This is a genomic window from Shewanella decolorationis S12, from assembly GCF_000485795.1.
Lineage (GTDB): Bacteria > Pseudomonadota > Gammaproteobacteria > Enterobacterales > Shewanellaceae > Shewanella > Shewanella decolorationis.
Window position 1 is genome coordinate 57672 of sequence record NZ_AXZL01000076.1, and the last position, 461373, is coordinate 519044.

388 protein-coding genes, 2 tRNA genes, 1 other RNA gene, 1 pseudogene and 2 riboswitches (2 of these 394 running past the window's edge) are annotated in these 461373 nt (G+C 47.2%); of the genes and pseudogenes, 173 read left to right on the plus strand and 219 right to left on the minus strand.

The window, feature by feature from the left end; genetic code table 11:
• The 6 genes from SHD_RS17320 to SHD_RS17345 all read right to left on the minus strand — a co-directional run.
• Positions 1-931, minus strand: the 5' portion of a protein-coding gene (locus SHD_RS17320) for a TonB-dependent siderophore receptor (RefSeq protein ID WP_023268315.1). Its footprint begins 1217 nt before the window's first position; only the first 931 of its 2148 coding nucleotides appear in the window; it begins with the start codon at positions 929-931; its stop codon lies beyond the left edge, outside the window.
• Between the two features lie 85 nt (positions 932-1016).
• Entirely contained in the window at positions 1017-1307 is a 291-nt protein-coding gene (locus SHD_RS17325) for a hypothetical protein (protein ID WP_039978919.1), read from the minus strand.
• 159 nt (positions 1308-1466) lie between these two features.
• Positions 1467-1543: transfer RNA gene (locus tag SHD_RS17330), tRNA-Trp, on the minus strand.
• 307 nt (positions 1544-1850) lie between these two features.
• Positions 1851-2819 carry a hypothetical protein gene (locus tag SHD_RS17335; protein WP_023268317.1) on the minus strand — a complete coding sequence of 323 codons (969 nt, stop codon included), beginning with the start codon at positions 2817-2819 and terminating at the stop codon, positions 1851-1853.
• A 44-nt stretch (positions 2820-2863) separates the two neighbouring features.
• Complete coding sequence (locus SHD_RS17340) at positions 2864-3787, minus strand: 3'-5' exonuclease (protein ID WP_023268318.1); 924 nt, start codon at positions 3785-3787, stop codon at positions 2864-2866.
• Between the two features lie 93 nt (positions 3788-3880).
• Positions 3881-4807 (minus strand): DUF808 domain-containing protein, encoded by a 927-nt coding sequence (locus SHD_RS17345; RefSeq protein WP_023268319.1) that lies wholly within the window; start codon positions 4805-4807, stop codon positions 3881-3883.
• 273 nt (positions 4808-5080) lie between these two features.
• On the opposite strand from SHD_RS17345, the gene rpiA reads away from it, so the two are divergent.
• The gene (gene rpiA / locus SHD_RS17350; protein ID WP_039978629.1) at positions 5081-5740 is read left to right on the plus strand and encodes a ribose-5-phosphate isomerase RpiA; all 660 of its coding nucleotides are present in this window, start codon (positions 5081-5083) and stop codon (positions 5738-5740) included.
• 107 nt (positions 5741-5847) lie between these two features.
• Here the strand turns inward: rpiA and SHD_RS17355 are convergent, their stop codons facing one another.
• Positions 5848-7038 carry a class I SAM-dependent rRNA methyltransferase gene (locus SHD_RS17355; protein WP_023268321.1) on the minus strand — a complete coding sequence of 397 codons (1191 nt, stop codon included), beginning with the start codon at positions 7036-7038 and terminating at the stop codon, positions 5848-5850.
• A 457-nt stretch (positions 7039-7495) separates the two neighbouring features.
• Between SHD_RS17355 and bufA2 the strand changes: the two genes are divergently transcribed.
• The 3 genes from bufA2 to SHD_RS17375 all read left to right on the plus strand — a co-directional run bounded on the left by bufA2 (position 7496) and on the right by SHD_RS17375 (position 9720).
• Positions 7496-7948 carry a BufA2 family periplasmic bufferin-type metallophore gene (gene bufA2, locus SHD_RS17365; protein ID WP_023268323.1) on the plus strand — a complete coding sequence of 151 codons (453 nt, stop codon included), beginning with the start codon at positions 7496-7498 and terminating at the stop codon, positions 7946-7948.
• Between the two features lie 78 nt (positions 7949-8026).
• Positions 8027-8908 (plus strand): MNIO family bufferin maturase, encoded by an 882-nt coding sequence (gene bufB, locus SHD_RS17370; RefSeq protein ID WP_023268324.1) that lies wholly within the window; start codon positions 8027-8029, stop codon positions 8906-8908.
• Positions 8905-9720 (plus strand): HvfC/BufC N-terminal domain-containing protein, encoded by an 816-nt coding sequence (locus SHD_RS17375; protein WP_023268325.1) that lies wholly within the window; start codon positions 8905-8907, stop codon positions 9718-9720. The genes bufB and SHD_RS17375 overlap by 4 nt, the downstream gene beginning before the upstream one ends.
• 39 nt (positions 9721-9759) lie before the next feature.
• Here the strand turns inward: SHD_RS17375 and SHD_RS17380 are convergent, their stop codons facing one another.
• Complete coding sequence (locus tag SHD_RS17380; protein ID WP_039978630.1) at positions 9760-10893, minus strand: endonuclease/exonuclease/phosphatase family protein; 1134 nt, start codon at positions 10891-10893, stop codon at positions 9760-9762.
• A 679-nt stretch (positions 10894-11572) separates the two neighbouring features.
• Here SHD_RS17380 and SHD_RS17385 point away from each other — a divergent pair.
• From SHD_RS17385 to SHD_RS17400, 4 genes are all read left to right on the plus strand, one after another.
• Entirely contained in the window at positions 11573-12292 is a 720-nt protein-coding gene (locus tag SHD_RS17385; RefSeq protein ID WP_023268327.1) for a hypothetical protein, read from the plus strand.
• A 22-nt stretch (positions 12293-12314) separates the two neighbouring features.
• Entirely contained in the window at positions 12315-13688 is a 1374-nt protein-coding gene (gene mgtE, locus SHD_RS17390; protein WP_023268328.1) for a magnesium transporter, read from the plus strand.
• 508 nt (positions 13689-14196) lie between these two features.
• The gene (locus SHD_RS22395; RefSeq protein WP_023268329.1) at positions 14197-15285 is read left to right on the plus strand and encodes a methyl-accepting chemotaxis protein; all 1089 of its coding nucleotides are present in this window, start codon (positions 14197-14199) and stop codon (positions 15283-15285) included.
• A gap of 286 nt (positions 15286-15571) precedes the next feature.
• Positions 15572-16339, plus strand: a complete 768-nt coding sequence (locus SHD_RS17400) for a substrate-binding periplasmic protein (protein WP_023268330.1) — start codon at positions 15572-15574, stop codon at positions 16337-16339.
• Positions 16340-16411: 72 nt separating this feature from the next.
• Here SHD_RS17400 and carB read toward each other — a convergent pair whose 3' ends face one another.
• From carB to dnaK, 10 genes are all read right to left on the minus strand, one after another.
• A complete protein-coding gene (carB, locus tag SHD_RS17405; RefSeq protein ID WP_011716094.1) occupies positions 16412-19636 on the minus strand; it encodes a carbamoyl-phosphate synthase large subunit in 3225 nt (1074 codons plus the stop codon).
• A 27-nt stretch (positions 19637-19663) separates the two neighbouring features.
• The gene (carA, locus tag SHD_RS17410) at positions 19664-20839 is read right to left on the minus strand and encodes a glutamine-hydrolyzing carbamoyl-phosphate synthase small subunit (protein ID WP_023268331.1); all 1176 of its coding nucleotides are present in this window, start codon (positions 20837-20839) and stop codon (positions 19664-19666) included.
• Positions 20840-21007: 168 nt separating this feature from the next.
• Positions 21008-21820 carry a 4-hydroxy-tetrahydrodipicolinate reductase gene (dapB, locus tag SHD_RS17415; protein WP_011716092.1) on the minus strand — a complete coding sequence of 271 codons (813 nt, stop codon included), beginning with the start codon at positions 21818-21820 and terminating at the stop codon, positions 21008-21010.
• A 72-nt stretch (positions 21821-21892) separates the two neighbouring features.
• Positions 21893-22510: an FKBP-type peptidyl-prolyl cis-trans isomerase gene (locus SHD_RS17420; protein ID WP_011716091.1), complete on the minus strand. Its 618-nt coding sequence runs from the start codon at positions 22508-22510 to the stop codon at positions 21893-21895.
• Positions 22511-22980: 470 nt separating this feature from the next.
• Positions 22981-23790, minus strand: a complete 810-nt coding sequence (locus tag SHD_RS17425; RefSeq protein WP_023268333.1) for a M48 family metallopeptidase — start codon at positions 23788-23790, stop codon at positions 22981-22983.
• A 125-nt stretch (positions 23791-23915) separates the two neighbouring features.
• Positions 23916-24509, minus strand: a complete 594-nt coding sequence (locus tag SHD_RS17430; RefSeq protein WP_039978631.1) for a GNAT family N-acetyltransferase — start codon at positions 24507-24509, stop codon at positions 23916-23918.
• 135 nt (positions 24510-24644) lie between these two features.
• Positions 24645-26000 carry a DEAD/DEAH box helicase gene (locus SHD_RS17435; RefSeq protein ID WP_023268335.1) on the minus strand — a complete coding sequence of 452 codons (1356 nt, stop codon included), beginning with the start codon at positions 25998-26000 and terminating at the stop codon, positions 24645-24647.
• A 522-nt stretch (positions 26001-26522) separates the two neighbouring features.
• The gene (locus SHD_RS17440) at positions 26523-27221 is read right to left on the minus strand and encodes a DNA-methyltransferase (protein WP_023268336.1); all 699 of its coding nucleotides are present in this window, start codon (positions 27219-27221) and stop codon (positions 26523-26525) included.
• A gap of 1064 nt (positions 27222-28285) precedes the next feature.
• The gene (gene dnaJ / locus SHD_RS17450) at positions 28286-29419 is read right to left on the minus strand and encodes a molecular chaperone DnaJ (RefSeq protein ID WP_023268337.1); all 1134 of its coding nucleotides are present in this window, start codon (positions 29417-29419) and stop codon (positions 28286-28288) included.
• A gap of 109 nt (positions 29420-29528) precedes the next feature.
• The gene (dnaK, locus tag SHD_RS17455; RefSeq protein ID WP_023268338.1) at positions 29529-31448 is read right to left on the minus strand and encodes a molecular chaperone DnaK; all 1920 of its coding nucleotides are present in this window, start codon (positions 31446-31448) and stop codon (positions 29529-29531) included.
• Positions 31449-31733: 285 nt separating this feature from the next.
• On the opposite strand from dnaK, the gene SHD_RS17460 reads away from it, so the two are divergent.
• From SHD_RS17460 to SHD_RS17470, 3 genes are all read left to right on the plus strand, one after another.
• Positions 31734-32654, plus strand: coding sequence for a DMT family transporter (locus SHD_RS17460; RefSeq protein ID WP_039978633.1), 921 nt, complete (start codon positions 31734-31736; stop codon positions 32652-32654).
• Between the two features lie 135 nt (positions 32655-32789).
• Complete coding sequence (gene ybaK, locus SHD_RS17465; protein WP_023268340.1) at positions 32790-33266, plus strand: Cys-tRNA(Pro) deacylase; 477 nt, start codon at positions 32790-32792, stop codon at positions 33264-33266.
• 110 nt (positions 33267-33376) lie between these two features.
• Positions 33377-33679, plus strand: coding sequence for a hypothetical protein (locus tag SHD_RS17470; protein WP_023268341.1), 303 nt, complete (start codon positions 33377-33379; stop codon positions 33677-33679).
• 90 nt (positions 33680-33769) lie between these two features.
• Here SHD_RS17470 and SHD_RS17475 read toward each other — a convergent pair whose 3' ends face one another.
• The 5 genes from SHD_RS17475 to SHD_RS17500 all read right to left on the minus strand — a co-directional run bounded on the left by SHD_RS17475 (position 33770) and on the right by SHD_RS17500 (position 42673).
• Positions 33770-35047, minus strand: a complete 1278-nt coding sequence (locus tag SHD_RS17475; RefSeq protein WP_023268342.1) for a glutamate-5-semialdehyde dehydrogenase — start codon at positions 35045-35047, stop codon at positions 33770-33772.
• Positions 35048-35059: 12 nt separating this feature from the next.
• Positions 35060-36178, minus strand: a complete 1119-nt coding sequence (gene proB, locus SHD_RS17480; protein ID WP_023268343.1) for a glutamate 5-kinase — start codon at positions 36176-36178, stop codon at positions 35060-35062.
• Between the two features lie 174 nt (positions 36179-36352).
• Entirely contained in the window at positions 36353-37642 is a 1290-nt protein-coding gene (locus tag SHD_RS17485) for an NCS2 family permease (RefSeq protein WP_023268344.1), read from the minus strand.
• A gap of 410 nt (positions 37643-38052) precedes the next feature.
• On the minus strand, positions 38053-40218 hold the full coding sequence (locus tag SHD_RS17490) for a TonB-dependent siderophore receptor (RefSeq protein ID WP_023268345.1): 2166 nt from the start codon (positions 40216-40218) through the stop codon (positions 38053-38055).
• A gap of 916 nt (positions 40219-41134) precedes the next feature.
• Entirely contained in the window at positions 41135-42673 is a 1539-nt protein-coding gene (locus tag SHD_RS17500) for a M17 family metallopeptidase (RefSeq protein ID WP_023268346.1), read from the minus strand.
• 218 nt (positions 42674-42891) lie between these two features.
• Between SHD_RS17500 and SHD_RS17505 the strand changes: the two genes are divergently transcribed.
• The 3 genes from SHD_RS17505 (at position 42892) to SHD_RS17515 (ending at position 46800) form a co-directional block, all read left to right on the plus strand.
• Positions 42892-44352: an aminoacyl-histidine dipeptidase gene (locus SHD_RS17505; RefSeq protein WP_023268347.1), complete on the plus strand. Its 1461-nt coding sequence runs from the start codon at positions 42892-42894 to the stop codon at positions 44350-44352.
• 183 nt (positions 44353-44535) lie between these two features.
• Positions 44536-45090, plus strand: coding sequence for a PDC sensor domain-containing protein (locus tag SHD_RS17510; RefSeq protein WP_023268348.1), 555 nt, complete (start codon positions 44536-44538; stop codon positions 45088-45090).
• Between the two features lie 63 nt (positions 45091-45153).
• A complete protein-coding gene (locus SHD_RS17515) occupies positions 45154-46800 on the plus strand; it encodes a methyl-accepting chemotaxis protein (protein WP_023268349.1) in 1647 nt (548 codons plus the stop codon).
• Positions 46801-47044: 244 nt separating this feature from the next.
• Here SHD_RS17515 and dinB read toward each other — a convergent pair whose 3' ends face one another.
• The 17 genes from dinB to SHD_RS17600 form a co-directional block, all read right to left on the minus strand.
• The gene (gene dinB / locus SHD_RS17520; protein WP_023268350.1) at positions 47045-48118 is read right to left on the minus strand and encodes a DNA polymerase IV; all 1074 of its coding nucleotides are present in this window, start codon (positions 48116-48118) and stop codon (positions 47045-47047) included.
• A gap of 151 nt (positions 48119-48269) precedes the next feature.
• Positions 48270-50273, minus strand: coding sequence for a methyl-accepting chemotaxis protein (locus SHD_RS17525; protein WP_023268351.1), 2004 nt, complete (start codon positions 50271-50273; stop codon positions 48270-48272).
• A 297-nt stretch (positions 50274-50570) separates the two neighbouring features.
• The gene (bfr, locus tag SHD_RS17530) at positions 50571-51038 is read right to left on the minus strand and encodes a bacterioferritin (protein ID WP_011621737.1); all 468 of its coding nucleotides are present in this window, start codon (positions 51036-51038) and stop codon (positions 50571-50573) included.
• Positions 51039-51047: 9 nt separating this feature from the next.
• Complete coding sequence (gene bfr, locus SHD_RS17535; protein WP_023268352.1) at positions 51048-51521, minus strand: bacterioferritin; 474 nt, start codon at positions 51519-51521, stop codon at positions 51048-51050.
• Between the two features lie 238 nt (positions 51522-51759).
• Entirely contained in the window at positions 51760-51984 is a 225-nt protein-coding gene (gene nqrM / locus SHD_RS17540) for a (Na+)-NQR maturation NqrM (protein ID WP_011071354.1), read from the minus strand.
• 11 nt (positions 51985-51995) lie between these two features.
• Positions 51996-53054, minus strand: a complete 1059-nt coding sequence (locus tag SHD_RS17545) for an FAD:protein FMN transferase (protein ID WP_039978924.1) — start codon at positions 53052-53054, stop codon at positions 51996-51998.
• Positions 53055-53152: 98 nt separating this feature from the next.
• On the minus strand, positions 53153-54409 hold the full coding sequence (gene nqrF / locus SHD_RS17550; protein ID WP_023268354.1) for an NADH:ubiquinone reductase (Na(+)-transporting) subunit F: 1257 nt from the start codon (positions 54407-54409) through the stop codon (positions 53153-53155).
• 46 nt (positions 54410-54455) lie between these two features.
• Positions 54456-55064 (minus strand): NADH:ubiquinone reductase (Na(+)-transporting) subunit E, encoded by a 609-nt coding sequence (gene nqrE, locus SHD_RS17555; RefSeq protein WP_006080469.1) that lies wholly within the window; start codon positions 55062-55064, stop codon positions 54456-54458.
• 6 nt (positions 55065-55070) lie between these two features.
• Positions 55071-55703 (minus strand): NADH:ubiquinone reductase (Na(+)-transporting) subunit D, encoded by a 633-nt coding sequence (locus SHD_RS17560; RefSeq protein WP_023268355.1) that lies wholly within the window; start codon positions 55701-55703, stop codon positions 55071-55073.
• Entirely contained in the window at positions 55703-56491 is a 789-nt protein-coding gene (locus SHD_RS17565) for a Na(+)-translocating NADH-quinone reductase subunit C (RefSeq protein ID WP_011621732.1), read from the minus strand. The genes SHD_RS17560 and SHD_RS17565 overlap by 1 nt, the downstream gene beginning before the upstream one ends.
• A complete protein-coding gene (locus tag SHD_RS17570; RefSeq protein WP_023268357.1) occupies positions 56484-57683 on the minus strand; it encodes an NADH:ubiquinone reductase (Na(+)-transporting) subunit B in 1200 nt (399 codons plus the stop codon). Before SHD_RS17570 ends, SHD_RS17565 begins: the two co-directional genes overlap by 8 nt.
• On the minus strand, positions 57683-59017 hold the full coding sequence (locus tag SHD_RS17575; RefSeq protein ID WP_023268358.1) for a Na(+)-translocating NADH-quinone reductase subunit A: 1335 nt from the start codon (positions 59015-59017) through the stop codon (positions 57683-57685). Before SHD_RS17575 ends, SHD_RS17570 begins: the two co-directional genes overlap by 1 nt.
• Positions 59018-59420: 403 nt before the next feature.
• Positions 59421-61472: a TonB-dependent receptor domain-containing protein gene (locus SHD_RS17580; RefSeq protein ID WP_039978635.1), complete on the minus strand. Its 2052-nt coding sequence runs from the start codon at positions 61470-61472 to the stop codon at positions 59421-59423.
• A 148-nt stretch (positions 61473-61620) separates the two neighbouring features.
• Positions 61621-62130, minus strand: a complete 510-nt coding sequence (gene luxS / locus SHD_RS17585) for an S-ribosylhomocysteine lyase (RefSeq protein ID WP_023268360.1) — start codon at positions 62128-62130, stop codon at positions 61621-61623.
• Between the two features lie 155 nt (positions 62131-62285).
• Positions 62286-63401: a TRAP transporter substrate-binding protein gene (locus SHD_RS17590; RefSeq protein WP_023268361.1), complete on the minus strand. Its 1116-nt coding sequence runs from the start codon at positions 63399-63401 to the stop codon at positions 62286-62288.
• 200 nt (positions 63402-63601) lie between these two features.
• On the minus strand, positions 63602-63922 hold the full coding sequence (locus SHD_RS17595; RefSeq protein WP_023268362.1) for a BolA family protein: 321 nt from the start codon (positions 63920-63922) through the stop codon (positions 63602-63604).
• A 133-nt stretch (positions 63923-64055) separates the two neighbouring features.
• A complete protein-coding gene (locus SHD_RS17600; RefSeq protein WP_023268363.1) occupies positions 64056-64715 on the minus strand; it encodes an alpha-ketoglutarate-dependent dioxygenase AlkB family protein in 660 nt (219 codons plus the stop codon).
• Between the two features lie 189 nt (positions 64716-64904).
• On the opposite strand from SHD_RS17600, the gene SHD_RS17605 reads away from it, so the two are divergent.
• Positions 64905-66038 (plus strand): methyltransferase, encoded by a 1134-nt coding sequence (locus SHD_RS17605; RefSeq protein WP_023268364.1) that lies wholly within the window; start codon positions 64905-64907, stop codon positions 66036-66038.
• Between the two features lie 207 nt (positions 66039-66245).
• Positions 66246-69392 (plus strand): DUF2339 domain-containing protein, encoded by a 3147-nt coding sequence (locus tag SHD_RS17610; RefSeq protein WP_023268365.1) that lies wholly within the window; start codon positions 66246-66248, stop codon positions 69390-69392.
• A gap of 352 nt (positions 69393-69744) precedes the next feature.
• Here the strand turns inward: SHD_RS17610 and SHD_RS17615 are convergent, their stop codons facing one another.
• On the minus strand, positions 69745-71037 hold the full coding sequence (locus SHD_RS17615; protein WP_023268366.1) for an O-acetylhomoserine aminocarboxypropyltransferase/cysteine synthase family protein: 1293 nt from the start codon (positions 71035-71037) through the stop codon (positions 69745-69747).
• 217 nt (positions 71038-71254) lie between these two features.
• Complete coding sequence (locus SHD_RS17620; RefSeq protein WP_023268367.1) at positions 71255-72667, minus strand: aminotransferase-like domain-containing protein; 1413 nt, start codon at positions 72665-72667, stop codon at positions 71255-71257.
• Between the two features lie 145 nt (positions 72668-72812).
• On the opposite strand from SHD_RS17620, the gene SHD_RS17625 reads away from it, so the two are divergent.
• The 4 genes from SHD_RS17625 (at position 72813) to SHD_RS17635 (ending at position 76260) form a co-directional block, all read left to right on the plus strand.
• A complete protein-coding gene (locus SHD_RS17625) occupies positions 72813-74153 on the plus strand; it encodes a cytochrome ubiquinol oxidase subunit I (RefSeq protein WP_023268368.1) in 1341 nt (446 codons plus the stop codon).
• Positions 74154-74208: 55 nt separating this feature from the next.
• The gene (gene cydB, locus SHD_RS17630; protein ID WP_023268369.1) at positions 74209-75216 is read left to right on the plus strand and encodes a cytochrome d ubiquinol oxidase subunit II; all 1008 of its coding nucleotides are present in this window, start codon (positions 74209-74211) and stop codon (positions 75214-75216) included.
• Between the two features lie 61 nt (positions 75217-75277).
• Complete coding sequence (locus SHD_RS21690) at positions 75278-75412, plus strand: DUF2474 family protein (protein ID WP_084294915.1); 135 nt, start codon at positions 75278-75280, stop codon at positions 75410-75412.
• 461 nt (positions 75413-75873) lie between these two features.
• A complete protein-coding gene (locus SHD_RS17635) occupies positions 75874-76260 on the plus strand; it encodes a GreA/GreB family elongation factor (protein WP_023268370.1) in 387 nt (128 codons plus the stop codon).
• A gap of 565 nt (positions 76261-76825) precedes the next feature.
• On the opposite strand, the gene SHD_RS17640 is transcribed toward SHD_RS17635, so the two are convergent.
• Positions 76826-77605, minus strand: coding sequence for an AraC family transcriptional regulator (locus SHD_RS17640; protein WP_023268372.1), 780 nt, complete (start codon positions 77603-77605; stop codon positions 76826-76828).
• A 191-nt stretch (positions 77606-77796) separates the two neighbouring features.
• On the opposite strand from SHD_RS17640, the gene SHD_RS17645 reads away from it, so the two are divergent.
• Positions 77797-78687, plus strand: a complete 891-nt coding sequence (locus SHD_RS17645; RefSeq protein WP_023268373.1) for a DMT family transporter — start codon at positions 77797-77799, stop codon at positions 78685-78687.
• 137 nt (positions 78688-78824) lie between these two features.
• Positions 78825-80456, plus strand: a complete 1632-nt coding sequence (locus SHD_RS17650) for a methyl-accepting chemotaxis protein (protein ID WP_023268374.1) — start codon at positions 78825-78827, stop codon at positions 80454-80456.
• 171 nt (positions 80457-80627) lie between these two features.
• Here SHD_RS17650 and SHD_RS17655 read toward each other — a convergent pair whose 3' ends face one another.
• A complete protein-coding gene (locus SHD_RS17655) occupies positions 80628-81467 on the minus strand; it encodes an FAD:protein FMN transferase (RefSeq protein WP_039978926.1) in 840 nt (279 codons plus the stop codon).
• 622 nt (positions 81468-82089) lie between these two features.
• On the opposite strand from SHD_RS17655, the gene SHD_RS17660 reads away from it, so the two are divergent.
• The 3 genes from SHD_RS17660 (at position 82090) to SHD_RS17670 (ending at position 85005) form a co-directional block, all read left to right on the plus strand.
• Positions 82090-83427, plus strand: coding sequence for a Na+/H+ antiporter NhaC family protein (locus SHD_RS17660; RefSeq protein WP_011716049.1), 1338 nt, complete (start codon positions 82090-82092; stop codon positions 83425-83427).
• 163 nt (positions 83428-83590) lie between these two features.
• Positions 83591-84283, plus strand: a complete 693-nt coding sequence (locus SHD_RS17665; RefSeq protein ID WP_023268376.1) for a hypothetical protein — start codon at positions 83591-83593, stop codon at positions 84281-84283.
• Positions 84284-84294: 11 nt separating this feature from the next.
• On the plus strand, positions 84295-85005 hold the full coding sequence (locus SHD_RS17670) for a 23S rRNA pseudouridine(2604) synthase RluF (protein WP_023268377.1): 711 nt from the start codon (positions 84295-84297) through the stop codon (positions 85003-85005).
• 122 nt (positions 85006-85127) lie between these two features.
• Here the strand turns inward: SHD_RS17670 and SHD_RS17675 are convergent, their stop codons facing one another.
• On the minus strand, positions 85128-86585 hold the full coding sequence (locus SHD_RS17675; protein ID WP_023268378.1) for an OmpA family protein: 1458 nt from the start codon (positions 86583-86585) through the stop codon (positions 85128-85130).
• A 456-nt stretch (positions 86586-87041) separates the two neighbouring features.
• Between SHD_RS17675 and SHD_RS17680 the strand changes: the two genes are divergently transcribed.
• Together SHD_RS17680 and SHD_RS22075 are read left to right on the plus strand one after the other, a co-directional pair.
• Positions 87042-87986 (plus strand): DUF2971 domain-containing protein, encoded by a 945-nt coding sequence (locus SHD_RS17680; protein ID WP_023268379.1) that lies wholly within the window; start codon positions 87042-87044, stop codon positions 87984-87986.
• 186 nt (positions 87987-88172) lie between these two features.
• Positions 88173-88325, plus strand: coding sequence for a hypothetical protein (locus tag SHD_RS22075; protein ID WP_023268380.1), 153 nt, complete (start codon positions 88173-88175; stop codon positions 88323-88325).
• A gap of 145 nt (positions 88326-88470) precedes the next feature.
• Here the strand turns inward: SHD_RS22075 and SHD_RS17685 are convergent, their stop codons facing one another.
• From SHD_RS17685 to gbpA, 3 genes are all read right to left on the minus strand, one after another.
• Entirely contained in the window at positions 88471-90627 is a 2157-nt protein-coding gene (locus SHD_RS17685) for a S46 family peptidase (RefSeq protein WP_023268381.1), read from the minus strand.
• Between the two features lie 226 nt (positions 90628-90853).
• Positions 90854-92029 carry an aromatic amino acid transport family protein gene (locus SHD_RS17690; RefSeq protein ID WP_023268382.1) on the minus strand — a complete coding sequence of 392 codons (1176 nt, stop codon included), beginning with the start codon at positions 92027-92029 and terminating at the stop codon, positions 90854-90856.
• 561 nt (positions 92030-92590) lie between these two features.
• Positions 92591-94021: an N-acetylglucosamine-binding protein GbpA gene (gbpA, locus tag SHD_RS17695; protein WP_412085516.1), complete on the minus strand. Its 1431-nt coding sequence runs from the start codon at positions 94019-94021 to the stop codon at positions 92591-92593.
• A 152-nt stretch (positions 94022-94173) separates the two neighbouring features.
• Positions 94174-94269, minus strand: a riboswitch (cyclic di-GMP riboswitch).
• A gap of 401 nt (positions 94270-94670) precedes the next feature.
• Between gbpA and SHD_RS17700 the strand changes: the two genes are divergently transcribed.
• A complete protein-coding gene (locus SHD_RS17700; RefSeq protein WP_023268384.1) occupies positions 94671-95228 on the plus strand; it encodes a TMEM165/GDT1 family protein in 558 nt (185 codons plus the stop codon).
• A gap of 65 nt (positions 95229-95293) precedes the next feature.
• Here SHD_RS17700 and katB read toward each other — a convergent pair whose 3' ends face one another.
• From katB to fkpA, 6 genes are all read right to left on the minus strand, one after another.
• The gene (katB, locus tag SHD_RS17705; RefSeq protein WP_023268385.1) at positions 95294-96754 is read right to left on the minus strand and encodes a catalase KatB; all 1461 of its coding nucleotides are present in this window, start codon (positions 96752-96754) and stop codon (positions 95294-95296) included.
• A gap of 344 nt (positions 96755-97098) precedes the next feature.
• Positions 97099-97344 (minus strand): YgjV family protein, encoded by a 246-nt coding sequence (locus SHD_RS17710; protein WP_023268386.1) that lies wholly within the window; start codon positions 97342-97344, stop codon positions 97099-97101.
• A gap of 52 nt (positions 97345-97396) precedes the next feature.
• Positions 97397-97834: a PaaI family thioesterase gene (locus SHD_RS17715; protein ID WP_011623775.1), complete on the minus strand. Its 438-nt coding sequence runs from the start codon at positions 97832-97834 to the stop codon at positions 97397-97399.
• Positions 97835-97942: 108 nt separating this feature from the next.
• Positions 97943-98395: a hypothetical protein gene (locus tag SHD_RS17720; protein WP_039978636.1), complete on the minus strand. Its 453-nt coding sequence runs from the start codon at positions 98393-98395 to the stop codon at positions 97943-97945.
• Between the two features lie 118 nt (positions 98396-98513).
• Positions 98514-101126 carry an extracellular exonuclease ExeM gene (gene exeM, locus SHD_RS17725; RefSeq protein WP_023268388.1) on the minus strand — a complete coding sequence of 871 codons (2613 nt, stop codon included), beginning with the start codon at positions 101124-101126 and terminating at the stop codon, positions 98514-98516.
• A 636-nt stretch (positions 101127-101762) separates the two neighbouring features.
• Positions 101763-102533 (minus strand): FKBP-type peptidyl-prolyl cis-trans isomerase, encoded by a 771-nt coding sequence (gene fkpA, locus SHD_RS17730; protein ID WP_023268389.1) that lies wholly within the window; start codon positions 102531-102533, stop codon positions 101763-101765.
• Positions 102534-102686: 153 nt separating this feature from the next.
• On the opposite strand from fkpA, the gene SHD_RS17735 reads away from it, so the two are divergent.
• The 6 genes from SHD_RS17735 (at position 102687) to pepN (ending at position 109385) form a co-directional block, all read left to right on the plus strand.
• Positions 102687-103637: a WD40 repeat domain-containing protein gene (locus SHD_RS17735; RefSeq protein ID WP_023268390.1), complete on the plus strand. Its 951-nt coding sequence runs from the start codon at positions 102687-102689 to the stop codon at positions 103635-103637.
• A gap of 9 nt (positions 103638-103646) precedes the next feature.
• Positions 103647-103859 carry a SlyX family protein gene (locus SHD_RS17740; RefSeq protein ID WP_011716034.1) on the plus strand — a complete coding sequence of 71 codons (213 nt, stop codon included), beginning with the start codon at positions 103647-103649 and terminating at the stop codon, positions 103857-103859.
• Between the two features lie 62 nt (positions 103860-103921).
• Positions 103922-104452 (plus strand): peptide deformylase, encoded by a 531-nt coding sequence (def, locus tag SHD_RS17745; RefSeq protein ID WP_039978637.1) that lies wholly within the window; start codon positions 103922-103924, stop codon positions 104450-104452.
• A 9-nt stretch (positions 104453-104461) separates the two neighbouring features.
• Positions 104462-105862: a COG3014 family protein gene (locus SHD_RS17750; protein ID WP_039978638.1), complete on the plus strand. Its 1401-nt coding sequence runs from the start codon at positions 104462-104464 to the stop codon at positions 105860-105862.
• Positions 105863-105929: 67 nt separating this feature from the next.
• The gene (gene lpoB / locus SHD_RS17755; protein ID WP_200862652.1) at positions 105930-106523 is read left to right on the plus strand and encodes a penicillin-binding protein activator LpoB; all 594 of its coding nucleotides are present in this window, start codon (positions 105930-105932) and stop codon (positions 106521-106523) included.
• Between the two features lie 228 nt (positions 106524-106751).
• On the plus strand, positions 106752-109385 hold the full coding sequence (pepN, locus tag SHD_RS17760) for an aminopeptidase N (RefSeq protein WP_023268394.1): 2634 nt from the start codon (positions 106752-106754) through the stop codon (positions 109383-109385).
• A gap of 52 nt (positions 109386-109437) precedes the next feature.
• Here the strand turns inward: pepN and SHD_RS17765 are convergent, their stop codons facing one another.
• Positions 109438-110964, minus strand: a complete 1527-nt coding sequence (locus SHD_RS17765) for an EAL domain-containing protein (protein ID WP_039978639.1) — start codon at positions 110962-110964, stop codon at positions 109438-109440.
• A gap of 533 nt (positions 110965-111497) precedes the next feature.
• Between SHD_RS17765 and SHD_RS17770 the strand changes: the two genes are divergently transcribed.
• Positions 111498-113390, plus strand: coding sequence for a methyl-accepting chemotaxis protein (locus tag SHD_RS17770; RefSeq protein ID WP_023268396.1), 1893 nt, complete (start codon positions 111498-111500; stop codon positions 113388-113390).
• A gap of 50 nt (positions 113391-113440) precedes the next feature.
• Here the strand turns inward: SHD_RS17770 and SHD_RS17775 are convergent, their stop codons facing one another.
• Positions 113441-114829 carry a sensor domain-containing protein gene (locus SHD_RS17775; protein ID WP_039978928.1) on the minus strand — a complete coding sequence of 463 codons (1389 nt, stop codon included), beginning with the start codon at positions 114827-114829 and terminating at the stop codon, positions 113441-113443.
• 372 nt (positions 114830-115201) lie between these two features.
• Between SHD_RS17775 and SHD_RS17780 the strand changes: the two genes are divergently transcribed.
• Entirely contained in the window at positions 115202-116095 is an 894-nt protein-coding gene (locus SHD_RS17780; protein WP_023268398.1) for a DUF72 domain-containing protein, read from the plus strand.
• A 12-nt stretch (positions 116096-116107) separates the two neighbouring features.
• On the opposite strand, the gene SHD_RS17785 is transcribed toward SHD_RS17780, so the two are convergent.
• The 5 genes from SHD_RS17785 to SHD_RS17805 all read right to left on the minus strand — a co-directional run bounded on the left by SHD_RS17785 (position 116108) and on the right by SHD_RS17805 (position 121638).
• Positions 116108-117577 (minus strand): inorganic phosphate transporter, encoded by a 1470-nt coding sequence (locus SHD_RS17785; RefSeq protein ID WP_023268399.1) that lies wholly within the window; start codon positions 117575-117577, stop codon positions 116108-116110.
• Between the two features lie 194 nt (positions 117578-117771).
• Positions 117772-119448, minus strand: coding sequence for an OpgD/OpgG family glucan biosynthesis protein (locus tag SHD_RS17790; protein ID WP_039978641.1), 1677 nt, complete (start codon positions 119446-119448; stop codon positions 117772-117774).
• Positions 119449-119808: 360 nt separating this feature from the next.
• On the minus strand, positions 119809-120285 hold the full coding sequence (locus tag SHD_RS17795; protein WP_023268401.1) for a GNAT family N-acetyltransferase: 477 nt from the start codon (positions 120283-120285) through the stop codon (positions 119809-119811).
• A gap of 184 nt (positions 120286-120469) precedes the next feature.
• Positions 120470-121204: an LrgB family protein gene (locus tag SHD_RS17800; RefSeq protein ID WP_023268402.1), complete on the minus strand. Its 735-nt coding sequence runs from the start codon at positions 121202-121204 to the stop codon at positions 120470-120472.
• On the minus strand, positions 121204-121638 hold the full coding sequence (locus SHD_RS17805; protein ID WP_023268403.1) for a CidA/LrgA family protein: 435 nt from the start codon (positions 121636-121638) through the stop codon (positions 121204-121206). The genes SHD_RS17800 and SHD_RS17805 overlap by 1 nt, the downstream gene beginning before the upstream one ends.
• A 121-nt stretch (positions 121639-121759) precedes the next feature.
• On the opposite strand from SHD_RS17805, the gene SHD_RS17810 reads away from it, so the two are divergent.
• Complete coding sequence (locus SHD_RS17810; protein WP_023268404.1) at positions 121760-122650, plus strand: LysR family transcriptional regulator; 891 nt, start codon at positions 121760-121762, stop codon at positions 122648-122650.
• 2 nt (positions 122651-122652) lie between these two features.
• Here SHD_RS17810 and SHD_RS17815 read toward each other — a convergent pair whose 3' ends face one another.
• Positions 122653-123477 (minus strand): hypothetical protein, encoded by an 825-nt coding sequence (locus SHD_RS17815; RefSeq protein ID WP_039978642.1) that lies wholly within the window; start codon positions 123475-123477, stop codon positions 122653-122655.
• Positions 123478-123848: 371 nt separating this feature from the next.
• Between SHD_RS17815 and SHD_RS17820 the strand changes: the two genes are divergently transcribed.
• The 3 genes from SHD_RS17820 to SHD_RS17830 are packed head-to-tail and all read left to right on the plus strand — an operon-like array spanning position 123849 to position 125987.
• Entirely contained in the window at positions 123849-124583 is a 735-nt protein-coding gene (locus tag SHD_RS17820) for a basic amino acid ABC transporter substrate-binding protein (RefSeq protein WP_023268406.1), read from the plus strand.
• A 5-nt stretch (positions 124584-124588) separates the two neighbouring features.
• Positions 124589-125269 carry an amino acid ABC transporter permease gene (locus SHD_RS17825; RefSeq protein ID WP_011625362.1) on the plus strand — a complete coding sequence of 227 codons (681 nt, stop codon included), beginning with the start codon at positions 124589-124591 and terminating at the stop codon, positions 125267-125269.
• Positions 125262-125987 (plus strand): amino acid ABC transporter ATP-binding protein, encoded by a 726-nt coding sequence (locus SHD_RS17830; protein WP_023268407.1) that lies wholly within the window; start codon positions 125262-125264, stop codon positions 125985-125987. Before SHD_RS17825 ends, SHD_RS17830 begins: the two co-directional genes overlap by 8 nt.
• Before the next feature lie 477 nt (positions 125988-126464).
• Here the strand turns inward: SHD_RS17830 and SHD_RS17835 are convergent, their stop codons facing one another.
• Both SHD_RS17835 and SHD_RS17840 read right to left on the minus strand, forming a co-directional pair.
• Entirely contained in the window at positions 126465-126977 is a 513-nt protein-coding gene (locus SHD_RS17835; RefSeq protein ID WP_039978643.1) for a HEPN domain-containing protein, read from the minus strand.
• 658 nt (positions 126978-127635) lie between these two features.
• The gene (locus tag SHD_RS17840; RefSeq protein WP_023268410.1) at positions 127636-128646 is read right to left on the minus strand and encodes a sugar-binding protein; all 1011 of its coding nucleotides are present in this window, start codon (positions 128644-128646) and stop codon (positions 127636-127638) included.
• Positions 128647-129014: 368 nt separating this feature from the next.
• Here SHD_RS17840 and nfsB point away from each other — a divergent pair, with 368 nt between their 5' ends.
• The 3 genes from nfsB to SHD_RS17855 all read left to right on the plus strand — a co-directional run bounded on the left by nfsB (position 129015) and on the right by SHD_RS17855 (position 131640).
• Complete coding sequence (gene nfsB, locus SHD_RS17845) at positions 129015-129668, plus strand: oxygen-insensitive NAD(P)H nitroreductase (RefSeq protein WP_039978644.1); 654 nt, start codon at positions 129015-129017, stop codon at positions 129666-129668.
• Positions 129669-129989: 321 nt separating this feature from the next.
• Positions 129990-130634 (plus strand): DNA-J related domain-containing protein, encoded by a 645-nt coding sequence (locus tag SHD_RS17850; protein WP_023268412.1) that lies wholly within the window; start codon positions 129990-129992, stop codon positions 130632-130634.
• A gap of 253 nt (positions 130635-130887) precedes the next feature.
• Complete coding sequence (locus SHD_RS17855; protein WP_023268413.1) at positions 130888-131640, plus strand: thiol:disulfide interchange protein DsbA/DsbL; 753 nt, start codon at positions 130888-130890, stop codon at positions 131638-131640.
• Between the two features lie 128 nt (positions 131641-131768).
• Here SHD_RS17855 and SHD_RS17860 read toward each other — a convergent pair whose 3' ends face one another.
• Both SHD_RS17860 and hemG read right to left on the minus strand, forming a co-directional pair.
• On the minus strand, positions 131769-132296 hold the full coding sequence (locus SHD_RS17860; protein ID WP_023268414.1) for a cytochrome b/b6 domain-containing protein: 528 nt from the start codon (positions 132294-132296) through the stop codon (positions 131769-131771).
• A 40-nt stretch (positions 132297-132336) separates the two neighbouring features.
• On the minus strand, positions 132337-132858 hold the full coding sequence (gene hemG, locus SHD_RS17865) for a menaquinone-dependent protoporphyrinogen IX dehydrogenase (protein ID WP_023268415.1): 522 nt from the start codon (positions 132856-132858) through the stop codon (positions 132337-132339).
• A 440-nt stretch (positions 132859-133298) separates the two neighbouring features.
• On the opposite strand from hemG, the gene SHD_RS17870 reads away from it, so the two are divergent.
• Complete coding sequence (locus tag SHD_RS17870; RefSeq protein ID WP_023268416.1) at positions 133299-134504, plus strand: MFS transporter; 1206 nt, start codon at positions 133299-133301, stop codon at positions 134502-134504.
• Positions 134505-134642: 138 nt separating this feature from the next.
• On the plus strand, positions 134643-135485 hold the full coding sequence (locus SHD_RS17875) for a TIGR03899 family protein (RefSeq protein WP_023268417.1): 843 nt from the start codon (positions 134643-134645) through the stop codon (positions 135483-135485).
• A gap of 18 nt (positions 135486-135503) precedes the next feature.
• On the opposite strand, the gene cysC is transcribed toward SHD_RS17875, so the two are convergent.
• The 5 genes from cysC to cobA form a co-directional block, all read right to left on the minus strand.
• Entirely contained in the window at positions 135504-136121 is a 618-nt protein-coding gene (gene cysC, locus SHD_RS17880) for an adenylyl-sulfate kinase (protein WP_023268418.1), read from the minus strand.
• Positions 136122-136169: 48 nt separating this feature from the next.
• Positions 136170-137894 carry an SLC13 family permease gene (locus SHD_RS17885; RefSeq protein WP_039978645.1) on the minus strand — a complete coding sequence of 575 codons (1725 nt, stop codon included), beginning with the start codon at positions 137892-137894 and terminating at the stop codon, positions 136170-136172.
• 3 nt (positions 137895-137897) lie between these two features.
• Complete coding sequence (gene cysN, locus SHD_RS17890) at positions 137898-139340, minus strand: sulfate adenylyltransferase subunit CysN (protein WP_023268420.1); 1443 nt, start codon at positions 139338-139340, stop codon at positions 137898-137900.
• 129 nt (positions 139341-139469) lie between these two features.
• Positions 139470-140378, minus strand: coding sequence for a sulfate adenylyltransferase subunit CysD (gene cysD, locus SHD_RS17895; protein WP_011623816.1), 909 nt, complete (start codon positions 140376-140378; stop codon positions 139470-139472).
• 78 nt (positions 140379-140456) lie between these two features.
• The gene (gene cobA, locus SHD_RS17900) at positions 140457-141281 is read right to left on the minus strand and encodes a uroporphyrinogen-III C-methyltransferase (protein WP_023268421.1); all 825 of its coding nucleotides are present in this window, start codon (positions 141279-141281) and stop codon (positions 140457-140459) included.
• A gap of 430 nt (positions 141282-141711) precedes the next feature.
• Here cobA and SHD_RS17905 point away from each other — a divergent pair, with 430 nt between their 5' ends.
• A complete protein-coding gene (locus SHD_RS17905; protein WP_023268422.1) occupies positions 141712-142596 on the plus strand; it encodes a phospholipase A in 885 nt (294 codons plus the stop codon).
• A gap of 186 nt (positions 142597-142782) precedes the next feature.
• Positions 142783-144330: a S41 family peptidase gene (locus SHD_RS17910; RefSeq protein WP_023268423.1), complete on the plus strand. Its 1548-nt coding sequence runs from the start codon at positions 142783-142785 to the stop codon at positions 144328-144330.
• 53 nt (positions 144331-144383) lie between these two features.
• On the opposite strand, the gene SHD_RS17915 is transcribed toward SHD_RS17910, so the two are convergent.
• The 5 genes from SHD_RS17915 to SHD_RS17935 form a co-directional block, all read right to left on the minus strand.
• Entirely contained in the window at positions 144384-146120 is a 1737-nt protein-coding gene (locus tag SHD_RS17915; protein ID WP_023268424.1) for a hypothetical protein, read from the minus strand.
• Positions 146121-146487: 367 nt separating this feature from the next.
• Positions 146488-147273 (minus strand): monofunctional biosynthetic peptidoglycan transglycosylase, encoded by a 786-nt coding sequence (gene mtgA / locus SHD_RS17920; RefSeq protein ID WP_039978646.1) that lies wholly within the window; start codon positions 147271-147273, stop codon positions 146488-146490.
• 676 nt (positions 147274-147949) lie between these two features.
• Positions 147950-148747, minus strand: coding sequence for a phosphoadenylyl-sulfate reductase (locus tag SHD_RS17925; RefSeq protein ID WP_023268426.1), 798 nt, complete (start codon positions 148745-148747; stop codon positions 147950-147952).
• The gene (gene cysI / locus SHD_RS17930) at positions 148740-150437 is read right to left on the minus strand and encodes an assimilatory sulfite reductase (NADPH) hemoprotein subunit (RefSeq protein WP_011625339.1); all 1698 of its coding nucleotides are present in this window, start codon (positions 150435-150437) and stop codon (positions 148740-148742) included. The genes SHD_RS17925 and cysI overlap by 8 nt, the downstream gene beginning before the upstream one ends.
• 74 nt (positions 150438-150511) lie before the next feature.
• Positions 150512-152323 (minus strand): assimilatory sulfite reductase (NADPH) flavoprotein subunit, encoded by a 1812-nt coding sequence (locus tag SHD_RS17935; protein ID WP_023268427.1) that lies wholly within the window; start codon positions 152321-152323, stop codon positions 150512-150514.
• 417 nt (positions 152324-152740) lie between these two features.
• On the opposite strand from SHD_RS17935, the gene SHD_RS17940 reads away from it, so the two are divergent.
• The 3 genes from SHD_RS17940 to SHD_RS17950 all read left to right on the plus strand — a co-directional run bounded on the left by SHD_RS17940 (position 152741) and on the right by SHD_RS17950 (position 156294).
• A complete protein-coding gene (locus tag SHD_RS17940) occupies positions 152741-154267 on the plus strand; it encodes a Re/Si-specific NAD(P)(+) transhydrogenase subunit alpha (RefSeq protein WP_023268428.1) in 1527 nt (508 codons plus the stop codon).
• Positions 154268-154278: 11 nt separating this feature from the next.
• Complete coding sequence (pntB, locus tag SHD_RS17945; protein ID WP_023268429.1) at positions 154279-155763, plus strand: Re/Si-specific NAD(P)(+) transhydrogenase subunit beta; 1485 nt, start codon at positions 154279-154281, stop codon at positions 155761-155763.
• Between the two features lie 144 nt (positions 155764-155907).
• Complete coding sequence (locus SHD_RS17950; RefSeq protein ID WP_023268430.1) at positions 155908-156294, plus strand: hypothetical protein; 387 nt, start codon at positions 155908-155910, stop codon at positions 156292-156294.
• A gap of 60 nt (positions 156295-156354) precedes the next feature.
• Here SHD_RS17950 and SHD_RS17955 read toward each other — a convergent pair whose 3' ends face one another.
• The 3 genes from SHD_RS17955 to hldE all read right to left on the minus strand — a co-directional run bounded on the left by SHD_RS17955 (position 156355) and on the right by hldE (position 159242).
• Positions 156355-156834 carry a TetR family transcriptional regulator gene (locus SHD_RS17955; RefSeq protein ID WP_023268431.1) on the minus strand — a complete coding sequence of 160 codons (480 nt, stop codon included), beginning with the start codon at positions 156832-156834 and terminating at the stop codon, positions 156355-156357.
• 153 nt (positions 156835-156987) lie between these two features.
• Positions 156988-157815 (minus strand): hypothetical protein, encoded by an 828-nt coding sequence (locus tag SHD_RS17960; RefSeq protein ID WP_023268432.1) that lies wholly within the window; start codon positions 157813-157815, stop codon positions 156988-156990.
• Complete coding sequence (hldE, locus tag SHD_RS17965) at positions 157812-159242, minus strand: bifunctional D-glycero-beta-D-manno-heptose-7-phosphate kinase/D-glycero-beta-D-manno-heptose 1-phosphate adenylyltransferase HldE (RefSeq protein WP_023268433.1); 1431 nt, start codon at positions 159240-159242, stop codon at positions 157812-157814. The genes SHD_RS17960 and hldE overlap by 4 nt, the downstream gene beginning before the upstream one ends.
• Before the next feature lie 102 nt (positions 159243-159344).
• Between hldE and SHD_RS17970 the strand changes: the two genes are divergently transcribed.
• Entirely contained in the window at positions 159345-160271 is a 927-nt protein-coding gene (locus SHD_RS17970; protein ID WP_039978931.1) for an LpxL/LpxP family Kdo(2)-lipid IV(A) lauroyl/palmitoleoyl acyltransferase, read from the plus strand.
• Between the two features lie 153 nt (positions 160272-160424).
• Here SHD_RS17970 and SHD_RS17975 read toward each other — a convergent pair whose 3' ends face one another.
• On the minus strand, positions 160425-162149 hold the full coding sequence (locus tag SHD_RS17975; RefSeq protein ID WP_023268435.1) for a potassium/proton antiporter: 1725 nt from the start codon (positions 162147-162149) through the stop codon (positions 160425-160427).
• A gap of 1110 nt (positions 162150-163259) precedes the next feature.
• On the opposite strand from SHD_RS17975, the gene SHD_RS17980 reads away from it, so the two are divergent.
• Positions 163260-164174 (plus strand): L,D-transpeptidase family protein, encoded by a 915-nt coding sequence (locus tag SHD_RS17980; protein ID WP_039978647.1) that lies wholly within the window; start codon positions 163260-163262, stop codon positions 164172-164174.
• 101 nt (positions 164175-164275) lie between these two features.
• On the opposite strand, the gene SHD_RS17985 is transcribed toward SHD_RS17980, so the two are convergent.
• Complete coding sequence (locus tag SHD_RS17985; protein WP_023268437.1) at positions 164276-165103, minus strand: N-acetyl-ornithine deacetylase; 828 nt, start codon at positions 165101-165103, stop codon at positions 164276-164278.
• A gap of 162 nt (positions 165104-165265) precedes the next feature.
• Between SHD_RS17985 and SHD_RS17990 the strand changes: the two genes are divergently transcribed.
• Together SHD_RS17990 and SHD_RS17995 are read left to right on the plus strand one after the other, a co-directional pair.
• Complete coding sequence (locus SHD_RS17990; protein WP_023268438.1) at positions 165266-166681, plus strand: M16 family metallopeptidase; 1416 nt, start codon at positions 165266-165268, stop codon at positions 166679-166681.
• Positions 166678-168216 (plus strand): M16 family metallopeptidase, encoded by a 1539-nt coding sequence (locus SHD_RS17995; protein ID WP_023268439.1) that lies wholly within the window; start codon positions 166678-166680, stop codon positions 168214-168216. Before SHD_RS17990 ends, SHD_RS17995 begins: the two co-directional genes overlap by 4 nt.
• 3 nt (positions 168217-168219) lie before the next feature.
• Here the strand turns inward: SHD_RS17995 and SHD_RS18000 are convergent, their stop codons facing one another.
• Complete coding sequence (locus SHD_RS18000; RefSeq protein ID WP_023268440.1) at positions 168220-169062, minus strand: bactofilin family protein; 843 nt, start codon at positions 169060-169062, stop codon at positions 168220-168222.
• A 217-nt stretch (positions 169063-169279) separates the two neighbouring features.
• Between SHD_RS18000 and zapE (SHD_RS18005) the strand changes: the two genes are divergently transcribed.
• The 3 genes from zapE (SHD_RS18005) to SHD_RS18015 all read left to right on the plus strand — a co-directional run bounded on the left by zapE (SHD_RS18005) (position 169280) and on the right by SHD_RS18015 (position 172145).
• On the plus strand, positions 169280-170482 hold the full coding sequence (zapE, locus tag SHD_RS18005) for a cell division protein ZapE (protein ID WP_039978648.1): 1203 nt from the start codon (positions 169280-169282) through the stop codon (positions 170480-170482).
• Positions 170483-170533: 51 nt separating this feature from the next.
• Entirely contained in the window at positions 170534-170971 is a 438-nt protein-coding gene (locus tag SHD_RS18010; RefSeq protein ID WP_023268442.1) for a MerR family transcriptional regulator, read from the plus strand.
• Positions 170972-171209: 238 nt separating this feature from the next.
• Positions 171210-172145: an NAD-dependent epimerase/dehydratase family protein gene (locus tag SHD_RS18015; protein ID WP_023268443.1), complete on the plus strand. Its 936-nt coding sequence runs from the start codon at positions 171210-171212 to the stop codon at positions 172143-172145.
• A gap of 87 nt (positions 172146-172232) precedes the next feature.
• Here the strand turns inward: SHD_RS18015 and SHD_RS18020 are convergent, their stop codons facing one another.
• Both SHD_RS18020 and SHD_RS18025 read right to left on the minus strand, forming a co-directional pair.
• On the minus strand, positions 172233-172856 hold the full coding sequence (locus tag SHD_RS18020; RefSeq protein ID WP_023268444.1) for a LysE family translocator: 624 nt from the start codon (positions 172854-172856) through the stop codon (positions 172233-172235).
• Positions 172857-172931: 75 nt separating this feature from the next.
• Positions 172932-173909 carry a LysR family transcriptional regulator gene (locus SHD_RS18025; RefSeq protein ID WP_023268445.1) on the minus strand — a complete coding sequence of 326 codons (978 nt, stop codon included), beginning with the start codon at positions 173907-173909 and terminating at the stop codon, positions 172932-172934.
• A 136-nt stretch (positions 173910-174045) separates the two neighbouring features.
• Between SHD_RS18025 and SHD_RS18030 the strand changes: the two genes are divergently transcribed.
• Positions 174046-175005: a sodium-dependent bicarbonate transport family permease gene (locus SHD_RS18030; protein ID WP_039978649.1), complete on the plus strand. Its 960-nt coding sequence runs from the start codon at positions 174046-174048 to the stop codon at positions 175003-175005.
• A 44-nt stretch (positions 175006-175049) separates the two neighbouring features.
• On the opposite strand, the gene SHD_RS18035 is transcribed toward SHD_RS18030, so the two are convergent.
• Complete coding sequence (locus SHD_RS18035; RefSeq protein ID WP_023268447.1) at positions 175050-176024, minus strand: GGDEF domain-containing protein; 975 nt, start codon at positions 176022-176024, stop codon at positions 175050-175052.
• A 59-nt stretch (positions 176025-176083) separates the two neighbouring features.
• On the minus strand, positions 176084-178948 hold the full coding sequence (gene glnE, locus SHD_RS18040; protein WP_039978650.1) for a bifunctional [glutamate--ammonia ligase]-adenylyl-L-tyrosine phosphorylase/[glutamate--ammonia-ligase] adenylyltransferase: 2865 nt from the start codon (positions 178946-178948) through the stop codon (positions 176084-176086).
• Positions 178949-179213: 265 nt separating this feature from the next.
• On the opposite strand from glnE, the gene SHD_RS18045 reads away from it, so the two are divergent.
• From SHD_RS18045 to SHD_RS18080, 8 genes are all read left to right on the plus strand, one after another.
• Positions 179214-180197 (plus strand): hypothetical protein, encoded by a 984-nt coding sequence (locus tag SHD_RS18045; protein ID WP_023268449.1) that lies wholly within the window; start codon positions 179214-179216, stop codon positions 180195-180197.
• 15 nt (positions 180198-180212) lie between these two features.
• Positions 180213-181112, plus strand: a complete 900-nt coding sequence (locus SHD_RS18050; RefSeq protein ID WP_023268450.1) for a DUF350 domain-containing protein — start codon at positions 180213-180215, stop codon at positions 181110-181112.
• 4 nt (positions 181113-181116) lie between these two features.
• On the plus strand, positions 181117-182850 hold the full coding sequence (locus SHD_RS18055) for a polyamine aminopropyltransferase (protein WP_039978651.1): 1734 nt from the start codon (positions 181117-181119) through the stop codon (positions 182848-182850).
• 78 nt (positions 182851-182928) lie between these two features.
• Complete coding sequence (locus SHD_RS18060) at positions 182929-183342, plus strand: YjfI family protein (RefSeq protein WP_007645549.1); 414 nt, start codon at positions 182929-182931, stop codon at positions 183340-183342.
• Between the two features lie 12 nt (positions 183343-183354).
• Positions 183355-184044, plus strand: coding sequence for a PspA/IM30 family protein (locus SHD_RS18065; RefSeq protein WP_011715973.1), 690 nt, complete (start codon positions 183355-183357; stop codon positions 184042-184044).
• A gap of 142 nt (positions 184045-184186) precedes the next feature.
• Entirely contained in the window at positions 184187-184840 is a 654-nt protein-coding gene (locus SHD_RS18070; RefSeq protein ID WP_023268452.1) for a hypothetical protein, read from the plus strand.
• A 107-nt stretch (positions 184841-184947) separates the two neighbouring features.
• The gene (locus SHD_RS18075) at positions 184948-185277 is read left to right on the plus strand and encodes a hypothetical protein (RefSeq protein WP_023268453.1); all 330 of its coding nucleotides are present in this window, start codon (positions 184948-184950) and stop codon (positions 185275-185277) included.
• Between the two features lie 126 nt (positions 185278-185403).
• Positions 185404-186228, plus strand: coding sequence for an ion transporter (locus tag SHD_RS18080; RefSeq protein WP_039978933.1), 825 nt, complete (start codon positions 185404-185406; stop codon positions 186226-186228).
• Positions 186229-186280: 52 nt separating this feature from the next.
• Here the strand turns inward: SHD_RS18080 and SHD_RS18085 are convergent, their stop codons facing one another.
• Positions 186281-187792, minus strand: a complete 1512-nt coding sequence (locus SHD_RS18085; RefSeq protein WP_039978935.1) for a CYTH domain-containing protein — start codon at positions 187790-187792, stop codon at positions 186281-186283.
• 231 nt (positions 187793-188023) lie between these two features.
• On the opposite strand from SHD_RS18085, the gene SHD_RS18090 reads away from it, so the two are divergent.
• From SHD_RS18090 to SHD_RS18120, 7 genes are all read left to right on the plus strand, one after another.
• Entirely contained in the window at positions 188024-188704 is a 681-nt protein-coding gene (locus SHD_RS18090) for a TIGR00153 family protein (protein ID WP_011623862.1), read from the plus strand.
• A gap of 25 nt (positions 188705-188729) precedes the next feature.
• Complete coding sequence (locus SHD_RS18095) at positions 188730-190019, plus strand: inorganic phosphate transporter (RefSeq protein ID WP_023268456.1); 1290 nt, start codon at positions 188730-188732, stop codon at positions 190017-190019.
• A 194-nt stretch (positions 190020-190213) separates the two neighbouring features.
• Complete coding sequence (locus SHD_RS18100) at positions 190214-190762, plus strand: TIGR04211 family SH3 domain-containing protein (protein WP_039978939.1); 549 nt, start codon at positions 190214-190216, stop codon at positions 190760-190762.
• Between the two features lie 258 nt (positions 190763-191020).
• Positions 191021-194215, plus strand: a complete 3195-nt coding sequence (putA, locus tag SHD_RS18105) for a bifunctional proline dehydrogenase/L-glutamate gamma-semialdehyde dehydrogenase PutA (RefSeq protein ID WP_023268458.1) — start codon at positions 191021-191023, stop codon at positions 194213-194215.
• Positions 194216-194949: 734 nt separating this feature from the next.
• Entirely contained in the window at positions 194950-195762 is an 813-nt protein-coding gene (locus SHD_RS18110; protein ID WP_023268459.1) for a hypothetical protein, read from the plus strand.
• Between the two features lie 1118 nt (positions 195763-196880).
• Positions 196881-197615, plus strand: a complete 735-nt coding sequence (locus tag SHD_RS18115; protein WP_039978653.1) for a DUF599 domain-containing protein — start codon at positions 196881-196883, stop codon at positions 197613-197615.
• 94 nt (positions 197616-197709) lie between these two features.
• The gene (locus SHD_RS18120; RefSeq protein ID WP_023268461.1) at positions 197710-197889 is read left to right on the plus strand and encodes a helix-turn-helix domain-containing protein; all 180 of its coding nucleotides are present in this window, start codon (positions 197710-197712) and stop codon (positions 197887-197889) included.
• A 65-nt stretch (positions 197890-197954) separates the two neighbouring features.
• Here the strand turns inward: SHD_RS18120 and cyaB are convergent, their stop codons facing one another.
• The 3 genes from cyaB to cydD all read right to left on the minus strand — a co-directional run bounded on the left by cyaB (position 197955) and on the right by cydD (position 202345).
• The gene (gene cyaB / locus SHD_RS18125) at positions 197955-198584 is read right to left on the minus strand and encodes a class IV adenylate cyclase (protein ID WP_023268462.1); all 630 of its coding nucleotides are present in this window, start codon (positions 198582-198584) and stop codon (positions 197955-197957) included.
• A 69-nt stretch (positions 198585-198653) separates the two neighbouring features.
• Positions 198654-200405: a heme ABC transporter ATP-binding protein/permease CydC gene (gene cydC, locus SHD_RS18130; protein WP_023268463.1), complete on the minus strand. Its 1752-nt coding sequence runs from the start codon at positions 200403-200405 to the stop codon at positions 198654-198656.
• On the minus strand, positions 200402-202345 hold the full coding sequence (cydD, locus tag SHD_RS18135; protein WP_023268464.1) for a heme ABC transporter permease/ATP-binding protein CydD: 1944 nt from the start codon (positions 202343-202345) through the stop codon (positions 200402-200404). Before cydD ends, cydC begins: the two co-directional genes overlap by 4 nt.
• Positions 202346-202731: 386 nt before the next feature.
• Between cydD and SHD_RS18140 the strand changes: the two genes are divergently transcribed.
• Positions 202732-203250, plus strand: coding sequence for a type II secretion system protein (locus tag SHD_RS18140; protein ID WP_023268465.1), 519 nt, complete (start codon positions 202732-202734; stop codon positions 203248-203250).
• Positions 203251-203333: 83 nt separating this feature from the next.
• Here SHD_RS18140 and SHD_RS18145 read toward each other — a convergent pair whose 3' ends face one another.
• Positions 203334-204383 (minus strand): DUF3626 domain-containing protein, encoded by a 1050-nt coding sequence (locus tag SHD_RS18145; protein ID WP_023268466.1) that lies wholly within the window; start codon positions 204381-204383, stop codon positions 203334-203336.
• A 405-nt stretch (positions 204384-204788) separates the two neighbouring features.
• On the opposite strand from SHD_RS18145, the gene SHD_RS18150 reads away from it, so the two are divergent.
• Positions 204789-206450: a DEAD/DEAH box helicase gene (locus SHD_RS18150; RefSeq protein ID WP_023268467.1), complete on the plus strand. Its 1662-nt coding sequence runs from the start codon at positions 204789-204791 to the stop codon at positions 206448-206450.
• Positions 206451-206580: 130 nt separating this feature from the next.
• On the opposite strand, the gene SHD_RS18155 is transcribed toward SHD_RS18150, so the two are convergent.
• The gene (locus SHD_RS18155; RefSeq protein WP_023268468.1) at positions 206581-208281 is read right to left on the minus strand and encodes a methyl-accepting chemotaxis protein; all 1701 of its coding nucleotides are present in this window, start codon (positions 208279-208281) and stop codon (positions 206581-206583) included.
• Positions 208282-208581: 300 nt separating this feature from the next.
• Between SHD_RS18155 and SHD_RS18160 the strand changes: the two genes are divergently transcribed.
• The 4 genes from SHD_RS18160 (at position 208582) to SHD_RS18175 (ending at position 212845) form a co-directional block, all read left to right on the plus strand.
• Complete coding sequence (locus tag SHD_RS18160; RefSeq protein WP_052031082.1) at positions 208582-209829, plus strand: aminotransferase class V-fold PLP-dependent enzyme; 1248 nt, start codon at positions 208582-208584, stop codon at positions 209827-209829.
• Between the two features lie 68 nt (positions 209830-209897).
• A complete protein-coding gene (locus SHD_RS18165; RefSeq protein WP_039978654.1) occupies positions 209898-210341 on the plus strand; it encodes a SufE family protein in 444 nt (147 codons plus the stop codon).
• Positions 210342-210451: 110 nt separating this feature from the next.
• Positions 210452-211615: a membrane dipeptidase gene (locus tag SHD_RS18170; RefSeq protein WP_023268471.1), complete on the plus strand. Its 1164-nt coding sequence runs from the start codon at positions 210452-210454 to the stop codon at positions 211613-211615.
• A gap of 57 nt (positions 211616-211672) precedes the next feature.
• Positions 211673-212845, plus strand: a complete 1173-nt coding sequence (locus SHD_RS18175) for an AAA family ATPase (protein WP_023268472.1) — start codon at positions 211673-211675, stop codon at positions 212843-212845.
• Positions 212846-212869: 24 nt separating this feature from the next.
• Here SHD_RS18175 and SHD_RS18180 read toward each other — a convergent pair whose 3' ends face one another.
• Positions 212870-213193 (minus strand): cupin domain-containing protein, encoded by a 324-nt coding sequence (locus SHD_RS18180; RefSeq protein ID WP_023268473.1) that lies wholly within the window; start codon positions 213191-213193, stop codon positions 212870-212872.
• Positions 213194-213338: 145 nt separating this feature from the next.
• On the opposite strand from SHD_RS18180, the gene SHD_RS18185 reads away from it, so the two are divergent.
• Positions 213339-215609 carry a toxin-antitoxin system YwqK family antitoxin gene (locus SHD_RS18185; RefSeq protein ID WP_023268474.1) on the plus strand — a complete coding sequence of 757 codons (2271 nt, stop codon included), beginning with the start codon at positions 213339-213341 and terminating at the stop codon, positions 215607-215609.
• A gap of 62 nt (positions 215610-215671) precedes the next feature.
• Here SHD_RS18185 and SHD_RS18190 read toward each other — a convergent pair whose 3' ends face one another.
• Complete coding sequence (locus tag SHD_RS18190) at positions 215672-216046, minus strand: PH domain-containing protein (protein WP_011623880.1); 375 nt, start codon at positions 216044-216046, stop codon at positions 215672-215674.
• Positions 216047-216188: 142 nt separating this feature from the next.
• A complete protein-coding gene (locus SHD_RS18195) occupies positions 216189-218105 on the minus strand; it encodes a peptidase U32 family protein (protein ID WP_023268475.1) in 1917 nt (638 codons plus the stop codon).
• A gap of 187 nt (positions 218106-218292) precedes the next feature.
• Between SHD_RS18195 and rluA the strand changes: the two genes are divergently transcribed.
• The 3 genes from rluA to SHD_RS18210 all read left to right on the plus strand — a co-directional run bounded on the left by rluA (position 218293) and on the right by SHD_RS18210 (position 223363).
• Positions 218293-218970 (plus strand): bifunctional tRNA pseudouridine(32) synthase/23S rRNA pseudouridine(746) synthase RluA, encoded by a 678-nt coding sequence (rluA, locus tag SHD_RS18200; RefSeq protein WP_023268476.1) that lies wholly within the window; start codon positions 218293-218295, stop codon positions 218968-218970.
• 95 nt (positions 218971-219065) lie between these two features.
• Complete coding sequence (gene asnC, locus SHD_RS18205; RefSeq protein WP_011073571.1) at positions 219066-219527, plus strand: transcriptional regulator AsnC; 462 nt, start codon at positions 219066-219068, stop codon at positions 219525-219527.
• Positions 219528-219733: 206 nt separating this feature from the next.
• Positions 219734-223363 carry a S8 family serine peptidase gene (locus SHD_RS18210; protein WP_023268477.1) on the plus strand — a complete coding sequence of 1210 codons (3630 nt, stop codon included), beginning with the start codon at positions 219734-219736 and terminating at the stop codon, positions 223361-223363.
• A gap of 91 nt (positions 223364-223454) precedes the next feature.
• Here the strand turns inward: SHD_RS18210 and SHD_RS18215 are convergent, their stop codons facing one another.
• From SHD_RS18215 to SHD_RS18255, 9 genes are all read right to left on the minus strand, one after another.
• Positions 223455-224225, minus strand: a complete 771-nt coding sequence (locus SHD_RS18215; protein ID WP_023268478.1) for an ABC transporter permease — start codon at positions 224223-224225, stop codon at positions 223455-223457.
• The gene (locus SHD_RS18220; protein WP_023268479.1) at positions 224222-225160 is read right to left on the minus strand and encodes an ABC transporter ATP-binding protein; all 939 of its coding nucleotides are present in this window, start codon (positions 225158-225160) and stop codon (positions 224222-224224) included. The genes SHD_RS18215 and SHD_RS18220 overlap by 4 nt, the downstream gene beginning before the upstream one ends.
• A gap of 250 nt (positions 225161-225410) precedes the next feature.
• The gene (gene hpt / locus SHD_RS18225) at positions 225411-225941 is read right to left on the minus strand and encodes a hypoxanthine phosphoribosyltransferase (RefSeq protein WP_011623888.1); all 531 of its coding nucleotides are present in this window, start codon (positions 225939-225941) and stop codon (positions 225411-225413) included.
• Positions 225942-225948: 7 nt separating this feature from the next.
• On the minus strand, positions 225949-226608 hold the full coding sequence (locus SHD_RS18230) for a flavin prenyltransferase UbiX (RefSeq protein ID WP_023268481.1): 660 nt from the start codon (positions 226606-226608) through the stop codon (positions 225949-225951).
• Between the two features lies 1 nt (position 226609).
• Positions 226610-228007, minus strand: coding sequence for a UDP-N-acetylmuramate:L-alanyl-gamma-D-glutamyl-meso-diaminopimelate ligase (gene mpl / locus SHD_RS18235; protein ID WP_023268482.1), 1398 nt, complete (start codon positions 228005-228007; stop codon positions 226610-226612).
• A gap of 168 nt (positions 228008-228175) precedes the next feature.
• Positions 228176-228811 (minus strand): hypothetical protein, encoded by a 636-nt coding sequence (locus SHD_RS18240; RefSeq protein ID WP_023268483.1) that lies wholly within the window; start codon positions 228809-228811, stop codon positions 228176-228178.
• A gap of 198 nt (positions 228812-229009) precedes the next feature.
• Positions 229010-229873 carry a sterol desaturase family protein gene (locus tag SHD_RS18245; protein ID WP_023268484.1) on the minus strand — a complete coding sequence of 288 codons (864 nt, stop codon included), beginning with the start codon at positions 229871-229873 and terminating at the stop codon, positions 229010-229012.
• Between the two features lie 52 nt (positions 229874-229925).
• Entirely contained in the window at positions 229926-230957 is a 1032-nt protein-coding gene (locus tag SHD_RS18250; RefSeq protein ID WP_023268485.1) for a DUF2804 domain-containing protein, read from the minus strand.
• A gap of 268 nt (positions 230958-231225) precedes the next feature.
• Positions 231226-231789, minus strand: a complete 564-nt coding sequence (locus tag SHD_RS18255) for a porin family protein (protein ID WP_023268486.1) — start codon at positions 231787-231789, stop codon at positions 231226-231228.
• A 136-nt stretch (positions 231790-231925) separates the two neighbouring features.
• Between SHD_RS18255 and SHD_RS18260 the strand changes: the two genes are divergently transcribed.
• The 4 genes from SHD_RS18260 to SHD_RS18275 all read left to right on the plus strand — a co-directional run bounded on the left by SHD_RS18260 (position 231926) and on the right by SHD_RS18275 (position 235051).
• Positions 231926-232492, plus strand: a complete 567-nt coding sequence (locus SHD_RS18260) for a YajG family lipoprotein (protein ID WP_023268487.1) — start codon at positions 231926-231928, stop codon at positions 232490-232492.
• A 33-nt stretch (positions 232493-232525) separates the two neighbouring features.
• A complete protein-coding gene (locus tag SHD_RS18265) occupies positions 232526-233113 on the plus strand; it encodes a peptidylprolyl isomerase (RefSeq protein ID WP_023268488.1) in 588 nt (195 codons plus the stop codon).
• Between the two features lie 69 nt (positions 233114-233182).
• Positions 233183-233503, plus strand: a complete 321-nt coding sequence (locus tag SHD_RS18270) for a hypothetical protein (RefSeq protein WP_023268489.1) — start codon at positions 233183-233185, stop codon at positions 233501-233503.
• Positions 233504-233653: 150 nt separating this feature from the next.
• Positions 233654-235051, plus strand: coding sequence for an AmpG family muropeptide MFS transporter (locus SHD_RS18275; RefSeq protein ID WP_200862653.1), 1398 nt, complete (start codon positions 233654-233656; stop codon positions 235049-235051).
• Between the two features lie 90 nt (positions 235052-235141).
• On the opposite strand, the gene SHD_RS18280 is transcribed toward SHD_RS18275, so the two are convergent.
• Positions 235142-235627 (minus strand): YajQ family cyclic di-GMP-binding protein, encoded by a 486-nt coding sequence (locus tag SHD_RS18280; RefSeq protein WP_011715934.1) that lies wholly within the window; start codon positions 235625-235627, stop codon positions 235142-235144.
• A 162-nt stretch (positions 235628-235789) separates the two neighbouring features.
• Here SHD_RS18280 and SHD_RS18285 point away from each other — a divergent pair, with 162 nt between their 5' ends.
• The 4 genes from SHD_RS18285 to SHD_RS18300 all read left to right on the plus strand — a co-directional run bounded on the left by SHD_RS18285 (position 235790) and on the right by SHD_RS18300 (position 239166).
• Entirely contained in the window at positions 235790-236152 is a 363-nt protein-coding gene (locus SHD_RS18285; RefSeq protein ID WP_011623900.1) for a VanZ family protein, read from the plus strand.
• Complete coding sequence (locus SHD_RS18290) at positions 236152-237135, plus strand: ketopantoate reductase family protein (protein ID WP_023268491.1); 984 nt, start codon at positions 236152-236154, stop codon at positions 237133-237135. Before SHD_RS18285 ends, SHD_RS18290 begins: the two co-directional genes overlap by 1 nt.
• 295 nt (positions 237136-237430) lie before the next feature.
• A complete protein-coding gene (locus tag SHD_RS18295; RefSeq protein WP_023268492.1) occupies positions 237431-237769 on the plus strand; it encodes a P-II family nitrogen regulator in 339 nt (112 codons plus the stop codon).
• Positions 237766-239166: an ammonium transporter gene (locus SHD_RS18300; protein WP_023268493.1), complete on the plus strand. Its 1401-nt coding sequence runs from the start codon at positions 237766-237768 to the stop codon at positions 239164-239166. The genes SHD_RS18295 and SHD_RS18300 overlap by 4 nt, the downstream gene beginning before the upstream one ends.
• A 54-nt stretch (positions 239167-239220) precedes the next feature.
• Here SHD_RS18300 and SHD_RS18305 read toward each other — a convergent pair whose 3' ends face one another.
• The 5 genes from SHD_RS18305 to SHD_RS18325 all read right to left on the minus strand — a co-directional run bounded on the left by SHD_RS18305 (position 239221) and on the right by SHD_RS18325 (position 245458).
• Positions 239221-240765 carry an EAL domain-containing protein gene (locus SHD_RS18305; protein ID WP_023268494.1) on the minus strand — a complete coding sequence of 515 codons (1545 nt, stop codon included), beginning with the start codon at positions 240763-240765 and terminating at the stop codon, positions 239221-239223.
• A gap of 356 nt (positions 240766-241121) precedes the next feature.
• A complete protein-coding gene (locus SHD_RS18310; protein ID WP_023268495.1) occupies positions 241122-241994 on the minus strand; it encodes a DMT family transporter in 873 nt (290 codons plus the stop codon).
• Positions 241995-242189: 195 nt separating this feature from the next.
• The gene (locus SHD_RS18315) at positions 242190-243413 is read right to left on the minus strand and encodes a DUF819 family protein (RefSeq protein ID WP_039978655.1); all 1224 of its coding nucleotides are present in this window, start codon (positions 243411-243413) and stop codon (positions 242190-242192) included.
• Between the two features lie 21 nt (positions 243414-243434).
• Positions 243435-244316 (minus strand): LysR family transcriptional regulator, encoded by an 882-nt coding sequence (locus SHD_RS18320; protein WP_039978656.1) that lies wholly within the window; start codon positions 244314-244316, stop codon positions 243435-243437.
• Positions 244317-244429: 113 nt separating this feature from the next.
• The gene (locus tag SHD_RS18325; protein ID WP_023268498.1) at positions 244430-245458 is read right to left on the minus strand and encodes a porin; all 1029 of its coding nucleotides are present in this window, start codon (positions 245456-245458) and stop codon (positions 244430-244432) included.
• A gap of 229 nt (positions 245459-245687) precedes the next feature.
• Between SHD_RS18325 and SHD_RS18330 the strand changes: the two genes are divergently transcribed.
• On the plus strand, positions 245688-247457 hold the full coding sequence (locus tag SHD_RS18330) for a flavocytochrome c (protein ID WP_023268499.1): 1770 nt from the start codon (positions 245688-245690) through the stop codon (positions 247455-247457).
• A gap of 143 nt (positions 247458-247600) precedes the next feature.
• On the opposite strand, the gene kdsA is transcribed toward SHD_RS18330, so the two are convergent.
• The 4 genes from kdsA to SHD_RS18350 all read right to left on the minus strand — a co-directional run bounded on the left by kdsA (position 247601) and on the right by SHD_RS18350 (position 251080).
• On the minus strand, positions 247601-248449 hold the full coding sequence (gene kdsA, locus SHD_RS18335) for a 3-deoxy-8-phosphooctulonate synthase (protein WP_011623905.1): 849 nt from the start codon (positions 248447-248449) through the stop codon (positions 247601-247603).
• Between the two features lie 57 nt (positions 248450-248506).
• Positions 248507-249754: a DUF819 family protein gene (locus SHD_RS18340; RefSeq protein WP_023268500.1), complete on the minus strand. Its 1248-nt coding sequence runs from the start codon at positions 249752-249754 to the stop codon at positions 248507-248509.
• A 142-nt stretch (positions 249755-249896) separates the two neighbouring features.
• On the minus strand, positions 249897-250685 hold the full coding sequence (locus tag SHD_RS18345; protein WP_023268501.1) for a transglutaminase family protein: 789 nt from the start codon (positions 250683-250685) through the stop codon (positions 249897-249899).
• Positions 250685-251080 (minus strand): SirB2 family protein, encoded by a 396-nt coding sequence (locus tag SHD_RS18350; protein ID WP_011623908.1) that lies wholly within the window; start codon positions 251078-251080, stop codon positions 250685-250687. Before SHD_RS18350 ends, SHD_RS18345 begins: the two co-directional genes overlap by 1 nt.
• 118 nt (positions 251081-251198) lie before the next feature.
• Between SHD_RS18350 and SHD_RS18355 the strand changes: the two genes are divergently transcribed.
• Both SHD_RS18355 and SHD_RS18360 read left to right on the plus strand, forming a co-directional pair.
• Positions 251199-251612 (plus strand): GNAT family N-acetyltransferase, encoded by a 414-nt coding sequence (locus SHD_RS18355; RefSeq protein ID WP_023268502.1) that lies wholly within the window; start codon positions 251199-251201, stop codon positions 251610-251612.
• A gap of 399 nt (positions 251613-252011) precedes the next feature.
• Complete coding sequence (locus SHD_RS18360) at positions 252012-253961, plus strand: GGDEF domain-containing protein (protein ID WP_039978657.1); 1950 nt, start codon at positions 252012-252014, stop codon at positions 253959-253961.
• 58 nt (positions 253962-254019) lie between these two features.
• Here SHD_RS18360 and prmC read toward each other — a convergent pair whose 3' ends face one another.
• Genes prmC through hemA form a run of 3 tightly spaced genes read right to left on the minus strand, consistent with a single transcriptional unit; the run spans position 254020 to position 257239 of the window.
• Positions 254020-254880, minus strand: a complete 861-nt coding sequence (prmC, locus tag SHD_RS18365) for a peptide chain release factor N(5)-glutamine methyltransferase (protein WP_023268504.1) — start codon at positions 254878-254880, stop codon at positions 254020-254022.
• 2 nt (positions 254881-254882) lie between these two features.
• Positions 254883-255974 carry a peptide chain release factor 1 gene (gene prfA, locus SHD_RS18370; protein ID WP_023268505.1) on the minus strand — a complete coding sequence of 364 codons (1092 nt, stop codon included), beginning with the start codon at positions 255972-255974 and terminating at the stop codon, positions 254883-254885.
• A 14-nt stretch (positions 255975-255988) separates the two neighbouring features.
• Positions 255989-257239: a glutamyl-tRNA reductase gene (gene hemA / locus SHD_RS18375; RefSeq protein WP_011715924.1), complete on the minus strand. Its 1251-nt coding sequence runs from the start codon at positions 257237-257239 to the stop codon at positions 255989-255991.
• 254 nt (positions 257240-257493) lie between these two features.
• On the opposite strand from hemA, the gene lolB reads away from it, so the two are divergent.
• The 3 genes from lolB (at position 257494) to SHD_RS18390 (ending at position 260054) form a co-directional block, all read left to right on the plus strand.
• Positions 257494-258138 (plus strand): lipoprotein insertase outer membrane protein LolB, encoded by a 645-nt coding sequence (gene lolB, locus SHD_RS18380; RefSeq protein WP_023268506.1) that lies wholly within the window; start codon positions 257494-257496, stop codon positions 258136-258138.
• Position 258139: 1 nt separating this feature from the next.
• Positions 258140-258994 (plus strand): 4-(cytidine 5'-diphospho)-2-C-methyl-D-erythritol kinase, encoded by an 855-nt coding sequence (gene ispE / locus SHD_RS18385; RefSeq protein WP_023268507.1) that lies wholly within the window; start codon positions 258140-258142, stop codon positions 258992-258994.
• A 112-nt stretch (positions 258995-259106) separates the two neighbouring features.
• On the plus strand, positions 259107-260054 hold the full coding sequence (locus SHD_RS18390; RefSeq protein WP_023268508.1) for a ribose-phosphate pyrophosphokinase: 948 nt from the start codon (positions 259107-259109) through the stop codon (positions 260052-260054).
• Between the two features lie 174 nt (positions 260055-260228).
• Here the strand turns inward: SHD_RS18390 and SHD_RS18395 are convergent, their stop codons facing one another.
• A complete protein-coding gene (locus SHD_RS18395; RefSeq protein WP_023268509.1) occupies positions 260229-262091 on the minus strand; it encodes a methyl-accepting chemotaxis protein in 1863 nt (620 codons plus the stop codon).
• 402 nt (positions 262092-262493) lie between these two features.
• On the opposite strand from SHD_RS18395, the gene SHD_RS18400 reads away from it, so the two are divergent.
• Genes SHD_RS18400 through SHD_RS18410 form a run of 3 tightly spaced genes read left to right on the plus strand, consistent with a single transcriptional unit; the run spans position 262494 to position 264558 of the window.
• Positions 262494-263027: an RNA polymerase sigma factor gene (locus SHD_RS18400; protein WP_039978658.1), complete on the plus strand. Its 534-nt coding sequence runs from the start codon at positions 262494-262496 to the stop codon at positions 263025-263027.
• Positions 263027-263605: a hypothetical protein gene (locus SHD_RS18405; RefSeq protein ID WP_023268511.1), complete on the plus strand. Its 579-nt coding sequence runs from the start codon at positions 263027-263029 to the stop codon at positions 263603-263605. Before SHD_RS18400 ends, SHD_RS18405 begins: the two co-directional genes overlap by 1 nt.
• Positions 263602-264558 (plus strand): DUF4097 family beta strand repeat-containing protein, encoded by a 957-nt coding sequence (locus SHD_RS18410; RefSeq protein ID WP_023268512.1) that lies wholly within the window; start codon positions 263602-263604, stop codon positions 264556-264558. Before SHD_RS18405 ends, SHD_RS18410 begins: the two co-directional genes overlap by 4 nt.
• A gap of 84 nt (positions 264559-264642) precedes the next feature.
• Here the strand turns inward: SHD_RS18410 and rsuA are convergent, their stop codons facing one another.
• Positions 264643-265350, minus strand: a complete 708-nt coding sequence (rsuA, locus tag SHD_RS18415) for a 16S rRNA pseudouridine(516) synthase RsuA (protein ID WP_052031085.1) — start codon at positions 265348-265350, stop codon at positions 264643-264645.
• A 337-nt stretch (positions 265351-265687) separates the two neighbouring features.
• On the opposite strand from rsuA, the gene SHD_RS18420 reads away from it, so the two are divergent.
• The 4 genes from SHD_RS18420 (at position 265688) to SHD_RS18435 (ending at position 269947) form a co-directional block, all read left to right on the plus strand.
• Entirely contained in the window at positions 265688-267772 is a 2085-nt protein-coding gene (locus SHD_RS18420) for a M13 family metallopeptidase (RefSeq protein ID WP_039978659.1), read from the plus strand.
• A 197-nt stretch (positions 267773-267969) separates the two neighbouring features.
• Positions 267970-268755: a RelA/SpoT domain-containing protein gene (locus tag SHD_RS18425; protein ID WP_023268515.1), complete on the plus strand. Its 786-nt coding sequence runs from the start codon at positions 267970-267972 to the stop codon at positions 268753-268755.
• Positions 268756-268997: 242 nt separating this feature from the next.
• A complete protein-coding gene (locus tag SHD_RS18430; protein WP_011623923.1) occupies positions 268998-269405 on the plus strand; it encodes an SMI1/KNR4 family protein in 408 nt (135 codons plus the stop codon).
• Positions 269406-269446: 41 nt separating this feature from the next.
• Complete coding sequence (locus SHD_RS18435; protein WP_011623924.1) at positions 269447-269947, plus strand: DUF4447 family protein; 501 nt, start codon at positions 269447-269449, stop codon at positions 269945-269947.
• 71 nt (positions 269948-270018) lie between these two features.
• On the opposite strand, the gene SHD_RS18440 is transcribed toward SHD_RS18435, so the two are convergent.
• Positions 270019-270648 (minus strand): glutathione S-transferase family protein, encoded by a 630-nt coding sequence (locus SHD_RS18440; protein WP_023268516.1) that lies wholly within the window; start codon positions 270646-270648, stop codon positions 270019-270021.
• A 117-nt stretch (positions 270649-270765) separates the two neighbouring features.
• On the minus strand, positions 270766-273351 hold the full coding sequence (locus tag SHD_RS18445) for a TonB-dependent receptor plug domain-containing protein (RefSeq protein ID WP_023268517.1): 2586 nt from the start codon (positions 273349-273351) through the stop codon (positions 270766-270768).
• Between the two features lie 201 nt (positions 273352-273552).
• Between SHD_RS18445 and SHD_RS18450 the strand changes: the two genes are divergently transcribed.
• The 3 genes from SHD_RS18450 to SHD_RS18460 all read left to right on the plus strand — a co-directional run bounded on the left by SHD_RS18450 (position 273553) and on the right by SHD_RS18460 (position 276080).
• Positions 273553-274095, plus strand: coding sequence for a PH domain-containing protein (locus tag SHD_RS18450; protein WP_039978663.1), 543 nt, complete (start codon positions 273553-273555; stop codon positions 274093-274095).
• A gap of 83 nt (positions 274096-274178) precedes the next feature.
• A complete protein-coding gene (locus SHD_RS18455) occupies positions 274179-275465 on the plus strand; it encodes an Nramp family divalent metal transporter (protein WP_023268519.1) in 1287 nt (428 codons plus the stop codon).
• A gap of 150 nt (positions 275466-275615) precedes the next feature.
• Positions 275616-276080, plus strand: coding sequence for a YehS family protein (locus tag SHD_RS18460; protein WP_039978665.1), 465 nt, complete (start codon positions 275616-275618; stop codon positions 276078-276080).
• A gap of 126 nt (positions 276081-276206) precedes the next feature.
• On the opposite strand, the gene iadA is transcribed toward SHD_RS18460, so the two are convergent.
• The 3 genes from iadA to SHD_RS18475 all read right to left on the minus strand — a co-directional run bounded on the left by iadA (position 276207) and on the right by SHD_RS18475 (position 281498).
• Complete coding sequence (gene iadA, locus SHD_RS18465; protein ID WP_023268521.1) at positions 276207-277376, minus strand: beta-aspartyl-peptidase; 1170 nt, start codon at positions 277374-277376, stop codon at positions 276207-276209.
• Positions 277376-278821, minus strand: coding sequence for a putative basic amino acid antiporter YfcC (yfcC, locus tag SHD_RS18470; protein WP_039978668.1), 1446 nt, complete (start codon positions 278819-278821; stop codon positions 277376-277378). Before yfcC ends, iadA begins: the two co-directional genes overlap by 1 nt.
• Positions 278822-278891: 70 nt before the next feature.
• Positions 278892-281498, minus strand: a complete 2607-nt coding sequence (locus tag SHD_RS18475; protein WP_023268523.1) for a TonB-dependent receptor — start codon at positions 281496-281498, stop codon at positions 278892-278894.
• Between the two features lie 538 nt (positions 281499-282036).
• On the opposite strand from SHD_RS18475, the gene SHD_RS18480 reads away from it, so the two are divergent.
• Both SHD_RS18480 and SHD_RS18485 read left to right on the plus strand, forming a co-directional pair.
• Positions 282037-283593: a cyanophycinase gene (locus SHD_RS18480; RefSeq protein ID WP_161629220.1), complete on the plus strand. Its 1557-nt coding sequence runs from the start codon at positions 282037-282039 to the stop codon at positions 283591-283593.
• Between the two features lie 250 nt (positions 283594-283843).
• On the plus strand, positions 283844-285532 hold the full coding sequence (locus SHD_RS18485) for an NAD-dependent malic enzyme (RefSeq protein WP_023268525.1): 1689 nt from the start codon (positions 283844-283846) through the stop codon (positions 285530-285532).
• A 66-nt stretch (positions 285533-285598) separates the two neighbouring features.
• Here the strand turns inward: SHD_RS18485 and SHD_RS18490 are convergent, their stop codons facing one another.
• Positions 285599-286033, minus strand: a complete 435-nt coding sequence (locus SHD_RS18490) for a DUF3069 domain-containing protein (RefSeq protein ID WP_023268526.1) — start codon at positions 286031-286033, stop codon at positions 285599-285601.
• A 24-nt stretch (positions 286034-286057) separates the two neighbouring features.
• On the minus strand, positions 286058-286585 hold the full coding sequence (locus SHD_RS18495; protein WP_023268527.1) for a phosphatase PAP2 family protein: 528 nt from the start codon (positions 286583-286585) through the stop codon (positions 286058-286060).
• A 114-nt stretch (positions 286586-286699) separates the two neighbouring features.
• Between SHD_RS18495 and SHD_RS18500 the strand changes: the two genes are divergently transcribed.
• Entirely contained in the window at positions 286700-288637 is a 1938-nt protein-coding gene (locus SHD_RS18500) for a GGDEF domain-containing protein (protein ID WP_023268528.1), read from the plus strand.
• Here SHD_RS18500 and SHD_RS18505 read toward each other — a convergent pair.
• Positions 288634-289434 carry a substrate-binding periplasmic protein gene (locus tag SHD_RS18505; RefSeq protein ID WP_039978670.1) on the minus strand — a complete coding sequence of 267 codons (801 nt, stop codon included), beginning with the start codon at positions 289432-289434 and terminating at the stop codon, positions 288634-288636. The genes SHD_RS18500 and SHD_RS18505 overlap by 4 nt on opposite strands.
• A gap of 163 nt (positions 289435-289597) precedes the next feature.
• Here SHD_RS18505 and queG point away from each other — a divergent pair, with 163 nt between their 5' ends.
• A complete protein-coding gene (gene queG / locus SHD_RS18510) occupies positions 289598-290779 on the plus strand; it encodes a tRNA epoxyqueuosine(34) reductase QueG (protein WP_023268530.1) in 1182 nt (393 codons plus the stop codon).
• A 17-nt stretch (positions 290780-290796) separates the two neighbouring features.
• On the opposite strand, the gene SHD_RS18515 is transcribed toward queG, so the two are convergent.
• Positions 290797-291576, minus strand: a complete 780-nt coding sequence (locus SHD_RS18515; protein WP_023268531.1) for a TOBE domain-containing protein — start codon at positions 291574-291576, stop codon at positions 290797-290799.
• Between the two features lie 202 nt (positions 291577-291778).
• On the opposite strand from SHD_RS18515, the gene modA reads away from it, so the two are divergent.
• Genes modA through modC form a run of 3 tightly spaced genes read left to right on the plus strand, consistent with a single transcriptional unit; the run spans position 291779 to position 294380 of the window.
• Positions 291779-292564, plus strand: coding sequence for a molybdate ABC transporter substrate-binding protein (modA, locus tag SHD_RS18520; RefSeq protein WP_023268532.1), 786 nt, complete (start codon positions 291779-291781; stop codon positions 292562-292564).
• On the plus strand, positions 292564-293301 hold the full coding sequence (gene modB / locus SHD_RS18525; protein WP_023268533.1) for a molybdate ABC transporter permease subunit: 738 nt from the start codon (positions 292564-292566) through the stop codon (positions 293299-293301). The genes modA and modB overlap by 1 nt, the downstream gene beginning before the upstream one ends.
• Positions 293295-294380, plus strand: coding sequence for a molybdenum ABC transporter ATP-binding protein ModC (gene modC, locus SHD_RS18530; RefSeq protein WP_023268534.1), 1086 nt, complete (start codon positions 293295-293297; stop codon positions 294378-294380). Before modB ends, modC begins: the two co-directional genes overlap by 7 nt.
• 76 nt (positions 294381-294456) lie before the next feature.
• Here modC and SHD_RS18535 read toward each other — a convergent pair whose 3' ends face one another.
• The 5 genes and pseudogenes from SHD_RS18535 to SHD_RS18555 form a co-directional block, all read right to left on the minus strand.
• Entirely contained in the window at positions 294457-295023 is a 567-nt protein-coding gene (locus SHD_RS18535) for a hypothetical protein (protein WP_023268535.1), read from the minus strand.
• Between the two features lie 499 nt (positions 295024-295522).
• The gene (locus SHD_RS18540; protein ID WP_039978673.1) at positions 295523-295936 is read right to left on the minus strand and encodes a GFA family protein; all 414 of its coding nucleotides are present in this window, start codon (positions 295934-295936) and stop codon (positions 295523-295525) included.
• Between the two features lie 300 nt (positions 295937-296236).
• Positions 296237-296542: pseudogene (locus SHD_RS21710) on the minus strand (transposase); the annotation flags it as partial.
• Between the two features lie 63 nt (positions 296543-296605).
• Positions 296606-296692: transfer RNA gene (locus SHD_RS18550), tRNA-Leu, on the minus strand.
• Between the two features lie 188 nt (positions 296693-296880).
• On the minus strand, positions 296881-298470 hold the full coding sequence (locus tag SHD_RS18555) for a bacteriohemerythrin (RefSeq protein WP_039978676.1): 1590 nt from the start codon (positions 298468-298470) through the stop codon (positions 296881-296883).
• Between the two features lie 316 nt (positions 298471-298786).
• Between SHD_RS18555 and SHD_RS18560 the strand changes: the two genes are divergently transcribed.
• On the plus strand, positions 298787-298915 hold the full coding sequence (locus SHD_RS18560) for a DUF3149 domain-containing protein (protein WP_039978678.1): 129 nt from the start codon (positions 298787-298789) through the stop codon (positions 298913-298915).
• 116 nt (positions 298916-299031) lie between these two features.
• Here the strand turns inward: SHD_RS18560 and SHD_RS18565 are convergent, their stop codons facing one another.
• Positions 299032-299643: a superinfection exclusion B family protein gene (locus tag SHD_RS18565; protein ID WP_023268539.1), complete on the minus strand. Its 612-nt coding sequence runs from the start codon at positions 299641-299643 to the stop codon at positions 299032-299034.
• A gap of 171 nt (positions 299644-299814) precedes the next feature.
• Here SHD_RS18565 and SHD_RS18570 point away from each other — a divergent pair, with 171 nt between their 5' ends.
• Positions 299815-301446 carry an ATP-binding protein gene (locus SHD_RS18570; RefSeq protein ID WP_039978679.1) on the plus strand — a complete coding sequence of 544 codons (1632 nt, stop codon included), beginning with the start codon at positions 299815-299817 and terminating at the stop codon, positions 301444-301446.
• 54 nt (positions 301447-301500) lie between these two features.
• Here the strand turns inward: SHD_RS18570 and tcdA are convergent, their stop codons facing one another.
• Positions 301501-302304 (minus strand): tRNA cyclic N6-threonylcarbamoyladenosine(37) synthase TcdA, encoded by an 804-nt coding sequence (gene tcdA / locus SHD_RS18575; RefSeq protein ID WP_023268541.1) that lies wholly within the window; start codon positions 302302-302304, stop codon positions 301501-301503.
• A gap of 1595 nt (positions 302305-303899) precedes the next feature.
• On the opposite strand from tcdA, the gene SHD_RS18580 reads away from it, so the two are divergent.
• On the plus strand, positions 303900-304964 hold the full coding sequence (locus SHD_RS18580; RefSeq protein ID WP_023268542.1) for a porin: 1065 nt from the start codon (positions 303900-303902) through the stop codon (positions 304962-304964).
• 180 nt (positions 304965-305144) lie between these two features.
• On the opposite strand, the gene parC is transcribed toward SHD_RS18580, so the two are convergent.
• The 7 genes from parC to nudF are packed head-to-tail and all read right to left on the minus strand — an operon-like array spanning position 305145 to position 313096.
• A complete protein-coding gene (gene parC / locus SHD_RS18585) occupies positions 305145-307421 on the minus strand; it encodes a DNA topoisomerase IV subunit A (protein ID WP_023268543.1) in 2277 nt (758 codons plus the stop codon).
• A complete protein-coding gene (locus SHD_RS18590) occupies positions 307414-308589 on the minus strand; it encodes a PQQ-dependent sugar dehydrogenase (protein ID WP_023268544.1) in 1176 nt (391 codons plus the stop codon). The genes parC and SHD_RS18590 overlap by 8 nt, the downstream gene beginning before the upstream one ends.
• 52 nt (positions 308590-308641) lie before the next feature.
• Positions 308642-310528, minus strand: coding sequence for a DNA topoisomerase IV subunit B (parE, locus tag SHD_RS18595; protein ID WP_023268545.1), 1887 nt, complete (start codon positions 310526-310528; stop codon positions 308642-308644).
• 56 nt (positions 310529-310584) lie between these two features.
• On the minus strand, positions 310585-311160 hold the full coding sequence (locus SHD_RS18600; RefSeq protein WP_023268546.1) for a YqiA/YcfP family alpha/beta fold hydrolase: 576 nt from the start codon (positions 311158-311160) through the stop codon (positions 310585-310587).
• 26 nt (positions 311161-311186) lie between these two features.
• Positions 311187-312023, minus strand: coding sequence for a 3',5'-cyclic-AMP phosphodiesterase (gene cpdA, locus SHD_RS18605; protein WP_039978956.1), 837 nt, complete (start codon positions 312021-312023; stop codon positions 311187-311189).
• A 16-nt stretch (positions 312024-312039) separates the two neighbouring features.
• On the minus strand, positions 312040-312480 hold the full coding sequence (locus SHD_RS18610; RefSeq protein ID WP_039978681.1) for a DUF1249 domain-containing protein: 441 nt from the start codon (positions 312478-312480) through the stop codon (positions 312040-312042).
• A gap of 4 nt (positions 312481-312484) precedes the next feature.
• Positions 312485-313096, minus strand: coding sequence for an ADP-ribose diphosphatase (nudF, locus tag SHD_RS18615; RefSeq protein WP_023268549.1), 612 nt, complete (start codon positions 313094-313096; stop codon positions 312485-312487).
• Between the two features lie 242 nt (positions 313097-313338).
• Between nudF and tolC the strand changes: the two genes are divergently transcribed.
• A complete protein-coding gene (gene tolC / locus SHD_RS18620) occupies positions 313339-314646 on the plus strand; it encodes an outer membrane channel protein TolC (RefSeq protein WP_023268550.1) in 1308 nt (435 codons plus the stop codon).
• Between the two features lie 63 nt (positions 314647-314709).
• Here tolC and SHD_RS18625 read toward each other — a convergent pair whose 3' ends face one another.
• From SHD_RS18625 to SHD_RS18635, 3 genes are read right to left on the minus strand one after another with little or no spacing between them, the layout of a single operon-like run.
• On the minus strand, positions 314710-315447 hold the full coding sequence (locus tag SHD_RS18625; RefSeq protein WP_023268551.1) for a TIGR04219 family outer membrane beta-barrel protein: 738 nt from the start codon (positions 315445-315447) through the stop codon (positions 314710-314712).
• Between the two features lie 2 nt (positions 315448-315449).
• Positions 315450-316418 carry a DUF2333 family protein gene (locus tag SHD_RS18630; RefSeq protein WP_023268552.1) on the minus strand — a complete coding sequence of 323 codons (969 nt, stop codon included), beginning with the start codon at positions 316416-316418 and terminating at the stop codon, positions 315450-315452.
• A gap of 11 nt (positions 316419-316429) precedes the next feature.
• On the minus strand, positions 316430-316912 hold the full coding sequence (locus SHD_RS18635) for a copper chaperone PCu(A)C (RefSeq protein WP_023268553.1): 483 nt from the start codon (positions 316910-316912) through the stop codon (positions 316430-316432).
• A gap of 34 nt (positions 316913-316946) precedes the next feature.
• Between SHD_RS18635 and SHD_RS18640 the strand changes: the two genes are divergently transcribed.
• Positions 316947-317684, plus strand: coding sequence for an enoyl-CoA hydratase-related protein (locus tag SHD_RS18640; RefSeq protein ID WP_039978683.1), 738 nt, complete (start codon positions 316947-316949; stop codon positions 317682-317684).
• A gap of 139 nt (positions 317685-317823) precedes the next feature.
• Here SHD_RS18640 and SHD_RS18645 read toward each other — a convergent pair whose 3' ends face one another.
• The 5 genes from SHD_RS18645 to SHD_RS18670 form a co-directional block, all read right to left on the minus strand.
• On the minus strand, positions 317824-318024 hold the full coding sequence (locus SHD_RS18645; RefSeq protein ID WP_011623980.1) for a PspC domain-containing protein: 201 nt from the start codon (positions 318022-318024) through the stop codon (positions 317824-317826).
• A 146-nt stretch (positions 318025-318170) separates the two neighbouring features.
• Complete coding sequence (locus SHD_RS18655; protein WP_023268555.1) at positions 318171-318464, minus strand: hypothetical protein; 294 nt, start codon at positions 318462-318464, stop codon at positions 318171-318173.
• Positions 318465-318673: 209 nt separating this feature from the next.
• Positions 318674-319681, minus strand: a complete 1008-nt coding sequence (dusA, locus tag SHD_RS18660) for a tRNA dihydrouridine(20/20a) synthase DusA (RefSeq protein ID WP_023268556.1) — start codon at positions 319679-319681, stop codon at positions 318674-318676.
• Between the two features lie 227 nt (positions 319682-319908).
• A complete protein-coding gene (locus SHD_RS18665) occupies positions 319909-320583 on the minus strand; it encodes a Fe2+-dependent dioxygenase (RefSeq protein WP_023268557.1) in 675 nt (224 codons plus the stop codon).
• A gap of 75 nt (positions 320584-320658) precedes the next feature.
• A complete protein-coding gene (locus SHD_RS18670) occupies positions 320659-322854 on the minus strand; it encodes a TonB-dependent receptor (RefSeq protein ID WP_039978686.1) in 2196 nt (731 codons plus the stop codon).
• Positions 322855-323415: 561 nt separating this feature from the next.
• On the opposite strand from SHD_RS18670, the gene SHD_RS18675 reads away from it, so the two are divergent.
• Positions 323416-323880 carry a chemotaxis protein CheX gene (locus tag SHD_RS18675; RefSeq protein ID WP_023268559.1) on the plus strand — a complete coding sequence of 155 codons (465 nt, stop codon included), beginning with the start codon at positions 323416-323418 and terminating at the stop codon, positions 323878-323880.
• Between the two features lie 165 nt (positions 323881-324045).
• Here SHD_RS18675 and alr read toward each other — a convergent pair whose 3' ends face one another.
• Together alr and dnaB are read right to left on the minus strand one after the other, a co-directional pair.
• The gene (gene alr, locus SHD_RS18680) at positions 324046-325122 is read right to left on the minus strand and encodes an alanine racemase (RefSeq protein WP_023268560.1); all 1077 of its coding nucleotides are present in this window, start codon (positions 325120-325122) and stop codon (positions 324046-324048) included.
• Positions 325123-325197: 75 nt separating this feature from the next.
• Positions 325198-326604 carry a replicative DNA helicase gene (dnaB, locus tag SHD_RS18685; protein WP_023268561.1) on the minus strand — a complete coding sequence of 469 codons (1407 nt, stop codon included), beginning with the start codon at positions 326602-326604 and terminating at the stop codon, positions 325198-325200.
• A 125-nt stretch (positions 326605-326729) separates the two neighbouring features.
• Here dnaB and SHD_RS18690 point away from each other — a divergent pair, with 125 nt between their 5' ends.
• The 8 genes from SHD_RS18690 (at position 326730) to hydF (ending at position 336282) form a co-directional block, all read left to right on the plus strand.
• Positions 326730-328928, plus strand: a complete 2199-nt coding sequence (locus SHD_RS18690; protein WP_023268562.1) for a S46 family peptidase — start codon at positions 326730-326732, stop codon at positions 328926-328928.
• A gap of 638 nt (positions 328929-329566) precedes the next feature.
• Positions 329567-330799, plus strand: a complete 1233-nt coding sequence (gene hydA / locus SHD_RS18695; protein ID WP_023268563.1) for an iron hydrogenase large subunit HydA — start codon at positions 329567-329569, stop codon at positions 330797-330799.
• A 12-nt stretch (positions 330800-330811) separates the two neighbouring features.
• Complete coding sequence (hydB, locus tag SHD_RS18700) at positions 330812-331132, plus strand: iron hydrogenase small subunit HydB (protein ID WP_023268564.1); 321 nt, start codon at positions 330812-330814, stop codon at positions 331130-331132.
• A 13-nt stretch (positions 331133-331145) separates the two neighbouring features.
• Positions 331146-331829: a cytochrome b/b6 domain-containing protein gene (locus SHD_RS18705; protein ID WP_023268565.1), complete on the plus strand. Its 684-nt coding sequence runs from the start codon at positions 331146-331148 to the stop codon at positions 331827-331829.
• A 70-nt stretch (positions 331830-331899) separates the two neighbouring features.
• Complete coding sequence (gene hydG / locus SHD_RS18710) at positions 331900-333339, plus strand: [FeFe] hydrogenase H-cluster radical SAM maturase HydG (RefSeq protein ID WP_023268566.1); 1440 nt, start codon at positions 331900-331902, stop codon at positions 333337-333339.
• Positions 333340-333978, plus strand: coding sequence for a hypothetical protein (locus tag SHD_RS18715; RefSeq protein WP_023268567.1), 639 nt, complete (start codon positions 333340-333342; stop codon positions 333976-333978).
• Positions 333978-335057 (plus strand): [FeFe] hydrogenase H-cluster radical SAM maturase HydE, encoded by a 1080-nt coding sequence (hydE, locus tag SHD_RS18720; protein WP_023268568.1) that lies wholly within the window; start codon positions 333978-333980, stop codon positions 335055-335057. Before SHD_RS18715 ends, hydE begins: the two co-directional genes overlap by 1 nt.
• The gene (hydF, locus tag SHD_RS18725; RefSeq protein WP_023268569.1) at positions 335041-336282 is read left to right on the plus strand and encodes a [FeFe] hydrogenase H-cluster maturation GTPase HydF; all 1242 of its coding nucleotides are present in this window, start codon (positions 335041-335043) and stop codon (positions 336280-336282) included. Before hydE ends, hydF begins: the two co-directional genes overlap by 17 nt.
• Before the next feature lie 157 nt (positions 336283-336439).
• Here the strand turns inward: hydF and rplI are convergent, their stop codons facing one another.
• The 4 genes from rplI to rpsF are packed head-to-tail and all read right to left on the minus strand — an operon-like array spanning position 336440 to position 337877.
• On the minus strand, positions 336440-336892 hold the full coding sequence (gene rplI, locus SHD_RS18730) for a 50S ribosomal protein L9 (RefSeq protein WP_023268570.1): 453 nt from the start codon (positions 336890-336892) through the stop codon (positions 336440-336442).
• 36 nt (positions 336893-336928) lie between these two features.
• Positions 336929-337156 (minus strand): 30S ribosomal protein S18, encoded by a 228-nt coding sequence (rpsR, locus tag SHD_RS18735; protein WP_006083042.1) that lies wholly within the window; start codon positions 337154-337156, stop codon positions 336929-336931.
• Positions 337157-337167: 11 nt separating this feature from the next.
• Positions 337168-337473 (minus strand): primosomal replication protein N, encoded by a 306-nt coding sequence (gene priB / locus SHD_RS18740; protein ID WP_011073673.1) that lies wholly within the window; start codon positions 337471-337473, stop codon positions 337168-337170.
• An 8-nt stretch (positions 337474-337481) separates the two neighbouring features.
• Positions 337482-337877, minus strand: coding sequence for a 30S ribosomal protein S6 (rpsF, locus tag SHD_RS18745; protein WP_011073674.1), 396 nt, complete (start codon positions 337875-337877; stop codon positions 337482-337484).
• A 224-nt stretch (positions 337878-338101) separates the two neighbouring features.
• Between rpsF and SHD_RS18750 the strand changes: the two genes are divergently transcribed.
• On the plus strand, positions 338102-338845 hold the full coding sequence (locus SHD_RS18750; protein ID WP_039978701.1) for a DUF481 domain-containing protein: 744 nt from the start codon (positions 338102-338104) through the stop codon (positions 338843-338845).
• A 180-nt stretch (positions 338846-339025) separates the two neighbouring features.
• A complete protein-coding gene (locus SHD_RS18755) occupies positions 339026-340450 on the plus strand; it encodes an MFS transporter (protein ID WP_023268572.1) in 1425 nt (474 codons plus the stop codon).
• A gap of 59 nt (positions 340451-340509) precedes the next feature.
• Here the strand turns inward: SHD_RS18755 and rlmB are convergent, their stop codons facing one another.
• The 8 genes from rlmB to zapE (SHD_RS18795) all read right to left on the minus strand — a co-directional run bounded on the left by rlmB (position 340510) and on the right by zapE (SHD_RS18795) (position 348393).
• The gene (gene rlmB / locus SHD_RS18760) at positions 340510-341250 is read right to left on the minus strand and encodes a 23S rRNA (guanosine(2251)-2'-O)-methyltransferase RlmB (protein WP_023268573.1); all 741 of its coding nucleotides are present in this window, start codon (positions 341248-341250) and stop codon (positions 340510-340512) included.
• Positions 341251-343680 (minus strand): ribonuclease R, encoded by a 2430-nt coding sequence (rnr, locus tag SHD_RS18765; RefSeq protein ID WP_023268574.1) that lies wholly within the window; start codon positions 343678-343680, stop codon positions 341251-341253.
• Positions 343681-343719: 39 nt separating this feature from the next.
• Positions 343720-344376 (minus strand): flagellar protein MotX, encoded by a 657-nt coding sequence (gene motX, locus SHD_RS18770; RefSeq protein WP_011715863.1) that lies wholly within the window; start codon positions 344374-344376, stop codon positions 343720-343722.
• 108 nt (positions 344377-344484) lie between these two features.
• Positions 344485-345780, minus strand: a complete 1296-nt coding sequence (locus SHD_RS18775; protein WP_023268576.1) for an adenylosuccinate synthase — start codon at positions 345778-345780, stop codon at positions 344485-344487.
• Positions 345781-345846: 66 nt separating this feature from the next.
• Positions 345847-346035 carry a DUF2065 domain-containing protein gene (locus SHD_RS18780; RefSeq protein ID WP_011715861.1) on the minus strand — a complete coding sequence of 63 codons (189 nt, stop codon included), beginning with the start codon at positions 346033-346035 and terminating at the stop codon, positions 345847-345849.
• A gap of 113 nt (positions 346036-346148) precedes the next feature.
• Positions 346149-346541 (minus strand): 30S ribosomal protein S9, encoded by a 393-nt coding sequence (gene rpsI, locus SHD_RS18785; RefSeq protein WP_006083052.1) that lies wholly within the window; start codon positions 346539-346541, stop codon positions 346149-346151.
• Between the two features lie 14 nt (positions 346542-346555).
• Positions 346556-346984 carry a 50S ribosomal protein L13 gene (rplM, locus tag SHD_RS18790; protein WP_011073682.1) on the minus strand — a complete coding sequence of 143 codons (429 nt, stop codon included), beginning with the start codon at positions 346982-346984 and terminating at the stop codon, positions 346556-346558.
• Positions 346985-347280: 296 nt separating this feature from the next.
• Positions 347281-348393 (minus strand): cell division protein ZapE, encoded by a 1113-nt coding sequence (gene zapE / locus SHD_RS18795; protein ID WP_039978706.1) that lies wholly within the window; start codon positions 348391-348393, stop codon positions 347281-347283.
• Positions 348394-348849: 456 nt separating this feature from the next.
• On the opposite strand from zapE (SHD_RS18795), the gene degQ reads away from it, so the two are divergent.
• The 7 genes from degQ (at position 348850) to SHD_RS18830 (ending at position 357003) form a co-directional block, all read left to right on the plus strand.
• Positions 348850-350202 (plus strand): Do family serine endopeptidase DegQ, encoded by a 1353-nt coding sequence (gene degQ / locus SHD_RS18800; protein WP_023268578.1) that lies wholly within the window; start codon positions 348850-348852, stop codon positions 350200-350202.
• 125 nt (positions 350203-350327) lie between these two features.
• The gene (gene degS / locus SHD_RS18805; RefSeq protein ID WP_023268579.1) at positions 350328-351410 is read left to right on the plus strand and encodes an outer membrane-stress sensor serine endopeptidase DegS; all 1083 of its coding nucleotides are present in this window, start codon (positions 350328-350330) and stop codon (positions 351408-351410) included.
• A 515-nt stretch (positions 351411-351925) separates the two neighbouring features.
• A complete protein-coding gene (locus SHD_RS18810; protein ID WP_023268580.1) occupies positions 351926-352333 on the plus strand; it encodes a hypothetical protein in 408 nt (135 codons plus the stop codon).
• A gap of 81 nt (positions 352334-352414) precedes the next feature.
• Positions 352415-352813, plus strand: a complete 399-nt coding sequence (locus tag SHD_RS18815; protein ID WP_023268581.1) for a hypothetical protein — start codon at positions 352415-352417, stop codon at positions 352811-352813.
• 579 nt (positions 352814-353392) lie between these two features.
• Positions 353393-355084 carry a DUF342 domain-containing protein gene (locus SHD_RS18820; protein ID WP_039978710.1) on the plus strand — a complete coding sequence of 564 codons (1692 nt, stop codon included), beginning with the start codon at positions 353393-353395 and terminating at the stop codon, positions 355082-355084.
• Positions 355085-355300: 216 nt separating this feature from the next.
• Entirely contained in the window at positions 355301-355678 is a 378-nt protein-coding gene (locus tag SHD_RS18825; protein ID WP_039978712.1) for a DUF4144 domain-containing protein, read from the plus strand.
• Positions 355679-355878: 200 nt separating this feature from the next.
• Entirely contained in the window at positions 355879-357003 is a 1125-nt protein-coding gene (locus tag SHD_RS18830) for a site-2 protease family protein (RefSeq protein WP_023268584.1), read from the plus strand.
• An 84-nt stretch (positions 357004-357087) separates the two neighbouring features.
• Here SHD_RS18830 and SHD_RS18835 read toward each other — a convergent pair whose 3' ends face one another.
• Genes SHD_RS18835 through SHD_RS18845 form a run of 3 tightly spaced genes read right to left on the minus strand, consistent with a single transcriptional unit; the run spans position 357088 to position 361716 of the window.
• Positions 357088-358521 (minus strand): efflux transporter outer membrane subunit, encoded by a 1434-nt coding sequence (locus SHD_RS18835; RefSeq protein WP_023268585.1) that lies wholly within the window; start codon positions 358519-358521, stop codon positions 357088-357090.
• A 4-nt stretch (positions 358522-358525) separates the two neighbouring features.
• Positions 358526-360496 (minus strand): MacB family efflux pump subunit, encoded by a 1971-nt coding sequence (locus SHD_RS18840; RefSeq protein WP_023268586.1) that lies wholly within the window; start codon positions 360494-360496, stop codon positions 358526-358528.
• A 2-nt stretch (positions 360497-360498) separates the two neighbouring features.
• Positions 360499-361716, minus strand: coding sequence for an efflux RND transporter periplasmic adaptor subunit (locus SHD_RS18845; protein ID WP_023268587.1), 1218 nt, complete (start codon positions 361714-361716; stop codon positions 360499-360501).
• A gap of 351 nt (positions 361717-362067) precedes the next feature.
• Between SHD_RS18845 and SHD_RS18850 the strand changes: the two genes are divergently transcribed.
• From SHD_RS18850 to SHD_RS18860, 3 genes are all read left to right on the plus strand, one after another.
• Entirely contained in the window at positions 362068-362994 is a 927-nt protein-coding gene (locus SHD_RS18850; RefSeq protein ID WP_023268588.1) for an extracellular catalytic domain type 1 short-chain-length polyhydroxyalkanoate depolymerase, read from the plus strand.
• A gap of 192 nt (positions 362995-363186) precedes the next feature.
• On the plus strand, positions 363187-365463 hold the full coding sequence (locus tag SHD_RS18855; RefSeq protein ID WP_023268589.1) for a TonB-dependent receptor: 2277 nt from the start codon (positions 363187-363189) through the stop codon (positions 365461-365463).
• A gap of 130 nt (positions 365464-365593) precedes the next feature.
• Entirely contained in the window at positions 365594-366265 is a 672-nt protein-coding gene (locus tag SHD_RS18860; protein ID WP_011718251.1) for a response regulator transcription factor, read from the plus strand.
• A 123-nt stretch (positions 366266-366388) separates the two neighbouring features.
• Here the strand turns inward: SHD_RS18860 and SHD_RS18865 are convergent, their stop codons facing one another.
• A complete protein-coding gene (locus SHD_RS18865) occupies positions 366389-369916 on the minus strand; it encodes a PAS domain-containing hybrid sensor histidine kinase/response regulator (RefSeq protein ID WP_023268590.1) in 3528 nt (1175 codons plus the stop codon).
• A gap of 145 nt (positions 369917-370061) precedes the next feature.
• Here SHD_RS18865 and SHD_RS18870 point away from each other — a divergent pair, with 145 nt between their 5' ends.
• Positions 370062-371237 (plus strand): MFS transporter, encoded by a 1176-nt coding sequence (locus SHD_RS18870; RefSeq protein WP_023268591.1) that lies wholly within the window; start codon positions 370062-370064, stop codon positions 371235-371237.
• A 2-nt stretch (positions 371238-371239) separates the two neighbouring features.
• On the plus strand, positions 371240-372229 hold the full coding sequence (locus tag SHD_RS18875) for an alpha/beta hydrolase (RefSeq protein WP_023268592.1): 990 nt from the start codon (positions 371240-371242) through the stop codon (positions 372227-372229).
• Between the two features lie 118 nt (positions 372230-372347).
• Here SHD_RS18875 and SHD_RS18880 read toward each other — a convergent pair whose 3' ends face one another.
• The 4 genes from SHD_RS18880 to SHD_RS18895 form a co-directional block, all read right to left on the minus strand.
• The gene (locus tag SHD_RS18880; RefSeq protein WP_023268593.1) at positions 372348-372803 is read right to left on the minus strand and encodes a hypothetical protein; all 456 of its coding nucleotides are present in this window, start codon (positions 372801-372803) and stop codon (positions 372348-372350) included.
• 126 nt (positions 372804-372929) lie between these two features.
• Positions 372930-374636, minus strand: a complete 1707-nt coding sequence (locus SHD_RS18885) for an amidase (RefSeq protein ID WP_023268594.1) — start codon at positions 374634-374636, stop codon at positions 372930-372932.
• 77 nt (positions 374637-374713) lie between these two features.
• Positions 374714-375826: an agmatine deiminase gene (gene aguA, locus SHD_RS18890; RefSeq protein WP_023268595.1), complete on the minus strand. Its 1113-nt coding sequence runs from the start codon at positions 375824-375826 to the stop codon at positions 374714-374716.
• A gap of 395 nt (positions 375827-376221) precedes the next feature.
• Entirely contained in the window at positions 376222-377100 is an 879-nt protein-coding gene (locus tag SHD_RS18895) for a 3-hydroxybutyrate dehydrogenase (protein WP_039978715.1), read from the minus strand.
• 140 nt (positions 377101-377240) lie between these two features.
• Between SHD_RS18895 and SHD_RS18900 the strand changes: the two genes are divergently transcribed.
• Together SHD_RS18900 and SHD_RS18905 are read left to right on the plus strand one after the other, a co-directional pair.
• Positions 377241-377948 (plus strand): CoA transferase subunit A, encoded by a 708-nt coding sequence (locus SHD_RS18900; protein ID WP_023268597.1) that lies wholly within the window; start codon positions 377241-377243, stop codon positions 377946-377948.
• 9 nt (positions 377949-377957) lie between these two features.
• On the plus strand, positions 377958-378620 hold the full coding sequence (locus tag SHD_RS18905; protein WP_023268598.1) for a 3-oxoacid CoA-transferase subunit B: 663 nt from the start codon (positions 377958-377960) through the stop codon (positions 378618-378620).
• 172 nt (positions 378621-378792) lie between these two features.
• Here the strand turns inward: SHD_RS18905 and metE are convergent, their stop codons facing one another.
• A complete protein-coding gene (gene metE, locus SHD_RS18910; protein ID WP_023268599.1) occupies positions 378793-381063 on the minus strand; it encodes a 5-methyltetrahydropteroyltriglutamate--homocysteine S-methyltransferase in 2271 nt (756 codons plus the stop codon).
• A gap of 200 nt (positions 381064-381263) precedes the next feature.
• Here metE and SHD_RS18915 point away from each other — a divergent pair, with 200 nt between their 5' ends.
• Positions 381264-382169, plus strand: coding sequence for a LysR family transcriptional regulator (locus tag SHD_RS18915; protein ID WP_011624035.1), 906 nt, complete (start codon positions 381264-381266; stop codon positions 382167-382169).
• A 57-nt stretch (positions 382170-382226) separates the two neighbouring features.
• Here the strand turns inward: SHD_RS18915 and SHD_RS18920 are convergent, their stop codons facing one another.
• The 5 genes from SHD_RS18920 to SHD_RS18940 all read right to left on the minus strand — a co-directional run bounded on the left by SHD_RS18920 (position 382227) and on the right by SHD_RS18940 (position 389302).
• Positions 382227-382955: an HDOD domain-containing protein gene (locus tag SHD_RS18920; protein ID WP_023268601.1), complete on the minus strand. Its 729-nt coding sequence runs from the start codon at positions 382953-382955 to the stop codon at positions 382227-382229.
• 291 nt (positions 382956-383246) lie between these two features.
• Positions 383247-385205 carry a TonB-dependent receptor gene (locus tag SHD_RS18925; protein WP_023268602.1) on the minus strand — a complete coding sequence of 653 codons (1959 nt, stop codon included), beginning with the start codon at positions 385203-385205 and terminating at the stop codon, positions 383247-383249.
• A gap of 109 nt (positions 385206-385314) precedes the next feature.
• Positions 385315-385544: riboswitch (cobalamin riboswitch) on the minus strand.
• Positions 385545-385670: 126 nt separating this feature from the next.
• Positions 385671-386339 (minus strand): hypothetical protein, encoded by a 669-nt coding sequence (locus tag SHD_RS18930; protein WP_039978718.1) that lies wholly within the window; start codon positions 386337-386339, stop codon positions 385671-385673.
• 293 nt (positions 386340-386632) lie between these two features.
• Complete coding sequence (locus SHD_RS18935) at positions 386633-388069, minus strand: RCC1 domain-containing protein (RefSeq protein WP_023268604.1); 1437 nt, start codon at positions 388067-388069, stop codon at positions 386633-386635.
• A gap of 3 nt (positions 388070-388072) precedes the next feature.
• Complete coding sequence (locus tag SHD_RS18940) at positions 388073-389302, minus strand: hypothetical protein (RefSeq protein ID WP_235056985.1); 1230 nt, start codon at positions 389300-389302, stop codon at positions 388073-388075.
• A 339-nt stretch (positions 389303-389641) separates the two neighbouring features.
• Here SHD_RS18940 and rihA point away from each other — a divergent pair, with 339 nt between their 5' ends.
• From rihA to azu, 3 genes are all read left to right on the plus strand, one after another.
• Positions 389642-390598, plus strand: a complete 957-nt coding sequence (rihA, locus tag SHD_RS18945; RefSeq protein WP_023268606.1) for a pyrimidine-specific ribonucleoside hydrolase RihA — start codon at positions 389642-389644, stop codon at positions 390596-390598.
• A 19-nt stretch (positions 390599-390617) separates the two neighbouring features.
• Positions 390618-391529, plus strand: coding sequence for a ribokinase (rbsK, locus tag SHD_RS18950; RefSeq protein WP_023268607.1), 912 nt, complete (start codon positions 390618-390620; stop codon positions 391527-391529).
• Positions 391530-391697: 168 nt separating this feature from the next.
• Positions 391698-392174, plus strand: a complete 477-nt coding sequence (gene azu / locus SHD_RS18955) for an azurin (protein ID WP_023268608.1) — start codon at positions 391698-391700, stop codon at positions 392172-392174.
• A gap of 157 nt (positions 392175-392331) precedes the next feature.
• On the opposite strand, the gene SHD_RS18960 is transcribed toward azu, so the two are convergent.
• Complete coding sequence (locus SHD_RS18960) at positions 392332-392637, minus strand: DUF3622 domain-containing protein (RefSeq protein ID WP_011625141.1); 306 nt, start codon at positions 392635-392637, stop codon at positions 392332-392334.
• 352 nt (positions 392638-392989) lie between these two features.
• Between SHD_RS18960 and SHD_RS18965 the strand changes: the two genes are divergently transcribed.
• Positions 392990-394258, plus strand: coding sequence for a glycerophosphodiester phosphodiesterase family protein (locus tag SHD_RS18965; RefSeq protein ID WP_039978721.1), 1269 nt, complete (start codon positions 392990-392992; stop codon positions 394256-394258).
• A gap of 83 nt (positions 394259-394341) precedes the next feature.
• Here SHD_RS18965 and SHD_RS18970 read toward each other — a convergent pair whose 3' ends face one another.
• Together SHD_RS18970 and SHD_RS18975 are read right to left on the minus strand one after the other, a co-directional pair.
• Positions 394342-394908: a phosphoribosyltransferase gene (locus tag SHD_RS18970; protein WP_011624046.1), complete on the minus strand. Its 567-nt coding sequence runs from the start codon at positions 394906-394908 to the stop codon at positions 394342-394344.
• A 312-nt stretch (positions 394909-395220) separates the two neighbouring features.
• Positions 395221-396987, minus strand: coding sequence for an alkaline phosphatase D family protein (locus SHD_RS18975; protein ID WP_023268611.1), 1767 nt, complete (start codon positions 396985-396987; stop codon positions 395221-395223).
• A 270-nt stretch (positions 396988-397257) separates the two neighbouring features.
• Between SHD_RS18975 and SHD_RS18980 the strand changes: the two genes are divergently transcribed.
• Positions 397258-397683, plus strand: coding sequence for a CBS domain-containing protein (locus tag SHD_RS18980; RefSeq protein WP_037414382.1), 426 nt, complete (start codon positions 397258-397260; stop codon positions 397681-397683).
• A gap of 79 nt (positions 397684-397762) precedes the next feature.
• The gene (locus SHD_RS18985) at positions 397763-398368 is read left to right on the plus strand and encodes a DUF4274 domain-containing protein (RefSeq protein ID WP_023268613.1); all 606 of its coding nucleotides are present in this window, start codon (positions 397763-397765) and stop codon (positions 398366-398368) included.
• Positions 398369-398399: 31 nt separating this feature from the next.
• On the opposite strand, the gene SHD_RS18990 is transcribed toward SHD_RS18985, so the two are convergent.
• A complete protein-coding gene (locus tag SHD_RS18990) occupies positions 398400-399761 on the minus strand; it encodes an MATE family efflux transporter (protein WP_023268614.1) in 1362 nt (453 codons plus the stop codon).
• Between the two features lie 327 nt (positions 399762-400088).
• On the opposite strand from SHD_RS18990, the gene SHD_RS18995 reads away from it, so the two are divergent.
• Positions 400089-401003, plus strand: coding sequence for an alpha/beta hydrolase (locus SHD_RS18995; RefSeq protein WP_023268615.1), 915 nt, complete (start codon positions 400089-400091; stop codon positions 401001-401003).
• 93 nt (positions 401004-401096) lie between these two features.
• Here SHD_RS18995 and SHD_RS19000 read toward each other — a convergent pair whose 3' ends face one another.
• A complete protein-coding gene (locus tag SHD_RS19000) occupies positions 401097-401579 on the minus strand; it encodes a cupin domain-containing protein (protein ID WP_023268616.1) in 483 nt (160 codons plus the stop codon).
• Between the two features lie 142 nt (positions 401580-401721).
• On the opposite strand from SHD_RS19000, the gene SHD_RS19005 reads away from it, so the two are divergent.
• The 3 genes from SHD_RS19005 (at position 401722) to SHD_RS19015 (ending at position 405636) form a co-directional block, all read left to right on the plus strand.
• On the plus strand, positions 401722-403890 hold the full coding sequence (locus SHD_RS19005) for a TonB-dependent receptor plug domain-containing protein (protein WP_023268617.1): 2169 nt from the start codon (positions 401722-401724) through the stop codon (positions 403888-403890).
• Entirely contained in the window at positions 403890-404351 is a 462-nt protein-coding gene (locus tag SHD_RS19010; protein WP_023268618.1) for a TlpA family protein disulfide reductase, read from the plus strand. Before SHD_RS19005 ends, SHD_RS19010 begins: the two co-directional genes overlap by 1 nt.
• A 376-nt stretch (positions 404352-404727) precedes the next feature.
• A complete protein-coding gene (locus SHD_RS19015) occupies positions 404728-405636 on the plus strand; it encodes a GGDEF domain-containing protein (RefSeq protein WP_023268619.1) in 909 nt (302 codons plus the stop codon).
• A gap of 84 nt (positions 405637-405720) precedes the next feature.
• On the opposite strand, the gene SHD_RS19020 is transcribed toward SHD_RS19015, so the two are convergent.
• The 4 genes from SHD_RS19020 to SHD_RS19035 all read right to left on the minus strand — a co-directional run bounded on the left by SHD_RS19020 (position 405721) and on the right by SHD_RS19035 (position 409951).
• Complete coding sequence (locus SHD_RS19020; RefSeq protein WP_023268620.1) at positions 405721-407907, minus strand: OsmC domain/YcaO domain-containing protein; 2187 nt, start codon at positions 407905-407907, stop codon at positions 405721-405723.
• Positions 407908-408120: 213 nt separating this feature from the next.
• Positions 408121-408360 carry a hypothetical protein gene (locus tag SHD_RS19025; RefSeq protein WP_023268621.1) on the minus strand — a complete coding sequence of 80 codons (240 nt, stop codon included), beginning with the start codon at positions 408358-408360 and terminating at the stop codon, positions 408121-408123.
• A 102-nt stretch (positions 408361-408462) separates the two neighbouring features.
• Positions 408463-408852, minus strand: coding sequence for a ribosome recycling factor family protein (locus SHD_RS19030; RefSeq protein WP_023268622.1), 390 nt, complete (start codon positions 408850-408852; stop codon positions 408463-408465).
• A 205-nt stretch (positions 408853-409057) separates the two neighbouring features.
• Entirely contained in the window at positions 409058-409951 is an 894-nt protein-coding gene (locus tag SHD_RS19035) for a LysR family transcriptional regulator (RefSeq protein ID WP_023268623.1), read from the minus strand.
• A gap of 99 nt (positions 409952-410050) precedes the next feature.
• On the opposite strand from SHD_RS19035, the gene SHD_RS19040 reads away from it, so the two are divergent.
• From SHD_RS19040 to SHD_RS19065, 6 genes are all read left to right on the plus strand, one after another.
• A complete protein-coding gene (locus SHD_RS19040) occupies positions 410051-410671 on the plus strand; it encodes a short chain dehydrogenase (RefSeq protein ID WP_039978724.1) in 621 nt (206 codons plus the stop codon).
• Between the two features lie 84 nt (positions 410672-410755).
• Positions 410756-411001 carry a DUF3297 family protein gene (locus SHD_RS19045; RefSeq protein ID WP_023268625.1) on the plus strand — a complete coding sequence of 82 codons (246 nt, stop codon included), beginning with the start codon at positions 410756-410758 and terminating at the stop codon, positions 410999-411001.
• A gap of 361 nt (positions 411002-411362) precedes the next feature.
• Positions 411363-412283, plus strand: coding sequence for a nuclease-related domain-containing protein (locus SHD_RS22135; protein WP_023268626.1), 921 nt, complete (start codon positions 411363-411365; stop codon positions 412281-412283).
• A gap of 43 nt (positions 412284-412326) precedes the next feature.
• Entirely contained in the window at positions 412327-413454 is a 1128-nt protein-coding gene (locus SHD_RS19055; RefSeq protein ID WP_023268627.1) for a hypothetical protein, read from the plus strand.
• The gene (locus tag SHD_RS19060; protein WP_023268628.1) at positions 413451-413915 is read left to right on the plus strand and encodes a three component ABC system middle component; all 465 of its coding nucleotides are present in this window, start codon (positions 413451-413453) and stop codon (positions 413913-413915) included. Before SHD_RS19055 ends, SHD_RS19060 begins: the two co-directional genes overlap by 4 nt.
• Positions 413912-415918, plus strand: a complete 2007-nt coding sequence (locus SHD_RS19065) for a DUF3732 domain-containing protein (protein ID WP_023268629.1) — start codon at positions 413912-413914, stop codon at positions 415916-415918. Before SHD_RS19060 ends, SHD_RS19065 begins: the two co-directional genes overlap by 4 nt.
• A 446-nt stretch (positions 415919-416364) precedes the next feature.
• Here the strand turns inward: SHD_RS19065 and gcvP are convergent, their stop codons facing one another.
• The 6 genes from gcvP to SHD_RS19095 form a co-directional block, all read right to left on the minus strand.
• Positions 416365-419253, minus strand: coding sequence for an aminomethyl-transferring glycine dehydrogenase (gene gcvP / locus SHD_RS19070; protein WP_023268630.1), 2889 nt, complete (start codon positions 419251-419253; stop codon positions 416365-416367).
• A 122-nt stretch (positions 419254-419375) separates the two neighbouring features.
• On the minus strand, positions 419376-419765 hold the full coding sequence (gene gcvH, locus SHD_RS19075; protein WP_011071083.1) for a glycine cleavage system protein GcvH: 390 nt from the start codon (positions 419763-419765) through the stop codon (positions 419376-419378).
• A 25-nt stretch (positions 419766-419790) separates the two neighbouring features.
• Positions 419791-420885: a glycine cleavage system aminomethyltransferase GcvT gene (gcvT, locus tag SHD_RS19080; RefSeq protein WP_023268631.1), complete on the minus strand. Its 1095-nt coding sequence runs from the start codon at positions 420883-420885 to the stop codon at positions 419791-419793.
• Positions 420886-421283: 398 nt separating this feature from the next.
• Entirely contained in the window at positions 421284-422507 is a 1224-nt protein-coding gene (locus SHD_RS19085) for an FAD-dependent monooxygenase (RefSeq protein ID WP_023268632.1), read from the minus strand.
• A gap of 36 nt (positions 422508-422543) precedes the next feature.
• A complete protein-coding gene (ubiH, locus tag SHD_RS19090; protein ID WP_023268633.1) occupies positions 422544-423767 on the minus strand; it encodes a 2-octaprenyl-6-methoxyphenyl hydroxylase in 1224 nt (407 codons plus the stop codon).
• A 105-nt stretch (positions 423768-423872) separates the two neighbouring features.
• Positions 423873-424448 carry a UPF0149 family protein gene (locus tag SHD_RS19095; RefSeq protein WP_023268634.1) on the minus strand — a complete coding sequence of 192 codons (576 nt, stop codon included), beginning with the start codon at positions 424446-424448 and terminating at the stop codon, positions 423873-423875.
• 225 nt (positions 424449-424673) lie between these two features.
• Here SHD_RS19095 and SHD_RS19100 point away from each other — a divergent pair, with 225 nt between their 5' ends.
• From SHD_RS19100 to SHD_RS19105, 3 genes are all read left to right on the plus strand, one after another.
• Positions 424674-424976, plus strand: a complete 303-nt coding sequence (locus SHD_RS19100; protein ID WP_011718292.1) for a cell division protein ZapA — start codon at positions 424674-424676, stop codon at positions 424974-424976.
• 115 nt (positions 424977-425091) lie between these two features.
• Positions 425092-425272: non-coding RNA, 6S RNA (gene ssrS, locus SHD_RS21725), on the plus strand.
• Between the two features lie 7 nt (positions 425273-425279).
• A complete protein-coding gene (locus SHD_RS19105; RefSeq protein ID WP_084294920.1) occupies positions 425280-425990 on the plus strand; it encodes a 5-formyltetrahydrofolate cyclo-ligase in 711 nt (236 codons plus the stop codon).
• A gap of 136 nt (positions 425991-426126) precedes the next feature.
• On the opposite strand, the gene folM is transcribed toward SHD_RS19105, so the two are convergent.
• Positions 426127-426846, minus strand: a complete 720-nt coding sequence (gene folM, locus SHD_RS19110; RefSeq protein ID WP_039978968.1) for a dihydromonapterin reductase — start codon at positions 426844-426846, stop codon at positions 426127-426129.
• 210 nt (positions 426847-427056) lie between these two features.
• Here folM and SHD_RS19115 point away from each other — a divergent pair, with 210 nt between their 5' ends.
• Positions 427057-427446: a thiol-disulfide oxidoreductase DCC family protein gene (locus SHD_RS19115; RefSeq protein WP_023268637.1), complete on the plus strand. Its 390-nt coding sequence runs from the start codon at positions 427057-427059 to the stop codon at positions 427444-427446.
• Positions 427447-427805: 359 nt separating this feature from the next.
• Here the strand turns inward: SHD_RS19115 and mdh are convergent, their stop codons facing one another.
• A complete protein-coding gene (mdh, locus tag SHD_RS19120; RefSeq protein ID WP_023268638.1) occupies positions 427806-428741 on the minus strand; it encodes a malate dehydrogenase in 936 nt (311 codons plus the stop codon).
• Between the two features lie 290 nt (positions 428742-429031).
• Between mdh and argR the strand changes: the two genes are divergently transcribed.
• Complete coding sequence (argR, locus tag SHD_RS19125; RefSeq protein ID WP_011624073.1) at positions 429032-429502, plus strand: transcriptional regulator ArgR; 471 nt, start codon at positions 429032-429034, stop codon at positions 429500-429502.
• Between the two features lie 183 nt (positions 429503-429685).
• Here the strand turns inward: argR and SHD_RS19130 are convergent, their stop codons facing one another.
• Positions 429686-430318 (minus strand): NAD(P)-dependent oxidoreductase, encoded by a 633-nt coding sequence (locus tag SHD_RS19130; protein WP_023268639.1) that lies wholly within the window; start codon positions 430316-430318, stop codon positions 429686-429688.
• 103 nt (positions 430319-430421) lie between these two features.
• On the opposite strand from SHD_RS19130, the gene SHD_RS19135 reads away from it, so the two are divergent.
• On the plus strand, positions 430422-431324 hold the full coding sequence (locus tag SHD_RS19135) for a LysR family transcriptional regulator (protein WP_023268640.1): 903 nt from the start codon (positions 430422-430424) through the stop codon (positions 431322-431324).
• 64 nt (positions 431325-431388) lie between these two features.
• On the opposite strand, the gene SHD_RS19140 is transcribed toward SHD_RS19135, so the two are convergent.
• From SHD_RS19140 to SHD_RS19160, 5 genes are all read right to left on the minus strand, one after another.
• Positions 431389-432330, minus strand: a complete 942-nt coding sequence (locus SHD_RS19140) for a Dyp-type peroxidase (RefSeq protein ID WP_039978727.1) — start codon at positions 432328-432330, stop codon at positions 431389-431391.
• 206 nt (positions 432331-432536) lie between these two features.
• Positions 432537-434249 carry a gamma-glutamyltransferase gene (gene ggt, locus SHD_RS19145; protein WP_039978729.1) on the minus strand — a complete coding sequence of 571 codons (1713 nt, stop codon included), beginning with the start codon at positions 434247-434249 and terminating at the stop codon, positions 432537-432539.
• A gap of 139 nt (positions 434250-434388) precedes the next feature.
• Positions 434389-435438 carry an ABC transporter ATP-binding protein gene (locus tag SHD_RS19150; RefSeq protein WP_023268643.1) on the minus strand — a complete coding sequence of 350 codons (1050 nt, stop codon included), beginning with the start codon at positions 435436-435438 and terminating at the stop codon, positions 434389-434391.
• Complete coding sequence (locus SHD_RS19155) at positions 435435-437069, minus strand: ABC transporter permease (RefSeq protein ID WP_023268644.1); 1635 nt, start codon at positions 437067-437069, stop codon at positions 435435-435437. Before SHD_RS19155 ends, SHD_RS19150 begins: the two co-directional genes overlap by 4 nt.
• A 58-nt stretch (positions 437070-437127) precedes the next feature.
• A complete protein-coding gene (locus tag SHD_RS19160; RefSeq protein ID WP_023268645.1) occupies positions 437128-438135 on the minus strand; it encodes a Fe(3+) ABC transporter substrate-binding protein in 1008 nt (335 codons plus the stop codon).
• Between the two features lie 217 nt (positions 438136-438352).
• Between SHD_RS19160 and SHD_RS19165 the strand changes: the two genes are divergently transcribed.
• Positions 438353-438772, plus strand: coding sequence for a hypothetical protein (locus SHD_RS19165; RefSeq protein WP_039978732.1), 420 nt, complete (start codon positions 438353-438355; stop codon positions 438770-438772).
• Between the two features lie 10 nt (positions 438773-438782).
• Here the strand turns inward: SHD_RS19165 and SHD_RS19170 are convergent, their stop codons facing one another.
• The 3 genes from SHD_RS19170 to SHD_RS19180 form a co-directional block, all read right to left on the minus strand.
• The gene (locus tag SHD_RS19170; RefSeq protein WP_023268647.1) at positions 438783-439379 is read right to left on the minus strand and encodes a glutathione S-transferase; all 597 of its coding nucleotides are present in this window, start codon (positions 439377-439379) and stop codon (positions 438783-438785) included.
• A gap of 64 nt (positions 439380-439443) precedes the next feature.
• Positions 439444-440193 carry a ferredoxin--NADP reductase gene (locus tag SHD_RS19175; RefSeq protein ID WP_023268648.1) on the minus strand — a complete coding sequence of 250 codons (750 nt, stop codon included), beginning with the start codon at positions 440191-440193 and terminating at the stop codon, positions 439444-439446.
• 107 nt (positions 440194-440300) lie between these two features.
• Positions 440301-440906, minus strand: coding sequence for a DUF5610 domain-containing protein (locus tag SHD_RS19180; protein ID WP_023268649.1), 606 nt, complete (start codon positions 440904-440906; stop codon positions 440301-440303).
• Positions 440907-441094: 188 nt separating this feature from the next.
• Here SHD_RS19180 and SHD_RS19185 point away from each other — a divergent pair, with 188 nt between their 5' ends.
• The 3 genes from SHD_RS19185 (at position 441095) to SHD_RS22340 (ending at position 443544) form a co-directional block, all read left to right on the plus strand.
• Positions 441095-441688, plus strand: a complete 594-nt coding sequence (locus tag SHD_RS19185) for a histidine phosphatase family protein (protein ID WP_023268650.1) — start codon at positions 441095-441097, stop codon at positions 441686-441688.
• 11 nt (positions 441689-441699) lie between these two features.
• Positions 441700-443190, plus strand: a complete 1491-nt coding sequence (locus tag SHD_RS19190) for an FMN-binding glutamate synthase family protein (RefSeq protein ID WP_023268651.1) — start codon at positions 441700-441702, stop codon at positions 443188-443190.
• A 147-nt stretch (positions 443191-443337) separates the two neighbouring features.
• The gene (locus SHD_RS22340) at positions 443338-443544 is read left to right on the plus strand and encodes a hypothetical protein (protein WP_039978734.1); all 207 of its coding nucleotides are present in this window, start codon (positions 443338-443340) and stop codon (positions 443542-443544) included.
• A gap of 33 nt (positions 443545-443577) precedes the next feature.
• Here SHD_RS22340 and SHD_RS19200 read toward each other — a convergent pair whose 3' ends face one another.
• Positions 443578-443835, minus strand: a complete 258-nt coding sequence (locus SHD_RS19200) for a hypothetical protein (RefSeq protein WP_023268652.1) — start codon at positions 443833-443835, stop codon at positions 443578-443580.
• 82 nt (positions 443836-443917) lie between these two features.
• A complete protein-coding gene (locus SHD_RS19205; protein WP_023268653.1) occupies positions 443918-445714 on the minus strand; it encodes an ABCB family ABC transporter ATP-binding protein/permease in 1797 nt (598 codons plus the stop codon).
• A 447-nt stretch (positions 445715-446161) separates the two neighbouring features.
• Between SHD_RS19205 and SHD_RS22080 the strand changes: the two genes are divergently transcribed.
• Entirely contained in the window at positions 446162-446338 is a 177-nt protein-coding gene (locus tag SHD_RS22080; RefSeq protein ID WP_023268654.1) for a hypothetical protein, read from the plus strand.
• 50 nt (positions 446339-446388) lie between these two features.
• On the opposite strand, the gene aroG is transcribed toward SHD_RS22080, so the two are convergent.
• The 5 genes from aroG to SHD_RS19235 form a co-directional block, all read right to left on the minus strand.
• Positions 446389-447447 (minus strand): 3-deoxy-7-phosphoheptulonate synthase AroG, encoded by a 1059-nt coding sequence (gene aroG, locus SHD_RS19215; RefSeq protein ID WP_023268655.1) that lies wholly within the window; start codon positions 447445-447447, stop codon positions 446389-446391.
• A 309-nt stretch (positions 447448-447756) separates the two neighbouring features.
• Positions 447757-448941, minus strand: coding sequence for a tetratricopeptide repeat protein (locus tag SHD_RS19220; protein ID WP_023268656.1), 1185 nt, complete (start codon positions 448939-448941; stop codon positions 447757-447759).
• Positions 448942-449059: 118 nt separating this feature from the next.
• On the minus strand, positions 449060-449407 hold the full coding sequence (locus SHD_RS19225) for a hypothetical protein (RefSeq protein WP_039978736.1): 348 nt from the start codon (positions 449405-449407) through the stop codon (positions 449060-449062).
• A gap of 116 nt (positions 449408-449523) precedes the next feature.
• Positions 449524-450774 (minus strand): ammonium transporter, encoded by a 1251-nt coding sequence (locus SHD_RS19230; protein ID WP_023268658.1) that lies wholly within the window; start codon positions 450772-450774, stop codon positions 449524-449526.
• A gap of 10 nt (positions 450775-450784) precedes the next feature.
• Complete coding sequence (locus SHD_RS19235) at positions 450785-451123, minus strand: P-II family nitrogen regulator (protein WP_011071066.1); 339 nt, start codon at positions 451121-451123, stop codon at positions 450785-450787.
• A 324-nt stretch (positions 451124-451447) separates the two neighbouring features.
• Here SHD_RS19235 and SHD_RS19240 point away from each other — a divergent pair, with 324 nt between their 5' ends.
• On the plus strand, positions 451448-451990 hold the full coding sequence (locus SHD_RS19240; RefSeq protein WP_023268659.1) for a hydrolase: 543 nt from the start codon (positions 451448-451450) through the stop codon (positions 451988-451990).
• A 51-nt stretch (positions 451991-452041) separates the two neighbouring features.
• On the opposite strand, the gene SHD_RS19245 is transcribed toward SHD_RS19240, so the two are convergent.
• The 8 genes from SHD_RS19245 to SHD_RS19280 all read right to left on the minus strand — a co-directional run.
• The gene (locus tag SHD_RS19245) at positions 452042-452776 is read right to left on the minus strand and encodes an Lcl domain-containing protein (protein WP_023268660.1); all 735 of its coding nucleotides are present in this window, start codon (positions 452774-452776) and stop codon (positions 452042-452044) included.
• Between the two features lie 99 nt (positions 452777-452875).
• Positions 452876-453685 (minus strand): hypothetical protein, encoded by an 810-nt coding sequence (locus tag SHD_RS19250; protein WP_023268661.1) that lies wholly within the window; start codon positions 453683-453685, stop codon positions 452876-452878.
• A 134-nt stretch (positions 453686-453819) separates the two neighbouring features.
• Positions 453820-454524: a LysE family translocator gene (locus SHD_RS19255; protein WP_023268662.1), complete on the minus strand. Its 705-nt coding sequence runs from the start codon at positions 454522-454524 to the stop codon at positions 453820-453822.
• Between the two features lie 98 nt (positions 454525-454622).
• The gene (locus SHD_RS19260) at positions 454623-455453 is read right to left on the minus strand and encodes an AraC family transcriptional regulator (protein WP_023268663.1); all 831 of its coding nucleotides are present in this window, start codon (positions 455451-455453) and stop codon (positions 454623-454625) included.
• 153 nt (positions 455454-455606) lie between these two features.
• The gene (locus SHD_RS19265) at positions 455607-456353 is read right to left on the minus strand and encodes a hypothetical protein (RefSeq protein ID WP_039978739.1); all 747 of its coding nucleotides are present in this window, start codon (positions 456351-456353) and stop codon (positions 455607-455609) included.
• Positions 456354-456461: 108 nt separating this feature from the next.
• The gene (locus SHD_RS19270; protein WP_023268665.1) at positions 456462-458102 is read right to left on the minus strand and encodes an alkaline phosphatase; all 1641 of its coding nucleotides are present in this window, start codon (positions 458100-458102) and stop codon (positions 456462-456464) included.
• A 42-nt stretch (positions 458103-458144) separates the two neighbouring features.
• Positions 458145-459641, minus strand: a complete 1497-nt coding sequence (locus SHD_RS19275; protein ID WP_039978969.1) for an alkaline phosphatase — start codon at positions 459639-459641, stop codon at positions 458145-458147.
• Positions 459642-459876: 235 nt separating this feature from the next.
• Positions 459877-461373, minus strand: the 3' portion of a protein-coding gene (locus SHD_RS19280; protein WP_023268667.1) for a TonB-dependent receptor. Its footprint extends 585 nt past the window's final position; 1497 of the gene's 2082 nt are visible here — the last part of the coding sequence; its start codon lies off the right edge, out of view; the stop codon is at positions 459877-459879.

The following is a 461373-nucleotide window of genomic DNA, read 5'->3' on the forward strand; positions in this document are numbered from 1 at the left end:
AGTTATAACCCGCAGTAAGCGACCAATCATCGCTCAACTCATACTCATAGGTAAGCTGATGTCCAGTCGCATCCACCTTAGTTGGCCCATCGTTGGGCTCGCCCAAGTAACGCGAACGGGGCACGGTATTAAAGTCGTTATTGAGCACTACTACGCCACGGTCAAATAGCTGTTCTTGCTTAAGATATTCAACTTCATACAGGAGCGATGACTTATCCGACAGTTGCCAGCGCAGCGATGGCGTGACGATCTTTTTATCGCTAAACACATAATCGCGAAAACTGTCATGCTCCTGCCAAGCGCCATTGATCCGAAAGGCCAAGGTATCGGTCAGCCCCGAAGTAAAATCCCCTTCTAACCGATATTGCTCAAAACTCCCCGCGGAGGCTTTTAAATAGCCCTGCGCCTCGTACTGCGGTTTTTTAGTCACAATATTCACAGTACCGCCGGGCTCCGAGCGTCCATAAAGCGCCGAGCCCGGGCCTTTAAGGATTTCCACATAGGCTACGTTCGATAGATCTCGGTGACCACTAAAACCTCGGCCACCATTAAAACCATTAATTAAATAACCCGATGGCATGTTTTCATTCCCAGGAAAGCCCCGTAACGAAAAACTATCCCATAGCCCACCACCGTTGTTTTGCCGCGCGACACTGGCAGAATAATCCAATAAGTCTTGAAAACGCGTCAGCCCAGTATCTTTAATCAGTTGCTCATCCAGCACTGTGATGGCCTGAGGTAACTCAGTCGCAGGCACATTGCCGCGGTAGGCCTGTCGATAATGAATGCTTAAACGCTCGATATCATTATTAAGTCCAGTGTTATCAGTTTGCAGCGCCTCGGCGGCCAATAGGGGAAGACTTGTATCCAACGCCAATAACGCCACGCCCAGCAGTAATACCGAGCGCTTTTGAATGACATAAGTAGCCATTTTTTACTCCAAAAATAAACAGCATCGGGCACCTTGGTTAAGCCAAGGCGCTCGAAAAATAAGAGAAATAGATAAAAAGCAGGAGTTAGGCTGTTAGCGGCGGCGCGCGGCTATGGAAGTTGCGCCTAAATGGCGTCTTAAAGGAAATAACATCAAACTCAACCGAGATAACACCCTGTTGAGCAACTTGAAAATCTAACGGAGAGTATGAGAGGGCATGCTGCAATTGGTGCTGATGCAAACACAGCGCACAGTGGGCCTTGGTATCATCATTGAGGTGGGAAACACTGTGCACCGCAAACGCAACAGACAGCAACACTAAGATGGCGGCAAGCCATAGTGCTAATCTGCGCCTTGTTTGTATCACAGAGCTCAAACCATACATCCTCAAACCAAAGGGATTGCGATTGTATGTTAGACACAACGAAAGTTGCAAATACCTTTACTTAACAAATGTAAGCAAATGCGCAGGGAAAATTTTATCGCGCGCAAAATAAAACGGCTCGCATATTTCTATGCAAGCCGTTGTTTTATTTGGCAGGGGTGGCAGGACTCGAACCCGCAACCATCGGTTTTGGAGACCGCTGTTCTACCAATTGGAACTACACCCCTGTTGACGTGGGGCATTATGCTAAAAGCACTCTCAAAGGTAAAGGACTTTTTATTACAAACTTAATTAACTGAGGAATTTTCAAACAAGTTTGCCATCTACTGTTGATTTAATTGGCATAAAGCTGAAAAAGTCGGCATGTAAGCTCATTGCAGAATGTTCAAAACCCGTTGGCGACGTCGTAAACAGTGAAACCTGATGCACTGTCTATGGCCCAAAAACTCACAAAAGAGTCGTGAAAACGCTTTAAAAGATGAATTTAAGCACAGTGCGTACCACGCACTCACTGGCAAATCCCACAGCTAATGGTTAATCATCAAGGGTTGAGATAAAAATCCGCCGCAAATCATTATCCCAAAGCTGGATAATTTTGCGGGTCTTATCCTTACTCCAAAAACACTTACCAAACAGGATAAGCCCTGCGCCCTCTAAATCCCGTTTATCTTCGATATTAAAGCGCTTAAACAGTTTGGTTTTGACTGCCTCAATAGGAATACCTATGTCTTTACTGTCGGCAGGATTGAGCCAAGATAAGGTCGGATCGCTATGGGAGATAGTACCCCAGTACATATGGGGTTTGTTATCCGTCGGATCCGCATCGGCGAAATTTACAAACAGATTCTTCGCCCGCCAGCGGTACTTACGCTCATCATCGGTGTAAACCCAAAGATCCGAAGTCGCCAGTTCGGAGCCGCGCAGCAGGCTATGGAGTAACTTTTCTAGCCCTTGGCTCGGAGTTCGCTTTGCCGTGATGGCTATCTCGGGCTTATCGACCGTCACCTGATAGCCAGCTTTGGGCTCCTGCACTGACTCTAATGGCTCGGTATCATTTGCCGTTTTACTTTTGGCTCCAACCTCTTGCTCTTGGGGAGCGTTGACGTTGAGCGCTGAGTTAGAGGGTCTCTTATTACTGGGATTGAGCGAAAAATCGATAACCAAGGCATCGGCGTCGAGCAGTTGTTGCTGCACTTCGAGGGCATCTTGTTCTTCACGGGACTTTTGCGCCGACGGATTAAATTCGATGCAATCGAGCTTATGGTAACGGGAGCCAAAACAGGCAGCCTTACCATCCTTAGATGCTTTACGAAAATAGGCTTTGCCGTAGCAGGCGGGGCAATATAAATGCTGGCGCAAACGCTCAATCTCAGCCTCGGGTAACTGCTGAAACTTGAACACACTGTAGGTGACACTGGTCTGCGCATTAGGGTTGAGTCGTAGTGGCGACGAAGCGTGCTCTGCCGCAGCCTCGGTTGTGAGTACACAAATCGCATCCAACATCTCTTGCTCCCCTAATCCTTATCTTTACGACCTTATCTCAAGTCTTAAGCTGGATGAAAATAGCTTGCTAGTCGCGCGGCTAAACTCGGCGGCAATATGGGTTTACTACCGACAGTCTCTTTGCCATAAAAACCTTGCAGCTTGTCGATTAACTGCCAAAAACACAGGTTCGCCGCCAATGCATCGAGGGCGGCGTACTGAACTTGCGCTTGGGATAAAGGCACCTGTTGCCAATTCGAGAGGGTAATTTTTTTAGGCTTATCGATGCGCTTTTGCAGTAATGCCGCCACCAATTGCCGCGTGCCCATTTCCTTCCCTGCTCCAAGCTGCGCCATCGCCCAATTCAAATCGAGTCGTGGGGATACCTGAATATCCCAATCCCGTTTAAGTGCTTGACCATCGCCCCTTAATCCAATCCCCACTTTGAGGATCTGCTCATTTTCCAGCAAAGGTTTAAGCTCGGCGAGCCTCTCGCCTAATACCGTCTGTTGAAATAAATAGCAGGTATCGGAGGTCGCCAATTGCACTAAACTCAAGGGATGTTGAACGCCCGGCTCAAAGCTTGCCCGTGTTTCGGTATCAAACCCCAACACGGATTCACTACTAAGTTGTTGTAATGCGGTGGCAAGCGTATCGGGCGTGACTAACTTAACATGCATTTCAACCCGCATTTCCTCCCGCATCTCCTCCCGTATTTCGCCCCTTATATCCACCAGCGACAGTGGCGTAAGGTTTGCCAGCTCGGCATCAGTTAGGCGCGTGGTTAAGGCGAGCTTTTGCTGAAACCATTGGAACTTAAGTTGCGAATCGGCTGCCGATAAGTCCCCCGCTTGGGACTCGGCTAACCCAGCTAGATAGTGACTCCCAGCTTTATCCATCGCCGCGATAAGCTCATCGGCATGTTCGCCTAATTCCTGACGCAGCCAAGCCAACTTATTGGGAGAAAGGCAATAACGCATTAATTTCATACTTCGTCCTTAAGCGCTGAAATAATCGCCGCGAGCACCTTCGCACTCGCACAACTCGGGTGAGCTGATCAGCAATAAAGGATCAAAAACGGATCAGCTACGCAGCTTTTGGAATCCCGTAATCAGCAGTACCGCCACCGCGCCCGCTATAATACCAAAGAGCGCGTTAAGTATGCTCGGCGTCAGTAACCCAAGTACAGGGCCGACTAGGGCAATGGTTTCCACAAATTGCTCAGCATGGTGAATTTGCTCGCCGACCCAATGTAATCCATGGGTCAGAATGCCACCGCCCACCATAAACATGGCGGCAGTACCAATAATGGTTAAACTCTTCATCAACACTGGGGCCGCGCTGAGCAAGCCAAAACCCAACTTACGATTAAAGCGAGTAAAGCTCGATTCGCCCTGACGCTGACTCAGATACAGACCCGCATCGTCCATTTTGACAATCGCCGCCACCAGACCATAAACACCTATAGTCATCACAATACCGATAATCGCGAGAGTAAAAAATTGCGTCGTCAGTGACTTATCCGCGACTATGCCTAAGGTGATGGCGATAATTTCTGCCGACAACACAAAGTCGGTGCGGATCGCGCCCTTCACCTTTTCCTTCTCATAGGCCGCCAGATCGCTTATCTCGGGTAAGTCAGATTCGGCCTGCTCCGCGTGTTTATCTTTGCGATGACTATAGCTGTGGTGTAATTTCTCAAAGCCTTCAAAACATAAAAACAAGCCGCCGAACATCAATAAGGGGGTTACTGCCCAAGGAATAAAGGCGCTGATCAACATGGCTGCGGGCACTAAAATCAATTTATTACGAAACGAGCCTAGGGCGACCGCCCAGACCACGGGTAATTCGCGGTCGGCACTCACACCAGTGACTTGCTGGGCGTTTAAAGCCAAATCGTCCCCTAACACCCCTGCGGTTTTCTTGGCCGCGACCTTACTCATCACCGCCACATCATCCAAAATGGATGCAATATCGTCGAGTAAGGTTAATAAACTCGCCCCTGCCATACATTCTCCCTTAAACAAATAATGCTGTTTTTATCAATTCTGCTTTCGCCAATTCTGCTTTCGCCATAGTAACTTAGTTAGATTAAGCCCGCATAGAGCATTGTCGTAATCCTAATGAACTTTATCTTAAAGCATTGCCCTTTATACACGGATTAAATCAGTGCGGGCTGCAAGCAAGATCACAGCTACAGTGCAATAGCACCACACACTTTGATGGAAAAGAGTATACTAAGCTCAGAATTTTTTACTCATTTGCCATTACAGGATGTCAACATGACTCAAGATGAAATGAAAAAAGCCGCAGGCTGGGCTGCACTCAAATACGTTGAGAAGGACAGCATTGTAGGTGTGGGCACAGGCTCAACCGTTAACCACTTTATCGATGCTTTGGCGACCATGAAGGCTGATATTGAAGGCGCAGTATCAAGCTCTGAAGCTTCAACTCAGAAGATGAAGGCCCTTGGCATCCCGGTTTATGACTTAAACAGCGTCGATAAATTATCCGTGTATGTCGATGGAGCCGATGAAATCAACGGCCATATGGACATGATCAAAGGCGGTGGCGCGGCATTAACCCGCGAAAAAATCGTTGCAGCTGTGGCTGAAAAATTTGTCTGTATCGTGGATAACACTAAACAAGTGGATATTTTAGGTGAATTCCCACTGCCTGTTGAAGTGATCCCAATGGCGCGCTCTTACGTGGCCCGTGAACTGGTCAAACTCGGCGGAGACCCAGTGTACCGTGAAGGCGTTGTGACTGATAACGGCAACGTAATCCTCGACGTTTACAACCTTAAGATCATCAATCCTAAGGAATTAGAAGATAAGATCAACGCCATCGTCGGCGTAGTGACAAACGGCCTGTTCGCAAAACGCGGCGCCGATGTGTTACTGGTTGGCACCCCTGAAGGCGTGAAAACCTTTACCGCTTAAGGCAAGGTGAGTCAAAAGACTCCCATGCAAGAAACAAAAATGCCGGTGCAGTTGCACCGGCATTTTTTATGACCCTCATTTTTTATGACCCTAGGGCTATTAAGCGATTACCATACTCGAGCCACTAAGCCCTTGAGGTAAAAACCTTCTGGGAAGGCGCTACCAATCGGGTGATCGCTCGCTTGGCTTAAACGCTCGATAAATTGGATCTCACGTTTGGCATCCAAAGCCGCATCGGCAACGATTTTTTGGAACAGATCCGCAGGCATTAATCCCGAGCAAGAGAAGGTCAACAGCACCCCGCCCGGATTTAATAATTGCAGCGCAATCATGTTGATATCTTTATAGCCGCGGCAGGCGCCATTGAGCTGCGACTTATTGTCGGCAAACTTTGGCGGGTCGAGTACGATCACATCGAAGGTTTTACCCTCATCACGGTACTGGCGTAACAGCTTAAACACATCGGCTTCGTTGTAATGCACATTGTCATCATTTAAGCCATTGACTCGCATGTTCAAACGCGCAGTATCGAGGGCAAGCGCCGACACATCGACGTTTTCAATGCTGGCCGCGCCCGCCTTAGCGGCGTACAGACCAAAGGTGCCCGTGTAGCAAAAACAGTTCAGAACCGATTTGCCCTTCACAAACCGCGCCGCCATAGCACGGTTATCGCGTTGGTCGAGGTAGAAACCAGTCTTATGACCCTTAGTCACATCGACGGCAATCTTGATACCGTTTTCTTCAATAATGACAGGCATCTCAGGCAGTGTGCCATGGAGCAATCCCATAGTAGCAGATAAGCCTTCCTTTTTACGGGAATCAACATCCGAGCGCTCGTAAATCGCGCAATCGGGATACAGCTCGGCGAGCACATCGACAATAGTGTCACGCCATACATCGGCGCCCATGCTCAGCAATTGGCAGACTAACACATTGGCGTATTTATCAATGGTGATACCAGGCAAGCCATCGGACTCGGCGGCAATTAAGCGGTAGCCAGTTAAGCCTTGCTCACGAATAAGATCGTCGCGTCCCGCTTGGGCGCGCAGAATACGCCGCTTAAAAAACTCACGGTCAATTTCTTCTTCGCGATCAAAAGTCCAAATACGCACTTGGATTTGAGACTCAGGAGACCAAGCACCACGGCCTAACCAATGGCCATCATGGGCAACCACATCGACGGTCTCGCCCGCTTCGGGTTTACCTTTAACGTTGTGGATCCCGTTGGAAAAGACCCAAGGATGACGACGCTCAAGGGACTTTTCGCGACCGGGTTTAAGTTTGATTCTGACTGCCATAGTACCGCCTTAAAAAAGTACCGCCTTGCTAAATTGAACCGCCACAACAAACTGCGTTAAGTTCGTCAGGCGCCGTCTTCAAAAAAATGGAAGCGGATAATATACCTAATATCGTTTGAGCGCGAGCCATCCACCGCAAACTACGCGCGTCCACCGTCAACAACGCGTAATTGTGCCGCGCTAAGTGATGGCGATCATAGCTTAGTTTTCGCTGCAAAACCCAGTTGTCACAGCCGATTTTTGGCAAATCATCGGGCTGTTTGATGGCAGAAATACCCATTCGCTGAAAGATATTCTCGCCCATTAAGGTCTTTTGCGAGTAACAGGAGTTAACTCAAAGCGGCAAAAGCTCCTGTGTTTACTCATTCGCTTTTTATGCTGCCTATTGGTGCTGTCGTTATAAAAGCAAGCTAATCAACAAGATGACTCATTTAGTCAAAATGCAAAGGAAGATACCATGAATAAGAAAGCCCAAACCGCACTTTCAGGTGCAGCACTTGCTATGGCCATGGCTGGTATGGCAAGCCAAGTCAATGCGGCAGAACCCATGACCAGCGCCGACAGTAGCGATCTCGTCCACTGTTATGGCATGAATACCTGTAAAGGCCATAACGATTGTAAAACTGCCGATAACGCTTGCGCCGGCCACGCCAGCTGTAAAGGCAGTGGATTTGTGGCTATGCCATCCAAGAGTTGTGGCGATGTCGGCGGCAAAGTGGCCGATGATTGGGTGGGCAAAATCGCTAATACCGAGCTAGTACACTGCTATGGCATCAATACCTGCAAAGGCCACAACGACTGCAAGACCGCAGACAATGCCTGCGCCGGACACGCCAGCTGTAAAGGCAGTGGTTTTGTAGCCACCCCAGCCAAAGCCTGTGGTGACTTGGGCGGTAAAGTCGGCGCCTAAGACAAATAGGTGTTTATCGATAAAGAAGCGGTCGGAATATTGATCGCTTCAGCCACTCAGTCAGCATAAGGTTTATACATGGATAAGCAGAGTCTCACTCACCCCACTCTAGGTTTTGGTTTAGGACTGCGAACTCAACACTTCGAGCATGTGCTTAGGCATCAGCCCGAGGTCGACTGGTTCGAGATACTCTCGGAAAACTTTATGGTCGCGGGCGGAAAACCCCGCTATTACCTGAGTGAGATTGCCGAGCGTTATCCGCTGGTGATGCACGGCGTATCTTTATCCATCGGCAGCACAGATCCGCTGAATATGGATTATCTCAAGGCACTCAAACAACTTGCCAATGAAGTGCAGCCCCAATGGATTTCCGATCATATTTGCTGGACCTCTATTCACGGCATCAATAGCCATGACTTATTACCCCTGCCCTACACCGAAGAAACCGTCAAACACGTGGCCGAGCGCATTGGCATAGTGCAGGACTTTTTAGGCCGCCGCATTCTGATGGAGAACGTTTCCAGCTATTTGTCCTACCAAGATTCGACCATGAATGAGTGGCAATTTGTGAACGCAGTAGCCGAGGAGGCCGATTGCCTATTGTTGTTAGACATCAACAACATCTATGTCAGCGCCCGTAACCATCAGTTTCCCCCTGAGGATTATCTGCTGCAAGTCGCGCCTAATCGGGTGCAACAATTTCACTTAGCGGGCCACTCGGATTACGGAGACTATGTTATCGACACCCATGACCACGACGTTTGCCCCAGTGTGTGGGAGCTGTATCGGCGGGCATTAACCCGCTTTGGCGGTGTGAGCACTATGATCGAGCGCGATGCCAATATCCCCGAATTTGATGCATTGGAAGCCGAGTTGGCGATTGCCCGCAATATCGCCCGCACTACGTTAGGCGAATCACATCCTCTGGTTTACAGGCCGCGGCAGGAGACGGTGGTATGAGTCAACTTCGCGAGATCCAACAGCAGTTTATGGATTATCTACTGGCAAGTGCCGCCCAAACGCCGGTAGCAGAAACTATAGAGAAATCCTTTAGCGACAAGGTTGCCGAGCAAGGCGGCGTTGGCCGTGATATCCGCATGCAGATTTACGCCAATGCCTATCGCATTCGCTTAACCGAAGTCCTCGATACCGACCATGAAATACTCGGTCTGTATTTAGGCGATGACTTATTCGCGCGCATGGCCAATGGCTATATCGCCCACCAGCCCTCACGTTTTACTTCGCTACGCCAATTTGCCGATGCCCTACCTGACTATTTAGCCAGCGACGCTTTTTTTAGTCAGTATCCGATTATCAGTGATATCGCCAGATTCGAGCGTAGACTACTCAACTCCTTCGATGCCAAGGATGAACGGAGGGCAAGCTTTGCGGCGCTGCAATCCTTACCCGCAGACGCTTGGCCCTATCGCCAACTGCGTTTTCACCCTAGCGTGCAGCTATTTGAGTGTGCCAGCAATGCGGTCGAAACCTGGCAAGCCTTAAAGCATCAACAAGTCCCGCCCGCGCCCGATTATCAAGGTAAACGCGCTTGGCTACTTTGGCGCGGCGAGAGTCGTTTAACGGAGTTTATCTCCCTTGCAGAATACCAATTAACCTTAATTCAAGGATTTATTCACGGGGCCAATATTGCCGAGCAATGCGAATTGATGCTGAACTTTTTTGCGCCAGAAGAGGCCATGCAGCAGCTGTTACAAGCACTGCAAGCTTGGTTTCAATTAGGCTTGATATTGAGTGTTCAGCCGAACGATTAAAGTTTGAGCCGCTCTATACATTCGCAGCGGCTCGAACCGCTAGCGCCGCAGTGCCAACTCCACCATCACGGGCGCATGGTCGGTACTATAGGCATCACGCTCATATTCCGGCCTGACTAAGTGTCTATCACAGGTTTGATAATCCACCACCTGCGCCAAACTGCGGCTATCGCTGGCATCAAACTCATTGGAAAGCAACACATAATCCAGCACAGAACCTTTAGGGCCATAGTAATGGGTGGGCGCCCTATGCTCACGGTAATGGATAGCGTTATCGGCTACATTGGCTTCGATAAATAGCTCATAGGCATCTTGTAATCGATAGTGGCCAAACACTTGCGCTAACGCCGCGTCGGATAAATGCCCAAGCCCTGCGGCTTTAATATCGTTACTGTGCAGCGTTTCGCCTTGGAGCGTTAACGCATCCAGCGCGCCTAAGGACAAACTATCGTTAAAATCCCCCATCAGGATCACTGGATATTTGGCACTCTGTCTTCTGGCGAGTATGGCATGGAACAGCAATGCAGCCTCGGCGCCCCGCTGCATGGTCGAGGCCCAACGCCCGAGGGCTTGTTCGGTTAATAGCTTAGTCTCGGCGTGTAACTTAAGATCCGATGGCGCATTTAACGACAAGCCCAAAGGATGAGGCTCTAGGGCTAATCCCGGCCGCTTAGATTTAAAATGCACCACATAGCAATCACAGGGGCCAATCTGCGGCACCGCCACCGTCGCCCGTAACACTTTACGGCTAAAGGCAAATTCGCTCGACAGGCCCATCGCCGCCACTAAGTGCGCCTCTGGTTCGATAGCGTGTACCTCAAGGATAGGGAAGCGAGAAGCCAAAGCCACCACAGGGCTTTGGTAGATATAGTCACTGACCAAGGTCGCACTATCGACCACAGCAAAGTGGGTGAGTCCCTGCTGCAACGCAAGCTGGCGTAACGGTTCGGGGCTAAACACCTCCTGAAATCCGACAATATCCGGATGATGTTGCTCTAGAAACTCGCTAAACCAGTAGCACTTTTTCTGCCATTGGCCGTGGCTATAGATATTCTCAAAGTCGTAAAAGGCTGAGGGCGGCTCAATAAAGTTAAATAGATTCACGGTCGCAATTTTAATATTCGATTGCGTTGCCTCGGTCGAACTCGACAATTCTGGGGAATCCTGCGCCACGGTATTATTCCTCTTTAGCCAAATCATGCACTCAACAGCGCCGTTAACGGATTTTCGCGTCAAAATATCTTTTTACCCAATTACTTAGGCAAGGATGTGACTCATAAAGACTGATACCTAAGGTTATACCTAAATCGATTTAATCATCAATCACAGTGTGTATTGCCACCAACGACCTAGGCCCCAAAAAAACACAAAACCAACAACCGAAACACCAGCCGATAACACTTAGCCACCATGATGCAGCAAGATTAAAACCAACCAACTCAATTCATCCAAAAATAAAAACCATATTCAAACATAAACATAGCTAATTAGTGTTCAGGTTTGACTTTTAGCTTTAGCGGTTTAGAATCTAGCCACTTTTATCATTGCGGAGACCCACTGTGGGCACACACATAAGTGACAGTAGATGCCCTGTCCAAGTGACAGGATTAAACACCTAGCACTAGCCCGCAATGTTGTTGCTGCTACCTGCTAGGCAGGGTAGTAGCGTGACGCTTCCTCACTCCACTCCCATATATTCAATTTAAGCCTTTACCCATTGCCAATCATGCCCGTGCATACGCTCGGCTATTGGTTTTATCCGGCCTTGCGCTGGAGCTAAAGTGCTGGCCATTGAATACATCTTCACACATGTTTTGCCCCAGTAGGCTTCCCTTAATTTGGGAGTTTACCTATGGCTTATATCAAGCATACATCCACTTTAGCCCGGCAACCTTTAGCCCTATTTGGGCTATGCCTTAGTGTCACGGCGAACGCTTCATTGCTGGACCTTGATGATCCCGGCATCGCTGAACGTTGCGAGCTTCAGCTCGGCTGGCAACAACCTAGATCGGATCACTCTGCAACAACACTCAAAACGGCGGCAACCTGCAACCAAGGACAATGGGAATGGCACTTAGGTTTTGAACATCAACACCTAGGCGTTGAAAATCAACTCTTAGCTTTTGAAAGTCAAACAAACAGCAGCAATAACGAACAGCAAACCGAGCTGGGCATTAAGTTGCCCTTACATGCCGACACAGGCCCTTGGCAGAGCGCGCTGGCCATTAATCTGCAACACCATCATCAAGACAATCACCCCATTGCCGCAGAAGTGCTCGGTATTATGGGATATCAGATGGCGCGGGATTTACGCCTCTATAGCAATTTGGGCTTTTATCAACATGCGGCTCAGTCGCCGCAACTGATCGCGGGCGTCGCCATTGCCTTAGCGCCGAGTGAAGATCAGCAATGGTTCGGCGAAATTTATCGCAAGGCATCCGAAGCACACGCCTACCGGCTTGCCTATCAATGGTTACTTAAAAGACGGTTCCAACTCGAATTCAGTCTAGGCAACGACCTTATGGGAAGCGCCCAGCAATTCGGTGCAGATATCACTTTTTTCTTTAAATAATAGCTCGTTGGGAGAATGACCTATGAACATGAACAACAACCAAAAAAACACTAAGCAAATTATCTTAGCCCTGCAAATCATCCTAGAGCAGCGCGACAGCGCTGGCATGGTCGCCTTGGCCAAAGAGCGCCATCCCGCGGATATCGCCGCCGCGCTCAGCACCTTTAGTCAGTCACAGCAATTAGTATTTTTGCAACTGGCACCGGCAAAAGTTGCCGCCGATTTACTGCGCTATTTAAGCGATGATCAGCAAGCGGCATTAGTGCAACAGCTTGATAAAGCAACACTATCGTCGCTCTTACTAACGATGGCGGCGGACGAACGCGCCGATCTCTACAATCTGCTTGAACCCGAGCAGCAACAACTCTTCTTGCCCGTGTTAGCGCAGGCTAAACGGGAAGAGCTGCGCACCTTAGCCGCCTACGATAAAACTAAGGTCGGTGCGGCGATGACATCGGATTATACCTTGCTCAATAGTCGACATACCGCCGCACAAGCGATTGATATGCTCCGCACGGAAACCGCCGACAAAGAAACCATATATCAAGCCTATGTGGTTGATATGTTGGGGCGCTTAATAGGTACAGTCTCGCTACGGCAATTACTGCTTGCTCAGCCGGAAGAACGGGTGGTCGATTTTATGAAGCCCAACCCCATTGCCTTAGATGCTAACGCCCAATGCCAAGAAGCAGTGCAGATGATCGCCCATTACGATCTGCTAGCTTTGCCCATTATCAATGGCAAAGGGCAATTGGTGGGGATTGTGACCTATGACGATGCGATGGACATTGCCAGCTCGCAGGCCGATCTCGAGTTCACCAAAACCGCGGCCATAGGCAATATCGAGCACAATTTAAAGACCGCAAGCATAGGACTACTCTACCGTAAGCGTGTGGTGTGGTTGGTGATTTTGGTCTTTGGCAATATCTTCTCGGGGGCGGGCATCGCCTTTTTCGAAGATACGATTTCGAGCTATGTGTCTTTAGTGTTCTTTCTGCCTTTACTTATCGACAGCGGCGGTAATGCTGGCTCACAATCCGCTACCTTAATGGTGCGAGGATTAGCTACAGGTGAAGTGATACTCAAGGATTGGCTATCACTGCTGGGGCGCGAGTTAGGGGTTGCGGGCTTACTCGGTGCCAGCATGGCACTGGCGGTATCCTTGCTCGGTTTCTGGCGCGGCGGCCCTGAAATCGCCCTCGTCGTCGCACTGACCATGCAAATAGTGGTGATTATTGGCAGCCTGATTGGCATGTCACTGCCCTTTTTACTCAGCAAGTTAAAAATGGATCCCGCTTCAGCCAGCGCGCCACTTATCACCTCAATAGCCGATATCATTGGTGTGCTGGTTTATTTTAGTATTGCAACCATGATTTTAGATTTACCGGCGGCATAGATAGAGGAGTATGGAATTCATACACGCTGTGACGTTTAGGGTGCTGACACTTCACGACTAACGTTTGTCGATATGGCAAACTTAGCCTCAGTAAATAAGACCTGATATCAATGTGGCTCTATGGGGTAAATGATGCCCCCAGAGAGCCACATTCAGCTGGCTGATTATGCCATCGATAAGCGCCAAGCTAATTAGAAATATCCATGGTTATGAAGCGTCAGCCCCCTAGACGGCTGAGTCTTTCTCTAAAATAAACCGCATCTTAGCCGATGATAATATTATGAAAATCGACCTTATCATCTTGTATTTCGGGAATATATTGGGCAATTTATTTGATCAACTTCATAAATCCACTGTTAATTAATAAAAAGATAAGAATAAAGAGTTGAGATAAGTTAATATTTCACCATCAGAAAAATTTTACCTAATCTTAACATTGACAGGGATTGCACCATAGACGTTAAAAAGCAGTAGCCATAACAATAGTAATAACGGTTTAGAGGTTTTTATGTGGTTTAATTCCAGACTCAAAGCAGAAAACGAAGCTCTAAAAAAACAGTTAATTGATCAACAGCATAGATATGAATCAGAACTTGAAGAGCTGAAGAATATGGCCCGCGAAAACGAGGCTATGCAGCAACAATCCCGTCAAAATACTGATTTATACAGCGAAGTCATCGCCTGCCAAAACCAAGGTGGCGAGATGTTAAATGCAGTGAGAGAAGGACTTGCAAGCAGTGCCGAATTACTCACTGAAGAAAAAGAATCATTATCTGAATTAGATAAAATTTTTGATCAAACACGAGTAGCCATAGGGAATTTAGGCAACCGAGCCAGCTATATCAATGAACAAGCCACAAATAGTATGAAGGCGGTGACTGAGCTTAACAGCACTACCTCATCTATTAACCAATTTGTTGCAGCTATCCAAGGGATCTCAGAGCAAACCAACCTACTCGCCCTTAACGCAGCAATTGAAGCCGCTCGGGCGGGTGAAGCAGGTCGTGGCTTTGCCGTTGTTGCCGATGAAGTCAGGCAATTAGCCAGTAAAGCACATGAGGCCAGTAGCCAAATCGAGAAGCTGGTTAAACAGATTGTGACGCAAGCTTCAAATATCAAAGAGATTGTTCATAACAATCAAAACAGCGCTCTCGATGTTGCCTCTTCTTCCACTCAAATAGGCCAAGTGGTTGAAGATGTGTTGCAACGCTCTAACAAAATGCAGCATGTGATTCATAATGCTGCGACGGCATCCTTTTTAAATACGACAAAACTAGACCACGCCGTTTGGAAAAGTAATGTATATCAACTGATTGAAAAAAATCATCACTCCCATGATGTAAACAGCCATACGGAATGCCGTTTAGGCCAATGGTATTTTAAAGGCTTTGGCGCAGAGAATTATCAGCATTTAAGCAACTTCAAAGCGCTGGACGCTCCCCATAAAGCGGTGCACGATGCGGGTAAAGCGGCACTTGCAGCTAGACAAAAAGGCAATTTACCCGAAATGGTCAGACAATTACGTTTAATGGAAGACTCAAGTATGCGAGTCGTTAATTGTCTCGATAATCTACTACGTGATGTTTACCGCCAGTAAAAACAACATCAAGCAATAGAGCGCCTTTGGCGCTTTATTGCTTGTAATGTACTCACAATCTCACTCGTCTCCTCCTAACAAGATCAATTGACGTTGTTTTTGCAAAAAGTATTTATTTTTATCTGCCTCAAATCATCGATATTGTTCAATCGTCAATTTCATCTACCAGCCTACAGATAACAAAATAACCCAAAAGTCGCTTGCTAGCTTAAGACTTGTCATCTTTAATTCATTGAGAGCATGCCGTGAGACTCGCATATAACATTCTAATTTTTTAGGGTTATTAATGAAATCTGTCATTCGCTTAGTGCTCATTATTTTTCTGTGCAGTATTCCACGATTCGCACTAGCCACTCTCAATATTTATACGGAAGAATGGGCTCCCATTAGCTTTTCCGTTGACGGAAAACCCGACGGCTTAGCGGTACAAGTCGTACAAGAAATCCAAAAACGACTTAATAACCATGAGCCAATAAGGGTTGTGCCTTGGGCTCGCGGTTGGAAGATTATGACGGAGCAACCTAATACAGTGCTGTTTACTATGACTCGTACACCCGAGCGAGAGCGCATGTTTAGTATGATAGGCCCCGTTGCAGTCGGTACAACAAACTTCTACGCCCTGAAAAACAGTCAATTAAACATAAACTCAATTGAAGATGCTAAGCAGGCAAAAGCAATTGGCGTATATCGTTCTTCAGTCGAAGAGCAATTATTACTCGAGCGTGGTTTTTCCAATATCGCGCCCTCTTCAACCCCGCTACTGAGCGCTAAGCAGTTAATGAAGCAACGCATTGATTTATGGTGTAATGCTAATCTCACAGCGCCAAGCATTTTGGCCGAAGCGGGGGCGAGCATTGATGATGTCAAATCCCTCTACACTATCAGTGCGAATCATCTGTACATTGCCTTTTCGAAGGGAACGCCAAGTGAAGAAATCGATAAATGGAAAGAAGCACTTATCAGTATTAAGGCCGATGGCACCTTTGCACAAATCTATCATCGCTGGCTGCCCAATGATGCGCCGCCAATGGAAACCGAGCGTATTGGTTTATAAACCTTTTACCCCTTAAAAACAAAGGCCGGATAACTTAAGTTACCCGGCCTTTTGATTACAGAAGCTTATGGCTTATTTAGCCAAGACGCGCTGATGCAGCTCTTGCACTGAGGTCACGTTAGTGCGGTCGTCCGCAGCGTGTGCCATACAAGTGGCGAATGCAGCGTTCATGGTCGTGGTGTAGTTCACTTTGTAACGCAGTGCACCGCGACGTAATTGACGAGAGTCTTCAATCGCTTGACGGCCTTCGGTGGTGTTCACTATGTAGGTGTACTCACCATTCTTGATACGGTCAAGAATGTGTGGACGGCCTTCGTGTACCTTGTTCACTAAGCGTGGGTTGATACCCGCTTCGCCTAGGATAACCGCAGTACCGTGGGTGGCATCGATTTGATAACCCAGCTCAATCAACTTAGCAGCTAAGTCGGCAACACGTTTCTTGTCGCTGTTACGCACAGACAACAGAGCACGACCAGACTTAGGCACTTCAGAAGTCGCACCTAACTGCGCCTTAGCATAGGCTTCGGCGAAGGTATCGCCCACGCCCATCACCTCACCCGTTGAGCGCATTTCTGGGCCTAACAGTGGGTCAACGCCAGGGAACTTGTTAAATGGCAGTACCACTTCTTTCACTGAGTAGAAAGGTGGGATCACTTCTTGAGTGAAGTTTTGTGCCTTCAAGCTTTGACCCGCCATCACACGGGCGGCAATCTTAGCTAACGGCACACCTGTGGCTTTCGATACGAATGGCACGGTACGTGCTGCACGTGGGTTAACTTCAATCATGTAGATTTCGTTATTCTTCACGGCAAACTGTACGTTCATCAGACCGACAACACCCAGCTCCATCGCAAGCTTACGCACTTGTACGCGCATTTCGTCTTGGATAGCTTGGCTTAAGGTGTAAGGCGGCAGTGAACAACCAGAGTCACCTGAGTGAACCCCGGCCTGCTCGATATGCTCCATAATCGCGCCGATAACCACGGTTTCACCGTCACATACTGCGTCGATATCCACTTCGATAGCATCGTCTAGGAAGTGGTCTAACAGTACTGGCGAAGCGTTAGATACGCTGACCGCTTCGTTGAAGTAGCGCAGTAAATCTTGTTGGTCGTAAACGATTTCCATCGCGCGGCCGCCCAGTACGTAGGATGGACGAACAACTAATGGATAACCGATACGCTCAGCGGCAATCACGGCACCTTCAACGGTGGTGACTGTATCGTTTTCAGGTTGCTTCATTTCCAGGCGTTGAATCGCTTGCTGGAAACGCTCACGGTCTTCTGCGCGGTCAATCGCATCTGGGCTAGTACCAATAATGGGCACACCAGCCGCCTCAAGGGCGCGAGCCAGTTTCAGCGGCGTTTGACCACCGTACTGTACGATAACGCCCTTTGGCTTCTCGATACGGACGATTTCTAACACGTCTTCTAAAGTAACAGGCTCGAAGTACAGACGATCTGAGGTGTCGTAGTCGGTAGAAACGGTTTCAGGGTTACAGTTCACCATGATGGTTTCATAACCGTCTTCACGCAGGGCTAATGCCGCGTGCACACAGCAGTAGTCGAATTCGATACCTTGACCGATACGGTTTGGACCGCCACCTAACACCATGATTTTTTCACGGTCAGATGGGTTCGCTTCACACTCTTCCTCATAGGTTGAGTACATGTAAGCGGTGTCGGTGGCAAATTCAGCCGCGCAGGTATCTACGCGCTTGTAAACTGGGTGGATGTCGAAACGGTCACGCAGTTTACGGACTTCAGTCTCGTTTACGCCAAGGACCGCCGCCAGACGCGCATCGGCAAAACCTTTACGCTTAAGCTTACGCAGCAGTTCTTCGTTAAGACCGGCTAAACCGCCTTCGGCCACTTGGCCTTCCAGCTTAATCAGCTCTTCAATCTGGACTAAGAACCATGGATCGATGTTGGTTAAACGGAAGATTTCATCCAGAGTTAAACCCGCACGCATAGCGTCAGCGATGTACCAAATACGGTCACAGCCTGGCTCTTTCAGCTCGAGGCGAATACGCGCTAAGGCATCGGCTTTGGTTAAGTCAGTGATTGGGTCAAAGCCGTGACGGCTGACTTCTAAACCGCGCAGGGCTTTTTGCAGTGACTCTTGGAAAGTACGGCCAATCGCCATCACTTCGCCCACTGACTTCATCTGAGTGGTTAAGCGATCGTTTGAACCAGCAAACTTTTCAAAGTTAAAGCGAGGTACTTTAGTCACGACGTAGTCGATGGCTGGCTCGAATGACGCTGGCGTACGGCCGCCAGTGATGTCGTTCATCAGCTCATCGAGGGTGAAACCGACCGCTAACTTGGCGGCGATTTTCGCAATCGGGAAGCCTGTCGCTTTAGATGCCAGTGCCGATGAACGTGATACGCGCGGGTTCATCTCGATGATCACCATACGGCCATCTTTCGGGTTGATACCAAACTGTACGTTCGAACCACCGGTTTCAACACCAATCTCACGCAGTACCGCCATAGAGGCGTTACGCATCAGCTGGTATTCTTTGTCAGTCAGAGTTTGTGCTGGGGCAACGGTAATAGAGTCACCGGTGTGCACGCCCATTGGGTCGAAGTTTTCGATAGAACAGACGATGATACAGTTGTCGTTACGGTCACGAACCACTTCCATCTCGTATTCTTTCCAACCGATTAAGCTCTCATCGATGAGTAGCTCTTTAGTTGGCGATAAATCTAAACCTTGAGAACAGATTTCTTCGAACTCTTCCTTGTTGTAGGCGATACCACCACCCGAGCCACCCATAGTGAATGATGGACGGATAATACAAGGGAAACCAACGAGGTCTAGTACACCATAGGCCTCTTCCATGCTGTGGGCGATGCCCGCACGTGGACACTCTAAGCCAATGCTCTTCATGGCTTTGTCGAAGCGGCTACGGTCTTCTGCTTTATCAATCGCATCGGCGGTTGCACCGATCATTTCAACGTTGAATTCAGCCAGTACGCCTTTAGCTTCAAGCTCAAGGGCGCAGTTCAGCGCGGTTTGACCGCCCATGGTTGGCAGAATCGCATCAGGACGTTCTTTGGCGATAATGTTACGCACCACTTCCCATTGGATTGGCTCGATGTAAGTAGCATCGGCCATTTCAGGGTCGGTCATAATGGTGGCAGGGTTAGAGTTCACCAGAATGACGCGGTAACCTTCTTCACGCAGGGCTTTACAGGCTTGAGCGCCTGAATAGTCGAATTCACACGCCTGACCAATAACAATTGGGCCTGCACCTAGGATAAGAATACTTTTTATATCTGTACGTTTTGGCATTGCTTCTCTCTTCTCCTAGCTTGCGTATTACTTAGCGTTCTGACTTTTCGTTACAAGACGATAGTGTTCAATAAGCTCGATAAAGTGATCGAACAGTGGGGCCGCATCGTTCGGACCTGGACTCGCTTCAGGGTGACCTTGGAAGCTAAACGCAGGCTTGTCCGTTAGATGGATACCTTGCAGTGAACCATCGAACAGTGACTTGTGAGTCACTTTGATATTGGCAGGTAATGTGGCTTCATCGGCAGCAAAACCGTGGTTTTGGCTGGTGATCATCACGTTACCTTTTTCGATATTGCTCACTGGGTGGTTAGCACCATGGTGACCAAACTTCATCTTTAAGGTTTTTGCGCCTGATGCCAATGCCAGTAACTGGTGGCCTAAACAGATACCGAAAATTGGCGTATCGGTTTTCAGGATTTGTTGAATCGCTTCAATTGCGTAGTCGCATGGCTCTGGGTCACCAGGGCCGTTGGAGAGGAACACACCGTCAGGGTTCATCGCTAACACTTCAGCAGCCGATGTTTTTGCCGGAACAACGGTCACGTCACAGCCACGGTCAACCAACATACGCAGGATGTTTTGCTTAACGCCGTAGTCGTAGGCAACGACTTTGTACTTCAACGCTTCGGCTGGTGTATCTTCAGGTAAGCCGCCCACTAAACGCCAGCTACCCTTGCGCCATGGGTAGGCTTTGTCTGTAGTCACTTCTTTTGCTAAATCCATGCCCTTTAAACCTGGGAAGGCTTTAGCCGCAGCCAGTGCTTTCGCTTCATCTAAGTCAGCACCCGCCATGATGCAACCCGCTTGGGCACCTTTTTCACGGAGGATTCGAGTTAATTTACGAGTATCGATATCTGCGATGCCAACAACATTGTTTGCTTTGAGATAATCACTGAGGGTTTGCTGATTGCGGAAACTACTTGCTACGAGTGGAAGATCGCGAATGATTAAACCACAAGCATGAACCCCATTGGATTCGACGTCTTCATTATTGGTACCAGTGTTACCAATGTGGGGGTAGGTTAAAGTTACTATTTGGCGTGAATAAGAGGGATCAGTTAAAATTTCTTGGTATCCTGTCATGGAAGTGTTAAAAACAACTTCACCAACAGAGAGACCATCGGCACCTATCGCTGTGCCAGTGAATACGGTTCCATCTTCGAGTACGAGTAAGGCAGACTTTGTCAACGCGACCTCCATAAAGAGCCAAGCCACTGAAATATAATGTTTTTATGTTGTGTTAAGATACCAATTTCCGCTGATTTACGAAATTTTGACAAATTCCAGCGAGTTTACAGGATAAACCCAAGCTCGTCTACACCTTGGTATCTGAGTGCAAAAAAAAACGCCAATATGGCGTTTTTTCTGTTAATTCAAACCTAATACCTGCTGCATGTCATACAGACCCGGTTTTTGCTCCACTAACCAATGGGCGGCACGCATAGCGCCATTAGCAAAGGTCATACGACTAGAGGCTTTATGGGTGATCTCTAAACGCTCACCGATATCAGCAAACATGGCGGTATGCTCACCCACTAAGTCGCCCGCGCGCACAGTCGCAAAACCGATAGTTTCACGGTCGCGCTCGCCAGTGATCCCTTCGCGGCCATAGACGGCGCATTTTTCGAGATCACGCCCTAAGGTCTTGGCTATCACTTCACCCATTTTTAGTGCCGTGCCAGATGGTGCGTCTTTCTTATATCTGTGGTGACCTTCGATAATTTCGATATCGGTGTAATCGCCCATGACCTCAGCGGCCAACTCAAGCAATTTCCACATCAGATTGACACCCACAGACATATTCGGCGCCATCACTACCGGCGTTTGCTCGGCAAAGGCATTGATCTGTTCTTTTTGAGCATGATTGAAACCCGTTGTGCCGATCACCATGGCTTTCTTATGGCGTACACACCAGTCTAAATGGACAATACTGGCCTCTGGCGCAGTAAAATCAATCAGCACATCAAAGTCATCGGTCGCATAGTCGAGCGAATCCATGATAATGACATTTAACTTACCCACACCGACAAGCTCGCCTGCATCAACGCCGACTAAACTTGAACCCGGACGCTCAATAGCCGCGCCTAAGCGAATGTGCTCTTGATGATAAGCCGATTCAATAAGAGTCCGTCCCATGCGTCCACCCGCACCGACAATTGCAACTCTCACTTGTCCACCCATTTCAATCTCCTCAAACCTGTTCATCACTTCCATACAAAAACGCCTAAGACTGGCTTAGGCGTTTCAATCACATTAGACGATGTCTAATAACTCGACTTCAAACACTAAGGTTGAGTATGGAGGAATAGAAGCACCCGCACCACGCTCACCGTATGCTAAGTGATGTGGGACGAATAACTTTAACTTGGTACCAACTGGCATCAGTTGTAGGGCTTCAGTCCAGCCAGCGATAACGCCAGATACTGGGAATTCAGCTGGTTGGCCACGAACAACAGAGCTGTCGAACACGTCACCATTGATGAAAGAACCGTGGTAGTGAGTGCGAACAGTGTCTTCGTAGGTTGGTTTTGCACCGCTACCTTGAACTAATACTTCGTATTGCAGACCAGAGTCAGTCACGATCACGCCTGCACGCTTAGCGTTTTCTGCCAAAAACGCTTCGCCTTCGGCAGAAGCTTCGGCAGCAGCTTGCTCTTGAGCCGCTTGAATGCGACGGCTGATCTCAGTGAATGCAACTTGCATATCTTGCATAGAAACCGCGCTTTCAACGCCAGCAAATGCATCGGCTAAACCAGCTTGAACGGCAGCAATATCCACACCTTCAAAAGAATTGGCAGCCAGTTGCTCGCCCATTTGACGACCGACACCATAGCTTGCTTGCTGTTCAACAGTACTGAATTTATCAGACATAATTAACGACTCTCAATGTTCAATGGAATTTTGCGCGCCAGTTTAGCATAGTTCCACGCCCTATGCTGATAAACTGACTGCTTATTTAACCTTGGCGGCGATTTTACGTAACCGATGCTTATTTATCTAGGGCGTGTTGACGTTTCAGGGTTATTTTTGCAGCAATTTGGCTCACCGTTTATGCAAGGCAAAGTCTGTGCGGTGTAGTTATTCTACATAAACGGACGATAACGCAGCAGAAACGTCAGCCAAATGCTGCCCGAAGGGTTCGTCTGGCAAGCACTTGCTCTTACTTTCTGTCATAAGAGCCGCTCGTCATTTGAGTAGAATACACATCATTCCTCGTTTCGCGAGCACTTGCTTGCCAGAACGAACAAAATCTAATCTAGAAACGTCAACACGCCCTGGTAATAGCGCCTAATTGCGGCAAGATAAGGCCTGCATCTAAACGAGCGCCATGCGCTAAATCGCTATTTAGGCAACACGCATTGGTTTTTAATATTCGCCTTTGCGCTTTGATACAAAGGCTGCATTTGCCCCTGTAATTGCTCGAGTTGGGCGATGCGATTACTGTTGGATGGATGCGTTGATAACAGCTCTGGCCCTTGGCTACCGCCCGCTTTCGACATATTGTGCCAGAGCACCACGCTCTGCGCTGGGTCGAACCCTGCCCGCGCCATCAGCTCCAGTCCCATCACATCTGCCTCACTCTCTTGAGCGCGGCCAAAGGGTAAAATCACCCCGACCTGCGCACCCAGTCCTAAAGCCGACATATATAAGTCACGATTTGAGACGCCACTCGCGCCAAGGGCGGCATCGGCGATTTGCATCCCCATGCCCGTCATCTGCGCCCGTGAGACCTGTTCATTACCATGCTGGGCTAATACGTGGGCCACTTCATGGCCTAATACGGTTGCCAGTTGGTCCGGGGTACTCGCGACGTTAAGTAACCCGGTATACACGCCAATGTGTCCGCCAGGCAATGCAAAGGCGTTAACTTGCTCGGAGTTGAACAAGACGACATCCCACTTCTGGCTTTGGTCGGGCAGCACCGCGGTGACGCGATTCGCCACGCAATTTACGTACTGTGTCAGCTTTTTATCGCTACTGATCTTTTGCTGCTTTTTCATTTCTTCAAAAGAAGCATCCCCCATTTGCTGCATTTGCGAGGATGAATAAAGCAAGGTTTGGCTACGTCCCGTGGGCGATTTAGTGGTCGCGCAGCCCGATAATCCTAACGTGAGTCCAACCGCCACTAAGGCGAGTGTTGTTGCTTTCATAGGGAACTCCTTAATCCGAACGAGGCCGAACCTAGCTAATCATGATTAAGATTTTACTGAGATAGCAAGCAGAAGCCAAACGACATTCAGAACTTGCTTTACAGCACGAGGAAGCTTCGAGCCAGTTAAGGTGCAATATAGTCTTCCCTTAACATGGCATAGAGGTATTCATCGCCCCATGCGCCCTTAAAGAAGATATTTTTCACATAATGGGCTTCGCGCCGAAAACCGAGTTTTTCGAGTAATCGACAGCTGGCAAGATTTTGAGTATCGGTTATCGCAATAACACGATGCTTATCTAATGCCACAAAGAGGAAATCCAGTAATGCGCTGACGGCCTCAAACGCAACCTGCTGGCCTTGATACTCAGGCGCAATCGTAAAGCCGATTTCCATTTGCTGCTCATCAATAAAATGCAGCGCCAAATCGCCCACTAAGGTGGCAGGCGTCTCTGCTGATGCAGTACTGACAATAGCCAATTGAAACCAAGTTTCCGCCGCGCCAAATTGTGCGTAATCAATGTTCTCAAATAACGCGACAGCATCGCTATAAGAGTAATCCGTCCAGCTTTGATATTTGGCGACCTTAGGCTCGGCTCGATAGGCGGTAAAAGCCTCGAGATCCGCTCGCTGAAATGGCCGAAGCGTAAAACGTTGGGTAGTTAAACCGTGAGTTACCATGTGGTGAAGTGCGTTACCTATAGTCAATTTCGACGCCATGCCGGATCCTTTAATCAGAGTAAGCCTCTAATGTAAGTAAGCCTCTAATGTGAGTAAACTTCTAATATTAATAAGCACACAGGTAAACAGCAGCCAATAAGTGCTAGCCATTTATGGATAGAAGCGCAGGCTCTCTCAACGTTTACCTTTAAAGGCTTTGATGCTGTGCTTATTAAGACTGCGACGATTTGCCTGTTTATCCCGAGGTGGGCGCTTAGGTGCCACTTTATTATCAGTACCGTCCTCTCTGACTCTTTCGCTCGGCTTATCGGTCACAGGAAAGTCCGCCAATGATGCTAACGGTAACTCACGCGCCGTCAAGTTTCGGATCGCGGTTAAGCTTAGCATTTCACCATGGCACACCAAAGAGATGGCGAGCCCATTAGCGCCCGTCCTTGCGGTGCGGCCAATGCGGTGCACATACACAGGCGCACTGGAGGGTAAATCTAAGTTGATCACCACAGGCAAGGCATCGACATGAATACCACGGGCCATCAAATCTGTTGCCACCACCACTTGAATGCGATGGGCTTTAAAGTCGGCCAAGGTTTGACTGCGCACGGTTTGATCTTTTTCGCCGTGCAGCGCAGCAGCATTTATCCCCGCCTTAAGTAGTCGTTTCGCTATCGCATCGGCATCGTCGCGGGCACTGATAAACACCAGCACTTGCGGCCATCGATACTGTTTGAGTAACGCAATCAATGCCTGCGCCTTACTGCCCTTATTGACTAAATACAGTCGCTCTTCGATTTCGGCGACGACAGCATTGCGTGTACTGGCCTCAACCCGAAGGGGATTATTGCTCAGCAATTTACCCGCCAAGGCATCCAACGCCTCGGGCAAGGTGGCAGAAAACAGTAAGATTTGCTTACACTTAGGCATCATTGCCATTAGCTTTTGCACATCGGGCCAAAATCCCATTTCCAGTAAGCGGTCGGCTTCGTCTAGCACTAGGTATTTAATCGAGTCGAGACTGAGATGGGACTGTGTGCATAAATCCAATAAGCGCCCTGGGGTTGCCACGATAAGCTGCGGTTTAGCAGCAAGTTCGGCTAATTGTTCTTCCTGTGCTATGCCGCCACAGAGGAGCTGCATCTTCAAAGAAGACGATAACTTACTCGCCAGCGCTTGCAGCGCCTCACTCACCTGCTGCGCTAACTCCCGTGTCGGCACGAGCACTAAGGCCTGCGTATTGCTGGCCGAGGATGACACAGACTCAGCCCCCGCTAATACGACTTGCTGCTGAAGTTGTTGATAGACTGCTTGCAGTAAGGGCAAACCAAAAGCCAAGGTCTTACCGCTACCGGTTTGCGATAGCGCTAACACATCTCGCCCAGCCAGAATCGCCGGAATCGCTAATTGCTGCACCCGTGTCGGCTGTTTGAGTGCGGCAGGCAATACCGAACATAACGTCGAATTGATGCCAAGCTCGGCAAAGGTTAACGACTCAGGAGAAGGCTCAGGGGAAGTAGAAGGCTTAGGAATGGTCATCACAACACCGATAAAAACATGGGAGCGAAAGTTTACGCAGAGTTGGCTGTTAATACCAATCTTGTTCGGCTTGGACTAAAGCCTTGGGATAGTTGTTTCGTCATATCCAGTGACGTATCGGATTACCAACTATCGACAAGCAATCATTGAGTTAAAGGTTTTTAAATCAAAGTCGTGGGTCTTCAACCCACACCCGACCAAGAGGGGATCAACAGCAATCCCCTCTTGGATCTCCCTTGCCACCCTAACGAAGTTACATGCATTGGTTAGTGGCCTTGGTCTTATGGATAAATTGCTATCGCTTCCGAAGGCAACGTCCCTGTACCTGCGAAAGCTAGCCGGTCATCCATGACCGGACTCACGCAATTTATTCCAACGACCCGCGGCAACTTCGCAGGGGAAGGTTAACTCCTGAATTTACAGTGTTAGTAATTCATCTCGAAAGATGAGCTGTCTGTCTTAACTTTTTTGAGTTCAAATCATTTTGAATGATAATTAAGAAAATCATATCAGTAAGTGAAATTAGCCTAGAACAGAATTATGGACAGTGTCTTTCTCACTGCTTGCTTTTAGTCTGATATTTAAATAATCGTGAGCAGAATCGGATATATCACAACCTAAATATAATCTCGACAAATTATTTGCCGCAACAAGAGTTGACCCAGAACCGAAAAAAGAGTCAGCTACAACATCATTTTCAGAAGAACTTTGCCTAACAAGAACTTCAATTAAATCAACAGGTTTCTCTGTGGGATAACCCTTCCAGACTCTCTTATATTGAAGTACATCCGGAACACTTAAATCGCTTAGTTTTCTTTTTCCTTTCTCAAAAAACAAAATAAACTCATATCGTGCACGATAATGATAGCCCATTCCTATCGCACATTTATCCCAGACAATAGGTTTCCAGAATTTAAAACCAACCTTCTCAGCAATAGGCTTTGCTACAAACATTGTTTCCTGATCACAGAATAGATAAAAGTGAGAACCTTTTTTTAGCACTCTATAAATCTCACTAAACAACTCTTCAAACCTAGCATTAGGAAAAACAGCAAACCATTGATTACTAGATGATTTACTATCTTTAAGGCGCGTTGTAGTACCTATTTTTCGGTGCTTTTCTAATGACTCATATGGAGGGTCTGTGATGAATAAGTCAACACTAGAGTCCTCTAGTGTTTTAAGCCAAGCAACTGCATCCATCTTATAAGTTTGTGACATCAAGTATCCCGAGTACACCAAAAGGCGAATAACTTAACACAATAAGGCAGATACAACATCATATCTGCCTATAGTCATCAGCTACATTTAGGATTACTAGCTTCACATTGCAAACTTCTACAATCACGACAATATGACTGCACTCGAATAGTTCCATCCCCCATATTTCTGAGACCGAACAACTTTTCTACTTCTTCAGCGTTATTGGCAACTTTATTGCATCCTCGACAAGGACAACTTGCTTTTGTTAAATCAGGCATACGCCCCCCTATATTGGTTACATGTTCTTAGCTAACTTATGGTGGAATAATAGAATTTCAATGAACAACAATTAAATTAGTCAAAAATCAGTACAAAGCATTACTACATAAATCTTACTTATCAAAGAAAAGAAGGGACTTACGTAAATCTTCATAACGAGAAACTGAACAAGTATGACTTTAATGCCTAAGCAATTTACTCATCACATCATAATCTTAGGAATACACCATCCCCTCTGAGTTGCCGTTGTGTTCGTTGTGTGAGCGAGGCATGGATGCCGAGATAGCGTCAAGACGGGAGATGGGACAGGTATAACTCTTTCGGGATTAACAGCTAACGTCGAAGTCACATAAGTTCCCCCCCCCTCGGAGTTGCCGCAGGGCGAATAGGCAAATTGCGTGAGTCTCGCCATGGATGGCGAGCTAGCTTTCGCAGGTGCAGGGACGTATCCTTCGGAAGCGATAGCAAATTTGGCTATGAGCACAAGGGGCTTTCAACTCCGTTGGGGCGTCTTGGAGCATCCAAGGAGGATAGGACGAGCAGTCCTCCTTGGTCGGGTGTGGGGTGAAGCCCCACGACTTGGATTTTTCTTTAAAAAAGAGAAGCCTAACGCTAGGTTTAAGTCACGTACAATCTCGGCTATAAAGACAACTAGCAAAGCAGAACAATCAAACTAACATCAAACCTTTTAAGTGGTTTTGCATAAAACAACTATAAAAAAGCCCCGCTAGTGTTAAACACTGCGGGGCTTTATTTATCTAGTGCGCTGCTAACTAACATAACAGCGGCGCCAGCAAACCTAATTAGCTATTTAGGTCTTGGAAAAACTTCTTTACGCCATCGAAAAAGCCTTCAGCCTTTGGGCTGTGCTTCTTTGATTCGCCGGTTAGGGTCGCCTCAAACTCACGCAGTAATTCTTTCTGACGCTCGTTTAGGTTGACTGGCGTTTCCATCACGACTTTGCAGAGCAAGTCGCCCACCGCATGGCTGCGAACCGATTTAACCCCTTTACCACGCAGACGGAACATACGACCCGTTTGCGTTTCGGCAGGGATCTTCAGGCTGACTTTGCCGTCCAGTGTTGGCACTTCAATCTCGCCGCCGAGCGCCGCTTTGCTGAATGAAATTGGCACTTCGCAGTAGAGGTTGTTGCCATCACGCACGAAAATAGCATGTTCACGTACAGTGACCTGAACGTATAAATCCCCCGGTGGCGCACCAAACTCGCCTGCTTCACCTTCACCCGCTAAGCGGATACGGTCGCCAGTGTCGACACCCGCAGGGATCTTAACTGACAGGGTTTTAGTCTTCTCGACACGGCCATCGCCATGACACTTAGAGCAAGGATCTTTAATGATCTTGCCGCGTCCATGACAGGTTGGACAAGGCTGTTGCACGGTAAAGAAACCCTGACGCATTTGCACTTGGCCTTGACCATGACAGGTTGTACAGGTGGTAGCCGACGTGCCTTTTTTTGCACCGCTGCCGTCACACACATCACAGCTGGCTAAGGTTGGAATACGCAGTTCTTTGGTGAGGCCTTTTACAGCTTCTTCCAGTGATAACTCTAGGTTGTAACGTAAATCTGAGCCGCGGGCCGCTTGGCGTTGACCGCCACGGCGTCCACCGCCGAAAATATCGCCAAAGACATCACCGAAAATATCGCCGAAATCTCCCGCGCCGCCGTAGCCACCACCGCCGCCGCGATTCGGATCCACACCCGCATGACCAAATTGGTCATAGGCCGCTTTTTTGTTGGCATCGGTAAGGATTTCGTAGGCTTCTTTAACTTCTTTAAAGCTCGCCTCGGCAGCTTTGTCGCCAGGGTTGCGATCGGGGTGAAACTTCATCGCCAAACGCTTGTAGGCTTTTTTAATTTCACGCTCGCTGGCGTCACGACCAACGCCTAATACTTCGTAATAATCTCGCTTTGACATAATCTCATGCTTCTCAGCTTAAGTTGAACGAACGGGCGTTAGGGTTTCCCCGTAACGCCCGCCTAGAAATTAACTATTTGAAATCAATCAATTTGATTGAGAGCAAATGTTATTTCTTGTCGTCTTTCACTTCTTCAAATTCAGCATCGACAACGTCATCGGCAGTCGCGTTAGACTGTTTAGCAGCACCTTCTTGTGCGCCGCCTTGAGTTTGAGCTTTAGCCTGAGCAATTTCCATCAGCTTAGCAGACGCTTCAATCAGCTCTTGAGTCGCTTTTTCAATGGCTTCTTTGTCGTTGCCTTTTGCTGCAACTTCAACTGCGCTCATTGCCGCTTCAATCTTAGCTTTATCGTCTGCTGGCAGTGCATCGCCCGCTTCTTCAACTTGTTTCTTAGTTGCGTGAACTAAGCCGTCAGCTTGGTTGCGAGATTGCACTAACTCTTCAAACTTCTTGTCTTCTTCAGCGTGTGCTTCAGCGTCACGTACCATTTGCGCCACTTCTTCTTCGCTTAAGCCTGAAGAAGCTTTGATAGTGATGTTTTGTTTCTTACCGGTTTTCTTGTCGGTCGCAGAAACATGCAGAATACCGTCAGCGTCGATATCGAACATCACTTCGATTTGTGGCATTCCACGTGGTGCTGGCTCAATACCGTCAAGGTTGAACTGACCTAATGACTTGTTCGCGCTCGCTTGCTTACGCTCACCTTGCAGTACGTGAATGGTTACTGCGCTTTGGTTGTCATCGGCTGTTGAGAACACTTGCTGTGCCTTAGTCGGAATAGTGGTGTTTTTCTCAATCAGCTTGGTCATTACGCTGCCCATGGTTTCGATACCCAGAGACAGTGGTGTTACGTCTAACAGCAGAACGTCTTTCACGTCGCCTGACAGTACGCCCGCTTGAATCGCAGCACCTACGGCTACGGCTTCGTCTGGGTTAACGTCTTTACGAGGTTCTTTACCGAAGAAGTTAGAAACCGCTTCTTGAACCTTAGGCATACGGGTTTGACCGCCCACTAAAATCACTTCGTTAATGTCTGATACTGATAAGTCAGCGTCAGCCAGTGCCACTTTTAATGGCTCTAAGGTACGAATGATTAAGTCTTCAACCAGTGACTCTAACTTAGCACGGGTGATTTTCACCACTAAGTGCTTAGGACCTGTTGCATCGGCAGTGATGTATGGCAGGTTCACTTCAGTTTGGTTGGTGCTTGAAAGCTCAATCTTCGCCTTTTCGGCCGCTTCTTTCAGACGTTGCATTGCTAATGGATCTTTACGCAGATCTAAGCCTTGCTCTTTCTTGAATTCATCAGCTAAGTAGTTGATTAAACGGTTGTCAAAGTCTTCACCACCTAAGTGAGTGTCACCGTTAGTCGCCAATACTTCGAAGGTTTGGTCGCCGTCGTTGCTGTCGATTTCGATGATAGAGATATCGAATGTACCACCACCTAAGTCGTACACTGCAACGATGTTGTCGCCTTGCTTCTTGTCGATACCGTAGGCCAGTGCTGCAGCCGTTGGTTCGTTGATAATACGTTTAACTTCAAGACCAGCGATGCGGCCCGCATCTTTAGTGGCTTGACGTTGTGAATCGTTAAAGTATGCAGGAACGGTAATTACCGCTTCTGTCACTTCTTCACCTAAGAAGTCTTCTGCTGTTTTCTTCATCTTTTTCAAGATTTCAGCAGAAACTTGTGGTGGAGCCATTTTGTTGCCACGTGATTCAACCCAAGCATCACCGTTGTCGGCTTGGATAATTTTGAATGGCATGATGTTCACGTCACGTTGAACTTCGTCATCTTTGAAGCGACGACCGATCAAACGCTTGATCGCAAAGAATGTGTTATTTGGGTTAGTAACAGCTTGGCGTTTTGCTGGCTGACCCACGATGGTCTCATCATCGGTGTAAGCGATGATAGACGGGGTTGTGCGATCGCCTTCAGCATTCTCTAATACGCGTGCTTTGCCACCATCGAGGACAGCTACACAAGAGTTTGTTGTGCCTAAGTCGATACCAATAATTTTACCCATGAGGTCCTCCGAAAAATTTCTGTCAAACTAAATTTATAAGTTGGTTTTGATATGGGGCCGGACGCATTTTTTTCAAGTCCACTGTTGGCCACCTTCTCTGCCTTAACACCTATATTGGGACAGGGAATTTAATTACAAGGGCCATACAAAAAATTTTCTGATTTATCTTTTTAAAGGGCTCGAATGTATAAAATATTCAAAACCGTAAAATCCGCTTGCTTATCAGCAATAGCTGTTATTCAATCTGCGCACATTGAGTGATGTATAAGCGCATAGGGTAATAGTGTGAAATCTTCAAATTTGGCGTATGTGTACGGCATGGCCGCGGTATTCCTCTGGTCGACGGTGGCAACCGCCTTTAAGATTGCCCTCGGATTTTATAGCCCATTGCAGCTGGTGTTTGTGGCAGTACTCACTTCAATCATCGCCCTAGGTGCCATTCTCGCTTGGCAGAAAAAACTGCCACTCCTTAAAGCGCAGCTCCTACGCCGCCCTGCGTTTTATCTGATTACCGGGCTGATTAATCCCTTTCTGTATTATGTAGTGCTGTTTAAAGCCTATTCACTATTACCCGCCCAGCAGGCACTCTCACTCAACTACACTTGGGCGGTATTGCTGCCGCTGTTAGCCGCGCCGCTGTTAAAACAACATTTGCGTAAGAGCGATATGATTGCGGCACTGATTGCCTACTCAGGGGTATTTATTATCGCCACCGGCGGTGATGTCAGCGGTTTTCGCTTCGACAGTCCGCTCGGGATTGGTCTTGCATTAACCAGCACTTTGCTCTGGTGCCTATATTGGATTGTGAACACTAAAGATCAAGGTGACCCCGTCGTCAGCCTGCTATTAAGCTTTTTGATTGGTTTACCCTTTATTACCATCACGCTGTTACTAACCGATGCGCTCCCTAGTTTTAGCATTAAAGCCGTGATGGCGGGGATGTATGTCGGCTTATTTGAGATGGGCATTACCTTTGTGCTCTGGTTAATGGCGCTTAAAACTGCGACTCGCACCGCCAATATCAGTACCTTAGTATTTTTATCGCCAGTGATGTCGATTGGCTTTATTGCTTGGATTTTGCAAGAGACTATCGCCACCGCAACTTATATCGGATTAGGTTTTATTTTAAGTGGCATGATGTTGCAGCAGTTATTCCCACGCTATCTGGAGCGCAAAACCAAGCTCAATGCCAAGCTTGCAGACTGAATAAGGCATATCACTCGGGCATAGGCAATTTATGCCCGAGCTAACATTTTAACGCCGCAGAAAGGGCTACTATGGCGGACTTTTATTGCCCCTAGACTTTTATTGCACCTAATTTTGGGGCGCGAGGACGAGAGCATGACACCAGCCGTACAAATGGCAAAGAAAGCCAAAATTCCCTTTGAAATCTTAGAATACAGTCACGACCCACACTGCGCCGCTTACGGTGAAGAAGCCGCCAATGTGTTAGGGCTCGCCCCCGCGCAAGTGTTTAAAACCTTACTGGTTGCGACCGATAAAGCCCATCCGCCGCTTGCTGTTGCGCTCGTTCCGGTTGATCATCAACTCAATTTAAAAGCCGTCGCTAAATGTTTAGGCCAGAAAAAACTGCAAATGGCCGATGCGGATTTAGCACAAAAATCATCAGGCTACCTCGTTGGCGGAATAAGCCCCCTAGCCCAGAAAAAACAGCTGCCAACGATCATTGATGAAAGTGCAAAGCAATACGACAAAATCTATGTCAGCGCTGGTCGCCGCGGCCTTGAAATCTGTCTTGCGGCGAATGACTTAGCGAAATTATGCCGTGGGTCTTTTGCAGATATTAAAACGCTTTAGCCTACAAACGTCAGTCAAATTCTTTTAGACACTCCCCATAAAAGTCATTGAAAAGCATGTCTTAACCGTCTATAAATTAAACTATCGATTGAGTGGCTAAGGATAGTCATATGCAAAAATCAACTCAATGGGATCAAGAAGATGGCATAAGCCCTATCGGTTGGGTCGCCATGCTCATTTGTATTGCCCTTTTTATCTATGAGCATTTTTTCGGAAATGGTTTTACCACTATGGTGGTCATGCTTTATTGCACTTTTTTACTCCCCTCAGTACTTATCACCCGCAGAGTACAAGAAAAGTATTTTTTGTATACTTTGAATTACATTAGAGCCTTTCGCACATTCACCACAGTGATGTCTATCGCTTTTGTATGTTTGTGGGTGATAGCGACTTACACTCCACTCATCCATTAATCGATATATTTGCCAACAAAAAAGCCGCTATTGCGGCTTTTCTGATCGGTGATTTTGCAGATCACAACAGCTTACTCCTTGTTAGGAGAACTAAGCGCGGCAGGTGTAATCACCCCATGCTAACCACTTATAGGTGGTCAGCGCCTCAAGCCCCATAGGACCACGGGCATGGAGTTTTTGTGTGCTCACTGCCACCTCCGCACCCAAGCCAAATTGGCCGCCATCGGTAAAACGGGTACTGGCATTTACATACACAGCAGCCGAATTTACTTCGTTCATAAAATGCGTTGCCGCATGGATATCATCGGTGATAATCGCCTCAGAGTGCCCACTGGAATAGGTACGGATATGGGCAATGGCTGTATCTATATCGCTCACAACTTTAATGCCTAAGGTCAAAGACAACCACTCTGTCGCAAAGCTTTGCTCAGTTGCCGGAGAAATATCAAACCCCAGCCCATCAAGGAGTGCATAGCTTTGTTCGCACACCGAAAAACGCACACCTAAACGATGTAAGTATTCGGCAATTTGCGGCACAAAACGCTCGGCAACTGCGTTATCCACCAGCAAGGTATCCAGCGCGTTGCATACCGTCGGGCGCTGCACTTTTGCGTTGGCAATCACCTCGAGAGCCCGCTCAAGATCGGCATGTTTATCAACATACAGATGACAAATCCCAATGCCACCTAAAATCACCGGAATCGTCGCTTGCTCGGCGCATAGGCGCTGCAGTGCTTGTCCGCCACGGGGAACTATCATATCGACATATTGGTCGAGCTTAAGTAACCCTGTGACTAAAGCTCTATCGGGAGAATCAATCAGCTGCACCGCATCGACTGGCAGACCTTGGCTCGCAATCGCGCCACGGATCACTTCACTAATCAGTTTATTGGATTCGAGCGTCTCTTTTCCGCCGCGCAGAATCACTGCGTTACCGGTTTTCAGTGCCAATACCGCAATATCGACCGTCACATTCGGCCGCGCCTCATAGATAACCCCAATCACGCCCAGCGGTACGCGGCGGCGCGTGAGCCTTAACCCATTGTCCAACACTCGACTGCCAAACTCTTCGCCAACGGGATCGGCAAGACGCACCACATCACCAATATCACCGATAATCCCCGCCAGACGCGACTCGTTAAGCAACAATCTATCGATCATCGCATCATTCAAGCCTTCAGCCTTAGCAGCTGCAACATCTTTGGCGTTAGCCGCAAGAATCGCCTGAGTGTTCTGCGTCAGGGCCTCAGCTATCGCCTCAAGTAAATCCGCCTTTTGGCTCGCTGTTAGGTTGGCTAAGGCATAACTCGCCTGTTTGGCATTATGACCAAGTTGTTGTAAATATTGCGCTTGATTAATTTGACTCAAAACAGACCTCGCTTATAAGACGACCATGTCGTTGCGGTGCACTATTGCGTCACCATAATCGTAACCGAGCACAGACTCGATTTCGTCGGAATGTTTACCCGCAATTAACCCTAAGGCCTCACCACAGTAGCGGGTGATGCCTCTGGCAATGATTTTGCCTTTTTGATCAACCAATTGCAGGGTTGCACCACGTTCAAATTCCCCTTTAACGCCAATAATCCCCTTAGAGAGCAGACTGCGACCTTTTTCGGTCACGGCTTTCACCGCGCCCGCATCGAGCACCAGAGAACCTTGGGCCGCAGGCCCCGCTAAAATCCACTGTTTGCGACTCTCTAATGGATTTTCGATAGCACTAAAATGGGTGCCAATCGATTCTTTAGCGACCACCTTTTTAATCACATCGGGGTGATGACCCGAGGCAATCACCACTTCAATGCCCGCGCGGCGAGCAATATCCGCAGCTTCTAGCTTAGTCGACATTCCGCCCGTACCTAAACCCGACACCGAACCACCCGCCAACAAACGCAGACTGTCGTCAATTTTCTCGACCTGAGAAATCAGCTTAGCATTAGGGTTAGTGCGCGGATCGGCGTCGAATAAGCCCTTTTGATCCGTCAACAAAATCAACAGGTCGGCATCACACAACAGTGCCGCACGCGCCGACAAGTTGTCGTTGTCGCCCACTTTGATTTCATTAGTAGCAACCGCGTCGTTTTCGTTGATGATGGGGATAATATTGTTTGCCAGCAAAGCATTAAGGGTATCGCGGGCATTCAAATAGCGCTCTCTATCGTGTAAATCAGCACGGGTCAGCAGCAATTGCCCCACATGCAAACCGTAGATACTAAAGAGTTGTGCCCAAGCGAGAATAAGCTGACTCTGCCCGACAGCAGCTAATAACTGTTTATTGGCCATAGTGTCGGGCAATACCGGGTATTGGAGATGTTCGCGTCCGGCGGCAATTGCGCCAGAAGTGCATAATACGACTTCGACCCCTGATCTCATCAGTGCGGCCATTTGACGAGCAAGCTCAACCATATGGGCTTTATCCAGCTGTTTACTGCCAGACGTCAGCACACTCGTCCCTAACTTCACTACCACGCGGCGATACGCAATCTCACTTAAATTCATTATTCATATGTAGAAAATAACCGGATAATCCTTATACCTAATCCGCAGAGCAATTGGTAGTTAGTGGGCAGCATGTGGGTAGAAATTTTCAATTCTGCTTGGGATCGCGCATAAAAAAGGGCCATCGATTAGATGACCCTCAAAAAAACCGCCTAATTGGCGACTGGCGAAGTATCAGCCGTAAATAAATTTCGCAATAAACATCGCCGCGAGCACAATCACCCCGATATTTAAATCGCTAAAACGGCCCGTTAACAGTTTGATTGCGGCATAGGAAATAATCCCCAGTGCAATCCCTGTGGCGATAGAGAAAGTTAACGGCATCAGGATACAGACCACAACCACAGGCGCTGCTTCTGTTAAATCTTCCCATTCGACGTGAACCAGCCCAGACATCATCAGAATCGCCACATAGAACAGCGTACCAGCCGTGGCATAGGTGGGGATCATCCCTGCCAATGGTGATAAGAATAAGGCCAAGATGAACAGTAAGCCGACCACGACAGCGGTTAAGCCAGTACGGCCGCCTGCACTCACCCCAGCGGTACTTTCGATATAACTGGTGGTGGTTGACGTACCGAATGCAGCGCCCGCAATCGTCGCTAAACTGTCCGCAGTTAAAGCACGGTTTAGGCGAGGTAAACGGCCCTTTTCATCGAGGAAACCACCACGTTGCGCCACCGCAACTAAAGTGCCAGAGGTATCAAAGAGATCCACAAATAAGAAGGCAAATACCACAGACAGCATTGTCACTTCAAATACTTGAGACAAATCCATCGCCATAAAGGTCGGTGCGACTGAAGGCGGCATAGAGACGATACCCTTGTACTGCACATCACCGAAGATTAATCCCAGTCCTGTGATGATAAGGATGCTTAAAATCACCGCCGATTTCATGCCACGTTGCACCATGGCGATGATCAGGAAGAAACCTAACACGGCCATCACCGCAGGGAAGGCGGTAATATCACCCATAGTCACTAAGGTTGCAGAGCTTGCTACCACAATGCCAGCGCTCTTAAGACCAATCAGTGCGAGGAATAAACCAATACCCGCAGCAATACCAATACGCAGTGACATAGGAATGCTGTTAACAATCCACTCGCGAATACGCACTAAGGATAAGATTAAAAAGCAAATTCCCGATAAGAAAACCGCACCAAGCGCCGTTTCCCAGCTGTAACCCATTTCACCCACAACTGTGTAGGTAAAAAAGGCATTGAGTCCCATACCTGGGGCCAGTGCAATGGGATAGTTCGCCATGATACCCATCACAATACAGCCCACCGCCGCCGCTAAACAGGTGGCCACAAACACAGCGCCATGATCCATACCCGCATCGGCTAACATCATTGGATTCACAAAAATGATGTAGGCCATAGTCATAAATGTTGTCAAACCTGCTATCGCTTCCTGCTTGAGGCTCGTTTGATTTTGTTTCAGTTTGAACAGCTTTTCTAACATGGAACTGGGTTCCTTTTATTTTTAAGTAGGTAGGGTCTAAAAATGTAAACACTATGTAGCAGTGTTTTTCGCAGGGGGATTATAGGGAGTTTATGCTGGTCAGGCCAGAAAATTGATGGAGATTTTCTTGATAGAAATCGCTAAACAGAACAAAAAACCAGCGCACTTAATTTACATTAAAGCTCACTATAAATAGGGGTTAGCAAGCCAATCTTAATACCGGGAAAGTTCTAATGCCGTTCAGGATGAACAGCACATTGTTTTTAAAGCGAAATAATTACAAAACAGCACAATGCTTATCCCATGCAGGCATATTCGGTCGCCTCTGCGCAGCAAATGGGAGTGAAGTCGATAGCAAAAAGCCGGTACCCTTAAGGGCGCCGGCTTTTTGAGTTCAACGGGGAAACAGCTTAAAAACGATAGTTAAAGCTGACGGTAAAGTTACGTGGCGCGCCGTAGTGATACGCACTGTAAGCTAGGCCAGACGCTGTCATATAGGCATAGTATTTCTCATCCAACAGATTCTCTACGTTAACCTGCAGATCCATATTCTCAGCCAGATCGTAGCGCGCCATCAGATTCACTAAGGAATAGTCATCCTGTTTGATTGTCGCACCGCCACCTTCTGAGTAACTGTCACTTTGCCAATTCACCCCACCACCTATGGTTAACTCGGGCAATAAATCCACAAATTGGTAGGTAGTAAAGAGTTTAAATTGCTTCTGTGGGCTGGTAGTTGCGACTCGCTTACCCTCTGCATCTTCGGCATTAAATTGCGAATAACCCGCAGAGATATTCCAGCCATCGGCAGGCTCACCTACGACTTCGAGCTCAAACCCCTTACTCTTAGTGCCTTGTGCGGCTTCATAGTAATTCACGGGTTGGCCACCGATAACAATCGTTCCAGCTAAGGTTGCCAAGTTATCTTGGTCAATTTGGAACACGGCCACTGTGGTATGTAGGCGATCGTCAAGATAGGAACTCTTCAAACCTAATTCGTAGGCTTTGCCCTCTAATGGATCTAAATATTCTTGATTGGCATCGAAATAATTTTGCGGATTAAAAATCCCGGTATAGCTGGCGTAAATACGGTGCTCTTCATTGATATCGTATAAAGCACCAACATAGGGCACAAACACACCATCATCGCCAAAGTTAGTATCGGTACCATAGCTCACGCCTTCACGGTTCCAGCTTGAGATACGTCCACCGGCAATCAGTTTAAAATCATCGGTGATGGTCAGGCGAGTCGCCGCATAAAAGCCTTTTTGCTCGGTATCCATATTGAGCTGACGGTTCGCATTGGTCGACCATTCAGGCTCTGCAAACTGATTTTGTTGCCATTCGTAGAAGTTATCGACCACCTGTGAGTCCCATCCCGCCATATTGTCACGGATAGGCTCATAGGTATCGGCGTAGGACTTTTGCTTACTATATAAGGCGCCGGTCACAAACTCATGGGTTTGACCAAAGAGGTCATAGTCGCCCTTAAGCTGCACATCAAAGTTATTTGAGTTACTTTCACCATGGCTGTGATAACGCTGACCACTGAGTCCTGCACCCGTGTCTTTATCGAGTAAACCCGACATGTAGATCATCTTAGTGGTGGTTTCATATTCCATGCGGTTGTAGTTAGCCACTAATTGCCAACCATTGCTGAAGTAATGATTTAGGTTAGCAAAATAGTTGATATTCTTGGTTTCCCAGCGGCTCCAATCGGCGGCTGTGGTGGCGGAAGTATCCCAATCTGTGGCAGAGCCATCGCTAAAGACGGCGGGCAACGCGCCCCACATCGCACCTTTTGGATCGTTGTGGTTATAGCTAGCACCGACACGCAGTAAAGTGTTGGCGGTGATATCGCTATCGACAACACCATAGAGAATGGTTTTACGATCTTGATACAGATTTTGGTAGGAATCGTTATTTACATACTTAGCGACTAAACGGCCACGGACACTGCCGTCTTCATTCAGACCATTGGACACATCCGCAGTGACTTGTTTTTTATCCCAACTTCCCGTTGCGACATCCACATAACCTTTAAGATCTGCGCTGTCGGCATGCTTACGCACTAAGTTAATCGAGGCAGAAGGATCGCCTGCGCCCGTTAATAAACCCGTAGCACCACGCACAACTTCAACACGCTCATAGATAGACACATCCGATACCGTTTCACCAGCATCGCCGCCTAAACTCCAAGATAAAGGCACGCCATCAATTTGATAGTTTTGCACGGTAAAACCGCGGGCCGAAAAACCGTTACGCACGTTATCGGTTTTTGAAGAAGACAGGCCCACAGTGTTATTCACCACGTCGACCACAGTATTTAACGCCTGATCTTCAATCCGCTCCGCAGTCATGATGCTGACCGACTGTGGCGTTTCCCGCAGCGTGAGCCCGAGACCTGTCGCTGTATCAATATTTCGACTCACAGTGTATTTACCCATCACTGTGATTTTCTCGATATTTTGATCTTGTGTCTCTGTTTTAGAAGAGGTTTGTTCTTCAGCCATCAACGCCAAAGGATTCAATGCTAGTGTTACCGCAGCCGCAAGAGGAAGTAGATTAAAACGCATAGTCGTTCAGCAAGTTTTGTTAAGGTGTGCATACGGTAACACCATTGAGAACGATTTGCATTTGTATTTTATGTGATAAATATAACAAAACTGTCATTCTTAAGTATTACAAAACAAATGCCACGCTCATAAAAAAGTTTTACGCTTTAAAAACAAATAATTAAAGAGTGTCATCAACACAGGGCATTTTTGCCATTAGGCAAAAATTTTTTGACGAGATTCTAGGATATGAGCGAAATCAGTTATCTAAGCTGAAAAACAGGTAAAAAAAAGCCTGCTCAATGAGCAGGCAAGACATATTTCAAGCGTCCCTTTCGGGGAAGTACATAACCGCGCTAGCGGAAAACCTGGCATACCCATGCAAAAACACCGATATGCTACTTGAGTCTAAACACGCCAAATAGGCGATACAAAGGTTGATGGATGATGGAAACTAGGTTTAAAGGGATAGTTAGCCCTTAAAGCTCATAGCGAATAAACCGCCACGCAAAACATCTGAATTTAACCAAGTGTTTTGCCAATAAAAATGGTTGTTGCCTGTATAAGACATAGTCAATTACTCCTAAGTAAAGTTGAGATTAAGTACTCTAGTGAAGCTTGGCTCGGTTCCTTGGAACTAGAGATTCTCAAATCCGTTGAGACGACTTGTCACTCGGGTCCTTGGAGAAAGGTATCCATCCTGGATAGACTAGAGGGGAAAGGCCAATTGCCCTGTCCACGAAAGCTATTATAGCTTTATGTAGTTTTATTACAATCTTTTTTTATATTTTTTTTGATTAAGGCTTTTTAATGTAATTTAATTACGTAAAATCATCAGAAATCTTGGCGACCTGCGTCACATAAAAACAGAAATAACCCTGTAACCATCTAATAAGTAAGATATTACAGAATTATTTCTATTTATTACGTAAAGTTGTTAACGATTGATCAGATATTGATACAGACCGACTAAGGGACTCGCTGTGGGTTTACCATAGAGCGGATCGCCCTCTGTGGCACTGCCAGCGATATCTAAGTGTGTGTAAGCTAAAGGAATTGCAGCGTTAACACCGTGTTCAAACAATCCCGAAGCCTTGAGCAGAAAGGCCGCAGGATATTGATGCCCACGGGCCGTCACCGAAGATGGTGCATTGTTAGAAGATAAAATATCGGCCGCCCCCGACACTTCGCGGATCTTGGCAAAGTCCTCGCGACGTAATGTAGAAACCTCAAAGGGTTCGCCCCATTGGCTTGCCTGTAGCGCGAGAGTCTGCGCACACTTGGCGCCACTTGCGACCGCATTTTCAACCGCAGCAGGATACGACCCGTAACAACGCACCACATGGCCTGTAAGAGTCGCGACCGAGAATAGCTCAGGTTGCACCGCCGAAACAGCTTTAATACGCAGATGACTTAACAGGTCTGCCAATACTAAGCGCCCTTCCGCATCCGTATTACCAATGCGTACCCGCACGCCCGCATGACTGGTGATAATTTCATCGGTGACAAAGGCTTCGCTACCAATGCTATTACGCACTAAGCCTAGTTCGGCGATCACTCGGATCCCTTTAGGCTTGAGCATAGACAAGGTTTTAAATAACCCCGCCACGGCAGAGGCGCCGCCTTTATCACGGCTCATGCCCGCCATTGCGCCGCCGACTTTCAGATCGGCACCGCCCGTATCGTAGACCACACCTTTACCAGCAAATAAGAAGGTACGAGTAATCTCACCCTCGGGCAGATATTCGAGTTTCACCACCCGCGGTTGATGCCGCCCAACGGCAAAGGAAGAACGCGCCACCGCGCTTAACAGCGGATAATCCCGCTCGAGAATATCCCTATCTTCCACCACTGCGGTTTTAATCACGCTGCCTTTAAAGGCTTGCAAACAGTATTCGGCAAAGGCTTTTGCCGACATACGCTCAGGTTCAGTGCCACATAAATCCCGAGCCAACACACGACCAGCTTCTAATGCGTTGAGCAATTGACTCTTTTTAGATGTTAAAGACAGCAACCCTATGGCTTCAAAGGCTGGCGTTAAGCCCGTTGCCTCGCGCAATTCTAAGGTTTGCCATAATTCTTGACCGCAGGCGAGCGCCGCAACTTCACTCGCAAAACCAAACTTAGGCGTGGCAGAAGGCACCACATACAGTAGAGGACGCTTAGCGCCCGCGTCCTTAGCAATAGCAATCGCGGCTCTTGCCGCATCGCCATAAATACGTACATCGGCATAATCATCAGCCACTTGAGTGACCGGCGCTATGATTAAACGGCCACCGGCTAAACCGGGGGCAAACAGTAACGTCGGGCTCTTACCGACACGCTTATCGACCTTAGCGCCATGCTCGGCCAATAAACTGATCTCATCAATTCCGATAGAAACGAGATCCGGAGTGACCACCACAACCGCATCCCAACCTTCGCCATCAAAAATGGCATTTTCTGCTTGTACATCAACAAAGTTAACTTGAAACATGACCCATCCTTTTTCATTATTGTGCCTGCATTATTCCCGCTATAACGCTTAATTACCAATCAAAAAATCCCTTTGTCCCCATCGAAAAGACTGAGGGTGGCAACTTTCGCTGCCACAAGCACACGCAAGCTTATCGAGAAGATTAATCGGCCGAGCAGAATGTGGTAGGATCAAGCCAAATTTGCCCTATACCCACAAGACCTGATGAGGGACCTCCTGTGACAGCGTTAAGTCAGTTATACCCACAGCCTTTATGGCAATGGTTCGAACAAATCTGTGCAATTCCCCACCCTTCCAAACATGAACAAGCACTCAGCCAACACATCCAAGCCTGGGCTAAGAGTAAACAGCTCGATGTCGTGGAAGATGCGGTCGGCAATTTAATCATTCGCAAACCCGCAACGGCCGGAATGGAAGATCGCAAAATCGTCGTGATCCAAGCCCATATCGATATGGTGCCGCAAAAGAATGCCGACAAAGTGCATGACTTTACCAAAGATCCTATCGAAGCCTATGTTGATGGAGACTGGGTTAAGGCCAAAGGCACAACCTTAGGCGCCGACAATGGCATTGGCATGGCATCCGCCTTAGCGATTTTAGGTAGCGACGACATCAAACACGGCCCGCTGGAAGTGCTGCTCACGATTGATGAAGAAGCGGGCATGACAGGCGCCTTCGGCCTGCAAGCGGGTATGCTCGATGCTGAAATCCTGATCAATACAGACTCAGAGCAAGAAGGTGAAATCTACATGGGTTGTGCTGGCGGCGTCGATGCCCAGATCACTCTGCCTATGGTATGGCAAGCCTCGGAGCAAAGTTACGCATCATTTAGCCTGCATTTATCGGGCTTAAAAGGCGGTCACTCCGGGGTTAACATTCATTTAGGTCGCGGTAACGCCAATAAGCTTCTGGCACGCTTCCTGTTTGAAAATGCCGATGAATTAGCGCTGGAATTAACCCAATTTACCGGTGGTTCACTGCGTAATGCTATCCCCCGTGAAGCCAATATCAGCTTTATGTTACCCGCTGAAAATGTCGATGCACTGAATGAAAAAGTACGTGCTTTTGAAGCCTTAGTCCGCGCCGAGCTGGCCATTGCCGATCCAGACATGCGTTTAGTGTTGAGCGAAATCCCAACACCAAAACGTGTGATGAGTGAAAACAGCCAAAACACCCTGATCGACCTGCTGCATGTATGCCCTAATGGCGTGATGCGTATGAGCGATGAAGTCCCGGGCGTGACCGAAACCTCACTCAACGTTGGCGTGATTAGCACTAACGATGAAGAAGTCAGCATTCTGTGCTTAATTCGCTCGCTCATCGATTCGGGCCGCACTCAGGTTGAAGGCATGCTCAACGCACTGACCAACCTCGCTGGCGCCGAAATTGAATTCAGTGGCGCTTACCCAGGTTGGAAGCCAGATAACAGCTCACCCGTAATGGCGATTGTGCGTGAGACCTACGAGTCTATCTACCATAAAGAACCGGTTATCATGGTGATCCACGCGGGTCTTGAATGCGGTCTGTTCAAGAAGCCTTATCCAGAAATGGACATGGTGTCGATTGGCCCTACCATCCGCTATCCACATGGACCAGATGAAATGGTCAATATCACCACAGTTGGTCAATACTGGGATCTGCTCCTTGCCGTGCTAGAACGCATTCCCGCTAAGGCCTAAGTAAGCTCTCTTCAGACTCAACCGCGCATAGAATGCGCGGTTTTTTTATTTCTTTTCCGTTAGAAATAAAGTGTTAATTCCCATCAACAATTTCGATTCTCTACTATAGTTGTTTAGCAACTCCATAAAACTAGTAGCATTTAGCTACACCGTTATAAACTTGCTCGCTTAAGGAAAGAGATCATGAAACTAGGAAAAATTGTTTCTGCAGCCCTATTGGTTTTAATCAGTCACATCAGTTTTGCCGAAGAAGTGCCGCAAGCAGTCATAGAGTTAGCAGACACCCTAATGCCATTAGGAAAGGAACCCGTACTTGTTTCAGCAGTGAAAGCACAAAATGCTCAGGGAAAAAGTTTAGATTCCATCAAAGAACTCGACCAAAAGTGGATCGCCACTGAAGGTATCGATCCCTTCATGTCATCATTGATGAGCAATGATGCAGCCAAATTCTTAACAACCTTTGAAGCAAGCAAACCTTATTACCAAGAAATATTCCTCATGGATAATCAAGGGGCTAACGTCGCAATGACAGCTAAAACCTCTGACTATTGGCAGGGCGATGAAGATAAGTGGCAGAAATCCTTCGCAAATGGAAAAGGGGACAAACATATTGGCCCCGTTAAATTTGATACCAGCTCACAAGCCTATTTAGTGCAAATATCTATCCCTGTTATGGATGGCGACACTGCCATTGGCGCAATAACGATAGGGATCAACCTTGATGAATTTGGCAAGTAAGTACTAACGGCAACATTGATTTTAATACGCTACTCATCCTAGCTGATCTCAAGGAAGTCATTTATGCGTTGGTATAAGGATCTATCTATAAACCAAAAACTTATCTACCCGAGTCTGCTACTTGCTGGGGTCGTTATTTTTGCATCTTTCACAGGGATTGTGGGCCTAAAGGCACTAAAACAAAGTGCAGATAAACTGGCATTAGAATATTTACCTAGCCAATCCCTGCTGCTAAAAGCGGATAAAGAGTTATACCAAGCGCAAGTGGCTGAAAGGAGTCTGATGTTTGTTAATGTTGGAACAGACTCCTACAACCAACTTTTGAAGCAACACAGTCAGAGTATTGAGCTAGTCAACCAACACTTAACTCATTTTGCCAAGGTAACAACAAGTCAGCTGGCTCTAAATCAACTCACAGAGTTGACCCAGACTTTTAATGAATGGCAAAAAATAACCAATGAAATTAGTAATCAACGTACTAACAATGGCCGAAATGGTCGTACCACAGCAATAGATTTAAGCTTTGGTCAAGGTGCAAACCTCTTTGACAAACTCCATATACAAATCAGTCACCTGACCAATGAGCTAAATAGCCATACAGAGGGTGCTGTAGAACAAGTCGAAGCAGATGCCCTAGAAGGACAAAAACTACAACTTGTCGCCCTTGCAATCAGCATTATTATTTGCGCGATCTATGTCATAGCGTTACCGAAATTAATAAGTCGGCCACTCGCTGTTTTATTAGCGAAAATTCATGACATTACCGATGGTGATGGCGATTTAAGAGCAAGGATTAACTTAACCTCCAAGGATGAGCTTGGAGACTTAGCCCGCGCCTTTAATCATTTCCTGGACAATCTGCATAGTATTATTTCGCAGTTTAAAGACTCGACCGCCAGGCTTACGCTATCAGCACAAGGGCTTGCCCACGCCAGCGAAATGGCCAAGCAAACCTTAAGGACGCAGGAGGAAACGACTCGAAAAGTGGCAGATGCAAGCGACCATATCGCAGCCTCTGTGCAAGAGGTTTCAAGCAGCGCTAACCATGCAGCAGAGGCGGCTAAACAGGCTGACAACTATACCGCCACAGGCCAAGAAAAAGTACAAAACACTATAGCTGTTATCCGACAACTCGCCCAAGATGTTAGCCAAGCAGAAAACCAAATTAACAAGCTAGAGCTCGAAGGGCAGCACATAGGCAAAGTACTGGAAGTGATTCAAGCTATCGCCGAACAAACCAATTTACTTGCCCTAAATGCTGCCATTGAAGCCGCTCGCGCAGGAGAACAAGGTCGAGGCTTTGCCGTGGTGGCAGATGAAGTGCGCTCTCTCGCCTCCAAAACCCATCAATCAACGGAGGAAATAAAACTGATGATAGCGAATGTCCAAAATGGCACTCAAAGTGCTGTGGCAGCTATCAATATCGGTAATCAAAAAGCGATTGCTAGTGTGGAAGCCGCTAGCAATGCTGGAGAAGCTTTGGCTCATATTGCGGAAATGGTGAGTGAAATCAGCGAAATGAATAATCAAATCGCGCTTGCCGCAAAAGCACAGTCAACAATGGAAAACGAAAGCCATCAAAATATTCAACATATTGCCGAGCAATCAGAAGAGAGTCGACATACAACAGACGAAATCCATGCTGCAAGCATCCAACTTTCAACCATGGCCAATGAACTAACAGCCTTAGTCAGTCGCTTTAAGCTGTAACCATAAAAAGCGCTAAGCAAGAAATTGATTAACTCGGGTAACGAGTGTCGAAAATTAATTTAATAAATCAATGCGATAAATGATTATTTGGTTAACAAGAATCTTTTTTGACTGAATGCGCAGATTTTCCGTATATCAAGGCGCTCTGTCGGACGCCATAGCCGGCTATGGTGAGACAGAGCAACGTAGAGAGGCCCGAAAAGATGCCTATTCATCAGCTCGACTTACCCCTGGCACAGGTTGATTACATTGAGAACGCGAGCTGGGTTTGCAACGATTCAACCTCAACAATAGGTGACTTGTCGGCAAGCCCAACTGCCACCCCCAAAAGTCGAATACCTCTTCCCTCTTGTCTTCCTATTGCCTGCGCTAATAATTCATAAAACAACATGACCGAAATATCATGACTACGGTGCTCAATGGTCGTTTGTTTAAAATCACTGAACTTAAGCTTTACAACCTGTTTGTGAATTTGCCTATCCTTTGCACTGCGGCTTAAGCGAACCGATAACTCTTGAATTAATCCCGGCATCACCTGCTGGCATTGCTCCAGCGTATAAATATCCTGAGCCAGAGTGGTCTCAACCCCCACAGATTTGCGCTCGCGGCTTACCGAAATCCCACGATCATCGATGCCATGGGCCCGCTCGACTAACACTGTGCCAAACTTACCAAAACGGGCAATCAGCTCTTGCTTTGGATAAGCCTGCACATCGGCGCAGGTATTTAAGCCTAGCGAAGATAGTTTCTCAGCGGTCACTTTACCCACACCTGGGATTTTCCGCAGGGATAAGCTTTTAACGAACTCGGCGACCTCATCGGGTGGAATAACACATTGTCCATTGGGTTTATTTAAATCAGAGGCAACCTTGGCAAGAAATTTAATCGGTGCCACGCCCGCCGATGCCGTCAGTCCAGTTTCGGTAAAAATATCCCGACGTATCGCCTCGGCGATTAAAGTGGCAGAGCCCTTAAACAGCTTACAATCGCTGACATCTAAATAGGCTTCATCGAGGGAAAGCGGTTCGATTAACTCTGTGTATCGGCAGAAAATGGCGCGAATTTGCTGTGAGACCTCTTTATAGACCTGCATACGACCGGGAACGAGGATAAGATCGGGACACAATTTCAATGCGTAGCCCGTCGCCATAGCAGAACGCACACCAAATTTACGCGCCTCATAATTACAGGTGCTGATGACGCCACGCTGCACCCGGCTGCCGCCGACGGCCAAAGGCTTACCGCGGTATTCGGGAAAATCCCGCATTTCCACCGCAGCAAAATAGCAATCCATATCGATATGAATGATTTTTCGCACCTTGCATTCCTCCGACACTCAAAATACTGTATATAAAAACAGTAATCAAGTATCACTTATCAATTTGCAACGGTGCTGTTTGCGCTTGGATTGTTAGCGCCCAAAAAACAAAGGGAGCCCCTAAGGCTCCCTTGATTTACAACTATTTGAATTAAATCTTAAATTGCCCAATGTTGCGGGTCAGTTCATGAGTCGCTTGCTCAAACCCCTGCAAACTTTGGGATAAATCTTGGCTTGAGAGCAAAGACTGATCGGACAAACCGCGCACGCTAACAACGTTTTGTGCCACCTCTTCAGCCACAACGGCCTGCTGGCCAATCGCCACGGTAATTTCCACCGTTTGCTGCTGAATCGACACAATCGCACTGGCGATATCACTTAAGGCTTGCTCCACTTGCGTGGTCAGGTCTTGCCCGACTCTTGCCTGTTCAACCCCAGACTCCATCACCTGCTCGGCTTGTAGCGCGCTCTGCTGCAGGGTTTGGATAATCCCTTGAATGTTGGCGGTAGAATCTTGGGTACGGGATGCGAGAGTTCGCACTTCATCGGCCACCACGGCAAAGCCTCGACCTTGCTCACCCGCCCGCGCCGCCTCGATGGCCGCATTAAGCGCCAGCAAGTTGGTTTGGTCGGCAATGTTGCGGATTACGCTTAACACTTCGCCAATTTGCTCTGAGCTGCTACGTAACTCCTTGATGACTTTAGCCGCCTCAATCACTTGAACCGATAATGCCTTCATGCCTTCGGTCGCGCGGGACACAATTTGAGTACCGTCATGGGCCTGAGTCTGTGCCTTTTCGGCAAAATCATTCGCCCGTTGAGCGCTTATCGCCATTTCTTGGCTAGTCTGCGCCATTTGGGTGGCAGCCGTGGCCACTGAATCGATTTGTTGTTTCTGCGATGACACAGAAGAGACCGCTAAATCACATACTTGGCGAGCATCCATCACCCCAGTGCCAACCTCTTGGGTAAGATGTCGGGTATGCAGCAGCATCTGCTGCACCTTTTCAGCAAAGCGGTTGAAGGCATCACCCAGCTTGCCTAACTCATCTTCGCGCTCCATTAAAATGCGTTGGGATAAATCACTATCACCCTCAGCAATGTCTTCCATAGCATCCAGCAATTTGCCAAGCTGGCGTCTAAAGGGCAACAACATCAACCATACTGTGATGCCAACCAAGAGCATAATCCCTAAGGCAACAAAACAGGCATTCCAAAAGGCTTCAGTCACAGGCGCTTCAATCACCTCATGGGGCAACATAAAGGCTAAGTGCCATTTCTGCTTAGGATAATCACCGCCCACGGACACAAAGGTTACCCGCTGCGGCACTCCGTTAAAGGTGACTTCGGCAAAGCCCTTCGCTTCGCGCTGCATTTGCTGCCTTAAGGCGGTAAAGCCTGAGGTGTCCTTAAACTGGCTATCAATTTGATTCGCAAGTGAGCCCGGCGGGAATTTATCCGAGAATCCAGGGAAATAAACCAGCTTACCTTCGTCCGTCATCAGGAAGGCTTGGCCGTAATTGCGGTATTTGATTGGCGCTAACAGGGTTTTGCCAATGGTATCGATTAGAATATCCATACCACCAATCCCAATCAGCTCACCATTGGCGCCATAGACTGGGGTTTTAACTGTGGCCGAAATCGAGCCATCGTTGGCATCGACCGCAGGATCGCCCACAAATAGGCCGCGCTGATCGATAGCCTCCTGCCACCAAGGACGTTTATTGGTGTAATAGTTTGGATCGCCATCGAAACGGCCATTGAGGTCGAAATATTCAAAGGTATTTGCCGAGCCGAAGAACACTGACTTCACATCGCTATCACGGTCGGAAAACGAGCGGAAATAACGAATAATATCTTGATACTGCTGATCATTGGCTAAGTTACTGCCACGGGCATGGTATTGGCTAAACCAGTTGATAAGCCCTGGCTCGGCAAATACTGAGTGGATCACTTGCCCCTTAGCCACAAAATAACCACCAATCTCATTGGCCTTTAAGGCTACGAGCGCCGAAATGTCCGCATCCACTTGCTTACGTGTGTTATTACTTTCTTTATTCACGAGCAAAGCAGCAACTAAAGTAAGAAGTACAGCAAGGGCACCGACGATAGTGACCACTAACTGCAAACTTAGAGAACGTTTTATATATCTCATTCATCTTCCCGTCTGGCTGATCAACCACTTAACAAAAAATCATGCAAAAACAGTTTCACACGGTAACAATTTTTACCCGCCAACAACAGCCGAAATGATGAGAAAAAACGTAAACAAGTATTTGTAAAGAAAAGACATTAGCAAATAATAGGAATCACTAAACAAAGGACTTCCATCAGAAGATCCCATCACTACCACTAACTTTTACAGAATGTTAGACCAAATACTCAAAATCCCAATAAAAAAGCCAGTCACGGAATGACTGGCCTGAGTGTTTGAGCCGCGCTACTGGCGCTATTACATCTTAGTTTGCAGGTAATTCGCTAAACCAATACGGTCAATCAAACCGAGTTGTTTTTCTAACCAATACATATGGTCGGATTCGGTATCGTCGAGTAAGACTTCTAAGATCTCACGGGTTTGGTAATCTTTCTTCGACTCACACAGGGCAATCACCTTACGTAAATCATCGGCCACCTTGTATTCATAGGCCAAATCGTTACGCAGCATCTCTTCGACGTTTGAACCAATGTTAAGCGCTTCCCGCGCGGCCACATTCGGCACGCCTTCGAGAAATAAAATACGCTGTACCAGTTTGGCCGCATGACCTTTTTCATCATCCGACTCGTGGGCAATACGCTCATAGAGTTCGTTCAGCCCCCAGTCTTCGTACATATGAGCATGCACAAAATACTGATCCATCGCCGATAACTCTCCCGTTAGGAGTCGATTCAACGCGTCGATGACTTCTTTATCACCTTTCATATTCAGCTCCTATGACTCACTAATTTGCGATTGAAGATAGTTTTGAATGCCGGTTAAGCTAATCAGCTCCTGCTGCGATTCGAGCCAATCTAAATGCTCTTCTTCATCTTCAAGGATATCTTCCAGCAGATCACGACTGACATAATCCTGCTCGGCTTCGCAGAGGCTAATGGCATCCCGCAACAGTGTGAGTTGTTCCTGCACCATGGCTAAATCGCAATCGAGCATCTCTTGAGTGTGCTCGCCAATACGCAGTTTTTCGAGCTGTTGCAGATTCGGTAATCCCTCTAAAAATAATACCCGCTCGATAAGCTTATCGGCGTGTTTCATATCTTGGATGGATTTTTTGTATTCGACGTGGTTTAGCTTCTCCAGCCCCCAATGCTTGAACATTCTGGCGTGGAGAAAATATTGATTAATGGCCGTTAACTCACAGGTAAGCACCCGATTGAGTTGTCCCACTACTTTAGGATGACCTTTCATAAGTAACTATCCTTGATATGAGTGAAAGATTGATCTAAATCAAGCTTCTAGCCTAGTACAGTTTTCAACCCAACTCAAATTTTCTTTATTTTTCACAAACTTAAAGATAAAAAGCATTCTCATTATCGCTTAGATTAGCCCGCTATCCTCCTCATATATCAAGGATTAATTTTGCCAGTGTTAAAATCGAGGCAAAAAAATAGCCTCCAGTGGAGGCTATTTCAGTTGAAGCGGATAATCAAATGATCCTGTCTTTGGTTAACTTCGCTCGGCGCGCTTCTTCTGCGGCCATACGACGCTTACGCTTGTCGCAGGGATCATCACAATCGCAGGCTTTTTCAATCCCTAATACACCTAAACCGCCACAGCTTCCTTCCACGGCTTTGCGCTTGATGAGATAACCTATCGACATAAGCAAAAAGAACAGTAATAAAATCACAAATGCCGCGATAAAAGTGCTCATGTTAACTCCAACTACTTAAGGAAAGGCTTGAAGGCGTCACTGTAGTAGACTTTAAATCCTTCGCCTTGCTTTTCTATTAGCATTATCGCCAAGTGTTCTTTCTTGGCAAGCTCCAATGACGCTTCTGTGCCCAAAACCATCATCGCCGTCGCAAAACCATCGGCCGTCATACATTCTTTATGCAAAACGGTCACAGATGCTAGCTTATGATTAATAGGTAAACCGGTACGTGGATCAATTATATGAGTAAATCGCTGACCTTCTTCCTCATAATAATTGCGATAATCCCCCGACGTTGCCATCGCCATAGTGCCAGGCTCAATCACCTGTTGCACTGCCATGCCCTCATCGGTCGGTTTCTCTATCGCGACGCGCCAAGAACTGCCATCGCCTTTGGTGCCCTTAATGCTCAGCTCGCCACCAATTTCGACTAAGTAACCAGTTGCATGGTACTTATCTAAAATAGAGGCCACTTTGTCCACACCAAAACCTTTAGCGATTGAAGACAGATCCACATATAAATGCGCATTGTGTTTGCTTAAGCGATTGCCTTCGATAGAAAGCTCACTGATACCCGTTTTGGCTTTAGCCGCATCGATATCCGCTTGAGTCGGCACTTTGGTTGGGCGCTTATCGGGGCCAAATCCCCATAGGTTCACCAGCGGCCCTAAGGTAATGTCTAAGGCTTTGTCTGTCACGTTATACAAACGCATACCTTCTTTAACCACTTTGATGGTATCAGGAGAGACTTCGACGCTTTGCTCAAGCGGTAACTGGTTGAAACGTGATAATTCTGAATTGGGTCGATAGGTCGACATCTGGTTATTGACCAGCTCTAAGGCTAAGTCAATCTCGGCCTGCAGTAATTGGGCCGTCGGCATTTGCTCATTGGGAACCACTTTAATGTGGTAGGTCGTGCCCATTGTGCTACCCGCGAGGGAGATAACCTCATCCTGTTTGCTACAGGCTGAAATAAAAAAGGCCAGACCTACAAGGACCAGCCAGCTCACTGAATGCTTTAACACTGAGGTTTTTAACACGGGGGTTTTTAACGCTAGGGTTTTAAACATAGTGACTAACAACTCTTTTGGATGCCCTTTAATGCAAAAGTTGCAGATGAGAGCTTTACTCCACATCTGCAACTCTTCTCACCTTGGGCTAATTCACATTAGCCGCCGAAGTCATCCAACAGGATGTTTTCGTCTTCGACACCAAGATTTTTCAACATACCGATCACGGCAGCGTTCATCATTGGAGGTCCACACATGTAGAACTCACAATCTTCTGGCGCTTCATGGTCTTTCAGGTAGTTTTCATACAGTACGTTATGGATGAAACCTGTGTAACCATCCCAGTTGTCCTCTGGTTGAGGATCAGACAGGGCCACATGCCATACGAAGTTGTCGTTTTCAGCCGCTAAGCCGTCAAAGTCTTCCACGTAGAACATTTCACGCTTAGAACGTGCACCGTACCAGAAGCTCATCTTACGCTTAGACTTCAGACGCTTCAGTTGGTCGAAAATGTGTGAGCGCATTGGGGCCATACCCGCACCACCACCGATAAACACCATTTCTGCATCGGTATCTTTCGCGAAGAATTCACCGAATGGACCAGAAATCGTGACTTTATCGCCAGCCTTTAGGCTCCAAATGTAAGATGACATCTTACCGCATGGTAAGCTCAAGTTACGTGGAGGTGGCGTTGCGATACGCACGTTCAACATGATTATGCCAAACTCTTCTGGATAGTTAGCCATTGAGTAAGCACGGATCGTTTCTTCGTCAACTTTAGATTCTAACTTGAAGAAGCCAAAGTGTTCCCAGTCACCACGGTACTTTTCAGGTACGTCGAAATCAGCATATTTAACATGGTGCGCAGGCGCTTCGATCTGGATGTAACCACCCGCACGGAACGGAACAGATTCACCATCAGGAATTTGCAGCTTCAGTTCTTTAATGAAGGTCGCCTTGTTATCGTTAGAAATAACAGTACATTCCCACTTCTTAATACCGAAAATTTCTTCGTCAAGCTCGATTTCCATGTCGTTCTTAACGTTCACCTGGCAAGACAGACGGCAACCTTTGCGGGCGTCCCCCTTGCTAATATGATCTAATTCTGTTGGCAGAATATCACCGCCGCCAGACTTAACCACTACGCGACATTGGCCACAAGAACCACCGCCACCACAGGCACTTGATACGAAAATACCGTTGTTTGCTAGCACGCCTAATAGCTTGCCACCTGCACCGGTTGTAATCGCTTTTTCAGGATCGTCGTTGATGCCGATCGTGATGTCACCGCTAGACACTAGCTTAGATTTAGCGAATAAAATCACTAACACTAAGACTAGGACGATAGCAGTAAACATACTCACACCGAGGTAAACCTCAAGCGGAGTAGATTTAAAAATACCAAGAATATCCATTAACTTATCCTTAGAAGGTCCAATTCAAGAAGCCGTTTGGTGTCTCTTACAGAGACACACCAGAAAACGACATGAAACCTAAGGCCATTAAACCAGCAGTGATAAAGGTAATACCTAAACCACGCAGGCCATTCGGCACATCGGCGTACTTCAGCTTCTCACGGATACCGGCCATCAATACGATAGCTAATGCCCAACCTACTCCAGAGCCGAAACCAAACACCACACTTTCGCCCAGCTTGTAGTCACGCTCAACCATGAATGATACCGCACCGAAAATCGCACAGTTCACAGTGATCAGAGGTAAGAAGATACCTAACGCGTTGTACAAAGGAGGAAAGTACTTATCCAGTGCCATTTCCAGAATTTGAACTAAAGCCGCAATCACACCGATAAAGGTAATGAATTTCAAGAAGCTTAGGTCAGCTTCAGGTGCACCAGCCCAAGCCAGTGCGCCAGGTGCTAACAGCCCTTGGTAAATAACTTGGTTAGCAGGAACAGAGATAGTTAACACTACAACTACCGCAATCCCTAGGCCCATCGCGGTAGTCACTTTCTTCGATACCGCTAAGAAAGTACACATACCTAAGAAGAAGGCCAGTGCCATGTTTTCAATGAAAACAGAGCGAATTAACAGGCTAATATAATGTTCCATCTCAAATTACCCTTTTGCTTCAACTTGCTCTGGCTTATAGGTACGAATAATCCAAATCAGCATACCGATCAGGAAGAACGCACTCGGCGGCAGTAATAACAGACCGTTTGGTTGATACCAGCCACCTTCAGAGATCTTGTGCAGGATTTGAACACCGAACAGAGAACCGTTACCAAACAGTTCACGCACGAAGCCAACGGCTAACAGAATCGCACCGTAACCTAAACCGTTACCGATACCATCCATAAAGCTCATCATTGGCGGTGTTTTCATCGCATAGGCTTCAGCGCGACCCATTACGATACAGTTCGTAATGATAAGGCCCACGAATACCGATAACTGCTTAGAAATCTGATAAGCATAAGCCTGCAGCAATTGGTCAACCACAATTACCAGAGAGGCAATAATGGTCATCTGTACGATAATACGTACGCTGCTAGGAATATGGTTACGGATCATTGAGATAAACAGGTTAGAAAACGCTGTTACCGCAGTTAATGCCAACGCCATTACCAGTGCAGTTTCGAGTTTGCTCGTTACCGCTAACGCACTACATACACCAAGGACTTGTAATGCAATCGGGTTGTTGTTGACGATAGGTCCAGTCAGAACCTGTTTCAGTTCTTTAGCGTCAGACATTAGCTGAGACCTCCATTGCGTGCTTTTTCAATGAAACTCGCAAAACCTTCTTTACCTAACCAGAATGTCAGAGAGTGTTGAACACCGTTACTGGTCAGAGTCGCGCCGGATAATGCATCCACACCGTATTCAGTGCTAGCAACAGCTGGATTTTTAGTTACGCTGATAGCAATATTACCTTGCTCATCAAATAACTTTTTACCGTGCCATTTCGCTTTCCACTGAGCGTTTTGAACTTCACCACCAAGACCAGGGGTTTCGCCTTGCTCGTAGTACACTAAGCTTTGAATCGTGTTCAGATCAGCATCTAACGCGAGGAAAGCATACATAGTTGACCACAGGCCATAACCATGAACTGGCAGGATCACGCTGGTTAACTTACCTTGTTCGTCACGCACTAAATAAACCACTGCATCTTCAGCAACACGCTTAACCGAAGCGATGTCGTTTTCAGGTACAAATGAGGTCTTTACATCACGAGACGCTTTACGTTGATCGAATGTATTGGCATCAACACCTTCAACCCAATCACCGGTTTTTAAGTTAACTAATTTAGCTTCGATGTGCTTGCTGTAAGTATCCAAAATCTGAGCTTTGGTCACTTTACCCGCTTTAGTGTCAATCAGACCCGCAGCTTCGAGGATGTACTTTTGCTTATCAAGCAGCTTGTTTTCTGCTTGAGTTGGGCGCAGTAATACTGCCGCAGTCGACACGAATATCGCACAAATTAGACATAAGCCAACGACGATAAATAACGTTCTGCCGAACGAATCTTTATTACTAGCCACGAGCAATCCTCCGCTTGATATTTGCCTGAACCACGAAGTGGTCGAACAATGGCGCGAACAAGTTAGCAAACAGAATCGCTAACATCATGCCTTCTGGGAATGCAGGGTTAATCACGCGGATAAACACAGCCATTGCACCAATCAAGATACCGTATGCCCATTTGGCTTGGTTAGTGAATGACGCGGACACTGGGTCAGTCGCCATAAACATCATGCCAAATGCAAAACCACCTAACACTAAGTGCCAGTACCAAGGCATTGCAAACATTGGGTTAGTGTCGCTACCAATCACATTTAACAGTGTAGAGATAGCAATCATACCGACCATCACACCACCAACGATGCGCCATGAAGCGATGCGGGTATAAATGATAACCAGACCACCTAACAGAATCGCCAGAGTCGATACTTCACCCACAGAGCCAGGGATGAAACCGAAGAACGCATCCCACCAGTTTTGGTTGAAGGCATAATCTAAGGTACCCGCTGCCGCTTGGCTCAGCGCCGTTGCACCAGAGTAACCGTCAGCCACCACCCAAGTAGTGTCACCAGACATGTTCAGTGGGTAAGCAAAGAACAGGAAGGCACGACCAGCTAGGGCTGGGTTTAAGAAGTTACGACCCGTACCACCGAACACTTCTTTAGCCACAACCACACCGAAGGTGATACCTAAGGCCACCATCCACAATGGGATAGTTGCAGGCAGGGTTAACGCGAACAGGATAGAGGTAACGAAGAAACCTTCGTTAACTTCGTGGCCACGGATAGCAGCAAACAGCACTTCCCAAATACCACCGACGGCGAAAGTCACCGCGTAGATAGGTAGGAAGAAACAGGCGCCGTACCACATCAGTGCAGGCCAGCCAGAGTTGGCGGTCAGTTCGGTACCGAACATGCCAAATAGGCTCACTTGCCATACGTCAGGCGTTGCAAAACCCGCGATTAACGCAAGTTGAGCTTGCAGACCGACGTTGTACATACCGACGAACATCGCTGGGAAGGCACAGGCCCAAACCGTGATCATCATACGTTTCAGGTCGATATTGTCGCGAACGTGGGTTTTGCCCTTGTTCACTTTACCTGGCGTATAAAAAATGGTGTATGCCGCTTCGAAGAGGGCATAAAACTTTTCGTATTTACCGCCTTTTTCAAAGTCGGGTTCAATACGTTCGAAAAAATCTTTCAAGCTCATTAGCCTTCCCTCTCGATCGTATCTAAACAGTCACGCAGATATGAACCGTAGTCATATTTGCCTGGACATACGAACGTACACAGTGCGAGATCTTCTTCATCCAACTCTAACGCGCCCAATGCGGCAGCACCATCAAAGTCACCTGAGATCAGGTCACGCAGCAACATAGTAGGAAGAATATCCAATGGCATTACACGCTCGTAGTTGCCAATTGGCACCATAGCGCGGTCTGAACCACCTGTACTCGTTGTCATATTGAACAGACGAGAAGCGCTTAAGTGGCCTAGGAATGCACGGGTAATAGAGTATTTGTTTGAGCCTGGTAACACCCAACCAAAGAATTCTTTTTCAGTGCCTTCTTCTAACAGACTGACCTGGGCGTGGTAACGACCTAAATATCCTTGAGGACCTACCGCAGTACGGCCATTGAGCACAGAACCTGAAACAACACGTACGTTACCGTCTAAGGTTTCGCCCGCGGTCAGTTCAGTCATGCTTGCACCTAAAACAGTGCGAACCAAACGTGGCTTAGCCGCTTTAGGACCGGCAATCGCAACCACACGTTCGGTATTTAGTTGACCAGTAGTAAATAGCTGACCAATGGCTATTACATCTTGGTAACCGACATGCCAAACAGTACGTTTTGCAGAAGCTGGAAGTAGGAAATGGATATGAGTACCAACTAGACCCGCTGGGTGAACACCGGCAAATTCTTCAACTTGGGCATTAGCGGCAGGAATATCGGCACCAGGCGCTTTACAAAGGTAAACTTTACCTTCAGTAAGTCTTGCTAAGACCTTAAGACCATTAGCAAAATCTTCTTTATGCTCGCGGATCACTACAACAGGATCGGCAGCATGGGGTTGTGTATCAATCGCGGTTACAAAAATACCAGCGGCAGAAGAGTCTACGGCAGGCACTTTGCTGAAAGGACGTGTACGCAATGCAGTCCATAAGCCTGACTCAATCAGGTTGTCACGGACCAGTTGCGAGTCAAGCGTATCGAGAGCAGTGGCGTCATACTTAGCAAAGGCAACGCTTTCGTTCCCTTCTACTTGAATAACAACAGACTGCAGCACACGCTGGGCGCCCCGGTTAATGTCTAATATAGTACCACTGGCTAAAGCCGTATATTTTACGCCAGGATTTTTCTTATCTTCGAAAATCACCTGACCTTTTTGTACTTTATCGCCCACTTTGATCTTCATCGTTGGACGTAAGCCAATATACTCTTCACCCAAAGTAGCTACATGTTTAATGGCTGGGCCATTATGGATAACTTGCTCTGGTCCGCCTGCTATAGGCAGTTCCAATCCTTTCTTAATTGTAATCATATCCACAAGCACTACGTTTTGAAGGAAAGACAATGCGCCGCGTTCCTGCTAAATACTGAGGTTTTAAACAAAACCTACTGCATTGAGCTAGCGCAGATTTATCACAGAAATGCGATCGCAATCACGCTGGTCGCGCGCATTTTACCCCAATTACCGAGGCATCGCCACGAAAATTATAGGTGATTTCAAACCTCAAATGAGGATTTAAAAGAATGATGCACTACAGCGTTCACCTTCCGACCGAGTGAGGGCTCAGAAAGAGAAAATATTACGGTCGTCAAGTACTATAACATTAATTTTTAAAGAATTAATTTAGCGAAAGGTCGATACCTCTTTGTACAGACGAGCATATCAATCCTTTCGCTTTCTTCTTGAATAATCTTTAAACAAGATTTAATTCAGTTTAGAAACGCCATTGATAGCCTAAATAGCTGATCCGTCCATTTTCAGTCCGAATTCCGCTATTAGATGCTGTGGTAACTAAAGACTCATCGAGTAGGTTTTCGACGCGAATATACAACCTATGGTGTTTATCAAAATCATAGTTTGCCGCTAAATCGACCCGCCATTGACCTGAGACTCGATGCAGCTCGCTACCAAACTGACTGAAATCGCGCTCAGATTGATAGTTAGCCTCTAGATTTAGTTGATATTCGCCATAGTCAATCCCCGCACTCAATTGCAATTGATGTTCGGGTAACCAAGCTAATCTATCTCCTTCTAGGACGCAGCCTTGAATATCGGTACAAGTGTTGCTTTGATACTCGGCGCTAAGATATTGATAATTTAGCCCTAAGGGTAATTCAAATTCCCCCAAACGCCAGCGATAGCCAAGGCCCAGTTCTACGCCATAGCTAAGCACATCGGGAATATTCTCTTGAGTAAACAAACGTGCATCGGCGCACATCGAGTAGCTATCACAATCCACATGCATGTTATCAAACTCTTGCACATACGCCCGTAAATCGGCTTTTATCCCCTCACGCGCATATTGGGCGTTCACTTGATAGTGGAGCGACACCTGAGCCTCTTGGGTAGAATTTCCCGCACTCGCCGCAGTCCAAGCTCGACGGATATCAGTACTAAAACGCCAATCGCCCGCATCATAGAGCACGCCAAATTGCGGCATCCAATCACTATCAGAAAAATCGGCTTCATTTAGCCCAGCAACGGATTGAGTGACTTCACGATTGACACTGACATGCTCGTAAGTGAGCCCTAACTTGATTTGCATTCCCAGCAAGCGCCATAAAGAGTCGATTGCTGACGTCAATGCCGTGGCATCATCTGTATAAGCTAATACGGCACTTGATTCATCTGAGACAATACTTCTATCTGCTTGCCATAACGCCGTTTGCTCACCAAAGCGCATTTCGGCTTTATCTGTATGATAACGAGCGCTATAGTTAATTTGATGTTCGCCGTATTGGTTTATAGCTTGGGTCTGGGCACCAAAAGCGCTGTAATCGTTATTTTGGACGAGTAGATTTAAATCGGCGCCATTTGCACTGGGATTTCGATCAAAAGCCGAGATGCTTGAAAGCGTTGCTGCGTCAATCTCTTGCCCATTAAACAAGCCAAGCTGATTCAGCTGTTGTGAATAGGACTGATAGTAAAAGTCGCTGAACACTTTACTGCCACTTAAATCTACTTGGTGTGACAACTGATACTTGTGCTGCCGCCCTTTATGCTTATCCTTCGCCGTTGCGGAGTATAAGAGTAAGGGATCCTTCTGCAAGTCCGCCGCGGTGACGCCAAGCTGCGAGCGATAGCTATCGTCATCGATAAATTGGTAGGTAAATTCCGTCTGCTGAGGACTGCGGGCCCCGAGTAAACTGGCGGCGTTGACCTTAAACAGCAGATCAGTTTTTTTTCTATCGGCATCACTGCCATTTAAAAAATTCGCATCACCTTGTTCTTTTGCATAATTTGCGGCTAGTAAGACACCATATTCTTTCTGTTTAAGTCCCCAATTCATACCTGCATTGACATCAGACTCCGTCGAACCTTCAACCGTAAAACGGCCTGATTGAGGTCGGTCTTCGATATCAAGGCTTTGATAACTCACCACACCGAAAGCGCCCTGACCGCCCACCGACATATTTGCTAATGGTGTGCTAGTGACATTCTGCTGTAGTAAAAGGTTGGGTAGTAACTGTAACTGCGGCGCCGAATAAGGTGCGGGTGAGAAATACACCCGATCTTGCATCACTGCCACACCTTGGCTGGCGGAACGCATACTGATATTCGCGGTATTGCCACTGTGATCACCCCGCTGCAAGGTTAAGCTATTTAAGTAGCTTAACTGCATCCCATCATCACTGGAGTGATACTGGTTATTGAGCTCAATAAGATCCAGCGTCTGAGAATAAAGAGGATTTGCATTGAGTGGATTGGTGTAAACACAGGAAACCGCAAGCGCGGTCATCGATATCACAAAATAGCGACTGGACATACCAAGCTCCCAAAAGTGTTTGTTAGCGTACGGCGTTTTTGTTGTTATTTTGTAAAATAGCTGAATTTATTTGAAAAAAAAAGCGACAAATGTCGCTTTCTTGACGCTAAAGCCTCGAATCAAGACATCGCATGTTGCGGTGCCCCCATCAAAGTTTACCTAAGATCTCATCGCTGAGTTTTAAATCATCGTTGCGGTTAACACTCACACCTGCGGCGATAATGTTACGGGCGATATCCTGTGCTTGCTCTAAAGAGTGCATCTGATACGTGCCACATTGATACTCATTAAGCTCAGGAATTTCAGATTGCTCAACCACTTTGAGCACATCTTCCATCGATGCAAGCCATGCATCGGCCACTTGGCGCTCAGTTGGTTCACCAATTAGGCTCATATAGAAACCAGTGCGGCATCCCATTGGCGAAATATCAATAATTTCAACATCGCTGCCGTTTAGATGATCACGCATAAAGCCTGCAAACAAATGCTCTAATGTGTGAATGCCACGCTCGCTGAGAATATCTTTATTTGGAGTACAGAAACGCAGATCGAATACGGTAATCGCATCGCCTTTTGGGGTACTCATATGTTTGGCAACACGAACAGCAGGCGCATTCATCCGTGTGTGGTCAACGGTAAAACTATCTAGTAGTGGCATAGGGATCTCCAAATTCTTAGGGCGATACAACCGCTATCGGTTCATGGCCGAAAGCATAACATCAAATGGATTAGGTCGATAACAAGTTAATGTAAGATGAAATCATCTCATATCAATCAGACGCTAATATGAACATTCTGTTCAAATAAGCCGCATTAATGTTGCCTCTGTTGACTGTAGGCATCTTCAGAAATTTTATGATATTCGCGAACACCCTGCTCATAGGCATGGTAAGCACGATACACTTTACGCATCATAGGATCCTGCTCTGCCTGCTCTTCTATCACTTGTAGCGAGATACGTTCAAGTTCAGTGAGCACTTCGGGCGGAAAAGCTTTAAGTTCAACCCCCTCATCCTTAACTAAGGTTTCAAGGGCTGAAACATTACGTGTAGTATATTCATCCAACATATCTTGATTGATGGCGCGAGCAGCCGTTTTGACTATGGCTTGCAAGTCTTCAGGTAGACTCTCAAAAGCCGCTTTGTTGATCAAAAACTCCATATTGGAGCCTGGCTCATGCCAACCGGGATAATAGTAATATTTAGCGACTTTATGTAAACCAAAGGCGAGATCGTTCACTGGCCCGACCCACTCAGCGGCATCAATCGAACCTGTTTGCAAGGCGCCATAAAGCTCCCTTCCCGCCATATTAACGGGGACGGCACCGACACGCTTGAGCACTTCACCACCTAAACCTGGCATACGGATCTTTAAGCCTTTAAAGTCGGCAATGGTGTTGATGGGTTTATTAAACCAGCCACCCATTTGCATTCCCGTATTGCCACCCGCTAATGGGATAATGCCAAAGGGACGATAGACTTCTTCCCACAGCGCCATGCCGCCACCATAATGGAGCCAACCATTCATCTCTTGGGCAGTCATTCCAAAGGGAATCGAAGAAAAAAACTGTGACGCGGGTGCTTTCCCCTTCCAATAATAGGAGGCGGCGTGGGCCATTTGAATTTTACCTTGGCTAACACCGTCAAATACGGCAAAAGCAGGCATTAGTTCACCCGCACCATAAACTTTAATTTGCAAACGGCCGTGGGACATCTCGTTCACCAGCTTCGCAAAGCGCTCTGGTGCCATGCCTAAACCGGGAAAGTTCTTCGGCCATGAAGTGGCCAATCGCCATTCAATCACCTCTTGGACTGGCATTGCGTTATAGTCGGGGGCAGCAGAAGTTGGCTCAACGTTCTTGGATGAAGGATTGCATCCGCTAAGCCCCAAAAACACTACCGCAGCAAATAGCCCCAAAAAATAACGCATTACGCACTCCCCACATGCAAAAAACAATTAACACTCTGATAAATAGCACTCTTTTTTATTGAACGATGAGCGCTTAACTCTTTATGAAAACATATTGTTAACACAGAATTTTCAGCAGGGAAACCGTAGAATGTCTTCAAATTGACATAAAACAAAAAGCCACTTCTGGAAGTGGCTTTTAAATAAAGGCTTAATTTGGGCTAACCTCGGCAATTAGGGGTTTTAGGCACTTCAACATCTGCGGCCCATTCACTTTGAGTGAAAGTATGAATAGACAGCGCATGCACACCATTAGCTAATTCATCGGCTAAACAGTTGTTTACTAAACGATGGCGGGCAAGCAAACGAAGCCCATCAAACTCATCACTGACAACAACCACTTTAAAGTGAGTCTCTGAATTTGGCGGAACATGGTGACGATGGCTTTCATTAAGGACTTCTAAATGAGTTGGCGAGAAGCTCGCAGTCAGCTTCTGATCAATGGTCTGTGCCACAGTGCCCTGCGCATGGTTATTGGACATATTCAAATCTCAACATGGGAAAATCCAGTGGCGGCAGAGTACTGCTTCAAGTACAAAAGATCAAATCTCAGCACCGGCTTTGTGGCGTAAAACTCTGCAAATTTAGTAACAGTATGAAATAATTTAGCTTTAATCAGCCATGATAATTAACAATCAATTGCCTAAAGGTGTAGTTCCAGCGGGGTTCCTTAACCTTTAAGCGCTTAGGCACGCTGTGTAACCAATCTTGCTGCATTGGCCAGTGCATAATCAGTAAGTCACCACTGTGTAAGCTAATCGTGTATTTCACCTTGCTGTGTTTATGTTTAATCACAAAATCCCGCGAGGCGCCAAGGCTGATAGAGGCAATATCACTGCCGCTCGCAATCTCGGGCTCATCATCGCTGTGGGCGCCCATGCAATCTTGACCATCGGCATAACGATTCACTAACACGCCATTGCTACCTAGCGCAAAATCCCGCTGCAACTTGTCACGCAACTTTAGCAAATACTTAGGCCAAGGCAGAGCACGAATAAATAGCCCTGAATATAAATAGTCACACCCCACATCGCCATACCAAACCTGTTGCCTTGGAATGGCATGATATTCGCCAAACACTTGAATTTGTGGTCGGCTCAGAGGATAAGATTCGGCCTCCTTAAGTAGGGCATTCTGCTGCGCCACATTCAAATAATCCCTAATTAAAGTGACAGGCGGCTCGACTTGTGCCTCACCTTGATGATAGGCGCAAGAGATGCCGCTATCAGCTTCAAGATTGACCTCTGTTTCGAGTCCTAAATCGACTTGTTTCATACAGCACCTTATACCACTGACGACTGTGATTGCCCCATCCAATCCCCCATAAATGCATGAGCGGATACACAACCTCAGGCAAGCATCGCACGATAAGGGGAAATCTGCGATAATCTGCGCCTTATTTAATTGGCGCTGTTTTAATGGCAGTGTTTTTATTCGCACCGTTTTTATTGGCTTAGCACAAAGATGACGACACAATTTTCAGTGGCAGGGATTGAGCTTGAACTCTTTCGCTACCCCGCTTCGCAGGAATCCAATCTCCAAGCTTGGGATGCGGCAGACGAGCATTTGATTAACACCCTAGTCGAGGGCGGACAGACCGCGGTGCCAACGGCCATTATCAACGACAGCTTTGGCGCCTTAAGTTGCGCCCTATCGCGGCTCAACTCCGATTGGCCACTGAATGTCGAAACCGATGCCAGAACCAGTTTTTTAGGTGCAGAGCAAAATCATCATCGCAATCAGTTACCTATGGATAACCTAACCTGGTTTACCAGTCGCGATACCTTGCCAGGCGATATCGCCCTCGTATTGATGAAGCTGCCCAAAAACCTCACTTACTTTGCCCACCAGCTGATGCGCTTGTCCCAAGTGTTGCCCGCTGGCTGCAAAGTGTTGGTTGGCGCAAAAGCCAAGTCTATCAACGCCAGCTTATTGGAAGTATTCGCCAAACACTTAGGGCCAGCGAGCGCCAGCCTCGCGTGGAAGAAAACCCGCGTCATCACCTGTATTAGCGACGGCAAGCCACGCGCCTTACCGAAGGAAGTCACCTGGGATATTCCTGAATTTAACCTCCACATCAGTAATTTAAGCAATGTGTTTGCCGCCAATAAACTCGATATCGGCGCGCGCATTATGTTGGATAATCTCCCTCAGGGCGATTTTAAAACGGTTGTCGACCTAGGTTGTGGAAATGGCGTGCTCGGTCTGCGTGCGGCCCAGTTATACCCTAATGCCGATATCCATTTTATTGATGATTCCGAAATGGCGGTGGCCTCAGCCAAAGCCAATTGGGCCAGTAATCAACTCCCCGCAGATAAAGGCCATTTCCATTGGGATGATTGCATGACCCATTTGCCCGATGGAGTCGAACCCGATTTAGTGCTCTGCAATCCGCCCTTCCATCAGGGCGAGGCGATAACCGATCACATTGCTTGGCAGATGTTTTTAGATGCGCGACGCCGACTCAAAAATGGTGGCATTTTACATATAGTGGGGAATCGCCACTTGGCTTACCACGTGAAATTGCAGCGCTTATTTAAAAACTGCACCACAGTTGCCTCCAACGGCAAATTTGTCATCCTGCAGTCGCAAAAATAACCACTTTTATACGGCAAAGATAGGGCGAAATCATTGTGCTATCTTTGCCTCATCTACTCCACTTTCGCATGCGCACATACTGAGTAACGGCTTTTTACTAGCCGTTATGCCTAGTTGTCAGTACAATCTTTCACAGTAAAAGCATAAAAGTGAGTCACTTAGACTTTTATGCCCCATGGATATGGAAAGCATATTTAGGATATTGAGATGCCGTTAAAGGACGACGTTGACCAACTCAAGGCAGAATTGGCGCAGTTAAAACTGCAGCACCTGTCGCAGCAATCTTCACTCAGCCGCCAACTGGCAGAATTTTCAGCCAAGCTCGATAGCATCAGTCTTCAGCTTGAGCAGCAAGGCAATGGCCCTCTCACCACCGCATCCACCAGCACGAACGATATCATAGCGCCATACGGCACGACGATTGATCCAAGGGATGAGATCGCCCCGCTGCAATCTGAAGAAATGGCTCCCCATATCCAACCACAAGCGCCCGTGGCAAATCCTTGGCAAGACGATCCTTGGCAGCGCCATGCGAAATCCCCCTCAACAGCCGTAGATTCACCGGTGTATTCGCAGCAGGATGATTTGCAGCAAGATAAGGCCTTTTCTCAGCAAGCCGGACTTGAAGTGGGTGTGCAGGCCGCAAGCCAATTAGAGACCTTATTATCCCAAGGCCTTGCCGCCATCATGGCGCCATTTGCGGCCATCACAGAACAGGTCAAAGGTTTCTATCAACATTATCAAGCCAAGGGCTTAGGCCCAGTGTTTTTAATGACGGTCGCGGGCATCATCACCCTGACCCTAGGTTTTGGCTACCTACTACAATATTCCATCAACCATTGGTTTTCCGAACTCGGCAAAGCCCTGCTGGGTTTTGGCTGCGCCAATGCGATTATTGCGGGCGGGATTTTTATCCGCCAAAAAAGGGCGGGCATGGCCGACTTTGGCTCTGGGATTGTCGGATTAGGCCTTATCCTAAACTATCTCTGCGCCTATTTTATTGGCCCCTACTTTGAGATTATCCCCAATAGTGCCAGCTTTATCCTGCTGCTATTGATTACCTTAGCGGGCTATGGCCTCTCGATGCGACTCGATGCCAAGGTCATTGCCGTGATTGCTTTAGTCGGCGGCTCGATGGCACCTATGATGCTGTTATCCCAAAGCTATGCGCCACTTCTGTATATTCCCTATCTGCTACTGATAGGTGCGGGCGCCCTCGCCCAAAGCCGTAAATTACACTGGCCATTACTGCTGGAAATCACCGCCTTCCTGCATATCGCCTGCATCGAAGCCTTCAGTTATTTTGTCGATTTACCGCTCACTCAATGGGGCGGCGCAGCGGTGCTAGCCCTAGTGAGCATTAACGCACTGTTTTATCTCTATGGCCTATTTGGGTTTATCGTTAATTCCTCCACGACTTCACTCAGCCACAGAGCCTTGGTTCTGCCGATTGCTCTGCTGGCCTTTGCTCTCTTCGAAATCACCCAATTTACACCATTCGCTGGGGAGATTTTTATCGCCAACGCACTCATCTGTGCGGGCTTATACGTTAAGCTCAAGTCTCGACTCGAGCCGTCCCAGAGCAGTCTCTTATTAGTTTTTGGCGGTAGTTTTGCCGCCTTTGCCGCCCTTTATCTATTAAGCCATGATTTTCTCGGATTAGTGCTTATCCTCGAAGCATTGCTCCTGCTGTGGATTGGCCTTAAGGAGAAACTGATTTCGGTACGTGCCGAAGCCTACGTGTTATTGCTGACAGGACTGGCTCTCAATTTATATGCGGTGCTGACAGGTTTTTCCTTACTCGGACTTGGCGAGCAAACGCCAGTGGCGGCGCTTGGATTTCCGCTGCTCGCGTTAGCCTTAAGCGCGGCGGCCCTGTTATTTGTTATCCGCCAAATTGGCAATGATGAGTTGCCACTGTCGCGGCTTGAGCGGCAATTGAGTTATTTATTCAAAGAGTTACTCAGCGGCTTTTATGTGGCGACCCTTTTGCTGGCGGCTTACCTTGTCAGCAGCGATTATTACCTCGCCATCATCCCGCTCGTGAGTCTGTTGCTGTTGTATTTCAGTGGTAAAGACAAGTTGATGGTCAGCGAGTTTGCCGCTTGGCTCTTGCTGCTGCCACTCCTATTTACCGTGGTCGAAGGCGTGACCCTCACTGGCAGCCTGAGTTTTAGTGCGCAGCCACTGATGGCAAAGCTAGCACGCATTGAATTGTTCGCCGCCCTGCTGCTGGCCCACTATTGGTATCGTAAGCATTACCCTAGCTCGCTGTTCGCCCAAGCCGCCAAGCAGATACAACTCGGCTGTTATCTGCTGCTACCACTAATCTTACTGCCTAAGGTGATGCGCAGTTATTGGGAGTTTACCGCGGTTGCACTCTGGCTTAGCAGTTTGTTCAGCCTCGCCCTTGCCTATGTTATCAAGCATAAAGCCCTTGAGATTGAAGCCAAGATTTTGACTTGGCTGGCAATACTCACCACCGCCAGCTTGTGCATATTTGAAGTTTGGCAAGGGCTTATCGCGCTGCTGATAGGTGCTCTAGTCATGGGCTTTGTACTGCTGCGTTATCGCAAGCTTGCCAAGCCTTGGGTATCACTGCTAACCCTGCAATGGCAACTTAGCCCTTATTATTTCGCGCTGGTACTGGCCGTATTGGTCTATGGATTTAACCGCGTCGATGTAGTGGCATGGTCGATGACAGCATTAGCATTGAGCGGCTACTTTGCCCTATTGCTCCAAAGACGCATCAAACATGGCTCAGTGCAAACGGGATTAATGGCGCACTTAGCCATCGAAATCCAAGCCGCGGTGCGCTCAAGCTACAGTTTGGCCTACGGGCTTTGTCTGGGGCTAGCGCTGCTGCCGATAATGCTGCACTTTGAGATATCGTTAAGATTGGACTTGAACAACGCCTTACTATTCCTTTGTGAATTGATGGCATTAGCACTGCTCGCACTACTTATCTTACGCCGCGGCGTCGCTATTCGTTTGCATCAGCGTTTCTTACCGCTGCAGTGGCTCAAATGGGGCTGGCACGGGTTGCTCGTGCTGAGTTATCTCACCTGGAGTTATGCGTTCGATAATATGATTGCTGCACCGCTCAGTGCCATTTTGCTCGTTGTCCATGGCAGCGTGTTGATGTTTATCAGCCTAAAACCCCAGCATGGGGATATGATCCGCCTCGCGGCTGTACTCTTTACCTTAGCCACTCTCAAAGTATTATTGCTGGATATGGCATCCTTCGAGCTAGTGCAGAAGGTTATCGCCTTTATGTTGATTGGGGTGATCTTACTGACCGTCTCTTACTTCTATCAAAAGGCGCGCAATCGCTTACCAGAAGCAAACCAATAAGTCGTCAGTTATGCAAAGTAAAAGGCCGCTAACATTAGCGGCCTTTTCATTCTAATAATCAAGCTACTAGGGCGTGTTGACGTTTCAGGGTTATTTTTGCAGCAATTTGGCTGGCTTTTATGCAAGGCAACGTCCGTGCAGTGTAGTTATTCTACATAAACGGACGATAACGCAGCAGAAACGCCAGCCAAATGCTGCCCGAAGGGTTCGTCTGGCAAGCCCTTGCTCTGACTTTCTGTCATAAGAACCGCTCGTGATTTGAGTAGAATAAGGACAAATCATTCCTCGTTTCACGAGCGCGTGCTTGCCAGAACGAACAAAATCTAATCTCGAAACGTCAACACGCCCTAATTTAAGCCAGGGCTTTTTCCAGCGCCTGCGCCACATCGGCAATAATATCGTCGATATGCTCAATGCCGACGGAGATTCGAATTAAGTCCTCAGACACCCCGGCCCTAGCAAGTTCGTTCGCATCCAACTGTCTGTGAGTGGTGCTGGCGGGATGGCAGGCAAGCGATTTGGCATCACCAATGTTCACTAAACGTAAAATCATCTGCAGCGCGTCGATAAACTTGCCGCCGGCGATTTTGCCCTCCTCGGGAGTGGCCGCCTTAATCCCAAAGCTGATAATCCCAGAGGCTTTACCACCAGTGATTTTTTGGCAATTCTCACGGTAAGGACTACTCGGTAAAGCACCGTAATTCACCCAACTGACTGAAGGGTGCAGTATCAAATATTCGGCCAAGGCCAAGGCATTCGAACAGTGGCGTTCCATACGGAGACTCAAGGTTTCCAACCCTTGCAGCAGCAAAAATGCACTGTGGGGTGAGAGAGCTGCCCCAGTATTACGCAGTGGCACCACGCGGCAACGTCCAATAAAGGCCGCGGCACCAAAGGCTTCGGTATACACCACACCATGGTAGGAAGGATCGGCTTGATTCAGCAAGGCAAAGCGTTCTTTGTTCGCCACCCAATCGAACTTGCCCGAGTCAATAATCACACCGCCAATCGTCGTTCCATGCCCGCCAATATACTTGGTCAACGAATGGATAACGATATCGGCGCCATGCTCAAACGGACGACATAAAACAGGGGTAGCGACAGTGTTATCGACAATTAAAGGCACGCCGTGTTTATGGGCTATTTCGGCTAAACGCTTAAGATCGACAATATTGCCTGCGGGGTTACCGATGGACTCACAGAATAGCGCCTTGGTCTTGGCATCGATTAAGGCATCGAGCTCTTCAAAGTCATCGAAGGCAGCCATCCGCACTTCGACTCCTTGGCGCGGCAGCGTATGGGCAAATAAATTATAAGTGCCGCCATAGAGCTGACTGGTACTGACAATATTGTCCCCCACTTGGGTAAGGGCTTGAATCGCATAGGTAATGGCCGCCATTCCCGAGGCGACTGCGAGTGCGCCTATGCCACCTTCAATGGCTGCAAGTCGCTGCTCGAGTACGCTGGTCGTCGGGTTCATAATCCGCGTATAGATATTGCCTGCGACTTTTAAGTCAAATAAATCAGCACCATGCTGGGTATCATCGAAGGTGTAGGAAGTGGTTTGATAAATAGGTACCGCAGCGGCTTTCGTGGTCGCTTCTGATTCATATCCGTGGTGTAACGCCAGTGATTCAAGTTTCATCTTTGTGTCCTTCCCCAATAAATTCCCCAAACAGTTCCCTAAACTGTTCTCAAAACATAGCCACTCCCCAAGGCTAATTGAGGGGAGCGTTATGCAAATCGATGCTCTAATCGCACAAGATTTGTGCACTGCATCCAAGCTAGCAGATGGACATCTAGAAGTCTAAAGATTTTTGAATTGCTATCGAATTTACCACAACAGCCCACACTTTGATGTCTCAATTAGGGTGGTGATAAAGGAGCTGCGCGAGCGCTTTTACCGCACGCACTATCTCGGGTGAACAATCATAGGAGGCATTAATGCGCATAAAATGGCGAAACTCTGCTTGATTACTAAAGAGATTCCCCGGCGCGATACTGATCCCTCGCTCAAGTGCACTATGGTATATCTGCGTCGCATCCATATGAGCAGGCAACGCCAACCAGAGGAAATAACCGCCCGGTTCAAAGTTCACACTTACAGACTCCGGCAAGTGAGCCCGCAGCAACTGATACATGGCAAATTTGCGCTCCGCTAAGGTGTGACGTAAGCGCTTTAAATGACGCTCATATTGGGGCGACTGAATAAAATCAGCGATGGCCAGTTGCATAGGCGCACTGGTTGAGAGGGTCGACATTAATTGCAAGCGTTGCAATTGCGGGGCATGGCGCCCCGCAGCGACCCAACCGACTCGATATCCCGCAATCAAAGATTTCGAAAAGGAACCACAATGCAGTACGCAGCCTTGAGTGTCTAAGGCTTTAATCGGCCTAGGCGCACTCGACCCGACATAAAGCTCTTGATATACATCATCTTCAATCAGACTGACGTTATGCTCACAAAGCAGTTGATAAATAGCCTGTTTTTTCTGTTCCGATAAACTACAGCCTAAGGGGTTTTGATGTAGACTCATCAACCAACAAGCTTTGACGGGATAGGTCTTCAGCACTTCAGCTAAAGCCTTAAGATCAATCCCTTCGCGGGGATCCGTCGCGACCGCAATTGCCCTCAGTTTGAGGCGCTCAATGGCTTGCATCGCGCCATAAAAAGTTGGCGATTCAATCACGACCCAATCCCCCGCCTGAGCCAAGGCCGCTAAGCTCAAGTTCAGCGCCTCCATCGCCCCCGAGGTAATTAAAATTTCATCGGGCGCCACACTCATACCTAACTTGGCATAACGTTGGGAAATCGCCTTGCGTAACCCAGTATTACCGGGGGGAAGATTATCGGCCGCAAACGACGGTGACATCTGCCGTGTGACCTTGACTAACGAGCGCGCCAAGGCTTGCTGTGGAAATAAACTGGGATCGGGAAATGCCGAGCCAAAGGGCACAATCCCCGCCTGTTTCGATGCCTGCAATACGTTAAACACAAACTCGTTAATATCGACCTTATCGGAGAAATAGATCTGCCGTTGAGTCTCTGGGTAACGAAAGGCTTCGGGCTGAGGCGCCACTATGTAGCCGGATTTTGCCTGCGCCAATATCACGCCTTGGCTTTCGAGCAACTGATAGGCGTTCAACACTGTCATTAAACTCAGCCCCGAATCCGCCACAGTTTGCCGCAATGAGGGCAATTTATCCCCCGCCTGCCAGACACCTTGAGTAATTCGGTTTTTGAGATCTTGCGCTAACTGTTGGTACTTAGACATCTGTTATAGATAACTCAGTCAATTCTGTATCTGTTATAGCCAGATTACCCCATGGTCTAATAGTACACAAGCCATCAGCGGCGCGAATCCGAGGCGCTGAGCGACTTGCATTTACACATCCCTTTGCTGCACTCCTGAGGACACTATGTTTGATTTTGATGCCACCGTACTCGCGAGGATCCAATTCGCTTTTACCGTTTCTTTTCACATTATCTTTCCCGCAATCACTATTGGGTTAGCCACCTATTTAGCGGTGTTAGAAGGACTCTGGTTGAAGACAAACAATCAGATTTATCAGCAGCTTTATCAATTCTGGGTCAAAATTTTTGCCATTAACTTCGGCATGGGCGTAGTCTCAGGCATAGTGATGGCTTACCAATTTGGCACCCACTGGAGTGGTTTTTCGGCCTTTGCGGGCAGCGTAACCGGCCCTCTCCTCACCTATGAAGTGCTGACAGCATTTTTCCTCGAGGCGGGATTTCTTGGGGTGATGCTTTTTGGGCAAAATAAGGTTGGCAAAAAGCTGCACTTTTTTGCCACTTGTATGGTGGCCACGGGCACTGTGATTTCAACCTTTTGGATCCTCGCCTCCAATAGCTGGATGCACACACCTCAGGGTTTTGAAATCATTGATAACCGAGTCGTCCCCATCGACTGGTGGCAAATCGTGTTTAATCCTTCATTTCCCTACCGTTTAACCCATATGACGGTTGCCGCCTTTCTCTCCTCGGCCTTCTTTGTTGGCGCCTCCGCCGCATGGCAATTACTGAAAGGAAACGATACTCCCGCGATTCGTAAAATGCTTTCCATGGCCATGTGGATGGCATTGATTGTTGCACCGCTGCAAGCAGTGATTGGTGACTTTCACGGGCTAAATACCCTTGAGTATCAACCGGTAAAAATCGCGGCGATGGAAGGTCATTGGCGTAATGAAGGGAATGAGCCCACGCCGCTCATCCTATTCGCCATGCCCGATATGGATAAGCAAACCAATCATTTCAGTTTGGAAATTCCGGGATTAGCCAGTCTGATTTTAAAACACGATATAACCAAGCAAGTGCCAGCACTCACTGAGTTTCCTGCCGAGGATTGGCCCAATGTGCCCTTAGTGTTTTGGAGTTTTAGGGTGATGGTGGGCTTAGGCGTGCTGATGATTTTGGCGGGCGTCTGGAGCCTCTACCTTAGACGCAAGCAGACGCTATACAGCAATCGCCTGTTCCTGCGCTTGGTACTACTGTTAGGTCCCGCGGGATTAATCGCAACCCTCGCGGGCTGGTTTACCACTGAACTTGGCCGCCAACCTTGGGTTATCCAAGGGTTAATGCGCACTCAAGATGCAGTTTCGTCCCACAGTGTGACCCATTTAAGCCTCAGCCTGATGATGTTTGTTATCTGTTACTTCGGCATTTTTGGCGTGGGTTATCGCTATATGATGCGGCTCATCAGTAAAGGGCCTGTATCACAAGGGATTGAGCACCATGGATAACAAATCCAGTTTTTTAGCATATCAATCAATTAATCAACCCATTTAAAGGCACAACATGGAATTCGACTTACCCCTGATTTGGTTTGGGATCATCATCTTTGCCACACTCATGTACATAGTGATGGATGGCTTCGATCTGGGCATCGGCATCTTATTTCCCTTCATCCACGATGAAGACGATAGGGATGTGATGGTTAACACCGTCGCGCCAGTATGGGATGGTAACGAGACTTGGCTGGTACTCGGTGGTGCGAGCCTTCTCGGCGCCTTTCCCCTCGCCTACGCCATAGTGCTCGAAGCCCTAACCATTCCCTTACTAATTATGCTGCTCGCGTTGATTTTCCGCGGCGTTGCCTTTGAATTTAGGTTTAAATCCAGCGCAGAGACCAAACCCTTTTGGGATAAAGCCTTTATGTTCGGCTCGATTATTGCCACCTTTGCCCAAGGCGTGGTGCTCGGCGCATTTATCTCGGGCGTTTCGGTAGATGGACAAAGGTTCAGCGGTAGCAGCTTCGATTGGTTATCGCCCTTCTCACTCTTCTGTGGTTTTGGGCTGATGCTGGCCTACGCGCTGCTTGGTGCAACTTGGTTAGTAAAGAAATGCACAGGCACACTCAAGACGACCATGCAGCAGCTTGCTAAAGTCCTCGCGATTTGCCTGTTGATGACCATAGGAATCGTCAGTTTATGGACGCCCTTCGTACAACCCAATATTGCCCTGCGCTGGTTTAGTCTGCCGAATTTATTCTATTTTGCGCCTGTACCTCTGCTGGTATTGCTCTGCACTAAGGCACTTATCCGCGCCTTAAATACTGAGGATGACTACCGCCCCTTCTTGCTGACGCTCGCGTTAATCTTCTTAGGCTTTAGTGGCTTGGGCATCAGCATCTGGCCACATATTATTCCGCCAACGATCAGCCTATGGCAGGCGGCCGCACCTGAGAGCAGCTTAGGTTTTATGCTTATCGGCGCACTGATGATTATCCCCTTGATCTTGGCCTACACCTTTTGGAGCTATTACGTGTTTCGCGGCAAAGTCACCAAGGATGCGGGTTATCACTAAAAACGGCTTCATGCAGCCGATATCGACTCGGCTGCCAGCAACACACTCTTAGGAGATTGCTATGACGACTCAAACTTCATCGCTCCCCAAACGACTCGGCTGGTTACTGCTGATTTGGTGTACCAGTGTCAGTTGCTTACTGCTGGTTTCCCTGTGCCTTAAAATCATCCTGCAAGGTGCAGGGCTAACAACTTAACGGTTTAACATTCAGCCAAGTAAATCAATTTATGCGCTCATAATTGTCTAAAAATATCGTCTATTATTAAGAGAATATTTTTATTTAATAGGAAAACGTCATTCCTGAAATAAAGGGCCTAGCGTCAAAACATGGCTTGCTTTATTTTTTCAGTTAGCCTATGGTATGGACAGTTTATTAGTCATTAATCATCAAACCCATTAGATGATTAATTTATCCTTAATTTGATATGGAGATGTAGCAATATGTTAAACAACGCATTTTCATCTATCACATTTGAGTCATCGCCTTTTACGCTAAATAAGCCTCATTATTTAGCCAACTTTGTACGCCTTTCACTTAAATTTCCAGTGTAAGCCGAGTGCCACTCGCACTCGGCATCTAGTTCCTATATTTAATTTTATCGCTTCCATTTTTATTTTGGAGCATAGCCGTTATCTAGCTCATATTTTGGGGTAGTTATGTTTTATTCTTTTTTTAGCAATCTATTTCAGTCTTTTATGTTGAAAACTGAGACCTATTATCTGCAAAACAGTTTTAATGCCTCATTGCGTCCGACTTCATTAGCTGCGGTGATTGCAAAACTGGATCAACTTAAGAGTGAAGAAACCCAAGATAAAGTGACGGTTGGGCGAGAAATTTTGCTGGTTAATCAACAGGACCAGCAGGAGTATCGTATCGAGCTGGTGTATCCGCCAAGGCACAAACCCAGAGCGGGCCGTTATTCGGTGATCTCCGATCTCGGTGTAAGCCTCCTCGGGCGCACTAAGGGCGAATATGCCGAAGTCAATATTCTAGGTAAACCCGTATTATTTATGGTGAAAGATATCGCCCTAAGCAAAAAATAAATTAACGTTAAAAAATTTTATCAGCATAAAGCATGTTCAAATTTCAGTGGCAGCATGCTTTTAGGTCGCTATTTGCGGCGGCATCTAGCATAGGCATAAAGAAAATAGGGAGAGCATTATTTTGAAGCTATTAACTGGCCGCGAAACAAATTAAAGCCGATGAGCCAAAACTTAGACCTCTTGCATATTTACCGAGTATGGCAGCGCTTATGTAAAAACCATCAAGAAGTATAAGTTTATTTATCTGGCTCATACGGCTTTTTCATGAGTTAATTTTGCCGACGGGTAATGTTAACGACACTATCGGTAAGAATGCGGCGCTACACTCGATAGTCTCATTTTATGAAGTTTCACTTTACTGAGTATCACTTTGCTGAGTTTAAGTTCAGTTAGGAGTATTTATCATGAGTAAAGAAAAAGCGAAAAAACCGCCGATGAAAACCTTAAAAGAGAAACGTCAGGATAAACGGAATCGACAGAAAAACTCCGATTAATCCCTGTGTAAAAATCCCTTAAATCCTCTCTTTATTAGCAAGAGGGCGTGGTGACTATCTCGCCCTCTTTTTTACCCCAATTGACGACGATATTGCTCAGGCGAATATTGGGCATATTTTTTAAACATCACAATATAGGGTGAGGTTTGGTTATAGCCTAAGGTCAGTGCCACCTCTTTGATTGCCAATCCCTCACGCAAGAGCTGTAACGAATAAATAAACTTATGCCGCTGCCGCAGCTCGGTAAAACTCATCCCAAGACTGTCTTGGCAACGCCGAGCCAGTGTGCGCTCAGTGGTATGCAGCTCACTCGCCCAAGCCTTAAGGCTCTTTTGGCTGGCGGGATCGAGTTCGAGTTGCTGCAAAATGGGCTGCAATAATTTATCGCCACTTGAGGGTAAAAATTGCGGCTGTGCCTGACCTAAAATCAACTGGTCGATTAGCACCTCAAGCAGACGTTTATCTGCGTCGCTTTCAGCTACTCGGATTTGCCGCTCTCTTAGGTCGTTCACTATCGCCTGTGCGATGGGCGTAACTGCCAGCAGGCAGGTCTCATCCGGAAAAGCCCCCGCTCGACTAGCCACGATATTCATCGAGCAATAATGGATACTGCGGCGAGTAAAGCTCTCATGTTCAATCCCAGCAGGTACCCAAATCGCATATTGGGATGGCGATAAAAATCGCTGCCCTGCGGCATGCAGTTCCATAATACCGCCGCTGATCAGCTGCAATTGCCCCCAAGCATGACTGTGTTTTGGGGTGATGGTATTGGGAAGAAAAGCTTCATAGTTAAAGAAAATATCGGCAACAGGCGCTTGCTCTGCCTTAAGCGGATGATAAACAGGACGCATCAGAACTCCAAAAATAGACTAGCAAATTCGAGGCGAATACTGAGACTTAAAAAAGATTGTCCGCCGACGAACTGACATTGTCTTTTAAGCGATATTTATATCATAAAAGACCCGCGATAATAGCAGCAACCTAAAACATCGGGTTTATGCCCTTTCGCCTAACCCGCCTTCACGCCAATTAAGACTGACCTATGCTGTATTTATTTCCCCTTCTCGCCGTTGTGATTTGGGCAGGTAACGCCATTGTTAACAAACTCTCCTTTGGGATTATCGCCCCCGAAGCGATTGCCTTTTATCGCTGGTTTTTTGCCATGCTAGTATTAACGCCTTTTATGCTAAAACCAGTCTGGCGCAAGCGTAAAACGATCGCACCATTACTGCCTAAACTCGCCACCTTAGCCGCCTTAGGCATGGTATTAAACCAAAGCCTGGCTTATTTTGCGGCGGCAACCACAACCGCGACCAATATGGCCCTAATCAACTCGCTGGTGCCTATGGTGAGCTTGTTTTTAGCCGTGCCAATACTCAAACAAAAGCTGACGCCCTTGGTCTTTGGTGGCACTGTGATTTCGCTCTTGGGTTTAGTGTTTATGTTAAGCCACGGGGATATGGCCAATCTTGCCATCGGCGTGACCCAAGGGGATTTACTGTTACTCATCAGCGCCTTTGTGTACGCCCTTTATGGGGTATTGCTTAAACGCTGGCAATTGCCGATATCGACGTGGGAGTCAGTGTATATTCAAGGGATTATCGCGGTATTGATGTTAACTCCGCTGCTGTTTAGCGCGCCAAGTACAGCCATTAGCAGCCAAGCCGCACCGTTAATTATGTATGCCGCTTTAGGCGCTTCACTCATCGCACCTTGGGCCTGGATTAATGGCATCAGCAAGTTAGGGGCCGAGCGCACCAGCATTTTCTTCAATTTGATGCCGATCCTCGCAGCAATCTTAGCGGCGATTATTTTGAATGAAACCTTAGCCATTTATCACTATATAGGTGGCGCTATGGTCATCTTTGGGGTGATGTTAGTGCAGGTAAAACCTAAACCTAAGACCTCGATTGCAATCGCCTGCACCGAATAAATCGCTTATCACAACGCCCCAAAAACTTGGGGCGTTTTCTATCATCGCGCTTTGACTTTTCACTGACTGCTGCAAACAACCAAATAGCGACTATGCTATTTAATAAGTTGTTTTGTCAGAGAGTTATGGAGAGTCCCATGTTTAATAGCATTAGAGTTAAGTTTTCGCTGATGTTTGCCATTATGGCGACAGCCTTGATCGTTATGGCCATCACAGATGCCATGCAGAGCCGCTCAACTCTCAAGCAAATGCAGGAGTTTAGCCAATTATTTAATCCAGCGATTTCGGCCATTCTCAACGCTGATCGGGATCTCTACCAAGCCCAATTGAGTGAAGAAGTGCTACTTCGCCCTGATCTGAGCAGTGAGAACCGAAAGAATGAAATAGACAACTGGCAAGAGAACGTCGACCAAGCGCGCGATCGTATGGGGGAGTTTAAAAATCATCTGCAAGATCATTTAGAAGTAATCAAATCCACTAGCGGTTTCGATGCACAATTTTCACTTTGGCATCAAGCGTCATCGGAAGTGATTAACGCAGTCAAAAGCAATAACTTCGAACTGGCGAGACAACTACACGAAGGTAAATCCAAAAAAGAATTTAAAGCCTTGAGGAGTATCTACAATGCCGCCGGCGAAGCCGCCGATAACCGCGTTAAAGAATTGGATTTACAGGCATCGGAACAGGCCACCACTCAAACTCAAATTTCCATCACCATTGCCACCCTAGTGGCTATCGTCGCCCTAGTGATTGCTTATTTCGGGCCCAAAATTATTGTTAATGCGATTCAAGATATCACCAATCGGATCAACGATATTGTCGATGGCGATGGCAATTTAACCCAACGTATCCCCATCACCCGTCAAGATGAAATCGGTGAACTAGCCAATGCCTTTAATTTATTCGTTGCCCAACTGCAGCAAATGGTCATTGCAATTATCAGCCAAACAAAAGATGTCAGCCAAACCGTTGAACATCTTGCAAGCAAGTCAACGACAACAATGGGGATTAGCCACGAGCAAGAACAATTTGTCGATACTATAGTCACAGCGGTGAATGAAATGAGTGCAGCGGTGCGGGAGGTAGCCAGTAACGCCCTGCATACCGCCACCGAAATCACTAAGGTCAACGACCAAACCATTGAGGGTAAAAATATCCTCTCGCAATCGGTAAACCATATTCAGCAACTGTCTGAATCAGTCAAACATGCAGTAGCGGTTATTGAAAAACTCTCTGTCAACTCAGCTAATATTGCCTCAGTGCTAGATGTGATCCGTGCAATTGCAGAGCAAACCAATCTCCTCGCCCTCAATGCTGCCATTGAAGCGGCCCGCGCGGGTGAGCAAGGACGAGGCTTTGCCGTGGTTGCCGATGAAGTGCGGACACTGGCGAGCCGCACCGAAACCTCGACCCAAGATATTCAGCGCATGATTGAAGAGTTACAACGGGGCGTAAATGATGCGGTGAAGAGCATTGAATCGGGCGCCAGCCTCACAAACTCAACCGTGACCTTCGCCAGTCAGACACAGGATGCCCTAGATGAGATCCTTAACTCCACCTCTAAGGTCAGCGAGATGTCGACGCAAACTGCCACAGCCACCGAAGAGCAAACCCATGTGACCGAAGAAATTAATCGTAACTTGACTGAGTTGTCTGACAAAACAAGGTATTGCAATACGGTGATCCAAGAAACCCAGCAGATAGTCGTCAACACTCAAGCCATTTGCAGCAATCTACAAAAAGAAGTCTCGCGTTTTAAAGTCGCATAATAGTACACGCTAGCCTGTTGACGTTTCGAGATTAAACAATCATGAAACGTCAACACGCCTTATTAAGCTAAAGGGGTGTTTAAAAATCACCTTTAAAACAATATGTTAAAATATCAAGGCATGATGTGATAACACGGAGCATCATTAGATATTTGCCCCTTGGTCATGACGTTAACAGACCAATTGCCCGCCAAGTAACTGGATTTTTTCCTTTGCAACATCAGCAGAAAGGTAACCCGCAACTTTGGTCAGCGCATCGGCTCGCCACGCGAATGGAGCTTGCACACTCACAACCCGTTCACTTGTCGCATCAAAACTCATCATATCGACATTGCCAGTCGGTAGCAGCAATGCGGGGCAACCTAAACTCAATTGTTGTGAAACCTGTGAGCTAGCCAGTGCCATATTTCTTACCGTGACCTTTTGGCTTAATCCATTAGAACCTCGGCAAAGTACATCTAAGGAGGCAGAACCAAACACCTTTAGATCACCACCCGCGTTAACCCAACCGCCCGATACACCGGCCCGGCGCAATTCACTGACGGCCATATCAACGGCGTATCCCTTGGCAATCCCATCCAAGGTGACGATTAATGGCCGGGCTAAACGTGCTTGATTTGCCCTGATCTCAATATCCTGCCAATCGCCCTGCAAAAGTAATGGCATGCCAAGGTAACAAGGTAAAGCGCCGCGTGACATCATTTCGCCGCCAATAGTGCAGTTAAATAAGTTATCGCTGGCTTTACCAAACCATTTAGCTAATTTAAATACGCGTAAACTATCTTGGCTTAGGAGAACCCAATTTCCAGGCTGTCGGTTTAAAAGATTTAATTCACTATCTTGCTGATGGAAACTTAATAACCGCCCGATTTGAGCAATGCGAGAAAAAGCTGCCGTAATTGCAGCTTGCATGGCTTGTTCATCGAGTGTTGGCAAAGAGGGATCTTCAACAACGGATTCGACCGCAATTTCAACTAAAGTGCCTAATAAAGGCTTAGCTCTACGTATCACTATGCTGTTAGCTGCAATAAATGGATGTGGATGAAAGATCACCGTTTTACCCCATCTGGCCCACAACAGCAATAGTCAATTGAACAACTGCTGAGCTAATCGAAAAAAGAAATAGCAGAATAACTTTGTGAGCGGCCATCTCGGGACAAAACAGAGTTATCCATCATGGGGAACATAGGCAGCAGGATGAAATAGCAAAAAGTAAGAGAAATTTATTAGGGCGTGTTCAGGTTTCAGTGTTTGACGCCATATTGGCTAATATTTATGCAAGACAATCTTCGTGCTATGTAGTTGTGCGGCATAAAAGGACGATAATACAGCAGAAACTTCAGCTCATCGATAACACCAGCCCAAACAAGCAGAATTTGCCTCATTAATAAACTCGTATAATACAATGTTTAATAAAGTAAAAATTGTTGAGCAATCAGGATTTAAACCTCTTTTTAACGAACAGATTACAATGGAAGTAAAAACATCTAGACGTCTAGATTGACAGTAAATTGGCAATCCAATATGCTTGGCACCAAGTTGCTAGGATATGATGCCAAAGCGGCATAGATTTTAAGCGAGTTCGACTGCCAAGGATCACGCGGACAACCCGCCGAGTAAAAGAGACATTACATTGAGTCAATCAGCCCAAACCACTGCACCAAGTAGCCCGGCATCCTTTATTGCCCTGTTACCCTTATTTGTTTTTTTAAGTCTGTTTATTGGCGCAGGCGTCTATTTCCAAAGCCAAGGTGTGGACTTTGCCTTCTATCAATTACCGAGTGTGATTGCCATTCTGCCAGCCATTATTCTGGCCTTGGTATTATCAAAACAAAAACTCAATCAAGCGATTGATACCTTTATCGGCGGCATTGGCCACAGCAATATTATTGCTATGTGTTTGATTTACTTGCTGGCTGGCGGTTTTGCTGCGGTCGCGAAAGCCACCGGTGGTGTCGATGCGACCGTTGCCTTAGGTTTATCCCTTATTCCTTCAAACCTATTACTGCCCGGCTTTTTTGTGATTGCCGCCTTTATTGCCACCGCAATGGGCACCTCAATGGGCACAATTGCCGCCGTGGCACCTATCGCCTTAGGCGTTGCCGATCAGGCACAAATTGATTATGCCCTGATGGCGGGCGCCGTGATGTCTGGCGCACTGTTTGGCGATAACCTCTCGATTATTTCGGATACCACTATTGCAGCCACTCGTACTCAAGGCTGTGATATGAAAGATAAATTCCGCGAGAACCTGATTTTTGCAATCCCGGCTTCACTGCTCACCTTTGTCGCCTTTGTGATTGCAGGCCAAGGCCAAGCCGATCTAGCCGCTCAGGATATCGACTTTATCAAGGTGATTCCTTACTTGACGATTCTAGTATTAGCGGTCGCAGGGTTAAACGTGTTCGTCGTCTTGACCTTAGGCATTCTGCTGGCGGGCGCTGCGGGATTCCTGACCATGGACTATGGCGTTATCCAATTTGGTAAGGATATCTACGCGGGCTTTAGCAATATGCAGGAAATCTTCATCCTGTCGATGTTAGTCGGTGGTTTAGCCGCGCTGATGCAGCAACAAGGGGGTTTAGCCTTTGTAAGCAAACAGATTGAAAAGCTCATCACCCGTTTCTCAAAAGCTCAAGGTGAAGCCTCATGCCGCGCGGCTGAATTAGGCATGGCAGGGATTGTAGCCGTCACCAACAGCTGTGTTGCCAATAACACAGTGTCTATCGTTGTGACGGGTGATATTGCTAAAGATCTGGCAGAAAAACATGGTGTTAGCCCTAAGCGTGCAGCCAGTGTACTCGATATCTTTGCCTGTATTATCCAAGGGTTAATCCCCTATGGCGCCCAAGCACTGCTGATCGCTTCAACCTTTAGCATCACACCGCTGGCGGCCGTATCCCACGCTTGGTACTGCATGATCCTAGCGGCTGTCGCCATTGCAATTGTGATTTTCCGCAAGCGCCACTAACCTAATTCGATTATCGATAACACCAAGGGAGCCATTCGCTCCCTTTGTTTTTATCTGGGTAATCATATGAATCTCGCCTAGACTTGCCTTCATTCGAGGATTCAGGCAAGTTACACGCGATTGTTCGCCATATTTCGCCCTATACATTGAACTCAAAATCACAATGAATCTGCAGCATGAGCCCAGTTTTTACGACTTACATCGCCTAATCACTTGGTTGATTGTGGGCGCTGCGCTGCTGAGTGCCACCGGGGTTATCATAGCGCTTTACGCCGAATATCAAGTTGTATGCACTCCCGCCCTGTTTATGCGTGCCGATTTTCTCGGTGACTATATCAACTCGCCCCTCGCGTATGTGTTTAACCTCGGCTTACTCGCCGCGGGGATTTGTATGTTGGTCTCTATGGCTGGGCTCTACTTACTTAAACTCGACACCTTTAGCCAATATATTACGCTCACTGGCGCCTGGGTTGGCACCTCGGTGATTTTGATGGGGATTTTCCCGATTAACTTTTTGACCATGCACAGGCTGGTTTCGACGAGTTATCTGTTAAGTACGCTAACCCTGCATGCCTTGGTGATTATCGCAGGAATCGTGCCTAAACTTATCTGTCCAAGACCTTTGTTTTACTTGAGCTTATTAAGCTTTATCAGTGCCATTAGCCTGAGCTTACAACTGGATTGGAGCCAACTGGACTTCCCGCCCTGCGATACGGGCAATCACTTCTGTTTTGTTGCCGCCAATATGTGGCTGCAAACAAACCTTAATATTATTTGGTGCTTAAGCCTCGCATTTGCCATGCGTCGTTTATCCAAAATCCTGTATCATCGCGCCCAAGTCCATCACCCGTTTTAGCTTAGTCATTTATGCGTCTTGCCAAATACCTTGCCCAATGCGGCATTAGTTCACGCCGTGAGGCCTGCCGCTTGATTGAGGCCGGACGCATCAGCCTCAATGGCAAGATAGCCAAGCATACCGATGCCGTGCATTTCGATGCTGACGGTCACTGTCTTGATAGCCTCTGCTTAGATGAAAAGCCTATATCGGGCACCGAAGCGCTTACTTATTGGATCTTCAATAAAGCTGTAGGCACAGATTGCCGTTTGTTAGACGCCGATAAATCCAGTTTGCTGCATTTACTACCAACCACACCAAGACTCTACCCTGTGGGCAGATTAGACAAGGATTCCCGCGGTTTATTACTGCTGACTAACGATGGCGAACTCACCCATAAACTGATGCACCCCAGTTTTGCCCACAGTAAAACCTATCACGTACAACTCGATAAGCCCTTCAACGATGCCTTTATCGAGCAAATGGCCAGCGGCGTGCAATACAAAGAAGTACGCACACTCCCCTGCCAAATCACACGGTTAAGTGCAGACCGTTTTGAAATTGTGCTGACCCAAGGGTTGAATCGCCAAATTCGGCGCATGTCCAACGCCTTAGGCTATAAGGTGATTGACTTGCAACGCGTCGCGTTAATGACATTAACCCTAGGATCCTTAGCCGAAGGCGAAATGCGACCACTCAGCCCAGAGGAAATTACAGCGCTTAAAGCCGCTGTGACGATTTAGTGGAAGACAAATGCCTGCGCGAACAATATCTGCCAATGAACGCCAATGCCAGTAAAAACGCCTGAGATGGCTCAGGCGTTGTTGATGAAGCTAAAGTAGCCTTTCAAGCTGATGACCTTGAGCTACTTTTTATCGGAACGAAGCACTAACTCCACTCTGCGATTCAATTTTTGTCCTGCATCATTTGTGTTGCTGGCCACAGGGCTGTATTCCCCGTTACCGTGGGCAGTTAATTGGGCCGACGGAATTTTAAACCCGTCACTCAACTGCTTAATCACAGCTGCGGCGCGGCGCTCCGACAAGCTTTGATTGTAACTCCGCTCGCCCTTGTCATCAGTATGTCCGACCACATAGAAACTCAGCGTGGGGTTCTGCTTAAGATAGCTCGCGAGGACCTCGAGTACTGGCTTAGACTCAGGTAACATACGCTCACTGTCATAATCAAACAACAATCCTTCTAACGTCGCCTTACCTGTTTGGCTAATCGCATCGGTCAAGGCATCGAGGTCGATCGCCACACGATCATCCTTCAGAGTAGAGAGTTCCATTACCCTAAGCGTAGTATCGGCAGGTGTGCCATCGAAATATCCTTGGGAATAGATATCGAAGTAAACATCGCCCTTGGCGTGACTCAGCTTAAACAGCTGATACTCCTGCCATTCGTCTTCTTTATCATCCTTGATTAATTTGATGGCATTGATCAGGCTATCATCCTCGCCGCAGGCCGTACCTTTACAGTGGAATACCCGTTCAGCCTGCAGCTTTTGTGCTGCTGCGGCATAATTGCTGTTGATTTCAAACAACGAGTAGCTTTCAGGCATCTGATAAGTTATTTGGGTAAGCTTGGCGTCCAGCGGTTTGGTTTGATAATCTGCGCCTGAGATCCCCACCAATACAGGCACTTGAGTAAAGTTAGTTTGTTTGTAACTGGTAATATAACTGCCGGGCATGCGCCCCAATAAAGGATGGTCGGTCGCGCCTTGAGCATCATCACTGCGCCTATCTTTAATCTCAACGTCCTTCGGCGCCTGCTGTAAGAAGTCACCATTCGCTTGGATCAAATCCAGCGGCTCAGGGATAGCGTCGAGGATATCGACCTGCAGGTAGGTGTATCTATCCTCCCGATTGACGACATAGATACTGGTGTAAACCTCACCGCGAGTACCTTTCAGTTTTGCCGCCACGTAAGCACTGTGATAGTCGGCATTCACACTTTTAAGTGGCTTTAGCTGAGTTTGCATGGTTTGACCATCACCGCAGGTGGCGGCCTGACAGCTAAATAACACTTCAGCATTCAGTTTTTTAAGCTGTGCCAAATAGTTATTGATCACATGCTCGGGACTATACCCCTCTGGTAACTCAACGCTTTGTCGAGTCAATTTCCCTGATACAGGCAACAGAGTGAACTTGTCACCATTCACTGCGGTGATAAGCTCAAAGGGTGTATAGTGGATGCGCTTTTCTTCAAGCGATTTGGCGTCAGGGAAGGGAGTAAACAGCGATTCAGCATTCACCGAAAAAGTAGCGACACCGCAGGTCGCAGTCAAAAATACAGCACTCAGTAACGTCTTATGTCCCATAAAAAATCCTTTTCTGTAGGGAAAGTTAGCCCTCGCAAACCAACTAACTAGATAAAAAATAGTGACGGGATAATACGATAAAATTTTTTACCTAGGTATTAAACGACATAAAAGTAATACTTTTTATTGAAAAGGAAATACGAAAATACTGAGATACCCAGCTTTTAATAGCGTGGTAATAACCTCAATCTATACTTGATTCAACATTGCACAAGGATGTTTATATGCCACATCCTTACGGTACTCAGATAAGATTTGAACGATCCTTTTAAATCAGTCACTCATGCCATTGTTGGTTCTGATGTCGTAATCCTACTTTTGACGCCTCATATTCAAATCATTTTACCCAGACCGTATTGTGGGCAAATCGAAAGTGCATTATGTTGTTGATTTATAATGGGTGGCTTGATTTACCTTCGTATGTGTCGAATTTTTAAATCATGATTAGAGCAGAAAATGTTAGATAAAATATATAAATACATGCCTTTACGAAAAGAGTTTTTTGTTAACTTTCTGATTCGTGGTAGTCAAAAATATGCACTAAACGACCCATTTGAATTACGTCCAAGTAGCGGTAATGCACAAAAAATACTTGCAGAGAACTCATACTTTGACTTCGCAGTTGTTTCATTATCTGAAACCAACAACAATCTTCTGATGTGGTCACATTACGCAGATCAACACAGAGGTATCGTTATTGAGTTTGATACAAGTCATGAGCTTTTCGAAAGTTATACTCCATTTCCTGTTACAACGTTTGATCCTAATTTAGATGCTGATGTGCTTGATCATGAAGAGACCAATAAAAGGTTAGCGATAAAAGCAGGTAAGTTACAGCGGGTGCGTTACAACTCACATAGACCGAGTTTGACTAATTTTGAAAACATTCTGGAGCACTTTCTCGTCAAAAGTGACGAATGGATATATGAAAAGGAGCATAGAATAATTTTGCCGTTGGTTACTGCTGACAGAATAATTGTTCATGAAACTCATTTACCTGATATTGAGTTTTACGTAGAGTCACCAGAAGTTCTTGAGCAAGAATTTATTGGTAATGGTATGTATATGATTAATCTAAAAGAGCCTTTACTCCAAGAGGCATACAGATTGATCCTCTACGACGATGAACATATTGACAGAGAAGATTTAGTTCTCGCATTTGTGGACAACGTGATTAACGAATACCTTCGAAGAATATCGGAAGATCCACGAACTATTTTTCTCTACCGTCTAGAGCCTAAAGCTATAAAGTCAGTGTATTTTGGTTGCAAAGTTGATCAGGTAGAAAAAAAGTATATTGTTGAGCGTATTAGTAAAAACAAAGAGCTCTGTCATATTAAAGTGTTTCAAGCTGAAGTTAGTGATAAGCGTTTTGAATTAAACTTCAAAACTAACAAATAAGGATAGGCGGAGCGTAGCTGCGACCTTAACCCAAATGTTGATCAAGCCCGGTGCTGATTGTTGACACTTTATTATGCAAATAGCGATTGAGAATTTGTTCTGGCGAATAATAAATCGAGCCATCCATTGTTAAATACTTAGTGAGCTTTAACTCAACAGTCAACACTAATGCTCACAAGGTGAGCCATGGTAATTAGCGAGACGACCGTCCGCCTCAAGGACGAGGCGGTAGAGCATCCACGGATGGACTTGCTGCGTGTCGACGAGTCAATGCCATGGCGTACCGATCAATACAGCTATCTCAACAGCCAATACAGCTATCTCAACAGCTATCAGTAGTCATTGCACAAAAAATAGCGATAAACTCACTGAGTTTATCGCTATTTTGATGTGTTGCTATTGCAGTCTTTTTAAACGCTACATCACACTTAAATGCTGATAATCCAGCCATTATAGGCCGCACCATTGCTGATGCGGCGGTGGCTTACTTAACGATTTCCATCTCGGCTAACAGGTTGTCGGCATTATCTAAATACTTCATCACCCACAGCATATAACGGCTATCGACTTGGATTGAGCGGTTGATATTGTCGTCGTACGCCCAGTCACCGATGATGCTTTCATACACGCCATCGAACAGTAAACCCACTAATTCGGCGCGGCCATTTAGGGTTGGAGAGCCTGAGTTACCTCCAGTTGTGTCTAAGGTCGACAGGAAGTTTACCGGCACAGAATCGATGGCTTTCACATAGAAATCACCGTATTGCTTCTGCTTGATAAGCTCTAACTGCTTTTTCGGCGCATCGAATGGGTCAACGCCAGTGTCTTTTTCCACTATGCCTTCGAGGCGAGTAAAGGGCTTAGCCACTAAACCATCTTTAGGTTCATAACCTTTAACATGGCCAACGGTCACGCGCAGGCTAGAGTTCGCATCTGCGTACACTGGCTTACCTTGTTCACGGTTATAGGCGATGATGGCATCCATATACTGCGGACGCACTTTCATCAACTCGCCATCTAACTCTTTCTCTTTCTTCTCTTCGCTCATGTTGGTGTCATACATGGCCACGGCGAATTGAATAAAAGGATCCTTAGAGGCTTTGAAATCATCAACGGATTTTTCCATCCAAGCTAAACGCACATCTTTGTTGCCCAGCTCGGTTTTGGCGTACATTTTGTCTAAGGTTTTCGCAAGTTTAGCTTCGTTAACCTTTTTATCGATACCAAAGGCTTTATCCATTGCAGGTAAGCGCTGTGCCTCAGGTAACGCGGCATAACGTTTAAGCATATCCAAGAGAACAGCCTTATCGACACTTGGCGCATAACGGCGGTCGATACGTTCCATGCTTGCCTTGAAACGTGTCATATCGCGGTCTTGGAAGCCGGGTTCACGTTGCATATCAGGCAATTGCTTCTCATGGGCTAAACGGTACAGATTGGTCGCCGTTGGCACCATAGTAGTGTTGCCAATGTAGCTTAAAATCATATCCCGTTCTTGATGGGCTTTGCTCTTGGCGATCAGCGCGTCTAATTCACTTAAGGTTTTACCGTATTTGGCTTCGCGGCTGCTGTCTTTAGCAATCCATGCGGCGAGCTCGGCTTCACGGGCCTTGCGGTCGGCTAACATGGTGGATTTGCCATAAAACTCAATCATCGAGGTGAAGTTTTTAGCGTAGTTCGCTAAGCCTGCGATTTGGCTCTCGTACTTAATGCGCTCGTCGCTGCCTTCTGGCGCCGTTTCTTTGATGATTTCAATAAAACGTTCGCGAAGCATCTTGCCTTCTGGGTAAGCCCATTCGAACTGATTTTGCACTTCGTTCGCGGTGCGGTATCTGTTGGTACGGCCGGGGTAACCCGCTACCATCACAAAATCCCCTTCGCTCACGCCTTTGGCCGAGACTTTTAAGAAGCTCTTAGGCTCGTACGGCACGTTGTCGGCGCTAAATTCGGCTGGTTTACCGGTTTTAGACACATAGGCGCGGTAGAAGGAAAAGTCGCCCGTGTGGCGCGGCCACATCCAGTTATCCACATCGCCGCCGTATTTACCGACGCTGCCCGCAGGGTTATAGACCAAACGTACGTCGCGGATTTCTAACTGTTTTACCAGATAGTATTCTAAGCCACCGTGGAAACTATACACTTGGCAGCGGTAGCCTTCGTCCTTTTCACACTCGGCAACGAGTGCTTTTTCTTGATTCTCAACACCTTGATAAAACTCACGGCCCGTTTTGTTTTCAAGCCCAGCGTTAACGCGCTCAGTCACATTAGTCACCTCTTCGGTGACATAAACGCGAGAACCAGGCGCCGCAGGTAATTCATCGGCAAAGGTCTTAGCTAAGAAACCGTCCTGTAACAGGTTTTTCTCTGCAGTCGAGTTATATTGAATCGAACCATAGGCACAGTGATGGTTTGTCACAACTAAGCCTTTTGGCGATACAAAGGATGCCGTACAGCCACCTAGGCTGATCACAGCATTCATGGGGAATTCGGTCAGTTTGGAAATCGATTTCGCATCAATCTCTAAGCCTTTCGCTTTGAGTTCGTCGGCCATTGCGGGCAATTGGTGTGGCTGCCACATGCCTTCATCGGCATGGGAGGCAAAACTCGCCGCCACGGCAACTGAGAGTAACCATTTTTTCATTATCTTAAGTCCGTTTTAGGTGAAGAAAGCCGAGCACTTGCGAGGCCATTTCTTATATTTATTGGGATAACATGCCGCTTTGATTAATGCTAAAAAGCAAAAAGTCAGGCACAGGGCCTGACTTTAGCATATCGCACGCACTCAATAACAGAGTTTGAAAAACTCGCTTACAAAGCAAATACATTCATCATTACTTACCTACTTAAGTACGCTAAATGACCTTAGCTTACAGCGCGACAAATAACTGAGCGCCGATAATCACCGCGCCTAGCAGACCCGCAAGACCGAGAGCAAATGCCCCACCAGACACTTGGTATCCCTGCGGCGCGGCTTGGCGTTGACGCAATGCCATCACAATCGGCAGGAAAATAATCATCACCACCAGCGGCACAGCGGCAAAACCTAATACGGCAACAAAACCTTCGGGGACATAGAGCGCGCATAACAGCGGTGGCACAAAGGTTAACAGCCAGGTTTGGGCGCGGCCGAGGAAGGTCTTCTTCGCGCGGGTCAGTTCGGCCACAAAATCATACAGGCTTAAAGTAACCCCAAGAAAAGAGGTGATTAAGGCTAAATCCGCAAACAGCGAAATACATTTGCTGATCCAAGGCGTGTGGGCAATCTCTTGTAATGCACTGATAAGCGCAGGTAAAGAGCCATCAAAGCTACTGATTTCGGTGCCACCGACTGTACCTAAGGTCACCACTAACCAGAAGATATAACAAGCGAGTGGAATGGTTGAACCGATTAATAATACCTTACGCAGTGAAACGGCATCGCCATCTAAATAACGCACTAAGGTCGCGATACACACGTGGAAGCCAAAAGAAGTAAACACCACAGGAATCGCCGCCATCCAACTGCTGGTCATGGATTCGGCCACCGCACTGGTTGCCATACTCGAGATACTGACTTCGGGCAATAAAAACAGCACGACCACAATCAGTAATAAAATCATCAGCGAAAACAAGAAGCGCGATGCTTTATCGACCCAAGCCACACCTAAGGCAGCAAATCCCCCCAGCACTAAGGTAAACAGCACCACCGCCAGTTGGTTGTCTAATACGAGGTCGAACATATTTTTGGCTTTAAGTACTAACAGCGATGAGCCGCCCGTCAAATACGCCGCCGTTAAGGCAAAGAGTAAGCTGAGAAAGGAGGCGCCTTGCACCATTTGGCCTTTCTTACCGAGGAGTTTGCCCGTGATGGCATGGACGTTATCACCGACGCCGGATCGCAGGTTAATCTCAAGCATTAACAATGAGGTATAGGCTGACAAGCCCCAAATCACCACCATTAACAAAATGGCTGGCACCATGCCTAAAGCGGCCGTGGCTAAGGGTAAGGCTAACATTCCCGCGCCAATGGCGGTCCCCGCGACAATGGCTATCGAGCCTAACATTTTTGAATTCACACAATTATCCTGTTCAAGTATTAATTATTATTTTTTAAGGTTTTTTGAGTAGATTTGAAGGATAAAGCCTTGCGCACTCTGTGATTAAGCCAACAGCAATCTCAAACGAAAGCGTCACTAAACTTAAAGCATCCAATCCGATCTCAAAGAGCAGATCAATTGGCCCCAATAGCTTTTGAATATTTCAACCCAGTCGCCATTGAGGCTAACTAAATCGTTTGCAGAAAAGTGACATTAATTTCAACCGTGATTGCCTTAGCAAAGCAGCGACATCGCGCGTAATAGAAGATAGCTAGGGACATTAACAGAGCCTATCCCAGCGGGCAAGCCAGTTATAGACAAAGATGACGCTGCTTTGGCTATCCGAAGGGGAAATGTGAGTAAAAGATAAAAAATCGAGGCGGATCTGTTATCAAAACAATAAACCCTGCAACACCTGTGGCATTGCAGGACTCATCTTTTGGCTTTGCGATTCGCTCACGGGGATGATGGGATTGCGCAATGTCGCGGAGTAACACGACTCACAATCCCTTATTCCCTGTTAACAGGTTACAGCTCAGTCCAGGCCATAGCCCAAGAGTCGCCGACACCCGGTTCGAATCCGGTTGCCGTTGGCGACCATTGCACGCAATAACCGCTATAGGGCCAAGGTTTACATTGGTAGACTTTGCCGGTTTTAGGTTGCAGTACTTTGGTACCCGCGACATAGTTTTTAATGCCCTCGGGGAAGACAAAGTCGGCATCGGGAGCAGTGGCTTGATCTTTTAAGAACAGATCGAAGTTTTGCTGGATAACCTCACCTTGCTTAGGCTCGCCCTTCACCTGTAAGTGATAATGCCCCGCCTTTGGTGCAACAACATCAATCACTAGACTCGCGCTCGTATTATTGACCGCTTGCGTGACATACCCTGCTGCCGTGCCATCGTGGCTAAACAGGTAAGCCGAGACCTGCATATCGGTATTAGTGTTAACATCGAAACTGACCTTTGCGGCACCATCGACAATAGTGTAGTCATCGGCCAGTGACGTGACATTGAGCTGATTGCCCGGCGCAGGCGCAATATCAAAGCTCACTTCCACTCGCTCTAGACCCGAATTTGGCGCGGCATAAATTTCATTTTTACCGTAAACGGGCGAGATCACGCCAGAGGCATTCTTCTGACCAGCCTTAAGTTGTGGCTGCTGGGCGTTAATAGCGCTGGCTAACAGGAAAGGCCAATTTTGCTTGGCGCCTTGGGTGGCATCGGCAATGGTTATCTTAGTTTGCTTGGCAGTTTGCTCACCGTTGGCGTCAAACACCCGCGTCATCACCTTATCACCCGCCTTAAGATCGAGTGACGGATTGATATCACCAATATCGGCCCATTCACCGGGTACAACAGGACCTGAACTAAAATTCACATCAATGGCATTGTAGAAGCTGTTAGTGGTGTCACCCACTTCCCACACGGCCAAAATCACGTGATAACCGCTTCTGTCTTCAGGCACATAACAGTTATGTGTCACTAACTTAGGCGGCTGCACCATGCCACCGTCGACCACACAGAAGGGGGCTAAGTCAAAGCTTGCTCGACTCAACGCTTGGTTTTGATCCCACCCTTGGCGAGTTAAATAGTAACGCCAATTGCGGGTCACATGGTTAGCGGTAAACTGCCAAGAAAAGTCATTCCAACCCGCTTTGATATCGCGCTTAGACCAACGAGTTGGGCTCTGTTCATCCAAGGGAGAAAACGCCCCGTTGGCTGCGCTGGCAATTTTACCGTCTGCCGGGCCTGATTCAGGAAAACCTGATGGACCTTCAACACTTTGCGGCTCCCATTGAATGGCGCCACAGTTTAAATTGCTGCCAGTTTTACAGGCGTACGAGCGTGACTCTGGTGATACTACATAACCGTGGGCCGACGCCGTTTGGCTGACGAGCGCACTCGTGGCGCTTAAAGCTAAGGCAATAAGACTTAATTTGAGTTTAGCGTTTGTCATTGGTGAAAAAGCAGTTTGATGTTCCACTTTAATGTACTCCGTAGGTTGCCTTTCTCGACGAGATTGGCATAGGTATAAAAGTGGTATTTGGGCAAAACAGCATTAAGCAAAGCCGTTTATTTTTCAAAGAATTGAAAGCATCGGCTCAATTCTGAGGCAACCCCGCTATCTTAGTTACAACATCCCTTTACAACCTTAGACCGGAGGCTTTGCGTCCTAATTTTTCAATTAGTTTGCCAAATACGGTGGATCTTAATTCAAGTTAACAATATGTAACTTAAAATTAAGACAGGGTTAACCTAACAATAAAAGACAACGTTGTCAAAAATTAAAACGTTTAAATTCAATTAATTACAGAATGTTTAGCGGTAATTTTTTGGCACCTGTCAGATTTTATGCTATTCATCTTGACGAGTTTAACCTTGAAACAGACTCTTACTTGGGTATAATGCCCTCCTCGCTTCGGGGGAGTAGCTAACTGGATTTCGAACCATCGATATTCAGGGTGAACATCAACATACTTGGCCGCATGCCATGGTGTTCACAGCAAATCATCGATTTGTCCTGCAAGACCTGAGCACAGTAACCGCACCTAGGGGTGGACGGTCTATTGTGCTTATGTCAAAAACCACCCCTAAAAGGATCACACTTGGAAGCGTTACTCGCCTCAACCTTTACGGTTGCCATCGCCGAGATTGGCGATAAAACTCAACTGCTTGCCCTATTGCTCGCTGCAAGATTTAAAAATAAAACCGCGATTATCTTGGGAATTTTACTCTCGACTCTGTTTAACCATTTTGCCGCCGCTTGGCTTGGCCAATGGGCGATTAACTGGGTAAGCCCAGATGTAGCACGCTACTTGGTTGCCGCTTCCTTCTTTGCGATTGCGCTATGGGTGTTAATCCCCGATAAAGTGGACGCCGAAGAAAGCCGCTTCTATAAGATGGGGCCCTTTATCGCGACCTTTATTCTGTTCTTTATTGCCGAAATGGGCGACAAGACTCAGATCGCGACTGTCGTGTTAGCCGCTAAATACGATGCCTTAGCCATGGTGGTTGCAGGTACCACTTTAGGTATGTTGCTAGCGAATGTCCCAGTGGTTATTGCAGGGCATTTTAGTGCCGAAAAACTACCAATGAAGTGGATCCACCGGGGCTGCGCGATTTTATTCGCCCTGCTCGGCGTTGCAACCTTAATGGTTAACTAGTTGATAAAATGAAGATAAACCAAAAGGCCAGTGATAACACTGGCCTTTTTATCGGTTAATTAAGCTTATAACCCGAGTGCAGTTTGGATCCGTTGACCGTAATCCGCATCGGCCTTATGGAAATGCGCCAGCATACGTTGCTGCACATCCAAACTCGCTTGACGCAGTGAGCCTGAAATCGTTTCCACTAAGCGCGCTTTCTCAGCTTCGCTGAAGATGCGATACAGGTTACCCGCTTGCGTGTAATCATCCTGATTGTAACGGCTGTAACGTGCTGCTTCGCCATCTAAACGCAGTGGTGGCTCGGCAAAGTTAGCCGGTTCAACTAAAGCTCCAGCTGTGCTGTTTGGACCATAGTTAGCCGCGGCATCGCCACCGGTTTGGCTACCGTGGTAAGGGCATTGCGTTCCCGCCATAGCGCCAGCACGTTGGTGGTGATTGGCTTTAGTCGCATGTGGGCAGTTTACTGGTAACTGGTTGTAGTTCGCCCCAATACGATAACGCTGCGCATCGGCATAGGCGAATAAACGTGCCTGTAACATCTTATCTGGCGATGCGCCTACACCTGGTACTAAGTTGCTCGGTGCTAATGCCACTTGCTCGACTTCGGCAAAGTAGTTTTGCGGTAAACGATTTAGCTCTAACACACCAATTTCAATTAACGGGTAATCGCCATGTGGCCACACCTTAGTTAAATCGAATGGGTTGATATGGTAAGTATTAGCATCGGCCTCAGGCATGATCTGCACATTCACCGTCCAACGAGGGAAATTGCCATCGGTGATCGCCACTACCATATCGCGCTGGGATGAGTCAGGGTCGATACCCTTTAACTTATCCGCTTGCTCGTTGGTTAAGTTCACCACGCCTTGCTGCGATTTGAAGTGGAACTTCACCCAGAAACGCTCACCTTTAGCATTCCAAAACGAGAAAGTATGCGAACCATAACCATGCATTTGGCGGTAGTTTGCCGGAATACCACGGTCAGACATCAGAATCGTCACTTGGTGCATGGCTTCAGGGTTTAATGACCAGAAGTCCCACATAGCTTGTGGATCTTTAAGGTTCGTCAATGGGTTACGCTTTTGGGTATGGATAAAGTCTGGAAACTTAATCCCGTCTCGCAGGAAGAAAGTCGGCGTGTTGTTACCCACGATATCGTGATTACCACTGGCGGTATAGAAGCGCAGACCAAAACCACGGGGATCACGCTCGGCATCGGCAGAGCCCATTTCACCGCCTACGGTAGAGAATCGCACGAAGGTTTCAGTTTGCTTACCAACACCGTTAAAATGGTCAGCAATGGTGTATTCGCTTAAGTCTTTGGTCAGGGTGAAAGTACCGTATACACCTGTGCCTTTGGCATGCACAACACGCTCAGGGATACGCTCACGGTTAAAATGTGCAAGCTTTTCAATTAAATGCCAATCTTGCAGTAGTAAAGGACCACGCTCACCCGCTGATAACGAGTTTTGATCGTCAGCAATCGGGGAACCGCTTTGGCTAGTTAAATACTGTTGACTCATATCTTGCTCCTTAGTCTTTTCTGGTATTAATCCAAGATTCAATTAAATCGAAAATAGTAGCCATGGCTTATCTCCTTGGCGGACGACGTTTTGTCGATGGGATTAGAATAGAGAAAAATTAAAATTGAATAAAACGATTAATACAGATTCAAATAATCTGAATTTTAGATTAATAGAGAGTATTTAGAGCATTCGGGGGAGTAACGATCACTCCCCGAATGTGATGAAAGAGCCTGCAACAGAATAAAGATTATGCCCGATGTTAAACGAATCAACTTGGCAAAAATGAAAACTCGAACTTAAAACAAGCTAAGAATACTTACATTGATTCAAAGACATAAATATTAATCGCTGGCAGAAGCCGCCTGCTCACGATAGATGACGACTAAATAATAGATATCGATTAACACAATAAAAAAGTTAACAGCCGCCACCGGGTAAGCTTGTATCGCTATCCCATAGGCAACAAAAAGCATCGCACCAAACAAATTCAACCAACGTAATTTTTTGATGTCAGACATCATCAAAGAGATGGCTACCACCACAGACGCTAAATAACCAACCCATTCCCACATCATTGCACTATCCATATCACATCCTTTTTATCGATTGATACAACAGAAACAGGTTGGTTGAGCCAGATTAGCGTTTAACGACTGCCGCCGTCATCCGTGAAATACAGGTCAACTCCCCTGCACTATTATGGATTAAGATTTCCCACACCGAACTGCGTTTCCCTAGGTGAATAGGTTTTGCCGTTGCGGTTAGCACACCATTACGCGAAGCGCGTAAATGGTTGGCGTTAATCTCTTGTCCAACACAATAATATTGCTCGAAATCCACCGCAAAGTTTGCCGCATAACTGGCAACCGTTTCGGCTAATGCTACGTTCGCGCCGCCATGAACAATGCCTAAGGGATTATGTACGGCGGGCGTGGCTGGCATAGTCGCCTTCATATAGTCATCGCCAATCTCGCTGATCTCAATCCCTAGGGTCTGCATCAAGGTGCCTTTGCCCCCCATACCAGCATCTAAACGGGCACAATCCTCTAAGGTTACTGGTCTAAACCAAATACTCATTTCAACATCCTAGTAAAGAAAACCAGCTAGCAGTTTACTAAGAAGTGACTGAAGTTCAACACAAACGCATTGGCTTAATCAGTATGAGACGGCAAGGAGACGCTACGCCTAAGTTAACCAATGCTTTGTGACAGCCAAACGACTAAACCAGACTAAAAAAAGCCCCCATAGGATTACTACGCTCGGCATCACAAGAGCATCGCTGCCTAATACCGCTGCCGCCTGCTGGATCCCAAAGACATAGCCCATCTGCACCAATACGGCGACGAGAGACGCGAGCAACACTTTATAAGAGAAGGCCTTTTTAATGAGTAACAACAGACAACCGATAACGCCAGAAACCACCGCAAAACCAAACACAAAGTTGAGCCAAGCGGGTGTCGATTCATAGAGCTTTATTTGGTCAGGGCTCATCTGCGCCATGGCTTCGGGGGTGATGGTCATTTGAATAACAAACGCCAATAAGCCCATGATGTTCCATAACAAACTGATTAGTGCGACAAAATAGAACCACAGAGGTGCCTTTACTACACCAATAGAAGGGTTGGAGCCAGTCGCCATCTTCTCTTCTCCAATTGACGAATTAAACCCGATTCGAGCCATAAAAAAGGGATGGTAAAACCATCCCTTAGCTCTGAGTTTAGCTCACAAACTTAACCTTGAGCGTGCAAACTCTCGATTAACGGCGACGGCGTTGCAGGCCGAATAGCGATAGCAAGGCTAAGCCTAAGTATCCTAATGCACCACCATCATCCTTGGGTTTTGGCTCAGGTTTTGGTGGCTCAACAGGCGCAGGGTAGCTTAATGCCACAATCACTGGGTCATGGTCAGAGGCTGAGAAAGCATTCTCAGATTTGGCCAGTGCGCCAGAGAATTTTTTGCCGTATTCGAACAGGTTAGATTCAACCGAGTTGATATGCCAATCTTCGATATCCACTAAACGCTTAGCAAGACTAGTATTTGCTAAGGCATGGTCGAGGTTACCTAACTCACCGTTGTAGCTGTATGAGTAAGTACCAGCGCCATGGGCCTTAGTATTGAGGTTAACTAGGCCATAGCCCTTCTCAATCTTGCTACCTTGGCGCTCAAACACTTTGCCATTTAAGGTGGTCCAAGAGGCGGTCATAATATCTCTGTCAGACTTGCTCGCATCGTAGTCGGTCAATACGCGGATAGGATCTTCCATGCCGTAGGCATTCATATCGCCAATCACCAGCAGATCGCCTTTAACATCTTTCAAAGCTTCGCCAAGCACTTTAGCCGCTGACACGCGGAAGGCGTTACACTTGCCCTGTTGATCAGCAGGATCGACTGACTCTTCGAAGTTGACCCAATCTTCTAGACAGCCTGAACCTTTAGATTTTAGATGGTTAACCACAACGGTTAAGTTTTCATCATGGATCTTAAAGGTTTGCGCTAAGCTGTGACGTTGATAAGCATCGTTACCTGGGTTGGTCTCTGTTTTACCGTCTTTAGTGCGAGTCACACTGCCAGCGCTAGCGTGTTGTTCTGGCGTATCAATAGTACGAGCCGCACCCGCTAAGCTCACTTTGCCTGCGCGGTAGAGCATACCCACAGTAATGGCATCGCTACCGAAGTACTTACCGTCGTATTTATCTTCATCGGTGATTTCAACGAAACTATAAGCGTTTTCAGCAGTTTGCTTCTCGTTTAAGGCATCAACTAAGTTCTTAATCGCGCTCTTTTCACCAAAGCCGTTGTTAGCGATTTCCATTAAACCTACGATATCGGCGTTCATGGCGGTGATAGCGCTAACGATTTTCGCACGTTGCAGTAACATTTCCTCTTCGGTCAAAGCGCCGCGGTTACTGCCCGATGGATTAGTGTCACCACCGACAACATCGTTGAAGAAGTTCAGTACGTTAAAGCTAGCAACACGGATATCGCCCTTAGTTGCAACCGAAGGTGCGTCGGTTCTGTCATCACCACGGATAAAGTCACCAGCGGTAATGGTGTTAGTTGCCACTAAACGGTAAGCACCGTAGCTATAACCAATCACCCCTTCAAGGTTAGTCAGTTGGTCACCCACACGGATATAACCGGTTTCGACGTTAAAATCAGGGAAGTAAGGGATAACACCATCGGCTGGCTTGTAGTCAGACTCGATAAACAACTGATTTTCAAGGTTAGATTTAACTAAAGCAGTCGCTTCTGGAGATAATGCAGGATAAAGCTGAGTTGGCTTCATCAACGGCGCTTTGTAAGACACCAGCATATTATTACGACGGCCAGCATAATCGTAGCTGAAGGTACGACTGATCTTCAGATCGCTACCCGCATCCAGTTTCACGTTCATGCCTTCGTAGCGCTCTAATGCCTGCGCTAAGGTTTCGCCATCAGCAACATAGAATGGCGCAGCAGCAGGGACTTCGCCCTTGGTACCGACTTCGAATTTCTTGTCGGTTTTGATATCGATTTGGGTTAAGCCGAAGTATTCCTTCACCTTACCCTGAACGCAGACCTCAACCCCAGGTTGAATCGCTTCTGGTGGATTCTCACCTAAAAACACGAACACACCGTCTGAGGTGTATGGCGAGTTATCGCCCTTCACTTCTTGAAGGTAGAAACCTTTGAATAAGCTCTCGCCACGGGCAGTCACTACACCGCGAACAGTCACTTCAGTTTCAGACTCGAATGCGCCAGCTGGAACATAAGGGCTAGACTCACCCGCGCCTTGGACTTGATAAATAGGGACGATTTTCGCGCCGCTGCAGCTAAAGACTGGTGTTTCTGGCTCTGCTGCACCTTCTAGCGAACCTAAACCAGTGAAGGTGTCCTTAGGTAATTGTTCCCATTGGGCAGGATTAAAGACAGTGTTAGCGACTAATGAATCGAGTTTACGCTGCAGAGTGACATCGAGGCCCCAACCAGTCGGCGTTGGCACATCACCAATAATATCAACTACCGCACCATCTTTAACTAAGGCAACCGCATCACCACCGTTAAAACTTAAAGCGCCCGAAAAACTATCGACACCTTGAGGGAGAGTAATGGCACCACTTGAGTTAAGAATAACTTTAGTCGCTTTAGGCGCGATGCTTTGTCCATCTAATACTTGCATATCCAGCGCATCGGTTGCGCCGTCTTTATAGCGAACGAGTTTATAACCAGTGAGATCAATTGCGGTATCACCGCTGTTGTACAATTCGATAGCCTTGTTGTTTGAGCTACCTTCTACGTATTCAGTGATCATCACATCAGCACTTGCCATCATAGGCAAAGCAGCCGCAACAGCTAAAGAAATAGCCGTTAATTTATTAACATTATCCATATCAACAACCCCATTATTATAATATTGCCGCTAATTTTTATTAACGTGCGGGCGGATTATTCCAGAGTTGTAGGGCTAAAAAAAGGGGGCAAGATCTCACTATCCACGGATAACATATTGATGGAAATGTAATTTTACAGCCACAACTGTCTCATATAGAGAACAGTCAGATAAAACAAAAGTATTAAACAACAATAAAACAATAAGTAAGAAAGAGACAGCAACTTAGTCAAACCAAACAACCTGCACAAATAACAAACAAAAAATTAATATGATATTTTAATGATATTTTTAAGTATGACATACTGAATAAAGCAAGAGCTTTTTATAATTTAAATTATGGCAATTTATTTAAAACTTAATTATTTGATCATTATTTTGAAATATTATTCGTCGCCAAAATAATACCCTTTATCCGTCTTTTAAACACTGGTTCGATTTAAAAAGCCTAGCCGTTGGTCGTTTGCGAGATGATGTAAAACAGTTAAACAAGTCTCCCCATGGTTTTGTTTGTATCGATAACAGCACTCTTCAGGCATCTTTATTGCCATTTTTATTGCAAAAAAATACCGCCCTGAATGGGCGGTATTCTATGAGTGCAAAACTTAAGCAGAGTTAAGTTGTTATCACTGTCAATTACTTTTTAGCAGGCTCAGCCGCAGCTGCTGGCTGTGCTTTCTCAATAGACTTCAGCTCAACTTCAAAAATCAGCGTTGAGTTTGGTGGAATAGTACCGTTATCACGCTCACCGTACGCTAACTCTGAAGGAATAACGAACTTGTACTTAGCGCCAACAGGCATTAACTGTACACCTTCAGTCCAACCAGGAATAACGCGGTTTAATGGGAACTTAGCCGACTGACCACGCTTGTAAGAGCTATCAAACTCAGTGCCATCAAGCAGAGTACCTACATAATCCACTTCTACAGTGTCTTCAGCCGCTGGCTTGTCACCAGAACCAGGAGTTAACACTTCATATTGTAGGCCAGACTCTGTGGTTACTACGCCAGGCTTAGCTTTGTTTTCCTCGAGGAACTTTTTACCATCCTCAAGGTTTTTAGCCGCAATGGCTTTAGCTTGTTCTGTACGCTTGTCGTTTAACTTTTTGTCTAAGCCTTGAAGAATAGTTTGCATTTCTTCTTCGGTTAATTTCAGTTGATCATTCAAACCGTTAGTAAAACCCGTTACGATCAAAGTACGATCAACTGGCAGGCCTAATTCTTCTTGCTCTTTGATATGGCCAGACATATAACGACCGATTGAAGCGCCCACACTGTAGGCTTCTTTTTGTGCTTCAGTCGTTAATTCAACATTTGTGCTTGCATTTGTTGCTTTTTCTTCTTGATTACAAGCAGATAGGCCAATAACAGCCAATGCAACTAACGATAATTTATAAATCGATTTCATTAAAGCTTCCTCAGCATCCTCAAGCGGTTACAATAACCTAAGCGCGACAACTTTATACTAGTTATCTGGGTTATACCAACTAGATTCTTTATGGGTTAACTGTGATTAATTTCACTCTACCGGACTAGAGACACCAACTTTAGGAGCAAGTTCATGAAGAAAACCCTACTGCTGGTAATTTGCACACTTTTTTTAACGGCATGTCAGCCAAAAGCCGATGATATTCGTGTGGTTTCAAAGGAGCCATCATACAGTGCGAGTCTCTCGAGTGATGGCACTGTTGCCATTGTGGCCACCCAAAGCCAGGGAGTCCAATGTTGGGACTTAACCACTCATAGCCTCAAATACCAATGGGTACATGGCGATCTCAACACTGGCGTCACGGCCACCGCGATTTCGCCTAACGGTGAGTTCGCCGCATCGTTAAGCCGGGATTCAGTTGCCCTATGGACAATAGCCGACGGCAAATCCCTTGGATGGTGGTCACTGCCCGCCTCGGGTGAGAGTGTGGCTGTGGCGAATAATGGCGCCTTACTGATTGGCTTAAACGATGGCAGCGTAATGTCACTCAATGCCACTAAGACAGCATTGATTAAATTCTTAGGCCACAAGGAACGAGTGAATACGGTTGCGCTTTCCGCCGATGGCCGTATTGCCCTCTCAGGCTCCAACGACATGCAGGCTATCCTGTGGCAAGCGCAAACCGGCCAGCCTATCCACACTTGGGATATAGGTAGCCGAGTGACTAAAGTGGCTCTCAACGACAGCGGCAGTTTAAGCTTTACCAATGGCAGTACCAACGAGGCCAAAATTTGGGACAACAATAGCGGTAATGTTTTAAATCAATTAGCAATTAACCGTCGCCAAATGACCTTTTCAGCGGTACGCTTTGCCAAGCAAGACACTCAACTGATTACAGGCACGCCCGCGCGTGAAGTCATACTCTGGCAACGTCAAACGGGTAAACCTATTGCTAAGTGGCAAATTGCGCTGACTAAAAACAGCCAAAACCGAGGAGCCGTTGTATACTCTGTGGCAATTCGAGATACCAATAAAGTGGTTAGTATCAGTAGCCAAGGCCTAGTTGAGACTTGGCAGGAGTAGAGGTTAGTCATGCAAGGCGTACAAGAACAGATTGAAGAGCTGCAAATGAAATTGGCTTTTCAAGAGCTCACGGTCGAAGAGTTAAACCAAGAGGTTATTAAGCTGAACCAGCTTATTGCCAATCAGCAACATCAAATTCAGTTATTGATTGGTAAGCTAAAGGCGATGGAGCCCAGTAATATTGCGACCCAAGCAGAAGAAACACCACCGCCACATTACTAATTCAATAACGGATAATCCAATCCATTAACGACACTATGACCACTAAATATCCAGGGAATGCGATGTTTAAAGATGAGATGTTACCAGCCCCCAATCAGCCACTACCAATAGCCTTGGTGGGTGAAGCCATTTTAAAACAGCAGGCGGATGAAGTACGCGACTTTGATGAAAAGCTCAGTCATTTAGCATCGCAAATGGTGGCAAGCATGGTTGAGGCAAAAGGTGTCGGAATTGCCGCTCCTCAAGTCCATAGCCCACTCGCCCTGTTTATTATGGCATCCCGGCCAAACGAGCGTTATCCCGATGCGCCGCTAATGGACCCAGTCGTGGTGGTCAATCCACAGCTCTTGTCTGCCTCTGCGGAATTAGTTAGCGGTGAAGAAGGCTGCTTATCGGTTCCCGGCCAAAGGTTTAGCATTTGGCGCCACCAGACGATTGTAGTGCGCTATCAAGATCTTGCAGGCCAATGGCAACAGACTGAGTTAACAGGTTTTATCGCTCGTATTTTCCAACATGAGTTTGATCATCTACAAGGGATCACTTTGCTTGAACGCTCTCAAATGCCAGAACAAAAACTAATGGCAAGAAGGTAAACCACAGGCATGAAAACCACCTTCATATACTCTTTTATTAAACCCACACTTAGCACGCTAATGCTCGCCGCCATCTTAGGCTCGAGCGGCTGTGCCTATAACAGTATTTTTATTAATTATCCGGCACAAATTGCACCGATAAAACAACAGCTCAATACCGCAACGCCCATGGCGGATATCGACAAACTAGCCAGCAATATCCAAGGTAATGATGGCCTGCTCTACGCCCAAGAAGCGGGACGCGTGGCGCAGGTGGCCGGCGATTTTGCCAACAGCCGTAAGTACTATCAGCAAGCGGTTGAGGCCTATACTGCCTTCGATGACAAAGCCAAGATCAGCGCCAGCGATATAGGTGCAACGGCCACCAGTTTAGTATTAAACGATAATGCCATTCCCTATCGTGGCCCAGGCTACGAGCGCATTATGCTGCACCAATATCAAGCCTTGAATTACCTGTTCAGCGGTGACTATCAAGGCGCATTAGTGGAGGTTCGCCGCAGTAACGAGCTGCAAGGCTCTGAGCAGGAGCGTTATCAAAAGTCACAAAAATCCGTACAGGCGATGGCCAATGGCACCATAGATGCCGAAGTGAATAAGCTAGGCCAAGCCGCTGGCACAGTGACCAGCTCCTTCCTCAATGCCTACAGCTACTACACTACGGGTCTGTTGCATGAAGTATTAGGCGAGCCAAACGATGCCTTTATCGACTACCGTAAAGCGGCGCAAATCACTCCAGATAACACTTATCTGCAACAGGATTTAGTTCGTCTTGCCAAGCAACTCGGCATGCCGCAATACGATGAGTTTAAAAGGCGCTGGGGCGATGCCAAGCTTCCCAAGGCGGGTGAAGGCCAAGTGATTCTCATGGTCGAAAAGGGCTTTGTACCTGAAAAACAAGCGCTCACAGTGCCCTTCACTATCCATGGCAATTGGCAAACCGTCTCTTTGGCAACCTATGGACCGAACAATAGTTTTGTTGCCGAGGCTCAAGTGCAAGGCTTAGGCACAGTGTTGAAAACCGAGCCTATCGCCAATATCGATGCCCTAGCGATTAACGCGCTCAAGGAAGATTTGCCCGGTACTTTGGTTCGCCAAGTCGCGCGGGTGTATGCCAAATCGGAAATGGCCTATCAGGTCGAAAAAAGCGGTAAGCCCGGCAATAATGCTGCCGATATTGGCAGTATCGCGATGCAGATTTTTAACGTGGTCACCGAGCAGGCGGATCGCCGCAGTTGGTTGACCCTGCCGAAACAGGCGCAAATTGGCAGACGTTACCTCAATCCGGGGCAATACACACTGCAATTGGACAAGGCACCACCGGCCAAAATTGACGTTGCCGCAGGCAAGACCACCTTGGTCTGGGCAATTGATACTGGTAATTACACCCGAATTTATTCAATAATCATTTAACCTAGCGGTGAATGTTTGAATAAAACGAGTGTCATTAAGTTTTTACAATCACAAAATGGAACTGACTATGAAACAATTTAAACTGATTTTTGTGCTGGCTGCCGTAATGGGTCTGGCTGCATGTCAATCGAAAGTCGAGTATGGCGATGCCACCGAAGTGGAAACCGTTAACGCAAACTTTGGCTCAACGGATCTGCAAGCCATCGCCGCTAAGATGGTCGATAGCATGATGACTTTCCCGCCTATCGTGGCGATGACAGCGAACAACCGCCCAATTTTGTTTGTCGATAGCATCAAAAACAAAACCTCTGAGCATATCGATACTGAGTCAGTAACCGACTCTATCAGCAACAAGTTACTGCGCTCAGGTAAGTTCCGTTTTATCGATATGACAAAAGTTGATTCAGTTCGTAAGCAACTGGATTACCAAAACAATACTGGTATGGTTGACCCATCAACCGCCATCAAGTTTGGCCGTCAAATCGGTGCCCAGTACATGCTGTATGGCAACCTGTCTAGCATCGTTAAGCAAGATGGCAGCACTAAAGACGTTTACTACAAGATGACTATGCGTCTGATGGATTTAGAGACAGGCCTAATCGAATGGTCAGATGAAAAAGAAATCCGTAAGACAAAGTCTAAGTCTTTCTTAGGTATGTAATCTCGCTCAGCCCCATGGGCTAAACCGAAATACTCAATAAAAGCCAGCAATTTCGCTGGCTTTTTTTACATTTTTAACATTGGTTATCCATGCTAAATAAGGTAGTGTACTCGCCCAAAATACTCAGCAAGGGTGCCGCTTTTGAACCGGATAAGTTTGCCACTTAAACTGGCCCTCCTGCGCCGTATCCAAGCCATAAATAAAGTAAATCGTTGAAGGATTGAAGTCGTGAATTTGTTTAAAGCCAGCCTAGTCGCCCTCACCTGCTCGGCACTGATGTCGTGCGCCGTCCAAAGTCCGTTAAATACGGGTCCTAGGGATGCCAGCCCTTATATCAGCCAATATCAGGCGAGCTTACGTTCACAGGTGATTTCGAATGTGCATTATGAGCTGGATTTTCAACTGACTGGCGACACTGAGTTTAGCGCCACCACTAAGGTCCATTTCAATCTTAGCGAAGTGCCTAAGCAATTGAGCCTCGATTTGAACAAGGCACAAATTAAGCGCTTTTTGATTAATGGCACCGCGGTTTACCCTAATTACAATGGGTCCTACATCAGTTTGAATACCCGTTTACTGTCCTCGGGCGACAACACGGTAGAAGTGCAATTTACTCGCGCCCACAGCACCAATGGTGAAGGTTTACACCGCTTCCAAGACCCCGTCGATGGCAAGGTCTACCTGTACTCGCACTTCGAACCTGCTGCGGCGCAGCAAATGTTTGCGGTGTTCGACCAACCCGATTTAAAAGCCAACTATAAAATCAGCGTGACCGCGCCGAAGGACTGGCAAGTGATCAGCACCATGCGCGAGTCTTCAGTCACACCTGCGGGGGCGATTAATCGTTGGGAGTTTCCTGAAACACCTAAGTTAAGCCCCTATAACTTCTCAATGCACGCAGGGCCATACCATATGTGGCAGGATAACTCTGGCCGCTATCCAATGCGTTTATTTGCACGCCAATCGGTGGCTAACCAAGTCACGCCTGAGGACTGGTTTACATATACTAAACAAGGCTTAAACTTTTTCGATGCCTATTTTGGTATCCCTTACCCCTTTAAAAAGTACGATCAACTCTTAGTACCTGATTTCCTCTATGGTGCGATGGAAAACGCCGGCGCAGTGACCTTTGCCGAAGATCATTTCCTCCACAAAGCGGCAATGACCGCCGAGCAAAAACAAAGCTTAGCTGGCGTTATCATGCATGAGATGGCGCATCAATGGTTTGGCGATCTAGTCACCATGAAATGGTGGAATGGCCTGTGGTTAAACGAGAGTTTTGCTTCTTTTATGGGCACACTCGCCACCCAAGAGGCCACCGAGTTCACCAATGCCTGGCGCAGTTTTTACGCCCAAGGCAAACAACGCGCCTATGAGCAAGACAGCCTAGTGACCACGCATCCTATCGAAGTACCCGTGGCGACCACGCAAAATGCCTTCGATAATATCGATGCAATCACCTATCAAAAAGGCGCCTCGACCCTCAAGCAGTTGCGCCATTTACTCGGCGATCTGGTGTTCCAGCGCGGCGTAAGCAATTACTTAAAGCAATACAGCTATCAAAATGCTGAGCTGGATGACTTTATCAATAGCCTAGCCAAAGCCGCTGGCCGTGACTTAAGCGCCTGGACGAAGGACTGGCTCTACAGTGCGGGAGTCAACACCATCAAGGCCGAATACCGCTGCGACGGCAACCGCATCAGCGAATTTAGCCTGTTGCAGTATCCTGCCAGCAGCGAGTTACCGACACTCAGGGAGCAGAAAGTCCAAATCGCCCTGTTCACTAAGGGACGCTTCGATTTAAGACATGAGACCACAGTACCAGTCACCTACAAGGGCGAACGCACTGAGGTGAAACAATTAGTCGGTGAGCGTTGTCCAGACCTCGTTTACCCCAACTACGATGACTGGGGCTTTGTGAAGGTGCAACTCGATGACAAATCCTTCGACACCGCGAAGCAACAGTTAAGCCGAGTCACAGATCCTCTGCTGCGTTCTATGCTGTGGCAAAGCCTGTGGGACAGTGTGCGTGAGGGTAACCTGAGCCTAGATCAATACTTGAGCACAGTGTTCGTTAACGCCCCTGCGGAGAATGACTACACTGTCGTCGGCCAGATTATTTCGAGCTTGCTACGCAGTAAAGAATACCTCGCGCAAATCGCCCCTATTCAGCAAAACTATGCCGAAAACGCGGTCAAAGGCTTAGCGCAAATGAGCCTTCGTAAGACCATGGAGAGTCGAGGCGACAATGACTTCCAGCGCCGCTGGTTCAATGCCTATATTCAGTTGGCAGGCGATCGCGATAGTCTGCGCCACTTAGCGCAATTGCTGGATGGCAGGACCAAAATCAAGGGCTTAACTTTAGACCAAGATCTGCGCTGGGCCATTATCACTCAGCTGAATCGCTACGACTTCCCGAATGCACAGCAACGTATTACCCAAGAAGCCGCCCGCGATAACTCAGATTCGGGTGAAAAAGCCGCCTTGGCCGCCCAAGTTATCCGCCCAGAAGCGGCTGCAAAACGACGCTGGTTGAGTAAAGTCCACGCCGACGCCCTACCGTTTGCTAAACAGCGCATCATTATGGAAAACCTCTATCCTGCGGAGCAAAAACTCTTAAGCGCAGCCACCGCAGAAGAGCGCCTCGCCAACTTAGGGGATATGGATAAAAAAGGCCCAGTATTTATGCGTAGCTATAGCCGTAACTTGATCCCAACCGACTGTAACTACACCAGTATTGCCGCCTTGGATAAAGTGTTAGATAGCCAAACTGGATTATCGAATCTTGCCCGCCGCACCCTGTTAGAAACTCGCCAAGCCGAGCAGCGCTGCGTGCTGATTAAGAATAAAATGACCCATTGATAAATAGCCCACTAAAAGAGGCTCATCTGAGCCTCTTTTCTATGCCTCGGTCTTATTTCCCGAAGGGTAATTTCTGGTAAAACCGCAGCAAATCCTCAAAGGCCAAAGGCCTTGAGTAAAAATATCCTTGATGTTGATACACACCTTTAGCAGCTAAATAATCCGCCTGCTCCCGCGTTTCGACACCTTCGGCCACCATATCCATCTGCGACTCACGGCCAAAGGCAATAATGGCATCGAGTACCGCGCCCTTTAAGTCCTGCGTGCCTATGGTATCGATAAACATCTTATCGATTTTGATACTGTTAATCCCAAGACGCTGTAAATAGCTAAAACCACCAAAGCCAGTGCCAAAATCATCCAGTTTAAAGTCATGGCATAGGGGAGTGACCGCCTTCATTTCGGCCAAGGCTAACTCGAATTGCGTGATGGGTTTGCGCTCGGTCAACTCGAAGGAAATGCGCTTAGTCCTAGGATCGGGGTGAGACGAAAACCATTGACTGAGTAAACCCGACTCTAAATGCTGGGCGACAATATTAACGCTAACCCAGCCCTTAAGTTGAGGTAAATCCTGATACACCCGCTCCAAAATCAGATCGGTAATAGGCAGAATTAAGCCCGAATCTTCGGCATAGGGAATAAACTGATTCGGCTGAACGAGCACGCCATCGAACCTTCGCCAACGGACTAACATTTCCTGACCGACCACCTCGCCGCTGCGACAATCGATAATTGGTTGGTAGAAGGGAATAAACTCTTTGCGGCTAATGCCCTTTTGGATAAGCATTCCCAGCGACACCCGAGCCGATTGCCAATTCCAATAAAAAATCACCGCTAAAAAGGCCACAATTAAAGCGGCGACGAACAACATAACACCTATACGTGAAAATTCACGCCAATAGAGCACATCTCCAGCTTTTAAGGTTAAAGTGATATCTAATACATTGATATAACGAGAGTCCTCAATAAATGCACTCGATTGTTCTAAAATTTCAGCGCCACGCTGAAGGGGAGATAGTCCTTGATAATAGATGTCTAACTGGTAACAGTCATCGCACAGGTTTGAGAGAATTTCGTTGTAAACAGAGCTATTCGTTAATACGACTAAACGGTGTACACCTAAATGGAAAATATAACCAATACTGCGAGTTCTTTCGTTAGCAGCAACCGTTGTAGCGATATCCACCTGTTGTGAGTCAATCAATAAGCTACGAGTGTGGTCAAATTGATAATTTACCGCGGGTCCGATATTTGAGCATTGAACTCCGTTTGCCAATTCTAACTGTATAAAACGAACGATAGCAGGGCTTAATGAAGGGCTATTCAGTAGGGCAATATCATCGGCATTACAGGTAAAAGATAATTCCGCAAACGCCTGTTCAACATTATTCTGCTCAAAACCATCCAAACCATTTACAAAGGTAAGTGCTATCTCATTGAGATCTCGATTAAACCTCTGTTCAACACTATATGAAGTAATGAGTGGTTGAAGCGCCGCTGCCAATAATATGGGCAATAGAAATATTAGGCAGGTATGTAACCAAGGATTCAGGCACCAACGGGGGAAATTCCATTTCATAACATTCAACTCAATTCCTTAATGAAGAACTCAAAACACGCTCACTTAAAATACATCAACATACTATGCTTTAAGCCAACCGAAAGCTGTGGGATAAATCAAATTCATCATTTTCCTTATGCAGACGCACTCAACCTTTTATACCAATCGTATTAAATATCTGCTCATTCAGCGGGAATTCAACGCGCTTTAGACAAGGCGAAGGCTTGAAGGCATAGTGGTGCTCTGTCGAAAGCCTTAAACGCAGTATAAAGCGCGTTGAAACCCGCCCTTTGGGAGCCACACAGGCATCCCACTCCGGTGTTGCATTGACTTAAAAGGGGATGACCATTTCTGCATCAATGCGCCTTGGATTGAAATGCCTGTGAGGCTCTGAACTGATGAGATATTTAATGTGATTGGTATTAAGCTAAGCTTCGACCGCAACTTAATCAAAGTAATATAGACAAGCTATGTTCCATTAATGCTTTCCCCTTTTCAGCCGCTATACTCTATTAACGTTAGGTTGCTAACGGAATTTAAAGGAATTAAATATGCGATCAACACTTAAAACTCGGCTACTTTTTAGTAGCCTCTTCGCCGTATTCATTACAGTCGCAGTTCTGGTAAGCATTTCAAGCTATTTCATTAGAAATAATGCGTTAGAAAATACGCAGCGCGAAATTGACCAACTGGCTAATACCTTTGCCGAAGGTATTGGCCTGTGGATGCAAGATCGCAAAACAGCCATCACCAGCCTTAAAAAAACCATTGAAGCAGACCCTAGTGTGCAAATAACTCCTTATTTGTTGCAAGCACACAATGCAATGGGTTTTGCACTCACTTATTTTGGTGATGAACAAGGCAACATGTACCGTCAGGATCCGTCGCTTAATACAGCCAACTATGATCCCCGCATTCGTCCTTGGTATATGGATGCCAAAGCCGCAAATGCTATGGTGATGACGGCTCCCTATGTCAGCGCCACTTTGAAGAAACAAGTAGTGACCATTGCTGAACCTGTGATGGTCTCAGGCAGTCTGTTCGGGGTGGCCGCAGCAAACCTCACCATAGATCAACTGACCGATGCCGTGCAACGACTCGAAGTCCCAGGTAAAGGTTATACCCTGATGGTCGACAAAACGGGGCTTATCATTAGCCATCCGAACAACCAGCTCAACAACCAACAACTCAATACAATCGATAAAAATTTTACGCCTAGTTGGTTATCACAACGCGCTAATACCAACACAATGGAAGAACGCGAACTCGATGGCGAAACCCAATTGGTTTATGTTGCTGCTGTTCCATCAACGGATTGGGCATTGATATTCGTGATGAACAAACAGGAAATTATGTCGCAAGCCACGTCACTCGCTTGGTGGATGTCTGCCGTTGGTGCTTGCTTACTGGTGATTTTTGGCTTGGTATTAGTCGCTATCTTTAAAATTCAATTCAAGGACTTAGAACGTGTTGCCTTGGCTCTGAATGATATTGCCGAGGGTGATGGCGATCTAACGGTCAGGATCCATACCGCCAATAGCCACGATGAGATTGGCATCTTGGCCTCTGGCTTTAACCGCTTTGTCGAGCGCCTGCACGGCATGATCTCACGAATGCACAACATCGCAGGCCAGCTTGAATATCAAGCCAAGGGTAGCAGCGCTTCGGCGACGGAAAATAGCCAACGTATCGCAGTGCAACAAGATGAAGTCACTATGGTTGCCACCGCTGTGACTGAAATGGCCAGTGCCACCGAAGAAATTGCCAGCAACGCCGAGCATACGGCACAAACCGCTCAAAACGCCGTTGGACTATCTGACCATGGTCAAAAACAAGTGATGCAGAGTCAGCAATCCATTCGTAACCTAGCGAACGAAGTTGATACAGCTGGCCGTATTATCAGTGAGCTTAATGAACACTCACAAAAGATTAATAGTATTCTGCTCACCATCAGCGGCATTGCAGAGCAAACCAACCTATTGGCCCTAAATGCTGCTATTGAGGCTGCTCGCGCCGGCGAACAAGGTCGGGGTTTTGCCGTCGTGGCTGATGAAGTACGGGTATTGTCGCAGCGCACTCACTCATCGACCCAAGAAATTCAGGCGATGATCGAAACATTGCAGCAAACGGCGGGTAAAGCGGTAAAATCCATGAGTCAAAGCCATGATATGGCTGAAACCAGTGTTGCCGACGCCAACTCAGCTAGTGAGAGCTTGCTACAGATCAGCAAAGCCATTAATGAGATCTCGGACATGGCGAGCCAAATTGCCACGGCAGCGGAGGAGCAAACGTCGGTTACCAGTGAAATTAATCGAAATACTGAGTCTATCCGCGAAGTGTCAGAAAACCTCTCTATCGAAGCCCAAAGTGCAATGGTGCAGTCGCAAGAGCTGGCTCATTTAGCCGCCTCGCTACAACAAGAGGTTTCGCGCTTTAAACTCTAATTCATCCTCTTGAGTGATTCGTCCCCCAATTGCCATTCGCTTTTGGGGGATTAAATCATCAATGCTTCTAAATGCTTCCCTCTCAATCCTGGGTAGCCTAACTCAATGCGATTTCCGCCATTTTTCTTTGCCTTATACATGGCATCATCGGCACAGGACAAAAGTTGCTGCTCATCCCTGCCATGCTCAGGATAAAAAGCAACGCCAATACTTGGGAAAACATGAATTTGATGATCAGCGAGTTCGAATGGCTGGCTTAATGTTTCCAGTATTTTTTGGGCAACCAACAATGTGTTATGGGCAGAATCTACTCGCTCCAGCAGAATTACGAACTCATCACCACCAAAACGAGCAACAGTATCAGAGGCTCTCACACACCCAAGCAGTCGCTGAGCGGTAATTTGCAACAGCATGTCTCCCACGCTATGACCGTAGGAATCATTCACCCATTTAAATTTATCCAAATCTAAATAGAGCAAAGAGAAATAACTCGCCTCCCTATGGGCTCGAGACAAGGCTTTTTGAAATCGATCGTAAAATAGCTCTCTATTTGGTAGATGCGTTAACTGATCGTAAAGAGCAATATGTTCTAAGCGTGCCAACATTTGGCGGCGTTCAATGGCAAAAGCAATTTGGGAAGAGACAAACTCAACTAATTCACAGTCCTGCGCAGTATAAGTCCTAGCACCTGGCGTACTGTGCATGATTAACGCACCAATCACCCCCTTCTGTAATTTTAGTGGCACACCAAGCCAACTAATATGAGGGTTTATCGGGGTTTCGCCCACAGGAAAAGTATAGGTCTCACACACAGGACAAAAAAGTGATGATTCACCCGTTTGAATAATCTGTTCAGCAAAAAGGTTAACACTACCAAAATGAGCGACATTATTTTCAGCCACGGCTATCCGATAGGGGAAATCTAATTGATTAAAATCTTGATCATAAAGCGCTATAGCAAAATTTTCTGCGGGTAAGAGTTTGGCAATAATCTGATGGAGATGACCATAAAGTGAGAGTAAATCCTCTGCCACATGGACAGCTTCAGAAATCTCATATAATGCAGCCTGGCGACGTTCAGCATTTTTATTCTTAGTGATATCTCGAGCGACGGCCACCCGTTGTTGATATTCCTCTGACCAACGAGCAGACCAAAGAATATCCACAATCGCGCCATCCTTGCGTACATAACGATTTTCAAAGTCCACTTTGTATCGACCCGCCATAATTTCCTCTGCGGCGGCAAGTGTGCGTTCACGATCCTCTGGCAGAACTAAATCAAGCATTTTCATGCCAATCATTTCATCAGGGGTATAACCAAAGATGCGTTCAGCTCCGGCACTCACAAATTCAAAGCGCCCCGATTTATCAACGACACAAATGGCATCTAATAACAAATCAATAAAACGACCAAGTGACGTATAACCTTCGTCTTTCACACTCATCTCCCACCATGCCCAAAGCTAAATCGAGAACCGCTAACAGCCTTTTGCTGCTAACATCTTCATCCTTGCTTAACAATCACTTGATACCTACAACTTAGTGCACAGAATAACATACTATTAGAGTAGGTTAATTACCCTAACAGTTCCATGTTCACTTAAACTCGTTAACCGCCAAACGCAGCAGATAAAGTAGTATATTTGACCTAGCAAACTAGATTTAAGCACAATACAGATATAAATCCGCCATGATAAAAGTCACAGCACATCTATCCAATAAATACCCATAATCAGTTTTAACTAGGAGCATTTTTGGCGTCATTCAAATCCCCTTGCCATACTGCACAAAATTTACGTCTAGGACTTGCCATGTGGTCCCATAACCATTGGCAAGAAAGTGTTTATGGTTCAAGTACTAAACAGGCTGACAGACTTGCCCGCTATGCCTGTATCTTCAACACAGTGGAAGGCAACACCAGCTTTTACGCTACGCCAAATGCCCAAACTGTGATGAATTGGCACAGTGCCACTCCAGATGACTTTCGCTTTACCTTTAAACTGCCACAGACCATCACCCATCAAAGACAGTTGCAGAATTGTCAGCAGGAATTATTGGCCTTCTTCCAAGTCATGTCGCCCTTGGTCGAAAAAACCGGTTTGTGGAAAATTCAGCTCCCCGCAGCCTTCGGTCCGGAACAATTGCCCGCATTAGCACGTTTTTTTGATCTGTTACCGCAAGGTTTAACTTATGGCGTAGAAGTTCGCCATTTAGCCTTTTTTGCTAAGGGAGATGCCGAACGGGCGCTAAATCGCCTGCTGATGGACAGGCAAGTTAATCGCATTATTATGGACAGCCGACCGTTATTTGCCCTGCCGCCCGCTAACGAAGCAATTATCGATGCCCATAAGAAAAAGCCACAGGTACCCGTTCATGCTATCGCGACTGCAACTACACCCGTGGTGCGTTTTATTGGCCAAACGGACGGCACGATTGAAGCGTTAGCGGCGAGCAACGATCAGCTGCAAGTCAAGAATAACGATAGCTTTTTTAACAACTGGTTGCGGCAACTCGCGCTGTGGATAAAAGAAGGCCGTGAGCCTTATCTGTTTATCCATACGCCTGATAACCAAACCGCGCCCGAATTAGCGGCGCGCTTATATCAGCAATTGCAGCAACAACTGGCCGATGAGGTCAGCTTGCCGACGATTCAATTGCATAAGGCCTTGGCAGAGTCCGCCGCGCAGATGCAACTGACGTGGTAAAAGAAATTTAGCTTAACCCCAAATAGCGTTAGCGGTAATAAAAACCAAGGCCGATAAGAGCATAGTAATAGGCAGAGTCAGTACCCATGCGAGTAATATCTGTTTAATCGTTTGGCTTTGAAGCCCTGAACGATTGGCCACCATAGTCCCTGCCACCGCCGAAGACAAAATATGCGTAGTCGATACTGGCATGCCCGTCACGCTGGCAATCCCAATCGATGCAGCGGCTGTCACTTGCGCGGCAATCCCTTGGCTGTAGGTCATTCCCGAGGAGCCAATCTTCTCACCAACGGTATAAACAATGCGGCGCCAGCCGACTAAAGTGCCACAGCCCAAGGCAGTGGCAATCGCTACTATCACCCACAAAGGCGCGTATTCGGTCGACTTAGTTAAATCTTTACGCCATTTATTGAGAGAGGTTAACTCCTTGGCAGGTAAGTCTAATTTCGCGACCTTGCGTGCAGTATCATCGATACAGAGCAGCAAGCGTCGCACCTCTCGACGTTCTTCGACGCTCATCTCCTGAAAACTACTGACCTTATCTAAACGGCGATCGAGCAAAGACATGGCTGGTAGCACAGTTTGGGCCGAGCAGTGGCTGAGCAAACTGTCATTGGCACTCACCTGTGCCTGCACATCCACCAGATCGCTAATCTGCGCTTGGTTACGACTGTAGATAGCCATAATGCGGCGGTTAGCATCCTGTGTTCTTTCTAAATCATAGGATTGGCTGCTCATGTCGAGGGCAAAATACGCTGGTGCCATACAAATCAACACCAGCATCACTAGGCCAATGCCCTTCTGACCATCGTTAGAACCGTGGGCGAAGCTCACTCCCATAGCCGACGCTATCAGGCTGACGCGCGCCCAGAACGGCGGATGGCGTTTACCATTAATCTGAAATTGCTCATCTGGGGTGCGGTGGATCTTGTGTTTTTGCCACACGAACTTCATTAGCAACAAAAGTACTCCCGCCAGCACAAAACCGAGCGTGGGCGAGATGATCAGCGACAGCATAATCTGCGTGGCTTTGGTAAGGTTGATACCATGCAGTACAGGTTCATTGTGTATCCAAGCAAATGCGCCACCAACACCCATAATCGAACCAATCAAAGTGTGGGAACTGGAAGCTGGAATACCAAAATACCAAGTACCTAAATTCCAAATAATGGCCGAGAAGAGTAGCGAGAACACCATCAACAGCCCTTGGGTCGAATCCATTCCTAATAATGAATCCACCGGCAGTAAATGCACTATGGCGTAGGCCACGCCAAGCCCACCGAGTAATACACCGGCAAAGTTGAACAGGGCTGAAGAAATCACCGCGAGATTGGCGGGCATCGCCTTGGTGTAGATAACTGTGGCAACAGCGTTGGCGGTATCGTGGAAACCATTGATAAATTCGTAGGCCAGCACAAATAACACTGCTAGCACTAAAGCTACCGACCAACCCAGGCCGATAGAAGTCAATATCTCAAACATGAATCGCTAACCTATAACGAGGACGCCACAGATTACGCCTAAGCTTGGTCTCTTTGACAGTGAAAAATTATTTAGATTGTCAAAAAGTGAATTACTCCTCAATAACCTCGTATCAGGCTTGCAATTAACTAAGGAGTGAGTATAAAAACGCCAGCACTGGGCTGGCGTTTTAAGATTTAAAACTGAGTCACGGCTTACTGCAGATGACCGGCGTTATGTAGCTCACGCTCGTTCATTGGTGGTGGTGTCCACTGGTACATCCAAGTCTCAGTTAACGGCTGACCGTCGACCTCTAAGTAAACTCTGAGGTTAATTGGCTCTACGCTGTCTTCTGGTGGCACTAAGTCAAACATAGCGCGGTAACCGTTAATCGCATGTTGTGGGCGAGCAGATTCAATTTCGACACGACCTTGAGAGGTCGAAATCACCGCCTTCACTTGGGTATCTTTACCCAGCATAGGTAAAGAACCACCAGCAAAATCAATCACAAAGCGCTTGCTATAGTACTTACGCTTTTGACCAACCACACCACCAATACCGGTAAAGGTATCAACTACGCGGGCACGGGGTGACTGCACGGGTGGAATACCGCCCCAGTACATGTTGTAGCTGTAAAGTAGTTCTTGACCCGGTTGAATAGGCTCAGCTGGGTTCCAAAACGCCACGATATTATCGAAGGTTTCATCCAGTGTTGGAATTTCCACTAACTGCACCGAACCTTTACCCCAATTACCCGTTGGCTCAATCCACAGGCTTGGACGCTTCTCGTAGAACACACCATCATCTTGATAATGGTCGAAATTACGGTCGCGCTGCATTAAACCAAAGCCCTTTGGATTCTCATCGCTATAGGCATTGAAACGCAGGTTGCTTGGGTTGCCCAGCGGACGCCAAATCCACTCACCGTTACCCGTGTGCATGGCAAGGCCGTCTGAATCGTGGATCTCTTGGCGCCAGTCGTAACCCGTGCGGCGGTCGTTTTCACCCACCATGTACATACTGGTCAGTGGTGCAACGCCTAAACGTTCGATGGCTTTACGCGGATAAATCGCCGCATCGACCTTCATTTTTAAACGCTCGCCCGGCTCGATATCGAAACGGTAAGCCCCTGTTACACTTGGTGAATCTAACAGAGCGTACACAGTCGCAATATTAGAACCCGGTTGTGGTTTCTCTAACCAGAAACGGGTAAACATAGGGAATTCTTCAGGCTTAGGCAGCGCAGTGTCTACCGCTAGACCACGGGCAGATAGACCATATTGCATTTCTTGGCCTACGGCGCGGAAATAGCTGGCACCTAAGAAGGCGACCACGTCACGCTGCCAGTCGGTATTAAACTGCATTCTAAACCCAGCAAAACCTAGGTCTTTTGGTAGCTGGCTACCCTTTACCTTGGATTTACCGTAATCGAACATGGAAGACGAATATTCGATAAGCTTTGCCTTGCCATTTTCCAATTGGTAAATATGCACAGGCGTATCGAAGTACAGGCCTAAGTGGAATAACTCGGCGCGAAACTCCGAATCATCCTCACGCCACAGGGCGGCTTTTTTCTTGAAATGGAACTGCTGGTAATCATCCCAGCTCATGCCCTGTAAGCTTTTTGGCAACTCGCCCTTATGGCTCACATAGGACTCAGTAGCCAGCGTATGGGCATAGCCTTTCAACCAGGCATAGCTAAACTCTTCTTCCTGCGGTGCACTCGCCTTACCCGCTGCACAAGCAGATAAGCTTAACAACACGCTGCAAGTGAGTAGCACACTGCCCACCATGCGTTGTAAACGGCTACGGGTAGACTGAGCTTCCACCGACGGCATCACCATCGGCTCACGATTTAAATGTCTTTGTTCGGGAAATAAATTGGGTTGCATAAGCAGACTCTGATTTGGTGTAACTTCCTGACACTTCTCTGCAAAAGTAAGCATTATTGCAGTGACTGCCCTGTGGAGAACTGTTGATGACAGTGATAACCATACCTCTATCTCCATCAGTTCGCCAGAATCTAACATAATTTCGTCGCAATGGAATATCTCATAGTGACAATATTCAATACTGGCGCCAGTTTATGAAAATAGTATTAAAATTTTCTAGGCAAAATGGCCGTTCGCAACAGGCGTTTGAATAATTGCTGCAGAGTTGTATGTAGATTGATTATGGTTTGTAGGAAATTGACATAAGGTTTCAAATAGCTTGAAGAGTTAAGCCGTTTTCCTACTCACAACACAGCCGCACTATAACAACTTAAATTCAATCAATGGGGCGACATCCCCTTCTTCTTGGATAGTGTTCCCCGTCTCAATAAACCCATGGCGCAGCAACACCCGCTGGGACGCCACATTATGCTGAGCCACATGGGCAAAGAGCGGCCTTGAGGTCACTAAAGGTAAAAACGCGCTTAAGGTTAGTGTTGCTACCCCACGACCCCAAAATGCACGGTCGATCCAGTAGCCAATCATCGCCTGACCATCCATATGCCAATGGCCGATATTGCCAACGAGCAAGCCATCGACTTCTATCCCCCGTGCCAGCACCGATGCCTGCCCGAGGATATTTTGCTGCCAATGAAGGTAAAACGCCTCGCGATCCCGCGAGGGAAACTGTGCCAATTGGGATGCTATCGGATCCTGCTGATGGGTGAAGAGCAATTCCAGATCGTCTTGTCCTATGGGTCTCAATGTCACATTCGATACCCGTGTTTGCTTATCCATCCTATATCCCTATTCGATTTAATTGAGTGTCACTAGATTTCAACATTCGCCGCCAGCTAAAAAAATGGGCGCATAACCCAAGCAGAGGTTAGCGCCCTAAGAGGCAAAACAACATCATTTAAACAAACAAAATCGCAATAAGGTGGAGAGGATTAACGTAAACTCAGCACATCAATCTCGAACACTAACTGAAAATAACCGCAAATACGGGCGCGCCCAGCACCATGGCAATCCCAATAAAAATCATGGTTAAACTGGCAATAACGCCCTCTTGCTGGCCTAACTCACTGGCTTTTGCAGCGCCCGCACCGTGGGCCGAGGCGCCCAAGGCCACGCCTTTACCTAAAGATGTACGAATGTGCATCAGCTTGAACAGCGGCTCACATACCAACATGCCGATAATACCGGTGATGAGCACCATCATGGCGGTCAGTTCTGGCACTCCGCCAAAGGCACTTGTGGCCTCCATCGCAAAGGGCGTGGATACCGAGCGCACCAATAAACTCTTCGATAACTCGACTGGCAGCGGCACAAATTTCACTAACAGCCAGCTGGAAATCATACCCAGCAACAGTCCCGCTATCACCCCAAGGGCAATGGTCAACGGATATTGGCGAATAAGTTTACGCTCCCGATAAATCGGCAAAGCAAATGCGATTGTCGCAGGTGCCAACATCGCCATTAACCAATGGGTGTATTCAAAATAAGTGGGCAGTGGAATATCGAGGTTAAACACCAAGAGTGTGATCACCACGGGCGCGAGCACAATCGGCGCCAACCACCACACACGGTGGAGCCTGTATAAACGCTTGGCCACAAAGTAACAGAACAGCGTTAATAACAAGCTGATAAGCGCCAATCCCGTCTGCGAAAACAGCAACTCAGAAACAGCCTCAGGGCTTAAGTTAAGGCTCGACATTAGGCGGCCTTAGCATGGCGGCGTGCATGCTTTTTGATATTGAGTTGACGCTCGAAACGAAATACTCGGTCAACCACAAATCCCGTGCCCACCATCACGCACACACTGCCCATCACTAAGGTGAAGAGAATATTCACCCCATATTGTTCAAACAGGCCTTCGTACTTGATCACAGAGATCACTGGCGGAATAAAAAACAGCAGCAACTCGCCAATCAACCAAGCGGCACCAAGCTGCACGGCGTTTTCAGGGATTAACTTAGTCGCAAGTAAAATCAGTAAGATACCTAGACCCAGCACACTACCTGGCACAGGTGAATGTGCCCAAGTCGCAAACCAATGGCAGGCGAAAGACAATAAACAAAAGAGGCCAATTTGAGTTAACAATAAAGCCCCATGACGGCATCGACGTATTGCGGCTTGTAGGAAAGACATGCGGTTTCTCGATTTACACTAAAAGTTGCTATGGGATTATTTTAGGCTTGCCTATTTGATAAAAAAAATGAATATTAAGAATGCAATCCATGAATTTTAAGAATGTATTATAGGAAAGATAATGGATCTTAAAGTGCTGCGTTATTTTATCGAGATCATCGATGCCGGCGGTTTTGGTAAGGCCAGCGAAAAAGTTCACCTCACCCAACCCGCCCTTTCCAAGGCGCTGCGCCAATTAGAGGAAGAACTGGATCTCGTGCTACTCGAGCGCGGCAAACGTGGCACTCAGGTTAAGCTCACCCAAGCGGGAGAAGTGGTCTATCGCCATGGCAAGGAGTTACTCGCCGGGCGACAACGCATGCTGGCCGAACTCAGTGCCCAGCGCAGTTTAACCGCTGGCGAATTAAAACTCGGTCTCGCGCCGCTCGGCAGTGCTGAAATTTTTGCCCCTATTATTGCCAAGTATCGCCAGCAATATCCGCAAATCGATATGCACCTACTGGTGCGCGGCGGCGTGGAGCAAACCTTAGCCATTCAAAAAGGTGAAATCGAACTGGCAACCGGGATTATCAACCTCGACGATGGTTACCACGGCATTCGGGTGTTTAACGATCCCATGGTGGTAGTGCTACCCAAGGAAAATCCCCTCACCTCACGGCCAATACTGTCAATCCACGACTTAGTCGATGAGCCGCAAGTGATGTTTGAGACCGAATATACCTTGTATCAACTGGTGTTAACCGCTTGCCAACACGCAGGATTTACTCCTAAAAACATCACTCGAGTCAGCCAAGCCGACTTTGGTATCGCTCTGGTGGCAGCGGGAACAGGTGTGATGATACTGCCGCGCTCTATTGCGCGGCGTTACAGCGTGTCTGGGGTGGTGAATATTCCATTGGCGAGCGATGAACTGCGCTGGGAGTTATCGCTATTTTGGCGCAAAGAACAGGTATTGTCCTTTGCAGCGCAGGCGATGATTGCGTTAGTGGAGAAACACTTAACCCAAAAGTAATACTACCAAGGCACGACTAAACTAAGTCGCACTAAGGTATCGTTATCCCAAGGCAGGATGGGTAAGTAATTGGGCGAATTTACGCTCACCTTAGCATAGGGGTCCAAGTTATATTCAGTATGTTCAACATACAGTAACCATTGGCTACCCTTTTCCCAATAATCGGTGTCATAACTCAGGGTAAAACGATACTGATTTTCAAGCCATTGGTCGCCATCGTTCCAGGTTTGAGCGGCTAAATTCAGATCAAATTTTGGCGTAAAATCAACGCCAAAACTGCCCATTACAGTGTAAGCAAACTCGCTATTGCCAAAATCGCCTCTATCGTAACCTCGGGTGCGGGGGACGTCATCATCGATTTCTAAATAGTAATAGCCCGCGCCCGCTTTCAGCTGGGCTTGGGTTTGTTTGCCATGATAATTGGCTGTGAGGCCGGGAAAAAACTTCGCCTGCTTCTCCACTGAACTTACGGTGTTACGCTTGCCCTGCAAATCCACTTGCCACCCTAAGGACAACTCGGGAGAAAAACGATAAAGCTCTCCAAGAGCGGCATATTCCGATTTGAACCACATTGGAATATGGTCAGGATCCAGCTTATCCGTATCAATATCGATAAACATATCCAGCACCGCAGACAAATAAATATCCGATGCAGTGGTATGTTCAATCATAATATTGCCGTTGAATCCAAAGGTATGTGAACTCTCCTGCTCCACAATAAAATCATGTATCCCCATGGTGTAATGCCATTGGGTGGATTCTTCTGCACTGACTGAGGTGGTTAAACCGAGAAGGAGTGCCACTGGTGCCAGAGTTAGGTATCTCACATTTCGCTCCATAAAATACTGTTTAATACTGCATTAAGATTAGATGATTTAAGTGTAATTTAATGAAGTTTTTACCATTTGTATCTGAGATAGTTCATAAAAATCCATCCCTTTCGCCAAAGTGAATAAAAAATTGCATATCTCGCGGTTTAAAATCGTGAAATTGCTATTCACGGTCACCCTAAACAATTTGGCAACTTTTTAAAAATCTATTGATATCAAATGACACTATCCTATTAAACATAGAATCCTATCTAAATCACCCACACTCACCAATGAATTTTTAATCATTTTTAAAGCATAATTATTGACACTCATGCTGTATATCCCTATAGTCGCCACATTGCGAGTCATTCAAAAGAGAGTCTTAAATGAAAAAATCCATGTTATTAGGCGGCCTAGCGCTGACTGCCACCTTGTTGTTAGCTGGATGTGGGAAAAGCAACGATGTTTTAGTGGTTGGTACCAATGCGGCCTTCCCGCCCTTTGAATACGTTGGCGGACAAAGTGGCGACGAAATCAAAGGCTTCGACATTGAACTTGCCAAACAAATCGCTAAGGATGCCGGCAAGACGCTTAAAATCGAAAACATGAAATTCGATTCACTGATCGTCGCGCTAAACTCAGGCAAGATTGATTTTATCGCCTCGGGCATGACTATCACCCCCGAGCGGCAGGCAAGTGTTAACTTTTCCGAGCCCTACTACGAGGCGACTCAAGTACTGCTCGTAAATAAAGATAACGACACAATTCATACCCTTGATGACATTAAAGATAAACACTTTGCGGTACAGCTCGGCTCAACCGCCGATATGATGTCTAAAAAGTACACCCAAAATGTCACGGCGTTTAACACAGGTTTTGAAGCCATCATGGAACTGAAAAATGGCAAAGTCGACTTAGTACTATTCGACAGCGAGCCTGCGGCGAACTATCTGGCGAAAAACCCCGATCTCAAACTGATCAAGCTAGATTTCCCCCCTGAGTTTTATGGTTTTGCGGTGTCGAAGCAGCAACCCGAACTCCTCAATAGTATTAATCATACGCTGAAAAACCTGAAAGCAAGCGGCCAATATCAGACGCTCGTTTCAGCCCATATCAAGTGATCCCTATGTTAGAAGCAATCAATACTTCGCTGTTTAGCCCGATTGGCGACGACGGCATGATAGGCATACTGCTGATTTTAAATGGCTTAAAAGTCACCTTGATTGTGACCTTCTTCGCCATGTTATTAGGCGCAGTATTAGGCGTGGGCACCACACTGATGAAGATGTCATCTAAGTGGTATATCCGCTTTCCCGCCGAACTTTATGTTGGCGTTATCCGCGGAACGCCTGTGGTAGTGCAGTTAGTGATCCTTTACTTTATCGTGCTGGCAGCACTCGATGTCGATAAAATTACTGCTGCAATTATCGCCTTTGGTTTAAACAGCGGCGCTTATATCTCTGAGATTATTCGCGCAGGGATCCAAGCCGTCGATAAAGGTCAAACCGAAGCGGCTCGCTCGCTTGGTCTGTCACAAGCGATGACCATGAAGCTGATTATTCTGCCGCAGGCGATTAAGAATATTCTGCCCGCGTTAGGCAATGAGTTTATCGTGCTACTCAAAGAAACCGCCGTAATTGGCTTTATTGGCGGCGTAGATTTGATGCGGGCGGGCGAGATTATCCGTAGCCGCACCTTTGAAGACAGTATCCCACTCTTTACCTGTGCACTGATTTACCTATTCCTGACCTACAGCTTCACATTTATGCTGTCGAAATTCGAAAAGAGGTTGAAGCAAAGTGATTAACATAACCAACCTACATAAAAGTTATGGCGAGAATGCAGTCCTTAAAGGCATTAACGAACATATTCGCCAAGGCGAAGTGGTGAGTGTTATCGGCCCCAGCGGCAGCGGTAAAAGCACCTTTTTACGTTGCATCAACCTGTTAGAAAAACCCACCCAAGGGGATATCGAAATCGAAGGGCAATCCATTACCGCCAAGGATGCCTGTGTCGATAAATTGCGGCAAAAAGTAGGTATGGTGTTTCAAAATTTCAACCTATTCCCCCATAAAACCGTATTGCAAAACATTACCTTAGCGCCAGTGAGCCTAAAGTTAATGACCCAAGCCGAAGCCGATAACAAGGCGCTGGCGCTGCTCACTCAAGTGGGTTTGCAGGATAAAGCTAATGCCTATCCTTCGAGTCTCTCGGGTGGACAAAAACAAAGGGTTGCCATTGCCCGCGCGCTGGCGATGGAGCCAGATCTGATGTTATTCGATGAGCCCACCTCGGCACTCGACCCCGAAATGGTCGGCGATGTATTGGATGTGATGAAGGACTTAGCGCAAAAAGGCATGACCATGGTGATTGTGACCCACGAAATGGGTTTCGCGCGCGATGTTTCCGACAGAGTCATCTTTATGGATGGCGGCTATGTGGTGGAGTCCAATGTCCCCGAGGAATTATTCACCCGCCCCCAAGAAGCCAGAACCCAAAGCTTTTTAAGTAAGGTGCTGAGGTAATAAAGACTTATACAAGATTGCAAGTTGAACAATGGTATTTGCTTGATGAGACTCTGCATGCTTTGAGACAGAAGAGCGTGAAAAATTGAAAGGCTAATATCACTGCTTAGTTATTAAATTCATGCCCATGTTGAAAGGCGAACCATGGTGTTTGCTCGACGACACGCAGCGAGTCCATCCGTGGATGCTCGACCGCCCCGTCCTTGGGGCGGACGGTCGTCTCGCTAATCACCATGGCTCACCTATTTAGCATTGTCGTAGCCTATAAGTCTTAAAGAAATACTCAGCAAGCTTTGGGACATTTTCGAGTTAAAGCCTTAACTCAAACGCGTCTGCTTCAGATAAAAATATCTATGGGTTAACGCCCTGTTAAGGGGTGAGCAACGCAATACCGAGGCCGCCGCAAACCACCTTAATCACCAAAACCAACGCATAGTGAAAATGCCACGCGTTTGCGAATCCCTCTTGAACAGTTTGTTATGCAGATTTTCCACCCAATTCTCGATGGCAAATATCCCAAATGTTGCTGACGTTTTCTAGTGTTGGGAAACGCTTTGGACAAGCTCTAGTAATATTACCATCTCGAATAATATGCTTATTTTGGACTACGTCATGATAGTTGTCCCAATGACCGTCTTTGTTTGGCACAGGGTAACGTCCACTCCATATAATGATTTCCGAAAGCAACTCTAATGTGTCGAGCTGTTCAATTGAAAACGGAAGATCGAGATTACGAGCTAGATCATGCAGCTTGTGAGTTTTAGGGATGCCTTTACCTTTGAGCAAAGCTACGGCTTTTAAAATAAGTTCTAATGAGATCGCAGCATTGTAAAAATATGCATACTGAACTTCTGAAAAATCACTCTGACTAAGAACTGTTGCAGCTACTTTGAATGACTGAGCACGAGTAACCCAACTTTCTATCGACTGCTTCTCGTCTTCAAATGTATAGCCCGTAATTTCGCGAATTTTCTTTCGACTAGAACTCAATGTTACCTCCATCTGCATAACATTTTATTCGTGCGCATGCGCGTTTATCTCGTTGGACCAGTAAAAACGCGCACGGTTAACTATCTGTATGCAAAGAACTTATCAGCTTTCTGCCAAATACACCATCTGGAAAAACACGCATGCGCGTTTTCCAAACCTATTAACTAAAATTCAGTTACTGTATTCACCTGATTTTATAGCGTTTTATTTTTTGCAGATAGAGTTAATTCGCACTGATATTGTCAGAAAATCATACCAAAACACCCAAATTTAAATATGACTGTATATCCATGCATTGTTAGCCGATTTCTTGTAAGACCAAACATAGGCAAATAGATAAGAATATGTATGGCAGCAGGTGTAGGAATTTTCGGTTAAGCTAACGAGCCGAAACACGAAATGGGGCAAAAGCGCGTTCGCCCGAAGCCACCCAAAAATAGTAAGAGTCGCACAACTAGGCTAACCAAGTCTGATCCACTGTCATGTTTGAATATTAATAGGGTAATTCCAAATTAATACAGCAACAGATTACCAATGGTCTTTCATCACCAGCTTATGGATATATAAGATGGATATAAAAGACTGTGCAAACATCTGTTTGTGACTTTTTGGCGTCAGCACTCTCCAAAACGGTCTCTAGAACATAACCTCTATGACATTACATTCCCGTAGGTTTCTCGCAGGTCTCATAGTTCTGTTGAGTACAAAAGGTCACTGGTGTGTAGATAATGTCGTCGTATTTTTGTTTCGTGACAATTTTATAAAGCGTCAAAATTGCCTGCTTTCCCATTTCATAGGGATTTTGACCGACATTGATATGCGCAAGATTATCCTTCAACATCGTTAATTGCTCAGGAGATGTGTCTGTCATAATAATCACAACCTCCTTATCATTAATTTTTCCTTGGAATGGGGCAATCATTTCACGGTAGAGAGCGGCATCATTTTGTGCCCAACCACCAACGGAAACGAAGGAGTCGGCCTTCACTGGCTTACCTTTCATCACGGACTCCATTTGCTTAACCGCTTGACTAAGTTGGTCAAAATTAAACAAAGGCTCCCGCACTTCAGTCCAGCCCTGTTCGTTATTTAGCATTTTCCCGGGAGGAACACTGTATGTATTCCCTGATAATGCGGAGCGAACGCCCATCAGTCTTAAATTCAAATTGGGGGAATCGGGTCTTCCAGATTGTATGATTAACGTCCCTCCATTAGGCCGTAATTTTTTTAATTCCTCCCCTAATGATTTACCCAGTTCAAAATTGTCAGTACCGATATAGGCTAAGCGAAAATTCTTGGGATCTTGGTTAATAGAAGCATCAAAGTCAGAATCATAGGTAACAACGGGTATGCCGGCTTCCTTTGCTCTTTTAAGGCTATTTTCAATTAAATACTTAGATTGGGTAACCGCAACGGCAATACCATCAACACCTTCGTCAATAAGCTGATTTATCACTTGATCTTGCAATCTCACACTACTTAATTCGGGTCCTCGGTAGATACACTCAACCCCTTTTATTTGTGCAGCGGCGTCAACACAACCAGTTTTACTTTGGTCAAAGAAAACACTATAAAATTTGGGAACAACTGCAAATTTAAGCTCTTTCCCATCACTAGAAGACAGTGGTAATAGACTCAACGCAATAAGCAGCATAAACAATCTTGCCATATATTCCCCTAAATAAACCCTAAGCTCGGCTTAATAAAAAATGTAGCAAAGGAATAGATTAAACCACACGAGCGACAACGGTATTATGGAGGATTTTTGATCTAACTCAGCATTTTTGGCATCGTCCATATCCCTGTTATCAACAAAACAGCACTCAAAAATTTGTTTAACCAGCCATAACGCCATTAGATGACTCTTGCTATTCACAGCTATTCAAAAAAATCCCTAATCATTTCATGACGCAAAACGACTATTAATTTCAAAAATATTTTGAAACTGATAGCCGTTTTGATCACATTGTTTTTTGCCCAAACCTGCTTAAAATGCTGAGGTTGAATTTGTATTCCTAGATGATTTGGAGCCGTTACATGAGTGATTTAAGTTTTCTCGCTAAAAAGCGTTACACCACTAAGGCCTTTGATCCAACCAAGACGATTCCTGCCGATAAGATTGACGAAATCAAGACCTTACTGCAGTTCAGCCCATCATCGACCAACTCGCAGCCTTGGCACTTTGTGTTAGCAGGCACGGCGGAAGGCAAAGCTTTGATCGCACAAGCGACCGAAAACTATGCCTTCAATACTCAAAAAATTCTCAATGCTTCCCACGTAGTCGTACTGTGCACCCGTACTCAACTCGATGAAGCCCATTTATTGCAAGTGCTAGAGCAAGAGGCTAAAGATGGCCGTTTTGCCAATGAAGAAGCCAAACAAGGTCAACATAATGGCCGTTCTTTCTTTGCCAATATGCACAAATTTGAATTAAAAGACGTCCAACATTGGATGGAAAAACAAGTGTATTTAGCGCTCGGTACCTTAATGTTAGGCGCAAGTGTACTCGATATTGATGCTTGCCCAATTGAGGGGTTCGATGCCACTAAACTCAATCAAGTCTTAGGCTTACGTGAAAAAGGCCTGTGCGCTTCTGTCGTGGTCGCTCTAGGTTACCGCTCCGAAGAAGATTTTAACGCTAAGTTACCTAAGTCGCGTTTAGCGCAAGAGGTTATCTTTACCGAAATTTAAGTCATTAGCTCTTAGCCAATCTAAGCTAAAGACGATAAATGCCCTTGCTTACATAGATAAGTAAGGGCATTTTTATTGCTTCCACTCCAGACTATCACAATACAATTATCACAGTTAAAACCAACCAAAGTCGGAGTGACCAGAGCCCAAATTGCTCTAAAATCCATCTTTGCCTACACTTTGCACTGTGGCATAGTGTGTACCTAATGCGTAAATTTAATGGCTCAGAATAAGATAAAAACATTAATAATCTTATAGATATAGGGAAACCTTACATTTCGCCACTCTTGCTTGATAACAACTTAGGATGGGACTGTCAGTATGCTACTCGCTAAACCTTCACTCAGTGCAGAAGCTCAATCGGCAAAGGTATCGACTACCAAGGGCGATAACCCATTAATCTGGCCCGTGTTATCCGTATTACAAGCCTCAAACCAAAGTTGGAAAATCCACCATCTTGCGACTGAGTTGCAAAATAGAGGACTCATTCATCAGTTAGATGAAAATCCAGGCAACGACCTCTTTAAACGTAATTTTTTACTGATGAATGCCCTGTTTGAGTTGCAAGGAATTCTGCTGCCTAAGCAGTGGTTGCAAGTCAAAGCCATGGAAATCCAAATTTTCCGCCTAGTCCCTTCTAACGTTAACCTATTGATAATGGAAGATACTTCCCTGCGGGAATACTATCTTGATTGGAATAACTACGACACCAGTGAAAATGTAGTTCGCGAATTATTAGAGGCCTTCTGGAGCAGTTATAAGAGCTATATTGGCTTGAATGTGAATTTGATGCACAAGGGCCATGCCCTGAGAGTATTCGAGTTGGATGAAAGCGCCACACCAAGGGACATCCGCAAACAATGGCGCCGTTTAGCGCTGAAATGGCACCCCGATAGACCCGAGGGTGACGCCGCGCGTTTCCGTGAGGTCTGTGAGGCTTGGCAATCCCTGCGGGATATTGCTTAAGTTTTCCCTTTTATAACTGTGATCCCCTTTGCAGTCCTGCAATTCTTATGGTTAAACTCCCGCGGGATCACAGATTTAGTCCAATATCCGCAGCTGAATTCAGCGATAATTAAGCATCTCAAACTAACCTAAAACCATAATCTCGCGGGTAAAAGCCCAGCGTATTTTTCAGTTTGAAGTCATCTCGCCAATTGAGTTAATTGCGCATCCCAATCGATACGATGAATTCACGCTAACCGACTTTGAGGGTTCTATGATCAAACCAATCGCTTTGGCTGTCGCCTTAATCGTTGCACCATTTAGCACCTTTGCCGCTAATTTTGTTGAAGGTACTCACTACACTCAAATCTCCGACAAAGCCCCGAGTAGTGAGCCAAAACTGACCGAGTTTTTCTCCTTTTATTGCCATAACTGCTTCAATATGGAAACCAACTATCTGCCTGATATCAAAGCGAACCTAAACAAAAGCATCGCATTTGATACTAAGCATGTCGACTTTATGAATAGTGCCTTAGGGACTGAAGTCATGCGCTCGCTGGCTGTAATTCAAGAGTTAGATAATAAAGATGCATTAACCCACGCCATGTTTGCAGCCATTCAAGGGGAAGAAGGCGCTAATGGCCATGACCACAGCGCACCAGGGCACAAGCACGAGTCACAAATCAACAGCCGAGACGACATTAAACAAGTCTTCGCTAAGTTTGGTATCGATGCGGCCAAGTACGACAAACTGGCCGACAGCAAGAGTACAGATGAAAAACTCGCCCTATGGCGTGCCCAGCAGAACCTATTCCGCGTTGAAAGCGTTCCCGCTTTTATCGTAAATGATAAATATGCGGTTAACTTAAGTAGTATCAAAACCTTAGATGAATTAATTGGCCTGATTAACTATCTTGCCGTCGAAAAAGATGCTCAGGCACCTAAGAGTTCTGGCGGTAGCGTAAACTGGTTATTTTTAGCCTTTGCCGCAGCAGTTGCTCTTGGCCGTCAAAAACGCTTGAGCTAATCAACTCAGGTGGTTCGGTGAGGTATCAATTGATACTCGCCGAACCGCTCAATTTATTCGTAAGCCAATGTGTAATATCGGACGGCAACATACAGGTTGATGGGGTAAATGAAATACGGACGAGGGAATTATTGTCTTATAAATTCAATAATATGAGTTGCAGCAAGAATCAGATGGACAACTAAAAAGCCGATAAAGAAATCGGCACAGATTTGATGATATCCACGCCATATCATCGCGAGCGGGGTACCTTGATAAATAAACCATACCACGCCAGTTAATCCTGTAGCCACCAGCAGTAACATGCCCATACCTTCAACCGTACTGAATAAGCCCTTACCGCCCGCGACGGGTAATTTGCCCTTAAACAGCCCTTTAATGTCCTGCGCTAATTGGCCCCAATCTCCCACTAACCAGGCAAAGTACTGGTGCCATTTCCCTTGAAGGGTATTGCGCAGTAAAAATAAAATCCCCAGAGCAGCGCAAATTAATCCAAGGTAAACATGCAGGTAATCCCAAATGCTGGCATTAGCGCGCAGGCTTCTGCCAATAAAAATCCACGGGCTAGTACAGACGAGTAAGGCAGAAGACAGCACAATCCAAACGTGCAAACGTGCCAATAAAAAACCGAGTGCCTGCATTAATTTTTCCGACATAGCTGCTTACCCTTGCGACAGACTTATTCCATTAACCCGTTTAGGCTTGGTGGATCTGAAGGCCAAACTCATTCACTTTTTGCCAATCTGTGTATTCAACATTGGTGACAGGATCCGTAGGCCCCTTAGTTAACCACATGATAAAGCGTATAATATTTCTATCGAAAGCATTATAACCTTGGTAATTGAGATTACCGCCAAACACTTGTAACAGGGTTGGGCGCCAAGTCGTTTTACTTAAAAATGCTTGCATGTACGGGTTGGTTTCTGGGGTGTTTTTCTCGGGTTTACGGGCGACTAAACTGACTGAGAAGAAACCGCTCACCTTTTGCGTGAGGATCTGTTGATGCTTTTGAATAAATTCGTACAAGGTCGGATTATGTTTTCCGTGACGAATACTGGCACCAATAATGATCTTATCGAAGGATTCCATCGCTGGAACAGCCTTAATATCCGCAATCACCACAGAATTTCCCAACTCTTTAAGTTGCTGCGCTAACTGATTGGTGATTTTACGAGTGTGACCATGAACACTGGAAAAGATGATCAGAATTTTTTTCACTTAAGCCTCGATTATCTCAACAAAAACAAGAAAAAGCGGCCAGAAAAAAGACAAGACGGCGGCTTTATGTTGACCTCAACATACCGTTAAAAGTGGGACTAAATCCCTCGTAATACAGAAGGTAACGACGATATACACAATGCGCCTGTATTAGGAACAACTCAGATAACGGCATTTAGGTTTATCACGCAAAAAGCAAACTGCCTATTACGATATTGCATACTAGGTGATTTAGTCATCGATTTACATGAAATAGATCACGGGCTTAGCGCCAAATAAACACTGGATATACGGTAATTCTAGCTTGCTCACAAAAATAAATATCCGCTTCATAGGGATCAAAATGTTACAAAATCAGAAATCTGACTAAGTGCTCACTGGTAGCTAATATGGGGTAAAAGCATTAGCATTTGTTCACTTATCGCCTGAGTTCCCCATTGATGAACACAAATAAAACCTCAAATCCCAAGGCATTACTGCTGTGGATGACCTTTGTTATGTCGCTGGTCTTCGCCGTCTGGCAAGCCCTGCTCAATAACTTCGTGATTGAAAAAGCGCAATTTACTGGTGCCGAAATCGGTATGCTGCAAAGCCTGCGGGAAATCCCCGGCTTCTTGGCCTTTACCGCCATTTTTGTATTGCTGTTAGTGCGCGAACAAGCCTTCGCTCTGCTCTCGTTAGCCCTGCTTTGTATTGGCGTGGCGATTACAGGCTTTTTCCCGCAGGTGTTGGGGTTATATCTGACCACAATTCTGATGTCAGTTGGGTTCCATTATTTTGAAACCATTAACCAATCCCTCACTCTGCAATGGGTCGATAAACAAGACACCGCGGCATTTATGGGTAAAGCTCTCGCATGGCGCTCGGCGGCAGCCTTAGTAGGTTATGGCAGTATTTGGATAGTGATGACTTGGCTAAAGCTAGACTACTGGCATATGTATTTGATTATTGGCGTATTAGGTTTACTGATGGTGATCAGTATGAGCCTGTATTACCCACAGTTTGATACCCATGAAGTGCAACATAAAAAGGTGATCCTGCGTAAACGCTACTGGTTGTATTACTTACTGACCTTCTTCTCCGGCGCACGCCGGCAAATTTTTATGGTGTTTGCAGGCTTTATGATGGTCGAGAAATTCGGCTATAGCGTTAGCGAAATCACCGCCTTATTCCTTATCAACTATGTAGTTAATCTGCTTTTCGCCCCAGCAATTGGCCGCTTTATCGGCCGTATTGGTGAACGTAATGCCCTCACAGTGGAATACATTGGGCTGTTTTTTGTGTTTGTCAGCTATGCCCTTGTCGAACAACCCCATATGGCCGCCGCGCTCTATGTGGTTGACCATTTACTGTTTGCGATGGCGATTGCCATGAAAACCTATTTCCAAAAGATTGCCGACAGCAAAGATATTGCCGCCACTATGTCGGTCAGCTTTACCATTAACCATATCGCCGCGGTCATTATCCCCGTACTCTTAGGCCTGTTGTGGCTAAGCGATCCCGCCCTAGTCTTCTGTATAGGTGCAGGCTTTGCAGTGTGCTCATTAGTATTGGCTCTCAATGTGCCGCGTCATCCATCACTCGGTAATGAAACCTACTGGACATGGCCAACGAAGGCGATAGATAAATTACATCTCGATAGCTAACGCTTTGCATAAAGTTCAATCGTTGAATGCAAAAAAGCAATCTAGAGCAGCGACTTAAGGATTACAATCGACTAAGCTGATGTGCGGAATAAATAAGTATCCCGCATATCAACAGCGAATAGGTCACAGGATTAAGGCATGAAGGATTCAGATATTTTAATGCTTGCGGATGAAGCAGCCCCCGCAGCGGAAGTGTCAGCCCGTAAAAAGGCTCTGCTACTCGGACGCCAACTCGGGCTTGCCAGCGAGCAAGAATATCGTCCCGCCAATGCCTCTATTGCCGAGCGCGCGCAGCATAGGGAGCGTAAACTTGCCAGCCAATACCAGGCCAATGTTGAAACCATTTTCGCCCTCGCCTTGAGCTATACGCCATCGGATGTTACGGGTGTCGATCTCGATCCCGACTGGAGTCATCAATTTTTTCTGATGGCCGAACAAATTCACAATCGAAAGATGCAGGATCTTTGGGCACGCATTCTCTCCAGTGAAATTATCAATCCGGGCAACTTTAGCCTACGCACCTTAGCGCTACTCAAACAACTCACCCACAGAGAAGCACAAATCCTCGAAAAGGCCTTGGGTATGGCGGCCAAAGTCAATAATGAACAACGCTTAAAACTCATTAGCGGCTATCGACTGACTGGCGGACTCGGGCAGTATTTTCGCAAACATACGACCATCACCTTGGGACTATCGCAATTTGGGTTACCCTACTCGAGCATTCTTACCTTGGTCGATGCGGGGATCCTTCACAGCAGTGAGTTCGAAACCGGTTTACTGAATAGCAAAACTCCGATCCAACTCACTATGCCCGGTATCCAAATGAAGCTCACCCCAAAGAGCGGTAACTTGCTGTTTAGCTACTATCGATTAACGCCGATTGGCGATGAGCTGGCACAACTCGTTTTGCCTAAACAGGACCATGAGTACCTCAAAGCACTCCAAGCCCTGTTTGCCAAGGATTTCAAAATTGAGCAATAATCGCGAAGAAGCTAACGACTAAGCCGAAGCGGTTAACCGACTGGAATTAATAACGCCTATCGCCGTTAGATAATCAATCAATGCACTGACTTGGGAAGATAAATCCCCTTTGCTGGTATCAATTGTTAACTCCGCAGAGAGTGGTGCCTCATAGGGTGATGAAATGCCAGTAAAATTGCTGATTTCACCGCGGCGAGCCTTAACATACAAGCCCTTAGGATCGCGCTGCTCACATATGTTAAGCGGCGTCGACACATGCACTTCGATAAATTGACCTTCAGGAAAACGTTCCCGTATGCTATCGCGCTCCTCGCGGGTCGGCGAGATAAAGGCCGATAGTACGACTAAGCCCGCATCCACCATAAGTTTTGCCACTTCGCCGACACGGCGTAAGTTTTCATCCCTATCGGCAACGCTAAAACCCAGATCCTTGCACAAACCATGGCGTACATTGTCGCCATCGAGCAAATAAGTGTGAAAGCCTGCCTCAAACAGTGCGCGCTCAAGCGCCCCTGCTAAAGTCGACTTACCCGCACCAGACAGCCCAGTAAACCAGAGTAACACTGGATTTTGGCCCTTAAGTTTGGCTCTGGCCGCTTGGTCGACACTATGTTGGTGCCACACAATATTGCTCATAAACACTCCTCAAACCTTAGGTTGAGTAACAACCTAAGACAAAAATCATTAAAACGGAAAGATGACTGGCACCATAAAAATCACTATCAGGGAATAAAGCACAGATAGCGGTAGCCCTAAGCGCAAAAAGTCACTGAAACGATAGTTGCCCGCGTTAAACACCATCAAGTTAGTTTGATAGCCGTAGGGCGAAATAAAACTGGCACTGGCACCAAACACCACGGCCATAATAAACGGCCTTGGATCAACGCCATAATTCAGCGCCACCGCATAGGCAATCGGAAAGGCCAAAGCCGCCGCGGCATTATTGGTAACGAGTTCCGTCAGTAATAAGGTGACTAAATAGACCCCCACAAAGGCGCCAAATACCCCATAACCATTGATTGCACCAAGTAAGCCTTGAGCGAGTCCCTCAGCAAGACCTGTGCTCATCATCAGGTTCGCCAGCCCCAAAGCACTGCCGACTATCACCACTAATTCCAGCGGGAAACGACGCTTAAGTTCAGATAAGGTCACGGCGCCAATGGCAAAGTAGCTCAGCAGTAATAACACCAATCCTTTTGCCAAGGGTAAAATCCCCGCCAGACTCAGGCCAATCGTCAGCACAAATCCGGCTAACACGATACGACTACGTTTAGTGTCTAAACGCACATTTAAATCGAGCCCGCTGACGGCGGCAAATTCGGTACTCAGCTTAGCATTGGTGCTAAAACCATCCCCCGGCGTCAGCAGCAACACATCGCCTGGTTGTAAAACAATATCGCCCAAACCACCTTTTAACGGATGATGACCGCGACGAATCGCCATAACCGCCGCATCAAACTGCTCGCGAAAACGAGATTCCTTTAAGCTGCTGCCCACTAGACTCGATGAAGGAGCTAACACGGCTTCGACTAGGTTTTGCCCCTTGGCTTGATGTTTGCCAAACCAATCTAGGCCATCGAATTGATGTAACAGCTCCACCGACTCCACCGCGCCACTGAAACGCAGCACATCGTCCGCCTGTAACACTAACTGTGGCGGAACCGGACAAATACAAATACCGCTGCGCTCTAGCTCGACTAAATAGAGCTTTTTCAGGGCTCTTAATTTGTTATCCACCACGCTACGCCCAACTAAAGGCGAGCCTTTGGCCACGTGGGCTTCCAGCAGATAGGGCAGTGTTTCTTCAGTCGTATCCTCTCGCCTGTCGGGTAAGGTATTGGCCAATACAATCAGCAGCACTATGCCTAACAGCACAATCAGCGTGGCCACAGGGGTGAACTCAAAGAACCCCAGCGCAGGCAAGCCCGCATTCTCGACAAACGAGTTGACGATAAGGTTAGTGGAAGTACCGATTAAGGTCAGCGTACCGCCCAGAATCGCCGCATAGTTAAGTGGTAACAACAACTTAGCCGGAGCGTGGGCCTGATTACGGCGCACCACCCCAATCAAAGATGCAACGACGGCGGTGTTATTGGTAAAAGAGGACAGCAGCGCCGTCGAAAACCCCAATTTTGCCATAGTCACCGCAAGCGAATTATTGCCAATCACTTGGCTTAACTTGCCCAGCAGTGAGGTTTTTTCCAGTGCCGTCGCCGCCAGCACCAATAACACCAGTGTGACTAAACCTGTGTTGGTAAAGCTAGTTAGCGCCGTGTCGAGTGATACCATTCCTAGGAGGTAACAGAGTAAAAAAGCAAATAAAAACAACACAGCGGGATTAATGCGGCCGACGATTAAGCCAGCCACTAATCCAAACAACACTATAGCTAATAGCCACAAGTCACTCACGTATTAGGCTCCAAGCTTTGAAATATCGATCGCTTGCCAATGTGGGAAGTGCTTACGCACCAGCGCATTAAACTCGATTTCAAAGGCGCTAAATTGTGAAGACGCTTGCTTGTTCACATGCTGTCCCGATACCACCATCACAGCCGCAACAGTAGCATTGGATAAACGGTCAATCAGGATCATGCCGCCAGTATCACGTACCAGAGAATAGGCATCGAAAACGATATCTTCGGTCAACTCTAAGGTCACGCGGGCGATGGCATTGAGCCCTAAAGTGTCGGCGTTGCTGCGCGCAAGCGTGTTCACATCAACCACATAGTCGATAGCCGTAACAGAGGCTTGGGTCTTCTTACCCGCAACTTTAATGTCGTATAACTGGCCGAGTTGTAATGGTTTTTCATCCATCCACACTAGGTCAGCCACGATTTGATTGGCAACCTGTGGCGCACTCTCTGGCAGTGCCAGTAAGTCACCGCGGGAAATATCGATTTCATCTTCTAAGGTGATAGTGACGGCTTGCCCTGCAGTCGCTTCGGCGAGATCGCCATCGAAGGTCACAATGCGTTCAACCTTGCTACGCTTACCCGAAGGCAGCGCAACCACCTCGTCACCCACCTTGATGACACCAGAGGCTAAAGTTCCGGCAAAACCACGAAAATCGAGATTTGGACGCGACACATATTGCACTGGGAAGCGTACAGGCAAGGCGCTAAGTTCACGTTGGGTATCAATGGTTTCGAGTAACTCCAGCAGCGTGCCACCCTGATACCAAGGCGTATGTAGACTCGGCTCAACCACGTTATCACCATTGAGGGCCGATAAAGGCACAAAGTGAATATCTAAGTCGCCAAAATATTTTACGAACTCACTGAAATCATTACGGATACGATTGAATACTTGCTCATCGAACCCGAGTAAATCCATCTTATTAACCGCGACCACAAAGTGGCGAATGCCCAGCAAAGAGGCAATAAAGGCATGACGCTTAGTTTGAGTCTGCACGCCGTAACGCGCATCCACTAAGATCACCGCTAGATCACAGGTTGAGGCACCAGTCGCCATATTACGGGTGTACTGCTCATGGCCTGGGGTATCAGCGATAATAAACTTACGCTTATCGCTTGAAAAATAACGATAAGCGACATCGATAGTAATGCCCTGCTCGCGCTCGGCTTGCAGACCATCCACCAGCAAAGCCAAGTCGATGGCTTCGCCCGTTGTGCCCATCTTAGCGCTATCATTTTTTAAGCTGGCGAGTTGGTCTTCGTAAATCTGCGCGCTGTCATGCAGTAAACGGCCAATAAGGGTGCTCTTGCCATCGTCTACGCTGCCGCAGGTTAAAAAGCGCAACAAACCCTTATGTTGTTGCTGGGCTAGATATTCTTTTACCCCGTGCTGACTAATTTCTGCCGCCATACGATTGGTTTTATTGACCGCTTTATCCATCTTTATCTCACTCTTATCTTGCTCAACTGTTCGTGAAATCACTGGTACTTGATTGCTCTAAAAGCCTTCATCGGGACATTCACAAAATCGGTTTAATCTGTCTCTAACCTGCGCTCGAAATGCCTTGGTTTAGAAATAACCTTGGCGTTTCTTCTGCTCCATCGATGCACTCTGATCCGAGTCAATCAATCGCCCTTGGCGTTCGCTCGAGCGAGTTAGCAGCATTTCTTCGATGATTTTTTCGAGATTATCCGCCTGCGAATGCATCGCCGCCGTCAATGGATAACAACCTAAGGTTCTAAAACGCACCACTTCATGCTTGATGGTTTCGCCTTCTTCAAGCTTCATACGCTCATCGTCGGCCATAATCAGCTGACCGCCACGCTCAACCACAGGGCGCTCGGCGGCAAAATACAGTGGCACTAACTCAATGTTTTCTTGATAGATATATTGCCAAATATCGAGTTCAGTCCAGTTAGATAACGGGAAGACACGAATACTTTCGCCCTTATTAACCGCGCCGTTATAGGTGCGCCACAGCTCGGGGCGTTGATTCTTGGGATCCCATCTGTGGTGACGATCGCGGAACGAATACACTCGCTCCTTCGCGCGGGACTTTTCCTCATCGCGTCGCGCACCACCGAATGCGGCATCGAAACCATATTGGTTTAAGGCTTGTTTTAAGCCTTGGGTTTTCATGATGTCAGTGTGCTTGGCACTGCCATGATCGAAGGGATTAATCCCTTGGGCAACGCCTTCGGGGTTGGTGTGGGTTAATAATTCAAAACCAAACTTTTTCGCCTGCGCATCACGAAAGGCGATCATCTCTTTGAATTTCCAGCCCGTATCCACGTGCAGCAAGGGGAATGGGATCTTGCCGGGATAAAAGGCTTTACGCGCAAGGTGTAACATCACCGAAGAATCTTTTCCGATGGAATACAACATTACTGGATTGTCGAATTCGGCAGCGACTTCACGAATGATCTGAATGCTTTCGGCTTCCAGTTGTTGTAAGTGGCTTAATTCACGCCCGGCCATACTCTTCTCCGTTTACCTAAAATGGGCTGCAAAAGGCAGCTGGATTTAACTTAACTATTTCTAAAAAATCTGATTTAACTAAACTTTTGCCACAATCTTGGCGGCATCCGCGGTATCGGGTGCGGACTCGCCCTTAGGTTGGAACCAATTTAAGCTGTCAGCTAACGCAACCACTTCGCCAATAATCATCAGGGCGGGCATTTGCAATTGCGGATTGGCCGCGAGCTGCTCGAGTGAATCTAATTGACCAATAAAACACTGCTGCGACTGAGTGGTCGCCTTAGAGACAATCGCCACTGGGGTTTGTGGGCTACGGCCAGCATCGATTAATCCTTGACGAATAATGCCCGCATTTAAAATTCCCATATACACAACTAAGGTATTGTTTGGATTAGCGTAACCTTGCCAGTCCATCGGACGGCTTTCGAGCTGACAATGACCAGTGATAAAGGTCACCCCTTGGGCATAATCCCTGTGAGTTAATGGAATGCCCGCATAGGCCGAAGTGCCGCTGGCGGCGGTAATACCAGGAACCACTTCAAATTCGACGCCCGCTTCAACTAAGGTTTGTAACTCTTCACCACCGCGGCCAAAAATAAAGGGATCGCCGCCCTTGAGGCGTACCACGTTTTTACGGGTATAAGCTTTCGTCACCAGTAACTGATTAATTTCATCCTGCGCAGCACTATGTTTACCAGCACGTTTGCCAACGGCAATCTTCTCTGCATCTTTGGGGATCAAATCGAGGATATCTTGGCTGACGAGCGCATCGTATAGCACAGCGTCGGCTGACTTGAGAATGCGCCAAGCCTTGAGGGTTAATAGCTCCACGTCTCCGGGGCCCGCGCCAACTAGCCAGACTTTGCCCTTCGCCCCTTGGCCCAGTAAAGATAAAATTTCCATCACATTCCCCGATATGAGATCAATGTGTTGCAATATAGCTCTAGTTATATTCCTTAATAAATATAAAATCATTAATTGTTATATCAAAAAGAAATAAAAACAGGGCTTAGAATCAAGCCAATTCACTATACTTGAGGGCGGCAAAAGCGCTACAGGCCTAAAAATAATTTAAATAGTTGAAATAAAAGGATAAATCAATATTTCAAGGCTGATTTTCCGGCAATCAAAACTTGCATAAAGTCACATAACCGCACTATGTTATTGCTAAAAATTCTACTTAGTTGCTTCTTTAGATCACGAAAATAGGTTCAATATCGCCATAACCAAGTTGGGCAAATGGCAGGGTTTCTCACAATAGATCCACAAACTAATGTTAAGCTGGGCAAACAACGAGAAAGCGTAAGGCAAACAGACACATCAAGGAGGGCCGATGTCCCTATTTTATAAAGGTATCGCATTAATTGGGCTGTTAACTTGTACTGGACTTCAAGCGGAAGAATCCCTTGTTGAAGGAAGAGTACAGGACGAGCTAGCCACCTCAGAACGTCCCTTCGTGATCACGCCGCATAAAGTGAATTACATTTTACCCGCCACCTACAATCCCGATCCCAATATGGCGCCCTTCGCCCAAGATGCGGCCGAAAACGACTATACCCTGGACGAAATGGAAGCTAAGTTCCAGATAAGCTTTAAATTTCCTCTTTGGTATAACGTCTTTGGCGACAATGGCCACCTGTTTTTTGCCTACACAAACCAATCCTATTGGCAGCTGTATAACAAGGATATTTCTTCCCCGTTCCGTGAAACTAACCACGAACCCGAAATCTTTATGCTGTTTAACAATGACTGGAAAATCGGCAGCGTGACCAACTCCTTCTGGGGCTTTGGTGCGGTACATCAATCGAATGGTAGGTCAGGGTTACTATCCCGAAGTTGGAATCGCATCTATGGCACTATGATTTTTGATGCCGGTCCATTGGCCTTTGCCACTAAGGTGTGGTGGCGTATTCCTGAGGATGAAAAAACCGATATCCATCAACCCCGTGGCGACGATAACCCTGACATCGATGAATACATAGGTAAAGCTGAGTTTGTAGGGGTTTATGGCATCGATGACCATAGATTCACCCTCACCCTAAAAACCAACTTTAAAGATATTGACCGAGGCTCGGCAGAATTTACTTGGAGCTACCCGATAATCGGCAATTTACGCCTTTATACTCAATATTTTAACGGATATGGTGAGAGCCTTATCGACTATAACCATCATAATCAACGTATTGGTATTGGCGTTTCCCTAAACGATATTCTCTAGTCTCTTAACCGTGACAAGGCACAAAAAATAGCCATAATTCTATGCTGACTGATGAGAACTGCTGTTAAATTGCTCAAATGGACACGAGCAAAAGGTGCGCTCTGGTGATTTATATTGCCAAAATAGACATTTACATCGATAGTCGCACACCTTTTTAGCAGTAAAAGTAAGTTGTCATGGAGGAATATGAATTTTAGCTATCGCACTGTCGTTAGTTTGCTGGGCGTGATTATTTGCGCGAGCCTTATCAGGCTCGCGTTTTTCGCTATTCCTGAAAAAGCACAACCCACGCTAACGACCAAAGATATTCGCCAAGATCTCTATATTCTGTTTGACCAAATTGAGCAACACTCGGCATTTTACGCACTAGATCCACAGACCAATGAGCAGCAGATCAAACGACTGGCAGGGTTAATCACAGCACAATATCAAGATGTTGTACCTAAAGAGCGCTTCGCCGCCGAACTCACAAAACTACTTAATACCTTAAAAGACCCTGGGACACAGGTTGCGAAAGTCGAAAATAGCAGCGGCGAACTGCCCTTAACACTCAGGCCCGTCAACGAGCAATGGCTCGCCTTGGACAGCCAAAATAATCCCATCAGCGCCGATTTTCCCTTTATTACCCATATCGATGGCATTCCCTTAAGCAAATGGATTTCGGCCAGCCAAGCGTATTTATCTGAGCCTGCAAAAAATAGTCAAGAGATGCAGCTGATTTGGCTCAAGCGACTCAATTTGCTGCGGGAGGACTTAGGCTTAAGCATCAAGCCCCATGTGCTGATAAGCTTAATTAATGATGATTTGCAGACCACGCAAGTGACTATCGCCCTGCCGCAACCATCGAAAACCATAGTTAAACCGATTGAGGATGAGACTGAGCTGAGTTTTGAAAGCCTGATCACTCAACTCGATAATTTGGCCCCGACGGCGCCAATCAGGCCTGATTATTCATTAGAGCAGATTAATCCGACGACAGCACGGCTCAAGATTGATGATCTCTATGCCTTTGAACTCGATAAAAGACAACAAGACGCCCTACGCCAAGGCATGGAGCAACCATTGTTGATTGTCGATTTGAGGCAAGCGAGGGGCTTTAGTCCTAAATTACTGACCATGTTGTCGCGTTATCAAGATATGCAGCCCAATACTAGCCAGTATCACTCGGCGGTTGAACAAATCATGGGATTTGCTCACTACCGCCGCTCGCCAGAACTGAGGAATGATTATTTAAGGCCCCTAAATTTTAGGCCGCTCGAGGCACTGGAACTCAGCTCGCCTCGACTTAAGGTGTTAACGAGGCGTCTGCCAAGCATAGATGAAAACCGATTTAGCCCTTGGTTTGTTCGCACAAAACCCGAAGTTGTAGCCGAAGGCAATAATCGCCTTGCGCTGCTTGTCAGTCCTTTGTGTAAACAGGAATGCGAGTGGATAGCCTACCGCACTAAAGCTTGGTCTAGGGTGAATCTGATTGGCGAAAAAACCTCGGGGGATTTTGCCAGACAATACCAACTCACCTTACCTAACAGTGACTTAGATGTTCGCTTTAGCAGCTCACTTACCTATGACGCCGCAGGCGAACTGCTTTCAGGAAAAGGCACTGAGCCTGATATTTGGCTGCCACAGAACAGCGATATTGAATGGCAAGGGCTGGTCAGTTTAGTGCGCGCTGCGAAACCGAAATCCATAGACACGCCTCTCGGTTCTCAACCTAAGTTAGCGCAAGCCAATTAACAAAAAAGCCAGCAATCTGCTGGCTTTTCGATTAACACTCTAAGGTATCAAGCTTACTTCTTCTCGCTCGCTTTTGAGTTCATCACAGAACCAAACACTATGCCCTGTTTGTTCACATCGAAGCTCATTTGCACGCGCATATTGTAATCTTTCAGCATTTGCAGCTCTTCAGGAATCGGCTCGCCAGTCAGTTCTAACAGGGTCAGCACTGGGGTAAACATCTTACCGTAGTCAGCCGACATGCTGTACAGCCCATTGGCCGATGGCTTTTCGCCTGCCAGTTTATTGGCTAACGCTAAGCCCTTGTCGCCAGAGTAAACCACTAAATGTTGTCCCTTAATCGCCAGCATCGGCTTGATGTTCATCTCAGGCGGCAACATTAACAGTGGTGATAAGTCGGTAGGCTCGCCATTATCCGCAACTTGCAGTTCAGCCAGCATAGGTGCAAAAGGTTTCACCATATTGAACAGCATTGAAGGATTATCAGCCGTTAAGCTCACTAAGGCATCTAAGCTTTCAAGCTTGGGCTCTTGGTCTTGTGTGCTCATCTTATAATCGAGCAATGACAGGCTCAAACCTTTAACGCCGTTAGCCATGCCGGTAAACATACCTAACATCGCAGGGCTCTGTTGGCTTAATTCAGCTTGCAACTCGGCAAGCGGTGCACAGGTTAACTGCGGCTTTTGCAGATCGTCCCAAATCGCCGTCAGTGAAGGCGCAACTTCGTTAACGTCAATCCCCAGCCCCATCGAGAAGATAGTACTGTTAATGTCAGCTAGGTGGGTTGGAATGTAGCCGCGCATTTTTTGCAATGCGGTTAAGATTGCCTGATTTTTGCTTTCAACCACAAAAGAGGCCGCCATATGGCTTTCTTTTTCGGTCGAACTAAATGCGGTTAATCCCGCAACAGTACGAGGCCAGTTAGCAGCAATGGCGGTTAGCTCAGTTTTACATTCAGGAGTACGGATTTCCGCTAACGGATCTTCACCTTGGCTTTCTTCCGCCATGAATTGAGTAAGCTGTTTGCCTAGCATATTGCCATCGGGAGAGGTAATCGCTTTAACAATCTCAACGTGGTTGATAAAGCTGATGCTATCTTCCATAAAACCATGGGTTTTAATGATGTCTTTCAGCATGCCTGAAGCGGCTAAGGATTGAGTCGGTTTCTTTAATCCAAAGGCCATTTCTAAGATTTCTGGCTCAATCGTTGTGCCAGACAAGGTCACAGTTAAGATGCCATCTTTATGGGCAAATAAAAGGTCAACCTTCTCAGTAGAACCTTCTTCAGCGAGTGAATAAGCACGATAATCAACGCCCGCTAGGGTGCGCTTCTCATGGGTGAAACCGCTGTCTTTCTCGGCTTTATCCAAGACTGCCCAAAATGCATCGATTTGATCCACATTGGTTTTAAGTACGGGGATCACGCCCAAGGTATAGAAAAAAGGCTCGACTTCATTTGGTAAACCAAAGGTCTTAAGCAATTGGGTTGGATTTTTTATCCCATCCATATACTGCGTATAGATGCTGACAAAGAACTTGGCCATAGGGCTATCTAATTCGCCTAATTCGGCCAACGAATCCGTAGAGTATTGCTGGTAATTACCAGAAATAGATTGCAGGTAGTTTTTCAGTGGGAAAGGTTTTAACTGACCTGAAAATACTGGGGTGTCGGCAGGGATATAATCAAGCAAAGGATTGGCCGAAGCACTCGAGCTAGTTCCATGCTGAGTATACCAATAAGCACCTGCTCCCGCTGCAATAATTGCCGCAGCAATAACAATCTTCTTCATCTAAAACTCCATTTAATCATCGTCAAAGTGATAAAAATAATACCGAAAGCATTAGCCTCCGGTATTTAAATACTGACCTATTGTCATTCCTTTTTACACGCGTCATGGCAAACCAACATCCGACACAAGCTAAAAATTAGCGAGGGGAATAGCCAAAGGACTGAGTGTATTTGAAGGGGAAATTCGTGCGCTAATTTACCATTAATTAACCTAGGATGCGAATCAAGCTGCACGATTAAGACAAATTCGTTTAGCAAACTAAATGAAATTTACATTCAGAGCCTAATTCATCTTGAGGATAAAGTTCATATTAACGATAAAGCACATGGCATATTAATAAGACAAAAGTTATCGCCTTATTTATTCGTTAATCGGCCTGATGAACACGGTTGAGCGTCACTTCCCCTAACTGGCGCATTTGCTTACGGATCCAAGCGGAGCGCTGCTCAACATAAGGTGAAGGCGGCGAGACTTTATATCGCCAAGGATTAGGCAATACCGCAGCTAATAATGACGCCTCATAACGGGTTAATTTGGCGGCACTCTTACCAAAATAATGTTTCGATGCGGCTTCGGCGCCATATATTCCGGGGCCAAATTCGACGATATTAAGATACACTTCGAGAATGCGCGACTTATCCCAAACCAATTCCATTAACAGGGTAAACCAGGCCTCAATTCCCTTGCGGATAAAACTGCGGCTCGACCACATAAACAGGTTTTTCGCCGCTTGCTGACTTAAGGTACTCGCACCGCGAACCTTGTTGCCCTTTTGGTTGTATTCAATGGCCGAACTTATCGCGGCTAAGTCAAACCCCGTGTGGCTGGCAAACTTTTGATCCTCTGCGGCAATCACGGCTAATTGTAACTCAGGGGAAATTTGCTCGAGTGAGCACCATTGATGCCTAACCTCAGTAATCGGCGCGGGCGGAAATATTGCCCGTTCAATCCGCCAAGTCCACATAGGCGGGTCAATAAAACGCAGTAGCACCACGCTAAAAATGGAGGCGAGTAATAAGCCCAAGATAAGTTTAACGAACCAAGCGACTATTCGCTTAAGGCCACGCGCTTTGGGCTTGGGCGCTGGGCGATTGGATTTGTTCCCTAGAGGACGATTGACATGATCGCGCATGGCATACATAGGGGCGGTCATCCAGTAATCCTCATCAATAATTCCATCAAAGGGGCCGTTTGCGGCAGCATTAGCCACTCAGCATAAAATAGCACAGTGTAAGTTGATGATAATATTGTCATAAACAGCGCCAAAAACCGAGCTGAATTGATGAATTAGCGAAATAAATGATGTTAACTATGTTGGCTCAACCTCGGCAGCTTTGACCACAGCTGACCGAGGTGAAATGGGCTGATTAACTAGGGCTAGCAAGTCAATCAAACTGCTTGATACTCGCGGCGGCGAGCAAGGTCTTTTGGAAGTGCGACTGTTTTCCGTCTCGTTATATCGTTACACAGCAAACTAAGCCCATAAATAACGATATTCAACAACTTAACTTGGCAAAATACCGACTAAGGTATATCTGCGCAGTAAACTCCCTCAAAACCATCTACGGGAACTTTGTAATATAGCTCAGAACATTCTAATGTGCATAACTCTGTGAGTAAAAATGTACAAAAATTTTATTCTCGGTGAAAAAGCCTAATCTAAGTCTATGAAAACAAACTTTATCTGACTTTAATGACGCCAGAATGACACTCAAAACACTTTAACGGCAAAAGCGCTGCAAAATTAAGCAAAACATTCTTTTGGCGGCATAAAATAAAAAATGCCACAGGGAATACTGTGGCATTTTTCTATTTAATCAAATAGATGGTTATATTTCGTAATGCAAACCGCATTCGCGTTTTAAGCCATTAAAGCGGGTTTCTTCTTCAGTCATCCCTAATTCTAAGGGTTTACTCGAATGAGTATCCCCAACAGAAACATAACCTTGATCCCATAGAGGATGGTAAGGCAAGTCAAATTGTGTCAGATACAGGTGCACATCTTTGTTCGACCACTCGATAATCGGCAGCAGCTTAAAGCGAGTTCCGTGGATAGCCAATATCGGTAACTCTTCGCGAGTGCTCGACTGACTGCGGCGCAGTCCCGCAAACCAAGTACCGACTTCAAGTTCCGCCAAGGCACGTTGCATCGGCTCCACTTTATTGAGGCGATTGTAGCGTTCAAGACCCTCTAAGCCCTGCTCCCACAACTTGCCAAAACGCGCTTCCTGCCATGCAGAGGTCATCGGCGCTTGGTAAACCTTAAGGTTTAAGGATAAACGCTCGGTAAGCTGGTCAATAAACTGATATGTTTCAGGAAAGAGGTAGCCAGTATCCGTTAAGATCACCGGAATATCCGATTGCACCTGACTCACCATATGCAGCATCACCGCCGCCTGGATCCCAAAACTGGATGACAGCGCGTGATTACCCGGCAGATAGGCTAAGCCCCAGAGCACTCGCTCTTGAGCCGTCAATCCGGCCAAGAAGCGATTAATGCGCTCCAGTTCCGCTTGCTGCACATCCTTAGGTGCCATTAGCAGCGCTTTAAGTTCGCTGTGACTTACCACGCTCTGCAACGCGTTCGGCAAGCCGGAACCCGTTACCCCAGAATCAAGATCAGCCATGGAAATCCTTAGCGGCATCGATTACCGCCTTCACTACGCCCGTGCGGACGGTGAAGTTACCAAAGGTTTCGCCTGCATTACGCTCAACCGCGTAGCGGGCAAATAATGCATCCAATTCAGCGAGAATTTCAGCCTCTTGGATATTCTCTCTGTACATCTTATTCAGGCGAGTACCTTCGAAGTTGGCCCCGAGATACAGGTTATAGCGACCCGGCGCCTTACCCACTAAGCCGATTTCGGCGGCAAATGGGCGCGCACAACCGTTTGGACAGCCGGTCATACGCACCACTATGGCTTGATCGCTAATACCATTTTTAGCCTGCAGCGCATCGATATGGTCGATAAACTCAGGGAAATAACGCTCTGCTTCCGCCATCGCCAATGGACAGGTTGGCAAGGCCACACAGGCAATCGAATGACCGCGAGTTTGGGTCAGCACTTGGCCGAGTAAACCGTGTTTACGGGCAAGGCCTTCGATGGTTGCTTTATCCTCGGGAGCCACACCAGCAATAATCATATTCTGGTTTGACGTCATGCGGAAATCGCCCTTGTGGATCTTCGCGATTTCACGCATGCCGGTTTGTAAACTCTTACCAGGCACGTCTTTAATACGGCCACTTTCGATAAACAGGGTTAAATGCCACTTACCATCGACACCTTCGACCCAGCCGTAACGATCGCCGCGATCGCCAATCACTACATCACGCTTAGGTTCAAATTTGACGCCAGCTCTTGCTTCCACTTCGGCCTTAAACTTCTCATAGCCATGGTCGACGATGGTGTATTTCAGGCGCGAACGCTTACGGTTGGTACGATTACCCCAATCACGCTGCACTGTCATCACAGCTTCGGCAAACTTCATCACGTCTTCAGTTTTGATAAAGCCAAAGTCATCGGCCAAGCGCGGAAAGGTTTCGACTTCACCGTGGGTCGAGCCCATGCCGCCGCCAGCGGTCAGGTTAAAACCGACTAATTCGCCATTTTCGGCCACAGCAATAAAGCCTAAGTCGTTAGTGTAGACATCAACATCGTTATCCGGCGGTACGGCAACGGCCATCTTAAACTTACGTGGCAAGTAGGTCTTGCCATACACAGGTTCAACGGTTTCGTCTTCTGTGGTCAGCAACTTCTCTTCGTCTAACCAAATCTCGGCGTAGGCACGAGTGTGGGGCAGCAGGTGATCAGACAGCTTTTTCGCGACTTCATAGGCCTGCGCATGCAGTTTAGATTCGACCGGATTCGGGTTACACATCACGTTACGGTTAACGTCACCACAGGCGGCGATAGAATCGAGCGCCTCACGGTCCAAGCCTTGAATAATGGTCTTGAGGTTACGCTTTGGAATACCGTGGTATTGGAATGTCTGACGTGTGGTTAAACGAATGCTGTTAGAGCTGGTGAGCGTCGAGGCAATTTCATCCACACCTAACCATTGCTTAGGTGTACACACACCGCCTGGCACGCGAGCACGTAACATAAAGCTATATAAAGGCTCGAGTTTTTGCTCTTTACGCTCGTTACGTAAATCGCGGTCATCCTGCTGATAGAAGCCGTGGAATTTGATCAATTGCTGATCGCCATCGCTAAAACTGCCCGTTACAGAGGAATCTAATCCCTCTTTAATAGTGCCACGCAGATAATCACTGTCGGTCTTTAGGTATTCGTTTAATGCTAACTTTTGCTCACTCATGGCAACTGCCTCTTAAAATTCGTTCGGTGGCAGTATCTCAGTGGATACTGCTCTCTATCTTTGGGATCGATTAATTAGTACACGTCTTTTTGGTAACGTTTATGACTGCGCAGGGTCTCAAAATATTCTTCCGCCGCCTCGCTCGACAGTCCGCCAAACTCCACCGCAACCTCAAGTAAGGCTTGGTGCACGTCCTTAGCCATTCGCTCCGCATCACCGCAGATATAGAGATGTGCGCCATTTTGCAGCCATTGCCACAGGGCTTGCCCCTGTTCTTTAATACGGTGCTGCACGTAAATCTTATGGGCTTGATCCCGCGAAAATGCTACATCGATACGGGTTAAATCGCCGTTTTTCAGATACTGTTGCCACTCGGTTTGATACAGGAAGTCCTGCTCAAAATGCGGGTTGCCGAAGAATAACCAGCTATCGCCCTCAGCGCCTTGCGCCACGCGCTCCTGCATAAAGGCGCGAAACGGCGCAACCCCTGTGCCAGGACCAATCATGATGACTGGCGTTTGTGGATCTTCAGGTAAACGGAAATGCTTGTTCGGTTCAACATACACTTTTACTTCGGCACCTTCCTGTGCCGAGGCTAAGAAGTGAGAAGCACCGCCAAAACGCGTTTGCCCTTGATGCTCATCCTCCACTAAGGCCACGGTGAGATGCACTTCAGTATCGACCTCACTTTGGCTCGAGGCGATGGAGTAGAGTCTCGGTGTTAATGGGCGTAATAGCTCCACTAACTTGTTTGCATCGAGATTAGCGTCAGGCTTGAGCTTGTAATTAGCCACTAAGTCTGCAAATTGATGATGTAAGATAAACTGGCGAACCTGTTCTTTATCTTCGCTCAGTGCAAGTAGCTCAGGGCTAGCGGACAACTCGGCCCAGGCTTTGACTAAACCAGGATATAACTGTGTCAGCTCTTTCTTCTCGATTAAGGCTTGTTTGAGGCTGATGGATTCATTAGCGACAGTCACCTTGGTATCGGCCGCTAACCCTAAGCCCGCTAAAATTTCATCGACTAAGGTGTCGCTATTGCTAAACCACACCCCAAGGGCATCACCGACTTCGTAACGCAGTCCTGACTCGCCTAAATCGATTTCAACGTGGCGTACGTCTCGGTCTGAACCACGTCCAGTGATCTTCTGGCTCACCAACACTTCTGCACTGTAAGGGTGTTGCTTAGTAAATTCGCTCTCGCTGGCAACTTGTGCCGAGCCGGTATCATTGAGCGCCACCACCTTAGCCGTGGTTTGAATAAGTGGCTTCACCGCAGTAAGCACATCGGCGTGCCACTGTCCGGCCGCAGCCTCATAGTCCACATCACACTCAACCAACGGCAATAAGGCTTTAGCGCCTAACGCCGAAAGCCGCGCATCAAAGTCTTTACCTGTCTGGCAGAAGAACTCATAGCTCGAATCGCCCAGCGCCAACACAGAGTAATGCAGGTTGTTTAATTGAGGTGCACGTTTCGATGCTAAAAATTTATGTAATTCAATCGCATCATCCGGCGCTTCACCTTCACCATGGGTACTGACCACCAGCAATAGCAAGGTTTCTTGCTTGAGTTGGCGCACATTATATTCACCCATAGAGGCTAAATTCACACTATAGCCCTGTGCCTTTGCCTTATCGGCCAAAGCTTTAGCAATACCACGGCCATTGCCAGTTTGACTGCCATAAAGAATGGTCACTGTCTGCGCCGCCTGAGCGTCGGATACGGGCGCGAGCTGAGCCTGATTGCCCGCATTAGCCGTTGCGGCTAAATAACCGCTCACCCAAGCAAGTTGCACCGCGTTTAATTCAGCGGTGAGTTGTTTCAGCTTTTCGACCTGCGGTTGCGACAGGGGTGAAGCCAGTGATGAAAGTTCTTTTAACAACATGAGACGGCCCTATGACAGTGTAATGTCCTGCAGATTAACGTGGTTTTAGAAAAGCAAAAAAGAATAATATTTGATTTTTAATTCCATTTTGGAATATACAAAGCGCAAAATTTAAGCTACAAAAGTGTGCACTGGTTAAAAGTTTTTGATACGACCAGTTCAGAAACGGCCAGCTTGAGCAATATGCGCTTGTGTCAAACCAAAGTATTGCCACAATGGTGACGAGCCTGCTGTACAGTGACCTCTGTTGCTCGCAAAGAAGTTTGTTTTCAAGCACAAATTTCATACCAAGATTGAATGCGCTAACTGTCACAACTGAATAAACGAGTCCATTCTTACCGCGGCCTAGCCCTACCTAGGTTTAGCTCAGGGGAAGCACTCAGGCGGAACGATTATATAAACCACCAGGGAGTAATCATGCAGATTGGAATACCGAGAGAGAGTCTCGCCGGTGAGACTCGGGTCGCCGCGACCCCTGCCACCGTCGAACAACTTAAAAAGCTCGGCTTTGAAGTTGTTGTTGAGGCCAATGCTGGCTTACTGTCTAGCTTTGACGATGCCGCTTTTGAAGCCGCTGGGGCGAAGATCACGGCAGAGGTTTGGCAAGCGGATCTGATTTTTAAAGTCAATGCACCGACCGATGCTGAAATTGCGCAAATTAAAGAAGGCGCGACCTTAATCAGCTTTATCTGGCCCGCTCAAAATCCAGAGTTGGTCGAGAAACTGTCTAAACGCAACATCAATGTGATGGCGATGGACATGGTGCCACGTATTTCCCGTGCCCAATCCCTCGATGCTCTCTCCTCTATGGCCAATATCGGCGGTTATCGCGCCGTTGTTGAAGCCGCGCACCACTTTGGCCGTTTCTTTACCGGACAAATTACCGCCGCGGGTAAGGTTCCTCCAGCAAAAGTGCTGGTGATTGGTGCCGGTGTGGCGGGTCTTGCCGCCATTGGTACCGCAGGTTCGTTAGGCGCCATAGTACGCGCCTTCGACACACGCTTAGAAGTGGCCGAACAAATCGAATCCATGGGTGGCCAGTTCCTTAAACTGGACTTCACCAATGAAGATGGCAGCTCATCGGACGGTTACGCTAAAACCATGTCGGACGAGTTTATCGCCGCCGAAATGGCACTGTTTGCCGAGCAAGCCAAAGAAGTCGATATCATCATTACCACAGCGCTGATCCCAGGCCGCCCAGCACCTAAGCTCATCACCAAGGCTATGGTCGACAGCATGAAGCCCGGCTCTGTGATTGTCGATATGGCCGCACAAGCGGGCGGTAACTGTGAATACACTCAGCCAAGCGAGCTGTTTGTGACCGAGAATGGCGTTAAAGTCATCGGCTTTACCGATCTTCCCGGCCGCCTACCTGCGCAGTCTTCACAGCTTTACGGAACTAACTTAGTCAACCTGATGAAGTTAATGTGTAAAGAGAAAAACGGCGTCGCCAGCATCAACTTCGATGATGTGGTCATGCGCAATATGACAGTGGTCAAAGCTGGCGAAGTGACCTTCCCGCCACCGGCGATTTCGGTGTCGGCCGCGCCCGCCAAACCTGCGGCTAAGGTCGAAGCCAAAGCGGCAGAGGACAAAAAGCCATCCAAACTTAAGTATATTCTCGCCGCCCTTGGGGCTGCGGGTTTTGCCGCGGTTGCCTCGGTTGCTCCGGCCGAGTTCTTATCCCACTTTACGGTTTTTGTCCTGTCCTGCGTGGTGGGCTATTACGTGGTGTGGAACGTATCCCACTCACTACATACGCCTTTAATGTCAGTGACTAACGCGATTTCGGGCATTATCGTGGTCGGCGCCTTGCTGCAAATTGGACAAGGTTCAACCTTGGTCACTGTGCTGGCGTTTATCGCCGTGCTGATCGCCAGTATTAACATCTTCGGCGGCTTTACCGTCACTCAGCGCATGCTGAAGATGTTCCGTAAAGATTAAGGGGGTATAACGTGTCTCAAGGACTGGTAACAGCAGCTTACATTATTGCCGCCGTGCTCTTTATCTTCAGTCTCGCAGGATTGTCGAAGCAAGAAACGGCCAAACACGGCAATTTATTTGGTATCACAGGTATGGCCATTGCCCTACTGGCGACCATTTTTAATCCTGACACCAGCGGTGTCGCCTGGATTATTGTCGCCATGGTGATTGGTGGTGCCATCGGCGTGCGTTTAGCACTTAAAGTCGAAATGACGGAAATGCCCGAACTGGTCGCAGTACTCCACAGCTTTGTGGGTATGGCAGCGGTATTAGTGGGCTTTAACAGCTTTATCGACCTACACCCAGAGCAAGTATCGCAAGTGGTTGTGGCCGTTGGCGGAGATATCAACTCCACCTTAGCGGCGGTGCAGGATGCGCTAAGCGAAGCGGCCAAAGCCGCCGAGAAAGCCCATTTAACTGGCGCTATGCTCAACATTCACTTAGTGGAAGTATTCCTCGGGATCTTTATCGGTGCAGTAACCTTCACGGGTTCTATCGTGGCCTTCGGTAAGTTACGCGGATTAATTTCTTCAAAACCTTTGATGTTGCCACATCGCCATAAACTGAACCTCGCAGCGGTATTGGTATCGCTTGGCCTGTTGGTGTACTTCGTGCAAACCGGTGGCACTATGCCTGCCCTGCTGTTGATGACACTTATCGCCTTCGCCTTTGGCTGGCATTTAGTGGCTTCAATCGGCGGTGCTGACATGCCAGTTGTGGTCTCAATGCTGAACTCCTACTCAGGTTGGGCGGCAGCGGCAGCGGGCTTTATGCTGTCAAACGATCTGCTGATTGTGACAGGTGCGCTCGTGGGCTCATCGGGTGCGATTCTGTCTTACATCATGTGTAAGGCGATGAACCGCTCGTTCATTTCTGTTATCGCAGGTGGATTTGGTACCGATGGTGTGGCCTCATCTGGCGATGAAGAAATGGGAGAATACCGCGAAACCAACGCTGAAGATGTGGCTGACATGCTGAAAAACGCGACTTCTGTCATCATCACCCCAGGCTATGGTATGGCAGTGGCACAGGCGCAATATCCTGTAGCTGAAATCACCCAAAAACTGCGTGATCGCGGCGTGAAGGTGCGCTTTGGTATTCACCCTGTGGCGGGTCGCTTACCTGGCCATATGAACGTGCTCTTGGCTGAAGCCAAAGTGCCCTACGATATCGTGCTCGAAATGGACGAAATCAACGAGGACTTTAGCGATACCGACGTAGTGCTCGTCATTGGTGCCAACGATACGGTGAACCCTGCGGCGATGGAAGATCCGGGCAGCCCAATTGCGGGCATGCCAGTGCTCGAAGTGTGGAAAGCGCAAAACGTGATTGGCTTTAAACGCTCGATGAACACAGGTTATGCGGGTGTACAAAACCCACTGTTCTTTAAAGATAATACTCAAATGCTGTTCGGCGATGCGAAGGCCAGCGTTGAGGCGATTTTAAAAGCGCTGTAATGCTTAAGTTTGCTTGTTAATCATAAAGGGAGCCACTTGGCTCCCTTTATCTTTTCCCCTGTTTAGGGATGTGTTTTCACACGTTTTTAAGCCAGCTCAGCTAGTCTCAGCGCAATTTCTCGCTTCTGATAAACGGAGATCTTCATGCTGCTTGGATTATTTATTCTGTCGGCAATATTAATCAAAACGTCGTTATTAGGACTGGGTTGGATATCAATAGGTATCGGCGTTGGAGGTTATCTTTTTTGCCGTTTTTACCAAATTAATCTTGCAGACCTACTGGTCAAAAAATTTAGACGGCTTTTTATCAGTGGGGCGATATTGCATCTGCTGCTGTATGTCGGCCTTATCGTAAAACTCTTCCTTATCGATAGCCTAGAGGATATTCCGGCCTTTTTAATCAGTCATTTGGTATTCCATCATGCACTCTGCGCAATGATTGCAGCCGCCCTTACTTTTATGGCAATTGGCGTTTACCTTAGCCAACAAAAGCTAAAGCAGGCAAATATCACTCCCCCAATCGCGAGCTAATTTACCCCCTAAAAAGCCAAAAGGAGCCCAAGGCTCCTTTTGATAGCAATTCATTTTTGATTATGCCGCTTTGGCAACATCAAAATTTGACAGCAGCATGACCGCAGTACGGCCTAATAGGTGATTGATGGTGCGATCGCCGACCAATCCTAATTCAGCAATGGCTTGCTGACGTGCTGTGCTGACCGCTCTGAAGAGGGTAATTTCATTATTCGCGCCACCACAGAGGCTGAAGAATAATCTTAACACTGCGCGGTAATGCTCTTCTTGCATCGCTTGCATCCAAGAGGCCTCTAAAGCTTCTTGGCTAGAAAAATCGAGCGCTGCAACAAATAAATTGCCAATACGACTATCTAAACGGATTAAGAAGTCGTTTTTACGCGGAAAGTGATGACTAATACCAGTGCGGCTAATCCCCGTTGCTTCAGATAACGTGGTATAAGACATCGTCTCAAAGCCAATAGTCAAAATTTGTCTTAACGCTTCATCCATAATCTGATTGATGGTTTGCTCTGTCTGTACTCGTGAGCGCTTAGCCATAGTAAAGTCTCCCGTTGTTCTTTTTGTGGGATAGAGCTTACCAAAGCCTTTCAGGGATTACTGCTGTTTGGAAACGCCAAACAAGTGTATTTCGCTTTTGTTCAGCTAGGGTTCAGTTTGAAACAGTGGATTTTACTGATTACATTAACATCTTTATAACATCGAATTTTGTACTAACCAGTCATGTGCCTTTGCCTCTCCCATTAGCACTATCAACGTAGGTGCAAGAAAACGACCCAGCTCAGGCTTACGCCAAGATAGGTATTCTGGTAGGGGTTGCAGCACAGCCTCACCAAAAGTGCGCTGCATTAAACTGGAGTATTCGCGTAAATTCTGCGGTTCGATTTGCGTGATTTGGGAGTAAAAATTGACTACAAAATCACGATATTGGCTGTAACCGGCGATTTGGCTCACTTGATACTTTTTTAACACCTGTATCATCATAGGGCTAGTCCAGTGAGACATATACTGCGGGCTTGTTAACGCCGCAAGATTGCGCCTATGATATTGCTGCCAAGCTAAATCAAGATTACCTTTGGCCTTGGCAATACGCCAAATCAAGTAAATATCCGCTAACCATTCATGCTGATAAGCCGTTAATTCATTTGGTAAAACATCGCCCTGTAACCCAATATTTTCAAGGTGACCTAACTCATGCCACAGGGTTAATTGTGCCTGTTCTTTGAGGTCATATTGATAGGTTGTACCATCGATATTGAGCAGTTGAAAATCTGGTGTTTCTCGCTCATTTACCAGGATTAGACCGGAGAAATGACTATCATCGATGGGTAACACCATTGCACTGCGAAGCCCAAGCTCTGTTTTAAACAGGGCCTCGCTGTAGGGGAGCTGTTTACGAACCTGAGTTGGAAATGTTGCCAGACACTGACTCAATTGCGCTAACGGACAAATTAATGCCTGCTTGTCGCCAATAGGCACCCAAGTCAGGCTTGAAATCAGTGTCAGGGCAATGAGACTCACTGTTTTGCCATGATATTTTGGATAATGGCCGTGGTTGATATCCCGTCTTCAAACCCTAATACTTGGACTTGGCCACCCGCGGCGATCACCTCTGCACCACCAGCAATATCTTCAACCTTATAATCTCCGCCTTTGACGAGGAGATCGGGGAGTAATCTAGCGATAATCCGCTGTGGCGTGTCTTCAGTAAAAGGCACAACCCAATCGACAGCGGCTAATCCCGCTAACACAGCCATACGTCTATCCACTTGATTGACAGGGCGGCCTTCGCCTTTTAAGCGTTTGACCGAGGCGTCATCATTCACGGCCACAATCAATCTATCACCTAAAGCTTTGGCTTGCTTGAGGTAACTGACATGCCCCGCGTGCAGAATATCGAAGCAACCGTTAGTCATCACCACTCGCTCGCCGCGCAATTTGGCTTGCTCTAAGGCATAGGCAAGTTGATCTTCACTCACCACCCCAAAACCCGATTCACCGTGGTGCAGTGCTAAGGCTTCAATCAGCTCGATACGGGATACAGTTGAAGTACCTAATTTACCCACCACAACCCCAGCGGCGGTATTGGCAATAGCGCACGCCTGCGGCAGTTCTGCGCCCGCGGCGAGTGAGGTCGCGAGAGCTGAAATCACAGTATCGCCAGCGCCTGTCACGTCATACACCTCACGGGCCACCGTAGGGATATGTAACTCTGGGGCATTGGCCGTCACTAAGGTCATGCCCTTTTCGGAGCGAGTAACTAAGATAGCGTCGAACTGGTGTTTGTTGAGTAAGCCACGGGCCTTTTCGAGCAGATCCGCCTCAGAGGTTACCGCGCCAACTACGGCTTCAAATTCACTCATATTGGGTGTGATGAGTGAAGCGCCATGGTAACGGCTAAAATCGGAACCCTTTGGATCGACAAGCACTTTCACGCCTTTAGCGCGAGCCAGGGCAATAAAATCCTGCGGCTTATCGATAGCTCCCTTCGCATAATCCGACAGCACCACCACATCGACCGAATCGAGTAAGGCTTCAGACTGTTTAAGCAACCGCGCACTATCCTGCTTATCGAAGGACTCTTCAAAATCGAGGCGAATAAGCTGCTGGTTACGCGACAGTACCCGCAGTTTGGTAATGGTCGGTTTATCGGCAATATTCAACCACTGTGGCTCAACGCCTAAGGCTTGCACGCCAAGAGTTAACGCCTTAGCGGTATCATCTTCGCCGACTAACCCCGCCAATTGCACTTGGCCGCCTAGGGTCGCGATATTTAGCGCCACGTTGGCCGCACCGCCCGGTCTGTCTTCGACTTGGTTAATCTTCACCACGGGCACTGGCGCTTCGGGCGAGATACGACCCGTTGGCCCAACCCAGTAGCGATCTAACATCACATCGCCGACAACTAACACTTTGGCTTTTTCAAATGCTGGCAGAGAAACCTTCATAGCGCTCTTATCTATTGCAGAAATTAAACCGTGATTGTACCTAATTTTCAGCAAAATATGAGTTAGAATAAGCAGTAATTTTCAAAAGTAGTGAGTATTTTTGTGGTCGAGAAAGCTGAGTTTTCATCCTCCTTATATCATCCGAAACACTGGCCCATGTGGTTTGGGGTGTTAGTGATGCGGATTACCCAAGTGTTGCCGCTCTCGTGGCAGATGAAGTTAGGCAAAGGATTAGGCCGATTAGTTAAGACTATTGTAGGCAGTCGTACCCATACCGCGCGCCGCAATTTAACTCTCTGTTTCCCCGATATGCCCGAATCGGAGCGCGAAGCCCTGCTGACCCGTAACTTTGAAGAAACAGGTAAAGCGATTTTCGATACCATCAATGCCTGGTGGTGGTCCGATGAAAAAATCCAACAGCATATGCAGATCACAGGCAAAGAATACGTGCAAGACACCTTGAATGCTGGCCATGGGGTGATTCTGTTTGCCGTGCACTGCTTACCACTAGAAATGGGCGCGCGTATTTTTGGTCAATTTCAACCCGGTGTTGGGGTGTACCGTCCACACAACAATCCGGTGATGGAATACCTACAGGTAAAAGGCCGCTTACGCTCAAACAAAGCCTTAGTGCCAAAACGCGATCTACGCCAGATGGTGCGTTGTTTACGTAATCCCGATGTGATTTGGTATACCGCCGATCAGGATTTTGGGCGTTCAAGTGCAGTGTTTATTCCCTTTTATGCCGTGCCCGATGCCGCGACCATTACCGGTGCCACCACACTGGCAAAACTCGGTAAGGCCAAAGTGCTGCCCTTCTTTGTGGAGCGTACCGAAGGCGATAAGGGTTACCATATTGAGATTATGCCGCCGCTGGATAACTTCCCCGGTGAAGATGAGCTAGCCGATGCCATTCGCGGTAACAAAATTATCGAAGGGATTATCGATAGAAATCGCGCCCAATATATGTGGCTTCACCGCCGCTTTAAGACTCGCCCAGATCCAACGGACAAGTCCTTATATAAGTAAGCTTTCGCTCAGAGTGTTCGAGATAAGTGCTTAAAAGCAGATAAAAAAATGCCAAGCAATCGCTTGGCATTTTGTTTATATCTGTTGTTTTGTTGAGCATCTTTAGATACTTGGGTAAAAGAAGAAAATTAGCTCGTTAAGTCCCAAAACAGGTTATGCTTCTGCGGGTAAGCGAATACCCACATTGGTCACTTTGCCTTCATAGAGCCCTGCAACTACCCAATGCAATGACTGCCACAGGAACTGATCCCCAAGTACCGGATGTGAGCCTAATTCAACCGCCACTAAATCTGCGACCGTCATATCGCCGGTTACTTCGTCTAATTCCAGACCATAAATCGGTGCCAAATCCAGCAGCTTGACCTTGGTATCAATAAAGAAGTCACCAAAGAAACGTGGTACATCTTTAGTTTCAGGCGCCTGACTAAAGAGGTTACTCAAGGCCTCTAGACTCTTCTCTTGCCCAAGCACGCACAAAATATCCCCCGCTTCAAGGCAGGTACTGCCCGATGGGTGCAGCAGTGTATTATGGCGAAATACCGCCGCAATCCGCGTACCATCCGGCATAGAGAGGCGTTTAAGCGGCTCGCCGATGCACCATTTGTTTTCACTCAGATGGTACACAAACACTTCCCACTCGCTGCTCGGGTATATTTCGACCCCTGAACGTGAAATCGGCAACGGCTTAGGCGGTAACTCCACCTTAGCTAAACGTGCCGCCGTGGTGAGTGACGCCCCCTGCACAAGCAGCGACACTAACACCACGAAGAATGCCAAGTTAAAGTACAACTGCGCCCCAGGTAATCCCGCCATCATAGGGAATACCGCTAAAATAATCGGCACGGCGCCACGCAATCCGACCCAAGAAATAAACCAACGGTCACGGCTGCTAAAGCTCTTAAAGGGCAGCAAACTGAGCCATACGGCTAACGGTCTGGCAAACAGGATCATCCCAAAGGCTAACGCTAAGCCCGGTAGCCAAATATCTAATAGATCCGAGGGAGTTAAAAGTAATCCCAAGACGAGGAACATGCCGATTTGACTCACCCAAGTCATGCCATCCAACACGTTTAAGATTGAATGGCGACCACGGGTAGGCTTGTTGCCGAGGAATAGACCGACTAGATAAATCGACAGAATGCCGCTGCCGCCAAGTTTGTTCGACGCGGCATAAATCATCAGGCCGCCACTGAGCACTAAAATCGAATATAGACCTTCAGCGAGTTGACTTAAGTTCACCAATTTCCACAGCAGCCAACCACCACCCAAGCCTAATAAAATCCCCAAACCAAACTGCTTGATAAAGCTAATCAGCATAAAACTTGCGGATAACTCAGCGTCAACATTGCCTAGAATGGCAATTAGAGTTACGGTTAAAAACACCGCCATGGGGTCGTTACTGCCCGATTCGATTTCCAGCGTCGCGCCAACACGCTCGTTAAGACTGCGCCCTTTTAATAGAGAAAATACCGCAGCCGCATCGGTGGAACCGACAATTGCCCCCACCAGCAAGCCTTGTAGCCAGTGTAAGTCAAATAACCATGCGGCCATCACACCTGTGATACTGGTAGTGATAGCCACCCCAAAGGTCGCCAGCGACAATGCCGGCCACAGTGCCACCCTAAAGCTCGCGACACGCGTGCGCATACCGCCATCGAGCAAGATAATGGCTAAGGCTAAGTTACTGACAAGATAAGCGGTTGAGTAGTCGTCAAACAAAATGCCGCCGGGACCATCTTCCCCAGCTAAAATCCCTACTGCGAGGAAAATTAATAAGATAGGGATACCCAAGCGCGAAGACACGGGACTTAACAAAACACTCACAGCGGCAAGCAAGGCACCGATCAGAAAAAAACTATTGATGGAATCTGCATCCACACATGCCTCCTTAAATACAAGAGTGTTTAGTTAAACGATAAAGAAATCACCTAGATTAAAAATGACTCAATTGAAAATTTTGGAGTCTCTATACTAGCATAAAAAATGCAATTTTATGGAGTTTTAAATATTAAATTTCAAACATCTACATTGAAATCATCTCTCCTAGGCCTTTTCAGCTAAATTCAATAGAAAAACCAGTACAACAAAAAAATCATCTCTGGCCCCTATCCAACCCTATAAGTTATAAAAAAAACTTATTTATCAATAAACTTTAAATTATCACTCCATACAAACTGACTATTTAATGCATAAATATTGGAGGTAACCATATAGAAATCTATCTTACCGACAAAAATCCACTCCACTACTACAAAATTCATAATAAATTGAAAGCATAGATAAAATTACCTTTTCCATTGTGTTATCGACATACAAGCCTCTAAAGCTGTCATAAAGACAATCACTGTCATATCAACAATCAATATTCAGTATCAAAAAGACAATCAAGCATAGAGTAAAACTAACATTTCTCTTTATTTTCAAAACAAAAGATTTGGCAAATATTACGCAATAGCAGGTGAAACGTATCAAAGTGACGTTGCATCAAGGAGACTTATGAGAAATACAAATTTGCCGCTATCGCACTGCTAATTGTGCTGATTGCTTCATTTACTGTACAACTGTGCATCGACAGTGAGATTTATCGTTTACGCAAAAGCCTTTTAGGGCAAGCGCATCGACAAGTTTAAGCGTAAACGAAACACAGCTTCGTCCGCCGGGAGGCACCAGTTTAGCTCAAGCAACTGACACCTTTCAGCGTGACTATATCCAGCAAGTGCTCGCAGCGCATCATGGTAATTGGGCCGCTTCGGCCAGACCTTAGAACTCGCCCCAGGTAATCTGCATCGCCTTGCAAAACGCTTAAGGCTAAAATAAGTGATAAATACGCCGTACGGATCATATTTCAGTTGAAATAATGGCCAAAATAAGGAAGGATGCGAGCTTCGCGCGCCAGTGCACTTTGCCCGACAATTTGCCGCCCTGTTTTAGGGAGAAAAAGCCGCGTAAAACAGGTTATTTTATTAACAGGAATCGTAGTATCCGCTTATGAGTATGCTTCGCACCACAGCTTTATTATTGACTCTGGTTTTTCCGAGTCTTTCCGCTTTAGCAACGGAATACCCTTTACCGTCTTCAAAGAGTCGGTTAGTTGGCGAGAACCTGTATTACACAGTGCCAGAGGGTAAACACACCCTCGAAGATATTGCCGCTAAATTCCAACTCGGTCTAAGCAACTTGCTGGAAGCAAACCCTGGCGTGGATCCTTTCCTACCAACACCAGGCAGCAAGCTATTAATTCCTCAACAGCTCATTCTGCCAAATGCGCCGCGTGAAGGCATAGTGATCAACGTTGCTGAAATGCGCCTGTATTACTATCCAAAAGGTAAGAACACCGTTGAAGTGCTGCCCATCGGTATTGGTCAGATTGGTAAAGATACCCCTGAAAACTGGGTCACCAGTGTTCAACGTAAACGCGCTAACCCAACTTGGACACCAACCCCACGTATTCGTAAAGAATATGCGGCAAGGGGCGAAATTCTGCCTGCGGTATGGCCAGCTGGTCCCGATAACCCAATGGGACTGTACGCGCTTTACATTGGTAACTTGTATGCCATCCATGGTACCAACGCCAGCTTCGGTATTGGTTTACGTGTCAGCCAAGGCTGCGTACGTTTACGCCACGATGACATTGAACACTTATTCAAAACGGTTCCAGTGGGTACCCGAGTACAATTTGTGAACCAACCAATTAAAGCGACCGAAGAGCCAGATGGTAAGCGCTACTTAGCCGTACACCAGCCACTGTCACGCACCATTGCAGAGTTTGAATCCAACGAACCTGTTTCTCTGAGTTTACCGAAAGATATCGCCAAGTTTATTGCTAAGGCCGATACCGATTCAGCAGTGATTAAAAAGCTGCTCGATGAGCGTACAGGCGTGCCAACGATTATTAATCAATAATCGGCAACCAGTAATAGATTGCAGCGGTTGATGCCGCTGCGCCCATAAAAATACCCGCCTAGGCGGGTATTTTTGTTTCAATCAAAATAAAACCTATCGGCTCAATCACATAATGGTGCGCAAAGGGCCAAGAAATGGGTCATTGCCGCGCTATTTGCCAAGATGCGTTGGTCGAAGTTTTGCAGTGCAGGGGTTTCGGTACAGGCACCGACACGCGCTCCGCTACGCACTAAACACGCCTCAAATGAGGTATCGAAGTGATTGAAAATCAAGCCATCTTTAACAGGGCAACCATCAATCTCACCATCGGCGGCGATAGGGAAATAGCCCCCTAAGGTATCGCGTAAATCGAGACTAAAACGTCCCGGCACTTGGCTTGGCTCGAAGGAATACACATAAGCCTCGCGGCTCAATACGTCCTCATGGCAGGTTAAAATACCGTCACGGCTCGCCGCGATGAGTAACTGCGCATGATCCAACAGCAGCTTACCTTCCACCGAAGTGCTCTCGTTGGCCTTAGGTTTACCGTTTTCAAACACGAAGCCACGGTTAGGGTTTTCACCAAACTTGTTAAATCTGTGGCCACGCTTAAAGCCGGTTGGGTTCACCAGAGGCAGAATGCTCAAATTCACCCGTTCGAATAAATCGACCGATGCCTCACTTAAAAAGTGCAGTAAGCCCCAAGGACCCGCCGATTCTTCACCGTGAAACCCTGCGCTGATCAATAACGAAGGTAAGCCAGATTTGGCGGCGGGAGATTGATACAGACTGACGCTGTACTTGCCGACTTCACCGAGTTTTTTCTCAACCATCCCCAAACGGGACATTTCCTGCTCAAGCTGTAGATAAAAATTATCGATATCAGTGCTTTCACAGTTAAAAATATCGCTTTTCCACTGAAAGGATTCGAACGGAGATCTGCTTACCATATCTTGTACTTATGCCAGAAAAAGAACTGTGCCATCATAGCAGTTCTTTTCAAAAACTGAATGCTATTCAACTGATTTAGATGAAATCCGACGAGTGGGTTAAGCTGCTCATACAAGCACACAGATGAAAGCCTTCAGAGGGTAATTTAGATAGGATGCTAAATGAGACCATACCTTAGCGGTTATTTCGGCCTAGTTATCGCGTTGCTTAGCCCTTCGCTTAAGGCGCAGTGCCAGATAACGGGCGCCGAGCGCCTGTATCAACTCGAGTCGCAAATTGAGACTTACACTTTAGCCAATGGCCTCACAGTGCACCTCTTGTCGCAAGCGGATAAGCATACCTTGACCATTGCCAGCCAATTTAATGTCGGCGCGCGCAATGAGGCCAAGGGCCAAACTGGCTATGCGCACTTATTCGAGCACATGCTCTTCAAGGGCAGCGAACAAGCGCCTGGTGACAGCTATGCCCAGCAGTTAAGTGCCCTTGGGGCGCGTTTTAACGCCAGCACCCACTTCGATTACACCAATTATTATGTCACTCTACCCAGCCAAGCCCTCGGCTTAGGACTGTTCCTCGAGGCCGATCGTTTTATTCGCCCCGATTTAAACGAGACTACAGTAAAGAATCAGCAGGAAACCGTGCTCCAAGAAATGGCGCAAACCATAGATAACCAGCCCTATGTGCGCAGTGCGATGGAGTTTCTGCTAGACCAGGTGAAGGATACGCCCTACGGCCATGGTATTATTGGCAGCCGTGAGGATATTTCTCAGGCGAGTCCCGAGCGTTTAACCGCTTTTCACCGAGCCCATTATCGTCCCGATGCGATGCAGTTATCCTTAGTCGGCAAGCTTCCCTCCGATGTCAAGTCGCTTATAGCACAACACTTTAAGGCTTGGTCTACACCTAATCAGCCCATAGCCGAATTTGAGGAGCTGAAAATCACGCCTAAACCAGTACATGCGGAGCTTATCGATAAGCGTGGTCCTTGGCCCGGCTTACTGCTCGCCTGGCATACTGTAGGTAAAAATCATCCCGACGCCGCCGCTATTCGCCTGCTCGAAGGCTATTTATTCCAAAATACCCGCAGCGCCATAGCGCAAATCAGCCAGCACGACCCGGCGCAAATGTTGAGTTATTCACTGCCCTTTGAGCTGGAAAATCATGGCATAACCAATCTGGTCTTAGTGCCTAGGGCCAAAACCTCACTCGATGACTTAACGGAAAAGGTTTTAGGCGTGGTTACCAAAGTGCAGCAGACACCATTGAGCGACGCGGAACTGTGCCAACTCAAACAAACGTGGCTGAACAATCAGTTAGCGCAGCTCGATAACACTCAATCAATCGCCACCCTGCTATCCGCCACGGCGAAACAAGACCAAACGCATCCCTTAACGGCCCAATGGCAACGGATTAACTCAGTGACGACAGAAGATCTTCAACGGGTTGCCACGCTCTACTTTACCAACAATATGGTCAGGGTCGACCTCTTGCCGCCTTGGTATATCCGCGTAGGAAAGACATTGCTGGAGTGGCTGCCATCGGGTGTGAGTGATAGCCTGGAGGACGCGGTACTATGATAAAAACAAATCCATTCAGTAGATTGGCGATAGCGCCAAAGCTCCTTAAAGGCCTAAAAGCCATGAGTCTTGGCCTTGTCGGTATCACGCTAATGGCCTGCCAACAGACCCAGCTTAACTTTACCGCCACCCACGCGCCCAATTTGGCAAGCTTCGATACCCCAACTCAGCTACCGGAGGTGGGGCAGATCCACCTACCCACAGAATCGGCTTTTATCGATGTGGTGCCCGATGGCCTAACACTCCCCTATCAGCTCCACAGAGCACACAGCAGCCAAGGGTTGAGTAATAGGGTGAGCCTAGTGGCCATCAGTCCCAGCATGCCCTTCGAAAATCCGGATATTTTACAATTCGCCTTGCAGGAAAAAGCTCGTAGTCTGGCGCTCAACCAACCCGATGCCTGCCTTGAAACCTTCGAGACTCGCGTTACCCTGCACAGTATCAATCTGAGCCTAGCCTGCCCCATGCCAGTTAATCATATCTACCGCCTATTGATACAGTTTTGGCAAGCCGATGCGTTTAGCGAACATGCCGTGGCTGCGGTCGATATCGACAATATCCGCCGCCAATTAAAACTCAATAAGCACTTAAATGCCTTTAGTGGCACTGAAATTGATAAAGTCTGGCGCGATAAACTCCTCGGGGTGGCACATCCCTATAATCAGAGCATCAATAATCAGGCACTGTACGACTCACTCACCTTAAGTGAACTGTCGCAATTGCAGCAGCGCACGTTTGCCCAAGCAAAGTGGCACCTGTTTTTAGAAGGCACAGAGACCGAAGAAGCCGAGTTTGATCTCAAGCAAAGCCTCGCCCTGTGGCCAAGTAACACCGACTTAAGCTTGGCCACGACATCAACTAAACCAAAGCCGCTTAATCGAGCGACTTCGTCGATAAAGCAGTCCCACACTATCTATCTGATTGATGCGCCGGGCAGCGTACAGACTCAGGTACGAATCGGTTATGCCCTCGACGATAAACACTTGTCTGCTCAGGATATACCGCTCGCTTGCCGCAGTTTAGCCGCCATCTTGGGGCGCAGCTTTTCGGGCCGGCTCTATTACGACTTGCGTGAACAGCGCGGCTTAACCTATGGCATTTACGGCCAATGTGCTAATGCGCCGCTCGCCACCAGCATTAAGTTTTATGGCAGTACGGCGATAGAGCACACGGGCGCCTTTGTGGTGGGGATCTTAGATCATCTAAAGCTGCTGGCCTCTTCGCCCGCGAGCGAAGGGGAAATCGCCGCCCTTAAAACCTATCTGATTGGCGAAGCGCTGTTAACCCAAGACAATCCCAGCCAGCGCGAAACTCAGTTTATTCATCAACTCGTGTTGGGATTAGATCCCCAGTCGAATCAAGCGATGAACACTAAGCTGCAGGATCTCACGCCCGCTCAGTTACAGCAATTAACCCAGCAAGCCTTTAGCGGTGAACCTCTGGTGATTTTACGGGGGGATGTCGATAGGATAACGGCCGATCTCACCCACAAGCTGCCGGGCTGGCAGCTAGAGGTGGTCAAAGTAAACGATTAATTTTTAGAGTTTACCGCTAGGAACATCGCTCGCCGTGCCCTGTTGTAACATCTGGGCATGGCCTTGCTCCATTTGCGCTAAGTCTTCCATGGCGGCGCCAGACTCCATATCAGAGTGCGCTTCGCTTGGATGTTCTGGATTGCTGCCATCTTGGCTATCCAATGCCATGGCTGAAGCCGTTTGCGTGTCGTTATCGCTTGCTACAGCGCTATCATTGACGAGCGAGTCATCTTTCACGGGGGATTGCAGCAGAGTTTCACCATTCAAGGCATCGCCCTGCGCAGTATTTGCTGTAATGGCCGCTGGTTGACCAAGGGTGCTTACCCAAGTAGTTAACTTTGCCGGTGTTATGACACTGACCAGCACAATGACGGCGGCGGCCGCTGCGCCATAGGGTAACCATTTGCGCGCACCCGGCTGATTATCCCGAGCATACAAGGCGTTAGTCTGAGCAGTTTTGGTATTTTTGGCTGCGCCCTCTGGCGCTAAGGTTTGTAATAGCTCGGGTAGATGTTCCAGCTCTTGGCCGATAACACGCTGACCGATAAATTGCCCGCCTTCATAAATTTCTAATTGGTGGCTAAGCACTTCGCCCTCGACCGTGCCAGAGCTGACAATCACTAATTTATTGCAACGCACCTTGCCGCGAAAAACGCCGCAGACTTTCAGTTCATTACAGCTGAGCTCACCCGAAACTTCGCCACCAAGCTCGATTTTAATCTGTCCGGCGCAGCGGATATTTCCCGCTAATTTCCCCGCAACTAATGCCGTGCCCGCCAGTTGCATCTCGCCCTCAATGGAGGTTGAGGCACTGATAAAAGTGACACCATTACCTTTGCTACCCATAGGTTTAATTCCATCTCATTATTTTTGTGAAAAAGATGTTAAGTGAAAATACCTGAAGAATAAAGCATTGGATTCCTTTGATATTTGACTTGAGTCGGTTTTAGGTAAGATTTTAGTCCGCTGATTAACTGTGTTAGGCTGGCAAGGTTTTTCAGCATCTTTGGGCCCTACATTAGCACAAGCTTGCTGCCGCAAAGGGATAACACTGACTCAATCGATGATAAACTCCATGGTCTTAAACCCGCTCACAACTGCAACTATTCCCCAATCACCTCTGGCCATTTATCAAGCCAAAATCGGCGCCGAGCTGATTGAAGATCCCGCACAGACACAGGCGGTACTCGCCTTAGATAAGCTGTATCAGCAGATTATTGGTAGAACAGACGCTCAGCCACCCAAGGGCTTGTATCTGTGGGGCGATGTCGGCCGGGGTAAGACCTTTCTTATGGATTTGTTCTTCGATGCCCTGCCACAACAGGGAAAGCTTAGACTGCACTTTCATCGCTTTATGGAGCGGGTGCACCAAGCCTTGAAAGAACATGCAGGGCAGCGCGATCCCCTTAAGTTGATCGCAAAAAATTTAGCGCAGGAGTGCAAGGTACTCTGTTTCGATGAGTTTTTTGTCTCAGACATAGGGGATGCCATGATCCTCGCTGGTTTGTTTGAAACCTTGTTTGCCCAAGGGGTGGTGCTAGTCGCCACATCCAACATTCCCATCGAGCGCTTATATGAAAATGGCCTCGCCAGACACAGATTTTTACCCTGCATTGCCCTGCTCCAGACCCATACCCAAATGCTGCATCTGAATGGCAAGCAAGACCATAGGTTGCACACCTTGAATCACGAGCCGTCGGAAGAGGCCATTGCCGCCACCTCAAAGAATATTGGCCTGACTGGCACACTGGATTTCGAGACCATTTTCACGGCGCTGACGCATGGTGCGCCCGCGTTTGAAACCAGCACGTTGCGCGTCTGTCAGCGGGATATTCCTGTCCTGCGCGCCACTGCTGAAGGCCAGCAGCCTTCGGTCGCCTGGTTTGATTTTCATGCCCTGTGCGATGGCCCGCGCTCGCAACTCGACTATATTGAAATTGCAAGCCGATTTAAGGTGTTAATGCTGAGCAATGTGCCCAGACTCGGGGGCGAAGTAAAAGGTTGGATCCGCGCCCGCGGCACTGAAGATGGCACAGGCGACAACCAAGCGGCCACCACGGGAGAGCGGCAACTGTCCTACGCCGCTAACGACGACCCCGCACGGCGTTTTATCAGCCTTATCGATGAGTTATATGATCAAGGGGTGAGCTTATATTTAAGTTGCGAAGTGCCACTGAGCGAACTCTACCAAGGCGGCGCCCTCAGTTTTGAGTTTCGCCGCACCTATAGTCGGCTCATAGAGATGAGTCAGCAAAGAGTAGAATGAGGCAAAATGCCCCATGGTCACGATTAACATCAGCAAGAAAGTGATATCAAGATGAATATTGGTGAATTATCCCAAAAGACCGGACTTGCGGCGTCGCGGATCCGATTCTACGAACGCATTGGTTTACTCAAAGCGGTGAAACGTAAAGCCAATGGTTACCGCAGTTATCCCCCTGAGGCTGTGATGGCGCTCGAGATGATCACCACGGGGCAACAGGCGGGATTTAGCCTCGACGAACTGCGGTTGCTACTGCCAGCCGATCTGGCCAACTGGGATCATCAACATTTACTCACTACGCTACGACAAAAGGTCAACGACCTCGAAGAAATCGAGCGAAAAATCGCACTCAACAAAGCCAAGTTATTGGAGGTCTTAACCGAAATTGAAGCTAAACCCCAAGATATGGACTGCCAAACCAATGCGCAGCGGGTGATGTCTCAATTCGGTTGGGATATTTTACCCACTCAATCGCAGCCAAAGACCAAATAACCCGATCACAGAAAGGCCTTACATCGAAGACAATAACGGCCCCCTCTTTTTGGCCACCACTTTGCTGGCAGTGGATTTAGCCTAAATGAGTCACCACATCCCAACTAGCTTCTTTATTCTTATGGCATCACTAGGTGCGGTTTAAGTTCAAGCGAATAAATCCCAAGATTGGCTATTGACCTTAAACTTAGCTTTAACCTTAGGATAGCGGCAAACGAGTCATCCCTTTGGAGAAAATATGAGACAAACTATACTCGGAGCCAGTGGCCAAATCGGCAGAGAACTAGCCCTTAGCCTTAACCGCGAGTTTGACTGTGACATTCGCCTTGTTAGCCGTAAACCGCAAAAAGTGAATGCCACGGACGAGTTAAAGAGCGCCAACCTGCTCGACTTAGCACAAACCTTAGCCGCGGTGGAAGGCTCTGACATCGTTTATCTCACGGCGGGACTGCCAATGGATACTCAGCTTTGGGTCGAGCAATGGCCTGTTATCATGGGGAATGTTATCCAGGCCTGTAAGACTCACGGCGCCAAGCTGGTGTATTTCGATAATACCTATATGTATCCGCAAACGGCGGCGCCGCAGCACGAGGATGCAGCATTTGCACCCAATGGTGCCAAAGGCCGCGTGAGGGGCGAAATCACCCAAATGTTACTCGATGAGATGAAGGCCGGGCGACTCGAGGCAATAATCTGCCGCGCGCCAGAATTTTACGGCCCTGGTCAAACCCAGAGCATTACCAACACCACGGTTATCGACAATCTCGCCCAAGGAAAAAAGGCCAAAGTATTTTTACGTGACGATACGAAACGCAGTTTGATTTACACCCCAGATGCTAGCCGCGCCATGGCCTTACTCGGGAATACGCCTGATGCCTATGGACAAACATGGCACTTACCCTGTGATGACAATAGATTGACCTATAAGGAATTTATTACTCTTGCAGCCGACATTTTTAAAGTGTCGGCGCGATATACTGTGATCAAAGAATGGCAACTGTGGCTCGCGGGTAAATTCAACCCCACCATACGTGATGCTAGAGAATTGCTGCCCCGTTATCGCTGCGACAATCTGTTTATTTCCGATAAATTTAAAGCCCGTTTCCCTGATTTTAAGGTCACTCGCTTTGAACAAGGGCTGGCTGAAATCGCCAAGGAACGCAAGTTAATCTAAGCGTATGCTCGATGACATCGTGGATAAGTGTGACGCCATCACATGCATTCACTAACTGGCAGTGAGAAAAGGCAGACGCTTAGGTTATCAGTCGCTAATAGCGACTTTTCCGGCAAGACCGACCAGTAACACGCCGGAAACGCCCTCAAGTCCGCGAGCGTAACGCTGTGAATCGGCTCGATTAAATAGCCAACTGCCACAGGCGGCATATAGCAGGTTAACCAAGGTTGCTAGGCCACTGAAGAGTAAACCTAAGATCAACAGCTGCGTGGCAACCTCGCCCGAGGTGGGGTCGATAAATTGCGGTAAAAATGATAGGAAAAACAGCGCTACCTTAGGATTTAACACACTCACCACCACGCCCTGTAAAAACACATTGGTGTTTGGCGTGACGTTGTCGCCAATCACTATTCTGCTCTGGCCCTGCCAGCAGGATATCAGGGCTTTTACACCTAAATACAATAGGTAAGCCACACCGAGCCATTTAACTATATTAAAGGCCAAGGCCGAACTTAAGATAATGGCGGAGAGCCCTAAGCAAGCGGCCAAGGTATGCACAAAATAACCCGCACCTAATCCTAACGCCGCTTTAAGACCGCTGGCCATCTTCCCCTTCATAGTGTTCGAAACGATGTAGACCACATCGGGCCCAGGGATCAGATTGATTGAGAGGCACGCAATCACAAACATCAGCAACGAATCTAGCTCCATTTATATTCCCCTGATTATCAGCAACGACATATTTTCCTAAACTACCCAATCCCCACTGCCGCGCCAAGATAAGCATCATCCATTAAATCGCTGGCTTAACTGCTGAATATCCGCAGCGACCCACTCAGGTTCAATACAGTCTGCAAGTTGGCTCGCCATAAACGACACCAACTGCATAGCGGCATAGGGTAAGCGCCTGTCCCTGCGCCCCACCAGATACCAATTACTCTCCAGTGGAAATCCATTCACCGACAATATTGCGGGTTTTTCACGTCCTTCTTGCAGGGTATGCGCTGAAATTACCGATAAACCTAAGCCCGACGCCACACTTAAACGAATGGCCTCGTTACTCTCAATTTGCATAGTGTCGCTCAAGGCAATCCCTTGGGCGCTACACCAAGATTCAAACATCAGCCGCGTGGCAGAGCCCGGCTCGCGCATGATAAAGCGCTCTTGTTTCAGCTCATTAAAGCTGATCTGTTGGCGCTCAACCGCCCAATGATCCTTAGGGGCTATGAGTTGCAGCGGATTTTTAATGATCCGCGCCGATAACACATGCTCACCACTCGGGGGATGACTAAAGAGATATAAATCATCTTCTTGACGCTCGAATCGCCCCAAAATATGCGCGCGGTTGCCAATATTCAGAGTGACTTTTACCTGCGGAAATTGGCGATAGAAGGCTCCTAAAATCCGAGGCATCACGTATTTTGCCGTAGTCACTAGACCGATATTGATATGGCCCACACTACCGCCCCTCGCCTGCTGAATAAAGGCATCAAAGTCTTCAAAACGACTCAAGGTATCGCAGGCGACCCGATAGAGTTCTTGCCCGACTAGGGTCGGCTGCATTCGTCCCTCTGCGCTTACCAATAGAGGCTCACCCAAAATATCGACCAACTTTTTAAGCTGAAGAGATACTGTCGGTTGGGTAAGATGCAAAGCTCGCGCGGCGGCCGAGATATTGCCAAGCCTGACCACCTGAACATACACCTCAAGCAGACGAAAACTTAAGTGCCGAAGTTTAAGTTGACCTTGGGAAGAGTTAATCATAGATAATTATCTATACCTAATCTTTAAACAATTTATTTTTCAATATAACGAATTGGGTTCAGAATCTCCAGCCATCGATGTTCCGAGAATCTTCTCTGAGCATATCCCTGTTGATGCCATTATTAATGAGATACTTATGCCAGATATTGTCATTGCGTTTTTCGCTTTAGGTCTGCTAGCAGGTTTAGTTAAATCTGACCTTAAGGTTCCGCCCGCCATTTACGAAACCCTGTCGATATTGTTAATGCTCACCTTAGGATTAAAGGGAGGCATGGCGCTGCATGGTCACACTCAAAACCTAGTGATCACTGAACTCATCGCAGTTATCGCCTTAGGATTACTCATCCCCTTAGTGCTTTACCCTGTGCTGACGCGCTTAGTGCAACTCGGTCGAACAGATGCCATTAGTATCGCCGCCCATTATGGGTCAGTCAGTGCGGGCACCTTTGCCGTGGTGCTCGCCATGGTGGAAAAATCAGGGATGGAATTAAGGCCAGAAACAACCTTATATCTGGTACTGCTCGAACTGCCCGCGATTGTAGTTATGCTCTGGCTGCACAGATACTTAAGTGCTAAATCATCAGGGCAAGATGCCAAGCCGACATCCCACCAGTCGAGTATACTGCACGAAGCCTTAACCAGCCGTGGCGTAGTGCTATTGGTCGGCGGTGTCATTATTGGTTGGCTTTATGGTCCGACTGGACTAGCCCCAATTACGCCAGTCTTGATTGGTGGCTTTAAAACCCTATTAGCCTTGTTTTTACTAGAGATGGGCTTAGTAACAGCAAAAGTTTGCTCTCCTCTACCACTCCAGCAATGGCGTTTACTGGTGTTTGCCGCTGTGACACCTTTTATCTTGGCATGGCTAGGGATTGCTGTGGGTTTATGGTTAGCACTACCAGCAGGAAGTATCTTAGTTCTGGCGGGGTTGAGTGCCAGCGCCTCCTATATTGCTGCACCAGCTGCGATACGCGCCGCGATTCCCGAGGCTAATATCGGGCTTGCTATGCTGGCATCACTAGGTATTACCTTTCCTGTTAACGTCTTGATAGGCTTGCCCTTATACCAACACTGGGTAATGCAAATTACGGGATAATGTTATTGCACGAGGGAGACCGAGGTCTCCCTTTGTATATCTCATCATTCAGGTTTATTTGAGTGATGAACGGCTTTCTCTCGATACATAGCTCGATCAGCCATATCGAGTAAATCATCGAGGTTGATATCAGACTCCGGAGACCAATGGGCAACACCAATACTCGTATCTAGTGGATGCTGCTCAGGATGCTGTTGATTATATTGGGTAAGTAATAGTTTAAAGCGCTCAACCGCAAAATTAACCGTATCGCGATGCACAAAGCTTAACAGCACCACAAACTCATCACCGCCTAGCCGTGCAATAACATCAGACTCCCTAAAGGCTGCCATCAAAATATGGGCAAAATCATAGAGTAATTGGTCGCCCTTGCGGTGGCCAAAACTATCATTAACCTCCTTAAAAAAGTCGAGGTCAAAAAACACTAAGGCCGCCTCAGCATTCGTACGACGGCAACTGGCTAAAGATTGATAAGCAAGTAATTCAAACCCACGGCGATTAGAAATCAGGGTCAATGGATCTAAGGTATTTTGCGCGATTGAAATTAACTCAGCCTCAACCATCTGGCCAAGATCCGTTAAGGTTTCGATATCATCATCGCTAAATTCCCGAGGCTCATTGCCGATTAAGCACAAGATCCCAACCCGATACTCACCATGAATAGTTAAGGGGTAACCAGCATAAAAACGGATATGCGGGGACTCCGTAACTAATGGATTATCTTGGAAACGTGGATCCTTTAATGCATCGTGAACGATAAACACACCATCATGGTTGATAGCATGGGCGCAAAAGGAAATATCCCTTGGAGTTTCAGTCACCTCTAACCCTTGGCGAGACTTAAACCATTGACGATTCGCATCGACTAAGGTCACCACGCAAATCGGCAGGGCAAATATCCGCCGAGTCAGCCGAGTGATCCTATCAAATCTTTCCTCGGCATCGGTATCGAGTATATTCAACGCCCTTAAGGTGGCTAAACGTTGCAGCTCATTCTCAGGAATGGGAGGTAATTGCATAGCTCGCTCCGCTAATGGCACACATTCAAGGATAGACGAACTGTTAGACTCACGCAGTCCTACTCGAGTATGGTCTGGTAGATGACGAGTATCCTTTCTGCGTGCGCAGCCACATTATCATAAGCCAACTTACCGGCTTTTTGTTGCAGGGTAAGACGATGATTTTCATCCCTTAACCAGCAATAACTTTGAGTTAAGTGCTGCGCGCTCATCAGCGGCAAAAGCTCAAGCTCGGCCAGCACCCCAAAAATACGCACGTTATCAGACCAAATCGACAACTCGGGATACTCATGGGCATGAGCAAGCACTAAATATTGGGCGATAAACTCAATATCCGTGATCCCGCCGGGGCTTTGTTTTAAGTCAAACTCGCCTTCACTGACCTTGAGTAGATGGTCGCGCATCTTCTGACGCATCTCACGCACGGCCTTTTTCAGCTCGTCTTTGTCCCTTGGTTGTTCGAGCACGGAGGCGCGGATCTGGCTAAATTTAGCCGCTAAACTATTATCGCCAAACACAAAGCGTGAACGCACTAAGGCTTGATGTTCCCAGGTCCAAGCCTCCTGCGTTTGATACTCGCCAAAGCGAGCAATCTCACTCACCATTAAGCCCGATGAGCCAGACGGACGCAGGCGCATATCCACTTCATATAATTCACCCGAGGTGGTTCGGGTCGAGAATAAGTGCAGAATACGTTGAGCCAGTTTCAAATAAAAATGACCCACTTCTATCGGTCTATCGCCATTGGTGAGGCTATTGGCCATGTTTTCGGGTGCTTCGTAGAGGAAGACTAAATCCAGATCTGAACCATAACCCAGTTCGATACCGCCTAACTTACCATAACCTATGACCGCAAAGCCGGTGTCATTGCCTTCCTCAAGATAACTGGGCACTCCGTGGCGCACCGCCACTTGCTGCCACGCCTGCATAACCACTTGCTCAATAATGGCTTCGGCCAAAAAGGTTAAGTGGTCACTCACCTGCATCACGGGCAAAACGCCGGTGACATCGGCGGCAGCAATTTTCAGCTGTTGCGACAACTTAAACTGGCGCAGCGCCTCCATTTGCTGCTCCATATCATCCTCAGGTACCCGCAGCAGATACTGGCGCAGCTCACTGGGATAATCATCAAGTGAAGTCGTGTCGTACAGATGCGCCGGATCGATAAGCTCATCGAGCAACATAGGGAATTTAGCAAGCTGCGCCGCAATCCAAGGGCTAGCACAGCACAGGCTCACAAGCTGCTGACGGGCGCCGGGATTTTCGCACAGCAACTCAAGATAAGTGGTGCGCGTCAGAATTTGCTCCAGCACCTTTGAGACGGGCTCGAAGGCCGCTGAAGGGCTTGGCTGATTGAGTAACTCGTCGAGCAACCTTGGCATTAATTTATCCAGGGTCTCACGGCCACGGGGGCCAATCGAGCGTTTTGTCACGGTTTCGCGCCAACTGCTGAGTAGCGGCCAGAGTTTATCGTCATCAATCTGCTGCTCGGCGAGGAGGTTGATCGCGTGGTCGTCCTGCTGCACATTCCACAGCTGCGCAGTCCAATGCTCGGCTTTTTCCTCACCTTCTTCACCGCCCACGGTGGCTTTAAAATGGCGATGAATTTTCGCCATCGCCGCCTCGATATGGGTGCGAAGATCGGTTTCGTTGATCATATCCAGCACTGCGCAAAGTCTTGCCCAATCGAGGGGATTATTTGGCAGAGTCTGGGTTTGTTTATCATCAATCGCCTGTAAGAGGTTCTCGACACGGCGCAGTAATAAGTAACTGTGTTTTAGCTCATCGACCGCCAAGTATTCGAATTGCCCTAGGCTGTAAAGGGTATCCATGGCACCAAATAGGCTCTGCTGGCGCAGGGCGGGCTCACGGCCGCCGCGGATCAGCTGAAAGCTTTGCACCACGAACTCCACTTCGCGTATGCCGCCCGCACCGAGTTTAATATTGTCGGTTAACTGACGGCGACGCACTTCTTGGGCAATGAGTTGTTTCATTTTGCGCAGGGATTCAATCGCCGAGAAGTCGATATAACGGCGATAAACAAAGGGGCGCAGCAAGCTGTGTAATTCGTCGGAAAAATGGTTCCACGGCCCTAGAGAACGGGCTTTAACCATGGCATAGCGTTCCCAGTCGCGCCCTTGCTCTTGGTAATAATCCTCAAGACCACTAAAGCTCACCACCAAAGGACCACTCTCGCCGTAGGGACGCAGGCGCATGTCGACGCGGAACACAAACCCATCGACGGTAATTTGGTCGAGTAAATTAACTAGCCGCTGCCCCATACGGATGAAAAACTGTTGGTTATCGAGGCTTCGACGCCCGCCCACGGTTTCGCCATGTTCGGGGAAAGTAAAGATAAGGTCGATATCGGAGGAGAAGTTCAGCTCACGCCCACCGAGCTTGCCCATGCCCAAAATAAGCAAAGGCTGCGGATTGCCCGCCTTATCCATAGGCGTACCATATTGGGCGCACATTTCCTTATAGAGCCAATCCCTTGCCCCGATCACTAATGCTTCGGCAAGTGCTGAGAGGTCTAACAGTGATTCTTCTAAGCTGGCGTAATCTAAAAAATCTCGCCAGGCTAAACGCACCATTTGATAGTTACGGAATCGGCGTAATTGACGTTTTGCGAGGTCTTCTGTCGTCGCACTGCTTAACTGTTCGTGTAGCTGGGCATCAAAGGTTAGCCGCTCCACTTGCTGCAAATCGCCCGCGAATAAAGTGTTAATCCACTCGGGTGACCGAGTTAACTGCGCTGCGATATAATCGCTTAATCCTAAAACGTTTTTCAGTTCCTGCTGCTGCGCAGGTGTTAAATTTGCCAGTCCTTCTGACCATACTTCGGCAAGACGTGCCCAATGACGCTCCGCGGCTTGAGTAATGAGGGGAGACAATGACTTATTACTGTCTTTTTGTACGGCCATAATAATCCCTAACAAATTTAAACGTCGACATATTATGTCATAAATGATATAGAATGAAATCACATCAGGTTTGATGCCATTGTCATGCCTAAAGGCAAATTCTCGCATTATCCCTTCATGGCAGATGCGAACTCAGCCCAAAAGAAAGTAACCCCTCTTTTTTGGCTGTTTAGGGTACTATAACCTGTGAGGCAAACATATTGGGCAAATAGATTATTATTGTCTGCCCATATTTGAGTTTTATTTCAGCACTTTTGGAGAAAACATGGCAGGAATGCTAATGCGGGTTCTCACGTCGATGCTCATTTTGGCTGCGACCTTATCGCTTACAGGTTGTGGCGATGACAGGCCAGAGAAAATTGAGAAGTATCAACAACTCACTGAGCAGCGCCTCTCGACACTCAATACTATGCTTGAGGACGGTCAGGTGCGTAACGCCAATCTGCTCAAGCAATATAGCAGTTTGCTAAAACAGCAAAAGCCTGATTTAGCACCATTAGTGGATGAATTAGCCAAGGATGCAACCGCCGAAGGGCCTATGTACACCTCGCTGAAGCGTCGTTTAGCTGATGCCAAAAATTCGGCCAACTTTACCGATCTCGACCAGCAACTCAACGAGGTTGAGAATCTCTACCAAGCGGCCGATCCTAGTCTATATAACGACATGCTTTCCGATCCGGTGAACGTGATCGCCGATATGTCGGAGGGCAAGCTTGCCCGCGTCAATGCCATCAGCCGTGAGGCGGCGGCCCTTGCCAATAATGCCGAAGATTTTGGCCCTGGTAGTCAATTGGTGGGTAACCCGGCTTACGGCAGTTGGCAGACAGACTCAAGCGGCATGTCCTTCTGGGCTTGGTACGGCATGTATTCGATGTTTTCGAATATTTTTCAACGTCCTATTTACTACGACCGTTGGTCGGGTAATCGTGGCTACAGCTATTACAACGACGTAGGTCGCTATCGCTATACTTCGCCAAAACAAGCACAGGCGCAGGAAAAAACCTTCGAGCAGACCAAAAAACGTTTCGATTCCCAAGGGAAACGCTTCGATAGCCCCTATGCTAAATCGCGTACAGGTGCCACGGCGCTCTCCCGTGAGAGCAGCAGCGCGCCTAAAACCAATACCGCAAGTACCGCGAATAAGTCGGGTGCGCAGTCAGGCAGCAAATTCCGTTCTAATTATTCTAAAGACAGCAGTTTCCGTAATTCCAGCAACCGCACGACCCGCAGTGTGCGCCGAGGCAAGTAACCTAAAGGATCTCTTATGACATTATTTCAGGATTTCGGTATCACACCAGAGCTAGTCACCATACTGGCAATTGACCTCACTATTGCAGTTATCTTATTGACATTAATGCGTTATTTGCAGGGCTGGAGTGTGAGAGTCAACAGCAGTAAAGAGCTGGCTGAACGCGATAACTTTGCCTTTGGGATCAGTACCGCCGGCGCCGTTGCCGCACTCGGCATAGTGTTGACAGGCGCAATTACTGGCGCTGCTGCGCCCTCCTATTTAACCGAAGCCATTGGCATGAGCGCCTACGGGTTATTTGGCTTAGTGCTGATTAAATTCGGACGCTATTTACACGATAAAATCGCACTAAACGAGTTAGATAAGAATCAGCAAATCCTTAAAGGTAACGTATCTGTCGCCATTGTAGATGCCAGCGCCGCCATCGCAACCGCGATCATTATTCGCGCCGTACTGCTATGGGCCGAGGATTTAACACTCGACACCTTTATTGCCATCTTCAGCGCCTTTGCGATTTCGCAGTTGATGCTAGTGCTACTGACCCGCCTACGTGAAAAACGCTTCGCGAGTCGTAATCAAGACTCTTCTATGCAGCTGGCACTCGTCCAAGGCCACACGGCATTAGCCATTCGCCACGCAGGCTTTATGATAGCCATGGCTTTAAGCTTTAATGCCGCGAGTCATTTTATCCTGTTCAACCCAACCGCCTATGTGACTAACATCATCGGTTGGTTAGTGTTCTCCATCATCATGTTGGTGGTACTGACACTGCTGTTGTTTGTGATCAAAAAGCTGGTGCTGGCACGAATCGATTTGGCGGATGAAGTCGAAAGACAGCACAACATTGGTATCGCTGCCGTAGAAATGGCCATCAGTATTGCTATCGCACTTATTCTCACGGCCCTAATGGCGTAATCCAATGCACGAATCCCAAATAACCAGCTCGGCGACTCAAGCGGTAAAAACGAGTCGCCTAAGCTGGTTCGATGATGTCCTACTATTGGGCATTATGGCCGTACTCGCTGGGTGCGGCCTGATCTACGAATACCTGTTGTCCCACTACGCTGGCCGGATCTTAGGCGCGTTAGAAGCCGCCATTTACACCATGATCGGCCTGATGATCGTCTCCATGGGTCTTGGCGCCTTTGCCGCTCGCAGAATTAAAGATGCCTTTACCGGCTTTGCGGTGCTGGAACTCACCGTCGCGCTCTGTGGCTCGCTGGCGATTTTAATTACCGCTGCCGTGATAGGTTTTGGTCAGCAACTGCCGATGCTTATCGCCTCCACCTTAGGTTTACCACCGGATCAACTGCCCGAAGGTGGCATGATTGGCTCGCTGCAAAAGTTGAGCGAACATCTGCCCTATGTCTGGGGCGTTTTGCTCGGCTTGATGATCGGGATGGAAATTCCGCTGATCGCGAGGGTGAGACAATCCTTATCAGATGAACACTTACTGCATAACGCTGGCACCATTTATGGCGCCGACTATATTGGCGCAGGGATTGGCGCGGCCATTTGGGTGGGCTTTATGCTGGCCATCGATATTCAACTCGCCGCCGCGCTGACCGCCAGCTTTAACTTGCTCGCGGGCTTTGTGTTTATCTGGCGTTTTTGGCCCAAGATCCAAAGGGCGAAATTATTGCTCGCGGGGCATTTTGTAGTCACCGGCGTATTATTGCTGCTCGCCATTCAAGGGCCGAGTTGGGAGCAACAGTTCAACAATCTGCTCTATAAAGACAAAGTGGTTTACGCTAAGGCCACGCGCTTTCAACAACTCACCTTTACCGAGCGCTTACGCGGCAATGGCCTCTCCCCCATATACTCTTTGTATATCAATGGCCGATTACAGTTTTCGAGTATCGATGAGCATATCTACCATGCGTTTTTAGTTCACCCAACGCTTGCGGCAAGCGCTCGCCACAACAAGGTATTAATCATTGGTGGTGGTGATGGACTGGGCCTTAAGCAAGTACTGCGCTGGGAACCTGAGCAAGTGACCTTACTCGATCTTGATGCCGCATTGGTGCAACTCTTTAAAACGCCCGATACAAATATGCCTAAGCGTCTAAGCCAAGCCCTGTTGGCCCTCAATGGCAATGCCTTTAACGATCCTCGCGTTAACGTGATCCACGACGACGCCTTTAATGGTGTCGATAAACTGATTGCCGCGGGGGAGAAATACGATGCCATTATTGTAGACCTGCCCGATCCTAGCCATCCCGATCTAAATAAGCTCTATTCGGATTATTTCTATCGCAAGCTCAAGGAACTAATGAGCAGTGATGGTGCTCTGACTGTACAGTCAACCTCGCCCTATCACGCACAAAAGGCCTTTATCTCAGTAGCAAAAACCTTGGCCTTAGCGGGGTTTGATGTAAAACAGTATCACCACAATGTCCCTAGTTTTGGTGAATGGGGTTGGAGTATCGCCACCTTAAATGGCAAAGATGCTCAACATCGTTTGGCACTGCTGACAGAGTTGCCAATTGCAGATGACTGGTTAACCTTAGGTTTAGTTAAAGGCGCCTTTGAATTCCCAGCCAATTTTTATCAGGATGCGACCAATATTAAGCCCAATGAACTGGGGTCATTACAGTTGTACCATTATCATCAACAGGCTTGGTCCGAAACCCAAGGACTGGATCTTTTTTAACGGATAAAGATAGTGCTTGACATATTATGTCTTAGTGCTATCTTTGAACAAAGACATAATATGTCAATAAGGACAAATATGAATATCCATACTCTTGCAAATCACCTCAACAGCCTTGGCAATAACAGCCAAACCGGCTTCCAATTCGATTGCTATCCAATTGATGGTGAAGTCGAAGTGTTGCAAGTGAATGTGGTCGGCCGTGAAGAAATCCCGGTATTCGTATCGGTTACGGACAACCAAATTCTCTGCATCAGCTACCTATGGGGCGAGAACGAAGTAAACCAAGAACGTCGCAGCGAAATGTTTGAAACCATGCTCGAATTAAACATTCCAATGCCATTGTCAGCCTTTGCCAAAATTGATGACAAATACGTGGTTTACGGCGCGCTGTCCCTGCAATCTAGCATGCTCGAAATCGAGCAAGAGTTAGCAGTCTTATCCGATAACTGCTTAGAAGTTATCGATGAAATGGTCGACTATCTGAAATAAGGAGCCACTACTATGGGCATTCTGAATAAAATTTTAACAGCGTTTCGCGGTGGTGCCACCGAAGTAGGCCAAAGCATCGTAGACGCAAACTCGACTCGTATTTTCGAACAGGAAATCCGTGATGCCGAGAAACACTTAACCAACGCTAAGCGCGAACTGACCGATGTGATGGCGAAAGAAATGCAAGCCAGCCGCGAAGTTGACCGCTTAAAGCGTTCAATTGCCGAACACGAAGGCTATGCAACGCAAGCTTTAGATAAAGGCAACGAAGCCTTAGCCATTGAAGTGGCTGAAAAAATTGCTCAATTGGAGCAAGAACTGGCTGAGCAGCAAACTGCTAATGATAGCTTCAGCGCCCATGCAGTACGCCTAAAAGATTTAGTGAAGAAAACTGAGCGTCAACTGTCTGATTATCAACGTCAGTTAAGCATGGTTAAAACCACCGAAAGCGTACAAAAGGCAACAGCGACCATTACCGACTCTTTTGCCTCAAGCAACTCTAAGCTGCTGAATGCTAAAGATTCATTAGAGCGTATCAAGGCGCGTCAACAACAGTTTGACGACAGATTGAAAGCCGCTGAAACCTTAGCCGAAGAAGGCAGCGATAAATCATTGCAAGCCAAATTAGCCGAAGCTGGCATAGGTGAGCAAAAATCGAATGCCAACGCCGTGCTCGAACGTATTAAGGCACGTAAAAGCTAATTCATGATTGACCAAACGCCGAGCACCGATGGGACCATCACCCCCTATTGTGCTCGGCTTTTTTGTTTTAGACACGCGAATATGTCCAATCACCCACTCATAGCGTGAGCTTTGGCATAGTGCGCACTGTTTAGGAGCGAATATGGGATTTTTTAACAGTATTTTTGGTAAAAAGGCGCCGCCAGCGCGTGAACTCAACCATCCCTCTGCGCTCAAGATCGGCGATATGATCTCCATCGACAATAGTTTTGCTCTGCCGCCACAATTGCGCGGTCAGCAACTCAAAGTCGAAGCGGTGAATACCTATGAGTTTGAACGCAATCAGCAAACCGAGTGGGTACTTAAGGGTCATGGTAGCGAAACGCTATTTTTGAGTATTGAAGAGGACGATGAAACTTACCTCGCCTTCTCCCTGAAAATTACCCGCGCCCAGGTGGAACAGTTATTCGATTTAGAGCAATTCAGTACCCTTTTCGATGAACCAGGCCACGCCGAACTCACCACCCAAGAGTTGTCGCCACAGTTAGCCGAGCAGCTCGAACAATGGCTGGGTAAGCAATACCATCAAGTGACCTTTGCGCTGTTTGGCTATTTTCACCGCGAAGACTACCGCGGCCTAAAACCGCCGCAGGATGCCAATGGTGCAACCGGCGAGCCCTTCGAATATTATTTACTGCTCGACGATGACGAAAGCCGCGCGGTAGAGGTAGAAGTGTACGAAGGCGGTGATACGGACGTAGTGCTGACCTTATACCGCCCCTTGTCGGACATTCGCGACTACTGGCCCGGTCAGTAAGCTTTAGCATACGATAAAGTGCGCCACTCGCACTTTATCGCTTAAGCCATTACAATCCCAATTAAATTCGCTCGAAATGTACGGTTGATAACAACAGGTAGCGCCTAATGAGTAAAACGAAACACCCTCTGCCAGAGCAATGGCAGAAAAACCAAGATGCCGCAAAAGCGACGCAAGTGGCCTTCGACCTCGATGAAAAGTTTCAATATTCAATTCGTAAAGCCGCACTCGATGCGGGTGTCAGCCCTTCCGATCAGATCCGTACCATTTTAGGCTTAAGTGTTTCAAAACGTCCGACTCGCCCCCGTCTAACCGTATCCCTTAATGCCGATGACTATGTTCAACTTGCTGAAAAATATGGTCTTAGTGCCGATGCCCAACTTGAAATAAAGCGCCGAGTACTGGAAGATCTCGTCCGTTTTGTCGCTAAGGATTAATTGTTAGCGCGTCTTTTAAAGGCCCGATAATTCTAAGTCGGGCGATTTATCACAAAGTTAATTTACTCGAAGCGTAAACTCTTTTACCTTAGATATTCGCCTTAAAACACAGGGATCATGTTAGGCATGACAGATAAAACCCCTTGGTCGCTCCGCTCTCTGGCTAATCCATCTCCCTTCGAATTCGCTATGATGCTGCTATCGTTATTGTCAGTCATCATAGTGCTGGTAATGACCTTTGGCCGCCTCGATACAGAAACCTACCGGCTACTGTTTTTTATCGATACCACGATTTGCATGATTTTTATGATCAACTTTTTCGTTGGCCTGTTTCGCGCGCGGGATAGACTCTTTTATCTGCGCCATCATTGGATCGACTTCATCGCCAGTATTCCCGCCATCGAGGCACTGCGTATCGCGAGGGTATTCCAAATTCTGCGGGTAATCCGTTTAATCCGCATGAGTCGATCTTTCCTTATACCATTGATAAAGCAGCGTAAACAAGCCACCTTAGCCAGTTTACTGGTCGCTATGGTGACCATTTTAACCTTCGCATCTATCATCATCCTGATAGTCGAAAGCGGTACTGAAGGCGCCAATATCCAAACCGCTGAACAAGCTATTTGGTGGGCTTTAGTGACCATTTCAACCGTGGGTTATGGTGATTTCTACCCTGTCAGCACCGCAGGGCATATTGTTGGCGGCATAGTGATTGTCAGTGGCGTGAGCTTTTTCGGGGTGATTTCGGGTTATATGGCCTCGGTATTTGTCGCCCCCGATGAAAGCGAGCGCCAAGAGCGTCAAGACGCGCATAAGGCAGAGATTAAAAGCGAACTCGAAATGGCCCTTGCTAGAATGGAAGAAAACCAGCGGCAGATGGAGCAGAATCAAGCGCAGATGTTGGCCAAAATTGCTGAGTTAAAACAAGCATTAGAAGCCCAAAAGAATTAGGAAGGCAATGCCTTCCTAAGCTTTATTCAAAGTGATGCCGACCAATCGGCCGTTACCAATAAGTTGTTTGCGTCATCGCGTTTTGTCTCGACGCCTCCATCGCAAAAAGTAAGCTTTGCTGCTTAGCCTCAAGCCAGTCGCTTAAGTCGATGCCAAGGGTTTGCGCCGCCAACGTTAATTGCTGATAACAAGCTAAGGTTCTAATCCCTAACACTAAATCCTGCCAAGGTGCCCTAAAGGCATCGCGGGATTTTGCCTCATACAAAAGCCCATAGGCCTGCCCTACTTGAATACTCTCATCGAGTAACGCTGCACACTGCAGATAATCCTCGGCGGTCATGGTCTTATCGCTTGGCATCGCAGCCAAAACAGCCTGCCATGAAGCTTCCTGCGCATGATCAGCATGCTGGGACAACCCAAGCTCTGCGGGCAGCTCGATGTTACCCGCGCTGAGCGCCAATAGGATCTCGACAATCGCCAACTGCAATTGACCGTATTCAACACTTTGCCAAAGTGAGGTTAACCGCCCCGTGATATCCATGGCTTCAAATTGCAGCTGTAGTTGTTGCATCAAGGCTTGACGGGCGTCGTGCCGAGTTAATAAGCCTTTTTGACTGCCCAGCAAGGCCGCTAGGGCCTGTGCCTCCTCAATGAACACCAGCTGGGATTCAATCAGAGTAAAGTGCTGCATCAAAGTAGCGTTAGCGAGACCAAACTGGCTCAGCGTCATCCGTACTAAACGGATACAGGCGCGCATCCGCCACCATAGGGCAATTACGGCTTCGTTATCTTGTTCTTCGGCAATCATGGCTTCGAGCAACTGCCAACGCTCGAGTGCGGTTTCCAGTAAGACTTGGCAAGTGGCGGTTAAATCCTGTTGATGGGGCTGATGCAGGTTGAGATCTTCAGGCACGGGCAGCGGTAAAAACTCGAGCGCATTTAAGGTTAACGGCTTAGATTGCCCCGCGAGTCGATAACCGCGCTGCGCCTTACTGGCTTTACCTAAACGAACAGGAACGCTATCGGCCACTTGCGTCGCCAAGGTTAATAAGGCATTGGCATCCCCCGACAATAGCTCAAATTCGAGTTCGCAGAGCGCTTCATGCTGACCATTAGCGGTAATATCCCCCGTGTCCAAGGCAACCTCGATAAGGCTCTCTCCTATAGTCACATGCCAGGCGCGGCGATAAAAATCGGTATGAAATACGCAGCCAAGCGCCGCTTGCACTGATGCTAAATCGGCATTGGCGGGCCAGATATTGGCGGGAAAGAGGCTTAAATTTGGGCTGTCGGCTTCAATGGTGACGTTATATTCGGGACGAGAATGGATCCCGCCCACCACTTGCCCCGCCGTCTTAATGGTTTGCTCTTTGTGACCATCAAACCCGCGCACCCTTAACCCCATGTCCCATTGGCGTAATTGTAATCCGGGGGTATCAAAGTAACCGTTGCTTAAGCGACGCTTTCCCTGCGGAGTGGCGTTTGGCAGGCTATCTAACTTATTTATCAAGGATTCTTGAAACTTAGGGAGGAAAAACAGTTTTAATTCTATCTCTGCATTCATTGCGGCACCGCTCATTTTGTCATCAAAGATTCATTGATGCGTCACTTTTAGTTCATAATGTCACAAATGTGTCATAAAAATCCCGTAGGATTTGGTTTTGAAGTTGGTATATAACCCGTTAGAATAATGCTGTGAATTTTTCTAAAAAAACACAGTTTCAATACGCGGACGCATAGGGTAACATGCGCCCGCTTTTTCCAATCATGGAACAATCTAAATAGGTAAACGGCAATGCCAGTAAACTCTATTTTGGGCGTGTTTGCAAAATCGCCAATCAAGCCTCTTCAAGAGCACATGGACAAAGTCTACGATTGCGCATCGTTACTGGTCCCCTTTTTCGAAGCCACCATCACAGGTAACTGGGATGGCGCAGTTCAACTACGCAAGCAAATCAGTTTAGCGGAAAAGCAAGGTGACTCACTCAAGCGTGAAATTCGCCTCACTCTGCCAAGCGGTTTGTTTATGCCAGTTGAGCGTACAGATCTATTGGAACTACTGACTCAACAAGACAAAATCGCTAACAAAGCAAAAGATATCTCTGGTCGTGTTATCGGCCGTCAATTATTAATCCCTCAGGTCATGCAAGTGCCCTTTATTGCGTATCTACAACGTTGTATCGACGCAGTAGGTCTTGCAAAACAAGTCATTAACGAACTCGAAGATTTGCTTGAAGCAGGTTTCCGCGGTCGTGAAGTCGACTTAGTGGCTAAAATGATCAACGAACTCGATATCATCGAAGAAGATACTGACGATCTGCAAATTCAATTACGTCGTCAGCTATTTGCATTGGAATCAGAATTGAATCCTGTCGATGTGATGTTCCTCTATAAAACGATTGAATGGGTCGGCGGTCTTGCAGATCTTGCCGAACGCGTCGGTTCGCGTCTTGAGCTTATGCTGGCTCGCGTTTAATAAATAAGGTTATCAAGGTATCAATATGGTTGATGCAGGTATGGAGGTGGCTAACGTCTTAGCCACTAATGGGCCGTGGCTTATTGCCATTGCGGCCGCGTTTGGTTTTCTAATGGCGTGGGGTATTGGTGCGAACGACGTGGCCAATGCAATGGGAACCTCAGTGGGTTCCAACGCTATTACTATTAAACAAGCGATTATTATCGCAATGATCTTCGAATTTGCGGGTGCTTACTTAGCCGGCGGCGAAGTGACCAGTACGATCCGTAACGGTATTATTGATTCAAGTTACTTTACCCAAACCCCTGAATTGCTGGTATACGGCATGATTGGCTCACTGTTAGCCGCAGGGATTTGGTTAGTTGTCGCATCAGCCTTAGGCTGGCCAGTATCAACCACTCACTCTATCGTAGGTGCAATTATCGGCTTCGCGGCTGTGGGTGTTGGCACTGAGTCTGTCGCCTGGGAAAAAGTAGGTGGTATTGTTGGCTCTTGGGTCATCACCCCTGCAATCTCTGGCTTTATGGCTTTCATTCTGTTCCAAAGCACGCAAAAACTGATTTTCAACACAGATAACCCACTCGCTAACGCGAAACGCTATGTGCCTTTCTACATGGCATTTGCTGGCTTTATCATGTCGTTAGTCACCATCCTTAAGGGTCTATCACACGTTGGTATTCACTTAAAAGGTGCCGAAGCGTATATGCTGGCGGGTGTGATTGCAATTGCCGTTGGTATTATTGGAAAGGTGATCATTTCTCGTTTAAAAATGGATGAGAAAGCCACCCACAAAACCATGTACGCTAACGTTGAAAAAGTGTTTGCGATCCTGATGGTACTCACCGCCTGTTGTATGGCTTTTGCCCACGGTTCAAACGACGTAGCTAACGCGATTGGCCCATTAGCAGCGGTTGTCTCTGTGGTCAACAGTGGCGGTCAAATTGCGTCTAAGTCTCCGTTAGTTTGGTGGATCCTGCCTTTAGGTGCCGTTGGTATCGTGATGGGTCTGGCTATCTTCGGTAAGCGCGTGATGCAAACCATTGGTAAAAACATCACTCACTTAACACCAAGCCGTGGTTTTGCTGCCGAATTAGCTGCTGCCTCGACTGTAGTTATTGCTTCTGGTACTGGTTTACCTATCTCTACCACACAAACCTTAGTGGGTGCGGTACTAGGTGTGGGTATGGCCCGTGGTATTGCGGCAATCAACATTGGTGTCGTGCGTAATATTGTTGTGTCTTGGGTGGTTACTTTACCTGCGGGTGCGGGTCTATCTATCATCTTCTTCTTTATGATTAAAGGTATCTTTAACTAAGAAGCCAAGGTGACTATGGCAAGCTTGCCGTAGAAACGCACAAAACACACAGGAATCGCTAGCATGGATGCGGCAAAGTTGAGGGAAGTCTATGACTTCCCTCTTGCATTGCAGGCCCCAAATCCCTAGCATGTTGTCACTATTTCGTTGATGAGAATACAAAAGTGTTAAGAATGCTGACTCTGGTGGGAATGATGTTACTCTCCCCCAACCTGCTGGCCGAAGGCCAACCCCGCTATATCTCGGACAACGTGTTTCTTTATATTCTCAATGGTCCGAGTACAGACTACCGTATCTTGGGCTCGATTGAAGCGGGACAACCTATTACCTTATTGGGCGAAACCCAAGGCGATTACTCCAAAATTGTCGACCACAAGGGACGCGAAGGTTGGGTACCAACTAACATGATTAGCGCTACCCCAAGTTTTCGCGAGCAAGTATCGTCACTCACCAGTGAACTGGCTCAAGCCAAAGCTAAACTGGACGAAGTGATGAGCTCAACCGATAACCATGCCGATGAAGTGGCCGAGCTTAAAGCCAAGTTGACCGACGCTGAGGCAATGTTGAGCAAAGCTACTCAAGAGCGCGACAGTTTGAAACTGGCCGCGGATAGCAGCGCTCAGGAAGCACAATTTGCCCTTTGGCGTGAAGGTGGTTTGATTGCCGCTGCCGGTTTAGTGGTGGGGGTGATTTTGGTGTATCTACCAAGACCGCAGCGCCGCAATAAAAAGCGTTGGATGTAAATTTTTACGCAAATCCGCTGAAAGTAAAATCAAAAGCCAGTGTTTTCAAACACTGGCTTTTTTGTCAATCGAGCGTTACATCTAGCGCGTAACAAGCTAATCAAACAATCTTCACATTCTTTCACGCTATAGTGTTGTCCGTCACATTTTGGTTGTATAATCTGCGCGCGCAAAGCTTCATATTGTATACAAAATATCAAATGCGTTTCGCGCCCCCCATTTTTGTTTCAACAATAGAGCCGAAAACAACTGGCCAAGATGGAAGCGATTACTATGTTCAAAGCGAGTGAAGTGCTGGCAGGCCGCTACGATTCTGCCAATCTCGACGAACTGTTCAAAGCCGTCACCGACAACTACATTGTCGATGAAGAACAATACTTGTCAGAGCTAATCAAACTAGTGCCCTCCAGTGATGAAGCCATCGAGCGCGTCACTCGTCGTGCCCACGAACTGGTCAACAAAGTTCGTCAATTCGATAAGAAAGGTTTAATGGTTGGCATCGACGCCTTCCTGCAGCAATACAGCTTAGAAACACAGGAAGGGATTATCCTGATGTGTTTAGCCGAAGCCCTGCTGCGTATTCCCGATGCGGCCACCGCCGACGCCTTAATTGAAGACAAACTCTCAGGCGCAAAATGGGATGAACACTTAAGCAAGAGCGATTCGGTGCTGGTTAACGCCTCCACTTGGGGCCTAATGCTCACTGGCAAAATCGTCAAACTCGATAAAAAAATCGATGGTACGCCAAGCAACCTGTTAAGCCGTTTAGTGAATCGTTTAGGTGAGCCTGTGATCCGCCAAGCCATGATGGCGGCGATGAAGATCATGGGTAAGCAGTTCGTTCTCGGCCGCACCATGAAAGAAGCGCTCAAGAACAGCGAAGACAAGCGTAAATTAGGTTACACCCACTCTTACGACATGCTGGGTGAAGCTGCGCTGACGCGTAAAGATGCCGAAAAATACTTTAACGATTATGCCAATGCGATTACTGAGTTAGGCGCGCAAAGCTATAACGAAAACGAATCACCACGCCCAACGATTTCTATCAAGCTGTCAGCACTGCACCCACGTTACGAAGTCGCTAATGAAGACCGTGTGCTGACCGAGCTGTATGACACAGTTATTCGCTTAATTAAGTTAGCCCGTGGCTTAAATATCGGTATTTCTATCGATGCCGAAGAAGTTGACCGCCTCGAACTATCATTAAAACTGTTCCAAAAACTGTTTAATTCTGAAGCCACTAAGGGTTGGGGCTTACTCGGTATCGTAGTGCAAGCTTACTCTAAGCGTGCTCTGCCGGTGCTGGTATGGTTAACCCGTCTAGCGAAAGAGCAAGGCGATGAAATTCCGGTTCGCTTAGTAAAAGGCGCTTACTGGGATAGCGAGCTGAAATGGGCACAACAAGCTGGTGAAGCAGCATACCCACTCTACACCCGCAAAGCTGGTACCGACGTATCATACTTAGCCTGTGCGCGTTATCTGTTATCCGACGCCACCCGCGGCGCGATTTATCCCCAATTTGCCAGCCACAACGCGCAAACCGTTGCGGCAATTTCCGATATGGCGGGCGATCGTAACCACGAATTCCAACGTCTACACGGCATGGGACAAGAGTTGTACGACACCATTCTGTCGGAAGCGGGCGCGAAAGCAGTGCGTATCTACGCTCCAATCGGTGCCCATAAGGATCTGCTGCCCTACTTAGTGCGTCGCCTGCTAGAAAACGGCGCCAACACTTCATTCGTGCACAAACTGGTCGACCCGAAAACGCCTATTGAGTCTTTAGTGGTTCACCCACTGAAAACCCTGACAGGCTACAAAACCCTGGCTAACAACAAAATCGTTTTACCTACCGACATCTTCGGTAGCGATCGCAAAAATTCCAAGGGACTCAATATGAACATCATTTCAGAAGCAGAGCCATTCTTCGCGGCCTTAGACAAATTCAAATCGACGCAGTGGCAAGCGGGCCCTCTGGTTAATGGTCAAACCTTAACTGGCGAACACAAAACCGTGGTGAGCCCATTCGATACCACTCAAACTGTGGGTCAAGTAGCTTTTGCGGACAAAGCTGCTATCGAACAAGCTGTGTCTTCTGCCCATGCAGCTTTCGCCTCTTGGACACGTACGCCTGTTGAAGTGCGCGCCTCGGCACTGCAAAAGCTGGCGGATCTGTTAGAAGAAAACCGCGAAGAACTGATTGCTCTGTGTACCCGTGAAGCGGGCAAGAGCATTCAAGACGGTATCGATGAAGTGCGTGAAGCCGTAGACTTCTGCCGCTACTACGCGGTGCAAGCTAAGAAGCTGATGTCAAAACCTGAACTGCTCCCAGGCCCAACGGGTGAGTTAAACGAACTCTTCCTTCAAGGTCGCGGTGTGTTCGTGTGTATCAGCCCATGGAACTTCCCACTCGCTATCTTCTTAGGCCAAGTATCGGCAGCCCTCGCTGCGGGTAACACTGTCGTTGCTAAACCTGCTGAACAGACTTCAATCATTGGTTACCGCGCAGTGCAGCTTGCACACCAAGCGGGTATTCCAACGGACGTGCTGCAATATCTACCCGGCACAGGTGCTACCGTAGGTAACGCACTGACGGCAGATGAGCGCATCGGCGGCGTATGTTTTACCGGTTCAACTGGCACAGCCAAACTCATCAACCGCACACTGGCCAACCGTGAAGGCGCCATCATTCCGTTAATCGCCGAAACTGGTGGTCAAAACGCTATGGTGGTTGACTCTACTTCTCAGCCAGAACAAGTGGTTAACGATGTAGTGTCTTCATCCTTCACCAGTGCGGGTCAACGCTGCTCGGCACTGCGTGTACTCTTCCTGCAGGAAGATATTGCAGACCGCGTTATCGATGTACTCCAAGGTGCGATGGACGAGTTAGTAATTGGCAACCCAAGTTCAGTGAAAACCGACGTGGGCCCAGTTATTGATGCGACCGCGAAGGCTAACCTTGACGCCCATATCGACCACATCAAGCAAGTCGGTAAGCTGATCAAGCAAATGCCATTGCCTGCTGGTACTGAGAATGGTCACTTTGTGTCACCAACTGCCGTTGAAATCGATTCTATCAAAGTGCTTGAAAAAGAACACTTTGGTCCAATCCTACACGTGATCCGTTACAAGGCATCTGAACTTGCCCATGTGATCGATGAAATCAACAGCACAGGCTTTGGCTTAACCTTAGGTATCCACAGCCGTAACGAAGGTCATGCCCTCGAAGTCGCTGACAAGGTTAACGTAGGTAACGTGTACATCAACCGTAACCAAATCGGCGCGGTCGTTGGCGTACAGCCTTTCGGCGGCCAAGGTCTGTCGGGCACAGGTCCAAAAGCCGGTGGTCCACACTACTTAACTCGCTTCGTGACTGAAAAAACTCGCACTAACAACATCACCGCCATCGGTGGTAATGCGACTCTACTGTCACTGGGTGATAGCGACGCCTGAGTCCTAATGACTTATTGATAAACGAAAGCCAGACTCTGTCTGGCTTTTTTATTTACGTTAATCAAAATCAAAGTCGTGGGGCTTTACCCCACACCCGACCAAAAGGGGAAAAGCGCCTGTTCCCCTTTTGGAAATCCCCCGGCGTCCCTAGCGAAGTGACATGCATTGGTTAGTGGCTTCGTGCTTATTCGAAAATCGCTAACGCTTCCGATGGTACATCCTGTACCCCGAAAGCTAGCAAGGCATCCATGCCTCGCTCACGCGATTTTCTTCAACGCCCTTCAGCAACTTCGCAGGGGAAGGTGAACTTCTGTGGTCAGGGTGTTGGCAGTTAATTCCAAAAGAGTTATGCATTTCCCATATTTATTTGCCAAATTTAACAATGGGTGCCTTAATAAATCAACTCGCTTTTCTGCATGAAAAAAATATTGAAACCCACTGTAATGGGTGCTAAGTTACTGACATATTTTAATTATTAAATCACATTATTCAATTGCTCAGTCTATTACAGCCTATGTTTCATTAGAACACAATTAGCTTTCTTGTATGACTTATCTTAATTTGGGCTTTAAAAATGAAAAAATTATTATTAGATACAGAGTTATCTGTTAGGTATGGTCCTTGCTACGCAATTGATAATTTAATCATAAATAAGGCTTGGCTCTCATACGTCATTTACTTTGACACAATTATTATTCTTATGGCTGAGATGAATAACTTGCCAAAAAAAATTGGTGAAAGTTGAAGAGTACCCAATAAAGGAACTAGCAAACCTCAAGGTTACGGAACTCCCTATAACTGATCCATTAGAAACTAAACTGCGTTCAATACTATTCTGTATCGAAAATGAAATTGTTTTTTGTTCTACAGAAGGTGATAGCCGCTCTGAAAGAGAACGTCTTATCAATGAAGCAGGGAAGAATGTAACTGAATCTATTAACTTCCTAAAAAAATCATTTCTAACTATTGATATAATACAATTTATTATATTTAATCCAATCACTGTAGAAGGAGGATTTTCAGACTCTCTGCTTAAAGTCATTACTGAGTACAAAGAATCAGATCACATGCCAATTTTAAGGGATGGTATTGAGGCGATTGTTAAAAGTAATGAAGGTAATTATTATTTAACTGAAGATATAAAAAGAAATATCCAATCAAATTTGATTATAAATCAATCTAAGATACTTGACTTATTGGACTTTAATAAAATAATGACTTTCGATTTAAAGTCTCTTTTATCTGATGGCATATCTACAGTTGGTGGCCTTTTAACACCTTTCCTTCCCCTAAGTACAATACTAGAAATCTATACTTACATTAAGAATAAAAAAACAATTTCCAACAACCATGAAATTTTATTTACACTGTCTGTAATGTACCTTCAAAAAATTATTACTCAAAATATTGGGCATGAAATTAATAAGCAATGTAACATATGCAAATTAACTTCTATCGAAATTGACAACATTAACGAAAATGAAGTTAATAACTTTATATTTAAATCAACAGAATATTTTTGCCCGACCATCTTCGTTATTATTTAGAAACAAGAAAGTTTCACAAATTAATGGGTAAGCCACTATTAAAACATTTAATATCGTCCAAATAAAAGACAGGACAGGCGCAGATCTTTAGGAATTAATAGTTCGCACTGTTGCGACAGGAGTTCACCTTCCCCTGCGAAGTTGCCGCAGGGCGTTGGAATAAATTGCGTGAGTCCGGTCATGGATGACCGGCTAGCTTTCGTAGGTACAGGGACGTTGCCTTCGGAAGCGATAGCAATTTATCCATAAGACCAAGGCTAGTACCTAATGCATGTAACTTCGCTAGGAGCGTCTTGGAGAATCCAAGGAGGATAGGACGAGCAGTCCTCCTTGGTCGGGTGTGGGGTGAAGCCCCACGACTTTGATTCACCTCGGCCGCAAGGCCGCAATCTAAAGGGAATTTATTGAGACACCCATTGTTAAATTTCTCAAAGTGATGTTAGGTGCAAGTCTGTTTGCTGTGCATGATGAGCAAACAGCGCGAAATCGAGAGGAGTTCATATCTCCTAGGAGTTGCCGCAGGGCATTTTCGTTTGTTACGTAAGCTAGGCATGGTCATTCTCGTGCATCTGACCCATAGGGAAATGTCAGAATGATGTATGGAACATCATTGACCATGCACTTCACGACATTCAAGCATCCTGCCTATCAGATGCCAAGATAGCGTCAGTCGAATCAGACATCAGATGACGCTAATGTTAGATAGGTGAGCCAAGGCGATTTGCGAAGACGACCGTCCGCCCCATGGACGGGGCGGTCGAGCATCCACGGACGGACTCGCTGCGTGTCGGTGAGCGAATGCCGTGGCGAACCACTTTCGGGAGATATTTGTAAACATTAAACACACAACGGCTATAGTTACAAAGTCTTCCTCAATCAGCACTCGGCTACGAGATATACCCAACGCATTTTTCTCACTCACTTACCTCATATAAGTTTCCTCAAAACTGAGTCTCACTAAGCAAGAGGTTTCAAAGCCAATGTGAGCGGCTTCAAATTGTGAATAGGCGAGATTTGAAAGCGATATGGGGGGATTGCGCCTAAGAGATAAAAACCTTCATAATCGCCATTCAATCAATGATTTTTTACTTTCTCAAAGTCACTTTCTCAAGGCAACTATGACATTCTCGCTATTAGATATTTCTGCATTAACGTGGTTTATCGTTTCTTGGGCTGGCTATACCGCTTTTGCCCGACGCAAGGCGAAGGATACCGACTGTATTGCCCGTGGCCTGCATAAGCACAGGATCTACTGGATGCTCGAGCTGATGACTCGAGGTGTGCGCGTCGGCGATGCGGCGTTATTAGCGAACCTTGAGCGTAATATTGCCTTTTTTGCCTCGACTACGCTGTTCGTGCTCGCGGGGGTATTAACCTTATTTGCCCAGGTAGAACGCCTCGAAGCCGTGATCGCGACTATTCCCTATGCCACACCACCGAACCACTCCTTAGTCCAAGTTAAGTTGGCGCTGTTGGTAGTGATCTTCGTGATGGCGTTTTTCCAATTTACTTGGTCGATGCGCCAATACGGCTTTGTAAACGTGATGATTGGCGCTGGCCCCATGGATAGCGAAGGCGCAAACGACAACCTCAAAGCCTACGCGCGGCAAATGGCGACGGTGCAAGACCAAGCCGCCCATTCCTATAACTATGGTTTGCGGGCTTACTACTTTTCGATGGCCGTGCTCTGCTGGTTTGTGCACCCTATCCTATTTATTTTGGCCAGCCTGTTTGTGGTGGTCACCCTCTATCGCCGCGAATTTAAATCCCGCGCCGTGATAGCCATTACCGCCGCCAAGGCACATTTAGGCAGCGAATATCTGGCGCGAGAAACCCAGCGCCAATCTAAGTAGCCCCAGCCAACTTAAGACTGCGCCAGTAAAGCGCAGTTTAATTCTTGTTCTATACTCATTGGGTTAATCACCAATCAATAAGTGGGAGTGAGCCATGAGTGATAATCTGTTAACTGTGGATGAAGTGTGCAAGTTGCTGGATAAGAGCCCGGCAACGATTAAACGCTATGCGCGGGAAAACCTACTCAGCAGCGTGAAAGACGGTGAAGAATTGCGATTCCCCGAAGAAGAGGTTAAACGTTATTTAGCCTTTTCTCAGCGCTTAGGAAAATAAGCCATCATAAACACGTTTTCATGATTCATCCCCAAATGGACTTGGGATGTATCCACGCAAAACGATTATTGTTGTAAAGCCTGCTGTAATTGCTTGTAGGATAAAAACTCCCGCTGCGACTCATTCAGGCCAAGTTCCGCTGCTAAAGCGACGAGCTGTGCCTCATAACTCTGCAGCATAGTTTCATCATCAGTCACAATCGCCAGTTCAGCAAAGTCACCCAATCCTTCAAGCCTGTCTAAAGTTAAGTGAAATTGCCCTAAAAAATACACGCTGCGGCGCTTTTTAATCTCAAGCACACATTGATAACCTAAAGTACGCAGCATACTTTTGGCTTTATTGGCATCCGTGATATTGACCGCTTCACAGCGATCTTTCTCGGGCCCTTTCACAATCCACAGCATGATGCCGGAGGGCTGCATCTCGCGAATACACAGGCTTTTATGCTCAGCCGCTAACGACGCTGAGGGTGAATCAAAATAGCAGTCATGCTCAAGATTATCCTCGAGCATCACCTCCGGTGATTTAGCGCTTAGGCGTGCCCAAAAAGCCTCTCGGTCTGCGAGCCGATACTTAAGCTCCACCTCAAACTTACCATTAAAATGGGCGTTAATTTGCGGGGCTAATTCTTTTGGTACTAATTCTTTTGGTGCCAATTCTTTTAGTGCAAAGTCTGCTGGCATTGGATTATTCATCTAACGGCTTTACTCCTGCTGCATGCTTAACTCTTTATCCGCTCTTGTCTACTCGTGCTTCGATCGGGCTTAAGCTAAACGACGATAAAGCGCCTGATAGGCGGGACAAGTTTGCAGTAACTGCTCATGGTTACCCGATGCCACAATTTGCCCCTCGGCGAGGAGGTGAATTTGGTCCATCTTGGCCATCGCTGTTAATCTGTGGCTGATCATTAGCAAGGTTTTATCCTTAGCAAATTCAAGCAGTAAACTTAAGATTTCCCGCTCGGTACGCTTATCTAAGCCCTCGGTTGGCTCATCTAACAATAATAGCGGCGCATCACGCAGCAATGCCCTTGCTACGCCTATACGGCGCTGCTCGCCGCCCGATAATTGCCGTCCGCCCTCGCCAATCCACATATCTAAAGGTTTATCACCTTTGAGTAATTCGCCTAAACCAACCTGTTGTAAGACTTGGATAAAACGCTCGTCATTGGCAGTACGCTTTTGCTCTGCTGGCACAGGCAAGGCAATGGCGAGGTTCTCCCGCAGCGTGCCCGCGTACAGGTAAATCCGCTGGCTCACGACTGTCATCGCAGCTCTTAAGGCGGCCTCGCTATAGTCCGTCAGCGGCTGACCATCGAGGCAAATTTCGCCACGCTGCGCCTGCCATTCACGGGTGATTAAGGACAATAAACTGGATTTGCCGCAGCCCGTTGCGCCCAATAACGCCACCTTTTGCCCAGGCTCTACCGTTAAGGATAAGCCCTGCAATACACTTTGGTTGTCGTGATAGCCAAAGTGGATATCCGTCATCTGCAGCCCGCCCGATGTCGCCTTGAGCGTTAAATCCTCGCTAAAACGAATATCGCTTTCCTGCTCGGTGATTTCGTGGATTCGTGTCGCCGCCAGCACGCAGCCTGACAAATGTTGGAAAGCACCCGCAATCGGCATCATCATTTCGACACAGGCCATAGTGGCAAACACCATCAAGGCAAACATAGGGCCGGGAGGCACAGCATCGCCCACGCCATTGGCGGCTAAAAATAGCATCATGATGAGTGCCGAGCCCGTCGCGAGGATCAGCATGGCTTGGCTCAAGGCGGTGATATTCGCCATCGCCCCTTGGCTAGCAAATAACGCCTGCTCGGCCTCGTCGAGCTTGTGTCTGTATCTGGCGTTCGCACCAAATAAACTCAGCTCTGCTTGGCCCTGCAACATCTCAAGCAACTGCACCCGATATTGGCGTTTGGTCTCCAACATATTGCGACTTGGCTCGTGCCCAAGCCGATAAAACAGCAGAGGCAGCAGCAACCAAACCACAATCAAAAACAGGCATAAACTTAAGGCCAGCTTGGCATCAAACCATGCGAGGAACAGATATAACAACGCCGTCATCAGCAAGGAAGCCGCCATCGGCGTCAACAACCGTAAATACAGATGGTCGAGTGTATCTATATCCGCCACGAGGCGGTTGAGCATATCCGCGCGGCGCAGCCCCTGCAGATTTTTAGCGCTGAGCGGGAAGAGTTTTCGCCACGCCCACACTCTGAGCTCAGTCAGTAACTTAAAGGTCGCCTCATGGGTTGCTAGGCGCTCACCGTAACGACTGGCCGTTCGCGCGATTGAAAGGAAACGCACGCCACCCGCGGGGGTAAAAAAGTTAAAGGCTTGGGAGCCGATAACCGTTAATCCCGCAACCGCCGTCGCCGATAAAAACCAGCCCGACAGCGACAATAAACCAATCCCCGCCATAAGTGTGGTCAGAGTGAGCACTAGCCCAACGGCCATCATTAACCATTGGTGGGAAAACAAACGAATAAAGGGAAGGAGAATTTTCATTGTGCTGCTCCCTCGGTTGTCCCTAACGCGATATCGCTGTGGGTATCAGGCATTGACGGTTCAAGCCCAATATCGGCTACTGATTCAGTATTTTCATGCAACATGGTTTGGAATAACCCCGCCTCAGTTGACAGCGTCGCAAAATCCCCCCGCTGGACTATCTTGCCTTTATCGAGCACAAGGATGGACGACATATGGTCTAGTTGATCGACCCTGTGGGTCACCATAATGCCCATCTTACCCGCCATCGCCGCTTTTAAGGTGCGGCTGACGAGTTGTTCGCTAACACTGTCTAAACTCGCCGTCGGTTCATCGAGAATAAAGACCTGCGCCGCCTGCCCCAATGCCCGCGCGAGCGCAATACGTTGCGCCTGCCCGACCGATAAGGTCGATGACTGCTCGCCTATCGGCGTGGCTAACCCAAGGGGTTGGCTGCGGACAAACTCATGGATATTGGCCTGCTCCAGCAATTGCCATATCTGATCATCCGTCATTTCGGGATTGGCTAAGGCGACGTTTTCCCGCACTGTGCCATGGAATAACTGCGGTTCTTGCCCAAGCCATGCTAATTGCTGTCGCCAATGGGCAAGGTCGAGGCTTGCGAGCTCAACACCATCGATTAGCAGTTTGCCTTTATAGGGCAAAAATCCTAATAAGGCATTGAGTAAACTGGTTTTACCGGCGCCACTTGGACCAACCAGAGCCAAGTGTTCGCCCTGCTTCAACTCAAAGCTAATAGGGCCGAGCAAACGACTGCCATCGGTACTAAAGACCTCCAAATCTTTTACGCTAAGGTGAGTCAGCTTATCGAGTCGCGTTTGCTGCCCTAGCTTGTCCTGCGAAAAACTCGACTCGGGCTCAGGATGTTCCAGCAGTGTTATCAATGCTTGGGCGGCGCCAATCGCCTGCGCTTTTGCGTGGTAGTGAGTGCCCATATCCCTAAGAGGCTGATAAAACTCCGGCGCTAAAATGAGGATAAACAAACCGACAAACAGGCTAAAAGGTAAGCCTTCATTCGTATTAGGCCCAAGTTGAGCGTGCGTGCCATAGTAGCCAAAATCGAGGTGCCCTAAGTAGCTAAAACCAAAGTAAACCGCTAATACGGCAATTGATACCGCGGCAAAAAACTCTAGCACCGCCGAGCTTAAAAAGGCCATGCGCAACACAGACATAGTACGGCTACGGAACTCCTCCGAGGCTTTTTCAATAACCTTCAGCTCAGCATCGCCTCGATTGAATAGCTTTAAGGTCGCAAGCCCTTTTAATCTATCCATAAAATGGCCGCTTAATCTAGCTAACGCATTGAAGTTTTTACGGTTAGCATCGGCCGCCCCCATACCGACGAGGATCATAAACAGCGGGATAAGTGGTGCAGTTAACAACAAAATCAGCCCCGCCGCCCAGTTGATGGGAAACACAGCGATGAGGATCAATAAGGGGATCACGCCGGCAAGGGTCATTTGCGGTAGATAACGGGCATAAAAATCTTGTAAATCTTCCACTTGCTCTAAGACTATGCTCGCCCAACTGCCTGCGGGTTTACCTTTAATAAACGCGGGACCGAGCCGAGTTAACTTATCCATTACCGCACCGCGGATCTGTTGGCGTAAGCGCTTACCCGCTTCAAAACTGGCGCGCTCGCGGCCATAGGCGAGTAAGGCTCGCAGCAACATTAACCCAATCAAGGCCATAAAATGTGGCAGATAATCGCTCGCACCCACAGCAGACTGGATTGGCGTGTTATTCGCTCCCTCAGTAAAAGCCTGCAAGGCATTGCCAACGATGACGCCATCGAGGAGTGTAGCGATCAGATAGGCCTGTGCAATCAATGCTATAGCACTTAACATTCCACACCATACGGAGAGCTTAACAAACCAGCCACAGGCTTTTTTTTGCGACTTGAGCCAAACGAGAAGGGACTTTTCTAACGACTTATCCATGGTGCTCCAACAAAACCAACACTGCAGTAAATTGTAGAAATCGATCTAACGCTTACCAATCCATGCCAAGAACTTGCAATAAGCGAAAAGGTTCGATAGGGACGCAGTATCGCAGGCATCCCCAACAGATGAAACCTTGGACGTACCTTTTGCCAAAAGATTCATAAAAATGCGATAACGATCAATAAATTCAGATTTAGCTCACACAGATAAACACTGCACGCCTATAAACACGTATTCGCACTCTCACATATCATCAAACTTAACAGTCTTTGTTGATTGCGGATAACCCTATTTAGCAAGGATAAAGACTAAAATCTTAGCTAACTGGTCATTAGCGAAATAGTTAGCTAAGATAGGAATATTTTTCAAGGAGTTAGATAGCAATGACAAACAAGCATTCCGGTTTCACGTTAATAGAACTTGTTGTTGTGATTATTATTTTGGGCATTTTAGCCGTAGTGGCCGTCCCCAAATTTGTGAATTTACAGTCTGATGCGTACAAAAGTCAGTTGTCTGGTGCATTGGCATCAATGAAGTCTGCCGTCACCTTATTCAAGGCAAAATCAGAAATCGCCAACACAGGTACCACTAATCGTGTAGTTTTTGATGGCATTCGGGGTGAGAATTACCAACCTTGGGCCGCAAGTAGCAGTGGCACAGTACCTAGTGCGGGCTACACAACACCACCTGAAATTTTTAATGCAGCAGGCTTAAACGTTAATGATTGGTCCTACCGTATTTATACATCCAACGGCACCTATCAAGTTATAGCAACCCCAAAGCAAAAGTTAAATCTGGCGACCCCGACTCAAGCGGAGGTATCAGCAACTAATTGTTATATAGACTATAAATGGGAGACAACTGGTGTTCCAACTTATACGAAAGTTGACACAGGTTGCTAATCATACAGACGTGTTGACGTTTTGGGCGCTATCAAAACGTCAACAATGCGCAAGTCGCCATATTGAGTGGCCCTATTTCTGCGCTAAGGCTGAGTACCACCATATTTAACTAACACATGCCAGAGTAGCTTGAGTTCGTGTGCCACCTGAGCGCGGTTCCCCCGATCACGCCAATGTTGGGGCGAATGGTATAAATCCCGCGCTGCCACGCCAATCGCATAGGCGTCAACACGTTCATCAATTGCAATACGACTTGCCAAAGATGGCATTGTCGGCCCACGAAAATCACTGGGGATCTGCGCCGTGTGCAAGCTAAATCCGCTATGGTATTGCAGCTCAATATCATAGCGATCACAAAGCTTGCTTAAGGTGCTGCCGATTTCAGTCCCTTTAAAACTTGGATCTGCCACCAGCATGGCAATGTCTTCATCGAGGGATACATCACCGTGGATTTGGGCCTCAATGTAATGATCGAGATTACTCGACATCGGTCGTTCAAACCGTGACAGCATTGAGGCGTTAAGCTGATGCGCCAAATACTGGATCACGTTTAACGGTTTAAAATCCACTTTACCCAAGGCATAGTGGCGCTCAAAACTCTCGGTGAGCAGCGCCGCTAATACATCATCAAAACAGGATAACGTGCCCTTTTCCTTTGGATTACGGTAGGAATCTAAATAAGTGAACGTCGAGCGCGTAAGCAACTGCGAATGGGTCAGCAAATAACAGCTGCCAAAACGTGGGGCAGGACCATCCTGCCACATGCCTAAATCTAAGGCGCCATATTTAGGGCGAGACTTAGTTCCTTTATAGACGTCGCCAAAGAGTTGATTTTCCCAGTGGTCCCTTGGTCCACCTAACTCAGGAGATAACTGCCCATTGGAGATATGGGTTTCGAATTGACTACGGTATTGACCATCACGTAATAACCCCTCGGCCACAGTGAGGCCACGGCTATCGATTCTGTCCGGATGAAAATGCAATGCCACTCGGCCACAGTGCAACAATTGCTTCAGTGCCGCTTGCATCTCCTGCATCGGAATGTTGGACATCTGCTGCACGTTTCGAATAACTGCCACAGCCTGTTCACTTCGACTACGCGCTAGGCGCTCAATATGCTGTATTGCTGTCATAATCCACCTGCCATGGAGCGTGAATATGCCTAAGAGGACACATCCTAAGAATTCAATGGTGCAGAGTTCAAGCTGCAAAGGGAAAATTCCCCGATTACCTTTACCAATCCGATTTACAACAACGCCATACTAATGTCTTTGCAACCTATTGAGGAGGTTTGTTAATTTTACTCCAAGTTAGCTTACTTAGAAGCAATGAAATTAACACAAGCGTGATCTTTCCCTAAATACTGAACAAGATACTGATAGGACGATAAATTAGCCACTCCTGAATAGGCTTTTGCGCCAGATAAACAACAAACGACTTTCAAACATGGCGATCTAGCGCCTGTTCATGTAAGCTGCACGCCCGCCAATTTGGCCATACTACTGCTGCGAACTTTTGCCGCCACAAGAGACCCATTAATGAGTTTTTCCTCCCTAGGTTTATCTGCTCCAATCCAAAAAGCCGTGACTGAACAAGGTTATGACACCCCCTCTCCCATTCAAGCACAGGCGATTCCCGCCGTACTGACGGGTAAAGACGTGATGGCTGCGGCCCAAACGGGGACAGGAAAAACCGCAGGCTTTACCTTGCCGTTACTCGAATTACTCTCTAAAGGCCATAAAGCGAAGGCGGGACAAATCCGCGCCCTAGTGCTAACCCCCACGCGCGAGTTAGCGGCTCAAGTCAGCGAAAGCGTTGAAACCTATGGTAAATATCTTCCATTACGCTCAGCGGTGGTCTTTGGTGGCGTGCCAATTAATCCTCAAATTCAAAAGCTACGCCATGGTGTCGATATACTGGTCGCCACGCCAGGCCGCTTATTAGATCTTGAGCAGCAAAAGGCGGTGAAGTTTAATCAACTCGAAGTCTTAGTGCTGGATGAAGCGGATCGCATGCTTGACATGGGCTTTATCCGCGATATCAAAAAAATCCTCGCCATGTTGCCCACTCAGCGACAAAACCTGATGTTTTCGGCGACCTTCTCCGATGAAATCCGTGAGCTTGCCAAAGGCCTAGTAAATCAACCAGTAGAAATTTCAGTAACGCCACGCAACGCCGCGGCAAACACAGTCAAACAATGGATTTGTCCCGTCGATAAGAATCAAAAATCGGCGCTGCTCATTCAGCTCATCAAGCAGGAAAACTGGCAGCAAGTCTTAGTGTTTTCACGCACTAAACACGGAGCCAACAGACTAGCTAAGAGTCTGATTCAAGCCGAGATCAGTGCCGCCGCTATCCATGGCAACAAGAGCCAAGGCGCACGCACCAAAGCCTTAGCCGACTTTAAGAGTGGTGAAGTACGGGTGCTTGTGGCGACCGACATTGCGGCACGCGGGCTCGATATCGACCAATTGCCACAAGTGGTGAACTTCGATCTGCCCAATGTGCCCGAAGATTACGTGCACCGCATTGGCCGTACAGGGCGCGCGGGCGCCTTAGGCCAAGCCGTTTCCTTAGTCAGTAACGAAGAAACTAAGCTACTCAGGGACATTGAGCGTTTGATCAATCGCGTGCTTGAAAGGCAGGAGGTTGAAGGCTTCAGCCCTGTTCATGCGCTCCCAGAGTCGACCCTAAATGCCCATGGTAAAGAGAACAAAATCAAAGCCGTGGCGAGCCAACGTAAGCATCGCAGCGCAGGTAAACCAACGCCAAGAGCGGGTACGGGCCGCGATGGTCGTAAAACGTCTGAGAATAGTAGCAACCCCGCTACTCAGCAAAAGATCGCAAAAACGCAACCAAACCAAGGGCAGCGCAATACTCAACACCAGCGCACTCAGCCCCCAGAGCAACAAAATCAGCAAGGTGAGCATAAGCGTCCCCAAGCTGCAAAAAACGCTGAGCATAAAAACTCGCACTCAATTACCGAACAAGGCCGCTCACCAAAACCGCAGCATAAACATTCGCAACGCGGTAAAAGCGCAGCTAACTCAACCAACGGCGAACACAAACCCGCTAAATCTCGTCCACAACAGACGGATAATGCTAAAGCTAGGCATCAAGATCGTCGCCAGCCGAGTGCAAAACCCACCCGCAATGCTGCAAAAAACGAATTGTCTTCAGTAAGCAATAAGGTGACGTAATAGAGTGAAAGGATTGAGATATCGCTGCAAACTCCAGTGCTAAACCACATCCGCTCTTGCACTTTGTTCGTATAAAAATGCCCAAACTTTATAGGTTGGGCATTTTTATTATGTGAGTAAAAGCAAAGTGTTAACTTGCTCTAACCTTGAACTGATGCATTGCTTCACGTAACGCATTGGCTTGCTGAGATAGCGATTCACTGGCCTTTGTTGTCTCGAAGGCACTATTGAGAACAGACTCACCTGAATCACGAATGGTATTAATCCGCTCACTAATATCCTCAGCTGTTACTGCTTGTTCCTCACTCGCAGTAGCAACCTGCGTATTTGCCTGAGACAATTGAGTTAAGGCGTCTGATATATCAAATAAATTTTGCTTTATTTGATTAACGAGTAAAGATGACTCATTGATTTGCTGCTCATTTTTACTGAATGAATCGACGGCAGACTTAGCGTCCAGCACTAAGGTTTGGATCAGCTCACTGATTTCCTGTGTGGCGGTTTGGCTTCGAGTCGCTAAGGCTCGCACCTCATCGGCAACCACAGCAAATCCCCTTCCCTGTTCACCAGCCCGCGCCGCTTCAATTGAAGCGTTTAAGGCAAGTAAATTGGTTTGGCCAGCAATAGCATCAACGACTGACACAAAATTTAAAATTTTGCTGGTACTAGATTGTAATTGTTGAATAAGTTGACTCGATTGCTGGGCACTAATCACTAATTGCTGGCTTATTTTCTCGCTGGCCTCCACCACATTACAACTTTGTTTAACGCGGTTTTCCGCTTGCCCAGAGGAATAAGATGTACTTTCAGCACTGCTTGCAACTTCAGTAATCGTCGCTGCCATCTGTGCCATAGAGGCGGCCACTTGGTCTGTATCGTCCTGCTGGCTCATGATGGCTTTTCGATTATTTTCTGCGACCGCATTCAATTCCGTCACCATAGAGGCGATTTCTTCACTGCGGCTGATAACTTGACCAACAGTACGGCTAAGGGTCAACCCCATTTGATTCATACTCACCGTAAGCTCACCAAGCTCATCTTTAGATTCCACTTTGAGCTCTCGGCTAAAGTTTCCAGCCTCCATCATGGCTGCCGCGTTACGTAAACGCATAATCGAACGCACTATATATTGACTAAATGCGATACCAATGACTAAACCAAAAATCAACGCAATGGATGAAAGAATCATTAAGCCGTAAACTGCATGTTGTTCTTCATCCTCGGTAATACTGACTGCGGTTTGAGTCATTTCTTCTAAGCGCTCAGTAAACTGGCTCAACTTTAAATTAAATTGGCTCTGGATACGTTCAAGCTCATCAACTTGCTGCACCAATTCCGTCGGGTTTACATGTTGTTGTATTGCACTGACGACAATAGCAAGCTTTGCATCATAATCGCGGTAAATTTGAATAATATTGGCAACTTCCTGGCTAAGTTGTTGTGTTTTTTCTAGTAATTCAGGAGCTTGCTGAACTGTTAACGCCTCATTGAGTAGAGTTTGGGTTGACGTCAGTTCATTATTGATTCGCTCTTTATGCTGAATCACCTCAGCAATAAAGCCCTCAATTAATTTATCTTGAGCAGATACGGGGATTTCAGAGGCTCTGAAGGCTTTCTCAAGACTAACCGAACTTTCAAGCTGCCAGATAGTGACCTCACTTGATAGCTTCACCAATGGCAAATTCTCAGCAGTAATACCATGAATTTCATCGGCAACCCGCTTCATTTTAAGCAAACTAAATCCGGCTAATAGCAGGATAAGTATCAGCATAATGCCAATAAGGCTGCTCATCTTATATTTGATCTGTAAATCTTTTAAAAAGCCAAGCATGGGGATGTCACTCCGACTGCAAATGTCTTATTTGTCTTTATTTAGCATAGTCGGAGTTTTTGGCTTTGCAGTGACGTGCAAGCATGGCGAAACAAAAATAGTGACAATCTACAAACTTAACGTTTGAGTCTACGACTTAAGCATAAGGAGAAATTTGAGACTGAATCTTAGTTAAGCTAAACCGCCATAATAAGAGAGTGGGGAAATAAACGTTGGGATGCCATAAACGCCCGCAAAAACTTGCATTCGACGGGAAGATATCCGAAGATCCCAACGCCTTTTTATTGCGTAAAGCCCTAGATGACACACTCAACCTCGACCGACACAGCATTGTCCGATAGCCATAGCCAAATCCGCGCGCAATTTCCTACCCTCTCGCAAATGTTGGGCGACTATCCCCTGTGTTATCTCGATACTGCTGCCACCAGCCAAAAGCCGCAATCCGTGTTAGATGCCATGGCGCAGTATTACCTGAACGACAATGCCAATGTGCACCGCGCGGCGCACCAATTGTCGGCGCGCGCGACCTCTAGCTACGAGAAGGTTCGCGATGAGTTACAAGGGTTTATTAATGCTAAACGCCGCGAAGAAATCATCTTCACCCATGGCACTACTGAGTCGATCAATTTAGTTGCCTATGGCTTAACGCCACAGATTGCAGCGGGCGATCTGATTTTGATCGATACCGCCGCCCACCACGCCAACATAGTGCCGTGGCAAGAATTGGCAAAACGCACGGGCGCCATTATTAAACCTATTCCTCTCGATAAGGATTGCAGGCTCGATCGCCATGCCTATCAAGTATTGCTCGCCCTCAAGCCCAAGGTAGTTGCCCTGTGCCATGTGTCGAACGCCTTAGGCACAGTGAATCCAGTTGTCGAGTTAGTGCAGCAAGCCAAGGCGCAGGGGGCCATCACCTTAGTCGATGGGGCGCAGGCGGTTGCACATTTAAGCTTAGATATGGCCGCTATCGATTGTGATTTTTATGTGTTTTCAGGCCATAAGATGTATGGTCCAACCGGCATTGGTGTACTTTATGGCCGCTTCGATAAGTTAGATCTGCTCACGCCACTGTTAACGGGCGGTGAGATGATTAAACGAGTGAGTTTCGATGGCACCGAGTTTGGCAGTTTGCCTAATCGCTTAGAGACAGGCACCCCGCCCATCAGTGAAGTCATCGGCCTAGGCGCCGCTATCCGCTTTTTGCAACAACACTTAACGCCTGACGTTCAGGCCCACGAGGCAGAACTACTGCAGTATTTACAGCAGCAGCTGCGCGCCCTCGGAGATGTGCATCTCTATGCTGCCCATAGTGATAATCTCGGTGCGGTCGCCTTTAATCTGGGCGATGAACACCATCAGGATGTCGGGATTTTATTAGACCAACAAGGCGTTGCCGTGCGCTGCGGCCATCACTGTGCCATGCCCTTGATGCAAAGCCTTAACCTGAAGGGCTGCTGCCGCGCATCGATTGGGATCTACACCAATAAAGCCGATATCGACCGCTTTATTGCCGCCTTAGCCTCAGTCAAAGAGTTGCTGCTCTAATCCGCTTGCTAAGGGTTAATATCATTGCGCCATCAGGCAACACGCTTAAAAAAGAGGACATTTTCCCCATGACATTGCCAATCATGCCCGCTGCCACCGAGTTTGATTACTCCGTTGAGGATTCATCGAGCCTGTTAGCCCGTTTTGAACAAGCACCAAACTGGCAGGAAAGATATCGCCAAATCATGTTATTAGGTAAAACCTTACCGAGTTTAGCGGATGAATTTCGCATTGAGGCCGCCCAAGTCAAAGGCTGCGAGAGTGATGCCTGGCTGTACCATATTGAGCGAGACGCTAAGCATTATTTTCTAGCGGATAGCGATGCGCGCATCGTCAAGGGGTTAATCGGTTTACTGCTGAGTGCCTGTCACGGCAAACAGAGCGACGAGATACTCGCCTTCGACCCTTCCACCTATTTCAAACAATTAGGGCTTGAGGGCCAATTAAGTCCCTCGCGCACCAATGGCTTACATGCCTTAGCCAAGGCAATGATTGATGCGGTAAAACCCTAAATCAATCTGTGGGTTAAATCGGTAAAAGAGGGATTTAATCAAAGACTTCTACGCCTTAACAGGGTATAAAGAAGTAAAAATTAGCTTCATCTGAAGGAGAGCGCACGCCCATGAAGGCTGTCAATCAAGATCGTCGAACGCTGTTAAAAGGGATTGGCGCAGCCACGCTACTTTGCCCCTTTGCCAGTTTCTCCAGCCTTGCTGCACCGCGCTCTCGGCGCTTATATATCGATGGTTTATCCTTTTTGCCCGATGACTTAGCCGATGTTCCTGCATCTGGGCTCGATGCCTTTTTATGTGATATCTCCGCCATCGAAACCATTGAACAAGCCGACGGTACCTTAAACTACAAACGCACCTACAAAGCCTGCATGGAAAGCATCCAGCAAGCCGCGAAACGTGTCAGCGAACACCCTGACATTCTCCTGCAAGGCTTAACCGGACGCGATATCCAATTGGCGAGGGAGAGCAATCGCACTGCGGTTTTCTTCCAAATCCAAGGCGCGGATTGCGTTGAAGAAGACAGCGAGGCCAACCAATGGGCCCGCGTCGATGAGTTTCACCGCCAAGGTCTGCGAGCACTGCAGCTCACCCACCATTACGGCAATACCTTTGCGGGCGGCGCCCTCGATAACGATGCCAATGGCGGACTGAATAAACCTCTTACGGCACATGGCCGTGTACTGATTGAAAAACTCAATCATGCCAATATCTTAGTCGATGTCAGCCACTCAAGTGCCCAAACCGCGTTAGACGTTGCCAAACTCAGCCGCACACCCATAGTCCAAAGTCATGGCGCCGCGCGTGGTATTGTCAAACATGCCCGCTGCAGCCCCGATGAAGTGATCCGCGCCATTGCCGATTCAGGCGGCGTGTTCGGGGTCTTTATGATGAGCTTTTGGCTCACCAACAAAGCCGTCCCGACCGTTGATGACTATATCCGCCAGTTAGAATATGTGGCCCGTGTCGGTGGGGTCGATTGTGTCGCCATCGCCAATGATTATCCGCTCAGAGGCCAAGAAAATCTGTTAGCCCTGAATAACGACAATGCCCAGGGCGTGAAGGAATATCAAGAATGGTGGTACAGCCTAAGGGCTAAAAAAGTGTTAGGGTTTGATGCGGAGCCAAGGCATGTGGTCATTCCCGAGCTAAACCATATCGAGCGTATGAGCCGTATCGACGATGCATTAGCTAAGGCCCGCTTTAAGTCGACCGATCGCGACCGCTTTATGGGCGGTAACTGGCAAAGAGTGCTCAATCAGGTACTCATCTAAGCGCGCTAACAACGTCATGGTTGAATTGCGAATAATCACACGAATAAATGGACCGTCATGCTGACCACCCTAGCCATCTCTAACTATCGCACCTTAAGGGAGATAGTCTTACCCCTTGGACGCCTGAACCTAGTGACTGGCGCTAACGGGAGTGGCAAATCTAATTTATACAAAGCATTACGTCTATTGGCGCAAACGGCGCAGGGTGGCGTAGTCAATGCTTTGGCGCAGGAAGGCGGCTTAGACTCCTGTTTTTGGGCAGGACCAGAAAATCTCACCAAGGGCATGTTAGCGGGCGACACGCCAATTGAAGCGACGGTCAGACAAGCGCCCAAACGCCTAAAACTGGGATTTGCGGGTGAAGATTTTAGTTATCTGATTGAACTTGGCCTCCCCAAACCGGACTCCACCACCCTATTTGGCTTAGATCCGCAAATTAAACGCGAGGCGATTTGGAATGGCCCCAAATATCGCCCCGCCAGCGTGTTAGTGGAGCGCCGCGGCCCTATGGTGAAGAGTCGTAGCCCTGAGGGACAAGGTTGGCTCACCTTGAGCGCCCATCTGCAAAGCGGTGACAGTATTTTTACCGAACTTGCCGATCCTGAGCGTAGCCCTGAAGTGTTAACGCTAAGGGATAGCATTCGCGCTTGGCGCTTTTACGATCATTTTCGAACCGATGCCGAAGCGGCAGCGCGTCGTCCGCAGCTCGGGACAGCCACGCCCGTATTGCACCATGACGGTCGAGATCTCCCCTCTGCCATACAAACCATTTTTGAGATTGGCGATAAAGCGGCATTTGATCATGCGGTGACCGATGCTTTTCCGGGAGCCAAGGTGCGTATCACGCCCCAAGCGGGCGGGATACTCCAACTCGAATTCCACCAGCAGGGCTTGTTAAGGCCACTACATGCCAGTGAACTCTCAGACGGTACCCTGAGGTATTTACTGCTTATCGCCGCATTGCTCACCCCAAGACCACCCGAGCTAATGGTATTAAACGAGCCCGAAACCAGCCTGCACCCCGACTTATTGCCCGCTTTAGCTCGGCTTATCGCTAAGGCTTCCGAGGGTTGTCAGCTTTGGGTCGTGTCCCACGCTAACCGCTTGATTAATGCCTTGAGTCAGTTTGAGCATTGCAATACCTTGGCACTCGATAAAAATCTAGGGCAAACCCAAATTGTGGGGCAGGATTTACTCAATACGCCGAGCTGGCAATGGCAACTCAAATAACCGTAGATATATAGAATCTCTGCATCATTCAGCATCGTAAAACACGGCCAGCCACAGGGTTTCACCCTCTGAACTGGTCGACGCGACTCTGTGCTTTTGATGCGGCGCTAGGGTGAGATAATCCCCTGATTTTAGGGTAACTATCTGAGCATCTTCAAATTCGAGCTGTGCCTCCCCTTTAAGCAACATCACCCATTCATATTGTGTTTGATCGTACCACTCCCCCTCTGGGGTCGAATGACCTTGCGAGATAATCCGCTCGATCTTCACCTTGCCGTTGCCAGCAAGGGTTTCGAATACTTCTTGTGATAAATCATCGGGGAGTGACTGATAAAAATTTTGTAGCATCTTGAATCCTTATCATGACTCGAGGGCAAGATAATCTATTGAGAAACCAAAGTATAAACCGTTATCATAGGCGCTCTTAGGGCTAAGAGCCTTATGAGATGACAAAAAAGATCGTTGGATCATATGGATATGGAGAAGTTAACCTATGTCGTTGTTTCGCGCATTTAAAACTAAGTTATTTAATGCCAAAGAAAATAGCTGCGCCCATCAAGACATACCTCTTCAAACCTCCCCCAATCCCGCTCCATTCCCTTCCAGTACGTTCAAGCCCTATTTTAGTCTTGCCATTCAAGCGACTCCGGCGCAAGCCACTCATTCAGAAACCCATAAAGAGTTTACCCGCCACTACTTCGACAACCCGCAAACGATCGAGCTACTCGGTTGGGAGCGAGAGCATGAATCCTGTACCTTCCACGAGACCCAATTTGACCGCATAGAGATACACGGCCCAGTGCAAGATTTTTATCTCGGTCAGGATAAGATCTGTAGCCTAGAGCCGGATGCTGATGCGGCGGCAACTCAAGCACGATGGAAAGTGGCACTGGTAAACCCGCAAGAATTAGTGATCTGCCGTTTTCATGTCGATGCCGAGCACAGAGTCCAAGGCGATATGCAGGACTTCGGCAGTCTCACGGGCAAACTGCAACGGACATTCCATCAGATTGAGACAGAGCAAGGTCAGAATCTACTCAGAATTGTCACCCAATCCCCCAACCTCACTCAGGCAGTCGATTGTAATTACTTTGGTGAGCGCAACGGCATCACTCGCCAATTCAATGCCTTAGGTGTACTGCAATTTGAGGGTAATTTTATTAATGATCAACAACTTGGCCGCCAAACTTGGTATGACCATGAAGCAAAAATCAACCAAGTCGAGGAGCGCCACTCCGAGGGGATGCTACTAACCCGCTACTATAGTAATGGCCAGATAAGGGAAACTGCAGAAAAGGATAGCGAAGATAATTATATCAACCAGTTAACTCGCTATTATGAATCAGGCGCCCTGTGGCTAATACGCCCCATGCAGGCGGGGAAAATCCATGGCACCGAACATATCTACTATGAAGATGGCACGCTGCAGGCCGAATTAAGCTATGACATGGGAGAGCTGGTTAAAGAGCTTTGGTACCATTCCAACGGTAATCTAAAGCAAGAAGTCCATCTCGATGCAGCGGGAAAATGCCTCGAAACCTATTACGAAGATGGCCAACTCGCCTGGCGGGAACAGCTCAATCCACAGGGGTTAAATTGCGGTCTACGCCAGGAATGGCACCCCAATGGCGTGCTGGCAAATCAACTCAATTTTGTTGATGGGGTTGCCCATGGCAATAGCGAGAAATGGTATCCGAACGGGCAGCTTGAACAATGCATTCCCTTTGAAAATGGCCATGAGCAGGGTCTTGCTACTTGGTACCATGAAAATGGTCAACTCTCCCTTGAAATCTACCTTGAAAAGGGCTTAAGAGAAGGCCTTTTCCGCAGCTATTACGAAAGCGGCGTATTGTCAGCCGAGGGCCAATATCAGCGTAACCTCTCTATAGCGCCCTTTATCGAATACTATGAAAACCAGCAAATTCAAATGTATTTGCCCCACACTCAAGGCAATCGCGATGGCACTGCTCGCTGGTTTTATGAAGACGGTACCATCAAGACGATTGCTGAATATGTTGTCCGTGATGGCCAAGGTTACCTTAAGGAACGCTCCTCCTATAACAAGCAAGGTGTTCTCGAATCTTTTGAGAGCCACTCCAACACCCGTTGCGGCTATCATCTTGAGGATAATCAACGGGAATATTATCAAACGGGTCACCCAGATACTCGCATCGAATACTATGAGGATGGGGCTATCCGTTGGCTGCTCACTCGCCTAGACGAGAACCTATTCAGCTCAAAAGCCTTTTCAAAGCAAGGCGAATTGCTCGAGTCTGGCTTTGTAAAAGTGATAGAAAACGATTATCAGGATGTCGGCCACTGGCAACGTTTTACACCGCAAGGCCAGTTACAACGCGAAGCCTGGCTCAGTGACGATGGCAAGCTCAATGAAACCCGCCACTATTTTGATTTAGCCGAGCAGGAACAGACGATGGCAGCGGAAACCAAGCTCAATGACAATAAGCTTATTGTCGAGGCAACGGCTAGGGCCAATGATACTAAGGAGCCTCAAACGTCGGCGCCAATCCTTAGTTACCATTTAATATTCGACCCAGATAGCCAACTCTATGCCATGAAACGCTATCATCCGAATCGTCAAATCGCCGAAGAAGGCAACTTACTTTTTCAGGGGCAAGAACACTTTTGGGTGGGGATCCACAATAAGTACGATAAACAAGGCCGGCTCGAATTATCCGAAACCTATACTATGAATGGTGAACCGATAGAACAGTCCAACGGTTCAAACCATAGAGTCTTGAATTGATTGAATATCAGCAAGTCAATTCGGCGATGACCTGCTGATAACTCAATCGCAAAAGTGAGTAGTTAGAGCGCGAACGTCGCTATGGTCTTTTGGATCCCAACGACATCGGTGCCTCGTTTGAGCTCTTTGACCAGAGGATCACTTTGGCCAGAGATCCAGATCCTAAGCTCGGCATCCATATCGAAATGGCCTGTGGTTTCCACTTCAAAATGGGTAATGGATTTATAGGGGACTGAATGATAGCTGGTTTTCTTGCCCGTTAGTCCTTGCTTATCGATTAAGATCAAGCGTTTGTTGGTAAATACAAACAGATCGCGGATCACTTTATAGGCCAGTTTTAATTCTTCTTGAATGCCCATAATTGGGCGCAGCTCTTCGGCCAGTTCCTGTAAATCGACCTCTGACGCATTCCCCAGTAACCCATCTAACAATCCCATGCTGACATCCTTTATTATTGAAACTTTTCAATAAAATATCTTGTAGTTAACCAAGTGGCAACAAAGAGAGCTGTGACAGCCTTAAAAACAAAAAGGGAGCATTGAATACTCAACGCTCCCTTGATAACCATTCAAGCCTAAATTAAACGGCTTTTTGACCGCGAACCTGACGATTTTCACCAACGACCATCATCTCGCATTTTGGACAGTCGAACACCAACTTCAATACATCATTACCAATCTCAAGCACCATAGGATCGGCCTTAATGCCCGGCACTTCCTTAGGACAGAGATTGAAGTTAAATCGCAGGCAATGCTTAGTGATCATTAACGGCACATCTTCGGTCACACCGTTTTTCTCGTAGGTGTCCTGAATTTCAATCACGCCATGGCGTTGATAAAACTCTTTGGCCTTTTCGTTTGCCACGTTACCTAAGTAACTTAAGTGCTTGAAGGGATACACGGCATCTTGGTTATATTTCCAAGGTTTTGGCCGCTGGTAGCCTTCCACTCGGGCAAGTTCTAATGCCGCTACCGCATCACGGCGCAGGCCGTTGAGCGTTGATGCTGGCAGGAACCAAGGCTGAGCGGTTTCGATACGAATCTGGCGCGCCGTAAAATCGGTGCTGCCCAGTTTCGACAATTGAGTACGGATAGTCTGCAAGGTTTTTTCAGCGTCGGTGGCGGGCGTCTTTTCGACTTCCAATTCAACTGTTGCACTCAGGCCGTACACATCCGTCATCGTTAACGCCACACCCGTAGCGGTATCAGTTAAACGCATATCGACGCCAATAATACGTTTAGCTGACTCCTTGGAAAGTAAAGTCTCGAAGGCTTGGTTATGGTTACGATACAGCGTCATACCAACACGCAGATCGCGCGGCACCTGCAATACATGCAGCTTATGGCCTTCTGCGCGGTTTACCCGTAAACCTTGCAATTTATCATCGGACTGTTTTGCCATCGCATAGTTAGGCGGGAAATACGCTAAACCATCACCGTTATTAAATTCGTGGGTTGAACTGACTTGAATAAAGTCTTTGCCGATGGCGACCACTTTACCCACATCTTGGCCGATATATTTTGGCGAGCGGAAGTCTTTAATCCCTTGGCTGCGCTCATGGACAAAGTAGTCGGTACTACCACGGTTAAAGGTTTTTTCTGGATCTGGGGTAAAAGTATGCTCAGTACGGCCATGGGATGACGCCACAAATTCAGGGCGGCGCGCCATAATGGCATCGAGCTTTTGGCGATAATGGGCGGTTACGTTTTTAACGTAACTTAAGTCTTTCAAACGTCCCTCAATTTTAAAGGAGCGCACGCCGGCATCAATCAAGGCTTCGAGGTTATCGGTTTGGTTATTGTCTTTTAATGAGAGTAAATGCTCGTTTTGCGCCAACACATCCCCTTGACGGGTCTTAAGATTGCCCGGCAAACGACACATTTGCGAACATTCACCGCGGTTCGCACTGCGGTTACTGAAAGCATGACTTAAGTTACATAATCCACTGTAGGCCACACACAGGGCGCCGTGAATAAAGAACTCAATCTGCATATTGGTATGAGCCGCAACCTCACGGATTTGGCTTAAGCCTAACTCGCGTGCCAATACCACTTGTGAGAATCCCACTTGCTCCAAAAAGGCGACCTTCTCGGGATTACGGTTATCCATTTGGGTGCTGGCGTGCAGCGCAATCGGCGGCAGGTTAAGCTGTAAAACCCCCATGTCCTGCACAATCAGTGCATCGGCGCCAGCGTTATACACATCCCAAATGAGTTTTTCTGCGGTTTCGAGCTCATCATCCATCAAAATGGTATTTAGGGCCACAAACACCTGAGCATGGTACTTATGAGCAAAAGTACACAGGCGCGCGATATCCTCCACACTGTTACCTGCCGTCGCACGCGCCCCAAATGCAGGACCTCCGATATAAACCGCATCGGCACCATGGCGAATGGCTTCAATACCATAATCGGCATTTTTTGCGGGCGCCAATAACTCTAAGCGGTTATTAACGTGAGAAAGTGTCTCAGGTGTGTAAATCTCTGGCTGGCTCATACTTCACAGGCTCAAAATGAACAATAACGAAAAAGGTGACGAGTATAACAAAAACTCAAATCTAGCTCTATCTGCAAATCATTCTTCGCTGGATTAAAGCTGGGCGAGATAAGTAGGAGAGACAACAAACTTGCGCCCCAGAGCCGAGCAGAGTATCTTTGCCGCGCATTGTTTAATAGGCGCGATTATGACTGATTTTATATACCAACCACCGACAACTCCCTGGCTCGATGTGCTTTATCAAGATAAAGACATAATCGTGGTCAACAAGCCTTCGGGATTATTGTCCGTGCCCGGTCGCGATCCCGCCCATTACGACAGTGTGTATGTCCGAGTCAAAGCCGAGCATCCCCATTGCCAAATCGTCCATCGCCTCGATATGGCGACCTCGGGTGTCATGGTGGTTGCGCTCATTCGTAGCGCCGAGCGCGAGCTAAAACGCCAATTTCACGATAGAGAAACCAGCAAAACCTATCTCGCCAGAGTCGCGGGACACGTTAAAAATGCCACGGGTAGCGTGGATTATCCGCTGATCTGTGACTGGCCCAACCGCCCAAAACAGAAGGTTGACCACGACATTGGCAAGCCATCATTGACTCATTTTGAAGTTTTAAGCCGCGCCAAACGCTCGACTCTGGTAAAGCTTAAGCCGATTACAGGGCGCTCACACCAACTCAGGGTACATATGATGGCGCTTGGGCATCCGATCCTCGGCGACGGTTTTTATGCCGATCCTTTAGCAAAATCCCTAGCACCGCGATTATTACTCCACGCCGCAGAGCTCACCATTAAACACCCGTACACAGGTGAGAGCATGACGTTCAGTGCCGATGCTCCCTTTTGTGAGCCAGAAGGTGAGCAATGATCACTAAACACAATAAAAACACCTAAAAGCAGTAGCCATTCACCATAAAAGAACGTAACTTTATGACAATTCATTATGTTATAGAGAGTTTATTTATGGAAACCGCATTTCAGCGCGATCAGCTTGATAACCATATCCTCGAAGCCTTAATGCAAGACGCACGCACCCCCTTTGCCGAGCTTGCCAAACGTTTCGGCGTGAGTGCGGGGACTATCCATGTGCGTGTCGAGAAAATGAAACAAGCGGGGATTATCACCGGTGCCCAAATCACCATCAATCCCAAGGCTCTCGGGTACGATGTCTGCTGTTTTATTGGAATTAATCTCAAAAGTGCCGGCGACTACCCCGCCGCCATCGCCAAGCTAAACGCCCTCGAAGAAGTGGTAGAAGCCTACTACACCACAGGCAACTACAGTATTTTTGTCAAAGTCATGTGCCAATCCATTGATGGCCTGCAACACGTGCTAATTAACCGCATCCAATCCATCGACGAAATTCAATCAACTGAAACCCTAATCAGCCTGCAAAACCCGATTACGCGGGCGGTAAAGCCTTAATTAACTCGAGAAGATAAAGCCCAATAAACAGAACGATATATCGCAAAAATATGACTTAAGTCTTTTTTACTTCAAAAGTGTTAACCGTACGATATTTTTGTGTTACAACTTCATTGCTAGCCACAAAGTGCGCAGCATAACTATAACAATTTAGCTACAAGTGTCTTTTCCCGCACTAAAAGCATTAATTGACAAGGAATGAAGTTGTGAAGACAAAACTATCTATCGCTATCTCCGCGGCACTATTATCAAGTGCAGCAGTCGCAGGCACACCAGCTCAGTACAATACAACCAACCAAACAACTGATAAATATGCAGGTTTAAGCGTTACCAAAAATGATAGCAACGAGCAAAAGCAAGCTGTAGCTTGGATGGTAAAACTAAAGTCACCTTCTCTTGCAGAACAAAGCCAATCAAAGGGATTTAATCGACAGTCGGTCATGAGCCAAATTGAAAGCTCTCAAACCAAAGTCAAAAATGCAATTAACAGCATGGATGCTGATTTAAAAATCGTTGCAACAACATCAAAATTAGTAAACTCGATTGTTGTGGAAGGTAATCATAAGCAAATTGCATCCCTACTTAACAACGCTGAAGTAGCTGCTATTCTGCCAATCTATGACTACAAATTAGATGTTGCCGCAAGCGCTGAATACATCAAAGCCAAAGCAGTGATTGATGCTGGTATCGCCTCAGGTAAAGGTCAACGAGTTGCCATACTCGATACAGGTGTTGACTACACTCACAAAGCACTTGGTGGTTCAGGCCTAGTGGCTGACTATCAAGCTGCAGTTGCTGCCAAAAGTGAAATGCCAAACTGGCCACAAGGCAAAGTGATTGGAGGTTGGGACTTTGTAAATAATGATCCAAACCCAATTGATGTTACAACCAATCATGGTACGCATGTAAGTCATTCAGTTGTTGGAACAGCTCCAGATGTTGAGCTGCTAGTATATTCAGTATGTAACTCTGGCTGTTCTGGTATCGCTCAATTAAACGCGCTTGAAGCCTCTATGGATCCAAACGGTGATGGAGACATCAGCGATCGCGTCGACACTGTTAACATGTCGTTAGGCGGTGATTTTGGTGATGTTGAGGATGGCGCCGTTCAAGCCATGATCAATGAAATGGTCAAACTAGGTGTAAACCTTGTGATCTCAGCTGGTAACGATGGTCCAACACCTTTCGTTGTTGGCGGCCCAAGTACAACAAACAGCGCACTTTCTGTTGGCGCTATGACTCACCCAACAACCAAAGTTGGCAAAGTTGAAGCTTCAATTGCGGGTAATACAGTCACAGCAATTGGCGCCGGATTTAATAAATCTAATGCCTATAGCTTTACAAATACCGTTGCACCAATTGTTTATCCTGCCGCCAATAAAAATGGCTGTGCGGCTTACACTGAAGATTTAACAGGCAAAACAGTGCTAATTGACCGCGGAACCTGTGGATTCGTAGTTAAAGTGCTGAATGCTCAGTTAAAAGGAGCGTCATTTGTTATTGTTGCCAACAACGCAGCCAATGCTGGTGCAATTGTTATGGGCGGAACTGATGACAATATCACCATCCCATCAGTGATGGTTTCTAAAGAGGATGGTGATGCAATTAAAGCTGCACTCGCATCTGGAGATGTTCCATTTAGTATTACATCAACAGAAGTCACTACCGCAGGTGCCATTGCAACCTTTACGTCGAGAGGGCCATCAATCGGCGGAACGTTAAAGCCAGAAATTACCGCACCCGGCACTGATATCCTCACTGCACACCCAGGATTAGGTGAAGGATTAACGCCGATCAGTGGAACATCATTCTCTAGCCCAATTACTGCAGGTGCCGTCAGTATTATTCGTGAAGCATTACCGCATCGCAATGCGTTTGAGGTTAAAGCAACGATAATGAACGCGGCAAACCTTGACGTAACGCTGGAACCTAAAGAAATCAACCCAGATACAGAGCTTGCACCTATCAGCTATATCGGTTCAGGTTTAGTTGACGTAGAAAAAGCCGTTAATCTTCCTGTGGCTGCTTGGAACAAAGATACCAAGCAAGCAGCATTAGCATTTGGTTTATTGGCACTTAACAAAATTACATCAATCACAAAAACCGTTACAGTTAAAAACTTCTCTACGGCTGAAAAAACGTATACGTTAAAAGTCGAACAACGTTTTCAAAACGATATCGACTCTGGTGCCTTAAGCTTTGCGTTACCAGCTAGTATCACAATCCCAGCCGGACAAACCGTTGATTTTGATGTTACTGCGACAATTGATCCGACTAAGTTACCAGAATGGACTCTAACCTCATCATATGAGCTTGACGGAACAGCTGCAGATGCATCAGCAGCCCTGACGCTATCAGAATATGATGGTGCTATTGAGTTCATGGATGGTGAATCAAAAGCACTCCACTTGGTATACCACGTGTTACCTAAAGCAGCGGCGGCAATTTCAGTCGAAACTGAAGTCACTGAAGACGGCTTAGTTCGTACACTAACCAACGTTGGTGCAACCTCAATCACCGATCCATTTACAGCTCCATTGATCGCAACAAGCCCTGTCGACGAATCTAAACGCCATGACTTGTTAAATGCATCAAGTGAACTGTTGCTTAGTAGCTCATGTGATACTGGCATTGCAATCTATAACACCTTACAAATGCGCGATCCTATCGTTCATGCGTTAGTGGCCAGTTATGACGTAGACTATGACCTAAACAATGACGGTGTTTGGGACTATACAGCAGCAACCGCAAACCTAAACTGGTTTAATGATGCCTATCCAAGATCCATCTATGGTTTAGTGGCTAAATACGGCACCTCATCAGGGACTTTAGAACCTGTTTTCCACGTTACAGGTAATGATTTCCTAACCAGCAAAGTGTGTTTTGAAGACATTGGTTTAACTGAAGCAGACTTAGGTAAAACCATTAAAGTTCGCTACCGTGTCGAAGACAGTGATTGGGCTCCGACACCCTCTGGTGATGAAGATAGTGTTGTTGCATCGCTTGTTCTGGATGGATCAGGTACATCGGCAATGCTAGTTGATGCTGATGGCAAAGAAGTCACGGAGCTCAAACCAGGTGAAAGTGCGATTTTAGAAGCGCAAGTTGGTGATAACGCTAAAGGCTTTATGTTCCTGTCGGACTCAGGCTCTATGTCTGTTGTGGCCAATACTACTGATGAAGGCAACTCAGCTCCAAGCGTAGAAAATATTACACTCTCAGTGGATAAAGGGACTGCTGGCGGCACCGTATTAGGAAAAATTGAAGCCACTGATCCTGATATGCTGACCAGTCCATTCTCTGAGTTTGTGACCACTGGCTCGAACAGCAGCATGGTTCTAGTTGCTAAAGATGGAACAGTTCGCTTAAGTGACGATGCAGTGATTAATCAACAAAGTGAAACAATGGAAGTTGAAGTGGTAGCCCTAGATACTATGGGGAATACTTCTGCACCAGCCAAAGTGACAGTGTTGATTAATAACACTAAACCAACTGTTGCACCTACCGGCATGACAAGCACTGAAGGTTTTGTTGTAACAGCAAAAGCTAACGGTAAAGATGCAGATAAAGACACCTTAACCTACAACTGGGTACAAACTGGCGGCACCAAAGTCTCATTTGTAAATGGTGGAGATAAAATTAGTTTTTCTGCTCCGAGTGGCAATAACGTATTAACCTTCTCTGTCACAGCATCTGATGGCAAATTAGAAAGTGATCCAGGAGTCGCAACTATCACAGTTAACGCTAAACCTGAAGAATCTTCAGGTGGCGGTGCGCTGGGTTGGTTAACAGCATTGTTATTACCTCTGGCGGCAATGCGTCGTCGTATGAAGTAAGCAGTTCATCAATAAACAAGAGGGAGTCTATATGACTCCCTTTTTTATTGTGTAGATGCGTGAGAACTCGATGGTATCTACAAGAAGCTGATTACGAGCGCAGCCCTATTCCCCGTGAGATCAAGTAATAAGCAACGCCCCAAAGTACGGCGCAAAAGCCCACCATAATACCAATAGAAAGCGGAATGCTGATATCGGCAAAACCTAAGAAACCGTAACGGAAGACGTTGATCATATAGACCACAGGGTTCAGTGCCGAAACACCTTGCCAAAAGGATGGCAGCAACGACAGTGAATAGAATACTCCACCAAGGTAGGTTAAGGGCGTAAGCACAAACGTCGGGATGATACTGATATCATCGAAACTTTTGGCAAATACCGCGTTAATTAATCCCCCTAAGGAGAACAACACTGAGGTTAAAAATACCGTCATGACCACAAGGCCCGCGTGGTGCAAACTAATATCGACAAAGAACATGGCGACCAATGTCACGATTAACCCAACGCACAAGCCCCGCGCGACACCACCGCCCACATAGCCTGCAATCATCACATAGTGAGGTACGGGCGCGACCATTAACTCCTCGAGATTACGCTGAAATTTGGCGCTATAAAAGGAGCTCGCGACATTCGAATAGGAGTTAGTAATCACCGACATCATGATAAGACCTGGCGCGATAAACTCCATATAGGACACACCGCCCATTTCTCCAATACGACTACCAACCAAGTTACCAAAAATCAGAAAATACAAGGTCATAGTGATTGCAGGCGGCACCAAGGTTTGAACCCAAATCCTCGTAAAGCGATTGATTTCTTTGGTTAATATGCTTTTGAAGGCGATAAAATACAGCTGTTTCATGCCTTAGCTCCTTGGGTTTTCTTTACTAATTCGACGAACAGTTCTTCTAAGCGATTGGATTTATTACGCATCGACAGAACCTCCACCTTAGCGGCGGTTAACTGCGTAAATACATCATTGAGGTTGTGTTCCTTCGCCACATCCACCTCTAAGGTATGCGGATCGGTTAAACGGCACACCATGCCCTCGAGAGTAGGGGCGACATCAATATCGCGTCGCAGGTCAAGGATAAAAGTTTCTAAGTTCAGCTTGCTCAGCAGGGCCTTCATGCTCGTGCACTCCACCAGCACGCCCTTATCGATAATGCCGATATTGCGGCACAGCATTTCAGCTTCTTCAAGGTAGTGGGTGGTTAGAATGATAGTCACGCCCTGCTGGTTGATTTGCTTGAGGAATTCCCACATTGAGCGGCGCAGCTCAATATCGACCCCTGCCGTTGGTTCGTCTAAGATCAATAACTTAGGTTCGTGCATCAGGGCGCGGGCAATCATTAATCGCCGCTTCATTCCCCCTGAGAGTGTGCGAGATTGGCTGTTACGCTTATCCCACAAATCCAGCTGGCTTAAGTATTTTTGGGCTCGCTCAAGAGCCACAGCCTTAGGCACACCATAATAACCTGCCTGATTCACGACGATTTGCAACACCGTTTCAAACTGGTTGAAGTTAAACTCCTGTGGTACTAAACCGATGCACAGCTTGGCTTCCTCGAGCTGCTTATCGATATCAAAATCAAACACCTGCACAGAGCCTGAGGTTTTCTGCACCAAGGAGCTGATAATACCAATGGTAGTCGACTTACCCGCGCCGTTCGGGCCGAGTAGAGCAAAAAAGTCTCCCTGTTCAACGGTAAGGCTAATCCCCTTTACCGCCTCAACACCGCCTTTGTAGGTTTTTTTAAGCCCCTCGATTACGAGAGCATGGGCATGATTGGCCATAGTGCTACCTGATCCTGAAAGAATGAACAAAACAATAAGATGGTGTCGAAAACAGCAAATGCAATACGCCAAGCTGTATAAAAACGAAGTATGACTCTAGTTGATTGAATCGATAAAGATTAATTCATTAAATATAACTAATAGATCACCAAACGCGGTTAAGTGACCCCAAAAACATTTGCGTCGCCAACTTACAGCACAAAAACAAAACTCCCGCCTAGGCGGGAGTTTGAGTCATAACACATCGGGCTTATTCGAGCGGTACCACTTTGGCGATATAAGGCAAATTGCGGTATTGCTCAGCATAATCGATGCCGTAACCCACAATAAACTCGTCTGGAATGGTAAAACCGATAAAGTCGACTTTAACATCTACTTCACGGCGCTCGGGTTTATCCAAAAGAGTGCACAGGGCTAAGCTCTTTGGCTCACGCAATAACAGCATTTCGCGCACTTTGTTTAAGGTGTTACCTGAGTCAATTAAGTCTTCCACAATCAGCACGTCGCGGCCTGCGATATCCGATTGCACATCCTTCAGCACTTTCACATCCCGTGAGCTGGTCATGGCATTGCCATAGCTCGAAACCGACATAAAATCGATTTCAACATGGCCTTTAATACGGCGGCACAGATCAGCCATAAATACGACTGAACCTTTTAACAATCCCACCATCAGCAAACGCTCGCTGTTGGCATAGTGGGCATTGATTTGCTCGGCCATTTGATCCAATTTTTGGCTGATCTCTTCGGCGGAGATCATCACTTCGGTGGTGTGTTTCATATCAGTCTCAATTGTCGATGTCATTGGGGGAGTGTTTGTCATAGCCCCAGCGACTCGTTAATGCATGGTCAACGCCCAAATGATCGAGGATTCGAGCGACCATGAAGTCTACCAGATCTTCTACGGATTTGGGATTATGATAAAAGCCCGGCGCCGCAGGCATAATAGTAACGCCTAAGCGCGATAGGGTTAGCATATGTTCTAAGTGTATGGCATTAAACGGAGTTTCACGCGGAACTAGGATCAGCTGACCGCGCTCTTTTAATACCACGTCCGCCGCCCGTTCGAGCAAATTGTTGCTCATGCCGGTGGCAACAGCCGCCAGTGTCCCCGTCGAGCAAGGGCAAATCACCATTTGTTTAGGGGCTGCACTGCCTGAAGCAGGCGGCGAAAACCACTCATCTTTGCCTAATACCACTAACTCGCCAGATAAGGTTACCTTCTTCTGTGCCAGCATATCGAGCAATTGTGCCTTGGCTTTATCGCTGTTCGCACTGAGCTGCAAGCCATGCTCAGTGGCAAGCACCACACGGGCGGCGCTTGAGATCATTAGAAATACTTGATAGCCCGAGGCCAACAAGCATTCTAACAATTTCAAGCCATAGGGCGCGCCCGAGGCACCGGTCCAGGCTAAGCTAATGGCTTTATCAGATTTGGCATAGGCCATATTAGTCCGCCTGCTGAACAAACTGTGGGCTGACTTCGAGCGCCGCCAACAGTTTCTTATGTAAGCCGCCAAAGCCACCGTTACTCATCACCACGATAGTGTCACCCGCTTTTGCCGAGGCAGAGACTTTAGCCACAACATCATCAATTTGATGCAGAACAGTCACAGGGATCACCGCCGCTTCCATCGCCTCTTTCATATTCCAATCGATAGTATCGGCTTGATATAAAAAGGCTTCGTCCGCTTGCAGCATGGAATGAGCCAGCGTGTCTTTGTGCACCCCACTCTTCATCGTGTTCGAGCGTGGCTCTAATACGATAGTGATTTTGCTTTGACCGACTTTGGCACGCATGCCCTTAATGGTGGTCGCTATCGCCGTTGGATGGTGGGCAAAATCATCGTATACACTCACGCCGTGGACAGTGCCCAACAGCTCCAGACGACGTTTCGGCGGCACAAAGCGAGTTAATGCAGCAATAGCAGCACTCGGTTTAACCCCAACATGGCGTGCGGCCGCGATGGCCATTAGCGCGTTTTCGATATTGTGCTGACCAATCAGCGCCCATTCGAGCACACCTTGGGATTCGCCGTCGAAGAAGACTTCAAACTCGTGGCAATCATCACTTAAAGCCTTAGCATGCCAACCCTTAGTCACCTCAGCGGTGTGGAAGGTCTCTTGCTCGCTCCAGCAGCCCATCTCAATGGTTTGTTTTACCGCGTGGGAATCGGCAGGCCAAATCACTGTGCCTTGCCCTGGCACGGTACGGATCAGATGATGGAATTGTTTTTGGATCGCCGCTAAATCGGCAAAAATATCGGCATGGTCAAATTCGAGGTTATTGATCACCAGCGTACGAGGATGATAATGCACAAATTTAGAACGCTTATCGAAGAAGGCGCTATCGTATTCATCGGCTTCGACCACAAAAAACGCCGATTCCCCTAAACGGGCCGACACGCCAAAGTTTTGTGGCACACCGCCAATCAAGAAACCGGGTTGATAACCACAATCCTCTAAGATCCACGCCAGCATGCTTGAAGTGGAAGTCTTTCCATGGGTACCAGACACGGCTAACACCCAACGCTCAGGCAGAATATGATCGGCTAAAAACTGTGGTCCAGAGGTGTAAGGGATCCCAAGGTTTAATACCGCTTCGACGCAAGGATTGCCTCGGCTCATGGCATTACCAATCACCACAAGATCGGGATAACTACCCGCTTCACCTAACTGACTTGGATCAAAACCTTGAATGAGTTCAATACCTTGCTCTTCAAGCTGCGTACTCATCGGTGGATAGACGTTGGCATCCGAGCCTGTCACTCTGTGCCCTTTTGCCCTAGCCAAGAGTGCTAGGCCACCCATGAAGGTTCCACAAATTCCTAAAATATGTACGTGCATACCGCTCGCTCTGATGTTTTTGAATTCAAGGCTATTCTAATCCATAGCACCGCAGATTGGCAGGTTAGGATCTCGGAAAAGCCACTTGTTTGGCAAAGATCCTAATAGCAAAGAGAATTTTTACAATTGAGTGAAGTTTAGCTAACAGAATTGCGCCACTGAACTCACTTATCCGCGCAAGCTGGCATAGAGCTTTGGATATTGACTGCGATGGCGATTAAAAAGGAATTGACGCAGGGCTTCTCGCTCTTCGGCTTCGGCCTGAAACCTGACAATCGCCAATCCTTCTTCATGGCGGATAGGCTCGATTTTAACCCGCATGGTTTCACCCTCGGGCAACTGTAATTGCAATTCTTGGCTATCGACTAAGCGCTCAAACTGTTGTGGTGATTTAGCCCGGATCGCCATCCCGGAACTCGATAAAGACACCACTGACCATTGCTCGCCTTGATCTTGATCGAAGATCCATACATCTTCAGGCTGAGTCAAACGCCAACTCCGTTCAGCCCCTTTAGCATCTAGCACTTCAGGCACCCCGAGAGTGGGCTGTAATTGACCAAAATCATCAAGGCGCATCTCAAGGGGAAACCAGAGTTTATAAGGGCCGACCTCGGCCAGCAGGGTCAACTTGGCCTTACCCAAAAGCGAGGCTAGCGCCTGTGGCACATCAGTTTTGACCGTTAATACATGGTTAACCAAGGGCTCAGGATGAGCGTCCTCGGCATTATGGGCTATACGATTAGGGGAAAATAGCTCTCTAAAACAAGCTAATTCCTCTATGGTTAAATGCGGCTCATCAACCATGTGCAACCTACTAAGATGAATCTCTTGTACAAAAAATTACCACCAAAGCATGATTCTGTACATTTTTTCATCTATAAATTTGCAAAAAAAAGAAAAGTAGGCTAGCAAGGCTAAGGTCTTACTCCTATTAGCCATTTGCACTATTTAATGAAGAGCGAACCACTCGTTGAGGGCTACAGGCTCGCGTATTGAGCCAAATCATTCATCCTTTTGTTGGCTTGCTGGGGGCGCGAAAAGTATTTTAAATCGCTCCAATAACGTCAGCCCTTGAGCCATCACCTCGCTGAACATATCGTGCCATTCGCTAAAGGTCACTTTGAGTGGATTAAAACTGTTGACGGGTTTAGTGATCCCGTAAATCACTGTTTCCTCTTCGGGTACAAAGGTACCGAAGAGTTTGTCCCAGATAATCAAAATACCGGCATAATTTTTATCAATATATTGTGGATTACGCCCATGGTGCACTCTGTGATGTGATGGCGTATTAAACAGCCATTCTAATGGGCCTAGTTTTTTCACCGCTTGGGTATGCACAAAAAACTGCAATCCCAAGTTCAGCAGCACCACAAAAACCACCCAATTAGGGTCGAAGCCTAATATCACTAACGGCAACCAAAACACCCACATACCAGCAAAGGGATACATCAAACTCTGGCGAAACGCGGTGCTAAAATTCATATTCTCCGAACTATGGTGCACCACATGGGCCGCCCACATCCACCGCACTCTATGACTTGCACGATGGAACCAGTAATAGCAAAAATCTTGGGCAATCATCAGCAACACAAAACTCACTGGCCCCATTTGAATATCGAATAATTTCCAACCAAATACCGCCAGATACAACTTAGCAATCAGCAAACCTGCGAGGATATCCGCGCCTTGATGCATGGCGGCGAGACTAAAATTACACAGCACTTCCTTGGTGTAGTAACGGGCGCTCACTGGCAGTTTTTGTCTTCTGTCGCCGAAATACCATTCCAGCAAAATGCAGACAAAAAACAGTGGAGCAAGTACCAGTAACAGTACTTCGGGATGATTCGTTAACGCAGCGATATCCATATACCTTTATCCTATTGTTATTATTGTATTAAATCGTAAATCTGCCACAAACCTACCAGCGGGCGTAATGATCCTCGGTTAATCCCAATACATTGTTCAGTTGAAATTTACGTCCCTGATTGTCAATGATAAAACCGCTAAAAAGCCCAAGATATTGACGGAAGTTACTCTTCAGCAGGATAAAATTACGTTTCTCGCTGCGGCAATTTCGCGCCGTAAACTCTAAATCGACGCGGCCATCGTGACTGTGAATGCGCCAGAGATCTGTGCCCTGCTGGCCATGGCGGTCAAATTCAAATTGCACAGGTCCGAGTAAATGCCGCTCGCCATTGATCCAAAACACATTCTCATTGGCACCGGTTTCATTAACGCCCGCAGCAAGATTTAATCCGATCACTCCTTCATCTATTTGGGCATTGATGGATGCCCAACGCCAGCTAGTATCGCGGCGCATAAAGCCCGCGGAAAAATCATAGCCTGCGAGGGCAAAATTTAATGGTTGCGGTTCATGGTCGATGGTGAGTTGTCCTTTGACCGATAACCCATTGTGCTTTTGGGTATAGGTCCAGCCGTTGTACCCCGTAGGACTACACATGGCCATAGGTAAACTTAAAGGCAAAGCATCTAAGGTTAAGTCGGCTTGAATGCTTTTAGTATCAATCACTAAATGCCAATTCCCCTCTTGGATTTTAAAGGTTATGCACTTACCTTTGCCGCCAATGGTTGCCGTGCCATTGGCTGGTGAAGGTGTCATCCGGTAGCCAAACCCAAGGGGTTTTAACCAGTCCTGCTGAGTTAACCTGTTGTTTTTAATATCGTATAAATAACAAAATCCACTACCAAGGTAAGCGATATCCGCCAGAGCAATGCCAAGGATATAGCGCGGTGTAATAATGGAAATAAACTGGAACTGCTTATAGTCAAACCGTTTTGCCCAAGCCGATGCGGGCTTATCCATAGTATCGAAATAGGCAAAATCCGCTAAACCTAAGCGACTGACTATACCGTCGAAATGGCCGAAATGTGGCTGACCTTTGGCATTGATTAAACTGTCGGGGGCGATTTGGGTAATAATCCTAGACATAAACTCGCCTTTGCTTTTGCACTTGAGGGAGCATTTATGCTCTCTTATTTAATGTTGAATTTTTACTCTAACCTGTCGCCCATTGCATTAAAAGAGTGCAAGCTCAAATTGTTGTGATTTTGTTGCCGACAGGGATTCAGTTTAATCCCACCAGCGGATCATAAAAAAGCGCCCAAAGGCGCTTAATTGAGACAGACTAACCCGCTAAATGATAGTGAATGACTCAGTAAACCTGATTCCGTAAACCTAATTCCGCAAACCTAAGTCGTTAGAAACGATAACTCATGCCAAAGTTTACCCCTTGTAACTCCAGTTCTTTCATCGGCACATATTGATATTCGAGGTTTAAGCCAAAGCCCGAGCGAAAACGATATTGCCAACCAACAGCGCCATAAAAGCCCACATCGTCCGAATCCATCTCTTGCTTATCCATCTCATAACTCACTTTGGTGTAAGCTGCGCCGAGTTTGGCATACAGACTATTACCGCGTGACAAGGCATACTCACCGTAAACAGTAGTTCTTACGCCTTGGTAACTTAGGTCTTTAATATCACTAATTGCACTCACAAGGGCACTCACTACTCCACCAGACCCCGCTAAATAGCCCGCTTCCAGCCCCCAATGCTCATTGAGCATATAGCGATAATATAAGTCGCTGGTAAAAGTATCACCCGCATCATATTTACCGCTCTTAGTTTCAAACTCTTGAGTACCATAACCTAAGCTACCACCTAACAGATGGGGAGAATCGCCGGCATGCGCCTTGCCGACAACAGACCCCGCCAACAGTGCGAACGACAATAACCAAGTATTAATTGTTAAGTATTTCATATTGTTTAAATTCAGTGTTTAAATGTCTCCACATCATAAGCTTTACACCTGTACAAAAACTGAACCCGAGTACCTTGTGGCAACAAAAGGGATTTCTGGTATGCTGTAGCCACTTTTTACTTGCATGAGATCCCCCATGAAAAAGTTATTATTGACGCTAACTTTCCCCCTGCTCTTCGTGGGCTGCGCGAGCCAAAATCCGACTCATATGGCGTTTAGCCCCCAAGTTCCCGATATTAGCCAACAGACCACCAGACCCGTACAGATCTCATTAGATACCATTGATACCCGCAACGTCGAATACGTGGCGCGCTTTATGGAAGAAGGCACTAAGACTCGCCTCGTCGGCCCAAGTGAGCCACCAAAATTATTACTCGATGAAGTATTCCGTAACGGTTTTACCCAAGCGGGCTACCAGATTGACCCTAGCGCGACCAACTCTGTGCAAGTTCAGTTAGAAGAACTGCAAATGGATGTTACTAAAAAGACCTTCGGTTATGAGGCCAAACACAGCGTGCTGATTGCCGTACAAGCCCGTAATTCCAATCAAGAATTGGTCAAACGCTATAAAGCCAAGGGCACCTTAAAAGGTCCGTTAACGCCAGACTTTGCCACTCTAGAGCTGGATATGAACAAGTTACTCGGCCAACTCACTGGGGAAATTTTGAATGACCCTGAGTTAAACCAGTTCTTACAACAATAATAGTGCTAATCGGTAATTAATAAGGAAATCATAATGTTTCGTTGGATATCTGCACTCTTAGTTCTCTGTGCCAGCTATAGCAGCTGGGCGGCAATCGACATTCAACCCGATACCTTGTATCCCCAAGTCGAGTTTGAAACTAGCTTAGGTAAGATTGTGGTCGAACTCGATAGAACCCGCGCACCGATTACTGTCGATAACTTCCTGACCTATGTGGTCAAAGGCGAATACAACAATACGATTTTCCACCGTGTGATCAGTGACTTTGTCGTTCAAGGCGGCGGGCTAAACCCACAATTAGAAGAGCTTCCAGCGGGCAAGCCTATTGTTAACGAGTCTGGCAACGGCCTATCTAACAGCATGGGCACGATTGCGATGGCGCGCGACAACGATCCCCACTCTGCTACCCGCCAGTTCTATTTCAACGTGGCGGACAATACTAAGCTAGACCCATCAAAACGTCGTTGGGGTTATGCCGTATTTGGTGAAGTGATTGAGGGCAAACAAGTGCTGGAAGCTATGGCCGTAGTCGAAACGACTACCAATGCTAAACTGAATTGGCCCGATGTGCCTGTCACGCCTATCATATTGAAAACAGCTAAATTACTACCCAAAAAATAATTGAAAAAAATTTGAGCAAAAGCCCTAATTCTCCGTCTATACTCCAAAAGCTAGAGAAAGGAGGCTAGGGTGACTATTGCAGAATTTATTGATAACAAAGCTCCCCAACTTGCTATGTATGGCAAAGCATTTTTGAGTGACGAGCTCGATTTCCATGAAGTCCAGCTCTATCTTTGGGACACACTCGAGGAATGGCAATTACTCATTCCAAGTAGTGAAGCGCAAACAGAAACCGAAACCGTGTTTTGGCATTTGCTCCATAGCTTTAACAAGTGGCCAGACTGGATGATCCGCGGCAATCAGTACCTGTGTCAGCAGTTACACGCGTGCTGTGACTTTCTCAGTTTGGGAGGCCAAATGCCCTCGGGGTGCATTGGTATTCGACCTTGAGCAATACGCTCGCTAAAGACTCAGCTTGCTGGGTCTTTTTATTTTCAGCCCTTTCGGACAGAAACCCAGCGAGCATCAAAAGGATACGCATTAATCCTTGAATCCCACCGCATCTTCCCCGTAAGCTAGGCGGATTCGACTCCTCGGCTCATGCTTATGTTCGTAATCGGTTTAAATCGACGCATCTTAGACTTCTTCAGCGTTTACTACCATAAGCGCGTGTTGATTCTGCTGTTACTCGGCTTTTCTGCTGGCCTGCCATTAATGCTGGTCTTTTCAACTTTGTCTTTTTGGCTACGGGAAGCGGGAGTCGACCGCACTTCTATCGGGTATTTCAGTTGGATAGCCTTGGCTTATGCCTTCAAATGGGCTTGGTCACCCTTAGTGGACAGATTATCACTGCCCATACTGACGCGCTTTTTAGGCCGGCGACGCAGTTGGATGCTGTTTGCTCAGCTGTTGTTGGTCGGTGCCATTTTGGGCATGTCCTTTAGCGACCCACTCCAAGATCTCGAGCGCTTGGCCGTATTTGCCCTGATGGTCGCCTTTGCATCTGCCACTCAAGATATTGTGATTGACGCCTTTCGTATCGAATCAGCCCCCGAAAAAATGCAGGCCGCGCTTGCCGCCGCCTATCAGGTGGGCTATCGCAGCGCTATGATTGTGGCGACCGCTGGTGCACTGAGCATCGCCGCTTGGGTGGAGCCCGGCAATACCGAATATAACTTGCTAGCTTGGCAAACTTCCTATTTGGTGATGGCTGGACTGATGTTTGTCGGGGTGTTAACAACGCTTTTTAGCCGCGAGCCACAGGTCGATACTCGCGCCGCCGATGAAACCGAATTAGCGGTAAAACAACGCTTGAGCGAGCGTTACCCCAAGCCGCTTGCGGCGAGCCTCTCATGGATTTATACCGCCAGCATACTGCCCTTTATCGACTTTTTTAAACGCTATGGTCGCAGCGCCATTTTGATTTTATTGCTGATTTCCTGCTATCGCATTTCGGATATTGTGATGGGGATTATGGCCAACGTGTTCTACGTGGACATGGGATTTAGCAAAGAAGAAATTGCTTATCTGAGTAAGATCTACGGTCTTATCATGACCTTAGTTGGCGCAGCCTTCGGCGGTATCCTTTTAGCCCGCTTCGGCACCATGAAGATTTTATTCCTTGGCGCCCTCTTGGTCGCCGTAACCAATCTACTGTTTGCCTGGCAGGCGATGATTGGCTACAACGTCCAATTTTTAACCTTTGCGATCTCGGTCGATAACTTTAGTGCCGGTATTGCCACCGCCGCCTTTATCGCTTATCTCTCAAGCCTCACCAGCAGCGGCTATAGCGCGACTCAATATGCGCTGCTCTCCTCGATTATGCTGCTCTTCCCTAAGTTTATTGCTGGCTTCTCGGGCGCCTACGTTGATGCCTATGGCTATGTGAACTTCTTTGTCGCCGCCAGTGTGATTGGTTTTCCCGTGTTGCTGCTTATTCATTTAGTGAATAAATACGTACCCCACGGCAGCAAGGGCGACGCCGAATCTAAGCAATAAAAAAGCCCTTCGCCTTTGATAGCGAGGGGCTTTTAAGTGTCTTTCAGCACATCGATTCAAGGTGAATCAAATGCCGGATAAGCTTTGCGATTAATCGCGGAAGTTATTGAACTGGAAAGGCTGACCCAGATCCGCTTGACGCACTAACGCCATCACAGCTTGTAAATCATCGCGGGCTTTACCCGTCACACGCACTGTGTCGCCTTGGATCTGAGATTGCACTTTAATCTTGCTGTCCTTGACCATCTTAACGATTTTCTTGGCAATATCCGTCTCGATCCCCTGCTTAAAGCGCACTTTCAGGGAGAAGGTTTTGCCGCTGTGAACCGACTTTTCGTCGACATCCATAGTCGAAGGCTCAACATTACGTTTGCTCAATTGGGTACGCAGAATATCGACCAACTGCTTGCACTGGAAATCATCTTCCGCGGTGAGAGTCACCACATGATCTTTATATTCGATGCTGGCCTCTTTACCACGAAAATCGAATCGGCTGCTGAGTTCACGGCGGGAGTTTTCGACCGCGTTACGTAATTCAACCTCATCCACTTCAGACACAATATCAAATGAAGGCATAGTTGCCGCCCCTTAGGTGATTGTAAATGCCCATAGTTTACCGACTCCCTCCCCCAAGTTGAAGGTTAACTTTACCCAAGCAAGATAAAACTCGGGTTATGGATGACTTTGGCGGCACATTTTCCTATTATGGCGTCACACTAAGATAATCAAATTGTATTTGTGATAACTAAAAACACCCTATTCAAATTGGCTTTAGCCGTAGCCTTTGTCGTGATCAGTTATCTGGTGTTTTCCAGACCAACCTATTCGCAAAGTATCCCCAATATCGATAAGGTAGGCCATCTTGGGAGCTTCTTCTGTCTCTCTTATCTGACCTTTCTCGCCTTTCGCCCCAAGTGGTATTGGCTCTCGCTGGTGCTTGCCGCCTACGCGATTTTGATTGAGCTAGTGCAATCGCGTTTACCCTACCGCAGCGCCTCTGTGGGCGACGTGTTAGCGGACTTTGCCGGTATCGCTTTGTTTTACTTCTGTCTTTGGGCCTATCGAAAATATTTTAGCGCCGCCCAGCTCAAGGAAGAATAATGTTCGGCCAAGGTGCGTCATCTACTGTGGAGTCTCAAGTCACCGATATTGCGATTTTAGGTGCTGGCGCCGTAGGACAATTGATTTGTCATCAACTGCATTCGGCGGGGTTCGCCGTAGGCTTGATAGCGCGTGAGACCTCTGCATCCACCTCTGAGGCGACGGATTGGCAAGACTTAGTGTTTTGCCCTCTGCCATCAACGGATGCTGATACCGACTCTGTGTCATACCGAGTGCCTACATTTAATTTAGACAGCACAAGTTTGCAGCAGATAAGGCTGTTAATTGTGTGCGTCAAAGCTTATCAAGTCATTGGTGCCATTAGCCCTTTACTCGACAAACTCTCGCCCCAGTGTCATATCCTTTTACTGCATAATGGCATGGGTCCGCACTTGGCACTGGCGCCCAAATTACAGGGTCGCGGCTTAAGCCTTGGCACCACCTCCCAAGGCGTGCTGCGCCAGTCCCGCTGGCAAGTCAAACAAACTGGCCAAGGCTTAACCCAGTTTGGCCATTTTACCGGCCCCGCATTATCGCAAGCACTGCGTGATGGACTGCTCAACGCTATCCCCAATAGTGAATGGGTTGAGGCAATTATTCCGAGTCTTTGGCAAAAACTCGCAGTAAACGCTGCAATTAATCCCCTGACCGCCCTGCATCAATGCCCCAATGGCGCATTGGCTCAAGCACAATTTACCCAAACCATCGCCAGTATCTTAGATGAGCTGGTCGAGGTGGCAGCCCACGATGGCATAGCGCTGGATAGACAAATGCTTGAGGAACGTGTGTATCGGGTGATTGAACTCACAGCCGCGAACTTCTCGTCGATGCACCAAGATGTAGCACACCATAGGCCAACTGAGATTGAACAAATTAGTGGTTATATTTGCGACCGCGCCAGTGCGCACGGTTTAAGTGCAGCCACCAATGCCCAAATGTGCCAAGCGATTAAACAGCTGTCGGCGATAACACCACAAACTTAGTCAATATATTCAATTGATTTAAAAAGAATTTAACTCAAACAAGCCGAATTAAATAAAACTCGGTGATATTCCAGCATCGTTAAATGCACTCGAATTGGTATTTTGATGCTAAATGCACCATCTCAGCGCACCAAATCAGGGCGCAATCATCTGTTTTTGCACTCTTTTGCAGCAAAAATGCTGTCTATTTGAGTGCGTCACATTGTTAACATAATGATAATAAAAACATTATTGTTATGGCCTGATTCCTGCTTTGCTCATCCCACTTACGCCTGAAGTTCGTTGGAGAATAAAGTTGAAACTCATCACCGCTATTATTAAACCCTTCAAAATTGATGATGTACGTGAAGCGCTGACGCAACTAGGCATCCACGGTATGACAGTGACCGAAGTGCGCGGCTTTGGTCGCCAGAAGGGACATACAGAGCTGTATCGCGGCGCCGAATATGCGGTCGACTTTCTCCCCAAAATGAAGCTCGAAATCGCCATCCATTCCGAGCAAGAAGATGCGGTCATCGAAGCCATTGTTGCCGCCGCCCACACGGGAAAAGTCGGTGACGGCAAGATATTCGTGACCCCACTGGAGCAAGTGATCCGTGTACGCACCTCGGAAGAAGGGAGTGATGCGATATGAGACTACAGACAGCCGCACTTAACGCTAAGCTCGAGCGCTGCACGAATACGCCAAACGGCCAGCACGCTAAGTTCACTCAGCCAACCGCCCGTTATTCAAAATTGGGTTATCAGGCATTATTGGCTCTGCTCGCCAGCGGCTTTGCGGGCACAGCTTTGGCCGATGAGGCGCAGATCAGCGGCGCCAACACCGCATGGATTTTAAGCTCATCTGCCCTCGTCCTATTAATGACACTCCCAGGATTGGCGCTGTTTTACGGCGGTCTGGTGCGCAGTAAAAACGTGCTATCGATTTTAATGCAGTGTTTTTCTATCGCTGCTATCGCCTCTGTACTGTGGTTTGTGGTGGGTTACTCCATCGCCTTCGATACCGGCAACGGTTTTATCGGTGGGTTGAACAAAGCCTTTTTAGCCAGTATTAGTCGCGACAGTGTCAGCGGGGATATTCCCGAACCTCTGTTTATGCTATTCCAAATGACCTTCGCCATTATCACGCCGGCGCTGATCATCGGTGGCTTTGCCGAGCGGATGAAGTTCTCCGCTGTGCTGATGTTTTCAAGCGCTTGGTTACTGTTAGTCTATGCCCCCATCACCCACTGGGTGTGGGGCGGCGGCTGGTTGGCGGAACTTGGGCTGTATGACTTTGCTGGCGGCACAGTCGTACACATTACCGCTGGGGTGGCGGCACTGGTGGCGGCAAAAGTGTTAGGGCCGCGTAAGGGATTTTTAAACTCGGCCATTATGCCCCATAACTTGACCATGACAGTGACAGGCGCGGGCATGCTGTGGGTGGGCTGGTTTGGCTTTAATGGCGGCAGCGCCTTAGGTGCCAATGGCACTGCAGCCATGGCGATACTCGCGACCCATTTAGCCGCATCGATGGGCGCCATTACTTGGGCGGGTATCGAGTGGTATAAATTCGGTAAGGCCAGTGCACTCGGTATCGTCACTGGCATGGTGGCAGGCCTTGGCACTATCACCCCAGCATCGGGTTATGTCGGCCCTGCTGGCGCGTTAGTGATCGGTTTTCTTGGCGGCGTGGTTTGCTTCTTTTCAACTGTCTACATTAAACAAAAGCTTAAGATTGACGACTCGCTCGATGTGTTCCCAGTGCATGGTGTCGGCGGTATTCTCGGCACGTTACTGGCGGGGGTATTTAGTTCGACTCAGCTTGGGATCTTCAGCGGTTATGGTTTTGCCAGTGTTAACCCCACTATGCTCGACCAACTCGGGGCGCAAGCAATTGGTGTCATCGCTACATTCACCTATACCGCGATTGTAACTTGGTTATTGTTTATCGTTGTTGGCAAAATGCTTGGCGGACTGCGCGTTAACATAGAGCAAGAAGTCAACGGGCTTGACCTGTCTGAACATGAAGAAACAGGCTACAGCCTCTAATACTCGCCTCGTAAAACTGACCGTCAGTGGCATGTCTGCCCTGACGGTTATTAACTAGTTATGCTCCTTAAGCCACAGTTCCAGTTCATTTAATTTCATCGGCTTAGCGTATAAATAGCCCTGCAAAAAATGCACATCACGACTGATTAAATAGTCCGCCTGCTCTTGAGTCTCCACGCCTTCGGCCACGGCCACATAATTCATCTTATGGCAGAGTTCAATGATGGTATCGAGCACATGGGAGGTCACCGCATCTCGGCCTATAGTATCGATAAAGCATTTATCGATTTTAAGGTAATCCAAGGTAAAGGTTTGCAGCAGCGACAAGGTCGTCTGCCCAGTGCCAAAATCATCAATCGCCACGAGAATGCCCAGCTCACGCAGCGCCGTGATTCGCTCACACATATCCGCCGTTAATAGTTGCCGCTCGGTGATTTCGATTAGCGGCTGCACGCCGATTTCGGCAAACGCATCCCTAAGGTAACGAAACTTAGCTTCAATATCACTTTGGATGAAATGTTCCGGCGCCACGTTAAAGCCAATCCTGAACTCTGAGGTTAACTGCAATTGGCGAAAATCAGCCAAGGCGCGCTCAAAAATATAATTGGTCAACGGCACGATTAATTGGCTTTCTTCGGCGATGGGAATAAACAAATCGGGCCGCACTAAACCCATTTGCGGATGCTGCCAGCGCACCAATGCCTCGACGCCTTTGGCCTTACCGTCTTCACTGCTTACAACGGGTTGGTATACCAAGAAAAACTCTTGGTTCTCGATACCACTTTTTATGTCATCAGCCAGTGAAGATCGACCGTTTTTACGCAAAATATGTAAACCAAGCAACCAGGCGAAAATCAATAACACTGGTAATAGCAGGCCAAAGTAGATCCAGAAGAAGTGCCAAAAAAACGCTTGAGAAATTTCAAGCAACATCACCAATTCAGAATTATCCGCGTGGACAGCAACCACCTTGCCATCACTAAAATGTGGAACCGTGGGTAACGTTGCTCCCCCCAATCCCAACACCACATGCCGCACAGGACGAGGGAATACTTCTGGCTGAATAAAACTATCGATTAAATACTGCCCTTCTATCACAACAATCGCACCACCCGCTCCGTGACTGTTATTAAAAATAACAATAATGGCGGGAACGCCTAAACGCGCAGGAGTTTCAGGAACGATATGATAAGCGAAGGTTTTTAAGCTGGGTTCAGGTAAAAGTGAGTTGAGGGGTAAATCGATCACTCCATTGGTGGATGAGCAATAAAATCTTTTATCGTTAAAAAGTAACACTCCCCGATAATAGGGTTTAAACCTCATGTATTCATTAAGATGACCACAATCTCCCTCATTGAGTGTTAAAGCGTATTGACCAATATCCTTTGATTGACTCAATAAACTCTCTAACCGTTCCAGATTAAACTCCCCCACTTCCCGCGCTTTTTTTCCTACTAAGTAACCCGTAATTAGATAACTGGAAGCGATCGCTAAGATAATGGGAAAAAATAGCATAATAAATAAATGCTTACGGGAAAGATCATAGCGGGAAATCAAGAGCCGTAAGAGTGACGAAAGACTGTTAATGCGATTGGGCATCCTAAATCCTTATCTTTAGAACAACATAGTGCTTAGGGCGTGTTGGCGTTTTAAGGTTATTTTGCAGCAATTTGGCTAGTTTTAATGCAAGGCAACGTCCGTGCAGTGTAGTGTTCTACATAAACGGACGATAACGCAGCAGAAACGCCAGCCAAATGCTGCCCGAAGGGGTCGTCTGGCAAGCCCTTGCGCTTACTTTCTGTCAAAAGAGCCGTTCGTCATTTGAGTAGAATAACGACACATCATTCCTCGTTTCGCGAGTTCGTGCTTGCCAGAACGAACAAAATCTAATCTCGAAACGTCAACGCACCCTAGCCAATAGGCTATTAATTATGTGCGATAAACAGCTTAAAGGGTTACTCCCACATGACGAGTATTGCCGCAAGCGCAATCAAGACTAACCCAAGTACTTCTTTGATTTTTACCCCTTCCTTTAACCAAAATACCGAAATCAACATCATAAAGAAGATTTCCACTTGCCCTAAGGTTTTAACATAGGGCACAGCCTGCAAAGACATGGCACTAAACCAACCAATAGAGCCAAAGCAGCTGGCGGTACTCGTTTGTAAGGTTAGCCTAGGTCGTCGCATCAGGGCGATTAAAGTTTCTTTATCTTTCAATACTAAATAACTGACTAGGAGTAAGGTTTGTAGACATATCACCAAAAGTAATACCCATGCGGCGCTATGGGGAAAACCGATATTTAACCTTAGGCTTGCTTCCCTCACCCATAGAGAGGTCAATGCAAAGGCGCTACCGCTAGCAATGCCGAGTAGCACTGTACTTAGGGATAGCTGTCTAAGCCCTTGTTTGGCGCTCAGTAAAAACACAGCTACGCCACCTATAATTACCCCTACCCAACCGAGTAACGATAAATGGGTGCCAAAAAAGAAGGTGCCTAATATTGCGGCAACGATGGCCTCACTCTTGGCCAGCCCGGCACCAATGGCAAAATTTTGTTGTTGAAACAACTTAACCATCAAGCCGGTCGCGAGGATCTGCATCATGGAGGCGCCGACAATAAAGCCGATAAACTCCACCGTAAAATGTGGTAATCCCACATTGTTCCAAAGATATAACAGCCCAAGATACAAGGCCGCAATCGGGCCTGCCCAAATAAACCGCGCTAAGGTGACGCCCGCCACCTTAACCTCTTTACTCAATTGGCTTTGAAAGGCATTGCGCCACGCCTGCATAAACGCGGCTAACAAGGTAAAGAAAATCCACATGAACCTATATCCATCAAAGCAAAATCACTTGCTTCGGCATAAAAGATTAAACAGAGTCATATACTACATGGAAATACTAGATATTGCGCAAATATGATTGAGACATTACAACTAGTAACATTAACCAGAGAGTATCGCTAAAATCGAGTAAACGATATCACAAAAATAAAATTATTCGATTTAATTGAAATATAACTATGGATGTATATATTGCATAAAATGACCAATAATCGAAGCTAAAAAAGATGCCCATGTATAACCTAACACCGCCATTAAAACTGCAACTGATGCAAAATTAGGATTAAAGGCACTTGCTACAACAGGTGCAGAAGCTGCACCACCAATATTACACTGACTAGCGATTGCAAAATAAAATATTGGCAATCTAAAATACAGAGTAAATAAAAAAAGAATAATTATATGAACAAAAAACCAAATCAACCCAACAGTAAAATAATACAAAATAGATTGAAAAGACGTAAATTCAATATTCAACCCAATATTCATAATCATAAAATATAAAAGGAAAAACGAGAGAAATCGCACTTGTTTAACAAATACGTGTCTAGCATAACTCATAGAAAGCAACAAACCTAAAAGTGTCGATATAAACATAGACCAAAAGAAAGTTGAACCGAGATTAAACTGTAACAAAATAGGAAAGTTATCAATTAAAATCATCGATATATATTCAGAGAATGAGTGACAAAATAAAAAGATAAACAATAAAGATAAAATAAGTAGACTTAACCCCAAAAAACGCTTTCTACGATCTAATGATGGTTTAATATCTTCAATAAAAATGGGAGCATTTTTTAGATCTGCATTGATAAACCTATCAATAATAGGCTGATTTTTAGCGATAAACAGTAGTATCGCCATCCAGATACCTGAGAAAATAACATTAATGGTCACCATAACAGCAAACGCCGCATCCCCAACATTATGAATCTCTTTAACAATAAGTTGATTTGCTGTACCACCTAACCAGTTCGCCATTAACGTAGCCATACCGCGCCAAGTTGCATTTCTTCCCTCCCACAAAAGTTGGTCTGGAAATAATATGGAGCCTATCCATAAACTTATCGGACCACCAATACAAACACCTATCGCTCCAATAAAAAACATCAATAAGATTTTCCCTCCGACAGTTCTCAATGTAACGAAGTCTGTGCTCATCACTAACAAAAATAAACTACATGGAATAAAATGCGCCTTAACGTAATCATCAATATTTGATTCACTTGCATCTACAACACCAAAATAACTGAATAAGGCTGGCAGGGTATAACAAACAAACATTACAGGAAATATACTATAGAAACGCTTGATAAATCCAAAGGACAAATGATTCGAATATAAAATAAGTGCAAGAAGCAAGATTAAGAGTGTAACAATGCCAAATTCTGAAGAAATCAATCACATCACCAAAAATTACGATCATTCATTATTTAAAAAATTCATAAAACTGTTCGACTGCAATGAAAGTCCATCAGACTCACGTTGGATTGACCAATAAGTACGCTTATAATCCCACCCTTCCAAATCGATCAAAAATAACTCACCTCGTTCTAATTCCTCTTTAATTGCGATATATGGCAAAACACTCAAACCGATCCCTGTTCCAATAGCCCTTTTAATAGCACCTATAGTAGACATGCAGATGTCATTTCTTACATAAACGTTTAAGCTTTTTAACAATTGAACCGCACGAATATGCGATAGCGAAGATTCGTGGTCAAAAATCCACAATTGTTCACTTAGTAAAGTATTAGAAAATTTTTTATTTGCTAGGGGATGAGAGTGACCACTAACAATACAAAGATTATCTTGCATCCATTGTTCACATAATAGATTCTTGCTCGCTGGTTTAGCATCAATAAAACCTAAATCAATTTCTTTTTCTGATACCATTTTTTCAATAGTCAAGCTATTATCAATAATCAACTTTATTTTTACATCAGGAAATTTATCTTTAAACAAAGGGATTTTTCTAGATAGAACATAATTACCGACAGTTTTGCTACTTCCAATAACTAAACACCCTTTAACACAATCCTCTGAGAAATTAAATAGCTTTTCTAATTCATTTCCTTTACTAAGCATTTCGTTAGCATATGGAAGGATAACCTTCCCATGAGCATTTAACTCCAATCCACCACTCGCCCTCTCAAACAGGCGGCATCCTAACGAACTCTCCAACTCTTTTAGAGCCATACTTACCGCTGGAGTTGACATATGCATCATTTTCGCCGCTTTTGAGATCTGTTTCTCGGAACAGATAGCTTTAAAAATCATTAGCTGTCTTAATGTTATACGCATCAACATCTCCAACTGTTTCAATTGATACAAGATATATGAAAGACATATTTTTAAATATGACTAATCTCTAATTTTAATAAAGCGGCCAACTTGGCCGCTTTCATGACAGTGTCTTAAAAAAGGTATTTTGTTGAAAATGTGATTAATGTATCATTAAAATCCTTTTCGCCTTTTGAGTCCACATACCTTCCGTCAAAGTAGCTAACAGCCGCTCCAAAGGTTAATTTTTTTGCCAAATTATAATCAACACCGATAGAATATTGACTAGCATCACTATCCTCGAGTGTTTTTAGATCTGCACCAGCATTTTTGGTAATTTTGCCTAAACCTGCATCGTCACTTAAGTATTGAAGTTTAAAATCATACTTTTTAAATGGAACGCTCATGCTTAATAAATATGAATTTCCTTTAACATTTTTATAGATAGTTGATTTTGAATGTTGATAAATTGCTCCGATTTTCACTGATGAAATAGAAGCACCAGCGACGACTCTTGTTGCATCTAATGAATTTAAGCCATCTGCATAAGCAACTGAAAAATATGTATTACCTTTTTTGAAGGTTGGATCGCCATACACCAGGCTCAAGGCATAATTGTTTTGATTATCAGATAACGTTGGATTTTTTTGGTTAAAATCATCTTCAAATGCATATGTAACCCCGAGCGAAATACCAGCAAATTTCGCACTATTGATAGTGACTAAATCTCCAAGCCTATCGTTACCTGCAATAATCATATTCATATCACTTGATGTAATATTGAATAAATCGACTTTACCCTCAGAAGTTTTGAATACTGTATCATTTCTCCCAAAAACAATACTGCCATACTTAACTTTAAATCCTAAGTATGAGTTCCTTGGTTTAAAAATGTTTGAGTCATCATTATCAAAGCTTTCAATTCCAGCCTCAAATTTATATATTAAACTAAAATCATCATATACTTCATAATCGCCCTTCAAGCCGACATATGAAGCATAATTTTCAAGTGAAAAACCATCAACTTTTTCATTCCCAGAAATTCCATGACTAGAATTTGCTACACCTAGCCATAATCTACCATAAAAATCTAATGGTTCAGATAATACTTGAGTAGAACAAAATAACATCGCAACAGGTATAAAATATTTAGTTTGTTTCATAAATCTCATCCTTTAACATAAAACCCTATATATGCTAATTCTATGTTAAACTTCCCATTTGAACTTAAGTCACACCTCCAATATAAATTCAGCTTCTTAATAATAATTTAACTCAGTTTAAATTTAATTTAATCGATACAGGTTGTTGCGCAACATCACTATTTAACAATAAATAAAAAATTACTATACGTCCCGTATCATCTCAATAAAACTATAATTGGAGAATTATATGAAGTTAACACTTTTGAGTTTTGTCTTGTGCTCAATATTTTCAACTGCATCCTGGGCGGCAAATGACAAAAATGATTTAGCCTCTTTTCATAAAGAAATGGGTGGATGTAAGAGTTGTCACACTCAACCAGGTAAAGTATCCGATAGCGAAACCCATGAGAATCAACAATGTAAGTCATGCCATGGTGACTACAGTGCTTTGGCTAATCCTAAATTAAAGCTAGATCCTCATGCATCGCACTTAGGTGATATTAACTGCACAAGCTGTCATAAAGGCCATGAAAAACCCAAACTATATTGTAATGAATGTCACTCATTTAAAGGGCTTGAAATGCCTTTCAATGATGCAAAATCAAAAGAAGCATGGGATAAAGGTTGGGATAATGAAGCTATCAACAAAGCCATTTCTGCTGGTCCAAAAGAAACAACCGATGTCATTGTTGTAGGAGCCGGTAGTGCAGGCTTTAATGCCGCAATTGCAGCTAAAAAAGCAGGCGCGCGAGTAATATTACTCGAAAAAGCACCATTTAGTGGTGGTAACTCTATGCTTGCTGCAGGTGGTTACAATGCCGTAGGAACCGAACAGCAAAAAGCACATAAAGTGGATGACAAAATCGAATGGTTTGTTGAAGACACTATGAAAGGTGGACGTAACGCTAACGATCCAAAATTGGTGCAAATTTTAGCAGAGCAATCTGCAGATGGCATTAAATGGCTCGAATCTCTAGGTGCAAACATGGACGACTTAAAACGTTCTGGAGGCGCAAGAGTTGACCGTACACATAGACCATCTGGTGGCTTGAGTGTTGGTCCTCATATTATCGATGTATTGAGAAAAGCATCTATAAATGAAGGTGTTGATACTCGATTAAACTCTAAAGTTGTTAAACTTGTCGTTGATGATGAACAAAAAATTGTCGGCGTAGTTGTTCATGGCAAACATTCTGGTCACTATATGGTCGCTGCCAAATCCGTTGTTTTAGCGACGGGTGGATATGGCTTTAATAAAGAAATGATCGCATTTTATCGTCCTACATTTAAAGGAATGACCAGTTCAAACAATATTACTTCTACTGGCGATGGTATCGAGCTAGCGAAAGCGATTGGTGCAAGTATGACCGATATTGACTGGATACAGGCGCATCCTACAGTTGGCAAAGACAGCCGCATTTTAATCTCGGAAACCGTTCGAGGTGTAGGTGCTATTATGGTCAATAAAGATGGTAATCGTTTTATCAGTGAATTAACTACCCGCGATAAAGCATCTGACGCTATTCTAAAACAACCTGAACAATATGCTTGGCTAGTCTTTGATAATGAGCTTTATAAAAAGGCTAAAATGGTTCAAGGCTATGACCATTTAGATATGCTGGAAAAAGCAAATACGGTTTCTGAACTTGCTAAAATTACAGGCATGAAAGAAAACTCATTAGAAAAAACGATTTCAAATTACAATCGTTATTTTAAACAAGGTAAGGATGAGGAGTTTGGTCGCGAACAAATGCCGTTACCATTAAAAAATGCTCCTTTTTATGCTGTAAAAGTCGCACCTGGTATTCACCACACTATGGGTGGTGTTGCAATCGATACAAAGGCTGAGGTACTGGATATCCAAAGTAAGCCGTTAAAAGGTTTATTTGCGGCTGGCGAAGTAACTGGTGGTGTACACGGTTATAATCGTTTAGGTGGTAATGCCGTAGCTGACACCGTAATTTTTGGCAAAATTGCAGGTACCAATGCGGCAAAACATGCGTTAGAAACTAAGTAACTCAAGCTCAGAGAGGCGTTGGAATCGCCTCTCGTCACATCTCTCCGCAAGCTTTATTCATCATGATTATTGGCAATCAATTTATTGCCTGATTTCAAAAGCTCCCCTGCTTACTTTGAGAGGTTAAGTTAACCTCTCTTTTTTTACTTGCTGGTATCAATCGGGTCGAAGGATTTCACTAAATCATCAATCGCCTTCATCTGTTTCAGATAGTTTTCTAACTGATGCAGTGGCAGCGCACATGGGCCATCACATTTAGCGTTATCTGGATCTGGGTGGGCCTCAATAAACAGACCCGCTAAGCCTAACGCCATGCCACTACGGGCTAATTCAGTCGCTTGAGCACGACGACCGCCCGCCGAATCGGCACGACCACCGGGACGTTGCAATGCGTGGGTGGCATCGAAAATCACCGGATAACCGGATTGCTTCATCTCATCCATGCCCAGCATATCAACTACTAGGTTGTTGTAACCGAAGCATGAACCACGTTCACACAGGATAATCTCGTCGTTACCCGCTTCGTTAAATTTAGTGATGATATGGCGCATTTCGTGGGGTGCTAAAAACTGCGGCTTTTTCACGTTGATGATAGCGCCCGTTTTAGCCATGGCGACAACGAGGTCTGTTTGGCGCGCTAAGAAAGCAGGCAACTGAATAATATCAACCACTTCAGCAACGGGTGCACATTGGTAAGGCTCATGCACATCGGTGATTAATGGCAGATTGAAAGTCTTTTTGATTTCTTCAAAAATCTTTAAGCCTTCTTCCATGCCCGGACCACGGTAAGAGTTAACAGAAGAGCGGTTAGCCTTGTCGAACGACGCCTTGAAAACATAGGGGATACCCAGTTTTTGCGTCACTTCGGCATAGGTTTCAGCAATCGACATAGCGAGATCGCGAGACTCAAGCACATTCATGCCACCAAACAACACGAAAGGTTTATCGTTAGCGATCTCGATTGAACCTAGGTTTATGATTTTATTACTCATCGCAACTTCTCTCTAAAATGCTGGAACCTTACCAGCGCTGAACAGGAGCTAAGGCAACTATACCGCGACGACTTGCAGTAACTGACCACAGAGCCACGCCATATAGGTGCCCAGCGCATAACCGAATACGGCTAACAATACCCCTACAGGGGCTAAAGCAGGATGGAACGCCGCCGCCACAACTGGCGCCGATGCAGCTCCACCCACGTTTGCCTGACTGCCCACGGCCATATAAAACAATGGAGCCTTAATTAATTTAGCAATCAATAACATAAAGCCAGCATGCACTATCATCCAAATAATGCCCACTAAAAAATATAGCGGTGTATCAAGCACCTTGCTTACATCCATATGTAAACCAATGGTCGCCACCAAAATATACAAGAACGCCGACGCCACCTTAGAAGCCCCCGCCGCCTCTAAATGGCGCATAGGGCTAAAGGACATGGCCAGACCAATGGTGGTCACAATCACCACTAACCAGAAGAACTTAGAGGTTAAGCTGTAATCCTCAGTCCAAGGGTAGTTGGCCTCAAAATAAGGGCCGAGGAAATCGGCGGCAATATGGGCCACGCCCGTAATCCCAAAACCAACGGCCACAATCAGCATCAAATCACGCAGGCTTGGAATACGCGCATTTTCAGCGTGATACTGCTCAACCTTGTTCTTTAAAGTCTCAATTGCTGTGGTATCAGCACCCGTCTTGGCATCGATTTCCTTGGCCTTTGACGCCATAAACAACAATACCGCCATCCAGATATTGGCCACAATCACATCGACTGTCACCATCACGGAGAAGATATTGCCACCCACTTCATAAATTTCTTTCATCGCGGCTTGGTTAGCACCGCCGCCAATCCAGCTCCCTGCAAGGGTTGTCATGCCGCGCCACACCGCATCAGGGCTATCAACACCAATTAATGAGGGCTCGATAAAGGACACCACGAGCAACGCAATCGGCCCGCCAATCACAATACCGACTGTCCCAGTTAAAAACATGATCACCGCCTTAGGCCCAAGTCCTAAGATGGCTTTTAAATCCACACTTAAAATCAATAACACCAAACAGGCGGGCAATAGGTAGCGCGAGGCCACATAGTAAAGCTGCGATGTGTGACCATCGATCACCCCAAAGGTGTTTAACAACGATGGCAAGAAATAGCAGAGTAATAACGCTGGAATAAAACGGTAAAACTTTTGCCAAAATGGATGACTACTACTGCTGGTATAAAACACAAATCCCAGAATGGTTGCCAATATTCCCAACGCCACCGCGTCATTGGTGACTAATGCCGTGCTTGCCATGTGTATTCTCCCTGTTTGGTACAGTTGTTATTGTATTTATGCTAAAAACTGCCGTTTGCAGTTAGTGGGCAAACTTCCCATTCACCCAGTTATTATTGTTTTTTAAGGAACAAGGAGAGCCTATAAGACTCTCCTTTAAGATTTAGTGATAGATTTCAGCGTGTTCACTGAGCTCTTTGAGCTGCATTTTGACGATTTCGATAACAGGATCATGCGGGCTGTTATCAACAAAGTGTTGCAGATCGGCCGCCGCGACATTGATACACCCCAGCTGCTGGGCAATAAAGGCGCGCTCCCGATTTAAGTGCACATCTTCTGGGTGCCACTGTAGCAGCAAGTTGCAACATTCCATCGCCGCCTCAAATTGATGCGACACGATACACCCCGCCTTAAGCTCATGCAGCATACGCGAAATCAGCTTCTTCACCGACGCCGCCTTTAAGTAGCTTGGCTTAAGCTCGGCCGCGTTACCCAGTTCACCGCGCACTAACACATGGAGCTGATGTTTCGTCAGCTCTTTGCCCGTCAGCGGATCGTGATAACGCACAACGCCAGCAACGTTACTGCGAAGCACTGTATTACCCGGTAAGAGTAAAGCTTCAAGCTCTAAATCGAGCTGCTTGGCCAGTAGCATCAATACCGTCGCCAGTGTGGTGCTATTGCCCTGTTTAGTGATAAGACAAGTGCCTAAATCCGCCGCTTCGGTACTGAAGTAATTGTCGCGGACACAAAACCCCAAGTCCTGATAAAACCAATGCAGCAACGCATTTAAGCGTTGCTGTTGATCCACCAGGTAATGACTTAATACGGCTCCCGCCAATTCAAACCAAGCCCATTTCGCCGCTTCGAGGTTTGAAAATCCAAGGTGAGCACCTACATCCAATGCCGACTCGGGCAAAGAAATGCCATCTTGCAGATTGTATTTACCCATTAACCCAATAATACCGCTTGTTTAAAATGCGCCAATTTGGCCGCGTAAACTAACCAACCTAATGCACCTAAAAAGGCAAAAACTTTGAACAATTTGTTTCTGTTCGCTTTTATCGCAATCACGCCCAAGGCAATATACGCGAGCACGGCGCCAATCTTTTCGGTCAACCAAGGGTCCACAAAGGGATATTGCTTGATCATAAAGCACAGAGTTAAGCCCGACAGCAGTAAAAAAGTGTCGATAACATGGGGCGCGATTTTGAATACCTTCTTGCCCATCAGTGCTGACTGACGTAAGTGCAACACAAAACGAACGACAAAAAACAGCACACTCACGGCAATTAAGGTTAAATGCAGGTGCTTAACAGCAGGATAAAGACTGTAAAAAGTTTCCATTGTGATACTTATGGCCAGTGACAAAGGCGCTAGTTTACCCTAATCATAACGCCAGACCAATGCCTAACGCGCGAGATTCGCAGACGAAACCCCGTCCCTCAGATTGTAGGAAACCACAATGAATTTAATGATAATTGACGATGAGTCCGCGGAATTTGCCGATGCGGTAAAGCAAAAAATCGTCGAGTTTAATCAGCTGCACTGGCAAACACTAAAACGCCAAAACCTAGGATTAAAATTACAGGATGAGGACGGCAACTTACTCGCGGGCTTAAGCGGCAAAACCTTTGGCAATTGGCTATTGATTGACTACCTTTGGGTCGATGCCGCATTGCGCCAGCAAAACATCGGCTCGCGCTTATTACTCGAGGCTGAAAGCAAGGCCAAACAACGTGGCTGCCAATTTGCCCTGCTCGATACCTTAGATTTTCAAGCCAAACCTTTCTATGAGCGCCACGGATATCGCGTGCAATGGATGCAACAAGCCTATCCAGAAACTGGCTGTAAATTCTTTATGGTCAAAGTGTTATAGCTTGATAATGCGAAATAAATTAGCACCTGTTAAATAACTGTAGTATTTACACTATTGTCTATTGCATCCCTCTAAAATCACTTCCTATTAGTAATAAATATTTACAAAAAACAAATGATTGAAATTATCAGTAGTTAATCACTCATCTTTTTAGAAATCGAAGCAGTATTAATTTCCGCGCATACAAGTGAATGTTTTTAATTAATAAAAACATTCACTATCTTCAATACTCAAAAAACATATGCAGTAATAAAATTGATGTAAGGTCAATATTGTTTGGCTGTTTTATGCTTAACATTCATTTAAAGCCTAGTTTTTAATCAATTAAAATTAACAAACTAGCAATATGTTCTACTTTGACCTAGTCTTGATGGTGAGGAAGTATTTTATGGGGATAATATGTCTCATTTATTTGCACATTATCTAAGATTATCAATAGTGTTAGCAATCACAACACTACACTCATGGTCTTATGCTGAAGATCTAAAATTTTCAGAATTCGAGCAAAAAATTTGGACTTTAGTTTCTGATAAAACAGTAACTGAGCAACAAGTCTATTCTGAATTGCAAGGCTTGAATTTAGAATTAAGTAATATGCAACCAAATGAACAAGCCCTTTTCCTTATGCATGAGTGCCGTATAGCGATACGAGCAACTCAACAACCTAATCCCCAAGTACTAAAAAAACTTCAAAATCTTAATCGATATGAAATATATAAATATGATTCAGCAGCTTTAATTAAATGTAAACAATACCAAGAATATTTAAACTCAGAATCCGACAAAATATTCCTCCTTGAATATGAAGCATTTTACAAATTGAATGAGTCTGATACTCCACTTCTGAAAATGTGGCTTGCATATGACTTTGCAAATATTGCAATGGATGCAGGATATACTGATGAGGCGATAAATGCTATAGGTCTGTCAATTGAAATTGCAGAAGCGAATAATTTACAAGAATGGGTCAGTGAAAGTTTAGGCATTCTTGCATTACTGCAAAGCGACATAAAGCAGACTTCCCTAGCTCTTTTAACAATAAATAGAGCAATTGAACTTAGTAGGAATGCTGATAATATTAAAATATTGCAATTGAGACAGGGATTTATTCTTAAAGAGGCTAATCAATTCAATGATGCACTCGCCGTTTATAATAATATAATTAATAAAGAAAACGACTATTACGCAGATGCGTACATTACAGCTGCCTTAAATATCTCAGCAATCTATCAATCGATAGGAAAAAACAATGAAAACTTGAAACTAACTGAAAAAATATTAACTATAATAGATCCAGCAAAAGATCCATACAGTTGGCATCAAGCCAATATTTTAAGAGCGTTTGCATTATTAACAACTGGCCAATATGATGCCGCTAATCAATTATTCTACCAATCTCAATTATGGTTCGAAAGAAACCATTGGCTAGTTTATCTAGTGCCAAAAATAGAAGAGTGGGCAAAATTACTTGAGCAATCTAATCTATACAAGCCAGCTTATTACGCATTAACTGATGCAAGCAATTTAAAGCACAGACTAAATATACAAAAAAGGCAGCGAGATGCGTTGTTAAATAATGCTCGTTTGGAGTCAGAACAACATAAACGAGCTCTACTTGAGTTATCAGAGGAACACAAAAAAGCAAATATATTATTAGAAAAACAACAGAATGAACATAACCTAATAATAACTATAGTAATTATAACCATTACTATGGCGTTATTTATACTCACAGTCTATTTAAGGTTGCGAAATGCTCATCGACTTCTAGCAGTAAAAAGTCATCAATTAGATTACGAGAGCAAACATGATCCATTAACCAAAGTTTATAATCGTCGATACTTCGAACAGTTTATTAGAACTAAATATAATGATGATAATATTGACGCACTGTTTCTATTAATAGATATTGACCATTTTAAAAATGTAAATGATACATATGGACATCAAATAGGAGATCTGGTTTTAGAAATCGTTAGTAAGCGTATTAGTAATAGAGTTAAAAATAATGATAAAGTGATTCGTTGGGGCGGTGAAGAGTTTTTAGTATATATTGAGAACCCGGATAACAAAGTTAATTGTATTAAATTAATAGAAAGGTTGTTAAACGAAATATATAATACACCTATAGAGTTAAAAGATAATCAACTCTATGTCACTATATCGATTGGTTTTGGTGTTTATCAAATGATTAACCAAACTCAAATAGACCAAGTATTAAATCAAATTGATGAATATTTATACAAAGCCAAAACGCAAGGAAGAAACCAAGCAGTGGGTAATTTGGGTCGGTTAGAAATTAATGACGAATCGTTCATCACACTGAAAACATCAAACGCCACAAGTTAACCACTAGGGCGTGTTGACGTTCTAAAATTATCAAAACGGAATTTATATGATTAATAGATCAAATTCCAATCAATCCCATCCACTTACCCATAGTGCATCTGTCATTGCTGCCAAAATCACGCACTGTTGCGACATTTTGATAACCCAACTCTGTCAGTTTTGCCCTGAGCTTTACCGCCTGCTCAAATCCATGTTCGAGCAGAATATAGCCGTTGGGTTTTAAATAATCCCGAGCGGTTTTTGCGATGTAGTAAAGATCGGCAAAGCCCTCATCAGCGGCGGTGAGCGCACTTTGTGGCTCGAAACGCACATCACCTTGATGTAAATGCTCATCGGCCTCATCGATGTAAGGCGGATTTGAGACAATTAAATCAAAGTCATGGGCCTTGATAGCGCTAAACCAGTCACTTTGGAGGATCTCAACCTGCTCGAGCTTAAGGTTAGTCCGGTTCGCCTTGGCCAATGCCACCGCATCTTCCACTTTGTCGACGGCGGTGATTTGCCAAGTCGCTCGTTCAGAAGCCAGCGCCAGCGCAATCGCGCCAGTGCCAGTCCCTAAATCCAGCACCTTAGCATTGCTCTCAAGCGGCAAGTTTAAGGCGGTTTCGACCAGGATTTCGGTATCCGGACGAGGGATTAACGTGGTGTCATTCACGATAAAGGGCAGTGACCAAAACTCACGCTCTCCTACAATATGTGCCACGGGTACGCCCTGCTGGCGACGTTGCACCATTTGCTGAAAGCGTTTCCACTGGTCCACCGTCAAGGCTTTTTCGGGCCAAGTGTAGAGAAATGCACGGTTTTTATTGAGGCAATACAGCAGGAAAACCTCTGCATCCAGATGAGCGGATTCAGAGGTAGGCGCTAACTGAACATAGGCCCATTGCAGGGCCTCGGCGATACTCGATTGATCAGCCAAAATTACCCCTGCTCATCAGCAAGAGCGGCTAATAGGTCGGCCTGATGCTCTTGCATCAGCGGTCCTAAAATCGCATCTAAGTCCCCTTCCATCACTTCGTTTAAGCGATACAAGGTTAAGTTGATACGGTGTTCACTCACGCGGCCCTGTGGGAAGTTATAGGTACGCACACGCTCGGAGCGGTCGCCACTGGCTACCAGACTACGGCGAGTCGACTCTTCGGCGCTGCGGCGCTTTTCGTCTTCAACGGCTTGGATACGCGCCGCTAACACGCTCATCGCTTGGGCGCGGTTTTTATGCTGTGAACGTTGGTCCTGACATTCCACCACAATCCCGGTGGGAATGTGGGTAATACGAATGGCAGAATCGGTTTTGTTAACGTGCTGACCACCCGCGCCCGATGAACGGAAGGTATCGACCTTCAGATCGGCTGGGTTGATTGAAATCGCTTCAGCTTCAGGCACTTCGTGCATGACTACCACAGTGACGGCTGAGGTGTGTACACGGCCTTGAGATTCAGTTTCAGGCACACGTTGAACACGGTGACCGCCGGATTCAAATTTAAGTTTACCGTAGGCGCCTTCACCACTGACTTTAACGATGATTTCTTTAAAACCACCGTGTTCACCTTCGTTCGAGCTCATGATTTCGAGCTGCCAACGGTTGGCTTCGGCATAACGGCTATACATACGGAACAGATCACCCGCGAAGATTGCGGCTTCGTCGCCCCCCGCACCGGCACGAATTTCGATAAAGGCGTTGGTGTCGTCGTTAGGATCTTTTGGTAATAACAGAATTTGCAGCTCGGCTTCGAGACGTCCAAGTTCAGCTTTAGCAGCCTTGATTTCTTCCTGCGCCATTTCGCGCATTTCAGCATCATCTTCTTCCAGCATTTCCTTGGCAGACTCGAGATCTGCCTGTGCTTGCTGGTAAGCTTTAAAGCCTGCAACCACTTCTTCTAACTGAGAATATTCTTTGGATAACGCGCGAAAACGATCCTGATCGGCGATAACGGATGCATCACCAAGCAAGGCTAAGACTTCTTCATTGCGCTCGAGCAAGCCTTCCAGCTTGCGGATAACGGATTCCTTCATTTAACTCGCTAACCTTAGTTTTTATCTAATCCGAGCGCTGTTCTTAACTGACCTAATGTATTCAAATCCCCCTGACGGCTGGCCACCGTGAGGGCTTGGGTGGGTGCGTGAATGAGTCTATTCGTCAGGCGATTGGCTAGTTCAATCAATACCTGCTCAGTGTCGCCCCCCTGCGCTAATTTATTCAGGGCGCGTTCCACTAACTCATCCTTTATCGCCATGCTTTGGCTGCGATACTCGCGAATACTGTCGACCGACTCTAAAGAACGTACCCAATCCATAAACAGGTAGGATTGTTCTTCAGTAATTAATTCAGCTTGCTCGGCGGCCTCCTTACGGGAAGCCTTATTCTGTTCAATAATGCTATGCAGGTCGTCCACTGTATACAGAAACGCATCGTCCAAATCGGCGACTTCCGGCTCAATATCCCGGGGAACTGCTATATCAACCAATAACATAGGTTGATGGCGACGCTGCTTTAGCGCTTTTTCTACCATGCCTTTACCAAGGATTGGTAGCGGGCTGGCGGTAGAGGATATCACGATATCGGCTTTAGGGAGAAAATCTGGTATCTGTGCCAACGTAATTGCCGTGGCATTAAACTCTTCACACATGCTTTGAGCACGTTCCAGAGTACGGTTTGCCACCACCATAGAAGCAACGCCGTTATCCTTAAGATGTTTAGCCACCAGCTCAATGGTTTCACCGGCACCAATTAATAGCACCTTAGTGGTCGACAGCGAAGAGAAGATATGTTTTGCCATGCTCACAGCGGCAAAGGCCACCGAGACAGCCGCGGCACCGATTTCGGTTTCGGTACGCACTTTTTTCGCAACGGAGAAGGTATTTTGGAACAAGCGGTCGATAGTCAGCGCAACGGTACCCGCTTCTTTGGCTTTGACAAAAGCTTGTTTAACTTGACCAAGAATCTGCGGCTCACCGAGGATCAACGAGTCAAGACCTGAAGCGACGCGCATCAAATGCCTTACCGCCGCTTGACCGTGGTAATTGTAGAGGCACGGCGCAACATCTTGATGATCTAGGCCGTGATATTCTTCAAGCCATTCAATGATGTCGGCCTCATCGCCATTGTTACAATACAATTCGGTGCGATTGCAGGTCGAGACGATAACGGCTTCACCCGAGCGTGTACGACTGGCCAGACTCTTCATGGCATCATGAATTTTGTCCGGAGAGAAGGCAACTTTCTCACGCAGGTCTACCGTGGCTGTTTTATGGTTAATACCGATTGCTACAAGGCTCATCTGACTCTTTTCTAGATTCTTGGCGTCTCTCTTAATAAGGGCATTCTACTGAATTGGCCCAACTAAAAACAGAATACGCTTAACAAAACCGAATAAAGGTCTAACTTCTTACCTAAATTTTCTATCAATGATAGATAACTACGGATTATCACGGCTGAAGTTAGCCCGACTGACCGCCAATGGAAATTTTACGATTGGCATTGGTATTCTTTCCAAGCCCTCGTATCATAAGGACTTTGGTATATCAGTTATAGATGAATAATTTGAAGCGCTTCACAAAATCCATTTTCTCTTGTATCGCCTTGAGTGGCCTATTGTTTTTAGGCGGCTGTGAGACACTATCGCCAGCGACAGATCTCAGCCCTATCACAGTCGATAACGCCGCCCAAGCCAAGGCATGGGAGTTACAGGGTAAACTCGCTATCCGCACGCCGCAGGATAAGCTCAGTGCCAATCTGTATTGGCGCCACAGCGAGGAGCGGGACGAACTCACTCTCACCACTATGCTCGGCACCACAGTGTTGACCTTGGATGCTACGCCTAACTCGGCTCACCTGCATGTCGATGGCAAAGATTTTCGCGATAGTAACGCCCAAGCCTTGCTTGAGCGAGTCAGCGGCTGGTCCATCCCGATTAATGACTTACCCCTTTGGATCACCGGCCAAGTCGGCGCTTTTGACCGTGTGCTTGCCGTTGATAGCAATGGCAAAACAAAGCAAATTCAAAACTCGCAAACCTTACCGCCTTGGGACGTCACATTTTTAAGTTGGCAGGCCCAAAGTGGTGCCGAGGTGCCCTATCAGTTAAAGCTTGAACGCGGTGATTTACAGCTCAAGCTGCAACTCAATCAATGGCAAGCCTTGGGTAAACCCTCAATACTGCTCGGAGAAAAACCTTAGCATGTCGAATGAGATTTCGCGCAATTGGCCCGCGCCCGCAAAATTAAATCTGTTTTTGCATATCAACGGGCGCCGCGGCGACGGTTACCATGAGTTGCAAACCCTATTTCAATTTATCGATTGTTGCGATCTGCTCGACTTTAGGGTGATGCAGACGCCAGAGCTGAAATTGCACTCGGACATGTCGGCCGTTGTCGCGGATAGCGATAACTTAATTCTGAGAGCCGCAAAATCATTACAACAGGTGACAGGTTATCCTGGCGGCGCCGAAATTTGGCTCGAAAAACGTTTACCCATGGGCGGTGGTTTAGGTGGCGGCTCCTCCGATGCGGCCACCACACTCGTGGCGTTAAATCAGTTGTGGAATACCCAATTATCTAACGATGAATTAGCGGCGATTGGTTTAAAACTCGGTGCCGATATCCCTGTTTTTATTCGCGGTTTCGCCGCTTTTGCCGAAGGTGTTGGCGAACGTTTACAAGCGGTTACCCCCAATGAATTTTGGTATTTAGTCATCGCGCCCGATGCCCATGTTTCCACCGCAGCAGTGTTCCAAGATCCTTTGCTCCCCCGCAATACACCCAAGCTTGGTATTGACACTTTGATGAGCCAACCTTGGGCAAATGATTGCCAAGATCTGGTCGTTTCCAAATACCCTCAAGTTGCCAAGGCCTTAAGCTGGCTGCTAGAATATGCGCCGTCGAGAATGACCGGAACGGGCGCATGCGTGTTTGGGGAGTTTTCTTCGCAGCAGCAAGCTCTCGCAGCCTTGGCGAAATTACCGTCTGATATGCAAGGATTTGTTGCAAAAGGGATGAATATTTCGCCGCTTATAGTGCGACTCAATCATCCATAAACTACTTTCTTCTAGAGCAACTTTTTACGATAGCCTACGGGTTCCGCTCCCGTCCCCGCATCGTTGTTGCTCTAGCCACTAAAATATAAAGCAAACGCCTGAGGTTCATACAGTGCCCGACATCAAGCTCTTTGCTGGGAACGCCACCCCCAGTCTCGCTAAGAAGATAGCCGATCGTCTATTTTGTAAACTCGGAGACGCAGTGGTTGGTCGTTTCAGCGATGGTGAAATCAGTGTCCAAATTAACGAAAATGTACGTGGTGCCGATGTATTTATCATCCAATCCACCTGCGCACCAACTAACGATAACCTAATGGAACTTATCGTTATGGTTGACGCACTACGCCGTGCTTCTGCAGGTCGTATTACTGCCGTTATTCCTTACTTTGGTTATGCTCGTCAAGACCGTCGCGTACGTAGCGCACGTGTACCTATTACGGCAAAAGTCGTTGCTGACTTCCTCTCAAGCGTCGGTGTTGACCGCGTTCTGACCTGTGATTTACACGCAGAGCAAATTCAAGGCTTCTTCGACGTTCCTGTAGACAACGTATTCGGTAGCCCAGTGCTATTAGAAGACATGGTAGCGAAAAAGCTGGACAACCCTGTGGTTGTATCCCCTGACATCGGCGGTGTAGTTCGCGCTCGTGCAGTAGCGAAACTATTAGATGATTCTGATCTGGCCATTATCGACAAGCGTCGTCCACAGGCAAACGTAGCACAAGTGATGCATATCATTGGTGACGTTCAAGGCCGTGACTGCATTATCGTTGACGATATGATCGACACAGGCGGCACTCTGTGTAAAGCGGCTGAAGCCTTAAAAGAACACGGTGCAAACCGCGTATTTGCCTACGCGACTCACCCAGTATTCTCTGGCAAAGCGGCTGAGAATATCGAAAACTCAGTGATCGATGAAGTCATCGTGACCGATACCGTACCTTTAAGCCCTGAAATGCTACAAGTCGCAAAAGTGACTCAATTGACTATGTCGGCTGTATTGGCAGAAGCCATTCGCCGCGTCAGCAACGAAGAGTCTATCTCTGCAATGTTCAGCCACTAATCTTACGGCACTTGCATAAAAAAACGCACCTCAAGGTGCGTTTTTTGTTTGCGCGCTTTAGCTTTGGTCTTAGCTTACATTTTAGGATTGAATCGACTTCTGCCTTATCCATCCACAAACCACACCTCAAAATGCTATCGAAGCGCCCCAACGGTGCGCCTCAAGCAAGGTCGTTTAGATCTTAAAATGGCTAACAGCACTCACTAAATACTCAGCACGGGTTCTTAATTCGTCCGATGCCGAAGCATTAGCATCTGCGGCATGGGAAGATTGCTCGGCAATATCACGGATAACGACCACGTTCTTATTCACTTCGGCAGCCACCATGCTTTGCTCTTCAATTGCCGCTGCAATTTGAGTACTCATATCCATAATGTTTCGAACGTCATTATTGATAAGTTTGAGTAACTCCCCTGCCGCAGCTGCCTGCTCGGCGCTCTCGGCGCCTTGCTTTTGGCTCGCATCCATCAATTGCACAATAGAGCGGGTTCTACTTTGCAGTGTTTGAATAATGTTGGAAATTTCCTGAGTCGATGTCTGAGTACGCATCGCTAGACTACGCACTTCATCGGCAACCACGGCAAATCCACGCCCTTGCTCACCAGCACGCGCCGCTTCAATCGCCGCATTGAGTGCGAGTAAATTGGTTTGCTCCGCAATACCTCGGATAACATCCAGCACACTACCAATGGTTTCGCTATCACGCTCGAGCTCATCCACCACAGAGGCGCTACTGTTGATTTGTTCAGACAGTTGCCTGATCTTCAGGATGGTTTGCTCAACCTCAGTTTGCCCCAACTGAGCATTATCATGAGTTTTACCCGCTTTAAGCGCGGCAAGCTCAGTCGTTTTAGCAATTTCATCAATGGTAGCGCCCATTTCGGTAATTGCTGTGGCTACCATATCGGTTTCATTAAGTTGCTGTGCTACACCTTCAGATGCAAGCATGGCATTTTCGGAAACACTCTTACTTGAGGTATTGATTGTGGCAACAGAATCGATGACTTGCTCAATAAGCTGCTGGAAGCTCCCCACCATACTATTGAAATGCTGCGCAATTTCACCTAATTCATCTTGAGTCGACGCATCACATCTAAGGGTTAAATCTTTACTGACTTCGATGCGCGAAATAACCTGGGTTATGCGTTCTACAGGTGTGATGATGCTGCGAATAATCAGATAGGTAATTACACCTAGAATTAATGCAATGATAAAGAATACAAGCATTCCGGTGTTCATACTGCTCTGTTCAGCATCATCGATAGCTTTTAAAGCAAGATTATGGAGTTCATCAGCACTAGCCTCGGTTAATCTATTGGCTGCAACAAGTTGAGCCATTGTACCCTCTTTTTCGTTAAGACCGAGTTGCTGCTCTTTACTCACGAGGCTTTTAAAATCCCGCTGATATTGCTCAATTAAGGCAGCAATTTTATTTTGTGTGTCAAGGTCTAAACTTGATGCCCTTAGGCTGCTATTGAACAAGGCAATGTTGGCATCGAAGGTCTCAACATAGGTCATTTCGCGGCGCAACATAAAATCTTTTTCATTGCGTCTAAGCTGCAACATGGCAACTTGCAAAGAAAGTTGATCGTACTCCTTCAGCATGGACTCGACATTGTGCACAGCAGTCCTCAAGGTACCATACAGCCCCGCTTTAGGTGTTAAACCAATTTCTTGTTGCAGTTGAACAACCTCATTAAAGGCCGCTTGATATTGATTTAAATTGCGGTCAAAACTTTCGAGGGAAGTAATAGGAACATCGTATTTTTTAAAGATTTTTTCGAGCGTGGGAATAGTTGAGTCGATTTGCGCATGAACTTGTTTATGTTTTTCAACATATTGAATATCTTTACGGCCAAAAAAATCCTTTTCATTTTTCCGCAATAACAATACATCTCGCTCGAGTTCGAGCACAGTTTGCGCAGCATCAGAGAGTTCCGACTCAACCGAATTGGAATGAAGCTGCAATCCAAACATAGCAAACAAAGCAGAGACTGATACAGCGGCACTGAGTAGTAATTTAGAGCGGATTAACATAAAAAGCCCCTAATAAATAACATCTATTAAAAGATAGTTGGGAGTCACGTCTTTTACAGAAAATATTGTCTTGACATAAAAAGTTCATTTTTCATTTATTGTTTTATCCGCTCTTAACTTTTTCCATCTTTCGATTCACATTAACAGCCAAGAAAAGTGTCTAACTATGAAAGTATAGTCTGTGATTTCACTTCTATAGGATTAAGATTCAGAATACCACTTGGTATAAAACCATTAAGTTCATAAACTTAGCCCTAAAATTTTCAGATAATTTTACTATAAAACTCGTACAAGTAATGCTAGATAGGGCAAATAAAAAATTTATTTCTATCAAATACAAACCTTTTGTGCTTTTGAAAGCGTCCTATTAGTAACCATTCACCTTGATGACAGGAAAATACAGTGACGGCAGGGAGACTCCCACTCAACAATGCAATGTCAGAACTTGATCTCATCACCTTGGCTAGCCAAGGGAATAGAGCCGCATTTAAGCAGCTGTATTTACACCATCATCCAAGGGTATATGCCCTGTCACTGCGGTTATCAGGCCAAGCCTCGCAGGCGGAAGAGATCACCCAAGAGTGCTTTATTCTGGTCTGGCAGAAATTGCCGCAGTTTAGGGGAGAGAGCCAGTTTTCCACTTGGTTACACAGTATCTGTGTGAATCAGGCGCTGAGCTTTATCCGTAAGCAAAAGTCGTTTTGGGCGCGTTTTATCCCGATGGAGAGTGACGATGAACATTCAAGCGCAGATGAGCATTATCAAGGGTTAGACAAATTGATCCTCAAACTGCCAGAGCGGGCGCGTATCGTGTTTGTGCTCTGCGCCATTGAGGGCTATCAACATGAAGAAATTGCACAATTACTTGGTATTGCCGTGGGAACCAGTAAGACCCAGTACCACAGAGCCAAGCAATTACTACAGGAGATGCTGTAATGTCCTTATCTAACGATCCCCGCGAGGCCAAACTCCAGCAATTGATTGATAATGCCCCCAAAGCATTAACTCCCGAACGGGATCTTTGGCAAGGCATCGAAAAGCGTATGGATAAGCCATTGGCGTCGCAAACAGCGAGTCGCCAAACGCCGCGACTGCAAGGTGCGCAATGGGCGATTGCCGCAGCGGTGGTGCTGGCAGTGTTCTTCGGGTTCTACACTCAAGCGCCGATAAAAACGTCGCTTCCTGAACAAATCGCTAGCCAATCGGCGGATGATGAGCAAGCGCTGCACACTCTGCTTAACCAAATTGCCCAGACGCACCAAGCCCAAGTGACGAGTCTCGAACAAACCCCAACGCTTGTCGCTTGGCAAACCAGTCGCTTTAGCGCGCCGCTAGAGCAAGGCTTAGCGGAATTACGCCGCGCAGGCAAACAGATTTATCAAGCATTGCAGGCTAATCCAACCGACAAACAACTTTGGCAACTCTGGCTTTGGGTGCAACAACGTGAACTCGAGTTGCTACAGCAAGGCCAAAAACTTCCGATTCAAAACTCAACACAAGGAAATAGCATATGAGCCATTTTACCCTCACGAAAACCAGTCTATTCGTATCAACGCTTTATCTTGGTCTTATGGGCAGCGTGTTCGCCGCTGAAAGTGTGGATAAGCAGTTACCTATGAGTAGCGATACTCTGCTGCAAATCAAAGTCCAACGGGGCGAAGTGCAAATTCAAAGCTGGGATAAAAATGAAGTCAGTGTTACGGGCACTCTCGATGAGCTGAGCGAAGGCTTTGTTTTCGAGCAGAAAGGTAACAACCTAACTATCGAAGATAAAATGCCACGCCACTATAACGGCAGTGACAACAACGGCTCAAAACTCACCATTAAGGTACCTAAATCCGTCAAGCTGAACGCCGATACGATTTCAGCCAATCTGCAAATCAGCCAGACCCAAGGTGAGCTCGAACTGAATACCGTTAGCGGTAATATCACCGCCGAGGCACTGGATGGCACACCGACATTACACACAGTGTCTGGCGATATCACCACTAAGGGATTAGCGGGCAAAGTGATGTTAGATACCGTCTCCGGTGAGATTAAAGACACCCAAAGCAAAGGCGAAATCAAATATCGTTTAGTGAGCGGCGATCTCAACAGCCAAACCTTAGCCGATAAAGTGAAAGTCGAGCAGGTTTCAGGGGAAATCAAAGCCGACTTTAACAGCGCCAAAGAAGTTAATGTCCGCACCGTGAGCGGCGATACTCAAGTCTCACTGGCGAAAAGTTTCGATAAAGCCAATCTTGAGAGCGTCAGTGGCGATATTATTGTGACATTTGCCGATACACCCGATGCTAATTTCGAGCTCAATGGCGGCCCAGGTGGCAAAATCAAAAATGGCTTAAGCCAAGATGCACCACAAAGGCAAAAATACGTGCCGAATGAATCCTTAAGCTTCCAAACAGGTTCTGGTAGCGCCAGTGTGAAGATGGATACCATTAGCGGTAATCTGATCCTGAAAAAACAATAGTCTTATCAGAAAACACGAATTAGCGATAAAAATAGCAATAAAAATGCCGCTCATCAGGAGCGGCATTTTTTTAGCCAAACGGTGTTAAATCGAGGCGATTTCTTCACTCGTCAGATAACGCCACTCGCCGAGGGCAAGTTCTGCGTCTAATTCAATTTTGCCAATGCTTTCACGGTGTAAGCCAACCACATGATTGCCTACTGCGGCAAACATCCGCTTCACTTGGTGATACTTGCCTTCGGTAATGGTTAAACGCACCCGCTGCGGCTCGATGATTTCAAGCACTGCGGGTTTTGTCAGGCCGTCCTCGTTTCTCAGCTCCACTCCCGCGGCAAAGACGCCAATCAGACTCTCATCCACAGGCTCGGCTAACGTCACTAAGTAACGCTTGCCACAGTCTTTTTTCGGCGAAGTGATCCGATGCGACCATTGACCATCGCTGGTGATCAGCACAAGGCCAGTTGTATCGGCATCTAAACGGCCAGCAATGTGCAAGGTTTCTGGCTTTTCAATATCTAGCAGGCTCAATACCGAAGGGTAGACTTCATCTATGGTCGAGCAAATCGTATCCACGGGTTTATTGAGCATCAGGTAACGCTCACCGAGGAGGGAGATAAGCTCACCTTCGAGGCATACTTGCATCCCCTCAAGCACTTTAAAACCAGCATCTTTAATCACCACGCCATCACAGGTGATGTCACCACGATGCAGGGCTTTTTTCGCTAAAGAACGGGTCAGCGAGGTACTTTCACAGATAAATTTGTCTAAACGCACGGGACGACTCAACTTCAATAAATGAAAACCGCCGTATTATGAGGCCCAACGAATGAAAGGGCAAAGCCTAGACAATGAAACTATCGAGCAGCGACCTTATCGATATATCTCAAACCTAAGTGCTTACTAACTTGTCAGTACATGCGTACGGTATGTTTGGCGGTTTTTAGGCCAATTTCAATCATGGTAATTTTTAGTTACAACTAGCGGATAATAAATCCGGCTGAAAAAGTGTAATCACCTTGTTTAGATTCCCACTAAAGCATTAACATACGTAGCGTTGCGCCTGAAGCAATCCCATTTTGCACCAAACAGCCCCAGAGATGGGCACAATAACAAACTCGAAGGAAACGACATGAGAAAAGTACTCATTGGGGGACTGTGTGCCTCACTCATCGCAGGCCTCACTGCCTGTAATGACAAACCCGCTGAAGTTAAAGCGCCAGAAACAGCTAAAACCGCTACTGCTGCCGCTGTCACTAAAGCATTGGGCTCTGGTATCGAATTTGAAAACTTTGATAAATCAGTGCGTCCACAGGACGATTTCTATGAATATGTTAACGGTGCTTGGCTGAAGAAAGCCGAGATCCCAGCAGATCGCACTAGCATTGGCGCCTTCTACGATCTGCGTGAAAAATCCCGTGATGACGTTAAAGCCATTATCGAAGAAGTGGCCGCCACGCCAAATCTGGCTGAAGGCACTGACGAGCAAAAAGTGGCTGATCTTTACCGTTCATTTATGGACACAGCGACGCTAAACAAACTGGGCGTAACGCCACTGAAAGGCGAGTTTGATGCCATCAACGCCTTAAAAGACAAAAACGAGCTGGTGAAATACTTCGCCCACAGCCAAATCATGGGTGCCGGTACACCTATCGCCTTCTACATCGATATCGATGCGAAAAACTCTAGCCGTTATGCCACTCACCTATGGCAATACGGTTTAAGCCTGCCGGAAAAAGATTACTACTTCAACGAAGCTGAGCGTTTCGTCAATATCCGTAAAGCTTACCTTGCCCATATTGAAAAAATGTTCACGCTGGCGGGTCTTGCGGATCCAAAAGCCAGCGCTGAGTCAATTCTCGCCCTCGAAACTGCGATTGCCTCTAAACATTGGGATGTGGTTGAAACACGCGACAGCACTAAGACCTACAACCTGTACCAAGTTAAAGATCTGCCAAACTTAGCGCCAGATATCGACTGGACAGGCTACTTAACGGCATTAGGTGCTGACAAGCAAACCGACATTATCGTAAACCAACCAAGCTATATCCAAGGCCTGAACGAAGTTCTCAAAACGACTGATCTGGCAACTTGGAAAACCTACATGCAATGGCAAGTGCTGACCCACGCGGCGAGCAACTTGAGCGAAGACTTCGATAACGAAAACTTTGCCTTCTTCTCTAAAATCCTTAACGGTCAAGAAGAACAAGAGCCACGTTGGAAGCGCGGTGTTGCGGCAGTCAACGGCGTATTAGGTGAAGTGGTGGGTAAAGTGTACGTGAAGCGTCACTTCGCTCCCGAAGCCAAAGAGCGTATGCAAGCACTGGTTGAAAACCTGCGCGGTGCCTACGGCGACAGCATCAAAGATCTGACTTGGATGAGCGATACCACTAAGCAAGCTGCTGCCGAAAAATTAGCGAAATTCAACCCGAAAATTGGTTATCCAAACAAGTGGGAAGATTACAGCAAACTGACCATCAAAGCCGATGATTTGATTGGTAACGCGGTTCGCGCAAGCGAAGTTGAGCACGCTAAGTCACTGGCTAAGTTAGGCGCACCAATCGATAAAGACGAGTGGCACATGACCCCACAAACGGTTAACGCCTACTACAACCCAACCATGAACGAAATCGTGTTCCCTGCAGCAATTCTGCAACCACCGTTCTTCAACATGGAAGCGGATGATGCCGTTAACTACGGTGGTATCGGTGCGGTTATCGGTCACGAGATGGGCCACGGTTTCGACGACCAAGGCGCGAAGTTCGACGGCGAAGGTAATATGCGCGACTGGTGGACAGAGAAAGATTTAGAAGAATTCTCTGCCCGTGGTAAGGCGCTGATCGCACAATACGATGGCTACTATGTGTTTGACGATCTGCACGTCAACGGCAGCCTGACCTTAGGTGAGAACATCGGTGACTTATCGGGCGTGACTATCGCTTACCGTGCGTACAAAAAGTCACTCAATGGCAAAGAAGCACCGGTTATCGACGGTCTGACTGGCGACCAACGTTTCTTCATCGGCTTCACGCAAATTTGGCGTGCAAAAGCCAAAGAAGAAGCCCTGCGTAACCGCGTAGCAACAGATCCACATTCACCTGCGGAGTTCCGTGCATTAGGCGCGCTGTCTAACATGCCTGAGTTTTACACCACCTATGATGTGAAACCAGGTGATGCTATGTATATCGCACCAGAGAAACGCGTGAAAATTTGGTAATCCCAAATTAATTCAAGATAGTAATCAACAAACCCAATGGCGCCGCTCACAATAGCGGCGCTATTTTTTTAGGCACGAAAAATGTGAACCTAAGCCAAACATGAACAAGTCTTCATCATTGATTCAGCTTTAATTAAGCCACTCCAGCCTATGGTATTCCCGTGATGTGTATCACTCCCATAAGGAAGTAGGCCGTTATGAATAAGTTATTTCGTACCTTTTTTATCTTTCTACTCTTATTATCGACCCGCACTGGCGTAGCCAATCCTTTAGATATCAATGACAGCAGAGCCGAACGTGGCAGCTATAGCGCAAGGCAAGCTCAAAGCCATGATCTTCAAGGGCTATATGCACTCAACACTCAAACCTTCGACACACCACGCCAAGCTTTAAGCTGTTTAGATAAACTGTATTCAAATGCCCCTATTGCCCAAAATGAGCTAGGTAACTTATTGCAACGAATCACAGCGGATACACAGGTGCGAGTGATTTTACCTGACGTAAAAAGCTATCAACGCGCCGCCGAGAAGGTCGCCACTAAATTTAATGGGGATGCCAGCCAAATCACCGACCTTGCCCGCGCTAGCATCGTCAGTAACAGCATCTCCGAGCTGATGCAAAGCTACTACGCCTTAAGCGAGCAAGCTCAGGTCGTGAAACAGAAAAACCGTTTTGCCGAGCCAAAAGCCTCAGGTTATCGCGACCTTAACTTACTGGTACGTTTGCCCGAAAGCGGCATGATTGCCGAGGTCCAATTACACCTTAAAGATATTGCCGACATTAAAAGTGGCCCAGAGCACAAGGTTTACGAGCAAGTTCAACAGATTGAGGCAAATGCGATAAAACAGCAACGTGCATTAAGTGAGTTTGAAACCGCACAGATCGCTAAGCTGCGCCAAGAGTCCCATAAGCTGTATCACAAGGCTTGGCTTAACTATAAACGCGTCGATCAAGGCCTGCTGCTCACTAACTCAGTAGCTTAATCACCCGTTTATTTAATTGTTTAATCGCTTAACCGTTTAACGCTGTACCACTTCCACTGTTGCGCTGGCTATTCGTGAAAACAGATGCCAGCGCTTTTTTATGGCGTAACCCCAGACTTAGCCTAAAGCGTCATCTCACTAACAATCGATCTATGCCCACTATCGCTCACAGCCCTTCCCTCGCATCCAACCTTGTTTCCCTATATAATCCCGCGCCATAAGGCGACCCTTAAGGAAATTCCATGCACGACATTATTGAGCAACTCCAAGAACGCAGCGAAACCGTGCCTGTGCCACTCGAGTTACCCACATTCGAGCAGTTAGTGGAGGTTGAGGAACAGATTTTGATCCCGCTGCCACGGGAATTAAAGGAATACCTACTCCATGCCAGTGACGTGATTTATGGCGCGATTGAGCCTGTGACCGCAGCCGATCCCTATTCGCACACCTATTTACCCGAAGTCACCTGCTATGCTTGGTCAATCGGCTTGCCAAGGGACTTAATCGCCATCTGCCAATTGGGCGATGACTTTTACTGTATCGATCAGGATGGCCAAGTTCACTTCTGGCAAAACGGTGACTTTACCGATACTTATTGGGAATCCTTCTGGGAATGGGTCGAAGATATTTGGCTTAAAAACAAATACTGATTTTACCGAGATTTTATTTTTATCAACTTGAGAACCGCATTATGTCTAAAAATATTGGCTTGAACGCCATCGAAATGAGCTACTTACGCCAATCACTCAGCCTCAGTGCGGCTCAAGTAGGACAACTGACCAACCACAGCGAAGCCGATGTATTAGCCTGGGAAAATGCTGAGACACAGGCCCCTGAACTGGCACAGAAAAAGCTGTTAGATCTCGACGATATTATCGAGATGCAAGTACTCAATACCACTGACGGCATCGAAGCCTTATTTAAGAAAGAGCCTAAGCGTCACTTGGCCTTCGTGGTGTATCCAACCCAAGCCGTTTACACCCAATATAACCCCGAGTTTTTAAGCTCGCTGCCGTTAACTGAGCTGTACAACACAGCGGCATGGCGCATTAAGAAAGAGTGTAAACTGGTGCTCGAAGTGGATGTTAGCTTAGTCAATCTCGATGTCGAAGCCTACAAGGCATTCCGTGAGCAAAATGGATTAAGTGAGAGCCGTGAAAGCCGTGCGAAATGGGCGGCGACTCAGCTATAAACGCTAAACGACTTAAGCAAAAAGGGCAGAAGTGAATCTTCTGCCCTTTTGTTTTTAATGCCTAAATCAGATTAAGCTTGCGCCGCAGCAGCGACTGCATCCATTTTGGCGAGTGCCGATTTACGCGAAGGACGCGCCGCTATTCTATCGCGATACGCCGCTAATTTAGGCGGGATCTGCTGCTCAAATAAAGTGCCCCACATCAATGTATGTGCCAGCAGAATATCGGCAACCGACAAGGTGTCGCCGAGTAAAAAGTCGCTATCGGGCAGCATAGCTTCGGCCAAGGCCGCCGCCTTATCAAACTCCCACACCGCACAAGGCATGATGGAAGGATGACGCTGCGCTTCCGGCAACGCAAATTTATGCTTGCCGAGGGTCCACAGAGGCTGCTCGAGTTCGGTAATAATAAAGCTCACCCATTGATGATGCAGACCCGATGCGGCACTGCCCGCTTCTGGTAACAAGTTGCCAAACTTCTCCGCCAGATACAGGCAAATAGCCGCAGACTCAGACAATACAAGATTATCGTCGGTTAACACTGGCACTTTGCCGCAGGGATTGAGCGCTAAGAAGTCGGCGCTACGGTGCTCGCCCTTATTCATATCCACAAACGAAAAGGCCCACTCGGCGCCTAACTCTTCTAGCACCCAAGCGACTCGTAATGCACGGCTGCGGGGCATGCCATATAAGGTGATCATATTAACGTCCTTTTAGTGATAACTGATTAACGAGAACGAAGATACACTGTGTCACGGCAGAGTAAAATACAGAAACGGCGCCGAAGCGCCGTTTCCAATGACTCAGCCAATGACTGATTAGAAATTCATGGTCAGTTTGGTGTAGATATAACGTCCCATTGGGTTGTGTACAGAAATCACATAACCATAGAGGTCGGTATCGCCGTCACCAATCGCAAACGGTGGCTCTTCATCGAACAGGTTGTTCACGCCTAATGTCAGCTTAAACATCTCGTTGAAACGGTAACTACCTGACATATCAACTAATAACTGTGCATCAACCATACGAGACTTGTTGGTTTCGAAGTCTAACACGCCGTCAAAGTCGATATCTGGAGTATCTTCGAACTCACCGATGTAGCTCAGGTTTACGTTGGCGGCGAAGTTATCCATGGTCCAGTTCGTGGTAAGCAACCAGCGATGTTGTGGGAACTTGTACTCGCCAGTGTAATCGAGACCGTCTTTTTCGAAGTTATGTAAGTAGCTGTACTCTAGACCAAACTTCAAATCACCAAAGCTATCTAGCTCAAGACCATAGTGGGTTGACAGGTCAACACCCTGCACATCCTGCGAGCTTAAGTTGATAAAGCTTGAGTGAATAATGCTGATAGGACCTAAGGTTTGACCTGCTTGCGGTGCTAAACGCTCACACACTGTGCTGTTTTGATCGTTACAGTTTGCGGTGTAGATATCACCCAATGGCTGCTTATCGATCTTGTTATCTTGAGTGATGCTGTAAACATCGAAACCGATATCAAACTTCTGGCTTGGCGCCCAGATAAGTCCAAGGTTCCATGTTTCAGACTCTTCGGCATCTAACTCAGAGTTACCTTGGAATTCAGTGTTGTAGTCGAGCGCTTCACAATCCACACCATCGGCGGCGCAGCGATAAGTATCGATAAAGAAGCTACTTTCGCGTGATGGGCCTAAACCGATTTGAGCTAAAGAAGGCGCGCGGAAACCGGTTGACCAAGAACCACGGCTCGTCAGCTCATCGGTGATGCCCCATTGGAACGCCACTTTGGGGTTAGTGGTTGAACCAAAATCGCTGTAGTGGTCGTAACGACCCGCGAGTTGCAGCTCAAAGTTATCCGTGACAGGAATAGAGAACTCCACATAACCCGCGTATTGGTCACGAGAGGCCGCCGCAGACACCGCTTCGGTACCAAAAATCAGCCCACGTTGGAACTGTTCATCCGGCACGTCGCTCACGCTTTCTTCACGGTATTCCACACCCGCTGCCATCATAATATCGCGGTCCGCCAGCGTGAACGCTTGACCGGAAATGTTCGCCGCATAAGACGTCATGCTCGATAAACCTTGGCGAACTAGGCTCGTCGTAATGGCATCAATCACATCCTGCGAGTTCATGGTGCCGCCAAAAGGATTGTAGCGACCCGCATCGATCTCAGCTTGCAGGTAATCGGTTCTGACCCAACCTTGAGTACGATCGCCCGTTTGAGTCGATTCACTGCGGCCGCGTTGTACCGAGGCTTCCCAATCCCACTCTTTAATCGTGCCACGTAAACCCGCCACTAAGCGCAAGGTGTCGGACTCGATATCCCAACGACGTGCGCCCGCATCCACAGTACGGAAACGACCGATTTCAATATCTTTGCCCCAAGGATTATTTGGGTGAGTACCAGGCACAGTTAAGGCTGCATCTTCATCCAAAGGGGTTGGCGCGCCACCCGCAATAGAAGAGTTATGTTGCGCAGCCAACTCGAGGAAAGCAGTTAAATCGTCATTGAAATGGTAATCGAATTGACCAATAGCCCCGATACGCTCAGCTTCAGGGATCACTAAGTTGTATGGACCATAGTCAAATAAACAGCTGCCGCTGGCCGTTGCACGATCGGGCGGACAGGATGGATCGATAGTCTTCACACCATCGACATAAAAATAACCGGGGAAACCGCGTGAAGAACGGAAATCTTCACCACCGTAAGGGCTTTGATCGGCTGTGCCAAAACGGCCCAAATCAGTTGCCGCTAAGGTGTCGTTTTTAAAATAGTCGAGAATAACCGACGCACTGCCCTTTTCGGATTTGGTTCCCCACACAACACTCGCCGTGGTTTCATCGTAACCCGTACCAGGGGTGTCGCCGTAACCTAAGTTAACCTCAATCCCTTCAATGTCTTTTTTCAAGACGATGTTGACTACGCCCGCAATCGCATCGGAACCGTAAATTGCCGATGCACCATCTTTCAGAATATCAATGCGTTCAATCGCTGAAACCGGAATGTTGTTTATGTCGACGAAGGAGTTAGTGATACCTTCGGCAAAGGCACTTGCCGCAACACGACGACCGTTAATCAATACCAGAGTGGCGTCGGGGCCTAAGCCACGCAAACTGATTGAAGCACCACCGTTGGCGGTCGAGTCTTGGCTGTTACCACGGGTCGAGAAAGCGCCGGCACCGTTCGCAGGCATACGTTCGAGTAACTGCTGCAAGTTATCAAAACCCATGTTGGCAATATCTTCTTTGCCAATGGATTGGATGGGCGACGGTCCCTCGATGTCGGTGCGCTTAATACGAGAGCCCGTTACTTCAATACGTTCAACTTTATCGGCACCATTATCGGCTGCATAGCTAATGCTCGGAGCAAATGCCATGGCAATTGCGATAGCACAAGCGCTGGGTGGAATCTGAGGTCTTTTCATTTACATCCCCTAATCTTCATTTGTTAAATTTATTTTACTTTTATTAAACTATTTTTTAACACAACCAAGGTAATGGGTTGTAAAACAAAGTCAATGGCGCGCTGAAAAAAGTTAAACTTTTGTTACTAACAAAAACTATGTATTTTAAAGCAGAAATCTCTCAAGATAGTTAACAACTGGATGCAAAAATTAGGGAAGAAAATGCAAGAACAAACGATTCATGAAGCCAAATTTGAAGCTAACTTAGGCATGTATTGGTTACTCGCTGGGGCCGCTTACTTCACCCTAAGCATTGTTGGTATCCCCTTGTTACTACTGTGGTTCCCTATCGGCCTATGGGGAACGCGCCGCTATATCAGTAATATGAGCGCACGCCTGACTAGCAAAAAACTGATTGTGTGCAGAGGCATTTTAACTCGCACAGAAAATACGGTTCCCTTAGATAAAATTACCGATATCGCCCTCATTCAGGGGCCGATTATGCGCCTAATGGGATTACATAAACTCACTGTTGAAACCGCTGGACAATCGGGCACTGGCGCTTTAATCACTCTGGTGGGCATAGTCGACGCGCCGGGTTTTAGGGCGCAGATTTTGGAGCAAAAAGAACGCTTAAGTGATGTGCACTCACCCGCCGAGGCGAGTTCCCCCACGGAAGATAACGCCCTGCTGACCCAACTTGTGGAAATGACGGCAAGCTTAAAACGCATCGAAGCCCTACTCGCCGCCAAATACAATTCTTAACAGTTAACACCGCGACTTAAGTGCTTAGATAACTCTGTATCAACCAGACCATTTCCAACGGATAAGGAAACACCCTGCGTATTATGGCGACTTCTCAAGTAAAACCCTTCCCCATGAATTGGACTGCCCAACTTGCCCTCGGCATAAAGGCCATGGGACCCGGTGTATTAATGGCCGCCGCCGCGATTGGGGCCTCACATTTAGTGTCATCCACCCGCGCTGGCGCAGAATTTGGCTGGCAACTCGCCTGGGTGATTCTGGGAGTGAACTTGCTGAAATACCCCTTCTTTGCCGCAGGGGCACGTTACACCGCTGCAACGGGCGAAAGTTTACTGCATGGATATCTTAAGCAAGGCCGAGGTTATCTGTGGTTATTTACTGGACTTAATGTGATCGCCTCTATTGCGAGTACCGCTGGGGTCTGCATGTTAACCGCCGCAATGCTCACGCAGTTTATTCCATTACCCATAGATATTTTGGCGTTACTGGTGCTGATAAGCTCACTGTTGTTATTGATTTTAGGGCACTATTCATTGTTGGACAGGCTGACCAAGATCATCATGTTCGCCCTGACGCTCACCACTTTAATTGCGGTCGCGCTGGCATTGGATCATATGAAACCGCTAGAAAGCCAGTTTGTCTCCCCCTCACCTTGGCAGTGGGCCCATGTGGGATTCTTGGTCGCCATGATGGGTTGGATGCCAGCACCGATTGAGGTCAGTGCGTGGAATTCGCTGTGGTTATTGGAAAAACAAAAAACATCACCCGTTACTCCCGCCCAAGCCATCTTAGACTTCAACTTAGGCTATATCGTCACTGCCCTGCTGGCAGTGGTCTTTTTGGCCTTAGGCGCGCTGGTAATGCATGGTAGCGGAGAGCACTTTTCCGACTCTGGCGCCAAGTTTGCGAACCAATTAATCAACTTATATAGCCAAGTCATGGGTGGTGAGAGCCGCTATTTAATTGGCATAGTGGCGTTTTTATGTATTTTCAGCACCACTGTCACTGTTATCGATGGCTATAGCCGAACCTTGAACATGGGCTGGCAACTGCTGTCACGCTCGGCAGTCAGCGAAGCCCAATCGGACAAACGCCTGACAGGCATCATGCTCAGCGTAAGTGCATTAGGGTTAATGCTCATCCTGTTTTTTAAGGGCGCGCTGCTGCCACTGCTGGAGTTTGTGATGATTTTAGCCTTTATGACCACAGTGGTTTTTGCATGGCTAAACTATCGCTTAATGACTAGCACCCAACTGCCAGAGGCTCATCGTTATGGCACAAAAATGAAATGCCTCTCTTGGATAGGATTAAGCTATTTGCTTATTTTTGCAGTGCTTTTTATTTACTGGTATCTAGCGGTTAAAGAGTAGTTCAACGCATTTGAGCATGAGTCCTCAGCGCGGACTCATGCTCTACTGTGCCACTTGCTCATCCACGCTAGACTTTCCTGCTTTTCTGTTACTTTGAGTATATAATGTCAGCTCTTAAACCAGACTGCGCAGCCGCGCCTAGAGATGACCATGATTAACAATGATATTTTGCGCCGTTTGCGCTTCGTGTTTGATTTCAACAATGCCAAAATGATTAAGATCTTTGCCAAAGTTGGAAGAGAAGTCTCTACCGAAGAGATGATTAGTCTGCTGCGCAAAGAAGAGGAAGAAGGCTATAAGGCCTGTAACGACACGACCCTATGCCAGTTTTTAGATGGTCTTATCATCGAAAAACGTGGTCTACGTGAAGGGGCCGAACTGCCAAAGCCAGTATCAAAATTAAACAACAACTTAATCTTCAAAAAGTTACGAGTTGCCCTCGAAATGCGTGAAGAAGATATTATGGCCACCTTAGCGCTCGCCGAAGTGCAAATGTCTAAGTCTGAGTTAAGCGCACTGTTTCGCAACCCAGATCATAAAAACTTCAAGGCCTGCGGCGACCAGATCCTGCGTAACTTTATCCGTGGCCTCTCACTGAAATATCGCGGCGTCTAATCCTGCTAGCATCAATGCAAATCTTGCTAAGATTAGCCTGAAAACTAAAAATCCGAATATCTGTAAATATTCGGATTTTTAGTTTTCATACATCAATTTAACGCAAAGCACTATGTAAATGTAACGCTAGTAAAGCTCGAAGGTTCCCCGTTTAACGGCAATGCCATTATCAACAAGTAGTTGTCCCTTACCCCAGACTTTATTAATAGCAAGCTTATGGTCTAACAAAACAAAGTCAGCATCTTTATCAAGACCAATCCCTCCTTTGCGCTTTAACTTCAAATTACGTGCGGCATTGGATGTCACTAGTGGAAGAATTTGCTCTAAGGTAAAACCACTTATGATCAATGCCTGCATCGCATTGAATAAGCTACTAACCTTACCCACCTCAACACCAATACATTCACCCGCAGAGTCAAATACGGGTAAGCTAGCATTACCGTCGGAGCTTAAGCTTATCCGACTAAGTTCAACCCCTTGCTCAAATGCAAATTTGACAGCCGACACCACTGACACTTCTCCATGATTTAAGAAATGTTGATTGGTCGATGTGGTAAAATCAATCACCCCACCTTTTTTAGCAAATTCAATACCTTGCTCTAACAGCGGTTGTGAGCGATTGATATGCGTTGGATAAAACTGAGTCAGAGGAATATCCGATTGCTGTGCAACCTGATGTAATAATTTGAGCCCCGATGCGCCATCGCCCACATGAACAAATACAATACCCGCTTTACCACTGAGCATGCCCCCCACTCGACTCTGCGCTGCCACCCGTGCGAGTTCTGCAACTGAAAGTTGCGAGCCTCGGTGATCTGCAATGGCGATCTCGCCAACCCCAATCACATTATCAATCATCATTAAATCTTGAGTGACGTCACCAGTAATGGTTTTAACCGGAAACTCATATGAGCCTGTGTAACAAAAAACGCTAAGGCCTTCATAGGTTAATGCTCGCGCTTTTATCACTAACTCATTTAAACTGCGGCTTACCGCGTCCGTCCCAAGCGCGGCTACTAAGGTGGTCACTCCGGCAAGTGTGGCATCCGTTAATTGCATTTCAGGCGTTCGAGTATGATAGCCCCCCTCACCACCGCCACCAGTAATATGCACTAAAGGATCAACCAAACCAGGAATAAGGATACAGCCATCGGCATCAACTTCTTTGACCCAAGCCGCATTGGGTAATTTAATCCCTTTAGCAATTTGCAGTATGTTCGACCCACAAAATAGGACATCCTGTAGCCCCAGTAATTGTGGAGAGTAGACCAAGGCATTACGAATTAGAGTTAACATCAGTGATATCCCATAAAAATTGCAAATAAAACCACCCCACTCGCCATAATCGTCAATAAGAGTTGAAAGCGCCAAATCAGCGCGAGCCATTGACCATAAGACAGCTTGGCGACACCTAAACAGCCCATGAGGGAGGCGGATGTAGGGATGACCAAATTGGTTAAACCATCCCCTAATTGAAAACATAACACCGCGATTTGTCGGCTAATTCCAGCAATATCAGCCAGCGGCGCCATAATAGGCATAGTCAGTGCTGCTTGTCCGGAACCAGATGCGACGAAAAAATTCATCACAGATTGAAACAGATACATCAGCAGTGCCGCAATAGCATCAGGTAAGGAGGCCAGCCATTGACCCGCATAATGCAGCACAGTATTCAAAATGGAAGGCTGCTGCGGATCATCTCCCCCCAGCAGTAACACCACCCCTTTGGCAAAACCGACGATCATAGCAGCCGGGAGTAATTCACTTGCCCCCCGTTGGAACGCCATTGAAATTTGGTTCAAACTGCGTTTGCGCCATAAAACGCTAATTAATCCAACCAGTAAGGCTAAGGTAAAAAATTGGCTGGCAATTTGGGGAATATAATACCCTTTAGCCACGACTCCCCAAATAACCCAAAGGATCACCCCAAGTAAACAGAGCAACACTATGATATCAAAGGAAGAGCATTGAGTGTTTAAGGTGCTTTGCTCAAGTTGCTCTGTTTTTATTAACAAAGGAGTACGATGTTTGTTGGCATAATGCAGAGTAAAAGCCAGTCCTACCGCGGTAAACAAACACCAAATAGCTATTCTAAGTCCCGCACCTGACATTAAAGGTACATCGGCAATCCCTTGGGCAATAGCTACGCTAAAAGGGTTCATCCAAGAGGTGGCAAAACCAATTTGGGTCGACAGATAAGTCACCATCACAACCGTTGCCGCACTGTAACCCAGAGCGTTAAATAGGGGTAATAAGACAATGCAAAATGCAATCGCTTCTTCACTCATGCCATAAACAGCGCCGCTCAGTGAGAAAATAACAAAAAGCAACGGGATTAATAATATTTGACTACGTTGTAATTGGTTTATCACGGCCATGATACAGGCGGTAATAGCCCCAGTTTCCATTACCACCCCAAAGGCGCCGCCCACAATAAGAATAAAAGCAACAACCCCAACGGCGGAGCCCATTCTGTCGCCCGATGTCATACCATCAAAGGCAAAGTTAACTAATCCCGTTTTATCGGTTGAGGAAAACAAACTCACATGGTGGGCAGTATCTTGAGCAATAAAAAATTGCTGTGGGTCAATTCGCTTAACGGTATTTCCCGCAGAGTCTATGACCTCCGTCATCGCGAACCACCCCGCGGGGACAAGGTAGCTGCTGATTGCTGCGAGTAACACAATAAAAAATAAGATAACAAAGGCGTCGGGCATTTGCCGCGCTAGGGGTGATTTCATTGAGGAATACCTTCATCAATAGGATGACAAAGGGCTGGCTTAATCGCGATTAAGCCAGCCCACAGACTGATTAAAACTTGAAGGTGTAACTCATATTCCAGCGACGGCCGAGCCAATCATGTACTGAACTGGCATAACCATTAGTGGGGGATGAAGCATAAGGCGGCTCCTCATCGGTTAAGTTACGCACTGACAACAACAAGCTATGGTGCTCGCTTAGCTCATATCCCACGCTAGCGCTAAACGTCAGCCAGCTATCTACGGTTTCATTATCAAACTTAAAATCACCGTCACCTAATGAGCTGATATAGTGTCCTGCGATACTGACGCTCAAATCATTCAGCTGCCAGTCAGTACCGAGATCAATCACGCTTTCAGGGCGAGCAATTTCAGAGGCGCCACTTAAACGACCGAGTAGATCCTCCTTCGGTGTAGAAGGAGTCAATTGCCGCTCAAAGGAGAAGGTTTCGGTACCCGCGAGATAAAAGCTAAACTCGCCGGCCGCATCGGTTTCAAGACGATAGTCCACTTTATAATCTAAACCATCGGTCGATTGGTTACCGACGTTAAAGTAACCCGTCCGTAAGAAGCTAATATCTCCTTGGCTATCCACCACGCAGCCAAAGTTGTCTCCTAATGCTGCGATACTATCGACAATATTTGCAGGATTTTTAATACAGGCATCTAAGGTGGTGTTAGCATCAATATCGACAATATCATCGTGATCATAACGCCAATAATCGACAGTAAATTGCAAATTGTCAGTAGCATTCCAAGACATTCCTATATTCAATGCCTCAGATTTTTCAGCCTCTAACCCTTTGTTACCAATGGTTTCTTGATCAAATTCTAGCTCTCCAAACTCAGCCCCCGCGACACCGCATAGACTATTGTAGGGTTCGTCAGCGCCGCAATTAATATATTGACTGCTAAGGGAGGTTCCCGCCCCAAGCTGGGAAAGCGATGGCGCCCTGAAACCTGTGCTCCATGAAGCCCTCAGCACCAATTCATCTATTGGGCGATAACGCAGCGATACTTTAGGATTCACATCGCCACCAAAATCACTGTAATGGTCGTAACGTAAAGCTGCGATCAGGTCCAAACTCTCAGTGAGTGGAAAATTAAACTCGCCATAGGCAGCATATTGGGTGCGGTCTGCTGCGGCATCACTTGCCCCTAAGCCGATAATCTCGTTATTGACCGCATTAACCGACGGTTTATCGAATATGTCCTCTTTACGGAATTCACCGCCAAATACTGAACTTACAGTACCAGCAGGTAAATTAAATAACTCGCCACTAATATTAAAATCGACAGAAAGCACCTCGGACTCACCCCGACGAACTCCGGGATCTCTTAGCGCCGCTAGCTCAGCCTCTGTATTATCACGACCTAAATTGAAGGGATTAAATTTCCCCATCGCTACAGCATCGTCCAATAAATTCGCATTCATATAACCAGATATGTTTTTGATTTCATTAGTCGACTTGCCGTAGGTCAGCGCACTTTCCCAGCTCCACTCCGCCAGTTCACCACGCAGGCCCGCAAGTAAACGGTAGCTTTGTGTATCGTATTCCTGAACTCGACGCTCAGGAAAGCGTGTTCTCACCGTGATAAAATCACTGACGCTGCCATCTTTAAGATCAATATCCTTCACATATTGCGGAATAAACGCCGCGTCACCAGCTACATCAACGGTATAGCCCGCAGGTGCTTCATATGCTGAGCCCGTATTTTTTTGATACATGCCCTCAGCAAATAGCTCTAAACCATTATCCAATCGATAAATATGATTGAAAGTCGCTCCCGCATTTTCGTAATCAGGCTGAATAGCCCGCTGGATCACATAGTCATAATTACAACGGGTGCCTGCCTTTTGGGTGTCGTTACCACACCAGGTTTCGGCATAATCGCTACCATCAATTGTCATACGAGTATTCGATTCAAACGTGACGTTGACAGGTCTATCACTGTTAAAAATGGGGTTACGGGTTGCGTAATCTAATACGACAGTGGTATTGCTTTTCTCCGTTGCAAAACCGCCCGCGTAGGTCAGATTTTTACGGCTCGCATCATGATCCGAGATATCGTCACCATATTGCGCGGTCAGCTCATGCCCAACAAAATCTTTACGTAAGATAAAGTTAATCACACCTGCAATCGCATCTGAGCCATAAATAGATGAGGCGCCGTCGGTTAATACATCAATGCGCTCAATCGCAGATAAGGGAATTGCGTTAACGTTAACAAAGGAGTCCGAGCCATTTGAAAATGAATCCACAGCAACCCGTCGACCATTGACGAGCACTAAGGTCGAGCTAGAGCCTAATCCACGCAAACTCACACCAGAGGCTCCCGCAGGAGCGCCATCTGCACCGCCTACACCGCCTGTTTCGGAGAAGGTTCCCGCACTCGAAGCCTGAGGTAAATCCTTGAGAAACTCACTGACCGATGCATAACCGCGTTTAGTGATCTCATCCTGACTAAAACTTTGTAAGGGATTTGCCCCTTCCATATCCACGCCCTTAAGGCGAGAACCTGTGACGGCAACCCGTTCAACCTCAGATTCTGTCGCGGGTTGATTTGGCGAACTTTTTTCTAATTCATTTGCAACTGCAACTGCGATAGGTGACAAGGCCAAGCCAAAAATTGTGCATAAAAGTACTGAACTTCTCATGGTAAGCTCCCGAAAATCATCTTATTAGAATTTTGAGACGTGGCTTTGCTGTGCGTGAGTCAATACGCATGGCATTAGTTAATGTTTTACAGAAAGCCTTTCGTCTATCAAATCATTGATAGGGGAGTTAGACAGCAGAACAAAACTCCACTAAACACAAGCGTGTTCAGTAGGTTATTCGTCCCACCATTCGGACAGATACCACGTACGATAGTGATATCGTTGGAAAAGAGTTGCTGCAGAGTTCATGTTATAAAAAACAGTCTTTTGTTATTGACCTGTTAAGAGGCTATCCGTAACATAAGCTCCGAGTCAATACATGGCGCACACTTTTTTATTGAGTGCCACCATGAACCATCCATCATCAAAATACTTATTTTTTACATTCAATAAGTTGATCGCTTTTTGCTATATTGTTTACTTATTTTTTTCATCCACGCTCAGTGCGTTACCCATTTTACAGCCGCCAAAACAAGTGCCACCACAGCCTGCATTTGACCTGATGCTTGTTGGTGGAGGAATAAAAACCTGTAGCTCAATGTCACCTGAAAATTGCAAAATCAACACCGCATTTTCGCCAACCGCCAAACGTGATATTCGCTATGATTTCAGTCCATTATGGCTAGAGCGGGCTTTGGCTCACCCAAGCCTTGAGATGCTCACTCAAGCACAACAGACCAATCTACGTAATGCCAGCTTAGCCGCAGAAAAATACCCCGCGCTAATTCCCTTAAACGAATTAAAACAGAAGATTGGAAAATTCGATCCAGCGTTACTCAACTCATTGGATGATAAAACGTATTTTGCCCTACTCGATTTACTCGAAGGACAGCAGCAAGCGGATGGTTCAAGTAAACAAGAGCAAGTCATACTTGATGCCAGTCGTAGTTCACAGACTATTGAACTTTATCGAGTGTTTGTTCAACAAGCCTTAAAAAAGCGTCAACAACGACAACCGACTGCACAGCGGCCATTAATTGCTATCGTTACGGCATCGGCCAGAGATCCCTTTGAGAGTGCTCACTTTTATCTAAGTGTGTTTGAGCAAGCGGGCGCAGAGGTGATTTGGCTCCCCATTGACGCTGCTCTGCAAAAGGGAATTGCCACTGGTGAATGTAAAATGCTGCCATTGTTCCGTCAGCAACTCCAAGGAAACATTGATAAACAAAGGCTCTATCCTGCAAAGACTCAACGTCAACATGATTACTGCGATAATCCAAACACACTTTACAAGTTTCTTGAACAAATGGATGGATTGTTCCTCAACGGAGGCGATCAAAGTCTAACCCTAAAAGCCTGGCTAACGCCTGAGGGTCAACCCAGTGACGCCTTAACACTGGTTAAAAAGCGCTTTGCTCAGCAACAAATCGTTATCGGCGGCACCAGTGCAGGCACAGCAGTCATGACCCAACATAATATGATTACTGGTGGCACCAGCGAGGGGGCACTCACCTTTGGCACGTATGCCGCAAAGGCGCCAAGTGAACGTTGTGAACTCAATAATTGTGATGGTGCAATTCCAGCTACAGCAGTGACTTACCGACCTGAAGGGGGCCTAGGATTTTTCCCCTTTGGCATTCTCGATACCCACTTTACTGAACGGGATCGCCAGCTACGCTTGCTGATCTTGGCCGCAAATACTGGTACTGAGATGGCGTTTGGAATTGATGAAAACACAGCTTTACTGGTTGATACTAAATCACAAAAATTCACAGTTTCTGGGCAACATGGCGTATGGGTTATTGAACAAGTTAAGCAGAAAACCGCACACAGTTTTCACACTCAAATAAACGCTATATCCCATTATCTCACTAAGGGGTCAGTGCTCACTATGAACAAAGAGGGCAATAAAATTGCTGAATTAACAATAAGGAAAACTGCAGAAGCAGCCACCTCTAATTCACCCCAAGTAACTAAGCCAGTAGTGAATAATTTTACACAATGGGTGAAGAGTGCATGCTTAGATGAAGAACAAAACCAAGTCATGGTAAATAAAGCCAGATTAACGCTTAAACCTATGCTAGATGATAGCTGCCAGCTAGCCCAAGGCGCTGTGGGATATCAATCCATCAATTTAGTGCTCGAAATACAGTGATTCTATTACGCAGCCTAGGCTGCGTTTTTGTTTCAATAACGCCGTTAAACAGCCATTTACTCGGCAAAAGCATTTACAACAATTTAACAGAAGCCTGTTTTAAACAGTAAGAATTGCCTGTGCTGCAAAAAAAGCCACAAATAGCGCACGACACAGGCAACAAAGATCACATTTCGTGATAACCTTACGTGACCTATAGCACGTCTCAAGCACGTACCGAACCACTTAAACAATAACTCAAAGGTTACCCATGGACGATAATAAACGCCCCCTCTATCTTCCGTTTGCAGGACCTGCCATTCTTGAAGCTCCCTTAATTAACAAGGGCAGTGCATTTTCGGAAGAAGAGCGTATTTTCTTTAACCTCGAAGGCCTAGTACCTTACGCCATTGAAACAATTGAAGAACAGGCTTCGCGCGCCTACGATCAGTTCAGAAGTTTCAATAACGATCTCGATAAGCACATCTATCTGCGCAACATTCAAGACACCAACGAAACCCTGTTTTATCGTTTAGTGCAAAACCACATCAGCGAAATGATGCCAATTATCTACACCCCGACGGTAGGTTTGGCCTGTGAGCGCTTCTCGAAAAACTATCGCCGTAACCGTGGTCTGTTCATCTCCTACCCGAATAAGGACAGAATCGACGACATCCTCAATAACTCGACTCGCCAAAAAGTAAAAATCATCGTTGTGACCGACGGTGAGCGCATCTTAGGCTTAGGCGACCAAGGTATTGGCGGCATGGGGATCCCGATTGGTAAATTGTCACTGTACACTAGCTGTGGTGGGATCAGCCCCGCATATACACTACCCATTACCTTAGACGTAGGTACCGATAATCCACAATTGCTGGAAGATCCTATGTACATGGGTTGGCGCCATCCACGTATTGGCGGCGAAGAGTATGCCGAGTTTATCGAAGCCTTTATGCAAGCCGTGCATGTACGTTGGCCAGATACACTGATCCAATTCGAAGATTTTGCCCAAAAGAATGCGATGCCAATCCTTGAGCGTTATAAAGATCGCTACTGCTGCTTTAACGATGACATTCAAGGCACCGCCGCTGTGACTGTAGGCTCGTTACTCGCCGCCTGTAAAGCCGCGGGCACTGAGCTGAACAAACAACGAGTTGCCTTTTTAGGTGCTGGTAGCGCTGGCTGCGGTATTGCCGAAGCTATCGTTGCGCAAATGGTGTCTGAAGGGATCAGCGATGAGCAAGCCCGCAGCCAAGTCTGCATGGTTGACCGTTGGGGCCTGCTGCTCGACAACATGCCTAACCTGTTGCCATTCCAACAAAAATTGGCTCAAAAATGTGCCGATATCAGCAACTGGAATAACTTCAGCGATAATATTTCACTGCTCGATGTAGTCAATAACGCTAAGCCAACGGTTCTGATTGGCGTATCGGGCGCACCGGGTCTATTTACTGAAGAAATTGTGCGTGCAATGCATAGCCACTGCGAACGCCCAATTATCTTCCCACTTTCGAACCCTACCAGTCGTGTTGAAGCGACGCCAAAAGACATTCTGCACTGGACGTCTGGCCAAGCTTTAGTTGCAACGGGTAGCCCGTTCGAACCTGTGGTTGTCGATGGCGAGACCTATGAAATTGCGCAATGTAACAACAGCTTTATCTTCCCAGGTATTGGTTTAGGTGTACTCGCCTCGGGTGCTCGCCATGTCTCCGATGCGATGTTAATGGCATCGAGCCGTGCGCTCGCGGAATGCTCACCGTTAGCCATTAATGGCTCAGGGCCGCTCCTGCCAAAACTGGAAGATATTCACTCAGTGAGTAAGCATATTGCGTTCGCCGTCGGTAAAGTGGCGATTGAGCAAGGCTTATCCTTACCAGCGAGTGATGAACTGCTGATGCAATCAATCGAAGATAATTTCTGGAAGCCAGAGTACCGCCGTTATAAGCGTACTTCGTTCTAATTTCAGACATTATTCCAATAAAAAGCCCGTCAATCGACGGGCTTTTTATTGAGTCAAACTCACAGCTTAAGGCGCCATTACCTGTTTAAAGCTGTTGAGCATTGAACGGTCGGTACGCGCTTTCTTTAATTTCCGCACACACTCTTTCAGAGACTCATCGGCTAAGCGACCGAAAATACCGTTGTATTCCTTCTCGTTGATAGCTTCATCGGTATCGGCCTGCTCAGAAATCTCCTGGGCGACACGGCTAAGTTGCAGCCACGCATTGGCAATATAGAAACCGTGGAACTCAGCCTGTGGCATCAAGTTACGGGCGCTGGCAGGCAATGCCTCCCAAGCCGCGGCAAATTTGCCTTCGCGATCGAGTAACAACTCGGCGCATAGACCTTTATAAGCCTCTAATAGGCTCTCTGGCATTTTCGCCATAGGCAACACTTTATTGGCAACATTGTGGGAAATCCGCTCGGCGGTTTCACGATACTCAACTGATACTTCAGCCATAATTTCTCTCTTAACTTAAGCGGCTTAAAATTGGCCGCTAATATATAAACCATAAACCCCATTGTAGGCTAAAGGTGTCACTGTGATCCCTTTATAGGGCTCAGTAAAATACCAACCCGCCAGTGCGCCAATGGCAGCGCCTGCGAGGACATCTTCTAAATAGTGCTTATCGCTCTCAACTCGGGTATAGCCCACATAAGTCGCAGCAAGGTATGCTGGCAGACCATATTGCCAGCCATAACGCTGCTGAATAAAGGTCGCCGCCATAAAGCTGTCCGAAGTGTGTCCTGACGGAAAAGAATCATCACCACTGCCATCGGGTCTGTCCTTACTGACACCCAGTTTGAGCCCTTCGACTATGACCCTGCTCGAGACTGCAGCTTTAAGTAATTGCCACGAGCCCTCATTCCCCTCTTCATAGAATAGGGTCGCACCCAAAGCCGTCGCCGGCAGGAGTAGATGCACTACATCGCCCGAGGTTTCGATATCATCCGAGTTTGCCCAACTCGCTCCCGTGAACAGCAACAGTGCGGCACAGAGTAATTTTTTCAAAGGGTTTCCTTATTGGGTGAGATCCAAGGCGACGTTTATACCTTGATAGCGGAATGAATGCAAAAATTGCCAATAGACAATGTAAACTATAGGTGAAAAACTTATGCTAAGATAATGATTAGCTATCTGTTTCAGTGCGAACAGGAAATACCTCACTTGCAACATTGCCTACGATATTTAGCCATACTCATTTTGTTGCTTATTGTGCCACTAACGCTTGCAGCAGAAGAGAAAACTCAAGTTGATCAAATATTCGCATTATTTGATAGTGGCGAGGCAATACCGCGTGAAACTATCGAACAAAATCTAGCGTTATTAGAAAAATTAATATCAAGCGATGATTCTCTGCGTATAGAGAAACTTAATCAGCTCAAGTGCTGGAACCAGCCGTCCGACACCGAAGAAGAAATTGCTAAGGCTTTACATTCTGCAGAACAAGCACTCGCCAATATAACTGCAACAGCATCAGCTCATTACATCACAGATATCACTCTTTGCCATTCTTGGTTTCTACAATTAACTGGTGATATCAGTGGAGCCATGCAAGGCTATACCAAGAGCGTTAAAAGTGCGTACGAGAATGAGGACATCAAACTTATTGCCGATGCTCGCAGCCTGCGGGGTGCTCTGCACTCTTATATAGGTGACTTTTCTGAAGCATTAGATGACCTAGTGACAGCTCAAGGACTTTATGAGTCTTTAAATCTTACCGGATGGGCAAATGTCAATCTCAGCGATATAGCCACGAGCTTTAGGCGTTATGGCGACCCTGAGAGCGCTATAAAATACTATAGTAAACTCAAAGAATTATATGTAAAAAATGGAAATAAAGAGCAAGTTGCCAATGTCACTTCCGACATCGGGATTGCATTAGACGAAATGGGTGAGCATGAGCAAGCAATTGAAAACTTTCGCTCTAGCTATCAGTACTTTAAAGAACATAATCTCAACCTTATTGCCGCAATCAACGCAACCAATATTGCCTATAGCCTTATTCAGTTAAATCGCCTAAATGAAGCCGAAACCTATTTAAAGGAAGCCGCGCAGGAGATTACTGAAAATGAACCAGCCGCTTATAGTTTTTTAAAGCTATTTTTGGGGAAAATTCGTTTTCAGCAGGGGCGTTATCAAGAAGCACTGGATGAACTCTCGGCATCAGAAAATGCGTTTAGAGTGATGCACAATGACCGAGGTCTGATCCAGCTTTTACAACTAAAAAGCGATATTTATGCCTCCCTTGGCGATTTACCGCAAGCCTATAATACGCTTCAACAATTTGTTGTCATTACCAAAAAAGTGGATGATAACACTTCAGCGCATCAGACGACGGAATTAAAGGTAAAGTTTGATACTAGTTGGATCGAATCAGAAAATAAGCGATTGATTGATAGTCAAAAATTGAAGGAACAAGAACTAGCACTACTTGAAAAAAACAAATCTCTACAACTTATCATCCTACTGCTCACAGGCTGTATCTTGGCGATAGTATCGCTGTTTGCCTATAAACAAGTGCACCGCAATCGTCACCTACAAACCATCGCCCTAACAGATTATCTGACCCAATTGCCCAATCGCAGACATATCTATGCCCAAGCGGAACTGTACTTTCAACAGGCGCTAAAGCAACAAGCCCCGTTATCAGTGATTATTTTCGATGCGGATCATTTTAAAAAGATTAACGATAATTTTGGCCATGAAATTGGTGACCAAGCTCTGTTAACCATAGCCGAAGCCTGCCAAGCTTTAACGGCGGATCGCAATTTGATTGGTCGTATCGGCGGGGAAGAATTTTTAATTTTACTGCCCAATACTGATGCAAACCGAGTTTGGCAACTCGCCCATGAATTACAAACCTTAATCACTCGTTATGGCGCTATTAATTTACCCGTAGAGTTAAAGCTAACCGTAAGTGCTGGAGTAGCGACTTTACATCCTGAATTAGGCAAACAAGATGATAGCTTTGCCCGCCTATTGAAACGCGCGGACAATGCCTTATACGAAGCCAAGAATGCCGGAAGAAACTGCGTTAAAGCTGCTGAGGCGATAGCTTAATTATCTTTATGCCAAAAGATTTGATGTTGAAGAGGTGGCGGTAATGCGCCAAACCATTTTTGATAGAGTCGAGTAAAATCCCCCGACTCTTTAAGCTTTTCTAGCTCAGCTTGCCAGCGTTGAACCATATCCGTAGACGTCCCCTTAGAGAAAGCAAGGTAGAGATTAACCTCAGACACGACATAAACGGGTCGAACATCTTCAAGTCTCGCCCCAACCTCCTCGAGTATATGTTTTACGGCCAAATCAGCCTGACACCAAAAGCGCACCCGTGAAAATAATAGCTGTTTAGCCGATTGCTGTGGAAAACTCGCTACTAATAAAGAGGTTACACCTTGCTGCTGTAATAACTGTGCGCCTACAGACTCACGATAAACACCGACAATTCCCGCCGCACTGACATCTGCCAACTGTTTAATACTGATGGGATCCTCAGCCTTGGCGTAGAGGGTGATTTTGCTGGTCGCAATAGGACCAATAAAATCGAAATGGGCTTCCCGCTCATCGCTAATGGAGGTGGCAAACAACAATATATTTGGCGCCGAGTTAGCAATCGCGTAAGCCCGCGCCCAAGGTAAAATTTCAATTTTCTCTTGCTGACCAATTCGTGCCTGTAACTGATTAACCAGCTCCACACCAAAGCCTGTTGGTACGCCATCTTGCTCGAAGCTCATGGGTGGCCAAGCTTCTGTGACTAAACGAACAGGTTCAGTTACAGCAAAACTCCCGCCGACATAAACCAATAGGCCCACACAAAACAATAGGCGATAGCAGTGTTTACTAAAGGTAGGCAACATGGGCAAGGCCGAAGGGGAAAGTTAATCTTAATCATAGATCTAATTTACACACAGAAGAAAGCAACAATTTCGGTTTGGCTTAAATCCCCTAAACACTAAACTCGTCCGCTGCGACTTAAAACTGCTATCATAGAGCCATCCTATTAAGCCCAATGCCGTTTCCATGTCGACCACAGTAACCTCTCCCGCCAATATTCCCGACGCCGCAACACTTAGTCGTCTTGCCATGCAAATCAAGACTTGGGGAAAGGCGCTCGGTTTTGCCCAAATAGGGATTTGCGACACCGACTTAACTGCGGAAGAAGTCAAATTACAGGCTTGGCTGGATAAAGGCTATCACGGGGAAATGGGCTACATGGAGACCCATGGCATGATGCGCGCTCGCCCCCACGAGTTGCACCCAGGCACAGTTCGAGTGATTTCAGCACGGATGGATTATCTACCGCCAGAAGCAGGTTTTGCCACTAACTTAGCCTCGCCGAATATGGGCTATATCTCGCGTTACGCGGGTGGTAGGGATTACCACAAACTCATCCGTGCCCGCTTAAAAAAACTGGGGGATCAAATCAGTAGCGAGCTTGTCTCTCTCGGGTTCGATGCTGCCGACTTTAGACCCTTTGTCGATTCTGCCCCTGTGCTGGAACGTCCACTCGCCGAAAAAGCTGGCATAGGCTGGACGGGTAAGCACTCACTTATCCTTAATTACGATGCGGGCAGTTGGTTCTTCCTCGGGGAATTGCTGATCAACCTCCCTTTACCCGTAGACATTCCTATCCAGGAAGACTGCAACACCTGCGTGGCCTGCATCACCTCCTGCCCAACAGGCGCTATCGTCGAGCCTTATACCGTGGATGCACGGCGCTGTATTTCTTATCTAACCATCGAATTGCAGGGCGCTATTCCAGAGGAGTTTCGCCCTTTGATGGGAAATCGCATTTACGGTTGTGATGATTGTCAGTTGGTATGCCCAGTCAATCGCGAGGCGCCGCTGACTCAGGAGAGTGACTTCCACATTCGGCCTAAACTCAAACAACCTGAACTGCTTACCTTGTTTGCCTGGAGCGAAACCGAGTTTCTCAAACAGACCGAAGGCAGCGCCATTCGCCGTATTGGTCATCAGCGCTGGCTACGCAATATCGCCGTTGCCCTAGGCAATGCGCCAAGTTCGCCGCAAATCATCACCGCCCTCGAGCAACGTAAAGCCCAAGCGGATGTCGATGATATGGTGAAAGAACATATCGATTGGGCCCTAGCGCAGCAACACTCAAGAAGCTCACCAGCCAATAACCGTAAAACTGAGCGACTAGTTCGGGTCATTCAAAAAGGCCTACCAAGGGATGCCTAGCATCTTAGCTTAATGCCTTAATTCATACTGGCAACAATCACTTGTGTGGCATCAAAACAGGCAAAACAGGGCTCGCCTACTTTGAGCGTTTGAATATCGGCCAATGGCATCACCGAATAGATAATATCTTTACCGCCAATTTCTATCGCTAACTCAGCCTTATCGGCCAGTTCACTCACACTCAGTAAGTGCCCACTAACGCAATTTTGCCCCGCGCTCTGGCAGGCCTCACGACTAGCCGTCACTGCGGGCGCCTTAAACAACAATAAAATCGATTGATTAAGCGCTAACTGCAGACGCTCAAAACTCGCATGGGTCACTGAGATTTGGATCTGCTGCCCTCCCGCCAACGTCACTTTCAGGCTGTCATTCAAGCCGAGCGGTTCAATGCTATGGATACGAGCGGTTAACTGGTTGCGGGCGCTAGTTTTAAGGGAGAAATGCGCCATCACATCTAACAAACTGTGCATATCGACTGAATCATCCAGCAGCGCCGACAGCGCCATTTCCTGCACCTGCGAGGTAATGGAATACACCTTAAGTAAACGCTCACCAAACTCGGTCAGTTTGGCGCCGCCACCGCCCTTACCGCCCTTTTCGCTGCTGACGACAGGCTCGGGCATAGTGGTGTTCATCTCGTTTATCGCATCCCATGCGGCCTTATAGCTGATCCCCGCCAACTTAGCGCCCTGGCTGATAGACCCAGTATTAGCCACTTGGCGCAGCAAAGCTATCCGCCGAGGATTGGCGAAGGGTTTGTCCCCCAATGACAGTGTCAGTAGTGCGTGTAAGTCCATGTTCCTGCGCGCCTAAACTTAAGTGAATGTTATTCTCCCTGATCAATCTTGAGATACCAATACGCACAGTCGGAAATATCCACCAAGGTATTGCTGTTTTGGCAGATAAATCGAGCAGAGATCACTAATTTACACATCGGGGCTTGAATGATCGATATATAGATTGGTATATAACGATCACTTTTTATCACGGAGGAACACCATGAGCTCGCTCAAACACTTTTTACGCTTTACCACAGCCTCAGTCGTTGGCTTAGCCCTCAGTTGCAGTGTCACCTTTGCCGCAGACAAAGAGCAAGTGACTGTTTTTGCTGCCGCATCCCTCACGAATGCGCTGAATGAGATTGGCCAGCTGTATGAGAAAGAACATCAAACGAAAGTGATTTTCTCCTATGCCTCCTCCTCAACACTCGCCAAACAAATCGCTAATGGTGCGCCTGCCGATCTGTTTATCTCCGCAAACCAAAAATGGATGGATTACCTTGTCGATGCCAAGGCGGTGAATGCCGATAGCCGTATTACCCTGTTAAAAAATACCTTAGTGTTGATTGCCGAAAAAAATAGCCCTGTAGACCAAGTCACCCTAAACAGTGATTGGGATATTAAGGCCGCGGTCAATGGCAGCCGTTTAGCGGTAGGAGACCCTGACCATGTCCCAGCCGGACAATACGCCAAGCAAGCACTTGAAAACCTGAATCTTTGGAAAACCGCCGAGCCACTGCTAGCGAGAGCAAACAATGTCCGCGCCGCTTTAGCATTGGTAGAACAGGGCGAAGCCCCACTCGGTATCGTCTATTCAACCGATGCCAAAGTAGCGCAAAAGATTAAAATTGTGGCAACCTTCCCTGCCACTAGCTATAGCCCGATTGAATATCCCAGCGCCTTAACGAAACAGGAATCCACCGCCAGCGCTAAGGACTTTAATCAATACCTTCAAAGCTCAAGTGCAACAGCAGTATTTGAAAAATATGGTTTTGGAGTGAACTAGTGCTGAGTGATGTGTTATTCAGTGGCTCGCTGTTTGACGGGCCACTCCTCAGCGAATACGAAACCGCCGCGCTACTGCTGAGCCTCAAAGTCTCAGCGGTTGCCGTGCTGGCCAGCTTACCCTTAGGCATTTTATGCGCTTGGTTGCTGGCACGCGTTGAGTTTCCCGGTAAGGCTATCTTCGACAGTCTCCTGCATCTCCCACTGGTGTTACCGCCGGTGGTGGTGGGTTACCTACTGCTCATCAGCATGGGGCGCCAGGGCGTAATCGGGCAATGGCTCTATAACTGGTTTGGCATAAGTTTTAGCTTTAGCTGGCGCGGCGCGGCACTCGCCGCTGCAGTGGTCTCCTTTCCTTTGATGGTCAGAGCCATACGTCAATCCTTCGAAACCGTCGATATTCGCCTCGAACAGGCGGCGCGCACCTTGGGAAGTAGTCGCTGGCGAGTATTTTTGACCATCACATTGCCGCTCACCTCGCCCGGAATAGTGTCGGGAATGATCATCGCCTTTGCCCGCAGCCTTGGGGAATTTGGCTCGACCATCACCTTCGTCTCCAATATTCCCGGCGAAACTCGCACCATTCCGCTGGCCATGTATTCCTTTATCGAAACACCGGGGGCGGAATATCAGGCGATGCGCCTATGTATCATCTCGATAGTGATAGCGCTGGCCTCCTTACTCGCCTCCCAATGGCTCACTAAAAAGGCCCTCAAAAGAACGGCAAGTGTATGTTAAACATCAATATTGAAAAACAGCTCGGCCAACTGCAACTTAAGGTGAACACTCAATTGCCGTTACAGGGCGTCACCGCCGTATTCGGCCGTTCGGGAGCGGGCAAAACCTCCTTAGTGAATTTACTTGGCGGATTAACCACACCGGATAAAGGCGAGATTAGCCTTGGCGACACACTATTGTTTAAACATAAAACCGTTAATCTGCCCCCTGAAAAACGCCAGATTGGCTATGTCTTTCAAGAAGCGAGGTTATTCCCCCATTACAGTGTGAAGGGCAATCTCACCTATGGAATGCGCCATAAAGCACCTGAATTATTCAACAAAGTGGTCTCGCTACTGGGCATAGAAAAACTCTTAAGCCGCTATCCCAACACGCTCTCTGGCGGTGAAAAACAACGGGTCGCTATTGGCCGAGCCCTGCTCACCTCGCCGCAGATGTTATTGATGGATGAGCCCTTAGCCTCCCTCGATTTACCTCGAAAACGCGAATTGCTGCCTTATCTACAAACCCTAGCGCAGGAATTGAAGCTGCCGATCGTCTATGTCAGCCACAGCTTGGATGAAATCCTGCAACTCGCCGACCATATGCTGGTGTTGCATCAAGGAAAAATGATCGCCCAAGGACCACTAACACAGGTATGGAATAGTGAACAAATGCGCCCCTGGGTGCCATTGCAGGAATTAAGTTCACTGCTGAGCGCCAGAATCGCCGACAGACATCCCGATTATCCAATGACTAGACTGTTGATGGATGATGGCAATCAGCTCTGGGTCAGCGGCCAACTGCCGCCCACCCATAAACAGTTAAAGGTGCGCATTCAAGCGAACCATGTTTCGGTTTGCACTGAGGAACCTAAAGGCTCGAGTATCCGTAACTTACTACAAGGAAAAATAAAAGAGCTCTACCCCAGCGATAATGGCGAGCAAATTCAACTTAAAATTGCCCTAGGTAAAGACGAATTGTGGGCCAACATCACCCCATGGGCTTGTGACGAGTTACAACTGACTCCAGGAAAAGACATTTATGCTCAAATTAAAGGCGTAACTATGACGCAGATGGATATTGCTGAGTCCCACTGAGTTGAAAAGGTAGTCTGAATTCGATGCAAGGACCCAACCAACCTACGGTCCTAACTTGGTGTCGACGTGTAATTCATCAATGTTGCGGTTGACAGAATGACACCTTAGAGGCATTTGTAATAAGTTTTTCGACATGTTGAACCAAAGAAAGCGCTTCTTCGTCTCGATAGAAGGACCTAATCTTTACTTTTACACCATCCGGCATTCTCATCGTAACAATTGCTGAATCGTAAGCAGTGTTAGCTTCTAGTTCGATTTTGTATATCTGCAAATTGGAAAGAGGGTAGCAGGTCAACCTGTTGCGAAACGGAGACCTCCGAAGGAGAATTACCTCGCTGGTTCTCGCATTTAGCGCCAAATCGACAGCATCACCAAATAACGCGAACCATAATACCATACCAGAAAAACTAAGCGGAACGACCAAAAAGCCCAAAGTCGCGAACATCGTTCCAAAGACCGGAGGACTCGCCCAGTCGACTAATCGCACGTGTTCCAAATAAAGGTGAATGAACGGAACACATAACAGGAACCAAGGAAGCAGGAAAAGGCGAATCCAGAATGGATACCTGCGTATGTATCGAATCCCATTTTCGTCCGATACGATAGTTTCTTCAGCTTTTGCTAAACAAATCTGATTTGCCATCCACTAGGACTCCAATTTTTTAGTAATCTTCTAACCGCAATGAAGCAACTGTTTTCATGAGCAAAAAGAGCTAACAGGCAATGGCATCCTCGCATAAGGCAAACCAGGCAATATCAACGAGAGCTGATTTAAAAACCTGAACATTCCCTGGGCATCAGTAAAAATCTCAAAACTTACCGTTATTTTTACTGATGCCCACAAGCTTATAATTGCGAATGATTCGGTCCACACAGAAAAATGCTCGCCGCACAAGGGTAACAGCCATGAGAACAGTGAGCATCCTCAACACTAATCTAACTTTTGCGAAGGCCAGCATACCAACCTACTTTTTAAAGCTGACCCCAAGCATAGCCGGAAGTTGACTACAGCAATATTAAAGAATGGACGCAGTTAACCATCCTAACAATAATAAACAGTAGCGGTTCTAAATATCCCTTGAACGGAACAACATGTGTGGCGATGTGGGATATTGGGAGCCCCCTACTACCCGATTATCTGTTTAGCCTTCATCTTGAAAATGCGCAAATACTTCGGCACCAGTCATATTGTGTGTTTGGTTACTGAATGCATAATATTCAGGCTTTTCATCAATGAATATTTGGTGGGTAAACTTAAAATCGTTATCAGTTTTTAGCAAACCAATAGGAAGATGGTACTGATTAGCAGGCTTAAGGTAGTAAAACAAATGTGTCCCACATTTTGTACAAAAACCCCTTTCCGCCCAATCTGATGATGAATACCTTGTGACACTTTTTTCATCAGATATTTTTACAGAATCAGCGCAGTCGATTGATAGCATTGGACCACCAGCCCAATTGCGACACATATTACAGTGGCATGCCGCTATCTCGTTACTGGAATACTCAACCTCTAAAACGACTGAACCACACAAGCATTTACCATGACCCTTCATAGTTCCTCCCGTACTTTTTAGATGAGTAGTACACTTTATCAACTAACGCAGCTATGGGTGCACTATTTCTAGACTACACTCAGCGACAAAGGAGCACAAGGTCAGTATTTACTTGATTTTGAAGTCAAATCCAGAAGTTGTTATGGACTATAAAGAGGTAAGTTCACCAGCGGTTATTATTAATGAAAGTTTAGTGCATTGGGCTCTATTCCCCAATCACACATGATCGAGTCGTGGCTAAACCGTGATATGAATCTAACAAAAATTGAAATGTTTGGTATTAATAAAACTGAGATCGGTTTAACGGACCATAACTGCAATAGCATTAAACTCCGCGTTAGTAATGTTCAGTTGTGGCTTATTGTCTTTCAATTGATAGGCGATAAGTTACTTAATCATAATGAGCATAAAGCCATGTACGCTGCAGTGTCTGGAGTCTTCTATCTGTGAGATATTTTTTAACTGGTCGTTGATAGTTTCTATGATAAAACGTCTCGACAGCATCGCTCTATCCCACAACTACGTCACTTTTGCTTTCACATTCTTACGCACGTTTGTCACCAGTGTGAGGCCTTTCTCTAGCAATTCACTAGGCAGCGTTTTATTGAATACTGAATTTTAGGTACAAAAAAACCGACTCTAGGTCGGTTTTAGTCCCTTTAATAGGGATGGTACCAGAGGACGGACTCGAACCGTCACGCTTTTAAGGGCGGCGGATTTTGAATCCGCTGTGTCTACCGATTTCACCACTCTGGCATCAAGATTTAGAGCTAACAAAAACAAGTAGCTGGCTCTAAGTGCTGGGAATTATACCTTTGCCTTTGACAATGGCAAGCCCTTTTGAAAGGCTGGGTGGCAAATTAGTTTTAACCGCTCAAAAATCAGTCTTATATAGGGTTACAGCCCTACATAGCTCGATAAGAATACATTTATCACGCCTGATTCTACTCAGCTCCGTGGGAAAGTAAAAATTGCGCGTATTCCCTGTCACTTTTTTGTATATGGTTAACTAACCAGGATTTTAAAAATGCCATAAGTTCATCGGCAACATCTTCACCTCTCGCTACCCGCTTCTGGAAATCCAGCACCTGACCAACAAGTTGAGCATGCTTTTCTTTATGTCCAGCTGTTTGAGGATAACCAAAGCGTGCAAACAGTTCTTCTTCATAGGAAAAATGGTTGGCAGTGTAATCCACCAGTCCTTGAACGATACGCTTAATCGCCTCGAGTCCATAGGCCTCACTTAGGGTTCGGTGCAATTCGTTGACTAAAGAAACTAAACGTTGATGTTGGCGGTTAATTTCAGGCATACCGATATCAAGTTCAGGTCCCCATTTTACAAATAGCTGGCTTTGGGCTTGATTAGAGGTAAATAGCTGTTTGTCTACGTGGAAACGATGTAACAGTGAACCGATCTCCTGTGACATATTATAAACTTTGAGACTAGACAAGTTAGTTTGATTTGTATGATGAGCATTCTTCAACGCAAGTTCGGCCATCACACTGATATTTTTGTTGATTTCCTCCGCCACGGCATGCTGCTCTTCCGAGGCGGCAGCAATTTGGTGAGACATATCCGTAATGCTCTCGACATGAGTCACGATTTCACCTAGAGATTTATGTGCTTGCTCAACCATTAAGGCAGTCTCATCGGCGATGGTGACATTTTTTAACATGACTTCGACACTCTGTTGGGCGCCTTTTTGCAATGTCGTTATTTGCTGTTGAATTTCAGCAGTCGCCTCAGAGGTGCGTTTTGCTAAATTTCGCACTTCATCAGCCACAACCGCAAATCCTCGACCATGCTCACCCGCTCTGGCACTCTCAATCGCCGCATTGAGTGCCAGTAAATTGGTTTGTTCGGCCACTTGCGAGATAGTCTCAATAATGCTGCTAATGCTATTCGTATCGGCGGCAAGGTGTTCAATCACTGCTTTTGTTTGGTGAATTTGCGACGTCATATCGCTGATTTTATTGACTATAGTACCCATTACTTCATCACCATGTTTAGCTGAAGTCTGAGCAATATCAGCAGCTTGTGCGGTGTTAGCAGCATTATGTGAAACTTCTTGTACGGTTGAAACCATCTGGGTCATTGCCGTTGCCGCAAGCTCGGTTTGGCGCTCTTGCTCTAACACGCCTTGTTTTGCCTGCTCACTAATCGTCTTTATGTCGGTGGCGACCTTCTTCATCCATTCGCTGGTATCAACTAGAGATAAAATAGTACGACTTACATCTTCGCCCATGCGATTGATGCTGTGTACGACAGTGTGGAACACGCCCGCATCTTTCTCATCAAGCTGATAGCTCAAATCACCGTCACCTAAGTGATGAGCGGCACGCTCGAGGTGCCTTAAATTACGGATAAGTTTGTTAATGTTAAAAAATAAAATAAGGGCAAGTGCGATTAAACATAAGGTTGCAACCCAATGCGCGCTACTAAGCAAACAATAGAGGGGATATAAAAGTAAAACCATGGGAGCGAAAATAATACCATATCCCATAGTGCCCCTCTTAACAGTGGTGCTAGCCATTTTTGGCTCCTTCAAAAATGCGGTAAAACATCAGTCAAAGGTTAGACAAATTTAGATAACTGTCAGAACTTAGTGTCATTTAATGAGTTTTTTCTTTAACACTCTTAAGACTAGTCCCTAATGAGGTAAGAAACAAAGTCCGAAAGATTGAGTTTGGCAAAATTTTGCCATTCGCCAAATTTGAAGCAGATCACACGGTTAACCTGTAGTTACAATATTGTTTGTAGGTGTCGATTTTTTATTGATCAGGATCAGTATTTGTTAATGCTAAGGGCGCTAGTGTAGAGGGGACTTCACAGGAAAGAGGATTTCAATCATGGCATTTTGGTTAGATTTAATGTTCGGTAACCCAATAGGTTTACTTTCAATGATCGTTATCTTTAGCACTATAGGGATAATTTCTTATATCACCTGGATGTTCATCGTGAAGTCCGCGCAACAATAGTAGTTTTTGCTTCCAAATTGTTATTCTGTTCATTGTAGAAATTGCACGTTGTTATGGGGGTTATAATAACCCCCATTTTTTGTGCCTGTGATTTCTGCTTTAGCACACAACCTGCATTAAGCGGCATGTTTACGATTTTGCACTAAACCATTTAGAAACTGCGGACGTGCTTTGATTAAGTGTTGCATCTCTTCTTGACTCGGTTCACCCGCTGGCAAACGTAATACGCCACGATTTAAATACATGCGTGCTTTCATGGAAATCTTATAGTCTGCTGTTGGGCCTTGGATCGCATAATGACGTTCATTACCTAAACATTCGAGGATGCAGGCATTGAGTAAGCTTTTAACTGCGGGTTCATTTTGCGGCAATGTCAGAATAGTGGCGCCCTGTAAAAAAAACTCCCGCAATAATGCGCGCTCGGCTCGGTCAAGCAAGTTAACCTTAGCCTCAATGGTTTCTATCATTCGCTTATCGCTAAGATGACGAATCGACTCATCCAAACCCAAGTTCAATAATTGAGTTAAAAAATAAGCAATTGAAATGATTAGCCCTAAGCCAACAAAATGAGCATGCTCAGGGACAAACTTATCTAACGCTAATAGGCTAAGGATATTTGATGGAATCGCCAATAAAACGGCACAACTCACCATTAACCATAACATAACCCTAAACATCATCTTTTTAGGACTAAACAACTTCACAGAATCCAGTTTGAGTTTAATCATAATGTTATCCCTGCGACAAAAAATTGAACTGTTGCCAACATCAAGCAAGTTTAATGCCACTACATTGTTAGTGTGTAGAGGGATATTTCAGAGGGATAAAATGCACAATTTCTTGTGCTTGAGTCTATGCTTATAAGCATCCAACTCGCTATCAGATAAAGTTTATTTAAGATGCTGACATTCTTTAGCCAATTTATTAAAAGCCCGATAGGTCGGCATCTCACCTTGTCTATTGTGCTATTCAGCTCCTTAATCACGTTAATGACTTCCGCTTATCAACTTATTAGTGATTACCGAGGAGATGTCAGCCGGATTGATCGCGTTTTCTCTAATATCGAAAAAGCCAATCTAGATGTGTTAGCGGCAAGTATTTGGGTGATCGATGAAAGACTTATTAATACTCAGTTGAATGGTTTAATTCAACTACCTGATATCAATTACATTTCTATAAAAGATGATAGCGGGCAGTCTTGGAACTCTGGTAACGAAAAGCAAACCCACACCCTAAAAAAGATTTTCCCTCTGATTTATAAGTCGCCAACCGATAACATCAATGTCGGAACCCTTGAGGTTCAAGTAGATATGGATGCGATTTACCAACGTCTTTTTGATAAAGCGATCCTCATTTTGCTTTCCAATGGCATAAAAACATTCTTAGTCGCTGGATTTATTCTGTTTCTAGTTTGGTACAACATCACTAAGCATCTGGATAAACTCAGTAATTACTGCAAACGTATCAACTTAGATACTGACTTTGAACCTCTCCAATTTGAACGTAAAGAGAAAATCGATGAGTTTAAACAAGTGGCCGATGCTATTAACAGTATGCAGGGCCAGCTTCGTAGCTCATTCGAGGCATTAAAAAACTCCAAAGCAGAATTGCAAACAGCGTTAGAAGATAGAGAACGCTTACTCAAACTTGAACGCAGTTATAAAGAAGAGCTTGCAAGGCAAGTTAAAGAAAGAACACAGGAATTAGAACAATCCTTAGCAGCGTTGAAACGGGCACAGCAGGTATTAGTCGAGCAGGAAAAGATGGCAGCTTTGGGTGGCTTAGTCTCGGGTGTCGCCCATGAAATTAACACTCCGATAGGTATTTGCTTGACGGCAGCTAGCGCTCAGTTGAGTCATATAGAAGAACTCATCGAACTTATTCACAGTGAGCAGGCTACGCTGGATGAAATTAATGCGATTTTGGATGAGTATCAACAAAGCTGTGAGTTAATCGTACGAAATATCACCAAAGCAAGCAGTCTTATCCAAAAATTCAAGACGATCGCCATTGATCGCAGCCATGAAGAGCATCAATGTATCAATTTACAAAGCCAGTTAAAGGAGATTTTAGAGTCTAGTTTGATTATGCATCCTAAGGTTCACGCACAAACTGAATTACTTGTCGATCCAACATTAAATATCCAAACTAATGTCAGTCTACTGAACCAAATTGTCAGCAATATTTTATCAAACGCCTTTACCCATGCATTCCAAGATAGAGACAACAATCAGGTACAAATTAAGGCATCTATTGAACAAGATTTTGTGAATATAAGCATTCAAAACAATGGCATTACTATACCACCTGAAGTTGCTGAACATATGTTTGAGCCATTTTTCACCACCAACAGAAGTAAAGGTGGCACTGGATTAGGGTTATCCGCCGCTTTTAATGCGGCCACTTTGCTAAAGGGAACGATGAGCTACAAAGCAGACTCCCAGCTTGGGGGAGCACAATTTGATATTCGCATCCCACTAGCACAATGCAGTGGCCCCAAGTTAAGCACACAGCAAGAAATGACCACTTGAGTTGCTATAAAATGGTTGAAATAAACGTAAGATCTCACACGCGTTTTAGTTTATTTATTCGTTTGCCAGTTGCGCCAGTCTTGCGAGCACACGACTTGCGGCCACAAATCCAAAAGTGCCCGTCACCATAGTCACAGCCCCAAAGCCAGACGCACAATCCATACGCATCGAGCCATCTGCGCCAGCCTTGCTGCTACACACGGAACCATCGGCCTGAGGGTAAACTAATTGTTCGCTGGAAAACACTGCATCTACTGCAAAACGACGCTGCACATTTTTTGAGAAGTTATATTCGCGGCGCAAAATATTACGCACTTTGGCCAGCAAAGGATCTTGATAGGTTTTTGCCAGATCGGTGAGCTGAATTTGCGTAGGATCGGTTTGACCGCCCGCACCACCAACCGTCACTATTTTAATTTTTTGGCGTTTACACCAAGCAATTAACGCAGCTTTTTGCTTAACTGCATCAATACAATCAACCACATAATCAATATTGCCCCCAGCCTTTGCTCCGAGCAAATACTCACCGAGGTTATCGACAGTAATAAAATCTTCCACTTCATTCACTTGGCAATCGGGATTAATTGCGCGGATCCGCTGCGCCATCACTGCCACTTTAGATTCGCCGATCGTCGCTGTCAGAGCATGAATTTGACGGTTCGTGTTGGTTACACAGATATCATCCAAATCAATCAGGGTAATTTGGCCAATACCACTGCGCGCCAACGCCTCAGCAGCCCAAGTACCAACGCCACCGATGCCAATCACCACCACATGGGAGGCGGCAAATTTAGCGAGCGCCTTTTGCCCGTATAGGCGGCCAATGCCACCAAAGCGATTTTGATAGGCTTCAGTCATTAATACTTACCTTATATCTAGCTAAATACATCCGCATGGATGGAATCACTATCCTGCGCAGCATAATGCAATAAAAATTCGCCGTGGATTCTAAACGATTTAACCCCAAAATCGAAATCAAACTCGCTCTATGCCCAGCATTCAAGGTGTACTGCCGCACTATTGTTTTGTCGATTTAAGCTGACACTAAGTCACTACAACTGTCCCAACAAGTTAGCCGCTGCAACCGGGCTCACCGAACAGCCCCTGCAAAGTTGTATTTATTCATATAGGCAAAGCTATCTCGCCAAAGTCAGTCAAGAGAGTTTAAAAAAAGCACTATCAAGCCATAAATCCATTTTATTACAATGCCTTAACCAACAATCAAGTTCATTATGCCAATACAAGCTCGCACGAATGAATAAAATCTCTTATTGAAAGCACAACAGATTTAATCAATTGAAAGGCACGACAGAAATAGCCTAGATCTTAAGCACATAAACAAGTACCCCCATAATTTGGGTTATGTGCGGTACTCAAGCGGGCTAGAACAGAACGATAACGAAGACACAGCCAATAATGTAGATTATTTTGCCTTGCTAATGATTACTCAGCAAAGCACCCGTTAAATGTGGGCTAACGGGTATGACTAACAATCCCTTGCTCTTTCCCCTCATAAAGCCGCTTGCCCTTAACCGGGCCAAATAACGAGGCATTGCTTCCCGTTATGGCTGTCAATGCCTATAGCAGTCAGGCTTATCTAAACTAGACAAAAAACGTCTACATACACTAGGGCGTGTTGACGTTTCAGGGTTATTTTTGCAGCAGTTTAGCTGGCTTTTATGCAAGGCAATGTCCGTGCAGTGTCGTTATTCTACATAAACAGACGATAACGCAGCAGTAAAGCCTGCCAAATGCTGCCCGAAGGGTTCGTCTGGCAAGCCCTTGCTCTGACTTTCTGTCATAGGAGCCGCTCGTCATTTGAATAGAATAACAACACATCATTCCTCGTTCCGCGAGCACGTGCTTGCCAGAAAGAGCAAAATCTAATCTCGAAACGTCAACACGCCCTAATACTATGGTCTAGGGTAACCCTACTCGCTTCATTAGCAAGCTTATGCTAGCTAGGGTAAAACAAGATATAAATGACGCTCAAACAATTTTGATATTACATATTGATTTTTAAAAGATAACTAAATCAAACAACCATATAGATTTGATAAAAAATACCTCTTTACTCGAATTTATTATCGTACTGAGTACCAAATAGCATCAATCAGCCTATTTATGACAAACTTGCGACAACATTAGTATATGCTACAGTTACCCCCGCCGGCTCGCTTATGCCATGGCGCCTCACATACCTCTTTAGTGGTAAGTGAAAAAGACAGTTTTACCACTTTCACGCCGATTTACGATCAAGCTATAGGGAAAATTCCTAAAAAACCCCGAATACGGACAAGGAGAGCCAAAAACATGATCTGCAACACAGCCTGTGAGTCGTAAAACTGTAAGAATCGGCGGCAACTTTGTTACTGATTTCTGTAACAAATGTGTTAAACCACACAAAAACCATGAAAAATGGATAAGAACTTAGGTTCGAGGGAGCACAAAACATGAAAAAGACATTCATCTCTGCATCAGTTGCATCAGTACTGGCACTGGCTTCATTCGGCGCGCTAGCCGAAGGCCCAAGCTTCTACGGTCGTTTAGAGCTTGCACTTACTAATACTGAAACAGGTGCAACTCTACAATCTGGAACAAATGGTGTTGACACAGCAAACTATGCTGATGAAAACAATGCTGGTACCTATTTAGAAAACAACTTCTCTCTGTTAGGTGTTAAAGGTTCTGAAAAGATCGCTGACGGTTATGATGTTGTTTATCAAATGGAGTTCCAAGTTGAAAACACTTCAGGTTCTGGTGATGTTTTCAAAGCTCGTAACACTTTCTTAGGTTTAAAAACTAATGCAGGTACTGTATTAGTAGGTCGTAACGACACAGTATTCAAACAAGCTGAAGGCGCGGTAGACGTATTTGGTAACACTAACGCGGATATCGACCGTCTAGTTAGCGCTCAAACCCGTAGCGCAGACGGTGTTTGGTACTACTCTCCAAAAATCGCTAACTTAGTGACGTTAAACGCAACTTATCTGTTCGACGATAACGACACTACAGCAAAAACTAACGAAAGCTTATACGCTCTGAGCGCGACTCTGGGTGATAGCAAATTTAAAGATCAAAACTACTATGTCGCTGTAGCTTACAACAAAGGTATCGCTGGTGTTGATGCATACCGTGGTGTTGCTCAAGTTAAATTTGGTGACTTCAAAGTGGGCGGTTTATTCCAACAATCTGAAGATGTTGTGAATAGCGCTAAAGATGGTAATACCTACTTTGTAAACGTAGTTTACACCTTAAACGGTGTTAACCTGAAAGCTGAATACGGTTCAGATGAAGCAGGTTTCGGTAACTACTACAAAAACGTAAACAAAGGTGGCGCAACTGGTACTGATATCAGCGTGCAAAACTTCAACGTCGGTGCTGATTACCGCTTCTCTAAATCAACTATGGTATATGGCCAATACGCAATGTACCGTGGTGACCATGTCGTAGCGGGTAACAAAGTAGACTTACAAGACGACAACGTATTCTCTGTAGGTGTACGTTACGACTTCTAATATCCTTTCGGATATTAACTAATAAAAACCTACCGCTTGCGGTAGGTTTTTTTATGCCTTGTATTTGGGACAAGTGCTTCTTTAGTTCATATCAGAAGTCATAAAAAAGCCACTCAAGGGACACTTAAGTGGCTTTGATTAACTTGTTGCAACTAGATCTTACGCAAGCTCAAATTACCTTTAAATGCTAGGCAGAATCTCGGCACCTTCACCTAATTCCACACTATCAACACGCTGTAACCCGCGCGGTAGTTTGGCGCCGCGGCGGCCACGTTCACCACGATAATGCTCTAAATCGCTTGGTTTTAACGTCAATTTCCGCTTGCCCGCCCAAAGAGTCACAGACGTATCCGCAGGAACTAGCTGCAAATGGGTCATCAGCTCTTCACGATTCTTAGCACGCTCGCTTGGAATACCGATAATTTTATTGCCTTTACCCTTAGACAGCTGTGGCAATGCTTCCAATGAAAACAGCAACATACGGCCTTCATTGGTGATAGCAAGAATAGACATCTCCCGATTACGATCAATCGGTTTAGGCGGTAGAGATTTGGCATTCGTCGGTAGGCTTAACAGGGCTTTACCCGCCTTATTGCGTGAAACCATATCATTGAAAGTACAGATAAAACCATAACCCGCATCGGTGGCGAGTAGGAAACACTGTTCATCTTCACCTAAAATCACATGTTGCATGGTTTCGCCAGGCGCCATATTAAAGCGCGTGGTGATAGGCTCACCTTGGCTGCGAGCCGATGGCAGGCTGTGACTGTCGGTGGCAAATGCACGACCCGATGAGTCGATAAACACCGCCGCCTGATTACTGCGCCCCATCGCACTGCACAGATATTGATCGCCTGCTTTATAGGATAAAGACTCGGCATCGATATCATGGCCCTTAGCACAACGCACCCAGCCTTTTTCAGATAACACTACGGTCACAGGCTCGCTCGGTGTTAGCTCCTGCTCGGTTAAGGCCCGGGATTCATGGCGCTCAACAATCGGCGAGCGGCGCTCATCGCCATAGGTTTCACCATCTTGAATGAGTTCCTTCTTGATCAAGGTTTTTAAGCGGCGATCTGAGCCTAATAATTGCTCTAGTTTCTCGCGCTCAGCCTCAAGCTCATCCTGTTCAGCCTTGATTTTAAACTCTTCTAGCTTGGCTAAATGACGTAATTTTAACTCGAGGATAGCTTCGGCTTGTCTATCAGTCAGGTTAAAGCGCGCCATTAACTCGGCCTTCGGTTCATCGTGGAAGCGAATGATTTCAATCACTTCATCGATATTGAGGAAGGCGATCATCAAGGCTTCGAGGATATGTAACCGTGCTAGTACTTTATCGAGACGATACTCGAGGCGACGTCTTACGGTATCGACACGGAACTCTAGCCATTCAGTTAATAAGTCTTTAAGGCCCTTCACCCGTGGACGACCATCAAGGCCAAGCACGTTAAGGTTTACCCTAAAGCTTTTCTCAAGATCGGTAGTCGCAAACAAGTGTGCCATGAGCTGGTCACAATCGACGCGGTTTGAGCGCGGCACCACCACCAGTCGCACCGGGTTTTCATGGTCGGACTCATCACGTAAGTCCGCTACCATAGGTAGCTTTTTCGCCTGCATCTGCGCCGCGATCTGCTCTAAAATTTTGCCGCTACTGGCTTGGTGCGGCAGAGCAGTGATCACTATCTCACCCGCTTCTACACTATACACTGCGCGAGCTTTTAGGGAGCCACGGCCCGTTTCATAGACTTTGGCAATGTCGGCCGCTGGCGTAATGATTTCAGCCTCGGTCGGATAATCCGGCCCTGGCACATAGCCCATCAACTGCTCAAGTTCGAGTTTAGGGTCGTCCAGCAGCGCCACACAGGCATTGACTAACTCTCTGGCGTTATGGGGCGGAATATCCGTCGCCATGCCCACTGCAATACCCGTGATGCCATTGAGTAAAATATGCGGTAAACGTGCAGGCAGTACTTTAGGTTCTTTTAATGTGCCATCGAAGTTAGCGCCCCACTCGACCGTTCCTTGCCCTAGCTCAGACAATAAGACTTCAGAGAACTTAGACAGGCGCGCCTCGGTATAACGCATCGCCGCGAAGGACTTAGGATCGTCCGGAGCCCCCCAGTTACCTTGACCATCTACCAATGGGTAGCGGTATGAAAATGGTTGCGCCATCAGTACCATAGCCTCATAACAGGCGCTATCGCCATGGGGATGGTACTTACCTAACACGTCACCTACCGTACGGGCTGATTTTTTATGCTTGGATTGAGCAGATAACCCGAGCTCACTCATGGCATAAATAATCCGCCGTTGTACTGGCTTAAGCCCATCACCAATATGGGGCAAGGCTCGGTCCATGATGACGTACATGGAATAATTCAGATAAGCTTCTTCGGTAAAGCGCCGCAGGGGCATTTGCTCTACACCGTCTAAGCTTAACTTGATCGCGTCACTCATTTTGTTCTAGTTCCTGTGGTTCTTCAGTATTATCGCCATCCCTATAGAACAGCCGATACAGGTTACCTTTTAAATCATCTGAGATGTACATTGCCCCATCCTCACCAGATAACAAGGCATAGGGACGGGCAACGGGAAACTCGCCATCGAGAAAGCTGACGATGGTTTCACGGCTTACCACCTGATCATTCTCGAGTTTCAACATAACTATCTGATAACCGACTTTGCTTGAACGGTTCCACGAACCATTTTCAGCAACAAACAATTGGTTATGGTACATCTCAGGGAATTGTTTGCCGCGATAAAACGCCAGCCCCGTAGGGGCAACATGGGCAGGCAACTCATAGACAGGGATGGCTATCTTCAAATTCTTCGGTTTTTCGTAAGCAGGCTCGACCACAGACGATGCATGCAAATAAGGAAATCCATAATGGCTACCGACTACATCGACACGGTTAATTTCATCAGGCGGAAGGTTATCGCCCATCCAATCGCGACCTTGGTCGGCAAACCAGAGCTTGCCATCTTTCGGGGACCAATCAAATCCTGTTGCATCACGAATACCAAGTGCAATCTGCTCACTTGCTCCAGTATCGACATTGATTGCAATAATACTGCTATAGGGCGCGCTCGCCTCACACACATTGCAAGGTGCACCGATAGAAACATATAACCTACCATCGGGGCCAAAATTCATCGCACGGGCGCTTTTCTTATCAGACTCAGGCAGATCGCTATAGATCTCCTTAGGGCGACTCGGCCGACGTAAGCGCTGCTCGATATCAATAAAACGTACAATACGGTTTTCGGTTGCAACAAAAAGATCGCCATTATGGAAGGCAATCGCATCGGGAGACTCCAGTCCTTTGGCAATAATATAGCGTTTATCAACGCGTCCATCTTGATTGCTATCAACCAGAGCATGCACTGTGCCACTCTTATTGGAACCGACAAATAAGGTGCCATTTGAGCCCATTGCAATCTGCTTAGCATCCCCTAGATCGGAAGCATAAAGAGATAAACCAAAGCCTTTAGAGACGGTAATCATGATCGACTGAGACCCCGCTATTGCAGCCTGACTCGTTAACAAAGCCAAGCTCGCCAGTAGGGTCCAATAGGCAGAGAACACCTTTAAACACTTATAATTATTTGTTTTTATATACAACATGGTAATTTTCTTTATGCCTAAGTTTTATTGTTATCGGCAATAGTGCACAACATTAAAGTACCGCCATGTCACCCTTATCCTCGAGCCAAGTTTTACGATCGGGAGAGCGTTTCTTAGCGAGCAACATATCCATTAAAGAGTCCGTTTCTTCAACATCATCAATAGTTAACTGTACTAAACGACGGGTATTCGGATCCATGGTCGTTTCACGCAATTGCAGCGGGTTCATCTCACCCAAACCTTTAAAGCGTGTAACTTGAACCTTACCCTTTTTATTTTCAGCACTAATACGGTCGAGAATACCTTCTTTTTCAGCCTCATCTAAGGCGTAGTATACGTCTTTACCAATATCGATACGGAACAGCGGTGGCATAGCGATATAGACATGCCCCTGTTCGACCAGCACTCGGTAATGTTTCAAAAACAAAGCGCAGAGTAAAGTGGCAATATGTAGCCCGTCAGAGTCCGCATCTGCGAGAATACAAATCTTGCCATATCTTAGTTCGGAGATATCGTTGCTATCAGGGTCGCAACCAATCGCCACCGAGATATCATGCACTTCCTGCGAAGCCAACACCTGCGAAGCATCTACCTCCCAAGTGTTTAGGATTTTACCACGCAGCGGCATAATGGCCTGAAACTCACGGTCGCGCGCCTGCTTGGCACTGCCGCCCGCAGAGTCCCCTTCCACGAGGAAAAGTTCGCCGCGCATCGGATCTTGGCCGCTACAGTCTGTCAATTTACCCGGTAATGCCGGGCCAGAGGTGACTTTTTTACGGGCCACTTTTTTCGCAGCTTTTAAGCGGCGCTGGGCGTTATTAATACACATTTCCGCCAGCGACTCGGCCAATTCAGTATTCGAGTTAAGCCACAACGAAAACGCATCACGCACAATCCCTGAGACAAAGGCTGAGCTTTGACGGCTCGAGAGTTTCTCTTTAGTTTGGCCTGCAAATTGCGGATCTTGCATCTTCACCGAGAGAATGAAAGCCGCGCGGTCCCAAATATCCTCAGGCGACAGTTTGATGCCGCGGGGGATAAGATTGCGAAACTCACAGAACTCGCGCATCGACTCCAGCAAACCTTGGCGGAAACCGTTCACGTGGGTTCCACCTAACGGCGTAGGGATCAAGTTAACATAACTTTCGTTAATCGCATCGCCACCTTCAGGCAGCCAAGTAATGGCCCAATCCGCGGCTTCAATTTGGCCTTTAAAGCTGCCGATAAAGGGCTCTTCTGGCAACATTAAATTATCGCCAACCGCAGTTTTAAGATAATCGGTTAGTCCACTCTCGTAGTACCACTCATGGACTTCATTAGTTTGCTTATTGGTAAACTTGATCCTAAGGCCTGGACACAACACGGCCTTGGCACGCAGTAAATAGATGAGTTTGGAGTTGGAGAAATTCGCCGAATCAAAATAGCTAGCGTCGGGCCAGAAATGCACTCGGGTACCAGTATTGCGACGACCGCAAGTACCAGTGACTTTTAACTCTTCAACCTTAAAGCCATTTTCAAAAGCGATATCATACACTTGTCCATCTCGACGCACCGTCACTTCGACGCGGCGAGACAGGGCGTTAACCACCGAAATCCCCACACCATGTAAACCACCGGAGAATTGGTAATTTTTATTCGAAAATTTACCGCCAGCATGTAATTTAGTGAGGATCAGTTCGACCCCGGGAATACCTTCTTCAGGGTGAATATCGACTGGCATTCCCCGACCATCGTCGGTGACTTCAAGGGAATTATCGGTATGGAGCACAACTTCGATTTTAGTGGCGTGACCCGCTAAGGCCTCGTCCACACTGTTATCTATGACCTCTTGGCCTAAGTGGTTAGGTCGGGTGGTATCGGTATACATACCTGGACGGCGTTTAACTGGGTCGAGTCCGTTAAGAACTTCAATGGCGTCAGAGGTGTATTGATTCGTCATAGTGTACGCTATAAGTTGTTATATCCGGCCATGTTGCGGCTCTGGATGACTATTTGTCAAGGTAAGTGTAAAAATTGGCTTACAGTTTGCAGATATCGCTCATAACCTACAAAACTGTGATCACCACCGGATTCAATCCGTAATTGGCAATGATGATACTTATGCAGTGCTTCTCGATAATCGAGTACTTCATCGCCCGTTTGCAATAGTACCAAAAAACGATCGGGATTGCGGATAACAGCCGTATTAAATTCAGCCACTTCCAGCTTATGTTCTGGCAATACCTGATAATGCTCTTCGGTATAAGGGTTAAATTGCGGCCCCATAAATTCATCAAACAGTTCAAAGGGTTTTACCGCTGGATTCACCAATACAGCGCGGCCACCATATTGCTCTGCCAAATAGCTCGCAAAATATCCCCCTAAGGATGAGCCGATATAGCTCAGAGGCTCGCCCGCTTGTGAAGCTTCCTCAACATAACTTTGCAACAAGGCCATGGCGGCCTTAGGAGTGTTGGGTAATTGCGGTTGATGGAATACTAAGGAAGGGTGATGCTCGGCCATATATTGCGCCGTCATCACCGCTTTATCGGAGAAAGGTGAACTGTTGAATCCGTGAATATAGAGCAGCATAGTTCCTCAAGCTGCGGTCACTCGCGTTAATAACCGCTGGAATCTTTATCTGGGGAAAACAGATTTCCCGGCACGCGATACACATTAGTGCTGATGCTACCATCGGCCTTGAGCTCCAGCAAACGATAACCGGGTTGCAGTACATCAAGGGCAAAATAAGGCGATTGCGGTTTAAACTGGATACAAGTAGAGGGTGTTGCCATTAATTGCAGCATGCCGTGTGGGCCATCGTAATGGGTATCCAACTGTTGATGTACATGCCCCCAGAGCAAAGCTTTAATCTGTGGGTATTGGGCAACACGTCGGAGGAATTCAGTGCCATTATCCATACAATGTTGGTCTAACCAAGCACAATTAACCAAGATAGGGTTATGGTGCATCACAAGCAGTGTATGGTGTTCTGGGTGAGCAGCCACGGCCTGCTCAATCAGTTCAAATTGACTTTCGCCCATGTGCCCGCCTGGTTTTCCACGCACAGTGGAATCCAGCATTAAAATTTGCCATTTGCCAATCAAAACACGCTGCTGGCCAAAAACTCGCTCACCTTGCATGTGCAAAAACATGATCCGCGGATCATCATGATTCCCTGGCAGATAATGACAAGGCAAGTTCAACGGCGCCACAGCGGTAACAAAATGACGATAAGACTCAGGGGAATAATCTTGGCTTAAATCGCCCGTAGCTAACATCAGGTGTGCAGGATAATTTACCGCCCGAATCGTATTGAGCACTGCGGCCAAACTTTTGCTGGTATTAACACCAAGGAGCTGCGCTTCAGGATCGGCAAAAAGGTGCGGATCTGTGACCTGCACTATGCGCACACTTTCATCAGCTATAGAGTAAGAGACAGCCTCTTTCAGCACATTGAATACCCAATTTTTAAGACTGGCAAACCAACCGTTGTTGGCAACCAATCTTCAATAATTCTCCCAGGAATGCATTAACCTGGTACTTCTCATCACTATGATACATACGTAAATTGGGATAATCATACACTGGACGCAATTGGTAAATCTGTTGACCAGTTAACACTTCTGCTAATTTAGCATCGTGATAAATTCTCACTAACACCTTGGGAGTATTGATAAACTCAATAATGTTAACTGGTCGTGAGATCTCAACTAATTGAGTGTATTTGGTATTTTCTAAAATACGGATTACTAATACACCCGCTTCACCTTCGAGTTGCCAAGACTGACCCACTTCGATATCAAGCGGCAACCACTTTTGCATATAGCTATAGTTACGCCCGCATAGCGCTAAAAAGTCGCTTACGTTTGGTTGGTAGCGCGGTTTACGGTGCGATATTGAAGAAGCCAAACTTTTATCCAACGCTTGCTAGTTGCTGATAGTTTAATTGCAACCACTGTAATCCAATTACGGTCGACGCATTGTCAATTGCCCCACTGACGACACCATTATAGGCATCCTCACGGTCTAACACATGCAATCGAATATCTTCGTGTTCTTCAGCTAATCCATGCAGGCCTTGGGCTTTAGAGGAATCCACCTCTGCCCAATAGAAATAGAAACGCTCCGTACTTCCACCGGGGCTTGCCAGATAACTATTCACAAAGTGCATATTATTGGCGGTTAACCCTGTTTCTTCTAACAGTTCGCGATGTGCGACATCCAGCGGCGTTTCGTCGGGCGCAATCATACCCGCGACTAACTCCATTAGCCAAGGAGATTTCGTGGTCGCTAATGCAGGAAAACGAATTTGTTCAATCAAAACAATCTTGTCACGAGCAACATCATAGGGCAGCACAACTACAGCATGGCCGCGCTCGAACACTTCACGGGTTACGGGTTGGCTCCAGCCACCCGCGAATAACTTATGTTTAAATGTAAACTGCTCGAGTGCAAAAAAACCTTTATACAGCGACTTTGTCTCGAGAATCTCAACATCTGTTTGCGAAAAAATGGAAGGCTTCATATTTTATCCCTAGCTGTTAAATTTTCGCCTATTATCAAGGCAATTTGGCTCATTTTTAAAATAAAATCTGTTACACTTCGCAGTTGACTTGAACGTGTGGGAGTTTTTAGACTCTACGACATTAAGTTTTAGCTGTATCGGGAAGCGTCGGGAAGCGCAAACCGCCTTGGTAAAGGCATTACTTAGTCTAAACGAAGTTACATATTTCTCCTTTTGGGGATTTTGTCTAATAAGGACAGCAAATGAAATTTAAGATCCGTTCTCTATGCGCAGCATTAACTCTCGCAGCCTCCGCTCAAGCGGTTCAAGCAGATGATTTACTGCAAATATACCAACAAGCACTGACGAGCGACCCGCAGGTATTACAAGCGCAAGCTCAGCGTAATGCCTTGTTTGAAAAGATTGAACAAAACCGTGCCCCACTGTTACCCACTATCAGCGCTAACGTGGGTTATGACAAAGCATGGAATGATCCTCGGGACAACACCAGTGGACTAACTGGTAGCCTAAAGCTGAACCAAGTGATCTATGATCACAGTGCTTGGGTTGGCTTAAGTCTTGCCGAAAAAGCGGCTTCTCAAGCGGATTCAAACTACGCTTCTGCACTGCAAAATTTGATCACTCGTGTGACTAAAGCCTACTTCGATGTATTAACGGCAAAAGATAACTACGAGTTCCAAGGTGCTGAGAAACGTGCGATTGAACGTCAACTCGAGCAGACTAAACAACGTTTTGCCGTAGGTTTAACTGCAATTACTGACGTTCATGAGGCACAAGCACAATATGACTTAGCCTCAGCCTCAGAAATTCTTGCTGAAAATACCCTAGCAAATAGCTATGAGGCACTGCGTGAAATCACAGGCATCGACCACAAAGCCCTAAACGTGCTCGACACCAACCGTTTTTCAGCGGTAACACCTGCGCCGACATCATCAAACGAGTGGTTAAAGATTGCTGAGACCAACAGCGTCGATCTGATGACTCAACGCATCGGTAAAGATATCGCCCAAGAGACCATTAGCCTCTACAAAGCGGGCCATATGCCATCTCTTAGCCTAAACGCTGGCTACAACAAAGGGTTAGAGCAAAAAACTGGCGACGTAAATGAGCCAGATTTTGACAATGTGAACGTTGGCGTGAACTTAAGCATTCCTATTTTCGAAGGCTTTAAAGTCACGTCACAGGTCAAAGAAGCACAATTCCAATATGTGGAAGCAAGCGAGAAGTTAGAGCAAACCTACCGTAGTGTGGTGAAAAACGTTCGTAATAACTACAACAACGTTGGCGCTTCAATTAGCTCTATCCGTGCCTATGAGCAGTCAGTAATTTCATCTGAGAGTGCGTTAAAAGCGACGCAAGCGGGCTTCGAAGTGGGTACTCGTACCATTGTTGACGTACTGAACCGTACACGAGATCTGTACGACTCAAAACGTAAATTGTCGGATGCTCGTTACAGCTACATCAACTCAATTGTTGCGCTGAAACAAGCTGCTGGTACCTTAAATGAAGACGATGTTATCGCTATCAACAACGGTCTAAAAGCCGAATAAGATTGCAATATCACCCAATAAAAAACCGCCATCAAGGCGGTTTTTTATTGTTCGCTTTAACGCTTAGAAACTAATTTCTACGCCGGCGAAATAGCCATCAAACTTAGTATCGGCACTGATGCCTGAAAAGTTGTTCACATCAAAGGCAAACTCACGATAGCCCACTCGTACACGGGTATCTACAGCCATACCATCGAACTCCCAACCTAAGCCGATTGCATAGTCGTGAACCTTAGACTCATTTACCCCAAGCATTAAATCCGCAAAGCCGAATAGACCAAGGCCAGGCATGCTCACATGTGTACTGGCATAACCCATCACAATGCCACTATCTACGTCTTTCTCTTCAGGATGACCAGGGTCTTGAACACGCAAAGAACCGTTCATCAGCTTATAAGCAGCACCTAGGTCAAATGACAGAATGTCGTTATCCAACAGCTCGTAGTACAACACAAAATCGGTGTTGCTCAAGTCGGTATAACTGGTCACATTACCTTTAAAATCATGACCGTTGAAGCTAAAATCAGCATTGGTCAGACTGCCCTTCTGATCTAAGCTATTTTCACGAATTTTAAGATTCGGGATAAACGGCAGCGGATGCTCAACCGCAATCCAGTAGCTACCTTGCGCCGATGAACTATAGTCAAACCCTTGCTGTGGCTGACCTTTATCAGAAAAAGTACCGCTGGTATCGGCGCGCCAGTAATCGCCACCAATTTTAAAACCAACCACTGTTGCCGCTTGGGCAGATGTAGCCATTAAGCATCCTAATACCGCACTGGCGAGGAATGTTTTCTTCATAATTAACCTTGAGATAGCAAGTTCGTTAAATCAATCACCGCGGCATTCGCACGGGACACATAGTTAGCCATAACCAATGAATGATTAGCGACTAGGCCGAAACCACTGCCATTAAGTACTACAGGGCTCCAAACCGTTTGTTGAGTCGCCTCCAGCTCACGAATGATCTGTTTCAGGCTGACCTCAGCATTTTTCTTTTTCAATACGTCAGCAAAGTCGACTTCAACTGCACGCATAAAATTCAGCAGTGCCCATGAAGCACCTCGGCTCTCATAGAACACATCATCGATTTTCCACCAGCTGGTTTTCACCTGATGGCTTGCTAAGTTAGGGGTCGATTGACGGGCTGCGTTATCGCCAGCTAAATCGGTATTAACGCGTTCTTGACCAACACTGGCTGATAAACGTTGAGACATGCTACCCAAACGTTTTTGCACTTCTTTGAGCCACTCGTTAAGGTTGTCAGCACGGGCGTAGAACTGTGCATCCTGATTGTTTGGATCCATCATACGCGCACGGTACAGTTTGAGTAACTTAACACCATCGCGGTATTCGCTTTCAGCACTTGGCACTAACCAGCTAGTGTGATCAATGTTCAGTTTCGCCTGCGCTTCGCTTAAGTCTTTATCTGCAGTTGACTGCGACTGAGATCGACTAAATTCCTTACGCATAATCAGTGCTAAATCACGGGCTTGCTCTAAAGCGCCATACTCAAACGCAGGCATGTTATCCATAAAAATCGACGGTGGCATCACATCGTTTGATAACCATCCCCCCTGCTTATCCAGCAGGGTTTCAACCGTCAGGATCAGCGACGTAGTAGTCGCATAGCCTACAATATTTTTCTCGGCAGCCGTTAGTTGTTGTGGCGTCAAGGTATCAGGTTCGATACTCCACCACACACTTACAAAATAACCTATTAAAACAACAAATAAACCAATTCCGGTGACCTTCTTCCATGTTATTTGCATCAAGTGACTCCTTAATGATGGTGATGATGCTCATGTTCAGCAGCATTCTCGGCCTGTTTCGCAACAGGCAATGTAATCGTTAGATTCTCGCCATCGTTAAACTGCAATTGCAGTTTAACTTGCTGATCTAAGGCTAATGGGGCTTTGAGTCCGATGAGCATCACATGCTCTCCAGACGGCGAGAGGATTAATTTTCCGTGGGAGGGAATATCGAAACCTTCAACATGGCGCATTTTGACCATGCCTTGTTCTTCGATCATAGTATGCAATTGTGCTTCCTTCGCGACCTCAGTCGTCACTCCGGTAAGGCGAACCGTTTTATCGCTATGGTTCTCCAGCGTAAAGTAAGCGGCGGTATTTGGTACTGTATCAGGCATTGCACGGACGTGGCCTTCAGTCATCACTACGCTGGCGAAAACAGAAAATGAGGCACAGGATAATGCGACACAATTAAACATCTGTTTGAATATCGGTTTCAATGTCTTAAACTCCATGTCTACCCAATGTCGTCGTAAAGGAAAACAACCCATGAGTCATATACAGGTAAGGGATGATCAGGGCGTTCGTGTTATCAGCTTTAATCGCCCAGATAAACGCAATGCACTTGATCTAAATATGTATAAACAACTGACAGAATACCTGATCGAAGGTGAAGCAGACAACGACATTCGTGCCTTTATGCTCCATGGTGAAGATAATTGTTTCACCTCGGGTAATGATATTGCTGACTTTTTGAAAAATAGTGACTTAGGCCCAAATCACCCTGCGGTGCGCTTCCTATTTTGCCTATTGGAACTCAAAAAACCGCTGGTTGCCGCCGTCTCTGGTGCCGCCGTTGGCATTGGCACAACGGTGCTGCTGCACTGTGATTTGGTCTATGCCGACAACACGGCTAAATTCCAACTGCCCTTTGTGAATTTGGCCCTAGTGCCCGAGGCTGGTGCAAGCTTACTTTTACCCGAATTGGTGGGTTATCAAAAAGCGGCGGAGCTCTTATTACTCGGCGAAAGTTTTGATGCCAGTACAGCGCACAGGCTGAATATCATTAACGATGTCATCGCCCAAGAAGAGTTGCTTGGTTACGCCCTAAATCAGGCCAAGAAACTGGCTAATCAGCCACCGCAAGCACTGCAAATTACCCGTCAGTTGATGCGACCACATAAAAACCGCGTGCAACACCAGATGCATCAAGAATTAGAACAATTTAGTGCAAGACTTAAAAGCGATGAAGCAAAAGCCAGATTTCAGGCTTTTCTTAAAAAGTGATACTCACTTAAACAGTGTTCACTATTAGCATGAGGGTCGATGTGCCCTCTTGTTGATAGCATCCCGCTAAAGGCTGTGTCCATAAACTTGCATCGGCTAACCCATTCACGTCCCCAAATCGAGGGAGTTGAAACTTGGGTTAAATCGGTCTTTTCCATTGGTCCACAAGTAAGGCCAGTACAAAGTAAACTAGCAGACTCACACCCGGCATAAATAGAATCGCGCCAGCCCACACTACACGAGTCCAAAAACAGGACCAACCAAATTGCCACGCCATACCAGAGGCAACACCACAGACTAAACGTTCTGAATTGTCCATTCGCATTTGCGCTCGTTTCATTTTTGAACTCCAATTGATGAATAATTTACTTATCGCTGACACTGTGCCACTGAAACCAGCAGATAATTCCTGAAAACAACGCGAGGCTAATCACTGGTAGCAGTAGCAGAGTCATAAGAGGTGCTACAAACCACATAGGCAGCTCCTTACTTGTTTGCGCTGTATTCGCCTGAGGTGACAGACTCACCTTGGTTATCCGCGCTCAGTGTTAGCTGACTATTGAAGTCATAGATACTTTCAGCTAATTGTGTTTGCAGTGATAACACCAGTTCACGCTTAGTGTTAACCAACAACTCCTGCGCTTGGGTGCTCAGCGTTTGCTCAATAGCGCCCACTACATCAGATACGGGTGCAGCTTCGGCGTGTACCGCAACACTCGCCATTAAGGCACCGAATAACACACTTGCTTGAACTGATTTTTTAACGTTTGAAGTAAACATGATGTCGTCCCTTTCCGATTGATTAACTTGACATAGGGACTAATACAAAGGGCGTGCCAATTTATCAAAACAAATTTAAGACTATGATTTTAAAGGATTTATTAGTTTATTTTAAGCAGAAGCGATATAGGCAAGATATTTGAGAAAGGTAAAGTGGTGAAAAATACTACAGGCATTAGTCAATCTCACCACTTTTTTAAATCGAGTGATTATTGAGCAACTATTTCGCTCTGAATACTTTGATAAGCCTGCTTGACCACCTCAATACCTGCACCGTTTTTATGGGCGTTTTCGCTCAAATAACGACGCCACGCACGGGCACCCGGTAAGCCTTGGAATAAGCCAATCATATGGCGAGTGATATGATTTAAGCGTCCGCCCGCCTGCAAGTGAGCCTCAATATAGGGCAACATAGTCTCAATCACAGCTTCACGGCTAATCACCGCCTTCTGGCTGCCACACAGCAGTTGGTCAACCTGCGCTAGAATATAGGGATTTTGGTAAGCCTCACGCCCCACCATCACACCATCTAAATGCTGTAAGTGGGTTTGGGCCTGTTCAAGGCTAGTGATACCACCGTTAATGCTGATATTGAGCGTCGGATAATCACGCTTAAGCTGATATACCCTGTCGTAGTCTAAGGGTGGGATCTCGCGATTTTCCTTCGGACTTAAGCCCTGTAACCACGCCTTACGCGCATGGATAATAAACTCACCACAGCCTTTAGCCATGACAGTATCAATAAAGTGAGTCAAAAACTCATAACTATCCTGCTCGTCGATACCGATGCGCGTTTTTACCGTCACAGGAATATCAACCACTTGCTTCATGGCATCGACACACTCAGCCACCAGCTCAGGTTCGGCCATCAAACAGGCACCAAAGCGACCGTTTTGCACCCGATCGGAAGGACAGCCCACATTGAGGTTTACTTCATCATAACCGCGCTCGGCGGCAAGTTTGGCGCAGCGAGCAAGTTCAGTAGGATTCGAGCCCCCCAACTGCAATGCAAGAGGATGTTCTTCTTGGTTATAGGCAAGATAATCACCACGGCCATGCAAAATCGCCCCCGTTGTCACCATCTCGGTATACAGCAAGGCATTGGCCGACATTAGGCGAGCAAAATAACGGTAATGACGATCCGTCCAGTCGAGCATGGGCGCAATGGAAAAGGTGCGGTCGAGCTGTAGACCATCATTAAGATTATTTTTCAACACGTTACTATCGACTCAAGTAATTAAAATTTGCCAGTAAGTTCAAGCTTAGAGGGATAAAGCGCTTTAATTTAAGCCGCGGATGAGCAATGCTGCGCCGGCGTAAAAATACAAAAACAGTAAACGAGTTAACGTTTACTGTTTTGTTGCCCCTCAGAGCTGGCGGGATTATACCCTAAACCACCTGCTTTGGGGAGATGAAGCAAGGAGAGAAGCTAGGCTCTGTATCACTACAACTCGCTCCAACGTCTGAGCAAGTTATGGTAAACCCCCGTCAGATTAAACAACTCTTGTTCTGGCGCGGCCTGCGCCGTCAACGCTTGAATCGATTGATCGAGTTGAAATAGCAAACGGCGCTGCCCCTCATCGCGCACCATGCTCTGCAGCCACATAAACGCAGCGGTGCGTTCACCCGAGGTAACAGGAGTAACCTGATGCAGACTTGTCGAGGGATACAACACCAATGAGCCCGCCGCAAGCTTTATGCTTTGCTGACCATAGGTATCTTGGATCACCAGCTCACCACCTTGATAAGTGTCTGGTTCGCTTAAAAATAAGGTGGCTGATAGATCGGTGCGCACCATGCCTTCGCTGGTCGAGCGAATCGCATTATCGATATGATAACCAAAGGTTTCGCCACCTTGATAACGATTAAACAGAGGAGGATAAAACTGTAATGGCAGGGCCGCCGACACAAATAAAGGGTGGGCCAACAAGCGTGCCATGATCAGCTCACCGATTTGCAGTGCGACAGGGTCATCTTTGTCTAACTGCTGGTTACGCTTGCGGGTACTCGCCATTACGCCCGAGGTCTGATTGCCATCAATCCAAGTGCGGGCATCGAGCTGTTCCCTTAGCTGAATGACTTCTTCTTTAGAAAAAACATTCGGAATTTCAATAAGCATTTCAACATCCTATTGGAATAGCATAAACATCAAAGGCAGCCCTAGGGCTGCCATTCAGATCTCGATTAATACGGCTTAGAAGTGCATATCGGCACTTAACATCACTAAGCGGCCAGGGGCCATATTAGCAAAGTGCGCGGTGTACGCTTTATCGTAATAACGCTCATCCGTTAGATTTTGCACATTCAGGCGTAAGGTCAAGAATTCACTCATTTTATAAGATGAAGTCAAATCAAAACGCCAGTAGGATGGAATCGATAACGTGTTAGCCGTATCACCATAAACCTTACCCATGTAGTACGCGCCCGTACCGACTGTAAAATCCTCAGTCACATCGTACGTCGTGAATAAACTTAAGCTATTTTTAGCGGTATTAGGGAAGCGGTTACCATTTTGGGCGACGTTATAACCATTGCTTTCCAGCGTCGCATCCAAATAGGTATAACCACCAAAACCGTGCCAATGTTCAGTAAAGTCACCGGAGAAACCGAGCTCGAAACCTTTCACCTTTTGCTCGCCAACGTTTTCCTGTGGCGAGTTACGATCACCAGAGGTCGCAACCCGAGCGTTGTTTTTCTCGATTTGGAATACAGAACCATTCAGAGATAAACGTCCGGCAAAGAAGTCCCACTTAGTGCCTAACTCATAGCTCTCCGTATCTTCTGGTTCTAGATCGGCGTTGGTACTGCCGAGGCGATCCGCGCCATCACCATTTGAGGTCCCCGGAGGGTTAGAAGAAGTGCCCCACGCGGCATAAATACTGCCATTTTCAGCGGGCTTATAAAGAACCGATAATTGATAGTTAAAGAAATCGGTATCGTTGCTGAATTGAGAGGTCGAATTCTCAGCACTGGTGCTGTAATCGTCCCAACGGATCCCGGCATTCACCATCCACGCTTCGGTTAACTCAATGGTGTTAAAGGCATAAAGCGAGCGAGTATCGGTTTCTGTAACTGTCGCATCGGTACCGAGGGTGATAGTACCAACCCAAGGATCGTGCGGATTTGGATTATCCAGCAGCGTACAGTTGTAGTTATCAAGCATTGCCTGATTACAACCCGCGTTGCGGCCATTGCCCGTATCGACGGTGTAACTCAAATTGCTGGTACGTTCGTTACTGAGTTCAGTACCGACGGCAAAACGGTTAGTCATTCCCGCAAGTTTTGCTTCACCCGAGAGTTGCAATTGAGTCGCTAAGGTCTTTGTGACCGAATGGCGCGACTTAGTGTTTCGCCAAACATAACCATTAGCCACGTTACCCGTGGTGTCGTCTGGGTTAGTCACAATATAGTAATTGCTGTTACGGCTATAGATAGAAGTCGAAGTGAACTGCATATCGTTGTTAAAATCATGGCTGATCAACACCGACGCCGTATCATCCATAGTGTCGCGAAAATCCCGCGATAACAAACCGTAGAAGTTATCAGGGTCGACATCCGCAGGTTGACCCGTTGCCTGATCGTAGGGAATACCATAATCAGGAATATCATGATTTTCAAAGTGATAATATTCGAGTGTCACTTTGGTTGGCGTCGTTAAACCAAAGGTCACCGAAGGCGCTACACCCCAACGATTACCCGTGACTTCATCACGCCCCGGAGTATCGGCATCATGGGCCATCATGTTAATACGGACCGCAGCCTCATCGGCAATCACATGGTTGACATCGACACTGGCGCGTTTAAGTGAATCCGTTCCGACAGCAACATCGGCATTAATAAAGTCATCGGACTGGGCTTTTTTGGTCACAATATTGATGCTACCGCCAACAGCGCCACGACCGTTATAGACAGAGCTTGGGCCTTTCAGGACTTCGATTTGTTCAATGTTAAAGGTTTCGCGGCTTTGTGAACCCACATTGCGCATACCATTGATAAAGGTTGAAGATTGTGCATCGTAACCACGGATAAAAGGCCTATCACCATAGGGGTTACCGCCTTCACCTGTACCTAAGGTGATACCAGGTGTTGCACGCAGCGCATCGGTAAAACTCTGAGCGCCCATATCCTTGATGAGATCTTGATTGATTACGGTAACAGTTTTAGCGGTATTAAGCAGATCTTCGGTAAATTTACCCGATTGCACTTTACGGCTGTTATAACCTAAGTACTCACCGTTAACTTCAATATGTTCAACTTTCTTATCAACGGCTTGAGACTGAGATTCAGTCGCCATAGCAGGCGCGGCTGAAACCGCCATACCTATGGTTAACGAACCTAAAACATGGGCACCGAGTATGACTCGGCCATTGCGGCGTTTTGCAAATTTCATCAAAAGCATTCCTGTTGCGGAGTAAACTCTGTAACAGATGTCCCCCATCTGTTAATCGCCGCTAATATATGTAAATTTAATTTTGTGATCAATAATTATTATCATTTACATTATAATTTAATGTAAATCACATTTTATGACACTATGTGTTGCTAGGTGGTTGTAGAGGAGATATTTTCAAACCGATAATAGTTTACTGCATAAGCAATTGTAAAAATTACCATTTATGCTTTTTAGTCTTAAGGGAATGTAGAAATTTTAGTTTATTGAGTTTTGCGGTATGGTAATCCGTATCATCAATCTTTAGTTGGAAACCCACTCAATAGCTGGATAAAGTTAGCATCCAAAAACGTGAGCCTTGTTTATTGTTTGTCGAGTCTCACATATGCAAAGATTTTTACGATAAACAACAAGAAAATCGTGAAATTAACCTCACATTTCCATTTGTGTCATCTAAGCTGATAGAGTGTGATTAAGATTGCTGTGGTTGAGCCACTTTTCGACTACCCTTAATTACGTGGTGACCATAAGGCTTAAGTTCATAAGAGGACACACTAAAGCATGAACGTCAATTTTATTAATCCTTTTTTGCAGTCGCTGCTCAATGTCATTTCGACCATGGCCAGCTTAGAGCTCACGCCTGGTAAACCTCAGATCAAAACTGATAATCTAGCTAAAGGTGATGTGTCAGGTTTGATTGGTATGGTTGGGCCACAAACCAAAGGCTCACTTTCAATTACGTTTGAGCAAAAATTAGTACTGCAAATTATGCAAAATATGCTGGGTGAAAATCCCGGTAAAATAAATGAAGAAGTGACAGATTTGGTAGGCGAAATCACCAATATGGTTACAGGTGGCGCTAAAAATCTTTTAGGACAAAAGGGTTATGAGTTCGAAATGGCAACCCCTATGGTGGTATCTGGCCAAGGGCATACCATATCCCACAAAGCCAATGGCACTAAAATCATTATGCCTTTTACCAGCTCACATGGAACGGCCTATATCGAAGTGTGTTTTGAAAGTTAGCAATAAAATGTCTGAGTAAATTAGAATACCAATTCTGGTTTTATGATGTCTAAACTGCTTTGCATTATTGAGTTTTTCTATCGCATAACAGGCAAAAGATAAATTTTATAAAACTGACACAACGAAAACGGCGCCGGAGCGCCGTTTTTTATTTATTTTAGTCACTTATGCTAAGCACACCGCTACCCTTGGGGTAAGTTTAGTCACTAACTCATAGGCGATGGTGCCAATGTGCTCTGCCACTTCCTCAACGGGCAAGGCGGCACCCCAAAGCAGGGCTTCATCGCCCACAAGATCTGTCGCATCAGCGCCTAAATCGACGGTTAGCATATCCATAGATACGCGACCAACGATCGGCACTCGGCGACCATTCACCCACACAGGCGTGCCTTCGGGCGCATTACGTGGATAACCATCACCATAGCCAATAGCCACAACACCAAGGCGAGTATCTTGTTTCGCCGTCCAATAACAACCATAGCCAACGGGTTGTCCCGCCTTGTGATCGCGCACGGCAATCAAACGCGAAACTAAGTTCATCGCCGGGATCAGACCATGATTGGCACCGCAATCCCCTGTTACAGGAGACACACCATAGAGTGCAATCCCTGGACGGATCCAGTCCCCTTGGCTCTTGGGCCAATAGAGTGCACCCGCAGAATTCGCTAGAGTTCTAAATCCAGGCAAATCTGCGGTTAACTGGTTAAAGGTTTGCATTTGCACTTGAGTATAATGATTTTCAGGCTCATCGGCACAGGCAAAATGAGTCATCAAATGGATGGGCTTGGCGACATTGTCACAGGCGGTCAAACGTGCGTACACCTGTGCAAATTGCTCAGGCGTCACGCCTAACCGATGCATACCAGAATCCACTTTCAACCATACAGTGACAGGTTTTGATAGCGTCGCCTGCTCTAACATTTCAATTTGCGACTCGTGGTGTACCACAGTATCGATATCGTGCTCCACCAGCAAAGGTAAATCAGTGCTGCGAAAGAAGCCTTCAAGTAATAACAGGCGCGCTTTTACGCCACCAGCGCGTAGTTCTAAGGCTTCTTCTAATCGGGCCAAGCCAAAGCCATCGGCATTATTTAAACAATTGGCGACATTTAATAATCCATGACCATAACCATTGGCTTTCACCACTGCCATCACTTGGCTGCGACTCGCCTGTTGACGCAAGACGGCGAGATTGTTCTGCAGTGCACTACTGCTAATTTCTGCTCGGGGAAAAGGTTTCAAAATTTGCCTTGTCTATTTGGAAAGTCAGGAAATAAAAAGAATACATAAGCAGTGCTTAGCTTCTAACACTAGAAATTAATCTTCTTCAAACTGCGGGCCTGCGTAGTTATCAAAACGGGAAAACTGGCCTTGGAAGGTCAAGCGCACACGTCCAATGGGGCCGTTACGCTGTTTACCAATAATGATTTCTGCCGTGCCCTTATCGGGAGAATCGTTGTTATACACCTCATCACGGTAAATAAACATGATGAGGTCCGCATCCTGCTCAATAGAACCGGATTCACGTAAGTCCGAGTTTACAGGACGCTTATCAGCACGTTGTTCGAGCGAGCGGTTAAGCTGGGAAAGTGCAATCACGGGGATCTCCAACTCTTTCGCCAATGCCTTGAGAGAGCGTGAGATTTCGGCAATTTCGAGTGTACGGTTGTCCGATAATGCCGGCACTTGCATCAACTGCAAGTAGTCGACCATGATCATCGATAAGCCACCATGTTCACGGGCAATACGGCGGGCACGGCTGCGCACTTCGGTCGGAGTTAGGCCTGAGCCGTCGTCGATATACATCTTGCCCTGCTCGAGCATGATCCCCATGGTCGAGGATACCCGCGCCCAATCCTCATCATCGAGTTGTCCAGTACGGATTTTTGTTTGATCGACGCGCCCTAGAGAAGCCAACATACGCATCATAATCTGTTCAGAGGGCATCTCGAGACTGAAAATCAGCACTGGCTTGTCTTCATTCATTGCAGCCTGTTCACACAGGTTCATCGCGAAGGTAGTTTTACCCATAGAAGGACGCGCCGCGACGATAATCAAGTCGCCGGATTGGAAGCCAGCAGTCATTCGGTCGAGATCTGTAAACCCACTCGACACCCCAGTCACACCGTTGTGGGGGTTGTTGTAGAGCTGCTCAATCTTATCGACGGTTTTTTCGAGAATGGTTTTAATGCCTTCAGGACCTTCATTAGCATTGGTACGCTGCTCGGCAATTTTAAAGACTTTACTCTCGGCTAAATCGAGCAAGGCGCTGGAGTCACGCCCTTCGGGATTGTAACCCGCATCGGCAATCTCATGGGCGACACGGATCATCTCCCGCACCACAGCGCGCTCACGCACGATCTCAGCGTAGGAAACAATGTTACCCGCGCTCGGGGTGTTTTTGGCAATCTCGCCTAAATAGGCAAAGCCACCCGCTTCTTCGAGTTGGTTTTCCACTTCAAGCTGTTCAGAAACCGTAATTAAGTCGATGGGTTGACCACTTTCGACTAAACGGTGCATGGCCGCAAAAATCATGCGGTGGGAGCGGGAATAAAAATCCTCTTTCACCACAGTCTCGGCCACTTTATCCCAAGCGTCGGCGTCTAACATCAGGCCACCTAAGACCGATTGTTCAGCCTCTATCGAATGCGGCGGCAGCTTTAAGCTATCGACCTGCACATCTGTCGGCTTATTCTTAGGTTTAAACGCACCTTGTTGTGACATTAACACTCCCGATTTCCAACAACTTAACAAAATATGATATAAAACCCGCGTCAAGCAAACAGGTGGTTTACATTCGCCTGTTACCTCATTCCAACGGACACTCTAACTAAAAATAAGGAAAGAACATGCGTATTGCATTGGTTGCAGCCTTAGTACTGACCTCTGGCGTAGCAACAGCCGATGAAGGACAATGGCAACCCTATCAAATGCCTTCAATTGCGGACAAACTCAGCGCACGTGGAATCGATATTCCCGCTGATAAATTAGCCGATCTCACCAGTTACCCTATGAATGCCGTTGTCGGGCTGGGCTATTGTACCGCCAGTTTTGTCTCGCCCCAAGGGCTAGTTGTGACAAACCATCATTGTGCCTACAAGGCGATACAATATAACACTAAGAAAGAACATAACTATCTCGAACAGGGCTTTTTAGCCACCTCGATGGATAAAGAACCGTCGGCAGGTCCAAACGAGCGTTTATACATCACCGAAGCCGTGACCAATGTCACCAGCGATGTCACCAAAGACCTAAGTCAAGATCCGCTCAAACGCTACGAAGACATTGAAAACCACAGCAAAGCCTTGATCAAAAGCTGTGAGGCCGATGATAACTACCGCTGTAACGTTCGCAGCTTCCACAATGGTTTGGAATATTACCTCATCAAGCAATTGATGATCCGCGATGTGCGCTTAGTATACGCGCCACCAGAAAGCGTTGGCGCTTATGGCGGTGATATCGATAACTACGAGTATCCACGCCACTCCGGCGATTTTGCCTTCCTGCGTGCCTATGTAGGTAAAGATGGTAAGCCAGCAGCCTACAGCGAAGATAACATTCCTTACACGCCAAAGAGTTACCTGAAAGTAAACGCCGATGGTGTGAAAGCGGGCGACGGCGTATTTGTGGCGGGTTACCCTGGCACCACTAGCCGTTATAACCTCACCAGCGAGCTTAAATTTGCTAGCGACTGGTTGTATCCCACTCAGGCAAAACGCTATCAATTACAGATTGATACTATAGAAGCCATGGGTCAGGAAGATGCCGATATCGCCATTAAATATGCGGGCAATATGGCGTCGATGGCGAACCGGATGAAGAAACTCAACGGTCTGCTGGCTGGCTTTAAAGCCACGGATATCGTCGGTATTAAGCAGCAACGCGAAGATGATTTTCTGGCTTGGTTAAAGAAAAACCCAACTCTTAATCAAAACCTTATCAGCGAGCTAGAAGTTTTATTGGCCGAGCAGCAACTGCAAACCCAAACCAATTATTACTTCACCAACGCCCAATCGAGCACGCTGCTCACTGCGGCCAATAGCCTTTATCGCTTAGCCAAGGAAAAGCAAAAGAGCGATGCCGAGCGTGAAATCGGTTACCAAGAGCGTGACCTTGCCATGTTCAGCTCGCGCCTGAAGCGTATCGACTCCAGCTTTGACGTTAAAGTCGATAAAACCCTGTGGTTACAGGATTTAAATGCTTATTTATCACAGCCTAATCGCGTTGCTGCTTTAGACAATATGCTGAATCTGGACGATAAAAATGTCAGCCTAGAAGCAAAACTCGATGGCCTATATTCACTCACGACGCTAACCGACCAAGCGCAGCGTCTGGCGTGGATGGATGCCGATGCCAAAGCTTTTGAAACCAGCAGAGATCCTTTTATCCGCCTCGCTGTCGCGTTATATGACACTAATATGGCGCAGGAAAAGGCTGAAAAAATCCTGGCGGGTAAACTGTCTACTGCGCGTCCTGCCTACATGGCTGCCGTTATCGACTACTACAAAGCCAACAACTGGCCAGTGTATCCGGATGCAAACGGCACTCTACGTATCAGCTACGGCATGGTCGATGGTTATCAATCCCGCGATGCGCTGTACAAACAGCCATTTACTCGCCTTGATGGTATTGTAGCCAAGCACACCGGCGTTGAGCCCTATAACGCACCGAAAAAACTGCTCGATGCAATCCATGAGCAGCGTTTTGGCAATCACTTAGTGAAATCTGTCTATCAAGATCCACGCGGCTGGATTTGCCGTCTGTTCTCTTGCTTAGACAAGCCAGAAGAATTTAACTCAGTGCCAGTTAACTTCTTATCGAGTGTGGATACCACGGGGGGTAACTCGGGTTCCCCTGTCTTTAACGGCAAAGGCGAACTTGTCGGTCTTAACTTCGACTCTACCTATGAAGCCATTACCAAGGACTGGTTCTTCAACCCCACCATAACCCGCGCCGTACACGTGGATATCCGTTATATCCTGTGGATGATGGATGAAGTCGACCATGCCGATAATTTAATTAAGGAACTCGATTTAGTGAGAAATTAATATAAAATTAATATTCAGAATTAATTGATAATAAAATTAGCTGATATTAATCCAATTAATTTAATCCACATAAATTAAGCATCTTTTAAAACCGTTCAAAGAATACTCTTTGGACGGTTTTTTATTTTATTCAATTTACTAATTCGTGATCTGTCGCGTGATGTATTAGCGAGTTAAGTTACCAATCTAGCTTAATTAGCATAATTTAAATCAAGAGTTTTTATGGACAATTTGTCCAATCACAAAAACAAAACAAGTGATAACACCCTCATAATGCAATAAATCACACCGCAAGCCTTTAAAATACAACAAATAGTGTTAGGCGACTAGCCACATCAAAATAAGTCATTGTATAAAAACAATAAAACACATAAACACCAATAAAAAAACAAACATAGAAGTCTACTTTTATTTCTAAAAAATTATCAAAAATAGCCAATTAAACCATTAAAAACGTCTGTTTTATCAAAAACAATAAAACTTGATCATTCTCAAGTTTTTTCCGGAACCAATTTCCTATTATCCAGCCGTTTAAAAAGTTACCAATACGCTTTTGCCATAGGCATAAGCTGCTAAATAAATACATTAAATAACACTGAAAATATAATTCAGGTTGAAAATGAGGAACGCGAAATCCTATGACAGCGACAACTTATCAACCGGGAGAAATCCAAGGGCTGATCAAGATAAATGCATCTAAATGCAAAGGATGTGATGCTTGCAAACAGTTCTGCCCAACCCATGCCATTAATGGCGCCTCGGGTGCTGCGCACTCTATTGATGAAGATAAATGCTTAAGCTGCGGCCAATGTTTAATTAACTGCCCGTTTAGTGCCATTGAAGAAACCCATAGCGCCCTTGAAACCGTCATTAAAAAACTCGCCGATAAAAATACTACAGTCGTTGGCATTATCGCCCCGGCGGTGCGGGTCGCAATTGGTGAAGAATTCGGTTTAGGCACGGGCGAACTCGTGACGGGTAAGCTCTATGGTGCGATGAATCAGGCAGGCTTTAAGATTTTCGACTGTAACTTTGCCGCCGATCTCACCATCATGGAAGAAGGCAGTGAGTTTATTCATCGCCTCCATGCCAATGTCAAAGGTGAAGAAAATGCAGGGGCGCTGCCGCAGTTCACCTCCTGCTGCCCAGGTTGGGTGCGCTACCTCGAAACCCGCTATCCAGCGTTACTGCCTAACCTATCCACCGCTAAATCCCCTCAGCAAATGGCAGGAACGGTCGCCAAAACCTATGGCGCTAAGGTGTATCAAATGCAGCCAGAGAATATTTTCACTGTCTCTGTGATGCCTTGTACCTCGAAAAAACTCGAAGCCTCACGCCCCGAATTTAACTCGGCTTGGCAATACCATCAGGAACATGGGGCTAACGCGCCTTCGTACCAAGATATTGATGCCGTGCTGACCACAAGGGAAATGGCTCAATTGCTCAAAATGCTCGATATCGACCTCGCTAATACACCCGAATATCAAGGCGATAGCTTGTTCTCTGAATACACTGGCGCGGGCACTATCTTTGGTACCACAGGTGGCGTGATGGAAGCGGCATTACGTACCGCCCACAAGGTGCTCACTGGCACTGAAATGGCCAAATTAGAATTTGAACCCGTACGCGGGCTAAAAGGCGTCAAATCTGCTTCCGTCAGCCTGTTTGATACTCAGCTCAACCAGAATGTAACCGTCAATGTCGCAGTAGTACACGACATGGGCAACAACATCGAACCCGTGCTACGCGACGTAATGGCTGGCACCTCGCCCTATCACTTTATCGAAGTGATGAACTGCGCTGGCGGTTGTGTCAACGGTGGAGGCCAACCTATTGAAGGTAAAGGCTCTTCTTGGCTTGGTAACATTTAACGGAAAACGGATATGAACAAGAAAAAACACCTATTTGCCGAGGACAGTTTCTTTCTGTCACGCCGTAAGTTTATGGCCGTCGGTGCAGCCTTTGTCGCCGCCTTAGCCATTCCTATTGGTTGGTTTACCAGCAAGCTTGAGCGCCGCAATGAGTACATTAAGGCCAGAAGCCAAGGGTTATATAAGGACGACAGCCTAGCGAAAAAGCGTGTCAGCCACGCCAACCCTGCGGTAGAGAAATACTACAAAGAATTCGGTGGCGAGCCATTAGGACATATGTCTCACGAGCTGCTGCACACCCACTTTGTCGACCGCACTAAATTAAGCTCTTGATTGGAGATGAAAAATGCATCAAGAACATGATATGAGACCCATTTTAAAACATCCGCTAAACGTCAGGATCTTCCACTACATTCTGCTACTGAGCTTTTTGCCGTTAGCCGCGACGGGTTTGTTATTGTTTTTTAAACCGCTTTCCCAAGAAGGTATGCAGCTAACCTATGATGTGCACATCATTGCGGGGATTGTTATGGCCCTCGATGCCGTGGCATTTACCATCATGGCATTCGACCGAGTGGTGCTATTTATCGCCCGCGTGTTCAGCTTCTCCGAGCGTGACGTGAAATGGTTTATGGTGTTAGGGGGTTACCCACAGAAATTCTTACTGGGTAAAAAAGTGCCTATCCCTCCGATGAACAAGTACAACTCTGGCCAGAAGCTCTTTGGTGCCTGCGTACTGATTGGCGGCACAGTGCTTATCCTCTCCGGCTTAGTGCTGTGGCTTATCCCCCACGCTGCGCCGCGGGATATAGTGTGGTTTTTAGGTCAAGCCCATTTAGTCTCAGGCCTAGTGTTAACCGCCTTCTTACCCGTGCATTTATTCCTCGCGGTGTACCGCTTCGATGACTTCAAAGCCATGATGATCCACGGCAATGTGCCCTACCATGATGCCGCCGAGTACACCCCGCTATGGGTCAAAAATGAAATTGCCCCCGTCGCCACAAACGGCGAACAACTGACCAGCAAATAGCAAGGTCTCCTGCGGCAGTTGCTCAACAACTGCCGCATTTCTGCATTCACACTCAAGGGCATAGATAACCATGAGCACACACGAGCATCATTCCATTACCGTCTCTGACTATAATCCCAACGTCAGTTTTATTGACGATCAGGCGATTTGGCAGGCCATTGAAGACGCTAGCAATCCGAATCGCGAGCAAGTCCTCGCCATTCTCGACAAAGCGCGCCAATGCGAAGGCTTAAGCATTCAAGAAACCGCTCTCCTACTGCAAAACCAAGATAAAGCGCTGGATGAAGCACTCTTTGCCGTCGCCCGTGAGATTAAAAACACCATTTACGGCAATCGTATTGTGATGTTTGCGCCGCTGTATGTGTCGAATCATTGCGCCAACAGTTGTAGCTACTGCGGCTTTAATGCCGATAATCATGAGCTAAAACGAAAGACCTTAAAACAGGATGAGATCCGCCAAGAAGTCACGATCCTCGAAGAAATGGGCCACAAACGGATCTTGGCCGTTTATGGCGAGCATCCACGCAACAATGTGCAAGCCATTGTTGAAAGTATTCAAACCATGTACAGCGTTAAGCAGGGCAAGGGTGGCGAAATTCGTCGTATCAACGTCAACTGCGCGCCAATGAGTGTGGAAGACTTTAAACAACTTAAAACCGCGGCGATAGGCACTTATCAATGCTTCCAAGAAACCTATCATCAAGACACCTACAGCCAAGTCCATCTTAAAGGTAAAAAAACCGACTTTTTATACCGCCTCTACGCCATACACAGGGCCATGGAAGCGGGAATCGATGATGTCGGTATCGGCGCCCTCTTTGGCCTGTATGACCATAGATTTGAGCTGCTCGCCATGCTCACCCATGTTCAGCAACTCGAAAAAGACTGTGGCGTTGGCCCGCATACTATCTCCTTCCCGCGGATAGAACCCGCCCATGGCTCCGCTATCAGTGAAAAGCCGCCCTATGAGGTCGATGATGACTGCTTTAAGCGCATTGTAGCCATCACTCGCCTCGCCGTACCTTATACAGGCTTGATTATGAGTACACGGGAGAGCGCTGCGCTGCGTAAAGAGTTGTTAGAACTCGGCGTTTCACAAATCAGTGCAGGCTCACGTACCGCGCCTGGCGGCTATCAAGACAGCAAGCTAAATCAACACGATGCCGAGCAATTTAGCCTTGGCGATCATCGAGCCATGGATGAGATCATCTATGAATTAGTTACGGATTCGGATGCCATCCCCTCTTTCTGTACAGGCTGTTACCGTAAAGGGCGCACTGGCGATCACTTTATGGGATTAGCCAAACAGCAGTTTATTGGCAAGTTCTGCCAGCCGAATGCCTTGATCACCTTTAGGGAATATCTGAACGACTACGCCAGCGATAAAACCCGCGAGGCAGGTAACGCCCTGATAGAGCGAGAGCTCGCCAAAATGAGTCCATCACGGGAACGTAATGTGCGTGGCTGTTTGCAAAAAACCGATGCGGGTGAACGGGATATCTATCTGTAAATGGCACCTTATTTATTTTCTGAGCCCGGCGTGCAGTTGCATTTTGGCCTTAACACTAGCGCCTTACTGAATGCGATAGAGCGCGCTGATGTAATCGTGTTACACGCGGCGATTTACAGTAATTTTGCCGATAATGCCGTGGGGCAGTTGTTATTAAAGCGGCTACAAAACGCCCGCTTAAGGCAACTCACCCTGATTAAACTTGAGCCCACTCGTCTATGGCGGGATGAGTTTGCCACCATCTTAAGACCTGAGATGCCACTGCCGGAAGTGGAACGACTCTATGAAAACTCCCGCCACTGGTGCGCCGAGCTTAAAACGCAGTTTCCTGAGGTCGTCAATCTAGTCTCGACCCAAGCGCTGCCACTGCAACCTATATTGCTGATTGGCGATAGGCTCTTTGTCGGTCATTACGCCCATAGCCATACCACTTCGGCTCAGGGGCTTTGGGTAGAGTTTGATGCTATTGCTTTAGGCCTTGCGCCAAACAGCTTAATCGATTGGTTTTATTCCGGCGTCACCGCAGAGCAAGACTCTCCGGTGGCAATACCCCTTGGCCGTTACGTGGAAGAATGTCGCCGCGCCGTAGGCGATCTCTGGTATCAAAGTGTGATTGCGCTGGATAAGGAGCGTCACTGATGCATGCCAGCCCTATCCCAATCATTCAGCAAACACCTTCCTGTACGCAACCAAGTTTGCTCAAACCTATAGCGCTCAGTTATGCGCAAATCCTTGAGCTGCTCCAAGGGCAGGACGATGAATGGCTGTTTAGCCGCGCGCAGCTCGCCACTGAGCTCGAATTTCAGCTACAGGTTTATTTACGCGGCATTGTTGAATTTTCGAATCATTGCCGTAACCACTGCCATTACTGTGGACTGCGTAGCGAGAATCGGCAGGTAAAGCGTTATCGGCTCTCGAACGAAGAAATCCTCAGCGCGGTGAATAACATAGCCGCACTCGGCCTCGGCACTGTGGTGCTGCAATCGGGGGATGATTTTAGCTACAGTTGCAAGCGCATCAGTAGCCTTATCAGTGAAATTAAGCAGCGCCATAACCTGGCAATCACCCTCTCCCTTGGCGATCGCAAACATCATGAATTGGAAAACTGGCGTGAGGCGGGTGCCGATCGTTATTTACTCAAGATGGAAACCTTCGACCGCGCCCTCTTTGCTCGCTGTCGCCCTAAAGCCCATTTCGATGAACGAATTGCAAGACTTACTCACCTTAAGTCACTCGGCTTTCAGACAGGTTCCGGCATCATCATCGATTTACCTGGGATGACTGACGCTATCTTAGCCCGCGATATTCAATGCTTAACTGAGCTGCAGCTCGATATGCTGGCCTGCGGCCCTTTTATCGCCCATGCGCAAACTCCATTTGCCACATCGCCCAATGGCAGCGCCCTTAAGAGCCATAGGGTGAGTGCGATTTTGCGACTGATGAATCCTGGAGCAAATATCCCCGCGACCAGCTCCCTCGATGCCCTCGAAAAAGGCGCTCGGGAACAGGCACTAAAGCGAGGTTGCAATGTGATTATGCCCTCCTTCACCCCAACACAAGTGAGTGCCGATTACAGCATTTATCCGGGAAAAAACCAGCAACAACATCCGGCAGCAGAGCGACTTAACCAAGTCTGCCAGCAAATTCAAAGCCATGGGCTACTGCCATCCTTTAGCCGTGGTGATTCAAAAAGGAACCAATATGTGTCAAGGCATTAATCCACAAGAGCATTCCCAAAACCAATCGGCACCACGGGGCATGCGTTACCATATCGCCTTAGTCGGTCGACGCAATGCGGGTAAGTCTTCTCTGCTCAATATGATCGCGGGGCAACAGATCTCCATTGTGTCCGATATTAAGGGCACCACGACGGATGCCGTAGCCAAGGCCTATGAGTTGCAGCCCCTAGGGCCTGTGACCTTTTATGACACTGCCGGTATCGATGATGACGGAGAATTAGGTGCTATGCGGGTGAAGGCAACTCGTAAAGTATTGTTCCGCTCCGATATGGCACTCTTGGTGGTGGATGAACTGGGGCTTTATCCATCGGATATAGCCTTAGTGAACGAAATACAGCAGATGCGAATGCCGATACTGGTGGTATTCAACAAGGCCGACATCTGTACACCTAAAGCCGGGGATATCGCCTTCTGCCAACAGCAATCCTTGCCCTTTATTGTGGTCTCCGCCACCACAGGCCTTGCGGCCAAGACACTTAAACAGCTGATTATCGATTTAGCACCAGCGGAATATAAACAAGAACCTCTGCTAGCGGGCGACCTCTATCAAGCGGGGGACGTTATCCTCTGCGTCGTACCAATCGATATGGCGGCACCTAAAGGACGCTTGATCCTGCCGCAGGTGCAGATCCTTCGGGAAGCATTGGATCGCAGCGCGATCGCAATGGTGGTGAAAGAAACAGAACTCGAAAAGGCATTATCCGTCGTCACCCCCAAACTGGTGATCTCAGATGCTCAGGCGATTAAACAAGTCGCCGCCCTAGTACCAGCATCGATTCCACTCACGACTTTCTCAACCCTATTTGCGCGTTTTAAAGGGGATTTGCCCACCCTTGCCGCAGGCGCTGAGGCGTTAGATAAATTGCAAGTTGGTGATAAAGTGCTCATCGCCGAAGCCTGCAGCCACAATGTACAGGAAGATGATATCGGCCGAGTCAAACTCCCCCGCTGGATAAATAGCTATACGGGTAAACAACTCGAATTTATCGTGACGTCCGGCCACGACTTTCCCGATGATTTAGAGCAATATGCCCTCGCCATCCACTGCGGTGCCTGTATGTTTAATCGTAATGAAATGCTTCGCCGCATCCACGAATGCCAACGGCGCAATGTGCCTATCACTAACTACGGGGTCGCGATTTCAAAGCTACAGGGCGTACTACCACGGGTGCTTACGCCTTTTAACAACAGTCTTCAGCAATAACATATTGAGCCTTAGTGCCAGGCTTAGCTGCGATGAAGTAGCTAAGCCTGTTTAACGTTGATACGTGAAAACAGCATCTCGCTCAGCAATACATGCTAAATCGCGCCCATAAAAAAACACCGCCGAAGCGGTGTTTTTCATTTAAAGCAGTTGGTAATTAAGCTTCTGCAACAACAGATACTTTAACAACAGCTTTAACTTCAGTGTGTAACTGAACTTCAACTTCGAAGTCGCCAGTAGTACGCAGAGCGCCTAATGGTAAACGAACTTCTGATTTAGCCAGTTCAACGCCAGCAGCAGTTACTGCATCAGCGATGTCACGAGTGCCAACTGAACCAAACAGTTTGCCTTCATCACCAGCTTTAGAAGCGATAACAACAGCTTCCAGAGCAGCGATTTTTTCAGCGCGTTGGTTAGCAGCAGCCAGATCAGCAGCTAATTTAGCTTCTAATTCAGCGCGACGAGCTTCAAATACTTTAACGTTGCTTTCGTTAGCAACAACAGCTTTACCTTGTGGCAGCAGGTAGTTACGAGCGTAACCAGCTTTAACTGCAACTTGGTCACCCAGATTACCCAGGTTAGCGATTTTATCAAGCAGAATAACGTTCATTATCAAATCCTCTATATTCGATTAGGAATACTGCAATTACTGATGTAAATCAGTGTATGGCAGTAGAGAAAGATAACGAGCACGCTTGATTGCGCGAGCTAGTTGACGCTGATATTTAGCACTAGTACCAGTGATACGGCTTGGAACGATCTTGCCGCTTTCAGTGATGTAGTTCTTTAAAGTAACGATATCTTTGTAATCAATTTCTGCAACACCTTCAGCGGTGAAACGGCAGAACTTGCGACGACGGAAATAACGTGCCATTTGACAGTCTCCTAAGTTTTCAATTCGACATTTTCGGCATGGATGACTAAGCGATTTTGGCCATTGCGCCCCTGTTGAAGCGTCATAAAACCTTGAACTTGTACTTCCACACCTGCTTTCAGATTGTCTGCCACGCTCTCAAAGCGTGGGCCACTCAATATCACTTGTATTTGTACGTAGACGTTGCGGAGCATGTCTGCTTCATAACGCTGCGATTTGTGTTCTAGCATTATCACACTGTGCGCGATGCCTGCCGGGCTTTTAAAGCGTCTGGAACGGGTTATGGTTCCTGACAACACCAAGTTATTGGTGGTCACAGATAAACTTACTCAGCGATTTCTTCAGCGTTAGCTTCATCATATGAGCGGTCGCCAGCTGGGCCACGACGTGAATCGCGCTCATCTTTAGCTTTCGCCATTGGAGATGCTTCGGTGATGGCACCTTTAGTACGCATTACCATGTTACGCAGAACTGCGTCGTTGAAACGGAAAGCAGTTTCTAGCTCTTCAATCGTCTCTGCTGGTGCTTCAACGTTCATCAGAACGTAGTGAGCTTTGTGCAGGTCTTGGATTGGGTAAGCCAGTTGACGACGGCCCCAATCTTCTAAACGGTGGATTTTGCCGTTAGCTTCGGTGATTGCACCGGTGTAACGCTCAATCATACCTGGTACTTGTTCACTTTGATCTGGGTGAACCATAAATACGATTTCGTAATGACGCATTTATTGCTCCTTACGGTTATGTAGCCTCGTTATTGGCTCAGTCAGACCAAGTGGAGGCAAGGAACGAAAATAGTGACTGATTCGAGCGCGAGATAGTACAGAAAGCAGACGCGAAACTCAAGCAATAACTTTGCCTCAACCCGCAATACGGGTATGATGACGCCTCACCCCTATTCGGATATCAGACACCAGCCATTCAAGAACCCTGACTAATGTTACGAGCAATGCTAAAAGTTATCGCCCCTGTGAGTTTGTTTTGCCTATCTTTTCCGGCACTTGCGCTTGTGCCTCCTGATTATCAGGAACCGCCAAGCGATTTTACTGCAGAAGTCGAAGCTGGCTTACAGTTGAACACGGGCAATACCGAATCAAGCAGTTTTAATGGTCGCACCCAACTGATTTACGATACCAAGCAAACAAAACAAGAAGCCACGCTAAAAGCGTATTTCGCCTCAGAGAAAAACCAAACCACCTCAGAGAAGTACGAACTCCAGCTCCAGAGCAACTATAAACTCACCAAGGGCTATATCTTTGGCCGTGGCGATTTTACTTGGGATCAGTTCGGTAGTTATACCCAAATCTCAACCCTTTCTTCGGGTTATGGTTTTAATGCCATTAACAGCTATAAAACCAAACTCAGCCTCGAAGTCGGCCCAGGTTATCGATACAACCTACCCGCGGAATCAGTCTCAGAGCCCGATCCCGCCGCCGAAAAGGATGTGATTTTACGTACTGCGGCTAAGTTTTCGCAAAAATTGCAGGAATATACCAGCATTAATGCCGATCTCACCGCCGAGGTGGGCGAGAATAACAATACCCTCACCCTCGATATGAACTACAAGAACTTAGTGTTTCAGGACTGGGCATTTAAAATCGGCATGAACATCAAGTACACCGAAGTCGTCCCAGAAGGCAGTAAGCAGACTGACACAGTCACCACCTTTAACCTGCTCTACACCTTTAGATAATCAAGTTACCCAATGGTTTGGCTGAAACCTAATTCCCTATTCAGCCAAATCCCATTTCAATCGGATTTAGTGACCCATACACAAAAACGATAAATTAGTCATTAAATTCCAACATTTTGCAACACTGAATACACACCAACACCTGATATACTCTCCCTGCAATCATACAAGGAGTAGTTAATGGCAAATCCGCTACGCACTTTCGCCTCTTTATATAGCACGACTCTATTAACTGTGTTGGCTGGCGGTTTACTCACCACCTATTTAGGCCTGCGCCTGTCGGTGATGCACGTTCCACAGCTATGGATAGGCGGCATGATGTCGGCCTATTACGTCGGTCTAGTCGCAGGCTCTAAGATTGGTCATCGTTTGATTGCCCAAGTCGGGCATATTCGCGCCTTTGTCGCCAGTGCCGGGATAGTGGCCGCCTCCGCCCTCGGCCATGCCTTAGTGGATGAGCTAGTGGTTTGGATCCTGTTAAGGCTTATCGTCGGTATGGGCATGATGTGCCAATACATGGTGCTCGAAAGTTGGCTCAATGAGCAGGCCGAAAGCAGCCAACGCGGTACAGTGTTTGCCAGCTACATGATAGTCTCATACTTCGGTTTAATATTGGGCCAAGGTGCCATCAGCCTCTATCCTGAACTCGGCCTAGAGCCGCTGTTACTGATCGCCATCTGCTTTGCCCTGTGTATTGTCCCCATTTCCTTGACTCGCCGGATTCACCCGGCGCCACTGGTGCCCGCGCCCTTAAAAATCGCCCACTATTGGCGCAAGGCCCCGCAAGCTCTGACTACCATCGCCATAGGTAGCATGATTGTCGGCTCTTTTTATGGTTTGGCGCCCGCCTATGCCAGTAACTTAGGTTTACCGCCCGAGAAAGTCGCCACCTATATGACGGCCACCATTCTCGCAGGTCTACTGGCGCAATGGCCAATGGGGAAACTATCCGACATTATGTCCCGCAGTCGACTTATCCGCATTAACTGCGTATTGCTTGGGATCTTAGCCTTAGCAATCGCCCTCACGCCTTACCATCCCACACTCTCACTGGTGATGACGTTTCTGTTCGGTATTCTTGGCTTTACCTTCTACCCCTTGGCGACGGCACTGGCCAACTCCCGGGTCGAGCAGAGTGAAAGGGTCGGTCTGTCGGCCACCATATTACTGACCTTCGGCCTTGGCGCCAGTATCGGCCCGCTTATCGCCTCAACCTTAATGCAATGGCTCGGCAATAGCATGCTCTATGGCTTTATGTCGGCCTGTACCTTAATTCTATTTTTACGCCTGCGTTATGTTCACTCACAACAAAAGGCCGAAACCAATGTAACTCAAGACTACATCATGGCAACTGGTGACTTAGTTTCATCCCCATTAGCAGCTGCACTCGACCCAAGGGTTGATGTCGAATCGGTGCAAGAGCAAATGACGCCCTCGCCCACCAACGATGAAGAAGATTTAGGTGCCGATGCCCTAGAGGATAATGACAGTGATAGCGAACAACAGCTGACATTCGAGTTTGAATTTAACTCAGAGCAATCCTTTATTGAGGCAGAAAGTAACGACCTAGAGAACTCGAATCTCGATGCAGCGAAAAAGGCTTAAAAGCTAATTACTTGCAATAAAAAAGACGGGCTTGCCCGTCTTTTTACTGAATATATCAATTAGCTACGACGTTGACGCACTGCTTCGAATAGGCAGATGCCCGTGGCGACAGACACGTTTAAGCTAGAAACGCTCCCCGCCATCGGAATCGAGACCAAGGTATCGCAACATTCACGACTTAGGCGGCGTAAGCCTTTGCCTTCGGCGCCCATCGCAATTGCCAGCGGCCCTTTAAGATCGGCTTGATATAGCTCACAATCCGCTTCGCCCGCCGTGCCAACAATCCACACGCCCTTTTCCTGCAGATGACGCATGGTACGCGCAAGGTTAGTCACTTGGAATAAGGGCACAGTTTCGGCGGCACCGCAGGCCACTTTGCTCACCACAGCCGTTAAGCCTACTGAGTTATCCTTAGGCACAATAATGCCCTGCACACCCGCGGCATCGGCGTTACGTAAGCAAGCACCTAGGTTATGCGGATCGGTAACCCCATCTAAAATCAATAAAAACGGTAAGTCAGTCTTAGCTAACAACTCATCTAAGTCATGCTCACCTAGGATTTTAGCCGCTTTAACACGGGCAACAATGCCTTGGTGCTGAGCACTTTCGGCTTTATCGTCCAACACTTTGCGTGAGGTCACTTGGATGCTAGTGCCAAAAGCTTTAGCCTGGCGGATAAGCGGCGTTAAGCGCTCATCTTCACGGCCCTGCAACAGCCAAAGTTCAATAATGCGCTCTGGGCTGTGCTTTAACAGCGCTTCAACTGCGTGGATCCCAAAAATAATATCTTGTTTCTTCATTTACTTCTTTCTCGTGCTCCGCTTCGCGGCCTTTGGCTTTTTCGCCGAATTTTTTTCGCTTTTCTTAGGCTTAGCGCCTGCTTTAGACTTAGACTTACTCGCCCCAGCTTTATCCGAACCGGCTTTCGATTTCGCACCTGTCGATTTAGCTGCCTTAGCCATTTTTGCGCCTTCACGGTTTACCCGCTCACGCGCTGTCATCGGTTTTTCTCGACTCGGCGCTGACTTACGGCGACCACCTTTTCCGCTGTCGCCAAGCATGACTAAGTCAATCTGTCTATCATCCAAGTTTACCGCAGCCACTTTTACCGTGACGGGATCACCCACTTGATAGACTTGACCTGTGTGCTCGCCAATCAAACGCTGACGCATAGGATCGAACTGATAATAATCGCTGCCTAGGCTAGAAATATGCACTAAGCCATCGATAAATAAGTCATTTAAGCGAACGAATAAACCAAAGTTAGTGACAGAGGCAATCACCGCCTCGAAGGTGTCACCCACATGGTCCTGCATAAATTCACATTTCAACCAGTCGCTTACATCACGCGTGGCTTCATCGGCACGGCGCTCGGTATTCGAACATTCTTCGCCTAAGAGATCTAACTCATCGAGTTGATAATGGTAGCCACCATCGGATGTCCACTTCTCATTGGCTTCGCCTTTTTCCTTCGCCAATAAATAGCGGATCACGCGGTGCAGCACTAAATCAGGATAACGGCGAATTGGCGAGGTGAAGTGTGCATACTCCTCAAGCGCTAAACCAAAGTGGCCTTCGTTATCAGGAGTGTAGATAGCTTGGCGCATTGAGCGCAGCAACATCACTTGGATAAGCTCGGCATCGGGGCGATCGGCGATTTGCAGCATTACATTCTGGTAATCCGCAGGGGTTGGCTCAAGTCCGCCGCCCATGCTTAAACCACGTTCGGCCAGAAACTCTTTAAAGTTTGCTAGCTTCTGCTCAGAGGGCGATTCATGCACGCGATAGAGAATTTCACCCTTGTGCTTTTTCACAAACTTAGCGGCCGATACGTTGGCCAAAATCATACATTCTTCAATGATTTTATGAGCTTGATTACGCGCTCTTGGCACAATCTTATCGATCTTGCGCTGGTCGTTAAAAATAAACTGTGTTTCTAAGGTCTCAAAGGCAATCGCCCCACGCTCGGCGCGCTGTTGATCAAGCGCTAAATAGAGCGACTGCAAACATTGCAGGTGCGGGAATAGCGCTTCATGCTCAGGCGCAATCGGTCCGCCTTCGAGCATGGCGGCCACTTGGGTGTAAGTGAAACGCGCATGTGAATGCATCACCGCGGGATAAAACTTATAACCCGACAGCTTACCGCGAGCCGAAATCGTCATCTCTGCCACCATACACAGGCGATCGACATGGGGATTGAGCGAGCACAGGCCGTTAGAGATTTTCTCCGGCAGCATAGGGATCACTTGCGATGGGAAGTATACAGAGTTACCACGGGCACGGGCTTCGGTATCTAAGGCCGAATCGGTACGCACATAGTAGCTCACATCCGCAATCGCCACCCACAGACGCCATCCACCACTGGGCTTAACTTCGGCGTATACCGCATCGTCAAAGTCACGGGCATCTTCGCCGTCGATAGTTACTAAGGGCAGATCTCGCAGATCGACGCGGCCAACCTTATCGGCTTCAGTCACTTCATCTGGGATGCGGCGCAGTTTTTTCTCAATCACCGCCGACCAAGTGTGGGGTAAATCGTAATTACGCAGGGCAATTTCGATTTCCATTCCCGGCGCCATTTGCTTGCCGAGCACTTCAGTGACTTTACCGGCCGCTTTCACGAATCGACCCGGACGACGGGTCAGTTCAACCACGACCACATCGCCTTGACGGGCACCATTGCGATCTTCGCTAGCGATTAAGATTTCTTGGGTAATGCGCTTATCATCGGCAATCACAAATGCCATGCCGCTATCGACGTGGAATCGCCCCACAATGGCGGCACTGCGCGGCTGGATTAGACGGACAATACGGGCCTCGCGGCGGCCTTTACGGTCCATACCGGCTTTTTGTGCCAACACTTTATCGCCATGGAAATACATCAGCATGTCGCGATTTGAGATAAATAAATCGTCGCCACCTTCATCAGGTTTAAAGAAGCCATAGCCTTCTCTGTGCCCAAGGACAGTGCCGGAAATCAGATCCATTTTTTCAGGTAAGCCGTAGCTTTGACCGCGGGTAAATACCAGTTCACCGTCACGCTCCATCGCCCGTAAACGGCGACGCAGGGCTTCTAACTGTTCTTCATCGTGGATCTGCAGTGCAACAGCAATGCTGTCACGGGTAATAGGTGATTTTTGAGAACGTAAGTACTCGATAATATACTCACGACTTGGGATAGGGTTTTCGTACTTATCCTGTTCACGCTCGAAATGAGGGTCTTTGATCATTCAATATCCAATATTTCTGTCTCAATCAGTAGAGACAACTCAACGGGTTCGCAAGTGCTCTTGCTGGGCCCGCGCCACTGCACTGGCGGGCATTTTAGCGGCTAACACCTGCAGTAATGACAAGGCTTTTTTCTTGGTCGCCTCATCGGTAAATACATTGTTGTATAACCAGTTATAGGCCATTTCATAGTCCCTTGGACTACCATAACCTTCACCGTATAAACGAACCAGCATCATCCGCGCGGCTAAACTGCCGCTCGCCGCCGCTGGCAATAAATAATTGACCGCACGGTCTTTATTACGAATAACAAACTTACCATTTTGATAATATTCGGCAAGTTTCACCATGGCCTCAGGGCTGCCCTGCTCGGCCGCCTCTTGCAATAATCCCATCCCTTTGACTGCATTGGCTTTTACGCAGGTACCATGGTTGAGCATTTCCCCCCACAAAAACTGATACAGGGGCTGCTTTAAGACTTCTGCGCGCGCTTCGATATCTTGCACTAACTGACAGTCATCTTGCTTAACTCTTGCCAGATATTTTTCGCCACGGATCATTTCAAGTAATTGATCTTGAGAATAAATATCCACTGCCTGTGTTTCAGCAAAGCACATTGAAGATACTAAGGGCAGCAGCGCAACTAAGGCAGTACGTAGCATAACGACTCTCAATGACAATAGGGTGAATACTTGCATCGGCAGTATAACCTATTTCTTGAGCTCAAGCCGAATTTCTAACCACAGAAAACAAACAGGAAGGAACAACAAAGGAAGAAAAGGCCGTGAAACACGGCCTCTACGATTTTAGTTAAATGGGCTAACTAAAATCATCGTTTCATTACGGTCTGGACCGGTAGAAATGATGTCGATCGGCGTTCCTAACAACTCTTCAATACGCTTGATGTAGTTGATAGCTGCTTGCGGTAACTGCTCTAAAGAGGTCGCTCCGAAAGTTGACTCGCTCCAGCCTGGCATAGTTTCATAAACAGGCGTGACCTGCTCATAACCTTCAGCCGCTAATGGCGTAACCTTAGAGATAGTGCCATCTGGATGTTGGTAACCCACACAGATCTTCACTTCTTTCAGGCCATCGAGTACGTCTAACTTAGTTAAGCAGAAGCCACTTACACTGTTGATTTGTACTGCTCGGCGCATTGCCACTGCATCTAACCAACCTGGACGACGCTTACGACCGGTAGTCGCACCAAATTCATGACCTTTAGTCCCTAAATGATCACCCACTTCACATAAGAGTTCAGTTGGGAAAGGACCGGCACCCACGCGAGTGGTGTAAGCCTTCATGATACCTAAGACATAGTCTAAATGACGTGGACCAAAGCCGCTGCCTGTCGCCACACCACCTGCGGTAGTGTTTGACGAAGTCACAAACGGATAAGTACCGTGGTCGATGTCTAACAGTGTACCTTGTGCACCTTCGAACAGAATTGGCTCACCCGCTTTACGCGCGTTATCCAACAGTTCAGTTACGTCAACACACATGCTCTTCAGGTAGTCAGCTAAGGCTAACGCGTCGCTCAGTGTTTGCTCGTAATCTACGGCGTCAACTTTGTAGTACTCTGTCAGCATAAAGTTATGATATGCCATAACTTCTTTCAGCTTTTCAGCAAATAGCTCAGCATTGAACAGATCGCCAACACGCAGACCGCGACGGGAAATCTTGTCTTCATACGCAGGACCAATACCACGACCCGTAGTACCAATCGCTTTGTTACCGCGCGCTTTTTCGCGAGCGATGTCTAAGGCACAGTGGAATGGCAGGATCAGCGGACATGCTTCAGAGATCAGCAGACGTTCCTCAACAGGAATGCCGCGCTCTTTGAGCATTTTGATCTCTTTCATCAGGGCGTCAGGTGCAAGCACCACTCCGTTACCGATAATGCATTTCACATTGTCGCGTAGGATGCCTGATGGGATCAGATGAAGTACGGTTTTATCGCCATTGATCACGAGAGTGTGACCCGCGTTGTGACCGCCTTGGTAGCGAACTACATATTTTGCCTGTTCTGTTAGAAGGTCGACAATCTTACCTTTTCCTTCGTCACCCCATTGGGTGCCGAGAACAACTACGTTTTTGCCCATTGTTTGCTGCAAGGTTGTGGTTAAAAATGGATTCTAACAGATTTTAAACCGCAAGTGGTAAGGCATTTATGAAAAAATAATCAAAATGACCAGCCCAGCGGTGACTAAAGAACCGCCAATCCGGCGTAAAACTTGCTGATTTTGATGGGAAAGCTCGTTCAAATATCGGCGCCATTTATTGGGGAATAACAAAGGCCCCACACCCTCTAAAATCAACACCAATGCCACAGCCAGCATAAATAACTGTAAGCTCATCTTCCCCTCTCTTCGAACTGTCAGCAAAAAACACTTTGATTAAGGCGAGCATAGCCAATTTTAGGTAATAAAAAACCCAGCATAAGCTGGGTTTTTTGAGATTCCAAAACGTATTAACGCTTAGAGAATTGTGGCTTACGACGTGCTTTACGTAGACCCACTTTCTTACGCTCAACTTTACGAGCGTCACGGGTTACGAAACCAGCAGAACGTAATGATGGACGCAGAGCTTCATCTAATTGCATCAGGGCACGAGTGATACCGTGACGGATTGCACCTGCTTGGCCAGTGATACCACCGCCCTTAACAGTTACATAGATGTCCAGCTTGTCAGTCATTTCAACTAGTTCTAATGGTTGACGAACAACCATACGAGCAGTTTCACGACCAAAGTATTGGTCCAAAGGACGTTGATTTACAACGATGTTGCCACTACCAGCTTTAGCGAATACGCGTGCTGTAGAGGTTTTGCGACGGCCAGTGCCGTAGTACTGAGTTGCAGCCATTTGCTTAATCCCGTTTAGATATCAAGAACTTGAGGTTGTTGTGCAGCGTGGTTATGTTCTGCGCCAGCGTAAACTTTCAGTTTACGGAACATGGCACGGCCCAGAGGACCTTTTGGTAACATACCCTTAACTGCTTTCTCGATGATCATTTCTGGCTTGTGAGCTTGCAGCTTTTCAAAGCTGATTTGCTTGATGCCACCAGGGAAGCCTGAGTGCGAGTAGTACGTCTTGCCTTGCGCTTTGTTACCAGTAACAGTAACTTTCTCAGCGTTGATAACGATGATGTAATCACCAGTGTCAACGTGAGGAGTGTATTCTGGCTTGTGCTTACCGCGTAAACGCAGAGCGATTTCGGTAGCGATACGACCTAAAGTTTTGCCGTCAGCATCAACGACGAACCAGTCACGAGTTACAGTTTCTGGTGTAGCAGTAAAAGTCTTCATTATTACAAAAACCCAAAGTTAATTTCTGTCTCACATGTTGCCTACAATGGTAAACAACACAAAATTGCCTTTCAGTACCCCTTCGAGTACTTAACTCGGCGTACAACTTCCACCTAGTTTGGTGGAGTAACGTGGGCAGGTGGCGGATTATAGACAAACGTGAGCTAAAAATCACCTGATATTTTGACAAAAATCATAAAAAATCGATCTGTGAGGCTGATTTTCACTGGGATGGATGAACCACAGGAGGTTTGCATAAAAAACGCGCTAACCTCCAATGATTGGCACTCGCTAACCTAAGGTAAATGCTCTGATTTTAAGTAATCGTAGGATTGCATTTCGATTAAGCGAGAGCGACAGCGTCTAAATTCAAAACTCAATAAGCCATCGGCATAAATCTCTTCCAGCGGCACCTGCGCGGAAACGATCAACTTAACATTACGCTCGTAAAACTCATCCACCATGGCCAAGAAACGTCTGGCGATATCATCACCCGTTAAAAACGCGCCCATTTGCTCGATGCCACTCACCAACACGGTATGATAAATCCGCGCCAGCTCCATATAATCGCGCTGACTACGGGGGCCATCGCATAAAGCTCTGAAATCCGCGAGCAACACACCTTGCGCCTGTTGACGTATGCTGATTGCCCTCCCTTCGATTTCAATCGCATCGGTTGAAATTTCAGCCTCGGGGGCTAACTGACGGAAATAACGCAGCAGATTAGTGTCGGCCTGCTCATCAAGTGGATGGTGATAAATCTCTGCCTGCTCGAGAGTGCGCAGGCGATAGTCGATGCCCGAATCCACATTGAGCACTTCACAATGTTGATTGATCAAGGCGATTGCGGGAAGGAATCGTGCCCGTTGCAATCCGTTTTTATACAAATCATCGGGAATGATGTTTGAGGTCGCAACTAAGACCACGCCTTCTTTAAAGAGGGCTTCGAATAAGGTGCCAAGTAGCATGGCATCAGTGATATCAGAGACAAAAAATTCATCAAAACAAATGACTCGGTATTTCGCGGCCATTTGTTTGGCAATCACTAATAAAGGATCGCGGGTGCCTTTAAGCGCATCCAGATCCAAATGCAGTTGATGCATAAAACGGTGAAAGTGTGCCCTTAATTTTTGATTACCTGGCAGCGCATCAAAAAAGGTGTCCATCAGATAGGTTTTGCCGCGACCAACACCGCCCCACAGATACAACCCCTTAGGCGCGACAGGCGCAGACTTAAGGCCAAAGGAGGTCAATAACTTGCCTAATAGTGAGCTTGGCGCTTCGGCAGCGGTTAAATCTTCGTATACGCGTTGCAGCGCCTTTACGGCCATTTCCTGCGCGGGATCATGGGAAAAACCATCACGAGTCAGATCTTTTTGATAATGCTGCCAAGGGCTTAACTGGGGCACGTTATAATTCTCTTTTATCCTTTGGAAAAACTGCGTCGATATTACCACGGCCAATCTGGTGCGGCATATATTTATCCCCTAACAAGCTAAAGGACGCTGGATTCCATATTTCGGCACTCGGCGACAACAAAGCAAGATTGAGCGTGAAAGGATAAATACTTATTTATAAAGCGCTATGCTGTTAACTTATTTCATTCGATGATTGAAACATTTTAATACTTGAAAAAGGCCTTAAAAGCCCACAGGTTTCACTTAAGTTACACTCAATAAAATGCTGATAAAATAGCCGTTAAGAAATTAACCTTTGTTAATATTGATGAACTTTTTCAATGAGGTGCATGTCCGAATGGTTACCTAGGCAAATAGCCGGTAACGATACAGATTCGATCTGGTGCGGACACAACTCACGACGCATTACATCCAGATCCTTGATCCCTTATTTGGAGTTATGAATAGATGAAAACGAAACTATCTGTACTTTCAGCCGCAATGTTAGCCGCAACTCTGACAATGATGCCCGCTGTCTCACAGGCCGCTATTCCGCAATCTGTTGAGGGTCAATCCATTCCAAGTCTTGCGCCTATGTTAGAGCGCACGACCCCCGCCGTGGTTTCAGTCGCGGTTTCTGGCACGCACGTTTCTAAACAACGTGTCCCCGATGTGTTCCGTTATTTCTTCGGCCCCAATGCACCGCAGGAACAAGTGCAAGAGCGTCCTTTTAGAGGCTTAGGCTCAGGCGTGATTATCGACGCAGATAAAGGCTATATCGTCACCAACAACCATGTGATCGACGGTGCCGATGATATCCAAGTCGGCCTGCACGATGGCCGTGAAGTTAAAGCCAAACTGATTGGTACCGATTCAGAGTCTGACATTGCCTTGCTGCAAATCGAAGCGAAAAACCTAGTTGCAATCAAAACCTCCGACTCAGATGAACTGCGGGTTGGTGACTTTGCCGTCGCCATTGGTAACCCCTTTGGTTTAGGCCAAACCGTCACCTCAGGGATCGTCAGCGCCCTAGGCCGTAGCGGTTTAGGCATTGAAATGCTTGAAAACTTTATCCAAACCGATGCAGCGATTAACAGCGGTAACTCGGGTGGCGCGCTGGTTAACCTTAAAGGTGAGCTGATTGGTATTAACACTGCGATCGTAGCCCCAGGCGGTGGTAACGTGGGTATCGGTTTTGCGATCCCCGCCAACATGGTGAAAAACCTCGTGGCTCAAATTGCCGAACATGGAGAGGTCCGCCGTGGCGTACTGGGGATTTCTGGCCGTGATTTAGATAGCCAACTTGCCCAAGGCTTTGGCTTAGACACTCAGCACGGTGGCTTTGTGAATGAAGTCACTGCGGGCAGTGCTGCCGAAAAAGCAGGTATTAAAGCGGGCGATATTATTGTCAGCGTGGATGGACGAGCAATTAAGTCGTTCCAAGAACTGCGGGCGAAAGTCGCGACTATGGGCGCGGGAGCCAAGGTTGAACTGGGCCTTATCCGTGATGGTGATAAGAAGACCGTGAGTGTCACCTTAGGCGAAGCTAGCCAAACCACTGAAAAAGCTGCTGGCGCAGTGCACCCAATGCTCCAAGGTGCCTCGTTAGAAAACGCTTCTAAAGGGGTGGAAATCACCGAAATAGCCCAAGGCTCGCCTGCGGCAATGAGCGGCTTACAAAAAGGCGATGTGATTGTCGGCATTAACCGTTCGGCGGTAAAAGATCTGAAATCACTCAAGGAGCAACTCAAAGATCAAGAAGGCGCTGTCGCCCTGAAGATCCTCCGTGGTAAGAGCTTGTTGTACTTAGTGCTGCGTTAATCGGTACGCCGCTCTGATCTTTATCCCATTATCAGATGCGGATCAGCATAGGGAACGCGGGTTCCCTATGCTTTAACTTGTTAAACATGTTAATCTAACTCACCTTTTTCAATACTTAGCCTGCCATGACAATAAAAGAAACCCTGTTATATCTCGGTAAAGCCGTACTCTTCGGCCTTATCATGGCGGCCATGTTTTTGTTAGTTACACACTACTTCGACAATAAAAATCTCGGCAGCTCGTTACTGCAAAACCGTGGTAACAACACGGTCGAACTCTCCTTTGCTAAGGCCGTGCGCCGCGCCGCGCCTGCCGTCGTCAATATTTATAGCTTAAGTATCGATCAGAGTCGTCCGCTGAACTCTGGTTCCCTCCAAGGCCTAGGCTCTGGGGTGATCATGAGTAAAGAAGGCTATATTCTCACGAATTATCATGTGATTAAAAAAGCCGATGAAATTGTAGTCGCCCTACAAGATGGCCGCAAATTCACCTCGGAAGTGGTCGGTTTTGATCCCGAAACCGATCTTTCCGTGCTTAAGATCGAAGGCGATAATCTTCCTACTGTGCCAGTCAATCTCGATAGCCCACCGCAGGTTGGCGATGTGGTATTAGCCATTGGTAACCCCTATAACCTCGGCCAAACCATTACCCAAGGGATTATCAGCGCCACGGGTCGTAATGGCTTAAGTTCTGGTTATTTAGACTTTTTACAGACAGATGCTGCAATTAATGCCGGTAACTCAGGCGGCGCCTTAATCGACACTAACGGCAGCCTGATTGGTATCAATACCGCCGCTTTCCAAGTGGGCGGCGAAGGTGGTGGACACGGGATTAACTTCGCGATCCCGATTAAATTGGCCCACAGCATTATGGGTAAACTGATTAAAAATGGTCGAGTGATCCGTGGTGCCTTAGGGATCTCTGGCGAGCCGATTAATCCCGTTGTTGCGCAAATCCTCAACCTGCCCGATTTACGCGGCGTATTAGTCACTGGTGTCGATCCTAATGGCCCCGCAGCACGGGCGCAGCTACAACCAAGGGATGTGATCATCAAATACGATGGCGAAGATGTGCCTGGGGTCGAAATGCTGATGGATAGAATTGCCGAAACTACGCCCGGCAAGAAAATCATGATGACAGTTATTCGCCAAGGTAAACAGCAAGTACTGCCTGTGATTATCGATGAAAAAGTCGTCGTCGATAATTAAGCTCAATAGCTGACCTTGTTAATCTCAGAATGAGGCATGTATAAAACCTCATTCTGAGTCATCCCAAAAACACCTATTACCTTATCCCACAAATGGCAGAGCTATTTATCTCTCACTGCATTTTTCACTTACTTTTGCCCCAAAATGTGTTTCGGCTCGTTATCTCAATCGAAAATACCTACTCTTGTTGCCATACAAATTCTCATCTAGTTACCTATGCTTGGCCTTACCAGAAATCGGCTAATAATGTATGGCTATACAGTCATATTTAAATTTAGATACTTTGGAGTGATTTTAAGACAATATCAGTGCGCACTAATTCCATCCGCAATAAATAAAGCTCTATAAAATCAGGTGAATATAGTAACTGAATTTTAGTTAATAGGTTTGCAAAACGCGCATGCGCGTTTTTCCAGATGGATTACTTATATGAAAAGCGGCAAAAAGCTGATAAGTTCTTTGCATACAGATAGTTAACCGCGCGCGTTTTCACTGGTCCAACGAGGTAAACGCGCATGCGCACGAATAAAATGTTAGTTGCACGGAGCATCATGCTAAACCTTAGTTCAGCAGTCTTATTAACAATCATCAATATGGCTTATGCTGCTGTAATTTATCTGTCTCTTCATGGTTGGCTCGTTCAACATGAGCCAAGCGGCATGCAATTGCTTATGCACGTTTTCGTAACTACACCAGTTATTGTAGTTACCACACTTTGGCTGTTTCTACTTAGCAAATCTGGTAAATGCAGCGCCAAATTCTGGCAGCTTAATCTTGCAGGCTTACTTGTGCCAATTGTGAGTATTCAAACTGGCATTACTTATTATCATTACGACAAAATTGGCCTAGCAGTAACCATCTTGGTTCCTATAGCCTTAATAACATTATTAATTAGCGAGTTTCGTCGTCATGCAAGCAACTAACAAGGCAAGTCAGCAACGCACCTTCGGTGCTGGACTCGCTTACGCTCGCCGTTTAGCGCGGCGTTAACCTCTAAGGCAAGTATGAAGCACATTATTAGTAAAGATTTAGGCATTGAAGCATTCAAAAAGAGATTCTCAGAAATCAGAGAAACCTTTCTGGATTCATTAAGAGCAGCTAGCGACGGTTATAAGAACGTAAGATACCTTGCTTGTGATGAAAATGGGGCACCGATTAACTGGGTGTGGGACGATGAAACCTTCACCCATAACAAGGAAGAAGGCTCGCTTGAAGAGGCAATTCAATTTGCCAATAACATGATAGATAGCGGCATGTGTTTCTCCTACATGGGATGTTTATCAGGCTCAGGTGAGCTTGAAGTTTGGCTGACGACTTTTGAATCTCCCATAGAAAAGCCGACCTGGCCAAGCAATAAGGAACCTCTATTTGAGCTGACTTATGGGGGTGTAATCTGTGAGTAGAAAAGGGGAATCAAATGTTAAGTCATAGAATTTTGAATCCTAACCCCTCGATTTAATCCTAACCCCACAAATTAAAGCAAAGCACCTAGCTTACTTTGCCCAAACTTAGATGACTCTAAGCTTTTACGTGTCGCCCCCATCTGGATAGAAACCTTATCCCCTTAAGAACGCCTCGAAGAGTAGTGATTCGCAGCCAATCACATGCCGCTACCTAGATAAGATTTTTATGGTTTTGTGAACGGTATCAAATGCAGTAAGCGCTAAATTATTAAGGGTTTTGCCACATCGGCTTCATCCCTAACATACCCATGAGCGTTGTAAAGTTTATTTTTTGTTAACGCCATAACCAAGCCGGTTAATACTCGTGCTAATCTTTGGCTAAAAAACCAGAGATAACACTAGATTAACTATCGTTAATCAAATAAAAATCTATTGGCAAATCAACCAATAGCCCATGACAACAAAATCACAACATTTACTTTTTTTCGCGCCGAAAAGGCTTCTTTGCGTAAAGTTTCTACTGTTATACTCGCGTTAGCCGATAAAACAAAAATAAAACAAACGAGTAGGAAGCGCTCTATGTTGGCCCCTGAACTCCTTGAGTTAAGCAGTGACAAAAGCCAGGCGGAATTACGTCTGATCCCTAAAGATCATGGCCCCATCACCCGTGATGATGTGATGCGGCTATTATCTCTTCCTGAGTTTTGCGCTTTGTATCCGCTTGAACAGGCTATCGATAAAGTCGTCACTCAAACAAACACGCTATGCAATCAAGAAGATGGCAAATTTGAGTTGTTTGCCGTACTGGCTGAGCGCCGTGATGGTAGCGTTAAAATCGAAATCAGCCCCGACAAAATGCTCGCGACTATGACCCTAACCGCGCCCTGTGGCGGTAAAGCAGTCGACTTACCTGAAATTCTTACTGAACTTAAAAAAAATAATGTTTGCATGGGGTTAAGCAAACTTAAAATTCAAACCTTGCTGCAAAAAATAACCAAGCTCAAACCCGGCGATAGCTGTAAGAGTGAAATTGCTCAAGGTAAGCAACCTGTAAATGGGCAAAATGCCGTACTTGAACGTAAAGTCTCCCTAGCCCGTGAACGCTTACTCCAACCGCAGGAGCGGGAGGATGGCACAGTCGATATGCGTAATCTTGGCTCTATGATTATGGTCAAGCCCAACGACATCCTAATGATCCGGCATCCGGCTACGGAAGGTACGCCAGGCTATAACATTAAGGGCGAAGTCCTAAAGCAAAAACCTGGTAAGGATCTCGCTTTGCAAGCTGGTACAGGTACCGACTTCCATCCAAAGGATCCCAATAAACTCATTGCAATTGTCGCGGGTCAACCCGTAGAAACCCGCACAGGCATGAATGTCGACGATGTGTTACAGCTTAAGGATGTGGACATCAGTACTGGCCATGTCACCTTTAAAGGCAGTATTTTAATCACCGGAGATGTTCACGAGGGCATGATAGTGAAAAGCTCGGGTGATATTACCGTTATGGGCTTTGTCGATTCAGCAACCCTTGAGGCGGAGGGAGACATCACCGTAAGTAAAGGAGTGATTGGTAGACAGATCCGCGTAAATGAGTTTTCCACTAATCTTACGGCCCAAGGCCAAATCAGCGCCCAGTTTGTGCAATATTCTCAATTAAATGCCAAGGGTAATATTCTGATCACTAAACAGCTGCTGCACAGCAATACCAAAACTGCGGGTACGTTGACGGTGAGCGATACCAGCGGACGGCGCGGGGACTTAATTGGTGGTGTAGCCCATGCTGAAAAGGGACTCATTGCCGTAGCGATTGGCGCCACAGCGGGTACAAAAACAGAAGTGTTTGTCGCTATGGAACAGGGCGAACTCAAGCAAAACCTTAAGCAACTTGAAGAAAGCGTCCAAACTATGGTCGTTGCAACCCTAGATATTGAAGCTCGCCTAAAAAGACTTCCCCCTAAATCCGAGTGGCAAAACGATCCCGTGATGATTGAACAAATCAAGATGATGATCGATGAAAAAAATCGCATCTTAAACGAGCGCAGTCGCGAAGAATTAGAGTTTGACGGCCTAAAGCAAGAAGTCGAAAGCTACTATGATAAGTACCGAATAGATGTGATTAAGCATGTGTTCCTCAACGTCGAGTTCCATATTGGTCAAGCCAATCATAGAACAACCCGAGAACATGGCACTTGCTCGATAACCAATCTTAATCAAGAGATTAATTTCGATTACAACGCCAAACCTAAAGCGCCGGCGGCAAGCCATTAATCCAACTTAAGCCATACTACTCAGTGTGGCTTTATCCAAGACGTGTTCCTGTAAAATAATTCATATCAAGTGGTTACACACTAAATCTTAGAGTATGCCGCTAGACGCCTTCCTTCTTCGCCCACGTCGGTGGCATACTCCCATCCATGGGTTCTCTCCTAAACGCTAATTAGGATGAGAGGTTGACCAAATGAATCTATGTCCACAGGATTACGCATGACTCTAGTAAAGATGGTCGATATTGAATGGCCTGCGGTAGTCAAACTCACTCAAAATGACGAACTCCTTTACCTAGCCCATCAGCGGGATTGGCTAGAACTCGCCTGCCTGTACCAGCACCAATTTGTCTACACGGATCTGTTACTCGACAGCAGTGGCAACCAATACTTGATCCGCGCTACCCCAAGCACTATTCATGAAGATCCCATTGGCGAACTACCTAAGCTACTCAAACAAGAGCAAAAGTTGCCACTTACCGACTTTATCAAATGGGTACAAAAGCACGCCAATGCCATAGGCCAGTGCTGCGTCGCCAAGTTAGCTTTCACCACGTTGGCCCAAGGGATGGAAATTGTCCGCAGCCTAGATGATTGAAGCGACCACCAGAAAATCGATAAAAATCACAGCATAAAAGCAAGATGATCCAAAAAGCTAATATCATCAGCCCTATTTCGCAGGCATAATTTGCCGTGCACGGCTTAGCCGTATGCCCAAGGCAATTTATCTTCATACTTTGCCATAATACTCGATGTTGGTTGGGCATTATTCGGATACACATACAAACGGACCCTAAATTGGAACTACTTAAGATTGACTGCTTAGGCAAATCGCTGCGTTTGGAAGGCTCACTCGCAGGTTGGCAACAACTCTTTTGGGACAATACCTTAGTCTCACAAAAAGCCGCATCGGTCGAAAATGGCGGCCTTAAAGTCCATGAATTTGAACTCACTCAACAGCGCAGCCAATTGGCCAGCGATACCGGCGAAACACAGGTTTTAGAACACAAAATCCAAGTACGGCTCGAGACCGATGTCGTTTGGCAACCCTTTCGATTTGATTATCGACTATTAGTGGATGAGGAAGTGATTGCTCAGGGCACACGTACCGAAAAGGATATCGAACGGCAAGTACCTGAAATTCCTGTGACTAACCCACAAAAAATCAGTTTTGTCGGCCTAGCCTCCCTTGGCTTTAAGCTGCTCAAGAGTGCCAAAGTGATTAAAGTGGTGCTCGCGGGCGCGAGTGTGGCGGCCTATTCTTGGCTGTTTTCCTTCCAATTTGCCTTGGCGCTTATCGCCTGTTTGGTCTTCCACGAATACGGTCATATCCGCGCGATGAAGTATTTTGGGATGAAAACCAAAGGGATATATCTCATCCCCTTTATGGGCGGACTCGCGCTGAGCGATGAAAAGATTAATACCCGCTGGCAAGATGTGGTCATCTCGATTATGGGCCCGACCTTCGGCCTGTTGATGTCGGTAGGCTCACTTATCGCTTACCACCTGACGGACAATATCTTCTTTGCGGGTCTTGCGGCCTTTAACGCGCTACTTAACCTGTTTAATTTATTGCCGATTTTACCCCTCGATGGCGGCCATATTTTAAAGAGCATTAGCTTCTCGATGAACAGCATCATGGGCTTAATCGCTTGCGTGATTGGCGCTGCCTTTGGGGTCTATATCAGCTATACCTTGGGCTTCGCCCTGCTCGGTTTCCTATTACTTATCGGTAGCTTAGAGATAGTGTTCGAGTGGCGTACCCGCCATCAAAGCCACCTGTTACCGCTGGACAGATATGGGCAGATTTTCTCGACCATTTGGTACTTAGTGACCGTTGCCGCCCTAGTCGGCATCATCTGGCACTTAGCGGGCACCGGCGATGATATGTTAAGCCTGCCACTGCATATTCTGCGCAGCTAATCACGACTCGCATTCAGATAAAAGCGAGATAAAAAAACCGCGATAGCCTAGGGCACCGCGGTTTTTTATTTATTGATGATTCAATTAGTTATCCGCTATCGGTGGCGCGATATCGCTTCCGCCGAGGGCTTGGTAGAGCGTCGTTTGAGCCGTTAATTGGTTATAGCGGTTCTCCAGCAATGCGGCCTCGGCGCTTCGGCGATTTTCCTGTGCATCAATCCAATTTTGAATGCCGATAGCGCCATGGCGATATTGGCTCTCATAAATGGCTTCGGCCTGGGCGGCGGCGCTAAATTGCTGCTCAAGCTTCTCACCTTGGTAGGCGTATTGCTGCTTGGCCGAAATGGCGTTATCTACATCCTCGAAGGCGCTGTAGAGGGTTTTACGGTAATTCACAATCGCCGTTTGGTAGTCGATATCGGCAATATCATTGTTAATTTGCATTTGATTCCATTGCAAAAAAGGCAGCACTAAGCCCGCGCCTAAACTCCCCACGGGATTGCGCAATAGCTCTTTTAGCTCTGAGGTCGACTCCCCCACGCTGCCGGTCAAACTCAAGCTTGGGAAGTAACTGGCGTAGGTCGCATCCTTACTGGCCAGCGACGAACGCAATTGATACAGGGCAGCCTTCACATCGGGACGACGACCGACCAAGTCGGCGGGAATGCCGACGGCAATCTCAGGCACCGCACTGTCCGGCAATTGCTTAATCTCAACCGCCACTTGCCCCGGAGCGCGATTGAGTAAGATCGCCAGCGCATTTTCGGCTTCAACCAATTGTTGTAGCAGTTGGCTATGGGAGGCCTCTTGCCCCGCTAAACTGCGTTGGGATTCGAGCACATTCAGCTCAGTTACAGCGCCCGAGGCATATTGGCGCTGGGTTAACGCCAGCGTTTGCCGACTATGTTCAATACTCTTATTGCTCAGTTCAATCCGTTGATGCAGATAGCCAATCTGCCAATAGAGCGACGCCGTCGTCGCGACGAGACTCTGCGCCGTGCTCTCTCGATCCTCAACGCTTGCCAGCGCCGTCCACTGGGCTTGGTCGATATTGGCCGACACTTTGCCCCACAGATCCACCTCATAGCTAACCGATAGGTTTGCCTTGTACGCCTTGCTCGAACTGCCGCCCTCCAGCGGTTTATTCACCGACGCCGTATTATTGGAGCTGAGCTGTGGATACAAATCATCCCGCGCTAACCCCGCCTGTAAACGCGCCTTTTGCAAGGTTAAGGTCGCAAGAGTTAAATCATTATTGCTGCTGAGCACTTGGCTAATCAGCTGATTTAATTCGGGTTGATTAAACTTCTGCCACCAAGGGTCTAGGCTGACTTGACCATTTACTTGCGTGTGCTGCCACAGCTCTGGCACCTGTAAAGCAGGCGGCTCAAAGTCGGAGCGCATCAGCGCGCCACAGCCCGAGAGCAACGCGATGCTGATGGCCATCACGCTGAACTTAAGCGTTGAACCGACACGGCGGCTTAATTCATTTTGATGCGTTAAAACTCGATTATTCATTCAGTTACTCTCTCGCTAGGGCATCAACAGGGTCTAAACGCGCCGCATTACGAGCGGGCAGGAAGCCAAACAACACCCCGATTAAGGTAGAGCAGGCGAAGGCGGCAATAATAGAAGTCGTCGAATAAATCATCTGGAAACTGCCTCCCGCTTGGGCAAACACCACGCCAATCAAATAGGCCAAGGCCACCCCAAGCGCGCCGCCGCACAGACAAACCAACACGGCCTCAATTAAAAACTGCCGCAGAATATCGCTCTGGCGCGCCCCGACTGCCATGCGAACGCCAATCTCGCGGGTGCGTTCGGTCACCGACACCAACATGATATTCATTACCCCAATGCCGCCCACCACAAGCGAAATCACCGCAATAGCCGAGATTAATAGCGTCATGGTCGCGGTAGTTTTCTCGATATTCTGGCGTATGGTATCCGTGTTAATGGTAAAGAAATCCTGGGTGCCGTGGCGCATCTTCAGCAGGCTAATAATGCCCTGCTCCGCCGCATTGCTCGGCACGGATTCATCGAGCCGCACGGTAATCCCATCTAAGTATTTTTTGCCTACCATACGGCCAGAAACCGTAGTGTATGGCACCCATACATTGAGGGCATCGCTGTTACCAAAGGCGCTTTCCTTAGGCTGAGTGACGCCGATAATCCGCACAGGTAAATCCCCGAGGAAGATCACTTCACCGATGGCAGAGTTCATAGCGCCGCTACTGTTAGGGAACAGCTGTTTACGGGTGTTCTCGTCGATCACCGCATCTTGGGCTAACGCATTAACACTGTCATCGTCCCAAAACTGCCCTTGGGCGAGCTCATAGCCTCGAACCCGGAAGAACTCGGGCCCCACGCCATTCACTGTCGCCGTGACCGCCTTATTGCCATAACGCACAGTCGCACTCGAGCCAATACTCGGGGTGACGCTATCGACATAGGGTAAGTTTTTCAGTGCGTTGGCATCGCTTGCGGTCAGAGTTCGCACCCTTGCCGAGCGCCTATCGCCAAAGCCTGAGCCAGGGCGAATATCTATGGTATTGGTGCCCATTGAGCTAATACTCTTTAGGATCTCGCGCTGCGATCCTTCACCCAGCGCCACCACAGACACCACGGAGGCGATACCGATAATAATCCCCAGCATAGTTAAAAAGGTGCGCAATCTGTGGGTCGACATCGCTAGCAGCGCCATTTTCAGGGCTTCGGCATATCTATCCCAGGCCGCCACACGGGCGCGCGCCTTAGTCTTGGCAGGGATCACTTCGGTCTTAGGCGCAGCCGCAATATTTGAGGCGGGATTTGGCTCATCGCTGATTATCACCCCGTCCTTAATCTCAATAATACGGTCGGCATGCTGGGCCACATGCATATCGTGGGTCACGATAATGATGGTCTGGCCCTCGCGGTGCAGCTCCTGCAGCAGACGCATCATTTCTTCGCCGCTGTGACTATCTAAGGCGCCCGTCGGTTCGTCGGCGAGGATCACATCGCCGCCATTCATCAGCGCCCGCGCCACACTCCCCCTTTGCTGCTGGCCGCCACTGAGCTGATTCGGCTTATGGTCGAGGCGCTCACCTAAACCCAAACTCGATAACAAACTTTCCGCCCGCTCCCGACGCTCTAAGCGATCTTTACCCGCATACACGGCGGGCACTTCGACGTTACCCACGGCATTAAGATCGCCAAGCAAATGATATCGCTGGAAAATAAAGCCAAAATGCTCGCGCCTCAGCTTGGCTAGTTCATCCACATCCATCTGCGAGGTATCTTGGCCATCGATAAAGTACGAGCCCTTTGAGGGTTTATCTAAACAGCCCAAGATATTCATCAGGGTCGACTTACCCGACCCCGAGGCGCCGACAATCGCCACCATCTCACCACGGGCGATGGAAAGATTAATATCTTTGAGTACAGTCAGTTGTTGCTCACCCGCCTGAAAACTGCGGTAGCAAGCTGAGACTTCCAGTAATGGCTTACTCACGCTTAAAACCTCACGCTAGGCGGACGACGCATGCGCGAGCTGCCATCATCAGACGAGGGCATCCCGAGCACTACTTGGTCGCCTTCCTTTAAGCCAGAAAGAATTTCAGCATTGATTTTGTTATTAATACCAACGGTCACATCCACATATTGCACTTGGTTGTCCACCAGCACTGGCACTTGATATTGCGGCCCACGGGACTTACGTTCCACTGACGAGGCTGTTTTATCCCTTGGTTTCACCTTGAGCACTTGCGATGGCACTAACAGCGCATCATCAGACTTGGCAAGCACAATCGAGATCTGCGCCGTCATGCCAATACGTAGGGTACGGTCGGGGTTTTCGACATCGAACAGGCCATGATAATAAATGGCGTCTGAATCGCTGGAACTCATATTGCTATCGTCACCATCCATTGACGTCGGGCCAGGCTCAATCGCCCTTAAGGTGCCGCGATAGGGATGGTTAGGTCTGCCAAGAATGGTGAAATACACTGGCTGTCCGGGGCGCACATTGACGATATCGGCCTCGGAGATCTGCGCCTTGACCGTCATGGTATCGAGCTGCGCCATCTCGACTATGGTTGGCGTGGTTTGATTGGCGTTAACGGTTTGACCTACTTCAACTGCAGAGTAAACGACCGTGCCATCCATAGGCGCGGTGATCTTGGTATAACCTAAATCGATTCTGGCGCTATCGACATTAATTTCAGCCTGTTGTTTTTGCGCCTGTAACTGCTCAAGTTCGGCTTGATAAACCGTGAGCGTGGCTTCAGCGGCTTCAAAGTCTGCGCGGGAGCTAGCTTTATCGGCGAGCATTTGCTGCTGACGGGTATATTCGAGTTTTGCCTGACGTATTTGCGCCTGCTTAGCGCGGTACTGGGCATTGATGCTTTTAAGGGAGGCCAGCGCATTTTGCAGGTTATTTTGCTGGGCAAGGCTGTCGATTTGCGCGATAAGGTCGCCCTTCTTCACCTCTTGGCCAAGCTCCACAGGCAAGCTCTGAATTTGCCCCGAGACTTGCGCCCCCACACTCACTAACTTGGAGGCCTGCAACATGCCGTTGGCGAGCACCGAGTTTTCAATATCGCCGCGCCTAACGGGTTCAGTCACATAACTTGGTGCAGCCTCGGGTTTGTGCAGCAGAAAATAAGCGCCGCCCCCGAGGATGACTAAGCCGCTTAAGATCGATATCAGTTTACGCTTTGAGGATTTTTTCATCTGAATCTAGGTGTCCATCAATGCCAATGGGCGCAAGCGTGCATCTTGCGGGAGGAAAAATAGTGCAATCAGTATATAGAGTTAGCTCAGCGCAGTAGACGAAGGAAATGTCGATATCAGGTAAAGATTTGCAAATATCTGTGTAGAAGTTTGAAACAGAAAACACGGCCGTAACAATTCCCGCAAATGAGCTTAAGTCATTTGTGATGGGTAATTGCCCCTAGCTTTATTGGCATCTATCAAAAAGCACCAACGAGCGCAGGGCATCATCATGCTCTGGAACTAAAGTGCCATTGTCAGGCGCCGTAAAATTCAGCAAGTTCTCACTATCATGAACTTGGAAGCACTCCTATGCGCAAATTGACACTCATCGCCACTTGCCTCAGCGCACTGTTATTCACCCCCGCCTATGCCCAGAGTGAATATCAGGCATTTAGCGAATTTGGCGCCAATCCAGGTGAGTTAACCGCCTCCTATTTATCGCCCGAAGGCCCAGGCCAAGATGCGCTCGTAGTGTTACTGCACGGCTGTGTGCAGGATGGCGTGGAACTGGCCAACAATAGCGGTTTAACCGCCCTCGCCCAAGAGAAAAAGTTTAGCTTACTGGTGCCACAACAGAGTTTTGAAAATAATGTAAAGCGTTGTTATAACTGGTTTTCCGCGCAGGACACTCAAGTGGATAGCGGCGAGATGCTATCGCTGAAAAACATGATAGCCAAAGCCCAATCCCAATCTGGGGCGAAGCGCGTCTATCTGATTGGTCTGTCCGCCGGTGGCGCCATGGCCAGCGCCGCACTGGTGAATTATCCCGATGTATTCACCGCAGGCGCAGTGATCGCAGGCCTGCCTTATCCTTGCGCCGACAACCTCACCAAAGCCATTTCCTGCATGAAAAAAGGCCCCGCCGAGTCTGTTGAAGAACTGGTGAGTTTTGCCAAAAAAGTGCATCCAAACCAACAACACTGGCCGGCCTTAACCGTGTGGACTGGGCAAAACGATGTGGTGGTGAATCCTGAAAATGCCAAACAACTCTCGGCCCAGTGGGTCGCACTGACCCAAGCGAATAAAACACCAAGAGTCGAACAATATGCCGACTATAGTGTTAGCACTTGGTCCGATACGAGTGGCAATAACCTTATTTCGTTAGTCGAAATAAATAACATGGGCCATGGCATTGCCGTTAATCCAGATATTAAAAATGGCGGCAACACGGGAGACTTTTTACTAAAAGCACCTATCAGCAGCATGCCAGAAATAATCAATCTTTGGGGAATATAGGGTTTAATTATAAATAAACCCTGAGTATCGATATTCAACGTATCGGTATAAAAATAAAAACAATGAGTTAAAAACACATACTACTATAGTACCGATTTAAATTTTAAATAATTACTATAGAGTCAATGTGAATCAGAAAAATAGTAGTAAGTACCAACCTTGAAAAAATAAATACTACAACGGGAAATCTGTATGAAACAGAATACTATCAAAATGAGTTGCATTGCTTTAGCTATCTCATCTGCATTGGCAGCACAATATGCTGTTGCTGAGGATGAAAATAGCACCGGGGAGAAGCAAGCCACCTTAGAACGCATTGAAGTCACCGCCCGTAAGTCCATTGAGAGCCTGCAAAATGTACCAGTTGCAGTGACTTCGGTCAGTGCTGACGATTTAGCGGAAAATGGCATCAGTGTGATGACTGAAATCCAGCAATTTTCACCCAACACCACGCTGCAATCCAGTCGCGGCACTAACTCTACCCTCACGGCCTTTATTCGCGGTGTAGGTCAGGAAGATCCGCTCTGGGGCTATGAGCCAGGCGTCGGTATCTATATCGACGATGTGTATATCGCCCGCCCACAGGGCGCGGTGCTCGATATCCTCGATGTGCAGCGTATCGAAGTACTGCGCGGCCCACAGGGCACCCTCTATGGTAAAAATACCATCGGCGGCGCAGTCAAATACGTGACTAAGAAAATGAGCGGTGACGCTGAGTTAAACCTCAATGCCACCGTCGGCAGCTACAATCAGCAAGACTACAAGATAGCGGGTCAATTACCTTTAATTGATGACAAGCTGTATATTGGTGGCGCCTTCGCCAGCTTAAATCGCGATGGTTATGGTGACTTCATCACCTCAGCGATACCAGGTCAAGATACTGAAAATTATAACAAAGATGTTATGGCGGGTCGTGTGAGCTTAGAATACACGCCAACCGACAACCTGTTTATGCGCCTCAACTACGATAAAACCAAAGATGAGTCGAATTCAAAGGGCGGCTACCGTATGCTCCCCAGTGTCCTGACCGATGCCCCAGTGCCAGACAGCAAATACGACTCTTACACCAGTATGCCAACTTGGAACAAAGTAGAAACCGAAGGTTGGGGGCTGACCATTGAATACGGCTTGAACGATGATTGGACACTGAAATCCGTCACCTCATCCCGTGAGAGCTATTCGCCCACCAACATCGACTTTGACAACACGAGTCTGCGTATTTTGGACGTTCCTGCTATCTATGATGACGAGCAATTTAGTCAGGAATTCCAAGCTAACTACGACGGCGATAATTTGAAACTCGTGTCAGGCCTTTATTACTTTAAAGGCGATTCCTGCGGGATGTTCGATTCCATCCTGTATGAATATTACAAAGCTTACGGTGGTCTAACGCGTGAAGTTCGTGGTTGCAACAACAGTGAAAGCTATGCCGCCTACGCTCAAGGCACTTACGACATTACAGATAAATTGTCGATGACCGCCGGTTTGCGTTATACCCGCGAAACGAAGGATGCAACTGTCTATAACGGCATCATGTTTACGACGCTTTATCCCGAAACGGGCTGGATCCCAGGATATGTTCGCGATGAAAATGCTATCAACGCCAGTATTCCTAAGGTATTAGATGATGAAGAAACCTGGTCGAAACTCAATCCACGCTTAGGTTTAGAGTACCAACTCACCGACGATATGATGCTCTTTACCAGCTATTCACAGGGCTTTAAGTCGGGCACCTTTAACCCAAGGGCAACGGGACCAGAACCCGCAGTAGATCCAGAAGTCGTTGATTCCTATGAGCTGGGTATGAAGAGTGAATGGTTTGACAGGCTGCGAGTTAACGCAACCGCCTTCTACTTAGACCATAAAGACAGACAGTTCGTGACCGTATTACCCGGTGAAAACGCGTCCGATCTTAACCAACGTTTAGGCAACATTGGTAAATCGACAGCCACGGGTCTAGAACTCGAAGTGGAATACGCTGCGACTGAGTCATTGAATCTGTTTGCGACTCTGGGCTTAATCGACGCCAGCTTCGAGGAAGTGATCTCCTATGATGCCGATGGAAACCGCATCGATATCAGCGACACTTACACTATTACCAACACCCCAGATACCACGGCAAACGTCGGATTTAGCTACAATATCGACACGGATATCGGCAGCTTTGTAGCCAACGGTAACTACTACTATCGCAGCGACTACGACTTAGCCGTAGTAAATAACCTGTTGAGCCAAGACGGTTATGGCCTGCTAAACCTCGGCTTAAACTGGTACAGCAACGACGGCCATTGGCACGCGGGTCTGCATTGGAAAAACGTCACTAACGAAGAATATCTGGTCGGTAACTATGCCTTCGTCACCCCAGATGGTAATGGCGGATATATTCCAGGTTTAGGCGGTGACAATACATTAATTGGTTATTATGGCGATCCAGAGACTATCTCTCTCACTGTTGGCTATAATTTCTAGAATATAATGTTATTGACGCATAATAATAACCGACTCCCATGAGTCGGTTATTAATTTAACGGCTTTAAATATTATCTAGCATTAATTTCCAATAGGATTAAACTGGGTTAAAAAATAAAGGGAACGGATTATGTCTCAGATAAAAGTCGCCATTGCTGATGATCATCCATTATTTCGTACAGCCTTAACGCAAGCTGTTCTCAAAAATGTGAATACAGCGGAAGTATTGGAAGCGGAAAACTTTCAAGAATTAATTACGCTCGTTGAGAATAATCCTGATATTGAACTGATCTTTCTCGATTTACATATGCCCGGCAATGAGGGCTTTACTGGCTTAACCCTACTGCAGAATCATTTTCCCGATATCGCGGTGATCATGGTGTCCTCCGATGATCAGCCCGAGATTATTCGTAAGGCCATTAATTTTGGCGCCAGTGCGTTTATCCCCAAATCTGCCAGCTTAACCCAGATCTCTACCGCGATTGCTACTGTGCTCGAAGGGGAAGTCTGGCTACCGGAACACACGGATATCAATGTCGATCAGCAAACCGCTGCCGAGCATCAACGTTTAGCGAAGCAACTGGCACAATTAACCCCGCAGCAATACACAGTGCTGGCCAGCATTGCCAATGGACGCTTAAACAAACAAATCGCCTATGATCTTGATATTAAAGAGACCACTGTTAAGAAACACGTGTCGGCGATACTGGTCAAACTCGAAGTCTACAACCGCACTCAGGCGGGCTTAGTCTTCCAACAGCTGATGATAACCAGCAACGATAAACCGCCGATCAGCGCCTAACCAACCTAGGCTCCAGAATCCAAACCTAAAGAAAAACAGTGGCACTAAGCCACTGTTTTTTATCCGTATTTATTAAGCCCTACGCACCGAATGCTGAGTGCCGAGAGCAGAGCCAAATAACCTTTAGGACAATTGCTTAATCAATCGTTTTAAGGCGGTGGCCTTAACGGGTTTACGCACAAAACTGAACTGTGCGCTGCTGGTGTGTTGCCGCACGGATTCAGACGGATCTGCCGAGCAGATAATGCAGGTCGGCCGCTGGCTGCTAAACACAGGATGAGTGAGCAAGCTTTGCACCAGATCGACGCCATTTTGGTCATCATCTAAGTGGTAATCGGCAATGATAAGCTTCGGCAACAACTGCTGCGCCAGTTGCTGCTCGGCACTGGCTTTATCTCGAGCAGAGAGTACATTACAGCCCCAGCCTAATAGCAATGAGGAGATGGCCTTTAACATTAACTCATCGTTATCTATAACTAACACGCTGATATTAAAGCTATCGTTTACGCCTTCCTCTTCGCTGCGGAGCTTAACCACATTACTGGGATTACTGGGTTTAGCTTGGGCGAAGACGCGCGGCACTTCAACACTAAAACAGGTGCCCTTACCCACCTCGGAGTGCAAACTAATCTTAAGCCCGAGTAACTTAGCGATGCGATCGCAAATCGCCAGCCCCAGCCCAAGCCCAGGGATCTCCCGCGTTTGTTCGAGGCGCTCAAACTCACCGAAAATCGCCAGCTGTTTATCTTGAGGTATGCCGGGGCCATTGTCCCACACTTGGATAAGCAGGCTATGTTCGAGTCGCCTCACACCCAGCAGCACCTTAGGCACAAAATCGGCTTGTGATAGCTTAGGCAGAGCCACGCTGGCATTGAGTGGTAGCGGCGTTTGCCGATTCACCGCGCCAGCTGGGGAATAATGGAACGCATTGGAGAGGAAGTTTTGAATAATCCGTCGCAGCAAACGTTGGTCACTCTGCACTAGGCAGGAGGAAAACTGATAGGAAAAATCTATGCCCTGCTCCGCAGAAAGTACTTTAAATTCATTCACTAAGGTCGAGAGTAAATCGTTGAGTGCAAACTGGCTCTGCTCGGTTTTAAGGCTGCTGCTATCGAGGCGGGAGATTTCCACCAGATCGGATAATAGGCTCTCCACCACATTTAAGGAGGCTTCAATATGGGTGGCCAGATCCTTGAGTTCGGTCGACGTCACCCGCTGTTTGAGCATCTCGGTAAACAGGGTGAGCGCGTTAAAGGGCTGCATTAAATCGTGGCTCGCCGCAGCTAAAAAACGCGTCTTACTGCTATTGGCCGCCTCGGCTTCGGCCTTGGCTTTAGCGAGTTCCCTTGTGCGGCTTTCGACCCGCTTTTCGAGGGTTTCATTAGCCAGTTGCAGGGCTTTTTCGGCCTGAATATGGTCGGTAATATCGGTAAAGGTACTGACAAAGCCACCACCAGGCATGGCTTGACCACGGATCTCCAGCACTTTGCCATCGAGCATAGTGCGCAGAAAATGATGTGGACTACCGCTACGCATATGGGCGAGGCGCTTTTCCACCAGCTCATGGGCCTCATCACCCACAATAATGCCGCGCTCGATATTAAACCTCAGCAGCTTCTCTATCGGTATGCCTGCTTTTACCAAATCTTTGGGATAATCAAGCAACTCAATATAACGTTTGTTCCATGCAACCAGGCGCATATCGGCATCGACCACGCTAATACCCTGCTCGATGTTTTCGACTCCAGATTGCAGCAGTTCGCGGTTAAACTCGAAGATCTGGTTCGCCTCATCGACTATGCTGACCACATCCTCCAGCGGTACCTGCTGCGAGCGTGAGGCGGCATTCATCACCATCCGCGTCGAGGCAGACCCAAGCACCCCCGACAACTTAAGGCGGGTGTAATCCACCAGCTCCTCACGCCGTGTGGCTAATTGCAATTCAGAACCAAGCACTTTCGCCCTAGCCTGTAGGGCATCGGCTTCTTCCTTATTGATAAAGCGGTGTAATAGGCTCGCCAGATCCTCAACCGAGAGGTGCCGTTCCAGCGCCACCTGCTTACGGTTAACAAACACATCGGCCTGAAGCACTTCCCCCACGCTCTGCTCTTTCAGCAACGAAATCAGCACAAAACAACCGACGTTCGCGAGCAAACTATACAGTAGGCCGTGGCTGATATTATCCAGCCCCGTCAGGCCAAATAGCGCGGTTGGAGCTAACCATGGAATATTCAACAAGCCTTGGGTGACCCAAACTGCATCGGGAAAGGTCGCGGGCAGCAGCAAGGTATAGAGCCAGACTAAACTGCCCATCAACATGCCCCAAAAGGCACCTTGAGTGGTGGCGCGGCGCCAATAGAGCGCCCCTACGGCGGCGGGAAAGAACTGCGACAGTAGCACAAAGGATAATAAGCCAATGCTGGCCAAGTGATTCTGCTGATCGATATAACGCTCGAAGGCAAAGGCCGATAGCAGAATCGCCGCTATCGATATCCGCCGTAAATTGAGCAATATCCCAGCGAGCTGCGGCGTCTGCTTCGAGCTAAATTTCGGCAATCTCAGCAGCAATGGAGTCAAAATCTCGGTCGAAATCATGGTGCTGAGTACAATCGCCGCCACAATGACCATGGCGGTTGCCGCCGCAAGGCCGCCAATATACACCAAGACCCCCAGCCAAGCCTGCTGATAGAAGAGTGGTAAGGTCAGCACGTAGGTGTCGGCATCGACACTGCCGCCGGGAAAGCTAATCTGTCCCGCAAGCGCGATAGGCAATACAAAGGCATTAATCAGCAGCAGATACAGCGGCACCATCCAACGGGCGGCTTTTAACTCTTTGGCATGATGATTTTCAATCATCATCATGTGGAATTCCTGTGGCAGCGCATAGATGGTAATGGCGCCCAGCAGAATTTGTGACAGCACAAAATAGAGTGAATTCCCCTCAGAGCTCGGCGGTAAATGCTGACCCCGAGCGAGCAAATCACTAAAACCATCAAACACATAGAAAGTCGCGAACAACCCAACCGTGGTGAGCGCAAACAGCTTAACGATAGAGCTAAAGGCAATCGCCAGTACCAAGCCTTGATTTTGTTTACTGGCCGAAAGCTGCCGTGTACCGAATAAGATACTAAAGATAATCAACACGATAGTAACGATAAACGCAGTGCTGATCCCAGACTGAAAAGTGCCAGTTAAAAGATCGAAGCTGGTGCTTATCGCCCTCAGTTGCAGCGCAATATAGGGAATAGTGCCAAAGAGCGACACCATGGCAACACTGGCGGCGATTTTAGGCGAGCGGTCGAAGCGGCAGGCGATAAAGTCAGCAATCGAGGTCAAGTTTTGGCTTTTGATGATCTGCAATGTACGCATCAACATAGGCCACGCCAGTACTAGGCAGATTATCGAACCTATGTAGATGGGCGCTAACCAAGCACCCGTGGTAGCCGCTTGCCCAACCGTGCCGTAAAACGCCCACGAAGTGCAACACACCCCCAAGGACAAACTGTACACCCAAGGCCGTTTACGCCATTGATCTATCGCCTGATTTTGTCCCCATTGGGCGACAATAAACAGCACAGCCAAATAGGCAATCGATATAACGCTGATCCACCAAGTATCAACAGACAACCACGCCAGCAAGATATTCCCCAATCAACCTGTATACACCCAGCCAAACTACACTAGACAAACAAATTGTTAAACACTTGATAACAGCACGGTGCACTAAGGTAGTACTTATTTATCCCCCCCCATCGGCTAACCTACGGCCAATATTGACTCGAGGTTTTAAACAACTATGCCGATAAAAATTACCCATAAATATCTCGTAGAAGGCTTGGTTTTTACCAGTTACGTCTTATTTGCAATGGCATGGGTTGGCGGCACCGCGAGTATGAATAACATCATGGCCTCGATGCATATCGAGAGCTATGCCTCCGCCAGTTTACTGAGCGGTGCTGTCACCTTAGCCAAAATTGTCGGCACCTTTGCTGCGGCCTATCTCACCCTCAAATTTGGGGTGAAGTATGCGTTTTTAGTCGCGGCGTTATTGATAGTCACGGGCATCATGACACCCTACGCCCCAAACTATGAGTTACTGCTGGTGAGCCGCTTTTTAATGGGGCTGGGCGGCGCCTTTATGATTGTCTATTTCAACCCGATTGTGATGCACTGGTTCGCCCCCGAAGAGCGCCCTGTGATCAATGGATTAAACGCTGTGGCCTTTAATGTGGGCACGGCTATCGTGCTTTGGGGCATGCCGAGCATCAATGCCATCAGCGGCGGTTGGCAACAAAGCCTGTTGGTGTTTTCCTTGGCCAGTCTGGTACTGGCGCTACTGTGGTTATTGGTGAAGTTCGAACAGGCCCCCAGCTATCAAACCAATGCACAACAAGATGACACCCATTCATACTCCTATCTCGATGGCTTAAAAGACGGCTTTAACTGGGCCTATGCCCTCACCTACTCGGGATTATTATCCTTTTATATTTGCCTATTTACCTTTTATCCGCTGGCGGGCATCAGCCAGAGTAAGTGGGTCATTGGCTTTGGGATTGTCGGCACCATAGCGGGGATACTCTACAGCCGTAAACAGCCCCTGCGCCTACCGATTATTCGCCTCAGCGGCCTGCTGATTTTCTTGACTGTGTTAGGGCTCTCCTTTGGCTCGGCGCCTTGGCTGCAAACCCTGTGCGCCATCGTCTTAGGCTTTTGCATCTTTTTACCCGTCACCGCTTTAGTCTCGATTCCCCACGAGCTACCTAAGATGACCAGTCAAAAAATCACGGTGATTTTTAGCCTGTTTTGGTCCATCAGCTATCTGATTTCGACCTTAGTGCTATGGCTATTTGGCAAGCTAGTAGATATCAACCAAGGCAGTTACTTCGCCTCGTTTGTGCTGATCACTCTGTTAAGCGCCACTGTGTTTGTTGGCAGCTATTTTCTCCCCGAAACCGGACAAGCTAAGGAGTAAGCATGCAAGTTTCCCCACGCGGTACCGCTTCAGCAAAGCTGACGAATTTTCTTGAGTTAGCAAACCAGAATATCGCCCTCGCGAAACAGCAAAATATTCAATACAGCCCACAGCTGCTGCGGGAAAACTTAAACAAACTAGCAGCCCTAATGAGCGTTAAACCTGAGGTAAGTTATATCGCCGATAAGGCATGGCAAGTGAAAGATGCGCAGCATGGCGACAGGGAAATTGGCTGCCGTGTTTACAGCCCTGCGCCCAGTAAAGCCCTGCCCGTAGTGTTACATTTTCACGGCGGCGGCCATATGTGCGGCAGTGTGGAGCTGTACGACCCTATCTGTCGTCACCTTGCCAGCATCGCTCAGTGTGTGGTGATAAGTGTCGAGTATCGCCTCGCACCCGAACATCCCTATCCGGCGGGACTTGAGGACTGCGAATACGCCCTGCGCCACTATCAAGGCGTGCTGACTGAGGTGCAATACCAACAAGGTGTCAGCATCATGGGCGACAGTGCCGGTGGCGCGCTATGCACTAGCCTTAGCCAACGTAGCCTGAGCGACAACAGGCTTAACATCGCCAAACAGATCTTGGTGTATCCCAGCGTGGATTACACTATGGCGAGCGCTTCCTATCAGAGTAATGGCGCAGGTTTCTTGCTCGAAACTCCTAGGGTGCAATGGTACTTCGAACAGTATTTTCAAGAGGTGGCTAAGGATGCCGAGCGAGTTATACAAGCTTCCCCACTACATGGTGAGTTCAACGCCAAACTGCCCAGCACCTTGATATTTACCGCGGGCTGCGACCCATTGCGGGATGAAGGCATTGCCTATGCCAACGCCTTAACGGCGGCTGGCGTGCAGGTGCAGCACCATCAATTTGAAGACATGATCCACGCCTATATGCTGCTACAGGATTTGGTTACAGAAGAATGCCTTGCGACCTACCGCATGATTGCCGCGTTTTTAGCTGAGCCCATAACCGCGACCTCTCGCTAGCTGGCCCATTCAAACTCTCCCTCGAAGCACCTACACCCCAGATATGCTTGTAGGTGCTTATTTTTTAAGTAGTCATTAGCGGGAGGACATCATTAAACAATACAGCTATACCCCACATTTACTCGCTATAAACCACGCCAATTTTCCCATTTAAAAATGGCACTTGAATTAATTGTTCATTCGTCCAAGGAGTGAGGTAACCAATTGATATAGCGTTAGTTCCCAACTCACCCTCACCATAGGCGTACTCGTGACAGGTGTGAACCTCAATCAGCTCAGGTGTGAGCAATGACCATACAGTGACAACATCAACCTTGAACTCAACAGGCACGATATTACATGCATGAATAAATTCGACCACTTTAGTCGCTATTTCATCGCGCAACATCTCGCTTGGCTCAATAAGTAATGTGAGGGCTGTGCGTTGACTGGCCGAAGGCCCATTAACCTCACCATGAATAACCAGTTGAAAGTCTCCCCCGAGGTAGGGAATCGACAATGAGGTTTGCCAAACTTTGGATCTTCCTTTAGCTCTGAGTACCCCAAAAGGCATGAGGTCGATAGTGCGGTACATGGTTAAAGTAGAATCCTAACGCTGGAATAGGTTTGATAAATAAGGCATGAGAGATTAACGCGAAAAAAACGGGATGGGTATTGTTACCCATCCCGTTTTGTATTTCTCAGTCTTACGGCTTAGAGCTTATTGACTCAGCGGCGGTGTACGCGGCGGAATCATACGCTTATTGCCCGTCGACTCGAACGCGCCGGCAAACTTCAGCAGATTGTTATCATCGTAGGCTCGGCCCGCGAAGGTTAATCCTACTGGCATGCCAATATCGGCCATTACGCCCATAGGCACAGTGACAGTCGGCACGCCTAAATGGCGAATTGCAAGGTTACCGTTTGCCACCCAAACCCCGTTGCTCCAAGCGATATCGGCGGAGGCCGGATTCACATGGGCATCGGCGGGGCCGACATCGGCCACAGTCGGGAACAGCACGGCATCTAGCTTAAGTCCGTCCATCCAGTCTTCGAGATCCAGCTTACGGGTCTTCTCTAAACCACGCAGACCATCGGGAATACTGTCGATCTGGTCGAAGGATTTAAGGCCACGCTTAGCCATGTTGACATACTCTTCCATACCTGCCGCTAAATCACCCTCACGGTTTGGCAAGGTGCCGAGGTCATGGGGGAATATCAAATGTCCCACCACATCTTCAAGCTTGTTGAGTTTAGGGTCGTTGTTCGCCCGCAGGAATTCATCGAACGCCCAACCCGAAAGCTCCCATAATTCATCATGGAGGAATTGGGGCGTCACTATGCCACGGTTAAACACGGTCGGCGCGCCGGGGCGGTCGCCTTCGCAGTTAGACACCAGCGGAAAATCGACTTCAATCACTTCCGCACCAGCGGCTTCTAGGGCTTTACGCGCCGCTTCCCACAAATCGATAACCGATTGGCGAGTATGGATACGTTGTCCCGTTGGCCCACCGATACCTGGGTTTTCGCTGGTACCCGCGAGTTCATCTTTGTTGATGTACATGCGTGGTACGCCAAAACGCTTCCCCTTAAGGGTGTCGGCGCTAGCGGCGAGTGCCAGATAGGATTCTGGGCGAACGCTAGACGCTTTAGGGATTTGAACCCAAGGTTGCAGGCGCCAGAGGTCGCCACGGGTGATAGGGTCATCGGCCACAATCACATCGAGCACTTCGAGCATATCCGCCATAGTGCGGGTATAAGGCACGACCACGTCCATGGTTGGGGTTAATGGCCAGTTGCCGCGCACCGAAATCACGCCGCGAGACGGCGTATAGGCACACAAACCGTTGTTGGACGCGGGGCCACGGCCACTCGACCAAGTCTCTTCGGCAAGACCGAACGCCGAGTAGCTTGCCGCCGTTCCTGTGCCCGCTCCGTTGGATGAGCCCGAGGCAAAGGGCGCCGTCAGATAGTTCGCATTGTAGGGGCTTTCGGCGCGGCCATAGTGACCACGCTGCATGCCGCCATTCGCCATCGGTGGCATATTGGTTTTGCCTAAGCAAATAGCACCCGCGGCGCGTAGGCGCTCGACGGCAAAGGCATCGTACTGGGCCACTAAATCTTTAAATGCTGGGCTGCCAGACGCCGCCGTCATCCCCTTCACTAAATAACTGTCCTTAGCGGTGTAAGGAATACCATCGAGCGGGCTTAAGGTTTCGCCACGGGCACGGCGCGCATCGGAAGCCTCGGCTTCTTTGAGCGCATCGGGATTGTGCACCACTAACGCATTCAGCTTTGTCTCAGTGGCAGGACCATCGTAAGCCGCCACTCGAGCCAAATAGGATTTCACCAACTCAACCGCAGTCGTGCGGCCAGATTCGAGCGCTTCACGCAACTCGGCAATGGAAACTTCAGTCACTTCAAACATCTTACGCCCTCCCGCAGAAAGCCAATTGTGGTGCAATAACAGTGACATCAAGCGTCATACTGTTCTCCTTGGTGTACTTACTTTCCAGAAGGGATCTGCTGGGTAATACAATGGATATTGCCGCCACCTAATAAAATCTCCCGCGCAGGCACACCCACAATCTTGTGCTCAGGGAAAATTTCCTGCAGTTTTTGCGCAGCGATATCGTCGGTGGCAGGGTCAAGCAGTGGGAAGACGATACGATCGTTGGTGATTAAAAAGTTCACATAAGAACCCGCTAAGCGCTCGCCCGCAGTGCGTGGTACGCCAGTGCCTTCTGTCACGCCTCTTGATTCTTCTTCGGTGCAATACAGTGGACCCGGTTGTGGCAGCAGGTGAATTTTTAACTTGCGACCTTGGGCGTCAACTGTGTTTTGCAACACGTCCAGCGCAGCTTTTGAGCGTGGGTATTGTGGATCGGTTTCATCGTCGGTCCAGTGCAGGATTACTTCGCCTGGGCGCGCGAAACAACACATGTTGTCGATATGGCCGTCGGTTTCGTCCATATAAACGCCCGCTTCCAACCAGATAAACTGCTTAACATTCAAATAGTCACGCAGTAAAGCTTCGATCTGCTCTTTCGTCAGGTCTGGGTTACGGTTGGCGTTCAGTAAACATTCGGCCGTGGTCATACAGGTGCCTTCACCATCAACATGGATGGAGCCACCTTCGAGGATCAGCGGCGCACTATAACGGGCAAAACCATGTTGCTTGAGCATTTGTGCGGCAACCTGTTCGTCTTTATCCCATGGGAAATACAGACCACCGTTGTGACCACCCCAAGCATTGAAGCCCCAATCCACACCACGGCATTCGCCCTCGGCATTAACCACCACAGTAGGTCCTGTATCGCGAGCCCAGCAGTCGTTGCTGTCGATTTCGACTAGAGTCACGTGGGAAGGCATCACTTTTTGAGCTTGTGCTAAAAAGGCTTGAGGTACACCCATATAAACGGGAGTTGCCCCACCAATGGCATCGGCCACCTTAGCAAAGGTCGCTTGAGCATAAGCACCTGCAGAGCGCCAGTTATCAGGACGATATGGCCAAATCATCCATACGGCTTGCTGCGCCGCCCATTCGGCGGGCATATAAAAACCATCTTGTGATGGCTTAGTCGTTAACTGCGTGGCATCCACATTCGCGTTTGTCATGAGTTTTGTCTCCAGTAATGCTCAAATCTATAAGGGTGTACGCCCCATTTAGGACGACAGAATAGAAATACACCTAACATAATCAAATAAATACATCGAATAACCGCATTCATCACGCGGCGCGTTAGGTCAAAATTGCCACGTCTTCACTAGGTGAGTTTTCACCTGATAAAAATTCTGGCGCCTATCTTATCATTTAAGACGGCTTTCGCTGAATAGTGCTATGCAGGGCATTGCTGAGAATTTACAGGATAATGCGCTATTTGCTGTCAGTAGCTGCTCCCACACATCCACCCAAGCCAATGCAAAAAGGCGAACCATAAGGTTCGCCTTTGTTACTTAATTCTTAACAAGCAAGTGAAAATGAATGTTGGACTGTCGCAGTCAATACAAAACTATTGCGCGGTCCAGGCGCCGTCCATGGCCAGCGAGGCGCCCGTAATTCCCCGCGCCGCATTGCTACATAAAAACAGCACAAACTCGCCAATCTGACGTGGGTCGAGCATCTCTGGCAGGGGTTGTTTTGCCGTGACGAGCTGGTACTTAGCCTCGTCGTAACTTAAACCCTTATTGCTGGCGATAGCCTCAATCTGCTTGTTGATCAGCGGCGTATCCACCCAGCCAGGGCAAATAGCATTGACGGTAATCCCCTGCTCGGCGCACTCAATAGCCACGACTTTGGTTAATCCGACAATCCCGTGTTTAGCCGCACAATAGGCCGCCTTGTTGACCGAGGCCACTAAGCCATGCACCGAGGCGATATTGATAATGCGGCCCCAGCGCTTTTCGGCCATCGCAGGCACGGCTTGTTGAATGGTATGAAAGGCCGAGGATAGGTTAATGGCGATAATGTCGTTCCATTTATCAATCGGGAAATGCGCGACATTTTCAGTGTATTGAATACCGGCGTTATTCACCAAAATATCAATACTACCCAATGCCTTAACACCCGCATTCATAAAGGCATGAATGCTCTCGGGATCCCGCAGATCGGCATTACTGAAGAAAGTGTGAATATGATATTGCTCGGCAAACTCCGCCGCGAGGCGCCGCCCCTCGGCCTCTGGCATTAACCCGTGCAGGATCAGATGACAACCTTGCTCCGCCAGCACATGGGCCGTTGCTAAACCTATTCCACTGGTGGAACCGGTGATCAGCCCTACCTTGCCCTTTAAGCTTGAGTGTTCAACCGCCATATTGCTTGTCTCCCGATGCTTTAAAATCCAGTCACAGTCCTTTAGCCATGCCTTGAACACAGGCATGGCGGGGTGCACATCCTCAATGCCCCAGACTCAATGCCATTAGAATATGGCAATTGGCCGCGTTTTTATTTGGCACCTTAGTACCATAGGAGCGCCCGAAAAATTGGGTAATAGTAAGCGCCACACTTTCAGCAAGCGTAAGAGAGCACTCCATGTCTGGATTGAATAAGGTGGTTACCAGCTACGCCGATGCGTTAGCGGGACTCGAAGATGGGATGACGGTGATCGCGGGCGGCTTTGGCCTTTGCGGTATTCCTGAAAATCTCATCAAAGAAATCAAACACAAGGGCACAAAAAACCTGACCGTCGTCTCCAATAACTGCGGTACCACGGAATACGGGCTTGGCATCTTACTGCTCGATAAACAGATCAAAAAAATGATCGCCTCCTATGTGGGCGAGAATGCCAACTTCGAGGCGCAGATGATGTCTGGCGAACTGGAAGTCGAACTCACGCCGCAGGGCACGTTAGCGGAAAAAATGCGGGCGGCTGGCGCGGGCATCCCGGCTTTTTATACCGCAACAGGCTATGGCACTGACGTGGCAATAGGTAAAGAAGTCAAAGAATTCAATGGTCGCCATTATATTCTTGAAAAGTCCATTACAGGCGACTTTGCCATAGTCAAAGCCTGGAAGGCCGACACCTTCGGTAATTTAGTCTTTCGCAAAACTGCCCGTAACTTCAATCCCCTTGCCGCCACAGCGGGCAAGATAACCGTGGTGGAGGTGGAGGAAATTGTCGAGCCGGGTCAATTAGATCCCGATGAAATCCATACGCCCGGCATCTATGTCGACCGACTTATCCAAGGCAGCTTTGAGAAACGTATCGAACAACTAACCACCCGCCCCTCCAGCAAATAGGATTTGGTTATGGCACTTTCAAGAGAACAACTCGCCCAGCGCGTCGCCCAAGAACTCAAAGATGGCTATTACGTGAATCTCGGCATTGGTATCCCCACACTGGTGGCCAACTATATTCCCGAAGGCATTGAAGTGATGCTGCAATCCGAAAATGGCCTGTTAGGGATGGGGCCTTTTCCGACGATGGAAGAGGTCGATGCCGACTTAATCAATGCCGGCAAGCAGACAGTGACTATGGCAAGGGGCGCCGCCCTCTTCGACTCGGCCGAGTCCTTTGCGATGATCCGCGGCGGCCATGTGGATCTCACCGTATTAGGCGCCTTTGAGGTCGACACTCAGGGCAATATCGCCTCCTATATGATCCCGGGCAAACTGATTAAGGGCATGGGCGGCGCCATGGATCTTGTCGCTGGCGCCGACAATATTATCGTGACCATGACCCACGCCTCAAAACACGGTGAATCTAAGCTATTAACCGAGTGCACCCTGCCGCTAACGGGTAAGGGCTGTATCAAAAAAGTGCTGACGGATCTGGCCTTTATCGAAATAAAAGAAGGCAAGTTCCATCTGCTCGAACGTGCGCCCGGCGTGAGTATCGAAGAGATTATCAAGCTCACCGCTGGCGAATTGGTGGTACCTGAGCATGTCCCCGAGATGATGTTTAACGAATAAGCACCATTCAGTGAATAAGCGCTGTTTAACAAATAAGCGCCATTTAACAGTAGGTTCAAGCGGGCATTCCAATATGCCTTTGCAAATCACCAATAAAAACAGGGATACCTTAGGTATCCCTGTTTTTATTACACTATGCCAAAGAGGCATTTATTGCGGATATTACACGCGCTTAGCCAAGGCGGCGACGCAATTCGCGGGTCGCATCGACCATGTTCTTCAGCGCGGGCTCAACCTCATCCCAAGTGCGGGTCTTAAGGCCACAATCGGGGTTAACCCAGAGTTGGCGCACTGGCACTTTTTGCGCCGCTTTCTCGATAAGGTGCACCATGGCCTCCACACTTGGGGTATTTGGCGAGTGGATATCGTAAACGCCTGGGCCAATTTCATTTGGATATTCAAAATCTTCAAAGGCGTTGAGCAGTTCCATACGTGAACGTGAGGTCTCGATGGTGATCACATCCGCATCCATAGCGGCAATGGCTGCGATAGTGTCGTTAAACTCGCTGTAGCACATATGGGTGTGGATTTGGGTTTCATCCACAACACCCGCTGCACTCAGTTTAAAGGCATTAACCGCCCAATCTAAGTAAGCTTGCCACTCGCTTTGCTTTAATGGCAGACCTTCGCGGAAGGCTGGCTCATCAATTTGAATAATGCCGATGCCCGCATTTTGTAAATCCACCACTTCATCACGGATAGCCAGCGCCAATTGGGTGGCAATGGTATCGCGGCTGATATCTTCACGGGCAAACGACCAATGTAGAATCGTCACCGGGCCCGTTAACATGCCTTTGACCGGTTTGTCCGTCAGGCTTTGGGCAAATACAGCCCAATCAACCGTCATGGCTTTCGGGCGGCTCACATCACCATAAATCAAGGGCGGCTTAACACAGCGAGAACCATAACTCTGTACCCAACCATTTTTGGTAAAGCCCACGCCCTCGAGCTGCTCGCCGAAGTATTCCACCATGTCATTACGCTCGGCCTCACCGTGTACCAGCACATCGATACCGAGTTTAAGTTGACGGTCTATGGTATCGCGGGTTACTTGCTGCAACTGCTCAGTATATTGGGCATCGCTTAGTTCCCCTTTGCGCCAGCGGCTACGTAAACCTCGAATGGCAGGCGTTTGTGGGAATGAGCCAATTGTGGTCGTGGGCAGTAATGGCAAACGATACTTGCGCTGCTGCACCGCTTGGCGCTCAGTAAATTCGCTCACACGTTCATAGTCGGCTTGGGTGAGCGCAGCGACACGGGCGATGACTTTTGCATCCGCCGCCTGTGCCTTAGCCTCACGACGTGCCAAACAAGTGTTAACTATCTCTTTGGCCGCGACAGACTCCGGGGCCTGCAACAATTGGCGCACATTGGCCAGTTCCAACAGCTTTTGCTTAGCAAACGCAAGCTGCTGGCGCAGCGTCGGCGCGAGCGTTGTCTCCACCTCTAAATCCACAGGGCTGTGAAGCAGTGAACAGGAAGAGCCAATCCATAGGCGCGCACCTAAATCTCTGGCAACACTGCCGATACGCTCGACAATCAGGTCAACCTCTGCCGCCCACACGTTACGGCCATTAACTACACCCGCTGACAGAATTTGATCTGCTCTTAAGGCATTGGCAAACAAGGCCAATTGTTCAGGAGCTGTCACTAAATCGAGGTGCAGCCCCGCCACTGGCAGCGCGGAAACCAGCGCCTGATGATGACTAATGCTGCCATAGTAGCTAGTGAGTAAAATCTTCACTTGAGCCGTTTTAAGCGCTTGATACGCTTCGCTAATCGCTGCTTGCCAATCGGCGGTTAATTCGAGTGCAAGAATCGGTTCTTCAAGCTGTACCCAAGTCACGCCCTGCGCGGCAAAACGCGCAAGAATGTCGGCATAGGCCTTTAACAGATTGGGCAATAGGCTAAGTTTATCGAAATCCTGACCCACGGTTTTGGCCAGATACAAGTAACTCACAGGACCTAACAACACGGGCTTGGCTTGATAACCCAGCGCCTGTGCCTCGGCCACTTCATCAAAAAACTGCTCATAGGCGATAGAGAACACTTGGTCTTGCTTAAGCTCTGGCACTAAGTAGTGATAGTTAGTGTTGAAATACTTAGTCATTTCCGAGGCTGGCGCATCGGTGCCCGTTGGCGCACGACCACGGGCAACGCGGAATAAGGTATCAAGATCGATAGCGCCCTCGCCGCGGTGACGATCAGGGATGGCGTTAAGGGTCGCACTTAGGGTTAACACTTGATCGTAAAAAGCAAAATCCCCCACTGGTACTTGCTCGATCCCCGCGGCCACTTGCCATTGCCAATGGGTACGACGTAACTCCTTAGCCACCTCATGCAGTTCAGCTTGAGTGCTCTCACCACGCCAGTATTTTTCGAGGGCAAATTTCAGTTCACGACGACGCCCGATACGGGGAAAACCAAGACTGTTTAATTGCATACCATATCTTCCTTTATTTGAGATAAGCCATATTCGGCACTAGCACCCAGCTGATGGTGTTTTCTTGGCAACTTTTTGCATTTAAGCCTAGATAAATCACAATGGGCGTCTGGACGTCTAGAAGTTTATTGTGATAGTCTCTATGCCAGCAACCGAATTGATTTCAAGCACAACATGAGCGAAATTCACTTGGAGTGATCATGATCGAACTAAGACATCTGCGAACCTTAATGGCACTGAAGGAAAGTGGCAGCTTGGCGGGCGCAGCCAAAAAACGTTTTGTCACTCAATCGGCTCTCTCCCATCAAATTAAGGAGTTAGAGCAACGAATTAACTCGCCCATTTTTGTGCGTAAAAGCAAACCCCTCTCCTTTACTCAAGAAGGCGCACGCCTGTTGCACCTCGCCGAGGAGATCCTGCCTAAGGTGTTAGAGACGGAAACGGATCTGAAAAATGGCCTAGAGACAGAAACCAATCAACTCAGAGTGGGGATTGAATGCCACAGCTGTTTTCGCTGGTTAATGCCAGTGATGGAGCAATTTAGGCAAGATCATCCGCAGGCCGAGTTAGATCTGTCGAGCCGTCATCTATTCGACTCGCTCAATGCCCTAGAAATGGGCGAACTGGATATAGTGCTGACCTCGGATCCCGTGCCGGGACACTCGCTCGCCTATCAGCATTTGTTTGATTTTGAAGTGAAGTTAGTGGTTGCCAAGGATCATCCCTTAGCGAAAGAAGCCTATGTTACGCCTAAGCAATTGGCTCGTTTACCCATAATCAGCTACCCAGTGCCACTGGCGCGTTTAGATATTTATCGCCACTTTTTAGAACCCGCAGGTGTTGAGGCGGGCGAACAAAAGACCTGCGATTTGACCATGATGTTATTGCAGCGGATTGCCTGTAAGGACGGTATCGCCGCCTTACCAAATTGGTCTATCAATGAGGGACATGGCTTGAGTTTAGCTTCAGTTAAACTCGGCCAAGAAGGCTTAAAGCGCCCGCTATTTGGCGCCTATCGCCGCCACAGCGCGAACTCAGCCTTAGTGCAAAATTGGCTGCAACTGGTGGCAAGCGAAGGCTTAGCGCGTCAGCAAAAATCCAATTAAGCATTGAAACTGATAACAAAAAGCCTGCAATCGCAGGCTTTGTTTTATGAGCGGTTTTTAGAGCGGATTAAGCAATAAACCACGCATCGATAGCACGCGGCGTAGAATTAACCCGGGAGAATTTTGATTACGGGTCTGACGCAGATTATGGGCGATCATAAACTCTTGGCGCAGATCCTGATCGAGATCTAAAGCCTCAAAGGCTTCGATGGTTAAGGTCTGCTGCTGATTATCAATCAATGACTTAATCACGCTTAACGGGAAAGATTGCTCAGCGCTGGCATTTAAGTAAGCAAAGGCCGTTAAGGCAATAATTTGCCCGAACACGCTAAACAACGCCAAGGTTTGTACTTCATCGGGGTCGACTTCAACATCCGGCATATCGACTAGGCTGTCGACCGCATCGGTAGCGATATTTTCCGTGAGTTTCCAATAACCTTGTACCAACTTCTTATAGGGTTGGGGCAATTCATCGAGGCGTTCTTTCAAATAGAAGGTAAAGGCATAGCGATAAATATTCACTTGGCCTAAACGGATTAGGGCGTCTTTTAAGGAGCGAGATTTTGGAGCGACTATGCCTGAAGCCTGCGCCGAATTACTGCGCATCAACATATGAGCAGCCAATGCGGGATCGCTCGAAATAATATCGATCACGTTTCGAATATCGCCTTCGGCAAGGATCGCCTTTTTGAGTGGAATTAAAATCCCACGGCGGCCAATTACTTGCTCTTCATTCGAGATGATGGCTCTCACTTGAGTAAAAACCTGTTGCTCAAGATCTGTCATAAGACACTTTACACCTGTTAAATTGCTATAAGATGATTCGAATACCGCTCACATCATACCCAAACTACAAAGAATTTCAGCCCTAAGTCGTAGAATAATTGTGACAATGCTTGAGATAGGCCGATTTACAGCACAAGCAACGACTTAGACTATCTCAAAATAGGCTGAACTTATAAAGAATACACCGAGAAAATGGATTTTTCTCTGCGCATAGCCAAACAACAGAAATAACAAAGCCAGACTGAGTCTGGCTTTAAAAGGTATTAAATCACTTAATTGTTAGAATTCAGCTTAGAAGCGGTAACCCACAGTCAAGCGAATATCACGGCCTCGGCCAGAGTAATAGCCATCACCCCAGTTACCACCGTAATAACCAGCACTAACATATTCTTTATCAAACAAGTTATCGATACGCAGGCTCGCTAACCAAGCATCACGGCTATAGTTCAGGGCAAGATTACCAAGCACATAGCTAGCCAATTTATCGCCTTGGTTAGCGTTATCGCCTTCGATAAAACGATCGCCTGTGTAAATGGCTTCAGCGAATACTTGGAAATGCTCGGCAACATCCATACTGACATAACCGCGTCCCGTATGCTCAGCCACCCAAGACAATTGCTTGCCATCATTCACCCCATCGGTAAATTCAGCGTCAATATAGTTATATTCCAACCCTAATTGCAATGCTTGAGTCACCTGCCAATCCCAATCGGCACTCGCGCCATAGCGACGTGAAGCATCGGCATTAACGTTAGCGCCTTGGAAGCTGCCACCAACAGGTTTTTCAGCGCTTGGGTCGAAGACGATTTCATCTTCTAAATCGAGGCGATATAGGCTGACACGTAGGCTTTGGCTCGCGACAGTCCAATCCCAACCGGCTTCATAGGAGCGACCTGTCTGCGGCTTTAAGCCATACACATCTTTCGGGGTGTAAGCTTGCTCATCGACCTTAGCGAAGCGGAAGTTTTCATCGCCACGCAGATAAAATCTGTGTTCGGCGCTCGGACGGTAATTTAAACCGAACTCAAATGCTCTGGCATCTTCATCTAAATCGATGCCGTTTGGATAGACATTGCCATCGACCAGATCGTCGGTCACTCGCGCATAACGTCCGCCCACCACATAGCTTAAGGTGTGGCTTAATGGCACAGTGGCTTGCAGGTAAGCACTTTGCATTTCTTGCACGTTGCTACGCGCCATAGAGTCAAACTCGGCCTTACCGCGGCTAATATCCAAACCTGTGACTAGGTTTAGCTCGCCTTGACGGGTACTGTAGTTGGCGAGCGCTTTAGGGCTGAACATCAGCAGCGAGCGAGTATTATGGCTCTGACCCCAATTGAGCGAACTGACTGAAGTATCGCTGTAATCCAGATCCGCCGCCAAGGCCCAGTTTTGGTTAAGCTGATGCTGATAACCACTGCGTGCCGCGGTGGTCATCTCATGGACATATTGATTGCTATTAAAAGACTGACGTGGATCGAACTTGAATTGATCGACCGTCAGTGAACCAGGATTTTCACGGTCATCATCGTAATAGCTGGTTTCAACAAAAAACGAGTCAGTTGCCGTTTTATATTGAATGCGACCAAGGATAGAACCCGTTTCGTTAGCATTATGCTTACGATAGTTATCGCCTTGGTTGTAGCTACCAGTCAGAAAATAGTGCCAATCTTTATTGATGGCGCCAGACACATCGCCGCGACCTTCGTAGGTATTAAAACTGCCGCCGGATAATTGCACGCTGCCGCCCGTATTCTCAGGCGACTTGGTCACAATGTTAATCACCCCGCCTACCGCTTGGTCGCCATAGAGCACGCCAGCACTGCCCGATAGAATTTCAACACGCTCAATTAAATTGAGTGGAATCGCATTCAGGCTAGGTGCGGCGATATCGATATTATTTAAGCGGCGACCATCGAGCAAAATCAGCGTGTTGTTAACCGCAGAGCTGGCGCTAAAGCCACGCATCGCAAAGCTAGTACCAATGTTATTGTCGGATAGTTGAATACCACTTTGACCACGTAACACTTCGGTCAAGCTGGTTGCGCCACTCTGCTCAATCGCAGCGGCATCAATCACATTCACATTGGCGGCAATATTTAAGGGTGCTTTGTCTGAACGGCCAATCACGACGATATGCTCATCGACTTTGGCGGTATTGGTTGCATCGTCGGCCATGGCAGGCGCGATAACAGAAAGACTGCAAAGGCTGCCGATCAGCAGCGCGATTTTTGTTGGATGTGTTCCCATTTTACCTTTAACTCCTGCAAGGAAAACGGGGCAATGACGCCACGATACCGTTGATTCAGTAACAAATACTGACAGTCACTATCGCATTTTGAGATCTGCCCACCGAAATCTCAAAAACACCTTTAGGGCCGGTCTCCGGACTTAGGCTATGTCTATCTCAACTAGAGATAAACGCGAAACTGACCTTTGCACATTGCTTATCGGGTCCTTCTTGAACTCACCTAGCGAATGCGGTCGTCTCTCACCTTTTACCGTTGCGGGGGCAGTGCCAGAATTTCACTGGCTTCCCGATTATCTCGCGACGAATACATCGCAAGCACCACAGAAGGTTGACTAAAAATTAGGTTCATAGGGCGAAAAACCAGTTAACACCCAATAATGCTCAGGGCATAACAGGCCTGAGCGCGCGCATTATAGACGTCTATACGGATGAAAGTCCATGAACATCCGTCTCTCGACTGACAACTACTTTAAAGTGTAGGGCGCTAAGGCTGAGATAAAATCGGCACTGTTGGCCACTTGCAATGGAGGTTTATCGGCAAGAAACACCTCACCACGCATTGACTTATGCAGCAAATACAAATCCTTACTTCCACTCACTACAGTGTAATAACCAATCTCACCTTGGGGATGAGAGGTAAAAGCACTCGAATTAAACTGTGTCGCGCCATGGACATTCGGCATAGTGGTACAACCGAGAATAGCCTGAAAACCTTTGTGACCATCTACTTGGGTATCCCCCAGCTTTTGATAAATCACCTCGCCATCACATGAGGCTTGGTATGTCTCGGCCATCGCATCTAAAAACTGCTCTGGGCTTACGCTTTCGGCCATGTCCTTAAAGCCTTGCACACAAAACAGTGCACTCCATTGATTAAGTGCCTCCTGCTCTGGCACAAATTCTGCCATAAACATACCCGCACGTTCCTCATGGTACGCTTGGCGCCAACCCGTTGGCAGACTAAAGCCCAATTTCTGGCTAAAGATAGGCAACACATGGGTATGCGAGGCACCACTTTCAACAAGGGGCATATCCAATTTCGCCTCAACGGATTCGGAACCAATCAAGCCGCACAGCATTAATATGCCTGCGCCCTGCAATAATCCCATCCGACTATGGGGAATACATTTCATGATTATCATCCTTGGCATCGAATCCATCCTCAAACTCACGAAAATAACCATTTAAGAATCTTCAGGTTGTTTGAGTATGTTAAAACGATTTATGAAACTGCTTAGAAAACATCCAGCATTCTAGCGAAGATGCAAATAAGATAACAGTTAAAAAGCAAAACAAAATGATACTTATACAGTCACAACAATTGTAAAATGGCAAATAGCAGCCAAAGATAGGGTCGGTGATGGATTAACAAGCTGGTGAATGGACCTTCACCAGCTGAGGTATGCCCTACATGCCCAACAATGAGTTAGTCAAATGACCAATTGATTTTCCGCTGCGGCCTTGCCTGACTCAAAATCGCCTGCCGTTGCTCTGGGGTCTCACATTGGGCTGCGGGAGTAAATTCCAGTGGCTTAACCACCAAGGAATCGGCAGGTTGTACTGGCGATTTATCAAACATCCCCAAATTCATCGACCAAGAGACCCATTCTCCCTTTTCACTGATCCCCACAAAACCATCATTTGCCTGCGCTAACCACGTGAGGCGCGGAATGCGCTCGATCAGCTGCTCGACATTTTTAAGGTTTGCCCGATAACCGACGGGTACCACTTTGCCGTCGGGACGCGTAAACACAAAGGAGGCAGACCCTCGAGTAATCACGCTACCTTGCTGCCAATATTTATTGAGGATCTCTTGAGCATCATGAAACCCAAACAGATAGGCATAATCCGTATCGTCGGCGAGAATTTGTGGCGTAGCATTGTCACGCAGTAGCAAGAATCCCGGGCCGACGCTGATAATCTCCTTCACCCCTGTGATATCGGTTTTCTTGATCCAATCGACGCCACAGTTAATGCCATCGCCCCAAAAATGGGCGTCACCTGTTGGGCTTAAAATCGCAAACGCACAGTTATTTGCAGTGAGACTCACCACATCCTTAAGGGCGCTGCGGATAGGATAAGTATCACTGCGCCAGCCCCAACTCACCACTGAGCCATCTTTTTTTAAGGCGGCATAGGTGTGTTGAAAATATTCGAGCTTCGCTACATCCGTAAGCTGCGGGAGTAACTTTTTCATATTGGTCGACTCTTCAACCTGCCCCCAAACCACGGCACTGCCGTCTTTTTTAAGGGCGACAAAACTGCGCCCTTTAGCAAAGATATCGACCACATCGACTAACTCATCCTGCACCTGCAAACTATTACCGCCGTAGGGGCCATAACCCCAAGTATGTACTTTGCCATTGGCATCCAGAGCGGCTATGGCCTCTCGGTTGGCGAATAACTTAGTGATATTGGTCATGCGCGCTTGCAATGCCTTGTCCAGACTCAACTTGCCCGCATTGCCCCAATACACCACTGCGCCATCTTGGCGCAGCGCGGCAAATCCATCCTTAACTGGGACGATTTGCTTTACTTGCTTAAGTTGTTCTGTCACCTCGCGGCTATCACCACCGGCAAAACTGTCGCCCCAAGTGATGACGTCACCCGACTTAGTTAATGCGGCGAAGGCCGTGCTATTGGTCACCACAGTATCGACTGCAGGTAAATCGCAGGGAATATGGCGATAATTCGGATTTGCCTCTTCCTTAAACTGGATAAGCTTGCCGTTATCAAATTGCAGCAAGGATTCCTTTTCATTTTCGACTACGGCTACGGGTTTAGGCTGGCTACAGGCGGTTAATTGCAACGCCACTAAGGCGGCCACCAATGCCAATGGGCGTGAAATAGAATAAGACTGCATTACTTATTTCCCTGTATTTGCTGAAACTTTGGTTACTGGAACTTTGGTTACTGAAAACGCTGATTGTTGAACGGGTTGCGCTAATTGGTCTGATATCGACTCGAGTAGCGGCTTGAGTTCGTACACAAAACCCTGAGTCGTATTTAAGCGAGCTAAAAGCACTTGAATTTGTGTATCCAGTGCCTGCGCGCTCGCTTGACTGAGGGTGTCGAATACCTTCACCTGTGTTAAGGCTGATAAAATTAGCCGTTGAACTGGGCCGATAGTCTGCCCCGCTTGGCGATCAAACTCGGTATTGTCGAGCACTAATATCACTAAGTAGAGTAAATAATCGAGGCGCACAGTAAAATCGACGGGGCATTGCTTTTCATCCGCCAGGCCAAACTTTATCACTTTGGCCTCACACAACGCCTTCAATGCCGCTAACTTTTCTGCGGTTAATTCCAACGCAAAGGGCAACTGCTTAGTACGCGTTATCAACACAAAACTGGCTAAAGTTTTAGCCGACAGCGCCTGTTTACTACGGGCGAGCATCGCCAGCGCCAATTCGTGAAATCCTAATGAACTCAAGCGATAAAAGCTTATCATCGCAATAGATTCATCTACGGATTCCAGCTTTTTTTTGCTCGGTGAAGTTTGCATTTGCTCGAATAAATCCACGAAACGCGGATAGAGCTCAGGGCAATGACCTATATGCTCAGCCGCTTCCCAGACCAAAATATTCGCGGCAGGATGCTGGCGATAGGTTTCAAGCAAACAGATAATCCCGGTGTAATCCTGTTGCTGCCCTAACCGCTTGAGTTTTGGCAGATAACGAAACTCGACCCAACGAACTCTTAATAAATTCAAACAGAAATAACTGACAAACAAGCAAAATATTAAACCTGCGACGCCAAAACCAAAATCCAGTTTGGCGCGATCGCGGGTTAACTCAAGATCGGCGCTCGCCCGCATTGGCGCCTCGGGAAGATAATGCACAACACTTTGCCCGTAGTTGGGCACTAATGCGCCTGGGGTGTCGCCCTGCGGCGGCCGTAATTGATAGGTCGCTTGGCAATTCACGCCATCGAGCTCCCATTGACGGACGAGCTTGCCTTCGGCAGTGCGATACTCAACCAAGCAAATCAATCTTTGGTGATAGACGCCCGTCGAACTGCGCTCACTGCGATAGGTGGTCTCAATCACTTGGCCAATGGCGACAGCGCCACGCTCTTCAAGTTGATTGACCAACAACCACTTTTGCCCCCCTTCCCAGAGGAACAAAGTGACTAAACTAAAAAGCAGAAGAGGGATACAAATTAAGAATATTTCTAACCACCCCAAAAAACGTGTTGGGGCACTCGAAGTTAATTGACTAGGATTCATCAACACGCCAGAACGTCCTTATCATTCCATGATCGGTAAGGCATTAGAGAACTTGATTCTGCCTAAAGCGGGGCACTATTGTAGCAGCTTGTTGATAGAAATCAGAAAATGCTCACAGTTTATTGTAAAGACACTATGAGACTCACCGCCTTCAAGCTTTAGCGTGCTATTCTAAGCCTCCATTCCGCTGTTTAAAGGAGTAACAGTATGAGTCGCCCAATTATTTTGGATTGCGATCCCGGCCATGACGACGCTATCGCGCTCATTTTAGCCCTCGCCCATCCAGAGCTAAGCCCTCTGGCCGTGACCACCAGTGCCGGCAACCAAACCCCAGATAAAACCCTCAATAACGCCCTGCGCATCTTAACCCTACTCAATCGCAGTGATATTCCGGTCGCGGGCGGTGCGGTTAAACCCTTAAGCCGTGAGTTAATCATTGCCGACAATGTTCACGGTGAAACGGGGCTCGATGGCCCTGCACTGCCTGTACCGAGTTTTGAGCCGCAAGCAATCAGTGCTGTCGAGCTAATGGCACAAAAAATCCGCCAAAGCGATAAACCAGTAACATTAGTCCCCACTGGGCCGCTCACCAATATCGCACTGCTGCTCGCCAGCCACGCCGAGTTACACGCCAAGATTGAACGCATTGTGTTGATGGGCGGTGCAGCGGGTGTCGGCAATTGGACGCCCGCCGCCGAGTTTAATATTTTTGTCGACCCAGAGGCGGCCGATATTGTGTTTAAATCCGGTATTCCTATTACCATGTGCGGCCTCGATGTAACCCATCAGGCACAAATCATGGATGAAGATATCGAACGTATTCGCGCCATTCCTAATCCCGTGGCTAAGTGTGTCGCCGAGTTGTTGGATTTCTTTATGATTTACCATAGAGATCCTAAATGGGGCTTTGTCGGCGCGCCACTGCACGACCCTTGCACTATCGCTTGGTTACTCAACCCCGCGCTGTTTGATGCCCAAGACTGCTGGGTCGGCATTGAAACCCAAAGCGAATTAACACTGGGGATGACGGTGGTCGACCGCTATCAACTGACGGGCAAACCCGCGAATGCAACAGTGCTATTTGGCATTGATAGACAGGGTTTTGTTGACTTGTTAGTTGACAGCTTAGCGGTATACACACCAACCTATCTCAATCGCAGATAAACTTAAGAGTGAACCTTCCATGAGCCAGATCCTCGTTATCGGCAGCGCTAACGCCGACCATGTGATGAACTTTGAGTATTTGCCCGTTCCCGGCCAAACCTTAATGAGCCGAACCTATCGCTTGGAACATGGCGGCAAAGGTGCTAATCAGGCGGTAGCCTGCGCACGTTTATGTCAAGAAGATGCCGAGGTCACCTTTATCTGCCATCTCGGTCAAGACAGTATCGGTAACGAGATGCGGGCAAGTTGGCTCAAGGATGGCATTAAAGCCGAAGGTATCACCCAAGTCGCCAATATGAGCACAGGCACGGCGATGATTTTTGTCGCCGATAATGGTGAAAATGCCATAGGGATCGCCGCGGGAGCCAATGCCCATCTCACCCCTAGCGAGTTAGAGAAGCATTACGCTCTATTTGCCAATGCGCAATTTCTGCTGATCCAGCTTGAAACGCCAGCAGAGACTGTCAGAAACGCACTGCAAACCGCCAAACAACTCGGTATTACAACCGTACTGAATCCGGCTCCAGCCGCAACGCAGGAACTGGATTATCTCAAGTGGGTGGACATTATTACCCCAAATGAAACCGAGGCCGAGGCCTTAACGGGGATAGAGGTCACAGACGAGGAAAATGCCGCACTGGCGGCCCAATGGCTTCACCAACAGGGCATAACGACTGTGGTGATCACCTTAGGCAGCAAAGGCGCATTTATCAGTAGCGCGGGTTTTACCGGGTTAATTCCAGCTCTTGAAGTGCAAGCGATAGACACAGTCGCCGCGGGCGATACCTTTAATGGCGCCTTAGTGGTGGGTTTAAGTGAGGGTATGTCAATTGCCGCGGCCGTCGGGTTTGCTAATGCCGCCTCGGCCATTACCGTTACCCGTGAAGGCGCCCAGCGCGCGATTCCCTATCGCCACGAAGTCCAACGTTAGCCCATGAGTGCGGCAAATTGTCGCACTCAACCTCTTTCATACTAAAGTGCTATATACATAATTTACATACTGAATTCATTCCCATTTAATAAATTCAGCCTATTCTGACATGCGCATACTTGAGTCACATCGGCTCAAGCCACCTTGTTCAGAATAAGGAAGTATCAGATGAAAGCGAAAAGCACCACTTTACGTAATATGACTAGCGCTAGCTTACTCGGCCTAGGATTATTCGTCGCCAGCCAAGCGAGTGCTAACGAATGTGAACTCAAGATTGCTGCGACTGACGCGATGCAATTTGACACTAAAGAGCTGTCTGTTCCTGCAACGTGTAAAGAAGTGACCCTCACACTAACGCACACTGGCACTCTGCCCAAAGCGGCCATGGGCCACAACTGGGTATTAACTAAAGCCGCTGATATGTCTGCCGTTGCGACCGATGGTATGAGCGCTGGTGCCGATGCGGCTTACGTTAAAGCCGGTGATACCCGTGTTATCGCTCACACTGCATTAGTGGGTGGTGGGGAATCAACTTCGGTGACCTTTAGCACCGCAGGCATGAGTGCAACTGAAGTTTACCAGTTCTTCTGCAGCTTCCCTGGCCACTGGGCGATTATGCAAGGCAGCTTTAAAATTCAAGGCTAATCCGATTGCCTAATGCTCACTTAAGCGAACACCTTAAGTGAGGCAACAAAAAGCGGACCTCTGGTCCGCTTTTTGTTGAATGCTAATGGCTCACAAGCCAGTTTGCCTTCGAGGATTTGGTTTCGAGATGTCTTCTGAGATCTATTCTTCGGGCGAGTTATTCTTCGCCGAACTCGTCTTCATCATCAAAATCATCGGCATCGGTTGCCGCTTCTGCCGCTAAAGCCGCCGCTAATTTGGCCTTAGCCTGTTTCTCTGAGCGACGCTTGTTGCGCTCAGCTAGCGTGCCTAAAAACACTTGCAGCTCGGCTTGACCCCAAGCTTGTGCCTCAGCTTCGGTCGCAAAACCGTCATGGCTTTTCGACACTACCGTCTTAGTCGACGTCATACGACGGGTGATTTCCGTCTTCCAACCATTTTCAGCTTGAGTGACGCGAAAATCGTATTTTTTACCCTTGCTCATTCTGCTCTATTTCCTAAATGATGCTTGCCACGTTTGTCTTATCAAGCGATACAAACGCCATCATAAAACAAAAGGAGCGCAGTTTACTTGATTTCGGCACAGAAAGATCGCTTGCAAGAAAATTTTCATACTTAGCACTTTCAAACAGCCGTAAGAATCCCAAAAGTTACGCAGCATGCTAGATGATTTCTCGCCCTAATCTTAGTCCTAAGCTCAGTATCAAGCTAGCGTAAAAGCGGCGGGCAAACGGTATCTTTTCTTGTTTTGGTCATAAAACTGCGCAAATTTAGTCATCTAGCAATTTTAGAGTGTGAGGTGAATCCATTTACAACAACTCAATTTAGGAAAGAAGATGAACACCTCCTCAGTAACACTCTGCATGCTGCTCGCCAGTACGGCTCTACTCGCAGGTTGCAACAGCGATAACAAAGATAACGACACTACACCGCCGCCCGCCAAACTGGTACCCGCCCAAGTCGGTGAGCGACCACTGTTTTTAGTGCGTCAAATGCAGGACAGCAGCTTAAAAACCCGTTTAGCCCAGTGCGAAACCGACCATTTCTACCGTAGCGATTTTGCCATTGGTCATCGTGGCGCGGCGATGCAATTCCCTGAACATACGAAAGAATCCTACCAAGCCGCTATTGATTCCGGCGCGGGAATCCTCGAGTGCGATGTGACTTTTACCGCCGATAAAGCCTTAGTCTGTCGCCACTCCCAGTGCGATCTCGCCAGCACGACCAATATTTTGGCCATTCCCGAACTTGCCAATAAATGCTCTGTGCCTTTTACGCCCGCCGATGCGGCCAATGGCGTTGCCGCCAGTGCAACCTGCTGTACCAGTGACATCACCCTCGCCGAATTTAAAATGTTAAAGGGTAAGATGGAGGGCGAGAACCCCAAGGCCGCCACTGCCGAAGAGTTTATGAATGGTACGCCTAAGTGGCGCACCGATCTCTATGCGGGCAATGGCACCCTAATGACCCACGCTGAGAGTATTGAGATGTTTAAAAAGGCTGGCGTGAAAATGACGCCTGAGCTAAAAGCCGCCAGCGTCGCCATGCCCTTTGATGGCTTTACTCAGCAGGAGTATGCCCAGAAGATGCTCGATCAATATACTGCGGCAGGCGTCGATGCCTCGCAGGTATTCCCCCAATCCTTCAATTTGGAAGATGTAAAATACTGGATTGCTAACGCTCCCGAGTTTGGCAAGCAAGCGGTATATCTGGACGATAGATATGATATTCACACGGGCTTTGACCCACAGGACGCCGCCACTTGGTCGCCCTCAATGGCTGAGCTGAAAGCCCAAGGCGTGCAGATTATCGCGCCGCCACTCTGGGTGCTGGTGACCTTAGATGCGGATAAAAAAATCATTCCATCGGAATATGCAAAAGCCGCGAAAACAGCGGGACTCAAGATTATCACTTGGACCTTGGAACGCTCAGGATTATTGAAAGATGGCGGTGGTTGGTATTATCAAAGCATCACCGATGCCATTGATAATGAAGGTGATACCTACGAGCTGCTCGATGTGCTAGCCAAAGATGTGGGCGTGATTGGCGTGTTTTCGGACTGGCCGGCGACTGTGACTTACTATGCCAACTGCATGGATTTATAGGCCGAATAAATAGGCTCTATTTCAAAACCGAGAAACAAAAAAGCGTTAGCCAAAACTGCTAACGCTTTTTTAACAGATTCTTTTTACTTAAAAAGATGCTGAATATTTTTTAAATCGCCCTTACCTTCGGCAATTTCTTCCGGCGTTAAGCCCGTCACTTCGTGTGGGAACACTAACCAGTCTTCAGAGGCATGGATATAGTAATCAGGCTTTAAAGGCACAGCGGTATTCTTTGGCTTGTAATAAGGGCAAGCGATACGAATGTCCTGCGGCATGTTTAAACGCATCAGTTGGCTTAACTTTTCCTTCAGCGCGTGGATGCTACGGCCAGAGTCAAACACATCGTCCACAATCAGTAAGCTATCGCTAGCATTCGCATTTTCAACAATGTAATGCAGACCATGTACTTTGATTTCTTTGCTTTGCTTGTCGGTACCAATACCGTAGTAAGACGAGGTACGCACGGCGATATGGTCGGTTTCAACCTTCTTAAAGTCGAAAAACTCTTGTACCGCGATCCCGATTGGAGCACCGCCACGCCAAATACCCACGATAAACTGCGGACGAAATCCACTCTCATAAACCTGTGAAGCTAATAGAAATGAATCTTCGAGCAGTTGCTGTGCGGTAACGAAATATTTTTCTGACATGACACCGATCCCCATCTTAATTATTGATTTTAGGTGTTAAAGCTCGCGCTTTTACCTAGTAAGGTCTGTTCGGCGTCCAAAACACGAGAACAGCATTCTCTTCATCAGAGTCCTAGCAAGTGTAGGCAGCCGCCGAATTTTGGGAGCGAATTTTATACCAAAAAAAACCGCCGTGCTGCAGTTATAGTCATAAGTTGCAGGTGAACGGCCGTTTATTTTGCATTTTTAGGACGGAACTAACAAAAAGCGTACAAAAAAGGCCACCCAAAGGTGGCCAACAAGGAACGAGCTAAGCAAAAAATGGAGCTTGGGTTAGCTCACAGGGTTGATAATGTGTTCACCGACCTTTGTCATGGCGCTGTAGCTGCGGCTGGTCGACTCTTCAAATTCCTTCGCCAGAATCGTGCTGACATAATGCCAGTCGCTACGCACCGCTTCTTTAGTGAAGGTTAAGGTCATAAAGCCGCGATCTTTAAGGTTGGTGTATTTAAGATCTGGCACCAGATCCACGATCGCCGCCTCGGTCGCGGGGATCTGTTCCGCTGGCAGATTTAAGTAATATTCCAAACCAGGTGATGACACTGAGCTTGTGGCAAACTCCACCCCCACACTATCACCGTTAACGTCTTTTAACTCATTCGCCCAGGCGTTATGGGTGTCACCGGCAATCACCACTAGGTTGTGATTCTTCGATTTAGCCGTGCCTAAAATCACTTCCCTTTCATAGGCATAACCATCCCATGCATCCAAGTTATAGGGGATGGATGGTAGTTGCAGCAGGGCAATCACCTCAGGTGTTAACAAGGCTTGATTGGCCTGTAAGTACTGTAATTCCGCTGCCGTTAGGGTTGGATCATTTGCCGCCGCACGAGCGGCTAACTTCGCCAGCGCCCCAAGCATGGCATATTGTGGAATACTCATTTGCTGGGTAGCGATTGCAGCGGGCAGAGACATCTTACCCATCAAAATTTGCTGTCCTAACACCTGCCAAGTGCCCGTGGCTTGCAATAAAGTGCCCTGCAGCCAGAGTAATTGGGTTAAGCCTAGCATGGTGCGCGTGGTCGATGTCACATCGGCAAGGAAACGCTCACCATCGAAGGCACCCGTGCTGGCATCCATATAATCGGCGTAGTCGAGCTGCTTATCCCGGGCCAAAACGCGCGTGTCCAGCATATGTAAGTCGACTAAGTTACCGTAACTGAAGCTGCGGTATATCTCCTCATGGTTACCCTCGCGCCATGGACGGATTGGCAGCCACTCGAAGTAGGCCTGTAGCGCGGCTTCTTTACGCACCGCAAAATCCCCTTCGCCTTCGTTGTGGTTCTCAGCACCATCACGCCAGGTATCGTTTGCCACTTCGTGGTCATCCCATACCGTAATAAATGGCACTTTCGCGTGCAATTTTTGCAGGCTAGTATCTGAACGATACTGGCCATAACGAGTACGGTAATCGCTAAGCGTCAGCAGTTCGTTGGCGGGTAACACTTCACGGCCAAGCTCTGCCGCATGTTCGCTGGCATAGCCACCACGGGCATATTCATAGATATAGTCACCCAGATGCACCACGGCATCGAGGTCATCCTGCGCCGCAGCCAGTTCATACACGTTAAAAAAACCAGCAGGAAAGTTAGCGCAGGACATAACAGCGAGTTTTACCGAACTCACTTCGCCCTCGGGTAAAGTGCGGGTCTTGCCCACCTCGGAGGTTTTTCCGCCCGTCATAAAGCGGTAAAAATAGGTTTGTCCCGCACGTAAACCGCGGGCATCGATTTTGACCGTGTAATCACGGTTAGCATTAGTGACCATCTCCCCAGTGGTCACTAATTGTGAGAATGCCGCGTCACTGGCGACTTGCCAGCTCACTTTAACATCCCCAGCAGAATCTGGCGTCACACGGGTCCAAAGGATCACCGCATCCTGCGCTGGGTCACCGCTGGCGACACCATGTAAAAACTGCGCGGGCACAGAGTTATCATCATCACTGTCACTACACCCCATTAGGCCGTAGGAAATCACTGCGGCACCAATACCTTTGGCTGATATTGCTAAAAAATCACGACGAGTCACGGTTCGTTTCATTATTATTATTCCTTTCTAAGATGAGGGTTCACTGGTATGAGGTCTAATGAGGCCCCGATTGTGAGACATCACTGTTACACATTTGTGACATCTTTGTCAGCCTTTTATGATTTCTTTTAATTCATAGCCTTATACTGAATAGCGTACTTTATTTGTACAGCACTGGCACAAGCTATGATTAAGCTGCTAACATCGGATCAGTGGCAAATCGCTCAGATTTTGGCTCATGCGGAGTCAAACCAGAGCATTGTTAAAAAAGGAATTTATAGGATGAAAGTCAGCGATATTATGAGCACAGAGGTCATCTGCATCAGCGATGGTGCGAGCCTTAAAGATGCCCACCACTTAATGCAAACCCGCGGCGTGCGCCATTTACCTGTGATATCCGAAACCGACGGCACATTAGTCGGTATTCTTACCCATAAAAAGATGATCGCCAGCGTATTGTCTATGTTGAATAAATACGGCCAAGGCGCATTGGATCGCAAAGAACGCTATACCCCCATAGCGACTGTGATGGACAAAGACTGCCAGCAGTTAACTGCGGATGAGCCCTTAACCGTGGTGGTGGAATACTTTATCGATAATAAACTCGGTTGCTTACCTGTAGTGGATAACGATAAGAAAGTATTAGGGATTGTCACCTCATCCGACTTTATTAAGCTCTGCCGTACCCTGCTGCAACAGCAAGCTTAACCTCTAATACTCGCCCAATTTCTCGCCAGCTCTCGCAGAGCTGGCGAGTGTGCTTATTTCAACACTCCCAAGGACGCCCGTGGCCAAGTTATTAACCCAACAACAATTTATCCGCGCCTATGAATGCGCCGAATTAGGCTGTATCGCCAATCAACAACGACTCGCCCAATTGCTCGCCGATCCCGATTATGACGCTTTACATGAATACAGCGCTTACTTTGGCAAAGCGGCGACACAAATCACCTGTATCAGTGACTTACAAAGTATGGAGGAATTGCATTTTGTCGCGGGCAACTTAAATTGGGATGACCATGATCCCGATATGGTCAGAGCGATTATCGAACATCCACTCTGTGATGCGGGTACCGCCTTATTGCTCTACTGGTACGGACAAGGCTTTTATTACTCCACACCGGAGAGGCTCGACACGCCTTTTGGACAGCTATTCAAAACCATCACCGAACGCTTTGTTGCGCGCGGCTATACCAGTTATAAAATCCATTTTGACCCGATTAAAGAATGTTTTATGCCCTCATTGGATGATGTCCTCACCAATGGATATCAAATTCCTGGTGCGCTTTTTGCCCCTTACAGCACAATGGAAATCGAAACCGATGAAGGGCATCCAAGGTATCTGCAATTTAAAAATGAACTGCTGAAATTGGGTAAATGGGGCCAACAATAAGCCCCGAGCTGTCTTTAAGCTATTAACGTGATTAAACAGGCGTTGCTGGCGGAATACGGGTAAAACGCTGCCAGCGACCCGAGCGCCAACGATGCACCATAATCAAACCTCGCACCCATTCATCGGCCGCAACCGCGAGCCAAGCGGCCAGCACGCCATAACCTAAATGCAGCCCAAAGAACCAAGCCAATAACACGCCAATTCCCCACATGCTAAACAGGCCAACCCGCACCGGAAACGCCACATCCCCCGCGCCTTTTAATGCCGAAATAATCACCAGATTAAAGACTCGGCCAGTTTCCAGCGCGATAGAGCCCAATAGCAGAAGTGCAGTAAGTTGAATCACTTCAGGGTTTTCACTCAGCCAGCCCACAATGGTAAAGCGCTGCCAATAAAAGGCTAACACTATGGCGAGGGAGGCAATAAAGCCCACAAGGCAATACTTCTGCACCCGTACAGTAATCTCATCGAACCATTGTTTACCGACGTAGTAGCCGGTTTGAATTTGCGCCGCCTGCCCGAGCGCCACCGCAAAACAGTAAATAAAGCGGCTGATATTCAAGCCATAGGTATAAGCCGTTAAAGAGAGCGTGCCCATCTGACTAATAAAATAGATGATGGTCATCTGCGCCACGTTGTAAGACAGCATTTCGCCCGCATTAAGCAAGCCAATGCGCATCACGCTCCAATAGGTGCTGCGCGGCAATAATTTAAGTCGTTGCATTGGCAGCGGAATATGCTTACTGCGGATCACCGCCAGCATAATCAAGGCACCAATCATCTGGCTGGTCACAGTCGAAATCGCCACACCAGTTACCCCATAAACGGGCAAACCAAAGGGAGAATAGAGGGCAATATAGTTACCGAGCACATTCATCAACCCCGTGCTAGAGGTGACTAACATGGCGGATCGAGTAAAACCGTAGCTGCGTAAGATGGCGGCAAAGGCGATGTTCATTACCAGCCCGATACTCAAACTGCCGCAGATCAGCAGATAATCGTAACCATAGCCCGCAACCTTAGGCTCTAACTCAAATAAACCGATAATGCCGTGGGCACCGAAAAACATCGAGGTACCCATAATCACGGCTAAACCTAAACTTAAGGCCACGCTGGCCACGCCAATATCGGTCGCCTGCTGGGTTCGCCCCGCACCATTATTTTGGCTGATCAGAATGCTGGCGCCCGTGCTGACCATCATGGACATCACCATCATAAAAAACATCAATTGGGTGGTGAGTCCGACCGCCGCAACCGCATTATCGGAATAATGGCTCAGCATAAAAATATCGCTGATCCCGAGTAAGGATTGCAGCAATGTTTCGATAAAAATCGGCCAAGTGAGGGCGACAATGCCCATGCGTTGTTGCAGGGTTTTAGCTGATGTGGCCACGTCCGATCCTTACCGCGGGAAGACAAGTGAAATAGCAATAGCACGCCAAGGCTGGCGAACGGTAATTTTCTTACATTTTTAGATTGTGCTCAATCCTTCATCACCACTAAAGCCTGACCCTGCAACCGTATTCATTGGGTGGAGCTCAATTCATTGAAGTCGAAAAACATCAGCAACGTCTCAATTAACAATCTTTAATCGACTGAAAAAGCAGGGATTAATACCATATAGCTCAATACACACTACCCTTTTTGATATTGAGCCGATACACTTTGCCGACCACAAAGGGCGATAAGCGCTCGCCGAATATATTCAGGGAAACTGCACATGAGCCAACTCTATTTAGAAGACGGAATTAAACAATTAGTGAGCGAGTTTATCGCCGCAGGTTGCCCTTCGGTCCGCGAGCAAAGCCTTGAGGAACGCCGCCAAGGTTACATCGCCAGCACAGTATTGGCAGGTGAGCCGGAGGCTGTGTTTGAGGTCAAAACCTTATCCCTTGAGGGCATAGAGTTAACCCTATTTAAGCCCTCGGCAGATAACAATTTACCCGTGGTTATTTACTATCACGGCGGTTGTTTTGTCAGCGGCGGCATCGCTACTCATAATCAGCAACTGCGTAAAATTGCCAATGATTCCGGTGCATTAGTGGTGGCGGTCAGCTATCGTCTCGCCCCTGAGCATGTGTACCCCGCAGCCCATGACGATGCCTTCAATGCGGCCAATCTCGTACAGCAACATTGCCAGCAATGGGGCGGTGACAACACTAATATCACTCTGATGGGCGACAGTGCCGGCGGCCATTTAGCCTTAGTCACTTGTCTGCGGTTAAAGGCAAAGGGGGAATGGTTGCCTAAAAAACAAGTGCTTATCTATCCGATGTTGGATGCGACCGCCAAAAGCCAGAGCTATATCGACAATGGCGACAAATACATTATCACCCGCGACACGCTGCTCACGGGCTTTGATATGTACCTCGACTGGCATCACAGAACCGATGTCGAAGCCAGCCCGCTGCGCAGCCAAGATTTAGCCGGTTTACCCGAAACTCATATTATTACCGCCGAGTTCGATCCCCTGTTAGATGAGGGTGAACAGCTGTTCCGTAACCTGTTAGATGCGGGCGTCAATGCCCATTGCCGCCGCTATTTAGGGGTGATCCACGGCTTCTTCCAACTCGCTGGCGTCAGCCAATCGGCGCGGGATGCCATGGTGCAGATAACCCACATTATTCGCTCTTAACCTCACTAAGCCGCATGTCTAGATAAAAGACATGCGGCGATTGAATCCATTCAACGAATAACCTATTGCATGATAACGCAATGATCTACTGCGCTATTTCACCTCTGGCCGACTTAATTTGTAGATGATTTCTTTATGCTGCGGATACATCGCCAACAAAGCTTCTTGGCTAAACAACTCAAAGTCATCGAAGGTAAAGCCGGGTGATACCATACAGCCCACCAGCGAGAATCCATCTTGATTCATCGCCGAGCCAAAAATACAGCCCTTAGGCACTAAAAACTGCGGCCTTTCGCCCGCGGCTAAATCCAGCCCTAACTGCGCCGTGGTTAGCTCGCCCTCGGGGGAAATCATATAAATTGTCAGCGATTGCCCCGCATGGAAATACCACATCTCATCCGCCGTGAGTCGATGAAAATGCGACACTTCGCCTGTCCGTAATAAGAAATAAATGCTGCTCCACAGCTGACGACTCGGATCAAAAGCCGATTCTGATCGATAAGATGAACGGTAATAACCGCCCTCAACATGCTGCTCCAATTCTAAATATTCAATAAAATCATTGGCATTTTGCATCTTTACAACTCCATTTCATACCTAATTACCGCTTCAACACGGGCTAATACAATTTTTAAAAAGATGTTAGAACCATGATTGAAATCAAATAAAAACCATTCTCATTTACATATAATCCTGCCACAAATTATTTTACGGAGAAATGAGAGTGAAGCCCACTTACCTTGCCATCCTTTTAGCCGCAGTGCTACATCCCCAGTTGGCCAGCGCAGAAGATGTGACTAAACCTGAGCTGGAAAAAATCGAACGCATGAGCGTTGTTGGTGTAAGACAAAGGTTAGAGCAAGCGGGAACCTTGGCTAACACTATCATGAAGACCGAAGTTATCGACGCCAGCGTTATTGAAAACAAAAATGCCGTCAACCTCTCCGAAGCGATTGATAACTCTCCCGGCGTCAAAGTCTCCAATGAATGTTCCATGTGTGGTGTTAAGCGCATCATGCTCAACGGTATGAAAGGCGAGCAAACCACCATTCTGGTCGATGGTTTACCCGTACACACTATGATTTCGGGCTATTATGCGGTCGATGCAATTCCAACAACTGGGGTGGAGCGGATTGAAGTCGCCCGTGGTGCGGGCGCATCGTTAATCGCCCCCGAAGCCATTGGCGGCACTATTAATATTGTGAGTTATGAACCCACCGAAAACGGCGCAGAACTGGATTTGTCCGCCGGTGAAAATGACTACCGCAAACTGGGTTTCCTCGGTAAAGGAGTCACCGAAGATGGCCGCACCCGCGCGACACTCGTTGCACAATATGATGATAGAGATCAAGCCGATGCGGACAATAACAAAGTCAACGAAGCACCGATGCAGGAAAACCGTAGTCTGACTGGCCGAGTGTCCCACGACGTAACCGATGCCGATAACTTGGTATTGCGCGTTGCCAATATCCAATCGGAAATTTTTGGTGGCCCTATGTTAGGTAGCACCTTTGCCGATGGCACAGCCTCCAGCATAGGCAACGTGTTATCCGGTTATGATGGCCAACCAAGCGACACGCAAAATCTGTTTGAAGACGGTGACGTGCGTAAACGCTATACCGGCAAAGCTTGGGAAACCACAGAATGGATTAAAACCGAACGTAATGAAGCCTCACTCGCTTGGCTAAGGGAATTTAGTGACGACTGGAACATGCACCTTGCCGCCAGCTACGCCGATCACAAACAGGACTCTTTCTACGAAGGCTTCGATTACAGTGCCGATGACAAAATGTGGTTCTTCGATGCACGCTTTAACTATTTACTAAGCGAGAGTCAATTACTCACCTTCGGCGCCGACTTACGCACAGAAGAAATGCGCTCCCATTCCCGATCTGGCAGTGCCAACCCAGATTATGTTTCCGACTCCTTTGACTATGATGTTAAAGGTCTTTATTTACAGGACACCTGGCAGGCGACAGAGTCTTTAGAAGTCGCGATGGCGCTGCGTTACGATACTATTACGGCCGATTTTACCGACCCTAATAAGCCCGGCACAGAATTAGATGAATCAATCCTATCACCAAGGGTTGATATTCGCTTACGCCATAATGATGAGTGGACTTCACGCCTATCCGCAGGCCGCGGTTATCGCGCGCCATTATCCTTCTTTGAAACCGACCACGGGATTTTAGACGGCTCACTCGGCTTTGATATTGATATCGACGAGCTAGAACGTTCCAACTCAGTTAACTACGCCCTGAGTTACGAAGGTGAACGTCTCACCTCGACCGCCTCGATCGCTTGGACCGAAGTCGAACATTTAGCGGCGTTAACCACTAACGATCATGGCATTCCATTACTCACTCAACTGGATGAAAAAGCGCGGGTTATCACTAGCGATATCGCCTTAGGTTATCGCTTAACCGATGATATGAGCCTAAGCCTTACCGCCGAACATTTTGATTATGACTCGGTATTCAAATCCTCCTATGCCATTGCGCCAGTTGAAAAACGCGTCACGCTCAGCATGGATTGGGATGTGAATGACTGGGAAATTTTTGCCAACCTAGTGTGGATTGGTAGCCGCGATCTCGCTGAATTTGGCTACGAAGGCTATAACCGTTTAGACGCCAATGGCCAAGTAGACCCTAGCTCGAAAAAGACAACAGATGCACCCGCTTATGTCACTGTGGATCTTAAGGTCAGTTATCAGCTTAACGATACCTTGTCACTCTACACTGGGGTCAGCAATCTATTTGACTACACTCAAGCAGGAGATGAAGACACACCGCTATTTTACGATGCAGAGGGCGCTTTCGACGTAGGCTATATCTATGGCCCACTGCGTGGCAGAGAAATCTATGCCGGCATCAAGTTTAGCTTCTAATGCGCTACATTTTTCTCCTTACACTGTTGTGCTGCGCCCTGCCGTTATCGGCGGCGCAGCTCACCCGTGACTATCAGTTTCAAGCTTTGCGGAGCCAACAAGTAACAGATTTGTCGCATCTCGAAGGGCATGTCTCAGCATTGATGTTCTTCGAGCCGGAGTGCCCTTGGTGTATTAAGCAGGCAAACGTACTCAAACAACTGCATCAAAACTGCAATCAACCGATTAAGCCAGTAGCCTTGGGCGTCAATGGGGATAATCTAGCCTTAAAACGCGCCCTGTTTAGGCTCAATTTCCCCTTTGAAGCCTACCGCGCTCCGCCAGCTTTACTAAAGGAGATGGGTGGCATTCCCGCCACGCCAATCTTACTGCTGCTAAATGCCGAGGGAGAATTAATCAAAGGATATCGAGGCTTTACCGATGAACAAGAGCTCAAAACTCAACTCTGTCACTCAAGCTAATGCTCCGTTTTTGACGCTTAATACCAATTGTATTAAATATCTGTTCATTCAGCGGTAGTTCAACGCGCTTGAGACAAGGCGAAGGCTTGAAGGCATAATGGTGCTCTGTCGAAAGCCTTAAACGCGGTATAAAGCGCGTTGCCATAGAGTGAACATCAGCCGCCCTTCGGGAACCACACTGGCATCCCACTGTAATAGCGTAACAAAACACCTTCAAATTTAAGCCATATTTAGCAAACATCAGATACACTTATTTTGTCATCCCGCAGTGTCTAATCCGTTACCAAAGGCACACTTACACAAAGAATCACAGCAACACTGAAGAAGGGATGCTAACACAGCCACTGAAGACCTCGGCTATGGGGGAGTTGGTTTGATGATCAATATTGCGCAAATGGCTTTAGTTCTGCATTCTTTGCCCGATCCGGCTTTTGTGATCACCCAAAGCGGCCGCTATATTGCCGTTTTTGGTGGTAAAGATGATCGTTATTACCACGATGGAAGTGGATTAGTCGGCCTATATATCAGTGACGTATTACACGAAGAAAAAGCCAATTATTACCTCAGCATTATTGAACAAGCATTAATCAGCCGTAAATTGCAGATTGAAGAATATGAGCTCAGTAATAAGGATGTCAAAGGCTTATCCGATCAAGGTCCATCAGACCCCATCTGGTTTGAGGGACGCGTTCAAGCGCTGGATTTTCTTGTTGATAACGAGCCTGTCGTCCTTTGGGTTGCAAGTAATATGTCCAAACGCCATCAGCTTGAAGTCCAGCTACGGCAATTAAGCGATACAGACCAACTCACAGGACTATTTAACCGTCGCCGATTAGAGCGTGACTTAAACCTCCTATTCGATACCTATAGTCGCTACCATGTGCCTGCCTCCATCTTAATGCTGGATCTCGATCATCTAAAACAGATCAATGATCAGCTTGGCCACCATGCGGGCGACAATGTCATTGTGACCGTCGCCGATACCTGCAAGCAGCAATTCCGCAAAACCGACAGTGCCTACCGTTTTGGTGGGGATGAGTTTGTCATCGCCCTACCCGGCGTTGAATACGATCAAGCCATAGTGTTTGCGGAATTTCTCTGCGATTGCTGCTTCAAAGCACTACAAAAACACGCCGTAAATGGACTCTTTGCCACCGTCAGCATAGGCGTCGCCACCATAGAGGCAGACGATAAATCCTACGAAGACACCTTAAAGCGCGCCGATGCCGCGCTCTATCAAGCCAAGCGGGATGGCAAAAATCGCGTTATCGCCAATAGTGCTTAAGGCTGTATATCCATGGCAAACGGCCATTAAAAAAGCGAACCTAGGTTCGCTTTTTCTACACATCAACTTCTTAGCTATATGCTATTAGTTCGCCGCTTTGGCCTTGCGGGCAGCGTGCAGTTTTTTATAGCTTTCGATTAAGCGTAAATGCGGCTCAATCCCTTCGAGTTGCATGCTGGTCTTGGTTAGGCCGCTAAAGCGGATTTTACCTGTGACGCTGCCAACCACTTGTTCCATCACTTCCGCGCCAAACATGCGGGTAAAGTTATGGCTAAAGTCTTCGAGTTCAAGGTCTTCATCCAGCGTCACTTCCAGTACCGCGCTCATTGCTTGGTAAAACAGATTGCGCTTCACGGTGTTGTCGTTAAATTGCAAAAACTCGCCGACTAATTCCAGTGCCTCTTCATGCGCTCCCAGTGCCAAATAAATCAGGATCTTAAGTTCGATAATCGTCAACTTGCCCCAGACGGTATTTTCATCAAACACAATACCAATAAGGGTACGAATATCTGTGTAGTTATCCAGCTGACTTTCTTCTAAGCGATTGACTAGGTTAACCAATTGCTTAGTGCTTAGAGAATGCAGATTCAGAATATCTTCACGGTAATCCAGCGCCTTGTTGGTGTTGTCCCAAATCAGGTCTTCTACTGGATAAACTTCAGAGTAATCAGGCACTAAAATACGGCAAGCCGATGCGCCTAATTCGGTAAACTCGGCAACATACACCTCTTTACCCAGCTCTTCTAAAATGCCGAATAAGCGGTCCGCTTCCTCTTCGTTAGTGCCGGAGAAATCCCATTCGCAGAACTCATAGTCATGCTTGCTGCTAAAGAAGCGCCAGGAGATCACGCCCGTTGAGTCGATAAAGTGTTCGACAAAGTTTTCAGGCTCGCTCACCGCCATGCTGTTAAAGGTCGGTTTTGGTACATCATTTAGACCTTCGAAGCTGCGACCTTGAAGTAATTCGGTTAGGCTGCGCTCCAATGCCACTTCAAAGCTTGGGTGGGCACCGAAGGAGGCAAATACGCCGCCCGTTTTCGGGTTCATCAGCGTCACGCACATCACAGGGAACTGGCCGCCTAAGGAGGCGTCTTTCACCACCACTGGGAAGCCTTGTTCTTCTAAGCCCTTAATGCCCGCAAGAATGCTTGGGTATTTTTCTAACACAGACATAGGCACGTCTGGCAGGACGATTTCCTGCTCGATAATTTGGCGCTTCACTGCGCGCTCGAAGATCTCAGATAGACACTGGACTTCGGCTTCTTTGATGTTGTTACCCGCGCTCATGCCATTGCTTAAGAACAGGTTTTCAATCAGGTTTGATGGAAAGTACACAGTCTCGCCATCGGATTTACGCTTGTAAGGAATCGCACAAATACCGCGTTCACGATTGCCCGAGTTAGTGTCGATAAGATGCGAGCCACACAGCTCCTCATCGGGGTTATAAATCTCGAGACAGTAGTCGTCTAACAGGCCTGCTGGCAGCGAATCATCCTCTTCTAAGGCAAACCATTTTTCATTGGGGTAATGCACAAACTCGCTGTTAGCGATCTCTACACCAAAGAATTGATCGTTATAGAAAAAGTTATTGTTTAAACGCTCAATAAATTCACCGAGGGCCGAGCACAGCGCGCTCTCTTTGGTTGCGCCTTTACCATTGGTAAAACACATGGGCGATGCGGCATCACGGATATGCAGTGACCATACATTAGGCACAATATTACGCCATGAGGAGATCTCTATCTTCATCCCCAGCTCAGCCAAAATGCCCGTCATATTGGCAATGGTCTGCTCTAGTGGTAAGTCTTTACCCAAAATATAGGTGCTACTATCGCCGCCAGGTTGACCCATCAGCATGGCATTTGCGTCGGCATCGAGGTTTTCAACGGTTTCGATTCTAAACTCTGGGCCAGTCTGCACCACTTTTTTCACTGTGCAGCGGTCGATAGAGCGCAAAATACCTTCGCGATCTTTATCCGAAATATCATCGGGCAATTCGACATTGATCTGGAAAATTTGGTTGTAGCGATCTTCTGGGTCGACAATATTGTTTTGCGACAAGCGGATATTGTCCGTCGGAATATCGCGGGATTTACAATATACCTTCACAAAGTAGGCCGCACACAGCGCCGAAGAAGCTAAGAAATAATCGAAGGGGCTCGGCGCCGAGCCGTCGCCCTTATAACGGATGGGCTGATCGGCCGTGACCGTAAAATCATCGAACTTGGCTTCGAGTCTCAGGTTGTCGAGAAAATTAACTTTGATTTCCATTAGAATTTTTCCACTCAATATGCTCAAACGCGGTAATCGTATCCGTTACCGCACAGCATTGCCCTTGGGCGCTATCGTCTGGGGGGAATTATCGGTGTTTTTCGCCCATTAGTCTTGGGTTAATTATGTTAAAAAACACCAGCGGGAGTTTATGCCTTGAGCAACAAGCAAAAAGTGGGATTTATTGCGACATTCACAGAGGTTTGGCTAAGGTTACTCAGAACTGCCTTGCTTATCCGCTTCGCGTTTCACCAGTAAAAAAGTGAGATACATCTTTGTCGGCAGAGATAACGCCATGCCAAAGGCAACGCAAACGGCGCTGATAATAATGCCCTTAACACCCATGGCTTCGACACTCTCATTAAAGTTATGCAGATAAATCCCAAGCACAATCAGGCACAGCCCTATGCTAATACAGATTTTTAACAGGGTAATCAGCCTAACATCCGTCATGGTTTACGCTGCCATTTATAAAATTTGGCTAATATAGTGACCGCTTTAGCAGGCACCTGTGTTGATGCAAATCAAAGGCTGTTCACTCTCGCAAGCAAAGCGCTAGAGTTCCGCCTCGAAGCGGGCAAGGCGTGCCTCGCTCATCGTGCATTGGGTTTGCTGCATCAGTTCACCCAAGGTAATGGCGGGGTTTTGGTTGATCAGGCGAACCAATTTTGCGCCGAGTGGTTCAAGCTTATCGGCGTGTTGTAATAAGCCGCTATCGATCTTTTTGATCATAAAGGCAAATTCGGCAGTATCATTCTGGGCTGTTAACTCGACGCAGCAGCTTTGAATGTCGATTGCCTGCCCTGTGATACTCCAATTGCGGGAGCGGCGAATCCGCTTAAGCTCGCAGCCGTGCTTTAGCGCTATTGCCTGCGCCCGCTTAACCGCCTCGCGGCCGATGCGATGGATAAGTGATGGCAAGGGAATACTAATATCATCGTGCATAGTGGTTAGATTCAGCCCTGCTTAGCGATAAAAATGATTGATATATAAGTGAATGATACATAATGAATTAGAGACATAAGTGCTTAAATACCGGAGTGGTTATCGGTATAACAACCGCTGCTTAAAACGCTTCAACATCAGCTCGAGCGCCACTTTAGCCGCGTTAAATTATCAGCGCAAATCAGCACGCCAGGTTTTAGCTCCTTTATGATTTACGGATAAACTCGGGATTAGCCGCGCACCATTGCAGCAATGCCTGCTGTAACTGCCGCAGCTTCTTGGAGTAATGGCTTTGTTTTGCATAGACCATATATAAATCATAAGGATATAAATACCATTCTGGCAGTAACCGCAGTAGTTTTTGCTGCGCTATATCCTGCTGCACTAAGTAATAGGGTAAACAGGCAATCCCTTGACCGCTCAAGGCTAACAGATGATTAGTCGCATAATTTGAGCTAATCACTGCGGGCTCAAACCCTTGGGTTACACTCTCGCCAGCGGCATGCTCGAGAGTCCACTGCGTTTCACCGCCCGAAAGTAGCGGATATTGGGGTAAATCCGCGGGGTTCACTAAGTCCGTCGCAGGTAAATACCCTGGCGCGGCCACTAACACATGGCTAATGCGCCCTAGGTATTTAGCGACTAAATTATCGCTATGTTTAAGTGTGGTTCTTAAGGCAAGGTCAAACTGACCAAATTCAACATCTTGAATATCTTGCTCAAAACAAAATTCAAACCGAACCTGAGGAAAATTCGCCATCAATGGGATCAATAGCGGCGCTAATAGGGCTTTCCCCAACTCTGTGGGAGCGGTAAATCTTAAACGGCCACAATCATCCTCAGTTAAATCTTGTACTAAACGCTCGGCCTCAGCGGCTAATCTGTCGATTTCACAGGCTTTGGAATACAAGGTTTGCCCCGCTTCGGTCATCGAGACCCGGCGCGTGGTGCGATACAACAACTGGCAGCCCAGCTCATCTTCCAAGGCTTTAACATGGCGAGACACCAAGCCCTTAGAGGCCTCAAGCTGCTCCGACGCCGCACTAAAGCTCTGCATTTTTACAACCATCATAAAGGATTGAAGATGCGTCAGGTTCATTGATTAAATCCATTTTCTAAACAATGTGGTGATTATATGGGCTTTTTCGGTTTATTTCGCCGAGTTATGCTGTGTTTATATTCAATAATGGAGAAAATCATGAAAATACTCGTTGTAGGTGCAGCAGGCAATATCGGCCAAGCCGTCACGCAACTACTAAAAGCTGAAGGTCATCAAGTTATCCAAGTCGGGCGAACTCGTGGCGATCTGTTGATGGATATTCGCGATCCCAATTCACTCCAACAGGGCTTTAACCAACTAGGTAAAGTCGACGCTATTATCGCAGCAATGGGAGACGTCGCCTTTAAACCCTTTGACCAACTCGACCAAGCCGATTGGCAAAAAGGCATACAGAGCAAATTGTTAGGCCAAATCCAGCTAGTGCAAGTTGGTAGTCAGTTTTTAAATGCGGGCGGGAGTATTACCTTAACCAGCGGCATTATCGCCGATGTACCCGTTAAAGATGGCGTCAGCGCCGCCACCATCAACGGCGCACTTGAGCATTTTGTTGCCGCGGTCGCTAATGAACTCACCCATCAACAGCGGATCAATATTGTCAGCCCAACCGTATTAACCGAGTCATATACCGCGTATCGAGATTACTTTGCGGGTTTTAGTACCATTGATGCCGATATCCTCGCCAAGACTTACTTAAGATCGGTTATGGGCCGAGAAAATGGTCGCACCTTAAAAGCCTTTTCCAATGCGGGTGCAGTATAAAACCAGACTCTTGATTGAGATCCTTGAGCAAGGCGGCGGGATTGCCTACAATAACGCACTTTTTGTTCACTACAGATAACGACCATGACTGACACAACTTCACAACCCGCATTACCGGATCGTCTTTCGGTTAACCCACGCAGCCGCCACCATGTGGCTGAAATCTTCCAATACGATGTGGGTATTCGCGTAAACGGTAAAGAACGTTTCGATGTTGAAGAATACTGCATCAGCGAAGGCTGGGTTAAAGTACCAAGCAAATCTTTAGACCGTCGCGGTCAACCTCTACTGTTAACCATCAAAGGCACAGTAGAAGCATTTTACCGTTAAGCACCCGCAGCTTAATGGATAATAACAACGGCCAATTCGATTGGCCGTTTTTATTTGCCCTGTATATCCCCAAAACGCCCACCAATACCTCTCCCCAAATATTCACAAGTTGTTATTTAAAATAAGCTTTTGTGATAAAACGCATTGATTAAACCGCATAACGCGGGTTAAAGTGTGACCACTAAGGGAAATGCAGAGCCACACTCGAACGCCACTATCGAGCACGCTATTTAGGGATGAAGCAGCAACTCAGTTATCCGCCTCCCCCCTCTTAAAGCCACCTCTGTCACCAAGGTATAAAGCACATTCGTTATATGTGCGTTATGGAATAAAGAAAAACCTTTTTACTTCAAGGATGTAAATGGCAGATTTTACAAACAATCTTTTATCGATAGTGATCATCCTCTCGAGCATGTTCGTCACAATTGGAGTAATGTACGCGCTGCTCAAATACCGCGATGCTACTGTCACTCTGCCCGTTGATCGTGAGCAACTCAGCCGTATTCCCGCCTATGGCTTACAAAAGCAAATCCAAGATCTGCAATTAGATTTAATCGGCAGCATGATGATGGGGCTGATGATAGTGTGTTTCCCCTTTGCAATAAACAGTATTCAAGCACATATTGCCGTCGGGAAATTCCCTTGGGTTTACGCCCTAACAGGTTTAATGGGATTAACTTATTGCGGTATTAAAACTTGGAAAAACTTTTCCAAACTTACCAAACTACGCCTAGGGCATACGGCCGAAATCGCCACCGCCAATGAACTAATCGGCCTACAAGCCTTGGGTTATCAAGTGTTTCACGATGTGCAAGCCGACGGCTTTAATATCGACCACCTCGTTATCGGCAAAAATGGTGTATTCGCGATTGAAACCAAAGGCCGCCATAAGCGCAATAAAGACCTACGCCAAACCAATGGCGGAGGCTCTGGCTCTAGTTCTGGTAAGAAAGGCTATGAAGTATTTTACAAAGACGGGCGCTTAAACTTCCCCTCGTGGACAGAAACCAAGCCCATAGAACAAGCCGAACGTCAGGCCAAGTGGGTCAGCCAATGGTTAACCAGAGCCACAGGCTCCCCCGTCGCCGCCACCCCAGCCCTAGTATTCCCCGGCTGGTATGTCACAAGCCAATCAAAACCACCGTTCCCGATCCTTAACCACAAACAATTAGTCGGAACGATCCCGAAACTGAAAACCCAAGATCTTACCCAGCAACAAGTCGACACCATCATCTACCAAGTCGCCCAAAGATGCCTAAGCAAAAGCGAGGCGGGGAAATGATGATGACAACGTTTACTGAGATAGCATTAAGACAGGAGTTTGTATGAGTGGCGGACAACCCAAAAACGCTGCATTAACTACCGCGCTGGCATTTCACTATCAAGTACTGATTGGCTTGGATAAGTGCTTTTCACTTGAAGACGATCAATCAGTTTGGTTTGAAAAAGACGGCGATGTGAGCTTAATTTCACCAGATCCGTCGACATCAACTCAAATCGAAGTGAAAAATTACTCAAAACCACTGACAGACAATCACGATAATCTTTGGAATACACTTAAAAACTGGCTTGCTCCAGACTTTGAACATACAAGATATGGCGCTTTAATATTGCACACTACACAAGAATTTGGTGCAAAAACTAGTTTAAAGGACTGGAATACACAAACTGTTGACCAACGTTTAGCAGTTATTAAAGCTATTTTTGCAAAGCATACTGAGGAAGAACTTAATGCAGATAAACCATCTGAAGTGATTAAGTTACAGAAAATAGTAATGGCTTCCGACGAATTATTGCTTAAAAGTGTACTTGGTAAGGTCACCTTATTTACGCAAGCTGATAACGAGCAAGATCTACAAAAAAGAATTCTTTCTAAACCAGTAGGGATCCCTAAGAGTAACCTGATTAGTTACCTTCATGGACTTATTGGTTTTGTATATGCGCAAGCAACTAAGCGTAATTGGAGTATAAATAAACAAGAATTTACAATAAAGTGTGAAGAGTTAACTGCACTCCTTTGTAAAAAAGAATTCACCTTTCCAATTTTTTCGGGCTATGAAGCCTCTGATCTGGACGTTGAATTATACAAAAATAGAACCTTTGTCCAAAAAATTGAAGAAATTGAGCATCATGAAATGATACCTGATGCTGTCGGTAATTGGCTTGAGTTTCAAAACTCACTGGTTGAAGAGCTTGATGAATCCGCGCTCTATAAAGACAAAACAGTTTCATATCAGAACCAATTAGTTAAGAAATATAAGCTTGCTTACTCAAGCGCGCAGTTAGAAGCAAAAGATACAATTAAAAGTTCAAAATTACTTTACAACAGAACTATAGCTGAACAGCCGTTGAATATGGGCAACGATATCCCGCCGATTGAATACAAAAATGGCTTGATGCACGACGCAATGGATGATGAAGAACGAAACTTAAAATGGAAGGTTGCTCCATGAGCAGTATTATTGATGCCCTATACGAGTTAAAATACAATCCGTTCGAATATGGAGCCTTTATTGCTTCATTTTACAAGACCATTGATGAGTCAGAAAATAACCTTTTACTCGCCCCTTTGATAATTCCACTGTGTAGTCATCCCGTTTTTGGTAAAAAAATTTTAGGGGCTGTATTTGGAAATAAACAACAAAGCTCTATTTGGTCTATTTTCGATGATAGAACCAAACTCTATGACCTACAAGAACGAATTGACGGATTCTATACTTTAACCAATCAATGCATTCAATATTGCTTAATTAATGATTGGTTATCTGTAAATGAAAAAAGTTTATCCCTTCACACATGTGATGATTGTGACTCAGTCTTTACTAGTCAAAAAATGGCTGAGAAATTAGGGCGATTATTTAGAGGTCACTCTGTAGTCGAGATTTATGCATTTTTAGGAGTGAAACCGCGATGAAAACATTAATTCATGAAATTGGTGTTATTGATAAACAAGGAAACAAACACCCAGTTAATTTTAAGAAGGGGCTAAATGTTGTTACTGGCAAATCATCGACAGGTAAAAGCGCCTTGATTGAAATTTTTGACTATTGCTTTGGCAGCAGTGAAAACACTATTCCTAAAGGTATTATTACCAAAAACGCTGCAATTTATTATGTTGCGCTAGCTGTTAACGAACAAAATATAGTCATTGGACGTGATCCTGATATTGCATCGAAAGCTTTTTTCCGTCGTGTAGAGTCATTTAACACTGACGATATAACCCGAGATTATTTTAATAGTAGCTACTTCCGTCCATTAGCCGAGTTTAAGAAGCATCTACAAGGTTTTTTCTTAGATATGGATGATGTTGATGAGTCGCTAGAAGCTAGAACTATTCGAGGAAGAAAAGCGGCCACGCCATCTATACGCAGTTTTTCATCGTTCATGCTTCAGCACCAAAACCTTGTTGCTAATAAACATGCATTATTTTATCGATTCGATGAAAAAGAAAAGCGAGATCAGGTGGTTGATCATACCAAGATATTTTTAGGCTTAGTTAATCAAAAGTTCTTTCACTTATCTCAAGAGAAAGAACGACTAACCGCAGATATCAAGCGTTTTGAACGCCTAAAAGAGACGAATAAACGTACTTCTGAAAGCTATAAACAAAACGTTGGACCCGTTTTAAGCCAGTTATACGCTCTAATGGGGTTTAAAGATGAGCAGTTATCATTGGAAAAAGTGCTTCGCCATCCACAAGATGCTAAGGACCATCTTGACAAAATTATTGTACCTGAAAAAATTAATCATAATTCTGATACTGCCACCCAACACTATAATAAGCTCAAGCTGTCACGTAATCACAAAACGGCAGAGCTAAGAAAGCTACAACGACAATCAGCATCAATTAAAAAGCATATTCAAGAAGAAGAACGTTTTGTTGATAATATTAAGCAATTTAGCTCGCCTAAGCATGTTCATATATCCACCTCAGTCTGCCCGTTTTGTCATACTGAAAAAGATACTCTACTAAAAAGTGCAGAAAAACTACAGCAAGCCATCACCAAAGTATCTGGTAACCTTGCTCAAGCTCGCCCAATGAAGGCAAAGTTTGAATCATCCTTGGTTAATGTTACACGTAATATCGAGATAGTTAGCAGGGCATTGGCTGAGCTAAACCAGCAAATAATTGACATAGAGAAAACAGAAAAGCAACTTGCAGAACAAAAAAGCTTGTATGAAAGTGTTATCATTCAGAAAGCTAAGTTATTTGCTCTACTCGACACTATTAATATGGCAAATGATATTGAACTTGATAGAGAAATAAAAGATATAAACAAAAAACTAAAAGACATCAATAAAGCTCTTGCTCAATATGATGTACAAAAAGGTTTAGAAATCGCATCAGCGAAGATAAATGAATATATGGCTGAAATTGGTAGTCATTTTGAATTTGAAGCAAGCTATAAGCCAATTAATCTTCACTTCTCATTTGAAACATTTGACCTTTACCATATGAAACCAGACAGCGAAAGAATTTATTTAAGATCAATGGGAAGTGGCGCTAACTGGCTCTACTGCCACGTAACACTGTTTTTAGCACTACACAAATACTTTGCTGAATTAGGTGAAAAATGTTCTATCCCATCAATATTATTTTTTGACCAACCGACTCAGGTATACTTCCCTAATTTTAATCGAGATAATGCAGTTACTTTTGAAGATCAAAAAAAATTGGAAGCTGTGCAACGAGCAAACACAGAAAGATCTGTCGATGAAGATGTAAAAGCCGTTGAAAATCTTTTCAGCCAGCTATCAATTTATTGCGATGAACTAGAGAAAAACAATGGCTTTAGTCCGCAAATCATAGTTACAGACCATGCAGACAATTTGACATTATCAAATGGAATTTCGTTTGACTCTTTAGTAAATAAAAATCGTTGGCGCACGAGAGGACTAATTGAACCAATATCATGATAAAAAAAGCGAACCAATTGGTTCGCTTTTTTTATATTTCCAGTTTTGATTAAGAATATAATTATGTTGCTAGAGAAACTAATAAAAAGTTAATTGAGTGTTTCATGCTTTCTCACCCAAATTAAACTAAACACTATGCTCAAATCCAACACCCTATACAGCATTGTTGCACCAGTGACCTTCTAAAACATGGATGTTTTAGTAGAGCTTACAGGGATGTATTTACAGCGAGTTACTGGTGTAACAGTGCGAGAGCCTGCGGCAGGCAATTGGGAAGTACAATAGCCAGAAGCCACAAAATAGCCCATTCGCAGCACTAAGCTCGCCAGAGAGAATACGCATAAAACAAAAAAGCGACCCTAAGGTCGCTTTTTAACGTTCATAATTGCGTCGTAGCCGAAGCTAACTCTTAGCAAGGGCTTGCTGTCGCAAGCCCAAACCAGCAATTACTCATAGTCTTCCATCGGCACACACGCACAGAACAAATTACGGTCGCCATACACATCATCAATACGGTTCACGGTTGGCCAGAACTTGTTAGTACGCACTGCGGCACTTGGGAACACGGCCACTTCACGGCTGTATGGGCGTGAATCGAACGCTGGGTCCATAATATCGGCCATAGTGTGTGGCGCGTTGTGCAGCGGGTTATTGTCCGCTGGCCACTCGCCCGCTTCAACTTTCGCGATTTCGGCGCGGATGGACACCATAGCGTCGATAAAGCGGTCCAGTTCAACCTTAGACTCAGACTCGGTTGGCTCAATCATCAGCGTGCCCGCTACGGGGAAGCTCATGGTTGGCGCATGGAAACCGTAGTCGTTCAGACGCTTAGCGATATCCATTTCGGTCACGCCAGAGGCTTCTTTGATTGGACGCAGGTCGATAATACATTCGTGCGCGACGCGATCGTTACGGCCACGGAACAGTACTGGGTAGTGTTCAGACAGCTTCTTCATCACGTAGTTAGCGTTTAACAGCGCAGTTTGAGTCGACTTTTTCAGGCCGTTTGAACCGAGCAGCTTAATGTACATCCAGCTGATTGGCAGAATGCCAGCACTGCCGTATGGCGCTGCCGATACTGCACCGTTGTTATCGCTTTCGCGGCCTGGTTTCACTACTACGTGACCCGCGACGAACGGCGCTAAGTGCGCTTTCACGCCGATTGGGCCCATACCTGGACCACCGCCGCCGTGTGGAATCGCGAAGGTTTTGTGCAGGTTAAGGTGCGATACGTCGGCACCGATAAAGCCTGGTGAGGTTAAGCCCACTTGGGCGTTCATGTTGGCGCCGTCCAAGTACACTTGACCACCGTGCTGGTGCACAATGTTGCAGATTTCGCGGATTGATTCTTCGTACACACCGTGGGTCGATGGGTAAGTGATCATGATACATGACAGGTTTTCTGCCACTTCGGCCGCTTTAGTCTTCAGATCTTCTAAATCCACGTTACCTTGCTTGTCACAGGCAGTCACGACCACTTGCATACCGGCTAATTGCGCCGATGCTGGGTTAGTGCCGTGGGCAGATTGTGGGATTAAGCAGATGTTTCTGTGGGCTTCGCCGCGAGACTCGTGGTATTTACGAATCGCCAGCAGACCCGCGTATTCACCCTGTGCACCAGAGTTAGGTTGGATACACACGGCATCGTAACCTGTGACATTCACTAACCATGAAGACAGTTCTTCAATCAGTTGAGTGTAACCCTTGGCTTGATCCAGTGGGCAGAATGGGTGCATGTTAGCAAATTCTGGCCAGCTCACTGGGATCATTTCAACCGCAGCGTTTAACTTCATGGTGCATGAACCTAATGAAATCATTGAATAGTTCAGTGCTAAGTCTTTGCTTTCGAGACGCTTGATATAACGCATCATCTCGGTTTCGCTTTGGTAGCGATTGAAGGTTGGGTGGCTCAGGATGGCATCTTGACGCACTAAAGACGCTGGAATCGATTGGCTACCTTGGGCTACGATTTGCGCGTCTAACGCAGCAACGTCTAAGCCATGGCCAGCACCTAAAATCACATCGAACAGGGCTTCGATATCGCTGCGGATAGTGGTTTCATCTAAGCTCACGCCGACGATGCCGTCAGCATCGAAACGCAGGTTCATTTCAGCGGCCAGCGCGCGCGCATTCACTGCTGCAACGTCTAAGCCTTTGATGCTGATGGTATCGAACCAAGTGGTGTTCACTAAGCTCACGCCTTTAGCTTGTAAGCCAGCGGCTAAGATATCAGCAAAGCGGTTAATGCGTGATGCGATGGTTTTCAGGCCTTGTGGGCCGTGGAATACGGCGTAGAAAGACGCCATGTTCGCTAACAGAATTTGCGCGGTACAGATGTTTGAGTTGGCTTTTTCGCGGCGGATATGTTGCTCGCGGGTTTGCATCGCCATACGCAGTGCGCGGTTACCACGGGTGTCCTTTGACACACCGATGATACGGCCAGGCATAGAACGTTTGTGCTCGTCACGGGCCACGAAGAAGGCCGCGTGTGGACCACCAAAGCCCATCGGCACACCGAAACGCTGCGCGCTACCGAAAACCACGTCGGCGCCCATGGCACCCGGTGACTTGAGTAACACTAAGGCCATGATGTCGGCAGCGACAGTCACAATCACGTTTTTCGCGCGTAATTCGGCGAATAAGTCAGTGAAGTCAGTGATTTGACCGAAACGGTTTGAATATTGGAACAAAGCACCAAACAGCTCATGGTTTACCGCTTCATGGGCTGGGCCTACCACCACTTCAAAACCAAAACACTCAGCGCGAGTCTTCACTACGTCTAAGGTTTGTGGGAATACGTCATCGGCTACGAAGAAAATGTTCGCTTTTTTGGCTTTAGATACACGCTTAGCCAGCGCCATCGCTTCAGCGGCGGCTGTCGCTTCGTCTAACAGTGAAGCAGAAGCTAAATCTAAACCAGTTAAATCCATCGACACTTGTTGGAAGTTTAGAATCGCTTCTAAACGGCCTTGGGCGATTTCTGGTTGATATGGCGTATAGGCCGTGTACCAACCTGGATTTTCTAAGACGTTACGTAAAATCACATTAGGCACTTGGGTACCGTAGTAACCCATACCAATGTAGCTTTTGAAGACTTGGTTTTGTTTGGCTAAACCACGAATGTAGGCCAAACCTTCGGCTTCGCCGCAGGAATCACCAATGCTCAACTCTTGGCTTAAACGGATCGACTCAGGCACGATTTGCGCAGTCAGATCGTCCAGAGACTCTGCACCAACGTAGTTCAACATTTCTTGTTGTTGGATGCTATCCGGGCCGATATGGCGACGTAAGAATAAATCGTGCTGTTCTAACTGAGTGAGGGTTTGCTTGGTCATGATAAACCTTGTTCCAGATTTGCCGTCGCTCAGGACTGTAGGGTACTGATAAACGGGCTATTGTTATGTCAAACTTGCGCTAAAACAAACGAAGCCCCTTGGGGCTTCGTTAGCGTCGACGATTATTCCTCGTCGATAACAGCTTGGTAACCTTCTGCATCGAGCAGCGCGTCAACTTCTGATTCATCAGAAGGCATAACGCGGAAGAACCAGCCTTCGCCGTAAGCGTCGCTGTTTACCAGCTCTGGAGAATCTTCCAGTGCTTCGTTGACGGCAATCACTTCACCAGAGATTGGCGCGTAGATGTCAGAAGCCGCTTTCACTGATTCTGCCACTGCACAGTCGTCACCTGCAGTCACAGTGTCGCCCACTTCTGGCAGCTCAACGAAAACCATGTCACCTAACAGCTCTTGAGCATGCTCAGTGATACCCACAGTGTAGCTACCGTCTTCTTCCTTGCGGATCCATTCGTGTGAAGAGGCGTATTTCAGTTCTGTCGGAATATTGCTCATTGTTCTTGTTCCTTGTTCCGTTTTTTTAAAATGCTTGTTTACCGTTGCGCACAAAGTTTGGCGCTACTACTCTAACAGCCACGCGCTTTTTACGCATTTCGACTTCCGCCGTATCCCCAATCGAGCTAGGAACACGCGCCATCGCAATAGAATAGCCCAATGTTGGCGAGAAAGTACCGCTAGTGATCACGCCTTGCTGCTCAACACCCGCTGCATCGGTGAAAAATACTGGCATATCATGGCGTAACACGCCTTTTTCTTCCATCACTAGACCGACTAATTTGTCGGTTCCCGCATCGCGCAGGGCTTCAAGCGCCTTACGACCGATAAAGTCACGGTCAGTTGGCTCCCATGCGATGGTCCAGCCCATGTTGGCGGCCAGCGGATTGATGGTTTCGTCCATATCTAAGCCGTACAGGTTCATACCAGCTTCGAGACGTAATGTATCGCGAGCGCCTAAACCACATGGCTTAACGCCTTGATCTAACAATGCTTGCCACAGGGCTTCGGCTTCCGCTTCAGGCACGATAATCTCGTAGCCCGCTTCACCTGTGTAACCTGTGGTGGCAATAAACAGAGAACCGGCTTGCTTACCGAAGAAAGGTTTCATGCCTTCGATAGCGGCATTTTGCTCGGCACTGAATACGGCGGCGGCTTTGGCCTTAGCGTTAGGGCCTTGAACGGCGATCATCGCCAGCTCAGGGCGCTCAGTCACAGTGACATCAAAACCTTGGGATTGTTTGGCGATCCACGCTAAGTCTTTTTCGCGGGTCGCGCTGTTGACGACAACACGGTAGAAAGTGTCGGTCAGGTAGTAAGTAATCAGGTCGTCGATGATGCCGGCATTGTCATCTAACATGCCGCCGTATAAGGCTTTACCAGGAACTTTAAGTTTGGCCACATCGTTTGCCAGCAACTTACGGAGGAATGCACAAGCGTCGGTTCCGGTCACATCAACCACAGTCATGTGGGACACGTCGAACATACCTGCGTCTTGACGCACGGCGTGGTGTTCTTCGATTTGTGAACCATAGTTGAGGGGCATATCCCAACCGTGGAAGTCGACCATCTTAGCGTTTGATTCTAAGTGCTTGTTAAACAGAACAGTTTTATTAGCCATTGTTATCCCTTTTTTGCGGCCTTTTTCAGGTCTCTGCCTAGCGTAGGGTGATACAAATCCGGCTAAATATCTGGCTAATCGGCATTTCACTTCCACGATGCATCAATTTGAAAGGGGTTCTTTCGGTCTCAATGCGTCTGTCACTGCAACGCCTGATTCGCTCTGAATTGATCAGATATTTATCGTGATTGGTATAAGTACTAGGGTCTAAAATGCGGCGAAATTATACCTTGCGTCACAAATTTGTATACAGGAGATTTTTCTAATCCGAAGCCAGTGTCATTAGATTTTCTCATCTTCAACATGTAATTTTTTTACATACGAAAGCGAGATTTGCGCAGCTTGCCACCAATATGCTGATATTAGCGGCAATTCTGATCACATTAGCGCAACCTAGGCTAGCGACATAACTTGGGCAGCGACGACTTATTACCCATGGCCTGTTGCATGAACACTGTTTTCAGCCCAGCGACATTATCGACCAGATTTAATCCCAGATCGCGAATGGCCTTTTTAACCGGGTTTGAACCCTCGAACAGGCGCTTAAAGCCTTCCATCGCCGCGATCATCTCCATCGCATCGGCCTTGCGCCAACGCTCAAGGGCGCGCAGCTGGGCATAATCACCGATATCCTTACCCGTATCGTGTAACTCACCGATGACTTCGATAATGCTAGCGGCATCGAGGAAGCCTAAGTTTACCCCTTGGCCCGCTAATGGATGAATGGTGTGGGCCGCATCCCCCGCGAGCACTAAACGGTGGCGAGCAAAATGGCGGGCGTAGCGCATCCGCAGCGGGAAGGCTTGGCGTTCACTCTCCAGCTTGCAAATGCCAAGGCGACCGTCGAAGGCGGCGGTAAGATTGCGCTCAAATTGCACTTTGTCCATTGCCAGTAATTCAGTGGCGCGCTCGGGCGGCACAGACCAGACGATGGAACAGAGGTTGTCTTCATATAACGGCAAAAAGGCCAACGGGCCATCCTGCAAAAAGACTTGGCGGGCGGTGGCAAGGTGCGGTATTTCGCTGCGAATGGTTGCCACGATCGCATGGTGGCCATAATCCCAGAAGGTTAACGGGATCTTACATTGTTCACGCACCCAAGAATTAGCACCATCGGCGGCAATCACCAGTGCGGCGCTGACACTTTCGATTTCGGCATCGGCACCATTGGCTAAGGTCAACCAAGCTTCACGCTCACCAAAGGCGATACGCTCTATACGTTGGTTTTCGATATGGGTGATATTGTCAAATTCACTGGCACGCTTGGCGAGGGCGTAACTGATGGCATCATTTTCGATAATGGCGCCAAGGCTAGGTTCACTGATGCTGCTGGCATCGAAGGCGATTTTGCCAAAGCCGTCTTTATCCCATACCGCCATTTTTTGATAGGGCGTCGCGCGGCTGGCATCTAAATAGTGCCAAGCGCCGAGGTGCTCGAGCAAACGTTGGCTCGCCTTATTGATGGCGCTGACCCTTAGCCTTGGCTCACCGCTCACGGCATCTGTGTGGCCCGCATCGATAACGACAACATTAAGATCGGCCTGCGCCAATCCTATCGCGGTGGCGAGTCCCACCATGCCGCCACCCACAATGGCAATGTCATAGGCTTGTGAACTTAACATGGGTACATCCTTTTCGCGTTGCGATACCAGTAATGATTATTTCCAGCCCATCGCTTTTTGAGCGACGGGGGTTTTCAGTGGCGGGAACCAAGATAACAGACGCAATCCTAGATTACGCCCAAGGGCCAAGGGCCAATATTGGTTAGAGAAGCCACGGACTAAAAATTCAATATTGCGAATAGTGCTGTTTCTATCTGCCTCACGGGCCTGCAAATAGCCATGGGTGACGGCGACACCGCCAATATCCTCACCCTGCGCCAGCGCGCGTTGCAGCACATCAAGCAGACTGACAACATCCCGAAGGCCCAAGTTAAATCCCTGCCCCGCAATCGGGTGTAGCGTCTGCGCCGCATTACCAATAAACACACATCTATGGTGAATTGGCCTTGGCATATAAGACAGATTTAACGGATAAGCATGGCGCTCGCTGACATCGATAAACTGGCCGGCGCGATAACCAAAGGCCTGCTGCAACTCAGCTAAAAATTCGGCTTTTGGGGCATTGAGCATCGTTTGGGCGCGGTGATTATCGAGTGCCCATACGAGGGACAAACGCGGTTGGCCTTGGCTATCTGCCATCGGCAATAACGCCAGCGGGCCGGTCTCGGTAAAGCGTTCATAGGCCCAATGTTGATGAGGCTTATCGGTTTGTAGATTGGCGATAATCGCAGTTTGCTCAAACGCCACTTGGGTAATGGGCAGATTAAAACTGCTGCGCACTTTAGACAGCAAGCCATCAGCGGCGACCACCAGCTTGGCACAAATCCGCTCGCCGGAATCCAGCACCAGCGTGTGGCTGTCGATATCGGGAATTAACGCTGACAGTTTGGCAGGACAATAGCGCTTAACCTGAGTTTTGTTAAGCTCGCTAAACAGCACTTGGCCGACCCTTTCCAGCTCGACGACTTGGCCCAGCGCATCCAAGTGAAACTGACTGGCGTTGAGTTCCGTCATGCCAAAATGGCCGCGATCGGATACGTGGATATCCTTAATTGCCGTGCCTAAATGCGCCAGTTTCGGCCATAAACCTAAACGGGATAACTCGAAGATGGAACCATGGGCAATGGCGATGGAGCGAGCGTCAAAGCCGGGATGGCTATTATCGGGAAGGTGCGCCTCGATTAAGGCAATAGATAAAGGTTTTTCAGTGCCAGACAAACGCGCCAAGGCCAGCGCGAGGGTCGCCCCCGCCATGGCGCCACCAACAATGGCAATATCGACATTTTGAACTGAATTATCCATGTGCTCAGCTACCGTCATGGGGTTCTCATTCAAGCTATGGCATGGCTAAAAGCGTTTCGCCATCAGGATGTTAGATTTGAAAAACAATAAAAGGCAGAATGATTCCGCCTCTCTCGTTAGCGATTAGTGGATCACCGCAGGATCGTCGCCTTCACCGTGGCTTGGCTCAGGGCCAAACTCGGAATAGCACATAATGGCGGCGATACGCACAAATTCCAGTAACTCGATATAAGCCGTTTCCGATTCTTCATCTTCGGTGACATCAAATTCAACTTGAGCGATCTCGGCCAGATCTTTAATTACTTCACGCACTTCGGCTGAGGCTTTATTCAGCTTAGGCTGGATAATTGCAATACCCGTTAAGAAGCTTTGCGTCCACAGGGATAAGGCTTCAACCCGTTGACTTAACGGCTCTTCTTCTTCGGGAAGCAATGGCATAAAACCAAACTCAAAATCGCCTAAACGAGCGACTGAGTCTTGGAATAGCTCACTCACCAATTGATGCAGAGGTGCCGGTAAAGGCTGACCATCATTCATCAGGTCAAATAAAGGTTTAATCCACAGATCACCTGTTTGCTCTACGCCACCGCAGATTAAACCCACAAGGGCACCGTGTACTTCCACGGGATGCTGACCAATTTCAGCCGCATCGAGGGCGATTTTTAAACTGTCGATGCGTAACGAAGGAGGGGTCGCCATATCAGATTCCAATCAGAATTTTCCAGCAGCAATGCTAGCAGAGATAAAGACTTGAACCAACTCTGAACCTGCATTCTTGTGGGGGAAGATAAAAATTCCGGCAACTGCTCACACAAGCAGCAAACAAAAGGGCGAATGCGCAATCCATCGGCAGCTCACCTTGCACTTTTAATATCAGCCCTATATAGTCCGCCCTATCGATGCCAACGAAAGGATCATCTTCGAATGAGTAATAGTGCAGTTGAAATCACCCTGCTAGGGCGCACCTACTCTATCGCCTGCCCGAAAGGTCAGGAAGATGCCCTACGTGTTGTGGCGCAAGGGGTTGAACAGCAGCTAACCACCTTAAAAAATCGCACTAATAGCTTAAGCCGCGAAGAAATTGCCATTATGGCGGCGCTGAATATTGGACACGAGTTGTACCAAGAAAAGCAAAAGAATAAGCACTATATGAAACAAATGGATGACCGCATCAGCCTGTTGCAGTCAACCTTGGAAAACGCCTTAGTTGAGCGTTCAACCAAATAGATTTAGACTGTGCCACTCGGTGCCAAGCACCATCTATCTGAGAAGAGTTGCACAGTGAATGGCTAAACTGGCCTATACTTTTTAAGCCAAGATTTTAGCGATTCAATACCGTTTTTGCTCCCTGGGGTGCAGGCCAACTGGTAATGTCCCTGTGCCGATAATTTTGATCTCAGGGTGAATGCTTTACTGACATTGAGCATGCTCGGCTCGTACCGAGAAGCCTTAGGAGGTAATCATTTACCCGCCTTGAACCTACGGTTCAAGGGCTACACCGGTAGCGGCATTCTGGGGAGCATCTTATTTATGTCTATCACTTCACCTGTATCGAACACTTCCGCCCCAACAGTCAATGGGCCACACGGCACTCAGCCTGAAATTGACGCCAAGTCGCTAAGCCCAAATCTAAGCCCAACGCTAAGCCCAACGCTAAGCCCAACGCTAAGCCGCGCCGAGTTACGCAAACAAATACGTTTAGCGCGCCGCTCGCTTTCGACAGAGGTGCAAACCGAGGCAAGCCTTGCCGCCAGTCAGCGAATGCTCGAAAAACTTAGCACGCTGAAGGCCCAGCATGTCGCGCTGTATCTCACCCACGATGGCGAACTAGCAACCGCACCGCTTATCGAAGCGCTTTGGCAACAGGGTATTCAAACCTATCTGCCGCGGCTACACCCCTTTAATGCAGGGCAATTATTGTTTTTGCATTATCACGCCGACTCACTAATGCAGCCGAATCAATTTGGTATTTTAGAGCCTAAGTTGGATGTGCGTAGCGTTATGCCAATTGAGCGACTGGATGTGGTGATCACCCCGCTGGTTGCCTTTGATATCAAAGGCAATCGTATGGGCATGGGCGGCGGCTATTACGACAGAACGCTAGCCAATTGGCATAGCAAAGGTAAACCTCTGCCCATGGGCTACGCCCATGATTGCCAACAGGTCAAAGCCCTGCCCTGCGAGCATTGGGATGTGCCCTTACCGACGATCATCACTCCAAGCAGAGAATGGGAGTTTTGAATAAAGAAGGTGCTAGGTGCTAGATGCTAGATGCTAGATGCTAGATGCTAGATGCTAGATGCTAGATGCTAGATGCTAGATGCTAGATGCTAGATGCTAGATGCTAGGACCTAGAACCTAAAATCTAGATTCTTTTTTACCTTAAATGCCGCCCACCATCGACATTGTGGCTACGCCCCGTGACGTAGCGGCTCGCCAATAGATAATCCACCAAGGCAATAATCTCCTGATTTCCCGCTTCTTTTGGCAAAATGGCCTTGGCTAAGGTCTTTTGTCGATAGGCTTCATCATCACTTGGATTAAAAAGGATCATCGCCGGAGCAATCGCGTTCACTTTAACCTCGGGCGCCAATTGCGCCGCAAAGGATAAGGTTAAGTTATCCAGCGCCGCCTTACTGGCCGCGTAGGCCATGTGCTTGGCACTGCCCTTTTCGGCCACATAATCGGTGAAATGGATAATATCGCTGGCGCCAATCTCGCCCTCGGCTCCCGCTCGCAGCTGTGAAGCTAAGGCCAAGTTCATTTGATAGGGCACGCTCACATGCACCTGCATCATGCGCTGCATGACTTCATGGGCGGCAAGGCTTGGGCTGTTGTCTGGCAGCCAGTCAGAGGCGTTATGGATAATGGCGCGGATTTTGGGGTATTGGCTCAATTGCTCAATCAGGTTTTGGAGCTGCGCATTATCGTAAAAATCGCATTGGATTAAGGTCGCGCCTAGGGCTTGCAATTCATCAATGCTAGGATAATGGCTGCGATAGGTGCCAATCACCTTGTGCCCTTGGGCGAGCAAGTGTTTCGCGAGGGCGTAGCCAATACGTTTACCCACGCCAGTGATAATAATGGGAGCTGTCATATCCATCCTGTTATTTGCCAAGCAATGATAAAAACAAAAGCATTTGGCAGATTGTTAATCGCACAATCACGTAATCACACAATCACGTCACTAATCGCAATAGCTTAATACCTCTAGCCAAGAGTGTATAACAATTAAAACCGTAAACATGTCGATCTAAATGCCTAGCATCTGCGTATACTCAGGGACAGACAGTAAGAGGTAGACCAAATGGAACTGCGGATTTTTTACGACGGCAATTGCCCTTTATGTAGCGCTGAAATGCGCCAACTTAAAGCGCGCGATCCCGATGATCGCATCGAACTTGTGGATCTTAATGCTGACAATTTCAGCTCAAGATTCAGCTATATCGATAAAGACTACGCCAATACCATTCTCCATGGCGAAACCGCCTCTGGCCAAGTGCTGCTAGGGCTAGATGTCACCTGCAAAGCATGGGCATTAACGGGCACTCGCCCTTGGGTACAAGTGCTACGCTTACCGCTTATCAAACCTATCGCGGATTGGTGCTACCTGAGATTCGCCAAGCACAGATACCGCATTTCTTACTTACTGACGGGTAAAGCTCGCTGCGACAGCCAATGCCAACTGCCTAAGTAGTTATACCAACCGTATTAAATATCTGTTCATTCAGCGGGAGTTCAACGCGCTTTAGACAAGGCGAAGGCTTGAAGGCATAGTGGTGCTCTGTCGAAAGCCTTAAACGCAGTATAAAGCGCGTTGCCATGCAGTGAACATCAGCCGCCCTTCGGGAGCCTCACAGGCATCCCACTCCGGTGTTGCATTGACTTAAAAGGGAATGACCATTTCTGCGTCAATGCGCCTTGGATTGAAATGCCTGTGAGGCTCTGAACTGATTAGATATTTAATGTGATTGGTATTAGCCTCAAGTAAGGACTCAATTTTAGCGCATAAAAAAACGGAGCCATTAGGCTCCGTTCTCTCATAATCCAGATGGATTACTTAACGAAATCAACGCCTAGTTTGATATCGCCTTTCAGCGTATCTAACATAGAATCACGGGCGTTAGCTTCGAATACGCTCACTTCACCGTAAGGCAGTACTTTTTCGATACCGTTTTTGCCTAACAGCACTGGTTGAGCGAAGAATTCAGCGTGCTCGCTGCCGCCGTCAACGTAAGCACATTCAACGATGTTAGCTTCGCCTTGCAGACCACGAACCAGAGACATACCGAAACGGCAAGCCGCTTGACCCATAGACAGGGTCGCGCTTCCGCCACCGGCTTTAGCTTCAACCACTTCAGTACCCGCGTTTTGGATACGCTTGGTCAGAGAAGCGACTTCTTCATCAGAGAAAGTCACGCCTTCAACTTGAGACAGTAATGGCAGAATGGTCACGCCGCTGTGGCCGCCGATGACGTTCACTTTAACGTCAGCAACGTTTAAGCCTTTTAATTCAGCGATGAAAGTTTCAGAACGGATAACGTCCAGAGTCGTCACACCGAACAGACGGTTCTTGTCGTAAACACCGGCTTTCTTCAACACTTCTGCTGCGATAGCAACAGTAGTGTTTACTGGGTTAGTGATGATACCCACTAACGCTTTAGGGCAAGTCACTGCCACTTTTTCGATCAGGTTACGAACGATACCTGCGTTGATGTTGAACAGATCTGAACGATCCATACCAGGCTTACGCGCAACACCAGCAGAAATTAGAACAACGTCAGCACCTTCCAGTGCAGGCGTTGGATCTTCACCAGCAAAACCTTTGATTTCTACCGCAGTAGGGATGTGGCTCAAGTCAACCGCAACACCCGGAGTAACCGGTGCGATATCGTATAGAGACAGTTTAGAACCCGCAGGTAATTGAGTTTTTAACAGTAGGGCGAGAGCCTGGCCGATACCACCAGCAGCACCAAGTACAGCAACTTTCATAGTTATCTCCGTTATTTCTCGGATATGTGTGACATGGATCTAATTTCCGTTGGCGTCACATTACTGGAATGTCACGTTAATTTCAATTATCCCTTAGTCGTGGAGACAAAGATTTAGCAAAACAGAGCATTCCAATGTTGAATATTTACTCTAGTCAAATATCAATACTGACAATACGGCTATCTAGCCATCCGTAAATTGCATTTTTATTCAGTCATAATGGTTATTTGTTGACAGTTTGACCAAAACTATTCAAAATACGCCTGATTTTTTGAATAAAGAATAAGACTATGCAAACGACCAAGAATCAGGATGACCTTGTTAGAATTTTTAAGGCGATTTTAAAAGAGGAGCGTTTTGGCTCCCAGAGTGAAATTGTCGCCGCTTTACAAGCCGAAGGCTTTAGCAATATTAACCAATCGAAAGTGTCTCGGATGCTCAGCAAGTTCGGTGCTGTACGCACCCGCAACGCTAAGCAGGAGATGGTTTATTGCTTGCCCGCTGAACTAGGCGTGCCTACCGCAGGCAGCCCGTTAAAGAACTTAGTACTCGATGTTGACCATAACCAAGCGATGATTGTCGTCCGCACCAGCCCAGGCGCAGCGCAATTAATTGCCCGTTTATTGGATTCCATCGGTAAGCCTGAAGGGATTTTGGGGACCATTGCCGGAGACGACACTATCTTTATTTGTCCATCCAGCATCCAAGATATCGCCGATACCTTGGAAACCATCAAATCTTTATTCAACTACGCAGAATAAAAAAACAGGTCAGCTTGCTGACCTGTTCTCTTTTATCTGTACCCTTTTCAGTCCAACATTGCCCTTGTTTCAGGGCTAGTGTCCCGATTACGTTACAGCATAAGACCTATCTGTTGGCTTGGATAACGCACACCTAGGACAAAGACTCGTCACCCCGAGCTCACAAACCTTAGTTCGTCAGCCTTAGTAAGCCACACTGATCCTTTGATTAGGATGCGCCGCGTTTTCTGCTTCATCCAGCATGGCTTTGGCGTAGTCGGCCACTGAAATCTTGCTATGACCATTTGTATCGGTAAAGAAGCTATCGCCGCCTAAACGGTAAGGACCTTCGCTGGCACCTGGGTAAATTTCTGCTGCTGGGCTAACAAAAGTCCAGTTAACCATGGTATTGGCGGCGCGAAATGCCTTTAATGCTTCACCTTGAGCCAGAGCTTCATCCTTATAGGCAGGCGGGAAATCTGGACTTGAAACCAAGGTCACTCCCGGTGCCACTTCTAAACTACCTGCACCACCAACCCAAAGCAGACGAGGGACTTTTGCCTGTGGCAACACGGCTAATAGATTATTGACCGTTTTTGCCACTAAGCCGTGATTCTGCTCGGCGCGACCACCCACAGAAGCTATCACTAAATCCACACCCGCAAATGTGTCGGCTTCCAATGGCTGAGTCAAGTCAACACTACGCACTTCTGCCGCTGTTTGACCAAGCTTGCTTGGGTCACGTACTAAGGCAACCACTTCATGACCACGGCTCAGCGCCTCGTTAAAAATGGTTCCGCCAATCCAACCTGATGCACCTAATACTGCAATTTTCATTTGATAAGTCTCGCTACTGATTTAAATTGAGACCAGTTTACTTGCGACACTTCACGTGATAAATATCGATAAATGAGCATGATTGTTTCAGATTGAGATACTAATGGATAGAATTGCCGCCATGCGTAGCTTTATCGAAGTGGCCAACTGTGGCAGCTTTACCAAGGCCGCAGAACACCTCGATCTCAGTCGCCTACAGGTATCACGTCATATTCAAGAAATTGAGCAATGGCTGAGTTTACGTTTATTGCACCGCACAACCCGCAGCGTCAGCCTCACTCTGCAGGGCGAAGAAGCCCTGCAATATTGTCAGCGGGTGCTGAGCGAAGTCGCCGCAATGGAAAGCCGCGCCCATAGTCATAACACCGAATTAGTTGGCAGTATTCGCATCGCTACGCCCGTCGGGCTTGGGCAGCACAGTCTGTTCGATGTGGTCGATCGCTTTATAAAATTGCACCCTAAGGTCAATATTCAGTTGTTAATGTCGGACAGTTTTGCCCAGTTGGTGGATGAGCGGGTGGACGTGGCACTGCGCTATACCGAGCAGCCCGATGAGAATTTGATTGCCCGCAAACTGATGAGCATAGATGCCGTGCTGTGCGCCGCGCCCAGTTACTTGGCTCAAGCCGAGCCGCTAACCGTCCCTAACGATCTGCTCAGCCATAATTGCCTTATCCATAGCTCGCAGCAACACTGGCAGCTACTCAAGGAGCAACAGAGTGAGCTGATTAAACCTATGGGGAATCTGATGGCGAATGAAATGGGAGTGCTTGTCAGCGCCGCATTGCGCGGGCATGGCATTGCCTACTTGCCCTGCGACTTAGCCAATCCCTATCTGGCCAGCGGCCAACTGCAAGAAGTGCTCCCCGAATACACGGCGCCAGGGCAAACACTCTGGGCAGTGTACCTCTCCCGCAGTTATCAACAAGCTCTGGTGCGCGCCTTTATCGATTTTACCGCCCAGCAATGGCAGCAGGATCTCAGTAAGTGGACGACGGCGAGTTAAGCCCACAAACAAAAACGCACTGAGGCTTTAAGGCTCAGTGCGTTGAGTCGCGATTTACTAAGGCTTAGTTATCGAATTGCATCAAAAAATCTAAGCTTGGGGCGAAGAAAGAAGAACCCGTCAAGGCGCTGGTAAAGTGCATCAAGTGATCGTGGTTACCCGCGCCATCGCCAAATACCATGCTGTGGAGCATCTTCTCGAAGTGCTCTGGTGTGCGGCAGGTTGAAATAAACATCAGCCCTTGCTCCTTGAGCGAGCCGTAAGGCATGCTCTGGCGCAAAATCTCAATAGACTTGCCGTTGTCGTCCTTGAGGTTAACCCGCTTGATATGGCTGGTTAATGGCTTATCTTCCGACTCGTATTCGATGTTGTCTTGCTTGGTACGACCGATAATATCTTCTTGCTTTTTAAGCGGTAATCTATGCCACTTACTCAAGTTGTGGGCGTACTTTTGCACGTGAATATAGCTGCCGCCCTTAAATTCAGGGTCTTCATCCCCGACTAAGGCGACCTCTTGACGATGTCGCCCTTTAGGGTTTTCGGTGCCATCCACAAAGCCTGTTAAGTCGCGACTATCCATAAATCTAAAGCCGCGTTCCTCTTCGACTAACTCGACTAAGTCTTCGAACATTTGGCTGATTTCGTTGGCGACTAAATGCAAAATGTCGTAGCGGTCGCAGCGAATATGCACAAACAGATCGTATTCGATCGCAGGCGCCTCACGGTTACCCGCTTGCATCGCTGGGAATGGCTTGAGCATTTCGGGGCGAGAATCGGGATAGAGGCTGTCCCAATAGTTGGCACCAATGCCCACAAAACCATTGAATGCGCTGTCGGAGTATTGATCCGTCAACTCATAAATATACTGCGCAACGTTGGCAATACAGGGACGCAATTGCGATTCAACGTTATCGTTGTCGCTCGCATTAAACATCAAATAGACGCTATGTAAGTTTCCCTCTGCACACACACCCAACTGTTCACGCGGCATATTTTGAATATCCATCTGGTTATCACCCTTTTGTCGATTCATTTTCGGCAATATTATCCGCAACTTTACCTGAAAATGACATTAAGTAACGCACAGTTTGTCCGTCTTTGTAATGTAAACACGTTTGTAGACTGGAATATAAAAATTGACGAGGCCATTACGCCTCGTCAATTCGTCTTACGCAAGCTTCGGCGCTCATTAGGCCAAAGGCGAATTATGCCTTAGTAACCTGCGGCATAACCATCTTTACGGCTCTCGGAGGCGCCGCGGTAAACGCCCGTTTCGGCATTAAAACCAATGGCTTGATATCCACCAAAATCGCCGAGCCCATCGCGCAGCACATGCCCTTTCTTAATTAGCTCACGGCGAGTTTCAACGGGGAAGCCTGATTCTAAGCTCACATAGCCACCGTCATTCATCACCTCACCCGTAGGCTCGGTCGAACCTGTGTGCAAAATTCTGGGGGCATCGCCCGCTTCTTGCAAGTTCATTTTAAAATCAATCAGATTAACAATAATCTGCGCGTGCATTTGCGGCTGTGTTGCACCGCCCATCACGCCAAAACTTAACCAAGGTTTACCGTCTTTAGTCACAAAGGCGGGAATAATGGTATGGAAGGGACGCTTACCCGGCGCATAAGTGTTGAAACGACCTTCGGTGAGATCGAACATCTGCCCGCGATCCTGCAATACAAATCCGAGATCCGGCGGCGTCATACCTGAGCCCATGCCGCGGTAGTTACTCTGGATCAGCGACACCATATTGCCGTCTTTATCAGCAGTAGTGAGATACACAGTATCCCCATGTTGCAGCGCAGGATTACCGGCATCGACACTCTTAGCCGCCTTGTTTAAATCAATTAACTTAGCGCGCTCGTAATTGTATTGCTGCGAAATCAACTTTTTTACAGGCACTTTGTTAAAAGCCATATCGGCATAGAATTTAGCACGGTCAGCAAAGGCGAGTTTTTTGGCCTCTACGAATAAATGCACATATTCGGGGCTGTTAAAGCCCATGGCCGCGACATCGAAGGGCTCCATGGTTTTTAAGATCTGTAGCGCAGCAATCCCCTGCCCGTTGGGCGGCAGTTCCCACACATCGTAGCCACGGTAGTTGGCCGATACGGGTTCAACCCAGTCGCTAGTATGGCTGGCTAAGTCTTCATAACTTAAATAGCCACCTTGAGCCTTGATGTATTTATCAATACTTTTGGCAATATCACCCTTGTAAAAGGCATCGCGGCCGCCTTTGGCAATTTTCTCATAGGTGTTCGCTAATGCAGGATTTTTGAAGATTTCGCCCACCGCAGGCATTTTGCCATTGGGCATATAGGTTTCTTTAAAACCGGGGAATTGAGCGAGTTTTTTACCGCTACCTTCAAGGTAGTAAGCAATCAGCTCAGAAACGGGGAAACCTTCGCGGGCATAACGAATGGCTGGGGCTAAATTATCGGCCATCGGCAGTTTGCCGAACTTATCGTGGAGCTCATACCATCCATCCACCGCACCGGGAACCGACACGGGCAGCGGCCCAAAAGGCGGTAAATAATCTAATCCAAGGGATTTAAGCTTCTCTAGGGTTAAGGATTTGGGGCTACGACCCGATGCATTGAGGCCATAGAGCTTTTTATCTTTAGCGCTCCAGACGATGGCAAATAAATCGCCACCAACCCCAGCGCCAGTAGGCTCGACTAAGCCCAGCATGGCATTGGCCGCAATCGCCGCATCCACGGCACTGCCGCCCTGTTTTAATACATCAATCGCCACCTGAGTCGCTAGCGGTTGGCTGGTCGCCGCCATCCCATGGGTGGCATACACTTCTGAGCGCGTCGCAAAGGCTTTACCCGTGATCCTATCCATGGCTAACACTCCCGAGGACGACATGGCTGTCGCCACTGTGACTAAGGTACAAATTGATTTTATTGTTTTTATCATAATTCCTCCCACTCCGGAGGAATTAAGGTAACAAGGTAGGCTGAAAATATCAGCAATCTAGCGGTTTTTTACCCAAGTTAAACGTAAGCAAAGATGTCGTACTTTATGCTGATGCAATGACATATACTGTTCGGCCTGCTTAAGATTCAAATAGCACTAGGGAATGTGGCTCTGTGCTTAATCCCACCCGCTGACCGACATTCAACTGCATAATTTGGCTACGCACTTCGACATAATGGGCGTGGGATGCCGCCTCGACTTTCACCCAATAATGGCAAAATGCCCCGAGGAAGCGCCGCTCGGTAATAGTGCCCACACCCGTATCATCGGCACTGAGCGCCAATTGTTGTGGCCGTAAAAACACTTGGCCATTAAAGGCGTGGGATTGCGATAAGGGCGTCAGGCTGCGCAGCTCACCAATCGGAGTGGCAACACTATGACCATCGAGCACTTCCGCAGGTAAGTAATTGCCACTGCCAAGAAAATCAGCCACATAGCGGCTATTGGGCGCGGAATATAAGTCTTCGGCGCGGCCATGCTGCACTATTACACCTTGGTTAAAAATGGCCAAGGTATCGGCAAAGACGAAGGCCTCGTCCTTACTGTGAGTCACAAATACCGCGCTGACATTACGCTGTTTGAGAATGCTGCGGATCTCCGCCATCATGCTGTGGCGCACTTGGGCATCGATATTTGAAAAAGGCTCATCGAGTAGCAGTAATTGCGGTTCATAGGCAAGCGCACGGGCAATCGACACCCGCTGCTGCTGCCCACCGGACAACTCATGGGGATAACGCTTGGCTAAGCCTTCGAGTTTCACTAGGGCGAGCATGTCATCCAAGCGCGCCTTGCGTTGCGCGGCCGTTAATTTTGCTACGCCAAAGAGAATATTCTCGGCAACGGTCAAATGGGGGAACAAGGCATAGTCTTGGAAGATCATCCCTATCCCCCGTTGCTCACTCGGCACAAACTGCCCTGCACCGCTGACCGTCTTGCCATTAATTTGGATCTCACCTTGGCTGATAGCCTGCAAGCCAGCCACCGCCCTGAGCAAGGTGGTTTTGCCGCAGCCACTTGGGCCTAACAGCGCAAGGATTTCCCCCTGAGCTAGGGTTAAATCTAAGCCTTTGAGTACCTGTTGGCCCTGATAATCACTATGGACTTGATGAAGATTGAGGGTGCAGGTCATCGGCTATCTTGCTCCAAGGAACGGTTTAAATAAATCAGCGGGACTAAGCCCACGAGCACAATCACAATAGCGGGCAAGGCGCCATGTTCAAGCTTTTCGTCTGAGACAAACTGGAAGACATGGGTCGCAAGATTCTCAAACCCTATGGGACGCAACAACAATGCCGCCGGTAATTCTTTCATGCTTTCGATAAATACCAACAACGCCCCAGCAAATAAGCCTTTGGTGAGTAGCGGTAAATGCACTCTTTGCAATAGTCGTCTTGGGCTCTGCCCCAGAGTCAGACTCACCATGTCCAGTGACGGCGAAATGCGTTTATAGCTGGTCTCAACACTGCCGATAGCGATAGCCACAAAGCGCACACAAAAGGCAAAAACCAGTGCGGCCGTACTGCCCGTAAGCAACAGCCCAGGGCCTGTCATTCGCAACCAATCGGCGATGTCGTTAATCGCAAAATCGAGCAGGGTTAACGGCACCAGTACGCCAATCGCCAGCACTGTGCCAGGCAAGGCATAGCCAGTCGAGGCCAAGCGTGATGGCAGCGCATCGCTCGACCTTGGGCTTACTCGGCGGATAAACATCAATATCAATGCAACCGCGCAGCACACTAGGCTAGTAATAAGCGCAAGGCTCAAGCTATTCACGCTCAATTGCCAGAAAATCGGATCCCAGCTCTGCTCAAAATAATCGATGGCATAGGAGAGCAAAATGCCGCTTGGCAGCACAAAGGCCAGTACAAGCAGGGTGATGCAATAACCGAGGGCAAGCAGGGTTTGCACGGGTGAGAGCCGATATAAATCGCTGGCTTGAATACGAGACTGCTTTTGGAATAGCTGCTGCTTACGGCGGGCAAAACGTTCCATTCCGATCAGGCTAAACACTACCAAGAGGATAATGGCCGAAAGCTTAGCCGCCGCCGTCAAATTGCCATAACCCAGCCAAGTGTCATACACGGCAGTGGTCAGGGTAGGTACGGCAAAGTAGTTAACCGTAGCAAAATCCGCCGCGGTCTCCATCGCCACTAATGCCACACCCACGGCCAAGGCGGGCCTTGCCATCGGCAAAGATAAGCGCCAAAAACTCTGCCACGGCGAGCAGCCCATGATCCTTGATGCATGCGCCAAGCTTAAGGATTGCTCCATAAACGCAGTACGCGCTAACAGATAAATATAGGGAAATAACACTAGCGATAACACACACGCTGCGCCACCTAAGGTGCGAATATCAGGGAAAAAGTAATCCTGCGGTGAGCTCCAACCAAAGAGCGCGCGCAAACTCCTTTGTACTGGGCCGGCGTAATCAAATAAATCCGTATACACGTAGGCAACAATGTAGGCTGGCATAGCTAAGGGCAATAGCAAAGCCCATTGCAAATATCGTCTACCTATAAACTCACAGCGCGCCATTAACCAAGCGCAGGGCAATGCCAGCAAAAGTGAGCCAATACTCACCCACAGGATCAACCATAGACTGTTGGCGATATAAGTGGGTAATACGGTAGAGAGTAGATGACCAAAGACGGCCTCATCGGGCTGAGCCGCTTGAAGAAGTAACGCAAAGAGGGGTAACACCAGTAGCACGGCTATGGCATAACCAGTAAGCGACCAGCTTCTGGCTAATCCTAAAATCATGTGGATCCTTTAAAGCAAGTGCGCCTATTAAGGCGCACTTATCGATTTAACTGCGTAACTATAGATCAAACTGAACTTCGTCTAACAATTTCACCGCCGCTTGGTGGTATTCCGCCAGCTTGAAAATCGGTAATTGGTCGGATTTAAACTCGCCCCAAGAAGCCACTAAGGTTGATGGCGCAACATCGGTTTTAACAGGGTATTCCATATTCACCTCAGCGTAGGCTTTTTGCGCCACATCACCAGAGAGGAATTCCATCAGTTTGATAGCATTGTCTTTATTGGGTGCATGGCGGGTCAGTACCATACCAGAAACGTTGACATGAGCACCACGGTCAGTCTGATTCGGGAAATTAATTACCACGGCTTCAGCCCAGCTCTTTTGCTCTGGATCTTGCAGCATATTGCCGTAGTAGTAGCTATTGCCGATGGCGATATCACACAAGCCTTCTTTAACCGCTTGAACCTGTCCACGGTCGTTACCTTGAGGCTTGCGTGCAAGGTTAGTTTTCACACCTTGCAACCAAGTCTTAGTGTCGGCCTCACCGTGGTGGGCAATCATCGAAGCGACTAACGCGATATTGTAAGGATGCTTACCACTGCGCGTACAAATCTTACCTTTGTACTTAGGATCGGCGAGTTCCTCATAGCGAATCGCTTGCGGGCCGAGGCGATCTTTTGCGGTATAGATATTACGTACGCGCATGGTCAGTGCGTACCATTGTCCTTCAGGATCACGGTATTGCGCTGGAATATTACTATTTAATTTTTCACTCTTCACCGCAGATGTCAGATCTTTATCGACCAATTCAACGAGACGGGAAAAATCTGAGGTTAACACTAAATCAGCTGGAGATAAGCGACCTTCACGGGCAATACGCTCGGCAATACCGTCTTTAGCAAATACCACATTCACGCCAATGCCTGTTTCTTCGGTAAAGCGCTTCAAGATCGGTTCAACCAAAAACGCTTGGCGATAGGAATAAACCGTTAATTTTTCATCCGCATGTGCAGACTGCGCAACCGACATTAACCCAAGTAAAGCGGCACAAGTTACCCATTTCATTAGCGATTTCTCCTCAAAATGATGACATCAAGCGTGAGTCAATTCTTAAGACTATTAATGATAATAGTTATCAGTTGCGCAAGAGTAATAGATCAAATGAACTAGGGCAATAGATTGATTAACTTTTTGTTTTTAATGAAATTAAACTTAAAACTGGTGATTATCTCAAACCAAACTAAACTGAATCTTAATTTTTAAAAAATTGATTGGAGGCATTATGTTTAGCATGCTTGTACTGGCAATTGTCGTGCTCGGCTTAGTGTCATTAATGACATTCAAAAATAGCCATAGCAAACATAAATCATTGGTCAAAGCCACTGGCACAAGTAAACGAGAAAGGCATGCAACTAATACAACTCATCCTTTTCACTGTGTAAGCATTGAAAATGCAGGAAATTGCTGCGAGCAAGCCGATGCCATTAAAGGAAAACGCTTTCTATCAAAAGAAGCTCCAGAGCTCCCAATGAAAGCATGCTCACAGTCAAACTGTCAGTGCCACTATCAGCATTATGATGATAGACGCCAAGCTGGCAGTGATCGCCGCATAGACTACGGTATGACGAAGGAGCTCTACGGCGCATTTGGTGAACATAATCGCCGTGAGAGTCCTAAGGGTCGCCGTTCAACGGATCATTAATAGTGTGTTTTTATTGCGGACGCGTCTCGATAAAAGCAGGTAATTCACGCATTTCACTGAACCAAATCGCTGTGGCGGGTGCAACTTTACGCCAATCGAGTTCAGGGTGTCTGAAATCCACATAATCTAACAAGCAAATCAAAGCTAATTGTGGTGCTTGAATCGTTGCCTGAGTGATCACACTCTGGTGTTCCATTTGCATCAAACCACGCAGTAAAGCTTGCTCAAAACGCGATGTCCAAAAGGCCGATCTCACGCCCTCCTCTTCACGCATTTGTTCTTGGCGCAACTTTACCGCGCTGTCGGTTAACCCTTTAATCATCGAGTATTGGCACTGTAATACCCAATTATCCACTTGGCCGCCGAACATTTGTTGCTCTCCTAATTCGGCGTCTAAATAGCGCATAATCACTTCGCTATCGAAGAGAGGCACACCATCGTTGGTGATTAGACATGGGATCTGCCCAAGCGGGTTAACATCAAGTAGCTCAGCGGTGTTTTCCATCGGATTGACTAAGACTTCTTCGATATCCTTAATCCCTAAATAACGGATTAACGTGCGAACACAGCGAGCATAGGGTGAAGCGAGAGAGCAGAGCAACTTCATCAAAAAATCCTTCTTAAACAAAGATATTAAAACAATCTACATAATGTTTTTAACACTCAAACGACTACCAATATTTTTCTACGGTTATTTGCCCCGGAGCACGGCGTAAATTTTTCGAGAGCCCCTTGTCAAGCAATGCCGCTTGGGCGCCACTAATCATCCCCGGATTACCGCAAATCATCACCTGTGAATCCGCCGCACTTAGGGTTAATCCGACTTTCCGCTCGATTTCGCCCGAGACTAAGCCATCGGGGATACGGCATTGCAATGCATCATCAAGCTTTTCACGGGTGACGGTTAAACACAGGATAAACTGATCTGGATATTGCGCCGCATAGCCCTTTAATTTATCCAGATAGACCAAGTCTTTAGCTTCGCGCACACCATAGACAAGTACGATCTTCTCAAAACGCTGCCAAGGCTCTGCGGTATCCAGCATGGATAAGAATGGCCCCACAGCCGTACCCGTGGCTAAAAACCATAAATGCCGACCTTGTAACTCACCTTTTGGGATCTCATCCAAGGTCATAAAGCCGGTGGCTGTTGGGGTGATGTCGATTTCATCCCCTATGGTAAGATTCTGTAACTGCGGGGATAACAGGCCATCCTCTACGGCGACAGCCAAAATTTCGGCATAGGGCTTATCGGGGGAATTTACAAGGGAATAAGCTCTGGCAACACGCTTATCCTCTTGCTGCTGACTTAGTTTAATAAATTGACCGGGAATAAAGGGAGCTAACTCGGCCGCTATCCGCAGCGAAAATAACTTATCATTCCAATCAATACGTTCAATAACGCGTCCCTTAGTCCACATAACCCGCCCTCAAGCAAAACGTTAAATAGACCCCTAGCATAGACTGTTATCAGCGCAACAAAAACCCCTTATTCAAGGGGCTTAAGCGTAAGTAAGAGGAAGGGAAGTTAAACGTTAGTCGCTTGAGTCTCATCCGATTTTTTATTGAAGCTGTCCCTAAAGGCTTGCAATCCTTCTTGCACTAACCCATAGGTTTTATCGACACCATCAGCGATATCTCCCTGCAATACTTTAAGGCCAGATAAAATATCTCTCGCCTCCTTAAAACCATTGTCGATCGCACCACCTATGATGCTCATAAAGCTGTCCAGCTGTTCATCCAAACTCATATTCGAATTTTGTTGCTGGTGAATGCTAAAAAACTGCGTTGCAAAACTCACAATCCTGTCGGCCGTTGCCTCGGGGGATGTATCGACACCGTTATCATAGGCGGTTTGAATCGCGTTTTCGCCCATCGAAGGGGCTAGCTCTTTGTTGATCGCTTCGATTGCCGCACGATAAAGCAAGGTCATAGATTGATCACCGGACTTTAGGCTCACGTCTTCCTGTGCCGATAGAATCGCTTGATTCATTAACTGCTTACTGGTTTGCTGCGCCGTCTGCTTAGAGGTGGCATCCACATTTTTCGTCTTATCACTATTTGCCGCGTTTTCAGCATATTTATTGTGGGTCGAAGAAGTGCTCTGTACCTGTGCAGGGTTATTGATTTCCATGATGCTAGTCCACTCAACTTGGGGAAACTTAATTATCGACCAAATTTTGAGCAACTTTAGTTAATTTATAAATTGCAGTACCATCATCAACTAACACAATGATGCAAATAGTGAATATGCTTGCACCCAAATTTAGATTCACTTTCCGTTTCTTGCTTGCATACGCCAATAATATAAGGATATGACGCATGGCCATCTTTCGTGGTTTCAAGGCATTAACTCGGCTTCGGCAAACGGAGCGTTCCTATCCCATCAAGCTATTACGACGCTTGCTATTGGGCTTGTTAGTCTTCACAGCCATGGGAGTTAGCCCAGTTAATCTTGTATGGGCCGAAGGTCGTCTAATTATTCTTGTGCGGCATGCCGAAAAAGCCGATGCCCCAACGGCGGATCCACAACTCTCCCCAGACGGTAACCAACGGGCTCTCGCACTCGTTAGCGCCTTAACACGTACGCCACTGTCTCAGTTGATTGCCACGCAATATCAAAGAACCCGGCAGACCTTAGAGCCAATGTCTGCGGAGCGACATTTGCCTATTACTGTCGTCGCCGCCGAAAAACCTCTCGAAGCCCATATTCAACAGATCGTTGAGCAAGTGCATGCGGTTAAAGGTAATAGCTTAATCGCGGGTCATTCCAATACTGTGCCACTGATCATTAAAGCTCTCGGAGGTCCAGAGATCCCCAATATTAGTGAAAATGATTACAGTCAGTTGTTTTTACTCTCGATTAATGATGGACAGCCAGCAAGCTTAATTTCTACCCGCTACGGCAATGAATAAAGGATAACAAAATGCAAGAACTCAATTGGTTTATGTGGGGACTCGACCTCTTCTCTGGATTATTCTTGATCATTGTCGGATTTGGCGCCCTAGCCATTGTCTACATGTACTTTGCTGACAAACTGCAAACCAAACAGGCTGTACGCCACAACTACCCCGTAATTGGTCGCTTTAGGTATTTATTTGAGAAACAAGGCGAGTTTTTTAGACAGTACTTTTTTGCGCAGGACAGGGAAGAACTCCCCTTTAACCGCGCAGAACGAAGCTGGGTATATAGAGCAGCTAAAAATGTTGATAGAACCATTGCCTTTGGTTCGACACGCCCGCTGGATAGCACGGGCACAATTATGTTTATGAATACCGCCTTTCCCACTCAAGATGAAGACACAACCCCTATTCATCCACTCACCATAGGCCCCGACTGCAAACAGCCCTATACCACTAAAGCCATTTGCCATATCTCCGCCATGAGCTTCGGCGCCCTATCGCGCCCCGCTATCACCGCTTTATCCCACGGTGCAGCGCAGGCTGGTTGTTGGTTAAACACAGGAGAAGGCGGTTTAAGCCCTTATCATTTAAAGGGTGGCTGTGATTTAGTCTTTCAAATCGGCACAGCCAAATATGGTGTTCGTAATGAGCATGGTCATTTGGATGATGGCAAACTTAAAGAGATCGCCGCGCACCCTGAAGTGAAAATGTTTGAAATCAAAATGAGCCAAGGGGCCAAACCAGGCAAGGGGGGTATTTTGCCGGGGGTTAAAGTCACCGAGGAGATCGCCAAAATTCGCGGTATTGCGCAGGGCCATGACTCCATCAGCCCCAATGGTCATATCGAGTTTAAAAATGTCGGTGATATTCTGGATATGATTGCTAGAGTTCGTGATGTCACGGGCAAACCCACTGGAATCAAAGCGGTACTTGGGGATGTACAATGGCTCGAAGATTTTTGCGATGAAATTGAACGCCGCGGTGAAGCCTCTGCACCCGACTTTTTTACCTTAGACAGTGCCGACGGCGGCACCGGCGCGGCCCCTCAACCCTTAATGGATTATGTGGGTCTGCCACTCAAAGAAAGCCTGCCCATATTGGTCAATATCTTAATTCAGCGTGGATTACGTAAGCGCATAAAAGTCATTGCCTCAGGCAAACTCATAGTGCCATCGAGGGTGGCTTGGGCACTCGCCTTAGGCGCCGACTTTATCGCCTCAGCCCGCGGCAATATGTTTGCCCTAGGATGTATTCAAGCATTGCAATGCAACAAAGATACCTGCCCGACAGGCATCACGACCCATAATAAGAAACTGCAGCAAGGTCTTGATCCTAGAGATAAATCAACGCGTGTCGCCAACTATAACCATAATCTGCACCACGATTTAGCCCTGATCGCCCACTCCTGTGGCGTTAAAGAGCCAAGGCAACTCAGGCCGTCACATGTGAGGATTGTACTCGAGAGTGGCTTGTCGGTTTCACTGGATAAATACTATTCCCATATCAATCAATAGGTAACTTGCTTTAGTGTGCAAAATGTGCGACTTTCGTCTAATGTTAATTTAGCAAAAGGTAATTTGAACGCGTATCACAAAAGGGGTAAAATCCGTGATGCGTGCGTTAAATTGAACCACATTTTTATTTTAAGTTAAGGAAACACTGTGAAAGCAAGCTTTGTAAGCCAAATGCCAGCCAGTAAAACTGCCAGCACAAGCTGTAAGAGCTGTAATCGCTTGACGGAGATCGAAGGCGAATTAGTGTGTTTTCGTGAAGGCCAGGTCATTCGGCTCACGCGGATTGAGGAATCAACCAGTAAATTCAATCTGTTATGTGAAGGTTGGAAGGCTGGAAAAATAAAGGGAATATAATTCTTATATTCCCTATTTCATTTATACCATCTGTTAATTAATAGCACGTACATCCGAGCTGTATTCATTTGTTGTACGGATTATCCCTGCTAGTTCAAGTTGTTGATTCAATTTAGCCAGCGTTAAACGTCTTGTGGTTACTTTAAGACCCGCATTTAACTCTGCATGAATGCGTTGTAGCGAATCATAATCCACACCGCGCTTTTTAAGGGTTGCCATAATCGCAAACCAGTCTGTGCTCACTTTCTCTTCTCTGCCTTCAATATTGACTCTTAATGCCATATTTTCCATGCCAAGCACCTCTTATCGTTATTTGCTTGGATTCGAGTATAGAGAGCCGAACCTGAATAAAAACTGAATTGTTCCAACGCTGTTACACTTCTACTAAAAGCTGTTTTTGCTCATTTTGTATGCGCCACAACTTAGCGTAGAGACCATCCTGAGCCAGTAAAGATTGATGATTCCCCTGCTCGACAATTTCTCCTTGGCTTAACACCACAATTTGATCGGCGTCGACAATGGTCGATAACCGATGCGCCACCACTAAGCTGGTATGCCCTTTGGCGACCTCGCGCAGTGCCGACAGAATCGCTTGCTCCGAGCGGCTATCAAGGGAAGATGTAGCCTCATCAAACACTAACACCGGAGAGCCTTTTAAGATCGCCCGCGCAATAGCCACCCGCTGTTTCTCGCCACCCGAGAGCTTTAACCCCCGCTCACCCACTTTGGTATCCCAACCTTGGGAGAGTGATGCGATAAAGTGCTCTAAATGTGCGAGTTTGATGGCATGGCGCACTTCCTCATCCGTCGCTTCGGGGCGGCCATAACGAATGTTCTCCACTAAGGAATCATTAAATAACACAGTATCCTGCGGCACTATGGCAATGGCGCGGCGCAGTGCATCCTGGGTTAATTGGCGAATATCCTGCCCATCAATCAAAATGCGCCCTTGCTCGACATCGTAAAAACGGAACAGCAGCTTGATAAGCGTAGATTTACCCGCGCCACTATCCCCAACCACCGCAACCTTTTTCCCCGCTGCGACCTTAAAGCTGACGTTGCGCAGTATGGGTCTGTCATCGTAGCTAAAACTCACATTCTCAAAACTAAGCTCACCCCGCTTAGGTTCAAAATCTAGTGCGTCGGGTTTATCGACGATGCTCGGGTGCTTATCGAGTAAGCTAAACATCCGCTCAATATTAGCCAAAGCTCCACGGATTTCACGGTAGACAAATCCCAAGAAGTTCAGCGGCATAAAGAGCTGCATCATAAAAGCATTAATCAGTACAAAGTCACCTAAGGTCATCTCATTATTGGTCACTTTATATGCCGCTAAAGCCATCATCGCCGTCATTGCTAAGGCAATAATCAGCGCCTGCCCACCGTTGAGGGCAAACAGCGATAAACGATTTTTACGTTTAGCCACTTCCCATTGATCTAAGGCTTGGTCATATCGTTCCGATTCGTATTTCTCATTGTTGAAATATTTTACGGTCTCATAGTTGAGCAGGCTGTCGATAGCGCGGGTATTGGAAAGGGAGTCAGCCTTGGCTGCATCGCGAACATATTCGGTGCGCCACTCTGTTGCCACTACCGAAAACCAAATGTAAGCCAACACTGAGGTCAACGTAATTGCTGCGAAGGCAAACCCATAATTAAAAAAGAAAATGCCAATGACCATGGCGATTTCAAGCAGGGTCGGCACTATGTTAAACACCATAAAGCGCATCAAGAAACTCACACCACTGGTGCCACGTTCAATGTCTCGCGATAAACCGCCCGTACGCCGCTCTAAGTGAAAATCCAAATCGAGTCGATGTAAATGATCAAACACCGCCAAGCCCAAACGGCGAATAGCCCGCTCAGTGACACGACCAAATAGGGTGTCACGGATTTCTCCCGTAATGGCGGTTAACAGTCGCACCGCACCATAGGCCAATACCAAGCCAATAGGCACACTCAAGGCCTGCGCGGTTTTATTAACATCTAAAGTATCGACTAAATCTTTAAGAATAAAAGGTAAACCGACACTGGCAAGCTTAGCAACGATAAGGCAAGACATGGCCAATGCCACTCGTCCCTTGTATTCAAGCAAATAGGGCCAAAGTAATTTAACCACATGCCAATTAAGCTTATCGATGGGACCTTCAAAATACAGTGTTGGGCGCATATATCTAAACCTTTTCCTGAGTCAGTCAATTGTAACAGCATGGCGAACACTAAGGTGCAATCAAACAGAGAAAGTTTGAATAAAATCAATCAGATTTTTCTGACAGACAAACAGCATTAACCTTGGCAAAATTCATCAAACTTATCGATATCAAATTGTCACACTTACGACTTACGCTTGAATGGCTCGCTAAGGACTTATTAAAGATAAGAAATGCCGTGGTAACTGGGTTTTATCCGGATATCACTCGCTAAAATAGGCAGCGATTACATGGGTTCGACTGTTGATTATTTTGTCGATTTTACCCAAAATGCCGTATGGAACTCAGTTCGCTAGCAGCAGGATTTGCAAACTTCTGGCCGCAGTCGCGAGAGTGGAAATTAGCTCCATACTCCTTCTGCAATAACACTAAGATAACTCTAATAAATTAAGATCGAAGGATGCTTTATGTTGGATTCAGCTAAAGTTCAATACCCGCCATTACCACTTATCCAAACTTGGGTGTGGATGATGATTGAATCGGGGAATCCTGAAATTCAGGATAAAGGTAGAAACAACCTGATCTCCGCCTTTGGTAGCTTAGCCAAAGCTAACGAATATTTAGCAGAAATGAGCAAAAAATAATAAAAACAAAGGCGCCGGGATAGCGCCTTTGTTTTTGATCTTAAACCCGATTAAGCCCGCTGACGACGCTCAATAACACTTTGATTTAGCACTGAGAGCAAACGTTCTGTATCGTCCCAACCAATACAAGCATCCGTGATACTCTGACCATAGCATAGTGCTTGGCCTTCAATCAGATCTTGACGTCCTTCCACTAAGTGGCTTTCAACCATCACACCGAAAATCGCCTTATTACCCGATGCGACTTGCTCAGCAACATCGTTGGCAACCTCCATTTGGCGTTGATACTGTTTGCTACTGTTGGCATGGCTAAAATCGATCATGATATTGTCGACCAACTTCGCCTTTTTTAACTGCTCGCTAATTTGCGCCACATGGGCTGCGCTGTAATTAGGCTCACGGCCACCACGCAAAATGATATGGCAATCCGGATTACCTTTAGTCGACACAATCGCCGAATGGCCAAATTTGGTCACAGATAAGAAGTGGTGCGGCGCATTTGCGGCACCAATGGCATCAATCGCCACCTTAATCGTGCCATCGGTGCCATTTTTAAAGCCGACAGGACAAGATAGCCCCGAGGCCAACTCACGGTGCACTTGGGATTCTGTGGTGCGCGCACCAATGGCGCCCCAGCACATCATATCCGCCACATATTGCGGGGTAATCATGTCAAGAAACTCACCCGCAGTTGGCATGCCGGAGTCATTCAAATCAACCAAGAGTTTACGCGCGGTACGCAAACCATCGTTCAGTTTGAAACTGTTATCCATATAAGGATCGTTAATGAGTCCCTTCCAACCCACTGTGGTACGCGGTTTCTCAAAATAAACACGCATCACCACCTCAAGCTGATCTTGATAACGTTCCCGGAGCGCAACCAATCGCTGGCCATATTCCAATGCGGCCTTAGGATCATGAATTGAGCAAGGACCAATAACCACTAACAAGCGATCATCTTGGCGAGCGAGAATGTTATGGATGCTTTGACGGGCGTTAAACACAGTTGCAGCAGCGTTTTCGGAAGCAGGAAATCGTTCTAGAATCGCAATCGGTGGAAGTAACTCTTTGACTTCATTAATGCGAACGTCATCATTTTGGTAATACATAATTTACTGCTCCAACTCTCGTGTTTAGGCTATTTTTATCGCTGCAATAGGGGATCTCAACTGCAATACTGAGTTCAATTTATCCAGTCTGCGCCGCTAATGCAACCAAGTTGTCTCCATTTCAAAAAATCAGCTATAACGTCTTGTTTTAACATATTTTTAAAAAATACAAATTAAAATATTTCAATATGATACTCACATTAAGGTCGATGCCGTGTTTGACGAAAAACCAAAGTGTTAGCGAAAGCCAAAAATAAAAAACCTCCTTTGCCAGTAGTCAAATGCAAACAAAGGAGGTTGAGTAAAGGATTAATGTTGCCGCATAGCCTGTAACTTAGCTTGATAACGATGCTTATCTGTGGCTTCGCGGCTAAGTGCCATGGCCTTTTCCATATTGAGTTTGGCGCGCTTCTCATCGCCCAGCGCCCAATAGGTACGTGACAAACCAAAGAAAAACTCATGGCGATAATCGGCTTTATCCACGGCCCTTTGATACCAAGCGAGCGCCTCGCTGTATTGGTGTTCATCATAGGCCTGTTCACCCATATCATAGTAGTAATAAGGGTTACGAATACGCGCTAATTCAAGCACTTTATGAACCTGTGCCCACTCATCTAAACGGCCCTGGTTACCTAAAATCACCGCCAAGTTATAAAGCGTCGTCATATCATCGGCATCGTATTTGAGTGCGTAGCGATAGACTTGCTCGGCCCGCTTTTCATCGCCCTTGTGGCGATAAATCACGGCTAAGGTGTTGAGCGCAGGAATAAAGTGTCCAGATTTTAAGCCCGCTTTAATCAGCGCATAGGCGCGGTCTAAATCCCCTTCAACCAAGGATTCAGCGGCCATATTGTTATAAAACATGCTGGTTAAGGTCTGGCGATTAATTTGCACTTTATCGTATCCCCGCAAAGCGCGCTCGGGCATAAAGTCGACCAGAATCGCATGGGCCGAGACATAAACCGTATGTACGCTTTCGGCAGGGAGCAAACGTAGGTTGACATGGCCATTGATCAGATAAAACTCGCCCTGTTTGTCCCACACAGGTTCAATCGCAATATCCTGAAACTCAGTGCCAATTTTAAACACATCCGCTAAGGCCGATGTCATCACCACCAGCGACATACAGTTTCCGGCGCGCTGAGCATAGGTTTCGCTGGCGGTTTGAGTCAAATTATCTTGATAGCGAAAATCGCTATGGCCGCCATCTTGGTTAGCATTGATATAACTGGCTAGCCATTCATGCACCGCAACGGGGTTTTTAGTAGATAAGCTGTAACGGTCGTAGGCTCGCCTGACATCGGCTGCCACAGAAGGCGGAAGGCTAAAAATATCCTCAACACTCGGAATATTACTGACAGATTTAAACAACGAATCTGCAAATAGGGCATCGATTTCATCACTAGGTTTTGGGGCTGTTGAGCTGCAACCCCATAAGAGTAAAAGTAATAATGAGCAGATTATGCCGCTTGAGATGGTGCGCAGTTGTATCATGAGATGTCCCCCAGACCATAAGGCTCCTATTTGAGCTTATTACACTTGGCCAAAAAGACTTCATTAAATGGTTACAAAAAATAACGGCCTGCCCCAAAGGATTGCGGCAACTTGAGGGTTAACGCTGCGCCGGAGGGTCAACCTTGATATACACATCCTGCTGCTGATAACGATAGGGGCGGTAGTTATCCTGACCACAGGTAAAGTAAGGGTAAGGCTTTACCTGGGCGATACAACCGAGTGGCAGAGCCTGCAAAATTTGAATTTGCTCCTGCCTTCTCAAGGATTCCTGCCATTCATAATCTTTCAATACTTGGTCGCGCACGGCAAAGGCATCGAAAGGCTCATCCGAGCGAGTCACTACGACTTGCCCCGCAAAAGCGGGCAAGGCTAAGAGTGCACTCAGAATCCCCCCAAGCAAGCAGGTACGTCTGATTTTTACTGTGAGATTAGAGATTAAGCGCATCATTCGCTCCTTGTGGTATCAGCGTGGCAGTCGAAGACCCATAAAAAAAGCAGAGCACTTGGCTCTGCTTTACTATCCTCTTATCCCTGAGAGGCATCAAGTCATATCAACACCAGTTAGCCCGCACTTTTTACAGTCACAAACTCTGGGTAAGCATCGATTCCACAGTCAGACGCATCCATACCGTTATATTCTTCTTCCTCTGTAACACGGATGCCCATGGTCATCTTCAGCACAAACCATACCGCAAATGACGCGCTAAATACCCAAGCGAAGATAATCGCTGCACCGGTTAATTGCGCTGTGATAGTGGCGTCGGCATTTGATAACGGTACACACATTAAACCGAGAAAACCTGCCACGCCGTGCACCGAAATCGCGCCTACTGGATCGTCGATCTTAATGCGATCTAAGCCCACAATTGAGAACACCACTAAACCACCAGCGACAAGGCCAATCACACCCGCCATCAATAGTGAAGGCGATAAAGGATCAGCCGTAATCGCCACTAAGCCCGCCAGAATACCGTTGAGGATCATGGTTAAGTCCGCTTTACCCCATATCATTTTGCACACAACGAGGGCAGAGATAGCACCAAAAGCGGCCGCGGTGTTGGTGTTTACGAAAACTTTAGCGACAGAGCTAGCATTGGCCGCATCTGACACCATTAATTGTGAGCCACCGTTGAAACCAAACCAGCCCATCCACAGGATAAACATCCCTAAGGTCGCCATTGGCAGGTTAGAGCCAGGGATTGGGTTGACTTGGCCGTTAGGGCCATATTTACCCTTACGAGCACCGAGCAGTAACACCCCAGCGATAGCCGCAGCAGCACCTGTCATGTGCACAATCCCGCTACCGGCAAAGTCAACAAAGCCCAAGCTAGAGATAAAGCCTTTACCCCAAGTCCAGTAGCCTTCAACGGGGTAGATAATGCCTGTCATCACCACGGAGAAGACAAGGAATGCCCACAACTTCATCCGCTCCGCCACGGCGCCAGAGACAATCGACATCGCCGTTGCCACAAACACCACTTGGAAGAAGAAGTCTGATTCCAAAGCATGGTTTGCATCGTCGGCTTGTGAGCCAATAAGCGTACCGAGTGAAGGCAACCAGCCGCCTTCGGCATTGTCGACGTACATAATGTTGTAGCCGATCAATAGGTACATCACACAGGCAATCGCATATAACACCACGTTTTTAGTTAAAATTTCGGTGGTATTTTTAGAGCGCACTAGGCCAGCTTCGAGCATGGCAAAACCCGCCGCCATCCACATAACCAAAGCGCCTGAAATCAAAAAATAAAAGGTATCGAGTGCAAAACGCAGCTCAGAGACTGTCACGCCTAATTTTGTTAGTTCTTCCATCTTCCGCCCCCTATAGCGCTTCAGTGTCGAGTTCACCCGTACGGATACGGATGGCATGTTCTAAGTCGATAACGAAAATCTTTCCGTCACCAATTTTTCCCGTATGAGCCGCAGTGGTAATTGCCTCAATCAACATGTCGAGATTTTCTGCTTTAGTGGCAATTTCTAGTTTTACTTTTGGCAAAAAATCCACCTGATACTCGGCGCCACGATACAACTCTGTGTGCCCCTTTTGACGGCCAAAACCTTTAACCTCGGTCACCGTCATCCCCTCAATACCAATACCGGCGATAGCTTCACGGACATCATCCAATTTAAATGGCTTGATGATAGCGCTGACTAGTTTCATCCTGACCTCCAAAAACGCGATTGTTATTAACTTGTAGCAAAGGTAATTCAATCATCAGGCCATATTTTTAATGCATTGATTTTAAATAAATAATAAAGAATCACCCTGAGTGCGGCGATTAAAAATGCACCAGACTTGTGCAAGCGTGAGGGCAACGCACTCTTTTAGTGAGCAATTTAAGTGCACGCTATATTCGACTTTTGCCCTATTGGTGAGGTTGGCCAATTAGGGTTTACTAACAGTGTAAAAAATAAACAAATCAAAAAATAAACAGAGCAATCGCTAAACGATGCCTTTATTCCACCCGCGCAGAAGGAATACCCGATGTTAAAACCCGAACAATGTGTACTCGTTATCGTCGATGTGCAGGGAAAACTCGCTCAGATCATGGATAACACAGCCAAACTCCACCAACAGCTAAGTACATTGATCCAAGGTGCGCAGCTGTTCGAGATCCCCATTCTCTGGCTCGAACAATTACCCGCCAAACTAGGCTCGACCACTGAAGAGTTAAAAACCTTACTCGAAAAAACGGGCTCGCCCATTGCCAAGCAACACTTTAGTGGTTGGTATTGTGATGAATTTGCCAATGCACTAACCCAAACTCGACGCAAACAGGTGCTGCTCGCGGGGATAGAAACCCATGTTTGCGTATACCAGACTTGCCGTGATCTGCTCGACCAGCATTACTCTGTGCATGTCGTTGCCGATGCCGTATCTTCCCGTAGCGTTGATAATAAACAGCTGGGCATTCAAATGATGACCGCCAAAGGGGCAAGCCTCACAAATGTGGAGTCACTATTATTTGAACTGCAACACGAAGCCCAAGGCGATAGATTTAAGGCGCTGATAAAGTTGATTAAATAAGGTTGATTAAATAAGGCGAGAAGAGAGCTTATTCAAGCTCTCTTTAGTGAATCAAAACGCCGCGACACAAACAGCAAATTTGGCACTATTGGCATAACTGCGAAAGCTATAACCGCTGGAGGCGACCGAGATAATGCCGACCTCGAATTCAGTCTCATACACTGTGCTAGACCAAGAAGGGATTGTCGAGCTCCACTGCGCACGTTGGTAGGCTGCGCGACTTTCGCCGTACCCATAGAGGGTATTTAACTCCTGCTCTGTTGGCCTGCGCCAATTGTCTTTACCAGCAAACTCGATTGAGGCCAATTTTTGGCACCAGCGGTCAAACTGACCGTTAACACCAACCTTAGCCTCATTGCCTTTGGCTGCTTCGGTGCCGGGTAAGATAACGCCCTTACCATCCTGACGAAACTGCGCATATTCTCCTCGGCTTGGGCCAAATACAAACTCCTCCTGCACGTTAAATGTCATCGCATAGGAATCGCCACTGTTGTTGGCATCATCTTGTTTTAGATAACCTAAGGCATTCATCACAGCAATAGAAGGCGAACTGCTAAACCATTTCGTTTGACGATCACTTTTATCGTAAAGTGCTCTAATTTTTAAACAGTGGGTTGATGCAAGAGTGCGGTCGTTATTATCGAGGCCGCCATCAAAGCTAGTATCGATTGGCGTACCTTCGACATGCCCGCACAGGGGAATTTGCTCTTTTTGGCGACATTCAGTGAGTAAAAACAACAGCACTATGGCAGTGCCGAAAACGGCAATTTTGGCGGGATTAATCATCACAACAAACCTAAATCCAGGGTTTATAAAAAGACAGTTACAGACAACCTTGATGGCATTCGCTTCAGGGAATTAGCCTTAAGCGAATGGCCAATTAAGCTATAACGCCTTAATCACAGGCTCCTGCACCAGCAATTGATCGTTTTTGTAAACATAAAGTATGCCCACGGGGCTCTCTTCAGCGCTGAGCACTATCACATCGCAAACATAGCGATAGGGACCACTTTTAAACTGGAAGAAATGATTACCGCCAGTACCCTCACGCACCAATTTACCCTTTTTGAGGACTAAATCAGGTTTCTCACTCAGGGATTTGCCCTTTGCCCAAGCTGCATAACGGTATTGGTTATTATCGATGGCATCGACACGTATGATGAATCGAGCGGTTTCCCACGCCAGCTCTGGGCTAGCAAACTCGCGCACACTCTCGTGTAGCATCGCTTTTTGCTGCGCGATCAGCTCATCCCTTAACTTAGCTTCCTCTGGGCTTTGGTAATTAATGCCCGAGATTTTGCCATCAAAATCCAACCAGACACTGCCGTGATCGAGCATAATGCCGCGCCAGCCCATAGTCTCCCAGTTGTTCTCCGTGGTCGAATTGGCGATTTGACTCAGCAACTTGCTATCAAACACCTGCTGAAATCTCGCCAGCATTTGCTGTGGATTTTGCACATCGGGGAGCGGGTATTCCCGCTGGAGGGGATAAGAGATTTGCTCGGCAATCGCCTGATGATCACCCGCTTTGGCCGCATCAATCAAGGCTTGCACCTGCGGCACATATTCCGCTTCTAGTGCGGCCATAGCCTGAGGCACTAGGGTTAGACTCCCCAGCAGCAAGCCCGCATAAAGCCCTAAACGCGAAAGTCGATGAATACCTGAATATGTTCGAGAAGACAGAGCATGAGGCATGGCTTATTCCTTTAACGTCAAAAACATCCAAATTAAGACTTGGCAAGGATAGCATAGCTAAGGTGGGATAAACATAAACAATCCCACCCAAGCCTATGTGTTAAAAGCCTAATCACAGCCTCGCTAGCAGCACCTTAAGCCAACAGCAAACTAGAGACTATCGCTACCGCCACCGACATAAAGATCACCCCAATTACCCCATCGATGATAGGCGTGAGTCGTTGCAACTTTTGCTGCACCTTGGCTTTTGAGAGCATCAGCGCCAAAAAGCCAAACCAGAGCAGTGACAACACAAATAACATCAACGCGGCGGCAAATTTAGTCACAGGTGTCACGCTCGGGGTGATCAGGGCGGAGAACAAGGTGATAAAAAACACTAAAGCTTTGGGATTCAATAAATTGGTATAAAGCCCCCTCATAAAACCCTGTTTAGGAGTTAAAACGTTGACAGTGCCCGCCATGGGCATATCAATGCTGTGTTCTGAGGTTGTTGCAAATCCAGAGGAATCGGCCCCCTCACCGTTCAATACGGTTTTGGGTTTACTGAAAAAGGTCACCGCAGCCTTAAGCGCGCCAAATCCCATCCACGCTAAATACGAAGCGCCCAGCAATTGCACTAACAGATACAAGGTATGGGAGCTTTTAATCACTAAGCTGACGCCAGTTAAACTCAAAATGGTATGGGCTAAAATCGCCACCGATATTCCCGCCGCCGTGGCAATTGCAGTGTTTCGCGGCTGCGACGTGGCAATCTTCACCATAATGGCGAAATCCGGCCCTGGGCTGACTAAGGCTACACAATGAATAACAGCTAAGGTGACTAACAGGGATACATCCATCAATAGGGCTCCGCAAAAACAGATAAGAACGTCAGTATGCCCAAGCCTGTAGCACCTGCATTGTAAGAAATTGCACGCGGTTAATTTACCGAGACAAATTAAAGCATGCGCCGCTGGAATTGGACAGGAGAGAGTAAAAAGGCCTGCTTAAACGCCTTATTTAGATGACTCTGGTCGAAAAAGCCTAACTGCTGCGCCACATCCGCCACTAAGGCGCCATGGGTTAAGGACTTTTTCGCTAACTCTAATCGCACTCGCTTTAGATAGGCGTGGGGTGTCATCCCAGTCGCCAGTTTAAATTGGCGTAAAAACTGGAACTTACTCAGGTTAACTTCATCGGCCAACGCCTCAAGTTGAGTGTTTTGCCACGGCTCATCGTGAATTTTCTGTTTGATACGATTTAACTGCTGCCATGATAACCCCCTATCCTGCCGTAAATTCAGCATTCCCGTGGGATGGCGCATCAATAACAGCTGCATAAAGTTCAGCAGGTGCGACTCGGCCGCCAGCTCAGAGCATTGACCTTGAATGAGTACATCATGTAGCTGGATAAAGTATTGATATAACGCAGGGTCATCTACCATGGGCGCATTAAAGAAATGCGCCTTGAGCCCCATTTCTTGGCTAATTCTGTTCATATACTCCACGGGGATCGACATCACCTTAACCCGATAACCTTCGGCGTCGCGGCTTTGTCCATCGTGGGTTTCATCGGGATTGAGGGTCGATAGCCCATGTTGCCCTAACTGATAACGACTGCCTTTATTGATAAATTGCTGCGCCCCTTGAGTCACCACGCCTAAGTGGTAATCCAGATGCACGTGTTTATCAAAACTGAAATGCGTAAATTCCGCCTGACTCAGTTCTATGCCCGAGAGGCTGGGATGGCGCCAGTAATTGATATTTTCTACGGGAGTCACACGGCTCATAGGGCAAGCTTAATCTCACAGGGCAAAGACAACTTTAGATATTACTCATTCTAGCCGCCGAGATCTTGGTCGGAATAGTAAATTATTGCAGCGCCCTCCGCAAAAATGCAAAACGCCCGAATGCGGGCGTTTTGTCAGATCCAACATGCAGGATTAGTGCGAATGACTGCCGTGGCCGCCTTGCGCCTCAATGGCATGGCCTTCACTGTTATAAAAACCACTGCTACCGTGTTCGATAAAGCCTTGGTTGATCATCTTGGCGATAAAGGGGTCGGACTCACTGTCGCCCACGTCAGCAAAATCAATATCTTGATAATTCTGGGTTAAAGCAGCGAATGCTTCGTGGCTGTAAGGCTCAACCTTGAGCAACTGATAACTTAAAACTTCACCTAAATTAAATTTCTGTGGCAGCTCAATGCTGGCAATCCAGTCGAGCTGGCTGTCCAAGCCATTCACCTTACCCGCAAAGCCTTGAGCCGCAAAACAAGGCAATTGTTTTAGCTCAGTTTTAGCCATATGGGCAGGCAATGCAGGAGACACTACATGGTACAACTGATCGCGGTCGTGCTGAATGTTTAGCGCCCTTAAGTCGCCCTTGCGATAGGTGACTGAGCGTTTTTCAACAGGGAAATAACGCACATATTCGCCATTGGGTGCCCATTGTTCAAAGGTGGTGTTATCCCGTTGAATAATAAAATCTTGTCCGTCTCTTAGCAGGGTCATCTGCCAGCTTTGCCCCTTAGCATTGGTGACTTGGTACTGGGCTTTTAAATGGCTGGCCTCAAGTGTTGTGCATTGTGCATTGGCCTGATTAGCAGAAGCAGCGCTAACGGGAGTGGCTAAGGCCATCACTGGGGAGGCTAACGTCGATACCAGAGTGACTAAGAGGAGTTTATTCATGTTATTTCTCACTTACACGCTAATTGTATAACTCGCATTACTGACTAACGTCACTACAGACAGTTAGATAAGAGCCGATGGCAGGACGGCCCGCCATCGGCATTTGGCTTACTTCGCCGCCATTGCAGCTTCCGCTTTCGCGACCAAGTTCGCCGCACGGTTCATCACGTGGAAGATATGGTTTTGTTCAACCGTACCTTGGACCAGATCCGAGCTTGGGCCACGGGCAAAAATCGCCACGTCCTCACCCGCATGGGTTTCATCGCTTAATGGCACTAGCGCTTCTTGATGGAAACCAACATCTTGGGTGTCCACAAAGTTCAAGTCCTTACGGCCTGCATCCACAGGGAAGTTATAACGCTCATCGCCACCCGTCGCTAATGACGCATAACCCATACCGTTGGCATAACCTACTGTTGTGTAAGGTAAACCGTTAGCATCAGTTGAGTTAGTTACTTCGGCAATACCGTTTGCATCGTTGGTTTTCACTAAGCCAAGGATTGGGTTACCACGGGTTGGATAACCTGCGATGGTGAACACATGGCTATGGTCAGCCGTCACCATTAACAGAGTGTCGTTTGCCGAGGTTTTTTCCATCGCAACACGGACTGCTTCAGATAGCGCAACTGTGTCATACAGGGCGCGAGCGGCGTTACCCGCATGGTGCGCATGGTCGATACGACCTGCTTCGACGATCAGCACATAGCCTTTGGTGTTTTTCTTCAGAATATCAATCGACTTGGCAGTCATTTCTGCGAGCGATGGCTCACCCGTTACGCCCGCTTCGGTACGGTCGTAGTCGTATTCCATATGGGATGAGTTGAACAGACCCAGTAAATGGTCAGTGCTCTTCACATCCACATTTAGGAAACCATCTCTGTCCTGAACGTAAGCCGCATTAGTGTACTTAGCTAACCATTCGGCAGTCAGATCGCGACCATCGTTACGCTTACCCGCTTTACCTTCTGGATCAATCGTGGTTTTTGGGATAAAGCTACGGCGACCACCGCCCATCATCACGTTTAAACCGTTGCCATAGTTAAAATCGAGCATTTGCGCGGCGATATCTTTACAACCATTGGTTACCGCTTCCGCTGGCAGGTTTGAGTCGGCTTCCCAGTCACGCTCTGGTACGTGGGCATAGGTTGCCGCAGGCGTGGCGTGGGTTAAACGCGCCGTAGTCACCACACCAGTCGACATGCCCGCCATGGCGGCCAGTTCCAGTGATGTCACTAAGTTTTGATCTTTGGTCGATGCGCAGTTAGCACGCACTACGCCTTCGGCCTGTGAAATCACGCCCACATCGGTTTTCACCCCAGTCATCATCGCCGACATTGTGCCCGCAGAATCTGGTGTTTGACCATCGACGTTATAGGTCTTAGATAAACCGACGTAAGGCAAGGTTTCGAAAGATAAAGAGTTTTCTTCACCCGTCTTGCCCTTTAATTGACCTTCTAAAATACGCGCCGCAGTGATAGTCGAGACACCCATGCCGTCGCCGACAAATAGGATCACGTTTTTCGCCGCGCCCACATCGTTGTTAACGCTCAGGCCATCGGCCTTAGTCACACGAGCCTGTGCATCGACATACCATTGGTTGACTGCGGTCCAGTCTTTACCGTCGCTGCCATTGGAACCGTTAGAACCATTCGAACCCGGCGTACCTGCCGCGCCGTTGTCACCATCGCTACCGCATGCGGCTAAACCCAGCATGGCAGAGATTGCGAGTACCAGTAATTTCTTATTCATTTTTTACTCCAAAAGTGAGAACTGTAGGTCGTAGACGACCTATTAGTACTTAGTGCCGCCAAGCTGCTGGGCTTGGTTGATAATGTGGAAGATCACGTTCTGCTCAATCACGCCCTGCACCAGATTCGAACCTGGGCCCATTGCGTGTAAGCTGATGTCTTCACCGGCGTGAGTCTCACTCTCCATTGGGATAAGTGCTTGTTGCATGAAGTCTTTATCTTGAGTATCGACTGAGGTTAAGTCGTCACGCACGCCAACCACTGCGCCAGGGCCGTTCGTGTAGGCCAGCGTGGTGTAAGGCTTGCCGTCGTTAGCGAGGGCTAACGAACCATCCACATCGTGGACTAAACCTAAAATCGGGTTACCGCGTTTTGGGTAGCCTGCAATGGTAAATACATGGCTGTGGTCAGCCGTTACCATGATGAGGGTGTCATCGCTGCTGGTCGCATCTACCGCAGCTTTTACGGCGTTAGATAACTCAACCGCATCGGTCAAGGCGCGGCTAGCATTGCCCGCGTGGTGACCATGGTCGATACGACCCGATTCCACGATCAGCAGGAAGCCCTTATCGTTTTTCTTTAAAATCTCGAGGGATTTCGCGGTCATTTCAGAAAGTGATGGCTCACCACCAACGTCATCGGCACGATCCGCTTCGTATTCCATATGGGATGGGTTAAAGAGGCCAAGTAAGTGATCGGTATTGGCAACATCGATAGCATCGAAGCCTTTTTTGTCCCACACATAAGCTGCTTTGCTGAAGTTTTCGACCCACGCTTTAGTCAGGTCTTTGCCGTCTTTACGTTTACCGGCTTTGTTCTCACCGTCAGTGACTTCTTTTGGTAAGAAGTAGCTGCGACCGCCGCCCAGTGCAACGCTGAGTGAGTTGGCCTCATCGCGCATAACCAGTTGGCTGGCGATATCGGTACAGCCATTCGCAACGGCTTCGGCAGGCAGGTTAAAATCGCCTTCCCAATCACGTTCTGGCGATTTAGCGTAAGCGGCCGCAGGAGTGGCGTGAGTTAAACGGGCAGTCGTGACAATCCCGGTCGATAAGCCTTTAGCATTGGCAAGATCAACTAGAGATACGAGTTCATTGCCTTTCGAAGACAAACAGTTACCACGTAAACTGGTGTCAGAAATCGAGATAATACCGGCTTTGGTTTTTACCCCGGTAGCCATGGCGGTCATAGTACCTGCGGAGTCGGGCGTTTGCTGGTTAGTGTTGTAGGTTTTCACTAACGCAGTGTGTGGAAACTGCTCGAAACTTAAGAAGTTTTCTTCACCGCCTTGGTTACCCGTTTGCTGCTGTCCTTGCAGAATACGGGCGGCAGTTAAGGTTGAAATACTCATGCCGTCGCCGACAAAAAGAATCACGTTTTTAGCTGTTTTCTTGGTTTCAACCTGCGCTTTAGCCGCAACATTGGCTGCACTGTCTTTAAACCACTGACTGTCAGTTTGAGTTGCGGGTAAGACTGCAGCGTGGGCTACAACCGTCATTAAACTGCAGGAGATAGCTGCAGCGATCCGTTTAATATTCATCACGTTCATCACCGATTTTATTATTGAGTGTATGAGGGTATTCCCTTAAGAGGCGCCCACATTTTCAATGCTTTATATGACGAACTGGCGTGATTTTAATGGCGTTTTTATTGCAGCAAGATGTCGAAATGATTGCAGTAAACAGAATAGAAAACGCTAAGTTTATCCAAGTTACGGGATAAACTTAGCGTATCGGCTGGTGCTAGCAATGGTCACTCAAGAATGGTCACTCAAGTTAGAAACGATAACTGACACTCACCCGCACCATGCGCGGCTCCACGGGATGATAATGTAAGTCTTCCACGCCTTCAGCTGGCTCACCCACTAGACGAGACTCGTAGAAATAATCGATATCGTGGTCTTTGCTATCAAATATATTCAATAGCTCGAGCTTAGTATCGAAGCCCGATAACTGATAGCCAAGGGCAAGGTTCACTAAGGTAGTGTCATCGGCTTTATGCTCATCAAAACTATCGAGGATCCGCTCACCTAAATATCTCAGCCTGACACTGGTATACCAACCATCGGCATCGGGACGGTAGGTAATGCCCGCACTGCCAACAAAGGGCACTGCGCCATCGACATATTTGCCTTCATCGAGTTCATTTTCGGTAAAACGGGCACGGGTCCAGGCCAGTTCCATATCTAAACTCAAATCATCGTTAAGCCAATAATAGGCCGTGACTTCAACGCCGTAACGCTCAGAGGCGCGGCTTGGTTCGGTATTGCCCGCATCGCCGACGAAGAGTAGTTCAGAGTCGAGTTCCAAATACCAAAGCGCCGCCGAGAAGTTAATAAAGTCGCGGTCATAGTATTTGACCCCAAACTCCCCGCCATTGGAGCGCACTAACAAATCGACCTTTTCAACTGGATCGCCCGTGACTGGGTCAACCTTAATGGTTGCACCGCGGGCATCGTTAGAATGCAATCCCTGCCCCGCATTCATGTAGAGTTCCAGATTATCGTTTACTAGGTAGGAAGCGCCCGCCTTTAAGCTCAACATACCATCGGAAGCATCGCCGCTGTTGAGGTGATTATCACTATCGACCTGCACATCGAAATAGTCGTATCTCAAGCCTAAATTCAAACGCCATTGGTCAGCAGGCAACCACTCCAGCTTGCCAAACAATCCCGTAGAGAGTTCCTGCACTTCATCGAGTCTCACAGTGCTGAGGCGTTCCCGTGCTTTGGTGTTATATAAACCCACGGCACCAATATCGTCGTAGCGCACATCGGCACCTAGACTGTAATTGATTTGTGTCCCCGCCAGACTCATTTGCCAGTCGCGTTTAATATCGCCGCCCCAAATGGTGCGCTCATCGACCTGCTCAAATTCATCGCCATTGATGGGATCGTTTAAGAAGTAAGTAAAGTTTGAAAACAGATCCATGGTCGAGCGTATGGCATAGGCATTGGCCTGCCAGTTACCGGCGTCATAATTCGCCGAAATGCTGTAACGACTGGCCTCACCGCCCACATCGGTATCGAGTGAACCGTAAAAATCAATCAGCCCAGACTCCACCGCCCGCGCCGGAATTTGATCCGCCGAATTCCAGCTATTGTCGTAGGCCATCATGGTGAGACTAAAGTCCCCGCCATTAAGCTTAGTAAGATAGCGGCCTACCACATTGATTTTGCTAACATCTTCCTTAATATCGCTCCAAGGGCCATCGTAAGCCTGCAACTCTGTTCCTAAAATAAATCGGCCGACCTCGGTCTTCATATCCTGAGT

Coding starts and splice junctions, on each gene's coding strand:
- SHD_RS19095 (WP_023268634.1), bottom strand. CDS start 424,448: ATGGCGACCCCTCCTTCGTTACGCATCGACAGTTTAAAAATCGCCCTC.
- SHD_RS19160 (WP_023268645.1), bottom strand. CDS start 438,135: ATGAAATGGGTAACTTGTGCCGCTTTACTTGGGTTAATGTCGGTTGCG.
- SHD_RS18635 (WP_023268553.1), bottom strand. CDS start 316,912: ATGGAGTTTAAGACATTGAAACCGATATTCAAACAGATGTTTAATTGT.
- SHD_RS18165 (WP_039978654.1), top strand. CDS start 209,898: ATGACATTGCCAATCATGCCCGCTGCCACCGAGTTTGATTACTCCGTT.
- SHD_RS19220 (WP_023268656.1), bottom strand. CDS start 448,941: ATGATACAACTGCGCACCATCTCAAGCGGCATAATCTGCTCATTATTA.
- SHD_RS17640 (WP_023268372.1), bottom strand. CDS start 77,605: ATGCGTCCTGTTTATCATCCGCTTAAGGCAGAGCAAGCGCCTGTTGCC.
- SHD_RS18170 (WP_023268471.1), top strand. CDS start 210,452: ATGAAGGCTGTCAATCAAGATCGTCGAACGCTGTTAAAAGGGATTGGC.
- SHD_RS18185 (WP_023268474.1), top strand. CDS start 213,339: ATGTCGTTGTTTCGCGCATTTAAAACTAAGTTATTTAATGCCAAAGAA.
- SHD_RS19035 (WP_023268623.1), bottom strand. CDS start 409,951: ATGAACCTGACGCATCTTCAATCCTTTATGATGGTTGTAAAAATGCAG.
- SHD_RS17500 (WP_023268346.1), bottom strand. CDS start 42,673: ATGTTTCAAGTTAACTTTGTTGATGTACAAGCAGAAAATGCCATTTTT.
- SHD_RS17780 (WP_023268398.1), top strand. CDS start 115,202: ATGTGGTCCCATAACCATTGGCAAGAAAGTGTTTATGGTTCAAGTACT.
- SHD_RS17980 (WP_039978647.1), top strand. CDS start 163,260: ATGAGTATGCTTCGCACCACAGCTTTATTATTGACTCTGGTTTTTCCG.
- SHD_RS19130 (WP_023268639.1), bottom strand. CDS start 430,318: ATGAAAATTGCAGTATTAGGTGCATCAGGTTGGATTGGCGGAACCATT.
- rlmB (WP_023268573.1), bottom strand. CDS start 341,250: ATGAAGAAACAAGATATTATTTTTGGGATCCACGCAGTTGAAGCGCTG.
- SHD_RS19105 (WP_084294920.1), top strand. CDS start 425,280: ATGTCTATCACTTCACCTGTATCGAACACTTCCGCCCCAACAGTCAAT.
- SHD_RS19060 (WP_023268628.1), top strand. CDS start 413,451: ATGAGCAGTATTATTGATGCCCTATACGAGTTAAAATACAATCCGTTC.
- rpsF (WP_011073674.1), bottom strand. CDS start 337,877: ATGCGTCATTACGAAATCGTATTTATGGTTCACCCAGATCAAAGTGAA.
- SHD_RS17560 (WP_023268355.1), bottom strand. CDS start 55,703: ATGTCTGACGCTAAAGAACTGAAACAGGTTCTGACTGGACCTATCGTC.
- SHD_RS17710 (WP_023268386.1), bottom strand. CDS start 97,344: ATGGATAGTGCAATGATGTGGGAATGGGTTGGTTATTTAGCGTCTGTG.
- SHD_RS18625 (WP_023268551.1), bottom strand. CDS start 315,447: ATGAAGAAAACATTCCTCGCCAGTGCGGTATTAGGATGCTTAATGGCT.
- SHD_RS19205 (WP_023268653.1), bottom strand. CDS start 445,714: ATGCGCCCAACACTGTATTTTGAAGGTCCCATCGATAAGCTTAATTGG.
- zapE (WP_039978648.1), top strand. CDS start 169,280: ATGATAAACTCCATGGTCTTAAACCCGCTCACAACTGCAACTATTCCC.
- SHD_RS18965 (WP_039978721.1), top strand. CDS start 392,990: ATGAACACCTCCTCAGTAACACTCTGCATGCTGCTCGCCAGTACGGCT.
- nqrE (WP_006080469.1), bottom strand. CDS start 55,064: ATGGAACATTATATTAGCCTGTTAATTCGCTCTGTTTTCATTGAAAAC.
- SHD_RS17620 (WP_023268367.1), bottom strand. CDS start 72,667: ATGTCTAAGTACCAACAGTTAGCGCAAGATCTCAAAAACCGAATTACT.
- bufA2 (WP_023268323.1), top strand. CDS start 7,496: ATGAATAAGAAAGCCCAAACCGCACTTTCAGGTGCAGCACTTGCTATG.
- SHD_RS18355 (WP_023268502.1), top strand. CDS start 251,199: ATGAATTTAATGATAATTGACGATGAGTCCGCGGAATTTGCCGATGCG.
- SHD_RS18305 (WP_023268494.1), bottom strand. CDS start 240,765: ATGCCCAATCGCATTAACAGTCTTTCGTCACTCTTACGGCTCTTGATT.
- SHD_RS18820 (WP_039978710.1), top strand. CDS start 353,393: ATGTTGGCCCCTGAACTCCTTGAGTTAAGCAGTGACAAAAGCCAGGCG.
- gbpA (WP_412085516.1), bottom strand. CDS start 94,021: ATGACAAACGCTAAACTCAAATTAAGTCTTATTGCCTTAGCTTTAAGC.
- SHD_RS18350 (WP_011623908.1), bottom strand. CDS start 251,080: ATGGAAACTTTTTACAGTCTTTATCCTGCTGTTAAGCACCTGCATTTA.
- SHD_RS17850 (WP_023268412.1), top strand. CDS start 129,990: ATGCTACTCGCTAAACCTTCACTCAGTGCAGAAGCTCAATCGGCAAAG.
- SHD_RS18995 (WP_023268615.1), top strand. CDS start 400,089: ATGAGCCAACTCTATTTAGAAGACGGAATTAAACAATTAGTGAGCGAG.
- SHD_RS17820 (WP_023268406.1), top strand. CDS start 123,849: ATGAAAAAATCCATGTTATTAGGCGGCCTAGCGCTGACTGCCACCTTG.
- SHD_RS18870 (WP_023268591.1), top strand. CDS start 370,062: ATGCCGATAAAAATTACCCATAAATATCTCGTAGAAGGCTTGGTTTTT.
- SHD_RS17580 (WP_039978635.1), bottom strand. CDS start 61,472: ATGTCCAGTCGCTATTTTGTGATATCGATGACCGCGCTTGCGGTTTCC.
- SHD_RS17610 (WP_023268365.1), top strand. CDS start 66,246: ATGCCGTTAAAGGACGACGTTGACCAACTCAAGGCAGAATTGGCGCAG.
- rpsR (WP_006083042.1), bottom strand. CDS start 337,156: ATGGCACGTTATTTCCGTCGTCGCAAGTTCTGCCGTTTCACCGCTGAA.
- SHD_RS17650 (WP_023268374.1), top strand. CDS start 78,825: ATGTTTAATAGCATTAGAGTTAAGTTTTCGCTGATGTTTGCCATTATG.
- yfcC (WP_039978668.1), bottom strand. CDS start 278,821: ATGAAATCACCCCTAGCGCGGCAAATGCCCGACGCCTTTGTTATCTTA.
- SHD_RS17385 (WP_023268327.1), top strand. CDS start 11,573: ATGGCTTATATCAAGCATACATCCACTTTAGCCCGGCAACCTTTAGCC.
- nfsB (WP_039978644.1), top strand. CDS start 129,015: ATGAGTGATTTAAGTTTTCTCGCTAAAAAGCGTTACACCACTAAGGCC.
- SHD_RS18935 (WP_023268604.1), bottom strand. CDS start 388,069: ATGCAGTCTTATTCTATTTCACGCCCATTGGCATTGGTGGCCGCCTTA.
- SHD_RS17570 (WP_023268357.1), bottom strand. CDS start 57,683: ATGAGCTTGAAAGATTTTTTCGAACGTATTGAACCCGACTTTGAAAAA.
- SHD_RS18815 (WP_023268581.1), top strand. CDS start 352,415: ATGAAGCACATTATTAGTAAAGATTTAGGCATTGAAGCATTCAAAAAG.
- SHD_RS17685 (WP_023268381.1), bottom strand. CDS start 90,627: ATGAAAAAATGGTTACTCTCAGTTGCCGTGGCGGCGAGTTTTGCCTCC.
- SHD_RS18535 (WP_023268535.1), bottom strand. CDS start 295,023: ATGGCAAATCAGATTTGTTTAGCAAAAGCTGAAGAAACTATCGTATCG.
- SHD_RS18180 (WP_023268473.1), bottom strand. CDS start 213,193: ATGCTACAAAATTTTTATCAGTCACTCCCCGATGATTTATCACAAGAA.
- SHD_RS18220 (WP_023268479.1), bottom strand. CDS start 225,160: ATGGCCAATCATGCCCATGCTCTCGTAATCGAGGGGCTTAAAAAAACC.
- hydG (WP_023268566.1), top strand. CDS start 331,900: ATGAGCACACACGAGCATCATTCCATTACCGTCTCTGACTATAATCCC.
- SHD_RS18425 (WP_023268515.1), top strand. CDS start 267,970: ATGAATAAGTTATTTCGTACCTTTTTTATCTTTCTACTCTTATTATCG.
- SHD_RS17990 (WP_023268438.1), top strand. CDS start 165,266: ATGAGACCATACCTTAGCGGTTATTTCGGCCTAGTTATCGCGTTGCTT.
- SHD_RS18475 (WP_023268523.1), bottom strand. CDS start 281,498: ATGAGAAGTTCAGTACTTTTATGCACAATTTTTGGCTTGGCCTTGTCA.
- lolB (WP_023268506.1), top strand. CDS start 257,494: ATGAATAATTTGAAGCGCTTCACAAAATCCATTTTCTCTTGTATCGCC.
- SHD_RS19030 (WP_023268622.1), bottom strand. CDS start 408,852: ATGCACGATGATATTAGTATTCCCTTGCCATCACTTATCCATCGCATC.
- SHD_RS18490 (WP_023268526.1), bottom strand. CDS start 286,033: ATGGCTGAAGTATCAGTTGAGTATCGTGAAACCGCCGAGCGGATTTCC.
- kdsA (WP_011623905.1), bottom strand. CDS start 248,449: ATGAGTAATAAAATCATAAACCTAGGTTCAATCGAGATCGCTAACGAT.
- SHD_RS17955 (WP_023268431.1), bottom strand. CDS start 156,834: ATGGCTAAGCGCTCACGAGTACAGACAGAGCAAACCATCAATCAGATT.
- SHD_RS18115 (WP_039978653.1), top strand. CDS start 196,881: ATGACATTCTCGCTATTAGATATTTCTGCATTAACGTGGTTTATCGTT.
- hpt (WP_011623888.1), bottom strand. CDS start 225,941: ATGAAACACACCACCGAAGTGATGATCTCCGCCGAAGAGATCAGCCAA.
- ispE (WP_023268507.1), top strand. CDS start 258,140: ATGTCGAATGAGATTTCGCGCAATTGGCCCGCGCCCGCAAAATTAAAT.
- SHD_RS18435 (WP_011623924.1), top strand. CDS start 269,447: ATGTCTAAAAATATTGGCTTGAACGCCATCGAAATGAGCTACTTACGC.
- SHD_RS18715 (WP_023268567.1), top strand. CDS start 333,340: ATGGCACCTTATTTATTTTCTGAGCCCGGCGTGCAGTTGCATTTTGGC.
- SHD_RS19155 (WP_023268644.1), bottom strand. CDS start 437,069: ATGATTTTAGGATTAGCCAGAAGCTGGTCGCTTACTGGTTATGCCATA.
- SHD_RS18250 (WP_023268485.1), bottom strand. CDS start 230,957: ATGTCTAGGATTATTACCCAAATCGCCCCCGACAGTTTAATCAATGCC.
- SHD_RS17420 (WP_011716091.1), bottom strand. CDS start 22,510: ATGTCTGATAAATTCAGTACTGTTGAACAGCAAGCAAGCTATGGTGTC.
- SHD_RS18240 (WP_023268483.1), bottom strand. CDS start 228,811: ATGGTTGATGAGCCGCATTTAACCATAGAGGAATTAGCTTGTTTTAGA.
- SHD_RS18050 (WP_023268450.1), top strand. CDS start 180,213: ATGACATTATTTCAGGATTTCGGTATCACACCAGAGCTAGTCACCATA.
- SHD_RS17545 (WP_039978924.1), bottom strand. CDS start 53,054: ATGTTTAAAACCCTAGCGTTAAAAACCCCCGTGTTAAAAACCTCAGTG.
- cyaB (WP_023268462.1), bottom strand. CDS start 198,584: ATGAATAATCCAATGCCAGCAGACTTTGCACTAAAAGAATTGGCACCA.
- cydC (WP_023268463.1), bottom strand. CDS start 200,405: ATGAAAATTCTCCTTCCCTTTATTCGTTTGTTTTCCCACCAATGGTTA.
- SHD_RS17740 (WP_011716034.1), top strand. CDS start 103,647: ATGCAAGGCGTACAAGAACAGATTGAAGAGCTGCAAATGAAATTGGCT.
- SHD_RS19165 (WP_039978732.1), top strand. CDS start 438,353: ATGTTTAGCATGCTTGTACTGGCAATTGTCGTGCTCGGCTTAGTGTCA.
- SHD_RS18215 (WP_023268478.1), bottom strand. CDS start 224,225: ATGAAACAGCTGTATTTTATCGCCTTCAAAAGCATATTAACCAAAGAA.
- SHD_RS18175 (WP_023268472.1), top strand. CDS start 211,673: ATGCTGACCACCCTAGCCATCTCTAACTATCGCACCTTAAGGGAGATA.
- SHD_RS18555 (WP_039978676.1), bottom strand. CDS start 298,470: ATGGCTAGCACCACTGTTAAGAGGGGCACTATGGGATATGGTATTATT.
- rluA (WP_023268476.1), top strand. CDS start 218,293: ATGACTGATTTTATATACCAACCACCGACAACTCCCTGGCTCGATGTG.
- SHD_RS22080 (WP_023268654.1), top strand. CDS start 446,162: ATGTTGGATTCAGCTAAAGTTCAATACCCGCCATTACCACTTATCCAA.
- dnaB (WP_023268561.1), bottom strand. CDS start 326,604: ATGTCACAACAAGGTGCGTTTAAACCTAAGAATAAGCCGACAGATGTG.
- SHD_RS18970 (WP_011624046.1), bottom strand. CDS start 394,908: ATGTCAGAAAAATATTTCGTTACCGCACAGCAACTGCTCGAAGATTCA.
- SHD_RS18565 (WP_023268539.1), bottom strand. CDS start 299,643: ATGATTAAACTCAAACTGGATTCTGTGAAGTTGTTTAGTCCTAAAAAG.
- SHD_RS17595 (WP_023268362.1), bottom strand. CDS start 63,922: ATGTCCAATAACCATGCGCAGGGCACTGTGGCACAGACCATTGATCAG.
- SHD_RS19005 (WP_023268617.1), top strand. CDS start 401,722: ATGAGAGTGAAGCCCACTTACCTTGCCATCCTTTTAGCCGCAGTGCTA.
- SHD_RS18850 (WP_023268588.1), top strand. CDS start 362,068: ATGCGCAAATTGACACTCATCGCCACTTGCCTCAGCGCACTGTTATTC.
- rpsI (WP_006083052.1), bottom strand. CDS start 346,541: ATGGCTGCAACTCAGTACTACGGCACTGGCCGTCGCAAAACCTCTACA.
- SHD_RS17575 (WP_023268358.1), bottom strand. CDS start 59,017: ATGATTACAATTAAGAAAGGATTGGAACTGCCTATAGCAGGCGGACCA.
- SHD_RS17795 (WP_023268401.1), bottom strand. CDS start 120,285: ATGGATAAGCAAACACGGGTATCGAATGTGACATTGAGACCCATAGGA.
- SHD_RS19170 (WP_023268647.1), bottom strand. CDS start 439,379: ATGAAGTTGCTCTGCTCTCTCGCTTCACCCTATGCTCGCTGTGTTCGC.
- SHD_RS17985 (WP_023268437.1), bottom strand. CDS start 165,103: ATGGTAAGCAGATCTCCGTTCGAATCCTTTCAGTGGAAAAGCGATATT.
- SHD_RS18035 (WP_023268447.1), bottom strand. CDS start 176,024: ATGCAATTACCTCCCATTCCTGAGAATGAGCTGCAACGTTTAGCCACC.
- SHD_RS19190 (WP_023268651.1), top strand. CDS start 441,700: ATGCAAGAACTCAATTGGTTTATGTGGGGACTCGACCTCTTCTCTGGA.
- SHD_RS18095 (WP_023268456.1), top strand. CDS start 188,730: ATGGTTGATGCAGGTATGGAGGTGGCTAACGTCTTAGCCACTAATGGG.
- lpoB (WP_200862652.1), top strand. CDS start 105,930: ATGAAACAATTTAAACTGATTTTTGTGCTGGCTGCCGTAATGGGTCTG.
- SHD_RS17400 (WP_023268330.1), top strand. CDS start 15,572: ATGAAATCTGTCATTCGCTTAGTGCTCATTATTTTTCTGTGCAGTATT.
- proB (WP_023268343.1), bottom strand. CDS start 36,178: ATGAATTTAAGTGAGATTGCGTATCGCCGCGTGGTAGTGAAGTTAGGG.
- SHD_RS18600 (WP_023268546.1), bottom strand. CDS start 311,160: ATGCTGCTCTATATTCACGGATTCAACAGTTCACCTTTCTCCGATAAA.
- exeM (WP_023268388.1), bottom strand. CDS start 101,126: ATGGATAATGTTAATAAATTAACGGCTATTTCTTTAGCTGTTGCGGCT.
- SHD_RS18150 (WP_023268467.1), top strand. CDS start 204,789: ATGAGTTTTTCCTCCCTAGGTTTATCTGCTCCAATCCAAAAAGCCGTG.
- SHD_RS17675 (WP_023268378.1), bottom strand. CDS start 86,585: ATGGGACATAAGACGTTACTGAGTGCTGTATTTTTGACTGCGACCTGC.
- SHD_RS17800 (WP_023268402.1), bottom strand. CDS start 121,204: ATGTCGAGCCTTAACTTAAGCCCTGAGGCTGTTTCTGAGTTGCTGTTT.
- SHD_RS19230 (WP_023268658.1), bottom strand. CDS start 450,774: ATGGAAGAACTAACAAAATTAGGCGTGACAGTCTCTGAGCTGCGTTTT.
- SHD_RS18000 (WP_023268440.1), bottom strand. CDS start 169,062: ATGGGTAGCAAAGGTAATGGTGTCACTTTTATCAGTGCCTCAACCTCC.
- rihA (WP_023268606.1), top strand. CDS start 389,642: ATGAGTCGCCCAATTATTTTGGATTGCGATCCCGGCCATGACGACGCT.
- SHD_RS18485 (WP_023268525.1), top strand. CDS start 283,844: ATGGACGATAATAAACGCCCCCTCTATCTTCCGTTTGCAGGACCTGCC.
- SHD_RS17425 (WP_023268333.1), bottom strand. CDS start 23,790: ATGAAAGCAACAACACTCGCCTTAGTGGCGGTTGGACTCACGTTAGGA.
- SHD_RS17940 (WP_023268428.1), top strand. CDS start 152,741: ATGCAGATTGGAATACCGAGAGAGAGTCTCGCCGGTGAGACTCGGGTC.
- bfr (WP_011621737.1), bottom strand. CDS start 51,038: ATGAAAGGTGATAAAGAAGTCATCGACGCGTTGAATCGACTCCTAACG.
- SHD_RS18690 (WP_023268562.1), top strand. CDS start 326,730: ATGCGTATTGCATTGGTTGCAGCCTTAGTACTGACCTCTGGCGTAGCA.
- SHD_RS17430 (WP_039978631.1), bottom strand. CDS start 24,509: ATGGCGTCGAAATTGACTATAGGTAACGCACTTCACCACATGGTAACT.
- SHD_RS18505 (WP_039978670.1), bottom strand. CDS start 289,434: ATGTTGCCTACCTTTAGTAAACACTGCTATCGCCTATTGTTTTGTGTG.
- SHD_RS18675 (WP_023268559.1), top strand. CDS start 323,416: ATGAACGTCAATTTTATTAATCCTTTTTTGCAGTCGCTGCTCAATGTC.
- hydB (WP_023268564.1), top strand. CDS start 330,812: ATGAACAAGAAAAAACACCTATTTGCCGAGGACAGTTTCTTTCTGTCA.
- SHD_RS17720 (WP_039978636.1), bottom strand. CDS start 98,395: ATGGCGACTGGCTCCAACCCTTCTATTGGTGTAGTAAAGGCACCTCTG.
- dapB (WP_011716092.1), bottom strand. CDS start 21,820: ATGGGTGGACAAGTGAGAGTTGCAATTGTCGGTGCGGGTGGACGCATG.
- SHD_RS18670 (WP_039978686.1), bottom strand. CDS start 322,854: ATGAAATTTGCAAAACGCCGCAATGGCCGAGTCATACTCGGTGCCCAT.
- SHD_RS19240 (WP_023268659.1), top strand. CDS start 451,448: ATGTTAAAACCCGAACAATGTGTACTCGTTATCGTCGATGTGCAGGGA.
- SHD_RS18015 (WP_023268443.1), top strand. CDS start 171,210: ATGAGACAAACTATACTCGGAGCCAGTGGCCAAATCGGCAGAGAACTA.
- SHD_RS17345 (WP_023268319.1), bottom strand. CDS start 4,807: ATGGCAGGGGCGAGTTTATTAACCTTACTCGACGATATTGCATCCATT.
- hemA (WP_011715924.1), bottom strand. CDS start 257,239: ATGAGCCTTGTAGCAATCGGTATTAACCATAAAACAGCCACGGTAGAC.
- gcvT (WP_023268631.1), bottom strand. CDS start 420,885: ATGGCTAATAAAACTGTTCTGTTTAACAAGCACTTAGAATCAAACGCT.
- SHD_RS18320 (WP_039978656.1), bottom strand. CDS start 244,316: ATGCGTATAACATTAAGACAGCTAATGATTTTTAAAGCTATCTGTTCC.
- SHD_RS18160 (WP_052031082.1), top strand. CDS start 208,582: ATGACACACTCAACCTCGACCGACACAGCATTGTCCGATAGCCATAGC.
- tolC (WP_023268550.1), top strand. CDS start 313,339: ATGAAATTTAAGATCCGTTCTCTATGCGCAGCATTAACTCTCGCAGCC.
- SHD_RS18155 (WP_023268468.1), bottom strand. CDS start 208,281: ATGCTTGGCTTTTTAAAAGATTTACAGATCAAATATAAGATGAGCAGC.
- cydB (WP_023268369.1), top strand. CDS start 74,209: ATGGAATTCGACTTACCCCTGATTTGGTTTGGGATCATCATCTTTGCC.
- SHD_RS18265 (WP_023268488.1), top strand. CDS start 232,526: ATGTTTCGTTGGATATCTGCACTCTTAGTTCTCTGTGCCAGCTATAGC.
- SHD_RS17905 (WP_023268422.1), top strand. CDS start 141,712: ATGTCCCTATTTTATAAAGGTATCGCATTAATTGGGCTGTTAACTTGT.
- prfA (WP_023268505.1), bottom strand. CDS start 255,974: ATGAAGGAATCCGTTATCCGCAAGCTGGAAGGCTTGCTCGAGCGCAAT.
- SHD_RS17825 (WP_011625362.1), top strand. CDS start 124,589: ATGTTAGAAGCAATCAATACTTCGCTGTTTAGCCCGATTGGCGACGAC.
- SHD_RS17910 (WP_023268423.1), top strand. CDS start 142,783: ATGAATTTTAGCTATCGCACTGTCGTTAGTTTGCTGGGCGTGATTATT.
- SHD_RS18395 (WP_023268509.1), bottom strand. CDS start 262,091: ATGTTAATCCGCTCTAAATTACTACTCAGTGCCGCTGTATCAGTCTCT.
- SHD_RS18420 (WP_039978659.1), top strand. CDS start 265,688: ATGAGAAAAGTACTCATTGGGGGACTGTGTGCCTCACTCATCGCAGGC.
- modC (WP_023268534.1), top strand. CDS start 293,295: ATGTTAAACATCAATATTGAAAAACAGCTCGGCCAACTGCAACTTAAG.
- def (WP_039978637.1), top strand. CDS start 103,922: ATGTTTAAAGATGAGATGTTACCAGCCCCCAATCAGCCACTACCAATA.
- SHD_RS18705 (WP_023268565.1), top strand. CDS start 331,146: ATGCATCAAGAACATGATATGAGACCCATTTTAAAACATCCGCTAAAC.
- SHD_RS17995 (WP_023268439.1), top strand. CDS start 166,678: ATGATAAAAACAAATCCATTCAGTAGATTGGCGATAGCGCCAAAGCTC.
- folM (WP_039978968.1), bottom strand. CDS start 426,846: ATGACAGCTCCCATTATTATCACTGGCGTGGGTAAACGTATTGGCTAC.
- SHD_RS18290 (WP_023268491.1), top strand. CDS start 236,152: ATGTTCGGCCAAGGTGCGTCATCTACTGTGGAGTCTCAAGTCACCGAT.
- SHD_RS17680 (WP_023268379.1), top strand. CDS start 87,042: ATGTTAGATAAAATATATAAATACATGCCTTTACGAAAAGAGTTTTTT.
- SHD_RS18755 (WP_023268572.1), top strand. CDS start 339,026: ATGGCAAATCCGCTACGCACTTTCGCCTCTTTATATAGCACGACTCTA.
- SHD_RS18190 (WP_011623880.1), bottom strand. CDS start 216,046: ATGGGATTGTTAGATGGGTTACTGGGGAATGCGTCAGAGGTCGATTTA.
- SHD_RS19260 (WP_023268663.1), bottom strand. CDS start 455,453: ATGAGCCGTGTGACTCCCGTAGAAAATATCAATTACTGGCGCCATCCC.
- SHD_RS18880 (WP_023268593.1), bottom strand. CDS start 372,803: ATGTACCGCACTATCGACCTCATGCCTTTTGGGGTACTCAGAGCTAAA.
- SHD_RS17615 (WP_023268366.1), bottom strand. CDS start 71,037: ATGAAACTTGAATCACTGGCGTTACACCACGGATATGAATCAGAAGCG.
- SHD_RS17935 (WP_023268427.1), bottom strand. CDS start 152,323: ATGTTGTTAAAAGAACTTTCATCACTGGCTTCACCCCTGTCGCAACCG.
- dnaK (WP_023268338.1), bottom strand. CDS start 31,448: ATGGGTAAAATTATTGGTATCGACTTAGGCACAACAAACTCTTGTGTA.
- SHD_RS18590 (WP_023268544.1), bottom strand. CDS start 308,589: ATGTTGTATATAAAAACAAATAATTATAAGTGTTTAAAGGTGTTCTCT.
- SHD_RS19025 (WP_023268621.1), bottom strand. CDS start 408,360: ATGACGGATGTTAGGCTGATTACCCTGTTAAAAATCTGTATTAGCATA.
- hydE (WP_023268568.1), top strand. CDS start 333,978: ATGCATGCCAGCCCTATCCCAATCATTCAGCAAACACCTTCCTGTACG.
- SHD_RS18905 (WP_023268598.1), top strand. CDS start 377,958: ATGGCACTTTCAAGAGAACAACTCGCCCAGCGCGTCGCCCAAGAACTC.
- SHD_RS19245 (WP_023268660.1), bottom strand. CDS start 452,776: ATGATTAATCCCGCCAAAATTGCCGTTTTCGGCACTGCCATAGTGCTG.
- cydD (WP_023268464.1), bottom strand. CDS start 202,345: ATGGATAAGTCGTTAGAAAAGTCCCTTCTCGTTTGGCTCAAGTCGCAA.
- SHD_RS18280 (WP_011715934.1), bottom strand. CDS start 235,627: ATGCCTTCATTTGATATTGTGTCTGAAGTGGATGAGGTTGAATTACGT.
- degQ (WP_023268578.1), top strand. CDS start 348,850: ATGAAAACGAAACTATCTGTACTTTCAGCCGCAATGTTAGCCGCAACT.
- SHD_RS18230 (WP_023268481.1), bottom strand. CDS start 226,608: ATGGCCTATGCCAAATCTGATAAAGCCATTAGCTTAGCCTGGACCGGT.
- SHD_RS17600 (WP_023268363.1), bottom strand. CDS start 64,715: ATGAAACAAGTCGATTTAGGACTCGAAACAGAGGTCAATCTTGAAGCT.
- SHD_RS17340 (WP_023268318.1), bottom strand. CDS start 3,787: ATGAAATTAATGCGTTATTGCCTTTCTCCCAATAAGTTGGCTTGGCTG.
- SHD_RS18630 (WP_023268552.1), bottom strand. CDS start 316,418: ATGCAAATAACATGGAAGAAGGTCACCGGAATTGGTTTATTTGTTGTT.
- SHD_RS18460 (WP_039978665.1), top strand. CDS start 275,616: ATGATTAACAATGATATTTTGCGCCGTTTGCGCTTCGTGTTTGATTTC.
- SHD_RS18665 (WP_023268557.1), bottom strand. CDS start 320,583: ATGCTTATTGAAATTCCGAATGTTTTTTCTAAAGAAGAAGTCATTCAG.
- SHD_RS17805 (WP_023268403.1), bottom strand. CDS start 121,638: ATGTCTTTCCTACAAGCCGCAATACGTCGATGCCGTCATGGGGCTTTA.
- SHD_RS17625 (WP_023268368.1), top strand. CDS start 72,813: ATGTTTGATTTTGATGCCACCGTACTCGCGAGGATCCAATTCGCTTTT.
- SHD_RS21690 (WP_084294915.1), top strand. CDS start 75,278: ATGACGACTCAAACTTCATCGCTCCCCAAACGACTCGGCTGGTTACTG.
- SHD_RS22395 (WP_023268329.1), top strand. CDS start 14,197: ATGTGGTTTAATTCCAGACTCAAAGCAGAAAACGAAGCTCTAAAAAAA.
- SHD_RS17690 (WP_023268382.1), bottom strand. CDS start 92,029: ATGTTAGGCTCGATAGCCATTGTCGCGGGGACCGCCATTGGCGCGGGA.
- SHD_RS17335 (WP_023268317.1), bottom strand. CDS start 2,819: ATGTTGGATGCGATTTGTGTACTCACAACCGAGGCTGCGGCAGAGCAC.
- SHD_RS19235 (WP_011071066.1), bottom strand. CDS start 451,123: ATGAAACTAGTCAGCGCTATCATCAAGCCATTTAAATTGGATGATGTC.
- SHD_RS18140 (WP_023268465.1), top strand. CDS start 202,732: ATGACAAACAAGCATTCCGGTTTCACGTTAATAGAACTTGTTGTTGTG.
- bufB (WP_023268324.1), top strand. CDS start 8,027: ATGGATAAGCAGAGTCTCACTCACCCCACTCTAGGTTTTGGTTTAGGA.
- SHD_RS18055 (WP_039978651.1), top strand. CDS start 181,117: ATGCACGAATCCCAAATAACCAGCTCGGCGACTCAAGCGGTAAAAACG.
- SHD_RS18025 (WP_023268445.1), bottom strand. CDS start 173,909: ATGATTAACTCTTCCCAAGGTCAACTTAAACTTCGGCACTTAAGTTTT.
- SHD_RS18085 (WP_039978935.1), bottom strand. CDS start 187,792: ATGAATGCAGAGATAGAATTAAAACTGTTTTTCCTCCCTAAGTTTCAA.
- parE (WP_023268545.1), bottom strand. CDS start 310,528: ATGACGAATCAATACACCTCTGACGCCATTGAAGTTCTTAACGGACTC.
- nudF (WP_023268549.1), bottom strand. CDS start 313,096: ATGAAGCCTTCCATTTTTTCGCAAACAGATGTTGAGATTCTCGAGACA.
- SHD_RS18300 (WP_023268493.1), top strand. CDS start 237,766: ATGAGACTACAGACAGCCGCACTTAACGCTAAGCTCGAGCGCTGCACG.
- ybaK (WP_023268340.1), top strand. CDS start 32,790: ATGACACCAGCCGTACAAATGGCAAAGAAAGCCAAAATTCCCTTTGAA.
- SHD_RS18855 (WP_023268589.1), top strand. CDS start 363,187: ATGAAACAGAATACTATCAAAATGAGTTGCATTGCTTTAGCTATCTCA.
- SHD_RS18090 (WP_011623862.1), top strand. CDS start 188,024: ATGCCAGTAAACTCTATTTTGGGCGTGTTTGCAAAATCGCCAATCAAG.
- SHD_RS18075 (WP_023268453.1), top strand. CDS start 184,948: ATGAGTAAAACGAAACACCCTCTGCCAGAGCAATGGCAGAAAAACCAA.
- SHD_RS18540 (WP_039978673.1), bottom strand. CDS start 295,936: ATGAAGGGTCATGGTAAATGCTTGTGTGGTTCAGTCGTTTTAGAGGTT.
- SHD_RS18980 (WP_037414382.1), top strand. CDS start 397,258: ATGAAAGTCAGCGATATTATGAGCACAGAGGTCATCTGCATCAGCGAT.
- SHD_RS17605 (WP_023268364.1), top strand. CDS start 64,905: ATGACGACACAATTTTCAGTGGCAGGGATTGAGCTTGAACTCTTTCGC.
- SHD_RS17485 (WP_023268344.1), bottom strand. CDS start 37,642: ATGTTAGAAAAGCTGTTCAAACTGAAACAAAATCAAACGAGCCTCAAG.
- modA (WP_023268532.1), top strand. CDS start 291,779: ATGAGCTCGCTCAAACACTTTTTACGCTTTACCACAGCCTCAGTCGTT.
- SHD_RS17790 (WP_039978641.1), bottom strand. CDS start 119,448: ATGCAACCCAATTTATTTCCCGAACAAAGACATTTAAATCGTGAGCCG.
- SHD_RS18065 (WP_011715973.1), top strand. CDS start 183,355: ATGGGCATTCTGAATAAAATTTTAACAGCGTTTCGCGGTGGTGCCACC.
- SHD_RS17355 (WP_023268321.1), bottom strand. CDS start 7,038: ATGGCAGTCAGAATCAAACTTAAACCCGGTCGCGAAAAGTCCCTTGAG.
- SHD_RS19085 (WP_023268632.1), bottom strand. CDS start 422,507: ATGTTAAGTTCACAAGCCTATGACATTGCCATTGTGGGTGGCGGCATG.
- bfr (WP_023268352.1), bottom strand. CDS start 51,521: ATGAAAGGTCATCCTAAAGTAGTGGGACAACTCAATCGGGTGCTTACC.
- SHD_RS18900 (WP_023268597.1), top strand. CDS start 377,241: ATGTCTGGATTGAATAAGGTGGTTACCAGCTACGCCGATGCGTTAGCG.
- carA (WP_023268331.1), bottom strand. CDS start 20,839: ATGGAGGTCGCGTTGACAAAGTCTGCCTTACTCGTACTCGAAGATGGA.
- SHD_RS19135 (WP_023268640.1), top strand. CDS start 430,422: ATGGATAGAATTGCCGCCATGCGTAGCTTTATCGAAGTGGCCAACTGT.
- SHD_RS17435 (WP_023268335.1), bottom strand. CDS start 26,000: ATGACCATTCCTAAGCCTTCTACTTCCCCTGAGCCTTCTCCTGAGTCG.
- SHD_RS18560 (WP_039978678.1), top strand. CDS start 298,787: ATGGCATTTTGGTTAGATTTAATGTTCGGTAACCCAATAGGTTTACTT.
- SHD_RS19255 (WP_023268662.1), bottom strand. CDS start 454,524: ATGGATGTATCCCTGTTAGTCACCTTAGCTGTTATTCATTGTGTAGCC.
- nqrF (WP_023268354.1), bottom strand. CDS start 54,409: ATGGATATTCTTGGTATTTTTAAATCTACTCCGCTTGAGGTTTACCTC.
- SHD_RS22135 (WP_023268626.1), top strand. CDS start 411,363: ATGGCAGATTTTACAAACAATCTTTTATCGATAGTGATCATCCTCTCG.
- degS (WP_023268579.1), top strand. CDS start 350,328: ATGACAATAAAAGAAACCCTGTTATATCTCGGTAAAGCCGTACTCTTC.
- SHD_RS18450 (WP_039978663.1), top strand. CDS start 273,553: ATGCAAGAACAAACGATTCATGAAGCCAAATTTGAAGCTAACTTAGGC.
- SHD_RS18975 (WP_023268611.1), bottom strand. CDS start 396,987: ATGAAACGAACCGTGACTCGTCGTGATTTTTTAGCAATATCAGCCAAA.
- SHD_RS17470 (WP_023268341.1), top strand. CDS start 33,377: ATGCAAAAATCAACTCAATGGGATCAAGAAGATGGCATAAGCCCTATC.
- SHD_RS17375 (WP_023268325.1), top strand. CDS start 8,905: ATGAGTCAACTTCGCGAGATCCAACAGCAGTTTATGGATTATCTACTG.
- SHD_RS18100 (WP_039978939.1), top strand. CDS start 190,214: ATGTTACTCTCCCCCAACCTGCTGGCCGAAGGCCAACCCCGCTATATC.
- SHD_RS17765 (WP_039978639.1), bottom strand. CDS start 110,964: ATGAAATGGAATTTCCCCCGTTGGTGCCTGAATCCTTGGTTACATACC.
- luxS (WP_023268360.1), bottom strand. CDS start 62,130: ATGCCACTACTAGATAGTTTTACCGTTGACCACACACGGATGAATGCG.
- mdh (WP_023268638.1), bottom strand. CDS start 428,741: ATGAAAGTTGCTGTACTTGGTGCTGCTGGTGGTATCGGCCAGGCTCTC.
- SHD_RS17750 (WP_039978638.1), top strand. CDS start 104,462: ATGAAAACCACCTTCATATACTCTTTTATTAAACCCACACTTAGCACG.
- tcdA (WP_023268541.1), bottom strand. CDS start 302,304: ATGACTGAAGCCTATCAAAATCGCTTTGGTGGCATTGGCCGCCTATAC.
- mtgA (WP_039978646.1), bottom strand. CDS start 147,273: ATGACCGCCCCTATGTATGCCATGCGCGATCATGTCAATCGTCCTCTA.
- rpiA (WP_039978629.1), top strand. CDS start 5,081: ATGACTCAAGATGAAATGAAAAAAGCCGCAGGCTGGGCTGCACTCAAA.
- SHD_RS19270 (WP_023268665.1), bottom strand. CDS start 458,102: ATGAATAAGAAATTACTGGTACTCGCAATCTCTGCCATGCTGGGTTTA.
- SHD_RS17950 (WP_023268430.1), top strand. CDS start 155,908: ATGCTGCTTGGATTATTTATTCTGTCGGCAATATTAATCAAAACGTCG.
- SHD_RS19225 (WP_039978736.1), bottom strand. CDS start 449,407: ATGCGCTTAATCTCTAATCTCACAGTAAAAATCAGACGTACCTGCTTG.
- SHD_RS17665 (WP_023268376.1), top strand. CDS start 83,591: ATGAATCTGCAGCATGAGCCCAGTTTTTACGACTTACATCGCCTAATC.
- SHD_RS18145 (WP_023268466.1), bottom strand. CDS start 204,383: ATGACAGCAATACAGCATATTGAGCGCCTAGCGCGTAGTCGAAGTGAA.
- parC (WP_023268543.1), bottom strand. CDS start 307,421: ATGAGTGACGCGATCAAGTTAAGCTTAGACGGTGTAGAGCAAATGCCC.
- carB (WP_011716094.1), bottom strand. CDS start 19,636: ATGCCAAAACGTACAGATATAAAAAGTATTCTTATCCTAGGTGCAGGC.
- SHD_RS19020 (WP_023268620.1), bottom strand. CDS start 407,907: ATGGAAATCAAAGTTAATTTTCTCGACAACCTGAGACTCGAAGCCAAG.
- nqrM (WP_011071354.1), bottom strand. CDS start 51,984: ATGAGCACTTTTATCGCGGCATTTGTGATTTTATTACTGTTCTTTTTG.
- SHD_RS18360 (WP_039978657.1), top strand. CDS start 252,012: ATGTCTCATTTATTTGCACATTATCTAAGATTATCAATAGTGTTAGCA.
- SHD_RS18845 (WP_023268587.1), bottom strand. CDS start 361,716: ATGAAAAAATCCTCAAAGCGTAAACTGATATCGATCTTAAGCGGCTTA.
- SHD_RS18875 (WP_023268592.1), top strand. CDS start 371,240: ATGCAAGTTTCCCCACGCGGTACCGCTTCAGCAAAGCTGACGAATTTT.
- SHD_RS19055 (WP_023268627.1), top strand. CDS start 412,327: ATGAGTGGCGGACAACCCAAAAACGCTGCATTAACTACCGCGCTGGCA.
- aguA (WP_023268595.1), bottom strand. CDS start 375,826: ATGACAAACGCGAATGTGGATGCCACGCAGTTAACGACTAAGCCATCA.
- mpl (WP_023268482.1), bottom strand. CDS start 228,007: ATGCACGTACATATTTTAGGAATTTGTGGAACCTTCATGGGTGGCCTA.
- gcvP (WP_023268630.1), bottom strand. CDS start 419,253: ATGACCAAGCAAACCCTCACTCAGTTAGAACAGCACGATTTATTCTTA.
- asnC (WP_011073571.1), top strand. CDS start 219,066: ATGGAAACCGCATTTCAGCGCGATCAGCTTGATAACCATATCCTCGAA.
- SHD_RS19100 (WP_011718292.1), top strand. CDS start 424,674: ATGAGTAATAGTGCAGTTGAAATCACCCTGCTAGGGCGCACCTACTCT.
- SHD_RS19250 (WP_023268661.1), bottom strand. CDS start 453,685: ATGCCTCATGCTCTGTCTTCTCGAACATATTCAGGTATTCATCGACTT.
- SHD_RS18885 (WP_023268594.1), bottom strand. CDS start 374,636: ATGTTTGAAGTGACTGAAGTTTCCATTGCCGAGTTGCGTGAAGCGCTC.
- SHD_RS18020 (WP_023268444.1), bottom strand. CDS start 172,856: ATGGAGCTAGATTCGTTGCTGATGTTTGTGATTGCGTGCCTCTCAATC.
- SHD_RS18455 (WP_023268519.1), top strand. CDS start 274,179: ATGGCGACTTCTCAAGTAAAACCCTTCCCCATGAATTGGACTGCCCAA.
- hydF (WP_023268569.1), top strand. CDS start 335,041: ATGTGTCAAGGCATTAATCCACAAGAGCATTCCCAAAACCAATCGGCA.
- SHD_RS17670 (WP_023268377.1), top strand. CDS start 84,295: ATGCGTCTTGCCAAATACCTTGCCCAATGCGGCATTAGTTCACGCCGT.
- SHD_RS18070 (WP_023268452.1), top strand. CDS start 184,187: ATGGGATTTTTTAACAGTATTTTTGGTAAAAAGGCGCCGCCAGCGCGT.
- SHD_RS18775 (WP_023268576.1), bottom strand. CDS start 345,780: ATGGGCAAAAACGTAGTTGTTCTCGGCACCCAATGGGGTGACGAAGGA.
- SHD_RS18340 (WP_023268500.1), bottom strand. CDS start 249,754: ATGGCAAGCACGGCATTAGTCACCAATGACGCGGTGGCGTTGGGAATA.
- SHD_RS17855 (WP_023268413.1), top strand. CDS start 130,888: ATGATCAAACCAATCGCTTTGGCTGTCGCCTTAATCGTTGCACCATTT.
- SHD_RS17925 (WP_023268426.1), bottom strand. CDS start 148,747: ATGGCTGATCTTGATTCTGGGGTAACGGGTTCCGGCTTGCCGAACGCG.
- SHD_RS17915 (WP_023268424.1), bottom strand. CDS start 146,120: ATGAAGAAGATTGTTATTGCTGCGGCAATTATTGCAGCGGGAGCAGGT.
- SHD_RS18780 (WP_011715861.1), bottom strand. CDS start 346,035: ATGAGCTTACAGTTATTTATGCTGGCTGTGGCATTGGTGTTGATTTTA.
- SHD_RS19175 (WP_023268648.1), bottom strand. CDS start 440,193: ATGTGGACTAAGGGACGCGTTATTGAACGTATTGATTGGAATGATAAG.
- SHD_RS18810 (WP_023268580.1), top strand. CDS start 351,926: ATGCGCACGAATAAAATGTTAGTTGCACGGAGCATCATGCTAAACCTT.
- katB (WP_023268385.1), bottom strand. CDS start 96,754: ATGAGTCAACAGTATTTAACTAGCCAAAGCGGTTCCCCGATTGCTGAC.
- SHD_RS17810 (WP_023268404.1), top strand. CDS start 121,760: ATGGATCTTAAAGTGCTGCGTTATTTTATCGAGATCATCGATGCCGGC.
- SHD_RS18010 (WP_023268442.1), top strand. CDS start 170,534: ATGAATATTGGTGAATTATCCCAAAAGACCGGACTTGCGGCGTCGCGG.
- gcvH (WP_011071083.1), bottom strand. CDS start 419,765: ATGAGCAATATTCCGACAGAACTGAAATACGCCTCTTCACACGAATGG.
- SHD_RS18645 (WP_011623980.1), bottom strand. CDS start 318,024: ATGAAACGAGCGCAAATGCGAATGGACAATTCAGAACGTTTAGTCTGT.
- SHD_RS17860 (WP_023268414.1), bottom strand. CDS start 132,296: ATGTCGGAAAAATTAATGCAGGCACTCGGTTTTTTATTGGCACGTTTG.
- rnr (WP_023268574.1), bottom strand. CDS start 343,680: ATGATCAAAGACCCTCATTTCGAGCGTGAACAGGATAAGTACGAAAAC.
- SHD_RS18580 (WP_023268542.1), top strand. CDS start 303,900: ATGAAAAAGACATTCATCTCTGCATCAGTTGCATCAGTACTGGCACTG.
- SHD_RS19275 (WP_039978969.1), bottom strand. CDS start 459,641: ATGAATATTAAACGGATCGCTGCAGCTATCTCCTGCAGTTTAATGACG.
- cysN (WP_023268420.1), bottom strand. CDS start 139,340: ATGGATAAAGCGGTCAATAAAACCAATCGTATGGCGGCAGAAATTAGT.
- putA (WP_023268458.1), top strand. CDS start 191,021: ATGGAAGCGATTACTATGTTCAAAGCGAGTGAAGTGCTGGCAGGCCGC.
- SHD_RS17785 (WP_023268399.1), bottom strand. CDS start 117,577: ATGTTTGAGATATTGACTTCTATCGGCCTGGGTTGGTCGGTAGCTTTA.
- SHD_RS17735 (WP_023268390.1), top strand. CDS start 102,687: ATGAAGAAAACCCTACTGCTGGTAATTTGCACACTTTTTTTAACGGCA.
- SHD_RS17590 (WP_023268361.1), bottom strand. CDS start 63,401: ATGCGTTATTTTTTGGGGCTATTTGCTGCGGTAGTGTTTTTGGGGCTT.
- queG (WP_023268530.1), top strand. CDS start 289,598: ATGTCGACCACAGTAACCTCTCCCGCCAATATTCCCGACGCCGCAACA.
- fkpA (WP_023268389.1), bottom strand. CDS start 102,533: ATGAAATCGATTTATAAATTATCGTTAGTTGCATTGGCTGTTATTGGC.
- SHD_RS17870 (WP_023268416.1), top strand. CDS start 133,299: ATGAACACAAATAAAACCTCAAATCCCAAGGCATTACTGCTGTGGATG.
- SHD_RS19040 (WP_039978724.1), top strand. CDS start 410,051: ATGAAAATACTCGTTGTAGGTGCAGCAGGCAATATCGGCCAAGCCGTC.
- SHD_RS18825 (WP_039978712.1), top strand. CDS start 355,301: ATGACTCTAGTAAAGATGGTCGATATTGAATGGCCTGCGGTAGTCAAA.
- SHD_RS19045 (WP_023268625.1), top strand. CDS start 410,756: ATGACTGACACAACTTCACAACCCGCATTACCGGATCGTCTTTCGGTT.
- SHD_RS18915 (WP_011624035.1), top strand. CDS start 381,264: ATGATCGAACTAAGACATCTGCGAACCTTAATGGCACTGAAGGAAAGT.
- SHD_RS18430 (WP_011623923.1), top strand. CDS start 268,998: ATGCACGACATTATTGAGCAACTCCAAGAACGCAGCGAAACCGTGCCT.
- SHD_RS17525 (WP_023268351.1), bottom strand. CDS start 50,273: ATGAGATATATAAAACGTTCTCTAAGTTTGCAGTTAGTGGTCACTATC.
- SHD_RS18500 (WP_023268528.1), top strand. CDS start 286,700: ATGATTAGCTATCTGTTTCAGTGCGAACAGGAAATACCTCACTTGCAA.
- ubiH (WP_023268633.1), bottom strand. CDS start 423,767: ATGACGGTAGCTGAGCACATGGATAATTCAGTTCAAAATGTCGATATT.
- SHD_RS18405 (WP_023268511.1), top strand. CDS start 263,027: ATGTCCTTATCTAACGATCCCCGCGAGGCCAAACTCCAGCAATTGATT.
- SHD_RS17635 (WP_023268370.1), top strand. CDS start 75,874: ATGTTTTATTCTTTTTTTAGCAATCTATTTCAGTCTTTTATGTTGAAA.
- SHD_RS18330 (WP_023268499.1), top strand. CDS start 245,688: ATGAAGTTAACACTTTTGAGTTTTGTCTTGTGCTCAATATTTTCAACT.
- cobA (WP_023268421.1), bottom strand. CDS start 141,281: ATGGAAATTTTATCTTTACTGGGCCAAGGGGCGAAGGGCAAAGTCTGG.
- SHD_RS17515 (WP_023268349.1), top strand. CDS start 45,154: ATGCGTTGGTATAAGGATCTATCTATAAACCAAAAACTTATCTACCCG.
- SHD_RS18260 (WP_023268487.1), top strand. CDS start 231,926: ATGAAAAAGTTATTATTGACGCTAACTTTCCCCCTGCTCTTCGTGGGC.
- metE (WP_023268599.1), bottom strand. CDS start 381,063: ATGCAATTAAACAGTCTTGGTTTTCCCCGTATCGGGCGTCGTCGTGAA.
- SHD_RS18860 (WP_011718251.1), top strand. CDS start 365,594: ATGTCTCAGATAAAAGTCGCCATTGCTGATGATCATCCATTATTTCGT.
- hldE (WP_023268433.1), bottom strand. CDS start 159,242: ATGAAGGTTTCTCTGCCAGCATTTGAAAAAGCCAAAGTGTTAGTTGTC.
- SHD_RS17510 (WP_023268348.1), top strand. CDS start 44,536: ATGAAACTAGGAAAAATTGTTTCTGCAGCCCTATTGGTTTTAATCAGT.
- SHD_RS18640 (WP_039978683.1), top strand. CDS start 316,947: ATGAGTCATATACAGGTAAGGGATGATCAGGGCGTTCGTGTTATCAGC.
- rplM (WP_011073682.1), bottom strand. CDS start 346,984: ATGAAGACTTTTACTGCTACACCAGAAACTGTAACTCGTGACTGGTTC.
- SHD_RS19010 (WP_023268618.1), top strand. CDS start 403,890: ATGCGCTACATTTTTCTCCTTACACTGTTGTGCTGCGCCCTGCCGTTA.
- azu (WP_023268608.1), top strand. CDS start 391,698: ATGAAAGCGAAAAGCACCACTTTACGTAATATGACTAGCGCTAGCTTA.
- SHD_RS18920 (WP_023268601.1), bottom strand. CDS start 382,955: ATGACAGATCTTGAGCAACAGGTTTTTACTCAAGTGAGAGCCATCATC.
- SHD_RS18835 (WP_023268585.1), bottom strand. CDS start 358,521: ATGAATAATCGAGTTTTAACGCATCAAAATGAATTAAGCCGCCGTGTC.
- rbsK (WP_023268607.1), top strand. CDS start 390,618: ATGAGCCAGATCCTCGTTATCGGCAGCGCTAACGCCGACCATGTGATG.
- SHD_RS18480 (WP_161629220.1), top strand. CDS start 282,037: ATGTCACCTGAAAATTGCAAAATCAACACCGCATTTTCGCCAACCGCC.
- mgtE (WP_023268328.1), top strand. CDS start 12,315: ATGAACATGAACAACAACCAAAAAAACACTAAGCAAATTATCTTAGCC.
- SHD_RS18080 (WP_039978933.1), top strand. CDS start 185,404: ATGACAGATAAAACCCCTTGGTCGCTCCGCTCTCTGGCTAATCCATCT.
- SHD_RS18515 (WP_023268531.1), bottom strand. CDS start 291,576: ATGGACTTACACGCACTACTGACACTGTCATTGGGGGACAAACCCTTC.
- cysI (WP_011625339.1), bottom strand. CDS start 150,437: ATGAGTGAGCAAAAGTTAGCATTAAACGAATACCTAAAGACCGACAGT.
- SHD_RS18750 (WP_039978701.1), top strand. CDS start 338,102: ATGCTAAAAGTTATCGCCCCTGTGAGTTTGTTTTGCCTATCTTTTCCG.
- cysC (WP_023268418.1), bottom strand. CDS start 136,121: ATGAGCAATATTGTGTGGCACCAACATAGTGTCGACCAAGCGGCCAGA.
- SHD_RS18195 (WP_023268475.1), bottom strand. CDS start 218,105: ATGAGCCAGCCAGAGATTTACACACCTGAGACACTTTCTCACGTTAAT.
- SHD_RS17715 (WP_011623775.1), bottom strand. CDS start 97,834: ATGAGTATTTGGTTTAGACCAGTAACCTTAGAGGATTGTGCCCGTTTA.
- cysD (WP_011623816.1), bottom strand. CDS start 140,378: ATGGCCGGGCGTGAATTAAGCCACTTACAACAACTGGAAGCCGAAAGC.
- SHD_RS22075 (WP_023268380.1), top strand. CDS start 88,173: ATGGTAATTAGCGAGACGACCGTCCGCCTCAAGGACGAGGCGGTAGAG.
- SHD_RS18245 (WP_023268484.1), bottom strand. CDS start 229,873: ATGGATATCGCTGCGTTAACGAATCATCCCGAAGTACTGTTACTGGTA.
- rplI (WP_023268570.1), bottom strand. CDS start 336,892: ATGAACGTTATTCTGCTTGATAAAATCGCTAACCTGGGTAATCTGGGT.
- SHD_RS18255 (WP_023268486.1), bottom strand. CDS start 231,789: ATGAAATACTTAACAATTAATACTTGGTTATTGTCGTTCGCACTGTTG.
- SHD_RS19265 (WP_039978739.1), bottom strand. CDS start 456,353: ATGAATAAACTCCTCTTAGTCACTCTGGTATCGACGTTAGCCTCCCCA.
- SHD_RS17490 (WP_023268345.1), bottom strand. CDS start 40,218: ATGCGTTTTAATCTACTTCCTCTTGCGGCTGCGGTAACACTAGCATTG.
- SHD_RS19140 (WP_039978727.1), bottom strand. CDS start 432,330: ATGGATATTCAAAATATGCCGCGTGAACAGTTGGGTGTGTGTGCAGAG.
- SHD_RS18410 (WP_023268512.1), top strand. CDS start 263,602: ATGAGCCATTTTACCCTCACGAAAACCAGTCTATTCGTATCAACGCTT.
- SHD_RS19150 (WP_023268643.1), bottom strand. CDS start 435,438: ATGACCTGCACCCTCAATCTTCATCAAGTCCATAGTGATTATCAGGGC.
- SHD_RS18045 (WP_023268449.1), top strand. CDS start 179,214: ATGGCAGGAATGCTAATGCGGGTTCTCACGTCGATGCTCATTTTGGCT.
- SHD_RS18440 (WP_023268516.1), bottom strand. CDS start 270,648: ATGATCACCTTATATGGCATGCCCCGCAGCCGTGCATTACGAGTCGCT.
- ggt (WP_039978729.1), bottom strand. CDS start 434,249: ATGATAAAAACAATAAAATCAATTTGTACCTTAGTCACAGTGGCGACA.
- SHD_RS18310 (WP_023268495.1), bottom strand. CDS start 241,994: ATGTGGATTTTCTTTACCTTGTTAGCCGCGTTTATGCAGGCGTGGCGC.
- aroG (WP_023268655.1), bottom strand. CDS start 447,447: ATGTATTACCAAAATGATGACGTTCGCATTAATGAAGTCAAAGAGTTA.
- SHD_RS18275 (WP_200862653.1), top strand. CDS start 233,654: ATGCTTATGTTCGTAATCGGTTTAAATCGACGCATCTTAGACTTCTTC.
- SHD_RS17770 (WP_023268396.1), top strand. CDS start 111,498: ATGCGATCAACACTTAAAACTCGGCTACTTTTTAGTAGCCTCTTCGCC.
- SHD_RS18960 (WP_011625141.1), bottom strand. CDS start 392,637: ATGAGCAAGGGTAAAAAATACGATTTTCGCGTCACTCAAGCTGAAAAT.
- SHD_RS18345 (WP_023268501.1), bottom strand. CDS start 250,685: ATGGGTAAATACAATCTGCAAGATGGCATTTCTTTGCCCGAGTCGGCA.
- SHD_RS18325 (WP_023268498.1), bottom strand. CDS start 245,458: ATGAAACAAACTAAATATTTTATACCTGTTGCGATGTTATTTTGTTCT.
- argR (WP_011624073.1), top strand. CDS start 429,032: ATGCAAACGACCAAGAATCAGGATGACCTTGTTAGAATTTTTAAGGCG.
- SHD_RS19065 (WP_023268629.1), top strand. CDS start 413,912: ATGAAAACATTAATTCATGAAATTGGTGTTATTGATAAACAAGGAAAC.
- SHD_RS19185 (WP_023268650.1), top strand. CDS start 441,095: ATGGCCATCTTTCGTGGTTTCAAGGCATTAACTCGGCTTCGGCAAACG.
- SHD_RS19115 (WP_023268637.1), top strand. CDS start 427,057: ATGGAACTGCGGATTTTTTACGACGGCAATTGCCCTTTATGTAGCGCT.
- SHD_RS17840 (WP_023268410.1), bottom strand. CDS start 128,646: ATGGCAAGATTGTTTATGCTGCTTATTGCGTTGAGTCTATTACCACTG.
- dnaJ (WP_023268337.1), bottom strand. CDS start 29,419: ATGTCAAAGCGAGATTATTACGAAGTATTAGGCGTTGGTCGTGACGCC.
- SHD_RS18570 (WP_039978679.1), top strand. CDS start 299,815: ATGCTGACATTCTTTAGCCAATTTATTAAAAGCCCGATAGGTCGGCAT.
- hydA (WP_023268563.1), top strand. CDS start 329,567: ATGACAGCGACAACTTATCAACCGGGAGAAATCCAAGGGCTGATCAAG.
- SHD_RS18445 (WP_023268517.1), bottom strand. CDS start 273,351: ATGAAAAGACCTCAGATTCCACCCAGCGCTTGTGCTATCGCAATTGCC.
- SHD_RS19015 (WP_023268619.1), top strand. CDS start 404,728: ATGATCAATATTGCGCAAATGGCTTTAGTTCTGCATTCTTTGCCCGAT.
- SHD_RS17645 (WP_023268373.1), top strand. CDS start 77,797: ATGCTGTATTTATTTCCCCTTCTCGCCGTTGTGATTTGGGCAGGTAAC.
- SHD_RS17440 (WP_023268336.1), bottom strand. CDS start 27,221: ATGTCACAAACTTATAAGATGGATGCAGTTGCTTGGCTTAAAACACTA.
- SHD_RS19000 (WP_023268616.1), bottom strand. CDS start 401,579: ATGCAAAATGCCAATGATTTTATTGAATATTTAGAATTGGAGCAGCAT.
- SHD_RS19200 (WP_023268652.1), bottom strand. CDS start 443,835: ATGGAAAATATGGCATTAAGAGTCAATATTGAAGGCAGAGAAGAGAAA.
- SHD_RS18030 (WP_039978649.1), top strand. CDS start 174,046: ATGCCAGATATTGTCATTGCGTTTTTCGCTTTAGGTCTGCTAGCAGGT.
- SHD_RS18925 (WP_023268602.1), bottom strand. CDS start 385,205: ATGGGAACACATCCAACAAAAATCGCGCTGCTGATCGGCAGCCTTTGC.
- iadA (WP_023268521.1), bottom strand. CDS start 277,376: ATGTTAACTCTAATTCGTAATGCCTTGGTCTACTCTCCACAATTACTG.
- SHD_RS18655 (WP_023268555.1), bottom strand. CDS start 318,464: ATGTTTACTTCAAACGTTAAAAAATCAGTTCAAGCAAGTGTGTTATTC.
- glnE (WP_039978650.1), bottom strand. CDS start 178,948: ATGGCCGTACAAAAAGACAGTAATAAGTCATTGTCTCCCCTCATTACT.
- SHD_RS18930 (WP_039978718.1), bottom strand. CDS start 386,339: ATGAAATGTATTCCCCATAGTCGGATGGGATTATTGCAGGGCGCAGGC.
- motX (WP_011715863.1), bottom strand. CDS start 344,376: ATGCAAGTATTCACCCTATTGTCATTGAGAGTCGTTATGCTACGTACT.
- SHD_RS18060 (WP_007645549.1), top strand. CDS start 182,929: ATGAATATCCATACTCTTGCAAATCACCTCAACAGCCTTGGCAATAAC.
- SHD_RS19180 (WP_023268649.1), bottom strand. CDS start 440,906: ATGGAAATCAATAACCCTGCACAGGTACAGAGCACTTCTTCGACCCAC.
- SHD_RS18120 (WP_023268461.1), top strand. CDS start 197,710: ATGAGTGATAATCTGTTAACTGTGGATGAAGTGTGCAAGTTGCTGGAT.
- SHD_RS17875 (WP_023268417.1), top strand. CDS start 134,643: ATGAAGGATTCAGATATTTTAATGCTTGCGGATGAAGCAGCCCCCGCA.